This is a genomic window from Oceanobacillus sp. FSL K6-2867 (assembly GCF_037963145.1).
Lineage (GTDB): Bacteria > Bacillota > Bacilli > Bacillales > Amphibacillaceae > Oceanobacillus.
This window is the reverse complement of sequence record NZ_CP150144.1, coordinates 2,132,691-2,594,063: the sequence shown is the minus strand read 5'-3', so window position 1 is coordinate 2,594,063 and position 461,373 is coordinate 2,132,691. Positions and strand designations below refer to the sequence as shown.

Genomic DNA, 461,373 nt, shown 5'->3' with positions numbered 1-461,373 from the left:
GAAACTGACTGAACAGTTTCATCTAAAGCACTTGTTGGAGGGATTTCATTCTTATATTCTATAAATGCCTCAATCATTAACTCATGAATTAGTGTTGCGACTGAAATTGCAGCGGAATTAATTACCACTTTCCTCGCCACTTTATGTAAAAAATATTATATCCCGACTTATATTTACCAAATTAAAAGGAACAAATCATCTATTTCGCTCTCTTATTTTGTATATTAACTTATACGCAATCTTTCAGAGAAAGGTTTCAATTTTAATGGAGCATGTTAGCTCTTTTTGTCTATTTCTGCCAAGGTCATAAGCTTGCTTTACATTCTAGGGTCGTCTTTCCCAGGGCTCTATTTGGCCAATTGTTCGTATCGTATCTTTTTGCTTTAAAGCTTCAATTACTCCACTTGAAATTTCTTTGTTTGTTAGCCATCTGGAATAATTATTTTTTATTACAAAGCCCAAGCGAACTTGATAATAGGTAGAATCTTTGGTAAAAGTTGCTTCTTGTTTGGTTTTACTTAAGTCTTTGCTGCTTCCTAAAACATGGAATAATTCCAAATCAGCGGTGTGAGCTGATACCTCTTTTGCTATGACTTCAAGTGCATCTGGAGCCTTGGCGTGAATCCAGGCTACTATTAAATTAATCTCCCCGTTTTGCTCGATTGTCGTATGGACTTGCTGTTGTAATTCATCGCTATTTCTATAATCAACAAGGAGTGGTGTGAGTTTATTTTTAAAGCTTGTTCGTTCCATAAGCTGATGCAGGCGCACGGAATTTCTAGCAATGATTGACACATGATAGCCTTGATCGAGCAACCAAATGGATACGTCTGCTAACATTCCAGTTCCTCCAACTACTAAAGCATGTTTCATTTATTTTTCTCCTCACGGTATCATTTAGATTTCGCGCAAATATCTTAATGAAAGATAATCCTCATTCCCCGCGTTTGAATATGCTGGCTGTTCAGCAACTTTACGAAACCCTCTTCTTTCATAGAATGGAATACCTTTCATATTTCCTTTTTGCACAGAAACCCACTGCTTCTTTGCGCCTTTCTTACGCTGAATATCTGTTAAAAAATCCAATAGCTTTGTCCCTATTCCCTCCCCACGCCTATTCGGGTCCAAATATAGTACATACACTTCACTTTCTTTATTATCCAGCATTCCTCCGCCAATTGCTCCTACAACTTCATTTTGATCAAGAGCTACAATATAGCCATCCCAGCCAGCGCTTTCGCCTATTTCCCCCAATATACGCTCACGATTATAGAAACGTTGATTGTTTCTTTCTATGTTTTCCGGACTCCTGATTCCTTTATATGTATCCATACACCCCTCACAGCAGACGCGTGCTATTCCTTGAACATGTTCTATTTCTGCGCTTTTAATTGCAACCAAGTATAAGCCCTCCTAAATTACCTTTTATAAGCCCAAGATTTAACTAACAGCCTTAGTACAGTATTCTTAAGGCAGCAACATAATATTACGAATCTTAATGGGTTATTATAAAATACTTACTTAAAGTCTACCATAAAATAAGTATTGTTTATTTTCAATAATTTTAACTGAGGTTATACGCATATAAAGAGAGGTGGTTATCAGCTTAAAAGCCACCTCCCATCCATAATATGCCCTTTTATTTTATAAACTTATTATTTATGAAACCTCCTGTCCGGTAAAATATTTTAGATAAAGCTTTGATCACTCTTTAGGATGTAAAAACACAAGGATTTTACCCTCTTTCACATCATTCGAGTAGCGCTCTGCTTCTTCATTCGAGACACCTATTTCCAATAAAGCATGTTTCAATCCACCTGCACCGGAAGCGGCACCAGCTGCTGCACCTCCAAGTGTAGTTATAATCGGCCCTGCAGCGATGACTGGCCCGATTCCTGGAATTGCTAGTGCACTTAATCCGATAAAGAGCCCGGTTACCCCGATAGCTCCTCCAGCCGCTGCCCCAGCAACAGCTCCATCCGTAGTGGAAGGACTGATTTCTTCAGCCGACTCTTTCAGCATATTTGTATTTTGGGCTATAATTGATATTTTATCGATTGTATAGCCTTTGCTTTTTAATTGTTCTACAGCTTTCACTGCTTGTTCTTCCGTATCGTATATACCAACAATATGATTGTTCATTAATGTGCCCCCTTAAAAAAGTAAACTACTTATTCTTTACCCTTTTCAAAATAATAATAGTCATAATAATTGATTCGGCTTTTAAGGGTGAGCATATTAATAGTGACTGCAAAATTGAAATTACTAGTTTCCTCAGTCAATTTTCTTCGCATAAATCATACTCAAAAAATCATTAAACATAACGGTTTTCACTTCATAGCCATGTTTTTCTAACCAGTTCACTAATAAAGATCGATCTGCATAAAATTCATCCTCAATCGATTCGAGTGCCTCGGTATTTCCTTCCTCACGAAGTTTATTCATGAACTCATTGCGATGTGCCTTATCCAGGAACATCAAATCTGCAATGCAAATTTGACCATTTGGTTTTAACACACGCGTTATTTCCGTTAATGCTAAAAGCTTTTCCGAATCCGGTAAGTGATGTAATGCATAGCTTGAAATAACAGTATCTACCTGCTGATCCAATAAAGGCAGCGCTAGAAAGTGACCATAGTGCACCTCAATCTCCGGATGCTTTTCTTTACATATTTCTAGCATTTTCTCAGATTGGTCAATCCCAATAACATGGATTCCTTTTGCTGAAAATTTCGCTCCGAGGTTTCCTGTGCCAATTCCAATATCTGCACAGATTGCATGTTTATCCAGCTGTATCGTCTGCACAATCCTTTTAAGTGCCTCATCATAATCTTGATGGACATTGAAGCCATGACCCTCGCGCTTAATATGGCTGTCAAAATCCTCTGCCCAGCTATTAAAATCCCACTTATCCTCCCAGCCTTTTCGAAGATTTTTCATTTCCTTTAATTGCTGTGCCAGCTCATAAATATTGCAATTTGAACCTTCCACCATCTGATCAATTGCTTCTATCATATCCTTGATTTCTAACCACTGTACAACGAGCGCCGTACGCTGCGCATGCAAATATTCCTTAATTGTCAAGTCTGGATTTTCCAGTGCCTTTCTAATCCCTTTTACAGGTACGCCGATTTCCCGCAATGCTAGAATTATACTTAACCGCTCTATATCTTTCCCGGAAAAATAGCGATACTCATTTTCGGCATCTTTTTTTGGTGCGATTAGCCCTTTTTCTTCATAAAAACGGATTGCCCGAGGTGTAGTATTTAACTGTTTTGCCACTTCTTTGATTTGCACGAAGCTCTCCCCCTTCTTTTTCATAATAAACTCTTCCGCAACGGGAAGGTAAAGAGCAATATTCCAAAATCATACACCATGATTACTTGTTACCGTATCACAAACAAAGGTCCCATGATATAATATCCCACGCAGAATGTTATACTATAGGCAAACACAAAAAGTGAGGTTTTACACGTGGACGAACGTATTCAAGAAATAATTGATTTCACAGCTGATAAATTTAAGCTTGAAGTTTTTTATTTAAAAAGGCATTCTATCTTTCGTGAGAAGGTCGACCAGAATGATGAATCTTTTGTTTTAAATATGGAATGGTTTCCAAATGACGCTGTTATTTCAGATGAAGATTTGAATCCTGCAGGAACGGTTAGCATCGATATTGATATTCACACCAGGTTAATCCGACGGGTTATCTTCGTAGAGGGTGAGAACAACCTTGAGACTGATTTACCGGAAGCCGGAAATACTGAACAAGCGATTGAATGGATCGAGCAAGAGACCGGATTGGAGTTTGGCAGACAATTCAAATTAGTGCATGAAGAGGATAAAGAACTGTTCTTCCAAGCAGCTGTGGATAATATTCCCGTATTTCCATCTGGATCAATCCAAATGGAATTCAATGCTGTGGATAAACTAACGTTATTTTCAATTGACGGCTATTTTCCAAATGAGGATCAATTAAATTGGGAGCCATTTGCATTAACATCGGAAAAAATTGATCCAATTGCAAAAGTACAGACGAAACTGTTAGAGATTCCATTGGAAGACGAGGAAAAATGGAAGGCAATTTATGGAATAACAACCATATTCGTTACAAATGATGGAGATAAGACGATTTCATATGAACAAGTGGAAAGTCCTGACTCCTATACACAGCATGATCTTGTTTTACAATGGGATGAAGCAATCGAAGAGCCCTTGGCAAGAAAGGACATTGATCTTTCACAAGAGGTCACAGTCGAAGAAGCATTTGCTAAAAAGCAAACAAAAGAAAATGACCCACTGGCCGGTGACGAGCAAAAGCAAGCAATTAAAACGGTACAAAACTTCATGCAGCGCGAATATCCACAGGCAAGCTGTACTTGGAAGCTTGTCGCATTATGGCGTGAAAAAAAATATATTATTGCAGAATTGCGGCCAACACAGCCAGATGCGCGTGTCATTGACCGGAAGATTAAACTTTTAATGGACGGTGCTAATTACGAAGCGCTTAACTATGTGGATAACCAAGCCCTTGTGGATATGTTTAAACATTTTGAGCATGCAGATGAGCCTAAGTTTTCTGAAGAAGAGGCGTTTGAAAAGCTTGCTAAACATATTGAAATCACGCCTGTCTATGTTTTTGACAAAGCACAAAACTGCTACATTTTATGCGGGAAAGCAGACTGTGGATATGGTGTGGATAGTGTTAGCGGAGAAATTATTTTATTGGATGAGCTATAGGCAGCAAAAATCCCCTTTTGGTTATAAAAGGGGATTTTTGCTTAACACAGAAAGCCTATGATAGCGCCTTCTTACTTATAGATCATCAAATCCGTTAAGGTCACTTGTCTTCGTATATTGTCTTGATTTCTGTTCAAAGAAATCTGTTTTGGTTCCATCAAAGTTATCCACATATGCACGGATCCACTTCATTGGGTTATCAACATGTTGTGGATAGATTTCACTTAAGCCCATCAAGCGGAGCATTTTGTTTGCACGATATTTAATATATCCTGCCATTTCATCTAAATCAATACCTTCTACTTCTGCCAATACATAGTTTGACCATTCAATCTCTAAATCAACCGATTCACGGAAATGATCATAAACCCAATCCGTAAATTCTGCCGTATTGTAATCTGGATTCTCTGCCAATGTCGCACGGAATAGTTCTCCAATAAAGCGTCCGTGCTCCAGCTCATCACGATTAATGTAGCTAATCATCGTTGATGTACCTACCATTTTATTTTGACGTGCCAGATTGTAAAAGAATGCAAAACCAGAATAGAAGAACATACCTTCAAGTAGTGACGTATATACCAATGTTTTTAATATGTTTTCCACTGTTGGTTCTTCCACAAATTCATTGTATTGCTTCGTTAAGTTTTCATTTCTTTTAAGTAGCACTTCATCAACTCGTCCGAGCTGGAATGCTTTATTTTGTTCATCTAATGAAACAACAGATGATAATACATACGAATAGCTCTCATTATGCACTGCTTCCTGCTGTGCAATCACGGCCATAATCGATTGTACAGAAGGATCTGTTGCGTATAACGAAATTAAGAGTGCAGTTCTTGTTTGCGGCGCATCGAGTGTGGATAACAATCCAATTATTTTCAAGTAAGCGTCGCGCTCTTCTTCTGTTAATGTCGGGAATTGCTTCACATCACTGGACATATTTACTTCATCTGCTTGCCAGTAATTACCCACAAGTCGTTTATACATTTTGTACCAATGTGGATAAGCAATATCATTCCAGTTTAAAATTCCACTTGATTTTCCGCCGAATAATCCGGTCGATTTATTTGGATTCAGCGGCTCCAAAGTTTTAGCCTTTTCAAGCAAAGCTCTTGACATGATGCAGTACTCCTTCCAACCAAATTTCAACTTTTTCTTCCTGACTTCCTCTAGGGGACTGCTCAATTTTCAGACCAGTCCACTTACTATCATAAAATTTCACTAACTTATCCACAGCTTTGCAGAATAAGTCATCCCCGCCAAATTGGGTATCTCCCGTTCCAAAAACAACCATATTATCTGGTTTATAGCCAATCTCCAGTATGAGGTCTTTCACTTCGTCTGGTGTACTCCCCATTTCCCAAGTAAACGTTCCAAGGAAAACAAAATCATAGCTCTCAGGGTCAAATGGTGCATCAATTCCGATTCGATGCATATCCACAGATATACCATCTCGCTTTAATTTGCTTTCAATCAGTTCCGCTACTTCTGCTGTGTTTCCACTGTACGATAAATATGCGATAATCGCCCTCAACTTTGACACCACTCACATTCTTCGACATCATTCGACGTTGAACGAACATAATAAGTCGTTTTCAGTCCCTCACGCCATGCTTGCAAATGGAGATCTAATAAAATCGATGCACGAATTGTATTCGGCACATAGAAGTTAAATGAAATACTTTGATCAATATGTTTCTGTCTTACTGCATTTTGTTTAACAGACCAGCGCTGATCAACGATATATGCAGAACGGCGATATATATTGTATGTGCGGTGGTCAAGCTCTGGCGCAGTGACAGGAATCTTAAAGTCTTTCTTCTCTTCACTATAGAACACATTGAAAATTGGATCGATACTAGCTGTTGAGCCAGCAATCATCGCTGTCGTTGAGTTCGGTGCTACTGCCATCAAATAACCGTTACGCATACCGTTCTCCTGTACTTCTTCTTGCAGTGCTTCCCATTCGTTAGTTGTATAGCCCTTTTGCTTAAAGTAAGCTCCTGTACTCCATTTACTTCCTTCGAAGGCTGGGTAGCTTCCTTTTTCCTTGCTAAGCTCCATACTATTCTTGATCGTTAAGTAGGCAATTTTCTCATACAATTCATCTGCATAGCTTACTGCTTGATCAGATTCCCATTCAATATTCTCTTTTGCCAGCAGATGATGCCATCCAAAAGTTCCTAATCCAATTGCACGATACTTCTTGTTCGTCAGTTCTGCTTGCATAATTGGCAATGTATTAATATCAATAACGTTATCTAACATACGAACTTGAATTTTAATTAATCGGTCAAGCACATTATCAGGAACTGCTTTTCCTAAGTTAATCGAGCTTAGGTTACAAACAACATAATCACCAGGCTGATATTTCTTCACGATTGTGTTTTCTTTTTCAAGGTATTCTTCCACAAATTGTGTTGGTGATTGGTTTTGGGTAATTTCTGTACATAGGTTCGAGCAGTAAATCATCCCTTGGTGGCTATTGGCATTTTGGCGATTCACTTCATCACGATAAAACATGAACGGTGTACCTGTTTCAAGCTGGGATACCATAACACGTTTCATAATATCAATTGCATTTACTGTTTTACGCGATAAGTTCTCATTTGCCACACATTCTAGATATTTTTCTCTCCATGTTCCATTCCCTTTTTCTTCATCATAAAATTCTTCTAGGGAATAGCCCATTACTTGACGCACTTCATGTGGATCGAACAGATGCCATTCGCCGCGTTGTTCTACTTGCTCCATAAAATAATCTGGTAAACAAACTCCTGTAAAAATATCATGGGCACGCATGCGGTCATCCCCATTATTCAGCTTCAAGTCAAGGAAGGACTCAATATCTTGATGCCAAACGTCTAAATAAATGGCGATTGCTCCTTTTCTCGTACCAAGCTGGTCAACACTTACTGCTGTGTTGTTTAGCTGCTTAATCCATGGCACAACACCACTGGACATTCCTTTGAATCCTTTAATGGAGCTTCCTCTCGCACGGATTTTCCCCATATAAACACCAATTCCGCCACCGTTTTTAGAAAGCTTCGCAATATCAGTGTTACTGTCATAAATCGATTGCAGGCTATCATCCACTGTATCAATAAAGCAGCTTGATAATTGACCATGTGTTTTTCCTGCATTCGTTAAGGTTGGTGTTGCTACTGTCATATAGAGATTACTTAATGCCCAGTACGCTTCTTCTACAAGCTTCGTTCTGTGAGATGAGTCTTCATCCTGCATCAAGTACATAGCAATAACCATCCAGCGTTCCTGTGGTAGTTCATAAATGTTTTTATTATGATCGGTTGCCAAATAACGTGTAGCTACCGTATAAATTCCTAAATAGTTAAATAGTAGATCTCTATCTGGCTCAATAATGCTACCGAAGTGGTCAATTTCAGATTTCGTATATTTTGAGATGATGTTCGGCGCATATGCCCCTTCATCGGTTAACATTTGAATTAACTCATACAGCGATCCATATCGAGTCTCCGCATTATAATTGCGGTTTTCTCCTGCTTTACGGTAAAGCTCTTGCAAATAAATTCTTGCTGCAACGTATGTCCATGCCGGGTTTACTTCATCTATATTTTCCAATGCAATTTTAATTAATCGATCTGCAACTTTTTCGATCCCCATTTCTGGTTTGATGGTTCGTAATGCTTTCTCCATAAAATGATCAATTTCGACAGAAAGCCCGTCTGTTGCTAGTTTGACAAGCTGCTCAATTGTACTTGGATCCTGTTTCGTTTCTGTAATCATGTTAACTGCCTCCCTATATATAAAACTATGTAAACACCTATTGCTTTCGGTCTTTTAATGGATTCGAATTAATGAATTCCTTATGAAAAATGGTCAAGATTATCTTTTAGCCGCCAAAAAAATGAGGGCAGATTTTCTGATCTTATTTCCTTTACAAACTATCCTTCTATCGTTATGCTATATTAGTTGATTAAAAATCTACCACGCTTTTGATAGCTTCAGTTTGAAATGGACTTCCTTTACAAGACCCGATCACCTTACCCATTATACAATATATAGTATTAATCATCATATTCACTATCCATATCTTGTATCCAACGATAGCATACAACAAAAATTAAAGCAACTTAATTCTACGACTAATTTTGAAATTTCTCCAACCGCATATAAAAGTTCTTCAAAAATTCATAGAATCGTTTTTCAGTAGGTAGCAAAGAACGTTCTGCTGAAACCATGACTCCTACCGTACGGGAAACATTGGGATTGATAATTGGGACTTTTACCGTTCCATGGGGTATATGGTCGATTAATGTAATTTCAGGAATCAATGTTACACCAAGCCCTGCAGATACGAGTCCTTTAATTGCCTCAATATCTTCTCCTTCAAAGGATACTTGAGGATGGAAACCAAGCTGGTTACAAGCATCGACAACAACATTTCGCAAAATAAATCCTTTACGGAACAAAACAAAGGAATCTTTGCGTAATTGATTTAGCTTGATGCCAGGTTCATTTGCAAGCGGGTGACGCACTGGCAGTAATGCAACCATATTTTCTGAAAACAAAATAGTTCCCTTTAATTTCGGCTCATTCTGTGGAATTGGACCTAATAACGCCATATTAATTTCACTCTTCTTGACCGCTTCAACCAATTCATAATAGGTTCCCTGCTTCAATTTAAACTTTACGTTCGGATGCTCCTCCCGAAAAGCGGAAATAGATGTTGGCAGCATATTGCTGGCCAGGCTGCTTGGAAAGCCGATATGGACCGTTCCTCTTTCTGGATCCGTATATTCTTTAATAACCTGTTCTGCTTCATCAATTACATGAATTGCCTTTTCCATATGTTCCATAAATATTTTTCCAATCGGTGTTAATCTGACGTTGCGACCTTCCCGGATAAACAAATTGACTCCGAGCTCTTCTTCAAGTTTAAACAGCTGGCGACTGACAGCAGATTGTGCAATATGCATTGCATCTGCGGCTTCTGTTACATGTTCCCTTTTTGCGACCTCGATAAAATACTTAATTTGTTTTAGCTCCAAAATTACCACCTCAAGTTTGATTATCTCACAACGGCATTAGTTATATCTATTTTTTATATTGTTTCGATTAATTAATTTTCGTAAAATAAATAGTATATTGTAATTTTGTTTTCGTGTAGAAGGTTTATAATGAAGGAGGGCATGATGCCATATGACAAAATCTTATTTATTAAGTAAGAAAAGTGACACTGATCAACAAGTACAACGTTATTTAGATGAGGTATACGCAACCGTTGTCTCCCGCAACCCAAATGAGACTGAGTTTCATCAGGCTGTAGCTTTAATCTTCAAATCCCTTTCCCCTATTCTAAAAAAATATCCGCATTATATGGAAAAAGGTATTTTGGAGCAGCTGGTTGAACCAGAAAGGGTTATTACTTTCCGTGTACCATGGATTGATGACAACGGTAAAGTGAATGTGAACCGGGGATTCCGCGTCCAGTTCAATAGTGCGCTCGGCCCTTATAAAGGTGGTTTGCGTTTTCATCCATCTGTAAATTTAAGTATTGTAAAATTCCTGGGACTTGAGCAAATCATTAAGAATGCATTGACTGGTCAGCCAATTGGCGGCGGTAAGGGCGGTGCCGACTTTGATCCAAAAGGGAAATCAGATATTGAAATCATGCGATTTTGTCAAAGCTACATGAGCGAGCTTGCAAAACATATCGGTCCGGACACCGATATTCCCGCTGGAGATATTGGTGTCGGAGCGGCTGAAATTGGTTATATGTTTGGCCAATACAAGAAAATCCGCGGTAATTTTGAAGCGGGTGTCTTAACCGGGAAAGGATTAGGGTACGGCGGAAGTCTTGCTCGTAAAGAAGCAACAGGTTACGGCGCAATCTATTTCGTCGAGGAAATGCTAAAAAGCAAAGGTTTGAGCATCCTTGGAAGTACAACAGTTGTATCCGGATCCGGAAACGTTGCAATTTATGCAATGGAAAAGGCTATTTCACTTGGGGCAAAAGTTGTCGCGTGCAGTGATTCAGATGGGTTTATTTACGATGAAAATGGAATTGATTTAGATACAATCAAAGAAATCAAAGAAGTGAACAAGGATAGAATTGAGTGCTATCTCGAAAAACATCCATCTGCAGCATATTTTTCGGGCTGTAATGGAATATGGTCTATTCCTTGTGACGTGGCTTTACCTTGTGCTACACAGAATGAGATTGATGCAGATTCTGCTAAAAGGCTGATTTCTCATGGTGTAAAAGCAGTTGCTGAAGGGGCAAATATGCCTTGTACACCAGAAGCTATCGATGCATTCTTAGAAAATGATGTCTTATTCGGACCTGCCAAAGCAGCGAATGCTGGTGGTGTAGCAGTTTCAGCTTTAGAAATGGCACAGAACAGCATGCGTTTGTCATGGACATTTGAAGAAGTAGATGAAAAGCTGCAGCAAATCATGAAAAACACGTATGACAGTTGTTTAGCAGCTTCCATAGAATTTGAAGCAGAAGGCAACTTAGAAATCGGATCAAATATCGCAGGGTTTAAACGTGTCGCCGATGCAATGGTGGCACAAGGCGTAATTTAAATTAGAATAAGCATACAGGCTTCTTTAGAGGCTTGTATGCCTTTTTTGTGTTTAGATGCAGCAAACCTTAAGGCAATAAAGAAGATGAGGATGATTTTGCTGGTTTCTGTTCGACTATAAGGGCCTCAGCCGAGATCTACTTCACTTTCGGCGGTCATTTTTCTGTGAACGGTCGGATTTCGACGATTTCCCTTTGGTTCAGGTTCTCATATCTTTAATAGAACCTGAACCGGGAACGATAATTCAAATTTTTGAAGCGTTATCCTGTCACAGAAATAAAAATACACACGACTTATCCCCATCAGAATCGTTCGTGTGTATTCATCAATGCGTTAAACATTATTCAGCTTAAAACGGCACGGTCATCTTCCAATTGCTGGCCGCGAATCCGCTGGAACTCCTGCAAGAGATCTTTAACAGTCAATTTCTGCTTCTCTTCATCATTCGCCTCAAATATGATTTGCCCTTTATCCATCATGATTAGTCTATTGCCTAGGTCTAGTGCCTGCTGCATATTATGGGTAACCATTAGGGTCGTTAATCCTGACTCTCTTACTACTTTTTCGGTAAGTGAGGTAATTAGTTCTGCTCGAGATGGATCGAGTGCTGCAGTATGCTCATCAAGAAGCAGGATATTAGGATTTGTAAAGGTTGCCATCAATAAGGAAAGGGCTTGCCTTTCTCCTCCTGACAGTAAACCAACTTTAGCAGACAGTCGGTCTTCAAGGCCTAAATTTAACGTTTTCAAATAATCTTTGAACATGTCTTTCCTTTTCTTCGTTACGCCAAACTTTAACCTTCTTTTTTTATTGCGCGAATAAGCCATCGCTAGGTTTTCCTCAATTGTCATGGATGGTGCCGTCCCCGCCATTGGATCTTGGAATACCCGGCCAATAAAGGCAGAACGCTTATATTCCGGTAAATGAACAACTTGTTTCCCACCTATAATAACATCCCCTGCATCTGGAAGAATATTGCCGGAAATGACATTCATCAAGGTCGACTTCCCTGCTCCATTACTGCCAATAACTGTCACAAAATCCCCAGCGGCCATTTCGAGTTCAATGTTATTTAACGCCTTCTTTTCATCTAATGTACCTTCATTGAAGGTTACAGATATATTCTTGACATTAAGCATGTGAATCTCCTCCTAGCTGCCTGCGTTTTTGGATGCGCCGTTTCCTTTCCTTCTGCATTTGGAGAACTTTTGGTGCTACTAATGCGATAATAACAATCGCTGCTGTAATGAACTTCATATCGCCTGTTTCCAGGAAATCAACGCGCAGTGCCAGTGTTACAATTATCCGGTAAATGATTGCACCACCGATTACAGCAAGTGTTGCTCGGGCAATTGTCTTTGTGCCAAATAATGCTTCCCCGATAATAACTGAAGCCAGTCCTATGACAATCATACCAATTCCCATATTTACATCTGCAAACCCACCAAGCTGGCCGATAAGAGCCCCCGCCAATGCAACAAGACCGTTCGACAAACCAACACCTATAATAGTAAGATTGTCTGTATTTGCCGAAAAGCTGCGAATCATTCGTTTATTGTCCCCAATAGCACGAAGCGCTAACCCAACCTCAGTTTTCAAATAGTAGTCTGTCACAAGTTTAATAATAATCGTTACAACTGTCATTATAAGCAAAATCCCCCAAGTTGAAGGAAATCGGTCTAACCCCAGAACACTGAGGAGATTATCCAGCGTGTCATCAATTGCTGTCGAAGACCAGATGGAATTAAGCTGGTTGAAGATAGTTGTTTCATGAAGCATGGATAAGGTAGGTTGTCCCAAAATGCGTAGATTTATAGAATATAAAGCTGTCATCATGAGAATTCCAGAAAGCAATGCATTTACTTTTCCTTTTGTATGCAATAAACCTGTAATACATCCTGCCAGAAACCCAGCTGCAAGTGCGAATATTGTTGCTAATATAGGAGGAACACCATTTACAATTGAGAGTGCTGCCACCGATGCACCCGTTACAAAGCTGCCATCCACTGTTAAATCCGGAAAATCGAGTACACGGAATGTTAAATAAACACCTAATGCCATAATGGCATAAATAACTCCTGATTCAACAGCTCCAAACATGGATATAAACATAATTTTAATCCTCCCGTGACGTTAATGCCGTGTTTATCCCTTATATGTATAAGGGACTTTTCCAATGATGAAGGGAGCCAGACAATAATCTGGCTCCAAAAACTTATCTTATAATTACTCTATGAATTGTGCGGTATCATCCCAGTCGGCATTCCACTTCACACCTTGCTCCTCAGCACCTTGCTTATTAATAAACAATTGAATCTCTGGTGGGTACTCAGCAGGAATATCACTCGGCGACTTTTTACCAGTCAGAATTTCCGCAGCCATTTCGCCTGTACGATATCCAATTGTATGGTAATCGATTCCAAATGTAGCAAATCCACCTTTTGCTAAGGAGTCAGGTTCACCTACAATCAGCGGAATATCTTGATCATTCGCTACTCCAATAACACTTTCTAAAGCAGAAACGACTGTGTTATCTGTAATAATATAAAAAATATCCACTTCGCCTACAAGCGTATTTGCAGCTTGCTGTACTTCAGATGAATTTGCAACTGTTCGCTCGACAACCTCAAGTTCAGTACCTTCCGCCGCCTTTTTAACGGTTTCAATCTGTTTAACTGAATTTTGCTCGCCAGCGTTGTAAAGCATTCCTATCTTTGCCCCTTCAAAATAGGTGCTAATGAATTCAACAGTTGCTCCAATTTGATCAGGATGTAAATCTACAACGCCTGTAATATTTTCACCTGCCTCCTCCATAGATGGTACGAGACCAGCATCAACCGCATCCGTAACCGATGTAAAGAGAATCGGAATATCACTTGTTGCTTGCAGCGCCCCAAGAGCACTCGGCGTTGAGTTAGCGAATATCAAATCAACGCTGTCTGCTACAAAGCCATCTGAGATCGGCTTGACATTGTTTTGATCATTTTGCGCACTTTGAAAATCATATTCCACCTCAAGCCCAGCATCTTTCAGCGCTTCCTGAAACCCTTCATATGCTGCATCAAGTGATGGATGTTCGACGATTTGTGTTGCACCGATTGTATATGTATCTCCACCTTCAGATGTCGTGTCATCTGATCCAGATGCATCGTCAGACCCACAAGCAGTTAATACAACTATCCCAATTATTGCTAGTAGCATCATTACCTTTTTCACATTTGTTTCCCCCATTTGCTATTTTTATTTTCTAAATATTTAAACGTGATTATAGCATACAATTAACTAATTTGCGATAGGTTTTTAAAACTTCATAATAGCCTTTTTAATCAGCTTTTAATGGCATCTTTGCAAAACTTAATTACCAGTTCTTTATAACCATTTAAAGTTTATTATTTTCAGCATAAAGTTTGAGTGCTTTTCCAGCTTATCCAGCATAAAAAGAGCAAGCCATGAAACGAAAAACGTCATGACTTGCTTATTGATAATCTACTAGAAGTTCTTCAGACCTCCTCATTTAGCAATGTATCTACAAATCCACCAATTATTTAACTACTTTAAAGCTTTCCAGCATGTAATGAAATCTTGCTCCATGACCTTCAGCTGCCTCCAGGAAGTATACTTGCTTAATTACAAACACTTGCCCTTCATCCTCGTCAGTAACATAATACCGGTGGATTGGCGTATCCCATTGATGTCCTGTTTTGCCTGCATCATTTGTATATTCAAGTCCCATTCCTTGAATCATTTCCGCTTCAATCGGCTCTGTTACCCGCTCTTCTCTTCTCAATTCCATCTCTTTGTCATTTTCAATCTCAGCTTTAATCGCAGCAACGACTTCATTGGTTGTTGTATCATCGACTCGAGTTATTTCCATGTAAACATCTGGATACCTATCTTCCAGTGGTTCGATCAATTCAATACGGTCACTTTCTTCTCCCTCAACCATTTTATAACGCTCTTCATCAACGTAAATGATGTAGCGCAATTCCTCATTTGTCTCCAACTGAACATTAGTTTCCTCTTTTTGTCCTTCTAGCTCAATTTCCTCCTGCTTCTCTTCCACAAACATTTCCTTTAAATTACGGAACATCGCTTGCCCTTGATCTGTCAGCGTTCCGAATAACAGTATTGTAATTACTGCAGCTGTACTTAATCCCACAACAACCAATCCTCTCCATTTCTTATTCAGTTTCTTTCTTACTGTGTGACTGGATGCGGATGAGTTATGAAATAATTCATCACTGATTTTATTCCACGTTTCCTCTTTTAAATGGGTGGCTTCCTCTGTCTGTTGCTGTAATAATAATTCAATTTTCTTATCTAAGTTGTCTCTACTCATCTTTGGCACCCCCTATAACTGCTTTTAATTTTTGTCTTGCTTTATACAGCCTCGACTTAACTGTATTGATATTTAATTGCAGCATGTCGGCTAATTCCTTTTCCGAGAAGCCATTGATATACTTTAAAACTAAAATTGTTCGATGCTGCTCACCCAGCTGCTCCATTGCCATTTCCAGTTGTTCATAATCCTGCAGCTCCGTTTCATGTTGATTAAAATGGTCTAATAATTGCTCGGATTCAACACTGATTGCTTCCTGCGATTTCTTTTTCATATACCTTCTTGATTCATTGACTAAAATTTGATAAAACCATGGTTTAAATGGCTTCTTACTATCGTAGGAATCAATGTTTCGAAATACCTTTATAAATGTTTCCTGAACGATATCAGATGCATCGCTTGTATTGTTTGTTATGGCGTAGGCTGTTCGCAATGAATAATCGGCGTAGATGTCATAGAGCTTTTTGAATGCTCCCTGATTCCCCTTTTTTATTTTCTTGATGAGTCTTGCTTCCTGATCGCCCAACAGCATAACCCCCTTCTTCAATCGGTCTTTACTATATATACCTTTTTCATAAGCAAAAAGTTTTTAGGGATAAAAAAATATCGAATAAGATTTTCATCCTATTCGATATCATGATCATGATTATTATTTATTCCAATTATTTGTTCATACTTGCAAAGAAGTCGCCTAATGGATCCTCGTCCTCTTTCTCTTCCGGTATTTCTTCTTCATGTATATCCAGACCGTCGAGGTTCAAATCATCCAAGTCAATTTCTGTACCCATCTTGCGCTCTGGCTTTTCAGGTGGTTTTTCTTGAATGTATGATGCTTGATCGAAATCCTCGACACTACGATTCAGTCCAGCTAACAAAGTTGTCGCACGGAGTGGATCACTTAATAATTGATGTAGCAGACTGCCGATGAGCGCCTCTGAATGCTCATGCTTAAGCCAGCTTCTTTGCTCTTTTGTTAGTTGCTTTGGCAAGGGGATTGTAATTGTTTCCCTTTCCCGCTTGAAGGTTTCAGCCGCCCCCTTAAGCACAAAACCCGCAATCGTGCTGGAAAAGTTTCTGCGCTCTGTTTCCTTCAAATGCTGCAATTGTTTTAATAGATAATCAGGTGTATCAGAGGGAACACGAAATGTGATCGATTGTCCACGCTCTATACTATTTTTCGACATGATCTCACCCTATTTATTTTGCTTTTTCTGTCGTTTTTTCTTCCTTTGTATCTTTTTCTGCTTTACGACTAAAATCGGTGATCAACTTATAATACGCATTTGCCATCATCCAGATGCTTTCATTCTCATCCTCAAAGAATTCGATATTGTAGCCATCGAGTTTATTATTTAATGCTTTAATGTAGTCCTTCAATACTGCAGATCCTCCGCCTACAAAATAGCAAATTTCTGATTGGGAGTTTTTTGCCCAGACATTTCTTAGGAAGCGATATTCTTTTTTCGCCAAATCAAGCAGTATGTGATCGGTAATATCATGGACATTTGTTCTGCTACCTCTAACCATAATGTGGTGACGATCATTTTTTCGAGTAATAATATCAACCACATCGCGACGGCTGTCCAATTCCACACCATGTCGTGACCTGATTTCTTCACGTATTGCTTCTAATGACTCAGAGACACCCAGGTTGAACCCTTGCGCCTTATCATCATCGACATTTCGATTTCGAATAACAGCAATATCTGTTGATAATCCGCCAATATCCTGAATTAAAATTTGCTTATCAATCAATTCTTTATTAATAACTTTTAAATCATTGTCCATAATTAAATTAACATATGCCGCAAATCCTTCTGGATATACTTTTACTTCATCAAATTTAATATTTACTTTTTTACCTTGGTGCTTTGGAGTAACAAGAAATTCCACCTGATGTACAGATCCTAATAATTGTGAACGGTAGCCAACATCTTTTCCATCCTTTACTTCTCTTAAAGGAAGGCCTGTCCCTAATGTATATGTCGCATCGATTACATCATTTTTTGCTTTAAAGTCATTTGCAGATACGGCATCTAATGCCAATGCAGCAAAAAGCATTATCAATGTTTGATCTTCTTCTGATTTACTGCTACCTGGATCAAGTTCTTGAGAATTGTTTGTTTTTGTTGCGAGATTCCCTACTCGATATACAATATTATTTTCATCTAAAGCAGGGGAGTGTACACGGATATGAATATTATCCAATACCTCTTTCTCATCTAAGTCTTCAATCCCGATTACAGGACGATCTTCCAGATCAGGTGCAATCACGTTCGGAATGTACAATTCATTTTCTAATTTACCAAAGTTTCCTTTCAGTGCATCGTTTCCAACGTCCACTGCTGCAATTCTTGATTTCACCATTTTTGTAAAACCCCTCTCCTATTTCCATACAATTATAGAATAATCTTTTTTCGCACTATATACAATAAGACTATTTATGTATTCTTTATTGTGTACTTGTATACATTTTGCAATCACTTATATATAAACATGTGTACGTGTTTGTTTACATGTTTTCTTTACTGTGTACAAGTTTACTATTAAAGTATACATGTATGCATTTTTGTAATCAAGTCCTATTTTTACATATTTGCGTAGAACTATGACATTTTAAAATTTATATCTAGGTTCCCCTCCCCTCCTTATACCTTTATTTTAGCGAAACATAATACTATCAAATGCATCAATCGAATTAAAAAACGAATAATTACCTTTACAACCATTGGAAAAAGCGGCACAAAAATCTATGTTTTTTCACAATATTTCGCTAGATTATGGTAAAATAAAATAGTAATAGGTATATAAACCTATTACTATTTTATCAGTTAGACAAAATCATTGTTTTCTGTTGGAGGGCAGTGCTACTAATGAACAGGCTGAAAGGTTATATTATTGCTGTCTTTATGATTTCATTAACTGTTTCTATTATATCTGGACCGATTAATATAGATTTATCCATGTATACACAAATATTTCTAGTATATCTTCTCTTTACGCCGCTTTATTCTCATTTAAAAACAATTGTCCGAACAGGTAATGTCAATGTTGACTATAGTATTTCCTATGGATTTTCCTTCGTTTTAATAACAGGCCCATTAGGTTTGTTTCTATTTGAAATGGTGAATCGCTTTTATATTTATTTGCATCGTAAGAAAAATGGTACTGCAGATGAGGATGAATTTTTACATACCTTTTATAATATTGGAGGTCCTGCCCTCCTTCATACATCCGGCTATTACATATTTTACGCACTTTATCCATTCGTTGAAGGAATACCATTTGGTTTCTGGGGATTAATTATTGCGATAGCAACACTTACGGACTTCTTTTCGTCTATCCTGCTACTTTCAATTTTTCTTCTCACAGGAAATATAAAAACAAGTACAGAAGCAATCGCCATTATAAAAGGAAGAAGTATTTTTGATACGCTTAAAATGGCTTTATCCAATGGTTTACTGTTTATTTTCCTAATAGAAAAGCAATGGGAAGTAGTTATCGCCCTATTTGTGCTCAATTATCTTGTCGGCCGATCTGCTGCGATTAAAAATCAAAACATGCAGCATAAAATCGAACGGGACCGCTTTGAACACATGGCTTATACAGATTTCTTAACAAAAACACATAATCGCAGCTATATGAATAAAATTATGAATGAGTTTGATAAAACGAGAGAAAATATTGCAATTATCGTTTCTGATATTGATACGTTTAAAAACATTAATGATACCTTTAACCATACTGTTGGTGACGCTGTTATTCAACACTTCGCCGAAACATTAAAAAATAACCTGGATGAAACGGACTATTTATTCCGGAGCGGCGGGGAGGAATTTACCATTATCTTAACAAATCGCGATTTTCCTTCATCTGTTGCGCTTTTAAAGCGAATAAATTATGAAGTAGAGACTAATCCAGCACTATCGGAGTATAAAGGTGAGGATACAACTATTTTTTATACAGCCTCATTTGGTATGTATTATTTCAAAACTAATCATGAACTCTCTATGAAACAAGCATATATTCATGCTGATGATCTGCTCCTCGAGTCCAAAAGGCTTGGGAGAAATCAAGTTACAGTGATGGAAGATAAAGCAGTTTCTGGTGAATCCGCGAAAGAAATTATTGAAAGGATATAAAATAAAACAGCGCCAGTCTGACTTGGCGCTGTTTTATTTACATTGCTTTTGATTTTTTTATTTGTTTACTTCTTAGTTGTCCACAAGCTGCATCAATGTCGGCGCCATTTTCCCAACGGACACCACAATGAATCCCTCTTGCTTTCAGTGTTTCAAAAAATAGCTGGATTGAACTAGATTCACTTCGCTGGTATTCACTATGCTCGTCAACCGTATTGTACGGTATTAGATTTACATATGCTAGGTGTCGATGGTCTTTAATTAGGTTAGCAAGCTGAATTGCTTCCTCTTTATGATCATTGATATCTCTTAACATAATATACTCGTACGTGATTCTTCGGTTCTTCTTCTCTAAATAATAGTCAACTGCCTTCATGAGCTTTTCAATCGGGAATGCCTTATTGATTTTCATAATTCGGGAACGAAGCTCGTTGTTTGGTGCATGTAAAGATAAAGCAAGATTTACTTGGATGTCTGTATCTGCAAACTCATACATTTTGTGGGCAAGTCCACTTGTAGATACCGTTATATGTCTTGCTCCAATGTTCAGACCAGCATCATCATTCACAACATACAGGAAGTCCATTAAGTTCTTATAGTTATCGAGTGGTTCACCAATCCCCATTACAACGATATGACTCACACGATCGCCTTCGCCTTTCGTGTCCAAATGCTTTTGCACGTTCATAATTTGTTCTACGATTTCTCCACTTGTTAAGTCACGGCTTTTTGGCAGCAGACCACTTGCACAGAATGTACAACCGATATTACAGCCTACTTGCGTTGTTACACAGACAGATAATCCATAAGGGAAACGCATGAGAACCGTTTCGATTAAATTACCATCAGATAGTTTAAATAAAAATTTGATGGTACCGTCCTTCGATTCTTGTCTGATTTCCTCACCAAGTGTATGCAGAACAAAGTTCTCTTCCAGCAATTCAATGGTGTCTTTGTTTACATTTCGCATCTCACTGAAGTTGGAAATCCGCTTTTTATACAACCAATTCCAAACCTGATCAGCGCGGAAACGTTTCTCACCACGCTCAACGAGCCATTCGGTAAGTTGCTTATATGTCAGTCCATAAATGGATGTTTTACTCATTGTATACCCTCATTTCGCTTCATTGCTACTTCTTTCTATAGTACATATTACTCTATCTCACCTTTCGTAGCAAATGGTTTTTGCTGGAGATACCGCTCTATAATGCTCCATAATGGCTCTATGAACCTAATTAAACGCTCCGCCGCACAACACTTTTTCCCCAATATTATTATTACCGTTTAATCATACGTTTAATCCCAATTCACAATATAACCCTAAACACACCAAAAGGCATGCTGCACAATTACAGCATGCCTTCCTGCTTCCTTTATGGCAGTTTCGTTTCTCCCATCAGGTAGCGGTCGCATTCTCTTGCGGCTGCTCTCCCCTCGTTAATCGCCCATACGATCAGACTCTGTCCGCGGCGCATGTCCCCAGCAGTAAATATACCTTCCACATTTGTTGTGAACTTGCCGTAGGTTGCTTTTACAGTAGTGCTATTCGTAGTTTCTACCTGCAACTGCTTAATCAAATCTTGATCAGGTCCTTTAAATCCGATGGCAATTAGTACAAGGTCCGCTGGCCATACTTTTTCGGTTCCTGGAATTGCTTCACGAATCTTTTTCCCGCGTTCGTAGCGTGTTTTCACGTTTATCGTATGCACTTCTTTTACATGACCATTTTCATCACCAACAAATTTCGTTGTTTGTACGGCATACGCCCGTGGATCTTCACCTTGATACGCTTCTGCTTCCGTATGTCCATATTCGATACGGTGGATCTTTGGATATTGTGGCCATGGATTTGCCTCTTCATCCCTTAGTAAGTTCTTCTTTTCATAGATATCAAACTGTGTGAGGCTCCTGCAATTATGTCTTACAGACGTTGCCAAGCAGTCGGTTCCCGTATCTCCCCCACCAATTACAATAACGTCTTTATCCGCGGCAGAAATATATTTCTCATCCTCTAAATTGCAATCAAGCAAGCTTTCCACATTGGCATGTAAAAAGTTCATGGCAGGATAAATACCTTTCAAATCACCACCTTCAACTGGCATATCGCGGTGGAGAGCAGCACCGCCACATAAGATGGTTGCGTCAAAATCAGCTTTTAATTCATCGACTGTTACATCTTTTCCAACCTCTGTGTTGGTAACAAATTCGATGCCTTCCTGTTCTAAAATCGCCACACGTCTTGTTACAACCTCATATGCAAGCTTCATTTCTGGAATTCCATAAGTTAGTAGTCCACCAACACGCTTATCACGCTCGAATACTGTTACGGAATGCCCTGCTTTATTTAATTGAGCTGCAGCGGCAAGTCCTGCTGGTCCTGAACCAACGACAGCAACGCGCTTCCCTGTACGAATTTTTGGAGGTTCGGGAACTACCCACCCTTCAGCAAATCCTTTTTCAATAATCGAACGTTCCACCGTCCTGATAGCAACAGCTGGTTCATTAATCCCAAGGACACATGCCCCCTCACACGGTGCCGGACATGCGATCCCAGTAAATTCGGGAAAATTATTCATCTGATGTCCGCGGTCTAGCGCCTCTTTCCATTTCCCTTCGTAAACGAGCTGGTTCCATTCTGGGATAAGGTGGTAAACGGGACACCCTGAGGTTACTCCGTTAATTTCCATACCAGAATGGCAAGTTGGCACGCCGCAATCCATGCAACGTGCTCCTTGCTGCTGTACCGCTTCGTCTGTCATCGGTATCGTATAATCATCCCAGTCTTGTATTCGCTCCTTAGGATTTCTTCCCGGACGAGCTTTCCGTTCGTATTCCATAAATCCAGTTACTTTCCCCATTTAATGCCCCCTCCTTTTATTATTCTGACACGCACCTCTACATAATTTTTATTTTCCTATTCTTCTTGTCTGCAACGTTACCTTTGCTTTCCTCAAAAGCAGTCATCTCTGCTTCCAATCTATCTAAACCACTATCCAACAAGTCTTTAATTCGTTCTCTCATTCTTACATAAGCTTTTGGAATAACTTTGACAAACTGCTTAGAATAACTTTCCCAATAAGCAAGTATACGTGTAGCATGTGCGCTGTCTGTGTAGCTAATATGCTTTTCGATTTGTTGATAAATGACATCTAATTCCTCTGGGTAATCGATCCTGCCGACATTTACCATGGCAGGATTAATCCGATTACGGAATGTGCTGTCCTCATCAAACACATAAGCTACGCCACCAGACATTCCTGCAGCAAAGTTTCTTCCAGTCCCACCAAGGATGATAACTGTTCCACCTGTCATATATTCACAGCCATGATCACCAATACCTTCTACGACGATTGTTGCCCCACTGTTCCTTACTGCAAATCGTTCGCCCGCAATCCCACGAATATAAGCTTCACCGCTCGATGCCCCGTAAAATGCTACATTTCCGATTATCGTATTTTTTTCCGGTCGGAACGTTACAGACGGAGCTGTTTTGACAATAATTTTACCTCCGGATAACCCTTTACCAACAAAATCGTTAGCATCACCAATAAGGTTAAGCGCCATTCCTTTCGGGATAAATGCGCCAAAACTTTGACCAGCAGATCCATTAAAATTCAATTTAATCGTATCCTCCGGCAAGCCCATTTCACCATAGCGTTTTGTTATTTCACTACCGAGAAGTGTACCTGTAACTCGGTTAATATTTCGGATAGCAACGGTAAATTCAATTGGGTTTCCTTCTTCAATTGCTGTTTCGCAAATTGGTATAAGCTCTTGATAATCAAGCGTCTTCTCAATTCCATGATCCTGCGATTTCGTTGCATAATGCGCAATCTCAAATGATAGCTCTGGACGATAGAGCAAGGCAGATAAGTCTAAGTCCTTCGCTTTCCAATGGTCTAGCTTGTTTGCTTCGAGTACATCCGACCTTCCAACCATCTCATTAATCGTTCGAAAGCCAAGCTCTGCCATTAGTTCCCTTGTTTCTTCAGCAATAAATCGCATAAAGTTAACAACATGCTCCGGGTCACCATTAAATTTCTTTCTTAATGCCGGGTTTTGCGTCGCAATCCCTACTGGACATGTATCCAAATGACAAACGCGCATCATGACACAGCCAAGCGCAACGAGAGGTGCTGTTGAAAAGCCATATTCCTCTGCACCTAGTAAGGAAGCAATGACTACATCTCTGCCTGTCATCATTTTCCCATCTGTTTCTACGGTAATTCGGTCACGCAATCCATTTAAAAGAAGCGTTTGATGTGTTTCAGCTAGACCAATTTCCCAAGGCAGCCCTGTATGCTTTAAGCTTGTGCGCGGCGCAGCACCTGTGCCGCCATCATAGCCACTAATTACAACATGGTCAGCACGACCTTTGGCAACACCTGCTGCAATCGTTCCGACACCAACTGCTGAAACAAGCTTCACACTAATACGAGCACTTGGATTAGCGTTTTTCAAATTGAAAATCAGCTCTGCAAGGTCCTCAATCGAATAAATATCATGATGTGGCGGAGGAGAGATTAGCTCAACACCAGGGGTGGAACCACGAACCTCTGCTACCCACGGATATACCTTCTCTCCTGGCAGCTGACCACCTTCACCCGGTTTTGCCCCTTGAGCGACTTTAATTTGAATCTCATCGGCATTAACTAAATAATTACTCGTTACCCCGAAACGTCCCGAGGCAACCTGCTTGATTGCACTTCTTCGCAAATCACCATTTTCATCGTGGATAAAACGATTCGGGTCTTCTCCGCCCTCTCCTGTATTGCTCCGGCCACCGAGGCGGTTCATTGCGATTGCTAAGGATTCGTGTGCCTCTTTACTAATCGACCCAAAGGACATGGCTCCTGTTTTAAAACGCCTAACAATTTCTTCTATTGGTTCAACTTCTTCGATCGGCACGGCGGTACGCTTTTTAAAACGGACCATGCCACGAAGGGATTGTAGATTACTCGTTTCATCCGTTAACATGTTCGAATATGTTTTAAACAGTGCATAGTCATTGCTGCGGACAGCATGCTGCAATGTTTGAATCGTCCTCGGATTATACTGGTGATCTTCACCATTTTCACGATATTGGAACTCATCTCCCGCCGGCAAGTTATGATTCCCTACTTGATTCGCTTGGAAGGCAACATCATGTCTTATTAGCGTTTCTTTCTCAATCATATCCAAGCCAATCCCGCCAAGTCGTGAAGCTGTTCCAGTAAAATACCTGTCAATCACATCATCATGAATACCGACCGCTTCAAATATTTGTGCACCACGATAGCTTTGAATCGTTGAAATACCCATTTTCGATAGGATTTTAATAATCCCGTCTGTAACGGAAGCTACGTATCTTTCGTGTGCCTGTTTTTCCGTAACAGCTTCCAATTCACCTTTTTCCATTAAATCAGTAAAAGTATTTAGTGCTAGATACGGATTAATTCCTTCTGCTCCGTATCCAATTAATGCAGCAAAATGATGCACTTCTCTGGGTTCCCCAGACTCTACAAGCAGGCTTACTTTTGTTCGAATTCCTTTACGAATTAAATGATGATGCAAACCGGATACAGCTAGTAATGCAGGAATCGCTGCTTTATCCTCTGATACTCCTCGATCTGAGAGAATCAGTAATGTAACTCCTGCATCGATAGCCGAATCCGCTTTATCAAATAAAGCTTCGAGAGCCGCTTCCATTTTCCCTTGCCCTTCTTGCGCTTCGAAAACGCAAGACAGTGTTATGGTCCGAAATGCCTCCAGCTGCTGTTCACGAATTTTCTCAAGTTCCTCGTTTCGTAAAATTGGTGTTTTCAGCCGAATATGTCTGCAGTTTTCTGCTGTAGGATCGACAAGATTTCCTTCCGCTCCTATTGTTGTTTCAACCATCGTAATAATTTTTTCCCGAATCGCATCCAGTGGTGGATTCGTTACTTGTGCAAAGAGCTGTTTGAAATAGTTATACAGAAGCTGCGGCTTTTTCGATAATACAGCGAGCGGAGAGTCATAGCCCATGGAACCAATCGGATCCTTCCCATCCGATACAAGCGGCTTCATAATTTTAGTTAGCTCCTCACGCGTATAGCCAAATGCTAATTGTTGCTGGACTAATTCCTCCCCACCATACAATGGCGCTTTCTGATGCGCGTCCGCCAGATCCTCCAGATTGATTTTATTTTCCAGCCATTTCTTATAAGGCTGTTCAGATGCAATTTGCATCTTAATCGTTTCATCTGGAATAATAACACCCTTTTCCAAATCCACGAGCAGCATTTTCCCTGGTGTCAATCGATCTTTATACAAAATGTCGTCCGCAAAAATATCCAATGCCCCTACTTCAGAACCTAGAACAATCATGCCATCCTTTGTTACATAATACCTTGCAGGGCGAAGTCCATTCCGATCCAGACATGCTCCGATTTGATTCCCATCGGTAAATACAAGTGCCGCCGGTCCATCCCACGGCTCCATTAATGTACTATGATACTCATAGAAATCGCGCTTTTCCTCGCGAATCATCGCATCATTCGACCATGGTTCCGGAACCATCATCATTGCGCTGTGTGCGAGTGACCTCCCTGATAGATGCAGAAATTCAAAGGTATTGTCAAAAATGGATGAATCACTGCCATCAACATCGAGCACAGGCAGGATTTTTTCCAGCTCTTCTTCGGTGAAATATTCAGACTGACAAAGCTTTTCACGAGCCTGCATCCAATTTACATTTCCGCGTAACGTATTAAATTCTCCATTGTGTATGGTGTATCGATTTGGGTGAGACCTTTTCCAGCTAGGAAAAGTGTTCGTACTAAAGCGTGAATGCACGAGTGCTAAAGCAGATTTAAACTCCGGATGATTCAAATCAATATAAAAAGCATCTAATTGTTCTGGAATAAGCATTCCTTTATAGACAATCGTACGTGTTGATAAACTGCAAACATAGACATCCTCGTATTGCTGTTCTTCCGCTACGACTCTCTCAATACATTTCCGAATTACGTAGAGTTTACGTTCAAAGGCCATTTGATCTTTTATACCATCCGACTTTTGGATGAAAAATTGACGGATTGTGGGCATACTTTTCGCCGCGACAATACCGATGAAGGATTCATTTGTAGGGACAGGACGCCAGCCTAAAAAGGCTTGCCCTTCTTCTTGCACAATACGTTCGATTATTTTTCTGCACGTCATACGAAGCTGTCTGTCACGAGGTAAAAATACCATCCCTACCCCATAATCTCCTTCTCGTGGAAGATCAATATTTTCCTTCGCACACTGCTTTTGGAAAAATCGGTCAGGTATTTGTGTCATAATTCCTGCTCCGTCTCCAGTGCTTGTGTCTGCAGATTGTCCTCCACGATGCTCTAAATTACATAGAATATTAATCGCGTTTTGGACAATATTGTGGGTTTTCTTGCCGTTAATATTCGCAATCATGCCTATACCACATGCCTCATGTTCAAAATCTGGCCGGTATAGACCCTGCGGTTTTGGTAATCCATTCCTTGTCATCACAACAGCTCCTTTCTTTTATTTGCCACAATCTAAGAACCAATTTCAAAACAGGTACTTTAATTGTGTTCGATATTATATCATAAAAATTATGTTAACATAAAATTCTGATTACATTTTAACGGTTTTGAAAACGATTACATTTAGTTTTTATGGAAGTTTTACACTGTATAAACCCAGTCATACCAAGGAATTAAAGTTTTAATCACTTTTTTTATATTTTTTTATATGATTAATGCCATTTTGATATGATTCAGTTTTCCTCAAGAGATTACTTGGAATTATATCCCTTTTTCCACACGTAATATGCTTCTGGATTGACGTTAGAAAATTTCATCTTTTACTATGTTAACGTCATCACAAGCAATTGATGGTATAATAGCCTTGTTGGCGTTCCAGAATGTATTGCCGTTGCTGCATTTACATTATTTTATAAAGCAGTTATACACCGAAGTCAAAGCACAAATAATATATAATTTGTATCAAGATGAACAATAGGTTATTCGTCATTCTTGCAGATAGTAAAGCTTTAGCCTTTTCTATCTGCTTTCGCTTTCTATCAAATCCGATTGACGAACCCTTAAGCGGGTTTTATTTATAACTCAAAATTGAGATTACTAAAATAGAAGGGGCTGTTACTTTGAGCAAGCCAAAAAGAAATGATCCCTGTCCATGCGGCAGTGGTAAAAAGTATAAAAAATGCTGTGGGTCTTCAAGTGTTATGACAATAAGTCCTGAAGTTTATAATTCGGAAATAGAAAATTTTCATATAAAGTTAATTTCATTCGCCATGCAACAGTATGAGCCAGAGCTGGAAGAATTAACGTTAAGATATCCTCAGCCTTTTATTGGAGAGAATGAGGAACTATCTAAAATCTATATGGCTGGACTAACGTTTTGGGCAATCCCGAACCTTGCACTTGCGAAAAATGAGCAAACGATTTTTGATACATTTTATCAAAAACAAGAACCTAAAATGAGATATACAAACACTAAAAATACATTCGCATCATGGGCAAACACGGTTCCAAGTATTTTCGACATTCTTTCCATTAATCAGGAAGCACAGCAGGCTTATTTACGTGATGTCTTAACAAATGAAAGCTATACGATTCCTTTTACCGAAGAGGATGACTTTAAAGCTGGTAATCTAGCTATCGGGGTAACGGTTCCATATATCGGTTACCACAACTTCCTGTTTACAATGGTTGAATTGTTTGATAAGGACAGGGAAAAGGTTATAGCAATGACAAAATCATACGCGGGTATGGTAGGCGGTCTAGCGGAAAACTTCCCAGCACTATTAGCAGACATTCTCGTACTCGAAGACTCGAAGTTTGATTGGCCAAATCCAGCGCAGGAAATGGTTGCACAGCTTTTCACGAAACAGATGCAGGATAAGGAAATGGATGAGCAGCTTATCTCTACCGGTGTTAAACTTTGGAACGTATACTGCTTAAAAGAGAACCCAGCATTTAAAAAGGCTGGTTCCTGTGCCGCAGCTCTCGATTACTTAGTACAGGATAGGTTCCTGGAAACTCCTGCTACCCAGAGTCAGCTTGCAAAGGAATATGAAACAACAGCTGCAACTGTTTCTTCCAATTATCGAAAACTTGTAAAGTGCTTGGATGAAGAGTTGAAGCAATTAATGATTGATAGTAAATGATGAGGTAACCTCGGTGTACATAGCATTCATCCGCATAGGATTCTACATAATTTGATTGTCAGCAAGCATTCGTTAGAGCAGAACAGATGGGTTAAGATTTCCGCCATCTGTTCTGCTCTTTTTTAAACACTCCTCCACCTCGTAATAACCTTTCGCAGCAAGCTAATCATTGGACTATCCTGCAGAGAACCCTTATCATTTCTTACTAATAGAGGTAGGAGGGAAAATTTTGACCGTACATTCAATAAGAAAATTTAATAATATACCTTTGTCCGTTCTTGACCTAGCACCAATAACAGAAGGAAGTGATGCTGCTGCCTCCTTTAAGGAGAGTGTCGAGCTTGCTCAGCATGTAGAAAATTGGGGCTTTAACCGCTTCTGGTTAGCTGAACACCATAACATGCCAGGCATTGCAAGCTCAGCAACATCTATACTTATTGCCCATATTGCCGGAAATACGGAGCATATTCGTGTTGGAGCTGGCGGTGTTATGCTGCCAAACCATGCAACACTCGTTATCGCAGAGCAATTTGGCACACTTGAATCTCTCTTCCCAGGTCGTATCGATCTTGGACTTGGCCGTGCGCCTGGAAGTGATCAGGCAACCGCCTACGCATTACGCCGCACGCTAAATATGGGACCAGAGGACTTTCCAATGCAAGTGAACGAGCTTCAGGATTATTTTTCAGAAGACCCTGTATCACGTGTTCGAGCAGTTCCTGGACAAGGACTTTCGATTCCACTTTGGTTACTAGGTTCAAGTGATTTCAGTGCTCGGCTTGCCGCCCAAAAGGGATTGCCTTTCTCTTTCGCCAGTCATTTTGCACCAGCATACACCATTCCAGCATTACAGCTATACCGGGCTAATTTCCAGCCTTCTGACGTACTGGAAAAGCCATATGCAATGGTTGGTGTCAATGTCATCGCAGCTGAAACCGATGAAAAAGCACAATATTTAGCCAGCTCCCATCGCATGCAATTTCTTAACCTTAGACGTGGTGAGCAAAAGAAACTGCAGCCACCAATCAATAATATCGATGAAATTTGGTCTCCGATGGAAAAAGCTGCAGTGGAAGAATCCTTAGATTCACGCACAACCATTGTCGGCAGTCCAGAAACAGTGAAGAAAGGGCTAATATCCTTCCAGGAGGCAACCGGCGCTGATGAAATGATTATCAGCTCACAAATTTACCATTTAGAAGATCGACTTCGGTCTTATGAGATTGTCGCTGAGCTAATGGATAAATAGCCAAAACAATAAGCCTGCCTCTTTTTCAGGGGCAGGCTTATTTTGCATACAACACTATAGTCTTTTCCAAATTTCCTTTTCGTTTCTTATGTACTCAGCTTCTTTTTGCATCCCAGTCATGATGGTAAAATCACCACCACCTTTCACTTAATCGCTATTCTTTTATTTCCAGACCAATCACACGCGCAAAGCCTAATGCCTGTTCTTCCGTAACAATACAGCCGGGCAAGCTATCCCATGTAACCTGCAGTCCTTCAAAGTTGCATGTACTCAAATCCACTCCCTTTAATGGAGTGTTGGCGAAATTTACCTCGTTCAAATCGCACGCTGTAAATGCGACACGCTGAAACTTGCATTCATAAAAGTCAGCACTATTTAGTGAGCAACTATGAAAGGCTGCCTGTTTTAATTTTGAAAAACCAAATGTGCTTAGTTTTGCAAGACAAGAGGTAAACAAAACATTTTCTAATGAAGCATCGGAAAAGTTGCTCCCGATTAGCTTGGAATCCCGAAATTCCACACGATGTATACTTCCCTCACTGAAATCAGCATTCGATAAATCACAATGATCGAAAACACAATCAAGCAAATCCGCTTTATGAAAAGACAGTGCATCAAACGTAACATTTTTAAAAACTACTTCATCGCATCGAATGCTTTCAATACCTTCCCCATCAATATAGCAATCTTTAATGATGCAGCGATTGTAATATAATTCTTCATCATGTTGAAATACTTGTTCCTGCAATGCTCTTGATAGCTTTGGACGCTGAATTTTTAAACGTTCACCCATATAAATCATTCTCCAATCAATTTCTCTTACGGACTAGTATACTATAATCGCTTTCTTTTTCACTAAATGTTTTTTAAACAGGTTAAGCAACGTTATGAATATCCTAAAACGGCTTTTAAGCTGTTTTACAGCTTAAATATCCACTCAATAAAGAAAAGACATCCATAACACAATAAAAGTGTCTCAGATGCCTTTATTTAAAACATAGGATATATTAACGTAAATGAGACTGTTCCTTTTCTTCCTCTTTTTTCGGGATTACATCTTTCAGCTCATCTTCTATTGTAATATCTGCCATTTCAACGTGCGCCCGGTATGCAGCCCTGATAATTAAGTGTCCAGCTACCGGAGCAGTCAGGAACACGAAAAGAATCCCGAGCAAGAGTCTGACACTAACAAATGCTTCGGCTACTGCAAAATATAAGAATGCTCCAAGCAAGGTTAACAGAACCGCTAACGTTGAGCTTTTTGTTCCAGCATGTGAACGTGTATAAACATCAGGAAAACGGATTATCCCGATTGCACTAATAACAGCCATTATCGACCCTGCTAACATTAAAACGGCCGCAATAAACTCAATTATCTCGCTTACGTTCAATGATAACACCCCTCTCAATATACTTAGAGAAGGCAATCGTACTAATAAACGCTAAAATTGCTAAAATAAGAATTACCTCTAAAAAGGCAGTTGTTCCAAGCAAGACGGATACAACCGCGATACTGGATACGAGCATTACTCCTATCATATCCAAGGCAATGACACGATCTGGCAAGCTTGGACCGATGACAATACGATAGGCACTTATGGCAATTGCAATCCCATAAAACGATAGAGCTATAATAAGTATCGTTTTAACCATTACCTCGACACCTCCATAATTGCTTTCTCAAACTTATCTAAGGATGTAAGCAGCATATCCTTTGATTCTTCTACATCCATTCCATGAATATAGAATGTATCTCCCTCCGGGGTCACTTCCATCACCACGGAGCCTGGTGTTAATGTCAACAGCAGGGCAAGTGCTGTTACTTCCCATTCTCCCTTTAACACTGTTTCATATTTAAAAATACCGGGCTTGATTTTAATCTTAGGACTTAGAATATGTTTAATAACAAGTACAGTTGAATGGAATAATTCACGGTTAAAAATCAGAATCAGTTTAACTAATGCAAAAAAACGAGTGAGGTAGAATCGTTGACCAAAGAAACGATGCATCAGAAAAACGATGACAATCCCAACTAAGTACCCTGTTACTAACGTTGTAAATTTCAATTCCGTTTCATCACTAATTAACGTCCAAAGCACTGCAATAAACACGTTTAATAAAAACTGGGCTGGCACTCTAAATCCACCTCCTCTTGTAGTATGAACAACTTTTTATAAAGTGAAACTTCATTCAGCAGTAGTTAAACTTCCTCCCAGCTGAATGTTAGCACTGCAAGGGAGACCCGCAGGCCCTTGAACAGATTTAAGAATTTACGGGCTTTTTACCACTTGTCATCACGCTCTTTCTGGTTTTGACCCTCTTCATTTTAGAAGAAGTTTACAGCCCGGCGACGCGCAATAAATTTGGTTAATCATTTAAAACCGCATCAATATAAATTTGCGGGTTCATTAATGTATTTGCTGCATCTTGTACATAAATCGCTAATGGCTCTGCGGCTAACCCTAAAAGAACAGTTCCAGCAGCCAGCAGAACACATGGGATAATCCAGCCCCTTTTCATTGGGGTTTCATCTTCCTCACTAATAATCGTCTCTCCCCAAAAACAGTTTAGGAAGACGCGAAGCAAAGAATAGAGAACAAAAATACTGGATATAAACGCTAAAGCAAGTAAGATATAGGAGCCGCTATTCACCGCACCTTGTCCTACCAGTACTTTACCGATAAATCCACTCAACGGAGGAACCCCGGCGAGAGAAAGCATTACAATAAAGAAAATCCAGCCGAATAATGGATAATTCCGAATAAGACCACTCATATTATCAATTCGTGTTTCACCAGTTACAACAATCATCGTTCCGGCAAGCAAGAATAATAATGCTTTAACAATCATGTCATGCATTAAATAATAAATTGAACCCTCCAGCGCCTCGGGAGTTGCCACAGCAAGCCCGACTAAAATAAACCCGACAGCAATGATCACATTATAGGCAACAATTTTTCGAATATCCTTATATGCAATTGCGCCGATACTCCCGCCAATTAAGGTTAAACCCGCTAAAATACCAATCAGCAGATGGGTTATTTGCTGTTCATGGTAAAACAGCAGCGTAAATGTACGGATCATAACATAAATACCGACCTTCGTAAGCAACGCCCCGAACAATGCAGACACAGCAGTAGCTGGTACACTATATGACCCAGGCAGCCAAAAGTAGAGCAATAGGCCAGACTTCAAAGCAAATACAGTTAGAAAAACAATACTAATGACCGTTAAAAGGGGTGTTTGCCCACTCTCAGCGATCCTTTCGGATAGATGTGCCATATTAAGGGTTCCAACCGTACCGTATAAATAAGCAATTGCTACTAAGAAGAACCAGGAAGATAGAATATTAATCACAAGGTATTTCATTGATTCTCTTAATTGTACCTTCCTCCCCCCAAGAGCAATCAACACATAGGAAGCTAAAAGCATCACCTCAAAACAAACGTAGAGGTTAAACAAATCACCCGTTAGGAAAGAACCGTTAACACCGGCCACTAAAAAGTTTACAAACGAATAGAAAAACATATTTTCATAAGACTTTCCCACCGAAGAAAAAGCATATAATAAGCAGATAGCCGTGACGATGCTAGTAGTTAGAACTAAGATCACCGAAAAGGAGTCTGCAACGAACAGGATTCCAAATGGCGGCTGCCAGTCTCCGAAGTCGAGACGCTGTATGCCATCTGCTTGAATCCAGCTTAATAAATAAACAGATATCCCGATATTTGCAATCATGACCAAAAAACTAATCCATCGTTGTGCCTTTACATAAGGTCTTAGGAAGATTAAAAGAATACCCGCCAGGACAGGGATAGCCATTGGCATGACAATCAGATTATTCATGTTTAATCCCTCGCATTTCATTCAATTTATCCGTCCCTGTCGCCTGGTAAGTTCGATAAGCTAAAACAAGTGACATTGCAGTTACTGCAAAACTAATAACAATAGACGTTAAAATAAGGGCCTGCGGCAGTGCGTCAACAAATGAACCATCAATTTCTTCCCCTTGAATCGGCACCCCTCCGGTTTTCAAACCACCCATTGTCATAATCAATAAATGAGCTGCATGGGAAAGTATAGCAGTACCCAAAACAACCCGTATTAAGCTTCTAGACAAAATCAAATAGGTAGCAACTGATACTAACACACCTGTTAGGATGGTTATTAATGTCTCCATAGATTACACATCCTCACTAATACTTAGAATAATCGTTACAACTATCCCTACTACGACAAGTGCTACCCCAGCCTCAAAAATAGTTACAGTTGTAAGTTCAGTTTCCCCAAAGAAAGGGAGGTTAAAATAGGCAAAAGACTGTGATAAGAACGGAACATCAAAAATTAAAGCACCAAACCCAGTTCCTACAGAAAGAAAAGCACCAAAAGCTGCAACCTTCTTAAAGTCAACAGGAATTGCCTTCTGAACCGTTTCGATATCGTACACAATAAAAAGCAATACTAACGCTGATGCAAGGACAAGTCCGCCTATAAATCCCCCGCCCGGACTATTATGACCTGCTAAAAACAGGTACGTGGCCAAAGTAAGGATAATGAAAACAACAATTTTAGCCACTGTTCGTAAAATGACATTATTGATCTTCATAGTTTTCATCCTCCTTTTTGGCTTTTAATTTGATGAATGTATATACACCAATTCCAGCTATGAGGAGTACAACAACTTCAAGCATTGTATCAAATGCACGGAAATCTCCAAGAATCGCATTTACAATATTTTTCCCGCCAGCAAGCTCATACGAATTTTCAAAATAGCTGGAGATTGTCGCAAATAACTTCCCATTTTGCACAGCGAGTGCAACAACCGTAAATACTACACCAACTAAAACTGCAATCAGGAGATTCACATTTCTAGATTTACGCGGCACATCCTCTTTCTGCCATTCCGGCAAGAAATAGTAGGCAACAAGGAAAAGCACTGTTGTAACAGTCTCTACGATAAGCTGAGTCAATGCCAAATCCGGCGCGCGGAAAAGAACGAAGAAAGCAGCGACCCCAAAGCCAAGAATGCTATTGATTAAAATCGCAGTCAGCCTTGATTTCGCAAATAATATTGAAATAGCTGCAATCATCATGACAATCGCAATAGTTGCTTCGAACACTGTTATAGGCGCATTACCGGAAATATCAAAGCTGTACGCACCTGTATAGAGGATTGTTCCCCCAATTGCGACAATAAAGAAAAGGTAAATATATACTAAATAATCACGAAGATATCCAGTCATATAATTGTTTGTAATTGCTGTTGAACGTTCCTCCATCCAGTCAAGAATAAAGCTATAGAGCTCATTAAACGACCATTTTTCTGGAAACAGACGATAAACAACAGTCCAGTATTTTCGATAAATATAGAGCAAAGCTCCAATGACCACTACACCAACTGTCATCCATAGCTCTGGACTATCCCAGCCGTGCCATGCGGATATGGATACACCTAAATCTTCACCAGCAAGCGTTGGAAAAATACTTGCCATTGCCGGACGCAGTATATAATCACCAAGCACATTTGGAAAGAAAAATATACCAACAACAAGCAATGATAGGATGCCAGGCGCGACTAACATTCCAATTGGCGGCTCATTCGCAGGATGCTCAAGCTTTTCTTCCTGATATGGACCAAGAAATGTCTGAAAAACGATAATCATGCAATAAATGAATGTAAAAACATTCGCACTCCAAGCAATAATTGGGATTAACACGCCCCATGTTTCCAAAGAGAAAAAGCCAGCCTCGCTGATTCTTAAAATCGCAGTAAAAAACATTTCCTTACTTAAAAAACCATTAAAAGGTGGTAACCCCGCCATCGAAAAGCTGCCGATAGCAGCAAACGTAAATGTAATTGGCATTAAGGTAATTAACCCACCAAGTCTCCTGATATCACGGGTTCCGACTTCATGGTCGACAATTCCCACGACCATAAATAATGCTCCTTTAAATGTGGAGTGATTCACTAAGTGAAATAATGCCGCAAATGTTGCTTGTGCATAGAAGGACGATTCTGCAGAATAACCAAAATGCAGTGCTGCAGATCCCATTCCAAACATACTCATAATCATTCCAAGCTGACTAATCGTCGAATATGCAAGCAATGCCTTAAGATCTGTTTGGCGAACCGCATTAAAGGAACCCCAAAATAGTGTAAAGACACCGACACCTGTCACAAGCCAGAACCAGCTCATCTCCCCGCCAAATATTGGCGTAAAACGTGCAACTAAATAAATTCCCGCCTTAACCATTGTAGCTGAGTGCAAGTAAGCACTGACAGGAGTTGGAGCCTCCATCGCATCCGGGAGCCAAATATGGAACGGAAATTGCGCCGATTTAGTAAATGCCCCGAGTAATGTTAAAATCATCGCAGGAATAAACAATTCATGATCAGTAAAGCCTCCTGCAAGTGCAACCACCTCCCGAACACTCCACGTACCGGTCATTGCATAAATCATAATAAACCCTACAAGCATTGCAAAACCACCGAAAATGGTGATAAGCAAGGATTTTCTAGCACCATCTCTCGACCGCTTACGCTGATACCAAAATGCAATAAGCAAGAAAGAGGAAATACTAGTCAGTTCCCAAAAAACATATAGAACCATCATATTATCGGAAAGTACAACCCCAAGCATCGCTCCCATAAATAACGTAAGATACATATAGAAATGTCCGAGAGACTCTTTGGACGATAAATAGAAGATGGAATACAATATTACGAGTGACCCTACCCCTGTAATTAAAAGTGCTAAAATCAAACTAAGCCCATCTAAATATGCAGTAAAATTAATGCCATATGCAGGAATCCAATGGACAGTATTCTCAATTACTTGTCCGTTGGCAATCGAAGGAATGTATTGAGCAAGATAAACGAATAAAACCAATGGTACGATAATAGCAAACCAACCAATATGGATTTTGGGGATTTTTTTATAGACTAACGGAATAAGTGCAGCTGCAATAAAAGGAATAATTATTGCGATGTTCAACGTCAACAAATGATAACCTCCATTCAAAATTGTTCCGGTCCCCACTCCTTGATAAAAACGAAACTTCATATAGGGGATCCCCCTTCTTCAACTGATTGCTGGCACTGCAAAGGAAAACCGCATGCCATTGGACAGAATCAAATTTCCAGAGGGGTCCCCGCCTCCACTATTTGCTTTTTTGCATCTATCTTTAGAAACGGGACTGCAACCCGCTAATGCGTCAAAGATTTTGGGCATAGTGAACTGGAGTTTTACAAATAACATACGTTATATTCTACATTTTTAATTTAATTCATACAGAATATGTAAATACAGTGATAAGAGCTCTTATCCTTATGCGGATGAAAGCAGTTGTGAATTGAATGTTTTCGCAAACTCGCTTAAATTTCAGTGGAATGGAAAGAGTGTATATATCTAAAAATTATATAAGTTCGTAGAATACTACAGATAATTGTAGCAATAATATAAACGGGAATTTAAAAGAAAACTGCGATTTCCTCTGTTTATTATACAGGAAAATAATACACTGCGCACTTTTAAAACTTTATAGTATGAACAATTTTCCAGTTAACTCTGGAATTAATAATCCAAATCACGTATGCTATAGGTGATTCATACAATTTTATATATTTAGGGCTTCACGAATTGATTATTCCATGTTAGAATGATACAGTTTCAAAAATAAATACACGAAAAATCGAAAGCACCCGGACAGCGACGTACGGACTGTCCCCCATAATTTCGGTGGGGCGACTTGCCGAACATTCCTAGGAGGGGATCTGCACAAGAGTATAAGATGAACGATAACTTTCGCGTTATAGGCGAAAAATCAAGTTCTTATATAAGGAAACATTTCCCTGCAAGTAATGAGGCCTCATGTCTCAGAATCAGCAAGTTTTCTTTAAATTTGCCATGAGGCGAGGGGAGTCTCGCTAGTCCTTGGGTGCTCGAACTAGACACGAAAATCAGTGGTTTTTTTCCACTTAAAATAATTCCAACGGTAACCCGGGTCTAGTTCTTAGAAATCCAGGATTTGTCCGGACTCATCTTGGTATAGTCAGAACGGGATTATTCGTTAAATGAATAGGTCAAGAGGTGAAAGGTACCGTCATGAAAAAAATAAGAGGTCGGATGGACGAAAGCATTTTAGTTTGCGTTTATTATGGTCCTAATGGAGAAAGGTTAATCAAGCGCGGCCACAAGCTGGCTCAAATTATGGATTGCCCATTGTATGTTTTGACTGTGGATCCCTTGCCATATGATGAATTTGATGCCGATAAATCAGGCTACGTAGAACGCTGGGAGGAGCTCTGCGATGAATTAGACGTAGAAGAATTCATGATTCGCGATGATGAAAGACGACCATTCGTTAAAGTTGTCGCAGATGTCGCACACAACAAAAATATTACACAAATTATCATTGGGCAAAGCCCGCAAAATCGCTGGGAAGAAATTACAAAAGGGTCTATCATTAACGCATTGCTTCGTGAAATGACCTTTATTGATATTCACATTGTTTCCATTGATCGCACGCTAAAAAGCATCGAAGACACTACCTATGAAAAAGGTGTGCGCGCATTCTTGCAAAAGGATGAGAATGAAACGTACAGATTGAGCTTTGCAAGGTCTAAGTATAATTTATACGAAGGTATTTTCTACAAGGAAATTGGAACAGACTTTAATAATGGTGTTTTTAAGTTTGTGAACAACAAAGGTAAAACATGTCAGGTGCACGTGACAGAGGATATCATTACGGGAGCAATGAAGGAACCGCCGAATGTAAAGAAGCAATAGACAGCGCCTGAGCAGGAAATATGCGGCACTTGCTAAGCTCTGCATTTATACTAATGGAGGATAGTTTTCTTCGCTCCTTTCTATAAGAACAAAAGCGCAAGCACCCGGTTAGCGACGTACGGACTGCGCCCCGTACTGTGGCATGGATCGGCTTGCCGAACATTCTAACGTAGGAGATAAAGGAAACATGTCCCTTTAGAGGTATGCCGATATTAGGCGCAGTCTGATTTTAATCGGCCATCCTTTCCCCATAGTCGATGCCCGATTCACCGCAAGGGTATAAGTGCGACTAGGTCTCTCTGGCACAGCCAGTCAGCAAGTCTTCTTTAGATTGACATGAGGTGAGGGAAGTCTCGCTAGTCGTTGGGCGTTGGTGCTGGACGTGGCTCCTACGGTATCTAAGTTATCCACAGCATTCAAATTTTATAGTTTCCTATAATTAAAAAGCTACGCCATTTTATTGAAAACGGCGTAGCTTTTATTGATTTTTGCGCTTTTTTCTAGAGCTCGTACATTTCTGGGACTCTACTCGTAAAGATTGGAACATCATTTCGAAACGTTTCTACCTTTTCTAAAGCGATTGATTCTATAATCGTCTCTTCCCTCTGCCCACTCCCGAGCTTTAATGTAGTACCCCAAGGGTCAATCACCATTGAGTTTCCTGCGAATTCCACCCCATCATGTGTCCCTGCGCAATTACACGAAATAACATAAAACTGATTTTCAATCGCACGAGCAATCTGAAGTGCCTTCCAGTGCTCTGCTCTCGCTTTTGGCCACTCAGCAACAATGTATAGCACTTCTGCTCCTTTTAGTGCAAGACTTCTTGCTAATTCCGGAAAACGGAGATCGTAACAAATAATCAGTCCCATTTTTACTCCATCAAGCTCAAATAACTGAACTTTTTCCGCTCCTCCAGTTAAGTATGCCGGTTCATTCAGCATTGGCACAAGATGAATTTTATCATATTGATAGACAAGCTCCCCTGCTTTATTTACAACAAAGCTCGTATTATAGATGTTTCCGTTTTTCATATTCGGAATCGAACCGCCAATAATATGTACATCATTTGCTTTTGCCGCATCTTGCAGAAAAGAAAGGCTAGGCTCCCCATTACGATCTGCTAGTTTTTCCAGCTCATCTAATGTATAAGAAGTAGTCCACATTTCTGGCAGTACAATGATATCTGGTTTCTCCGTACGCACGGTCTCTTCTATCCATTGTTTAATTTTCCTGCGATTTCCCTCTGGATTCCCCGAAATAATCTCCATTTGATAGATTGCATGTTTCATATGTTCGTCACTCCCTGATTTTTATTTAAACCAGCCTTTTTCCTTTAATCTAGCGATGGCTTCAATACGATTGCTGACATTCAATTTATCCATAAGGCTTGATACATAATTACGAACTGTGCCATTCGACAAATAAAGCTGATTGGCAATTTCCTTTGTTGTCTTCCCATCTGCAATGAGTTTAATTACTTGCTCCTCACGCTCTGTCAGTGGATTCCCTTCCTCATAGGCCATATCAATTAATTCAGGCGCATAGACCTTGCGTCCAGCCATAATGGCACGAATAGAATTTGCTAATTCCTCGCTTGGACTGTCTTTTAGCAAATAGCCATTGACATTTGCTTTGCGTGCCCGTGCAAAATACCCTGAACGAGCAAAGGTAGTCAGAACAATTACTTTGCAGTTATCATCTCGCAACTTTTCGGCTGCATCCAAGCCCGTTTTTACGGGCATCTCTATATCCATTATACACACATCCGGGTTTAGTTTCTCTACTAATCCCAGCACCTCTTCTCCATTTTTCGCCTGCCCGACGACTTCCATATCTTCCTCCATATCAAGAAGAGCACCCAATGCTCCCAGCAACAACTGTTGATCTTCAGCAATTACAATTCGAATCATGATGACTCCCCCTGTTCCGTCTGTTGAATTACACGCGGCACCTGAATAACAAGCTTTGTTTCATCCTCTGAATCGAATGTTAGGCTCCCATTAACAAATTCCAGCCGCTCCTTCATTCCGAGAATTCCATTCCCTTTAAACGATTGACTCTTTTCCTGGACACCTATCCCATTATCCGCAATACAGATGAACCACTTATCCGAAGTTTGCTTCAGCACTATTTTACATTTCGTTGCCTCACTATGTTTCACCACATTTGTAACAGCTTCTTTTAAACACATACTTAAGACATTTTCAACGAGTATTGGTGCTTGGATTAAATCCGGATCTCCTATTACGTCACAACCAATTTGCCCAGCCTTAAGCAACTGACGAACACGGAGCATTTCATCTTTTAATTTAGTTCCTTTCATTCCAGACACAAGTTCTCGAACTTCTTTCAAAGCTGTCCTTGCCGTTTGGTGAATATCCGCAAGCTCCTTTTTTGCAGATTCTGAACTTGTCCCAATTAATTTTCCAGCGAGTTCACTTTTTAAGCCAATCAGTGAGAGCTTCTGTCCTAATGTATCATGCAGGTCTCGGGCAATGCGCTCTCTTTCTTCCAGTACAATTAATTGGGCAATTTTTTGATTCGCATCTTCTAACTGGTTTTCTAGTTTTTCACGCTTATTTCGATTATACATATTAAAAGGCAGTAAAATAACACCAATAACACAAATAATAATAAAGGGCAACTGCGTAAAAAAGATTTCAGTCTGTATAGAGAATCCAATACTTACAGCAATAATTGTCGTTACAAGGTGAACAATGTATAACGATATAAAACCAGCTTTATTCTGGATATTCCCGATAAAGAAGGCGAGAAATAATGAAAAATATACATACCCAAAGTATAGCGTGACACCAACACTGATTAGCATTTCAATACTTACAGATACATAGACAGTCCAACCCTGCTTAATAAAAGCCAGCCGATAAGCAACAAAAAATAAAACAATCATCACAACGCCAATCACAATATCTGATGGTGAAGAAGAGCGAAGGATAAAATAAAATGGAAGCAGGCAAAATGCAATCCATGCAAAAAGGCTAAGACCAGTATTTTTCGGGAAAATATGATACCAATGCTGCATCCAATCTCTCCTGTCTGTTTTCCTTATTTTGATAAGTATAACAAAAACCCTTCACAAGTGATATGAAGGGTTTTAGACTATTCCGTATTACTTTTGCAAACTTGCTCTTCTCGATTCCAATCGATGAGACAATTTCGCAGCGCGCTCAAGTTTCTTAAACTCCCTAAAACTGACAAACGATCTGCTTTCCTGATCATAAAGACGAAAACGAAGTGATTGCAAACTTGTAGCTAACGTAATGGTAGTTGCTTGGTGCAATGGCGGTGTTGATTCATGCGCCTTTTCCAAATGGTAGTTAGGAACTCTCGGGCTTAAATGATGCACATGATGATAACCAATACTCCCTGTCATCCACTCGATTACTTTTGGTAACTTGTAATAAGAGCTACCGTCAACAGCCGCTTTAACATAGTCCCATTCGTCTTCATTTTCAAAATAGGAATCCTCAAACTGGTGCTGTACATAGAATAACCAGATTCCTGCAGCTCCAGCAATAAATAAAATCGGTAATTGTACAAGCAAGAAAGCCTGCCAGCCAATAAATAAAATCAATAACGCGTAAATAACCGCAATGGAAAAGTTGATCAAATACGTATTCCATCGTTCTTTACGCTTTGCACCTTTTCGATTGAAGCGATTTGAAACTAAGAAAAGATATATCGGTCCCAGCCCAAACATAATGATTGGATTACGATAAAGCCTGTATGCCAATTTCCCCCAAAAAGATGCTTCAGCATACTCATCCACTGTCATTACCCATACATCACCAGTTCCGCGCTTATCTAAATTACCACTTGTAGCATGGTGAATGGAATGATCTCGTTTCCATTTTTCAAAAGCAAAATGGGTGATAATGCCTGTTATTGTACCAACAACCCGATTCGCTTTTCCGTTTTTGAAAAAGGACATATGTGTACAGTCATGGAAAATGATAAAGATCCGAACGACAAATCCTGCTGCAATAATTGAGATTGGCAATGATAACCAAAATGATATTGATAGGCTCTGGTATGCCAGAAACCATAACAGGAAGAATGGAAAAATTGAATTCAATAGTTGGATAATACTCGTTCTTGTATCTGATTTAGCAAAGATGGCAACGCTTTTTCGTAATTGTGCTTGTTTTTGTTTACTCATGGTTTTCCCCCTTAGTAAAAGGATGTATCTATCTTTATTTTAAATTGGACCGGGATCTTTCATAAGTCATAAACGTCATGGGTTCGTATGACATTTGTCATGTAAAGGTTTTACAAGTTCGGAGCGCACAAAAAAACGCCTCGTTTTCCAATTAAGAAAAGAGGCGATGTTCTTTTAGTTGTTTAGCACCATTTTTTCTAATGCTAATGGTTCAATGTATTCTCCGTTTTTATAGGCTCTCATGTTTCCACCGGATATTTCGTCGATAAGCAAAATTTGATTATTGGCATCTCTTCCAAATTCCAGTTTTATATCATATAACTCAATATCCTTCTTCGCTAATTCATCTTTCACTACTTGAGAGATTTTCCGAGTTAGTTCTTTCAATATTTCATATTCTTCATTTGTTAGGATTCCAAGCATTGCCAGTCCGTCTTTTGAAATTGGAGGGTCTTGGCGCTCATCATCTTTTAATGTCACTTCTACAAAAGCATCCAAAGCTTGGGCTTCTTCTGCGTATTTTCCATAGCGGCGTAAAAAGCTGCCCACAGCACGATAACGGCAAATCACTTCAAGCCCTTCACCAAATACCGTTGCTGGCACAACAGTCATGGTTGTGTTTTCCATATCAGCGGAAATGTAATGCGTTGGAATGCCTTTTTCGTTTAGCTTTTCAAAAAATAATTGCGTCAGCGCAAGTCCTGCCTTCCCAGCACCTTCTATTGAGAGTCCTACTGTATTTGCTCCAGGGTCAAAAACGCCATCTTCACCTGTTACATCATCTTTAAACTTTAGTAAGTAATTGCCATCCTCTAACTCAAATACATCCTTTGTTTTTCCTGCGTATAACTGTTTCACTGCTGGGCACCTCACTTGGTATTTTTTAGAAAACGCGGTATTCGCCAAGTCTTTAGGCGAATTCCTTAGTTGCACTTATGCAAGCGCAAAGGTTTATACTTTCCTGCTTATAAATCGACTTTCCACTCGTTATTTTATCACAAAATTACGAATGAAACCTATGAATCCTATAGCAGATAACTATACTTTTTTTCAGGATTCTTCATATACTAGTAATGTGGTTATTTTTTATTGTTTATAGTAGACTCAGATAATAGAGCATTTGCCTTTATGGGGGTGATATTTTGGATTCAACAACTATCATTGCTAAGCTGAAAGGACGTACGCCGAGCATTCTTGGTCATCATCAGATCAGGAAATCTGCCGTTTTACTCCCTCTTGTAGAGGTAGAAGGTGAAACGCATATTTTATTTGAAGTACGATCCATGGATATGCGCAGCCAGCCTGGAGATATTTGCTTTCCAGGGGGAAGAATCGATAAAACAGATAAAGATCCAAGACATTGTGCGATTCGAGAAACGACAGAGGAGCTCGGAATATCTGATGCTTTAATTGATGACGTTATTCCACTTGATTATATTGTGAATGACATGAGTAGAATTATTTATCCGTTTGTTGGGAGAATTGCGCAACCAGAGCTGATTATCCCAAGCCCATCCGAGGTTGGGGAGGTTTTCACGGTTCCGCTCGCTTTCTTTTTGGAAACAGAGCCTAAGCGCTATAAAGTAAATCTGCAAGTCTCACCAGAGACAGATTTCCCATATCATTTAATTGTTGGGGGCGAAGATTATAACTGGAGAATGCGTCAAGTTGACGAGCTTTTCTACGAATATAACGGAAAAGCCATTTGGGGACTTACGGCAAGAATACTCACGCACTTTATACAATTAGTGAAAGCAGAAGAAGAACCATCCTGATAGTCAGGATGGTTTTTTGGTCAGGTCCTTATTGTTCCCATTACCATTATGATGTTGAGCATATTTGAATTCCCAAGAAAAATTGAAGAATCAGGGGAGCAAATGCACAGGCCATTTACGTCCCCCTGTCATTCATTATTATTAATAATCTCTTCGGCAAACGCGATTGCGTCCTCTTTCGTTTCGTCCTCTAACAGGAAATATTGAATCGTATAACCATAGCCATCAAAGTCCATTCCCATAACAACGACATCCATTTCTTCATTTATTACCTGATATTGAACCTCATGTCCGTCAATCTCAATACTTTCAGCACCCGCAAGTTCTCCGACTACGCCTTTAGAGATTGTCATTTGTATGGCTGTATTATCTAAATACAAGTCGCCGTAAACTAATTCTTTTCGTTCGTCTCCCCATGCTTTCTTCATCTCTTCATCCAATGGTTCGTCCTTGGAAAAATAATAGATGATCTCCGCTTGCATCGGGTCGCCTGTTGTAACTTCCCCTTCTTCCGTGTCCATTTCATAACCAATCAGCAGCGACCCAAATGGGAAGTCGGTTTGCGGAATATATGGATTTATCCCTAATACTTCATTTACTTTTTCTTGTACAATCTCTGTTTCAGAATCACTTGTCCCCTGACTGCAGCCAATAAGCAGCACAAACAGAGACAAAGCAACAATGATACGGCATTTTTTCATACATAACCTCCTGTCCTGGGCAAATTCCACGTCCTTTACCCTTAACCAAGCTTATAAGCAGACTTATCCTCAAGCAATGCTAGCAAGCTTGCAAACAGCTTTCGCTGGGAGGTCCTTTTCCAGTCCTCCTTTACTTCTGCCATCAGCCACATTACCTCATCTAAAAATACATGCTCAATTGCTCTTTTCCAACATTGAAGCTCCAATGCTGACAGGCTTATATATTCTTGATATCCTTTTAGAAAAAGAGCCCATTGTTTCGGTGTAAACACTTGATCTGGGGCTGTTTCCATCTCATTATGAAAAAGCAGCAATGCCAATGCTAAATCAAAAATCCTTGGAATCCACACAGCATTATCTGGGTCAATTAAATATGGGGCTGGCGTATAAATTAAGTTATTGGCTTTATAATCGTGCGGTGTCATCACCATTGGCAGACTGGCATGCTGTAAGACCTCTTGCTGGGAAACAATTTGGATAAGCCTTCGATGCAGCAGCTCAGTGTTCAGCTTAAAGTCGTTGTGCTTTGCATGTTTATCAATATTTTTAACACTTTCAACAACTTCATCAATTGTAAAGTCATACACATCGTACATCCCTAATTGAAACACGTTTTCTGCTGGAGATAGATGATGTATGTTTCCTAATAACCTTCCAGCCTCGTAGATTTCACGATCTTTTCCCGCATAATCTTTTCCAGAAATGAAGGGATATACGACAAATGTTTCATCTCCAATAGTTTGCGGGTTATCCATTTTCAGTTTTACAGGCACGACAACGTTTATGCCTTCTTTATATAAATACGTAGTATAGTTCACTAAAGGTTGCGGTCGTTTTTGAGTTCGTTTTACAACGATATCGTGTATTCGGTACACTGGTGAAAATGGATAGATGCTTACAGGCTCGTTCTCCATATAATATCCAAATTTCTCTAAAATCTCTTTTCCCGTCATCGCAAACGCTCCTCCACTTTATTATGAAACTAGCTTACTATCTTCGGCTTCATGATTGATAAATTTAAAATACGGCAGGAATAGACCAAGCAGGGAAATGAAGCATATTAATATACCAATCAAAAGATACAACGGCCTTATTCCCCAAAGTTCACTGGAAAATCCCCCCATTAATACACCAAGCGGCATCATTCCTCTGATGATTAATAGACGTACTGAGAAGACTTTTCCCATGAGATAATTTGGAATAGTTTGCTGACATATCGTGAGATTATGTACATTAAACATTGCCATCGCTATCCCTGCAACGATTTCTGTAGTGATCGCCAAATAAATCGAGGTCGTAATTCCTAAATTGATGTAGGTCATTCCGCCAATGACAAGTGGGACTAGCATAAGAACGCGGCCGCTTTGATGCTTAATTTTCCCGACAATTAGCGTACCGATCAGATAACCAAGAGGAAAGCCAGCCATAAAGTATCCGTACACTGCATAGTTCTCGTTTAATTCTCCCGTTATATACGGTATTGTAATAACCATGGTTACACCAACGCCAAACTGGACCACTGCCAAGAAAATGCCTAACCAAACAATAATTTTTTGCTTGAAAAAATAACTGATTCCTTCTGTAAACTGCTCCAGCCATGTTTGTCTTGTTATATGTGGGCGATCCCCCTCCTGAATCTCTAATAGCAAACTACCGCTTGCAGCTAGTAAAAGGCAGATGAGCAGCAAGGTTATTTGAATCCCAATATACTCGATGACAAGTCCAGCTAATACTGGAGCGAGCAGCATCATCAAGCGAACCACGCCGTCAACGTACGCATTTGCGGTAGGTAGTTGCTCTTTCGTAATAATAGTCGGAAGTATTGCTTGATTGGCAGGAACATACAAAGGTGTAATGAGACCAACCGCGATCTGAACGGCATAAATATGCCATGGTGCTAGCGTTTCTGTCATATAGCTTATGAGTGGAATGAGAAAAATAGCCGCCCGACTCCATAATGCAAAAATCATAATCCATTTCCTGCTCCAGCGATCAATATAGGGGCCAATAAACAGTTGAAGCACTAACGATGGTAAAAAGTAAAGCAGCCACATGCTCCCCAAAGCCATGGTAGACCCAGTCAGTTCAAAGACGAGTAAAGAATTACAAAACGTCCCGAATGCTCCTGCTAATTCAGAGGAAGCATTTCCTGCCCAAATACGTGTAAAGGATTTGTTTTTAAATAGATTCATATCACACCAGCTTTTTTTAAATTCCCTGTCTATTCTTGATGAAGATATACAGTTAATTCCTTTGTTAACGAATCGATTGCCTTTCTTTTTAACGCATATTTTGCAGCCTTGATCTCAACTAATTGTGCTGCACGCAATATTTTCAGATGATGGTGAATGGTGGATTTTCCCATTTTCAATTCCTCTGTAATTTCTTGCAGTGTATGATTTCTTTCGTATAATAGTTTAATAATACGTAATCTAGCTTCATCTCCTAGTGCTTTGTACTTTAACAATAAAGAATCGCTTGGCAAATACCTGTCATCAGGAGAAATACTTTCATTTGCGACCGGGTAGTAAAACACCTTTGTATCTTCTATATCGGCGACAATATTCCACGGTCGGTACGTAACATGCGGAATTAAAAGGACTTGGTGGACGCTGGGCTCTGGCGGATATGCAATTCCTGCAGTTGCCCATTCAACAAATTCTTCCGAATCCATCTTTTCTTTCATTCCCAATTTTGTTGCTACATCTCTTTGCAGGATTTTTTCAAGCTGCTCCACATCCTTTTCAACAACTTGTTTATACCAATCTGTCATAACCACTACTAGATGTTTTTTCAATTGGCTTTCACCAATGGTGCTAATAAATGCAATGTATTCCGGAAAAAATGGATTTGCAGCAGTATCCGTCTGCAGCTCGTCCACTGCTTCTTTCTCTTGGGAGGCAGCACGCTCTCTTAACGGTTGGTACGCATCTCCAACAAATGGCAGACAAATAAATTTTAATTCCTTTTCTGAAAGAGCCTCAATATAGGTGGTAAATTCCTGAAGTGTTGCAAAATCTTTTTGATGCAATAACTGAAGCAATGCCTTCCAGGTATTATTCTTTTCAACATAATCGAGTTGATCACGCAACCGTTTTGAAAAGGAATCCCGCATTTCCTTCCAGTGGCTAACCGACTTTTCCAATGAATCAAGAAGTGGCGTATTGGTAATAGCTGCTATGCCCAATGCACATTCCCAAAGTGGTGAATAGTTAATGTAAACACTGTATGTTTCTCGTTTTTTTACCGTTGCACTAATAATATCCATGCAATTACCCCTTTTTAGACTTTTCTTTATTCTACATACATAGAACATAAAGTTCAATTGTTTTAGAACCGATTAACATAAAAAAAGAGGCAATGCAGGTCCATGCATTACCTCTTCCAGGTCTTACCAATCCATTTCAATCGGTAAAACGTCATCTATATTTTTTCGATATAATGCTTTGTTCTCTTCTGTTATCCATAGATGAATCACACCATGGTCATTCGATGTTCGTATCAAGCGGCCGATTCCTTGGCGAAGTCGCAGCAGCATATAAGGCAGGTCAACCTCTATGACTGGATTGTTCGCATGTCTGCGTTTTGCTTGGAATACAGGATCTTTCGGCGGGAATGGCAGGGATGAAATAATCACCTGTGTCAATGCTTCCCCAGGGACATCAAGCCCCTCCCATAGGTTATATGAACATAGTACAGCAGGCTCTTCATTTTGAAATTTCCTTACTATCGCACTGATTTCATAATCTCCTTCATAAAGGATTCTAAAATCCCAAACGCTTGTTTCTGCCCACTTCCTGAATTGATTCATTTCTTTTTCTGAAGAAAACAGGACAAGTGTGTGGCCTTCGTTATCTTTTAACTGTGCCCCAATTTGTTCCCATTTTAATGCCGCTTCTTGTTCTACATGACCGATTAGCTTCATATTTGTTTCATAATCAAATGGAGAAGCTACTGAAAACGAATCAAAGCTGTTAATTCCTAAGCTATCAGCCAGATGTGTGAAATCCCCGCCTTGCGCTAATGTCGCGGATGAGAAGACAAATGGGATATTTTGGGAAAATACTTCCTTCTCCAAAACATCTTCTACTAATCGCGGCATAACTACAAGACTTGTTGTTGTTTCATTTTCCTCCAGCCAGTAGATACCTTGTTCGTCCTTTAATAAATTCGTTAAACCATAACTAAAGAATTCCAAGTATTCCTCAATAATTTTCGTATGGTATTCATCCATTGTGAATAGCTCTGCGTCAAAGACCAGCTGCTCCAGCAATTGCTGTACCATTCTATTTAACCTTTCAGCCATGTTCACCATTGTATCTGTTCGTGGAATTTCTTGACGGTTTGACCCTTCCACAGCAACGGCCGACTGACCAAGCAATTCAAACCATTCATCATTCAATGCTAAAATGTCCTCAACAAGAAGCAGCGATTCCTCGCGCACATCCTGACCCATATACCCTGTTAAAACATTGGTCAGATTTTCAAAATTAAATCGATAAGTCAGCCCTTTTTGTGCAGCAGCCTCCAGCAGATGACCTTCATCAAATACAACAGAGCTTGCTTCTGGAAGGAGCGGCAATTGCCCTTCACGCTTGCGTGATTCCTTTGTCCACACATGTTCCATATAAAAATCATGCGAACAAATGATAATGTCTTTTGCATGACGGTAGTATTCCCGATTCAATGTTTGTCCACTTCGATGTCTCCAGTCACAGGTTGCACACTGCTGGAGCGGGTCCCAACCGATCATTTCCCACTTCTCATCAGAAACCCACGGATATTCTTTACGATCTCCGTAGCGCTCAAATGATTTCATCACTGCACTGGTATCAAAAACGAAATCCGGAATCTCGTCATGGACACTTAAAATATCTTCATCATCCGTTATTTCTGCAAGCGGGTTTAATTTTTTAATACATACATAATTTTCCCTTGCTTTTGCGAGGCGTACATCAATATCGAGCCCGAGTGCTGTTTCCAGTTTTTCAATATCTCCGCCTTTTTTCACAAGCTGTTCAATTAATGTCTCGTCTGCACAAGAGATTATCGCAGGCTTTCCTTTATAACGCGCATAGCAAATCGCATATAATAAATAAACAAGCGTCTTGCCTGTTCCTACACCTGCCTCAGCAAATATCGTATGTTTATTTTTAAATGCCTGTTCCAGCTGAAAGGCCATATAAATTTGTTCGTCACGAAGTTCAAATCCTTGTTCTGGTAAAATATCATAAAACACATCACCGATATAATCCCCTAAGCGATCAAAGAAATTATCATCTTTAGAAACCGTAAATGGAATGGAAGTATTTCTTGTCATCGTAAACCCCTCTACTAATTATCATAAGTTTATATAATACCATATATCTATTAAAATTTCTGCAATTTCACCGGCATATTCGTACTTACTCAACTGTAAGTAAAATCGGTACTTATACAGGATGTCTGTCAGGCAGTATAAACCTATTTAACTATTTTTATTCAGGAACAAAAACCGTTGCTATTTTTAGTATCAGATGTACAATAGCAATAAGATTAATCATATTGGTCGTTTTCTATTATAAGAAAGAAGGGAAATATGTTGGAAAAGGCAGTAAATAAGAAAGTTAGCTCCACAATCAGTAACCAGCCCATCTATTCGATTTTATTTATCATTGGAACCTGTCATTTGTTAAATGATTCGCTTCAAGCTGTTATCCCTGCGATGTTCCCAATTTTAGAACGTTCCTTAGGACTGACATTTACACAGCTTGGACTCATTGCTTTTACATTAAATATGGTTTCCTCCGTGATGCAGCCATTGGTCGGCATGTATACGGATAAGCGTCCAATTCCATACGCCTTACCGATTGGGCTGACGAGTAGTATGTTTGGAATGCTTGGTTTAGCTTTGGCTCCTAACTTTTGGATGATTCTCATAAGCGTTGTCTTTATTGGCTTGGGGTCTGCCGTCTTTCACCCAGAAGGGTCACGTGTTGCCTACCTTGCTGCTGGTACAAAGCGAGGGCTCGCTCAATCGATTTATCAAGTGGGCGGAAATTCCGGGCAAGCACTGGCACCACTTATCACGGCATTGGTGCTCGTTCCATTAGGCCAGTTTGGCGCCATTTGGTTTACATTAATTGCCGCGCTCGCTGTCTTTTTTCTCATGCATATCGCAAAATGGTATGCAGCGCAGATCAAAGAATTTTCGCGGACGAAGGGAGCTAAAAAGGCAGCAAAACCGAATAAAAATATGTCCCGGGCAATTAAAAGCGCACTTATTGTATTAATTTTTCTTGTTTTTGCTCGCTCCTGGTACCAAGCTGCTATTTCGAACTTCTATGCATTTTACGCGATTGACAGCTATGACCTTACAATTGCCAAATCTCAAGTCTATATCTTTACGTTTCTTGCGATGGGGGCAGCTGGAACATTTTTAGGCGGACCATTGGCAGACCGGTTTGGAAAACGTAATGTTATCCTGTTTTCCCTAATTGCTTCTGCGCCTCTTGCACTATTATTGCCACACGTTGGCCCTGTTTTCGCGATTATATTACTTGCTGTCATTGGAGTTATTCTAATGTCTAGCTTTTCCGTTACCGTCGTCTATGCTCAAGAGCTCATTCCGGGGAAAATTGGCACGATGTCTGGTTTAATTGTCGGATTGGCATTTGGGATGGGGGCAATTGGATCGGTAGCTCTTGGTACGCTAATTGACTTTATTGGGCTGACACCGACCATGATTATGATTTCAATTCTTCCTTTATTAGGATTTCTAACATTCTTGCTGCCAACAGATGAAAAGATTCAAGAATGGTATGCTTAAGTGAAATTGTTCTCTGAAAAATAACAATGGAAATGCAGCATAGGCCTATGCTGCATTTCCATTTCCACTAAAAAACACATGGGAAGTCTGCCCTCTTCCCATGTGTTTTTCCTTTATATATCGAACCCCTAATGTTTCATCTTACTTTTGCTTAACTAGCTTTCGCATTGTACCTGTTTCTTTAAAACTAGCATGCCATGAAAATGCTTTTTCCAGCACATGAGGGGTCTGCCCTCCACGCTCAAGTGCTTCCTCGTAATAATCCCATAGCTGTTCGCGGTACATTGGATGTGCACAGTTTTCAATAATCAGTGGGACACGCTCTCGTGGAGCAAGCCCACGTAAATCCGCATAGCCTTGTTCTGTCACTACTACATCCACATCATGCTCCGTATGATCAACATGTGACACGAACGGAACAATACTCGAGATGTCTCCCCCTTTTGCAATCGACTTTGTCACAAAAATCCCAAGCCGTGCATTTCGTGCAAAATCTCCAGAACCACCAATTCCATTCATCATTTTCGTACCACTAACGTGTGTCGAGTTTACATTTCCATAAATATCAAACTCTAAGGCGGTATTAATGGAGATTAGTCCGAGTCTACGAATAATCTCTGGCTGATTGGATATTTCTTGTGGCCGTAAAATTAATTTGCCCCGGTATTTGTCGAAATCCCGAAAGACCTGTTCCATCTTTTCCTCTGACAAGGTTAAGGAACATGCCGATGCAAATGTGACTTTACCAGCATCGATTAAATCAAATACCGCATCCTGCAATACTTCCGAATAGACTGTTAGATTTTCAAATTCTGAGTCGAGCATTCCATGCAACACAGCATTTGCGACCGATCCAATCCCCGATTGAAGCGGCATAAGTGAATCCGTTAAGCGACCTGCTTGAATCTCGGAACGCAAAAAGTCCAGAAGATGACCAGCCATCATTTTTGTTTCCTCATCTGGAGGAACAATTGTAGATGGAGAATCCTCTTGATGGGTGAAGACAATCCCCTTAACCTTAGTAAAATCAAGCGGGATCCCAAGCGTTCCAATCCGCTCGTCAACCTTATTTAACGGAATCGGAGTACGTTCTCCTTGCTTGCTGAGGCTGTAAATATCATGCAAGCCCTCCAATGCTTCCGGCTGTGCCAAATTCAGCTCAATGATGATGTTTTCTGCTGTTTCTGCAAAAGAAAGTGAATTCCCAACAGAAGTAGTTGGGATAAGCATCCCGTCTTCCGTAATCGAGATTCCTTCCAGGATAGCATAGTCTACGCGATCAATAACATCTCCCCGCAGCATTTCCGCCGTATGTGATAAATGCTGGTCTACAAACAGATGCTTCCCTGTGTTAATTGCGTTCCGCATTGCTGGTTCTGCCTGAAACGGTAATCTTTTCGCAACAATTCCAGCTTCAGCAAACATTTTATCAATGTTGGAACCCAGTGAAGCTCCTGTATACACATTCACTTTGAAAGCCTCACCTTTCCGTGCCCGCTCCACCAATGCGGTTGGCACTGCTTTCGCATCTCCAGCACGAGTAAATCCACTTAAACCTAAGGTCATTCCATCACGAATCCATGATGCAGCTTCCTTTGCGGACACAACTCGTTCCCGAAGCAACCCGGGATGTATGCGCTTTAATTTTTCTCCCATAAAACATCCCTCTTTTTTCAGTTGTTGATACTTATTCTAACTTAGAAATCAAACATTTCGGAAAAACAGGAGGGAGAAACTTATATTTCGATTAAAGTACTGAAATCTTCGGATAAAGCAGCAAAAATTGTCAGAATCCTAATAATTTGCGAAAATAGCTTGCATACGATTGACTGACTGGAATAGTAACGTCATTTGTCATCGCCAGCAAGAAGGTAGAATGTGTATCTGGATAAATTTCCTTGATATGATGAACATTCACAATGTATGACCTATGGCAGCGAATAAACGATTCTACAGGAAGCATATATTCAAATTGCTGCAATGTATTGGAATGTGTCCCAGAGTAGTTATCTGAAAAAACATGCGTTTTCCGGTCCTTCGCCTCCAAATAGATGACATCAGAAAATGATATCGGCTTCCATCCATCATCATTTTTTATCGTTACGACTGATTTCCCTTCTGTCCAAGCTGGGTAAATTGCCAGCACACATCCTTCCAGTCTTTCTTCAAAATGAAACGGGACAGCCATTCCATGGTAAGGGACACCATAAACATTTCGATTAATAAACTTTGAAACTTTTTGCTCCGATATAATAGCTTTATGTGCAAGCGTTCCTTCCTTAATCGAATCGCCTGGCTGAATCTTTAAGTCGATCCGTTTACTTGGGCGATAGTAAATATATTCCGTCGTCGTTGAAACTGCAATTGAAATTTCATCAGAGAAAAGCTCTCCGATTACATCTAGGAGAGAATGTATGTTTAGTTTCTTCATGGTCGTCGTCCTCCTATTTTTTCTTTAGTCTGCAATAAATGACTTTGGCATCACCGCTGCTACAACAATTGCTTTGACACAAAGCATTTCACCAGCAAAAACCTCTGTATGTATTTTCCATTTCTTAGGATGCACCTCTTCGACTGTGCCTACTGCTTTTAATGGAACATCCTGTCGGGTCGGCTTTAGAAAGTCAAGATGTAATGATGCCGTAACAAATCGTGGCGGTTCGACACCATCACCTGGCTCATGTCCATTTTTCCGATGCAATGCTAAGGAGGCAGAACCAGTTCCATGACAATCCACCAATGATGCGAGCAAGCCCCCATATACAAAACCAGGAATTGCTGTATGCTCCTTTTTCGGCGTATAAATTGTTATGGTCTGATTGCCTTGCCAGCCTGTTCTTAATCGCATTCCCTCTTTATTCAGTCTGCCGCAGCCATAGCACCAAGCATAGTCCTCACCATATTCATCTTGAATTGCGCTTTGAACCTGTTCCATCGCTATTACCTCCCACTTTTCTGTATAATTCCATTTTATCGCATTTTCAGCATATACACACGAAAAAATATTCAATTTCATTAAGTTGGTGACAGTTTACTACAACTTTGGTAATCTATTAGAAGAACCGGTAGAAAGCGTTTCATTATTTAGGGGGTTATTCAAGTGAAAAGGTTAGTTATTTTAGGTGGTGGATATGGTGGTATAAAAATCCTCACTGGTTTATTAGATCAGTATTTACCAGAGGATTTGCTGATTACCGTTGTTGATCGGAACCCATTTCGCTCACTAAAAACAGAATTTTACACGATTGCCGCAGGAACCGTTGCAGATCAAGATGTACGAGTTGAGTTTCCAGATGACAAACGCGTTCACTATGTTTTTAATGAAATCACAAAAATTGATACCGAGAATGAGCAAATTTTATTTGAGGATCCAGAAGATACAATCGCCTACGATTATTTAATAATTGGACTGGGCTGTGAAGATAATTACCATGGTGTTGAAGGTGCTGAGGAGTTCACAAAAAGTGTTCAAACATTTGCGAAGGCCCGTGAAACAGGGGTTGCAATTGGGAATTTAGGTGCTTATGGCAAGGTTACAATCGTTGGTGCGGGATTAAGTGGAATTGAGGTCGCTTCCGAAATCCGTGAAAGCAGACCTGATTTAAATATCCGTATTTTAGACCGTGGTTCAACCGTGTTAAAAGCGTTTGATTCTAAAATCCAGCAATATGTAGAATCTTGGTTTGTAGCGAATGATGTGGATGTTATACATAATTCAATTGTTGAATATGTTGAGAAGGATGGCGTTTGCAATAACGGCGTATGCTTCCTGAACGATGTGACCATCTGGACAGCTGGTGTCAGACCAAATTATTTGGTACGTGAATTACCGTTTGAAAAAGATATTCAGGAAAAAATCATCGTTAATGATTTTTATCAGGTTCCAGCACAACCGAATGTTTATGTATTAGGTGACTGTGCGGCTTCTAATTTCTCTCCAAGCGCGCAGTTAGCAGGTCAGCAAGGAGAGCAAATCGCAGACATTCTTTTAGCAATCTTGCGTGACAAAAAACCAAGGAAACCGAAGGAAATCAAGCTGAAAGGCACGCTTGGATCCCTAGGCAAATCAGATGGATTCGGTAATATGATGCAATTGCCATTTACCGGATTTCTTCCTCGGCTTGCGAAATCGGGTGTCCTATGGTTAAGTAAACGACATTAATTATAAAATGGAATCGGCATATATAGCTGATTCCATTTTTCATTTAAAAATTTACATAATCTTCACTGCAGCTTCACAAGTATTTCATTATGTTATAGTATGATTTACCTATAGATACATAATGAATGTTGGAGGTGCACTATGCGATTTATTGCTAAGGTAAGTATTAGTCTCGTCGTTGTGCTGTTTTATTTCTTTTAATGTATCTTTCCCCCTGGTCACCAGCATTTCCTTTCCCCCGTTTGTATATAATAATTTTACACGCAGGATTAAAACTGCGGTTTCTTGCCTCAATTAAATACTTCCTTTTTAAAAAAGTCAGTCACATTTCTGCTGTGACTGACCTTTTATTGAATTTGTTGATTAGCCTAAAAACTTCACACATACTACTTCCGGTACATCTACAATGGAATCGAGCTGTGTCAGCTTTCCTGTCTCCCCATCACGCGCAAATAATACAAGATTGCCTGACTTCTGGTTTGATGCAACGATGAATGCTTCACTAGGATCGAGCACAAAATCACGTGGCCAATTCCCGCCAGTTGGTGTAATTTCGACTAGTGTGAGCTCTTTTGTTTCTTCATCAACTTGAAATACAGCGATACTATTATGACCGCGATTTCCTGTATAAACAAACTTACCATCAGATGTAATGTGAATAGCGCTTGCATCATTTGTTTCATTAAAATCCGATGGAATTGCTTTTATTTTTTGTTTTTCGCTGAAACTCCCTTGATCAGCATTGTATTCAAGCACAATAACTTCAGAGCTTAACTCCGTCATTAAGTATGCTGTCTTGCCGTCCGGATGAAACACAACGTGTCGCGGACCGCTCCCTGGCGCTACATGAAGGGCTGCTGATTTTACAAGCGCTTGGTTTTCAATTTTGTATGTCACAAGCTCATCCGTACCAAGATCTGCAACAATGACATATTTTCCATCTGGCGTTTGTGCTGTATAGTGGACATGTGGTTTTTCCTGACGTTCGTGCGGTCCATTTCCTTCATGCTGAACTGTATTTTTCAGTGCGAGTTTACTTGGACTATGTGCCTGAAATAAATCGATCGTTCCTTTATGATAGTTACCTGTCACTAACACACCATTCTGAATATCAAGGTGACACGGTGGTGCCCCTTCTTCCAGTTTCTCATTGATGTAATTCAATTCACCTGAGTCAGATACGATTTCATATGCATGTACACCACCAAGCTTATCCTGCTGCGCAACAGAATAAAGCTGACGTTTATCTTCACTGATCGCCAAATAAGTTGGACTGCCAACCTTTGCCGCTACCTCTACTGCTTCTAATTTGCCTGCCTCTGCATCTAGAACGAAACGATAAATCCCTTCACTGCTTTCACGCGTATACGTTCCAGCAAACCCGATATATTTTTGAGCCATATGTATCCATCCTTTCTAGTATTGGTGGTTCTATTATAGCATTAATGGACTATAAGTTCTTTCTTGAGAATCTGCAAAAAAATGGGATGGCTCTCAATAAGTAAGTGGTAAAATTTCGTTGTTAGCATACCTGATGTGCTTGTTAAATGCTCCCTATCTTATATGGAGCACAAAGTTTCTAATCACTGGAAAACTGTTTTCAGTTTACTAGAATGGGAAGGTGTATTCTGAAAAGTTATGATAAAATATACATAAAAATCACGGAAGGATGTCATTTTAATGATTTAATTTTGAACCCTTTTAGAAAAATCGAACGCTGACAATACAGCTAAAACGATTGAATCTGTATAGTAATTTACTTCGCTAACAGGCCAGGATATTTCAACTGGCGGTTCGTACTAAAACAAAATGAAAAAGGTGAAGAAGTGTTAGATAAAATCAAATCATTACCTGAAAAGCCGGCATTTGTAATTGGTCTTTCTTTAATATTATTTAGTCCGATTTTATTATTTTTGACTTCGTTATTAGCCTCAGCTGGGAAATGGATCGTGATTATACAAGCAATTATTTGGGGAATTGCTATCTTACTTATACTAAGTGCGGCTGATAAAAGATATTCACGTAAAAGCAATACAAAGTGAAGGTTGATTTGTTTAATCTTATAAATTTAACAAATGCATTTCTTAGTTTAATGTTATTAACGTACACAATTCGTATCTGATGATAATAATTCATATGAGGAGAAATAAAATGGATACAACTAATTTCATAGAGCTAAAACACCTTTCAAATGAACACGTAGATTTGCTGCATTCTTTTGAACTGCCTAAAGAACAAATCCAGTTTACTTCATTACCAATAAATTTCGCAGATGTATCAGAAGGTCAGTTTCGTATTGTTATCATTTATCATAATGAACCTGTTGGATTCTTTCTATTACACGCAACTGAACGAGTGAAAAATTATACAAATAATCAGCAGGCCATGCTGTTAACCTCCTTATCAATAAAACACTCCCAGCAAGGTAAAGGCTACGCAAAACAAGCGATGAATATACTCAGGAAATTTGTAGCCGATGAATTTCCGAATTGTAATGAAATCGTTCTAGCTGTTAATCATAAAAATATAGCTGCCCAACATTTATATAAAAAGGTTGGTTTTCAAGATACAGGCAAGAGAAAAGTTGGACCTGTCGGTGAACAGTACATCATGAATTTAGTGTTGTAATTACATACATATTATGAAAGCACATTGGCGCTGACTTTTGAATAAGGGAGATTTCAATGTTTATTACAGATAAACGATACGACGAATTTGAAGCAGAGAACGTTCTTGAACAATTAGAACGCCTATATAATGACGTACGGTGGTATGCCTATACAAATGATATGTCTCTTCTTCAAGACGCTCTTTTACAGCCATTAGACGTAATATGTGCTTGGAATGTAGAAAAACTGATTGGTCTTATTCGAATTGTGGGTGATGGATTAACGATTATTTATATACAAGATATACTTGTATTAAATAACTACCAAAATCAAGGAGTTGCTACAACTTTAATGCAACAAGTTCTTCAGGATAAAAATGTTCGTCCAAAAGTATTATTAACCGAAGAAGCACCTAATGTTCGACATTTTTATGAGAGAAACGGTTTCCAGTCTTGTGATAAAGGGAGTCTAGTAGCATTTGCGAAGTTAAGTTAAGGAATTTAATTGGTTGATAATTAAATAAAATCATGAAAACTATAAAGAAATACAATGATTACAATTTGTATGCGGGCTCGCATGCTTATTTTAATACAGAGCCCGCCCATAAGTACAACTATTACTCAATATTAATTCAGCTTACGACGCCTACGCCTTCACTTCCCGCAACATTTCCTCAACAGCATAAGCGACACCATGATCATAATTTGCCTTTGTCTCATAGTCGCAAAGAGCTTTGATTTCATCTGATGCATTGCCCATCGCAACACCTCGCCCTGCAGATCGCAGCATGCTTTCGTCATTCCAGTTATCTCCCAATGCCATCACATCAGCCATATCAATTCCCATGTTTCCTGCTAAATGCTTTAATGCAATCCCTTTTTGGGCATCTTGATGGTTAAATTCCAGATTAATATCACCAGAAGATGTGATTGCCATTCCTGCAGCTCCGTTAAGCTGCGCACGAGCAGATACGAGTTTTTCCTTATCAAGCGAAAAGGCAAGAATCTTATAGATTTCTATGTTTTCAATAGCAAATATTTCATCGTAATCCTGAATGAATTCAACTGGTTCTGCCTGAAATCGCAGTTCTGCTTTTTCCCTAATCTCTTCCTCTGATGCATTGGGGTTCGCTGATTTCATAATATCGACAAGCACTTCTAAAAAATACTCCTTGCTTACTGAATAGATTCCATTATTCGTAAAAAACTCCAAATACATATCCGCTTCCCGACAAACCTCCAATACCTGCTTTGCAACAGATTTATCCATCGGTATTGTTCGAATTAGCTGTTTGTCCTCTGTATAAGCGACCGCGCCATTCAAACTTATAATCGGACATGTAATCCCAGCTTGTTTTAGCGGTGTATTAGCTGCATCATATGATCTTCCAGTTGCTACTACAAATCGAATGCCGTGGTCAATTGCTTTTTGAACTGCTGCCATATTCTCTTCACTTACAACGCCTTCTTCATTTAATAGCGTACCATCTAAGTCTGATGCAATAAGTTTCATTATGTATGCTCCTAACGTGTTATGCGGTTTTTATTTATTCTTCTCTTCTTATTATACACATCTAACCAATATTTTTCAGTCACCAGGAAAAGCACTTGAACAATTTGCTCAAGTGCTTCTTTCAAAGATAACTATTTTTGTAATGCCAGAGCTTCAATAACTGCCAGTGCCTGCTCAATTTGTACCTCTACACGTTTTCTTGCAGTACCACCTGCAACATCACGTGCATTTACAACCGCTTCCGGCTTTAGTACATCAAATATATCCTCTTCAATTAGGCCAGAGAAGGATTTGAACTCTTCTACACTTAAATCGAGCAAATACTTTCCGTTCTGAATACAATTTAACACGACCTGTCCAACGACCGTATGCGACTCTCTGAAAGGCATTCCTTTTTCAACAAGATAATCTGCAAGGTCTGTTGCATTGGAAAAATCGTTCGTCACTGCTTGATACATATCTTCCTGCTTCACCTGCATCGTTTCAATCATTGGTGCAAATAGTGCAAGTGCGCCTTTTAATGTTTCAAACGTGTCGAACATCCCCTCTTTATCTTCCTGCATATCTTTGTTATATGCTAACGGAAGACCTTTCAGTGTTGTCAGCATCCCCATTAAATGACCATAAACACGACCTGTTTTCCCACGGACAAGCTCAGCTACATCAGGATTCTTTTTCTGTGGCATCATACTGCTTCCTGTTGTAAAAGAGTCATCCAGCTCAATAAAGCTGAACTCGGCACTCGACCATTGTACAAGTTCCTCGCATAAACGAGAGAGATGCATTGCTATTAACGAAGCATTTGATAAAAATTCGACGACAAAATCACGATCACTGACAGCGTCCAAGCTGTTTTCGCAAATATCATCAAAGCCTAGCCTTTCGGCGACGAATTGCCGATCAATCGGAAAGGTTGTCCCTGCCAAGGCACCAGCTCCAAGCGGGGATTTGTTCACCCGCTTCAAGCTATCGGTTAGACGCTCCATATCGCGCTGAAACATGAAAACATATGCCATCATATGATGAGCGAATAAGACGGGCTGTGCTCGCTGCAAATGCGTATATCCTGGCATAACTGTATCCAAATTTGACTTTGCCTGGCTAATTAAGGCCTTTTCGACATCAACGAGCTGTTGAATGATCGTGCCAATCGCATCTCGCAAGTACAAGCGCATATCTAAAGCTACCTGATCATTCCTGCTCCGACCAGTATGGAGCTTTCCACCAACAGTTCCTACTTCCTCGATGAGGAGCTTTTCCACATTCATATGGATATCCTCATGCTCCTCACTAAGCTCCGCCTTTCCAGCTTCAATTTTCTTTAAAACGATTTGCAAGCCTTCGGAAATTTTATTGGCATCTTCTGCAGGGATAATCTTACAATTTTTCAGCATTTCTACATGCGCCAGACTTCCTTCAATATCATAGACTGCCAGTTTTTTATCGAAGCTGATAGATGCTGTATATTCATCCATTAATTGATTCGTTGGTTTTGTAAAACGCCCGCCCCATAATTTCACGATTTAACAGCTTCCTTTACTTCAAAATTCACCTTTTCAATGGATTTCTTTTGATTTGTTGTTCCATTCACAGATGCATGAACCTTTGTTGGCAAGCCCCATAGCTTAATAAATCCAAGTGCTGCATCATGATCGAATGCATCTGCTTTATTGTAAGTTGCAAGATCAAAGTCATAGAGCGAATTGGCGGATTCACGTCCGACAACTTGCGCATGTCCTTTATAGAGCTTCACTTTAACGGTACCTGAGACGTGCTCTTGCGTTTTTTTCACGAATGATTGAAGTGCTTCTGTCAGCGGTGAATACCATAAACCATAGTAAACGGTTTGCGCTAGCTTCTGTTCAATCATCGGCTTGAATTCAGCAACCTCTCTTGGTAATGTTAATGCCTCAAGCTCTTGATGCGCCGCAATTAATGTCATTGCTGCTGGTGCTTCATAGATTTCTCTAGATTTAATCCCAACTAAACGATTTTCCACATGATCAATTCGTCCAACACCATGCTTTCCAGCAATTTCATTCAGCTTTAAAATCAGTTGATCGAGTGTAAGCTCTTCTCCGTTCAATGCGACTGGCTTCCCTTGCTCAAATGTAAGCTGAATAATTTCAGGTGTTTCTGGGGCATCAATTGGATCCGCTGTTAGATCAAATGCATCCTTTGGCGCTTCTTGCCATGGATCCTCCAAGATACCACATTCATTACTGCGTCCCCATAGATTTTGGTCAATACTGTACGGGCTATCAAGATTAATCGGAATTGGAATTCCATTTGCCTGTGCATACTCAATTTCTTCTTCTCTGGACATTGCCCACTCACGAACCGGTGCAACAATTTTAAGATTAGGGTTTAATGCAGTAAAGGCAACATCGAAACGCACTTGATCATTTCCTTTTCCTGTACAGCCATGTGCAACCGCTACAGCTCCCTCTTCATCTGCAATATCTACGAGAATTTTTGCAATTAAAGGTCGGGACAAAGCAGAAATAAGTGGGTATTTGCCTTCATATAATAAATTTGCCTGTAGTGCTGGTAATACATATTCATTCGCATAAAGCTCTTTTGCATCAATTACATATGATTTGATTGCTCCTACATCAAGTGCCTTCTTCTTAACAAACTCCAAGTCTTTTCCTTCACCGACATCTAGTGCCACTGCAATTACATCATAATTGTATTTATCCTGTAACCATTTCACTGCAACGGAAGTATCCAGACCTCCGGAATAAGCTAAGACGATTTTTTCCTTTGCCATTTTAATTTCCCCTCTCGAATTGTGTGCTGTTAATGAATTATTATGCATTAATATGTATAATAATTCAATAGTTTTTTAAAAAAAATTTATAAAAAAACAAACTTTTTTCTCAGGCGTTATAAAAAAAGCTATGTATCCAAAGGATACATAGCTTTTGGGTTACCTGCCTTTTGAAAAGCGGTTAAATGCAACTTTTATTATTTCCATTAAGACAGCAGCTGCCAGAGCAAGAACTGCTGCAATCAGCGCTTCATTCCAGCCAAAGCTTTCTGGGATATTAAATACATCACGTGCAAATGGCAATGTTGTGATGCCATATAGAATGAATCCAAGAAATACGGCTCCAATCACATATTTATTTTTAAAGAATCCCGCTCCAATCGCGGTTTGTGTATTCGACCTTGCTGCGAATGTCTGCAATGTACGTGATAAAATTAATGTCGTAAACGCCATCGCCACTCCCATTTCAGATGAATGATTTAATCCAATATAGAAGGAAATAATTACAGCGATACCAATCAATAGTCCTCTTGTAAGTACCGCCTGCAACGTATCCCTTGTGAAAATTCCTTCGTCTGTACGACGCGGTTTTCTCTCCATTACATCAGGCTCTGCCTTTTCCATTCCTAATGCAATTGCTGGAAGTGAGTCATTCACTAAATTAATATACAAAAGCTGCAATGCCGTAAATGGATTTGGCAGATTGAAAATAACGGCATAGAGAATGGCAATAATTGCTCCTAAATTCCCTGCAAACAAGTATCCAATTGCCTTCTTTATATTGTCAAACACAGTACGTCCAACACCAACAGCATTGACAATCGAAACGAAATTATCATCAGTTAAAATCATTGCGGAAGAGTCTTTCGCTACATCCGTTCCACTTCCCATTGCAATACCGATATCAGCCTGCTTCAAAGCTGGTGCATCATTGACACCATCACCCGTCATGGCAGCGACCTTATCTTTTTTCTGCCATGCACGGACAATCCGAATTTTATTCTCTGGGGAAACACGTGCATAAACAGCGATTTGTTCAAGCTTCCTATCTAACTCTTCATCTGATAAAGCATCCAGTTCCTTTCCAGTTAAAGCAATATCATCTTCTCCCATTAGTCCAATATCACGACCAATTGCTTGTGCCGTTGTTTTGTGATCACCAGTAATCATCACTGTTCGAATACCAGCCTTCTTGGCTTCTTCAATTGAACCATAAACAGCTTCTCTTGGTGGATCAATCATTGCAGTGAGGCCGATAAGCACGAGGTCCGTCTCATCTTTCTCTGCAATATCCATTTGCCCATCAGCTAAACGTTTATACCCATATGCTAGTACACGCAATGCCTGATCTGAAAAGTTTTCATTTGCCTGTTCAAATAATGCCAGTAATTCATCTGTTACAGGTTCCTCTTTGCCCTTGTAAAGGACATAACTGGCACGCTTGAACATGACGTCCGGCCCGCCTTTTGTCAGCATCGTTGTTTCCCCGTCAATGCTATGTACCGTGGACATCAATTTACGATCTGAGTCAAATGGCAATTCCGCTTTACGTTCAAATTTATCCCGAATTGCCTCATAGTCATTATTATTTTTATTCGAAAAGTTAATGAGAGCTACCTCTGTTGGATCTCCTATCTCCGCGCCCTCACTATTAATAAATGAATCATTGCAAAGCACTGCCGTATTAATAAGCAGACGCTCTGAGTGATTCCAGTTTTCTGGATCTTCTGCAAGTTCGCTGGCTGACTCTCCGGGTATAAAATAATCGGTTACAGTCATTTTATTTTGTGTTAAAGTACCTGTTTTATCGGTACAGATAACACTAGTCGATCCGAGTGTTTCAACTGCTGGAAGCCTGCGAATGATCGCGTGCTGTCTCGCCATCTTATTTGTTCCGACAGATAGCACAATCGTGACGATTGAAGATAACGCTTCTGGTATTGCCGCCACCGCAATTGCGACAGAGAACATGAGTGCATTTAATATCGCAGTTCCTGTATCGACATCAGCCCCGCCAAGCCAAATTCTCAGTGCTTGTACAGCAAAAATTAACACGGACAGCAGCAATATTCCAATACCAAGCTTTTTACTAAACGATTCCAGCTTTCGTTGTAATGGTGTCTGCTTCTCTTCAGCAGTCGATATCATCTCAGCTATTTTTCCTATTTCCGTCTGCTCACCGGTTCCTGTCACAACGAAGGTACCACGGCCATAAACAACAAGTGAGCTGCTGAACACCATATTGACACGATCCCCAAGTGTTACCTCTTCCATAATCGTATCGGTATTTTTCTCAACTGCTTCCGATTCACCTGTAAGCATTCCCTCGTTTACTTTTAACGAGCCACTTTCAATAATCCGGCCGTCAGCTGGAATGTAGTCACCAGCTTCTAATGTTACAATATCCCCTAGAACAAGCTCTCTTGCAGGTATTGTCTGAGCTTGGCCATTACGAATTACCTTTGCTTCTGGAGCCGACATATCACGCAATGCATCCAGAGAGCTCTCCGCCTTTTTCGTCTGTACGACACTAATAACGGAATTAATGAGCAGAACGAGGAAAATAATCAATGACTCTGCAATTTCTCCCAATACAACTTGAATTCCAGCTGCTACTAAAAGAACGATAACCATTGGATCCTTAAACGTCTCTAAAAAAAGCTTCCAAGTCGGGATCTTCTCCCTGTCTTTTAATTCGTTGTAGCCATCTTGCTCGAGCTTTGCTTTTACAGCATCAGCAGTCAACCCATTTTCCGATGACTTCACAGCTTCTAATACAGATTCAGTGTCTTTCCGGTAAAATTCCAACATGAACGGACTCCTTTTTAATGTTCAATTCGCTAAGAATAGATTGTCTTTTGAAGCAAGACATTATTCATGAACACGTTTTTTGTAAATCTGTCTTTCTTTGAAATCCAATAATTAAGATGGCACTGTTAGGACACATCTGTTTCATTGATCATTGGATTAGGCTCCATCATGCAAATAAGTATGCCTATATTCCCTTATTTACCCTAAAAAAAGCGAGACCTAACCCATGATTGGGCAAAGGTCTCGCTTAGCATGTTCTGCCAATAAAGCCGATGATGGAATCCATCATGTAATGACGACTTTATTTTGGAATCACTTGATTCCACCGCTACTCCCCTTTGACAGATGTCAAAGAAATATTCTATATTCATTTTAGCATACGTCTGTGAAAAATTTCAAATCATATTATAGTTGCTTAATCGCATCTGAAATTGCTGATTCACCTGAAACTAAATCAAAGCTTTTCCGATACGTGGCTTCTTCTGTTAACGAAGCAATCAATACCTTGGCTACATCCTCTCTTGGGATACCGCCTCTTTCTAAGTTTTCCGCTGCTGAAACCTTATCGATCGCAGGTTCATTTAATAAGTTGCCAGGTCTTACGATCGTATAGTTTAGAGAACTAGCCACCAGCTCTTTGTCTGCATAATGCTTTGCAACCATATAAGGCCTAATTGGACTATCAGCCCAGCTTTCGCGATTATGCGCCTGAATGGCACTGACAAGAACAAACCGATTGACGCCTGCTCTTTCCGCTGCTTCCATCGATTTAACCGCTCCATCTAAGTCAATTAGCAATGTTTTATCCGGTCCTGTGCTTCCGCCTGAGCCCGCTGAGAAAATGATAGCTTCTGCACCTGATTCGATTACTGCTTGGGTCAGTGTATCTACACTATCTTCTAGATTAGCTAGAATGGTGTCCACTCCGTCCGCTTCCAGTTCCTTTGCCTGTTCTTCTTTCCGGACCATCGCTGTTACCGTATGTTCTTCGCTTTCTTGTAGTAAACGAACGAGATGTTTACCAATCTGACCATTTGCTCCAATTACTAAAACCTTCATTTGTACATCCCCTTTGACGATAGATTTGGTAACCCTCTACATTATTTCAAAGCAGATTGTATTTATCAAAGATTCTGTTTTGGGCTTTAAACCATCCACACAACTAAAATCGGCGCAATGATCGATACAATTATGGCACTTAACACCATTGCAACCGTACTGGCAGATCCACCTAATGGTCCATCTTCCATCGCCCGAGCTGTACCAATTGCATGGGATGCACTCCCAATTCCTACTCCACGTCCGATAACATGATCAATTTTAAAAGCCTTAAATATAAATGGGGCTATCAACACACCACCCATTCCAGCAAGCATAACAAAAACTGCCGCAAGAGGCATCGCACCTCCAAGGGAGTCGGCAATCACAATCGAAACAGGCGTAGTTACGGATTTGGACACTAATGAGTAAATAATGAATTCTTCAACTCCAAGCCATTTTGCAAGCAAAACTCCTGACATAATTCCAACAACAGCACCGACAAAGGTACCCATCAGGATTGGAAAAAATAACCGTTTGAGAAGATCACGCTGCTGATACAGCGGATAGGCTAATGCAACTACTGCTGGGCCAAGCAGCTGATTAATCCATTCTCCTCCAATCATATACGTATCATAATCAATATGAAAAATAAGTAATACCAAAACAATAACAATAGATCCTAGAAAAATCGGCAATGTAACTGGAAGCAAAATCCTGCGATGCAGCTTCCACATAAAAAGATATACGATTAATGTTCCTATTATAGCTAACAAACCTATTACAATATTATTCATGATGCAATTCCTTCTTTCTAACAAACCACTGGCTCACAACACCAGATACCCCCATAACAAGTGCCGTGCTTATAAGTACAATGATGATTAATAGAATTCCTTTACCTTTAAAAAGCTGCAAATAGTTTACAATACCGACAGTTGCAGGGATAAAGAACAATGTTAAATGGCTAACAAATAATCGTGTGCCATCTTCAATCCAGCTTACTTTTATACTCCTTGTGTAAAGCAATATAAATAACAGAATCATTCCAATCACACTGCCAGGTATTATCAAATGAAACGTTGCCTGAATCCAGTTCCCGATTAAAAAGATTCCATATAATACAGCTATATGCGTAATAATTTTTCCTAATTTCAACAATCTCAGACACTCCTATACTTAAACAATGCATACATTATAGCAAACATATAGTGCATTATAAATTACTGGAATGCAGGTTTTGCCCTCAGGCGCTGTTTTTTTCTCTTCGTATCCATTATTTCGGTTCCAATTCGACTTCTTTTTCGCTCCGCCACCATCTTTTCCATCATCCAAACAAGCCAAAAGGCATAACCGTTTTTCGGTTATGCCTTATTAAAGTCTACGAATTCCATTTTATTCAAAGTGACAGTCGTTTCACTTGGTTTTGTTTCTGCAATAATTGCTCCATTACGGATGGAGTATCGGACTTTCGCTTGCTTACGAATTGCTTCATATTCATTTTCAGCATCAAGTACGATAAAATTAGCTGGTTTTCCAGCCTCAATCCCATATTGATCCTCAATGTGTAATGTTTTAGCGCTATTTGTTGTAATCATATCGATTGAATTCACAATTTGCTCATAGCCCATCAATTGAGCGACATGTATCCCCATATGCAATACTTGCAGCATATTTCCGGTTCCTAGCGGATACCATGGATCAAATATATCATCATGACCAAAGCTCACATTCATGCCAGCTTCCTGTAATTCTTTTACTCTTGTCAGCCCTCTGCGTTTCGGATATGTATCAAAGCGACCTTGTAAATGAATGTTTACAAGAGGGTTCGATACAAAGTTAATCCCCGACATTTTTAAAATACGAAAGAGCTTGGAGACATATGCATCATTATAAGAACCCATTGCTGTTGTATGGCTCGCCGTTACACGGGAGCCAAGACCACGTTCATATGCCTCGGTTGCCACAATTTCTACAAAGCGGGATTGCTCATCATCTATTTCATCACAATGAATATCAACGAGCAAATTGTATTTTTCTGCAAGGTCAAAGGCTGTTTTCATAGAGGATACGCCGTATTCCCGGGTAAATTCATAATGCGGAATTCCACCAACAACATCTGCCCCCATCTTTAATGCTTCTTCAAGCAGTTCAGCTCCCTTTGGAAACGACTGAATTCCTTCCTGCGGGAAAGCAACAAGCTGCAAATCTACATACGGCGCAACTTCTTCCTTCACCTCAAGCATCGCCTGTAAAGCTGTCAGATCCGGATCCGTGACATCGACATGTGTACGCACATGCTGAATTCCTTGTGCTATTTGCCACTTTAAAGCCATTTTTGATCTCGTTTTAACATCCTCAATTGTTAATGTTTCTTTCCGCTCGGACCAGCGCTGTATCCCTTCAAATAATGTCCCGCTTTGATTCCAGGTCGGCTCACCAGCAGTAAGCGTTGTATCCAAATGAATATGCGGCTCAATAAACGGTGGAAGTACGAGCGCTCCATTTACATCCAATGCATTTGAATCATCTCCACCTTCTGTGTGAGGAGAAACTTGATTAATTTTCCCAGCCACAACTTCTATATCCCATAAACCTTCTTTTCCTCTTAGCTTTGCATTTTTAATGTTCACGAATTAAATCTCCTTTGTGTACTTGTTTTAAACCATTTTTTGCAGATACTTTTTCAGCAATAATCATTCCAGCTAAATACAGTGCCCCAGACCCAATAATGCCATTGACTGGCGGAATTCCTGGCAATAAGTTTGCTGCAGCAATCCCTCCAACCCAAGCCGCAATTGCAATCCAGTTAACCGCCTTAAATCTCATTGTATCAAATGCCGGGTATTTGCCTCTTCTCAAGATGAAAAAGTCTGCTAAAATAATTGCACCTATTGACGGTAATGTAGATCCTAGTATTGTAAGAAATCCAACAAAGTTGTTAAATAACCACATTGCAGCGACCGTCCCAACAATACCATTGACAATAACGAGCTTTCCTTTAGCAATCTTTGTAATATTCGAGAAGCCTAAGCCAGATGCATATAACGCATTATCATTCGTTGTCCAGATGTTAAGCCCCAGCACAATAATAGCCGGCAGCATCAGCCCTTGCATAAACATTACTTCCGAAATATCAGCTAAACCAAACGCAAACATCCCAATTGCTCCAAATAAAAACATGAACGTATTACCGATAAAAAAAGCCACTACTGTAGTCGATACAGCCGTACCCTTTGATTTAGAGAAACGAGCGAAATCGGGAGTAAGCGTCCCTGCGCTAACGAAGGAACCGATACATATTGTCAATGCGGTCGCTAATCCCATTGCTTCTGCTGGTTGGTATCCCATAAGTGCTTCAATTCCTCCAGCAGCATTTGTTGCATTAAGTGCGGAATAGCCACCAAGAAGTGCGATGGAAGGCACAGCGATAAAGCTTAGAACGGTTAAAGCTTTGATTCCAATGAAAGCCGTCGCTGTCATCAATAGTCCTGAAACAATTATCAATACATACATATTAATACCAGTTGCTGCATGAACCGGCACAGAAAACATTGCCACACCGACACCGAACCAGCCCACTTGTGTTATCCCCAATAAAAAGGATGACAGATAAGAGCCTTTCTCACCAAATGCATATCTTGCAAGCAAGTGCGTAGATAAACCCGTTTTCGCCGCAATAAAAGCAAGTGCTCCAGTATAGATTCCTAGCAGTAAATTACCAGCTATAACGACCCAAATAAACTCCGTGAATGTCAGTCCCATTCCTAGTTGTCCACCTGAAAGCATACTTGCTGAGAAAAATGTTAATCCCATCATGAGCATAAACATTTTCCAGAAACCATTCCGGCTTGCCTGTGGTACAGGCTGTAATGAAAACTCTTTATCTATTTTTTGCATGTTAATTCCTCCTCGAATTTTATCTGGTACCGAGGAAGGTGTCGGTGTTTGAGAACACACGAGTTGGAAAAAAGAAAGGCTTCTTGCCATTTCTGACAAGAAGCCTTTTTATAAGCCTATAGCTTAAGAGGGTATACAGGTACACCTCTTCCTCTATGCTTATTTTTTTCGCTATCCTTGTCAGCCTCACAGGACTGAATTAAAGGTACCAGTATTTAGTTGGATTTATTATTGCAGAAAAGCGAGACTTTGTCAACACACCAAGTTACTTTGCAGTTTTCGAGAAATACGAGTTATTAGAAGTCATTGATGAATTAAATGGTATCTACTCATGTGATATCGTTTTTGTGACCAATTGAATAAAGAACTAGGGAACAAATCATAAGGGAAGGCATCATTATTTATACACTTCATACAGAATAATTCCCCTCTTAATGAGCAGAGCGGAATCCGGTTCTCTTTTTGGAATTTCCAATTCTGCAATAAAGAAGTTAGGACATTAGGACATAACTTTTTCATGAATAATCCGCATAGGTTTAATTTAAAACTTTGATTTCATACGGTTTTGTTTTTGAAATTTAAACTAAACTTTTAATAGGTGTCCCAATCCTTCCACTTAATAATTTACTCCACCTAATTTGCGAAAGGTTTCCATGTTTTGTTGATAGATCTCTTTATATAATGGATATGTTTCATTGTAAAGATCAACAATCTGAGGATCGGGTTGAATAGGGTCCTCTTTAATCTTAATAATGTTTGTACATGCTTCTTCTATAGAATCATATAAACCAACACCAACGCCAGCCACAATAGCAGCACCCACACAAGCCTGTTCAGGTTGATTTACTTTATAAATTTCTTGATTCAATATGTTGGCTTGTATATTTAACCAAATATCGCTACGTGCTCCCCCGCCAGATGCAATGAATTTATCCATTTTTATATCTAGTCCTTTAAAGATCTCAATAGAATCCCTGAAAGCAAAAACAACACCTTCCATAACTGACCGGACTAGATTAGCCTTCGTATGTTTTAACGTTAATCCTAAAAAGGTCCCTCTAGCAGAAGCATCCATGTGCGGTGTTCTTTCCCCAATTAAATAAGGTAAGAAGATCAATCCTTCACTTCCAGGACTTATACTAGCAGCAAGCTCATTTAGTTCTTTATAAGATAAAGTTGATAATATATTTCTGTTAAGCCAGCTCAATGATAAACCCGCAGCCAAATTTGCCCCCATGATGTTCCAGGTTCCTTGTACAGCATTGCAAAATGTATTGGTTCTTAATTTATAATCATATTTGGGCTCGGCTGTAACAGAATAAACAATTCCTCCAGTTCCAATAGTCAAAGAAATTTGGCCTGGTTTTACAATCCCGTTTCCAATCGATTGCATTGGTTGATCTCCACCGCCGTAAACAACTAAGGTACCTTTGTGTAATCCCGTTTCTTCAGCTGCCTTTAACGTTACTTCTCCAGCTATATCAGAGGGGTTTTTAACAATAGGATATATATCTGGATTCAAACCCAATTTTAAGATAAGTTCTTTCGACCAAACCCTATTTTTTGTATCAAATGCAAGTGTCGCTGAAGCATCTGTTACATCTGTTCCATTTTCTCCAGTCATTCTGAAACGAATATAATCTTTCGGTAGCAAAACCTTATTTATTTTTTTATACGAAGTCGGCTCATATTTTTTTACCCATAATAAAGATGGTGTTTGAAAACCTGTTGATAACGGATTTAATGTTACTTTGCCGACGTAATCTTTCCCTAAGCTGGAATTAATTTCATCAACTTCATTGATTGTTCTTTGATCGGACCATATGATTGCTGGACGAATAACATTACCATTTTTATCGATTAAAACCATTCCGTGCATTTGACCGGAATAACCAATACCTTTAATCTCATTAGATTGTATACTCGCCTCTTTTAAAGCTAACTGAATAGTCTTTACTGTAGCGCTCCACCATACTTCCGGATCTTGTTCAGCAAAACCTTTTTCTGGTATTGAGATACCGTACGAAGTTTGAGCTGTACTTTCAATCACCCCATATTCATTCATAATAATTACCTTTACACTTGAAGTTCCTAAATCGATCCCCATAAGATAGCTCATCTTTTCCCCTCAAATCTAATCAAAACTTCATTTCCTTACCCAAATGAACTGTTCCTAACTCAGTTATTCAAGCAACTCCCTTAACTCTTCAGTCATTTGCTCGACTAATTCAGGTCTTCCGTGAAATCGGGCAGGGGTATTTTGGAACAGCTCAATTTGCCAGTTATCATTTATTTTCACTGCAACTAGTGTCTGGTGAGCATTTACGTCAGGTTCAATGTCTGTTTTTCCTGGTGGGATCATCCCTGCAATCGCATGTAAGATTGCTGCATCTTTTCCTAAAGGTTTGATGGATTTAATTTTTGTTAAAAAAGGTGCGGTAGGGTGATCTTCAAATATCGGTTTAACATGGGATAAAATCTCTGCTCTTCCAACTACCTTACTTCCGTCAAACCCAATTTGCACTCCCTGTTCTGAAAATTGTTCAGCCATTCCCTTAGCATCACGTTTGTTCCAAGCATCAATTAACTTTTGATAAAGTTCTTGAATTTCTTCCTGTAATGAATTGTTCATATTCATATCTCCTTTTTTCATTGAATAGTTAAATCATTTATTCAAAAAGAGCCTTATTATTTTTCAGAACTAAGATCAGCCCCAGAAATAATGGATGGTATTGCTAATTTGATAAATTCCTCTGGAGTCATTCCTTTAGCATCTCTTCTCCATTCAACAGAAGCACCGTAAATTCCCCAGCTTAATATAATAGCCGTAATTTTCAGAGCATCATCCTTTTCAGCTTTATTTTGGTTTAATAGCATTTTGTAAAAAACAACTTCAAGCTGCTCCCTGATAATCCGGGCAATGGTATCCTCGTATCCTCTATGGCAGCGATTGGATAATGATTTCTGGAAATTCGTAATCGCTAAGAAAATCTTAACAAGCGATTCTTCATCTAGTTTGTTATTCTGATAGAAACCACAATCCAAATTAACTAATAATACCTCTGATAATACCTTTTCCAACAGGTCATATATATCTTCAAAATGATAATAGAATGTCGCACGATTTATCATAGCTTCAGCTGTAATATCCTTAATCGTAATATCCTTAAATTCCTTCTTACCTGAAAGCTCCATAAAAGCATCCATAATTAACTTTCGGGTACGCAAAATTCGGGGATCCGTTTTGGCCTTCGTCATAGTGATCTCCCTTCCACTTTTTAAACACTTTCTTCAATGTGTTGGATAAACAACAAATACATCGAACTATTGGTGTTGTTACTTTTTATTATGGCTTAAAATTCAATTATAAAGCAACTAAATTGCGTCTTATAAAGGGCATTTCATAAAACATTTCCAGGAGGATTTATCATGCTTAAAATTGGAATTATTACTGGTAGTACAAGAGATTCAAGAGTAAATTTGCAAGTTGCAGAATGGGTGAAATCCATCGCAGATAAGCGAACAGATGCTGAATTTGAAGTGGTTGATATTAAAGCTTACAACCTGCCAAAATTCAATGAACCGATTCCGGCTATTATGTCACAAGATTACCAAGCCCCAGAAGCAAAAGCTTGGTCTGAGAAAATTAATGAGCTTGACGGCTTTGTTTTTGTCACACCTGAATACAACAAAGCGGTTACTTCTGGGTTAAAGGATGCCATCGATTATTTATATGTGGAATGGAATAATAAAGCTGCAGGGATCGTAAGTTATGGTTCTACACTTGGAGTTACAGCGGCAAATAATTTACGCTTAATTTTAACTGTACCAAAAGTAGCAACAGTAGGAACGCAGCCCGCACTAAGCCTTTTCACAGATTTTGAAGAAATGAGAACCTTTAAACCAGCCGCGTTTCATGAAGAAACCGTTCAAACTATGCTGAATGAGGTCGTAGCTTGGTCTGCTGGTTTAAAAACAATTCGAAACTAATTTATAACATAATAAAAAGCGCGGGAAAAAGGCATAGCCCTTTTTCTCGCTTATCTTATATGTACAGAAATGAGGAGTATAAAGTGAACAACAATAAAAATATGATTTGCGATTTAGAAACTGGTGTATGCGGGATAGCGGAAGGAGAAGAAATGGAGATGATTGACTTTAACCAACCAAAAAAGTCGATTAATCTTTATTATGTAACAGATCCAATCTGTTCGCATTGCTGGGCAATTGAACCAGTTCTCCGTCGTTTCACCCGACAGTATGGTGATTATTTTATCGTTCATACGGTTATGGGTGGGTTACTGGAAAAATGGCATGATGGTCCAATCGATCCTGCAAACGGAATTTTTAAACCAGCTGATGTTGCTGGTCACTGGAGAGAGGTTGGAGAGCATTCCAGAATGCCAATTGACGGATCTTTAATGATTGATAATCCTGTTCAATCTTCTTTTCCACCTTCCCGCGTGTTTAAGGTGATTCAAAAAAATCATAATGCGGAGATTGCATTTGAATATTTACGTCGTGCACGAGAAGCACTTTTTGCTTTTAACCAAAATATTTCAGATAAAACGGTTATGATTGACACTGTAAATAAACTTGGTCTTGATGGAGTAGCGATTGTAAATGAGGCTGAACAACCAATCGGACAACAATTATTGGAGGAAGATTTCGCTCTGACGAGAAGCTTAGGTGCCCGTGGTTTCCCTACAATTATCATGGTCAACGAGGAAAATAAAGGCGTAAAAATTGTTGGAGGACGTCCTTTTGAATACTATGTTGACGGCTTAAAACAAGTTCTAAATCAGGAGGAAATCCAGCCAAAGCAGCAACCTTCCCTTGCTGACCTGCTTGAAAAGGAAGAGCTTCTATTTGCCAAAGAAATTGAAGTTATGTATGATGTGGACCAAACTGATCTTAACGCTTTTGTTGAAAAAGAGCTTTCTGCCGACCAATATCAAAAGCAGGAAATTCTAGGAGAGTACTACTTTACAACAACGAAGTAAACAAAGGAGAATGATTATGGCATACGTATTGCAAGTCGATTTTAACATGGATGGACCATTCGGAGAGGATATGGCAGATGCATTTTCTGACTTAGCGAAAAGCATCAATGAAGAAGCTGGCTTCCTATGGAAAATCTGGACAGAGAGTCCTGAAACAAACGAAGCTGGCGGAATTTATGTTTTTGAAACAAAGGAAACAGCTGAAAGCTATCTGAATATGCATACGAAACGTTTAGCAAGCTTTGGCATTACAAAAGTTAATGCCAAAATCTTTGCTATCAATTCCAAGCTTACTGCGATTACGAATGGGCCGGTGAGCTAAACCGTTCATCTGTTAAATAAATGAGGCCAGGACAAAACCAAGTGTTTAACACGAAACAACCTTAGTTTTGTCCCGCCTCATTTTATCAGTATTTAACTCATAAGATAATTACTTTACCTTAATAAGGCCACACTTTAACCTGCAGCTGCTGCACTCCGAATTCCAATGCATCGTCTAAGTTTTCTATATAAATATCCAGCTTGCCATTTGTAATCGCACTGCCCCGATCTTGACATACATACGTTTCATCCAATTCTGGAATATGTATTTTAGTTCCAAATGGAAGAGCTTGCGGACACGCAATTGTATTTCCCTCTTCTACCATTGCTCCAGATGCGGTTATGCCATAAGCAGGATCGCCTGGCTGTTTTTCAGTAGATTCATAACCAGCCGTATAAGCAGTAACTGTAAAAGGTAGACCGCTCTCATCTGGTATGTTAATTGCTTGTCCAGTCTGAATATGTTCTTGATCTGTGATAGATGGGTTTGCAGCAATTAACGTATTAAAATCTACTTGATAGTTTTGGGCGATTCGAAATAAACTTTCCCCCGCCTTTACTGTGTGAACCTTTTCTGCAGAAGCCGTTTCCAAAAACATTCCAAATCCAACCATACATACAATCGTCGATAAAATATACTTGATGATAACACACCTCCACTTATGATATACATAAAACTATCTACCCTAATCTCGATCACTTTAAAACTAGTTTTTCCACTTTAATACAGGCGCAGAAGAAAAAGAGGTATTTACTACCGCAACATGGAAAAAGTGCCCTTTCGCTGTTTATATATATTCCTTACGCATACGACCTGTTCATTAACACGATTCTCCATCCATCTGGATCTTCTATCGTGATACCTTGTTCTTTCCAATATCCATTTTCGGGCTCTGCCTCTTTATAGCCCATTTTTTCTAATCGTTTAGACACTTTACTGATTTCATGTTTATTTGTTATGTAGAAGACTAATAGATTATCTTTGCTAGGTGCAGGACACGGACTTCCATCAATATGACGAGTGAATTCCAAATGGTAATTAACATCCGGCAATCCAATAATAACACCTTCGTATCCTCTATTCCCTTTAAAACGTTGGATCTGTCTGAGCCCTAAACCATTCACATAAAAATCAATAACCTCTTCAAACTTATCCGTCGGTCTTGCTATTCTGACCTGAGCTGCTGTGAAATCGTTAAATTCCATCCTTGTACTCAACTCCTCGTTTTCTAATATGAACAATCCTTCATTTAAGCGTATATTAACAAGGCATTTATATCAATTTTTTAACATATAATAAAAAAAATGGTTTCCCACTATGATAATGGGAAACCACTTTTTTTGTTCATTTCTTTTTTCTAATTCCAATAACACGCCCAACTTCTTTTGGTTTTTCTGCCGGTTTGTGTTTAGTTGCAAGTTCTTCTATATGGTTGAAAATTTCCTCCGGAAAAGGCGATGCTTTTCCTTCTTCCTGGTTAATTCCCATTAGCAATTGTTCACTCGTTGCAGCTCGCTTTCCATCTTCGCCGTACAGTTCAAAGAAAAGGTGGACTCGTTTAATATCATAATCAATCACGTTCATAAAGACTTCAAATGGTTCATCCAGTTTCATTTCATCTAAATAGCAAATGTGATTTTCCATTGTATAAATCGTATACTTGCTCTTCGCCAGGAAATCCTCAGTCATCCCAATTTCGTTCATAAATTGATCGACACCCCAGCTGAATGCTCGAACATATTCTGCATCATTCATGTGTCCATTGTAGTCAATCCAAGCCTCTGGTACTTTATCTTGGATTATTAATTTTGCTTTACTCAAGCGTGCTTACCTCCTCTTAAACCAATTAAACGCTGCTTATAATTTTCCTGATAACATTGATCCTGGCCAATATTTTTCCAATAGCTGCTGGAGCTCCATTAAAAATTCGTCCCTGCGATCTTCCAATTCTTCCATTTCTACACCAGCCGTTTGGACTTCACATCCGGTAATGACTTTGTCAGCTAATTCCTCTGTTAATTCTGGTGCTTCTAATTTCGTCCATGGTAATTTCAATGCCGGTCCGAATTGTTCCAATAAGTGACGCATTCCTTCTTTTCCACCGCCCATATGCAGTGTCATGAACGGCCCCATTAATGCCCACCTAAGCCCTGGTCCATATATAATGGAGGCGTCTACTTCATCTGTACTCGCTACCCCATCATTCACAATGTGAAGAGACTCACGCCAGATTGCTTCCATTAAGCGGTCTGCAATGTGTCCTTCAATTTCCTTCCGAACAACAAGAGGCTTCATCTTTAGAGAATCATAGAAAATTCTTGCCTTTTCGATCGTATTTACATCTGTCTTTTCCCCACCAACAAGTTCAACAAGTGGCATTAGGTAAACTGGGTTAAAGGGATGAGCGACAATAACCCGCTCCGGAGATTTGTGACAATCCGCCTGTAAAGTGCTTGGTAATATTCCAGATGTACTGGATGCGATGATTGCTTCTTTTTTCGCATACGTATCAATATCAGCAATAACCTTTCGTTTTAAACCCTCACGCTCAGGAACATTTTCCTGTACAAAGTCCGCATCTTTTAATGCTTTTTCTAAATTTGAATGAAAGCTTAGCTTATTCTTTGAAGCTCCTTTATGCAGTCCCATTTCCTCCATCCACGGCCATGCGCGCTCAACAGCTGCACGTGTCTTTTCTTCCGTCTTCGGATCGGGATCAAAAGCAGTTACATGGTAACCATTTGCTAAAAAGCGCGTAATCCATCCATTACCAATTACACCTGTACCAACAACCGTGATGTTTTGGATTGATGTGTCATTTGTCATACTGTTAGGCTTCCTTTCCATATGGGTTCAGTAAATTGAGATGTTTTCGTACTTCAGCAGGTGTCATTACATCAGAACCGAAGGAATGGACTATCTCAACAGCTTTATCAACAAGCTGTTCATTTGTTGCAAGCTGACCCTTCTTCAAATACAGATTATCTTCCAGACCTACACGAATATTTCCACCTTGGCGAATAGACTCCTCAACAATTGGCATTTGCATTCGACCAATTCCAAAAGCTGCCCATTTCGCATTTTCGGGAATTCGGCTTTTCATATATGCCATGGTTTCCGCATCTGCTGCTGCTCCCCATGGAATACCGAGGCAGAACTGGAATATTGGATTCCCTTCAACTAAACCTTCTTCAATTAATTGATTAGCAAACCGAACATGACCTGTATCAAAACATTCTAATTCGGCTTTGACACCACTTTCCTTTACAAATTTCGCCTGTTTCCTTAACCAATCTGTTGGACTAACGTATAACATATCACCAAAGTTAATACTGCCACAGTCAAGGGTACACATTTCCGGCAGTAGTTTTCCTATCGGTTCATGACGTTCTTCAGGTGTTTGAATATCGGTTCCTTCTCCGCCTCTTGTGGGGTCTTCATCACTTGGTATCCAATCTCCACCTCCACCAGAGGTAAGGTTAATAATGACATCTGTCTCTGATGCACGAATTCGTTCGACAACTTCTTGAAACAGATTGACATCATGACTTAATTTTCCAGTTTTCGGATCACGCACATGTATATGTGCGATGGCAGCCCCTGCTTTCGCTGCTTTAATTGCCGAATCTGCAATCTCTTTTGGCGTTACTGGTACATGGGCACTTTTTGTAGTCGTATCTCCTGCTCCTGTTACTGCACACGATAATATCACTTTTTTATTCACGCTTCATTCCCCCGTTCTTTTTTTGGCACATGTTTAAAGATTTCTCCACTTTCAAAAAACTCCGTTACACGGTGGATCCAATCATAGTAATCCATCCATTCCTTCATTTCTTTTAGAAGTTCATTTAGGTTCAGTTCATCTTCTTCCGTCAATCCTGAATCTGCTTGTAATTGATTCATTTGTTTCATCATTCTCTGTTCAAAAGAACTGCTGCGCTGAATAGCCTTTTTCCATGTAGAGGTAAACAGAAGAATGAATGTTTGATAATAATCTTCTTCCACTCGAAATAAATCTTTCCGAACCCCTTTTTTAAAGACACGTTCCGCAATATTTAAATCAATCATTTCACGGACTACCTGACTCATCCGTGTTTTACTCATCCCTGTTTCTTCTGATAGCTCATCCAGTGTCATTGGTTCCCTGTTCATATATATAATTCCAAGCACACGTCCTATACTTGTGGAAACACCGAATGCATTCATATTGTCCGTTATTTTTTCAATGAATTGTGTTTTTACGTCGTCAATCCGTTCGTCATCATTCCTCAATGTCCTCACCCTTTTATGGCTTATTTCCACTAAAATATTTGAAAAATTGGCATTCGCTAGCTTCCCTAGCGCATGCATTGTTAGCAGTTATGCAGATAAGAAAAGCATCCCATTACCTCGCAATTGGTAAGATCAATTTTGATGCTTTATCTCCACCTTGATAAATATATTCCACTGCAGATTTCCCTTCAGTATGTGTCTTTGTTGTTGTTCCGTTATTTAAGTTAATATCATATAGTGGCGCATTGCTTGCTGCTATATCGAGACGTATGCGATGGCCTTTTTTCAAGGTATATGCGGTAGAACCTATTTCGACTTCCAAACAAACTGGCTGATTCTCATTTTCCACCTTTTTTCTATGAAATGAATCGATGATATTATACGAACGTCCTTGGCTATCAACTACTGACAGCCTTAGGGATATATCCAAAAGCTCAGATGGGGAAGATGCCCAAATACTAGCTTTAATTGAACCTAGCATTGGAAGATCTTCCTCAAGCTCCGTACTCGTATAGACAAGAACATCTTCTCGATCTTGTATATCACTCATATCAAACATACCGGACGCGTGTCCCGCAATGAGCGTCCCCCCTCCACGAGTAGGAACTGGATGATTCGGGTCTAGTTTTAAAGCACTTTTAGTTTCTGCAGAGGCAGGTTGATATGTTAATTTCCCATCTCCATTTCGGCTTTGTGACATCCCTTGACTATGGAGGTATACTTCCCTTGACTTTACAGCATTTTGAATCGGCCATTCCTCAAAGGCTTCCCAACGATCCTGTCCCATCAAATAAAGATGGACTGGTTTTTCGAAAGGCATTGGCTTCTCCTTCAACCATTTATCAAACCATTTAATATGAATTTCTGTAGGGTCTGCAATATTGTCTACACCAAGATTAGAAGCAGCATGGTTAAAAAAGCGCTCCCCACATCGACCTGTCATTTCTTCATGCGTCCATGGACCAATCCAGAGCATTTTTGTTCCCTTATAAGTTTGATAGGCTTCTAAAGTTGGTGCCAATAATCCGTCAAACCAGCCACCTATGAATAATGCTGGAATATCCACTTCATTTAGTTTTCCCTTGAGGTTTACATGGTCTTTAAATGTTTTGGATAATCGCCCCTTCATAAAATCAAAATAATACGAATCAGGATCAAGGTCTTTGATCGGCTTCCATTCATCAGCAGGAGCATCAGATAACCGTTCTGCCAGATTTTCTAAATAATAATGAAATTTCTTTTTGTCAAAGTTCCCTTCCCTTTTCAGCTGATCCTCTAACATCGAACCTAAAACCCAGGTTTCCAGTTTAGCTACTGGTTGAGCCTCTTCCTTTCTTCCTAGAAAGTTTCCCATAAGGTCTGCTCCCGTCATCACTGGGACAATCGCCTTTAAGGAAGGGGGCCTTTCTACTGCTGCAGCTAACTGGGTATAGCCATGATAAGACATACCAAACAGTCCAACTTTTCCGTTTGAATAAGGAAGTTTTGCCGCCCATTCTACTGCCTCATAGCCATCACGTCTCTCATACATAAATGGATAAAATTCGCCTTCTGAGGCAAATCTCCCCCTTACATCTTGAAGAATAACAACATAGCCTGCTTGCACCATCCGAGGCACTTCCAAATATTCATCATAATAACGTGGTGTTTCTTTATCATATGGCAACCGAATCATTAACACTGGATAGCTTTTTTCATCATCTGGACGATACACATCAGACCGAAGAACCGTCCCATCCGTTAATGAACAAGGAACATTTTTTTCAACTCTAATTCCGATTTCTCCCAAGACAATCACCTCTAATGATAGATTCAGGCATAAACTTCTATTTTTCCGCCTTTTATGCTGCGCTTGATTTAGATGATTTAATTGGTTGGAGTTTCCGTTCAATCCAACCCATAATTAAATCTGCAATAATGGCCATCAACGCTGTAGGTATCGCACCTGCTAGAATAATAGCTGTTCCATCCGTTGCATTCGTTCCTGTTAGGATGATGGACCCTAACCCTCCTGCACCAACAAATGCACCAATTGCAGCAATTCCAATTCCAATAACTAGTGCCGTCCGTATCCCTGCCATAATGACACTAATCGCAAGGGGAAGCTCAACCATTCGTAGTAGTTGAAATCGAGTCATCCCAGAAGCAAAGCCTGCTTCAATAACCGTTTTATCAACGTCTTTCATCCCGACATAGGTGTTTTGCACAATCGGCAGAATCGAATATAGCATTAATGTAACAATTACCGTATTGGTGCCAAGTCCCATGACAATCATAATGACAGCCATTGCCCCTAAGGCCGGAATCGTTTGAATAATACTTCCAAGTGCCAGTACCCAGCTACTCAACTTCCCATATTTTGCAATAAGAATACCTAAAGGAATCGAAATAATTGCGGCAAATAGAACACCATACGCTGCCATTAGAAAATGTCTGTAAAACTGTACCCATATATAACCACCATTTTGGGTGACATATTGCACGAACTGTTCCAATGTATCCATATTACTTCTCCCCTTTCTCCATATCCTCAAAGAAGTTATTCGCTTCTAGAAACTCCATGGCAACTTTTTGTGGACTCATTAATTGAACATCCGCTTTATAATTTAATTCCTGCATGGTTTCTGTAGAAATTTGTCCATGCAAACGTTCTGTAATTGCTGCAATCTCTGGGTAATTTTCCAAAATCTCATTATCAATAACAGCTGAGGCATCATATGGCGGGAAGAATCGCCGATCATCCTCAAGAACTTTTAAATCAAATTCCTTAATTCTCCCGTCTGAAGAATAAGCCAGCACAACGTCCATATGGCCAGTAGCTGCCGCCTGATACACAAGACCAATATTCATTGGGAAAACATGACCAAATGAAAAGTAGGCTTCCTGAAACCCATCATACCCATCTCCTTTGCGATTGACCCAGGCATTATCTACACCAAAACGCAGGTCATCCGCGAAAGGTTCGAGATCAGAAATGGTTTCGATGTTATGTTGCTCGGCAAATTCTGTTGTCACAGCAACAGAATAGCTGTTTTCAAAGCCATAAGGCGCTGCCCATGTTTCATTAAATTGGTCCTGAAATTCCTTTGTTACAATGTCAAGTGCTTTCTTTGGATCGGTAATCGGGTCCATCCCAAGTGCTCCAGATAGGTCTGTACCCGTATAACGTGTACTTGTTATATCAAGGTCTCCTCTCAACATCCCTTGATGTTGAACAATTGATGAACCAAGATGTGTCACAAGTTCGGTACTGGCATCTGTTTCCCGTTCAATCATAATCGATAATATTTCAGCTAAAATCTGTGATTCAGATGTACCTAAGGCACCTATTTTTATCGTCTCTTTTGTCGTACTAGCCAGACCTGGCAAGGAACAGCCTGCAAGCACTACAAGTAAAAGCAAAACCATGCTTCCTTTATGAAATATCTTTTTCAACATGTTCACCTCCAAGCTTAAACAGTTTCATACGAATCCCTTAGCCCCTCGGGCGTCAAACGATTTTCCAAATAGGCCAGCAAGCGATCTGCAATTAAAGCAAGAATAGTCGCTGGTACTGTACCTGCAATAATTAAGGAAGGCTGATAAAGGTTTAAGCCATCAAAGATAAAGTCGCCAAGACCGCCACCACCGATAAATGCTGCCAATGTTGCCCAACCGATCAAATAAACCGTTGATAGACGAACACCAGCCATAATTACTGGAAGTGCCATTGGAAATTCTACTTTTATAATCGATTGCAAAGCACTCATTCCCATGCCTTTTCCAGCTTCAACTACTCCTGGATTTACATCCCGGATTCCGATGTACGTATTACGTAGAATCGGCAGTAATGAATAGAAAAACAGCGCAATAATGGCAGGCAGTTTTCCAACACCTAAAATTGGAATAAAAAATGCTAAAATTGCAAGGCTTGGAATCGTTTGCAGAATGCCAATAAAAGAAATAAATCGATCGGCAAAGTTTGGCGCCCTTGAAAGCAAAATTCCTAAAGGTATCGCAACTAGCACCCCAAGCAAGATGGCTGCAACAGAAATAAATAAATGTTCCCACGTTTTAATTAATAAATCATTTCCAAATGTAGCAAAAAAATCCTTCATCCGTTCTACCTCCTACTCCGCATTCGCTACAATTTCTTCAAATTCTGTTCCATCGCCCCAAATTGTGTCATAAACAAGGGTTGCAAGTGTTGCCCGTGTGACAATTCCCACCAAACGATGACCTTCATCCACAACAGGAACATATTGTGCACCGCGTCTGAGTATCTTGTGAATCGCATCACGCAACAAACTGTCTTGAGATACAGAATAAATGTCCGTTACCATTACTTCCTCCACTGTATTTGCCTTTTTGTAATTGTTATTAATGGATTCAATATCTAAAAAGCCTTTTAAAACATTATTTGAATCCGTAATAAGGAGGGAATCAACCCGTTCATCTCGCATTTTCGTAATAGCGGCTTTTAAAGTGGTACCGATTTGTACGGTAATTGGAGTACTATTCATAATTTGTCCGACCGTTGTGACATCTGGACGACCTTGAATTAACCGGTCTTTTCCAAGGAATTCTTCTACAAATTCATTTGCCGGATTTCTGAGAATCTCATCTGGTGTATCAACTTGAACAATTTCTCCATCCTTCATAATGACAATCCGATCTGCAAGCTTTAATGCCTCATCCATATCATGTGTAACAAAGACAATTGTTTTATTTAATTCTCTTTGCAACTTTTTAAATTCTTCCTGTAAGGCATCCCTTGTAATCGGATCAAGTGCACCAAATGGCTCATCCATTAATATCAATGGCGGATTTGCAGCAAGCGCACGTAATACACCGATTCGCTGTTGCTGTCCCCCACTCAATTCATGTGGATATTTATCAAGATATGTGTCAGGTAAATTTACTAGCTTGATTAGCTCACATGCTCGTTTATCTTTTTTCTCTTTAGACCATTTGAGCAATGTACCTACAAGCACAATATTTTCTCTAATTGTCATATGTGGCATCAACCCAATTTGTTGGATTACATACCCTATAGACCTGCGCAATTCGACTGGATCTTGCTCCTTTATATTTTTCCCATCAACTAAAATGGCTCCATCTGATATGTCAATTAAGCGGTTTACCATTTTCATTGTTGTTGTTTTACCACAACCACTTGGACCGATAAAACATATAAATTCGCCCTTTTCAATTGTTAAATTCAAACTGTTAACAGCTGGCTTACCATTACCATAACGCTTTGTAACATTATGAAACTCTAACATTTTTAAAGCACCTCCGTGTTGAATACTATATTAGTATAGGGAAATAAATAGATAATAGAAAACATCATATAACTCCATACAGTACTAAAAATGTATACAATTTTTATTTTATAAAGTTTATGATGTGATTTTCTTAGTAATCCTCCGTATTTCGTGATATTACGCCTGCATCATATTATTTAAAACATTAAGTTAATTTGCAAATCAGCAGAACTCTGCTAATAATACAAAAGAAAAAAGCCTCCCATTTATGTCGAAGATACAGTACCAACCCCCAAAAGTTAGAGTAAGAAACTAACTTTTGGGGGTGTTTTTATGTCTAAATATAGTGAAGAATTTAAAATAAAGCTTGTTACCAAGTACAATTCCTATAAGGGGAAGGTTGAAAAAGTAGCGAAAAACCGATTACCCCGCCGTTTTAGCACATCTATTCCTCTTCAAATATTAGTAACCGACATTACAGAATTCAAATGTCTAGGTGAAGAGAAGTTATACTTAAAACCGATTTCTCGACCTTTATAATTGGGAAATCATTGCGTTTGAAATCAAGAAACGTCCCACGTTAGATCTTGTCATGAACCCTTTAAAAGAAACGATGGAGATAATAAAGAATCGCGCAATTTATCGTACCACCATTCATTCCGACCAAGGCTGGCATTATCAGCACAACCAATGGGTGAGAACATTAAAGAAAAATAAAGTATTCTAAAGCATGTCACGTAAAGCAACCTGTGCAGACAACGCTTCGATGGAGAATTTCTTTGGTATTTTAAAACAGGAAATGTATTATGGGGAAGAATTAGTAAGCTATGAAGAATTAAAAAGTCGGATTAAAGAATATATTCACTGGTATTACCATGAACGAACAAAAATGAAATTGGCTGGATTGAGTCCAGTCGAATTCTGAACTCAATCCAGCCAATCAGCTGCATAATAAAAACTTTAACTTTTAGGGCTAACCACTGATACTTCGAACAATTAGGAGACTTTTTTAATTTTAAATACAGTAATCAACCGAAGCGCAGAACCAAAACAGCTTATCCAAATCTGCCGGAGATATAGTCTTCCGTTCTGCTATCAGACGGATTCGTGAAAATTGTATTTGTTTCATCAAATTCAATAACTTCTCCGTTTAGGAAGAATGCTGTTTTGTCTGAGATACGTGCTGCTTGCTGCATATTATGGGTAACAATAATAATTGAGTATTCTTTCTTAAGCTCTTGCACCAATTCTTCAATTCGCAGTGTTGATTTCGGATCAAGTGCAGATGTTGGCTCGTCCATTAAGATTACCTCGGGTTCGATTGCCAAGCAGCGCGCGATACATAAACGCTGCTGCTGTCCACCTGATAGCCCATATGCATTTTCATTGAGGCGATCTTTTACCTCGTCCCAAATATATGCTCCGCGAAGACTGCGCTCGACAATTTCATCGAGCACTTTTTTATTGCGAATTCCATGAATCTTTGGTCCGTATACAATATTTTCATAGATTGATTTCGGGAAAGGATTGGGCTTTTGGAACACCATGCCTACCTTTGTTCTCAAATCTTCTACTTTAAATGAACGATCTAGGATATTTTTGCCTTTATACGTAATCTCCCCAGTTGTCCGTACACCCGGAACAAGCTCAACCATCCGATTTAACGTTTTAATGTAGGTTGATTTTCCACAGCCAGATGGTCCAATAATCGCTGTTACTTCCTTTTCACGGAAAGACAAATTTACATCTTTTAATGCGTGTGTATCTGTATACCAAAGGTTTAATTCCTTTGTGTCGTAAACTACTTTACCGACGGATTCAGGCTCTTGAGCAGCACCTGTTTCCGGATTAATCTTAACCGGTCTTTTATTTTTAACTGATGATAGACTCATCATTTTCAACTCCTTTAAATCTAGGCTTTGCATGTCACGTTAGATAAATGACCGTTAATATCGCTGTTGGAACTTATTTCGAATAAAAATAGCTACCGAGTTTAATAAAAACAACAATACTAATAAAACGATAATGGTCGCTGCAGCTAAATAGGCATATTCCTTAACCAATGAAGAGTCAAGTGTCCAATAGTAAATTTGCATTGGTAATGCTGTAAATGTGTCAAATAACCCTTCAGGGAATGGAATAAGCAATGCAGGAATCCCCAAAACTGTTAATGGTGCTGTCTCTCCAATTGCACGGGATAATGACAGGATTGCACCTGTAAGAATACTTGGTAAAGAGGCAGGCAATACAACATTTTTAATTGTTTGCCATTTTGTCGCCCCCATTCCATATGATGCCTCCGCCAAATACTTTGGCACTGCACGAATTGCCTCTTGCGAAGAAACAATCAAAATTGGTAATACAAGCAAAGATAACGTGAGTCCACCGGCTAACACTGCATTTCCTAAGCCCATCACTCTTGAGAATATAGTTAGTCCTAAGAGACCATACACAATAGACGGTACCCCAGCTAAGTTAGATATATTCGTCTGAATAAATGACTGAAGCTTTCCTTTTTTCGCATAGAGCTCTAGATAGATTGCCGAGCCAACACCAATAATTAATGTAACTGGTATGACAACAACCATTAACCACACCGTTCCAAGAAGGGCACCCATAATTCCCGCACGATCGGCACTTGTTGATAATCTTCCAGTGATAAAATCCCAATCCAGCCATGCGGCACCTTGTGTGATGACTCGCACGAGTAAAACAGCTAACACGGCAAGACCAAATAATGTCGCAAGTAAGAATACTACTTTTAAAATATTATTCTTTCGAATACGTGCATGCATTCTTTTTTCCATTTTCGTTGCATTTACTTGGTTCATTCTTAATATTCCTCCCTAAACTTACGAGAGACATATCTTGCAAGTAGATTCATAATAAGTGTAAAAACAAATAGCGTTAATGCAACAGCATATAAGCTGTAATATATAGTTGTTCCAGCAGCCGCTTCACCGCCAGAAACTTCAACAATATATGCAGTCATTGTCTGCATAGATTGAGTAATGTCGAAAGTAAAGTTTTTGGAGCTACCACTAGCAATAGTTACAATCATCGTTTCACCAATTGCACGTGATATTCCAAGCACAAAGGATGCAATAATTCCAGAAAATGCAGCCGGAATTACTACTTTAAATGTCGTTTCAAGCTTCGTAGCCCCCATTGCTAAAGAACCTTCACGCATCGCATTAGGGACAGAAGTCATTGCATCTTCTGATAAGGATGCAATCATTGGTATAATCATAACCCCCATCACAATTCCTGGACTGAGGATATTTGTTGCTTCTACTTCGGGGAAAATCGAACGAATAATTGGTGTTACAAAGGTAAATGCAAAAAAACCGTATACGATAGTTGGAATACCAGCAAGTACTTCCAGTAATGGCTTTAATACTTTGCGTACTTTATCTGTTGCATACTCACTTAAATAAACTGCTGACATAATACCAATCGGACCAGCAACAAGCATTGCAATTAACGATGAAATAATTGTCCCATTGATAAGTGGCAGCACACCGAATTCAGGGTTCTGACTCATTGGCTTGAGCACAGTTCCAGTAAAAAATTCCCATATTGGAACAATTTTAAAGAATTCAATTGCTTCGGATAATAGTGTATAAATAATTCCAATCGTAGTTAGAACTGAGATACTGGCTATAATAAATAGAATCGTTGGAATTAGTTTTTCTGTTATATTAGAGATATTTCTCGAATTTCTCTTTTCTTCAATCATTTCTCTAACATTTACAGCGTTCTGTTTATGATTACCGCTGTTTGTCGGCATTACCTTGTGCACTCCTTCCAGCGCTTATAGCTCACAATAAGATGAGAGCTTGATTCTGCCCTCATCTTATTTAGAGTCATATGTCGAATTTTTAATATAGGTGTTTTGCTTAAATAGCGTCCCTATTACGTTTTTTATTTCAGCGCTTCTAAAGCTTCTAATTGTGATTGGATCTCATCTTCTGGAAGTGGAGCGAATCCTGTTTCACCAGCGAAATCATTTGTGTTTTCCAATACATAACGTGCATAATCCATTACTTGTGGTTTTTCCTGAGCAAGACTTGGATTTAAGTACGTAAATACTGGACGTGTGTAGTCAGCATATGGGCCTGTCTCACCAATTGTATCAAGAGATGGCAGAACTGCACCTTCACCAAAGTCGATTCCCACTGCTTGTAAGCTATCTTGGTTACTGTCATAATATCCAAATCCAAAGAATCCAATTGCATTTTTATCTTCAGAAACTAATGTTACTAAAGTTGAATAATCTTGTTGAAGGTTAATATCACTTACTAAATCTTGTTCTTCTAATATGTTTTCATAGAAGAATTCATATGTTCCATGGTTTTCGTTTGGTCCATAAGTATTTATTTTTTCATCAGGCCAATCTGAGTTGATGTCAGACCAGTTTGTATATTCTCCAAGGAAAATACCTTGTACTTCCTCAGCTGTTAATTCAGTTGCAAAATCATTATCTGGGTGTACAACAATTGTTAAACCATCTAAAGCTAGTTTCATTTCAAATGGCTCGAATCCAAGTTCTTCAGCTTTTGCTTGCTCTTCTTCTTTAATTAGGCGAGAAGCATCGTTAAAATCTGTTCCATTTTCTTGTAAAAATTTCTCGAATCCAGCACTTGTTCCAGCACGGCTAACTTCAACAGAAACTCCTTGTTGCTCATTAACCATATATTCTTCAGCAAGTCTAGACATTAACGGATAAACAGTTCCAGAACCATCGATTACTACGCTGCCTTCTAATTCAGCTGCTTCGTCAGATCCTTCTGTCTCTCCTGAAGAGTTGTTTGATTCTTCTGTTTCTCCTGAGTTGTCCTCATCTGTCTCTCCTCCACAAGCAACAAGCACAACCGCTAATGCTGCAACAAGTAGAAACATTAGGTACTTTTTGAACTTCATAGTAAAATTGTCCTCCCCTGATTGAATGCTTTATTTTTGTGAGGCTTTTTGCCCTCAGTTGCTAGTATAAGGTTTGAATGTTAAGTAAGTATGTGTCGAATGTAAAGGTTATGTAAATTTGAAGATTTTGTCGCAACAGAGTACTTAGAATAGACATATGCTGCAGCTTAGTCTTAATTAACTTATATATTTTGAATTGCCGCCGGTCTGATTGTAAAGCATCATATATTTAAAAATGCGGATCCAATAACTGATCCGCATTTGCTCTACTCTTTTCCTGTCACATATTCATTTGGAGCTCCTCCACCCTTGGAGTTGCTGTTCTTATACGGACTCTTGCGTCCATTGCGATGCTCACCCGAGTTTTCTGTTTCCCTAAATTGATTGTTGTGTTTCTTCTCGTTATTACTCATTATTCTGCCTCCTCCTACTATACTCCTATAGTTTTAGCTGAAAAAGTATATTTATTCATGATAACCGTACAACACCATATTCTCCTCTCTATCATTTATTTCCAACCAGCAGCTTTCTTTTTAATGATATACCCCAAACTTCACTTTCATTTCGATTGTAAAGATGAAAGATAAACGATGAGGACGATAAAGGTGACAATAATGGATTTTGTTTAAGACAGTGTTGTTTGTACAATTCTGTTTTTCTTATTAACCATAAGTTAATAGTAGGAGGAGATTGTAATGAAACTTTATTTAGACCCTGGTCATGGTGGAACAGACACTGGAGCAACCGGAAATGGATTGCAGGAAAAAGACGTTGTATTAGATATTGCATTACGAATAAGAGATCTGCTACTTGGCAACTACGATAATGTCACTGTTCGTATGAGTCGTACTGAGGATACGGCAAAAAGCCTTGCTCAGCGGACAAACGAGGCAAATGCATGGGATGCTGATTATTTTCTATCCATTCATTGCAATGCGTTTAACAGCTCTTCTGATGGTTATGAAGATTTTATTCATAGTACACTTTCGGACAATTCACAAACTGCAAGATATCGCGATATTCTGCATGCGGAAATTATTAAGCTTAACGGATTGCGGAATCGCGGCAAAAAGAAAGCCAATTTCCACGTATTACGTGAATCATCCATGCCAGCAATGCTTACGGAGAATGGTTTTATCGATCATAGTGGAAATGCCGCATTAATGAAGCAGGATGCATGGAAGCAACGTGTTGCAGAAGGCCATGTCAATGGATTGGCGCAAGCATTTAGCCTACAAGAAAAAAACGGCACTGGACAGTTATATAAGGTTATCGCTGGTTCCTTCAAATCAAAAGAAAATGCAGGAAAACGCGTATCTTTTCTAAGTTCCAAAAGCATTCAAGCTTTTGTTGAACAGGTTACAATTTCAGATGAGAATTGGTATCGTGTTCAGGCTGGCGCATTTAAAAGCAGGAAAAACGCAGAAAATCATTTACAGGTTGTACGAAACACTGGTATCGATGCATTTATCATTGTCCAGTAAAAGAAAAGTTAGATGTAGTAGGAATAAATAAAATCAATTGACTTTTCAACCAATAAATTATAAGATATATGAAATAAATTAATTCATAAAAACTCTTATGAAGAGCGGTGGAGGGACTGGCCCGACGAAGCCCGGCAACCATTCTAGTTAAATTTACTGCGAATAGGTGCTAATTCCTGCAAAATACAATATGTATTTTGGAAAATAAGAGGATGGTTACTTGCCAAGTATATCCATGCCTCTCTTCATTGAGAGGCATTTTTATTTTTTCGAAATACGGTAAGGAGATGCACAGATGACAACAGCAATTGTTAAAGGGGCACCAGGACACTATCGAATTGGAGAAGGGATTTTAAAGGAATTAAATGAACTTCTTTCAGAGTTAGACGTAACGAAAATACATATTCTAAGCGGCAGGAAAGCATGGAATGCTGCCTCTCCCTTTTTACCAGAAGAGCTTGATTGTTCAAATATCACGTTTGTGGATGGGCATTGTACGCTGGAAGCTGTGGAACAGTTCGCAACTTCATTTCAGGAAAATGGAATTGAAGTAGTAATCGGTATTGGCGGGGGTACAGCGCTTGATCTCGCTAAAGCTTCTGCTGTAAAATCCGGAATTAAATCCGTGCTTATTCCGACAATTGCAGCTACCTGTGCAGCTTGGACACCTTTAAGTGTATTTTATCAAGCAGACGGCACCCATTCACACTATACCGAATTCCCAGTAGCAAATACACTTGTACTGATTGAGCCAGCTATTATTGCACAGGCTCCGCCTGAATACTTAAAAGCAGGAATTGGGGATACACTTGCTAAATATTATGAGGCAGATGCCTTAGTTCGAGCCTTTTACAACGATAAAGAGCTGCCTGTCTGGCTTCAGATATCTCAATTCTCCGCAGCTTTGTGCAAAGATATCTTATTAAAGGATGGAAAAGAAGCACTGGAATCGGTATCCAATAAAAAGGTATCAGATGCACTTATACGTGTTATTGAAACAATTATTATGACTGGTGGCATGGTTGGAGGATTCGGGGAAAAGGCAGGGAGAATTGCCGGTGCGCATTCCGTCCATAATGGGTTAACTGAGGCTAAAAGCATCAAGCAATTTTTACATGGAGAAGTCGTATCCTATGGCATTTTAGTCCAATTGGCTTTAGAAGAAAAGGATGACGAGCTTAAAAGACTATTAGCATTTTATGATGAATGGAAGCTTCCAGCATCATTAAAGCATTTATCCATTGACGCTAGGAACGAGGAGCTATTACAACGTATTGTTAAGAAGACATTACTGCCTCAGGAATCGATTCATTTAATGGAGCAGGAAATTACAGAAGACACATTATTAAATGCTGTTCTTAAGGTAGAAAGTCTAGCAACTCCAACAACTAACTAATCAACTTTAGAAAGAGGGATACATAATGAAAAAATTACTACTCACAGGAATACTTGCATGCATGATGGCAGTACTTGCTGCATGCGGTGGTGGTTCAGATGAAGCAGAAGGATTATTAGAAGATGGAAAATTAACTGTTGGTGTAACATCAGGCCCACATGAACAAATTTTAGAAAAGGTAGCAGAACTTGCTGAAGAGGATGGCCTAGCAATTGAATTGGTTTCTTTCAGCGATTATGTAATGCCAAATGTCAGTTTATCTGAAGGCGAGCTTGATATAAACAGTTTCCAAACCGAGCCATTTTTCGACCATATGAATGAAGAACGCGGATTGGAGTTAATTAAAGTTGCAGATACCGTTACATTTCCAATGGGAATTTACTCAGAAGCTGTAACAGATGTAGCAGATTTAGAAGACGGCGCCAAAATCGGTCTTCCAAGTGACCCGACAAACAGTGGACGTGCATTACTATTGTTTGAACAAGCAGGTTTAATCAAAATAGAGGAGGGACTTGGCGTAAATGCAACGGTAAATGACATTGCTGAGAACCCAAACAACTATGAATTCATCGAGCTTGATCCTGCGCAAATTCCTCGGCAGCTAGGTGAAGTTGATGCGGCTGCAATTAACTCAAACTTTGCGATGGATGCAGGTCTTATACCAGGTAAAGACTCAATCTTTATCGAACAGGACTCCACATTTGTAAACTTAATTGCGGTTCGTGAAGAAAACAAAGATGACGAAGCTGTACAAAAGTTTATCGATATTTACCAATCTGATGAAGTAAAACAATTTGTTGATGAAACTTTCCAAGGATCAGTTGTTCCTGGATGGTAGAAAAACAAAAGCGGAAGCGTCCGGTTAGCGACGTACGGACTGTACCGCGGTCTTGAGGAGATTCGGCTTGTCGAACATCCACCGTATTAAAACCCAGATTAATGAAGAAGGCTGACAATAATATTGTCAGCCTTTTTAAATATCTAACTCTTTAGCTGGTTCACCCTTTTTATTCATTAACCGAATTCCAATCGGTTCAATTTCCAGGATTGCATAGTTTGGATCATCCGGACCGTCGAAATATAGTTTCATATCGTCGTTCCAAAATTTCTTTTTCAAGTCATCCATATCGTTTAAAGATACTTTCCCCTGATATTCGACATACTCGTCACCAAATCCATCGCCTTCATACCCAATCAATACATGGGTATATGGGTTTTTTTCAATTTCCTCTGTTTTATCGGCATCTTTGTGCGTCGGTGTGTAAAGTTTCAAACCTTCATGAAAAAATGTCATATACCTAGAATGCGGTTTATCATTCTTCACCGTTGCCATCGTACCTGTGTGGCTCTCCTGAAGGATTCTCTCGACATTTGTTTTAATCTCTGATTGACTCACAAGTATTCACTCCTTTATTATCGACTGCTATAAGTAGTGTTCCTTTTTTGACCAATCTTAAACATCCAGCATTACCTTTTGATTTTGAAATGCTGCCATTCAAATGGAAGAAGTGATTGATACTTTCTTTGCAAAAATCGATCATCAATTAAAGCAATTGTTCCTTGGTCTGTTTCTGATCGGATTAATCTGCCACCTGCTTGCAGCACCTTATTCATCCCAGGAAAAACATAGGCGTAATCATACCCGTTTCGTCCAGTGGAGTTGAAATATTCCTTGATAATATCTCTTTCCAATCCAATTTGCGGCAGTCCCACACCAACAATAATTACACCTTGAAGACGCTCTCCTTTTAAATCAACTCCTTCAGAAAAAATACCACCTAATACCGCAAATCCAATAAGCTGCTCTTCTTCTCCCGCCTTAAAGGCTGCTAAAAATTCTTCTCTGTCCGACTCAGTCATGCCCCCAGTTTGCACAATCGTCTTCATATATGGTACATGCTCCAGGAAAGCATCATGTACACCTTCCATATAATGATAGGATGGAAAGAAAATAAGGAAATTCCCAGGCTGCTTTTCAATAAGCTCTTTCACAAAACGGACAATTGGTGTCATTGTCCGCTCACGATCACGATATCTTGTCGACAATGGCAGAATAAGCACCTCAGCTTTTTCACGATCAAATGGAGATGGAACTGCTGTTACATAATCTTTTCCAGTCCCGCCCAACAGATTTTTATAATAATCAGCAGGTGTTAATGTAGCTGAAAAGAAAACCTTTGAACGGTAACCTTTCCCCATTTTGTTAATAAGATAAGATGGGTCAAGACAAAACAGCTTCAAGCGCACATCGTTTTTCAGAATCTCCATATAAGTCACAAATCGTTCATCATAAAATTTTGCTATTTTAACAAAGGTTTGTGTTGCAAAATAAGTATCCAGCAACAGCGGATCTGTATCCACATCCTGCACTAATTCAGTCTCTGCATGTATGATAAAAGATTCTGCAAGCGAGATGAGCTCGTCATCCAGATCTTTGAAAATTAACTCTCCTTGTTTTTTTAATGTCAGTAAATGATGATTAATTGCTTTAGCTGATTTCACTAAGCTATCATTACGGTTTTTAAATGTACGACTGAGTTGCAGAAATGCTGATTTATACAGATCAGCAGAATACATTTCTCTTGCCCGGTCAACTAAATTATGTGCTTCATCAATCAATAAAACAGTCTCTTTCTTCTGCTCCTCAAAAAGACGCTTCAATGACACTCTGGGATCAAAGATATAATTGTAATCGCAAATAACAGCATCAGCTATATATGCAAGCTCCAGTGAAAATTCGAAAGGACAAACACGATGTTTTCTTGCATAGTTTTCAATTACTTGCCGACTCATTAATGATTCATTCGTGTAGATATCTAAAACCGCTCCATTAATTCGATCATAAAATCCCTCTGCGAAAATACAATGCTCCTTTGAGCACTTTACTTCCTCTTGGAAACAAACCTTATCCTTCGCTGTAATGGTTACTACCTTTAGCTCTAAGCCTTTTTCGCTCAGCAAACGAAACGCTTCTTCTGCAGCAGTTCTTGTAATCGTTTTTGCAGTAAGATAAAACATCCGATGCAAATGCCCTTCTCCAATCGCTTTTACTGCCGGAAATATCGTTGAAACTGTTTTGCCAATACCTGTAGAGGCTGAAGCGAAAATATCTTTCTTATCGAAAATCGTTTTATAGACAGAACCAGCAAGTTTGCGCTGACCTTTCCGGTAATTTTCAAATGGAAACAGAAGCTCCCTCGCACTAGCATCACGTCGCGCGATATGCAGAATCTTCATCCTGGCATATGCTGCATATTGACCAACGATATCGTTCACATACATCTCCAGCTCCTGAAAATTCATTTTCCGATTGAATTTAACCTGTTGCTCGGAATTTATCTGAACATATGTCAGCTGTATCGTGATTTCTGATAAATCGTGGTCTTTGGCATAGATAAAGGCATAAAAGATCACCTGTGCCCAATGAACTGGGTACGTATCTTCTGAAATCCACTCAATCGGGTTTCTTGTCGACTTAATTTCATCCACCATAACCCGTCCATTTTCATCAAAAAGCAGACCATCACAACGTCCATCCACAACAAAAGTCAAGTCTTCATATGGTATTTCCGTTTTGACATACACTTCCTTTTGATCTGTTTCTTTGTACGTTTTTTGGATTTTCTGATGTGCTTTTGTTCCCTCTGTCAGCGACGCAGCCGTTCGAAAACCAGTTTCCATGCTGCCACTGCGCAACACATGCTCAACAAGCGTTCTTACTGAAATTTTAACTATATCCACCATGCTATCACCTTTTAAAATTCATTAACTTCATTCTATCAATTAATTGATTCGGGTGGAATCTGGAATTAGCATTGTCCATAAAAAAGAAGCTGAATCAAACACGCTTTTTCAGCATATTGATCCAGCTTCCGTAATATTTAATTAATACCACGCATAAACCGCTTCAGTTTTGGTGCCAACGCAAGCAGTAGGATACCAAGTAAAATCGCAATTCCTCCGATTACACCAAAGTAGACGATTTCGGTTTCCTCCGAATAAAAGCGAACGACCTGCGCATTAATCGCTTGTGCCGATGCATTGGAGAGATTCCATAAACTCATCATTTGAGCAGCAAATGCCGCTGGAGCCAATTTCGTTGATGCTGATAAGCCAACTGGCGACAAGCAAAGTTCACCAAGCACAACGAGGAAAAAGCTAAGAACAAGCCAAAGCGGGCTAACTAAACTTTCCGTTCCGTTAAATAACGCTGGGAAAATCATAACGATAAATGAAAGCCCGGCAAAAATTAATCCAAAGGAGAATTTTTGCGGTGTACTTGGCTGACGATCCCCAAGCTTCACCCAAAACCAAGCGAACACTGGTGCAAGCAATACGATGAATAATGGGTTTAATGATTGGAACCAGGAGGATTGTAATTCAATTCCTGCAAACGATAATTGTGTCCGTTCGTTTGCATAAGTCGCTAGAATATTTGATCCTTGTTCTTGAATTGCCCAGAACATCATGGCTGCAATAAACAGCGGAATATATGCTAGTAAACGAGAACGTTCATCCGCAGTTGTTTTCGGACTGCGATACATCATAATGAAGTACACTGTAGGAATAATAACCCCAAGAATACTAATCGAAAAAATGACGCGTTCAATTGTCAGCCAGCCACCTGTTACTCCAGCCCATCCGATTGCGGCTAGTAAAATAACAGAAATGATAACTATTTTAGTTATTTTCATTTTTTCTTCGCTTTTTAGCGGGTTTGGTACTTGAAGCCCAGCAAGACCAAAATATTTTTTTCTTGATAGCAGGTAAACTACCAGCCCAGCAAACATTCCAAAAGCGGCTATAGCAAAACCAAGATGGAAATTATAAGTTTGTCCAATTGTTCCGACAATAAATGGTGCAATCAAACCACCCATGTTAATTCCCATGTAATAGATGCTAAAACCGGAGTCACGTCGCGGATCCTTTTTACTGTATAGTTCACCAACCATTCCACCAACGTTCGGTTTTAATAAACCTGTACCGATAACGATAAACAGCATGGATACAAGCAATGCTGCGAACCCGCCAGGCAATGCAAGAATAATATGACCAATCATAATTAAAACCCCACCGTAAAATACGGTACGATTCATTCCGAGGATTCTGTCAGCAATCCAGCCACCGATAATACCAGACATATATACAAGCGATCCATAAATCGCCATTATAGAGTTGGCAGTAGTGCGGTCTATTCCTAAGCCACCCTCTGTAACCTCATAATACATATAAAATAGGAGTATGGCACGCATTCCATAGTAAGAAAAACGTTCCCAGAACTCCGTGAAAAATAATGTGGATAAACCTTTAGGATGGCCAAAGAAACCTTTTTGGGGAACGGTTTTTAATATGGCATCCTTATCTTTTGAATCCATCGTATGTTAATCCTCCTCTAAGTTGTAAAAATATGAATTCTTTTGTATAAACATACCCGATAATTTTAAGGCAAATCCGACATATTGTAAAGGTCCTTTTTGCTCTTTCCGATAAAGATGGAAGCGAATTATTTCCTGACTTTCTCCTATTGATAGCGTTACCCAATTATTTTTCCAATTGTAACGTAATTTATGTAAATTAGAAGAATAAAAAGGATTTCTCTATTATTCATCGAATCTCTTAATAAGACACATCCAAGGAGTGTACATGATGATTCTATACCAATTACCATTACTGATTCTTACAATGGCGCTTGTTTATCTCTTTATCGCTCCTGCAGAGCCATTATTTTTTAGCTTGTTTTTTAAACTTGTTCCAATGATAATGATCTTGATTTATGCCCTTCAGCTTTTACCCCGAAAAAAATCCCGAACCCATTTGCTTCTTATTTCAGGACTTATATTTTGTATTATCGGCGATGCAACACTTCACTGGTTTCTTATTGGATTAACGGCATTTTTAATCGGTCATTTATTTTATATGGCTGGTTTCATTACACAATGGTCATTTTCAATAATTCGTTTGGCTATGGTTTTCCCGATTGCGGGGTCTGCACTCTTTATTGGTTCGCGATTGGTCGTGTCTTTAAAGATAGAAGGAAACGAAGGATTAGTCCTCCCGGTTACTGCTTATATTTTCATTATTTCACTAATGGCTTTCTCCGCTATGATGACAGGTAATGGATGGGCGATTGCTGGCAGTGTGCTGTTCCTCATTTCTGATGCTATCCTCGCTTGGAATATGTTTATTGCACCAATCCATTCCAGTAATGTATTTGTGATGCTTCCCTATTATGGTGGTCAATTTTTAATTGCACATAGCCTGAGCAGCATTGTTGCAGGAGGTAATCGGATTGTTTGGTAAGCTAAAAAACAAAAAAGGAGCGATAACATGGAATATACTTTCGTTAGCGCCATATTAATCATCTTCATTTACTTGATGTTTAAAGTGAATAAACTCGAACAAAATATTAAGCAATTGAAATATTCGTTAGAACAGTTCACTAAAGGGGCGGAAGACTCTGAACATCCGATAAACAATAGATTATATGAATTGATTCAAGATGGAAAAGAGATAAAGGCCATTAAAGAAGCTAGAATAGCCTTGGGTTTATCCCTGATAGAGGGAAAAGAGTATGTGGAAATGTTAAAGAATCAAATGAATAGGTAATATAACCTATTCATTTGATTTACAACAACTTATGCCCCAAGCAATTTATTAGTTTATATAATTCTATAGTGCTATAATTGAATTAGTTAAAAAGTTCAGCTTCTTTGACTAGTGTTTGATTCCAAACACTGATTTGAGCTTTTTATGAAACACTTTATCATCTCATAACATCAGGAGGTTATCGCAATGAAAGCGGCAGTATGGCATGGGGAAAAAGATATCCGAATTGAAGAGGTGGAAGTAAAGCCTTTAAAAGATTCCCAGGTAAAGGTCCGTGTAGCTTGGGCCGGGATTTGCGGAAGTGATTTACATGAATATGAAGAAGGTCCAGTATTTGTTCCAGTAAACGAAGAAGACCCCTTAACAGATGAGATTGCTCCATTGACAATGGGACATGAATTTGCTGGGGTGATTGAAGAAGTAGGATCAAACGTAACAAAATTTAAAGTGGGTGACAGAGTAGCAATCAACCCAACAATAACATATGGAAATAAACCTGAAGATATAGACGCATATGATGGATTTAGCTTTATCGGTTTACATGGCGATGGTGGATTTACGAAATACGCGAATGTACCAGAATCCAATATTTATCTTCTGCCAGATACATTAACTTTACAAGACGGTGCATTGATAGAGCCTACCGCTGTTGCTGTACAGGCTGTAAAAGAAGGCGCACTGCAATTCGGAGATACCGTTGCTATATTCGGGGCAGGTCCAATTGGACTTTTAACAGCTATTGCAGCTAAAGCAGCAGGCGCAAGCAAAATTATTGTTCTAGACTTATCTGAAACAAGACTTGAAAAAGCAAAGGAACTTGGAGCAACTCATATCATTAATTCTGGGGAACAGGATGCTGTAAAGGCAATCCGAGAATTAGTTCCAGATGGTGTTGACGTTTCCTTTGAAGTGGCGGGAGTTGCTCCAACCTTCAAACAAGCAATCGACGCCACTAGAGCGCGCGGTACAATGGTAATCGTTTCTATTTTCGCTAGATCAATTGAGTGGAATCCGATTCACCTTACGAATACAGGTGTAAAAATTACGTCATCTATTGCTTATACACCGACTTCTTTCCAACAAACAGTTGATTTGATGGGAACAGGTCAATTGAAGCCTCAAGGTATTATTACTGATCAAATACAGTTAGATGATATTGTTGAAAAAGGTTTTGAAGCATTATCAAACGATAAATCACAAGCTAAGATATTAGTAGAACTGAGCGGTGAGAAATAAACCTCTCTTGGCAGCTTTAAGTGGCGGACGCTCTTTATAAAAGACCATTTGCAATTCTAGAAAAACTTAATCAAAATGCAAAAACCCAAAAGCAAAGAAGGTCCTTCTTGCTTTTGGGTTTTTTATAACCTTTTATACTACTTGTGGCCCTACTAAATATCGAGGGTTTTCACCAATCACCAGCTTACATACATTTGCATAGCCAATTTGTTTATTAACAGCTAGCAAATGCTGTAATTCTATGATTTTATTATCAGCTTTAAGTTTATCTATTTCCTGTTGAAATACTTTAAAAGCATAAGTATTACATATGTTTGGTCTGCATTTATCCGGGTTTTCATCCATAATTAAACAGCCCAAATATTGATAATTAAACTGTAATTGACGCGTGAGCTGGATTACATTTATGAACAGCTGAAATAATTCTGGCTTCGTATGTCCCAATTCGTCAATTGCTTCTTTTGCCGACACCAATTCTTTTAAACTCGTTGTAATTAACATCTTATCTGCTCCTTTAAATTATCTCTTAATTCCAAGGCTTTTTGATTGATAAATGAGCAACTATGTCTTTATTTTGCTGTCTTTTTAACTTTCTAATCTTTGCGCGTTCTTCTCCAGTGTTAAAGAGGAATTTCTCTTCTTCTGTTTCCGCGATAATAGCAGGAACTTCAATCGGTTTTTTATTCTCATCCAACGCAACAAATGTCAAAAAGGCCGTTGTAGCAATTCTCCGTTCTCCGGTTAGCATATCTTCAGCAATTACTTTACAAAATATCTCCATTGAGCTTTTTCCTGTATATGTTACGAATGACTCAATGCAAACTTTGTCACTTTGGCGAATTGGTTCTATAAAATTTACCGAATCCGTTGAAGCCGTAACACATTCCTTAACTCGTGCATGGCTGCAAGCTGAAAGTGTTGCACATGCATCAAGCTTTTTCATAAGCACTCCACCGAATAATGTATGGTAATTATTTAAGTCATTAATTAAAACCTGGTCATTCTGAATAATACGTGTTTCTCCCATTTTCCTTGCTTTCATTGACTAATCACCTTACTACTTTTTATTGCTACAGCAAATGATTCATCTGTTGTAGATACAATGTTATGTACAATCTCTATTGTATAACACTCAGATAATCGAAGTACAATGCCGAAATCCGATGCTATCCATAACAAATGTGTTTGGAAACGCTTTATGCAGATATGTAAAAAGGATCTCCTTTAAAGGAAATCCTATGTATTTTTCAGATTCTCTTTGGCAAAACGGATAAATTCCAGTTTAACAGGCGATAAATCTTGCTTCTTTTTCCATATCATTGCTAAGTGCCATTTAATCGCTGGATAGGACAGATTTATTTCTCTCACGTCACTCGTTAATCCTTTACTAGTACTTTCCGGTAATAAGGTTATTCCAAGACTTGAAGCTACCATTTCTTCGATAAAGTCCATCTGTGAGGTCTCCGAAATGATTCTTGGTTCAAACCCTGACTTTCTGCAGGCTGAATAAATACGATCGTGCAGGGCGAAGTCTTTATTGAACATAATAAAGTCTTCATCTTTTAATTCCGCAATAGCTACCTCTTGCCGATTTACAAGATCGTGGTCGGCTGGAACAATAAGCTTTAAATCTTCCTCTCCCAACGAATAGTAATCAAAAAAATTGTGACGAGTAGGCAGGAAGACAACTCCAAAATCCAGAAGATCATTCATCACCTTTTCTTCAATTACCTTTGATCCATCCTCTATTAATTGAAACGTAATATCTGGATATTCTTTATGAAAAGAAGCGATTAATTTCGAGAAGAAAACAGAGTCGATTATCGAAGGCAAGCCGATACGAATATGACCCTTTTTCAGTACCGAAAGGCTTTCCAACTCAATATGTAATGCCTGGAACTGCTTTTCCATCACTTGAGCATGCTCATAAAATATTTTTCCAGCATCTGTCAGAGATAGCTTTTTTCGTGATCGAATGAAAAGAGAAGTCTCCAGCTCATCCTCTAGTGATTTTATAATTCTGCTGATTGCTGGCTGTGTCATATATAATTTTTCTGCGGCATGTGTAAAGCTGCCAGCCCGTGTCACTTCAATAAAATATCGTAAATGTTTCATTTCCACTTTTCTTCTCCACCCCTCTTCCGCTTTCTTATTTTACTATGTCACACAATGCATCACAAACGAACCGCATTTTAGCTAGCAAAGTGAAATGAAGCGTTGTTTGATTGGTTAGCGATGAACGGATTGCAATTATTCTGGAATAATTCCTCTTTTTTAACATTACTGTTCTCTGCGAGGAAGACCATTCTAACAACTAAACGACAGATTCCCAAACGATAAAAAGAGGGCTGTCACAAAATGACAGCCCTTTTTCTTTTATCTAATTTTCTTAAACGCCTTGCTCCAAGCAATTACTTGGTCAAGCATCGCATTTGCATTATCTGCATGGTAGTCTGCAGGTTTGAATTCACTCATGTTTTCAAAGTCAGTTATCAGTGAGAATGTTACCGCAGTACGTACGTCTGCAACTTGAAGCTCACCAAGGATCAGACGAAGGTTTTCATGCGCACGTGCTCCACCTAAACTTCCATATCCAACAAAACCAGCTACTTTATTGTTTATCTCTGGATTCAAATAGTCCAATGCATTTTTCAATGCACCGCCAATTGTATGATTGTATTCAGGTGCTACGAAAATGTAACCATCAAACGAGGCTATTTTCTCGGACCAGGCTTTGATTGCAGTTTCTGCTTCCACTTGTCTTTCTGCTGGAAGTTCTTCACCAAGGAATGGCAATTTATATGCAGATAAATCGACAATTTCATAAGCTACATCATCATTATTTCGTTTTGCAGCAAAATCGTATACCCAGTTTGCAACCGCTTCTCCATTACGACCTTGACGTACACTGCCTTGAACAATCGCGATTTTCAATTTTTCTTTTTGTACTGGTGCTGTTGCTTGCTTTGTTTTGCCAAATAATTTATCAAAAAATCCCAATTTCTGTTCACAACCTTTAGTGTTTATTTCCGAAATTTGTATTGACCCCTTAAAAAGAAAAGGCAGAAACCCATTCATTGCACTATGCAAACATAGTTGATCAGGGGTAGCTGCCCATATAGTCTTTCTTAATAACCGGATACGTTTCTTCTATTTATTGTGTGCGCATCCTTTTTTTGCTAATAATACGTTTATTATTTAACCAGTTCAGTACGAACAGATTGTAATGCTTTGCTCCAAGCGATTACTTGGTCAAGCATTCCGTTTGCATTATCTGCATGAAAATCAGCAGGCTTGAACACGCTCATGTTTTCAAAGTCAGTCATTAGTGAGAATGTTACTGCAGTACGTACATCTGCAACTTGAAGCTCACCAAGGATCAGACGAAGGTTTTCATGCGCACGTGTACCACCTAAGCTGCCGTATCCAACGAAACCAGCTGCTTTGTTGTTCACTTCCGGGTTTAAGTAGTCTAATGCGTTTTTCAACGCTCCACCGATTGCATGGTTGTACTCAGGCGTTACGAAAATGTAACCATCAAATGAAGCAATTTTTTCAGACCAAGCTTTAATTGCAGCTTCTGCTTCTGCTTGTCTTTCTGCCGGAAGCTCTTCCCCTAAGAATGGCAATTTATAATCCGCCAAGTCCACAATTTCGTATGCTGCATCATCATTGCGTTTTGTCGCAAAATCATGCATCCATTTTGCAACTGCATCTCCATTACGTCCTTGACGTACACTACCTTGAATAATACCTATTTTTAACATTCTATTTCCCCCTAAATGTTTATACTTTATATTTAATTTTAATTCAACATACTTGAATTACCCATACTATACCATCGTTCTTAACTTATTGCAACACATTTGATTCTTTTTTATTATATAGTTATAAAAAGTAACCTTAAAAGCATATGTATTCCTTCTATAAAAAATAAAAAGTGCATGCATCAGTTAGCAATGTACGGGATTCTCTCCGTATTTTAGGGTGATTGGCTTGTCGTACATTCGTAATGAAAAAAACAGGTGCTGCAGTTTATGCAGAAACCTGTTTATATTAAAATGGGTATGCAGATTCTTCCGACTCTTTTTTATGCATTGCAGCCCGAATGAAATAGACAACATTATCTGCTAATCGGTTCAATCTAAACATAATTTCATCATCTATGATTGCTTGTTTATGATAATGCTTTTCCTCAATAAACACATATTTTGGGATAACCATTGCTTGCATATAAGTCAATATTGGCTTCAATTGCTGCTCAGCCACTAAATAATGTTTTGCAGATCCAGCTGTCGAAACGAGGCCGATAATTTTTTCCCGAAAAGCATCCATTGGAAGCAAATCAAACAGGTTTTTTAATGTGCCGGGAATAGACGCTTGGAATGTTGGCGTCCCGATAATATAGCCATCCGCTTCCATTATTTTTTCTAATACTAACTTTGTATCCTCTGTATAATCACGATAATCCCTTCCATCGCTAAATACGAGGTTATATTGCTTCAAATCAATAAGTTCTATTTCAACATCTTCATATTGTTCAGTTAACCGATTTAACACATTTTCAACAGCAATTCGTGTCTTTGAGCCAACAATCGATCCAGAAATTCCAATAATCTTCATCACTATTATCCCCCTTTCATAAAATGATCTATGTCACATAAGAGCAGACTAACCCTTCTTTTATAAAATGATCAGCTGTTTCAATTCATGTATGTTATGGATACTGCTTATATACTATTATACCGAGTAGCTTTTTCGAAATACAATTTGATGCTTAAAACACAGAGGTTGCTCCACTCTTATTATACTGGAATTCAATTATATCCGTGCTCCCAAAGTATGCCAAAAAGACTGTCACTTAATTGTAACAGCCTTCTCAATTAAACTATTTCTTCGTCTTTTTTGCTTAGGCCTAAATCAAATAAACCTGATTCTTTTGCAGAAAGCATAGCGATATAAACGAACGGTCCCAGGATGAGTCCCATTACCCCGAAAAATACAAAACCAAAATACATGGAGAGCACAGTCGGCAATGCCGCAAGTCCAATTGAATCACCTAATACTTTCGGCTCGATGATACGCCTTAAAACGGTTATGATTAGAGCAAGCAAAATAAGCTGGATTCCTGCTCCAACATTTCCTAGCATCATCGCTAAAAGCCCCCATGGGATCAACACGAGCGCCGGTCCTACATATAGCGGAATTATATCGACTATCCATATAATGACAGACATAATCAATGCTGCACCTGGTGAAATAAATAAAAGACTAACATACGTAATGACGAAAACACCAATACTTAGGATAAATTGCGCTTTCCAATATCCTAGGAAAACTTTTCCCAGTCGCTGGTTAACAAAACGCAGCTTTTCAGATGTGTCTGGATTGAATAAATTATAAAATAATCGTTTTAACCGAGGCAAATCTAAGCTGAATAAGAATAACGTCATTAAATAGATCAGTGAAACAAAGATTAAATTCGGGACAGATTGAATCCATGTGCCAAGAATGGCTAATAAATAGGACGTAACATCCAAAGCCGTTTCCACCACACTATTGGATTGATTCTCCAGCTCCCGAATAACAACATGAGCAATTGGTATATCTTCTATGAGCTCATTAAAGCGAATAATAACATCATTTATAAAACGTTGTACCTGAAAAGCATAAGTAGGAATTTGCAATGTAAAATTATAAATTGTTTCCATTACGCGGGTTAATGTGATATAGATTAGCAAGCTGGAGATGGCAATAAATAAGGTAAAAGTGACAGTCACTGGCAGAACCCTTTTCCTTACTTTCATCTTCAGCTTTAGCCATCTCACAAAAGGCTCGAACATGAGCGCCGTCAACAATGCTAATAATACCGGCAAAAATGCTGAGAAATATATATAAATAAAAATGATAACCGCAATGACTGCGATTAGCTTTAAAACCTTTTTAACAAGGGATTTCGTTATCAATAAAAAACTGCCTCCTTCTTTCCCTCCAAATTGGCCGCAACCATTATTCCTTTATTTCGAAGGTCTCGATAACGTTAATACTCCCTTTTACGGATTGAACCATCGAGCAATTTTTTGAACTTAGCTCTAAAGCTTTTTCCACCTTTTTTTCAGAAAGATCCTTACCGAAAATGGTAAAGTGCAATTTAATTTCTTCAACACGGTTTGCTATATCTGGATTCCTCTTTACATCAGCAGTAATGGTGATATCATCAAACGCAATGCGCATTTTCGTAAGTACTTGCTTTAAAACTCCTCCACTGCATCCAGCTATAGAGGAAACTAATAATGCGTATGGTCTGAATCCGAACTCATCCTTGCCTGATATCGTTAATTTCCCAAAATCAAATTCAGATTCGAAGCCATTTTCATGCATGATAAATTCCATTTCGATCATCCTTTTCCTAAAAATTTATGGTTATACGATAACTCCCGCATCTCTAACCACGACAATAATTGACATCTGTGTTTTTGCCGCAGTCCAGCCTATTTATAGTATAACTTTATTTTGAAAAATTGAATATGTATTTGTTCGTGATTTTCTATATCAAGTCTGTCTCGGTTACAATGTGAAATTGATAGCGTTCCAAATCAACTTCTCCTTTGTGACTGACTTCTACACCCTCTGCTTCAAGCTGCCATTTTTGTTCCAATGCTGTTGCTTCTTCTTTAATTGCGATTTGCCCCTTCGCGTTGATAACACGATGCCAAGGGAGGAGATGCTTTTTGCTCATCGAATGCAAAATCCGCACAACCTGCCGTGCTGCCCGCGGACTACCTGCTGCTTTAGCAATCTGTCCATAGGTCATAACTCTTCCTTTTGGTATTTGCTTGATTATTGTAATTACGTCTGCTGTAAATGATTTCATCGTGCACCTTTCCTACGTCTATTATTCAGCAAATGATTCGTATTGTGCATTTTGATAAGCGCCTTTTTCTAAATAGTAACAACATTATTTTGAATTGTCTACCGCGGTTCAGTTTTACCGCAGAGCTAGAAATTGCCTTGTATAAGCATTTCAGATTCAACAGAAAATAACACTGCTAGAAAGCCTGACCTTCCCAGGTTTTTAGGAGAAGTCCTAGCTGCACTTATGCAAAAAGGAAATTTTAAACTTTGCTACTTGTCAAACAAAGGAGGAAAATGATGAATAAACAACGTGCATTGGAGATTTTGGAGTCGATTGAGATGGTCAATGTGAACTACCATGGTATTCCGGTATATATTCAATCACTGGATGCTGATCGAGAGACAGCCACAGTTTTCCCGCTCGATAATATGAATCATGAACAATCCGCAGAATTGGCAGGTCTTGACGAGGTACGATTAGGGAAATAATTTTAGAACAATGAAGGATGCCTTCTTAAGCATCCTTCCATCTTATTTTTCAGCCGTTATACATAAACTCTTGGAACACGTTTCCCAATTAAACAAACCGTTTCATAATGAATCGTTTGCATGTGATCTGCTACTTCATCAAGCGAAATATAACCCTCATCAGGATCACCAAAAATGGTCACAACATCTGTATTATTAATTTGTTCGACAGCAGTGACATCAATCATCGTTTGGTCCATACATATTCTTCCGACAATGGGCACGCGGGCTCCTTTGACTGTCATATGCCCTTTATTGGAAAGCTGTCTGGAGAGTCCATCCGCATAGCCTACTGGTAATGTCGCAATCACTGATGTAGCATCTGGTGTATAGGTACAGCCGTAGCTAATCGGATGACCGGATTCTACTTCCTTTATCATAGCAGGCTTTGTTTTTAAACTCATTACTTGTTTTAAGCGAATTTTTTCTCGCATATGCTCATTCGGATAAAGTCCATATAAGCTAATCCCTACACGCACCATATCCAAATGCATTTCAGGGTATGCAATTGTCGCAGCGCTATTGCAGCAATGCTTTAACGGAATTTCAATTTCGCTTTCTTTTAAGAATTCAAGAAGAGTTGTGAAATTTTCATATTGCACAGATGTATATGCTGGATCTTGGTTATCGGCATCAGCAAAGTGTGTAAATATCCCCTCCAGTGCAACTGTCGATTCATTAAAGGTTTTGCAAATTTTTAGCGCCTCTTTCTGATCACGTACCCCAATCCGATTCATACCACTATCTATTTTTAAATGCACCTTCGCTTGTTTATTCCATAAACGTGCAGCACGCTCCATTTCCGTTACTGATTCATCAGAGAAAACAGTAAGAGTAATGTCGTGCTTCACAGCCTCTTCTATTGCATGTGGAGCAGTATAGCCAAGCACAAGAATCGGGGCATTAATTCCCGCCTCTCTCAAGTTTAGTGCTTCATCTAAAAGCGCAACGCCCAAGTAATCTGCACCAGCATTCAGCGCTGCAGCTGCAACTTGAACCGCCCCATGGCCATAGCCGTCTGCTTTAACGACTGCCATAAACTTACTTGCTCCAATATGCCTTCGGAAGGATTGTACATTCGCGTCAATCGCATCCAAAGATATCTCTGCCCATGTATCACGATAGCTTTCATGTACCATGAAGATACCTTCTTTCTCATTTTTTATCTAAAAATCACATATATATGACAATAGAATCATTTTACCACTGAAAAACGTGAAATTACATAAATTATGCTATACTAAATATATTTCTCCCTAAAATGTATAGAAAAAAGGTCGAAATAGAGTCATCTCTTGCGATGTGTGGACGTTGCTGGAACTGGTAATTTTTTCTATTTTGAAAAGGGATACAAGACGAACGCAGACTGAAAACAGATGGGAGATAGAATTGTATGAGGAAAATATTGCAGCTCGGCAGTGCCTTCGTAGGTGTCATTGTTGGTGCTGGATTTGCATCTGGGCAGGAGATTTTACAATACTTCACGAGTTTCGGGCTCTCCGGTATTATTGGAGCTGTCATCGCAACTGCGTTATTCGCCTATCTTGGTATGGTTTTAATGCAAATTGGCAGCCGAATGCAGACCATCTCTCATCGGGATGCCATTTATAAAATTAGTGGGCGCTATCTAGGAATTGTCATTGACTATATCATTATATTTACGCTTTTTGGCGTTGGAGTCGTTATGATTGCGGGAGCTGGTTCGAATCTTAACCAGCAATTCGATTTCCCTTATTTTGCAGGAACGAGCATAATGGCTATTCTCGTACTTATTGCTGGAATGGCTAAGGTAGATCGATTTGTAGCTATTATTGGCAGTATCACACCGTTTTTAATTTTAATCGTTATTATCCTGTCGATTTATAGTGTACTGTCAATCGATAATACATTTTCCAATCTCAATTCGGTTGCACTGGAGCAGCCGACGACACTGCCAAATTGGTTTATTTCGGCAATTAATTACGTTTCATTTAATATTGCCGTTGGCGCTTCGATGTCGCTTGTGATGGGCGGAGCCCAGCGCAATGAAAAAACTGCAGCTCTCGGCGGGCTTATTGGCGGATTAGGAATAGGGATTCTTATTATTTTAAGTCACCTTGCGATTTTCTCAAAAATCGACCTTGTCCAAGGATATGATATGCCTATGCTGCAGCTCGCAAATCAGATTTCACCAATATTGGGCTTTTTCATGGCTATCGTTTTATTCGGGATGATTTTTAATACAGCAGCAAGCATGTTCTTCTCATTTGGCGCGCGATTTGTCGAAATGGGAACACCGAAATTTAAAGTTTTCCTTATTATCATCTTAACAATTGCCTATTTATTAAGCTTTGTTGGATTTAAAGACCTTGTCAGCTACTTTTATCCACTTATCGGCTATCTCGGGTTATTCCTTATTGGAGCATTAATTGTCGCCTCAGTTCGAATGTCTAAGCTGGAAAGAAAAAATGAAAGACAGTAGGAGGCAGAACAAAAGTGCAAGCGCCCGGTTAGCGACGCACGGACTGCGCCCCGTACTTTGGGGTGGTTCGACTTGTCGAACATTCTTACGTAGGAGATAGAGGAAACATGCCCCTTTAGGGGTATGCCGATGTTAGGCGCAGCCTGATTTTAATCGGCCATCCTTTTCCCCAGAGTTGATGCCCGATTTCACCACAAGGGTATAAGTGCGACTAGGCCTCCGACACAGCCAGTCGGCAAGTCTTCTTTAGATTGTCATAAGGTGAGGGAAGTCTCGTTGGGCGCTGGAGCTGGAAGTGGCTCCTCCGGTATCTAAAGTTATCCACAGCATTCAAATTTTATAGTTTCCTATATAGCAAAAAAGCGAGACGATTGAAATAAATTCAGTCTCGTTTTTTCGCTATTCTTTTTTCATCTTAACTGGCACTTTAATGTCATCTGTTATTGCCTCATTGAATAAAATACGTCAAAATTGACTTCTGTTCACAGGAAGACGAACCGTAAGGATAAACCACTCCCCATGCAACGCAGCGTCCATCTTTCCATTCATTTTTCCAACTAATTTTTTAGACAGATACAGCCCTAACCCACTGGCTTCTGTATTCGTTCTGCTGGCAACCTCTGTATAAAAACGCGTAAATACTTTTTCTACTGCTATTTTACTATCTGTTTTAATATCATTTTTGATGGTAAACAGGATATTCTCTCCTTGTTTATCATAGCTGATTATCGCTCTGCTTTTGGCATAACGTATTATATTTTGGATGACATTTTGGATAACGCGTATTAACAAGAACTCGTCAGCAATAATTTGATAGTTGTGCTGTTGGTGTTCAGGAAAGTGGAGCTCTATTTGTTTTTCCTGCAATTGATCATAAAAGGAGAGAACGACTTCCTCTACCAAATTAGATAATGCTATGGAAGAGAACACTATTTCCTTTTGATCGGTTTCAATGCGGGCCAACTCATAAAAATGATCGGTCATCTTCATTAAACGATCAACGGACTGTTTAATAATTGAAATATAATGCTGCCGTTTCGTTTCGTCTGTCGTCACTTGCAATAGCTGAACATAACCATTAATCGACGTTAATGGTGTTCTGAGATCATGGGAAAGCCCAGCGATGGTTAGCTTTACATTCTCTTCCATTTGCTTTGCTTGACGACTTTTCCCATCAAAAGCATCAATCATCTGATTTAGTCCATCAATTAAGTCAAGCAATGCCTTATCCCGAAAATCAAGCGAGAGTCTTGTACCAAAGCTGGAACGTTCCGGGAGCTCCTTGACCTCCTGCCTCAATTTCTGAAGCTCTCGCTTTAAAAAGTAAACATAAAGAAAGAGCACAAATGCTATGAAGACAAAAATCCACCCCCACATCACATTCACGCTCCTTTCGTTAATCAAATTTGAAGCCTATGCCCCAGACCGTTTGAATATAGTTTGTATCAGCCTGATTCAATTTATTTCGCAAATTGCTGATATGCATATTAATTGTTTTATCACTATTAAAAAAGGGTTCATTCCAAATGCTTTCATATATATTCGCACGGCTGAATACCTTTTGCGGATGCTCTATTAATAAGAGTAGAATCGCATATTCACGTCCTGTTAAATGAACCGCTTGATCATTGACTTTCACTTCACGGGTATCTAAATTTACCTGGATATCTTTATAGCGGATTTCCTTCATATCGCTGAAGACCACCTTTGCTGCATGGCGCAGCTGAATACGAATACGTACAAGCAGCTCCTTAAGATCAAAAGGCTTTGTAATGTAATCATCAGCACCATTTGTCAGAAGATCCAGTTTCGAAGCTTGGTCATTTTTAGCCGAGATCACAATTACTGGTATCATGTTCACTTTCCGAAGCTCCTTCAGAAAAATTCCACCGTCCATCCCTGGAAGCATTAAATCTAACAGGATAACATCTATTTGATTTTGTTCCACCAGCAATTTTCCTTCTGTTCCTGAATAAGCACTTAAGGTGTTGAAGCCTTGCAGTGCCAAGGCCTCTTTTATCAAGGAATGAATTGTATGATCATCTTCAATAATTAATACTGTTGCCATCCTATCGACCTACTTTATTCCGCATTAACAGACTGGAATACCCCAAATCTAAGCAGAAGCATACACAAGATAACAAGATGTGCGCTGGAAAACAGCCTATAGATTCCTGTTTCTGTTTATAGTTTTACTTTATGTCTGTTCGTTTAAACAGAAGTATTCCTAATCCTGATGATAACACAATGGTAATAATACTCACTACAATCATTCTTGGAATTTCAGCGATATCTGCGGGGCTCACAAAATAAAAGTAAAATAGAAATGTTTCTGTAAACCAGAATGTGACATAACCAAAGTTTTCGGTATGCTGAAAAATTTCTGGGAGAAACCCAGTGGCGATCGTGTAAAGGAAACACCACACGATCGTGATGCTACTATTTTTTGTTAGAAAGCTAATCATGACATAAATCGATACATTCGCCAAAATTAATAGGTAAAGCACACTAAAGGATTGAATGGCATAATGAATATAATTCGTAATTCCATCAACCTCTCCAAAGCCAAATACAACTGTATAGCTAGCTATTCCAATCACTGTCATTCCAAGTACACCAATAAAAGCAAAGATTGCTGCTGCGAGGAATTTTGATATATAATAATGTACTCGACTTCGTCCTAAGGACAGCGCATTACGAATCGTTCCATTCTGAAATTCTTCCCCGATAAATAAGCTAATAAACACAATCAACACCAATAAAATAGTAAGTCCATTCTTTTTCATCATTAAGATTCCTGTCGCTCCATTAATGACCGTATCAATCATCTGAACGAGCTCTGTCCCATGGTGAACAGTTAGCTGGCTATTTATAACTTGTATAATAGGAAGAATAAATAGGATAGCTAAGGCAATCCATAATTTTTTGCTCCGATACATTTTTATTTTTTCAGCTGCTAAAAGATTAAACATTTTTTGTTCCTCCAGTTAATTGCAAGAAATAATCTTCGAGTTTTTGTCTCGTGGTTCCAATTCGGGAAACTTTTACGTTCTCTAGAGCCAATGCATGATTGATTGCAGCAACATCGTCTAATTGCTCATAAATATGAATTTCGATTCCATTGCTCACTTCATAGTCCTGGATCCCCATTTCATCAAGTACAACGACAGCTTTTTCCACTTCTGTTGTTTCTACTTCTATATATTGCCGCGTAACCCGTGCTAGGTCTTCTTTTGAAAGCTCATTTATAATTTTCCCATCATGTAAAATACCGTAATGTGTAGCAATCTGAGATAGTTCGTCAAGCAAATGACTTGAAAGCAAGACTGTAATTCCGCGTTCTGTCACCAATCGCAGAATCATATCCCGCATTTCGACAATACCTGACGGATCCAAACCATTTGTCGGCTCGTCCAATATTAAGAACTCAGGATTCGTAATTAATGTTGATGCAATTGCCAAACGTTGTCGCATACCTAACGAAAAGTTCTTCACCTTCTTCTTTCCTGTATGTTCCAAGTTCATCAGGTCGAGCAAATCATCAATCTCCCTTTCACCAACACCACCATTTGCCGCTTGTACTCGCAGGTTCTCTCGAGCTGTCAAATCAGGGTATAGGGCTGGTGTCTCAATGGATTGCCCCATCTTTCTTCTCGAACACTGCAGCCCTTTCCTGCTCGTTTTTCCAAACAGCTCAATGTCACCCCCATCAATTGCAATCAGCCCCATCACAGCGCGCATAAAAGTGGATTTCCCTGCGCCGTTTTCCCCGATTAATCCATATATCATTCCACGCTGAATTTCAACTGTCACATTATCCAGTACCTTGTGTTTTCCATATATTTTTGAAACATTTGTCGCTTTTAGAATAATATCTGCCATACACAAACACCCTCTCCATATTGATACATTTAGGATAAGCAACAAGTATAAAGAAAAAGTCTGGAAAAGTATAAAAAAAGTGTAAAGATTGTTACTAGGTTAATATGCTCCTATGTTTCCAACGAATAATAAGACCGATTAATTTAAAACAAATTGAATTGAGAAATTTAATTAAACCAAATAGGACGATATATGCCATCCACATATACCGTCCTATTATTTATTTGCTTTTCTCTTTCTGCTTATGATTTTCATACAGCAAAAAATTCGAGTTGATTTGATCACTATCCGTTAACATGCTTATTAAATAGCTGTACGTCTCTTCTATTTTCTCCGATAAATAATTCGTACGTTCGAATAAAACACTCCGAAAATCTCCTAGCTGCCTTACAATCTTTTCCGTCAACGCTTCCTGATTTTCCATCCGTTTCTCTATCTTCTTGTTTGACTCGCCATGAACAGCTATTTGCTCTGACAACTGCTTGTGAAGATCGGTTTGTTTTTCAACTTTTAATGCCAGCTGTCCATTAGCTTTGGCTACTTTTTTCATCATTGCTTTATGATTTTCCAATTGTTCCCCTATCTTCTTATCCGATTCACTCTGAGCTGCCAGCTGTTCTGAAAACAGCCCATGAAAATCAGATTGCTGATCCACCTTTAATGCAAGCTGTTCATTTGCTTCGACAATCTTTTCTGTTATAGCTTCCTGATTTTCCATTTGCTTCGCTATTTTCTTATCCGAATCGCTTTGAGCTGCCAGCTGCTCTGACAACTGACCATGGAAATCTGCTTGCTGATCCATTTTCAATGCAAGCTGTTCATTTACCTGCGCAATTTTCTCCGAAAACGCTTCCTGATTTTCCATTCGCTTCTCTATTTTCTTATTCGAATCGTATTGGGCTGCCAGCTGCTCTGACAAATGGTCATGGAAATCTACTTGCCGATCCATCTTCAATGCAAGCTGTTCATTTGCTTCTACAACCCTTTCTCTTAATGTTTCCTGGCTTTCTAAAATCTGCTTATTCAGCTCTCCCTGAATTGCCAGCTGCTCTGACAATTGTCCGTTAAAATCAGATTGCTGATCCACTTTCAATGCTAGCTGTTCATTTGCCTCGGCAATCTTCTCTGTTATAGCTTCCTGATTTTCCATTTGCTTCTCTATTTTCTTATTCGAATCGCCTTGAACTGCAAGCTTCTCTGACAAATGGTCATTAAAATCTGCTAGCTGATCCATCTTCAATGCAAGCTGTTCATTTGCTTCGGCAACTACCGCAAGCTGATTTGCAATTCCTTGATAAGAGGAATTTATCTGGCTCCATTGTTCTCTAACTTCTTGGTCTGTTAATTGATCTGCTTTGATTAGTTCTTGAAGTTTTATATTATCTTTTTCCAGCAGCTTCAAGTAGCTTACAACTTGATTTTCCATGCGTTCATGATGTGCATTAAACTGTCGCAGCTTCTGTATTTCTGCTTCTATTTGCGTCCATTTATTTTCATTTTCATCATACTGCTGTTCATACAATGTTCTAATCCCAAGAAGTGTACGCGCAAGCTTTTCATTGATGCGTTGCTGTTCCTTTACCATTTCTGATACATGATTTTGCACGAAAAGGGTTTGGTTTTTCCCTTGGAGTTTGTCGCGGCTTTTATACATGTTCTTATGGTTTTTATCATTAATGTATAGTCCCATCCATTTACACCCCTTATTTATTCCTGTATTAGTCTATGCACAAATACGATGTTAGGAACTAACAAATTGAACGGCTTGCTGTCACCAATACGCACGGATAGCACAAAGCACTTTCATTCTTGATGATTATTTATATGTGTCTAAAGGCATAGAATTAAGTTATTCGATATAAGGAATTATTGGTAACAGCTATAGGACATAATAAAACAGCTATTCCTTATTTGGAATAGCTGTTATTTTGAAGTATTAGATTTTTAAAGGTAGGTAGGTATTAATTGATTTGCTTGTAATCACGGTATTCACTGAAGGTTTTGGTTAGTGAACACGTGCAGTTATGAAAGCAGGAATATGTATAATTCGCTACTTACTGAAATTGCTGCGGTTATTCTTATTAATAAAGAGGTGATGTTCATAAGGTGGTATATGTATTATAATGTTTTCCGAAACTCCTTGAACGCTTCAACAAATGCCTTGGGAGAGGATCTGACGATATAAGGATATACCCCATTATTAGTGTGTAAATAGAGCAACCCCCCATCATCGCCTATAAACCGATAGGAAATATCCAGCACATCATAAACCTTAAATTCCCTGTACTGCGTGACAATTTTATCGTCGTACAAATACATGGTGCGCTCTTGTTCCGTATGTTTTTGCTCCGTACTGTTTACTTCACGTACTACCTTGCTATAGGTCTGTTTTGCTATCAGGCTCACATTAGACACTCCTGCCCTTCCTATGGAAATATTAACCTTTTGCTAAACTGAGATGATCCATTCTCCATTGCAGCCACTGATATTCACGAGTTTTCCTTGGCAGAAACTGACGAATATCGTCCTCGTGATAGCCAACCTGCAATCGCTTATCATCCACCATAATAGGACTTCTCAATAATCGAGGATGCTTTTGAATAAGCTCTAGCAGTTCCTGTAATGGCAAGGATTCAATATCCAGGTTTAAATCCTTATAAACTTTCGATCGTGTTGAAATAATTTCGTCTGTTCCCTCAACTGTCATCCTTAAAATACTTTGCAACTCATTGACAGTGAGCGGATCTTTTATCACATTTCGCTCCTTGTAATGAATCCCTTGTCTTGAAAACCATTGTTTTGCTTTCCTTGTCGAAGAACATGCAGCTCCATAAATTGTAACTGTCATTTATCATACCCCATTTTCTATAGATTTTAGTACATGCATTCCAATTTAAGTGGTAAATTACTTGTACAAACCCTTTTTGAGCAAATTCATTTCAATAATAAAGTTCTCCAGGGCTTCTTCCTTTGTCATATTTCGTGAATACTTTTCCACCAAATTGCGAAAAGTAACCGACGTAATAATTTGGATAATATGATAGAACTCATCTTCATCAGATATATTTAAACACTCTTTATTGATGAGTGGCGTTATTTCTTTTAGCCTGTTGGTATCAATTTGCTTTTCATCAAAGATCCTTGTAAATACATCCTCTATTTCATGTGTCACATTCAGCAGGGCATTCTTTAAAAAGTTATAGCCATCCTCTGTCTTCTTTTCCTCAAGCATAAGCTGGAATAGCTCCTTGAATGCTTCAAAAATATCCCCATTATACTTATTCAACGAAGCAATAAATTTATCCTGCCTTTTATTCCACTGCTCCTCCAATAAAAAATAATAGGCGTCCTCTTTATTCTCGAAGTATTGATAAAAACTTCCCCTCGGAATCTCTGCAGCTTTTACAATGTTTGAAATGGAGGCTTGAGACAATGGAACTCTTGAAAACTCTGCTTCTGCTGCTTTGATTAATTTGTTCCGCTTCATCTCCGGTAGATTAAAAAATGTAAGTTTAGGCATTTCCTTCCTCCATATTTCTTGCTTGTGACATCATGTCATGTTGTTCTATTTTTATATTAAATGACACATTGTCATGTGTCAATAACTTTCATGACATCGTGTCACTTTTATCCATAAAATTTGTCTATTTTTTGACGATGAATTCCATCACTTAACATCCTCGCGATAAACACATTTTATTCGCTAAAAAAAGTAATTTCTTTTTTCGGCTTTTCATGTATAATTATCTCGAATCTGAGAAAAAGTGAACAAAAACGAACAGCGGAAGCACCGCTGGCAGTACCGGAGTCGTGATAAGGCAAATCAACCTTTAGACTTCTATACCCTGTTCATCTAAACGTTAATCTTGTCGATTAACAGACATTTCAAATTCCATGAACTAAACTGCATGATGTCATTTTTATATAAAGGAGATTGCTATGACGAATACTGCTATTATTCAATTTCATAATGTTACGAAGCAATATGATCAGGATCCGCCTGTATTGAATCAGGTCAGCTTTGAAATAGAAAGAGGAAAATTTTATACCTTGCTCGGCCCCTCCGGCTGCGGCAAAACAACAATACTTCGCTTGATTGCTGGTTTTACAGAAGCAACTTCAGGTGATATTTATTTTAACGGGAAAAAAATTAACCATATTCCTGCTAATAAACGCCAAGTAAATACAGTGTTTCAGGATTATGCACTTTTTCCACACTTAAATGTATTTGAAAATGTCGCTTTTGGACTGCGCATTAAGAAAATGAAGAAAACGGAAATTGCAGCAAAAGTAAAAGAAGCTCTAAGCTTTGTGAATCTTTCCGGTTATGAGGACCGGGAAATTAAGGAGATGTCCGGCGGTCAGCGCCAGCGTGTGGCTATCGCCCGTGCGATCGTGAATGAACCGGAAGTAATTCTCCTTGATGAGCCTTTGTCCGCGCTTGACTTAAAGCTCCGTTATCAAATGCAATATGAATTGCGTGAGCTGCAGCGCAGACTCGGGATCACATTTATTTTTGTCACACATGACCAGGAAGAAGCACTTGCCATGTCTGATGAAATTTTTGTTATTAATAAAGGAAGGATTCAGCAAAGTGGTACACCAAACGATATTTATGATGAACCTATCAACCGATTTGTCGCTGACTTTATTGGTGAGTCCAATATCGTAAAAGCAACCATGATTGAAGACTTCCTTGTCGCATTCGGTGGAGGTAAATTCGAATGTGTTGACCAAGGGATGAACCCGAATGAAGCCGTTGAAGTCGTAATTCGTCCAGAGGATTTACAGATTACATCGTTTGAGAATGGCATGCTGCAAATTGAGGTATATTCCCAGCTTTTCCGCGGTGTGCATTATGAAATCACCGGTCTTGACCAAGAAGGCAATGAATGGCTTGTCCAGTCAACGAAAAAGGCAACAGTTGGTGATAAAATCGGGCTTCACTTTGAGCCAGAATCCATTCACGTTATGCGTTTTAATGAAACGGAAGAAGATTTTGACCGCCGTTTAGATTCTTATTCGGAGGGGGAAACTGATGGAAAATAAAAGCTCGCGCAATTTGTATATGGTCCCATATGCTCTTTGGATCATTTTATTTGTTATTGCACCGATTCTACTAGTACTGTATTATTCTTTCTTTGATATTGAAGGCAATTTTTCCCTAGTCAATTATAAAAATTTCTTTACGCCTGTTTATTTGCAGATGACGTTAAGCTCATTTTGGTATGCTTTTCTAATTACAGCAATAGCGCTTATTATTGCTTATCCGACAGCATATTTACTGACACGAACAAAGCATAAACAACTTTGGTTATTGTTAATCATTGTTCCATCATGGATTAACCTATTGTTAAAAGCCTATGCATTTATTGGGATATTCGGAACCTATGGTGCTGCAAACAGTTTTCTGGAGTGGGTTGGTATCGGCTCCCGACAGCTATTGTTTACCGATTTCAGTTTTGTATTTGTTTCCGTGTATATTTTTATTCCATTTATGATTTTGCCGATTTTCAATGCATTGGATAACTTAAATCCAAGCCTGCTGTATGCAGCGAAGGATTTAGGGGCTTCAGGGTGGACAACATTCCTTAAAGTTATTTTTCCGTTAACGATTGACGGGGTGAAGTCAGGCATCCAAGTTGTATTCATTCCTGCTCTATCCCTATTCATGCTGACACGCCTGATTGCCGGAAACCGTGTCATCACACTAGGTACAGCAATCGAACAGCACTTTCTTGTTACACAGGATTGGGGAATGGGATCAACCATTGCCGTATTTTTAATCCTTATTATGTTCCTATTTATGGGCTTAACAGGATTTAGAAAGCGAGGTGCGTAATATGGAGAGAAAATCATCCTTTGCCTCGAATATCTTTTTGATTCTTATCTTTTTTATCCTATATGCACCGATTTTCTATTTGATTTTTTATTCATTCAATAGTGGCGGTACAATGAGTGGATTTGAAGGTTTTACATTGGATTGGTATAAAGAGCTGCTCCATGATACGAGACTTCTTATTATTGTTTTAAATACATTGGTTATCGCACTGTTATCTGCACTAATTTCCACTGTGATTGGAGTTTTCGGAGCAATTGGAATTCAAGCATATAAAAGAAGACAAACGAAAAACACGTTGCTTGCATTGAATAATATTTTGGTTGTCAGTCCAGATGTTATTATTGGTGCTTCCTTCCTTATTTTATTTACGATGGCAGGAATTCAGCTTGGCTTCTATTCGGTGTTATTGTCCCATATCGCATTCAGCATCCCGATTGTTGTGCTGCTCGTTCTGCCAAAGCTTATGGAAATGAGCCCTACTTTAATTGATGCTGCCCGTGATCTTGGTGCGAGTCAATGGAATGTGCTGACAAAGGTTATTTTGCCGTACATTGCTCCTGGTGTATTTGCCGGATTCTTTATGGCATTAACTTATTCTTTGGATGACTTTGCGGTTACTTTTTTTGTAACAGGAAATGGGTTCTCTACCCTTTCGGTTGAAATATACTCGTTAGCAAGAAGAGGTATTTCCTTAAACATCAATGCACTTTCAACGCTATTATTTGTCGTAACCATTGTGCTTGTTGTTATATATTACTACTTCACCCAGCGCAGCAGCAGTGGTACGAAAGGGGTTGACTTTAGAAGATGAAGAATCTTTTCAGGGCATTCCTTGCTATTGTAATTGTTTCTGTCATTCTGATTGCTGCAATCAATCGATTAAATACATCCCAAGGTTTTTCTGGCAGTGATACGTTGACTGTCTATAACTGGGGCGATTATATTGATGAAGAATTAATCAGCCGTTTTCAGGAGGAAACAGGGATCACGGTTATTTATGAAACATTTGATTCTAATGAGGCGATGATGACGAAGATTCAACAAGGCGGTACTTCCTATGATGTTGCCGTCCCTTCGGAATATATGGTTCAAAAAATGGCCGAAGAAAATTTACTGCTCGAGCTTGATCATTCGTTGTTGCCGAACATAAAGCATTTGGATGAACGATTTTTGAACCTGGCGTTTGACCCTAGCAACCGTTATTCTCTTCCTTACTTCTGGGGCACGGTTGGAATTGTGTATAACCCAACATTACTACCAGAAGGAACAGAGATCACCAGCTGGAATGATTTATGGAATCCCGAATTTGAAAATCAAATCTTATTGATTGATGGTGCCCGGGAAATTATGGGCATGGGGTTAAACAGCCTTGGCTATTCATTGAATGATACCAATCCTGCCCATTTACAGGAAGCTTTAACTAAGTTAAAAGAGCTTACGCCAAATGTGAAGGCAATTGTCGGTGACGAAAACAAGCTTCTTATGCAAAACGAGGAAGCAGCCATTGCTGTCGGCTGGTCTGGGGATGCAGCAGATATTATGTGGGAAAACGAGGATATTGATTATGTTGTTCCTGAGGAAGGCTCGAACCTCTGGTTTGATAATTTCGTGATTCCAAAGACAGCCACAAATGTTGAAGCAGCACATCAGTTTATTAACTTTATGATGGACCCGGAAGTAGCTGCGCAAAACACAGAATATGTCAGCTACTCTACGCCGAACAAAGAGGCATTGAATTATATGCCCGAGGATATGGTGGAAGATGAGCGATTCTATCCAGCACCAGATTTAACAGAACGTCTTGAGGTTTATGAAAACCTTGGACAGCAGAACTTGGCTTATTATAATGAACTGTTTTTGCAGTTAAAAATGTATCGGAAATAAATTTGGTGAGATGACGCCAGGGATTAGTCCTTGGCGTTTTTTTGGGGTGGTGCTGTTTCAGAACGAGATGGTGCTATGTTTTGGCGACGTGGTGCTGTTTCGGAACGAGATGGTGCTGTTTGCCGTAAATGCAAATCAGGCTCCTGCATGATGCAGGAGCCTGATAATGTCACACCATTACTTTACAAATATCATTCGTAAAGTCAACTGGGTCTTCGATTGGCAGTCCTTCGATGAGGAGTGCTTGGTTGTAAAGAAGGTTTGTGTATAGATTCAATTTATCTTTATCTGCATTTTTCAGCGCCTGGAAGATTTCATGATTTACATTGATCTCTAGCACTTTATCAGCCTTGATGTTTTGGTCATCTGGCATTGCGTTAATGATTTTCTCCATTTCAATCGAGATTTCACCGTCAGCAGTTAATACAACAGGATGTGATTTTAATCGTTTGGATGCGCGTACTTCTTTTACTTTGCCCGCCAAAATTTCTTTCATTGCTGCGAACAGATCTTTATTTTCTTCCTGCGCTTCTTCCGTCTTATCCTTTTCATCATCCTCAATACCTAAATCACCGCTGGATACAGACTTAAATTCTTTTTCTTTATAATTCATCAGCATGCGGATAGCAAACTCATCGATTTCGTCGGTAAAGAATAGAATTTCGTAGCCTTTGTCTGCAACAAGTTCTGTTTGTGGCAGTTTTTCAATTCGTTCTACAGATTCACCAGTTGCATAGTAAATATATTTTTGGTCTTCTGACATTCGGGATACGTACTCATCCAGTGTGACGAGCTTCTTCTCTTTTGAAGAATAGAATAATAATAGGTCCTGCAGCAAGTCTTTGTTTTGTCCAAAGTCGCTATATACACCGTATTTCAGCTGTTGACCGAATGATTTAAAGAATTTCTCATATTTCTCACGATCATCTCGCAAAATACTTAGTAACTGCGATTTGACTTTCTTATTGATGTTTTTCGCAATTAGCTTCAGCTGGCGATCATGCTGGAGCATCTCTCTTGAAATATTTAATGAAAGGTCTTCGGAATCTACCATCCCTTTAACAAAGCTGAAATAGTCTGGAAGCAGATCTGCACACTTATCCATAATCAGAACACCATTGGAATAAAGCTCAAGCCCTTTTTCATATTCTCTCGTATAGTAGTTATATGGTGCATTTTCCGGAATATATAGAATCGCATTATAACGGATCGTACCATCGACATTAATATGGATATGCTTTAATGGCTTGTCATAGCCGTAATGCTTCTCATTATAGAAATTCTCATAGTCCTCGTCAGTGAGCTCACTTTTATTCTTTTTCCAAATCGGAACCATCGTATTGATTGTTTGTTCATGGATAACATCTTCATACTCATCCTCTGACCCTTCTTTCAGCTTACTTTCTGTAATATCCATTTTAATTGGATAGCGGATAAAGTCAGAGTACTTTTTGATGATTTGTTTCAGGCGATATTCTTCCAGAAATTCATCGTAGTTTTCATCTTCTTCATTCTCTTTGATTTCTAATATGATTTCTGTACCAACCTCTGCTTTTTCCGCAGGGGTTATGGTATAGCCATCAGAGCCTGTTGATTCCCATTTATATGCTTCATCACTTTCAATTGACTTACTGATTACTGTTACTTTATCAGCTACCATAAATGCCGCATAGAATCCAACACCAAACTGACCGATAATATCATGGCCGTCTTTAATTTCATTCTCTGTTTTAAACGTGTGGGAACCACTTTTTGCAATGACACCAAGGTTCTCTTCCATGTCTTCCTTTGTCATCCCAATTCCAGTATCCGTAATTATTAATGTACGTGTATCTTTATTCGCATCGACTTTTATGTAATAGCTGTCTTTATTAAAGGTGAGCGAATCATCTGTAAGTGCCTTGTAATAGATTTTGTCAATGGCGTCACTCGCATTGGAAATAAGCTCTCGCAAAAAGACTTCACGCTGTGAATAAATAGAGTTGATAACCATGTCTAATAGTTTCTTCGATTCAGCTTTAAATTCCATCTTGCTCATATTTTCCATCTCCTCTTTTAAATTTAGCACTCTAAGTCATTGAGTGCTAATCCCTAATCATTTAATAACATATCCCTTTTTTGATGTCAATTATAATAGCTGTTGTATAATGGAACTGATCATTATTGAATCGGAGGGAATCAAATACTGATCATTATTGAATCGGAGGGAATCAAATGTTGAAGGAATGGTTGCATACAGCTAACTATCCTGTTGTCTTCACTGGTGCGGGGATGTCAACCGAAAGTGGACTGCCAGACTTCCGCTCATCGAAACAGGGACTTTGGCAGAAAAAGGATCCTAGTAAAATTGCTAGTACGGATGCGTTAAATAATAATGTGCATGAATTTATTGCATTTTATCGCGAACGGGTACTTGGCGTGAAAGAATACCACCCACATAAAGGTCATTTCATTTTAGCGGATTGGGAAAAACGCGGAATTATCCAATCGATTATCACTCAAAATGTCGATGGATTCCATCAGCTAGCAGGCAGCAAACGAGTTGCCGAGCTTCACGGCACTTTGCAAAAACTGCATTGTGAATCTTGCGGAAAAGTTTATGACAGTAAGGAATATATTAAAAGGGAATACCACTGTTCTTGTGGCGGGATTTTGCGACCTTCTATTGTGTTGTTTGGTGAAACTTTGCCAGCGGATGCGTTTCAATTGGCTTTAGAAGAAGCGGAACGGGCTGATCTATTTATTGTACTAGGTTCCTCGCTAAGCGTTACACCGGCAAACCAATTTCCCCTCATCGCAAAGGAAAGCGGAGCTAAAATGGTGATTGTTAATCAAGAAAGGACTGAGCTTGATTATGCTGCAGATGAGGTTATTCGTGATCGGAAAATTGGGGAGCTGTTGGAGGTACTGAATGGAACTCCATAAAAAAATATAAGCTGCTTTCCCATTGTTAAATTGTATCTAACAACGGGAAAGCAGCTTAAGTGTTTTACTTATTAAGCCATCCATTTCGGCGGTGTGTTTTTATCCCAATAAATTTCCCCAATATCGTGGTGCTCCTTAAATCCATCACTGCTGACGTGGTAATGGAAATTGAAATAGTGGCCTTCTAATGGACGGTTATCCCGGCGCACATGGAACTTTGCAATATCTTTCCCTCTTCTTTCGTCATATACATTAAAAATTCGTTCACCATAGCCTTCTGCAGGGTTTTCTGTAATTGCAAAATAAGCGTAATTATCTGTACCAGATTCGTCTAAAATAGAAGCTAAGACTGCTTCAATGTTCGGTAAAATAATGTCTGTGAACTCTGTTTCTACTTGATTGGCAATTTTAGGACCAAACTTGGTGATCGCTTGCTCCCTGGCCATTTGCGTTAGTTCCCTTACAGCCATTTCTTTCGGGTTCGTTTCAACTATAGGTGCCGTTATTGTATAATCGATTTCTTCCCTTAACTCCGTTACAGGGCTTGAAAGATTATTGATATCTGCCCCTGAAGAAAAAGCGTCTTCATTTTCTTCTGCATCAATCTCTAGCAGGGCAGTCGGACTGTACATTCCTAATGTGAAGATAGTTACTAAGACAACAGCTAGTTTTCTCATCCAAAATTTCATCGAATCTCACCTACTTATGTAACTTCCTAGTTTAATTTTAACATGTTATCTGGACAAGTCTATGCCATATTTCATTTTTACTAAAATTTTACACAATTCCCATTTAAGAAAGATGTGCATGCTATTATAGTTGTACAGTACCCTGCCAAATCGGGCACATAATGTCGGGTCGATCCACTCGCTTCTTGCTATTCTATCCTTGAAGGAGGTCATCGCATGGATTCGCTAAAAAGAATGAATGAAGCCATTCAATATATGGAAGAAAACCTGCAAAGTACAATTGACTATAGAAAAGTTGCTCAAATTGCTCATTGTTCGGAATATCATTTTAAGCGTATGTTTTCCTTTCTCACTGGTATTCCACTCTCGGAATACATTCGACGCAGAAAGCTTTCAGCCGCAGCCTTTGAGCTTCGAGATAAAAACGTAAAGGTTATTGATGTCGCAATCAAATATGGCTATCGCTCACCCGATGCTTTCGCAAGAGCATTTCAAACCTTGCATGGAATCCCGCCATCTGAGGCGAAAACGAATGGAAAAGCACTTAAAGCTTTTCCACGAATGACCTTCCAATTAACGATAAAAGGAGGAAGTGAAATGGAATATAGAATTGAAGAAAAAGAAGCCTTCCGTATTGTTGGCCTTAACAAAACTATACCAATACAATTTGAGGGTGTTAATCCTGAAATTGCTGCTATGTGGAAGAGTTTATCAAAGGATAAAATTTTACAATTGAAGGTTTTATCCAATATCGAGCCACACGGGCTTATTTCCGCATCTACAAATTTTTCAGAAGAACGCATGGAGGAAAAAGGTACGCTCGACCATTACATTGGCGTTGCAACAACAGAGGAATGCCCGGATAACTTTACCAAGCTTGAAGTCTCTGCAACAACTTGGGCGGTTTTTGAAGCAATTGGCCCCTTTCCTGACACCCTACAAAATGTCTGGGGCCGAATCTATTCTGAATGGTTCCCGTCTGCAAATTATGAGCAGGCAGAAGGTCCAGAAATTCTCTGGAATGAATCTAAAGATGTCGCATCTCCGAATTTTAAAAGTGAGATATGGATACCAATTTCGCTGAAGTAAATAACAAGATGCTGGACTTTATGTTCCGTCTTTTTGTACTTATAGAGCATTTCAGCTCAACTGCTTTAAACATATTCTAATTGGGAACCTTAGCTTTTTCTTCTGTACTCAGCAGATTTAATTTGTCCACATTAACAATCCCAATTATCTTTTTTAAAAAATAAGACAAACTAATCATCAAAGGAGGGATTTAGATGTCAGGCAGACCGAAATCCAAAAATAAAAGCAAGGAAGAATTGAATAGGTTAAAAAAGGAGAATAAGACTGGTGTTAAATTGCATGGGCCGAACCGTCCATCCCCATAATTGTTGATCAAAAGGAGCTGCTGTATGCAGCTTCTTTTTTGCCTTTTTCATCATTATTAAAGGGTTATTTTATCTGAATAGCGAATATCTTACGAAGATGTTTAAACGAATCTTTTTTAAAGCAATGGGGGACTGATCTTGATCAGCAATCTTATAGGGGCGATTTATATTCCTGACTTATATGACCCGGATGGCAATCAACTACAAGTATGTTATTGGGAATAACAATACATTGCTAACTTGAAATATCGAGGAGAGGATTAAAAGATATGAAAACATTATTGATAAAACCGAATAAGCTGCAGCCCGGTGACAAAATAGCAACTGTCAGCCCTTCTTGGGGTGGTGCTGGTGATGAATCCCTAAGATGGCGCTATGAACAAGGTGTCCAACGACTAAAGAATGTATTTGGTCTAGAAGTGGTCGCTATGCCAAACAGCTTAAAGGGATCTGATTATCTCTATGCATATCCAGAGGCGCGAGCAGAGGATTTGATGACGGCATTTAGTGATAAAAGCATTAAAGGGATTATCGCTAATATTGGCGGGGAAGAAAGCATTCGGCTGCTGCCCTATATCAACTTCGATACGATTAGTGAAAATCCGAAAATATTTATGGGATACTCCGACGTCACAATAGCACATTTATTTTGTCATAGAGCTGGAATTTCGTCATTTTATGGTCCGTCCATCTTAACGGATTTCGCCGAGAATATCACGATGAACCCTTACACCATAAAAAGCATCCGCAGTACAATTTTCTCTCATGAAAAAATTGGAGAAATCAAGCCTGCCGACGAGTGGACGAGTGAATTTTTAGCTTGGGACATTGAAAATAAAGATATTCGGAGGAGGATGCAACCAAATTCTAATTATGAAATACTCCAGGGTACTGGTGTTGTACATGGAAGGTTGATTGGCGGGTGTATGGATGTCCTTGAGTTTGCAAAAGGTACTGTGCTTTGGCCAGAAATGAGCTATTGGGAAGACTGCGTTCTTTTCTTTGAAACGTCAGAGGAGCAGCCTAAGCCTGATCTGATTAAATATTGGCTGCGAAATTATGCTGCTCAAGGTATTTTACAGAATACAAATGGTATCCTTTTTGCCAAGCCTCATGATGAAATGTATTACACTGAATATAAGGAAGCAATACTGACAGTTATGCAGGAATATGGATTAGAGGACTTGCCAATTCTTTATAATATGAACTTTGGCCACACCGAGCCAAAATTCATTCTTCCATATGGGGTACAGGCTGAAATAAATTGTGATGAGGCTAGCTTCTCGATTATTGAAAATGCTGTAGAGTAAGGAGATGATTGAATGAATCGGTTAAATTTAATCACATTAGGTGTAAAGGACATGGTAGAATCGTTAGCGTTTTACCGTGATGGGCTTGGATTTGACGTAGTGGTCTATGGCGAAGAATCCGATCCGGAAGTTATTTTTTTCAATAATGGCGGAACAAAAATATCCTTGTTCCAAATTGATCGGTTAGCTAAAGATATTAACGAAGAAAATCCACCGGAGGTCAGCACTGGTTTTGGCGGGATTACGCTGGCATATAACGGGAAATCCAAAGAAGAGGTAGATGAAGTTTTTGCCATTGCCAAAAAAGCAGGAGCTAAGATTGTAAAGTCACCTGAAATTGTGTTCTGGGGCGGATATAGCGGCTATTTTCAAGATCCAAATGGTTTTTACTGGGAAGTTGCTTATGGAGAAAACTGGCAATTTGATGACAATGATATGTTGATTTTGAAGGAATAAAAGCAGTGGAATTAACACTTCCACTTTTGAAACTGTAGTTTTACAGCCTTTATTGTATGATAAAAGCCGCTTAGTTTCAGGGAAATCTATACTAAGCGACTTTTACTCTCAATTAAAATTGTTGACTCAGCTTTTGCATAATCCAATTATAAACACTCAATTTCTCACTGCTGCCGGGAAATAACGATTTTTCAATCGTGTTGAAACGATCTCTAAAATTATTGCGATAACGAGAATGGCATACGTGATAAATCCTACTTCGCGCAAGTCAAAATAAAACCCTGAAGCCATAAAAAGCTCAAAGCCAATACCGCCTGCTCCTGCCGCGGCCCCCATTGCTACAGCAACACCGAAGTTAATTTCAAATCGGAGAAAGGTCCAGGATAATAAATAAGTAAAGGTAGATGGCAGAACTCCATGTGTCACTACATGCCACCAGTTTGATCCGGTTGCACGCATTGCTTCCAGGATACCAGAATCAACCTCTTCAAATGACTCCGAAAAAGCTTTCACTAAATAGGCAATCGAGTGAAACAGCATGCCAAGTACAGCGGCTTCACTTCCAAGTCCAGCAGCAATTGCAAAAATGAGCACCCATAATACTGTTGGAACCGCCCGTATAAATGCAACGACAACACGTACAGCCTTTGATATCCATGGTTTTGAAAGATTTTCAGCCGCGAGAAAGGCTAGTAGTAGGGCGATAATCGCTCCAATCACTGTTGCTAATACACCTAAACCAACCGTAATGCCGATTTGATGGAACGCCTCTCCCCAGCTGAAATGACTTAAAGAAGGCTCTAAAAACATTGTCTTTAAATTATATGCTGTTTCCGTAATCGCTCGCTCTAACTGCAACCCGGTATAGTTAAAGAAAAAGAAGGCCATAACAGTTAACACAGACAGCATCGCAATCGTCCACTTCGTTACAAGCTCCACCTTATTTCCAGCTTTAATATTGATTCGACCAGTTCGCGTCCGTTTTATGTAGGATTGCTTTGGCTCGGCCCCTCCTCTTATTGCTTCCATTATAAAATCACCTTCCGTATCCGGTTTGAAATCAGTTCAATGATGATGACAGTAATAACAATCGTAAAGGTTACAAGTGTTACTGCATTGTAGTTTAGTGATTTATAATACAAGTCGAATGTATACCCAATTCCTGTTCCCGTTAAAATCCCAACCAAGGTAGCACTTCGGATATTTGTCTCAATCATAAATAAGATCCAGCTCAGCATTTGGGGCAGGCTTTGCGGAATGACCGCCTTGTTTACGATTTGTGCATACGTAGCGCCAGTAGCCTGCAATGCTTCCACAGCACTTTGACTGGCCTCATCAATAGATTCGATAAATGCCCTTGTTAAAAATCCAAGCGTACCTACGAATAAAGCTAAAAAACCAGTTAGGGAGTTTTGCCCAAATGAAATCAGTAAAATGAGTGACCAAGCAACGACTGGGATGTTTCGTGAAAATGAGGCAATCAATCGAGCAATCACACTGAAAACATTATTTACTTTCGTTGTTTTCGATCCCATTAAACCTAAGAACAAGGAAATAATTGCCGCAAGCGTTGTTGCTGCTATTGACATAAAAATTGTCTCATTAAGCTTCTCTAAAATGATCGGAAGTCTTTCCCATGTTTCGGGCGTAATCCAGAGATTCTCAAAAATCCAGCCTAATGCTTTTGGCAATGTAGCGATACTATCGAAAAAATTAAATTCAGTAATGGCTGCTGACAAATACGTGATGCCAATAATGATAATTAAGAAAACTGTTGTAATCCATCTGCTTCTTCGTATCGCCTTTTCATTCACGCTAAATTGCTCCTTATACCGTAATTAATTCCCGTTTTTCTGTACCATAAATATGGTTAATCCGTTCTTCAAGCAGTAAGGCGCTCTTTCCATCAAATACAATTTCACCTTTTCTAAGCCCAATAATTCGATCAGAATAAGCTTGAGCAACCTCAACTTGATGGAGATTTACCAGACAGGTGATGCCAAGGTCATTTGTGATTGACTTTAAGTGATCCATTATAATCTTGGAAGAATTGGGGTCCAAAGAGGCAATTGGCTCATCACAGAGGATAAGCTTCGGATCTTGGATTAGAGCCCGGCAAATTCCAACACGCTGCTGCTGGCCACCACTTAACTGATCACAGCGCTTATACGCATGTTCTTCAATTCCAAGCTTTTGAAGCAGGAAAAATGCTTGCTCCTTTTCTTCTTCACTGAATCGCCCCAAAACACCTTGTATAGTCGTTTTATAGCCAAATCTGCCATGGAGCACATTTTCAATCACCGTTAGACGCGGTACCAGGTTATAATGCTGGAATACCATCCCGATATCCGTACGCAATTTCCGCAAGTCTTTTTTCTTTAAAGATCCAACATCCAGATTGTTGAAGATTACTTTTCCTTCATTTATTTCAACCATTCGATTGATGCATCGCAATAAAGTAGATTTCCCTGCACCAGATGGACCAATAATTGAAACGAATTCACCAGCTTCCACAGAAAAATTCACATCTTTTAACACTTTTGTTTCGGAATTATACGATTTCCCTAGATTATTTACTTGCAGTAATGACATGCTTTTTCCGCTCCTTTTAGATTTTGTCATCTTTTTAGGAAAATAGAGCATGCATTCACATTACATGCACACTCTATCTCCATGTGTAATCTGCCTATTCTGAAAGCTCACGAATTGGGTCAAACCAAGAATCTTCCACAGGGATAAATCGCTCTTCACCTGATTTAAAGAATAACCCAGACTCACCAGAATCCTCTGGTACAAAAATTTGTTCATTGTTTGCTATTTCATCTGAAGCAAATAACTCTTGTAAAATATCAAAATCCTCTTGTCCCAACACATCTAAATTTGCTGCAAACGGTGCGTTCAGTACTGGAGTGACACTCATTAAGATAAATTCACTTCCAGCAACTGTATTGAATGGCTCTGCAGCATCGTCCTTCACGCGATATACTGCTCCAGGTGTATTCGCTTCGCCTTCAACAAGCTCAACATAGCTTTCCACACATGTATCACAGAATGCTGCTACCTCAACAGAATTATTTAAAAGGTTAACTGCGGAACCCTGATGCGACCCACCAAAGAGTACTTGAGAGAAAAATGGCCCGCCTTCCATAAGGTCTTCCCCAGTTAAATCGGCATATTCATCCTGCTCACTGAAATATTCAACAATACTTGACGACGGAACGACAAACCCTGAAGTTGAACTGTTTGATACGAAAGAAAAAGGTTTATCTACGATTGTATCAAGCGAAAACTCACCATCTACTTTGAAATTGTCTTGTTCATCCATGTTTACCGCTAACCAGCTATGATAAATAGCATCGTCCAATGTACCTGATTCACCAGATGGAACAACTAAAGGTTGTACAGCATCATTTCCGTTTTTAGCTTCAATGTACCCAACTGCACCCATAAATGCGACATCGGCATTATTATTAACAAGGGTTTCAATTGCAATTGCATAATCGGTTGTAAGATGATGTTCGACTTTCTTGTCTGTTGCCTCTTCGATCACTCGTCCAATTTCATCACGTGAAGATTTCATATCATTACCAGATTCATTCGGGTACCAAACAATATCAATGACATCATCTACTTCTCCATCCTCACCTGAAGCTGTTCCGCCTGAACAAGCTCCAAGCATAGCAAGTACTAAAACGAGCATTCCTACTAAATACCAGTTCTTCTTCATGAATGAGTTCTCCTTCTCCTTAAAAATTTAGATGTGCAGCATAAGCATTGTTAAAGGATTGTTGACTTTTAATTTAACCCCTACCTGCACAGCTACTATTAAAACATAATTTTCCTGGAAAAAAGGTCTATTTACAATGTTTTAATAGTAACTTAAGAAAATTCAAACTATCTAAACAATGGACTGATCTGACTTGTTATATCTCCTACCTGAATATGTGTTCCAAATGAACCATGATAGTCAGTTCCGCCAGTCATCAGCAACTGATAGCGTTCTGCTAATGCTTCAACCATTAGTACGTCCTGTTCATCATGGTCCATATGATTACGTTCAATCCCCGCTAATCCTATTTCTGCAAGCTCTGGTATCAGATCATAAGAATCCAATTGCCCAGGATGTGCAACGACAGCAACACCTCCATCAGCAACCACTGCATGGACAGCATCAAACGCATCAGCATATTCAATATCTCCAGCTGCCGGGCCATCTCCTTTAAAGAGCTTCCTGTAAAGCGATTGATAGGCTGCGGATGAGAATGAAGCATTCGTCAGCTGCTGCATGACATGCTGCTTATAAACCGTTTCACTCGGCTTTGCCGCTTCAATGATTGTTGTTACATCGAGCGAATAGCCAGCTTGGCGTATCTGCTCGATTTGCCAAAGCGTGTGTGCATGACGACGTTTTAAGAGCGGATTACAAAGCTGTTTGATATGACCTGCATTTGGCTGATAGTTATATCCAAGAATATGCACTTTACGATTTCGCTTAAAGTCATATGCGGAAATCTCAATGCCAGGAATGATTATAATTCCGTAATGCTCTCCCAATCGCTGTGCTTCCAGCAATCCAGCTGTCGTATCATGATCCACAAAGCTAAGATGTGTTACACCATTCAATTGTGCTTCACGCATTACTTCCTCAATCGAATCCGATCCATCCGAATACGTGCTATGCACATGTAAATCAGCTTTCATTTGCCACACCTGCTCCAGCAAGAAGCTTACCAGCCCGCATATCGTAAACCTTATCGCAGAGTCCCTCCATAAATTCAATATCATGAAAAATCCCTACAAGCGTTGTACCATTCGCTTTTAATTTTTCAATAATTTGCCGTACCTTTAGCTTTGACTGATAATCCAAGCTTGCGGTCGGCTCATCAAGTAATAAGAGTCTTGGTTTTTTTACCGTTGCCATCGCAATATTTAATCGCAGCTTTTCTCCACCAGAAAAAGTGTTCGGGTACGTATCCCATAGTTTTGGGTCCAATTCAAAATGGGTAAGTGCCTTTTCCGCCTCAATCTGTGCAAGCGATTCGGTTTCTCCCATCTCAAGGAGCGCCTTTTCCACAAGCTGTCTGGATGTCGTTCGTGGCATCACATTTAAAAATTGGGACACATAACCGATCTCATATTTCCTTAAGTAAAGCATTTGTCTTTCCGTTGCTTTGCATAAATCAATCCTTCCAAACCGTGCAGAATCATACATAACTTCGCCCGCATCTGGTAAATAAGAGCGGTAAATGCTTTTTAAAACAGTCGATTTTCCGCTGCCACTCTTACCAACAATCCCAATAAATTCACCTTTCTCGATTGAAAAATTAACCTGTTCTACTGCTTGCATTGTTTTATTTAAATGATGGATTGTAAACCTCTTGCCAAAATCATTCACGTCAAGCATTGTCATGTTAGCTGCCCTCCCTTTAGTTCAATCGGTAGTTCGTCGTCGTGATAACTGCGCCACCCACCATTGTCATGGTCAGCATTGGATAGCCATCATCCATTCGCTCAATTATTAAAAGATCTGCCTTTTTACCAGGCTTAATGGAGCCAGTCTCATTATCCATCCTTACCGCTCTGGCTGGATTAATCGTGACCATACGAAATATCTCGTGTAAATCATAATGATGTTTTTCGTGTAATTCGAAGATTGCATGGAGTAATGCAGCCGGATAATAATCACTGCAAAGAATATCAATACAGCCATGCTTGATCGCTTCTGCTGCTGATAAGTTTCCTGAGTGCGAGCCGCCCAGCAGCACATTTGGAGCTCCCGCAACTGTTTGCAATCCCATTTCCTTTGCCTTTTTAGCAACCTCCAATGTAATCGGAAATTCACTGATCGTCGTTCCAAAGGATTTTACTAAATCGATCTTAGCAACATCATCATCATCGTGGGAAGCAACGGCAATTCCCTTTCCTAAAGCGATCTCCGCAACCTCTTTTATTTTTTCAATTGTCATAAAGGTGCTGTTTTGGCGTTCTGCGATGATCGTTTGCACATCGGAATCAGAGATATCGCGATAGCCTTTTAACGTTTCCCGGTAAACTTCTAAATCTCTGTATTGCCCTTGACCTGGCGTATGATCCATAAAGGATAATAAATGCACCTTGTCATTTTCAATATTTTCAACAAGTCGATCCACTTCATCGATATTATCGATTTCAAAGCGTGCATGCAGGCGATGGCGAATCAAGCGCAATTCATTGTGTGTCGAATCTATCGCATCGACTAAACGCTGAACATTTGTCGGGTAGCGCATTGGTTTATGGGTAAACACATCCTCGCGATAAAAGGACAGCGAATGGAACATCGTCGTAATCCCATGGCTGATTAAGATTTTTTCCGCCTCCCGCAAGCTGATATTGACATCCATCATGCTTGTAGGCCGTGGTGAAACAATCCCTTCAATATAATCGGAATGGATGTCGATAAACCCTGGAGAAATATATCCTCCACCTGCATCAATCAGCTTTGCAGCCGGGTAGTCAGACAGTCTATCTTCCGGGATGATTTCCTGAATGGTTTCACCGATCACAACCACTGCATGACCTTCTAAAATTTCATTTTCTGTTACGATGTTTCCATTATGAATGATTTGCACCATCAACGTTCCTCCCTATAGATAAGAGCTTGAAGTTCAAAAGGACCGAGAAGTTCGAGGCAGCTTAGCTCTCCGTACCGGGCTTTCACAGGATGTGATTTCTTCTGTGTTCGACACAGGACGTGTCGGCATTTAGTAGAAAGTCTACTGCTCTCGATGTGTCATTTTCACCGGACTTTTTGAACCTCCCCTAAAGTAATGAGTAAACCAGTTGCTGTGTATATGCATGCTGTGGATCCTCCAAAATTTGATCTGTCAGACCTTCCTCAATAATGGAACCATTCAGCATCACAATCGTCCGGTCGGCAAGCATGCGGATGACCGCTAAGTCATGTGAGACTACAATCATGCTGATCCCAAGCTCGCGTTGAATTTTTTTAATAAGATCAAGCACATTTGCTTGCACAGATAGATCAAGACCAGTGGTTACTTCATCTAAAAATAAAATTGGCGGGTTATTTGACAGCGCCTTGGCAATTTGCACGCGCTGCTGCATGCCACCCGAGAAATTTCTTGGCTCTTCCTTCATACGAAATAGTGGAATATGTACATTTTCCAGCAAGCTTTTACTTGTTTCCTCCATCTCGGATACATTCCGCTTTCCTGCTGCAATAAGCTTTTCCGCTATATTTCCAACCGAGGAAAAGTTCATTTTTAGTCCATGCACGGGATTTTGATAGACCATGCCATACTGATGATTGCGAATGTACCTCTTCTGCTGGGACGACAGTTCAAATACATTCTGTTCAGCTGAACCTGGTCCACCATCAATGTACGCCGCCCCAGATGTGACCTCTGCATCAAAATACAAGCATTGCATCATCGTCGATTTACCACTGCCGCTTTCCCCGACAATTCCAAGGATTTCCCCGGCGAATAAATCAAATGAGATATCATGACAAGCATAGACAGTCCCGCAATTTGGACAGTAATTTTTTTCTAAGTTCTGTCTTTCCTTACACCTGCTGCATCCATCACCAAACTGCTTTTGTAAATTCCTTACCTTCAATAGAGGCTCTTCATGCATGGCTTGTCTCCACCTCGACTTCCTCATTCTTATTTAACCGTTCGATGCAATAGCTCGTATCATTGCATTGATAGATCGTTTCGTTTGTAGCCGGATCAACCAACTCATCTAAAAAGACATCCTCCGCACCGCATAAATGACAGCTCTTTCCGGTAAAGGTTTCTACTGCAAATGGATAGTCATCAAAGGCAAGCGACTCCACATCCGTATAAGGTGGGATTGCATAAATTTTCTTTTCTCTCCCTGCACCAAGTAAAATTAATGCTTCCGACTGATGCATTTTCGGATTATCGTATCTTGGAATCGGACTCGGCGCCATCACATAGCGGTTATTCACGTACACAGGATGGTCTGCCCCTGTAGCCGTTCTCCCGTACTTCATAATTTGTTCAAATAGCATAAGCCATGCACCACTATAATCATTTTCCGAATGGAGGATTTTTGTTTTGTATGCACTTTTCTCGACGCGCCTTAATGGTTCTGGTTCTGGAACCTGCAAGACGAGAATTTGCTCTGGGGTTAGCGGTACTTCCGGAATCCGGTGTCGGGACTGAATAATACTTGCCTCCTGCGTTCTTTCAACAAGCTCCACTCCAGTCGTCGATTGCACTAACTTCTTGATGCTGACAGCATTGACAGATTCATCTGCACCTTGGTCAATCACTTTTAATACGTCATTTTTTCCAATAATTGATAAGGTGATTTGCAATCCCCCAGTTCCCCAGCCACGTGCAATCGGCATTTCTCTCGAAGCAAATGGCACTTGGTACCCTGGTATCGCAACAGCCTTTAAAATAGATCGGCGAATTTCCTTTTTCGACCCTTCATCAAAAAATGCAAAATGGGATTTAGTTTTCATCTGTATGTCCCCCTTTCTTGACGTTACGGATACTATCCAATTTCGATTGGAATGTAACATAATGCGGCAGTTTTAAATGCGATATAAATCCTGTCGCTTCCACCGAATCAATATGTAATAAAACAAATTCTTCATCGTGTGTCGGAAAACTGGATTCTGGATGCTCCAGGCATTGATCTAAAATACTCATCGCAATTGCCTTTGTTTCATTTTGGCCGTAACAAATACCGTAGCCTATTTCAAATTCCAGTTCCTGCTCATTCGCGTCGTTCTTTTTTGTAACCGGAACAAACGACTCGACCTCGGTTACTTGGATTTCCCCGATATAGAATGCATCCTCCTCATCCTGCTCACCTTCATTCGGATGCGAAACATAGATCGGCAGGCTGCCAACACGCACTTCTCCAACAGTTGGATGGACTTGCCCATATCCTCGCAGCGAAGCATAGCCTAATGCTGTCACTGCACCTGTCTGTCCTCTCGTTAACACTTGCAAACGAGCACTCCGTGGAGCCGGAAACGCTATGCTTTGTTTCGTAATATCGACTGGATTTGTATTATCTCTTTCATAGTTTTCAAATAGTCCCTCTTCCCGTAAGTAATCTACTACTTTCGGAAAAAATTCTAACTCATCGGATGTTTTTACTGCTTCTGATGTTTTTTGATAGTTGGATAGCCACGCTTCATTTTCTGCAGGGTCTTCCTCCAGCAGCTCAAAGTCTAGTAAACGATGCGTGTAATCCTTTGTCGCGCCAAGGATCTGCCCACCAGGAATATCTTTAAAACTAGCAGAGATCCGTCGTTCCACAAGCATTGTTTCAGATTCAACTGCTTGGCTGTAATAAAGCCTCGGTAATGTCGAGCGATGTGCCCGCATTAAAAAGACAGCTTCTTCCATGCTTCCCTCTGCTTGTTTAATAGCAAGTGCTGCCAAATACGGGGAATACAAACTGCTCTCTGACATAATTTGGTCAATCAGACTTTTCATTGTAGCCATAATCGTTTCAATTTCAATGATTTCCTGATTCTTCAACCGTTCAAATGTTAGACGCTCGATGGAGGCGTTAATCGCATGGGTCCCACCTTTTACTGCCACATAGCCCAATTATTTCACCTCCATTATGTCGACCTTCGTTGTCCGAGGTATGCAAACAACCTGTAAGTCGTCATCTGTCAACATCAAATCAATTCCTAATGGATACTCCGCTACGCAGGCATTTCTCGCCTGCCAGATAGCTGTTGTGAGCGCTGTTTGTAGCATCGTTTGATCTTTTATCCCAGGGCCTGTTAACATAAGCTCACCTTCAGGTACGTCGCTAAATGCATTTTCGATGATCCATGTAGCCGATGCATGTGGATCGATTAAGCTCCCTTTCTTACATCGCGCCATCGCACGGGTAATTGCTGTCTCCGGCGTTCCATTTAGTGCGATGACAAAGTCTGCTTTATCGATTGTTGTATGGGTTGCTAATGTATATTCCGAAATTTTTTCGGGTAAGTTTTGTCCGTTGTCCATAAGTACATGAAATGTCACCTCTCGATCGAGAAGGGTCATCATTGTAAGTAACGTTGCATCAAGCATTTGCAGATTGTAATCATTGCGGCCTGCCAACGTTTGAAGCGATGCAATTTTTCCTGGCCGTGACATACTATCCAATATTTTTTTGTAGACAAACTGCAAATCGTGCACGTGATCAATAGCCATCGTATCTCTCCTGTCTGACTTTAATGAAAAGGAAATAAAAGCTTTGATAATTGTATTTAAGTAATTGGATATCTCTAGTATTCGAATTTGTGAGTGACCCAATTTATTCGATTTTCTCCCGTTCAAGCGCTCATCTGCCTCATGATTGATGTCTAAGCTCTAAAAAATATGTATAAACATTCTCTTAAACATCCATCGTCTGGAAGTCTACCTTTGTTTCAAATAGCTTCGCCTGGTCTTTTGCTCGTTTTTGAATAATCTGCCTTTCTGCTTCCACTAGCTCCGCCTCCCATACAACTGTTTCTGGGAGGTTCGCTTTGTATGCCGCGTCAATTATCGCTAGGTTTCTAGCAAGCTCGTCTTTCACCCCAACAACTATACCAATCCCAATGCAGTTTTTGATTTCTGCTTTTGCTTCGGTTACTAGGACCTCTCCCATATAAAACAGGGAATTCTTCGCTGACTCTCGCATTTTAACCATCGTCAGCCCTTGCTGTGGGGCAATAATTTCACGATAGTCATAGGTATCTATAATGGATTCTGCAAGTTTGTTTGCTAATGCAGAATCACCTTGAATAAGAATTTCTGTTCTTCTCCGTCTTTTCATATTCGATATGACCTCCTTCACAAACCAAGCTTAACTTGTCGCCAAGTTGTTGTGTGTTAAGAGAGTGTATTGTTTTTGTAAATGTTATTTACTTTTTGATATGAACCAATGGGAGAAGAAAGGAAAGAAGTATATTATTTGTTTACAAACTCCCATTTTGACATCAAGTCTGTTCTTATTAACTATAAAAAGCACAGTACAAAAAATAACCAGTGGCCATTTTAAAATGACCACTGGTTTACTATTCGCTAATGTCCTCATGAAGTTGGCAAGCTATTAACTTATCTGCTCTTTGCGGATTCCAATTATGGATAATATGAAAATACAATTCGGTTCCTGATCCTTCAGAATACTCAAACCAACTATCAATCCAATCTCCTTGCCAATTTCTTCGAGGCATACAATCTCGGAACTTTCCGGTCTATAAGAATATCCATCATCACTTTGTCTATCTGAATGTCTTGATTGAAATACAAGCAGGCATTAATTAATTCCGCGAGCTTTTTCACATCCATCGATTCGATGCCATATACAACTTGATTGTGTTTTCCGTTTATTTCAATAAGGTGACTATATTGCCCGCCGCCCTCTCCCTGTTTACTTCTTAGGTGAACAACTCGGCGGATACTCTGGATCTCTTGATAAGGGAAATAAAACTCATTTAGATGGGCATCTATTTCACCGCCATTTATGATAGAACCTACCAATCGAAATGCACCCATTGGATTCATATCCTGCAGTTGCTTTGCTTGTACTCCTTCACTTGTCCATTTTATAAAAGATGGACCTTCATTCGTTAAACTACCAGGCAATTCAGGCTGTTGAATATACGATGCATATATAGAACAATCCTGTATGCAGCTTTGTACCTTTGCTTTTTCCGTCATGATTTTGGATATAAGAAAATAAACAAGAAAACCGAAAACAATCATAGAAACACTGATAATTTGTACAGGCTCCATCTGCCAACCCCCCCTAGTCCATCGTAATATCATACTGAAACTTATCACTTCGATATAAAATCTTTGTATATTCCAATACTTTTTCAGATTTCCTATCCATACAATTGCTTTCAACGACGATTAGCGGAACCATGCTTTTACAAGCAAATAATTGCTGTTCGTCAGCTGTTGGAAATGTGATGCTCAGCAATGTTTTGCTGCTGGAAAAGTCATCATATCCATGGGTTCGATAATAGAAAAACATCGATTGAATCGCTGGTCCATCCACCTGAATCTTTGGAAAGCTTTTCTCTCTTACATAGGAATTATGGATGGCGATGGGTTCATCATCAATATACCGCATTCTGCCAATCTTATAGACGGTTTCGCCTTCTTCAGCTTGAAGAATCTGATAGATTTTCACATCATAGGGGATTTTTTCACAATAAATATTTTTTGTTGTCAAATCATAGCCTAGCTGCTTCATTTTATCAGTAAAGCTCACCTTCCCTGTTAGATGGAGCCCGATTTTCTTTGACTTCTCCCTTAAGTAGCGCCCTTTCCCTTGCACCGAATAGACAATCCCTTGCTCTTCCAGCTTCGTCAATGCACTTCTAACTGTCATTCTGGGTACGCCATATCTCTCTGCAAGTTCATTTTCCGATGGCAGCTTAGACCCTGGTTTTAATGTTTTTGAGACAATTTGCTGCATCATGTCATCTATGATTTGTATGTCTGTTGTAATTGGACTCCTCTCCTTTCGAGTGACTAACCTGCTTATGCCAAAATTATAAGTTTATTGTAGCATGTTCATAAATCAGGGGGAGTAATAAAAATAGTGTCCTGCACGTTACGAACGTAATTAAGCGTAACCCCATATATATAAACAAAATAATGCAGGAGGAGATTGTGTTGGCACGATGGATTGATATAGCTGTAGGCAATCGCCAGCTAAAATTGTATGATGCAAGTACATTATTAAAGACATATCCGATTGCAGTCGGAAAAGTTTTAACACCCACACCTACCGGCAATTATATTATTGTAAATAAAGAAGCGAATCCAGGTGGACCATTTGGTGTATTATGGATGGGCTTATCGAAACCGCATTATGGAATTCACGGCACCAATGATCCGTCTTCGATTGGAAAAGAAGTGTCTCATGGTTGTGTCCGGATGTACAACAACGATGTTACCGAGCTTTCAACAATGGTCCCAATCGGAACCAATGTATATATTCATCCTTAACAAGGCAAATGTTTTTGCTGTCTTGATTGATCTGCCATCTCTGTTACAACAATTTCTATACGGCAGTCACATCAACTGCTTTACTCTCCTCCTGTTGCGGCAGCCAATAACAAGAATATTTTCTTCACTCGCAATTCTTCCTAGTACATTTTTCCCAAAAGCCAACTTCTTACCCGAACAAAAGATTGATAATTAAAATAATGGTGGGTAATAAGTATTGTTAATAGTTTGATTTATTTAAATATTTTAACTCTAGATTAACGGTACTTTAATATTTTTCCACTATACTGAAGGAGAATCAAATTTTCCTGAAGAGGTGATGACGTTGAAATTAAAGAAATTAACTTTCGCAACAATGTCAGCAATGCTTTCGACAGCTTTATTATTTGGATGTGCATCAGAGGATGAAGAAAATCCTGAAGAACCTGCAAATGATGAGCCTACAACTGAAGAGCCTGCAAGTGGGGAGCCCACAACTGAAGAGCCTGCTGAGCAAGATGATTCAAGCGAACCAGGTGCAGAAGAGGGAGAAGAAGGCGAAGCAGGCGAAGCAGGCGAAGCAGGAGAAGAAGGACAAGAATAAACGTATGAACATCAAGAGTATCCAGACATAAAATTGAAAACGAACTTTACTGGACATAATCTTAACTGAACATGACTGGACTGAAGCTTTAGAAAGAGAGCCGTTATACACTATAACGGCTCTCTTTCTAATGAATTTGTCACTTCTCGACGACTTAGGATTTGTTTCAAGAAGCCTTTTATCTGAAGTATATCATCTTTCCTTTAATATTTTAGATTTGATACTGCTCGAATATAGATTAATTCTCCTGCCAACTCTACAATCGTCCGCGTCACAATAACTGCTGCAGAGATTGTTGCCATTGGATCAGTCTCCAGAATAAATAAAACCGCTTCTTCGTAAGTAAAGAACCGGTTTTTTATTATATTAAGTTTGTTTATTTGTAAATGCTGGCATTAAAGAACTATAAAGGATTATCTCCCCTATTAATGCACCATGCTCTGAATAATTTCACGGTTGCGCTGCTTGAAAAGCTCATTATGCGAAGAAACCATACCAAACTTTTCTGCACCAGGCTGAATATATTGCTTTGCCTTATTAACAGCATTTGCAGCGTCTTGGAAGGCACCTGCAATGAGATGCAATTTCCCTTCATGATGCAAAATATCCCCAGCTGCATAAAGACCAGGTACAGAGCTTTCACTGCTCGCATTTCCAGCAATGTAGTAACCCTCTGCTATTTCAATATCAATTGGGCTGTTTTCAAGAAGAGATGTATCACGCTCATAGCCATGATTGATAATCACTTCATCTATTGGCAATGAAACGATCTCTTTCGTTTCATGGTTTGTTAGCTCAACATGCTCAATTAAATCCTTATTCGCACGAGCAATCAGCTTTGTAATCGAACAATTAAAGTAGCAAACTGCTGAACCATTTAATAATCGGCTCGCCTGTGCCTCATGACCGGATAGCACATCTTTCCGATATGTAAGAAACACATTCTTCGCAATGCTCTGCAGTTCGTTGGCCCAGTCGATTGCTGTATTTCCCCCACCAGAAATAATTACCGTTTTATCTTTGAAGCGTTGAAGTGATTTCACCGTGTAATTCAGATTTGAAACCTCAAATCGCTCTGCACCTTCAATATCCAATCGTTGCGGGTTTAAAATTCCGCCGCCGACAGCTACAATTACCGTTTTCGAATAATGTATTTGCCCAGATGCCGCTTGTAAAACGAATATCCCTTCATCGTTTTTATTGATGGATTCAATCTTCTCATTCATTACTACGGTTGGATGAAAGGTTAATCCTTGCTCAATGATTTGATCAATAAATTTTGCTGCAGGGGTCGGTGTTAACCCGCCAATATCCCAAATCATTTTCTCAGGATATACATGGACTTTCCCGCCAAGAACCGGCTGAAATTCGATAATCTTCGTCTTCATTTCTCTTAAACCACTATAAAAAGCTGAATATAGCCCAGCTGGCCCTCCCCCAATTACCGTCACATCAAATAATTCATCCTGTTTCACTTTCTTCCACTCCTTAAAAAAAGCTTCCACTGATTATCATTCTCAATTGAAAACGCATTTTTGTCAAGTACAAAATTGATAAAACTTCGTTAATAGGTGTTAGAAAACTTGGATTTTATTACCTATCCCTTTCGGTGAATACCTTTGGTGCACTTATGCAGAGTAAGAAAGTATATACTTTCTTACTCTGCCAAAATAAATACAGGTGAAAATAATGTATTGACAAAAGAAACGATGCAAATTATAGTTTAGGAGACTAGCTCGATAATGATAATCATTATCACTAACTGATGCTATGTGAAAAGAGGGTCTAACATGTTTCGTCTACAGACTGAAAATATAAATATTGGTTATGGAGAACACTTAATTGTAAAGGATCTCAGTGTTGATATTCCAGATAAAAAAATCACTACTATTATCGGATCCAACGGCTGTGGAAAATCGACATTGTTAAAAGCGATTACACGAATTATTGCACATGAATCTGGAACCGTCATTTTGGATGGAGAGGACATCTCAAAGCAGGATACAAAAAAACTGGCAAAAAAGATGGCTATTCTGCCGCAAACTCCGGAAAGCACAAACGGGTTAACAGTTGGAGAGCTTGTTTCTTACGGCCGCTTCCCTTATCAGAGTGGGTTTGGGCGTTTAAAGAAACATGATTACGAAGTGATTGAATGGGCCCTTGAAGTAACCGGTACAATAGAATACCGATTTCGTCCGGTAGATGCATTGTCTGGTGGACAGAGACAGCGCGTCTGGATTGCAATGGCACTTGCACAGGAAACGGAAATCATTTTTTTGGATGAGCCAACAACATACTTAGATATGGCACACCAGCTCGAAGTATTAGAGCTTTTGCAAAGGCTTAACAAAGAGCAAGAAAGAACAATCGTAATGGTACTTCATGACCTGAATCAGGCTGCTCGCTTTGCAGATTATATTATCGCATTAAAGGATGGGCAAATTGTTCAATCAGGTAATTGCGAAACGGTTATTACGCACGATGTGTTAAAAAAGGTTTTTCAAATTGATGCGGAAATTGGCAAAGATCCACGTACAGGTAAGCCAATGTGCATCACATACAACTTAATGAAAGAGGAGAAACAACGATGAAAAAATTAATCCTTCCATTTGCAATCCTGCTTCTATTGCTGTTCGCTTGTAGTAATGAAGGTACAGAAACAGACAATGATTCAGGCAGCAATTCAGATACGATCACCTATGAATCAGAAAATGGACCAGTTGAAGTGCCAGCTGATCCGCAGCGCGTCGTCGTCCTTTCGTCCTTCGCTGGAAATGTCATGGCTTTGGATGTGAACCTTGTTGGGGTTGATGCTTGGGCTAAAATGAATCCTCAATGGGAAGAGGATTTAGCTGACGTAGAAGAGGTTAGTGATGAAAGCCTGGAAAAAATCATTGAATTAGAGCCCGACTTAATCATTGGTCTTACCGGTATCAATAATGTTGATAAATTAAACGAAATCGCTCCAACCGTATTGTTTACATATGGTGCTGTTGATTACTTAACACAGCATTTGGAAATTGGTAAACTGTTAAATAAAGAAGAAGAAGCTAAAAACTGGATTGATGATTTCAAACAACGTGCTGAAGAAACAGGCGAAGAAATCCGAGCAGAGATTGGTGAAGATGCAACTGTTTCAGTTATTGAAAACTTCGATAAACAGCTTTATGTTTACGGTGACAACTGGGGCCGCGGAACAGAGATTCTTTATCAGGAAATGGATTTGAAAATGCCTGAGAAAGTAGCTGAAGCAGCGCAGGACGCCGGTTATTATGCTATGTCTTTGGAAGTACTTCCTGAATATGCTGGCGACTATATGATCTTTAGCCGATTTGATGAAACAGACAATTCATTTATGGAATCAGATATTTATCAAAATATCCCTGCAGTCGCAAATGATAATGTATTTGAAGTGAATGGACATGAATTTTATTTTAATGATCCATTAACACTGGAATTGCAGCTTGCTTTTTTCAAAGAAGCTTTCCTTAACTAACTACACAGAGAAAAGATGATTCATTTATGAAAAAGGAAACGAAAATGTCGATACCCTTTCTGTTCAAAATGATTGCAGCCCTGCTGTTCTTTATCGGGGCATTTATTGTCTCCATTGTTTACGGAGCCGCCGATATTCAAGTAAAAGATGTATGGCTGTCACTTGCTTCCAATGTGGAGGGAAGTGACATTTCCATTATCCGGGAAATTCGCTTGCCACGAGAGGTTGCTGCTGTATTTGTTGGAGCAGCATTGTCTATTGCTGGTGCAATTATGCAAGGTATGACGAGAAATCCATTAGCAGATCCTGGATTACTCGGACTAACAGCGGGAGCAAACGCCGCGCTTGCAGTTGCAATTGTACTGCTTCCCTCTCTCAATTATTTCGGGATTATGTTTACATGCTTCCTTGGTGCCGCGATTGGTGCTGCGATGGTGTTTGGGATAAGCGCCATTAAGCGTGGAGGATTTTCCCCATTCAAAATTATACTTGCTGGAGCAGCAGTTTCAGCCTTTCTTCAAGCCATTTCGGAAGGGATCGGAATTTATTTTAATGTATCAAAAGAGGTATCCATGTGGACTGCGGGCGGACTGATCGGCACAACATGGGAGCAGCTGCAAATCATTATCCCGCTTCTTATTGTTAGCACGCTCATTGCATTCGGATTTTCCAGACAGTTAACCATTCTAAGTTTAAATGAAGAAGTTGCTGTCGGTCTTGGACAAAAAACAGCACAAATAAAGGCAGTTCTGTTTGTCATCATTATTCTGCTGGTAGGTGCATCGGTCGCATTGGTTGGAAATATGGCATTCGTAGGTTTAATGGTTCCCCATATTGTCAGAGCAATTGTTGGTACAGATTATCGTTACATCTTACCAATGTCAGCTTTTGTCGGAGCAATCCTAATGCTTCTTGCTGATACACTTGCCCGTACGATCAATGCTCCGTGGGAAACACCGATTGTGGCTATTATTTCGGTTATGGGACTCCCCTTCTTCCTGCTTATTGTCCGTAAAGGTGGGAGGGCATTCACATGATTCATCCGTCGTTAATAAGAAAACAACGTATCGTTTTGGGTTTATTAGCATTTTTGATACTGCTCACTATTATTATCAGCATGGGGATTGGAGATGCTGCATTATCCTATGATCGAATTATTCCAACCTTGTTTGGTGCAGGATCGTTTAAGGAGTCCTTTGTTTTATTTTCCATTCGTTTGCCCCGGATTATTATTACGATCCTTGCTGGAATGGCGTTAGCACTCTCGGGAGCGATTCTTCAAGGATTAACACGCAATGACCTTGCTGATCCAGGAATTATCGGCATCAACTCCGGAGCCGGGGTAGCAGTAGCGATTTTCTTTTTATTTTATCCAGTGCAGTCTGGCACATTTGTGTATTTGCTTCCAGTAATTGCTTTTATTGGCGCGTTTCTCACTGCCCTGTTTATCTATATTTTTTCCTATGAGAAAAAGCAGCCGCTTAACCCGACACGCATGATTATTATTGGTGTTGGTTTTTCCCTGGCGTTATCTGGTATTATGATTGTCCTAATCTCGTCCCAGGAGCGTGCAAAGGTTAGTTTTATCGCGAAATGGCTTGCGGGAAATATCTGGGGAACGGACTGGCCATTTATTTTAGCAATCTTACCATGGCTAATCATCTTCATCCCTTATGCCCTGTATAAGGCAAATCGCTTAAACATTCTCGCACTGAACGAACCGGTCGCAATTGGTGTTGGTGTTGCGGTAAAAAAGGAACGGATTCTTTTACTTTTTACTGCCGTAGCACTGGCTGCTTCAGCCGTTTCCGTTACTGGAGGAATTGCATTTGTCGGACTAATGGCACCACATATTGCAAAATCGCTAGTCGGACCGCGTAATCAGCTGTTTATTCCAGTAGCGATATTATTAGGAGGCTGGTTACTGTTAATTGCAGATACTATCGGAAGAAACCTCGTCTCCCCTGATGGCATTCCGGCTGGGATTGTCGTTGCACTTATTGGAGCACCGTATTTTATGTATTTGTTGTTGAGGAAATAGGAAGTGTGGCTGACAGTCTTTGATTGAGACTGTCAGTTTTTTTGTTTAAGTTGGGAAGTCGAGATTACGCGGTTAATAGCTGGTTTGGAGTGCAATTATTGAGAAGCTGCCCAATAACTTATTACAGCTATCCAGGAATTTCTCCCCCTATACGTATCATCCAATTTATGATATATTATTTAGTTATTCTAGATAACTATCTTTTTTGTGCGTTGATATAATGAAAGGAGAAACAATTTTGAAACAATCTAGACCAAAATTATGGACGAAGGATTTTACGATTACTTCTGCCGTTAACTTTTTCTTAACACTTGTTTTTTATTTACTTGTTGTAACGATCGGAATTTACGCCGTAGATGCGTATCATGCCTCAACAAGTATGGCCGGACTTATAACAGGGATGTTTATTATCGGATCCTTGGTTGGGAGACTATTTACAGGGCGCTATATTGATTCAATTGGAAGTAAGCGCACATTGATGATTGGCCTCATCCTCTGCATTATCGCCACTGCTTTTTATTTCTTGGACTTTGGTATTAGCTTTCTATTAATTACGCGCCTTTTACATGGAATTGTGGCCGGCATGGCTAGTACGGCAGCCGGAACTATAATCGCAGAAATCATTCCAACATCACGTAAAGCGGAGGGCATCGGTTATTTTAGCATGAGTGCAACGTTAGCTACTGCCATTGGACCGTTTATTGGCTTGCTCATGGTTCAGCAAACAACCTTCCCGGTTATTTTTGCTTTCTGTTTTGTGTTAGGTATTATTAATATATTTATCGCCTTATTCGTGCAGGTAAATGAATCACAAGAAGAGCTTACACCAAGGGATACAAAAGGCTTTAAAATTTCAAGCTTTGTTGCGCCAAAAGCATTACCAATTGCTTGCATCACGCTCATGATTGCTTTTTGCTATTCCAGTGTGCTCTCGTATATTAACTTTTATGCTATTGATATCAACCTTGTGGAAGCAGCCAGCTTCTTCTTCCTCGTTTATTCGATTGCTGTTTTGATATCACGCCCCATAACAGGGCGTTTAATGGATTTAAAAGGCGCAAATATAGTTATGTATCCTGCCCTCATCATTTTTGCTGGCGGGATGTTGCTTTTAAGTGCTGCTGCAAACGGATTTACTTTATTAATGGCAGGTGCACTAATTGGCCTTGGCTTTGGTAATTTGCAATCTGGTTCACAAGCTATTGCCGTTAAATTAACCCCGCCACATCAGATGGGGCTTGCAACATCAACCTTTTTTATTTTTCTGGATGCAGGACTCGGATTTGGTCCGTATTTGCTTGGTTTCATCATTCCATATACGGGCTACAGATCGCTGTATATCATCCTGGGAATCGTGATTCTTGCTATCATGGTTCTATATTATTTCCTGCATGGAAAAAAGGACCGATTAACCATGAAGAGTCACGCATAGCTTTTATGCAAATGCCTTTTTGTTAGACACTATAGTTAGTCACCAAGCCCTTAGATAGCTGCCAATATTGCACTTATGCAGTTTAAAAATTTTTCTTATCTCACAAAAAAAGCTGGAAATCTAGCTTCTAAAGTTTTATAGTTTTATTTAGAGGTAAAGAAAGTGAGTGGTCCAAATGGGACGTAAATGGAACAATATTAAAGAAAAGAAAGCATCAAAAGATAAGAATACAAGTCGGATTTATGCAAAATTCGGCCGGGAAATCTATGTTGCAGCCAAACAAGGCGAACCAGACCCCGAATCCAATCAAGCTTTAAAAGTAGTGCTCGAGCGAGCAAAAACATATAGTGTACCGAAGCATATTATCGATCGCGCAATAGAAAAGGCAAAAGGCGGTTCAGAAGAAAATTATGATGAGAATCGTTATGAGGGCTTCGGACCAAACGGATCAATGGTTATTGTTGATACGCTAACCAACAATGTTAACCGTACCGCATCAGAGGTCCGTGCTGCATTTGGTAAAAACGGTGGAAATATGGGTGTCAGTGGATCTGTTGCCTATATGTTTGATCATACAGCTGTCTTTGGTGTAGAAGGTAAAACAGAGGATGAAGTGCTTGAACTGTTGATGGAAGCAGATGTTGACGTCCGTGATATCGCTGAAGAAGATGGATCTGTGATTGTTTACACGGAGCCGGATCAGTTCCATGCGGCACAGGAGGCATTTAAATCCATTGGCATTACCGAATTCACGATTGCAGAGCTAACAATGCTTGCGCAAAATGATGTAGAGCTTCCTGAAGCAGATCAGGATCAATTTGAGCAAATGATCGAAGCATTAGAGGATCTAGAAGACGTGCAAAATGTTTATCATAATGTTGATTTAGGAGAATAAATTGTAAGAGGCGAGCCGTTTAGGTTTGCCTCTTTTTTGTTTTCCAAAATAACTAGCTATCATCACTGACCTTTAAACGATAAACGCTTTGCCTCCAAAGCTGCTCTCAACTTCGGTAAGGAAGCTGGCCCTATCCCATGAAGCTTTAAAATCTCTTTCTCCGTAAAATTTGATAGCTGTTGTACGGTTGTTATTCCTTCATGTTCTAATGCGCGTCGTGCAGGAGCAGAAAGTAAAGATAAAAATCCTTCTTTCGGCTTCCGTTTCTGTTCACAAACAGGGCATGTTGGGCAGTCACTGCTTTTATAATATGTATGCCCATTTGGACAAATCTTCTCTGTTGCTGTCATTTCCTATCTCCTCTCCTCTAATATCCTTCTAGATTATACTGATTAGTCTTTTCAAGCGTTTATTCTATATCATGAATCACGAAAAATATCCTGCAAAAACTTTTCTCGATGTTGTAAAAAATAGCTTGTTATTTGATAATGTTCGGTCATCTCATAATCAATCTCTTGAATTGCCCCTTCATCAAAACTTAAGATAGCTGCATTTGGATACCCTAAAAGAATCGGAGAATGTGTAGCAATAATAAACTGGCTATCGCCGGCCGCTTCTAAATCATGGATAATTCGTAAAAGTGAGAGCTGGCGTTGAGGTGATAAAGCAGCCTCTGGCTCATCCAATAAATAGATGGCATTCCCTTTAAACCGATTTAGAAAAAGCGAAAAAATGACTCTCCATGTGATTGATGATGCAAGGAACGGCCGCCATATGCACCTTGAGCACCTACGGAATCAATATACGTAGCAAAATTATAAAAAGACTCAGCCCTCAAAAAAAGCCGTTTGTGGCTTTCGACATCCAAGAAAGGCGAATATAATCCCCAAGTGCCGATTCAGAAGCAGATACATCATAATAATTGTTCCTTCCACCACCCGCTGTATTAAAGCCAGCCTTATCAGCAATCGCCTCTAGCAATGTGGATTTCCCTGTACCATTCTCACCAACCAAAAAGGTTACCATGTTCGTTAAATCCAATTGACCAAGACTTTTAATGGCGGGAATCGAAAACGGATAGGTATGAAAAGAAGGAATACGATTACCTTGAAGTTCAATTCGTCTTAAAAACATGTTATCACCTGTAATCTTATTATTTTACGATAATTCCTTTATATACCAAACTTCCATTGCATTATGTTCCGAGCCTTCCAGTGCTTTTTCAAGCTGCTGAAAGCCTAATTTGCTGTATAGGGCATTAGCTGCTTCGAGTTTCTTTAACGTCTCTAGGTAACATTGTGTATAATGCCTTTTTGCGTAATCGATTGCTACCCTCATTAACTCCCTCGACAGACCCATTCCTTGAGCAACAGGTGTAATGTAAAGCTTTTGCAACTCGCATATCCCCTTTTTCTGTCCAAATGGGGCAATACCCACACCGCCTACGACTTCATCCTGTTCATTCACCGCAACCCAATACTTAGCATTTTTTTGTTCTTTGTAAAATTGCGCCAGACTGCTCAACTGGGGGTCAAAATAGGCTGTTCCTGGGATATCTAAGTTAAATGACTCCAATGAGCGTTTAATTATTCGCTCCATTTTCTGATTATCTTTTTCTTCAATTTCACGAATCCGCATAGTTTTTTATTCCCCCCTATTCTTCATCTTTTAGTGTAAAATGAGGATTTTTAATTCATTTTAACACAGAAGCTTTCACGTTACCCATTCTCTTTGAAAGCAGCAACCTTATATAAAATTAGAAATTTCCACCCCCTAAACTCATTTTCCTTCGATTGTAATTGTGAATGGAGGTGATAAACATGGCAATTGCAGATCTAACAAAATCTTCCCTGCAGCTTGTGCTTCAAGATGGGACTGATTCTGAGTCCGGGTCTCCTATTTTAAAGAACAAAAGCTTCAACAATGTCAAAACAAGTGCAACAGCAGAGCAATTACTTACCATTGCAACAGCTTTTGCAAGCTTGCAGGAACGCCCATTGCACACGATTAACCGCCGTGATACAACAGACATTCGTGAAGGGTAGGTTGTGAAAAAATTCTATACAGAAAGGAGCGTAGATCATGCGCCGATTAGAGCTGAAATTTACCAATCAGGACGGGAAAACTGTTACGTACACATTGGATAAGCCGATTGAACCAGCTGATCCTGCTGCTATTAATGCAGCAATGGATACAATCATCGAACAAAATGCCTTCACATCGGGCGGCGGCGATTTAGTTGCTAAGCATAGTGCACGTATTTCAGAAAGCACGGTCGAAGAAATCGACTTAGGGCAATAATCTTGTGAATATGACCAGTGGCAAATCACTGGTCATATTCCTATTTTCAAAAGCTGATATAAGGAGGAATAAATTATGGAAGCGTGGATAGCTTTTCTGACCGAAGTTGGATTCCCAGTTGCCGTTACGTTTTATTTACTGCACCGCATCGAGGGAAAGCTGAATCAGCTGATAGCATCGATTCATGCACTGCCAGAAAAAATGGACAAACTAAAAGCCTATTACAAAGACCAAGCATAATAGACGTACTCTCAGCGTACCTTTTTCAATATAAAGGGCGCGCTGAGAACTTTTTTTTCAAAAATTAAGAGAATACAAAGCACGAAATCAATAAATAAATTGCATAATAGGTATTAATACTTTTTATAATCGTATTGAAAGAAAACTACTACCGGCATCGACAGTTACATTTTGTCATGCCCTTCAGCACATCAATAATAAATCGACGTGAATACAAAAATAAAAGCAGACTAAAGAACCCTATATTAAAACGTGTGAACATTCCGTTCCTTTTATTGCTATAGCGAACCTCTAAAAATGGTGTTAAAATAAATGAAATTCATCAAGAGGGAGCAACAAGTATGCAACAAAAAATATCATATTCTACCTATTCTATTATCGGCACGATGCTGTTTGGAATGTTCTTTGGTGCGGGTAATTTAATTTTCCCAATACAGATGGGACAACTAGCCGGCACGAATTTTTGGCCAGCATTAATTGGTTTTCTTATAACTGCAATCGGTCTTCCATTTATAGGGATTTTAGCATTTGGTTTATCCGGGAGCAGCGGATTACGACAGTTAACCAGTCGAGTCCATCCACTATTTGGAGTTGTTTTCTCCGTGGCACTTTACTTAACCATTGGGCCATTTTTTGCTATTCCAAGGACAGCGACGGTACCTTTTGTAGTTGGCTTTGAGCCATATATCAACCCAGCATATGGCAGTTTATATCTGGGAATCTTTAGCTTTTTATTTTTTGCGATCGTCTATTATTTCTCTTTGAACCCAGCAAAAATTATTGACTATATCGGCAAATATTTAACCCCTGCATTTTTAGCGTTTTTATTTATCTTAATCGCCATTGCTATCGTTAAACCAATGGGACAATTCGCCAGACCAATTGGTGACTATAGCAGTTTAGCTTTTATAACAGGATTTAAAGAGGGTTATAACACGATGGATGCTCTAGCGTCTCTCGCGTTTGGTATTGTTGTAATCCACGCAATTAAGGGACGAGGTATCACCAATCCAAAGGAAATTGCAAAGGTCACATGGAAATCAGGCCTTTTTGCTATGGCGTTAATGATGCTGATTTATGGACTTATTACGTATATGGGGGCTTCAAGCGTATCAGCCATCGGTACATACGATAATGGCGGTTTAATCTTTGCCGCAGTGGCTCAGCATTATTTCGGATCATTCGGGACCATTCTATTGGCTATTATTATCGTACTAGCTTGTTTAAAAACGAGCATTGGACTTATTACTGCTTGCAGCGAGTTTTTTAATCAACTATATCCAAAAATCAGCTATAAATTATTCGTTCTGGTACTATGTCTGATGTCATTTTTCATTGCCAACTTTGGTCTAACGAATATTATTCAATATGCGGTGCCTGTATTAATGCTGCTGTATCCTTTAGCGATTGTTCTGATTATATTAACCCTTTGTTCTTCATTATTCGAACATAAGCAACGTGTTTACGCAACTGCATTGCTCCTTACTTTTTGCGTTAGTCTTTTTGACGGCTACAGCACGTTAGTCGATAGTTTGCCAAGCGCTTCTTTCAATTTGTTCGAATCCATTAAAATGTTTTATATGGATTATTTACCACTTTACGATATTGGGCTTGGCTGGATGTTACCAGCTATAGTTGGTGCCGTTATAGGCTTCTTCTGGCCAATGCGCTCTAAAGAAACTGCTGTTCAATAATGCTGGTTGTATACTAGCTTAGAAGACTCTTAAGCTAGTATACAACCTTCTATTTCTGAGATGAAGCACTCCTTTACATATAATTTCGCAAATTGATCTACCGTTTTAAAAACAATCTGGCTTTTTTTCCATACATCTTATATATCAAATTGATTTTTCCCTTCAAATCGTATTTACTTAAAATAACGATATCGAATGGAGGAATCTTTTCAATTATGGGGTTACTACTCAACTATCAATGGGAAATCTTTATTGCATTAGAAGTTATATCTGGATTATCGCTTCTCATCTTTGGAGTTGTTCGCTATTTTTTCAACAAGCAAAGACTTAGCCTGCTCTTCCTTCTTTTATTTATCATCCTACTAATTCTAGAAGCTCTCTTAGGTCTATTGATATACCGAGAAACTGGAGAGATTTCTACCTTTTTAATTATCATTACCGTTTTTGTTATCTATGCATGTACATTTGGAATCTTTGATTTTATGAAGCTTGATCGATGGATGCGACAAAAAATTGGCGGGTGGCGAGGGGTACAGCTGCTCACAGAAAAGGATATTCGCATCATAAACAGACAAAAGGACCCGAAATATATTGCTAAAAAATATCGCCGGAGTTCTACTGTTCATTTAATTATATTTGCCAGTGTACAAGCAGTATTTTGGATTTATGGAACAGGAGGTACTAGTGAATTGCTAGACTATCTGAAAGACTTATCCTGGATTGGAACGGATAATGCTGCTGAGACACCGTATGCAAATGATACGATTTATAGGATTTCGATGATATGGGGACTTGTTTTTATTATCGATTTTATCTGGTCATGGTCATATACCGTTTTCCCAGCCAGTAAGAAGGGTTGATGGTGCTTTAAAGCTTAAAATCATCGATGAAGTCTCCTTGCTCCATCGATGATTTCTTTAACCTCCTATAAAATGCAATAATACAGTCACAGCTGAAACGCCGACACCTGCAAGCAATGCGAAGATGAGCGTAATCTTATACACTTCAGATTCCCTTCCTTGTGCGTTCGCTGTACTTGTTCCCAATACAATATTGGCTGGTGCAAAGACATTACCAATTGCTCCACCTGTTGATTGTCCAGCGATAACGAACGGCAAGGATAAGCCTTCCATCAAATCACAACAGATCCATGCAATGGCGAGAACAGCACATTCGATGATGTATTCGATAATGTCATAAAGGCACCAATAATTCCAATGACATTTGCTAATCCTGCATAAACAGCTGGTGGTGATACTTCCGCAATTCCAAGAGCAAGTACATTTGTCTGTCCTGCATTTTCCATAATCATCGTCAACGTTAAAAATCCAGTTATTGCTAGTGATGCCCCTAGAGTATTATCCTTTAAGCCAAAAAATACATCCTGTATGACAAATTTGCACTCCCTGTACTTTTTCCCCCAATCACTTTCCATAAAAACGTTAAATTTAAGGACTTTAGTTTTACTTAGGGAGTTTTACATGAGAGTAGAGACTGCACGCTTCTCTGATAGGTGGCGATCCTGCGGGAGTATGGTATGTGCTTTTTGCGCAGAGCTTAATCGCTATAAATAGATGATGTCGAAAAAACTCTGCTCCAAAAAAAGATGAATCTTTTTTCACCCTTAGCACGTATTTAAATAGGGTTATACTGTTATAAGTAAGGGGAAAAATTAAACATGGGTACTCATCCAAAATGTCTAAAACTTACAATTCCAAAAACCAGGAGTGAATGGATATTGGGATGGTATTGGCTTCTCAAGTTATCATAGGAATTATAAACCAGCGTAAAATAAAGTAAAACTTCATTCAGAAGAAACAGTGCCCCTTGAACAATATCAGGAATTTACGGACTGTTTAACCCGTCACTTGTCCGGTTCCCTTCCATCACATGAAAAGGTAGGGTATTACAGCCTGTTAATGCATGATAAACTAATATTGACCAAATTTTTTATATAGAAAAAACCAGGAATTCGAGGTAAGTAAATATATGAGTGAAAAAACAATCATTAATGGGGACAATGCTTATCATAAAGCAGAGCAAAGAGCCAAGGCCTATTTTAATTCCCTAAAAGAGCAGCATGCTAATCGATCATATGTACACGCATTAATAAAGGATTTTGAAATATGGAAACAGCATCATGTTCAGCGCCGCTCGTTATTGTCCACCTTAACAAATAAAAAACAGCTGGATGACTACAAGTTTATCCAATCATTAAAGATGACGGGAAAATTAGATCCGTATCTGGATCGAAGCATCTCCTATATCTTCATGCGGGACATGGGGCATGCGCTTGACTCTCCTGCTACACAAAAACGGATTGGGCGTGTTGTCGATCGATTAAAAGAACAGCTTACGAGGAAACAGGCGAATCAAGATAGCATGTTCAGCATGACAAAATTGTACCGGATGGCAGAGAAGAATGGGATTGAGTCAACATTCATTTGGGTAACGGAAAAGCTAAATAAAATTACCGACAATATTCCAGAGGGTATGGATGCCGAAGAAGCGCAACGTAAATTAATTAAGATAATAGCTGGATTAGTCATGCAGGCAATAGAGGAAATGGGAGATGACATCATACCGGAAGAAAAGTCCGCCAAACTTGAGCAAGCAATTCGACTAGGCTATGCCTATGGTCTTACCTATCCGTTTATAGATGATTTACTCGACTCCAATGTATTGTCTGAGAAAGAGAAAAATCGCTATTCCGAGCTGATCCGAGCCACACTCGTCACAGGGATCGTTCCCCCGTTAGGTGAATGGACAGGGAAAAACGGGAAGCATATGCGCTTTATTCATTCCGAGCTGAAGGCTGCGTTTGAATTGATTCAGGAAAGTCTTCCCGCTGAGGACTGGGAAGCTTTCCTCGAACAGGCTTATGTTTTTTATCAATCACAGGAAGTCGAGCGTATAAAGGATTTAGCAAATAAAACATATACGAATGAAGAGCTGTATCTTCCGGTTATTTTAAAATCGTCGGCATCCCGTCTAATCGTTCGTTCAATTATTGATGCTTCTGAGGATGCCGGGATCGATCAACGGACATTTTATTATGGGATATACAACCAGCTTGCAGATGATTTTACCGATATGGCAGATGACCGGCAAGGCGGCAGAGTAACACCATACACCTATTACCTGGAGCATCATAAGAAGCGGAAGGATTTGATTAATCCGTTTGAGCTTTATTGGACGGTCATCGCCAACTTCATTCACAACGTATACAATTCTGATCCTAAAGCACGTGAAGTGATTTTATCTCGGGCAATTAATAGTTTGAAACGATTTAAAGCAAAAAAAGGAGATCAAAAATACGGGCAAGTGATGCACCTTCTTTTCTCAGGGGTTCCCGCGTTACAGCATACTGTCGATGATCTCGTGCAACATGCAACAGACGTGGAATTTTTTGATAAATTGATCCGTGATCGTATGATTCGTAACTTAAGACAGGATCGAGAGGAAAGGGATGCATTTGTCGCACTCGCACGACGTCTGCGCGAAGATTTAAATACCATCTTGCCGATTTCTCAGAAAGAAAAAAATGCCTTGCTTGATGAGTCAGTCATCGAAGCTGCAAATTATAGCTTAGGCAGCACAGGAAAAAGACTGCGCCCAATTATTACAGGCTTCATGAGTGTCGAGGAATATGGCTTGGATAAGAAATCCATCCAGCCGCTGCTAAAGTCGTTGGAATATATGCATACCGCTTCCTTAATCTATGATGACTTGCCAGCTCAGGATAATGCAGATGTTCGGAGAGGTAACCCCACCTTGCATCAGGTATACAATACGGCTACTGCAGAGTTAACCGGTCTTTATTTAACACAGCAAGCAGTGGCAGAGCAGGCATCTCTTGAAAACTTTGATACTAAAAACGTCCTCCAGCTTATTCACTATTCGGCAAATGTGACGGCTGACATGTGCCGGGGGCAGGCTATGGATTTACAGACAAAGGGAGAACATCTCACACTCGAGCAATTGAATGAGATGTGCTTTTATAAAACAGGGCTCGGGTTCGAAGCTGCCCTTATGTTGCCAGCAATTCTAGCAGGTGCAAGTGAATCTGAAAAAGAGGCATTAAAACAATTCGCACGCCATGCCGGGATTGCCTTCCAGATTAAGGACGACTTGCTCGACGTGGAGGGTGATCCATTTGAACTTGGTAAATCTCCATTTAGAGATAAGGAAAATAACAATTCCACGTTCGTCTCCGTTCTCGGGGTAGAAGCCGCAAAAAAAGAACTATGGATGCATTATTGTTTAGCGATGGAAACGTTGCAGACCTTAAACCATAAAGATCCATTTTTAAAGCATGTGTTGGATTATTTTGTCCACCGTGGGTATTGAACTTGGCGCAAATATGTAACATGACTAGCAAATTCCAAAGGGGTTTGTTAGTCATTTTTTTAACCAGATAACTAGGGAGGCACAATATAAATTGCAGGAGATGCTTTTTATTGTCTTTCAAGAGGATGAACCTGCTGGATTAATACTCGGCGGTATCAGAGCTTTTGATGGGTACAAAAACTTAAGAAGTTGTAATTTATGTGTATGCCTAGAATATCGTGAAGAAGGTGTGAGACAAACATCATTCCACTTGTTTGTTGTTTATGTAATGAACATGCATCAATTCTTAATAATAAAGGAGCAGCATATGGAAAATAACGTTTTTGAACAGCTTGCAAAAAAATATGATACAGAAGAAAGAATGGAATTAGCTAAGATTATCGTAAAGGAAGTAAGGGGCGCATTACAAAATAGTAAATCAAAATCTTTAATTGACTATGGGAGCGGGACTGGCTTAATCGGCTTAGAATTATCAGATTTAGTGGATTCCATTTTGTTAGTGGATTCATCTGAACAAATGCTGGAGGTTGCACAGGCTAAAATTCCCCGCAGAGAAATTACCAATGCAAACGTACTTTACTCCGATTTTACGCAGGAAGTTCCTAAGTTTAAAGCAGACATCGTTTTAATGTCTTTAGTCCTGCTTCATATTCCAGATACACAGAAAATTTTGCAAGCATTGTTCAACATTTTAAATGATGGCGGTAAGTTAATCATAATTGATTTTGATAAAAATGATAAAATTAATCATCCAAAAGTTCATAATGGTTTTTCGCATACGGAGCTAAAGGAAAAGTTAGCTGAAGCTGGATTTAAATCAACTGAAATGAAGACCTTCTATCACGGAAACAGGATTTTTATGAAGCAAGATGCATCTATGTTTATTTCCAGCAGTATCAAGTGATTTGCCTTCTATTTCTTTGTTCCCATAGGTTCTAAACCAAGGTTTTGGCCGTTGAACATGATGAAATGTTCAACGGTACTCCCTCTTGGCGTGACTGGTCCATTATATATTTCTTTGTTAAAATTTATAACATGCTTTGACCTGATAAACGATTTTGCGATAATATGCACACGCCCTAGTAATGCTTATAGAGAAATAAGGACATTTATAAGTCAAAGAGAATCCCCATCAGGGAATATATAATGACAGTTGAAAAAAGAATTGTCATATGGATTAATGAATAAATAAACATGGCTTTTGCCCATCTCTCCGAATCCATCTTTTTATAGCCGAATATACTTAGCCCCAGCCATATAAGACTTAATAGAAGTGCCACTAACATAAGCCCAATGCTTAAAGATCCAAATAGAAAACTTATTGCAACTAGTATTATTAAATATACGTTAGTTTGTATATATGCCCTCTTAATTCCTTTCACAACCGGCAGCATGGGTACATTTGCAGCCGTATACTCATCATGCTTCCGAATAGCTATGGAATAGAAATGCGGCATTTGCCAGATAACGGTGATGACAAACAGTCCAAGAATAGCTGGGTGTGTAATGTCTGGATAAATAGCAGCCCATCCAATAAGTGGCGGCATCGCTCCAGAAATACTACCAATCTCCGTATTATAAACGGTTCTTCTTTTACTCCACATCGTATATGGGAAAACATAAAAAAATAAACCTAGAAACCCTAATAATGCTGCCAAGGTAGTTGTTAATGCAAGAAACGCTATTCCTGAAACAGACATGAAGATACCAAGCCATATTGCTGCTTTCGGCTTTATTTCTCCTGTTACAGTTGGTCTGTTTTTAGTTCGCTTCATGATGGAATCTATATCCCTGTCATATACATTATTGAAAGCTCCTGCTGCCCCAATTACGAATATAGAACCAATAAAAGCAAATATAATCTCAGGCATCTTCTCAAAAATACTGATTTGATAAGTATATAAGGACAATGTTAATCCAGCAAACATTGGAATAAGGTTTGATTTAATAATCCCTGTTTTAATTGTTTTGGCTAAAATGTTTGTAAAATGCTGAATCTGATTTATTGCTCTCTCCCCCTTTTTTCTTGCTTATTTTACGATTTCACAACGCCATATAAATGTTCTATTATAATAAAAAATAATTAAATATACCCTAAGTTATTTATATACTATATGGTATATTAATTCTACAGGGTATGATTGTCAAGAAGGAGGAAAAGGAATGGTTAGACAAAGATTAACACAAAAGGAGCGGAAGAAAGAGACACAGAAGTTACTTTTACAGTCAGCCGTTGAAATTTTTGCCGAATTTGGCTTTCACAGAGCTTCTGTTGATAAAATTGCAGAGCATGCTGGCTTTAGTAAAGGGGCTGTTTATGCTAATTTTAATTCCAAAGAAGATCTCTTCCTGGCTCTATTGGAAAGACAAATACATTTACATGCTAACCACATTCATCAAGTAATAGACCAACAGGAATCACTTTCAGATTTTATCGAAAAAATGGATACATATTCTTTTTCTGCTAGAGAAGAAAATCGAAGGTGGAATATGCTACATATGGAGTTTCTTCTTTATGCAATGCGAGATGAGTCAGTCCGTAAGAAATGGTCCAACATAATCATTCAATCGGTCGAGCAAATTGCCAGATCCATTGAAAAATTGCTGGAGAAGGGAAAGCATAAGCTTACTCTTTCATCAGAGGAAGCTGCATGGACTATTCTTTCATTAGAAAATGGTATCGCTATATTCCATTATATTAATGAAAGCAGAGTTCCTTCTGATTTATACGGAAAGGCATTAAAAGAAATGTTTGTTACCCGACAATAGGTTTCTGTTCATCAATAGTGAATAAATACGAAACCTCTCTTATAATAAAAACGTATTTCAGTATAAAGAATACATGGGTGAAGATCCCCAATAATGTGTTAACCTAACAAAAGAATTGAGGTTTAAGATTGTTAAAAATTTCAATTGATTTATATTGGGGGGGGATACTGTTGAGAAAAACTACTGCTGGCATACTTGTAAGTTTCATTTTGGCAATTATATGCGGAGTATTCGGCCAAGGTATAGCAGACTTTTTGAATGAAAAGTTCCCTGGAATATTTCCAATATATTATTTATCTGCCGTAACGATATTAAGTGTATTTCTATTTTTGATTTCTATTGCTTTAACATATTTGCAATATAAGAAACTGAGAATGAAAAAGGAAGAGATGGTTTCTTTTTCAATAGTAATCATCGGGTTTGGGTTTCTTATTACTTGCTGGTCTCTATTTGTTTTAGCTATGTGGTGGGGATAATACCGGGGATGATTATATTAACGTTTTCATAGTGTTTCAGCAATAAGGGGGATCGAAGTTGGGGCTTATAGCATCCTTAGTTTCTTTTTAATCATTTTTGCTATTATAACTACGTGATTTGGAAAAAGAAAATGGTTTAGTTTAATACAGTTATATAAAATAATTAAGATCCATAAACAAAAAATGATGTTTACAGAAATAGGAGTTGTCAACCATGAACCTTATAATTGAACAAGAACAAGACACGGATTATGAATTAACGGAAGTCGTTGTAAAGACTGCCTTTGAACATGCAGAACATAGCGATAAAAATGAACATAAACTAGTATCCCGACTTAGAAAATCAGATGCTTTCATTCCGGCATTATCTTTAGTGGCAAAGGAACAAGACTCTAACAAAATTTTGGGTCATATTCTTTTATCTGAAATCACAATCCGTAATGACCACCAAAGTGCTGAATCACTTGCCCTCGCCCCTGTTTCTGTCTTACCAGAATATCAAGGAAAAGGCATGGGCAGGCAATTAATTTCCGAAGCATTGAACAAAGCGCGGAAACTTGGATATAGCTCGGTTATAGTATTAGGACATCCAGAATATTATCCGAAGTTCGGATTCAAAAAAGCATCGCTTTGGGGGATAAAAGCACCTTTTGAGGTACCAGATGAAGCATTTATGGCAATCGAATTAAGTGAAAATTCTCTTTGTCATATTTCAGGTGTTGTTGAATATTCAAAAGCGTTTTTTGAATAAATGGCTTAAAAAGAGCATCAATCAGTACAATTCGAGCTGTTAAAACAGATTGATATAAATAGATAGTCAACAATATAAAAACCGCTTGGTGCGGGAACACCAAACGGCTGTGCAATAACCCTTTAAGGGGGAGACTCGATAAGCAAAGCAATTGATAAACCACCTTCACTAGCTGTCAGGCTCAACAAGGGTGGTTATTTTTTATGGTTAAATGACAGAATAGCTACGATCAGAATTCCGAAAGAAATCATCAGATAAACTGTCTCGACACTGTCATTGGCAACACCCCCTTTCAAAAAAGAGAGCGAGCCACCACCCATGAAAAGACTTATGTACTTAAATTCATTATATCATGTTAATTAAGCTGTCATAAAAATGAAACTAGTCACCCCAAATCCCTAGCACCCCCCTTCCTTTTCCGATACAATTAATACAGAACGCAATAAAGAAATGTGGTGGCTTGCTTGTTTAAAATTATGCTCGTTGAAGATGATGCTTCCTTATTTAACGAAATTAAAGAACGTTTATCCCAATGGTCTTATGATGTGTACGGTGTTCAAGATTTCAATTATGTGATTCAGGAATTTACAGCAGTGAAACCTGATCTAGTCATTATTGATATCCAATTGCCGAAGTTCGATGGGTTTCATTGGTGTCGCATGATCCGCTCACATTCTAATGTCCCAATTATCTTCCTGTCCTCACGCGACCACCCGACAGATATGGTGATGTCCATGCAGCTCGGTGCAGATGACTTTGTCCAAAAGCCGTTTCACTTCGATGTACTCATTGCAAAGATTCAAGCAATTCTTCGCCGTGTGTACAATTACAATAACGAACAAACGGAGTTGCGGTCATGGTGTGGTGCAACGGTCGATTATATGAAAAACACCGTCAGCAACCATCTAGGAAGTCTTGAATTAACGAAAAATGAAATGTATATCTTGAATGTTTTAATCGAGCAAAAAAATCACATTGTCACTCGTGAAGAACTTATTAAACGTTTATGGGATGATGAACGTTTTGTCAGTGATAATACATTAACTGTTAACGTTAATCGACTGCGTAAAAGCTTGGGAAAGCTGGGGTTAGGACGCTTTATTGAAACAAAGATAGGACAGGGATATATCGCCATAGAAGAGGCCTATCCGCATGATTAGAAAATATATGAATGAAAGACGAAGCTGGATCATCCTCTTTCTTTCCCTGCAAGCCCTTATCCTGGTAATCGCTTACCTTGACGCCTCTATCCCATTACAATCGATTTTTTACATTGTTTTTTTGAGCTTTATTATTTTCATTCTTTTTTTGATAATACGTTATCAGAAAGAGACATCCTTTTATAAGGAATTAGATATGCTGGGTAATGGTTTTGATTTAATCAGCTTGGAGGAAGCGCGGACACCATTTGAAAAAATAACAGAAACACAACTAACCGAGCAAGCCAAGTACTACAAAGAATCGTTATCAGATCTGCTTATCAGTATCGAGCAGGAAAAGGATGATCTATTAGGTTGGATTCATGAGGTGAAAACACCATTAACGACAATGCAATTAATGGTGGACCGCCTGGAAGATGAACGGTTAAAAACGCAGTTAAATAATGAATGGCTACGAATTCACCTCCTGCTCGATCAGCAGCTCCATCAGCGTCGCATCCCTTTTATTAAAAATGATCTCTTCATCGAGGTCACTGCTTTGGAGCCGCTCCTATACAAAGAGATAAAGGATTTAAAATCATGGTGTATGCAAAAAGGAATTGGATTTGATATTTCCTTACAGAAACCTGACGCTCTGACCGATGCAAAATGGCTTTCATTTATGGTTAGGCAGCTGTTAACAAATGCTGTTAAGTACAGCAAAAACTCGGATATTCTTATTTCAAGCTATGAAGAAGATGGCCAAGTGAAGCTTGCAATTCAGGATGCTGGACGCGGAATTGACCCAAGAGACCTTCCACGGATTTTTGACAAAGGTTTTACCTCTACGACAAGTCACCATGACAATGCTGCAACTGGCATGGGACTTTATTTGACCAAAAAGGCAGCCGCCTCTTTAGCAATCGAAATCGAGGTACAATCAACAGTTGGGGAAGGCACGACCTTCACCTTAACGTTTCCCAAAAAGAACGCATTTGTACAAATAACAGGCATGTGACAAAATTGTCATATGCTTTTTCTTTTTGTTCGGTAAATCGAAGGAAAGAACTATAGGAATCGATTAAGCTAATACTAACGAATAAATTAGGAGTGGGAACATGCATATTCTGCAAGCAACTAAAATCCATAAAAGCTATGGAAATAAATTCAATAAACAAGAAGTGCTAAAAGGCATCGATATGGCCGTAGAGAAAGGTGAATTTGTTAGTATTATGGGAGCGTCTGGTTCCGGTAAAACGACCTTGCTCAATGTATTATCCTCCATCGACGAAGTCAGTCAAGGGTCGATTAAAATTGAGAACACTGATTTTACACGGATGCGGGAAAAACAATTAGCCGAGTTCCGCAAGCAGCATTTGGGATTTATTTTTCAAGAGTATAATTTACTAGATACTTTAACCGTTAAGGAAAATATTTTATTGCCATTATCCATCAAAAAGACGCCAAAAAAAGAAGCGGATCGTAAATTTCAAACGCTAGCTGCAGAACTGGGGATTGCCGAGTTAAAAGATAAGTATCCAAATGAAATCTCGGGCGGGCAGAAGCAGCGTACATCCGCAGCTCGTGCATTCATTCATGAACCGAGCATCATTTTCGCAGATGAACCAACAGGGGCACTCGATTCCAAAGCAGCCTCTGATTTATTAAATAAATTAAGTGACTTGAACGAAAAGCTTCGATCAACGATTATTATGGTAACACATGATCCGGTTGCCGCAAGCTATTCTTCTAGAGTCATTTTTATTAAAGATGGTCAAATTTATACGCAGTTAAATAAAGGCGACGAAACAAGGCAAACCTTTTTCAAGGATATTATGAAAACACAAAGTGTATTAGGCGGGGTTCATCATGAGCATTAATCACTTGATCTACCGAAACCTAAAGAAAAACCTGAAAAACTACTATCTCTATGTATTCGCCTTAATCTTTAGTGTCGCGCTTTATTTCGCGTTTGTTACCCTGCAGTTTGACCCGGAAATGGATGCGGTTGAAGGATCGATTAAAGGAGCTGCTGGAATTCGAACAGCTTCCATCGTTCTTGTCGGTATTGTTACGATTTTTCTATTATACGCAAATACGATTTTTATTAAACGACGAAGTAAGGAAATTGGATTATTTCAATTGATTGGTATGACAAAGGGGAAAATCTTTCAAATTCTTACGCTTGAAAATCTCATCTTATACTTTGGTTCACTTGCCATCGGGATTTTCATTGGCTTTGCTGCTTCGAAGTTTATTATGATGATTTTGTTAAACGTTATTGGCATTGAGCAAGTAGCAGATTTACATTTTTCAACCGAGGCCTTAATCCAAACATTACTGGTCTTTGCAGCGATTTACTTTTGCATTATGATTATGAACTTACTATTTATCAAAAGACAGAGCATTCTAGCCTTATTCCGCGTTCGCTCATCAACAGAAGCGAGGGCTAAAAAAATGTCAGCCTTTGAAATGATTGTTGGTATTATTGGAATTGGACTTATTATTCTTGGCTACTTTGTCTCAACGAAGCTATTCAGCGGCGACTTTGTCACATTTCCACAGTTAATCATTGCGATGGTAAGCATCCTAGCCTCTGTCATTATTGGAACATATTTATTTTATAAAGGGAGCGTTAGCTTTATCCTTCATCTCATTCGAAAAAGTAAGGGCGGCTATTTAAATCTGAACGATGTTCTATCCCTTTCATCGATTATGTTTCGAATGAAGTCGAATGCATTGCTTTTAACTATCATCACTACGGTGTCTGCCCTGGCGATTGGATTATTATCATTAAGCTATATCTCCTATTATTCAGCAGAAAAATCAGCAGAACAAAGTGTGCCAGCACATTTTTCGATAGGAGCTGCAGAAAAAGCAGAAGCATTTAAGGCTGCATTAGATACAGAGAAAATCGCTTATGAAGAAACGAAAATTGACGTCGTTCAAGTTGATGTGGATGTTTCACAAATCATGGAGACAGATTTCAGTGAATCAGAAATGGTAACCGACCCAAATAAGATGACCTTATCTGTAGTCAGCGAGGATGCTATTGAAGGGATTGATGTATCTTCTGAAGAAGTTATTTTTACTGGTTACAGTGGGGTTCTCCAGCAGTTTATTTCATTGAAAGAATCTGGCGAGGTATCCTTCATAACTCCTAACGAAGAAATCAAGCAAGATTTTCTAGGCTTACGTGAAGGAAACATCCTTTCCTATAATTTTACCGCTGGTGGTTTACCAACGGCTATTGTTGATAACGCAACACTCAAAAGATTAGTACAAGACGTAGATCCGGAAATTCAAAATCAGCCACCAGTCTATATTGGAATTGATATTGAAAATCTATCCGAAGTAGCAGAAGCTAATGATATCTTCCAATCGTTAATCACAGACGATGATGGCATGAGCCTTTCCCGGCTATCCTTATTCCAAAGCCAAAAAAGTGCAATGGGGCTCATTATGTTTATCGTTGGATTTCTGGGCTTAGCCTTTCTCATCACCTCTGGCTGTATTCTATACTTCAAGCAGATGGATGAGAGTGAAGAAGAAAAGGCTAATTATACAATCCTAAGAAAACTAGGTTTTACACAAGGTGACTTATTACGAGGTATATGGCGAAAGCAGCTCTTTAACTTTGGTATTCCATTAATAATCGGATTAAGCCACAGCTATTTCGCCGTTAAATCTGGCTGGTTCTTTTTCGGTACAGAATTGTTGACACCGATGATTATCGTCATGCTCATCTATACGGCACTGTATTCTATTTTCGGCATATTGTCGGTACTGTATTATAAGCGGGTGATTAGAGAATCCCTCTAGAGAACAGCATCCCTTTTCCCTACTAGGATAACCTAAAAAAAGTATAAAAAGTGGGTGTAAAATGGAAAAAATTTTTTTCATCGTTGCAATGCTCTCATTTGCAGGTGCTATAATCATCTTTATTACAAGCATTTTAAATAATGGCATAAAGGGTATTTTTAATACAGGACGAAACTCATCTAAATGGATGACCATCCTGTTTAGTCTGTATATTATAAGTTTTATTATTTACCTTGCTATTTCTAAATGATACGAAAAGCAGTGAACCTCTTTACAGGTTTCACTGCTTTTCAATTACACTTTTGTAAGATGTGTATTATTCAACCGTCATTTGTTTAAAAGATAGCGAAACCCGATTATTAGGAAAACAATAATGGAAGCTAAATAGATAGAAAGGCTGACAAAGCCCAGCCCCATTCCTTCCCATCCCCCAAACATCAAGCTGATCACAACGAGTACGACACTTAAAATATTGATTATAATCGGAACCAGCAGCTTTTTCTCTTTAAAAAGTAACGCAATAAGTAAAATGACAATTATGAAAATAAGTATCATTATAATGAAACCACGAAAACCCTCCATCTCTTCCCCCTCCTATATGGCTAACCATTTCAAACAATCTTCTTGACCCAAATCTTACCACACTCCTAAAGTACCTTCTAGAATCATTCGGAAGAATAAATTCATGATTTCGTAACAAATAGCGAAAACTAAGTTAAAAAAGTGCTGACAACTGCTGTATTTTCAGATAAGATGTTGTGGTGGTTTAAAACGGTCGTCTATCATCTAGAATTCACACCATAATTTTAGGAGGTTCCAATAAATGAAAAAAAATATAATGGTAATCGCTGGATCCCTGCTGGTGGCAATAGCCTTTAACTTTTTCCTTGTGCCATTTGAAATTTTGAGCAGCGGTGTTAGCGGAATTTCCATTTTACTTGGGTTGCTCACACCATTTGATACGGGAGTGTTTAATCTTGTTTTGAATATCCCAATTCTTATCCTCGGCTATTATAAACTTGGAAAGGAAATTACCATAAATACGCTCGTTTGCGTTGTAACACTATCCATCTTCTTATACGTATTACCCGTCATAAGTCTGACAGATAATATTTTGCTATCTGCCATTTTCGGAGGTGTGCTTGGCGGTATTGGGATTGGTGTCGTTATGAAATTCTCCGCCACGTCGGGGGGGTTCGATATTATCGCAATGATTATTTCACGAACCAGTAATTTCAGTGTAGGATTACTGCTTACTGGAATGAACGGCGTTATAGTCCTTTTTTCCGGTATGATTTTCGATTGGAACATTGCATTATATACACTGCTATCGATTTATTTAACCGGCAGAATGATTGATAAAATTCACACGAGTCATATTAAATTAACGATGCAGATTGTTACTACTAAGGGTGAAGCAATACGCCAGGAATTACTGAAATCCATTTACCGAGGCATTACGATTACGGATGGGTATGGCGGCTACACCAACGAGTCAAAGCAAATTTTGATGATGGTCGTTACCCGCTATGAAACCTTAAAAATTAAAGAGATTGTACGATCACATGATGAAAAGGCCTTTATTAACGTATTTGAAACTGTTGAGATTGATGGTGAATTTGCGAGGAATTGATCATATGAGGTCAAACAAACCGCCCCCTGAGTGAGGCGGACTGTTGTACCAGCATCATCATATTGCATAAAGTAACGAAATGCCCATCCAAATCCGAAAGCAATAGGTTAGTGATTATATCGGTTTTAAAAGGGGATTTCTTTGCTGATTTCCTCTGTGCCTTAATTGCACTGCTGACAGTAGATTAGAAATCTTGGCATTTACCATGCTTTTAGGTGAATGCCTTTTTATACTGCCTTCCAGACCTCTTTAAAATTTATAAGCTATTAATTATATAAAAATCCAGAGCATTCACATATAAGAAAAGTGTAATGCAACCCCTAGCGCTTATTCAATTTTCAAACATATGGGAAGCTGTTATACTAATTGAAAACCCTTACTATAAATTGAAATTCATTTGTAAAAGGAGGCTTTCGATGTTCGAACTATTGGTTACTTTGATAGAACGCGTTGGAATTATTGTAACAATCGCCTTTATTTTAACGAGATTTCATTTTTTCTGGAACATGTTTTATCAAGACCAGCTCAACCGGAAGCAACAGCTTACTGCGATTATTTTCTTTGGCTCCTTTGGGATTATTGGTACCTATACAGGATTGAGCTTAAGCACAGAAAGCCTTCAATTTAACCGCTGGGCAACTGATTTGACGACAGAGGAAGCAATCGCCAACTCCAGAGTAATTGGTATTGTAATCGCTGGTCTGCTCGGCGGCCCTAAGGTCGGGATTGGCGCAGGGCTAATTGCTGGACTTCATCGCTTTACATTAGGTGGTTTTACAGCCATTGCCTGTGGAGCAGCTACCATCATCGCAGGCATTCTCTCTAGTCTTTTTCATAAAAAAAATAAGCGCATAAGTCTGCGCAGCTCCTTTCTGATCGGTGCACTAGCAGAAACGATTCAAATGCTTATCATTGTCCTTGTCGCACGTCCTGTGGAGCAAGCATGGGCTTTAGTGAATATAATCGGTGTTCCAATGATCATAGCGAATGGGCTGGGCACTGTGCTCGTTCTTTTAGTTATCAAAAGTGTTCTCAGTGAGGAGGAAAAAGCTAGTGCTCTACAAGCTCAGAAAACTTTACGCATTGCAGATAAAACACTTGCACACCTGCAAAGCGGGCTCCACATCAATTCTGCGGATGAGGTCTGCCGTATTATTCATAACGAACTGAAAACAAGTGCTGTTTCCATAACAAATAAAACCGAAATTCTTGCACATGTCGGTCTTGGACATGATCATCATCAAAAAGAAAAGCCCATTCAGACACAGATTACCCTTGATGCGATTAAACGCGGTGAGATTCTTATTGCTAATCCGGATTCAATTCATTGTTCGGTGGAAGGCTGTCCACTTGGAGCCGCCGTAATTGCACCGTTAAAGCAGCGCGGTGAAACAATTGGCACGTTAAAATTTTACTTCCAGTCTGAAAATGATCTTTCGAATGTGAATATTGAACTCATTACCGGATTAAGCTCGATGATGAGTCACCAGCTTGAAGTGGCACAGGCAGATCGGGCATATCAATTAGCCAAAGAAGCTGAAATAAAAGCACTGCAAGCACAAATTAGCCCGCATTTTTTATTTAATACGTTAAACACAATTGTGTCACTGATTCGTCTTGATCCAGCTAAGGCTCGGAAAATGCTTGTTTCATTATCGCATTTTTTGCGGCAAAATTTATCTGCTACAACCCAGGAAGTGACGACACTGGAACAGGAACTGAGGCACGTCAAAGCTTATTTATCATTAAATACAGAACGTTTTCACAATAAATTAACAGTGAGTTATACGGTCGACGAGGATATACTTTCATATCAAATTCCCCCGCTTACACTCCAGCCAATTGTTGAGAATGCAATCACCCATGGATTTAAAGATAAAGAAAGTGATTGTAATCTGGAGATTGTGATGGAAATGCAGCAGGAAAGCATCTATGTCAGCGTCGAGGATAACGGAAAGGGAATGAACAATGCTGCAGCAGCCAAGATACATCAAGCACCCACTGACTCTGAAAACGGAAATGGCTTAGCACTTTATAATGTTAATCGCAGGCTGAGTATGATGTTTGGCGAGCACGCAGCACTTCACGTAACAAGCACTATCGGCAGCGGTACGAAAATTTATTTTGCGCTGCCGTATGAGGAGGTACAGAAACAATGGATCAGTTAATCCGGGTACTTATCGTTGATGATGAACCATACAACCGAAAAGAACTGAAGCATTTATTAAGTGACTTTCCCCAGGTAAACCTGATTGAAGAAGCGGAATCCGGGGAAGCCGCTATTATGAAGACGATTCAGCATCAGCCGGATGTCGTCTTTCTTGATGTGGAAATGCCAAAAATGAATGGTATGGAGACAGCTAAAGCAATCAAGGGACTCAAAAAGCCACCCTTGATCGTCTTTGCTACTGCATATCCACAGTTTGCAGCCGAAGCCTTTCGCTATGATGCTGTGGACTATTTGCTTAAGCCCTATGATGAAGAGCAATTGCAGGAAACAATTGAACGGTTAGAAAAAAATCTCAAGCCAGCAACTGACACTGACACAGCAAAGTTAACCGGAAAACTTGCTGTAGAAGCAGAAGGAGATATTTTCTATGTTGAACCAGAAGATATTTTATATATGTCTAGAAGCGATAAGCGAACCAAGCTCATTACCAAGAATGGCGAATTTGAAACTAAGATCGCCCTTAAGGATTTAGAAAACAGACTGCTGGCCTATGGTTTTTTTCGAATTCATAAGAGCTTCTTAATCAACTTAGAGTATGTCAGCCGCTTAACTCCGTGGTTTAACGGGGCTTACCACCTACAATTAGAAGGCAGTGACGACACTCTATCAGTGAGCAGAAATTATGTAAAAGCATTGCGCAGTCGATTAGAAATTTAGCTTGCATCTTAATCCAGTCAACCTGCATGATAATTCAACATAATTACCTGTTATGCCTGATTCTCCCCTCCTGCTCTATGAATCTTTTATACTATTATGAAATCGGATTCATTAATAGAAGGAGGAAAAGCAAATGTATACATTTCTTGCAGGTATCGCACTTTTAATAATTGGTTATTTTACGTATGGGAAGTTCATTGAAAAGCTCTTCGGGGTAAAAGACGAGCGTCCAACTCCTGCTTATGTGAATAGTGATGGTGTGGACTATATTCCGATGAGCACACCAAAGAATTCACTGATACAGCTTTTGAATATTGCTGGGACAGGACCCGTATTTGGGCCAATCATGGGTGCACTTTATGGGCCAGCAGCATTTATTTGGATAGTTGTCGGCTGTATTTTCGCAGGCGCGGTTCATGATTATTTAACAGGTATGATATCTATTCGAAACCGAGGTGCTCATTTACCAGAGCTTGCCAGTAAGTTTCTCGGAAAGGTTATGAAGCACGTGGTAAATGGGTTTGCTGTGCTGCTTCTACTATTAGTTGGTACGGTGTTTGTTTCCACACCAGCCAGTTTGCTCCATCTGCTGACAGACGGAAGCGTAGCATTATGGATCTTTATTGCGGCTATTTTTGCATATTATATTATCGCTACCCTGCTCCCAGTAGATAAAATAATCGGGCGCTTATACCCGTATTTCGGTGCCTTGCTGTTAATTAGTGCGTTTGGCGTTGGGGTTGGTTTAGTTGCTACAAATGCTCCAATTCCAGAGCTCTCCTTCCAGAACTTCCATCCAGAAGGCGCAGCTATTTTCCCATTGCTGTTTTTTACTATTTCCTGTGGTGCGCTGTCTGGATTCCATGCAACACAAACACCAATCATTTCCCGCACAACAAAAAGGGAAAAAGAAGGCCGCAAAATTTTCTATGGCATGATGATTGCAGAAGGAGTCATCGCAATGATTTGGGCTGCTGCGGCAATGAGTATGTTCAGTGGCTATAACGGTTTGAATGAAATTCTTGCAGCTGGTGGACCTGGAGCCATTGTAAGCGAGTCTTCTACTATTCTATTAGGAGCAATTGGTGGAACACTTGCTGTACTCGGTGTTGTCATACTGCCAATCACTTCCGGGGATACAGCATTCCGAAGTGCGCGGATGATTATAGCAGATTACTTAAATATTGCACAGAAAAAGTTTTCCAGCCGTATGTGGATTGCTTTGCCACTTTTCACTGTTTCCGCCGTATTAACGCAAATCGATTTTAATATCTTATGGCGGTATTTTAACTGGGCAAACCAGTCAACAGCGGTAATTGCCCTATTTGTTGGATCAATGTATTTATATATTGCTCGTAAAAATTACTTCGTTTCACTCATTCCTGGCACATTTATGCTTGTGATGGTAATTACCTATATTTTATCGCAGCCAATAGGATTTAATTTGCCAATGAATATTTCATGGGCTGGCGGTTTTATCGGGTCAGCAATTATTGTCGTCCTGTTCTTTAAGGCTGCCAAGAAAGCAAGAGCAAACAATATCCCGCTGGAAATTGACGTTTCAGGCTGGAAGAAGGCTTCTTAGCGGTTTACCTTTTAAATAAAAAAGATGAGTAGGTTGTCCCTATTCATCTTTTTTTATATGGGGAGTGTTCCTTTTCATCACTCCCACAAAGTATTTATCATAGTACCTATAATTCATCATCGGCTGCACTTTGTATCAATGTGAAGTTAAACCAGCAACAGAACTACTCCAGGAACTTTTTATCACGCCAATTACCGGGATAATTGCTTCATTACGTCCAGAAGTTCCTCAATTGCTGCATCCCCTTCGCGATCTTGGATGGCATCTGCTACACAATGCTTTGCATGCCTTTCTACCATAGAAAAGCCAACCTTCTTTAAAGCAGCATTGATTGCACTTATTTGCACCAGTATATCTACACAGTAACGATCTTCATCAACCATTTTTTGTATTCCGCGTACCTGTCCTTCTATTCTCTTTAAACGATTGATGATAGCTTGCTTTTCCGGGTTAGTGCGTGGTGCTAATGTGTGATCATGTAAGAATTTCCCCATTCAAATCCCTCCCTTTTAAAACGATATATAATTTTCATCTATTGTATACTCATCATCTGGTTTATACAAGCTTATTTATTTGTCTATTCCAACTTTTCACACATAGATTACTGCATAGTTCTTCTTCTTTTTCTCACCAATCACACTGCTTAAGAGAAAATCATTGGAATAGAATTATATTTTCATTACTTCTTGGTTACTTCATTATCACTATATGATGATAAAGTACGTACTTATAAAAATAATTCCTATATGTTAAACTAATCTAAATAGTTAAAAAGCGGGGTGGTCCATTCACTTAAGGATTTCCTTGAAAGAAAGTTCTTGAATTCTTAATATCATACTTTGAATCCTATGGTGATATTCTTAAGAATTTGGAATGGAGGTGAATAAATGAGTCGTATTAATCTAAAAACCCTTAATTGCGAAAAGGAACTTACACTTGCAATTATCGGTGGTAAATGGAAAATGCTGATTATGTGGCATTTAGGAAAAGAAGGAACTAAGCGATTTGGTGAACTTAAAGCTTTAATCCCAGGAATTACACAACGAATGCTCGTTAGTCAACTAAGAGAACTAGAAGAAGACCTAATTATTCACCGTGAGGTCTATCCAGTTGTCCCCCCAAAAGTGGAGTATTCATTAACTCGTAAAGGTGAAAGCCTGATGCCCATTCTTGAATCTATGTATGACTGGGGAAAAGACTACATGGAAAATGTTCTGAAAATTGAACTGACAAATACTGAATGAAACAGGATGAGGATGCAGCACATCATTCTTTAATTACTGCTTTCCTTTCTTTAGACAACATTCTATCTCTGTTTTAATCGTATTTAATTTAGTAGATTCACAGCAACAATGTTAGTTGCTGTGAACCTTTTATCTTTACTAAAAAAGTTCAACATTATAAACCTATCCGACTACTATCGTTAACCAATATATGAGAATGTATTTAAGTCAAATAGTATATATTTACACACTCTATGACTAAAAAGTGCGTACTTCCCTAAGACTTGACTAGCAATTATAATATAATTAATAAAACAACTAATATAATATAGTAAAATCAATTAAAATTGAGGTATAATTTAAATATTAAAACTTATCACTTATCTAATCAAGAAACAGAGATACATCAGTATTATTTTTATCCTATATCAATCATAAAAGGAAGGGTTAGTTTGAAAGCGCTTACCGATACTTTGGATTGTTTTAACTAGCTGCCAATTACAAATTGATTTAAGAATCTCAAAAGACACTACTTCTTGGAGGGAGAATATGTTACTAATAACAGGCGCTATAATAATTTTGGTATATACGGCCGTATGCTTGATCAAGGTCTTTCAGCATAAGGAACTATTAGTAAACATGACTGGGATGGCAATTGCAATGGCATTAGCTATGATCAGCAGCACAGCGATTGGTTTAATCTTAGGCATCCTGTTTAAAGGCGACTTAACCACTTCCACAATAATTGCAATGAATTTTGCACTTATAGTCGGGATCTTGGTCGGGAAACCAATTAGTCTGCTTGCCATGGGTGAAGGTGTTGGCGGCGGAGCAATGGGTGGAATGATGGGTGCAATGATAGGTGATATGATACCAGCAAATAATTATTCACTCATGTTAGTATATATCGTTATTTTTTCCATAGTAAGCTTTTTGTTCATTATTCATTTAATTAATACGAAAGTAAATGAACATCATAAAAATAAAACAAGCCGTACTTGGTCCACTGCTAATAAGGCGATAATTTCAGTTTCGGTATTGCTTACTCTTGTTATTTTAGGACTTCAGCTTGACACAACAGACAATAAAAATAACCAGAACATTGATGAGGTACATCATCACCACTAAATAAGCAAAATGGGTATGTTCTTTTGTAACAACAGTTTAGTCAGTAATTAATAGCTCAATTATAGGAGAGGATTTGAATGAAGACTACTCTTAATTTTTTTCCTGCCCAACCTGAAATTGAATATAAAATGGATAATTATGTAGAAAGAAAACCAATTGGAAACTCAATTATTCACGAAAACATCGCACTATTTTACCAATTCAAAACTAAAAAAGAGTCTTCTAACTCTTTCTCACTTATTCCTGACGGTTCTATTGATTTACTGTTTTGCTGTTCTGAAAAAAAACCATCCATATTCCTTTGGACAAGTCCAAATCAAAGAAGTGAAAGATTAGATCTCTTAGAGGACTGCGATTACTTTGGTGTCAGGTTTTTTCCAGAACAGAGAATACTGGACCTAAAATATTCAATGAGAGAACTCTTAGGCAAAACAATCCCCTTATACGATGTAGTGTCTGTAGATACTTCTCTTTTAGAGCAAATATCATACGGGGAAAATTTTGAAGAAAGAATTCGTTTATTTGAAAAATTTTCGGAAAAGTTTTATTTTAAAACGGAATATCAAGACTTAATCGATTACTCCGTTAAAAAGATTTATTCCAATGGAGGTAATCTGAATATTAAACAGCTATCAATGGATATAGGATATTCAGACCGATATCTGCGTAAAAAGTTTGAAGAATCCATTGGTTTTACACCAAAACAGTTTTCTGAAATGGTCAGATTTCAAAATTCTTTAGCGGCAATGATGATTAATCACAATAATTATAATCCGTTAGACATTGTGTATGAGAACGGTTACCATGATCAAGCCCATTTTATTAAGGGCTTTAAAAAATTCGCTGATTTAACCCCTACTCAGTTTATGTATAACCTATTTTAGGTTATTTAAAACCTAAATAAAATAAGTCCCTTCGTATACTACTACAAAAAGGAGTTGAGGTAATGAGACACATCGTTTGTCAGAAGTGCGGAAAAACTATAGAGTATATTGAGTGCGAAAAAGTGGATACGCTATACGGTAAATGTCCAGACTGTCATACTGATAAAAAATCTTAATTCTGCTTTTATAAGGTTGAGCATTCAGCTTAATTGTGCCGAATAAAGCTAGCAATCTCTTGTTAATTGTTTCATATTTTAAGTAAGTGTCATGGAAATGGAAGATGTTCTATGACACTGCTTAAAATAGCTGCAAAAAAACGATTTGATCCTGGTTGTCAAAAGTATTTTTTCAATTGTATTTGTTTTTTCACAATGCCTTGGTAATTTTTTTGTATTAAACAAGGTTATAAATAGTAAAACAACTATTGTTATTTCTTAAATTCATATAGGTACTCTGGGTTTGAGTTGTCTTCTATTCATTAACAAGGGCATGATTTTTATCAGAATTCATCTTGAAACTGCCACCACGCAACTGAATACCAAATCAAACCTTCGAAAACTAATAAACAACTTCCTTTACTTCTTTGTAAGAAACCATTGATATTACCATTAAAATGGGTGAGGTTTTCCGGAACATTAAATCTTAATCTAATTACTTCCGCTTGAATTTCCATCTAGATTATGAAGCTTTCTGGTATAGAAAGCTTCATTTTAAATAACAGAATGAAGTAATTATTTGAAGTTGGCGCAAATATAGCACTAAGACAATAGGAACTGATAAAATGGCAACCACTAAAAATCCTCTACTCTACATATGTAATGTTACAAATAATGAATCCTTATTTATCCCAAGTATAATCAGTTGAGAACAGAATTTTTGGGAGGTCTAAAAAAATGGGTGATCAGGAAATAAAAATCGGAATTCTATTTTCGCTGACCGGCACAACAAGTATTACTGAACAAGGTCTTTATCAAGCTAGTTTATTAGCTGTTCAACATATTAATAATAATGGTGGAATTAATGGAAAAGTTCTTGTTCCAATTGTTGAAGATGCTGCTTCGGATCCTTATGTGGCGGTACGGAAAGCAGAAAAACTTATTATCTTGGACCAGGTAAAAGCTATTGTGGGACTCTATACTTCCGGCTGCAGAAAAAAAGTACTTCCTGTTTTAGAAAAGCATAATACTCTACTGTTTTATCCCACTTTCTATGAAGGTTCTGAACAGCACCCTAATGTCTTTTATTGTGGTTCGTTACCAAATCAACAATTGCTCGATTTTATTCCATGGCTAATTCAAAATGTTGGAAAATCCTTTTATTTAATTGGATCTGATTATATCTATCCCTTGGAAACAAATCGCCATATTCGCCAGTTGATTCAATCTAAAGGCGGTATCGTATATGATGAAAAATATGTAGCATTAGGACATCAAATCTTTGATAAGACACTCAATGAAATTCGACGAATAAACCCGGATGTTATTTTTTCAACGTTGGTTGGTGATAGTGGACTTAGCTTTTATCAACAGCATGAAAAACATGATTTACATCAACCGATTGCCAGTACCATTTTAGCTGAAACCGAAGTTGCAGCTTTACATCCCTATAAAGCCATAGGCCACTATTCTTGTTTTCCTTACTTCAGTTCAATCAATAGTTTTAACAACAGAAAATTTATAAGTGAATACAAACAAGCATATGATACTGATGTTATTAGCGCTACTTCAGAAAGTGCTTATAATAGTATCCTATTACTAGCAGAGGCAATGAAGAAAACAGATACCATTTCTACAGAGTCCATTCGCAATGCTTTGAATGGACTTTCACTCGAAACCCCACAAGGAAATGTCATCGTTGATAGTACTACCCAGCATTTGTGGCTAAATTCTAGAATCGGAAAAGTTAATAAGTCAGGACAATTTACTATTGTATGGGAATCAGAAAAGCCTATTTTGCCTGTTCCTTTTATGGAGCATAATCTATCTGATCCAATTCTGAAATTCAAGACAGTTGGTGACAAAGATCATTTGAAATCCAGGATTATGCAGCATGATTCTATTCTATCTAAACTCGAAAAGTCTCTGGAAAAACTACCAGTTCCATTTGGCTACTTTGATGAGGATGGTGTGTTGTTAAAAGTCTTCAATTCATCTCTGATTCCTGCTCACTTTCATGCACAATTAAAATCTGAGGAAAATACAGATAGTTTACTTTTAAACAATATTGGTATCGATTTTGAATTATTGGAATATTCAACATTTCATGAAGCGACAAAGACAATAGAAACAAATAACACCCCATATGAAATAACGATAGCAAGCATCCCTATCATTGGTAACTCTGGAGTACGAAGAGGGGTATTAGGGGTATGGATGTTTAATACTAATACCGAATTTAGGAAGTTCATGCTTCAATCTATAGAAAGTTCTCTCCATATGTGTGCAAATATGGTAGATATTGAAGAAGAACAACTTATATTATCCGATGTTTTGCATGGGATTTCTACCCAACTTACAAAAAGCTTAATTGTCGTAAAAGAAGGAAGAGTGATATTTCAAAGTAAAACAGCCGATGCACTTTTTAAATATAAGCGGGATTTCGTCAACTCGGTTTTGCTGGAACTTTCTTCTGAACAAGATGCAGGGATAGAAAACATTATTCATACTCTGAGAAGAGAAGATTCAGAAGATAGCTATGAAGTTAAAGTGGTTTATAAAAACTCTATGCATTTTATCTATTTCAAACCACTCCCTCTCCAAATGCACCAATTCTCTTTGAAGGAGAAGCAAAGTTTAACAACCAGTGATTTAATTGGATTTAACGAATTGTTTTTAAAAACTACTGAATTTGCTCGTTCCGCAGCAAAAACGAAGGCGAACGTTCTTTTATTAGGCGAAAGTGGAACTGGGAAAGAAATGTTCGCTCGTGCTATTCATAATGAAAGCAAGCGAAAGGATATGCCATTTATAGCGATAAACTGCGCTTCTATTTCTAAAGAATTAATCAATGCAGAGTTGTTTGGTTATGAAGATGGAGCATTCACAGGGGCAAAAAAAGGAGGTAACGTAGGCAAATTTGAAGTTGCAGACGGTGGTACGCTTTTTCTCGATGAAATTGGGGACATGCCTCTTGATCTGCAAACAACATTATTACGGGTGTTGCAGGAAAGAGAGTTCGTTCGAGTCGGCGGACATAAACCGATATCTGTGGATGTGAGAATTATTGCCGCAACAAACAAAAATCTTTCTCAGGAAATAGCTTATAATGGCTCTTTCCGGAGCGACCTATATTATCGTTTGAATGTTTTTACAATCGAGTTGATTCCGCTCCGTAAAAGAATTGAAGATATTATCGAATTGAGTAATTATTATTTAAAAGAACTTAGTGCTGAAGCGGGACAGCCAAGGAAGTATCTTTCAGAGGAAACCGTCATACTATTAAAAAAATATAACTGGCCGGGAAATATTCGAGAACTAAACAATGTCATAGAAAGAGCTTTTTATTTAGCGGAAGAATCCCCCCTTATTACAAAAGCTCACTTACCCCAATTTATTAGTCATTCTTCTTCCAATGCACTGGAAACAGAAACAAAGAATCTTTTTGTAGAGAATTCATTTCCAGTAAACATTGAAAATAGTAAACTAAAAAGAGATGAGTATAAAAGACAAGTTTACATTCAAACTTTGATGAATTATAAGGGGAATATTTCAAAATCAGCCAAACAATTAGGTATGTCTCGCACAACCTTATACCGTAAACTTGATGAACATAATATTGAGGCTAAACATTTTAAATAATCAAGCATCCGATAAAAAATTTATAACTTAGTCAATTTCATAATTGCTTTATACCTACAGGATTTTAAAATTATATCATGCAGCTTGTAGTCTGGTATAACTTTACATTGAAGCGATTTACAGCTAGTTTTGAAGCGTTGTAAACAAGTATGAGCACCTTTTCTTTTGAAAATATCTTCGTTAGCTCACGAAAAAAGGTTAGGCAAAGTGTTTATCAAGCCCAATTGGCACTCCTTCATTTCGCTGTAGTATGCAATCGCAGATTGATGTTCCATTTAATACACTTGCTCGTATATTGGCTCATATTCATAATCATAATCAGCATCCATAGTTTGATAGCGTAAAAACGGACGAGGAAGATATTCATGTATCCCCTTAAGGTTGGGGTAGCTTCCTTTCCGTTATTTAGCTCCCTGATGAGAAGAGGATCTGTAAATACGTGCCAGCGGCTAAGTTTTCTTTGTTGCTAAACCAATAGAAATTCTTCCTTCTGCGTTCTTTTTCATCGCCCTTTTTTGGGTCTTGAGGAACATCGGAAAGTTGTTCAACTAATGGAACCTCTAATTGTGCCTTAAACTTATTTTCACAAAGAGGCATGTTTTCTTCATTTTCAGCTTGTTCCTTTTCCACCATTAAAGCCCTTCCTTGGGTTTCGTCCACGTTTTTTGGACCCAGTTTTAGACGTTTCTTCTTTTGCTAGTGTTTGATCAGGGAGCTTCAAAATGAGTTGTACCGACACAACAGTATTAACCGTGATAAAATCTTATTCGATAGTCCTTGTATAATGATCGCTTCCATGATGTTTCTTTTCATTTTTTTCGATTGTACAAAAGTACAACACGTCGTTTGTATTAGAAAATGGATTCCATTTTTTAAACTAATATGCGGCTCGAGCAAGGTCCACACTCAGCGACCGGTTCATGGTCACACTGCCTTCTGCAAAGACAGGCCATCAGCGGTACTACATTTGGTGTGAATATCCAAATTGTCACTTCCAGCATATTCCTGGGAAATGGCAAGCATTTCTTCCGATAAGTACACGCAATGGCACCTAGCGTATCCAAGCTTGGTTGTATAGAGCGACAAAACCCATTCGGAACCAGTGTAAAGCTGAGTGGTCTTGTATTAAGACTGGTCGTGATTATCCCAGTGTTTTTAATAATTCTAATGGGTGTTGGTAAGGTCAATAACAACATCTCCTTACATTTATTTTCAAGTATGAGTGCTACTGTATATGGGCGATTGGGGGATGATACTGAACTGTCCCAGCGTATTTTTTTCCACGTTGACTTGGACGTCGTAGGCACTTTCCAGCAGATCGGTCAGCAAAACCTCCCCAGGTTCTCCTTGTATCATGATTTTTGCATCGTCAATTAAGAGCATGCGGTCGCTGTATCGAGCGGCCAGCATAAGATCATGGACAACAAAGATGGTAATTGCTCCTGCCCTCTGTGTATACTTCCGCACATGATCCATAACGACTAGCTGATGTCGCAAATCAAGCGCGCTTGTCGGTTCGTCTAGCAACAGCACCTTCGGCCTGGAAACGAAAGACTGCGCCATGTAAATCAACTGTTTTTGTCCGCCGCTCAGTTCATAAAACTTTTTCATACTTAAATGCGACAATTTCAGCTGTGATAGAATTTCATTCACTTTGTTAATATGTTTCTCACGAACCTTCCAGCGGAGGTCTTTGACAAGACCTAACAGCACCATTTCAAAAACAGTGAGTTGCGACGAGGAAGTGCCCATTTGCGGAACATAAACCATATCACGTTCCGAATACGTACGTTCCTCGTCATACAGACGCACCTGGCCGCTACATCTAATCAGCTTGGCAATCGCCCTTATAAACGTGGTCTTTCCCACACCGTTTTTACCGATAATGGATACCATTTCACCCCCGACAAAATCGGCTGAAACACGATCTATGATTATGCGGTTCGAATATTTGACTTTTAGGTTTCTAACACTTAGTCTCATCATATAATATTATCTCCTCATCTTTAATAGAAGTATGAATAGAAACGGGACGCCGACCAGCGATGTGACGATACCCACTGGCAGTATAGAACCCACGGACAGCAGTTTGGATGTAATGGAGGCGAGAAGCAGCAAAATCCCTCCGAAAAGAACAGTGACGGGTAGCAAATAGCGCTGATCTCCTCCTAAAATAAGGCGTGCGCAATGAGGAACCACCAATCCTACAAAAGCCACCGTGCCGATAAAGGCCACCGATGCCGCTATCAAAGCCGAGCTGACCATAAATACGAAAAAGCGCAGTCTCTCCACGTTGATGCCCAAACTTTGCGCTCTTTCTTCTCCCGCACTGAGTGCCGTCAGTTTCCAAGACAGGCGCAGCAAGACAATGGCACAGACGACCAACACGAGAACATTTACCCCCACGCCGATCCAGGTAGATCTGGCTAGATTGCCGAAAGTCCAGCTCATAATAATTTGCGCTACTTCGGCTGAAGCTCTGTACTGCAAAATTTGCTGCAATGCAGAAAAGAAAAAGTTCATGACAATTCCAGTCAAGATCAATGTACCTGTGGACATTCCTTTCAATTTGCCCATGAAAAATATACTCATGGATACAAGAGCCGCAAAAACAAAAGCCAGAAAGGAAGTGCCCATCCAAAGAAATCCCCCTATTGAGAATCCTGTGGTGACGGCCACGGCAGCTCCGAAGTTGGCGCTGGCAGTGATTCCCAACGTATACGGACTGGCCAGCGAGTTGCCAGTAATGGTCTGCATCTGCAGACCGGCCAAGCCCAAACACCCTCCTACAAAAATACAAGTAAGGGTCATCGGCAGGCGAACGTCCCAAATGACAATTCTATTGACTGTCTGAGCGCTTGGCCCACTGAGCAACGCATTGATTACCTCGTCTATGCCAATTCTTGAGGAACCGTACGATAAGTCGACAAGGGCCGCAACACATAGCAATGCCACAGAGATAGAAGTCACAATGACCCGTTTTTTATTAATGCCGATATATACACTGTCTTCTTTGTTTATTTTTTCTTCCATGGTGTTTGCATAGCGTAGGTAAAAGCCATCCTACTCCTCCTCCCTTACTTCTAAGCGGTTTCCCTTAAAATAGAGGTATGTGACTAAGACCGACCAAAGAGCGACCGCACTAGAAGCCCACCGCGAGGCTTCTCTGACAAGGCTTCAACCATCGCTCACAACGAAGTAATCTTGAAGCCTAGTCATCATATGGTCGAAATGAAACTATGGCAACTCTACCATAAATGTAGCCGTATACTTTAATTCAGGCAGGTATCTCTCATAAAAATCGTTCAGTTCCTGTACAGGATCCAAATCTGTGAATACGTCGGGATAAATAACTTTGGCCAGATATTGTGTGAATGTGTAATCCGCTATGTTTCTAAGGCTGCCATGGTCAACTCCATATACTTCACCGTTGATAACTGCATCGAGTGGCTCCCATTCAGGTCTCTGGGCATAAGCTATGAGTCGCTCCTGAGCCAGATCTTCATCGACCGTAAAGCCCATTCTCATCTGGTCGCCCTTTGTGTCACCGGACCAGACCGATCCACCGATAAAGATGATCTCAGGATTGGAAGACAGAATAAATTCTTTATCCAGCGGGCCTATGGCATCCAGGTTGGAGGCTAGATTATCGGCCTGCAAATTATTGATAGCCGCTCCCCAAAGCATAATATTGTTGTAGCTGTTGCCATATTCCATCGTACCCTTGTTCCCCAACTCCACATACACTCTTGTCTGTTTTTGACTATCCGGCAAGTCAGCGATTCTAGCGTTGATATCATCAATGGCTCGGACATATGTGTCGATCTGCTTTTGGGCAACTTCCTCTCTTCCCAAGAGCATGCCTAAAATTTCATTGCTCTGTACATGGTTCTCCACCTGCATCGAATGGTAATCCAGAACAGCGACAACAATACCCGCGTTTTCCAAAGTGGAAATGGAGTTATTGTTCTCCGTGTATTGCGAAGGACTCATGATTATTACGTCGGGTTGCAGAGATATGATCAACTCCATATTCAAGAGATTATCATGATATCCACCGATACTCGTGATACCGTCTTCTCCATCCAGCATCTGAGGAAACGCGTCGGTGTACACGGTATATTCTCCGTAGCGGGTACCTTCCCACCCGTCAAGAGTCATGCCGACGACCTTATCAAGACTTTCAGAACCGCCCACCATAAGATAATTAGAGATATATTCTGCAACGATAATCTTTTCCGGAGTTGCATCCAATGCACTTTCACGACCGGCAAGATCTGTAAACTTAATCACATCGGCATGATTCCCATCAGAAGACGCATCGTCATTATTATCTATGTTGGAAGACACTACACTCTCTTCCGGAATTTGCTCTCCACTCTGACCTGAACAGGCGACCAAAATGACAATCAACAGACCTGCTAAAACAATTAAGATTGATTTTCTCCTCATCGTTTTCACTCTCTCCCCCGTATAAATTAAAGTTTTCTTTCATGCTATAAAAATATTTAATTTATCTACGTTTACTAGACTACCGGAATTTTACTTTCGATTATAAACACCATGTGCCTTGTAAATATTATAATCCCACCCTTTCTTATCCTGTACGTTACGCATTTGCGTTTATAAATTATAATGACCTCCTCGTATATAGTCGAATGCGCTGAATGAAACCTTCAATTTTTGTTTTATACCCCTTACCTTCCTAGTCATCTTGTGATTCAGATATTTTGAGCCTTTAGAAGGTTTAGTATGTAAGATAGCAGGAGTTTCAACAAAAAATTTTTTTGTCTCATTTGCCTATTGAAGAGATAAGGCGAACTTTTTCAAGTCCGCCTTATCTCTTCTGTTTATTTTAGTTGCGACAAAGTTTTTATCTAATATAAAGGCAGATTATATAAATTTCACTATCAAATGATATGTGTTTTTTTTAAAATAACAGGACTTGTACAGTAATTTCAAATGAATAAAAAGCCTAGATATTTACTTTGTAAAGGGTAGGAATGTTTGATTTTATTATTCACTAAATCTTACAATCTATCATAACTGGGGTAAAATCTTTCTTGCACCTAACATAATCCAAGAACTAAGAACGAAAGCTATTGTTAAGGCTGAAATGCCATATGGTAAAAGTAGGGTACTTACACCTGCAGTAATAAGAACTGTCAAACAAGCTCCAATGATACCTGATAACAATGCAAATCGACTATTATTTGGATTAAATACAATGGATACGGCTATAATTGTTAATATAGCATTATAGCCATAAAGTCCTAGAGTAATTGATGAGTGATCTGCTCCTAACCCATAAGCCGTTATCAGAGCAACCGCATTTCCAATTACGGCATAAACTCCATATTTCCATCCGGCCCAGAAGATTGCAACAAAAAAGAGAATCGCTGACAATAGATGATCTAGTAAAAATATTTGGCTAATCCCTCTTAAAAATCCGTCTAGCCAAATTATCTGCGCTCCCAAATCTAGCGTCCAATCAGATAAATTTTGTGGTATTAACCCTGGACCTAATTTAAAGGTGTTGAATTGATAAGAAACAAGTAACATAAGCCACGTAAGTACTACAAATGGGAATGTCAATATTGGGATTTCTATCCCTTTTATAAAATGCATCAGTGCTGCGGTTAGTATCGCAGCGATACCCGCCCCAACAAGGGCAATAATCCAATGAAAGGAACCACCCAAAAATATAGTTAAAGCTATCCCTGTTAACACAGAATTGTATCCAAACAATCCTGCCTTTACGGCATTTTCATCTGCACCGCCTAATTTACCTATTATAGTACCTATGAAGGCCGATAATAGAGCAACAATTCCTAAAACATAAGAGGAAACTGTAATGGCTAGTAGCATGATTAGTCCTGTAATAGCATTTTCAATTAATATAATTTGAGAAATCCCTCTTAATGATGCGAGTATAAAGGTAGAAAATTGATTTTCTCTCAACCATTTGTCTTTATTTGTTATTACGTCCTCATTTAATAGTATCTTTTGACTTGTTGACACGATAATCTCCCCATTTCTCAAGTACTGGAATATATGCGGGCATATATTCCAGTACTTTATTTCTCTTAAATGTATTGAATAAATACAAGGGGGTTGGCTATTAAGAGATGTAAACTCATACTTAGGATTTCACATACAATTTGAGCATCAAATTAACTTGTCATAATGGTCCGGGGAATACTAATTTTTTATAAACTCTTACTGTGAGCTAAATTTTCCAGTAAAATATCTGACTTAATCCATTTGATAACTTTATCAACACCTTCACCTGTTTTTTGGTTTGCCAATGTGAATGGTCGTTTATCCCTTGCTAGCTTGATATCTGATTCAACTTGTTCTAAATCAACACCTACATATGGTGCTAAGTCCATTTTGTTAATAACAAGGAAATCAGATCGAGTAAGACCTGGACCTCCTTTTCGTGGAATATCTTGTCCCTCTGCTACATCGATAACAAAAATAAATCCATCTACTAATTCAGGACTGAACGTTGCCGACAGATTATCGCCACCACTTTCAATAAAAATTATATCTAGATTTGGTAAACGGTTATTAAGCTCATCTATAGCTTCAAGGTTCATGGAGGCATCCTCTCTAATAGCAGTATGAGGGCATCCACCTGTCTCTACACCTATAATTCTCTCAGAAGGAAGGACATCCTTGTTAACTAAGAATTTCGCATCTTCTTGTGTATAGATGTCATTAGTAATAACAGCTATCTCATACTCTTTATTCATCATACGAACCAATCGCTCAATTAAATGTGTTTTACCGCACCCAACGGGGCCGCCTATACCAATACGAACCTGTTTCATAGAATCTACTCCTTTACTTTTCGCAAATTTAATGAATTCATAAATCCCTAAAATCTAAACGTGAGATAAACATCTACAAAATTCAGTTATTCAAGGATGATCATATCCTTTTATACCGTACTGGAAGCTTTATCCTCTTTTGGGTATTAAATCAGGTGAAATATTTATTTCACCTGATTTACCCCTATGTTCCAGTATTGTTGATACGTGTTTACTGTTGGTATCTTAAATTAGTGCGCACCGTTTTAATGCTGGTGTTGGTGATGATGGTGTCTTCCACCTTTCGGAATTGGTTGAAAACGCCTAGTTTGTTTTTCATACTTCACATGTAATTTGTCCAGTAACAATTCCGTCGGATCATCTGGCAGTAGAATCACTTTTCCATCATTTGTCACTTCTAGGGGTAAATGTCTATTACCTAACTCATAACAGACCAGTCCCAACTCCTTGGTCGATTGCGGTGAAATAACCAAAACCTTACAAGGCTTAACATAAACAGCAACAGTGTTTTCATTATCCCTAATTAAAATGTCTCCATGACGGAGCGATGGCTGATGCGAAAGAGATATGCCAATTTCTCTTCCAAGATTCGTTTCTTTTCGCAAAATTTGTTTAGCACATTCATCCCATTCCAACTCAATAGTCTCAAACCCATTCAATTCTTCATTGTCCAAGGAAAGCCCATCTTCAAACGAGTTACCTAATATTTCGTTGCAAAACATTACACATCACTCCTTATCTAACAAAATAAAGTCTACTTAATGGAACTTCTTCCAAAGGTTCACATGTTGCTATTTTCCCGTCAACTTCCACTTCGTATGTCTCAGGGTCCACTTTAATATGCGGACTATAGTTGTTCCGAATCATATCACTTTTCCGAATATTCCTTGTATTTCGAACTGGTACTAATCTTTCTTTTGAAGCTGGAAATTTATCAGCTAGCCCTTTATCCAAAGCAGCTTGATTAACAAAAGTGTAAGCTAGCTTACTAGGGTTGCTGCCAAACGCTCCATACTGTGGTCTATACTGTATCGGTTGGCAAGTCATTAGTGAACCGTTTGGCTCTCCCATCGTCGACCATGCAATAAAACCACCTTTAATAATTGTTTCTGGTTTCACACCAAAATGTGTGCTTCTCCAAAGGACGATATCCGCCAACTTCCCGGACTCTATAGAACCAACATAATCCCTAATTCCTAACGCAATAGCAGGATTAATCGTATATTTCGCTAGGTAACGAAGCACACGCTGATTATCGTTGTTCCCTTTATCCTCTGGTAATGGTCCCCGTTGAAGTTTCATTTTTGAAGCAAGCTGCCATACTCTTGATATTGTTTCTCCAATTCGTCCCATCCCTTGCGAGTCAGATCCCAAAACACTGATGGCACCCATATCGTGAAGAATATCTTCAGCAGCAATGGTTTGTTCTCGAACACGTGAATCTGCAAAAGCGACATCCTCTGGTACTGCCGGATTTAAATGGTGACATACCATAATCATATCTTGATGTTCTTCCATTGTATTGATAGTATACGGATTCGTAGGATTGGTGGAAGCTGGAATGATATTTTGCAAACCAGCTGCTTTTATAATATCTGGGGCATGTCCGCCACCTGCACCTTCTATATGATAAGCGTGAATGGTGCGACCTCCGATTGCTTCAAGCGTATCATCTACGAAACCAGACTCATTTAACGTATCCGTATGGATTTGCACCTGGAAGTCCATTTTATCGGCAACCTTTAAGCAAGTATCAATAACTTCTAAAGTAGCTCCCCAGTCTTCATGAATTTTAAGTCCAATCGCACCAGCTTCAATTTGTTCGATCAATGCTTCTTCGTCACTTGAATTCCCTTTACCGAGCATACCCATGTTCATCGGGAACGACTCAAAGGCACTAATCATGCGTTGGATGTTGAAAGCCCCAGGAGCCTCTATACCTACAGTTTTTGGTCCTGTGCCGCCCCCTAACATTGTTGTTAACCCACTACTTAATGCTTCCTCAACCAATTGAGCAGAATCAAAATGTACGTGGGTGTCAATCCCTCCCGCTGTAGCTATCATACCGGGGTCAGCAGAAATAATATCTGTCCCAGGACCAACAATTAAACCAGGAGTAATGTCCATTGTATTCGGGTTACCAGCTTTTCCAACACCTACAATTTTTCCTTCTTTAATACCTATATCACCTTTAACAACTCCTAGAATAGGATCCATAACAACGACGTTGGTAATTACAAAATCAAGTGCACCTTCGCTATTTGGAATACTCGATTGTCCCATGCCATCCCGGAGTGTCTTACCACCGCCAAATACTGCTTCATCGCCATAATTTGACTTGTTGTAATCTTTCTCGATTTCTACCCAGAGGTTTGTATCCGCAAGTCGGAGCTTGTCCCCTTCAGTTGGACCATACAAATCAACATATTGTTTTTTAGTTACTTTCATCAGTATCCCCGCCCATCGGTCGTATTCATATATCCTTTTTCCCGAGCTTTTACGAATGCACTTTCACGAACTGCCGAATCGTCAATAGAGCCCATTGTCAAACCATTAAAGCCGATGATATTTCGCTTTCCTCCAAAATCAACTAGCTGAACCGTTTTTTCCTCACCTGGTTCAAACCGTATCGAAGTTCCAGATAATATATCTAAATGCTTGCCAAATGCTTTTTTACGGTCAAATTTTAGCCATTTGTTTGCTTCAAAGAAATGAAAATGACATCCTACTTGAACAGGTCTATCTCCACTGTGCCGGACCTTGACTGTTTCTCTTTCTAAACCTGGTCGAAGTTCAATCGACTCCTCAATGTAATTGATTTCTCCAATTTCCCCTTCACTTTCAAACATGCTCCCACCTCCTATATAGTTGAAACGTTCTTGCTTCCAATTTCCGTAATTGTTAAATAATTCCACTCTCCAATTTCTTCCCTTGTATCAAGACGAATTGGATCATATACAGTTATCAATTTTGTACCATCTGATAACATTCCCTCTACCTGAATAATAGGGATTAATTCTTTCACTCCAGGAAGAACATCTTCTTTTGATAATATGTTCGTGCCAAAAGAAATGATTTCGGCCAAACTTTTTCTCCCTGCAACAGCCTGTTCCACAAGCTCATCACATATAATAGCTATCGCTTCTGGGCTATTTAGTTTTATTCCGTTTAACATTCTTCTTCTTGCCAATTCAGCTGTATTAAAAATTAATAAACGTTCCTTTTCTCTTGTAGTTAAATGCATTTTCTTTCACCGCCTATTCATTGTTTTAGGACATACACAAACGTGTATATAATGTTTCATGTTCCATAGATGCAATCTCAAATCCAGGAGAAAAAGTGTTGACATTCTCAAGGGATAAATCTTCTTCCGTTAGCGGAAGCTCAGCCAATGACTTCCCTAGCCTATATAACATAAGCTGTGATTCTTTCTGACCAAGAGGCATAATACGAGTAGCTACTGAAACAAGGGAGATCATACTGGAAAACAAATAAGTTTGCACCGTCTCCCATAAAGGTAAATCTAATTTTTTCGCCATGATGCCGTATCCTATTGCGTAATGATAATGAATTGGAAAGTCGTCGATATCAGATAAGTTGATTACACCTGTTAATAATGATTTCCCAGTCTTCATACTAGCTTCATATACTTCTTTAGTAAGCTTTGATGCAGAATATATATTTTGAATCTCATCCAATCTAGCAGCATCGGCTAACTGAGTCGCTTCGTATGCTTCTTTAACAAATATGGCATCAAAGTGAATACTTACTTCTAGAAAAGCTTGTAAAAGTTGCTCTATTTCTGATGCGGTAGTAATTCGATTCGTTTGAATATATGTTTCTAGGCCATAAGAATGGTTGAAATCCCCTGTGGGAAATGTTCCCCCGGATAGCTGCAACCATGTAAGCAAATTTGTTACTTCTTTATTTACGGATATATGGCAACTCCCCTTTCATCATCAGTGGACGCATAAATGACCAGATATCATTGAAAGCTTTTTTCATTTCGTCATAGTTATAACTTAGGGCTTTAAGCGTAATAACACCGCTAGGATGCAATGAACACCCAATTCGAACAGGGCCATCAAATGTTGATAAATATGTTTGAAGCTCAGTTAAATGATTATCGTGGTCGTGCCCAGCATAAAGGTATAGATTTCCCCAATGGGAGTATCCTTCCAAATATCCAAGTCGTGCGTACTGTTCCCGTTCCATATCCATTCGCGATTGCTCCCAAATCGCCAATACTCCCCCAATATATAGATGGATTCGATTTGTAAGACTTCTAAACTCAAACGTTTCTCCCGTATTTTTGCGACCGCTAGCATACATTTCACAATATGCTACGACAGAATTACGATGGGCATGGATATGCGTTTGTGTCTTAAGTTCCGAATCTCGAAATAACATTGTTCCTTCTGGAAAACATTCTAGGCTAGCATTTTCCTCTATCTTAAAATATTGATTTATGTGAGCATTTCCTTCAGGCATTGGATGAATCTTAGCGGTGGAAGCATTTGTCAAATATAGACCGGCGCCTTTTTTTATATATATGGAGTACTCCGAACTATCTCCAGCAAGCATTCCTCCTGCGGTATCAAAAACGTAAACAAATGCGGTACCGATATCGTCCATATAAAATGGACGCATCACTTTCAGGGGAAACCTGTAGTTCATCCGGGAAATGGTACTTTTTTCTTCTTGATCAACTTTAATTTCTAACTCTAACTTTCCCTGCATGTGAACCTCCTTTTTCTAAAACAAGCCTCTGCTGTTTGAGACCATTCATTGAATACATCATAATAATGGATAGAGGATTGTTCTATTGAAGTACATTATTCTCTTCTTTTAAACGTTTGGAGGGCTTAAGTTTTACAGCATTTTTAAACTACTTTTCCGTTATATTCTGAATTCGCATTTATACCTCCTACTACTTTCACTACCACACCATAAAAATCAACCACTCATAGCCATCAATACAGTTATATCCTCACCCTTCAACAAAATTTTTTTAGGGACAATTCTCTTTAGTGATCATCGTCTTAACAGCTAATATGCAATTATCATGCCAAGTTGACAAAAGTCTAAATCTCAACTTGATAAATCGCCCATATTTTCCGATACAAATGAGTATTCCGTCCATTTACCACTTTATTTTATAAATTCAAAAAAGCATTTAACGAACACCATAAATAAATGAAACATTGCACAAAAAGTGTTCAACTGTCCAATTTTGCACTGAACAACTAGACAAAAATGGACAGTAAAACACTCTTTTACTTGACTCATCGAAATATAAAAATGACTATCGGAGATTTTTATATTGTTGCAAGCTACACAATTATTTAACTAAATTGCTTTTTCTTCCCTTAATCGACCTATCTATAACTTTTAATATGTAGAAAGAGCAATAAAATGACTGTTTAAATACCTCAATTTCAGCCAAATTTATTCATTAGTATTATTTTATATACCATGTGATTTCAAAGTGCGTACTTTATTTACCGAATAATCTAAATTATAATAAATTATCGTATCTTTTGAAAGGAGTGACGAATTTATGAACTTTAATGCTATCACGATAATGCAGCAAAATAGTTCTTGAGTACTAAGATAGAGGCACTTGTTTGTGCAGATAACAGTATTGCTAAGAAACAATAAGATAACAAAACTAAAAATAAATTAGCTGAAATGAAAACTATTGTATTGGGGTGATAAAGATCACTGGAACAGCAATATCAAAAACAAATTGTAAATATTTAAATCAAGGGCCTGGTATACAACTGTTAAAAGCAGGCAGTTATGAACCGAAAATACTTACACGCAGTATTCGGATTTTTGATATTCCAGTAAATTCGATTCAAATGGGTTACTTTGATACGTATAAAGAGGAATTTGAAATTACCTATGAATTATTAGAGATACAAACAGTCATAAAAGGAAAGATTGTTGCACGAGATGATAAAGGTAATAGATATAGAGCTGAAGAAGGTGACGTACTAATTTTCACACCTACTACAACAGTTATTTTTGATGTGGAAAGTGATGGAAGCGCTATCTATACGGCGCATCATCCTTCTGAAGTGAGTAATTAAGCCGTATTCTATGGACAAGTCTATTACAAAAGCATACAGCTGATGCATTTCTAAGTATACGGGTTCTTTCCATGTAATATTTTTTTCAAATGAACATTTACAAAATCCAATTATTTATTAAAATAAGGAGGGAAAATTTTGAGTAATACTAATTTGGAATTAAAAAAGGTTCTAGGACCTATACAAATATGGGGACTGGGTGTAGGGATTGTTATTTCGGGGTCATATTTTGGTTGGAACTATGGACTAGCTGAATCAGGTTTAATAGGAATGTTAATTGCTACTGCCATAATCGGCCTAATGTATGTAACATTATGTTTATCATTATCGGAGTTAACGACATCAATGCCGCATGCTGGAGGTGCATATGCCTTTACCAGAAGAGCAATGGGACCATTTGCCGGTTTTCTTACGGGTGTAGGTGTTACACTGGAATTTGCTGTGGGTACAGCAGTATTTACCTCAGGGGCTGGTTATTACGTGAATTTCCTAATTCCTGCAATCGATCCTATTCTAGCTGCTGCTGTATTATATATCTTTTTCTTCATTGTTCATATTTTAGGTGTAAATGAATTTGCAACAATCGAAATGATACTCGTAACTATATCTGTAGCAGTTGTTCTTCTTTTCTCTTTTTATGGCATGCCGCATATTACCGCTGAAAAATTGTTTGAAGGCGGACTTATTCCAGGCGGAATTTCCGGTATATGGGCTGCTCTTCCTTACGCGATGTGGTTGTATATTTGTATGGAAATGTTACCAATGCTGTCAGAAGAATGCCGGGATCCTGTTAAAGACATGCCAAAAGGGATTATGAGAGCAATATTCACACTTGTTGTTCTTGCATTTCTAGTAGTTACAGTTACCGTTGGTCTTGGTGGAGCAGCTGGAGCATCTGTGGAAGAAAATCCACTCTCCTATGCGATTGCTACTGGTATTAATGAGAATTCATGGTTAATTAGCGTCCTATCTGTAGTTGGTTTATTCGGAATGCTTTCAAGCTTAGCAGGAGCAATTTTAGCATATTCCAGACAAACTTTTGCATTGTCAAGAGCTGGATACTTCCCTAAATTTCTATCTAAATTAAATGAGAAACGTCGTACACCTTATATGGCAATTCTTGTTCCTGGCGCACTTGGATTCGTATTTGTTCTCATGTTTAACCCGGATCGATTAATATTAATCGCTACTTTCGGGGCGTTGGTGTCTTACGTTATGATGAACATATCCCTAATGGTTTTAAGGAAAAGAGAACCTAACCTGGAACGTCCGTATAAAGCACCATTTTACCCGTTAGGTCCTATTGTTTGTATTATCATTAGCATAATTGCATTATTCTCAAGTATTTTTAAAGATCCAATCTTTTTCCTGATTAACGTAGGTATTTTTGCTGCAGCAACTATTTATTACTTCACATGGGCAAGGTATCGTATTAACAAAGACGCCCCAGAAGAACAATTTGCTGCATTAAATGAAGAAGAACAAGTAAAAAGAATTCCTTCTGCGTAATATTTCTGATTAATAATTTAGTTTTGTTTTTTGGTAATCGCTTACAAAAAATCATCAGAGCCGCTATTTTATTGCATCTAATAGAATAGCGGCTCAAAGTTATTATTAATACTATCTGACAAGTTTCCGTTGATACACTTTTTCCAAATATATTATAAAAATCGCAGTCTCTAATGGCATCAGTGAAATAAAACTATGTATATTAATGAGTTATTTTATACTATATGAATTTAAAGTGCGTACTTTATTAACTCAATAATCTGATTTATAATAAAGTATAATCAATTCAAACAATGATGAAAGGAGCGGTGAAAATGAGCTAATTAAGTTTATAAATATGGTACAAAAGTTATAGAATAAGGAAACTGCATTTGGAAACAAGTTAAATTTGTAAACGTAATCATATGGTTCTTAAGACCACCTTGTATTGCCAAATCAGAAATTAAAAAGAATTTGTTAAAAACAAGAAATGATTGCCTGTGTGTTCGCACCCACTACAACTGTCATTTATAATGCAGAGATTAATGTAAGCGTTATCTATGCGACTCATCGATCAATCTTAATTTGCAATAAAGTAAAGAATTAAAATGAATGAACAAAAGGAAAACTAGATTCCTTTTAAATTTTGTTAGCAGACTGTTATCTGAATTTGAGTATTTTATTAAGGAGGAATAACATAATGGTTTTACAAAGTGCAACTATTTCAAACAAGCCTTTATTAGATCGTTTTCCATTCCCATTTAATGAAGATATTTATCGTTATTCTAACAATTCCAGGAAACTAGATCCACCTCATGCAATCGAGATTACTCCTGAATATGTTGAAGAAATTAAGTTAAAACGAGAATTGCTAGATACAAAAAAGGAACAAACTTTCAATTCTTTGCCACATAGTATCGAAGCACAGTGGGAAATATTGGAAATGCTTATGAACGAATTAGTATCCGTTCATCCAAACTATTTTAGTCTGAAAAAGGAAAATAACAACTGGATATTCCAAAACCATTTGCTAGGAGAAGAACAAAGCTTTACTTTTGGCGATCTTTCTAGTTTACCCTACGAACCATTGGATTTTATTGGACGACATGTTCAGGAAGATTTAATTTATCTTGGACAAAGAGATGGTCAGCTTTATTTGGACGCTGGACAGTTATGTTTCCCAGCTGATTGGTCAGTTGCATTTGATCTAGGTATGGAATTCGTCGATATTCACAATCCTACCCCAGATGCTTTAACTACTACTGGTTTAGTAGAGAAAATTCGCGATTTCCTCCTAAGAATGGAAGCTGATCAACCTTGGATGAGAGATAACTGGACAATAACAGTTGATCGTAATCTTACTACTTCACCAGAAACATATGGTTCTTGGGGGTCAAGAAAAAATCAAATTACTGTTGATAACGCTGGTCAAATAGTTCATTTAAGAGTGGAGACTCAAGGATTGTTTCGCCTTCCACTTAGCAATGGTATTTTATTTAGTATCCACACGCACCTAATTCCATTTGAAGAGTTGATTAAAAATAATCTGTGGATGCATAGAACTTATAATGTAATAAAGGAACTGCCAAATGATTTAGCAGAATACAAAGGTTTTATTTCTTTTAGAGATACAATTTTAAAATACTTGGAACAGAGAATAGAAGAATCTTCCTCAATTAAATAAAGGTAAGAAAGGAAGAAGGTAAATGCGTACAGTTAAATGTAAACTTATTAAACAGGAAACACTCAATCAAGGGCATGTTGTTGAAGTGGAATTAGTCGAGGGCTCTATCCCTAACTTAATTAATTATTCGGATCAAGTTAAATGGAATGAAACGATAGTTAACCTTCCAACCTATGTCATTCAGACAAATAAAAAAGGGGTTTACCGACTCTATTTTAATACTTCATCTATAAACGAAGCGAGCCTTTTTAACTTTGATGGTAATCTTTTTGAATTAGTTATTTCCGAATATTCTCAATTTAATATCCCGGATAATTGTAAGAAAATGTTATTACTAATTGAAGATTTGGCCCTCTTTGAGAGTTTAGTAATTATTGACTTTCTTTCTATCAATAAGATAGAAGCTAACGTCTATGTTAAAGGACAAGAACAAGGTAATTTATTCAATTATCTGCAGCGTAAGGTCAATGATAGCATTACCTTACTGCCTTATTTAGGTGAGCGTGAATTGCAGTCTATTTTTAATAAACAAGTAATTGGTACAAGGCTTTATATTGCCGGTTCCTGGTCTATGATTAATGATGTAAAAAACATAGCTCATGGTACTGGATTTACAGATGACGAAATACAGTTCAAAGGTTTGGGAGTAAAAAAAGAAAAAATAATGTGTATCCAGTGCTATTCGTTTAATACAAATGAAACAGAAGAAGAAATAGAAGAAATGAAGTGTGTACATTGTGATGCCTTGCTGGAAGTTTCTGATCATTATTCTAAAAGACTTGGCGCTTATCTTGGCTATGTTCAACTTCAAGAAGCACCAGTGGGTGTAGGAGGCGGAAAATAAGATGTCAGCAAATACAATCGATGTTGTTGTCGAAGAGATTAAAAAGGAATCCCCACAAGTTAAAAGTTTTAAATTAAAGCCTGCTGAAACCTCTAGACTATTACGCTGTGGTGCAGGCTCTCACGTTAAGACATATGTACAGGTCGATCAGGATTTATTTGAAAATAGCTATTCCTTAATAAATGATCCGAACGAATCAGGTTACTACCAGATTGCTATTCGCCGAAGTGATGAATCAAAAGGTGGCTCTGTTTGCTGGCATGAACGTGTAAAAGAAGGAGATCAGCTGAAAATCAGCTACCCTAAAAATCATTTTTCACTAAGTTTTGGTGCCAAACATCATATTCTAATTGCTGCTGGTATTGGGATAACTCCTTTTATCGCCATGGCAGCAGATTTGAAAAGGAAAGGAAAATCATTTGAATTGCATTATGCTGCACGTTCAAATGATTTATGTGCTTTCCAGTCTTTCTTAAATTCATATTATCCCGATGAAACTAGATTTTATTTTTCAGAGCAAGGAAATAGGATGAATACTGATTTAATGGACAATCAACCAATCGGTACCCATGTTTACTTTTGCGGCCCTGAAAAAATGATAAATGAATATGCAGAAGCAGCAAAATCATATGGATACCCTGATTCAAATATTCATTTTGAGCTTTTTGCCCAACCGGATTTTGGGCCAATGGAACCTTTCCAAGTTAAGCTAAATAGAAGCAATAAAACAATAGAAATACCAGAGGGAGAATCCATGCTTGATATTTTATTGAAACATGGCATTGATGCCCCATATTCTTGTAAAGTCGGCGGATGCGGAAGTTGCCTAGTTGACGTATTGGAAGGTGAAGTTGATCACAGAGATCTCTTCCTTACAGATAAGGAAAAACAAGAAGAAAGTGTTATTTGCACATGTGTATCACGAGCAAAAACAAAGAATGGCAGTATTGTTTTAGACTTATAGCATGTACAACAAAAAAGATAAACCACTGTATATTAGAGACTTTCTTTTTCGGGAACTGGTAGCTAGCAGAGCGCATCGATAATTCTGTACAGATTATATTATCGATGCGCTCTCTTACAACTGATTTTCGGAACTGAAGTTCTTTCGCAAAGCAAGATTTAGCATAAACTTAACTGTCACCTTGAAGAAGTTCTTAATATCTTTAAATTAATTCTTTAATGTTTAAATACCAAGGAGGTTACGATTGCTTGTGAGTGAACTATTAAAAGAATCAGTAGTGGAAAGTACAAGCCCGAAAGATGAAGGCATTACAGGCGGATTAAAAAAAGAAATGACGTGGAAGGATGCTTTTTGGTTTGCGACAGGGGTACCAGCCTTAGTTTTATTTTCAATTGGGGCCATTGCAGCAACTGTAGGTGGTCTATCGTGGCTGGTTTGGACATTATCCATTTCCATTGGGTTTATTCAGTCTTTTGTATACGCTGAAATTGCAGGTCTTTATCCTAAAAAGTCTGGTGGAGCATCTGTATATGGTGCTATGGCATGGGTGAAATATTCAAAGTTTTTATCTGCAATGTCTATATGGAGCAACTGGATAGCTTGGACTCCTGTATTAGCTCTAGGAACGAAACTAGCTTCAGGTTTCGTATTAACAACCTTTTTTCCTAATGCAGCTATTACTACTTGGGGTGTCACACTGCTAAATTTAGGTTTTATACGCCCAGATCTTACAGTTCGTTTTGATTTTAGCTTCGTTCTAGCTCTTGCTTTTCTTGCAGCAGTTTTCTTAATCCAAAATATGGGTGCCGTGAATGCTGCGCGTATTCAAAGAATACTTGCAGTAGTAGCTCTGATTCCGTTACTTATTGTAGGGATTGTACCACTAATTACCCAAGGAATTAATATAGAAAATATAACCCCTAGTCTTCCAACAGGAGTTTCTTGGGATTCAGCGGGTTGGACATTACTATTTGGAGGATTATTTTTAGCAGCTTGGTCTACGTATGCTTTTGAAACCGCTATCTGTTATACGAGTGAATTTAAAAACCCCAAAAAGGACACCTATAAAGCGATCATATTTTCTGGATTATTATGTTTACTAGTGTTCACACTTGTTCCTTTTTCCTTTCAAAACTTTTTCGGACCGAATGGTCTACTAGATCCCGGTATTGAAAGTGGTATGGGAGTAGGTTCAGCAATGGCCATGATGGTAGGCGGCGGTCTTCTAATAGAAACGATTCTTGTTCTGCTATTAATTCTTTCGACAGTTTTATCTATTATGACATCTATGGGCGGATCGTCCCGTACAATATATCAGGGGTCTGTTGATGGATGGTTTCCAAAGTTCATATCCCGGGTTAATCGTAATGGGGCACCTACTGGGGCTATGTGGACAAATTTAGGATTCAATGTTATTTTGCTTTCGCTATCAGACTACACATTTATCCTTGCTATTTCAAATGTAAATTATATTATATTTAACTTTTTCAATTTAAATGCAGGGTGGATTCACAGACTAGATCGTCCAAACTGGGCAAGACCGCTTAAAATACCAACTTGGCTTTTATCAATTAATGTTGTATTAGCTTTTGTAAATGTTACTTTCCTCGGTCTGGGCGCACTCGTTTGGGGGAAAGGCACGCTTATATCAGGATTACTAGTTGCGTTAATAGCTATTCCTTTGTTTGGGTACAGGCATTTCTTTAGAGATAAAGGTAGATTTCCTGAACCAATGCAAAACGAGTATGAAGAGAAAGGATTTAAGAAAAGGGCAGGTATTTTACCATATGTTGCGGTTGCTATAGCAATCGTGCTTATCCTCATTACCAGTCAAATATCCCAGTATAATCTTTAAAGAAGTTGTTTACACACTTAAATTTATTTAAATAAGCCCAATTTTTGTGAAATTGGGCTTTAAACTTTTTTACCCTGCGACAGAGCATATTTTACAGGATTGATAGAGTATGGTGAAACAGCTCTGTTTTTTATACGATAATCGTTTTATTTTGCACATCGATTAAAATTTCGTTTAAAGCTAAATTACATTTTTTACAATAACATAATTTATTACTTTTACTCTGTAGTAAACAACATTTTGGACAATAACTCCATAATTTCATCTCTTTACCATTCACTTTCTATATAATACTTATAATAGAGTAAAGTGAAACTTCTTTCAGTATGGGTTTACCTTGCTTCCCCTCACTAAATGTTAGAACCACAAGAGAGACCCGAACAGAATCAGGAATTTACGGGTTGTTGTTTATCCCCCCACCTACATTATGAGTTTTCTCATCTCTTGGGTGGGGGATATTACATTCGGTTAATGCATGGTAAATACGATTGCAAAACTTTTATTCCAGATTCGCATGTTTACCAAACATCGTTTCTCCGTCTTGTTCTTTTTTATCCATCATTCGGAGTACTAAAGCATCGTAGAATAATAGTAGACTTTGCTCAAATAGTGATCCCATTGGTTGTATCGATTTATGACCGCTGTCTGCACCAGCTTCTTTTGGTTTGGCAGGTATCTTTACAGTTAGATCACTTAATTCACCAATAGGAGATTCAGGTGAAATTGTAACAAGCGCTACTTTTGCACCTATACTTTTAGCCTTTTCAGCCATAGAAATTAATGTTTTAGTTCCCCCTGAACCAGATGAAAGAATTAATATGTCGTTCTCATCTATCCCAGGTGTAGCTACTTCACCTACAACATAGGCGTCCAGCCCCATGTGCATCATACGCATTGCAAATGATCTAGCCATTAATCCTGAACGGCCAGCTCCAGCTACAAAAACTTTCTTCGATTCAAGGATACTATTCATTAAATCTTGAGCTTCTGTTTCAGATATTAATTCAGTTGCGGTATTTAATTCTTTTAAAATCTCACTTAGGAATGTGCTAGTTTGCGTAGTCATATGAATCCTCCTTATGCAAGTGTTGCTTGTTTCATTAAATTCTGAATTTCAGCAGCTGCACCCTTTTTATCTTCTTGGTTTGCAATACCGCCACCAACGATAACAAGGTCTGGTTGTGATTTAAGTACTTCTGGAAGCGTCTCTAACTTAATTCCGCCTGCAATAGCTGTTTTGGCATTCTTTACTACACTTTTAATTGTTTCAAGATCTTTAAAGGAGTTTTTACCTTCAGCCTGCAAGTCATAGCCAGTGTGTACACAGATATAGTCTACACCAAATTCGTCTAATTCTTTAGCTCTCTTTTTAATGTCTTTTACCGCGATCAAATCTACAAGAATTTTCTTTCCTTGTTTTTTCGCTTCCTCAACAGCACCTTTAATAGATACGTCTTCAGCTACCCCTAAAATAGTTACGATATCCGCACCAGCTTCAGATGCCTTCAATACCTCGTAACCTGCAGCATCCATTGTTTTTGTGTCTGCGAGTACTTGTAATTGAGGAAAAGCTTCTTTAATTTCTTTAACAGCTCTTAATCCTTCAATTTTAACAACAGGAGTACCAATTTCTACAATATCAATATGATCCTGTACCTCTGCAACTATTTCCTTTGCTCCTGCGATATCAACTAAATCCAATGCTAATTGTAATTCCATGAACTCTCCACTCCTTTAATTAGTTTGATTAATTATTATATAATTCTTACACTCATTATAAGCCAGAACATTCCGAAATAAAAGTACGCACTTTTATTTCATATAGTATATAAAAATACACTGTCAAATTATTGATATATATAATTGAAGCGTTACTTAGAAAGATCTCAGAACGGATTGGAAGCTTTGGCCAATTAACGCTTTCGTTTTGAATACACCAAAAAAACACCCCTTTCTTTGGCTTAGTTGTAATAACTGCTATACCAAAAGAGATGTTTTATTGAGATACTAAATTTCAAAACCACACGATTATTTAACTAGTTAGTGATTAAATGTTCGTTCCGAATGTCCTTAATCGCTCTTGCCCGATCTTTTTGATTATAAATTGCTGAACCTGCAACAAGAACATTAGCCCCGGCCTCAATACAAAGAGCTGCTGTTTCTGGATTTACTCCGCCATCTACTTCAATTTCAACTTGTAATTTCTTTTCATCTACAAGGACTGCAACCTCTTTTATTTTCGGCAAAACAGAAGAAATAAAAGATTGACCGCCAAAACCTGGATTTACAGTCATAAGCAGTACAAGGTCAATATCTTCTATTACATGCTTTAATACTGAGATTGGTGTATGCGGATTTAATACTACTCCAGCTTTCATGCCTTCAGATTTAATTTGCTGAATAGTTCTGTGCAGGTGAGTACAAGCCTCAGCATGAACTGTTAAGATATCAGCCCCTGCCTTAGCAAATGCCTCAATGTATTGGTCAGGGTTTTCTATCATTAAATGAACATCCAGAGGTAGGGTGGTGACAGGTCTGACCGCTTCAACAATTAGCGGGCCAATTGTTATGTTTGGTACAAAGTGACCGTCCATTACGTCAATATGGATGTAATCTGCTCCGCCTTTTTCAACATCCTTTATTTCTTCTCCAAGGCGAGCAAAGTCTGCAGATAAAATGGAGGGTGCAATTTTAATCATGGCAAAACACTCCTTTCGCTTCAACTCAACATGTCAAATCAATATATAGTACTAAAGTGTTGAGCATCCTTTCATATTAAATAAAATTCCAGCACAATAAAAGTATGAGTAAGTATTTTATAAAGCATATATACCCTCTATAAAATACTTACTCTCAATTATAACTTATATATTTTATTTATATTGACCTACGAATAAGCATAATGCAGATGCAGGCAATTAAGCTGTTGTTTCTTGTTTCATTAGGTCTTTTATCTTCGCTGCTGCACCTTTTTTATCTTCTTGGTTTGCAATACCGCCACCAACGATAACAAGGTCTGGTTGTGATTTAAGTACTTCTGGAAGCGTCTCTAACTTAATTCCGCCCGCAATAGCTGTTTTGGCATTCTTTACTACACTTTTAATTGTTTCAAGATCTTTAAATGAGTTTTTACCTTCAGCCTGCAAGTCATAGCCAGTGTGTACACAGATATAGTCTACACCAAATTCGTCTAATTCTTTAGCTCTCTTTTTAATATCTTTTACCGCGATCAAATCTACAAGAATTTTCTTTCCTTGTTTTTTCGCTTCCTCAACAGCACCTTTAATAGATACGTCTTCAGCTACCCCTAAAATAGTTACGATATCCGCACCAGCTTCGGATGCCTTCAATACCTCATAACCTGCAGCATCCATTGTTTTTGTGTCTGCGAGTACTTGTAATTGAGGAAAAGCTTCTTTAATTTCTTTAACAGCTCTTAACCCTTCAATTTTAACAACAGGAGTACCAATTTCTACAATATCAATATGATCCTGTACCTCTGCAACTATTTCCTTTGCTCCTGCGATATCAACTAAATCCAATGCTAATTGTAATTCCATGAACTCTCCACTCCTTTAATAGATTGATTGATTATAATATGAATCTTACGCCCATTATAAGCCAGAACATTCCGAAATAAAAGTACGCACTTTTATTTCATATAGTGTGTAAAAATATACTGTAAGATCAATAACAATTAAAATGAATGAAACCATGCAAAAATATTTTCTATTTCTTATAAAAAACATCTCTTTTTTGGTATGGTATAATAACCATTTCCCTCCAAAAAAGAGATGCTTTTATTGACATTTAACAGGTGTTTAAGCTTAATACAGTATAAATTTTAGTTGTGAAAAGCGCTGAAATGAGACTTACAGGGATAAACAAACACTTTCTATAAGCCAGTCAACCTTATGCAATATATTCTTCAGCTGGAATATCACCGGTCTCTTCTTTAATATAGTATTTTCCTTTTGTGACACTTGCCACAATAACGGTAAGCACAAATGCTAGTATCATTGCAAAGAATGCTGCTGTGTTTTGTAAAAATTCACCTACATATCCGAAAGCTGCAATAGTTCCTAAGATGGTTGATATGGATAAAGATACAACGCCAACCGGATTCCAGCGGTACAAGTTTTTTTGCCTGTGCTCATAGAATTTAGGGCCGATTTTCAATAGTTTTTTGACGACTAATGCATCTGCAATTAATATAGCTGCCCAGGATAGAAGAACCACACCCTGAAAGGTTAACGCAGCGGTTAAATGATCTAAAATCCCACCTAGCATTAGGCCGATTGAAATAAATCCTGTAACGACAACCCAAAACGGTCTGCCTGGTTTAAAGTTAAAGATGTTCTCAAAGAAGTTTGCTAAAGATAAAGAACCACTGTATAAATTAGTAACATTAATTCTTATTTGGGTTACGATAGTAAATATCACGCCCCCAAAGGCAATAAGATGTACTAAATAGACACCAGGATTTGGCTCTAACATTCGAACACCGAACCATATACCTAAAAGCCCCATAATCCCAAAACAAACAATCTGTGGTACAAACCCTATTGCAATCGAACCAACTTTCCTGTCTTCCTTTTTTAGAAATCTCGCATAATCCGATGCAAGCATTGTCATGAGACCTAATATACCATTTTGCATACCTATACAAAGCAGCAGGGCTGTCCCGCCAACTTGAACACCTTCAGGCATATAGGTCCAGACACTCCCCTCATGAAGTGAAGGTGTATTAAAAGAAACGACAAGAGCCGCGGCTAAAAAAATCCCGAATATAGGTAATGACCATTTTTGAATCTTATCCAATTGTTTAATACCAAACCAGTTAAGCGGAATAACAACTAAGCCGAAGAATATCATCAATGTCCATTTAGGTATGGATGGAAAAAATGCATTAACTGCATACACCATAATAATCCCTTCAAATGCACAATACATAATCCAATTCGATGCATAAATTAAGGATGTCAGTGATGCCCCAATAAAGCCAAATCCGGATCTGGATAGTAAATTCACATTCATACCGGTTTTAGCAGATAAGTAGGCAATTACTGAGGCCATAATACCAGCCACTACAACCGCATAAACAGCTGATATTAATGCATTTATAGCACCAAATTGAAGCGCCATTACACTTCCCATTTGAAAATAGAATATTGCAGTTGCAATACCAAAAGCTATATTTGTTATACTTAACCATCCCATATTCCTTTTGGCAATTGGCACTTTTTCCAATGAATGATCATCTTTCATCTCTTCTCTCAGTTCTTGTTTGTCTGTTTCCATATAAGAATCCTCCAGCCATGTTTTTTATTGTTTTCTCGCCATTTGCCTTTGTTACATCTCCCACTTATACGGAATCGTTATCATATGGTTGGGAGTTAAATTGAATCTATTACTAAAATACACGAATGGCATCTTGTATTTACTATCGTTTCAATGCACGCTATAACATCATTTTGCCTATTAACAGTTCATAATTAAAAACGTAATCATCAACCTGTAGTGCTATGATTAGAATTGTTTATTTCAGCTCTAAGCTCTAGTTCACCAAGAAGACGTAAATAGATGATCTTTATTCCCTAAAGTTTTCATATAACTTCTTGTAATATCACTCACTTTAGTAGACGTCGTTAGCATCTTAACTGCACTAGAAGGCTGAATTCGTCGATATGTTTCAACTATACGGTCAGCTTTAACAAGGGATTGTCTCTTCCTTTTTAACAGTTCTCTATATTCATCAGATATTTCTTCTGTCATACCCAATGTAGCAATAAGGTTTTTCTCTGCACTAGGGCAGCTTTTTATAGTAACGTCAGCATTCTCAACACGTCCACTTGGAGAATATGCTAAGGCGCTAACAATACGGCGTTTTGCACTACTTACAGTCTCTCTTAAGAATGTTGGAGTAGTGGCGGGAATATCCTCTACTACCAAACGAGTTATACCACGGTCATTAATAGCTTCTAATATTTGTTCTGGATCGTCTACTTCCACAATAACATCTTTGTGCGGTGGCCAAATGTCTACCATCGTATGATTCATTTGAAGCTTTCCTACATGAAAAACGAAATAATCGGGATATATGCGCAGCTTGCCTGCTTCATCTCCTAACTCTTCACGGTAAAAGTCGTAAAACCGAGTTAGCGCTGACATAATTAAGGCATTTGCCCCCATTGTTCCACCAGGTGTCAGTGTTACCACACCAATACGATCATCCGCATTAAAGTTTGGAAATATCTCTTCTAGTGAAGACGCTTGACCATCCAATTCGAATTCATAATCTTTATAGCCCATCTCGTATATAGTATGCATATCTTTTTCTCTCCTTTTATATAGTAGTTGGTAAAAACCTCTCAAAATATATTTATCCAAATCCTATAACTGAAATTTCGGAATATATTAGATATGAATAAGCATTTAACACTTTAAAATCCTTACTCACAGATTTTTTTGTTGTTTAGTACATTGATTACATCATCAAGTATTCGAAGTGATGTGTACATGGTTTTAATTTAAAATGTCTAATGAGGGTTATCTAGGTTCCGCAAATTCAAAATAATCTGTAAAATAATGTTAAAAAAACAAATATTTAACTGATCAGCTGAGAAACATTATTTATGGATGCGTTTCTTGCTTCATTAAATACTTAATTGCAGCAGCTGCTCTTTTTTTATCTTCTTTGTTTGCAATACCCGACAACAATAGCAAGAACTGATTCTCACCTCAACGATTATGACAGCGTTTCCATTTTAACAATACCTGCAATACTGTTCTGGCATTATTAACCTTTTTAATCGTTCCCAGTTTTTTAAAGCAGTTTCTATTTCTATGATGTCAATATGATTCTGTACCTCCTTTACTATTATTTGCTTCCGGAATGTTAACTAAATCCTAGGCTAGTTGTAATTCCATGAACTCTCCATTTCCTAAATTAAATAGGATTTGATACTTACTTCAAGTATAAGTTAGAACCCTCAGTAATAAAAGTACGCACTTTAACTTCAAATAGTATACAAAAATATACTAACATTTTAAATACTATGAATATAGACATAACAAATTGTACGTTTATGGCTATAGTTTCAAATAGTATATCCCTATCACATCCATAAAAGAGGATAGCCTCATAAAAGTAATAGATTACTTTATAAGGCTATTAAAAGTTTTTCTCACTAATTTTATTCAATACACTCTCCTATAAAGTATCCAATCCATAAATCGGGAGAGGATAAATTAAGCGGTGGTTCTGGAATTATATATGCTAGACACTCGCATTACCAATTAAGCGATGGCTCTGGTAGTCTATGTGCTAAAAATACAGCATCACCATCAGACTCTTCAGAGAAGAACACACGTGTACCAGGATTGATTATTACAACATCTCCTTCAGTTGCAACAAAACTATTTCCTTGCTCATCACTTACAACAAATTTCCCACGTACTACTGTTTTCACTTCCAAGTAATCATAGTAGTAGTCAAAACCTTTGTCAGCTTTTTGCATGGAAAAGAATCCTAGTGTCAACGCATCATTATTAGTAGTAAGGGGTGCCTCAATGATTTGGCTTCTTACCTCAGGGATACCTAGTTCTGCATTTAATTCTTTCTTTTCATAAGATCCATCTTCAATTAATTGTAAACCAGGTTTTTGACTTAAATAAGTGTAATTATCTTTAGTAGCAGTACGGTTACTCATTTTCTTCACTCCATTTATTTTGATTTTTATCCATTATAAAAATAGTCAGTTAATTAATTGTAAAAAAAGCTTGTATTCAACTAAGCAGTATTTATGCATGTGTTTTTTGTTTCATTAAGTCTTTTATCTTAGCTGCTGCATCCCTTTTGTTTTCTTGGTTGGCTATACCGCCTCCAACAATAACAAGATCAGGTTTTGACTTCAACACTTCTGGTAACGTTTCCAATTTAATTCCGCCTGCAATAGCTGTTTTGGCATTCTTTACAACCTTTTTAATCGTTTCAAGATCTTTAAAGGAGTTCTTACCTTCAGCCTGCAAGTCATAGCCAGTGTGCACACAGATATAGTCAACACCAAAATCATCTAGCTCCTTGGCTCTCTTTTTAATATTCTTTACCGCTATCAAATCTACAAGAATTTTCTTTCCTTGTTTTTTCGCTTCCTCTACAGCACCTTTAATAGATACGTCTTCAGCTACCCCTAAAATAGTTACGATATCCGCACCAGCTTCAGATGCCTTCAATACCTCGTAACCTGCAGCATCCATTGTTTTTGTGTCTGCGAGTACTTGTAGTTGAGGAAAAGCTTCTTTAATTTCTTTAACAGCTCTTAATCCCTCAATTTTAACAACTGGAGTACCAATTTCTACAATATCAATATGATCCTGTACCTCGGAAACTATTTCCTTTGCTCCTTCGATATCAACTAAATCCAATGCTAATTGTAATTCCATGGACTCTCCTCCTTTTCAGTAAGTATATTAGATATGTTATAGTGCTTACGGCGATTATAGATTAGAACATTCAATAATAAAAGTACGCACTTTTATTTCATATAGTGTATAAATATATACTGATAGATTGTGAATAAAGAGACTATCTGCTTGTTCAATAGTTTTGCTAATTAATAAAGAAATACAAGGGGGAATGTTTGAGAAGGCCTTTTATAACAAAAAATGGCTTCGATCATCATAAAGCGATGAGCGAATCCATTTTCTAATTTTCTTTAAATTGTTAAATCGACATTCTCAATAAACCATCCAAATTATAGATAATTTAGGAGTTAAATCACGATTTCAATTACAACATAGAGTCTTCAGGCGGGCGATGTGCGGTGTAAATTGCTTTTCCATCACTTTCGGCATCAAATATAACTTTTGATGTAGGTGTGAAAATAAAGACGTCTCCCTCTTCTGCAACATACTTTTTACCTTGTTCATCACGAACAACAATCTTTCCTTCAATAACTGTTTTTATTTCTAAAAACTCATAAAGGAATTCAAATTCCTCGCCAGGCTGCATATTGAAATACCCAAGTTGAACTTGGTTTTGATTTGAGCTGATAGGAACATCAATAATCTGACTCTTATTTGTTAATGGTTTTGGCTGGTATGTTCCTGCTTTAATTAATTGTACACCTGGTTTTTGGCTTAAATAATTATATGTTGTTTGTGCTGCTGTTCTTTCACTCATTTTATCCACTCCTATATCTCGTTTTGTTATCGCCTGCATAAATAATATTCAAATTAATTTACCTTTGAAAATAATCTGTTAATTTGTTGCAGAATTGACTAACTAATCAAGATAACAACAAAGAAGGCTATTTTAAACGGTCGCTTCTTGTTTTATTAAACTCTGAATTTCAGCAGCTGCTCTCTTTTTATCCTCTTTATTTGCAATACCGCCACCAACGATAACAAGGTCCGGTTTTGACTTCAACACTTCTGGTATCGTTTCCAATTTAATGCCACCTGCAATAGCTGTTTTGGCATTTTTTACGACCTTTTTGATCGTTTCAAGATCCTTAAAGGAGTTTTTACCTTCAGCTTGTAAATCATAGCCAGTGTGTACACAGATATAGTCTACACCAAAAGCGTCCAGCTCCTTGGCTCTCTTTTTAATATCCTTTACGGCGATTAAATCTACGAGAATTTTCTTCCCTTGTTTTTTCGCTTCCTCTACAGCACCTTTGATCGATACATCTTCAGCAACACCTAGAATAGTGACGATATCCGCTCCTGCTTCAGAGGCTTTCAGTACCTCGTAACCTGCAGCATCCATTGTTTTTGTGTCTGCCAGTACTTGTAAATGAGGAAAAGCTTCTTTGATTTCTTTTACAGCCTTTAATCCTTCAATTTTAACAACTGGTGTACCTATTTCTACGATGTCAATATGATCCTGTACCTCCTCTACTATTTTTTTTGCTTCCGGAATGTTAACTAAATCCAATGCTAGTTGTAATTCCATGCATTCTCCTCCTCTTAGGAATATTAATAGTTATGGTGTGGTGCATACTCTGATTATAGGGTAGGACAGATAGTTATAAAAGTACGCACTTTAAATTCATATAGTGTATAAAATTATACTGTAATCTTAGACTCAATAAGTCACCGTCGGACACGTTATAATGGAAGATATTATTGAATGTTTTTAATATCCTCGTCTTTTATGACATTTTCCATGTAGTCTTTACCCCACTCATACATAGATTCAAGTATGGGCATCAGGCTTTCCCCCATTTTAGTCAATGAATATTCTACTTTCGGAGGAACAACTGGATAGACCTCGCGGTGAATAATTAGGTCTTCTTCTAGTTCTCTGAGTTGACTAACGAGCATACGTTGGGTGATTCCAGGAATTAAAGCTTTAAGTTCACCAAATCGCTTGGTTCCTTCTTTTCCTAAATGCCACATAATCAGCATTTTCCATTTTCCACCGATAATAGCAAGCGTAAGTTCTTTTCCACAATTAAACGTCCTGTTACTTAACGGTCTCATTTCCTTACCCCTCTCCTCGTTATTTATAATTATTTTAAAAATTACACTATTAATAATATAGTGCTATTTTTTATACTATATAATAAAAAAGTGCGTACTTACAAGTAAAGAGTATTGAGATTATACTAAAGATATAGAAAACAGGTTTTTAACCATGTCATTAAACCCAAATTGATAAATAGTAAGGAGGAGTTAATATGGATGGTATTACTGTCGAAAGACAAAACAACTTGGAAGATACCAATCTAGGCGCCTTAAATTCCTTAGATTTGGATTCTGTAACTTTAGTTTTATTTGGAGCAACAGGTGATTTAGCTAAAAGGAAGGTTTATCCTGCCCTTTATAATTTATTCCTAGAAGGAAAAATCCCTAGTTCGTTCTCTGTTATAGGTCTGGGCAGAAGAGAATGGTCGAATAGCACTTTCCAAATGCATATAAGAAAATCACTGGAAACATTTTCAAGGCGCCCGCCAACAGATCATCCAAAAACGGAAGCATTTATTCAATCATTCCAATACAGCTCTTTAGATGTAAATGATGATAAAGAGTATGGGAAATTACTGAACCTTATTCAAGAAAATGAAGAGAAGTTAAACATTCCGGAAAATCGTTTATTTTATTTATCTGTAGCACCCCACCTTGTTGATGTCATTACAAGGAACATTGAGAGCAGTGGATTGGGTTCTACAAAGGGTTGGAAACGCTTAATTATTGAAAAGCCGTTCGGGCAGGACTTACCTTCCGCCCAAAAGCTAAACGAGAAACTAAGTGTAGCATTTGAAGAAGATGAAATTTATCGTATAGACCACTACCTCGGCAAATCTATGGTACAGAACCTCGAAGCTCTAAAATTTGCCAATCCTGTTATCAAAACATTATGGAATAAACAGCATATTGCTAATGTGCAAATTACTGCCAGTGAAACAGTTGGCTTAGAAAACAGGGCGGAATTTTACGAAAAATCAGGTGCCATCCGCGATATGGTTCAAAACCATATGCTGCAAATGTTAATGATGACAGCTGTATATTTGCCCAAAAACGCTAGTATAAAAACTATCCGTAAACAGAAAAGCAAGATTATGGAATCGCTTCAGTCGATACAAAAAGAAAGATTAAATTCGGACGTCATACGTGGTCAATATAGTGATGGAGAAATACTTGGGAAACCTGTTGTAGGATATGCGAAAGAACAAGGAGTTAGTGAAGCCTCGAAAACAGATACATTTATTGCTGCGCGTATTATGTTAGAAGATCCTTTTTGGAGTGGAGTTCCATTCTATATCCGCACTGGGAAGAGATTGAAGGAAAAGTCTACACGTATTGTAATTGAATTCAGAAATCCATATGGAGATGCCTGTAATGTTCAAAATAAGGATTTACCCCCTAATATTCTGATCATTGAAATCAGTCCGAATGAAGGGGTTTTCTTTCGACTGAATAGCAGAAATCCATTAAAAGATGGTGAGATTGAACCGATTATAGTAGAATTTTCCAAAAGCCAAAAAGATATACCGGAAGCCTATGAACTATTATTATTTGATGCTTTTCAAGGAGATCAAACCTTTTTTGCTCATTGGAGAGAACTCGAATTATCTTGGGAATGGGTTCAACCAATATTGGAAGCATTCGAAGAAGATAATCTACCTTTACACTTATATCCTTCAGGTTCCATGGGGCCTGAGGCTGCTGACCAATTATTGAAAGACGATGGATTTAAATGGTGGTAGATTTAGTTCTTTATGTGTTGAATCATCATTAGAATCTAGACCAAAAAGGAAAACGAATAAGAATTTTTCATAAATTGAAGGGATGAGTTATTAATGAATAAGCAGGAAATTGGTGTTATCGGTTTAGCGGTAATGGGGAAAAATTTAGCATTAAATATTGAAAGCAGAGGAAACTCTGTAGCAGTATTCAACCGTTCTTATGAAAAGACAGAGGACTTCCTGGCTAATGAAGCGCAAGGAAAGAATTTTGTTGGTGCGAAAACCATTGAAGAGTTTGTGAATTCTTTAGAAAAGCCTCGTAAAATTCTATTGATGGTTAAAGCAGGAGCTGCAACAGATGCAACCATTGAATCTTTACAGCCTTATCTGGAAAAAGGCGATATCCTGATCGATGGCGGAAACACCTTGTTTGAGGATACGATGCGCCGCAATAAAATGCTTGATGAAACAGGCATTCACTTTATCGGAACAGGAGTTTCCGGCGGAGAAGAAGGAGCACTTAACGGACCTTCCATGATGCCTGGTGGACAGAAGGAAGCTTATGAGCTTGTTGCACCTATCTTTGAAGCGATTTCTGCAAAAGTGGATGGTGATCCATGTGTGACCTATATCGGACCAAATGGTGCTGGGCACTTTGTGAAAATGGTGCACAACGGCATTGAATACGGTGATATGCAATTAATCGCAGAAGCATATGATATTTTAAAAAACGTACTCGGCATGGAAGCACAGGAGCTGCATGAAGTATTTACCGAGTGGAATAAAGGTGAGCTTGACAGCTACCTAATTGAGATTACTGCAGATATCTTTACAAAAACAGACGATGAAACAGGAAAGCCTTTAGTAGAAGTCATCATGGATAAAGCAGGTCAAAAAGGAACAGGTAAATGGACAAGTAAGAATGCTTTAGATCTTGGTGTTCCACTGCCACTTATAACAGAATCTGTATTTGCTCGCTTTATTTCATCCTTAAAAGACGAACGTGTGAAAGCAAGTGGAGAACTTTCTGGTCCAAGCATACAAAAGCATGAAGGCAGCCGTGAAGAGCTTATCGAAGCGGTTCGTAAAGCATTGTACATGAGTAAGATTGTTTCTTATGCTCAAGGATTTGCCCAAATGCGTGCAGCTTCTGAGGAAAATGGCTGGGATCTGCAATATGGTGATATTGCGATGATCTGGCGCGGTGGCTGTATTATCCGTGCAAACTTCCTGCAAAAAATTAAAGAGGCATATGACCGCGATCCACAACTGGCTAACTTGATGCTGGATCCCTATTTCAAAGAGATTGTGGAGAACTACCAGTCAGCATTGCGTGAAGTCGTTGCACTAGCAGTACAAAACGGTATTGCTGTACCAACCTTCTCAAGCGCGGTTGCTTACTATGACAGCTATCGTACAGCAGACCTGCCAGCAAACTTAATTCAAGCTCAGCGTGACTACTTTGGTGCCCATACGTATGAGCGCAAAGACAAAGAAGGTACATTCCATACAAACTGGTTCTAATCACGATAATTTTATAAGAGGAAGCCTTAAATAATAAGGGGGGAGAAAAATGAAATGCTTTTCAATTGATTTAGATGGCACCTTATTAAATTCCCACCATGAAATAACCGAGAAAAGTAACATAGCTTTAAACCAATTACAAAAGGAAGAATATGAAGTTATTATTAATACAGGCCGTGCTTATAAGGATGTCATTAAATTTAAGGAATTAGAAAACAGGGACTTTCCAATTTTCTGTATGAATGGTTCTGTTTTATACTCTAAATCCGGTGAGGTTTTGTATGAAGCTACCATACCTGTTTCGATTTATAAAATGATATTTCCCTTACTGAAAAAAGTCGGTGTTGAAGTTCTTGTGTATACGAATCACGGAAACTTCCCAGCTTCTTTGCCAACCTTACACCAAAAAAGCAAAGAAGAAATCGATTCTTTATTTCGAGAATGTGATTATAGTGCGATTCTAAACAGATACAATCTTAAAATCTATAAACTGATCGCCTTCGCACACTATAGTCAACTGGATAAAATTGAAAAGGTAAAGGAAGTACTCGGTGCTATACCAGATATTTCAATAGCTTCTTCCTTTCCTAACAATGTGGAAATCACGTCAAAGGAAGCACAAAAAGGAAAAGCATTATTACGTTATCAACAAATAATGGATCTATCATTTGATGAAATTTATGCAATTGGTGACGGAGATAACGATCTTACACAATTCGAAGTAGCGACTACTTCAATTGCTATGGGTAATGCTCCCTCTCATATTCAGCGGAAAGCGGATTTTGTAACGGGAAAAAATGATGAAGATGGATTTTCTCATGCAGTGGAATACCTTTTACAATTATCCGGTAGGAATATAAATTATAATCCCTTATAGAAACTTCCTGTAATTTACAATATGGTATAGCTAATTCACAATCAAATATCGTCTTAGACTTTTACCTTTTGGTTGATATAACAATTGCAGATATGACATTACTATTATGGAGGAAATGAAAATGAAAAAGATTGCTGTATTAACTAGTGGTGGTGATGCTCCGGGCATGAATACCGCTATTCGCGCGGTTGTTCGCAGAGTCCTTTTCAAGGGACTGGAGGTTTATGGTGTTCAAAATGGTATGAAGGGATTAATACGCGGAGATTTTATTCCCATGGATCTTGGAAGTGTCGGTGACATTATTCATCGAGGCGGAACTATGTTACAGAGCACACGCTGTGAGGAATTCAAGACAGCTGAGGGACAGCAGCAAGCATTAAATCAATTAAATGAAAATAGTATTGATGGTCTGATTATTATTGGCGGGGATGGTTCGTTTAAAGCTGCCAAGATACTAAACGATCATGGATTACCGACAATCGGCATACCTGGAACTATTGACAATGATATTGCTGGAACGGAATACTCGATTGGATTTGATACAGCTGTAAACACAGCAGTTGAAGCAATTGATAAGATTCGTGACACAGCGGTATCTCATGAACGTACCTACGTTATTGAAGTTATGGGACGCGATGCAGGAGATATCGCCCTTTGGGCCGGGATGTGTACGGGAGCAGAATCGATTATTATCCCAGAGGTTGGTTACGATCCGACGGACGTGATTGAACGAGTAAAACAAGGAGAATTGCGCGGTAAGATGCATAGTATCATTGTTGTTGCAGAAGGCGTCGGCAAAGGTATAGAAATAGGAGAATTGATTAAAAAGGAAACTGGATATGACACAAAGGTTTCAATTCTCGGCCATCTCCAGCGAGGTGGCGCGCCAAGTGCCTTTGATAGAATGATAAGCAGTCAGATGGGAGCAAAAGCTGCAGATTTATTAATAGAAGGCAAAAATGGTGTAATGGTTGGGTTTAAAAACGGCAAACTCATTTATACATCTTTTGAAGAGGCAGCTGAGGAAAAACATAGTATTGACCTATCTATCTACCATTTAGCAAGGAGTCTATCAATATAATAGTAAGAAGCTTATATGAATCAGGCTTATCTCGAGGAGCCGATTTCCAGGATTAAAGGAAGTCGGTTCTTTTCTACAAACCGTACGATTTCTTCCAATAGTATCTATTTCGGCACTATATGTTATTAAAGTGCATACTTATAAGTTTGGAACGTACAGGTTATAATTAATATTGTACAGATCGCGACGAAATAAAAAGCATAGGAGGATTCTAATGAGTGAATTAAAAACCAATGTAATTAGTAAACAAGACGTTAAATTGCTGGCCCTGGATTTTCTCGACGTGGTGCAGCAGGCTGCTATTGCTGCTTTTCCGTGGAAAGGGAAAGGAAATAAAATTCAAGCTGATGACGCTGGAACAGAAGCCATGCGAAATCGGTTAAACCTTATTAACATGAGAGCTTCAATTGTTATTGGTGAAGGTGAGATGGATGAAGCCCCCATGCTTTACATCGGCGAAAAGCTCGGGACAGGGCTAGGACCAGAAATAGATATAGCAGTTGACCCCGTAGATGGGACTACCGCTTTATCCAAAGGTAAAAATAACTCAATCGCTGTTATTGCGGCAGCTATTGGAGGAAGCTTGCTGCACGCTCCAGACATGTATATGAAAAAATTAGCTGTCGGACCAAAAGCAAAAGGAGCGATCAATATTGAAGCATCCTTAACAGAAAATATGTATTCCGTCGCTCGTGCTCTCGGCAAAGATGTAAAAGAATTAACAGTAATAATCCAGGACAGACCGCGGCACGAACACTTCATTAAGGAAGTACTTGATTTAGGTGCTAGTGTTAAGCTGTTTACTGATGGAGATATTACGAGTGCAATAACTACAGCCATTGAAGGTATTGATGTAGATATACTAGTAGGTACAGGTGGAGCACCAGAGGGGGTAATCACCGCAACTGCATTAAAATGTCTAGGTGGCGACTTTCAGGGTAAACTAGCTCCTCAAAATCAAGCAGAAATTGACCGCTGTATAAAAATGGGATTACCTGATCCTGAAAAAGTCTTAACTTTAGATGAAATTGTTAAATCTGATCAATGTCTCTTTGTTGCAACAGCAATTTCTGATGAGCATATTTTGAAAGGTGTTCGAAAGCAAGAAAATGGTTTAATCAGGACCCAGTCTTTCCTGGCAACTGGAGAAAATAATAATAAACTACAATTCATTGAGTCTTATCATAAAGAGTAACCGGAAACTTGCACATTCTATATTTACCAGTTTAGAAGACCGAATATTAGACAGATAAAATCTATTTTGATTGGTCAGAATATTATAAGCGGAGTATATCCATTAATTTACCGTGATAATATAATTCCTAGTAATTATAATATACCGCTTCGATATTTCAATTAATGGCTGGATATATTCTGTTGATTTAATAATTAACTATAAAATGCTATATATTACAGATTTATTTATACCACCTTATTTCTACTGTAATCACTAGAAGTAAAAGGATGATAAAAATGTATTTTTCCACAATCGGAACTAGCTGGATTACACAAAGATTCATTGAAGCTGCGAATGCATCTGGCAGAGCACATCTTCACGCTGTCTATTCCAGATCACCCCAAAAGGCAAAACAGTTTGCTGAAGATAACGGGGCAGTGAAATGGTTCACCGATATTGATGAGATGCTGCAGGAACCAATTGATTTTATCTATATAGCATCTCCAAACACTTTACATTATGAGCATATACGAAAAAGCATCGCCCAAGGAAAGCATGTATTTTGCGAGAAACCACTGGTCTATACTGAACAACAATGGCAAGCATTGAAAGAGCAAGCAAGCAATAAAGGAGTATTTATCTTTGAAGGACTCCGGCATTTATTTACCCCCAATTACTATACACTAAAAGCAGCATTATCAAAGGCGGGGCAAATTAGAAGCGTTATGTTACAGTACGTGCAATACTCTTCACGGTATGATGAGTTCAAAAAGGGCAACATTCCAAATATCTTTTCTAAGGAATTTGCCGGTGGAGCATTAATGGATTTAGGTATATATCCGCTGAGTATGGCAATTGATTTATTTGGAGAACCAATCGATATTGCTTACTTTCCAGTAAAGCTAGCAAATGGAATAGATGGAAGCGGAACTTTGATTGTGATGTACTCCGATTTTAACGTTACCATTATGTGTTCAAAAATAGCACAAGGTACCATTCCATCTGAAATCCATGGAGAAGATGGTACGTTAACAATGGACCATCTTGCTCCAATCACTACACTCCACTTTTATGATCGAAAAACAAAGGAAACAGAGCTCCTTAGACAAACCGGAACTGAATTAGATATGGTATATGAGTTCGAGAGTTTTGTAAAGATGATTGAAGAAAATGATATAAAATACCATGATGTGTTATTAAATCGCAGTGGTCATATAGTAAAAGCCTTAGAGAAAGCTAGAAAAAAAGAGAATATATTTTTCACGGATGAAATATAGGATGTTTTATGAATCATAAGATGAATAAGGACTTTGGCTTCGAAATTGTAAAATCTATTGTTACAATGATTAAAAACAGCCTCCTTTCAATAGAAAGGAGGCTGTTTTTAATTTGATTGTACAGATGCAAATGAAATCTCGTTTTTTATAGCAACCATAAAGTAAAAATCCTAATTCTTATTAAGAAGAGGTCACTTCATATGCTTTTATTTTATTCACCCGATTTTCATGCCGTCCATGTTCAAAGTCTGTGTTTAACCATATTTTCGCAATATCACGTGCTAATCCTGGACCAATCACTCTTTCTCCCATCGCTAATATATTCGTATCATTATGCTCTCTCGTTGCCCTGGCACTAAATGTATCATGTACAAGCGCACAACGAATCCCTTTTACTTTGTTTGCTGCAATACTCATACCGATACCTGTACCACAAATTAAAATACCGCGATCTACTTCCCCACTTGCTACTTTACTGGCCACAGGAAAAGCATAGTCTGGATAGTCAACAGAATTCGTACATTCACACCCTAAATCCTCAAATTCAATATTCATTTCTTTCAATAACGAAATTATTTCATTACGAATGTTCATACCACCATGATCTGACGCAATTGCAACTTTCATACTCATCCTCCTGCTAAATCAATATAAATGTAGGTAGCTTCAATAGTTGAAAGCTACCTACATTTTTTAGTCTTAACGACCCCTATTCGTTCCTATCTTAAAGCAGCTTTTTAAATTGGGATACTACATTTTCAACAGTAAATCCATACTCTTCAAGTACTTTACCGCCTGGTGCAGATGCCCCAAATGTATCAACGCTCAGCACATCGCCTTTTTCGTGAATGTATTTGCCCCATCCCAGGGAAGAGCCCATTTCAATTCCAAGACGAACTTTTACCTTACTAGGTATTACACTTTCTTTATAGGCATCAGATTGCTTTTCGAAGCGGTCCCAGCTTGGCATACTGACAACTGAAACAAAAACTCCCTCTTCTTCAAGCTTCTTCTGCGCTTCGATGGCTAAAGATACTTCAGATCCAGAAGCTAATAATAAACCAGTAATATTACCTTTTGCTTCGGAAATTACGTATGCCCCTTTGCTAACACCATCATATGCTTTGTCTGAATCAATAAGTGTTGGCAAGCCTTGGCGTGTCAACACAAGGGCCGTTGGCTGGGCTTTACTTTCTAACGCCAATTTCCAGGCTGACAAAGTCTCATTTGCGTCAGCCGGACGGATGGTTGAAATTCCTGGCATTGCACGCAATGCTGCCAAATGCTCAACCGGCTCATGTGTTGGACCATCTTCACCAACAGCGATACTATCATGCGTAAACACATAAGTTACAGGTACTTGCATTAATGCTGATAAACGAATTGCCGGACGTAAATAGTCAGAGAAAACAAAGAATGTAGCTCCAAATACTTTTAATCCGCCATGAAGAGCCATTCCATTGAGTGCCGTACCCATTCCAAATTCACGAACTCCAAACCAGATATTTCGCCCGGAATAATCTTCAGGATTAAAATCTGCCTCTCCAGCTAAAAATGTATTATTAGAAGAGGATAAATCAGCCGATCCGCCAAATAATTGCGGTATATTTTTCGCCAAAGCATTTAATGCTTTTCCACTAGAGGCACGGGTAGCTAAAGTATCTTTCCCTACTTCAAACTGGGGTATATCTTTATCCCATCCTTCTGGAAGCTCGCCATTAATGGATTGCGCCAATTCTTTTGCTAATGCTGGATATGATTTTTGGTATTGTTCAAATAATTCATTCCAGTTTTGTTCTTTTTGTTCTCCTGCTTCTTTTAGCTCTGAAAAATGCGCTTTTACTTCATTTGGAATATAAAATTCTTCATCATATTCCCATCCGTAATTTTGTTTTACTAGTTTTATTTCGTCTTTTCCAAGTGGTGCACCATGTGAAGCAGATTTACCGCCTTTGTTCGGAGAACCATAACCTATTACTGTCTTCACTTCAATCAATGTTGGTTGGTCTTTGTTTTCTCTTGCTTCTTCCAGTGCCTGTTCAACGGCTTTGATATCATTTCCATCTTCTACCCGTAAAACTTGCCATCCGTATGATTCAAATCGACCAGCAGTATTATCACTAAATGATTTATCAAGATCCCCATCAAGTGAGATATCGTTTGAATCATATAGTACAATTAAACGACCTAATTTAAGATGTCCAGCAAGTGAAACTGCTTCTGCTGATACGCCTTCCATAAGATCCCCATCACCACAAAGAGTGTATGTGTAGTGATCAATAATATTAAAATTATCTCGATTATAGGTAGAAGCTAAATGTCTTTCAGCCATTGCCATTCCAACTGCCATTCCAATTCCCTGTCCTAATGGACCCGTTGTAGCCTCAACACCTGGTGTATGGCCATATTCTGGATGTCCAGGTGTTTTACTTCCCCATTGACGGAAGTTTTTTAGATCTTCTAATGATAGATCATAGCCAGTCAAATGCAATAAGCTGTATAATAACATCGACCCATGACCTGCAGACAAAGTGAATCGATCACGGTTAAACCAATTTGGATTACTTGGATTATGATTCATTAATTTTGTCCAAAGTGTATAAGCCATTGGGGCTGCACCCATTGGGAGCCCTGGATGTCCAGATCCAACATTTTCAATTGCATCAATTGATAATGTCCGAATGGTATTAATTGAAAGTTGTTCAATATTTACCTTTTGTTCAATCATAATACGCTCACCTTTTCTTTAATATTACTAGCTTTATTGGAAGATCCAAACTCACGCATTTTCCCTTTAACTGTTTCTTTAATCGCTTCACGTGCAGGTCCAAGATATTTACGTGGATCATATAGGTTTGGTTTGCTTTCTAACACTTCACGAACAGCATTTGTCGTAGCTATTTGATTTTCTGTATTAACATTAATTTTTGCTGACCCAAATGAAATGGCCTTTTGAATGTCATCAGTTGGGATACCTGTACCACCATGAAGGACAAGAGGTACACCAGTCAGATCCAATACTTGAGACATCCGGTCAAAGTCAAGATTCGGTTTTCCTTTATATGGTCCGTGAACAGATCCCAGTGCAGGAGCAAAACAATCTACGCCTGTTTCTCTTACAAGCTGTTCACATTCAGCAGGAATTGCATAAGCTTCTTCCGGATTTGTAATAACACCACTATCCTGAGCGCCAACACGGCCAAGTTCTGCTTCTACCGAAATACCAACAGCATGTGCTACCTCAACCACACGTTTAGTGAGCGCAATATTTTCCTCAAGCGGAAGGTGGGAACCATCGATCATTACAGACGTAAAACCAGCATGGATTGCTTGCACACACTCTTCCAGGCTTGCCCCATGGTCAAGATGAATAGCAACCGGTACAGTTATCTCAAGCTCTTCCATTAATGCTCGAACCATCTTTCCTATAAACTTAAAACCACTCATATACTTACCAGCACCTGCAGAAACACCAAGAATTACTGGAGATTTTTCTTCTTCAGCCGCTTGCAAAATTGCCTGTGTAAATTCGAGATTATTAATATTAAATTGACCTACTGCATACCCATTGTCCTTTGCGTCGATTAACATTTCTTTCATTGAAACTAATGCCATCATATTCTCTCCCTTTTATTTTTTAATATATTTAAATACAATTAATACCTGATTTTTGAGCCACAGTTATAAATATACCACCTAATTGAAATGTTCAGAAATAAGGGGCTGCAAATAATTAAACATGCCTCATTCTTAAATGATGCGACAAAAATTAGCTTTGCAATTCAAATACTATGCGAAAGAAAACGACCTTTCGTTTACTGCTTGAGCTAAATCAGCAACTCTGCATGCATATGCCCATTCATTATCATACCAAGCTAATATTTTAATCTGATTTTCAGCTGTCATTATCGAAAGTCCATCTACAACTGCAGATTTTTCGGAACCAATATAATCGGCAGATACTAATGGTTCTTCCGAATAGCCAACATATTTCGATAATGCTTCTGACTGTATTCCTCTAAACAGCGATTTCACTTCTTCTAACTTTACTTCTTGTTGTACTTGAACGGTGAGATCAATTAACGAAACATCTTGTGTTGGGACACGAATTGAAATCCCTTCAATACTGGAAGAGAGATGCGGAAGTACATCAATAAGTGCTTTCCCTACCCCGGTTGTAGTCGGAACGATAGATTGGGTACATGAACGGGCTCTTCGTAAATCCTTATGCGGATTATCCAAATGTTTTTGGTCTGAAGTATAGGCATGAACTGTTGTCATCCAACCTCTTTGAACTTTAAAAGCCTGATCCAAAACACTTAAGACAGGAGCAACACAATTAGTGGTACATGAAGCTGCTGATAAAATAGTGTGTTTGGAAACATCTAAAAGATGATCATTTACTCCCATAACTACTGTTAAGTCCATATCTGTTCCAGGTGCCGTAACAATAACTTGGGATGCTCCAGACGCTTTATGTTTTTCTGCGCCTTCGCGATTATTAAATTTTCCAGTAGCGTCTATCACAATACCAACATTCATCTGCTTCCAAGGGATATTTCCCGGATCACGTTCATTAACTACCTGAATGTGATGTCCATTAATGATAAGTTCTTCTCCTTGTACTGAAATATCGGCGTCCCATGTCCCATGAACAGTATCATACTTTAATAAATGTGCTACTGTTTCAATAGGATAAATTGAATTAATAGCTGTTAAATCGAGTTTACTATATTCACTGGATACTATTTTTCGAATTAACAGACGGCCAATTCTTCCTGTACCGCTTACCCCTATTCCTTTTGTCTCCTTGAATTTTTCCATTTACACAACCCCTTCCATATTAAAATTAGTGACATACCTATGTTTGACTACCGATACTAATATTATCATCAATATATTAGTTAATAACAAGTACGGTCTTTAATATTACATAGTACCAAAAAGTATACTAAAAGACAGATTACTGTTATTAGTGCAAACACAAATTTTTAATCACTTACACTTAATTGCATGGTTCTTCTATTTAGAACCCTTCCCGTGAAACATATCAAAAATTAAATCACCAGACTCTTCTATCGCTTGGTCTGAAACATCTACTACAGGGCATCCAATCCGTTTCACAACTTCTTCAAAATAATCCAATTCCTTTTCTATCCTCTCAGTACTTGCATAAGTCCCATCAGCGCTGAGCCCTAATGACTTTAATCTTTCTTTTCGGAACTTAATCAAAGTTTCAGATTTGATGGATAGGCCAACACATTTACTTGCTGGTACTAAAAAAAGCTCTTTTGGCGGGTCGACTTCTGGTAATAGAGGAACATTAACCACCTTGAGTCCCCGATAAGCTAAATATTGAGACAGAGGGGTTTTTGATGTTCTGGAAACTCCTAGAAGAACGATATCCGCTTCCAGAATTCCCTTTGGATCTTTTCCATCATCATATTGTATAGTGAAGTCTATTGCTTTAATCTTACGGTAATATTCATCACTCATTTGGTTGGAACTAGGTGTCTGGCTCAATAGTTGCTGTATTTTGATAAACAATGGGCCTGCTAAATCGATAGCAATTACATTTTCCTCTGTTGCTGTTTGCATTAAGCTTTCTCTTAACTTAGTTTTAACAAGCGTAAATGCGATTATCGCCTGCTGTTGTTTCGCTTCTGAAATAACTTCTATAATTGTTTTGTGATTCCCTTTAAACGTCACCTTTCTTATTTCTACAGAGTTTATGTTTAACTGACTCGTTATGGATTTAACGATATTTTCAGCCATATCTCCATACATATCAGAGACTACATAAATTACAGGGTTCTTCGAATTTTTGAAAGCGCTATCTTCCAGATTCGAAACATTCATATAATCCCTCCTACATTCAGTTTATAAATAAGTATACTGTGTAAAACGTTCTTTTGTAAGTATGCACTTTTTTTTCATATAGTGTATTCAAATATACTATTAAAAACGAAATGAAATGACAAAGGAAAAAAGTAAGTCCTTTAATCTCGAATAGAAAATAATGCATCTCATATTTATATAGTAGAAACAGTGCTTGTTAAAGCTTGAACAATCAAATCATAATCTGATTGATTCTCTCCACCACCACCCCCAATTTGTCTATCTTTAAAATTCTGAGATTGTTCCGTTTTTTACAATAACACCGCAAATTATTAAGCTAGTATTAAGCTAACTTGCAATTAACATAAAATTATACAAAATTGCAATTATGATTATTTTTTAACATTTAACTTGCGCCAGTAATAAAAGAAAGCCCACCTTCAGAGTTAAATACGTCCTTAGACAGACATTCTGAACATGGTGAATGCTTGCTTAGTTGGTATTCAAAAACTATACAATGGTATGTACAATAGCTGTATTTCTTTAAGATTAGTTACAGCGGCTTTCCGCAAATTTATCATTATAGTTAAACTCACCAGCTTAAAGCATCATCAAAAACACGGGCGCATCCTAAAGGAGAGTGGTGAATAGATAGTCTAACTCAACCATTTATTTTACCGAACCGAAGTTACATCATGGCAATTATTACATTATTCCATAAGCTTCATAGGTTGTACCCATGTATTATTAGGAAAGACAAGCAGATAAATGTTTTAAACATATTTTTAAATTAGTTTTTCAAACTTTCTAAAGAAAAGGGGAATATAAACATGGCGATGCAGGAATCAGTAGTAACAAAAGTAGATCATCCACTTGAGCCACTAAGAGAAGAAGAGATTTTGAAAGCGGTTGCTATCCTAAAAGAAAAAAAGAATTTGTCACCAGCTTCAAGATTCGAACAAGTTGGTTTAAATGAGCCTCCTAAAAAAGTTGTATTAAACTTTAAAGAAGGTGACCCGATTCAACGTGAAGCCTTTGCAATTGTAGTAGACACTACAGATGCTAAAACGTATGAAGCAGTAATCTCTATTACAAATGAAGAAGTTTTATCTTGGCAGCATATTCCAGGTGTTCAACCATCATTTCTTTTCGAAGAATATACAGAACTTGAAGAAACGGTGAAAAAGAGCCCTGAGTTTCATGCAGCCCTAAAAAAACGAGGCATTGATAATCCAGATTTAGTAATGGTTGATCCATGGTCTGTTGGTGACACTGGAATACCAGAAGACAAAGGAAAAAGACTTGCAAAAGCACTATGCTTTGTAAGAAAGTTCCCTGGTGATAACGCTTATGCTTACCCACTTACAGGATTATTACCTGTAGTTGATCTAGCAAAAATGGAAATTGTACGAATTGAAGACCACGGAGTAAAACCAATTGCTCCTACAGCAGCAGCATATAAACCTGAACAAGATGAAAACATTGAAGTGCGAACAGATTTAAAGCCTTTAGTTATTACGCAACCAGAAGGACCTAGCTTTGAAATTAACGGCCACAACATTAAATGGCAAAAGTGGGATATTCGGGTTGGTTATACAGCTAGAGAAGGATTAGTACTTAATACAGTCGATTATTATGACAAAGGTAAAAAGAGACCAGTACTTTATCGTGCTGCAATGTCAGAAATGACTGTTCCTTATGGGGATACAAATCCAGCTCATAACTGGCAATGTGCTTTTGATGCAGGTGAATATGGTATCGGTCAGTTAGCAAACTCGTTAACTCGAGGATGTGACTGCCTAGGTGAGATTCAATATTTAGATGCTGTAATGGCAACTAGTCAAGGCGGAATCCACAAAATTCCAAATGCGATTTGTATTCATGAAGAAGATCATGGAATTGCATGGAAACATACGGATTGGAGAACAGAAGATGTAGAAGTACGTCGTTCACGTCGACTAGTAGTTTCCTTCTTCACTACAGTAGCAAACTATGATTATGGCTTCTTCTGGTATTTCTATACAGATGGAAGAATTGAACACGAAGCTAAATTGACAGGTGTATTAAACGTTGGTGCTATTGAAGAAGGCAAAACAACGAGATATGGAACAGAGGTTGCACCGCAAATTGCTGCACCAATTCATCAGCACATCTTTAACTATCGTATTGATATGAACGTAGATGGTCAACATAACTCTATTGAAGAATGGAACACGGTTGCATCGAAGCCTGATCCAGAAAACAATCCAAGATTAAATGCTTTCCATCATGAAACGAATACATTCCAGACAGAATTAGAAGCAAAACGAAACATGAACCTAGAAACATCAAGAGCTTGGAGAGTTTATAATCCGAACTCTAAAAACTATGTTGGTCAGCCAGTAGGTTATTCTCTAATACCTGGAGAAAACGCTCTTCCATATCTTAACGAGGAATCAAGTGTAATGAAACGTGTGGGTTATATTAAAAATCACTTGCATGTTACAAAATATGACCGGGATCAAATCTATGCTTCTGGGAAATATCCGAACCAAAGTACAGGTGAAGAAAAAGATTCCCTGGGACATTGGGTGAAAGCGAACCGCAATATTGAAAATGAAGATATTGTTGTTTGGTATAATATGAGCGTGCATCATATTGTACGTCCAGAGGACTGGCCAGTAATGCCGGTACACCACATCGGGTTCCAATTAAAACCTCATGGTTTCTTTGATGGCAACCCAGCATTGGATTTACCGCGTCCTTCAGCGGAAACTGGTGCAAGCTGCCACCATGAGTAAGTAAATAATAATGTAATGCTTGGGCTGCTATGAAACATAGCAGCCCTTTCTATTACCTCTTCAATAGGTTTACAGCTTTACATAAACTTACAACGCTTTTCACTCTCTAATAAACAAGCAATAATGTATCTTCGACTCCCCCATTCGAAAAGCGAATACTACATTCCTCATTCCATAACAATGATGGAATCGCATTTAAAATCGTCCCAGCCAACAAATTATAGTATAATAGTCTATGATACAATTTATGAAGGAGATTAATGAAATGAAGAAGATTTTAACAGCTTTGATTACAGCTACACTTCTGTTTTCCCCAATTGGGAACGCTATTTTTCAAGATCACACCATTACGGTTGAAGCAAAATCCTATAAATCAGGAAAGAAAGGCTTCAATTTCAATTCAAACAAAAGCAACACGAACAACAACTCCCTTTTCCAAAACAATAAGAACAATTCCAGTAAATCAAAAGCCAATACAAATAAGAACGGCGGATTGATGTCTGGCGGTCTTATGAAAGGCCTTATGCTAGGAGGACTAGCTGGGCTGCTGTTTGGTGGCTTATTAGGCAACTTGGGCATGTTAGGTTCTCTGTTAGGATTTGCTGTAAACATTCTAGCAATTGTTATTCTCTTTGCGATAGTCCGTAAAATCTTTACCTTCTTCACGAAGAAAAAAGATGAGGAAAGAAACCTATGGAGAAGCTAATTCTTTCAGAACAAGATATTATTAATGCAATCTGTGTGTATACTGCTCGTAAAAAGCAGGTGAAGCCCGAGGAAGTGGAAGTCGAACTGATGTATGACGATGATACAGGCTTTTCTGCTGAAGCATTCGTCACTGGGCGGAAGCAGGTTTTGGTTACAGGAAATATCATCGAAGCATTACGTCTATGGCTTGATGAGTTTTTAAACGAGGATCCATTTGCCGGCATTAAGCTGGAACTTGATGATGAAGCTGGGATTATTGCAAGGATTCGATAGAAGTAAGGCGATGGAGATTAGATCCATCGTCTTTTTTAGATTCAATTTTTATTCCAGAGCTTGTTAAGCCCCATTGTCAAAACGCAATCCCCTGCGCTCTCCCAATCAAATAAGCATTCATTTTTACTATATTACAATATAGCATAATTTTACTAATTTCCGTTTATCCATAATATTTTTCTAAAAAAGTTAGGTTTTTTAAATTTAAAAGACGTATTTTAATGCCATTTTTCTATATTGGCGCACGATACGTCCGGGAATTTTGCTTTTTTGGTTGAAAAATGTTATAATCATTTATGGCTGTTTTTTATACAAGGCTCTAATTTTACGAATACAATTTGTGAAATAATTCACAAATAGAAAAGGAGATGATATGTATGAGATCTGTTAATATTACAGATCACAAAGTCGAGGATAATAAAAGTGATGATTACTCATTAGATCGAGTACCTCGTGAGAAAAGGAATATGGGATGGTTAAGTATTACAAATATCACCTTTGGGATTGCAACAGCAATCTTCTATTTCCAAATGGGAAGTGTCATGGCACTTCAATTTGGTGCAGTTAACGCAATTATATCCGCAATTTATGCAATCATTGTCGCTGGAATTTTGGGAACGTTCATTGCATATTTATCCGCTAAATCGGGAATGAACGTAAATTTACTATCCAGAGGTGGTGGGTTTGGCTATATCGGCGCCTCTTTAACCTCATTAATTTACGCCACTAATTTTATTATGTACTGCGCACTAGAAGGCATGATTTTAGTCGCTGCAGTCCACGCATTCTTGCCTGCTATCCCAGAGTGGGTATTAATCGTAGTCTTTGGTTCCATTGTTATCCCCTTAAACTGGTTTGGAATCAAGCAATTAGACAAGCTGCAAAAATGGTCACTGCCAATTTTCTTTATTTTTCTTGCAGCAGCAATTGTAATGGCTGCACGTACACCTTCCTTGTACGAAGGAACTTTCTGGTCTTATATGCCTGAGGGCGTTCAAGTTGGTGGAACAGCATTATTACTATGTATCGGCATGCAACACGGTATTATGGGACTAACCCCATTACTTGCTTCTGATTATGCACGTTTCTTGAAGCCTAAAGATATGAAACTCGGAATATTTGCCATCGGATTTATCCCTCAGATTTTTTGTTTTGGAGTAATGGGCGGACTTGGGATCTGGTTTGGTGTTCGTCTAGGTGAACCTAATCCAGGTGTTTATATCGTATTGCTACTTGGTATTTGGGGTGCTTTATTCACGATACTTACACAAGTACGAATTAACATTACGAACATATATAGTGGATCCTTGTCGCTTTCAAATTTCTTTGAAAACATTTTCAGATTTACGCCAGGTCGCCGTTTCTGGGTTGTTGTAACCGGCATAGCTTCCATGGTATTAATGCTTGGGGGCATTGTGAATCATCTTGAAGCAGTAATGACCTTCCAAGGTGTCTTCCTCTTAACGTGGGCTGCTATTTTAGTTACAGATGCCGTTATTGTAAAGCGCATCTTGAAAATTGGCCCAGGCTACTATGAGGCAAGACAAGAGAACTTGCATAAATGGAATCCTGTTGGTGTAGGATCATTGATTATTGCAAGTGGTTTAGGGACAATCGCTGCCTTAGGCTACTTAGGTACGTTCCTGCAAAGCACAGCTGCATTTTTCGCCGCGATTCTCGCCGCTATTTTAACGGTAGTAATCGCAATTACCACGAAAGGTCGCTATTATATTAAACAAGAAAATACTCGGGTCGACCGCCGGGATTATATTGCGTAACTTATTAAACCCTTCATTGCATACGCAGTGAAGGGTTTTTTATGATTTGTTTCGCAGGTAATATAGTTCCGATCCCGGCATACCATTGTCGAAATATTATACTGGCGTTCAACTGAAGATTTACTAGCTTACGCAAAAGAGAGAAACATCTAAAAGTATGGAAGGATTTCAATAATAAGGTTAAAAATAATCAAGCAGTCGGCGTTTATCATGAAACATATGAAGTAATGGAAACGAATTTTGAATCTATTTACAGAGATATGCCAGCATATGGACTTGGGAAAGCAATGAAGCATATCCCGGTAAATCCTTAAGGTCTTTCTGCCAGGGAGCGGATGAAAAAGAAGATCAAAAGCATTTAATAGCTAAGAATAATAAAGTCTGTTCCTCTAAGATTGCGTGGAACAGACTTTATATATTATTCCTGAAGTTCATGTTCAGCAAGCATCGTCGCAATCTCATTCTCGATCGCTTGCATATTTCCACTCGAACCTAAGTAGTTATTAATCAAAATGGAAAAAATCAGTTCTTCCCCGTCCATACTAGTTACGTAACCAGATAATGTGGACACACCTGTTATTGAGCCAGTTTTTGCTGTTACATTTCCTTTGGCAGGTTCTGTCGTCATTCGATTGCGCAATGTACCACCAACGAGCCTTTCGGATATCCCTGCGACTGGAAGGGAATCGTAAAATGCCGGAAACCAGCTTTTATCCCGAGCCATGAACAAGAGCTCTGTTAAATCATTTGATGGGATGAGGTTTTTATGTGACATTCCCGAACCGTCACGAAGTAAAATTGTATCTTGGTTCACGCCAAGTTCTGCAGCCACATCCTCCATCACCTCAAGCCCCTTATCCCAGCTGCCTTCTCCATGTACAACCTTGCCCATCTCTTTTGTTAAAACTTCGCCATGGCCATTATTACTTAATTTCATAAATGGAATAAGCAATTCAGAAAGCGGCATTGAATCCTTTGCCGCAAGTACTTGGGCATTCTTAGGGGCCGCTTCAAACTTCTCCTTCGATTTGCCAATAAATTTGATTCCTTGTTCATTTAAAGCAGAACGAAACACCTCTAACGCATACCCAGTAGGTTCCCAAACCGCTGCCCAAGAACGTGACAGTGTTCCGTCTACAGGCATGTTTCCTTCCACGATAATGCGATTCGACCCATGCTCACGTTCAATTTTAATCTGCTTTGGTTCTCCAGCTGACACCATCTTCGTACGATTTACTATTTTTACATAGTCGTTTTTCGGACTTACGTTCACCGATGCTTTCCCTTTCGCTTTCTTGGCTGGAGTAACCTCAACAATCACGGTACCTGCATCATAATCTTCATTTGGAGAAAGCGTTAATGCAGAGACTTGAGCTCCCGTATAAAAAGGCTCGTCCGACCAATTTAAATCCTGTGATAGTCGAACATCATCATACCATGAATCATCCCCAACTAAATTACCTTTTATATTGCGAATTCCTTGCGCTTTTAAATCCTTCGCAAATTGATCCAAATCCGCTTTCAGCAATGTTGGATCCCCTTTCCCTTTCAAGTACAAATTGCCTTTCAGAACTGCTCCCGTCCGCCTGCCATCTGTTAACACCTCTGTTCGAAATTGATAATCCGCTCCCAGCGTTTCCAATGCAGCAGCGGCAGTAAGCAGCTTCATGTTGGATGCCGGATGAAGGCGAATATCTCCATTCTCAGCAAATAATATTTCCCCTGTGGCAGCATGTCTCACTGTAATCCCCGTAACTGCTCCATCCAAACGTTCATTTGCTAAGATTACTTCCATTTTTTCCGTTAAGGACATGTCCTCGTCATACCGCGTTTCTGTTCGCTCATCGGATGCTTGTATAAACAAAGGCTTTTCTTGATTTAAAAATGGAACCATAGCAACAATTACAATCAAAAAGAAAAGCAACAACCTTCTCCTAAAGGCTTTTGACTTCATCAATTCATCCACATCCTTTATTTTTGAATATTTTAATTATACAGTAAAAAACGAACTAGAATAGCCTTCTTCACTAAAAAGCTACTTTATCCCTAGCAGATTCACAAAACAGGTCTGCAAACCTAGACAACCTTACTTATTCAAGCCATTAACTTCCCTTTAACTAGTATCTCTATTTACGGCATAATAAATAACAGTTCTTTAAGCACTTTATTTATCATAAAGATAATGATGAGACGGTATAAGCGTTTAACGTTGAAAATTGTTAATGTTTCGGCATATCTTAATGGTTCATGAGGTTTTAGGGCGGATTATCAGTTAGCTGGACAAGCCTGTTGAACAGCCAGAACAAAGATAAGTAAGGGGGATTTATTTTTTGGAACTGCTGGAGCCAATGTTGAAAATTCTGCTTATTAATATTTTACTGAGCGGCGATAATGCGATCGTAATTGCGATGGCAAGCAGGAATTTGCCAGCGCATTTACAAAAAAGATCTATTAGATGGGGGACATTCGGCGCAATTGCACTAAGAATTTTATTTGTTTTTCTAATGATTAATCTCCTGCAATTGCCTTTTATTCAATTGATTGGCGGCATATTGCTTTTATATGTGGCCTATAAATTACTAGTAGACAAGCACGAAAATGATCAGATAAAAAGTGGTGAATCATTAAGAGAGGCCGTGACAATCATTATCTTTGCCGACGTTATTATGAGCCTGGATAATGTACTAGCTGTTGCCGCGGTTGCCGACAGCGATCTAATCCTTGTCATTGCAGGTATTATCCTTAGTATTCCAATAATCCTGACCGCAAGTGAATTTATTTTAAAACTGATACAGAAATACCCGGTCATCATTTATATGGGCGCTGCACTGCTTGCCTGGACTGCAGGCAAAATGATGCTAAAGGAAAGGCGGGTTAGTAATTTCCTGGAATTACATGGTCAGTCAGAATTTCTCCTTTTAATCGGAATTACGTTACTCACACTGATCATTGGCGGTCTTAAGCGAAAACAGAATTTAATTACGTAGATAAAAAAAACACAGGACCAAACTATGGATCCTGTGTTTTAAATATCTGAAGCATCACTAATTACGCAATGCTCCCTAGCGATTATTCCCATTATCATTCTCAATCCGATTCATAAAATCCTCTGCAGCACTATAGCCTTGCTGCTTCAAATACCAATTATTTGCAGCTGCCTCGATTAATCCAGCTACATCTCTCCCGGGCTGAAGCTGAATTTGAATATGCGGAATTGGCACACCCATATAATCAGTAAATCTCGTTTCCAGCTCCAGCTCATTATTAAGCGCATTTTCCTTCCATTTCGTTAGTTCGATATCTAAAGCAATCCTTGTTTCTTCTTGAAAGGATTTTCTTCCGTACACACGAACAACATTTAATAAGCCCACACTTCTTAACGCAAGAAATTCTTTGTTGTTCTCGTCATGCGTACCAAGGATTGTCTTATGGCTAAGCTTTTTTAATACCACAATATCATCTGCGACCAGCCGATGCCCTCTACCAATAAGTGTATGTGCTGTCTCACTTTTTCCAACACCAGATTCACCGCGCAGCAAAATTCCAATCCCAAACACGTTTAGGCAAACACCGTGCAAGGCAATTTCTGGAGCCAATGACTTGGTCAAGTAAGCATCCATTTTGGCAATGAAATCTGTCGTAGTTTCATGTGTTCGTAATAATGGTATTTTTTCTTTCGTGCAATATTGCTTTAAGTAGGTCAACCCTTCCTGTCCAGCGGTAACGATAAAACATGGTGGATGGTAGTTAACCACATTCCCGATCCGCAATTGCCGTTCTGAATCACTTAGCTGGTGTAAATATGTAATCTCCTTTTGGCCGAGGATTTGAACCCGTTCCATTGGAAAAAAGTCAAAGTAACCGATAAATTCCAGACCCGGACGGTGGGTTCGTAACCTAGTAATAGACCGATCCAGTTCACCTTCCCCAGCCAGCACCTCCAATGAAAACTCACGTACTAATTGCTCAACCATTATTGACTTCATTTACCTACACCTCCATCCTCAAAAATATTCTTTCTTAATTATACTGCAAAATGGAAAGAGCTGCGAAAGAATATACTTCATTCTTTGTGTATTTTAGTAATATTCGTCTGATCACTTTGTTTATAAGCAGTTTTTGGGAATAAAAAGAGACAAACAGTTTATTTTATTCTGATCAAGACAATGCTTTTAAACCCGTAACACCAATTACAATAGCAATTAAGCTGATAATCCGTGGTATGCTTTTTGATTCTCCAAAAAACAGCATATTCAATAAAACAGCACCAGCAGTTCCAATCCCTATAAAAACGGAGTAGGCTACACTCACAAGTAAATACTCAAAAGATGCATACAACAGCATAAGACTCATACCCAATCCGCCTAAATAAATAAAACCATTACGGAATCGTTTCTTTTCACTGTATAATCGCAAGCCCAACACACCTATCATCTCAAATACAGCTGCTCCAGCTATCAATAACCAGCCCATCAGCTAGCTTCCCCCTTTTTTTCTGTAGTTAACGGACTATCAAACAATTTTAATCCAATGACACCTGCAACAAGTAATGCCATAAAAGCTAATTTACCGAAGCTTAGACTTCCACCAAATAGATAGACATCCATAAGTGCAGTTCCTACTGTTCCAGCAGCAGCGAATATTGCATATACCGTACCAGTTGGCAGCCCTTCACATGCTTTGGATAAGAAATGCAAATCTAATAAAATAGCAGTAATGATAAGTGCCCAATGCCACCATTCTGCAGCTGTATTAAAACCATAAATCCAAATTAGTTCAAACAAGCTTGTCAGCACGACATAAATCCATGCTTTATTCATCATAAAACCTCCAAATAAATAATAAACATATAAATGAATGACTGTCAGTCATTATTAAATACGAAAACCTTAAATCTTAGGTTTTCATGATTTTTTATATAGTGCATGCCTCATAAACTCTATTACTTCCTGTTTCTTCTCAACAGCTTCTTCCCTACTTATCTGATCATATAAATAAACTTGCTCTGCAGCAGATTCAATTAAACCAATTACTAGCTTTACACTTGGCTCAATAGATAGATCTTCTCTCAGAACCTCTTTAGCCTTTGGTTGTTTAAAAAAGGCGCCCATCCATTCGTAGTATGGTTGATAAATCTTTTCCCATTGCTGCAAATACTCACTGGAAGCTATTCCCGCATATACCATGGCGAATATGGAACGATAGGATTTCGTAATATCAAATACAACATCAACAACCTGTTCAAGCTGCTTATCAAATGGACGTTTTTCATTTATATGCCCCTTCATTTCTTCTATTATTTTTTCTACCATAACCTCAGCTATTGCGGGCATAACCGAAAGCTTTGAGGAAAAGTACAAATAAAACGTCCCTTGCGCAATTCCAGCACCTTTTACAATATCAGATACTTTCGTTTTCTCAATTCCCTTCTCCTGAAAAACCTCAATTGCAGCATGTATAATCCTTTCCTTTTTATTATCCATGTAACAGCCTCCTTACAAGCTATATAAACAACTCTTCATGACTGACTATCAGTCATTTTATCGTTTGTCACTACTTTTGTCAACGCGATTGAAATTAGAGCTGTTCCATTTTTCTTTATACTATTTCTGCGACAATTTCTTTCACATCCATAAAACTGCAAAAAAGGAATGGCTAACCTTAGCCATTCACTGAGTTAAAACAAGTTCTTTCATGCTCAAGCAGCCATTCCTTTCTCCATAAGCCACCTGCATAGCCTGTTAGTTTCCCGTTCGAGCCGATAATTCGATGGCAAGGAATAACAATGCTCAGCTTATTCCTTCCATTTGCACTTCCAACTGCTCGGATTGCCTTCTCATTGCCAATAGAGACGGCAATATCCTTATAAGAACCTGTTTTAGCGTACGGAATGGTCGTTAATGCGTTCCAAACAGACTTTTGAAATTCCGTGCCATCTATAATATAGGGAAATGAAAACTCTTGTCGCAGCCCTTTAAAATACGCATCCAGCTGTTCCATACAGTCTTGCATTACCTTTGGAACCCCATCCCCCGCCACGTTCTCTATTCTCTCCCGTTCTACAAAGAGAATAGAATAAATCCCTTCCTCTGTCCCTGTAATTTCGATAATTCCAATTGGTGATGTGTAATCCAAATGATATAGTTCCATATTAAGAACTCCCTCCCCAAAATCGCATTAAACATAAAACAAACAAATTTCGTTATTTAATAATCTGAACATATTTAATCGCTCTATTTTCGATCTCCAAAATTTTAAAGGTAAGGTTTTCTCTTTCAATAACATCGCCTTTTTCCGGAAAATCGTTGAACTCGTTCAGTAAAAAGCCAGCAAGAACATCCTCTTCCTCCGGTATGTCTGTTTCAAAAATTACATTTAACCGATACAATGGAATTTTCCCATCACAGATAATTTCCGTTTCGGTTAATTTTTCAACAAGCGCATTGTTTTCTAAGTCCATTTCATCTTCAATTTCCAAACCGATCATCGCTTCAATTATATCCTCGTGGGTTAGGATCCCTTCCGTACCGCCATATTCATCCAGTACAATTGCAATATGCTTTTTTTCCTTTGTCATTTTGCGGAAAACCCACTCAATTGAATGAAATTCATAAACGACCAGTGGCTCTAGATCACTATAGTGCTTCAATGGCATCTCAGGTTCTGTTGACCATGATAACAGGTATTTCGAATGGAAAACACCAATTATCGTATCGATATCTCCTTTATAAATGGGGTATCTTGTGTAGGGATTCTCAATTACAACTTCTCTTACCTCTTCATAACTTGCCGTATTTTGCAACGCTACGATTTCCGTTCTTGGTGTCATCAGTACATCTTTTACATTCAAATTATAAAAATCAAGAACCCCTTTTATTCGATGGGATTCATCCGGCTGAAACATCCCCTCAGAGTCGGCGATATCAACCATTGCCCGTAATTCCTCTTTAGAGAAGGATGCATCATTGACTTCCCCCTTCGAGAGTACCCTCGTGATAAACCCTGTCATTCCATTAAGTAAAATTGTAACTGGCTTTAAGACGAATATAACAACCCGAATGATGGGAAAAACCATGTTGGAGATACGATCTGGAAATGCTGCAGCAATCGATTTTGGAATCACCTCTGAGAAAATAATAATGGTAACCGTCAATATTGCTGTAGCAATTGCCACGTCAAAGCCATATTGAATAGCAAGCGTCGTTACCAGCGTTGGCAGAACGATATTGGCAATGTTATTCCCAATTAAAATCGATGTAATAAACTCACTTGGCTTAGAAACCAAATGTAAAAGCTTCTCTGCCTTTGTATCGCCATTCGCTGCCCTTGTTTGCAGCTTCATTTTACTGGTTGCTGTAAGCGCTGTTTCACTTCCCGAAAAGAAAAATGAGACAAATAATAAAAAGATGATCGCAATGATCACTAGTTAATTCCTCCTTGTAAAAGTCAAATGCCTTTTTGCGTATACGTTTAATAAAAATAGGTAATTTTATCGTAGCCGATTTATATCAAAATTTAAAGAATAAAGCCCAATAGATTTTATAATCGAAAAAGCAGGCGGTTCACCAATAAACCAGCTAGCTTTTCCACTATTCCTGCAACTTCAAAATCTCTCGAATATCTTCCTCCGTAAGTGATGTCACTGACTTACTCTGCGGATCAATCATCTCTTCAATGAGACCTCTCTTTTGCTCCTGCAGTTCATTCATTTTTTCTTCAATCGTTCCCCGTGCAATGAGCTTAATAACTTGCACCTCGTGCTCCTGTCCAATCCGGTGAGCGCGGTCTGCTGCCTGCTCTTCAACGGCTGGATTCCACCATAAATCATATAGGATTACAGTATCTGCTCCGGTTAAATTAAGTCCTGTCCCACCAGCTTTTAAAGAAATCAGAAAAATATTCCGCTCCCCTTGATTGAATCGATTTACACATTCTATCCGTTCCGCAGACGGCGTTTGCCCATCAAGATAAAAGTAATCTGCACCTTGCTTCGTAAGCTCTCCTCCAATAAGGCCCAGCATTTTTGTAAACTGGGAGAAAATAAGCACCCTTCTGCCTGCAAGCCTCGATTCCTCTAACAGCTGCTTTAGCTTTTCAAATTTAGCCGACCTGCCTTCATATCCTTCAACAAATAGATCGGGATGGCAGCAAATCTGCCGCAACCTCGTTAAACCTGATAAAATACGAATCCGGTTTTTTCGTATCGTATCTTTGTCCAGATGCTTCAATGTTTCATGCCGCAGTTTTGCTAAATAAGCGCCATATATCTTCTTTTGCTCTGGCAGTAATTCTACTTTTTCGATCCATTCCACTTTTGCTGGCAGCTCCGCCAATACATCCTCCTTTATGCGGCGAAGAAGAAACGGCCGTATCCGGCGTGAAATTTGTTTTCGATTCAGATTGCTATATTCCTGTAGACCACGGAATAATTCCGGAAAGACAACATGAAAAATGGACCATAGATCCTCTAATGCATTTTCAATTGGCGTACCCGTTAATGCAAAGCGGTAATCTGCCTGCAATTTCTTTACTGCTCTTGCCGTCTGTGTCATCGGGTTCTTAAATGCTTGAGCTTCGTCAAAAAACACTGTATGGAAAGCTTGTTTCGCAAACCACTGACTCTCACTTCGTAACAGGGGATACGAAACAATAACAACATCATAATCCATGACCCGTTTTTTCAAATTCCGCCGCTTTTCCCTTGTCCCTTCGAGTATCATAGCTTGAGTGTGTGGTGTGAATTTTCCCAGTTCATTCAGCCAGTTATATGTTAATGATGCAGGGCACACAATTAAAACAGGCAGCTTTCTATTGCGAATAGAAGCGAGCTCAGACTGAATAAATGTGATGCTTTGCAATGTTTTCCCAAGACCCATATCATCTGCAAGAATCCCGCCAAATCCGCAGCTTGCAAGTGTCTTCATCCACTGAAAACCCAATCGCTGATAATCTCGAAGCACATGCTGTACATTTTCAGGAATCGGGAATTTGTCTAGCTCAGGGGTTTCAATTTGCTGTAAAAACTTCCGGAATGACTCCTCAGGCGAGAATACAGTATCAGAAGTGCTATCAAGCAAGCGAAGCCCTTGAATAACTGGAACCTGAAGACCACGTTCCAGGTCGTCCTCCTCTTGCAATGGTGCCGCATGCAAGAACCGTTGAATCTCTTCAAACTCCCTTGTCTCAAGCGATAAAAGCGCCCCATCCCGCAAGCGGTAATATTTTCGTTTTTCCTCTAAAGCAACTAAAATCTCCCGAATATCCTGCTCAGGAAATCCTTCCATTTCGAACTTAAACTCCAACCAGTTAACCCGATCTTTTTTAGCCTTTACCTTAATCCTTGGCGGGACTGGTGCTTTCATCACACGAAGGCGAATGGCCGTTGTCGCATATACTTTAACAAGCTTTTGAAGTTTGGGAAGAATATAATGCAAAAATTCATATTCGAGTTCCTCGTTGTGGAGAAAATAACCACCATCTGTTGTCGCAAATTGGCCAGCTTTCATCAGCTCCAGGATTTCATTTTCCTTCTCGATATCTCGAACAATAAACAGACTGTTGCGAAGCGCATCTTGATCCAGTGGATTGATCACATTATTTTCATACTGGAATTCAAGACCGGCAAGCAAACGGTTTTTTAGCCGGTCTAAATACAATTTTGCTGTTAATGGTGTTTTTGCAAGATGATTTGTAATATCTCCTGTCAAATAAACTGTTCCAATTTTCTTTAGCCCTGGCGCTACCTTTTCGACAATAAAACCTGCTTGATGCTTAGAAATAGGGATTTTATTTGTTCCAGCTGTATCGAGCATCTGCTTTAAGTTAACAAGTGGTTGATAAGTGTCCCTTGAAAGCTGAATCAATTTCCCTGAAACCAACACAGAACGATAAGCTTGAAGAATTGTCAGCCGATCCATCCCTTTCACCGTCAGCGCATAATCATGCTGCACTGCTGGCGCAAAATCAAACTGCAATGGAAGCATAGCTTTTGAGAATTGAATTCCTTTAAAGCTTTTGCCGTCATATTTGACTGTCACATCTGTCAGCCCTTCCAGTAAAGCTGCAATCCGCTCCCAAGCAGAAGGTGGAATAGGCAATACCGCCTTGTCCTTCAATCTATTTTCATCTATCTCCGTTTTTTCATCATGATTCACTAGGCAAAGCTCTTGCAAAACCGCGTCCGAATCGGGCATAAAGCAGTGAATTTTCGGGTCAAACGTGAGTATTGATGATAGTGCGAAAGGCTCTCCTGCCCTAACCTGCTGCAAGAATGCCCGAATATCACTTACGGTTGTTGAACCAATTCGGACTTCCATGCCAAACAGCTGCCAGTTTTCATCGTGCGTAATCAGTCGGCACGTAAAGTGCAATGGCAGTACTTCCCGATTTTCAAAATGACGTTGATGTGTGCTTGAGCGAAAAGAATGATAATCGAAAATTTCCATCAGATCATCTGCCAGCGCCTGTTTTGGCAAGCCTTCAAACACTTTTCCTGGAACGGTTCCTTTACGCTGCTCATGCTGAATAGCAAGCAAAACTGCTGCAACATGCTGGCAATCCTTTGTATACGATGCTAAAGACGGACAGCTGCATGTGGCTTTCAATGTTTGATGATCCGCATGTTCAACTGTCACATAAAAATCTTCTGTCCCTGCAACAATCGCTTCGCACCGATCATGCATATAGAGTTTCAACGTAACTTTATTCGATCGATAAAAAGAGTCCCCTTTTTTAAAAGAGACCGTACCGCACATGTCTTCGATCTTTTTGTTCGTCACTTTCATTTTCAATCGTCTCGCCCGCTTCTTATATTGTTAGTACGATTGTAACATAAATGTGTAAAATAGAATTACATGCTTTTCTATTAAAAGAAGCTCCTTTACATGGATCGAGTTATTGATAAAGGCCAAAAACTGGATAAGCTGATGTTAAGCATCTTACTCACAATAAATATCCGAACGCCAAAATTAACAAAACATAAAAACATTTGCATTTTCTGTTGACCAATTCATGACGTTCATGCTATTAATATTTAGGTGAATAATCAATAGAAGCTCATTGAATGTATATGCTTAACAATATGGGTTAAGCGTTTCTACCTGGTAACCGTAAACTACCGGACTACATGAAAGAATGTCTGTAAACTCGTATTTTTATGATACACATTACACAATTTCTACATGTAAATCCGCTGCCTGGGCAGGTATATACTCAGGTTTTTTTGCATTCCACAAAAACCCGCATATTAAAGAAGGAATACGAATACTCCCCCATGGAATCGGAGACCATACAATGGAGAAGCCTTGACAAAAATGGATTGCCATACAAAGAACAAAGGCCTAGGCGCTCGGTTAGAACATACGGAATCGAACCCGAACTCTTAGAGTGATTCAGATGTCGAAGGTTCTTACATAGGAGATAATAGAGAAACGACGAGGGTCGATCAGGCTGCCCACTTATCATAGTGGAGTGCAAGAAGTTTGACTAAGGCATCGTGCTTTGCAAACGTTATTGTTCAGTCACTTAGGCTATCCACAGTATTCAAATTATTCAATCAGAAACTCGGCAGTTGAGCGAACCATTGAAAAAAATTTTTATAAAAAAGGATGCGATTTTGCAATGACAAAAAAACATATTTATTTTAATCATGATGGTGGAGTCGATGATCTTGTTTCATTGTTTTTGTTACTTAAAATGGATAATATCAAATTGACAGGTGTATCCGTTATTCCGGCTGATTGTTATCTAGAGCCAGCGGTATTTGCAAGCCGGAAAATTATCGACCTTTTTGGAAGCGACGTCCTCGAAGTAGCTGAGTCAAATTCACGCGGAAAAAACCCTTTTCCAAAAGATTGGCGAATGCACGCTTTCTATGTAGATGCTCTGCCAATTTTAAATGAATCTGGAAAAATGATTGCACCAGTAGCAGAAAAGCCAGCACATCTTCATATGATAGATGCTATTCAAAATACTGCTGAAAAAACAACCTTATTATTCACCGGTCCTCTAACTGACCTTGCTCGAGCATTGGATGAATCTCCAGATATTGAGGATAAAATCGAAAGACTCGTTTGGATGGGCGGCACTTTTCGAGAGGCTGGAAACGTTCACGAACCTGAACATGATGGAACTGCTGAGTGGAATGTGTTTTGGGATCCGGAAGCTGCTGCTCGCGTATGGAAAACGAACATCAAAATTGATCTAGTCGCGCTTGAAAGCACAAATCAAGTACCTTTAACCTTGGATGTGCGTAAACGCTGGGCAAAAGAACGTAAACATATTGGCGTTGATTTCCTCGGTCAATGTTATGCTGGGGTCCCGCCGCTTGTTCATTTTACTACAAATTCCACTTACTACTTATGGGACGTGCTAACGACTGCATTTGTAGGCAACAGCGACCTTGTTAAGGTACAAACAGTTAATAGTGCTGTCATCACAGACGGACCGAGTCAAGGACGTACAGTTGAAACAGCTTACGGACGACCTGTGAATGTCGTTTATGATGTAAATCGTGATGCATTCTTTGATTATATGACTGAATTAGCAAAAAAGGAATAGAGGATGTTACAAAATCCGGGAGATCGATCTATTATCGATTGCACCGCTAACGAATATTGCAATGGCAAGAACAAAAGCGGAAGCGCCCGGTTTCCTATGCAATCAAAAAGGATCCGGCCATCCAAGGGGCAAAATGAAATTCTTTAAAGATATTTCTACGGGCGTTTTCTGTAATGGGAAGACGCCTTTTTAATTAGTCGCATATTTGAGCTACCAGTTTCATATTATAATTTTTATGACATTTATTATACTAATTGAGTGGGCGAATTAATGAAATTGTGAACAATTTCGCAAACATCTAGATAAATATTGACAATAGATATGTTCTATATAATAATGAGTGTTGCATTAGAATTATTATAGTTAACCAACAAAACGAACATTTGTCGTTATATAACAACTATATCTTTCTAAATTAAACATACAGCAGGAGGAAATTACATTATGTCTCTAATTGGAAAAGAAATTCAAGCCTTCACAGCACAAGCTTACAATAGCGGTAACGGTGAATTCATCGAAATTACCGATGAAAATTTAAAAGGTCAGTGGAGTGTTGTTTGCTTCTATCCAGCAGACTTTACTTTCGTTTGTCCAACTGAACTTGAAGACCTTCAAAGCCACTACGCAGAATTGAAAAAATTAGGAGTTGAAGTATATTCTGTATCAACAGATACTCACTTCACACACAAAGCATGGCATGATCATTCAGATGCGATCAGCAAGCTTGAATACATAATGATCGGTGACCCTTCACAAAAAATCTCCAGAAACTTTGATGTCCTAGATGAAGAAGCAGGTCTTGCACAACGTGGTACATTTATCATTGACCCAGATGGCGTTGTCCAAGCAGCGGAAATTAACGCTGACGGTATTGGCCGTGACGCAAGCACACTTGTTGGAAAAATTAAAGCAGCACAATACGTACGCAACAACCCTGGTGAAGTTTGCCCAGCAAAATGGGAAGAAGGCTCAGAAACACTTAAACCAAGCCTTGATCTTGTAGGAAAAATATAATAGGTTGTTCAAAAGACTGGTGAAAAGGATCTGTCGAACTTCGATCCTTTTCATTCTCTTTTTGAACATGCAATATAAGGAGTAGAGTGAATGTTACTAGATGCGGATATTAAAGCACAGTTAGCGCAATATCTCCAATTGATGGAGGGCGACGTACTAATCAAAGTTAGCACTGGAAACGACGATGTTTCTCGTGACATGCTGACACTGGTAGAAGAGTTAGCGGCAATGTCATCGAACATCAAAATTGAACACACGTTGTTAGAAAGAACACCGAGCTTTAGTGTCAACCGTATTGGTGAAAATACTGGCATTACATTTGCTGGTATCCCGCTTGGGCATGAGTTCACATCTTTAGTTCTTGCATTACTTCAAGTTAGTGGAAGAGCTCCAAAAGTCGACCAAAAAGCAATCGGCCAAATTAAGAACATTAATGAAGATTATCACTTTGAATCATACATCAGTTTAACTTGCCAAAACTGCCCAGAAGTTGTCCAAGCATTGAACGTGATGAGTGTATTAAACCCACGTATCTCTCATACCATGATTGATGGTGCAGCTTACAAAGAAGAAGCTGAATCGAAAAACATTATGGCAGTTCCTACTGTGTTCTTAAACGGGGAGGAATTTGGCGGTGGCCGGATGACTGTTGAAGAAATCCTTGCCAAACTAGGAAACGGCCCAGATGCATCTGAATTCGCTGATAAAGATCCGTATGATGTACTTGTTATCGGTGGCGGACCAGGTGGAGCAAGTGCCGCTATTTATGCAGCACGTAAAGGTATCCGCACAGGTATTGTTGCTGAACGTTTCGGTGGTCAAATTTTAGACACAGCAAGCATCGAAAACTTTATCAGTGTAAACCGTACAGAAGGGCCTAGGCTTGCAGCAAACCTTGAAGAGCATGTCAAAGATTATAATATTGATGTCATGAATTTGCAGCGTGCGGCTCGTTTAGAAAAGAAAGATATGATTGAAATCGAGCTGGAAAACGGTGCTGTTCTAAAGAGTAAATCCGTTATCCTTGCTACAGGAGCTCGTTGGCGCAATATTGGCGTTCCTGGTGAAGCAGAATTCAAGAATAAAGGGGTAGCATACTGCCCACACTGTGATGGTCCATTATTTGAAGGTAAAGATGTAGCGGTTATCGGTGGCGGTAACTCCGGTGTTGAAGCAGCCATTGACCTTGCTGGAATTGTGAATCACGTAACAGTTCTTGAATATGCGTCAGAACTAAAAGCTGATTCAGTGCTTCAGGACCGTCTCCACAGCCTGCCGAATGTCACGGTGGTTAAAAATGCGCAAACAAAAGAAATTACCGGAACAGACAACGTAAACGGTATTACGTATGTTGAGCGCCAATCAGGTGAAGAGAAGCATATTGAATTATCTGGTGTATTCGTTCAAATCGGTCTAGTACCAAACACAGATTGGTTAGGCGATGCCGTTGAACGTAATAAATTTGGCGAAATCGTAATTGATGCTCGTGGCGCTACAAGCGTCCCAGGCGTATTTGCTGCTGGTGATTGTACAACAGAACCATTTAAGCAAATTATTATTTCCATGGGATCAGCTGCAACAGCGGCATTGAGTGCTTTTGATTATCTTGTAAGAAATTAACTTCGAAATTTGTTTGTATGCTGACATCCGAACAAATTTCCACTTCAAAAAAGTCACTTTGCTACTTGGCAGCAAAGTGACTTTCGCCTTAGAAAGATGTTTTACTCAAAATTTGTGCATTTCGTCCTTAATGTAAACCACTTTAGTTATATCCCTTGCTAATTACTGGAATCCCATTAATGCTGGACTATTGTATTACTTTTTCGTTTTGGAAAAATTGTGGAAGGTGCGCTTTATGTGCTTCCATCATATCATCTACAATTTGTTTCGCAATTGCATCACTTGGTGTTAATGGGTTAATTGTTAAAGCAAGCACTGCTTTATTGTAATCACCTGTTACAGCCGCCTCTGCTCCAATACGCTCAAATGATTTAATTTGCTGAACAAGACCACGGACAGCAACAGGCAAATCTTCTACCGCAAGCGGAATTGGACCGTCCTTAGTAATAACACAGCTGATTTCAACTGCTGATTCATCTGGAATACTGGCAATTGCACCACGATTCATCGTGTTTACTGGTTGAATGTCACGTTTGTCATTATAAATGGATGTAATTAAGCGAACAGCAGCATCCGAATAATATGCTCCACCACGTTCTTCTAATTGCGGTGGTTTGATATCAAGATTTTCATCTTTATACAGCTCGAATAATTCTCGCTCCAACTGTTGGACAACTTCTGCACGGGTACCCTCTTCCTTAGAGCTTTCTATCGCCTTATCCAGCATTTCCTTCGATTTGTAGTAATACATATGGTATGGGCATGTTATAGCACCTAGTGCTTGAATAAATTCAGGCTCCCAGCCCATTCCATCAATGTTTTTAACAAAACTGCTATTTTCTGGATTTGACAATTTCTTAATAACTTCTTCTTTTACACTTTCTCCATCCACATAGACATCTAACCCGTAGACCATGTGATTTAGTCCGGCAAAGTCAATTCGGATTCGTGAATGATCGACATCCAATAATTTGGCAACGCCCATTTCCATTCCAATCGGCACATTGCACAATCCAACGACTTTTTTGATGTTCGAGTAGCGTAACACGGCTTCGGTTACCATGCCAGCAGGATTCGTAAAGTTGATTAACCATGCATCTGGACATAATTCTTCCATGTCCTTACAAATATCCAAAATAACAGGGATTGTACGTAATCCTTTAAACAAACCACCAGGTCCATTCGTCTCCTGTCCAAGAACCCCGTATTTCAACGGAATACTTTCATCTTTTGCTCGAGCATCCAGCAATCCTACACGAAATTGCGTTGTAACAAAATCAGCATTCTTTAAAGCCGCTCTTCGATCCAGTGTTAAATGAACATCAATTGGAAGACCCGCTTTTTCAATCATTCTTTTCGCAAGATTTCCAACGATTTCTAACTTTTCTTTTCCTGCTTCAATATCTACTAACCATAACTCTTTAACTGGGAATTCATCATATCTTTTTATAAATCCTTCTACTAATTCAGGGGTATAGCTGGATCCCCCACCAATTGTTGCAATTTTAATACCTTTTGACATATACTTTGCACCTCCAGGTAATGTACCTTATATATCAATTGTAACTGCATTTACCGAAGCCGTATACAAACCTTGCGCATCTAGTTTAGAATGACATCAGAGGTCATTTGTTTCACAAATGTAACGACATGTTTTTTATTACGTGTTAAGATGGAGGTGCAGAGTTGTTAATAAATTAACTCTTAAAAAGGAGAATTCTATCAAATGTTTACACAGGAAATGGTTGCTTCATTTAATGAGTTAGAAACTTCTTTATACAACTATATTAGTCAACATGCTGATAAGGTCGCTTATATGCGAATCCGCGAACTGGCAGATGAGACCCATGTATCAACCGCAACGATTCTGCGTTTTTGCAGAAAAATAAATTGCGAGGGTTTCTCAGAATTTAAAGTAAAGCTTAAAATGCATTTAGAGGGAAATAAGAAGACAGTACTAAAAGGGTCTCAGCATTCCGTGATGGAATTTTTTGAACGCACATTAAAGGGAAATATAGAAGAGAATATAAGGAAGGCTGCAAGTCTAGTTGTTAAAGCAGATAGTGTCATTTTCATTGGAACTGGAAGCTCCGGTATTCTTGCTGAATATGGTGCAAGATATTTCTCAAGTCTAGGTAAATTTTCAATGTATATTAAAGATCCGCTCTTTCCGATTCACTCTAAATTACGTTACAACAGTGCAACAATTGCTTTATCTGTCTCTGGAGAAACTAATTTTACAGTCACACACCTGAATCAGCTGAAACAAGAGGACAGCAAGATTATTAGTATTACTAACCATAAACACTCAACCATTGCAAAAATATCGGATGTAAATATCCCCTATTATGTAACGGAGGAGTGGTATGAAGGCGCCAATATAACGACACAAGTGCCCGTACTTTATATTTTAGAATCAATGGCTCGTGAAATGTATAAACTAAATACATAAGGATTCTGCAAGCAAACAAAATGCTGGCAGAATCCCGCTGTTCTCTTTGCTTACTTCCAATAATTATTCGCAGCAGCTACAGTTTGAAAATGAATCGCGATAACCTCTGACACCATGATAAGACTATCCGCATTGTTCGCATACTTTTTTCGCAACTTCTTCCTAATTGCTTCTGAAGGCTGTGTATAAACAACGCCTTCCCTTGCTAATGTTATCGCTAACTCATATCCTTTTTGCGGTGTTGGCGTTTTTAAGCTTTTCAGCCAGTCACTCATTCGTAGGCCTCCCTTAGGTTTATACCATAAATCTATAATAGGGAGAATGGATATATTCGAGAAATAGGTAAATTTTTTTACTTTGGTTGGTTTGTAAGGAAAATGAAAAAGAGACAGGTTTCCCTATCCCTTGTCTCATTTACTAATTCCTTATAATTCTTCACCATTTGATGCAATAACATTTTTATACCAATGAAAGCTTTTCTTTTTCGTACGCTTTAATGTTCCATTTCCTTCATTATCTCTGTCAACATAAATATAGCCGTAGCGCTTTTTCATTTCGCCGGTGGACGCACTGACGATATCAATTGGGCCCCAGCTTGTGTAGCCGATAATGTCGACTCCATCCTCTATTGCTTCGCCCATTTCAGCAATATGCTTTTTCAAATAATCAATTCGGTAGTCATCGTTGATGGTACCGTCAGCATTTGGTTCATCCTTCGCACCTAGTCCATTTTCCACAACGAATAGTGGTTTTTGATAGCGATCATAAAGCTGGTTCGCTGTAATACGGAATCCTTTTGGATCAATTGTCCATCCCCATTCTGACTTAGAAACATAAGGATTAGAAACAGATCCAAAGACATTACCGCTTGTAGAATTTTTAAGAACTTCTGGGTCCGTACTCGTTGTCCGAGTGGAATAATAACTAAACCCAATATAATCAACAGTATGGTCTTTTAGTATTTTTTCATCTTCCGGTTCCATCTCTATTGTCAGATTGTTGTCTATAAAGAAACGTTTAGCATAGCCCGGATATTCACCTCGTGACTGAACATCAATGAAGAAGAAAGATTCACGATCTTTTTCCATTGCTTTAAAAATATCATCCGGATTGCTCGTATATGGATAAAACATACCCGCAGCTAACATGCAACCGATTTGTGCATCTGGAATAATCTCATGACATGCTTTTACAGCTTTGGCACTTGCAACAAGTTGATGATGCGCAGCTTGGTAGAGTACTTGATCACGATTTTCTCCTTCTTTAAGTACAATGCCCGCTCCCATGAATGGAAGATGTAGTAGCATATTGATTTCATTGAATGTCATCCAGTATTTTACTTTTTCTTTATATCTCTCGAAAATGGTAATGGAGTATTTTTCAAATAAATCAACGAGCTTTCTGCTTTCCCAACTATTAAATCGTTCGATAAGTGATACAGGTACGTCGAAATGTGCGATTGTTACAATGGGTTCAATATTGTGTTTAAGTAACTCATCAAACAAATCATCATAAAATTGAAGACCCGCTTCATTAGGGGTCTCATCATCTCCATTTGGGAAAATTCTTGCCCATGAGATAGAGAGTCTAAATGATTTAAAGCCCATCTCCGCGAATAATGCTATGTCTTCTTTATAGTTGTGATAAAAATCAATAGCTTCATGACTAGGGTAGAAGTCTTCAGAGTTAGGTTTTAAACTCTCGATATACCCCTCCATTATTTTCCTTCTTTTAGATCCAGTTGGGAGCAAGTCAACGTTTGTGAGTCCTTTCCCATCTTCAAGATAAGCTCCTTCTACTTGGTTGGCGGCAACAGCGCCACCCCATAAAAAACCTTTTGGAAATTTTATATTATTAGTCATGGAAATTCCTCCTTAAATTTTGTTTACATCCTCTTTAAACTTTAGTAATAATTAATACATCTTCTTTCGTTATCGTATCATCAGATACGGTTTCAACCCGATCATACTCATTTGTATTAGTAATGACAATTGGTGTTGTGACGGAATATCCTGCCTCTTCAATTTTATTAATATCAAATTCAACTAGCAAATCTCCTGCTTTAACTTTATCACCTTGTTCGATGTGTGCTTCGAAGAATTCTCCGTCTAATTGAACTGTATCCATCCCAATATGGATAAGAACTTCTGCACCATTGTCTGTTTTAATTCCTATTGCGTGTTTTGTTTTAAAGAGAGTTGTAACTAAACCGTTTGCAGGTGCGTACATTCGGCCTTCATTTGGATGAATCGCGACACCTTTACCCATTGCTTCTGAAGAAAACACCTCATCTTGAATGGACGATAATGGAATGATATCACCATTTGCAGGGCTTAAAATATTTTCATTTTGTACAGTTGTCTCTGTATCAGCGTTGTTCACATCACCTTCAACCAATTCTTCATCATAGACATCCTCTTGCATTTTCCCATCACCGACTACCGCTTCCGTATTTTCTTTTTGACTAATTCGACCGAAGAAGTATGTTAATACGAAGGCAACGGCAAATGCAACAATGATTGAAATCATCATGCCCCAGAACCCACCATCAATTCCGTTTTCTGGGTGGATGAATGTCGGGATTTTAAATACGCCCAAAGGTCCTGCACTATAAAGCGCTGCCCCTGTCATTGCAATAATTGCACCACCTGCAGCGGATCCAATACAACTCATAATGAATGGTGTTTTAAGTGGTAGTGTAATACCATAAATCGCAGGTTCTGTTACACCAAAGAAGCCTGATACAAAGGCAGGGAGACTAAGTCTTTTTAGTTTTTTATTCTTGGTTCTTATCCAAACAGCAAGCACTGCACCGATTTGTGCAAAGGATGCAGCAAATGTCATTGCTATTAGCATGTCATACCCTTGAACTGCTAAGTTATTATAGTAAATCGGAATAATTCCCCAATGGACACCGAAAATGACTAATACTTGCCAGAATCCACCAACAATTATGCCCGCAACGAGTGGGACGAATTCATAGCCTGTTTGAATTGCGAATCCTATGGATTGTGCTAACCATGTAGCGATTGGACCAATAATGATAAATGTTAAGGGTACAATGATAAGCAATGTTAAGAATGGTACGATAAATGATTTAACCACTTGTGGAATAATCGATGCAAACCAGCGTTCAACTTTAGCCGCAAAGTAAGTGGATAGAATTATCGGTACGACAGAAGCCGTATAACTCATTAAAATAATTGGAATCCCTAAGAATGACACTTGTACTGGTGACTCTAATACCGTACCGCTGAATAATGTCATAAATGGTTCGCTTTCTCCAATTGCTGCGAGGCTTGGGTGAACAAGTGCAGCAGCAATTGCCATACCAAGGAATGGTGTGCCACCAAATTTTTTCATCGCTGTATAACCCAAGAAAATAGGTAAGAATGTGAAGAACCCATCTCCAATAACATTCAGTATTTGATAAGTACCGCTAGTATTTTCTAACCAACCCAGAGCGACGAACATTGAGTTAAACCCTTTTATAATACCTGTGGCCATAAGCAAAGGGAGAACTGGCAAGAAGATATTAGAGATAATATCTATGAAACTAGAGAGTGGTCCCTTTTTCTTTTCATCTTTCTCATCATTGTTATCTTCTTGTTTCTCATTTTCAAATCCACCTTCAGTAACTACCGCTTTGTAAACTTCAGGAACATGGTTACCGATTACTACTTGGAATTGCCCTGAACTTTCCCGAACAGTTACTACATCTTCGTGATCTTCTAACGCCTTTTTATCTGCTTTATCGTGGTCCTTTAATCTGAAACGAAGTCTTGTAACGCAGTGTGTTACGCTATTTACGTTTTCTGTGCCACCAACTAAATCAATAATGTCTTTAGCTAATTGCTCATACTTCATCCTTTTCCCTACTTTCTATTTAATAATGAATGACTGCAAATAAAAAACCTGAACTGATTAAAACACACACTTATTGCCGTTTTAATCAATTCAGGTTATGCCCAAAATAGGTAACATTCCTAAGTTTGAATATATAATTATTGTCGTTAATTAATTAACAATAATAATTCCATAGCTTTTATACTAAGTCAATAAACTTTAAAAACGTTTTCATATATTAGTCGCTTTTAGTCGGACTTTGCCTGACGGTATGTTACCCGATGGATATGAATCGTTAAATAGACCTTCTCATCATTGGAAATTTCCCAATTATATTTATTAGCAATGTAAGTTGATATTCTTTTCGTACATTCAAATGCTCTCGGATATTTTTGTTTTACCTGTTCATATAGAAAATTGTCATACATTTCATCTTGTTTTTCCTTTCGAATAAAACGGATTGCAAAGAAGCGAAGATGAGTTAAAAATCGGTCATAATTAATCGATTCTTCATCTAATTCAATTTTGAAGTAATACTTTACAATCGTTAAAATCGTATTAACCATCTCTGTAACTTGAACAGCTGCCCCCATACTTTCACCAGAAAGCTGACTATTAACAAGATGAAGTGCGATAGATGCAGCTTCATCCTCATCAAGTCTTACACCTGTTGTCTCTTCGATAATATCAAGTGCTTTTAAAGCAATCTGAAACTCCTGCTTATAATATCTGCGAATTTCCCAGAGCAGAGGATTTTTCAAATCAATCCCGTTTTTATGCCTTGTAATCGCAAAGCTTAAGTGATCGGTTAGCGCTATATACAAATAGTCATCCAATTTATAGGTAAGATGGGATTTGGCTAATTCAAGAACTTTATAAGCAAGATCCAAATAAACCTCTGAAACATCTTTCATTAATTCAGCTAATTTATGAGCAATCCCTGAATCCTCGAGTATAAAAGTTTTTTCAACTTTAGCAGAATCAACGGCATCTCCTGGCTTTTTCTTAAATGCAAGACCCCTGCCCATTACAACTACCTCTTGATCTGCTTCGTTTGTAGCTAATAAAACATTATTGTTAAGAACTTGTTTAATTTCCATTTGCCTTCCCACCTGAATAAAGTTTTTACGAAAATATTAGGAAATAAAAAACCTGAATTAATTAAAATTGCAGAGTAATTCCCCACAGATTTAATTAATTCAGGTTTTGCCTGCCGAACAGTAACAATCCTTATTTAATGTCATTATATATGATTACGGTTTCAATTGCAATATTTCTAAGTGAAAAGTTTGTGACCAATTACTTATCCTATGAATTTCAATAGGCTTTTTATGCTATCCACGATAAATCAACGGTAATAGCTCACTTAACTTTATGCCCTATCTAATAATTATTCCTCTCCCATAGAAGGAAAAGGAATAACATGCTCAACTACTTTATAACCTGAACAAGAAAAGCTTGAACCGATTCCGGCAGCATGCGAAAGAATAATCCTTGATATTTAATATCTGCTAGACCAGCAACAGCAATAATGCATACTGCAAGCAGAATTAAAGGTGATTTTTTCTTTATAAAAGTTTTGTTCATCGGGCTCTCCTCCATTATAACGTCTGTCTCTAGTTTACTATAAAAAGTTTCTTATTCGTAAACCCAGGAAACGGAATTTTGGAAAAAACTGTTGTTGATGATTCGCCTGTTGTCATCTGCAACATATAAAAGGATCTCTCCCAATGTTAGAAGAGATCCTATCAATTAAAACAACCTTATAATTTATTTAAAATTTCTTTAATAAATACCGGTTCATCCTTGGGTGTACGAGAAGTAATAATATTTCCATCAACCACTACCTCTTGGTCCAAAAAGTTAGAACCAGCGTTTTTTACATCATCACGGATTCCTATGTAGGAGGTGGTGTTTACGCCGTTCAGGATATCCGCGCTAATCATTACTTGGGGACCATGACAAATACCAGCAATCACTTTCCCCTGTTCATTTGCCTGTTTAACAAATTCTACTACTTCATCACTAACACGAAGTGCCTCTGGAGCAGATCCACCAGGAATAATAACCGCATCATAATCGTCGGCCTTCACTTCGCTAATGGAGAGCTCTGAAGTATATACTGCCGTGCCTTTTTTCCCTTTAAGCTCTGCTCCTTTTTCAAGTCCGACAACAACCGTTTTGTGACCTGCTTCATTCATTGCATCATAAGGGTTCTTCATTTCCGAGTCTTCATAACCATCTGCAAGTAGAAAACATACATTTGCCATCATTAATCCACTCCTCTGCAATTCAATTCAAGCTTATATTATATGAATTAGTAGGGAAATTCAATTAAAATGGCGCGAGATTTCCTTTATGATGTGAAACGAATCCAATTTGGTCTTAAATTCACATTGATTGGAAAATCGATTACTCGAAAAAAGACATAAAATTTTGTATACTAGCAGTCAGGAATATAACATTAATTCAGAACTCGTATATACATCTTTTAAAGAAAGGTGAATAGCATCATGTTTGACGTAAAGGTTACAAAAGAAGAAGACGAAATCGTTATTAAATGGCAGCTACAAAAGATTAAAATTCCTATTTCAGAGATTATGAATGTAACGTATGATGAATCTTATGCTGGTGAAGACAAAACAGCTATTAGGATTGGATATCCATACGGAACAACAGATCGAATCCATATTAAAACTATTAAGTCCAATTACATCATTTATACAAGTATTAGTTCCCTGAAGGAAAAGATATTAACTTTTATAGAAAATCAACACTAGAATTTGCTACCAAGCCAGTAAACATTATAGTGTGTATACAACATATAATAAAATAATCCTAATTGCTGGAACACCTATGGTTGAATATACAAATAGCTGCTACTCAGGAGAGACGCAGGATCATATGATTAGAAAATAGACCATTCCTCGGTTTGGAGAATCAAGGGAGGTCTATTTATCTTTCGGAAATTTAGCACAAATCATCAAAATAGATTTCTAGATTTTCCTTCCTAAAAAAAGATAAGACACTCTCTACTCCTTCACATCCTTGGAACAATCCCTACCATCTCCCCAATTTCAAACTGCTCATGAAGTGGCAAGTCAACAACGATCTCTTGTCCACTGACATCAACTACATATTGATACTCCTTCCCCTGGAACTGCTTCGTAACAACCGTCCCTCGAATCTGGCTTTCATCCGATGTAGAAAGACGAATTTGTTCCGGACGCAGCGCATACAGGTTCTGCTCCTTTAGATTTTCTGAAATACCGTAATCCTCCCATGTTACAGAGACATTCTTATGCATAAATGTCGAGCCATCCCAAGTTCCTTCGAACAGATTAGCTTTCCCAACAAATTTAGCTACAAATGGGGTTTTCGGTTGATCATAGATTTGTTCTGGTGTACCAATTTGCTCAATCTTACCAGCGTTCATCACTACAATTCGATCCGCCATCGCAAGCGCTTCTCCCTGATCATGTGTCACATAAAGAATCGAAGCTTTCGTTAGTCGATGCAGCTTTTGAATCTCATGACGCATCTCAATCCGTAATTCCGCATCAAGGTTGCTGAGTGGTTCATCCATCAACAGCAGCTGTGGCTCCGGTGCAATCGCTCGCGCAAGTGATACACGCTGTTTTTGCCCACCGGAAAGTTCACCAGGCATTCGGCTGCCGAACTGCTCTAAGCCGACAATTTTCAACACTTCATCAATTCGCTCTTCCGCCTTTTTCTTTTCCTTATATGCAGGTCCAACAAAACGGTGGTATTTCATGGCAAACTGTACATGCTCTCGAACATTCAAATGAGGCCAAAGAGCAAATGACTGAAAAACCATGCTGACATTTCTGTGCTCTGGCGGGATAACCTTCTTAGCTGTTGCTGCCTCTTTGCCATCGATTTGAATTGTACCATCTGTTGGAGATTCAAATCCCGCGAGCAGTCGGAGCAAGGTTGTTTTCCCACATCCAGATGGTCCTAAAATAGCAAGAAACTCGCCATCCTTTACGGTTAAATTTACATCTTTGAGCGCTTGAAAGCTGCCGAATTTTTTATTAATATGAATGATTGACGTACTCATTTCCCTTTTTCCACCTTTCTTTTCCGAAGTGCCCCACTAGTAAATAACAGAAAATAAACGACGATGATTAAGCCGACAATTAAGCTCGAAAAGGCTGTTGAATATAGTGTATACCCCGACTGCTGAAAGCTTAAGATCGCAACACCAATTGTCTCTGCATTTGAGGAATACAATAAGGAAGATACGGTAAGCTCTGTTAACGCACTTAAAAATACGAGCATTGCACCACTTAAGACGCCTGGTGCGATTAATGGAATCATAATTCGCTTCCACTTTCCAAATCCATTCGTACCATTAATCCGCGCTGCCTCTTCAACCTCCTTATCAACCTGCTGAAAAGCGGTAATACCACTGCGCACCTGTAAAGTTAAAAATCGTGTTACATAGGCGATATACAGAATCGCAGCTGATCCGTAAATCCCCGGATTCCACCCTGGTATTGGCTCCATCCAAGCAAAAATCATCGCCAAAGCGAGCACCATCCCAGGTAGTGCATACGGAATGGTAATCCCGTATTCCATTAGCTTCATGTTTAGATTCGGCTTTCTGACACGGTAATAGCTGAAGATTGTACCGACAATAATCCCAATCACGGTCGTTACACCAGCCAATTTAAGGCTCGTGAGAATTGATTCGACCGTAGAGTTCCTGGATAAAATATAAGCGTAATTTTTCAAAGAGAAGTTTTCCGGTACAAAATCAAGTCCATAGGCATTCAAAAATGATGTCATAACCATTGAGATGAAAGGAAAAATACTGGTCGTGGCAAAAAACAGCCAAATCAAAATCTCCGCTATTAGCTTTTTCTTTCCTAAATGATAGCGTGGGCTATAATCCAGTTTGGTTGTCTCAATCGGTTTTGACTTTCGCAACAATAGCCATTGGAGACTGATTCCAATAATCGCAATCACTCCAAGGATGACAGACAGCACCGCGGCTTCGTTAAAGGCAGAAGGTCCAAAGCCAATGACTTTCTGATAAATGTATGTCGACAGCACAGAGATATTTGCTGGTGTTCCTAAAAAGGCAGGGATTCCGAAGTTATCTAATCCTCCAAGAAATGCAATAAACGACCCACCAACAACCCCTGGCAATGCCATTGGAAAGACAATTTTGGAAAAAGCTGTCCACCTTGTTGCACCAGAGATACGTGCTGCCAGTTCCATTTCCCGTGGAATTTTTCGAAAGACATTAACTGTGAATAAATAGACGAGCGGAAAATGACTAATCCCCATAACAAAGATAATGCCTGACATGCTATAAAGATCCCATGACGGAAGATTAATCGATACGCTTTCCAACAATTTCGTCAATAACCCAGCAGGGCCGAAAAATTGCACCCACGCTAGGGAGGTTATGTAAGACGGAATAATAAATGGCAAAAAGATAAACAGCTGCACAATCCCTTTCATGCGTATATCGGTATAGGCTACCATCCAGGCAAAAGCTGTCCCTAAGATGAGAGAAATAATAGTCGATCCGACTACCACAATTAGCGTGTTTTGTAATACCTGCCACGTCCGACCATCTGTTAAAATCGCATAATAGTAATCGAAGTTAATCCCTTCATCACTCAGAAAGCTCATGGCGATGAGGCGGATAATCGGGATGATAAAAAAGATGATGATTAATCCAATTGCAAATATTTTATAAAACTGTCGATTGAAAAAGGCGGAGGAAATAGCGCTCATGCGCTTTCCCTCCTGACTGAATCCATTCTTTTTTTGACTGTTCACTGTAATCACCCTATAGCCCTTGCGTTAGATTCTAGTTTGAAAATAATTCGTCAAATTGCCCTTTATCAGCCTCACGATTCTGATATAGTTCATCTGTTGGTGCGCTAAGTGTTTTAATTTCATCCAAGGATTTTAAGCCATCCGGTGCTTCTACTCCCTCGCGGATTGGTGTATATCCAATCTCAGCCTGCAATGCTTGTCCTTCCGCAGAAAGTACAAAGTCAACAAACGCTTTTGCTATTTCTGCTTCTTCTGTATCTGCCGTAATTCCAATTGGCTCCGTGATTACAGGTACACCTTCTTTAGGGTAAATCAACTCTACTGGTGAACCATCACTTGCAGCACGAGCTACTAAATAATCCACAATCATGCCGTAATTCTTTTGACCGGATGCTACGTTTTCAATAACAGCGCCATTTCCTTCTGTAATCATTGGATTATTTGCTTTTATTCCTTCATAAAAATCCCAGCCAAAGCCGTCACTACGGGTAAAAATTCCAAGATTGTACGCTGCAGCTCCTGAGTACAATGGGCTTGGCACCACAACTTGGTCACTTCCCTCATCTGAAACAAGTGCATCCCATGATGTTGGTGCTTCTGTCACTTCGTCCGTATTGATGACAATACCAGTTGCCATCACCTTTGTTCCTGTATACGTTCCGTCAGCATCCACGAACTCTTCTGGAATTGCTTCTGCTTCAGGAGAATTATATTCCATTAGCATATCTGCTTCCTTTAATCCTTCAAACGTTACCGAATCTGCAAGCAGAAGAACGTCCGCCACAACAGATCCTGCTTGGCTTTCCGCATTCAATTTACTGATAACCTCTTCTGTACCTGAGCGGAAAATATTGACATCGACATCTGGGTATTTTTCATTAAACGCATCTACTAGCTGCTCGGCATCAACATCTGGTTGTGATGTGTAAAACTCCAGCTCACCACTTAACTCACTTTCACCTTCTCCACCGGAAGCACCTGCTTCCTCATCAGAACTGTTACCACAAGCTGTCAAAACACTTAAAAGTGCAGCAAACAATAAGATTAATAGCTTTTTCATAATTGGCTCTCCTCCTGAACATAATTAAAGTTGGTAAACCAGCGACTAATTTGATCTATTTTTCGTTTCTGTGTATGCTTGAGGTCAATGGGAGAGATAGTTATATACCCTTCCTTCAGCAACTGATAATCCGTTCCCTCATTCACCTTCAAATTTTGATAGTTGTCCTTTAACCAGTAAAAATCCTGACCTTGAGGATCGTTCAAGGCTGTATAATGATAACGCGATATGGTTAGATCCATTGGGACAACGGCAACTCCTTTGCAAAGCTCCTTCGACGTATACGGCAAATTAACGTTTAGCATGACATTTTTTACGATTTTATTTTGCAGAATCACCTCCACAACGCGATATAGCATCTGTTTTACAATTCCAAACTTAATGTTTTCCTTTTTAAATGTATCTAAGGAAACCGCAACAGATGGGACTTGGTATAGCATCGCCTCTTGTGCTGCAGCAATCGTTCCCGAGTAATACATATCCCTTCCAACATTGGGACCAAGGTTAATTCCCGTAAAGACGATATCAGGCTTTTCTTTTAACAGCACTTCCATCGCAAGCTTCACACAATCCGCCGGTGAACCATTAACCGCATACGCCTCGGCAGTTGGTGCAAAATCAATTTTCTTTAATTTCAATGGTTGTCCTAATGTAATTTTATGACTATAGGCACTTTTCTCCGTATCTGGGCAAACAATGATTACCTCCCCAAAGTGGGAAAGCACATCAGCTAATGCCTCAACTCCCGGTTCAAAAATACCATCATCATTCGTAATCAAAATCTTCAAATGCTTTTCTTCCTTTCCTTCCATTCTTTATGTAAATAGTTCAGATGCTTTTTTAAAAAGAATAAGGAGCGGCCTGTATCCATTCCTTCGAGTACGATAGGCAGGTCTTTCTCGGCTAGGTATGGTAAAGTCTCCTCTAGATTAATTTCACCTTCTCCAAGCGGAACATGGTATTGATCCCTTTTGGAGTCACTTACATGAATACTGTTTACACGCTGCAGCTCTTCTAAATAAACCTGGTTGCTTTCTTCAAGTGGCGTATGCGCGATATCGAAGGTAACCTGTAACCCCGGTCCAACCTGCTCTAAAAAATGATTCATTGCCTTTGGCTCTGTTAAAATCTCCTTCGCGATAGGCTCCATCATTTCCTGTGATAACACGACTTCTCTTACTGCCGCATATTCTAAAAGCCGCTTTGTGTTGGTGATCAGTGCGCGCATATGCTCCTCAACTAGGTAGTTTTTAACCGTTAACCTTCCAGGATGAAAGGTCATATGCAATGCACCTAGTGCCGCTGCCAAATCAATCGATTTCTTTAATTCAACAATGGACTGTTCCTGAATTCCTTTATTAATCGAACAAATATTTAAATCCCAGCTCGAGGCATGCAACGTTAATTCGATATTCTCCATTTCAGCATGAGTTCGAATTTCAGCAGGGTTTGCTTGATGGTAATAAATATGCTCTGCCCACAGTTCTACTCCATATAAGCCATATTCCTTTGCGATCGTAATAACTTCATTCGGGTGATAGTCCCAGCATAATGATGAAGCGATAAATAGTTTCATAGTTTTGCACCTACCTTTTCCAGCCAATGCTTTTGGGAATGCTCATCTAGCTGCACACTACCAATCGCATACGCATTTCGCGTATGCTTCCCATGACTATCAGACCCACCAGAAATCTGCAGCTGATTTTTAAGTGCAAATTCCTTCCAATAGGAAACATCTGCCTCACGATGCTTGGAATGATAGACCTCAACTCCATCAATGCCGTACGATAAAACCTTTTCTTCATCTATTGGGAATCGATAGGCGCCTGGATGCGCAAGGTAAGCTTCCCCACCACAGGCTTGAATTAGTTCGATTGCATCTTTTGCAGAAAACGCCCCACGCTCAATGAATGCCGGCTTCCCTTTTACCAATAAACCGTGATAGGCCTCATGAGTCGTAGTAAAATAATTCTTCTCACAAAGTGCACTGGCAATATGGGTGCGTACAATAATATCTTTCGGCGCATATCTTTTTGCGTCTTGAAAAGTAATGTTATAGCCTAATTCATTCAAACGAGCAACAATTTTCTTTGCCCAGCTTCTCCGCTCTGCTTTACGCCAGCTGATATGCTGTAGCATTCTCGGATGCGCTGGATCAAAAAAATACCCGAGAATATGTAATTCACCTGCTTCTCCATCCGTGTTCAGCTCAATTCCAGGAATTAATTCAATATTTGCTGCCTCTGCTAGTGGCAGGGCTTCCTTATATGCTCCGATTTCATCATGGTCGGTAATCGAAAGTACTTGAATGTTTGCCTCTTTCGCTAGATGCACAATCTCTTCTGGTGATTGGACACCATCTGAAAATGTCGAGTGAACATGCAATTCCGTTTTACGCATCAAATCCTCCTCTTTTGAACCTAGCTTCATTATAAGGAATGAATATTAAGGTTAATTAAAGTCAAAATGAAGAAATGGTGTGAGTTATGTAAATTCACTTTACAATGGGTTCTTTTGGCAAGATTTTACTACTTATATCTAAGTAAGTTGTATCAAGGGATGCAACAATAGACAGAATAATTAAATCAATTAATTGTAAATTATGTGTTAAGATTTTACATTTTCTTAAAGCCAGCAGGAGAATTCGAAGCTAACGAGTTAGCATTTTATTAGAAACAGAACAGCCACACTTTTCACCAAATAACCCAATAAACCAGCAAAATATCTATTTTTTCAACAATTATATGGAATCCTTGTTTTATTTGTGCTATCCTTATAAAAATCTTATTAAATGAGCACAGTGTTTAAGCCATAAGCGCTTGTGCTTTTTAAATTTTCTTTTTTTTACAACATTTCTAAACTATAGGGGGATAGCAAGATGAGAAAAAGAACTGTTTTTGCACTTATTTCAACACTATTTTTAGCATGTGTGCTTGCAGCTTGTGGACAAGAGTCATCAAATGGTTCCACAGACTCAGCAGATTCGGATACGGAGCAAGCTTCCGTTGAAATCGGAATGCTGAAATTAACAAGCTCCGCACCATTATTTATTGCACTTGAAAAAGGCTTCTTTGAGGAAGAGGGCATTGATGCACAGGTCAGCTGGTTTGAGGCGGCACAGCCAATTGCAGTAGCAACAGCCGGCGGCGACGTTGATGTCGGCGCAACCGGGATTACAGCAAGTCTTTATAATATGGTAGCTGGTGGAGAAGAACTGGTTATTGTCGCGGACAAAGGAAGAGAGCAGGAAGGCTATTCCTCGACGGCATTATTAGTACATAGTGACTCGGATATCGAATCTGTTGAAGATTTAAAGGATAAGAAAATCGGGATTACACAAACTGGATCAACCTTTCATTATATGGCTGGCAGATTACTGGAAGAACACGGTCTAACATCAGCTGATGTAGAAATGGTGCCTGTTAACAGTGTTCCAGGTCTAATGGAAACATTGCAAAGCAAGCAAGTGGATGCTGTTTTACTAAATGAACCAAATATTACGATGGTATTAGATGAAGGATACGGCAAAGTTATTACCCAAGTTGGAGATGTGATCGACTATCAAACGTCCGGAATATTCTTCTCTAAAGCTTTTGCCGGTGATACAGACAAAGCGACCAAATTCCTTAAAGCATATGCAAAAGCAACGCAGTACTATTATGATGCTGTACTGACAAAGGAAAATGGCGAGATTGTACCTGGAGAAAATTATGATGAAGTAATCCAAATTATTGCAGAATACACAGACCAGGAACCGGCCATTATCGAACGAGGTCTGCCATACATGGACCCTTATGGTCAGCTGCTTGCAGAGGATATTCAAACCCAAATCGATTGGTATGTAAAGGAAGAGCTTATCGGAGCACCGGTTGATGCGGACAAAATTGTGAATCCAAACCTACTCGACCAAGCATTGAAGGAATTGGAGTAGTGAACAGCTATGAGCATCGTCATCGAGAATGTAGGAAAAACGTTTATTGATACTAAAAAGAATGAAGTAACAGCACTAAAAGATATTAATTTTACCATTCAAGAAGAAGAATTTGTTGTCCTGGTAGGACCTAGTGGATGTGGGAAATCAACGCTGCTGAACATTGTAGGCGGCTTATTGTCACCAACGAGCGGCAGTGTTTATTTTGAAGGAGTTAAAGAAAATCCGAATCTAGGAATTGTCTTTCAGGAAATTGCCCTTTTCCCATGGCGAACCGTTTTTGAAAATGTTGTCTATGGCCTGCAAGAAAGAGGCGCCACTAAAAAGGAACAGCAGGAAATCGGCAATCACTATATTGATATGGTTGGATTAACAGATTTTAAGGATGCATATCCGAAACAATTGTCAGGTGGTATGAAACAGCGGGCTGGCATCGCAAGAGCGCTGGCGGTCGAACCGGATTTATTATTAATGGACGAACCGTTTTCTGCATTGGACGCCCAGACCAGAACCCTTATGCAGGAGGAACTGCTAACAATCTGGAATCGAACGAGGTTAAGCACGCTTTATGTAACACACAACATTGAAGAAGCGGTTTATTTAGCAGATCGTGTCATCGTATTATCAAGACATCCTGGTCAAATTAAACAGATTATTAATATCGACCTGCCGAAAACAGGCAGGAACGATGAAAAGCACCGTGAACAATCAAGCAAGTATGCAGATGAAATTTGGCAGCTCATTCGGCATGATGCTGCAGAAGCATTAAAGGAGTAAACACAAATGGAAAAACAAAAACAAGTCATAACGAATCGTGTTGCCTTTCTTGAAAAAAAGGTTCCATTCTACACTTCCTTTCTAGGCATAGCGGGGATTCTAATCTTATGGGAAATTGTATCGCGAATCGGGATTGTTTCCCCTTTATTTCTGCCTGCACCGTCTAACATCATTATTACAGGATGGGAAATGCTTGTAAGCGGGGAAATATACGGCAACTTGACTGCCAGCCTTTATCGAATTGTCCTTGGCTACGTGATCGGTGCTGCATTCGGAGTTTTAATCGGTTTAATTCTCGGTTTTTTTAAAGTCGCAGATGCAATCGGAACACCAATTGTTTATTCGGTTTACCCAATTCCGAAAATCGCTTTGCTGCCTTTATTTATTCTTTGGTTGGGGATTGGTGAACTATCCAAAGTAACGATTATTGCATTGGGAGTTTTCTTTCCGGTCGTTATCAATACATTTTCCGGAGTAAAAAGTGTGGATCCTATGCTCGTAAAAGCTGCGGTCACCTTTGGATCAAATCGAATCAATGTGATTCGCAAAGTAATTTTACCAGGAGCACTTCCAATGATATTTGCCGGGCTGAAGCTCGCCGCAGGAACATCCCTCTTATTGCTCGTATCGGCAGAAATGATTGCTGCTCAGGAAGGTATTGGTTCCATGGTGCTGCATTATGGGAATCTAATGATTACCTCGAAGCTCATGGTTGGGGTGCTTATCCTATCTCTCCTTGGCTTAATCTTTAACAGAGCTTTAAGGTGGCTGGAGAATAAACTGATTCCGTGGAAAGAATAAATGACTGAAAAAGGATTAGCTGATGTTTGTAAAACAAATCGCTAATCCTTTTCTATTCTAATATTTAATTTGAAATGACTTAAACTTCGGATTTCCTTCTAAGGCTGTTACATCCATCTCATGAACATTAGCGAAGCGCGATGGTCCTTTTTTAATCAGCTCTAAAAATCGAGACATGTCTTCCTCATTGCCTATAGCTTCTATATACACACTGCCATCGTCTTCGTTTTTCACCCAACCCGTAATGTTGCACTCGAGTGCTGTGTGCTGCGTAAAATAACGAAATCCGACACCTTGTACCCGACCATGTACGTTGACACTTACGTATTTCATTCGCATCACCTCTTGTCCAATGGTATCATAATGAATCCATCCATTGAACCCTTGTTTTTATTCAACAGAAGCGAATCCTTTTATTTTCTTATGGCTTTTGACATCAGATCCACTTGTCAAAGCATGGATTGCTTCTTATGTCCAAGCCAATAGCTTCCCGTTTTCTTTTTTCTTCTCCATAACACTGCAGCGAAAATCAACAATGCAGTCATTACAATCGTAAGCCCGTACATAAAAAGTTCCGTTCCCATATAAAAGAAAATATCTCCTGCGTTAAAACCATTCAGATGAATGCGGTACGGATCGCCTACTGGATGACTGACCGTAATAAACAAATCATTATTGTAATAAACGCTCGGCGGTACTTCTTTTGTCATATGAATCATGTTGCCGTCTTGGTCTTCATAGACTAGCGCCAGGAAGTATTGACTGCTCACATATCGACCCGCATTCAAGTCAAAATCCCTATCAGTAATCAAAGCTGTTATTTCCTGCTGCTTTCCACCATGAGCTTGAATTGTACTGAAAAAGCTCTTTCCCATAGAAATATAGGAAAATAAAAGTCCGATGCAAATACCTCCGATGAATATGCTAGATATCAACCGACTGAGCCACTTATCATGTCTTTCCGTCCACCTTTCAACCACCGGAATATGGATAAGCTGATAAATGACAAAAAAGAATGGATAGATAAGAAAGACTCCCATCAGAATAAGATGTTCATACAATTCAGAACGTACATCCTTGTCGCTGAAAGCTGTACCTAACATCCTACCCTTAATCGTTTTTCCGACTTCCAACTGCTCGAATTCATCTCTTGAGACTTGCGCATATGTCCTTGCTGAATTTTTATAGATAACGTTCGTCTCCATCTCGTCCTCAAACAAGCCATAATAGGTCATTCTTCCAAATAGATCACGCTCCACTGTTTTCCCTTGGACTATTTGCTTCGACTGCTCATCCTTTTGCTGCTGAACTAATGTGTAAAGTTCTTTGGATTCGCCAACAACCCCATTCACAAACGCAATGAACACAACTATTCCAATTAAATAGAGGGAGATACGCTTCATTACTTCCATAATCCATTCCCCTTCCCCCTAACAACAACGTATTCGGTACTTTTTCATAAGGGAACCTATTTCATCTATGTATAAATCCTACTGCCATTCTGCTTACGTATAGTGCAACATCCCGTGATTACTGATTTCCGTAATAATTTTTGTCATTTCTTCCGCAGATTCCTGCATACCACTACTTAACCATTTTTCAATGATATGGATACTGCCGCTAATAACAAACAACGTAATATAGGTCAAATGATTTTCCTCGATTCGCTTACTTCCCTGTTCCAGATTTGTCCGTATATGAACCTGCGCCGATTCCATAACCCGGTGCTGGAATCCTTTGCTGCCATGGTCTCCAAAGAGAATACGAAAATGCTCGCTTCGGCTCACGACATAATCCAGTAAATATTTTGTCATTGCCAGCATTTCCTTCTCTTTTTTATAGTCATATTGAAGCAATGTTTGATTCAACTCTTGAATAATTTCATCCTCGATTTTATTCAATAAATCATACTGATCCGTATAATGACTGTAAAATGTGGAACGGTTGATATCTGCAAGCGCGCATAATTCTTTTATCGTTATGGATGAAATTGGTTTATCGTTTAATAGCTCCAATAAGCTTTCCTTTAAAACCATTCGTGTATATTTTTTTCGGCGGTCTAATTTTTCTTCCATTGTAAAACCCTTTCATTAACCGTTTTCCAACAATAATCCAATAAATGTTGCGCAACCAACACGATTTACGCAACTGTTTGTTGTGTAACTAACATGATGTATATATAATAATAAGATAAAAGCATGAAATCATCAAGATATGGGGAAATGACATTGACAAATATAATCATACGTTTCAAAAAGACCGTCGTTATTCTTTTTCTAACATTAACGGTACTGTCAGCAATTGCTTTCTTCTTTGTAGATGTAAATTATAATATGCAAGATTATTTACCTGAGAAGGCGGAATCGACAGTTGCCTTAAATATGATGGAACAAGAATTCTCCAGCGGTGTTCCGAACACACGAGTCATGATTGAGGATGTCACCATTCAAGGGGCAATAACCTATAAGCATGAGTTAGAAGCAATTGATGGTGTTACAGAGGTTCAATGGCTGGATGATGTAGTAGATCTGAGAACTCCTATTGAGTTTGCGGATAAAGCAACCGTTGAAAATTATTATCAGGATGAAAAGGCACTTTATTCAGTAACAATAGAAAGCGGAAAAGAGGTCGAAGCGACCAATCAAATTTACGCTCTGATCGGAGAAGAAAACGCCATTACTGGTGAAGCAGTAAATACAGCTACACAGCAAGAGATGACCGGTCAGGAAACGATGTATGCTGCCGCATTACTAGTCCCGATTATTATTATCATCTTAGTATTATCAACGAATTCATGGGTAGAACCGGTATTATTCTTAACCGCAATTGGGGTTTCTGTTCTTATTAATCTTGGAACAAATATCTTTATTGGCGAGGTTTCATTTATTACGCAATCCGTAGCGCCAATTCTCCAGCTGGCCGTCTCGCTGGATTATGCGATCTTCCTGCTTCATAGTTTCCAAGACTATCGAAGTAAGGAATACAAGCCAGGCGAAGCTATGAAACTGGCGATAAAAGAATCACTCCCAGTAATAAGCTCCAGTGCATTAACCACTTTCTTTGGTTTTAGAGCACTAATGTTTATGGATTTTGAGATTGGTTCAGATTTGGGATTAAACCTAGTTAAAGGGATTGTATTAAGCTTTATTAGTGTTATTGTATTTTTACCTGCATTGACATTAGTATGCTACAGCTGGATTGACAAAACAAAACACAAAACATTTATCCCACCAGTTTTTAAAGGTGTTGGTGAGAAGCTATTGAAGTTAAAAATACCTGCGATTGCTATTGTCCTTCTCTTAACAGTGCCGAGCTTTTTGGCTCAAAATAGCACCTCCTTTACATATGGTATGGGCGAGCAACCAGAGGACACCCGTTTGGGCATGGATATTAAGCAAATTGAGGAAACCTTTGGGGAGACGACATCAATTGTACTATTGGTACCAAATAATGATGTGGGAAAAGAGCTGGAAATGATCCAGGAAATTGAAAATATGAATCATGTATCATCTGTTATTGGATATGCCAATATGGTTGGCAGTACGATTCCACAGGATTTTTTGGAAAGAAATGTTACGGAACAATTCTTATCTGAAAACTATAGTCGGATCATTATTAATACCGATGCTGGAACAGAAGGAGACATTCCTTTCCAGCTCGTAGACCATGTTCGTGAAATATCCACCTCCTATTATGGAGATGAGGCACTCACGCTTGGGGAAAGTGTTGCTTTATTTGATATGAAAGAAACGATAACAAAGGATAATAGATTGGTGAATATCCTTACCGTAGCAACGATTGGGCTAGTATTGCTATTTACCTTTCGATCACTCTCAATCCCAGTCATTCTGCTGCTTACAATTCAATCAGCAGTTTGGATTAACTTAGCGTTTCCTTACTTTACAGATACATCCTTAGTCTTTGTCGGCTATTTAATTGTTAGTACCGTTCAGCTGGCCGCAACCGTCGACTATGCTATTCTGCTAACCGAAACGTACAAACATCACCGGCAGAGGATGCCTAAATTACCCGCGATTAAAAAGACACTTGATGAAAAGCTATTTTCGATTGCAGTATCGGCATCCATTCTTTCAAGTGTTGGATTTATCCTATGGCTGACATCATCGAATCCAATTGTCGGTTCGATTGGATTGCTGCTGGGAAGAGGCGCGCTGCTTGCGTTTATACTTGTTATCACCTTCCTTCCAGCCATGCTTATCGTTTTAGATAGAATCATTGAGAAAACTTCGATTGGGATGAAATTTTATAAGAAGAAGGAGGAAGCCCATGAAGACAATTAAATGGTTATGGCTAACTTTAGCAATCTTTTTCCTTCCCGTGCTGACGACATATGCCTCCCCGAATACATTAGAGGATACAGCAGAAAAAGAGCAGGGAAATGGAGAAATCGCCAGCAGGAATGAAGTGATTTACGCGAATTTGCAAGCTGGCGGTAATCTTAAAGGGATTTACGTGGTTAATTCCTTTGAATTAACCAAGCCGGGCATCATCGAAGACTACGGTAATTATACAGAAATTAAAAACTTAACCGATACATCTGCGATCGAACAGAATAAAAACAATGTCCGAATCAACGCAGAGACAGATAATTTCTTTTATCAAGGCAACCTTGGAGAAGCAAAGGAATTACCTTGGCAATTTACAATTGACTATTACATCGATGGCAAAGAGGTTAATCCAGATGATATCCCTGGCATGACAGGAGATGTCGAAATAACCATCGATGTGCAGCAAAATAAAGATGCTGCTGCAGCCTTCTTTGAAAATTATATGCTGCAAATTTCGGTTCCTTTAAATACCGATTATTTTCAGGACATCAAGGCAGAGGATGCAACAATTGCAAATGCTGGAAAGTACAAGCAAATTACCTTTACAGTAATGCCAGATGAAGAAAAGAAATTCTCTATTGAAGCAACAACCGATCAATTTGAAATCGACGGTATTGAAATAGCTGCCTTGCCGCCTTCCATTGGTGTAGAAGGACCTGATACCGATGAACTGACAGAGGAATTTCAGTCATTGACAGATGCGATTGGTGATATTGATAATGGTGTCGGGGAATTACGTGACGGAATAGACGGGCTGGCTTCCGGACTTCATCAGCTGGAAGATGGCTCTGCACAATATAAAAATGGTATGGATGAATTGAACGGGTCCAGCAGCCAATTGATAGATGCCTCTTCACAAATAAATAATGCACTTGCATCCGTTCAAAAAGAAGTTGAAAAGGCGAGTGGCATAACAACTATAGAAGAGCTAGAAGATTTGGATTTTGCAGTTTCTGAGATGATATCCAGCTTGGAAGAGCTTGCCGATGGAATGGATCAATTTGGTTCAAACTATGAAAAGGCAAATCAAGCATTGCAGGATGCGGTGAAGCAAATTCCAGAATCAAGTATTACGGAAGCGGATATTGCAGCTTTATACGAAAGTGATGCAGATCAGGAGGTAATCGAAGAATTAGTAGCTACTTATCAAGCTGCCCAAACGGTTAAGGGCGCTTATAAAGCCGCATCAGAAGCATTCGATTCAGTTGGATCAAACCTAAATACCTTTAGTGATTCTACTCGAGAAGCAGCAAATTATTTACGATCACTTACAGACGGCCTTGAAGAGTCCATCAGCGAAATCGATGTGGATGAAGGCATCAATCAATTAATCGGCGGCATGGAAGAAATGGCATCTAACTACAATCAATTTCATGAAGGACTGGTTGCCTACACAAATGGTGTTAATGAACTGGCAACTTCCTACCAAGGTATCCATGATGGAATTGGAGAATCTGCCAAAGGTGCTGACCAGCTAACAGATGGTGCTGATGAACTGCGCAGCGGCACAGCACAGCTGCATGATGCAACTTCCAGCATTCCAGAGGAAATGCAGGAAGAAATTGATGCTATGCTTTCTCAATACGATAAATCAGATTTCGAGCCTGCTTCCTTTGTATCGGAAAAAAATGATAAGCTTACCGATTCAGTACAGTTTGTTATTCGTACTGATAGTTTGAAAAAAGAACAAGAAACAGAAACAGCAGATGAAGTACCTGAGGAAAAAGAAGGATTTTTTGAAAAGCTGAAAAATCTATTTCGATAACCGCTTTAAAGTGACGTTCAAAAAGGAGGATAAAAAGGACCGAGAAGTTCGAGGCGGCATAGCTTTGAGTACAGGGCTTCCACAGGATGTGGTGACTTCTGTATTGTCCACAGGACGTGTCGGTAGTTAGTCGAAGATTCCCTGTTCTTTATGTGCCATTTTTACCGGACTTTTTGAACAACCTCTTAAAAAGAAATATCCCCTTTAGCAGATTCATAGGAAAGAGAATCGCTAAAGGGGATATCTTTATATAGAACCCTCCAATACCCTCTTATGAAAAACACGTGAGAGTTGTGTCGAAGAATCAAAAAAGGTAGTATAAAGGAAATAGAAAAAACATCTAAAGTTATTGGAGTGGAACAGATGGATAATAAAATTAAAATCGGCATTGTAGGTTATGGAAACCTGGGAAGAGGCGCAGAAGCTTCCATTATGCAGCAGCCTGATATGGAGCTTGTTGCTGTATTTACGAGAAGAGATCCTCAAAGCGTGCAAATCTTAAACAGCAATGTAAAAGTATTGCATATTGATGAAGCACCGAATTATACAGATGACATCGATGTTATGCTAATCTGTGGTGGCTCTGCAACTGACCTGCCTGAGCAGGTTCCGCATTTTGCTAAGCTTTTCAATACGGTGGACAGCTATGACACCCATGCAAAAATACCTGAATTCTTCGCATCCGTAGACAAGCCTGCCAAGGAAAGCGGGAAAATAAGTATTATTTCTGTAGGCTGGGACCCAGGCATGTTCTCCATTAATCGCGTGCTTTCTGAAGCACTATTACCGCAAGGAGAAACATATACATTCTGGGGCAAAGGTTTAAGCCAAGGTCATTCCGATGCAGTCCGTCGGGTGGATGGCGTAAAAAATGGCGTTCAATATACAATCCCTTCTGAGGCGGTAATTGAGCAAGTGAGAAACGGTGAAAACCCAGCGGTAGCTAAGAATGACCGCCATGTCCGTGAATGCTATATTGTTGCCGAGGAAGGCGCGGACAAGCAAAAAATTGAAGAAGAAATCAAAACAATGCCAAATTACTTTGAACCATACGATACAACTGTTCATTTTATCTCTGAAGAAGAATTGAAACGCGATCACTCTGCAATGCCGCATGGTGGATTTGTCATTCGCAGTGGTGAAACCGGAGAAGGCAGTAAGCAGATTGTGGAGTACAGCTTAAAATTAGAAAGTAATCCGGAATTTACAGCAAGTGTGTTAACTGCTTATGCACGTGCTGCATACCGCTTAAATAAAGAGGGACAAAGCGGTGCAAAAACCGTTTATGATGTTGCACCAGGCTATATCTCACCAAAAACGGCTGAAGAATTACGCAGAGATTATTTATAAAACATTATCCCTTTTTCGAGAATCTTCCTCTTTACCGAGTGGAAGATTCTTTTATTTTTGTATATAGGTGCCTAATTCCTTAACCTTTACCAATTGAAACTGCTCTTTGCAATCGAGCATCGTCAACAAGTCCCCCGCTACACTTGTAACAGAGGACTTGTTGATACATCCATTCAATTGCACCAGCATTTACTTCATAAACGCTTCGATTTCCTCTAAATCAGGCAACGCACTAATTGCGCCCTGACTCGTAGTAACTAAAGCTGCTGCGGCATTTGCAAACCGGCCCATTTCAGCCAATTCCTTAAGGGTAAGGTCAGGAAGTTCCTTTTTCATTGCTGCAAAATGGTATAAAAATGCACCGATAAAGGAATCTCCTGCCCCGGTTGTATCAATGGCTTTCACATTGAATCCTTCCACCGATATTTCATCCATCCCCCTATAAAAGCTCACACCATCCTTACCCCGAGTAATAATCACTAAGGAAGCATCCCCAGCTAAAAGCGAACGAATCGCTTTCGCCTCATCTGCCTGTCCCGTGATAAAAGCCAGTTCATCCTCACTCACTTTTAAAATGTCTGCATAGGGAATAAATTCCTGAATTGTTTGTTGGTAGGCATCCAGGTCATCCCATAGGCTCTTCCGGACATTTGGATCGAAACAGACCGTCCCGCCAGCTTCCTTGATGTTGCATATTGCTTCCACATGTGCATACTTCACATCTGCCTCTATTAAATCAACGGAGCAAAAATGCAAAATATCATCTGAAGAGAATGCTATTTTCCCTACATCCTTTTTATTTAACAGCATATCTGCACTTGGTTTTCGGTAAAAGACAAAATCTCTTTCCCCGTCTTCTTTCAGCGCGACAAAAGCAAGTGCCGTATTAGCTTTTGCTGTATGAAGCATGTGTGTAACATCCACATCATTTTCAGATAACGTATTCTTTAAAAAGTAGCCGAAATGGTCTTCCCCGACTTGGCCAATGAAGCTGCTGCGGCCACCAAGTTTTGCAACTGCGGCTGCAACATTGGCAGGAGCTCCTCCTGGCATTTTTTTAAAACTAACAACATCTTGAATAGGAGCGCCAATTTCATGCGGGATAAAGTCGATCAATGCTTCTCCAATCGTGTAGACTTTTTTCATGTTCTCCAACATCCATTTCTTATTTATTTCGAAACAAATAAAATCTCATCTTGCCCTGCAGTTACTTGCTGTATCGTTTTTTCCTCAACCTCACGCATCTCCTCTGTATTCGTGATGATAATCGGAGTTATTGAGCTTTTAGCTTTCTCACGGACGATCTCCATGTCAAAGTGGATCAGTTTATCCCCTTGCTTCACCTGTTCTCCTTCTCCAACAAATGAAGTAAACCCCTCTCCATTAAGGCTAACCGTCTCAAGCCCAATATGAATTAGAATCTCCGCTCCATTTTCAGCACGAATTCCAACCGCATGCTTCGTCGGAAACACTTGAATAATCTCTCCATTTACAGGTGAAACAACGTCTCCGTTTTTCGGCTTGATCGCAACTCCGTCACCCATCATTTTTTCGGAAAATACAGGGTCCGGCACTTCCTCCAATGCAACAACTTCACCGCTAACCGGCGCAATCAAAGTAATATCGGTTACTTCTTCTTTTTTCTTAAACAATTTCCCAAACATAATAAAACCTCCAGCTTAATATTCCGTAACTCTTTTTATATTCCACTTCCTTACATCCATTTTAACATGGCCACCCTTAGCAATAAAACGGATTTCGCCGGTGTCTGGATTATCAAACACCCTTGAGGTAAACACTTCTTCTCCATTATTGACAAAGATTTCGATGGAAGAGGAATCTTTAAACATCCGGATATATTGGAGACTCTCTAACTCGCAGTGTCTGCTTTCCACACCAATGCCAGAAAATTCCCCGCGCTGGAATGTACAAACTTGTGCAACCGCATCATAATGGAAGCTGTTCTTCTCACCTATCATAATAGAGAAATTCGGCGCCTCCAATTTGCTGATCGCTATTTCTAACTCAAACACCTGGCCATTTACTCGTGGAAGTGCCATACCCTTATTCGTAACAATAACATCAGCATGCCGAATCTCATCCTGACGTAATATTTGAAGCTCTGCTACTGGGTGCTGAACCAGTTTTCCGTTCTTCCACTCAAGCTCTCTTGGCAATGTTAAGGCATGAATCCATTCCTTTTTAATTGTAGGCTGAACCGAATCATTTTCCTGAGCATTTCCCATCCAGCCTACTAAAATCCGACGCCCTGATGCATCTGTTGTCGTTTGCGGGGCATAAAAATCAAAGCCTCTATCCAGTTCTTCAAAAGCACCATGATGAAAAGAAACTTTTTCATAATCAACATTCCCAGCGAAATAGCCGGATTGGAAAATATTATTGAACGCAAACCCTTGGGCTTCTAATCCTTGGGGACATACAATCAAAATATCCTTCCCATCAAGCTTAAACAGGTCCGGGCATTCCCACATATAACCGAAGTCTGACAACCCATGATGGCCACTTCCTGCCAATGTACCTTGGAATCTCCAGTTTTCGAGGTCTAAGGACGTATAAACCACTACTTCTCCTGTCTCATCTTCTGTCTGTGCACCAAGCACCATGTACCACTGACCATCTTTTTCAAATACCTTTGGATCACGGAAGTGCGGCGTATATCCAGATGGAACATGAATGACAGGCCCCTTTTTTTCAAAATGAATGCCATCCTCAGAAATTGCCAGACATTGATAAGTTTCGCGATTACCTCGTTCATTTTTTACGTTCCCTGTATAAAAAACATATAACTTCTCTTGAAAAACAATTGCACTTCCGGAATAACAACCGTTCTTGTCATAATTCTGATCCGGTGCTAAAGCTATTCCAGCATCCTGCCAGTGAACTAAATCATCGGAAATAACATGTCCCCAGAACTTCGAACCATGCTCCGTCTGAAACGGATTCCACTGGTAAAACATATGGTACTGACCCTTATAAAAGACAAAACCATTCGGGTCATTTAATAACCCGACCGGCGGCATAATATGGTAATGCAGCCGGTACGAATCACGAGCAACGATCGCTTTTAAATCATGTATTCTATTATATGCACGCTGTTTAAGTTCATTTGATGACTGTCTCATATTTCTCTCCTTATGCATGTTCCTTTTGTGTATCTTTATCCGAATACCCAAACATCCAAGTCAACACGAAGGCCACTGCAATCGCTACAAGGTTAACGAGAATATAAAGGAAAAGCTGTCCATCCAAGTATAAAAGCGTACCTGGTATTACGGTAATTGCCATACCTGATCCCGCAAGACTAAGGATTGACGCAAGGAAACCCCCGGCAGCCCCACCAATTAATCCCATTACAAATGGTTTTCCATAGCGTAAGTTGACACCAAAAATGGCTGGTTCTGTTATCCCTAAGAATGCGGATAAAGATGACGGCATTGCCAACGCTTTTAGCTTCTTATGCTTTGTTTTTAAACCAACGGCTAACGCTGCACCACCTTGTGCGGCAACAGCCGAAGTAATAATAGCGTTATACGGATTATTTCCAAGGTTTTCTAACAACTGAATTTCCAACATGTTAAAAATATGATGTACCCCAGTAATAACGATAATTTGATTAAAGAAGCCAAGCAGTATTCCCGCTAAACCGAACGGCAACCCTAATACATACAAGGCAGCATCCAGAATGTAACCTTCAACCATATGGAATATCGGGCCGATAATGAATAGGGACGCAATACTCATGAGCAGTAATGTCAGAAAAGGGGTTACAATTAAATCAAATGTTTCTGGCACACGCTTACGTATCGCTTTTTCCAATTTCGCGCCGATTATACCAGCGATAAACGCAGGAAGCACGGCACCTTGATAGCCAACAACAGGAATGAATCCAAAAAACATCAGTGGCTCAGCACCAGTGGCAACCCCCCATGCATTTGGTAATGCGGGGCTAACAAGCATCAGTCCAAGTACAACTCCAATAATCGGTGTCCCGCCAAACACACGGAAGGTCGACCAAGCAATTAATGCTGGCAGAAATATAAATGCTGTATCCGTTAAAATTTCCGTATAAAGCAGAAAATTACTTGATATATCATCTGCAGTTAATCCAAAAAGAGACAAAATCTCTTCCTGCATGATAAGTCCCCGAAGCCCCATAAAAAGACCTGTTGCAACAAGAACCGGAATAATTGGAACAAACACATCTCCAAACGTACGAATTGCTCGCTGCAGCTTGTTGCCTTTCTTACCAGCCTCTTTCGATTGCTCCGATTTTGTAGACGTTTTCAAATCGAATTTAGCTATTTCCTCATAAATTCGATTTACCGTTCCAGTGCCAAAAATAACCTGATACTGTCCTGAGTTGAAAAAAGCGCCCTTTACCTTGTCAATTTCCTCCACGCTCTTCTTATCGACTTTTTCTTCATCTCGAATAATGAACCTCATTCTCGTCGCACAATGGGTAACAGATTCAATATTGTCAGAACCCCCGACAGACTTAATGAGCTCTTCTGCTATTTTTTTATTGTCAGACATAAACTTTCACGCTCCTTTTTAAATTATGGAATCGATTCCACATCGTTCACAAAATAATATGCTTATAATTAAATGATATGGAAAGAGATATGGAATCGATTCCAGACAGCATGGTATGAAATCGGTTTCCGATTTTATTATACACTCTTACGAATTATTAGTCTATAGTCCATCACTACTTTTTCTTGAAACGGTTTAGAATCAATGCTGGCTAAAATTTGTCTAGCCCCTTCCTCACCCGCTTTTTCATTTTGATAATCAACTGTCGTCAAAGATGGCTCCAGATACTGCGACATTTCCGATGCCCCGATCCCAGCAATCGCCATCTCTGTTGGAATTTCAATCCCATGCTCTTTTAGGCAGCTCATCGCTCCAATTGCCAGTCGATCCGTAACAGCAATAGTTGCAGTTGGCTTGTTCACAGCGTTTTTTAATATTTTTTCCATCGCCTCACGTCCTGAGTCAATATCAAAAATCCCTTTTTGAACCCAAGCCTTCTCGACTGCCAAACCCTGCGCAGCCATTTCATCCAAAAAGCCTTTCTTCCGAAAATACCCCACTGCCCGATCAGATTCATCCACACCAATAAAGGCAATTTTCTCATATCCTTTTTGAATAAAGAATCTCGTCAACTCTCTCGTTGCATGATAATCATCATAGGTAATGTGTATGACACCCTCTGCTTCCTGCCCAATCATGACTAATGGAATATTGATTTCCTTTATTTTTTTCATTAGCTTTGCGTCCGTATTCGTAGCAATCAAAACGATCCCATCTACTTGGCGCACCTTCAGCAAATCCAAATATTCCAGTTCTTTTTCTTTATCATGATCCGTATTTGCCAAGAAAAATTGGTAGCCATGCTTAGAGAGCTCCCTCCCCAAACCAGTCACAATTCTACTTGGTGTTTCCGTTTGAATCGTCGGCAAAATAACCCCGATAACCTTCGTCTTCTTTGTTCTCAGTGATTTTGCATGTTCACTTGGAACATATCCAGTCTCCTTGACGACCTGTTCTACTCGTTTCCTTGCATCCTCGCTTACATAGCCAGAATCATTTAACACACGGGAAACCGTAGATCTTGAAACCTTTGCCATCTCTGCAATATCTTTTATTGTTATCACTTTATATCCTCCTGGGAGAGATATAGCTTTATCCCTCTATCGTTCTGTTTTTCCTCCGCAGACTCCGGAGTTTAATGATAGTCATGAGCTGTTTTATTATACCATGATTAACGAATGTGAAGTAGGTATTGGTTCGTTAGAATATTTACCCCCCCACAAGCACCTACCCACATAATTTGAATAAACTATAATCATACCCACACCTATTTTATTAAAGTCGATTATAAACAAAGGAGTGAAAGGGTAAGATGACTAACCTTTTTTACTATACCGTTCAACCAGGTGATAATTATTGGTTGCTGGCACATCGATATCAAACAACTGCAGAAGAAATTTTTGCTGTTAATCCTGGAATAAACCCCAACTATCTGCATATCGGGCAAAAAATTTCGATACCAGTCGCACATTCGCCCAACCAGCAAGTACGACCAGATCATTGTATAAGCCAAGCAGAGGTTGATTATCGAAATGATATGCGAAGTCTTTGGGAGGAGCATGTGGCGTGGACGAGAATGGCAATTATCAGTCTTACATTTAATTTGCCAGATATCGATTTTGTCCTGACACGCCTGCTGAGAAATGCGACAGACATGGGTAATATGATTCGCCGCCTATACGGGGATGTTGTTGCGGAAACGTATGGCAACTTGATTAAAGAGCATCTTCTAATTGCGGCAGACCTAGTTAAAGCAGCATTAGCTGGTGACGAGCAAGCAGCAATGACGGCAGAGCAGAGATGGTACGCAAATGCAGATGAAATTGCTGTTTTCCTAAACAGCATTAATCCTCTTTTAACAGAAGAAGCAGTCCGCGAGATGTTTTATCACCATTTAGACTTAACAAAACAAGAAGCGGTAGCGATGATTAACAAAGACTATCAAAAAGATATCGAGGTATATGATCAAATTGAGAAACAAGCAAGACAAATGGCAGATACGATCTCCGATGCGATGGTAAAAGCTTATCCGAGTGTGTTTTAGATGTTTACAAACCATCTTAATAGAGTAAGCAGATGATATAATCCTCTTACTCTATTATTGATAATATTGTTTCAAAAACAATGCTTTCCGATTTATTTTAACCAAACTTAACAATCTATCCAATCTCCGTTAATATTCCACTGGCATAATGAAACTAATAACAATAAGGAGTGGATACATTTGAGAATTGCTTTTATTGGAGATTTACATTACCCATCTATGATCGGTAAAAACGAGAAAGTAAAAGAAGCCAGGGATGCATTTTATGCTAAATTTCTTCATACTTTTTTTGAATTAGAAGCTGATTATTATGTTTCCATTGGTGACTTAACCAACTTCGGAAAAGAAGATGAACTGCACGAAGTCTATGAAATCATTCGTAAATACGAGAAACCTTTTATTCACACATTTGGCAACCATGACTTATATGGTGTCTCAAGAGATGAAGTTCTAAACATTTCTAACAGCGAACAAAATATTTCAATTGCAACAGATAAAGTAAACATTATCTCCCTGGAAACAGCCCGGGACCACGATCATGAAGATTATGGCGGTTACATAAGCGATAAGCAATTACAATGGCTGAAAGCCGAAATTGAAGAAAGCGAAGAAAAGCTTGTAATTATCTTTGCTCACCATCCAGTATATGATACAACAGCAAATTCCAATTTTCCTTACTTATCCATTCAACCCGATATTCCTATTCTTGACGTTTTGCGTAAAAAGAAAGGAAACGGCATTTACATAAATGGCCATAATCACAAAGATTCTATTGAAACGATAGATAACTGGACATTTGTTCAAGCGAATGCTGTACTTGATGATCAAAGCATTCGCGTATTGGAAATAAATGATAACGAAATTTCGATTCAATCGTTTAATGCTGCAACTTCAGAATTAAAAAGTATGGCCCAAATTATTGGTTCTAATATTAATCATTTTCAATTGAGTCCTCTAGGTATGGGCACTACACCAAACCGTGAAATTGTAATCAAGAAAACAGTAACAGTTTAAGAAACGTGGTGGCAAGGATTCCTGCTAGGGGGCCTTGCCCTTTTTTTATAGAAAATCTCCTTTTCTGCATTAGCTTCCCAATTAACCTTTCCCCTGTAACTAAAAGAGGATGGACCACTAATGTCCACCCTCCGAATATGTATTCACTTAACTCCCGTATACGTAAATGCCCTAATAATATGGCGCTGTGCAAAGAAGAAGATAATTAAAATTGGTATAACAAGAATCACATTACCCGCCATTAAAATATTCCATGCGACGCCACCATCCACCTGCCTAAGCTGTGCAATTCCAACAGGAAGGGTACGTGCCTGTTCTGTAGTTGTCATAACAAGCGGCCAGAAATAATCGTTCCAATGCGTAATAAAATTGAATAGACCCAATGTAATTAACGTTGGTTTTGCCATTGGCACCATAATCTTCATCATAATTTTGAAGTCAGTTGAATTATCCAAACGCGCTGCCTCTAATAATTCTTCTGGAACTTGCTTAAACGTTTGCCGCAGCATGAAAATACCGAATGCGCTTGTAGCAAATGGCAAAATCAATCCCCATAAGGTATCAAGAAGTCCCCAGTCACTTAAATTTAAAAATACTGGCAGGAAAATAAGCTGAGCGGGAATCATCATGGTGACCATGACTAAGCTGAACAGCACATTTTTGAAACGAAATTCATATCTGGCAAATGCATATGCTGCAGGAATAACGGTAATAAATTGAAAGATTAAAATTCCCACCGACACAAGAACACTATTAATAAAGTATTGTAGAAATGGTCCAGAATTCCATGCCAGCTCAAAGTTTCCCCAAATCAGGCTATCTGGAATCCATTTTGGCGGGAACACCATTGTTTCTCCCAATGTTTTTAAACTCGTGGAAATCATCCAAACAAACGGCATGGCGAAGATAGCAACCATTATAATTAAACCGATTATATTTAGTATTTTTAAAGGCAAGGATGTTTTCAAAGTACGCATTCCCTTCTATTGATAGTGGACTTTTTTACTCAGAACTTTAAAATAAAGCAATGTTAAAATACTTAAAATGACTAATAAAATAACACCGGCTGCTGATGCATAGCCAATTTTAAAGAATATAAAGCCGTTTTCATATATGTAGTATACAAGCGTGTTTGTTGAATTAAGTGGTCCACCCTTTGTAATAATGCTGATCGTTTCAAAAACCTTAATGGAGTCCAAAATCCCTATAATCGTTAAGAAAAATAAGCTAGGCGATAACATCGGAAAGGTGATTTTTGCAAATCGCCGCCAGGATGGTGTGCGATCTAAGGCAGCTGCTTCATATAAATGCTTTGGAATACTTTGAAGCCCAGCTATAATAATTAACGTAAAATAACCTATGTTTTTCCAAACTGCTATAATAATCAGCGAAGGTAAAGCTGTTTTGGGGTCTGTCAGCCAAGGTACCTTTTCTAACCCGACTAAGCTTAAAATCCAATTTAATAAACCATAGTCAGCATCCATTATCCACATCCATAACATCGCAATAGATACAAGCGAAATAATGTGCGGACTGAATACAGCTCCTTGAACAAAGCTGTACATCCAGCCTTGCTTATTCAGCCAAATAGACATTAACAGTGAAATGCTAATTGAAAATAATACGGTAAAAAAGGTATACATCAGCGTGTTACGGATCACCTCGAGAAACATAGTATCTGCCAGCAATTCTTTGAAATTTCCGAGACCAACAAATGTTTTATCCGGGCTAATAAAGTTCCAATCATGAAAGCTTAAGTAAATCATATAAAAAATCGGCTGAATGAAAAATACGATAAATACGATAATGGCGGGCGCCACCAAAAGATACGGGCGCCACTTTGCTAATCTCATACGAGCACCTCTCCTCTAGTCTCCGCGATAGGACCTTCAAAAGACACTCCATCCGTACAAATCCGATTGCCTTGCGTATCAAAGTAATATAATTTCTCCATTGGAATGGTCACATGCACCTTTTCCGTATCTATTAATGGGGCTTGAAAGCTTTTTATTTGAAACTGCCCTGCATCGCTGTTTACCAAATAAAGTGTTTCAGAGCCAAGTGTTTCCATTGTAACAATCTCACATGATAGATTTATCCCAGAAGTCGCCTGCTTCTCCATTTGCATATTCGCGTGCTCTGGCCGAAAACCAATATGAGAAATTCGTCCGTCTGTAATCATGCCGCCATTTCCTTCTAACACTGATTTTGGCAGAACATTCATTGACGGGGTACCAATAAATCGGGCTACAAACTGGTTCGCTGGATTATGATACACTTCCATTGGTGCTGCCTGCTGCATAATATGGCCTTTATCTAAAATAACAATCTCATCTCCCATCGACATTGCCTCCACCTGATCATGGGTTACATAGATAAAGGTTGTTCCTAATCGTTTATGCAACTGGATTAATTCTGTTCGCATTTGGCCGCGCAATTTCGCGTCTAAGTTGGATAATGGTTCATCAAAAATAAATACATTCGGCTTTTTTACCATTGCCCGGGCTAACGCCACACGCTGACGCTGTCCACCAGATAAGTTTTGTGGCTTCTTATCCAGATATTCCGTAAGATCCACAATCTCAGCTATTTCTTCTACCATTTTTCTTCGTTCTGCTTTTGGTATTTTCATATTTTCCAAGCCAAATTCAATGTTGCCTCTGACAGACATCGTTGGATACAACGCATAGTTTTGGAAAACCATGGATATGCCTCTTTTTCCAGGTGCCACATCATTTACTAACTGATCTCCGATCCAGATTTCGCCTGCGGAAACTTCTTCTAGACCGGCGATAATTCGGAGTGTTGTCGATTTCCCGCATCCAGAAGGACCAACCAAAACCGTAAATGAGCCATCTTGGATTTCCAAATTCATATCCTCAATTACTTTTTTATTATTACCATACGCTTTCGATACATTTTTCAATTGAATTTTAGCCATGATATAACTCCTTAAAGTTAAAATTGATTCATAGGGACGTGCTGTGTAATACCACGCCCCTATGTAAAAACACTTATTTAATCACATTTGATGAACGTTCTGCTGCTTGATCTAAAACATCTGCAGCTTCCAAACTTGTATCGAGCATTAAACGCTGAATTTCTTCGACAAGAATTTTTACTACTTCAGGATATCCTTCAATCATTGGACGGGCATTCCCATATTGCAATTGATCTACTGCAACTTTAAACTGTGGTTTTTCTTCGTAGAGCTCTTGCATGGTGTCTGACTCCACCGCAGAGAGTCTGCTTGGCAAATATCCAGTATACTCACTAGCATAAGCAGTCTGTTCTGAAGCAGTCATGAATTTAATGAATTCCCATGCAGCTTGCTGCTTTTCTTCATCTAATCCAGAAGTCATTACTAAATTCGCCCCTCCAGTTGGAACACTTCGTTGTTCATTCTCTGGGAACATGATTGTTTCTAATTCGTAACCATTTTCTTCTGCTAATTGCAACATTAAGGTTAAGTCAGCTGTAGAAGAGAAATACATTCCCGCACGTCCAGTAGCAAAATCCTGTCTCGCCATATCAGCTGCTTGTAGTGGTTCTCCACCTGGAACACGCATCGATCCACTCTCTACCATTCCTTTCCATAGGTTTAGAGCCTCCACTCCTCCCTCTCCGTTAAAAACAATCTCACCATTTTCATTGACCATCTCTCCACCAGCTTGAGCAACAAATGCTTCATAGAACCAAATATCTACCGGCATGGAAATTCCTACATGTTCGTCATCTGTTAATTTTTCAGCTGCTGATTGAAAGTCTTCCCAAGTTTGGATAGATGCTGGATCAATCCCTTTTTCTTCAAACATTGTCTTATTAATATAAACAATTGGTGTACTTCTTAAGTATGGAAGGCCATAAAGCTTGTCATCCACATAGGAGTTCCCCATTAAACCAGGATTAAAGTCATCCATATCAATTTCATCTGCATCTTCTTCAACAAAGGCTGTTAAATCTTGGGTCATACCAGATTTAGCAAATGTCTCAATTGAAGCAATCTCATTTTGTGTTACTTCTGGAGCGTTACCAGCCGCAAATGCTGCCTGCGTCTTTGAATGCAGCTCATCATAGCTGCCCTGGAATTCAGCAGTAACATGAATCTCGTCCTGCATTTCATTAAATTGCTCTACCAGATTTTCATTGTTTTCTCCTATCTTATCTCCCCATGCATACCAATACGTAATTTCAATCGGGCCATCGCCTTCAGAATCTGACTCCGAGTTTCCGCTTGAACCTGTGGCCTCGTTATTACCACATGCTGCAAGTATAAGTACCATTACAGTGAACATTATTAAATAAGAAAGCTTCTTCATTTTTTCATTCCCCCATGTTTTAAATTGGAATTCTATTTACCTGGTAGAGCTATTGATTTTCCATGAATCCCTCCATTTCTATTACCAAAAAGACCCCAAAATGGATATATATGCACGCACATATACATCTGATTTTGAGGTCTCTCTAAACGCACCATGAATGTATTCACTTTACAATTATAACTATATCAAATTACTATTAACTAGATTTGAAGCGAATGTTAACTTTTATTAAAAGATAATTCAAATGCAAACAATTCACTCAGACTCTCTATCATATAATCAGGTTTGATGATCGATTGCTGAGTATCCTGTTTACTGGCCACCCCGGTCAGCACAAGACATGTAGCAAATCCGTGCGCTTGTCCAAGCATAATATCTGTTTCCAGTCTATCTCCAACAATCAAAATTCGATCAGGATTTGTCTCACTTAGCTCCAGTAATCTGTCCGCATAAAAGGGAGTTGGTTTTCCAATAATCTGATCAATCGCTCGGCCACCAGCAACCTCAATTGCTTTTGCAAAGGACATCGTATCAGGTATATATCCATCAGGGACAGGACAAAAAGGATCTGGATTTATCACAATAAGCTTAGCCCCTTGATAGATGGCGTTCATTGCATGCTGGATTTTATCATAGGAAAAATTTCGATCATGGCCAACTAAAATATGGGTTGCCTTATTTGCATCATCCGTTGTTTCAACATATTGCCGATGCAGCTCTTTTTTCACTTGATCATCACCAACAACGTAAACCCGCGCTGCTGCATGCTGCTCCCTAAAATATAGCCCTGTCAAATAAAGTGCAGTAACTACTTCTTCCAGTTGAATAGTGAGACCAAACTTTTCTAATCGTTCCTTACATTCCTCTCTTGATAAACTGGAGGAATTCGTGATAAAACGAACCTTCTTTCCCTTGCTTCTTATGTAGTCGAGTGTCTCAACTACTCCGGGTAATAATGTATCCCCAACATAAATCGTACCGTCTAAATCAAAGCTATATACATCATAATCCTCAACTGTAATCACATGTTCTCTCCTTTTTGGTTTTTAATGAAGAAGTTTGGCTTGGTTCATAACACCTCCATAAAAAAGAGACCACAAATAATTTAAATGCTTCAGACAGCATTCAATATTTGTGGTCTCTCTATATTTGCACCAATGAGCTATTCACTTCACACTTAATTGTAAAGTATAAATACTAAATCATTGTGAAGATGAAGTTAAGTTTGCGTATAGTTTACAATTGGCAGGTTTCCCTCTTACCTCCAATCTCCAGCTGATTCAAGTCTAGCTTCCACATTTCAGGGTTAGACGTTGATACAGCAGCAGCTCCATGCTCAAATGCACTTTTCGCATGTTCTGGCAATGACAAAAGCCCCCCAGTTATGATAGGAACAGGTGATATTTTAGATAATTTTTCAATAAAGTCCGGTGCCCTGCTTGGCATTATTTCAATTATATCAGCTTGAATATTACGAGGGTCCTGGACAAGATGAAGGTACACATCGGTATCAATTAGAAAAACACGCTGAACAACGAATAACCCCGCCTTTTTGGCTCGTTTAATAATTCCCTGATTCGTTGAAACAATTGCCGCTGGCCTTACATATTTTTTCACAAAGTCGATTCCATCCTTGTCCATTTCAAGACCGCCTATTCGTTCTACATGTAAAATAACGGGGAGTCCGTTTTTTTGAAGAAAATCGACATACCGCTTCACGGTTAAAATCGTACCTGTCATTAATAATGCAGCGCCTAAATTATGCTTGTATTTTACTACTTTTTCTATATACCTTGGCTCTTTTAAGGCAGCAACCATTTTTTTCTTTTGTAAGTTCTCCAGTAAAATATTTTCATTCATATGTGTCGAATATCCTCCTTCATCATTCCTGTTTCCCCTTCTCTCTATAAAGAAGAAAGCCAAGCATTCCAATCCCCCAAACAGTCAAACCAGCTGCCAAGCCAAAATATGGAGGATAGTAGGTCATTTGAATTTCATTAACGCCATCTTCTAATGGAATGCCGATAAACGCATAATTAACTTTTTCAATTGGCACCTTCTCCCCATTTACTTTCAAGCTCCAGCCCTTCTCATATGGAATAGGAGTTACAATCATTTCGTCCGTCTCTTCGCTGATAACCTTCCCTTCCACAAGGCCATTTTCCCATTTTAAAGGCAAGACTTCTTTCTCTTTATATTGTTCATAAACGTCACGCAGCACCGTATAATCCTCATGGAAAATCTGCAAATCCTTCAAATTGTAATTTCCTTTTGGAAGCTTTAATTTAATCGTATCATCCGCTTCAATCCGAACAGTGAGGTCATTCATATTTGTCCGATAAATGGAATCGAACTCTTTCCTTAACGTCTGGTAGTCATTTATCTCAAGCAAAAATTCATCCTGCTTCCGAATTCCATCCATATAAAAGGATACATATAGATCGCCATGACTCATTGGGTGATCCATTAAAATCTCCAGTCCTCCACCATCTTCTTCTACACGAAGCTTCTCACCACCATACGTTGCTTTTACTTCTTCAATCGAGTAATCATAAATCTCCACAGCCTCTAATTGCTCATCTATATTAATATCGCCCTCTTCCACAATTACTCCTGAGAGCATCGCATGCTCCCGTGTTAATACAGGCTTTTGCAGCAATTCATTTGCATCATACCTTACATTCGTTTTCCGAAAAGAGGGGAGCAGCAATTGATTTTCGTAAGCAGCGTAATGCTCACCCTCCAGCAATGGCGTAAATCCATATGGCTTCGTTTTTGTTTCCTTTTCTCGCATATAGAATTGTCCATCAAGCAGACTCATAAGATTAGCCCTGTCACCCAGCGTTGCATATCTGCTTACACTTTCCCGGTCCATACTAATCTCGGCATCGTTATAATAGAAAAACAGCAGATTATTATTTAATATGCTCGAATACACGCTCATTCCATCATAGTCCTGTACGATTGGTGTATTGTTGCGCATTGGCACCATCCAGTCAATCCGACTATGCTCGGTATCTTTATTTCTCTTCATTTCTTCAATGAGCTGTCGCTGCTCTGAAGAGTTATAAATGTCCGAGTTGAGCAAAACGGATTCATTTGCCAGCTCCCCATCCTTTGGGGGATTCATTAATCGCACTGCTTGAAATATATTTGCAGAAATTCCCATAACTAGGATAATACTAATAAAAAGCGTCTTTTTATTCCTTCGTAAAAGAAAAATAATAATAAAAGAAACAGATGCAATCGGGATAACCCAATCAAACGTTTGATCAAATGAATATCCATCATATTCGATAAATCCAATAGACAAAAGAATATAAGCAACAGCACCAATCAAAACATCTTTTCCTCTTACTTCCTTAATATGCTGGAAAACAAACGCTGCTACTCCCCCGAACGCGAGACAGACAATATATTCCCAGCGATTCTGTGGTGCCGAAAAGCCGTTAAACATACTTCCAACATAAGGTACAAAATGCAGCAACGTTCCCATTAGGGAAATAACAGCAAAGAAACGGAAAACAGGATATTTATAAAAACGGATAAAGCAAACCATCATTACAACAAAGACTGGCAAAAAGAGCACTCGGCTGTTAAGCAAAATATTATCAGTGAAGTTCAGCAGCGGAATGACATCCGTAAATTCAGGCCGATAATTATCCAAGTAGGCAATCACACTTGGAATAAACGCGAATGCACCAATCAGAAATCCAATCATCCCCAAATAACAATATTGGGCAATTTGCTTTACTGGACGTTCTTCATGTCTATCGAACCTGATTATCAATCGAAGCAAAATATAAAAAAATGCTAAAAGGAAATTCACGTAGGCAAAATAGAAATTGGTAATTAAATTTGCCGCCACACCAACTGCAAAAACTCCTTTGGATTCTTTCTTAATTATTTTTTCGACACCGATTAGCAATAAAATCAACCAAAACATCGCGTCAGTAAAGAAATCCCAATACATGGCATGTCTAAAGTACAGGACATTTGCTGCATAAACAATAGCGCCTAAAAATGCAGCAGCAGACCGAAAGTTTATTTTTTTAAAATAGACGGTTGTTATAACAATGATTGCTGCAAGTTTTGCAATACTCATTGGTAAAATTGCTGATGCCCAAAATGCTAAATCCGGGTGATCGATAATATGTAACGTTTCCAGTATAAAAATGAAAGCTATATGAAAAATGAAGATGATATTAGTCGTGTAATAATAGCTGAGCTGGGAGAAAAATCCGCCCCCAAGGCCAAACGAATCTGAATAAAAGAAATTGCCGCTCGTATATTCATTATAAATAAATTTTTTAAAAGGAAGCATCTGGGAAAGCCCATCATTATAGCCGGTCATAAGAATGCCTTCTTCTTTTTGAACGATAAAAAACAAATGACAAACGATGGAAACAACTAAAGCAACGAAGACAATAATTATCCATTGCTTCCTATTTTGTTTTTGCATTAATGTAAGATTCTCCTCGTCACGAAAAATGTAACTGGTACTGTAAAAACAACTGCGAAAATTGGTGCGAATGTACTTGAAATATTCCAAAGCTCAACAAAAATAAGGAGTAAGCCTCCTTGTACACCGATATTAACAACCTGGGTTAGCGGGAACATCAAAAATGATTTTAATGACGGCTTTACTTTATATGTAAAATAGACGTTCAAGAAATAGGATATGTACATACTGATAAAAGTTGCCGTAATATGACTTGATAAATAATACAGCCCTATGATCTGCATTAAACATAAATAGATAACATAATAATTGAGGGTATTCAGTACACCAACAAAGACAAAACAAATAAATTCTTTATTCATGAGCTTACTTTCTCTTGTTCCTGTTTTTCTGATAACCCCCATGTTCGTTGTGATGGCATTATAGATCTTACTTCTAAATCGGACCTCATTGCATTGCTTTCATCAATAATATAATGCGGGCGTTTTTTCGTTTCATTGTATATCCGGCCAATATACTCCCCGATAATTCCTAAACAGAATAATTGAACACCGCCAAGAAACAGAACGGCAGAAATCGTTGTAAAATATCCCGGCACCTCAACACCATTCCATATTATAGAAACAAACATTATAAGAATATAAATAAATGAGATTAAAATAGTAAATAGTCCTAAATAACAGCACAATCTTAAAGGTTTTGTATTAAATGAAAGCATTCCATCCAGAGCATATGTAATGAGTGAAGACATCTTCCACTTGCTTTCCCCTTTTTTTCGGATTACATTTTCATACGTTACAGTAGTTTGCGATAAGCCGATCCATGAATAAAGACCCTTTGAAAATCGATTCCCCTCACTTAACTTCAAAAGTGCATCTACCGCTTTTCTGCTTAACAAACGGAAGTCTCCTTCCCCGTCCTGAAGATTGACTGCACTCCACTTATTCATCATCTGGTAGAAGCTTCCCGTGAGGAGCTGACTAAACCTTGACTCGCCTTTGCGATCACGCTTTGCAATTACCTGATGGTAGCCTTCCTCATGTCCTTTTATTAAAGAAGAAATCAAATGCGGCGGATGCTGTAAATCAGTATCCATAATAATGACAGCATCCCCCCTGGCATGCTCGAGCCCAGCATACATTGCAGCCTCTTTACCAAAGTTCCGGGAGAAAGAAACATAGCGTACATTATCAGCATAGCATGTAAGGTCTTTAATTTTTTCCAGCGTGTCATCCGTACTGCCATCATCAATAAATAAAATCTCAAAGGAGTAACATAAACTCTTCGTTTCTAAGGACAACTGGTCATATAATTCATAAATATTTTCATCCTCATTATACGCAGGAAGTAAAAATGTAATTAACGGCTTTCCCATCACTTTACAAACCCCCTTTAGGATTGGATTCCCATCCAACATACTTTATCTTCAAATTGTACAGGATAATTATTGAGGAAATATATAATTAGTTTAAATTATTTGTAAATACCCTTAAATGAACAGAGTTTACGTAATCATGCTATCTTATAGAGTTTTTTAGTTGGATAGATATCTTTAATCCGCGCACCGAATTCATTTGTTCTACCTTTTACCCCATAAGAAAAAAACCGTAAACCCCGGTTCTTTTTATGACCCTCTTCCATCAATTAACAAATAACCAACCTTATCGCGAACATAAAGTTCACTAGATTTTTAATCAATAATGCACCTATTAAACTAAGTTTACAATTCTACTGTCAAGCAATGTTAATTAACTGTTTGAAATTACAAAAGGTTAATATAGATATTTTCTTTTCGTGTTAATATAATGTAAAACAGTATCTTAACCATTATTAGGAAGGGAAGTTATCAAAGTGCAGCGAAAAATCCGTGTTTCTGAAAAGTTCTTGATTGCTGGGTATAGCTTGATTTTACTTTTTATGTTCGTTCAAGATTGGATTCCTTTAGGATCATTAAATGATATTGAAGCAATCGCGCAAGAGAACTCTAAGAGTGAATTGATTGCTGTCACGTTGATTGGTGTAGTGCAAATTGTTATTTTAATGGTTCTCATCCTATGTTTTATTGGAAAAAGATATCCAATCTGGGCAAAGCTTTGGCTCATCATTCATCCTTCATGTATCTTTGCTGGGGTACTAATGGCTTGGTGGATACCATATTTCTTTGGGTTTGGTGCGGAGGAAAAGGTGGAAAGATATCAGACCATGTTCGGTTCGGAAACACGCATTCCTTTTTACCTGTAATGAATGGAATTGTTCCAAATACACTACATACAATATTCCATGTGACACTTTTTCTTTGCATTCTACTGATGGTTTATATCAGTTTTACAGACCAAAAGCGCACGATTCCTTAAGTTTTAACTCCTTTTTGAACAATGGGTATACACGTCAAATACCAAGTATTTTTTGTATACTTCAGATAAACCTTCCATACTTTCATTCAAATATGAATGGATTTGTATAGTAGACTGTTTCCGTTATTAGTAAGATTGTAAATCAACCTTCGTCCACGCAAAAAACTGCACCTCATGGAGATGCAGTTTTTGGTAATTAATGAACCATTTATTATTCAGCTATCTTCTTCTTTCTAAACAGCATAAGTGCTAAGCCAGCTACAGTGAAAATCATTCCAATTAAAAGCATGGAATACATATTTGTAGCTGTATCTGGTAATACAGATCCTTTGGTATTATCTTGAGAGTTATTGTCGTTATTTACATTTTGGCCGGCAGTTTGTTGGTCATCTTCATTATTTCCAGCAGACGGGTTGTTTCCATTATTTTGGTCGTTATTTCCACCGGTTGAGTCATCACCATCATTTTGGTCACTGTCCCCACCAGTTTGGTCATCATCATCATTTTGGTCGTTGTCTCCACCAGTTTGATCATCACCATCATTTTGGTCGTTGTCTCCACCAGTTTGATCATCACCATCATTTTGGTCGTTGTCTCCACCAGTTTGATCATCACCATCATTTTGGTCGTTGTCTCCACCAGTTTGATCATCACCATCATTTTGGTCGTTGTCTCCACCAGTTTGATCATCACCATCATTTTGGTTATCGTCTCCTGGATTTTCGTTATCATCGCCTGGCTCTTCAGGGTTTTCCCCATCGTCTCCTTCATAGGAAACAATTTCAAATGGCACATCAATTTCACGTACTACTTCAACACCATCTTGATAAAGCGTTACAATGACCTCTAACCCTTCTAAGCTTTCAAGAGATTGGCTGCTTTCTCCAAAGGCCGTGAAAAATCCTTCATATCCACTGATGCCATTCACTGTATCTAAATTAATTGTAGCCGTATTTCCATCCCAATTTAAATCAAGATCACTGCTAAAGCCACCTTCACTATTAAGAAAGTCCTGCAAGGAATCAGGAATAGAACCTTGACTATAGGAATCTGGTTCATGAATTGTAATCCCATCCGGGACATTAAATTCAATTTTCACTTCATCAATATTATCGAAAGTTAAGTTTAGCGCAGTGAAGCCAAAACGCAAACCAAATTGATTTGCCTCAAGTCCTGGGAAATCTCTAACAAGCTGACTTTCAGCACTGAAATCCCATGTTTCACTCATTTCTGAAAAATCAATGCGTACGGATCCTTCAAATTGACCGAGTGGGTGATACGTACCATCACTGTGAAAACGATATACATTAGTCGTTGATGCTTCAATAACTTCAGATGATTTTCCTAATACCGGAATTTGATAGTGCAATTCACCATCTTCACCTGACTCCATATTTGGCAGCTTTACTGCTACTTCCTGTGATCCATCTTCTAACTGAAGTACTTCAATATCCTCTGAAATATCTTCACTTTCAATAAGCCCAACACCTTCTGGAAGTTTAAATCCTGCATAAATATCTGTAATATCTGATTCTGAGTTATTGGTTGCTTTAATAGTCAAATCAACCGTATAGTTACGTTTTTCTGTATCATATACAGCTTTACCTTCAATAGATCCATCGATATCAAGCTCAGGTTCTCCTTGCATCACAGAAAAATCTACATTTCGTTGGCTTTTTATTTGCCCCAGATTTTCAAATGTCATTTCATCGACATTCACGTTTAATAGATAAAGGTTTTCGTTAGGATTATTGTCATTTGGTTCACCCATCAAAGGAATTTTAGGATAAACATATTTGCTATCCGGGAATTCCGAAACATCAGGTATTCTGATTGCAATGCCGCTTTTTCCATATGGAAGATAGACTTGTGCAACACCGCTTGGCACTTCCTTCACATCAGGAAGATAGACACCATCTGGCAGTGCAAACGCTACCCATTTTTGATCTAATACTTGACTACTGGAGTAATTACTTAAACCTGCTTGTAAATCTAGCACATAGTAGCCTTTATTGAAATCATACGTAATTTCACCATTTGCAGCACCATGAATCTTAGTAAGATCCAAATCCTCATCGGATTGCTCTAAATCTTCAGCTTCGTCAGCAGGATCCTCTTCTTCTGTTTCCACAGTTGCTTCGTCTTCTCCAGCATCTGTTTCCACATCTGCATCTGCTGCATTACTATCAGCTTGTTCTTCACTCGCTTCTGCTTCTGAAGTTTCCTCTACAGCAGCATCTGATGGAGTTTCTTTAATATCCTGCTCACTTTCCACTATGGATTCTTCTGGTGCTATTTGTTCAGCATCCTGTTCGTCTTCCGTTACGGCTTCCTCTGCTAATTCTTCTAAATCAGCACTTTCTGCCGGTTCTTCTTTATTGCTCTCGTTTGCTTCTGTAACGGCATTATCCTCTTCGTTGTCAGATTGCAAATCTGCAATGTCTGTTTGCGTTTCTGTCATGTCAATTTGGTCACTATCTTGCTGTTCGGTATTATCAGCTGCTAATACAGCAGTCGGATACAGAACCAGCATGAGAGATAGACCTAACAGTGACAATCTCTTCAACATAAAACCACTCCTATTTTGTTTTTTCATCTAATACAACAGAACCTTGCTGTTTAGCGTAATCGCTGAAACGAAGCATATCATATTAATCATTACTTTTTTCGTGTTGTAGTAGTTACCAAAATAGGTATTAAGATATTAAGTATGTATGTAGATAATGATTATGATTAATTAGTAAATCAGTACCATCTTCTATTGACCTACAAAGCTAACAGCTGAAGAACTGCCTGCTTAGATGAGTTTGCATGAATACGAATAAGAGTATATCCAAGAAGATTAATAGAGACAACGGCTTTTATTCCTAGGAAATAACTTCCACATTAATAACAAATTATGGTAAAACTATGTTTTCACATTGAAATAAGTTACTTTTTACCCACGTCTTTTAGTGTTATTCTTTTACCTCATACAAGTTACTGAATAGGTCATTCGATTCAAATATTATAATGTTTACAATATATTAATATTTCTCTCTGGCCATCAGTTCTTTAGATTGATAGTATTTGCCTAATCATACAAAAAAACTTGAGTTTACTTAAACTCAAGTTTTTTACGAACGTGAACTCTCTCACTCTATTTTTTCCCTATCTTGATATTCCGGAATCAATAATAGAGAAAACTAATGATTCTTTTATTCATAATTAGTTAGTCTTTTTCACACTGTTTGTTTCACACTAGCCAACTTATGCTCTTCAACAAAGCCTTTTAATACTTCATTCAAATTCGGACCTTCCACTTCGTCCAAATCATAATATACACGAGTAGACGGCTTGTTAATGGAAATAACTCGTGTTAAATCGATTGGTGTTCCAATAATCACAGCATCACAGTCAGCATTATTAATCGTTTCTTCCAGATCCTTTAATTGCTGGTCACCATACCCCATCGCCGGAAGCACGTTTTCAACATGCTGGTATTTTTTAAATGTTTCCTTTAATGTACCAACTGCAAACGGTCGCGGATCAATGATTTCAGCAGCACTTAAACGCTCTGCTGCAACTGAACCTGCACCAAGCTTCATCTCTCCATGAGTTAGTGTCGGTCCGTCTTCAACGACCAGCACACGTTTTCCAGCAATAAGTTCTGGTTTATCCACCGTAATCGTGGATTCAGCTTTAATAATTGTACTGTTTGGACTTGCAGCTTTGATGTTATTTTCCACGATTTGAACAGCTTCTTCTGCAGCACTATCCACCTTGTTAATAATGGACACATCTGAAGTTCGCAGACACACTTCACCAGGATAATATTTCAGCTCATGACCAGGACGATGCGGGTCCAAGACTGTAACAGCTAAATCAGGCTCGAAAAAGGAAAAGTCGTTATTCCCTCCATCCCATAAAATCACGTCACAACCATCAGGATCATTTTCTGCTGCTTCTAAAATTTCTGCATAATCAACGCCAGCATACACGATGTTTCCACGTGAAACATGTGGCTCATATTCTTCCATTTCTTCAATTGTGCAATGATGTCTTTTTAAGTCTTCAACAGTTGCAAAACGCTGTACACGCTGGGCATTCAAATCCCCGTAAGGCATTGGATGTCTCACTGCGATGACCTTTAAGTCCTGCTCTAACAATGTTTCAATAATTTTCCGCGATGTTTGGCTTTTTCCCGTTCCAGTTCGTACAGCACAAACAGAAATAACTGGCTTTTTGCTTTTTAACATTGTGTTATTTGGACCGAGTAGCTTGAAATCGGCACCTGCTGCATTCACGATCGCTCCGATGCCCATTACTTCTTCGTAACTAATATCGCTAAATGCAAAAACACATTCATTCACGTCTAACTCTTTAATCAATGCTGGCAATTGATCCTGTGAATAAATTGGAATTCCATTTGGATACAGTTTGCCCGCCAATTCACTTGGATACTTTCGCCCATCAATATCTGGAATTTGCGCTGCTGTAAAAGCAACAACGTTATATGCTTCATTATCACGATAATACGTATTAAAATTATGAAAATCTCTTCCGGCCGCACCTATAATAATTATATTCTTTCTTTCCATAGCAATCTCTCCTATAATTACATCAAGTTGTTATAATTATAACTAAAAATGAATATTTATACAATGGTGTTTTTAAAAATAATTAGATAATTTTTTACTGCAATTGAAAAGTCCCCTCACAAGAAAGAGTGATTTCTATGAGGGGACTTGCATTTATATTTCTAAGACATTAAACTTTTTTCTAATTCACGAACTCTAGCTTCTAATTTTTCAATTCTCTTTTGCAATTTATTCACAATAGGATCGTGCGCGGAGTTATTGTTATTCATATAAGTCAGATGCGTATATGTGTATTCCTCTTTATTTTGAAGATCAAAGTAGCTAAAAGTATAGGTTTTACCGGTGATTTCGTTCACTACCTCAGCTATTAATTCTTCATATGTCTCCGCAAGTTTATTTGCTGTGGCCCAATTAGGGGTTATGACTTGAATCGTATCATTTTCGATTTGTATCATTGTATTTGAAAACCACGCATCAACATCTAATTTAAGTATCTTTTTACGAAGTTTGCTTATTACCTTATCCCAGAGCTCAAACCCATCCCCTTCGCCCTTTACTACTTCGGGAGGAGAGGTGAACTTGATAGTATATTGTTTTCCAGTTACTTCTTCAACTGTTTCGGATATTAATGTATGAGCCTTGTGCTCAAGCCATTTCCTAGCAAATGAAGTTCCTGCATGCACCGTAATGGTTTCACTTTCCACTTCAATCGTTGTATTTGAAAACCAGGTATCATAACTTTGCAGACGTACCTTATTAGTAATTCTGTTTAGCACCTCTAACCAGAGTTCAAATGGCTCAAGTTCTCTTTCTCGCTTTGAAAAAGAAGTTTCAGCCCAAGAGCTATTGGCAAGATCGGTAACTTTATCAATGCAAGCATATTCAAATTTATATAATTTTCCTGTTACGGCCTCAACAATTTCAGAAATTAAATCATTATACTGTGTTTCAATCCAGTCTCTCCCAAACTCATTTGGTGCATATACGGTAATGGTGTCATCTTTCATTTCAATCGAAGTCTTTTTAAACCATGTGTCAAAACTAGGCTTTGAGATTCTTTCTTTAATTATATCTAATACCTCTGACCAAATTCCCACTGAGCAGCATCCCCTTATCATGTATTCTTCTTGATTTATAGTATATTTATTTTACCATCTGCCTAGGGAATTTGTTATACATATTATAAGGTCACCTCATAAGCTTCTGCCTCTATCTATAGCCTTAGGAAAGCATAATAATTTTTACCATATGAATAAGTTTTTAATGAGTAGCGTGACAAATTATATGTAAATTAAATAAGGTATTCCATAGAATTGGTCGGGCTTGATGCCATACCCGCTAAATCTATGAAGTACCTTATCTCTTTTTGGGTCCCAATCAATCTCACAAACTATTTCACAATATCTTCAGTCGTCTTTTATTTCGCTTTTATCACAATTTTTCCAGCTGCATGTCCTGATACGCTTAATTTATAAGCCTTCTGTACACCGTCTTGGGTAAATGGATAGACTTCATCGATGACAGCCTTCAACTCTCCACGCTCTATTTGATCGGCGAATTTTTTTAATTGGTCTGTATTTATTTCATAGATAACTCGATCAATAGTTATATTTCTTTCTGCAGCTTTGTCATCTGATATAGGAGCTGCTGGCGTTAATGCCCGACCACCTTCAACTACAGCAGGTAATGTTTCAGTACCCTGACCTGCTGTGTCAATTAACATATCAGCTTTATTTTTATAAGCTGTCGGTACATCTTCTTCTTTATAATTAACAACTTGATCTGCTCCAAGTGATTCAAGCAGTTCTTTATTTCTGCTAGTTGTAGCAATAACATGTGCTCCCTTTTGTTTAGCAAACTGCACTGTGTATGTTCCTACACCACCAGAACCACCTTGCACAAAAACAGTTTCTCCTTCTTTTACTTGAAATGATTCTTTATTAACCAGTTGATATGCAGTTAGTGCTGCGATACCTAAGGCTGAAGCATCTTCGAAAGAAACCTTTTCCGGCTTTTTTATTACATATTTTTCAGGAATAGATACAAACTCCGCAAGTCCACCGCCACGATTTAACTTATAGGAAATAAATACTTCATCGCCTTTAGAGAAATTGGAAACATTTTCACCAACTTCAGAAACAACTCCAGAAATATCCGTACCTAAAATCATAGGGGACTTTAATTTGAACGGCATCTGCCCCTTACGTATTGCACTATCAACTGGGTTAATGGAGAGAGCATGAACTTCAATCAACACATCATCTGCATTTACTTTTGGTTTATCTACTTCGCTTTCCACAAAATCTTCTATAGCACCAGTTTCTTTCACAACGATAGCTTTCATGAAATACACCCTTTCAGCTTTAAATTTATGTCAATGTTACGGTATGAAATGGAGTATTTCAAATGTTTCAACTTCTCATATTGTATTTATTAAAGTAACGAAAACTGTATTCATCTATAAGTTGTGCCAGCATATAAGTATATCTGGAAAAAGTATTTATGTAAGTTGGTACATAGGTCTTTAATATCCGTATAGTATACATTTTAATACTATGTGACTATAAAGTCCGTACTATACTTTATAAAAAAAGAAGATATACTAGTAACTAGTACTACTGATTAAATATTAAATATTATCAAATAATTTATAGGAGTGATATTCATGACGACTGTAGCAATTTCTAAAAAACCAGGAATTCAAATCTTTAAGGCAGCAGAATTAAGTAAGACTTTTCCAAAGCTAGATGTAGGTACAATCCTTGGAGTATCAGGGGTAAAGAGTGAAATTGTAGATGTACCTGTATCCGAATCATTAAATCCACTTACAATTGGTTTCTTCTCAATGAAGCCAGGAGAATCATTTGATTTCGTATACGATGTGGTGGAATATAAAGTTGTAACAAAAGGTAAGTTTGTAATTCGTGACCAAGAAGGCAATCGTTATGTAGCCGAAGCTGGAGATGTAATCCTTTTCACACCAGATTTCCCAGTTGTATTTGACGGGGAAAGTGATGGAGAGGCAATCTATTCAAAACATGCTGCTCCTAATCCAGCTATGACAAACTAATAGAAATAATTCTTAGAAATTTATGTTTAATATTTAATTAAGTAGCTTATTTTAATTCACCTTCTTTAAAGCTGATGATCTATTAGATTAGTAATCATCGGCTTTTTCCATTTTAAATTTCATATTATATGATGTTCTATTAAAATGCACAAGCTGTAAAAGGGCTGCTTAACTTTATAGTTCAGCAGCTTTTTTTATTTAAATTTATGTGATTATCACAAGTGAAGATGCCTTTACTGTGGTTAATACTACATGACAACAGCATTTACCATCTTTGCCTATTTATCCAGATTATTTTACACTATAAGCACGCCATCAAAGTTACACTTCTATGGCGTGCCCTTTACGTACTTACCTCAATTCCAAACCTCGTCCGCAACCTCTTTTATTAAACGAAGCTTCTCCCATTGCTGTTCTTCCGTTAGAATGTTTCCTTCCTCTGTTGATGCAAATCCACACTGCGGACTGATGCATAAGCGATCCAAATCCACATATTGCGCCGCTTCTTTAATGCGGGTTTTAATTGTTTCTTTATCTTCTAGTTCACCTGTTTTGGATGAGAACAGCCCTAAAACAACAGATTTTTCCTCTCCTACATGCGATAGAGGAGCAAAGTCTCCAGCACGATCCGTATCATACTCCAAGTAATAGGCTGATACGTTTTCTTTCTCAAATAAAATGTTTGCAATCGGATCGTAGCCACCGGAAGAGGCCCAAGTAGAATGATAGTTTCCACGGCAAACATGGGTTGTTACTGTCAAATCCTCTGGTGCATTTTCAATCGATAAATTATTGACGCTCAAGTAAAGCTCTCCAATTCCCTCAACTGTTTCCGTATCCTGGCGTGCATTCCAATAATTTGGATCAACAATCATTCCCCAAGTACAGTCATCTAATTGCAAGCTTCTGCACCCCGCGGCATACAGGTCCTGAATTACCGTTTGATACGCCTTTGCAATATCCTTAACGAGCACATTTATATCTGTATAAAATTCCTCTGTTGCGGAGATATTTTCAGGCCGCTGCAGCTCTGCTAAAAATTGGGCCGGCGCTGGCAGTGTTTGCCTTGCAATGACACCTTCTTCTGCATATTGCTGAATAAAAGTAAAATGATCCACAAATGGATGGTTTTCTCCGCTGATTCTTCCTGTTAGACGAGCTGTTTCCGGTCGAGTTTCTTCGTCATGAAAAACATAGCCCTTCCCAACCGTTTCTTTGCTTACTCCATTTAATCCCCACATGAAATCCAGATGCCACCAGGAACGGCGAAACTCCCCATCTGTTATCACTTGAAGCCCAACATCTTTTTGCTTCCCGATTAGATCGATTATGCACTCATCTTCCACCCGTTTTAGTTCATCCGCTGAAATGTCCCCCACAGCAAAAGAAGCACGTGCTTCCTTTAACTTTTCAGGACGTAAAAAGCTGCCTACATTATCAAATCGAAATGGGCTAGCAGATCTTTTTCCCGCTTTAAGTTCAACACCCATGAAAACCTCTCCCTTTTATTTGCTTTATTTAAAGTAAGTGTAGCACGGGAAATGTTTATAGGGTAACACTTAAAATCTTTCGCTTTCCATAGTTTTAAACTATATCTTATGCTGGCGTAATCCCTCCTCAATGGATTCTTTTAAATAGTCAATATAGATCCGCGCAAGCCTGCTGTTCCCTACATTTTTATGTGTAATATAGCCAACATGGATACGTTCATTTACCTGTAAGGGGACAGCGATTATCTCTTTGCTGTTTAGCTTATGACTGATAACTCCAGTCGAAATCGTATAGCCGTTTAAACCAATTAAAAGGTTAAATAATGTTGCCCGATCACTCACCTTAATATTTTTGGGACGAGAGAGTGTGCTCAGTATCTCCTCTGAAAAGTAAAAGGAGTTATAGTCACCTTGCTCATAGGAAAGAGATGGATAAGGATCTAATTCAGCTAATGTCACATAATCTCTTTTCGCCAATGGATTGCTTGAGCTAATAAAAACATGTGGCTTTGCTACAAATAGCTCATGGAAAGCCAAATCACCTTCCCTTAAAAACTTAGAAATCACCTTTTTATTAAACGCATTAAGATACAGCACACCAATTTCACTGCGAAGATTTTTCACATCCGCAATAATTTCGTAGGTCCTTGTCTCCCTTAACGTAAACTCATATTCCTCTCGATCATAATCCCGCAGCAACCTAACGAAGGCACTGACTGCAAATGCATAATGCTGAGCGGATACGGAAAAATGCTGTTGTTTCGGCTGGGCGTCTGCATAGCGATTTTCAAGTAATTCTGCCTGTTCAACGACCTGTCTCGCATAGCTTAAAAACTCCGTCCCATCCTGTGTAATCAGAATTCCTTTATTCGTACGAGAAAAAATCGTAATCCCCATTTCCTTTTCAAGCTCTTTAATTGCATTCGAAAGACTTGGCTGACTTATAAACAAATTCTGTGCTGCATGGCTAATCGAACGGCTCCTTGCAACTTCAATCACATATTTTAATTGTTGTAATGTCATGCACATCCCTGTTCCTTCTATAAGTTATTATTCAGAATTATACACTACTTCTAGTTCGTTTTACCCGAATAGCTTTTTTCAGAAATAATTTCCAATAAATACGGGTAATCTATAATTATGTAGGTAAAGGAATGGAGGTACCCATCATGAATAAGTTATTTGCGATTTTCGTTCTCCTTGGACTGCCGCTCTCTATCATAGGCTCGATTTTTCATTGGTCTGCCATCATGATGTTTATTATTTATTGTTTAACAATTGTTGCCTTAGCTGGCTTTATCGGCCGTGCTACTGAAAGTTTAGCAATTGTTTTAGGGCCAAGAGCCGGCGGCCTGTTAAATGCAACTTTTGGGAACGCCGTTGAACTTATTATTTCTATTTTTGCGTTAAAAGCCGGACTAATTGGAATTGTACTCGCTTCGTTAACAGGTTCTGTATTGGGTAACCTACTGCTTGTCGGGGGACTTTCCTTTTTTGTTGGCGGGCTAAAATATAAACGACAATCCTTTAATATCTATGAAGCGCGCCACAATGCAGGACTGCTGATTTTTGCGGTTATTGTTGCATTTGTTATTCCTGAAGTGTTTACAAATACGATGAATAAGCAAGACACGATGGTTTTAAGTGTTGGGATTTCCATTATTTTAATCGTCTTGTATTTAGCGGCACTATTATTTAAATTTGTTACACATCGCGGGGTTTACCAAGTGGATGAAATACAGCATGAGGCCGTGCACGAAGAAGAACCGGAATGGGGGAAAACAAAAGCAATTGTAATTCTTGCACTGTCAACAGTTGCTGTTGCCTATGTCTCGGAACATCTAGTAGCCACATTTGATATCGTTGGGGCAACATTTGGCTGGTCTGAATTATTTATTGGAATCATTATTGTTGCGATTGTTGGAAATGCTGCAGAGCATGCCTCAGCAATCATCATGGCATATAAAAATAAAATGGATGTCGCAGTTGAAATTGCCGTTGGTTCCACCTTGCAAGTTGCCATGTTTGTCCTGCCAATTCTTGTTTTGCTATCACTTTTCTTTCCGACACCTATGCCGCTTGTTTTCACATGGCCGGAATTAACCAGCATGGTGACAGCTGTATTATTAATGATTACACTGTCCAATGATGGTGATTCAAATTGGTTCGATGGACTTGCTTTATTGGCGGCATATGTGATTATGGGGATTGGGTTTTACTTTATTTAAGGAAGAAAAGCCGGTATCCTTGCAGCATAAGGATACTGGCTAAACTTATTTCCTATAAAAGCTCATCCACTGCGAAAGAACACATTCCCTTTTTCAGCTAATACCTTACTCAGCTTCTCTCTTGCCTGATAAATAAATTCGTGCACTTCAGAATTAGTAGTATGAAGAACGTCACTAATCTCCTTATCAGATAAGTAATACCAGCAATCTAGAATGATAGCTAGGCGTTTGTTCAAAGGAATGTTTAGCAGCAAGGGGAGAATGCCTTTTGCTGATTGTGCATCACACACCTCGAAGTCTTCCTTTAAGCTTTGTTGTGCAAGGCTTACAATTGCTTGATACAGCCATATTGAAAATTTTTTACCGGACTTAAAATAGTCCTCTATATGGGAATAAGCATATACAAATGTCTCACGAGCCAGTTCTTCTGCTTCTTTCTCATTCCCCATCATAAGGACACAGATGTTATATACCGATTGCTGGTAATGCTCAACGAGCTTTTGAAAGGCTTTTATATTTCCCTTTCTAACACGCTTGATGACATGCTTTCCAATCTCATTCACTCTTCTCCCCTCGCTTTCCTAGTCGCTATGAAACATTCTTCTTGGAGTCCTCTGCCTCTGAAAACAGTACTGTTACAGTTGTTCCTCTATTTTCTTCGGATTCCACAAGTATGGTACCTTGATGCAGCTTAGCAATTTGCAAGGCAATGCTCATGCCAAGACCAGTTCCTTCCATACTCTCCTCTGTATTCGTTCCACGGTAATACCGACTAAATAAATTTTCTTTCGTTTCTTCATCCATACCAATGCCATTATCGATCACCCTGATTTTGAGATCTTGATTATTTGCTGCTTCCTCCACCTGAATAACGACAGACGTTTCTGGCGGATTATGCTTGATCGCATTATAAATCAGATTATCAATCATTCGCTCAAACAGTCGTTCGTTTATCTGTACAACGCGATTCGAATCTAACAGTTCAAATGAAATAGCATAATCCTGGAATGTAATATCGTTCATAAACTTTTTCATGACTCTTTTCAAAAACGAATTAACCTCTACAGTTTGAAGCGAAACAAGAGCAGCATTATTCTTCAATTGGAAGCTAAGGGTAAAGTCTTCAATCAGCTTCACCATATAATCACTTTTTTCGTAGATTGTTTTTCCAATATCCTTCAGCTCTTGCTGAGACCACTCGTATTCCCCACTTTCCAATAACCTTCCATATCCTTCCATCGTTGTAAGCGGGGTACGCAGATCATGAGAAATTCCTGTCATCCATTCCTCTCTCGTCTTCTCCAATTGCTCTCTTTCTTTTTTCGAAGCATCCAGCTTCTGCGCCATCTCATAAAAGGCATAGAAAACCTCTCGATACAATCTGTAACGCCACTTGATTTTTCCACTTTTCCGAAAGATTTGCTTCTTCTCCCGCTCTGTTAAAACCTCATCATATTTGCCATTTCCCATTCTGCCTAGCCAATTTGCAAAGACCAATAATGGGTTCCCATATCTGAAGCCATTCCAAATTGAAATCGTAATTGTGATAAGCAGTACAATTGCTGCCGTAATAAGCAGACCAATCAATGTTGCTTGGTAGGTTTTTAAATTGATTTCTCCTTTATGCACATTTGGTGTATAAAGCACCCATAAATCACCTGTTTCAGCATCACGATACGTCTGTTGCTTGGTTGAATACATATCTGGGGATATACCTCGTTTAAAAGCATCTAATGGCAACTCTTCTTCATGTTCTGCTTCCCCAAGGGACATCTTCTGTTCCCCATCACTTCCATAAATCTCGAGCGTTCCTCCAATTTCTAGTAACTTTTCATTTACCGCAGCAACGTCCTGATTCGCGATTATTCCATTCTCGTTATGTGCCTTAACAAGTTCATCCAGTAAGATGCCTGATTCAGGCTTATGACCTAAGATAAACAAATAATCGGTTTCATAGTATGTTTCTAAGTAAAAAGTGAGCTCATACCCCTTGTAAGACTCGTTTTCCTTCATGAGCAATAAATCTTGCATACTATAATGTTCCGGAAAATCACTTGGTACATTCCCAGCCTCCATTACATCACCTTGCACATTAATAATTTGCACCCAGATATCTTCGCCCAGTCCTTCACTCCAGTCTTCCCGCATCTTTAATTCTCGAAATGAGTCGCCAGCATCCAGCATGGATATCTCTTCAAGCTTTGTATAATAATAATTATGTCTTGCTTGATCCTCTGTCATCAGCCCAATGCCAAGTACTAATGTAGTCGCAACAACAATTACCATCAAAATCGCGATCGAAATAAATTGAATGGAAAAGTGCATAAACAAACGTCTTCTAAGCTTTTTCATTTGTCATGTTCCTTCACTAGTTTGTATCCTAACCCGCGAACTGTCGTCAAATAGGCTGGTTTACTCGGATTCTCTTCAATTCGCTCTCTGATTCTTCTAATATGTACGGATACCGTATTTTCATCGACATAGTGGTCAAATCCCCATACTGCATCGAGTAGTGCTGCTTTTGAAAAAACCCGGTTTGGATGCTTGCAAAGGTAAAGCAGTAACAAATATACCTGGGTCGGACAGGATACGACCTTTCCATTTACAATCAACTCACCCGCATGTTCATCCAAAACAAAGCGTCCAAAATCATATCGTTTGGTTGGTTTTGTACTTTGTTCAGATTTTGGATGGGATTCAGTTCTTCTAAGATGTGCCTTGATTCTTGCTGCGACCTCTAATGGATTAAAGGGCTTTGTTACATAATCATCTCCACCTGTCGCAAAACCGGTAAGAACATCGAGGTCAGAAATCCTCGCCGTCAAAAAGAGAATATATGCATTCGTAAGCTCTCTCAGTTTCGGACTTAAATCAAAACCACTTCCATCGGGAAGCATGACGTCTAAAATAATAATATCGATTGGAAGTGCTGCAACACATGCTAGTGCTTCTTCCCCTGTAAAAGCTGTATATATATGTTCAAATCCTTCTTTTCTTAACATTAACTCCAACATTTTTACGATGGCTTTTTCATCATCAACAATTAAAATATGTGTCCCATTTCCCATATTTCCCACCTCACCGTCATTCTACCACGGAAAGATTACGATTAGTTGAACAATATGAAAGAACACGTTATAAATTGTTAAGATTCTGTTCATTCACGGGAAATTTAAGGTTGATACCTTAGATATACAACTGAACAGAGAGGGAGAACATGTATGAAACGAAGAGTAAGTACAATTGATGGCTTAAGAGGTTTTAGTTTACTCGGAATTCTAATTGCAAATATGCTGATTTTCCAATATGGGATATTTGGCAAGGATAATCCGGAGCATTTTCAACTATCTCCACTAGATACCGTTGCTTATGTTTGGACAAAAATTTTTGTAGAAGCTAGTTTTCTGCCTGTTTTCATGTTTTTATTTGGCTATTCATTAGTTAAGTTAAAAGAAAAGCTGGAAAGAAATCAATTAAACGTAAAAAGACATCTCGTAAGAAGATTTCTCCTGTTTTTTGTATTTGGACTTCTCCATTCGATTTTCATTTGGGAAGGAGATATTCTGCTGGCGTATAGTTTAATCGGGTTTTTAATGATACTTTTTATAAACAGGAAGAGGAAAACCCTGCTTGTTTGGGCAATTATCTTGTTTGCCTTAACCTCTCTCATGGGGTTCGGCGAGGTCGAACAAACGGAAAAAGACATACAACTGATGGAATCCTATATCCAGGGGGAAACGGAGGCTTATTCAAGCGATCGTTACGCCGATGCACTCGCATTTCGCCAAAGCGGAGAATTGCCTTTTGATTTACCAGAATTCTTTTATGTGCTGATGCTTGTATTCACTCCACTTTTAATTGCGCCACTAACGTTACTTGGTATGTACGCAGCAAAGCGCAATTGGTTTACGAATCCAAAACAGGAGAGGAAATGGTATATTCGAGGTGCGCTCGGATTTGGCATAACCGGATTATTACTCAAAAGCTTCCACTATTTAATACCTAATCCGACTTGGACAGAAGGTGCTTACAGTATTGGGGCCATCCTCCTAGCCCTCGGATATATTTTCGGATTTGCCACCTTATATACAAGAGAAACCGGTAAACTCATGTCAACCTTTGAAAAAGTCGGCCGATTGTCCCTCACAAATTATTTAACACAAAGCTTTATCTGTACAGCTGTTTTTTATGGATATGGACTAGGACTCTATAGCAAGCTGGGAGTTTTCCTAGGCATTCTGTTAGCATTGGTTATTTTCGCTGCCCAAATGGTATGCAGCCAACTTTACTTAAAGTTCTTTAAAATGGGACCGTTTGAAAACATAATGCGAATTGGCAGTTATTTTTCTTGGAAGGGGCAGATCAGGCAGAAAAGAGAGAAGGGCAAAAGCATAGCCTAAGAAATTGAATTAAATGGTTGTAAAAGGCTTGGGCTACCCAAGTCTTTTTTGTTTTCTAATCAACACGGTTAAAAGGAAGCCTACGATAGATACCTTCTGTTACGTTAGAAAATATGCATCATTATTTTCTAACGTAACACGGTTGAATTATTTCTAATATGCAAGTATTATGGTTATATAGTTTGTTTACCAATCAAACTATTAGCGAATTAATCTCACATATTGGATTTTCAATCCACAAGATGTAAGCGCTAAATCACAAATGTGACCGCTTTCGTTAACTCAACGAATAGAAGCGCGAATAAACACCGACCATTAGAGAACACATCACATGAAAAATTCAGGGAGGGTATATGGTGAAGAAATCTGTCATTACGTTATTTACAGTATTGGTATTGATTGTACTTGCAGGATGCCAAGGTGCTTCTGATCAATCTAAAGCTATTGAACTAAAACTAGCACATAACTTGCCACTGGATCACCCAGTTCACTTATCGTTAGTAGAATTCACGAGACTTGTGGAGGAAAAATCCGATGAGGAAATAAAGGTGAAAATTTATCCGAACGGTCAATTAGGTAGTGACCGCGAAGTAACCGAATTAACACAAACGGGTGCGGTTGATTTAGCAAAAGTAAGTGCAAGTCAATTAGAGGGATTTGAATCCGACTACTCTATTTTTAGCCTTCCATATGCTTTTGAAGATTACGAAACGTACGAGAAAGTCATGAACAATGAGAAAGTAACAGATAAATTGTATAACCAAACGGAAGACATAGGGTTTATCGCGTTAACTTATTATAACGCAGGGCAAAGACATCTTTATACAAAGGATAGGGAAGTACATGATGTATCCGACATGAAGGGACTCAAAGTACGGGTGCAACCTAGTCAAACGAGTGTTCAAATGATAAATGCTTTTGGCGGGATACCAACAGCGATGGATTATGGTGAGGTGTATACAGCTATACAATCTGGTGTGATCGACGCTGCTGAAAACAATGAAACCGCATTAGTAGGAAATAATCATGGTGAGGTTGCGAAATATTTTATGTATACAGGCCATCAAATTGTACCTGATATGGTTATCATGAATGCAAATAGCTTTAATAAATTATCAGACAACCATCAACAAATAATTAGAGAAGCTGCTCAGGAATCCACGTCTTTCCATGAAGGTGTATGGGCTGAAACGATTCAAGAGCAAACCGATATCGCCAAAAATGAATTAGGAGTTAATTTTATTGAATTGGATAAGACTCCATTCATCGAGGCTGTGCAACCGCTTCACGAGCAATATTCTAAGGATGAAAAGACAAAGGACATTTACCAATTAATACAGGAGGCGAAACAAGATGAATAAAGCAAAAAAATGGGTCGATAAGCTCTTACTTAGCCTCTCCTCTATATTAATCATTGCCATGGTCGTTCTTTCCATTTGGCAAGTGATAGCAAGGTATGTACTAAGCATTCCTTCGCCAGGAACCGAAGAAATAACGAGATTTCTGCTGATCTGGTTTGGACTAATAGCTGCAGCTTATGTCTTTGGAGCTAAAAAACATATTGCTATTCTCTTCTTTCGAGAAAAGTTTGCTGCTAAAACGCAAATTTCTATCGAAAGAATAACTGATATCCTTGTTATCTTGGTTGCATCTGTCCTTATGGTTTACGGCGGAATTAGGGTTGTCATGCTTACCGCTGCTCAAACGGCACCAGCAACTGAGATTTCTATGGCATATGTTTACATGTCTCTGCCATTAAGCGGCCTATTTATCATTTTTTACACGATTCATAGTATGGTAACTAATAAAATCAAGGAGAATCAGGAGGTGGGATTATAATGATGGCGATTGCAGGTATGATTCTTTTTATAAGTTTTATTCTTTTATTATTAGTTGGAGCTCCTATCGCAATTGCGATTATACTAAGTTCTGTCATCACTTTTTTCACTGTGCTGCCATTTGACGTCGCATTGATGACATCTGCTCAGAGAATGATTACTGGAATTGACAATTTTACAATGCTGGCAATCCCTCTATTTGTATTAGCTGGGATTATTATGAATAACGGTGGGATTGCGTTTCGTCTCGTGAATTTTGCTAAAGTATTAGTAGGTAAGTTGCCTGGATCTTTAGCACATACGAATGCTGTTGGGAATATGCTATTCGGCTCCATCGCAGGTTCTAGCGTGGCGGCCGCAGCGGCAATGGGACGGATTATGGGGCCAATGCAAGAAAAGCAAGGATACAAGAAGACATACTCAGCAGCTGTTAATATCGCGTCAGCTCCAACAGGATTGATTATTCCCCCAAGCTCTGTCGTAATTGTTTATTCACTTGTCAGTGGCGGAACTTCAGTTGCTGCATTATTTATGGCTGGGTACATCCCTGGTATTCTATGGGGAATAGCAGTTATGATTGTTGCCTATTTCATGGCAAAAAAAGAAAACTACCCTGTTTCTACATTACCTAGCATTAAAGATATTTTATATATTATTGGTAGCGCTATCCCTAGTCTCTTTTTAATTGTCATTGTAATTGGTGGTATCGTTGCCGGAATATTCACCGCTACAGAAGGCGCAGCAGTTGCCGTTCTGTATTCCGCGATACTAGCAATTATTTATAAGGGGCTAAAATGGAGGGATATCCCAGCTATACTAAAGGAAACCATTGAAATAACGGGGATGATTCTTTTCCTTATTACGTCATCTGCTTTATTCTCACTCGTCATGTCGTATTTAGGCTTACCAGAGGCTATTAGTAACGCATTATTATCCATAACAGAAAATCAAATTGGGATTCTCTTAATTATGATTCTGATTTTGCTTTTAGTAGGGACCTTTATGGATATTACGCCAGCAGTACTAATCTTTACTCCTATCTTTTTACCGGTGGCAGAAACGTTCGGAATGGATCCTGTTCATTTTGGCATGATTCTATGTTTCGCCCTTTGTATCGGTAATATGACACCACCTGTTGGCAGTGCCTTATTTGTTGGGGCGTCTGTAGCGAACGTAAGAATTGAACAAGTGATTGGAACATTAATTCCATACTTTGTGGCTGTCATTATCGTATTGTTACTTGTAACCTTTATTCCGCAGCTTTCCCTGTTCTTGCCAAATCTGTTTAATTTATAGCAGGGTCAGTTGGTATAGATTGTTCCAAGGTGTAATATATGAAGGGGCAGGGTTCTTTACCTGTCCCCATTTCTTGTTCATGAATACCCTCCCTATATATCCCCTTCTATACTGGCAAACTTCTATAATTATCTTACCTTTAACCTAAAGTTTTGTAATTTAAATGAGAAGGAATGCAATAATTAATGAATTTACAGTGATTTACCATGCCTCAAAGTTGTACCTGGTTAAGTTCCAGATGCGAAGCGACGTGTTAAGCGAAAGTCTCCGGGTAAAAATATTAAACTAACAAAGGAGTGCTCACATGCCAACATACAACAAACTAGTGCGTGATCGAATCCCAAGTCTTTTTTGGTTTACAAGATTATTATGGAAAAAGACTCACTATATTTACTTGAAGAAACTCTGGAAGACCAAAACGAATAATGGAAGGAATTCATTTAAGCTAACTCCTGCAATAATGCCATAAGCATGTGTCATAATAGAGTTCAGTTTCAGCAACCTAAGTGATGACGGAGGAAAAATAACATGAATAACGATTTTACTATTGTTTATGAACCACCCACCCCAAATGAATACAACAATTTGCGATTAGAAGGAGGCTTAAGTGGGAAGTCACTTGAAGCAGCAACAGTTGGTTTAAAAAATTCGCTTTTTACAGTGTGCATTTATGATGAAAAAACTTTAATTGGTATGGGACGTATAATCGGTGATGGCGGGGCCTTTTTTCAGATTGTCGATATCGTCGTAAAACCAAGTTATCAAGGGCGTGGATTAGGCAAAAAAGTTATGAAGGAACTAATAAACTACTTGGATAAAAATACTTACCCCGGTTCCTATGTCAGTTTAATAGCTGACGACCCAGCGAATAAGCTTTATGAACAATTCGGATTTTCATATAGCTTTCCTCAATCACACGGAATGTATAGAATGTATTAGATTTACCGAGGGTTATTGACAAAATCGGTTAGAAACCAATAGTAAAAAATGGACTTAGAGGACAACGCCTTTTCCAAAAGGAAGGGGCTGTACCAGGATAGCAAGCATTAGATACATCATATAAATCGGCACTTCTCGAGTAAGAGTTATCATTCTTGTCATCATGCATATGCTATCAAACTTTATTCCAGAGCTGCATATATTTTTAGGTTTGTAATCTCTTATTAACCCCATTCTGTTCATGGATAATTTTCGTTTTCCATTCATATCAATGAATGGGGAGGTATGTGAAATGACAGATGAACGGAAAGATAATAAAAAAGATGAGCAGCTTGAGTTTTTCCGAGTGAATGACAAAGGGAAGTATATGACAACAAATCAAGGTTTGAAAGTTTCCGAGGATGAACTTTCTTTAACTGCCGGTGTACGCGGGCCAACTTTAATGGAGGATTTTCATTTTCGGGAAAAAATGACGCATTTTGATAATGAACGAATACCAGAGCGGGTCGTTCATGCCAGAGGCTTTGCTGCTCACGGTGAGTTTGAGCTTTACGAAGACATGTCGCGCTATACAAGAGCGAAAATTTTTACGGATACATCTAAAAAAACACCTGTATTTGTCCGATTCTCCACTGTGAATGGGGCAAGGGGCACAGGGGACACGGCAAGGGATGCCCGTGGATTTGCAACGAAGTTTTACACGGAAGAAGGAAATTATGACCTTGTAGCCAATAATATTCCAGTCTTCTTTATTCAGGATGGAATAAAATTTCCAGATGTTGTCCATTCATTTAAACCAGAACCAAACAATGACATCCCTCAAGCAGCTACAGCTCATGACAACTTTTGGGACTTTGTTGCCAATAATCCAGAAAATGCTCATATGGTGATGTGGATTATGTCTGACCGAGCGATTCCAAGAAGTTTTCGAATGATGGATGGATTCGGTGTGAATACATTTCGTTTTGTAAATGCTTCAGGGGAGGCATTCTTTGTTAAATTTCATTGGAGGGCAAAACTTGGTGCGCATTCCTTAGTCTGGGAGGAAGCCCAAAAGCTGATGGGAGTTGACCCTGATTTTCATCGCAATGATTTATGGAATGCGATTGAACGAGGGGATTACCCAGAGTTTGAATTAGGTGTGCAAATTGTAAATGAAGCAGATGAATTTAAGTTTGATTTTGATTTATTAGACGCAACAAAGCTAATTCCCGAGGAAGAAGTTCCTGTAAAGTTTATTGGAAAGATGACATTAACGAAGAACGTTGACAATTTCTTTGCTGAGACTGAGCAAGTAGCGTTTCATCCTGGGAATGTTGTTCCTGGAATAGATTTCACGAATGATCCATTACTCCAAGCAAGATTATTCTCCTATATCGACACGCAATTAATACGCTTAGGTGGACCAAACTTTCATGAAATACCAATCAATCGTTCAATTTGTCCCTTCCACAATAACCAGCGTGAAGGCTATCATAGAATGACGATCAATGTTGGCCAAGTGAACTATCATCGTAATTCCTTAGCAGGAAACACACCAACTCCTGCCCCACCTGAAGAGGGTGGTTATCAGCATTATGAAGAAAAGGTTGATGGCCGGAAGATAAGAGCAAGAAGTAAAAGTTTCACCGATTTCTTTTCTCAAGCAACTATGTTTTGGAATAGTATGAGTGAACCCGAGAAGAGACATATAATCGATGCATTTAGTTTCGAACTGGGAAAAGTAAAAAGTAAATCGGTACGCCAGCAAAATGTGGACTTATTTGCAAATGTTAACCTTGAACTGGCCAGAACGATAGCTAGAAATGTTGGGGTTTCTCCACCTGCCAGCGGAGGTTCGACAGTAACAAAGTCTTCCCCAGCATTGAGCCAATTAAATACGCCTATGTCTGCCAAAACTCGTAAAGTGGCGGTAATTTTATCGGAAGGGTTTAATGGTCCTCTAGTAAAATCCGTACTTGACTACTGGGAAGCGGAAGGTCTCGTTCCGGAAATCATCAGTGAGGATCAAGGAATCGTTCAAGGTACAAATGGAGTCCAGTTAGAAGCAGCACAAAATGTTTATACCGCTGATTCGGTATTGTATGATGCGGTCTATATGGTGCGAGGAAGCAGTGATGATATGAGATTTAACCAAAAAGCTGCAAATTTCCTTGATGAGGCTTATCGTCACAAAAAGACTATTGGGGCTACTGGTCAAGGCGTACAATGGCTGCAAGTCAATAATTTCATCAATAAACCTGGTGTTATTACTGATGGAAGTGCCCCTGATTTTGCAAAGCGTTTTGTGGAAGCTGTCCGCCAGCATCGTCACTGGGATAGGTAGTTTTCAATGATGAGCATTTCAACGCCCCCACTGGAAAAAAAACCAAATAGCTTAATATAATAGCGTGGTACTCACCATCATACAATGGTGAATGTACCACGCCTGTTTTGCTTAAGATTTTCTTATCCTACTTCTTTTTCAAACGAAATAGATCAATTGATTTATACCCTTGGGATAATATATCTACCATTTGTGCTTGGCGTTTATCCCGAGTTTTTTGTTGCTTCGCTGAAAAAATATAGCGAGCCCAGTCTTTTTGATAACCTGGTGTTAATTCTCTGTAAAACTGAAGTTCATTTGGATGATCCACTAAAATTTTCTCTATGTCTTTCACATTATCCTCATAGTCGGCTACACATTGACTTGCAGCAGCAGACTTTTTAGCGCTTTTTTTGTCTCGTTTTAACCCCACAACTGTAAATACATCATCCATACTTACCATCCGGGAAAATTTCAAATCGCTGTTTTCTACATATCCATCCTCGTCCACTTTCAAAGCAGGGAAGATTTCATCTCGATGGACAAAGGTTTCATATCGCTTATTGCCCTTTTTCGGATACGCAAAAAATAAGTAGCCTTTTTCCAGCAATTGCTCTTCTCTAATCATGCGTTGTGTTTGCTGCACCATTTCTTCAATCGTTTCGACAAAAACAAAAATCGCATCATGCTCTCCAGATAATGTCGTTTTGTACCCCTCAAATGTATCATAATCATTTGGTTCATGAATAACAGCCATGTTTTCGTATTTCCCTAAATTTAGCTTATTGATAATGGTCATGGAGACACCCTCTTTTTCTCTTAAGTTACCGTTATTTGAAGTATAGCACGCTCATATATATTTTTTATCAAATTCCCTAAAGTTAATTCTAACCGTTGGCAATTCCCTTTTCCATGCATATGCTAATGAAAAAGCGGAGGAATCAATATGTATAGCTACCCATATTATTATTGGATACCAGCACCAATGCCTTTGTACCATTATGGTCATTCTTATTTAGATATGCGCCAACAAGTAAATGCTCAGGAGATAATGCAACGACTGCGTTCCGAGCATGATGATTTATATTCCCAGCTGCAACAAGCAGGAATGAATAGACAGATTGCGGATTATGTTTTCTTTTTTATTGTTAATTATACACTTAACCAAGCAAATACGAACCAGTCAACTACTCAGGTTTATCAGCAATTTCACAGACAGGTTCCTTGGTTTTCCGTCTTGTTTACACAATTGAATATCCCGCGAAATGTGATGGATCGTGTGTTAACTCGAGTGTTTGAAATTGTATTGGAAATCATCCGTACTGGTGAACCGAGCCCTGAGCAAGGTTGGTCAGGTTGGGAGAGTTTAGGCGGTACATTGACATCGGCTCCTGCCGTTTCCTCTTGGCAGAGTAACCGCTTGGATGTTTTTGCTCGCGGAACAGATAACGCACTCTACCATATTTGGTGGGATGGAAGGAGATGGAGCAGCTGGGAAAGCCTTGGCGGTGTGTTAACATCTCCTCCCGGTGCCGTTTCCTGGGGACCAAATCGAATTGATGTATTTGTTCGCGGAACGGACAATGCCCTCTATCATAAATGGTGGGACGGGAGCAGATGGAATGACTGGGAAAGCCTTGGTGGCACGCTCACAAGCGGTCCCGCAGCATCTTCCCGCAGAACGAACCAGCTCGATGTCTTTGTTAGAGGCACCGGAAACCGGCTATACAAGAAAACATGGAACGGATCCCGCTGGGAAGAATGGGAAGATCTTGGCGGCACATTATCCTCGGAACCATCTGCTGTTTCCTGGGGACCAAATCGAATTGACGTTTTTGCTAGAGGACAAAATAACAACTTAATTCATAAATGGTGGAATGGAAGCACGTGGAGTAATTGGGAAAACCTTGGCGGAAACCTAACAAGCGCTCCTACCGTCTCTTCCAGACGTCCAAATCGGTTAGAAGTCTTTGCCAGAGGTGCGGGAAACCGACTTTACCGAAGAGAATGGAATGGTTCACGCTGGGGAGAATGGCAAAGCATTGGGGGGAACCTAACTTCAGCACCCGCTGCTGTTTCCTGGGGACCAAACCGTACCGATGTCTTTGCCAGAGGACAAAATCAAGACCTTATTCATATATGGCGAGGACAATAAAAAAGCTATGCCAGGTGATGCCCGGATTGCATCACCTGGCATTGTTATATCTTGATCTTCTGGAATCTTGTGCATGTGCAAGCAATCCATTATACTTAAATTGTCAAAAAGTTTTGTCTTATCGAGAAAGAACAATAAGGAGGGAAAGTATGAAACTAGGCGCATTTTCAGTAAGTTTAACAGTTAAAGACATTTATGTATCCAAATCCTTTTATGAAAACCTCGGTTTTGAAACTTTAGGTGGGGATATTAATCAAAATTGGCTTATTATGAAGAACGGGGACACCATAATTGGACTTTTCCAAGGTATGTTTGACAAAAATATCTTAACCTTTAACCCCGGTTGGGATCAAAACGCCCAAAACCTCGATTCATTTACAGATATTCGGGAGCTTCAAAAGCAGCTTAAAGAAAAAGGAATCAAATTGGCGAGTGAAGCGGACGAATCAAGTGAAGGACCTGCATATTTCACACTTGAAGATCCAGACGGGAATCAAATTCTTGTAGATCAACACCGATGAAGGCAAAGTAAATAATAACATCTACATAAAATATTCATTATATAGAGCCCCTTGTCCAATAGAGTTAATCTCGAATTGTACAGGAGGCTTTATGCTCGCTTGGCAGAAATAAAAACTTTATCATTAAAGTTTCGTAATCAGGGGTTACGGGAAAGTAACAATTAATGTATAAAATGAAAAAAGGAGTGCTCACATGACAACCTATAATAAACTAGTTCGTGATCGGATTCCTGAAATCATTAAAGACTCTGGCAAAGATTTAAAAACAGAAACACTCAATCATGATCGCTATATTCTAGAACTTAAGAAAAAGTTAAGTGAAGAAATGATAGAATATCAGAGCGCTTCAACGAAGAAAGAGCAGTTGGAGGAACTGGCAGATATTTTGGAGTTAATTCATTCCTTGCTCCATGTACATGGAGCTTCCTTTGAGGAATTGGAACAAATTCGAGCTGATAAAGCTGCCGAGCGCGGAAGTTTTGATGAAAAAACCTTTCTAATTGAGGTTGAAGACTAAGCTTAATTTCTTTCCGTTACAAGTGATAGATTATAGATACTGACAGTTAAATTTTAAAGAGCCTTTTGCCGAGTAGTAATATTTGGCAAAAGGCGGATTAGGATTATACAAAGTACTATTTTGCGTGTTCATCTGGCTGATGAATACCAAATATATTTCCTTCTGTATCATGATAGTAGCCTTGCCACGCCATACCAGGAAGTGCATGCTTTGGTTTTGCTACCTTGCCCTCATTACTGAGAATTTTCTTTTCCGTTTCATCATAATCTTCCACACCCATTGTGCAGGCAAAGGCATTCAAAGCTCGGTTCGTTTCTGGCGGTTCACTTTGTCGCTGCATCAATGCTCCATTAATACCGGGTTCCGTTTCATCTCCAGTGACCGCTCCAAAGTATGGCATTCCAGCATAGTCACTCCAATCTTGAAATGTCCAGCCAAACACCTCGCCATAAAACTTCTTAGCTCGTTCCATGTCACTCACATGAATTTCAAAATGAATTAATCTCCCCATAACAGCCTCCATTTTACGTATTTTTATTTCCTTCTATCAACCTGTACGACCTAACCTGCCAATAGACTTGGTATCTTTCATCATTATTATAATAAATGAAGGAAATTATTCAATTAAAATATAAAATATTGGGAATATTTTTATCGCGCATCTTAATCTTATGTACATAATTTACGTTGAGTGTGGGTGAACTTATTTTTTTATTACCCGCTTGAAACACATGGTTATAAGATTTTTGGAGCGTATTACGAGAAATAAATATAGGGGGCTTATTAATAAGCAAAAAAAAGTGGATTTGAGCCTTTTCAAATCCACTTTTTTATAATTAATTATACGTAAGATAAATCAGTCTTTAATAACGAATAAATACTGATGTCAACAAAGTTTCCTTTTGACTTTTCGTATTGTCTTAATGTCCCCTCAAATGTGAAGTTCAATTTTTGCAGTACGTGTATGGAATTTACGTTTTTTGGGTCTACCTTTGCTTCTATTCTATTGAGCTGTAAATTTCCAAAAGCAAGGTTTATCAATGCCCGGATTCCTTCCGGAGCATAACCCATCCTCCATTTGTTTTTAGTGATATCATATCCTATTTCCGCTCGGGCATTCTCAAAATCAATAGAATTGAAGCCGCACGTTCCAATAATTTCATTAGTATTTAAATCGACCATACTGTAACGTATTGCTTTGCTTGTCTGAGACAATTCATCAAGTAATTCAATCATTTCTTTTGCCTGTGATTCATTTATGAAGCGAGAGATGTTCATGAATTTTGTAACGTCTGGGTCAGACCAGATGTTAAATAAAGCTGGCGAATCGGACACTTTCATTTTACGTAAATGCAATCTTTTGGTGAACAGTTCTTTTTTCAATACTTTTACCTCCAAAAATTTAAATCAGCTGGATGAAAAAATATTGCCATCTGTGCATCATTCAGTCCCTTCAACAGTAGATAGCCTTATTATATCTATTTTTATACTAACACTGTAGTCCTTTCTAAGGATACGGGAATAAAATAACCCTCTCATCATTTCACCAAATATAATAATACCACCGATTATCACCGGTAACAGCTCACCAAATCCAACCACCCCAAACGGCAAATCAAAAACAATGTACCCCAGACAGTAAACATGAATAACGCAAATATAACCGATGTTACAGCCACTTCATTCTTTAGTTTTCCTATTTTTTTGCTGCTCTCGAAAAAATAGGAACAAGAAAGGGTGTGCGTAATACTAATAACACTTTTTTGCACATAAAAGGAAAATAGTTGCAAAAGATATCCATAAAACATACAAAAAAACAGAGCTTCATAAAAGTGAGATACATAATGGAGGCGGTTCATGAATGACATTTAAAGATGGAATAGAGCAAATTGAAAGAGCCAATGAACAGTTAATTGATGCGGATGGCTTGATGTCCGAAACAGTGATTAATGCCTTTTTGTTTACATGGCAATGGTGGTTAGGAATTGGACTATTTATTATTCCATGGATTGTATGGTTTTTACTTAGAAAAAAGGAAAGTACTGGCAGACTTCTTATGGGAGGATTTATTACCATCATTTTGTCATTAATGATTGACCTTATTGCCTTGTCCCGGGGACTCTGGTCTTACCCAATGATTTTCTCGCCAATAGGTCCGGTATTATTTCTTCCATATCACTTTTCTCTAGTTCCTGTCGCGGTTATGTTTACACTGCAAATAAAGCCAACGGCTAACCCCATTTTAAAAGGGTTCATATTCGGGGCTCTCAGTGCCTTTGTAGGGATGAAATTCTTTCAAATGATTGATTTTTACAATCCAAAAGGATGGTCAAGCTTTTATGACCTGTTAATTTATCTATTCCTCTTCCTTGCAGCAAATTGGTTCAGCAGCATGGATAGCTTTAAAAAATTATCATAGCAATTGAAAATATTTGCCTTTGTTCAAGAATTGAGCACAAATCCGGAATAAGGATATGGTGCTCTTTCTTGCTTATAAGGCGAACCTTTGTCAAACCTATCATCAAACTTCTGCTCCCGCTAATCAATTAGCCCTTTCTGAAAGGCATAGCTAGTCAGCTGCACGCGGTTATCTAAATGCAGCTTGCTTAAAATATTTTTCAGATGACTTTTAACCGTATGCTCTGAAATAAATAGCGTATCTGATATTTCCCGATTGGACATACCTTTCGCTACCAATTGAAGCACTTCCAATTCTCTGCTGGATAAAGGCGTTTTCTCTTTTGCAACGGCTTTACTTTGCGGAAATTCCTTTAAAATTTGAAAGGCAATTTCTTTGGACATCGGGACTTCATCTACGGCAAAGGCTCTTAAATAGTCCACCCATGCTTCTGATTGAATATTTTTTAATAAATATCCTTGGGCACCTTTCTTTAAAGCATCGAATAAATCGGTGATATCATCCGAGACCGTAATCATGACAATTTTGACATAGGGAAATTTAAGCTTAATTTGTTTCGTTGCCTCCAGCCCGTCCATTACTGGCATTTGAATGTCCATCAGAATAATATCAGGCATTAATTCTTCCGTAAGCTTAATCGCTTCTTCGCCATTCTTCCCTTCCCCTGCAATAGAAAAATCTTCGTGTCCTTCTAAAATTTCCCGAATTGCTTCTCTAGCATGGACATGATCGTCCACAATCAGTATGCGATAAGGCTTCATCTAGTTGCCCTCCTTTTTTATTTCCAGGATTGTTTCATTATTTACTTTTTTCATTGAAAACTCCCATTCCATATCTCTCGCTCTGTCCTGAATAATTTGGAGTCCATATCCTTTACTCGCTTGCACCATCTCGTTTGTGAACCCTATTCCTCGGTCCTTAATTTGGCATATCCACCCGTTATCTGTTTCCTTCGCTTCAATCCATACCTGATTTGTCCTGGCATGTTTAATGACATTCATAATCGCTTCTTTTACACAGGCAAACAGCTCGACCTTCTCTTTTGATGATAAGGTATCTTCTTGGATTTCCCATTCCAGATGGACATCGATATAGTGCTGTTGCTTCAGTTTTGTTACATATTGATATATCGTTTCAGTCCAGCTGAATGTATCCTTACTTGGAACATATCTCAGGTTTGTAATCGCCTGCCGTGTGTCCTCGTGCACATGCTGCAGGGTTTGTTTTATTTTTTGAAAATCCGCATCATGTTCCAGCTGATTCTTTCTTCCAAACTTATTCATTTTTACAGATAACAGGAACAGGGACTGGGCAATGCCATCATGAAGCTCCCTTGCCAGCTTTTCACGTTCCAGAAGGGCTGCTTTTTTTGCTTTTGCTGCCCTTAATTCCTTCTGCATTCTTTCTAAAATAGAAAATAAATGCCGTAAAAAGACGAGTGTCACAATAAAAACTAATATAGGAGAAAGGAAATTCCCCATTTCCATCGAAATATATGATAGGAGGAACTCATGACGTACATATTCCCAAAGCGCGATTGTAATTGTTGGCAAAAATAAAATGAGCCATTTAATTTGGTTATATTTCAAGTTTGCACCACTTTTCTTCATCTAAAATATGACTTTATTTTATCATTTAATCGCTCATTTATAGAATTTTTGCGTTTAAATCACTCTTTCGAGGTATTATGCACGATTTAGCTTTCGATTTATAATATTTATAGGTAACTCGCATCCTAATATTATGTGATTGCCGAGATATGAAAGGGAGGAATAAATTTTGAAACGCATCGTTAGTACAGCAATAGCAGTTTTATTAATAACATGTTTTTCTACCAGCGCATTTGCTCACTCACATCTTCACGGTTCGAATCCAGCAGATGGAGATGTTGTTACAGAGCCATTGGAGGAAATTGTGCTGGAATTTGAGGGTCAAATTGAAGAAGGCAGCATTATCGAGGTAACGACAACAGATGGAGAAGCTGTTGAAATCGAGGACATCGTTATTGGTGATGGCACATTAACAGGCATGGTTGCAGAGCCTCTTGCAAATGATGAATATCAAGTAACTTGGAGCATTATTAGTGCAGATGGTCACCCATTAGAAGGCGAATTCTCCTTTGCGGTTGATGCCGAGGTTCCTGAAGCTGCAGAAGAGGAATCAGCTGAATCAGAAGCAGTTGAGGATGAAGAAGCCGAAGAACAAGCTGAAACAACAGCTGAAGATGAAGCAGCAACAGAATCTGCTGAGCAAGTGACGGAAGACGACGAATCATCTTCTATGACCGGAATCATAATCGGTGCTTTAATTATTATTGTAATCATTGGTTTCTTCTTAGTTAAAAGAAAGAAATAGCAAATGGACATACTTGTCATGATTAGTCAGGTGCTTTTATATGTATGCTTTTCAATTTTAGCAGGCGGTTTTCTCCTTCTGCTTATACCAAGCACCTATCGTCCAGAGGTAAAAATTCCCACGGATTACTTACTGATCAGCGCCATCCTGGTACCGATCTTGGCCTTTATGCCAGTACTTGATATTATCTTATTTATTGTGCCGCGTCTGGGCTTTGCGGAAGCTTTGCAAACAGTTTTACTAAGCTATACGGTTGGTAATGCATGGAACTTTACCCTGATGGTTTCTGCTTTATTAGTACTTGTCATTGCCTTAATGCGGTCAAAGGAACAGCGCATTTCTGCTTCAATAGCGTTATTTCTAACATTCGCGCTTATCTTAACCATTGCTTGGTCAAGCCATGCTGGAGCCATGGATCCAATCAAGGGAATTACAGGCCACTTTATCCATATAGCTGCTATCAGTATTTGGGTTGGTGTTATCCTTATTGTCGGCTGGTTTGCAACAAACCATGATAATTGGCTGAAATTTTTAAGCTGGTTTTCCAAAGTCGCTATCAGCTGTTTAGCAGCTGCAGCGCTCAGTGGAATCTTATTAATGGATGTCATGGTCGATGGGTATACGGATTCGTGGATGGTTTCGTATGGACAAGGTTTATTAATCAAACACCTATTTCTGATTCCACTTGTTTTCTATGCCTTATTAAACGGGTTCGTTGTGAAATATTTCCTGGCAAAAGATACTGCGTTTAATCCAATTCCGTGGATTCGGTTAGAAGGTATTGTTTTATTTGTTATTTTTGCGGTGACAGCATTTTTCACCCAGCAATCGCCGCCTCACGGCAATTACTTAACCGAGGATGCACTGTCACCTGTATTTCAGCTATTTCATAACAGCATCATTGATTCCAGCAGCACCGTTGGTTTGACAATTAACTTAGATATTGTTTATTTCTTTTTCATAGCCCTATTATTAGTCGGATTAATACTATTATCAATTTACAAAAAAGCATCCATACTCGTAACTTTTTTTATAAGCTGCTTGTTAGTGGTGAATGTCTATATGATGTTGATGATATCTGTAGTTGTTCGCTAATGGGAATGGAAGATAGCAAAAGTCCACAGAGGCCTGCCCCCGTGGGCTTTTTGAATATGAGAAGCTTCATTTATTGATTACGGCTTGAAAATAACTTTAATAGAGCCATCCTCTTTCTTGTCAAAAATACTATAAGCTATTGCAGCATCATCCAAATTCACGCGATGTGTAATAATATCGGTTGGATCAAACTCCTTATTCTCAATCATTTCATATAGCTTTGGCATCAGATGAACGACAGGAGCTTGGCCCATTTTCAACGACACATTCCGTGTGAAAAAGTCGCCGAGCGGGAAGTTATTTGCCTCCGTACCATAAACACCTGTTATTTGAACCGTTCCGAACTTCCGTACAGCTTGTGATGCGGTAATAATTGGACTGATCGTTCCGAATTGATTATCGCCTTTAGAGCCAAATTCAGTATTTGGTGGAACTGTACCATCCATCCCAACACAATCAATCACGACATCTGCTCCACCTTCAGTTTCCTCATGTAATAGCTCGCCAATCTTTTCATTTTCTTTAAAGTTGTAGGTTTCTACTTTATTCGTTTTCTTCGCATGATCCAGTCGATGTTCTACTTGGTCTACGGTAATGACACGCTTTGCACCTTTCAGCCAAGCGAATTTTTGAGCCATAAGTCCAATCGGACCGCTTCCTAAAATAATCACCGTGTCACCTTCTTTGACACCCCCATATTCCACACTCCAATAGGCAGTCGGGATGACATCCGATAAGAATAATACCTGTTCATCATCCAGTTCACTTTTTTTCGGAACTTTAAATGATGTAAAATCCGCATAAGGAACACGTAAATACTCTGCTTGGCCACCTGGGTGATTCCCGAAATCATCCGCGAATCCAAATAAACCACCTGGCTCACCATGCGGATTGGAATTATCGCACTGACTCTCCATCTGGTTATTACAGAAGAAGCAGTCTCCACAACCGATGTTAAACGGAATCACGACACGGTCACCTTTTTTAAGATTTTTCACGTCTGAACCTACTTCCTCAACAATGCCCATTGGCTCATGCCCGACGACGTAATCCTCTTTCGGGACAATTCCGCCATTATATAAATGAAGATCTGATCCGCAGATGCCGCTCGCGGTAATTCGTACAATCATGTCACTGTTTTCCTGAATCTTAGGGTCACTAACATTCTTCGTTTCCATCGCTTCCTTACCTTGAAATGTTACAGCCTTCATTTGATTCACATCCTTATATAAGCATTTATAAGGTGTGTCCCCGGAATTTTGGAAGGATAAACTAAATATACTTGTGGTTTGTATCCGATCGACATTAATCTGAGTCTACTAAAGATGTATATTTTTCCCTCCTGCACAGTATTTATTGCAATAAGAGTAACTGTCATCCCTTCCTTTATGGCCTGCCTCCCCTAATAGGAATCTACCCAATCATTATGACTGGGGAAATTTTTATATCTTAAATTCCATTGCATTCCCAATTACACCTTGTTATGTTAGAGGAAGAAAATAGATTAATAGCAAGGGAGACACAAGAGGATGAAAGAGAAAGTATTATCACTTCAAAATCTATATATGAGTTATCCCGGCAAGGACGTTTTAAACGGGATTAATCTAGATGTCTACCGTGGACAAATCATAGGATATATTGGTCCAAATGGTGCTGGAAAAAGTACGACATTAAAAATCATGCTCGGATTAGTAGAAGGTTATGGCGGAGTTGTAGAAATTTTTGGCCAGAACATTGCATCGAATGATTATACGTATAAACAAAAAATTGGTTATGTACCGGAAAACGCCGAGATTTACGACAATCTGACAGCAGCAGAATACCTCACATTTATTGGCGAATTATATGGTTTGGAACGTAAAGCTGCCGAGACGAAGGCATTCAGTCTTTTAGAGGAATTTGATATGGGAGACGTTTTTCATTCGAGGATCTCCTCTTTTTCTAAAGGAATGAGACAAAAAGTTCTAATCACCTCTAGTCTTCTTCATAATCCAGATTTGGTTTTTCTTGATGAGCCATTAAGCGGGCTTGATGCGAATAGTGTTATGGTTATTAAAGACATGCTGGAGGTCTTGGCTGATCAGGGAAAAACAATCTTTTATTCGTCTCACATTATGGATGTGGTTGAAAGAATAAGTAATCGAATTGTTTTATTAGTGAATGGTGAAATTGCGGCAGATGGTTCTTTTGATGAACTAAAAGCACAAAGTAAGGCGGGGTCACTTGAAGCTGTATTTAATCAATTAACAGGATTTGACGAGCACAAAGAAACAGCGGCAAAGATTGTCTCCATTGTAACGGAGGAAGCCTGAGATGAGTGAAATCCGTATTTTAAAAATGCTTGATACTTTTCAACCGGTTTTCCGCAAATTAAATATTGATTATAGTGTGATGCGGAGAATTCTTGAATTAAAGCTTACGATGGATCAGCGGCGTATTCCAACCATACTTAGTCAAAATACGAAGAAAAAAGAGGGAAATCAATTTCTTAAATCATTATGGATTTATGCTTTATACGGTCTCATACTCACTCCATTTGCATTTCTTGGAGATAATTATTTGTTTCAGGTCAGCATTATGACCGGAATCGCTATGTTCATCCTTAGCACATCAATGATTTCAGATTTTTCTTCCGTACTGCTGGATGTTCGGGATAAAATAATTTTAAATACCAAACCAGTGAACGGCCGAACCATTAATGCGGCCAAGTTTTTTCATGTTGCGATTTACTTAACACTAATTACGGGAGCATTTATTGCCATACCAGCAATTGTATTTCTTTTTACAAAAGGATTTATTTACTTTCTCCTATTCCTTATTGATATCTTTTTAATAGACCTATTGGTATTAGCTTTTACTGCACTAATCTATATGTTTGTATTACGATTTTTCGATGGAGAAAAGCTCAAGGATATTATTAATTATGTACAGATATTACTGGCTATAGCAGTTGTAGTCGGCTATCAAATCATCATACGATTATTTGATGTTGCTGGTCTGGAATATGTTTATAACTTTAGCTGGTGGCATGTATTGATTCCACCAGTATGGTTCGGTGCACCATTTGAACTGGCATTAAACCAGGACTATTCCAGTGAGATGATTATCCTTTCCCTATTTGCAGTGTTAGGACCAATCATCTCGGTTTTCCTATATTACTTTTTAATGCCATCATTCGAACGGAATTTACAAAAGCTAATGGAGGAATCAAGCACAAAAGGAAAGAAAAGACGGACTCTAAATGATCTGATAGAAAGATTAGTTTGTTTTAGCAGAGAGGAAAAAATATTTTACCGCTTTGCTTCGATTATGATTAGCAGGGAGAGGGATTTTAAATTAAAAGTATACCCTTCGTTGGGAATGGCACTTGTTTTCCCAGTAATTTTCCTTTTTAACAATTTGAGCTTTCAGACACTGGATGAATTGGGGCAAGGCAACTCCTTTTTAACAATCTACTTTTCTAACATTATTATTGGAACGGTTGTTTATATGCTCCAGTTTTCTGCAAAATATAAAGGAGCATGGATTTTCCAAACAACACCAATTCAAAAGCATACCATTGTCTACAGTGCAACTTTAAAGGCAGTCTTCGTAAAGCTGTACTTACCGGTTATCTTTGTTCTGTCCATATTATACATCTGGATATTCTCCTTCCGCATCATACCTGATTTAGCGGTTGTTGTCATCACAGCTTTATTACAGATGTTAATATCCTATAAGATCTTTAATAATGGCAAATACCCGTTTACCGATCCGATTGAAACTGCGCAGCAAGGCGGAGGTGCTTCTGGTAAAATATTTGTCTTAATGATTATTGTTGGCATGTTTGCGATTTTGCATTTAATCATCTCCTCCATCCCTTTCGCAATCTATGGTTATTTGGCAGTTCTTATCGTGCTTACGATTATATTTTGGAAGATGGTTTTTAAATAGACCTTCATATAATAAAGAACAGCCCGTCACCGCTTTTTACCGGTAACTGGACTGTCCTTTTTGAGTATCTATATACAAGGTTTATTGCATCAGGTCGCCCGTAAGGTGATAGTATGCAACATCAGCAGTAAGGCTCGGGAAGTGTGAGGTGTAAAAGCATTAACAAGGGATTTGGGTAATTGAACGTTGTTAGGAAAGATATTATACACTTTTTTTCTTGTATTTAGATATGAACCAAAAGTAACTGGATAGTACTTTACGATACCTATATAATGGTTGTAAATAGTAATAAAGGAGCTGAATTTCTTGAACATTGAACCGTGGATGATAGGCGCAGCTGTTGCCGCTCTTGTTCTCATCTGGGCACTAGTTACCTATAACCGTTTTATTTCTTTAAAAAACAGTATAGAAGAATCCTTTAAACATATTGATATTACGTTAGCACAGCGATTTGATTCCCTCACAAGAATAGCAGAAACGATTGCCGCTTATACGAAACATGAAAAGGAAGTCCATACAGAAGTAGCGAAGCTCCGCAGTCAATTTGATAACCAAAATGAGAATGAAAAAGTGAAAACCTCGAATGAACTATCAAGGCTTGTCAGTGGTTTACAGGTTCAAGTCGAAAATTATCCTGAGCTGAAGGCAAATGAAAATTATCTTCACTTACAAAAAAGCATTAATGAACTGGAAGAAAGACTGGCCGCATCCAGAAGAACCTTTAACGCACGGGTCACGAAATTCAATACGATGCTGCAGCAGTTTCCTACAAATCTATTTAAATTCTTCATGAATCTGGAAAAAAGAGAGCTATTGCATATTGATAACAGCAAAAAGCAAGATGTTGATATAGCAAAAATTCTAAGGGGTTAATCAAATGTTTTCTAGCTATGATGAAATCTATCAGCTAATAAAAAGTGATATAGACGATATGAATAAAATCAGATCCAAAACAATACTAAAATACATATTTGGCTGGATTTCACTTTTGGCAAGTATTATTATCCCTGCAATTTTTGGCCTGTCCATTCCAAATGCAGGCATCCAGTGGCTGGCTGCTTTTGTTTTTTTCTTCGGAACGATAGCAAGTATTGTTAGTTTCTTTAAAACGCTTGGATCGTTTCGTATGGCTTTTAAACGCAAAGTAGTAAGAAGTCTGCTAAAGGCGTTATTTGAAAGTGCTAAAGTTCCTGAGGATAACCCTAATTATGAAATGAAATGGGGATACGCCAGCCGAGGTAAAATTAATAATCTCTTAATTGGCGAATCTGGTTTATTCTATTTAAATCGGATTGACCGCGTATCTGGCGAAGATTTAATTACAGGTAAAATTGGTGCTACTGATTTCTATTTCTCTGAACTGAAGCTTTTCAAACAAGTGAGGGACTATCAAGGAAGATCCAGCACGAAGCTAAAATCAAGATATCAAGGGGTATTGTATCTTGCAGATTTCCATAAAAACTTTCAGGGTCATACCGTATTACAGGATAAAAAGGCCTTTAGTTTCCAGCATTTAAAGCGTTACTTCAGGCACCATTACCACCGTGTGCTAAGCGGAAAGAAATTAACTGCGATTAAAATGGAAAATGATGAATTCAATAAGTACTTTAAAGTGCGTACGACAAGTGAGTTCGAAGCACGTTACATTCTTTCTCCCAATCTAATGGAAGATTTAGTTGCATTTCGAAAAAGAAATCGAAACCCAATCGATATAGCTTTTAGGAAAAGGTTCATTAGTTTATTTTTATACAATAAAAAAGACTATTTCGAACCGCGTATTTTTGACTCCATGAAAAAGCAGTCTAAACTTGTTTATGATGATTTAATCTTATTCTTCCGTATCATTAATGACTTGAATCTCAACACACGAATATGGAGCAAGGAGTGAAAAACGCTGTGAGCAGCATTGACGAATTCCCGCTCAACTTTATATCATTCTTGTAGTTAATCTCTAGAGTAAACCCTGATTTATTCAGTTCAACAGGAAGAAGTCACAAAGACGTTGTAAGTTAGTTTTTGTGATTTCTGAAAACCGCGTGGAAGGAATAATACTCAATGAAGTTTCACCTTATATAAGAACCTTCTACTTCTTGTAATACTATCCACCCATCCTAACACTTCTTATTCAAAATAAAAATAGCTTCCGAATACTCTAAACACATCAAACCAAATGTAATTTCCTGTTGTCGCCACGAAAATAAAAGCAGCCAGGAATGCTTGTATAACTTCTGTCATCAAATAAATTGTAAGTACTTCATGAAGTGCTTGAAGCCACATTGAAAGACGCTCCACCGGGAAATCTACTGAAGAAAGCATAAATGTCAAAATACATCGGCCAAGGAAGTACAACATTACCAGATATTAAAAAAATTGAGTAATCTCTACAAATTCTATATAATTATTAATTAGCAAAAGCAATAGGAAGTGGGTGTTTTCAAATGAGTAATTCTGAAGAGAACCTCTTTAACAAAACTTCGGATAAAAGCTTAGTTAAGGACTATCCTTTGTTGTATAATGTACTCCGTAAAATTAGTACCTCTCTCTCTCAAACTTTGGGGCCAACATGTGAGGTTAACATTCATGATTTACGTAATCCAGCTTCATCCATAGTACACATTGATAACGGACACGTTACAGGGCGTGTAGAAGGTGATGCCATTATGGATATGACTGCAATTCTCAGCAATGATCGATTTGATGATGATATGCTTTATAACTACACTAAAAAAACAACTGATGGAAAAGTTTTAAAATGTTTTTCTATACTCATTCGAAACGATCAGGGAGAAATCATTGGTTCCTTCGGGATGAATTTTGATCTTGGAAAGCTATTAAACGCAAAAACAGTAATCGATGAATTTACAAGAGGTTACGAATTAAATAGTGTTAGTGAAGATAGACCATTAGTTAATGAAAGCGTCGTAAGCATACTTCATCAGATCATTTATAACACAATTGAGGAATACGGAATTGCTGTATCTGAAATGTCAAAAGAAGATAAGATTGAGATTGTACATTTTTTAGAGGAAAAACAGGTCTTCTTAATCAAAGGTGCCATTAATTATGTGGCCGAAACACTAAACGTTTCCCGCTTTACTATCTACAATTACTTGGATGAGATTCGGTCAAGAAAGAATATGAAATAATAACATTTCTCGTTAAAAAATTTTTAACGAGATTTTTTATTGACTTCACAATAGAAAACGTTTACAATAAATTCAACAAAAATTTTAATTAGTTACAACAAAATTTTAACCAGCAGTTGTTTGAAATAATTATTTTGTTTATGTGATTTCACATATAAAAAATTTAGACTTTTCAAAAAGGGAGGGAACTTGTTATGAAAAAGAAGAAAAAAGGATTTTGGTTTAGGATTGGACTTATGGGTAGAATAGGTATCGGCTTTGGATTGGGGATCATTGCTGGTTTTATTCTAGGACCGAATGTGTCATGGGTTGAACCGGTTGGTGATATCTTTATTCGCTTACTGCAAATGATTGTTTTTCCACTTGTATTTTTTGCTTTGATTAATGGTCTTACTCAAATAACCGACATGAAGAAAATGGCTCGTATTGGTGGAAAGACGATTGTCTTTTATCTCGGTACGACTGGAATAGCTATTGCTATTGGTCTTATATTTGCAAATTTTTTTCGCCCTGGACAAGGGGTGAATATTGATTTGCCCTCAGCTTCTGAGGTAACAGCAGAATCACCTTCTTTTATCGATACACTTTTAAATTTAGTTCCATCTAACCCATTTACAGCTTTTGCAAATGGAGATATACTCCCAGTTATTGTTTTTGCAATTTTCGTAGGAGTATGTATTGTTTCTCTTACAGACGGGACAGAGAGAATTAAGGCGACAAACGCTGTAACAATCCTTAACAATATCATGAACCGTATGACCTCTATCATTATTCAATTTGCCCCTTTTGGAGTGTTTGCTTTAATTGCTGGCGTAGTTGGTAATCAAGGAATGGATGTATTACTTCCATTATTAAAATTAGTTCTTGTCGTCTATGGAGCTATTCTAAGCCATATTATTCTTGTCCAGTGCGGCCTTTTATCTTGGATGCTTGGAAAAACGAATCCTTGGAAATTTTTAAAAGGACTATTTCCGGCCGCTACATTTGCATATGCCACTGATAGCTCGGCAGCAACTCTTCCGATTACTTTAAAAAATGCACAAGAAAATCTGGGGATTTCGAAAAGTACGTCAAGCTTTGTTTTACCATTAGGAGCCACTGTTAACATGGATGGGAGTGCTATTTATCAAGGGGTTGTTGCCTTATTTGTAGCGCAACTCTTAGGCATGGAGCTAACATTTATTCAACAATTAATCATTCTTGGTACAGCATTACTAGCTTCTATTGGAACTGCTGGTGTACCAGCAGCAAGTTTAATCATGTTAACACTGACACTTACATCCGTAGGTATCCCTATTGAAGCCATCGGCATTGTTGCAGGTGTAGATAGGCTTATTGGCGGGGCAAGAACAGTTGCTAATATTTATGGAGATGCGGCAGTAGCTCTTGTCATTGAACGCCAAGAAAAAGTATATGAATTGAAAAGAAGTATTGAAGAACCACATCAAAAAAGCAAGGTAATGTAGACAAACTAACACTTATAAAGATTGTAAGAATAGTAATTATAGAAAGGGAATCCAAGATATTCTATACTATTATGAATTCCCATCTTAGGTATTGCATGCCATTTTAGTTAAAAGTTTGTGTATATATTACTAAAAAAATTTAATATAGTAAAAAAAAGTAACAATAAATAAATCTTTTGTGATCCTAATAGAAAAGGTTGAAGAATCTTTAAATAAACTTAGCAAGATAAACAATTACAAGGGTAATAAAGGAAGGATTAATATGATAAATGGGAGGTCATTTTCTTGACTGTTTACGAAGAACAAACAACACGAATTGAAGAAGATGCATTAGGAGAAAAAGAAATTCCTTCTGAAGCATATTACGGGGTTCAAACCGTGCGGGCAGCTGAAAACTTTTCAATTACAGGCTATGCGATAGAGAAAGAACTTATTAACAGTTTAGCAATGGTAAAAAAAGCATCTGCTCTTGCAAATATGGAGACGAACATGTTACCGAGATCAATTGGGGATGTGATTGTAACAGCTGCTAATGAGATTATAGCTGGCCATTGGCACGGCCAATTTATAGTTGACCCTATACAAGGAGGAGCCGGTACTTCTATTAATATGAATATGAATGAAGTTCTAGCTAATCGGGCTTTAGAACTTTCAGGAAAAGAAAAAGGAAATTACTCTTATATAAGCCCAAATAGTCATGTTAATGCTTCACAGTCTACCAATGATGTTTTCCCTACCGCGATGCATATTGCGTTATTACAATCTGCAGAGATATTGCTGGACTCTATGAAAGAAATGCACGGTGCTTTCTTGGAAAAAGCTAATGAATTTGACCATATTGTTAAGATCGGTCGTACTCATTTACAAGATGCGGTACCAATACGATTAGGCCAGGAATTTAAGGCTTATAGCTGTGTTATTAAACGTGACATAACTCGTATCCAACAAGCTTCACTTCATTTAAATGAAGTAAATATAGGAGCAACAGCAGTTGGTACAGGACTTAATGCGAATCAAGAATATATAAATTTAGTAATAAACCACTTAAATGAGATTAGTGGATTTCCATTAATAATCCCTTATAACATGGTTGACGCTACACAAAATACCGATGTTTATACAAGCCTTTCATCAACATTGAAAGTTTGCATGATTAATCTCTCAAAAATAGCAAATGATTTGCGGTTAATGGCTTCAGGTCCTAAAGCTGGCTTAGCAGAAATTACACTTCCTGCACGTCAACCAGGATCCTCGATTATGCCTGGAAAAGTAAATCCCGTTATTCCAGAAGTTATCAATCAAATTGCATTCCAGGTCATTGGAAACGATCAAACCATTTCCTTAGCATCTGAAGCTGGTCAGTTAGAGTTAAATGTGATGGAGCCGGTTATGATTTTAAATTTGCTTCAATCAATAAAAATGATGACCAATGGATTTAATACCTTTACACAAAATTGTGTAAAGGGAATCAAGGCAAATGAGCAAATTGTTGATAATTATGTTACAAAAAGCATTGGTTTAATCACAGCGATTAATCCCTACTTGGGCTATGAAGAGGCATCTCTCATTGCTTATGAAGCTCTAATGACGGATCAATCTGTCAGAGACTTGTGCATCAAAAAGGGGAAATTAAGTGAAGAAGAATTAGATATTATACTAAACCCATATGAAATGACGAACACAGGTATTGCAGGTTGGGATATTTTAAATAAATCTAAATCTATTTAATAAAAAAGTTTACTTTTATGAAAAAAATTTACCCAAAAAGGAGTTTTTATTTATGACGAACACAGTTAAAACTACTAAAGAACAAGGACAGCATGCTAAATTCCAATCTATTCGCGATGATTTCCCAGTAACCAAGGATACATTATATTTCAATGCTGCCAACCGAAATCCGATTGCCACTAGTGTTAAGGACAAAATAATAGATCTTGTTGAGAATGCAAACTTAACCGGTGGAGATAAAGATTCATGGTATGAAGAAGTAGAAGAGGTTAGAGGGAAAATAGGGAAGCTCATTGGAGCTAAAAGTCAAGAAGTTGCTTTTACCAAAAATACTTCAGAAGGTTTAAACATTGCGGCTAATGCCATTCCCTGGGAGCCCGGAGATAATGTCCTTATTGCGGAAGCAGAACATCCAAATAATGCCTCTGCTTGGCTAGGGCAACGTTCCAAAGGGTTAGAAGTGAAACTAGTTCCTTACAATCAAGGTAAGTGGCTTAATGCAGACTCATTTCGGCCATATATAGATGAAAGAACCCGAGTGATTTCTCTTTCTCATATTACGTTTCATCCAGGCCAGCGGCATGATATTCAAGACATTTCGAAACTTTGTAAGGAAAATAATATCTATCTTGTTCTCGATGCCATGCAGTCTGTTGGGGTCATTGATTTTGATGTTAAATCTTTGGGCGTATCTATGTTATCGGCTGGTTGTCACAAGGGACTAATGGCTTTACCAGGACATGGTTTCTTCTATTGTGACGAGGCTTTGATTCCTAACCTGAAGCAAGCATATACTTCCACTGCTGGAATGGCTAACCCCCCAGCTGATTTAGTGCTTGGACTTAATCCTATTGAACTAAAGAATGATTCAGGCCGTTTTGAGTTAGGAAACTATAATTATTCTGGGATACGGGCACTCAATCATTCATTAAATATCATTAACTCAATAGGAGTTGAACATATCGAAGAACACGTTTTATCACTAGGTGACTATTTACTAGAAAGGTTGCGCCCTCTCGGGATTCAACTGATTGGTCCAGAAAATACAAGGGAGCGACGATCCCATATTAATGTATTAAACCTTCCTTCATCGGAATGGTTTGATTACTTGACAGAGAACAACATTGTTGTCACCGATGCTAGAGCTAACATCAGAGTATCCTTTGCATTGTATAATGCTAAAGAGGAAATTGATACATTGGTTGAAGTTATTAAAAAAGGATTGGATAAAGGCCTAAAAATAGGTTAATAGTCGATCTACCATGCCTAAATGATGCTGCTAAAGGCCAAACAGTAGTCACTGTTTGGTCTGTTCAACTTCTCTGTGTCCTACATTTTCCACTCCAGGAAAAGATAAATGTGTAAATATATAAAACTATAATTGAGGTGGATAGTTTGAAAAAGGTTGGAATCATTGGTGGTACAGGTCCCGAATCGACAGTAGATTACTATCAATCAATAGTTACTAAATACCAAGAAAAGATAGGCACTAAAGAAGACCTGCCAGAACTTTTTATTAATTGTATTAATATGTATAAAATGTTTGATCTCCTTATGAATAATCAAACACAAAAGCTAATTCAATACTTAACTGACGCTGTTAAAAAGTTAGAACGTATCGGGTCCGACTTTGTAGTGTTTTCAGGAAATACTCCACATATTGTTTTTAAAGAAGTTCAACAACAAGTCCAAGTGCCCTTGATAAGCATCATAGAGGAGACATGTTTGAAGGCACAAGAGTTCGATATAAAGAGAGTCGGTCTTTTAGGTACTATATTTACAATGGAAAATGACTTTTTCAAAAATCCTTTTATTTCTGTTAAAAAGGAGATATTTGTACCTAATCAATCTGAACAAGAATACATTCATAGAAAAATCGTTGAAGAATTACAAAATGGCATTGTGAATACGGAAACTAAAAATCAATTTTTAAATATCATCAATGAAATGGTAAGAAGAGAGGATATACAAGGTATCATATTGGGTTGTACAGAACTTCCACTTTTAATTAAAAACAAGGATTTAAATATCTTTTCCTTAAATACAACAGACATTCATGTCAATAAGATTGTTAACTGCATTTTTGGCGATTAGGAACACAGGGATAGGTTTGAACTGCACCCCCAATTGTTAGACAAAATTATCAATTGGATGTGCAGTTTATTCATGATAAAATATGATTAAGATTTGAAGTTTATAGTTGGCAAAAGAAGGGAAAAGATTTCCAACATTGAAATATGTAAGTTCTAATTTCGATCTTATTCCAAGATCTTTGATTGTTAACTTACCATTTTTCTGATATGGGCATTTCAAGGAAATGCTTTTCACTTCATATTCTTTATTTACTCAGAAAATAAAACACTATTTACTCTCAACAATGACCCTAATATTGCACTTGTAAATCTTTAACGCCAAACTCTAATGCTTCATCTAAATCTTCCATATATACATCCAATCGACCTTCTGTAACTGCACTTCCTCTATCTTCACAAGTAAATGTTTTATCGAAATAAGGAATATACAATTTTGTCCCGAATGCTAATGATTCCGGACAGGCTACTGTTTGCCCTTCCTGTACCTCCGTACCTGATGCTGTAACACCATATGCTGGATCCCCAGGTTCTTTTCCAGTAGATTCATAGCCTGCAGTATAAGCAGTTACTGTAAATGTTTCTCCCTCTGCATCTGGTATGGTAATGGTCTGACCGGCATAAATAATATCTGGGTCTGCAAGGAACTCGTTAAATTCAAGCAATGAATCTACACTTACATTATGATTCATTGAAATTTCAGATAAAATATCTCCTGATTGCACCGTATACTGGCTGCTTGCATGTACTTCGCTTGTAAATAAAATTAAACCTAAAGTTACTAGTGTGATTAGTGTTAAGTATTTGATAGTAATGACCTCCTATGTGTATTTAATATAGAATACGCATAGCAAGGTATTTCTTCAGTAGGCTTTAATAGAATTGAAATATATATGTAAAGATAGAAGCTTTAAATACAATTGTTCCGGTAAAAATGACATTTGATAGATACATAGTTGAAATATAAATAAGTAATAATTTAAATGACCCCAAAAATTCAACCTCATTTTTGGGGTCTTCGTCATTAATTTCTATCGATAAATCAAAGGTTTCTAAGTTCCGTAATGAAAGATTACATCCTTAGGCATGAGCCAAAACAGATTTTATTTCGCTTAATCCAAGTGTTTCCTGGATGGTTGCTTCAATTTCTCTGTAAAGTGCTGGATTTTCAGAAAGCGCTATTCCATAAGATGGAACCATTTCTTTAATTTTCGGCTCCCATTCTTTCATTTGTTCAGGGAAGCACCTTTCCATTACGTTGAGCATCACATGAACGGCTGTCGAAGCCCCTGGAGATGCACCTAGAAGCGCTGCTACAGACCCATCTGCTCCACACACCACTTCTGTACCAAACTTAAGTGTTCCTTTACCGCCATCTTCTGTATCTTCAATTACTTGCACACGCTGACCTGCTATGACAATATCCCAATCTTTGCTTTGTGCATTTGGAATAAACTCCCGCAACTCTTCCATCCGCTTCTCATTAGACAAAACAACTTGCTGCATGAGGTATTTTGTTAACGGTAATTCTTTAACACCTGCTGACAACAATGTTAAGAGATTATCAGATTTCACCGAAGTTATCAGATCAAGCAATGAACCAGTTTTTAAAAACTTTGGTGTAAAGCCTGCAAAAGGTCCAAACAGCAATGATTTTTTTCCTTCGATAAAACGTGTATCCAGATGTGGAACAGACATCGGTGGAGCACCTACTTTAGCTTTTCCGTAAACTTTAGCATGATGCTGTTCAATCACTTCCGGATTATTACATACCATAAATAGTCCGCTTACAGGGAAGCCGCCAATGTGCTTTGATTCTGGAATACCTGTTTTTTGCAATAAAGGCAGACTTCCTCCTCCACCACCAATAAAGACAAACTTCGCGGTATGGTATTCGATTTTTCCATTCTCCTGATCATAGACTTTTACTTCCCATAATCCCTCATTATTACGTTTAATATCTTTTACATTGTGCTGATAGTTCACATCAACATTTACGCTCTCTAAGTGTTCAAACAAGACGCGTGTTAAAGCACCGAAGTTCACATCTGTCCCAGAATCAATCTTGGTTGCAGCGATTGGTTCATCTGATGTACGGCCATTCATGATAAGTGGCATCCATTCTTTTAACTGCTCCACATCATCGGAAAATTCCATCCCCTGGAATAATGGATTAGCTGACAGCATGTTAAAGCGTTTTTTCAGGAAATCCACATTGCTTTCCCCTTGCACTAAACTCATATGTGGCAGCGCTTTAATAAAGTCTTCTGGGTTACCGATTAGCTTGGAATCAACCAAGTATGACCAGAACTGTCTGGAAAGCTGAAACTGTTCATTAATTTTTATAGCTTTACTAATATCTAACGATCCGTCTGGTTTTTCAACAGTATAGTTAAGTTCGCATAGCGCAGAATGTCCTGTCCCCGCATTATTCCACTCATTTGAGCTTTCCTCTCCAGCCTTTGAAAGCTTCTCAAAAACTCTGATTTCCCATTCGGGCGTTACTTCTTTCAATAGTGATCCTAATGTAGCACTCATTATTCCGGCGCCAATTAAGATAACGTCTGTTTGTGTATAGTTGTTACTCATGTTATCCTTCCTATCCCCTGAATTTTTAGAAAACTTGGCATTCTTTAAAGAGATTCTTAGAAGGCGAACTTCGCTTTCTTAGAAACCCTTATACTTTGGAGTGCAAGCCTCCTGAGCGATTGCCATAGTTGCACTTATGCAAATAAGAAGGTTTTATACTTTCTTATTTGCCAAAACAAAATAATGAAATCAAACTAAAAAACTTCTCCTTATCCATAATTATAAATCTTTTGTAAAAATTTTTAAATGTCTTTGGAGTAAAAGCTACTTTATTGTGCTGTAAGCTAATTAAATATGTATAGAAAAGCATTTTCTAATCAGTAAAAAAGTAATAATATCTCTTTTTTAAAAAGTTCTTAAGGGAAATATTCTGAAATAACAGTAATATAATCTTTACAAAACAGGTAGGAATTATTATAATTTAAACAAAATGTAAATTTAGAGTTTTTTGAAGTGGGTGAGAAATTGAAAAGGACTACAGGCTGGTATAACAATCAGCTCTTCCCGTGGGTGCTGCCGATCGTTTTTATTGTGCTTTGGCAAGTCCTCGGTCAATACCAAATTATTACTTCCACACTGCTGCCTACTCCGCTGGAAGTGGTACAAGCAGCAATTCGATTATTTAACACGGGGGAATTGCAGGAACACGTTTTTATTAGTACACAACGCGCTCTAATCGGTTTTTTCATCGGAGGAATAATTGGCTTTGTTCTCGGACTTTTTAACGGTACTATTTTATTTTCCGAAAAACTGACCGATACGACCATTCAAATGGTTCGTACAATTCCCCATTTGGCGTTAATTCCTCTCGTCATTTTATGGTTCGGAATTGGCGAAAGCGCAAAAGTATTTTTAGTTGCAGTAGGAGTAATGTTTCCAATTTACATAAATACATTTAATGGTATTAAAAATGTTGATCGCAGGTTAATTGAGATGGGTTCTGTTTATGGGTTATCAAAATGGAATTTATTTACGAACATTATCCTTCCGGGCTCCTTACCTTCGATTTTAGTCGGTATTCGCTATGCGCTTGGAGTTATGTGGATGTCATTAATTGTTGCAGAAACAATTGGCGCAGATTCAGGGATCGGCTTTATGGCAACGAGTGCCCGTGAATTTATGCAAATGGATATTGTAGTTCTAACGATTGTGCTTTACGCCATCTTAGGTAAGTTATCGGATGTTATTGCCAAGTTGTTTGAACAACGATTATTAAAATGGAACGCTGCCTTCAACAAATAGTAGCAATTGGAATCAGATTGAGGTGATGTGATGTTTAATATTGAACTGAAAGATGTAAGTAAAAGCTATGGCGATAATGAAGTATTGCATGGCATCGACTTATCGATTGAACAAGGAAGTTTTACCGCTATTGTTGGGCGCAGTGGCTGTGGAAAAAGTACACTCTTACGCATTATCGCCAAATTAGAAGAGGTCACAAAAGGGACATTATTGTTTACAAGCGGGGAAAACAAGAAGCCGAAAATTCGTATTATGTTTCAAGATGATCGCCTCCTTCCGTGGAAAAATAATTTAAATAATATTGCTCTTGGATCGGTTAATCAAACGGCAGCAAAAGAATCACTTGAAAAAGTAGGACTGATTGATAAGCAAAGTGATTGGCCTGATCAATTATCAGGCGGACAAAAACAACGTATTGCTCTTGCTCGTGCATTAGCAAGCAATCCTGATATTTTATTATTTGACGAACCGCTCGGTGCACTTGATGCACTGACGCGTATGGAAATGCAGAAATTAATAGAAGGACTATGGGAGCAGCAGCAATTCACTTCCCTTCTTGTTACCCACGACGTAACAGAAGCAGTACATCTAGCCGATCGTGTCATCGTCATTGACAAAGGGGTTATCCAATTAGATCAAGAAATTGATTTACCAAGACCTCGCGAACGCAATGAAAAATTTACCTGCTATGAGAAAAAAATACTCAATCAAATTTTAGGGGGATAAGCATGAAAAAGACAATATTACTTTTAGTAATAGCGCTATTTGTATTAGCTGCCTGCAGCAGTGGTGGTGATTCAAACGCAGACGCAACAAATAGCGGTAATAGTGAAAATGAAGTCATTACGATTGGCTATCAAAAGGGTAATACCATCAATATTTTAAAGGAGCATGGTAATTTAGATGAAGCATTAAATGAAGCTGGCTATACGATTGAATGGAAGGTATTTACTACTGGAACCGTATTGTTAGAGGCACTAAACACGAATAATATTGATTTTGGCCATGCATCAGATGGTAACGCAGTATTCATGCAATCTGGCGGTCACCAGTTAAACTACCTCGCTTCTGAAGCACCCTATCCGGAGGGTGTGGCATTGGTTACCAAAGCAGACTCAGATATTGAAACCGTAGAGGATTTTAAAGGAAAAAAAATTGGGGTAACGAGAGGTGGTAACCAACACTATTTATTATTAGTAGCATTAGAAGAAGCGGGTATTTCCTTAGATGAAGTAGATATTAAGTTTTATAAGGATGCTGCAGAAGGTTTAGCAGCGTTTACGAAAGACGAGTTTGATGTCTACGGCACATGGGATCCATACTTGGCAATCGTAGAGAACACAGTTGAAACACGTACAATTCTGAATGGTACAGGTTTAACTGAAAACCGTACATTCTATTTTGGAACTGAAGAATTTTTATCCAACAAACCAGAAGTTGTAAAAATAATCTTGGAAGAGTTGCAAAATGCTGATCAATGGGCCAATGAAAATAAAACAGAAGTTGCCGAAATCTTAGCCACTGAATTAGGTCTGGACACTGCTCCACTTCAACAAGCAAATGATCGTCGTACATTCGGCGTCGAAAAGATCGATGAAGAAATTATTACTAGTCAGCAGCAATTAGCAGATACATTCTTTGCAGCAGAACTGCTTGAATCTGAAATCAGTATTGAAGAAGCCGTTAACATTGATGAAGCGCTTATTCCAAGTAACTTAAAATAATATTGGGGGAATCCACATGACAAAGTTCGTTGAAAACGCATTTCTAAGCTATGGTAATCTAGAAGCACCTGTAAAAGTTGAAGTATTTTTAAACCTGGCATGCCCTTACTGTGCAACATTTTTCGAAGCAGCAGATCAAAGTTTAGCACCTTATATTGAAAATGGCCAAGTGCAATATGTCATTAAACATTATGACAAGCCACGGGAAATGCTGTTATATGGTACGTTAGTAAATCTATTTTTTGACTATAATGATCCACAACGTATTTATGAGATAATGAAGGAACTATTCGAGAACCAAAGCCAATGGAGTGAGTCTGACAGCGACTCCATTAAAAAAATGTTAACGGAACAGTACGGATTAAAAGAAGAGCCTAATACGATTGACTTAAGCTTAAAGATCACAGCGGAAGCAATTAAACGTCAAGTGAAAATGGTACCGACTGTTTTCATTAACGACAAGGAATTTCAATATCCTGTTGAAATAGATGCTCAGCAATTAAAGGATGAAGTTGAAAAAGCATTAGCTTAAGATAGTTAATATTTAAATTTAAAAGCAGCAAAAAAGAGTAATCGTCTCAGGTAAGTGATGACGATTACTCTTGCTGTATTTAATGGAAACATTATCTTCAGGTAGAGGACTGATACCAGTTAAATCCCCTCATTCACCTCATCCATTATACTGTAAACCATGTCCTAGCCTATAAACATTTTCGTCGCTGTCTTTATACGCATAGCTGATTCCCTCTGGCATATATTTATCTTTGTCATAGCCAGGAACGTCATTCCTTGATGCACAATTACCTTCTTCATCGACGGCAATCACTTCTTCACTTGCTGGTAATGTCAACGGTAAGACACCTGTTGGCTGTTCGTTTCCAGCCATAATTTCAAGCTGTGCTTTGAAGAATGTATCGTACCCGGCAACCAGGGCATCTGCCAATGGTTCTACATTTCCAAGAATCCATGGCAAGATCACATTTACACTGATAATGACTTTTCCGCCGCGGCTGCGGATGTTCTCTGCCACTTTATTTAAATGCTCGATTTCGCTTAAAGTAGTTTCTTCATATGGAGCACCGTCCAACGCTTTTAAGGATTTATTTTCACATAAACCGAGTTCCAGCAATCCTGGTGTTGCATTAAAATAAGTGCCCGATTTCGGCTGCAGGAACAAGATTGCGATATCCGCTTCTTCATACGCATCGGTTAACTCAAATTGACCTAATTCCTTCGCATCCGCCAATGCCTGCTCCGTATACGTCGCTGCATGTTCTGTGTCCTTATGATAAGCTTTCATATACACTTTTTTACCTTCCAGTTTGTCCGCAGTTAATGGCAACGTTTCTTTTGAATTTTTCAAAACGGTAACTGATTTTTTATGTGCTTCATAGGCTGCATCCCAATGTGCCGGAGTATTGACTACTTCATCCGCATTTTCTGGTGAATTGTACGTACGGTCATCAAACAGACCTAACGCAAACATTTCGGTAAACAGTCTTTCATTTGCTTCATTGATCCGCTTTTCACTGATCCAGCCTTGATCTACTGCTTTTTTCAGGTTTTCAATATCATTTGTATCTGCAATGATATCTGTTCCTGCATTCACAGCTTTCGCAAAACGCTCGGCAATACTTAGACTTTCAACGCCCCAGCTCATATTGTTAACGATACCGCTGTCACTGTTAATATAGCCTTTGAAGCCAAGCTTTTTGCGAAGCATATATTCAATGAAATATTGATTAAATGCAAACCCAACCTCTTCGAAAGGAATATCTTCGCCTTCAAATTCCTGAACCACACTCTTCTTGATGCTTGGGATCGAGTAATAAGGCATGATGGAAGACGTTCCATGTTCGACAGCTGCTCGAAACGGTGGCAGATGATATTTTTCTAAACTTCCTGGAGTAGGATAAAGATTCCATTTTCCTTCTTTATAATGCGGGTCAAAGCCATTTTCCCTTGGTCCTCCACCAGGGAAATGCTTTGTTGTCATCGCTATGCTGTTTTTACCTAACGTTTTCCCTTGAAATGCTTCAATAATCCGGCCAATTGCGTCTGCAATAAATTCTGGATCCTCACCGAATGTACCATACGTTCGCTGCCATCTCGGATCTGTGACAACATCCGCCATATACATATACCCTTTTCTTAAACCGGTTGCATTCCATTCCGTTTGGGCAATTTTGGAAAATTCACTGATGATCGAGGCATCCCCGCCCTTTTTAATATCGCCCATCGCTGCTGCTGCAAGTCCCAATGTGCCTGGCCATGTGGAAAAGATACCAATTGCATCATTCATGCCAAAGATAGATTCCCCATTTTCATTTCTTGAATTGGAAGCAACGATGACTGGAATACCTAATCGTGTTCCCTCTGCTACTTCATTCATTGTATTAATCCATTCCGCTGTTTCTCCCGGACTGAAATTATCGCGTAAAATGAAATGGCGTAAATGTCTATTCTCTATTGTATGGGTCGTTCCATATACTTTGCTGGTAGCAAAGATACTTTCTCCCTTTTCCACAATCGCTTCATCTAACACACCGTTATGGCTTGTTTTACTCTTATCCTCTTGATAAAGACCCATCCTGCGCGTGTTAATCAGCATCATCCCAATTTTTTCATCGATATTCATTAAGGAAACTAGATTTCTTGCCCGTTCTTCCGGACTTAATCGCCAATCCTCGTAAGGGTCAAGATTTCCATTGTTATTTAAATCCTTGAATGTGAAACCATCTTCTTCAATAAGCTGTTTGTTTCTTACTTCCAGTTCTAGTTGTTTGTGTGCCATGTGGGTTCTTCCTCTCTCTATTTATATTCTGATTCGAATACCTACTGTCATGTTCCAGCTGTTCCTAGAAGCCCCATCAAAAACATGTTAAAGTTCCAGCTTCATGAGACTGTTTTCTGATGATACGGAAGCTTCTGTTGTAACATCGATATTGGTATATTCCTCTGTATTTGTAATGACGACAGGTGTCGTGATATCATATCCAGCTTTTTCAATGTTTTTTATATCAAATTCTAACAATAGATTACCTTTTTTCACCTGATCCCCTTGGTTCACATGAACGTTGAAATATTGCCCATTCAGCTTCACGGTATCAATACCGACGTAAATTAAAATTTCTGCACCATTGTTCGAAGTGATGCCAATCGCATGCTGTGTAGGGAATAAGGTTGTTACTTCACCATCCACAGGAGCGTAAACTTTCCCTTCTATAGGCTTGATGGCAGCTCCTTTCCCGACAGTATTCGTAGCGAAAAGCGGCTCATTTACTTCTGCTAAAGGAATGACATTCCCTGTTAATGGACTGGAAATTGTTTCTGGTTTGATCACCTTCAGATGAGATGTATCATCATTTTTCCCTTGATAGCCCAGTGCAAATGTAAAGATCAATCCTAACACAAAGGCTGCTCCAGTTCCGACTAAATGCTGACTGATGGGTGAGAAGGCAGGCATGGACAGTACACTTGGAAGAACAAAATCATTCATCACGACACCAAATGCTCCATTAATCGCTCCTCCAACTGCGCCGGCAATAACCACATAAATGATTGTTTTCCTGTAGCGCAGAAGAATTCCGTAGTAAATCGCTTCTGTCGTACCTGCAAGTGAACCTGGCAGAATCCCGCTTGCGGCAAGGGTCTTCAGTTCATTGTCTTTCGTTTTAATAAAGATGGCTATGGCGACCGCAATTTGAGCAAATACAGCCGGTGCTGCCATACCGATGATTGGATCAGGACCATTCGCCAGGTTGGCAATCGCTAGTGGAATGATTGTCCAGTGCAATCCTGCAATGGTAAGGAATGTCCACGCACCGCCGAGAAGCGCTCCTGCCAGCAATCCACTTCTATCACTTAGAAAAGATATTATGCTGCCCAGGCCTTCTCCAACTAAATTACCAAAAGGGCCAAACAGAAGCATTGTTAATGGCACTAGGATAACCAAGGATATAAGCGGGTTGATAAACATTTGGATATCTTTATAAATAATTTTTTTCAAAAACTTCTCTAATCCTGCATAAACAAACATTGCAATAAAAATCGGAAATACGGTTGAAGAATAGTCTGCCAAGTTTACGGGTAGACCTAAAAAGCTGATTGATTCAACGCTACCGTCGACAAGGTTAATTATTTCGGGAGTTAAAAGAGCCGCACCAATGGCTCCGCCGACATAGCCATTCCCGCCAAGCTTAAGTGCAATTGTAATACCAAGAAAGACAGGCAGGAAATAAAATATAGAATTCCCGGCTGCAGATAAAACGATATAGGTACCGCTTTCATTTGAAAGCCAGCCAAGCTGACTAAAGACGGATAAGGCTGCTTTTAACAGACCTGCACCTGCAAGTACACCAATAATTGGCGCAAAGCTTCCAGAGATCACGTCAAGAACTTTAGATAACTTCGATTCTTTTTTTTCGATATCATTCTGACTCATTGTAATGCCCCCTTCTTGCTTACTTGAATGGAAATGCAAGAATTTCTTCTATGCTAATTCGCAACTCAAGTAATGCGCTTACAAATTAAAAAGAATAATATTTTCTATTAAATACAATTATCATGAATTAAATTTGTATTTTGAATGTAACTCTATTTTAAATTGTTTTTTTGTTTCCCAATAGGATAAAATTAACGTTAACCGGATAAAAATCACACATTTGAAACATTTTTCATGAGAGAGGAAAAATAATGGTGTACTCAAAAATCGTTTCTACCGCAATAAAAATTTCACATCTTACGCAATTAAATACATATGTAGTAGATAACAATGGAGATTTCGTCTATCACAACGAAAAGGTCTCCATACCTGACTACATGCCGGGTGCTAAGCAAATGGATGTCCTGGAGTTTTGCCGTAAAATGAAAAAGGCAATTCAAGTCTATACCTATATTAATCCTTGGGGATTATCCTATTTAGGTTATTCCTTTTTGGAAGAGAAAAAACCCTATGCTATCATTATTGGCCCCTATTTAGAAGAAATTCCGAATATATACAGTTTAGTACTGCAATACAATCTCACCATGCAGCAAAGCTCTGAATTACGAAGTGTTCTCGAAAAGGTAAACGTTGTCACTGCTGAACAAATAAGCAGCTATGAAGCTGTTCTCCAGCAGTTTGATGCTATGAGGGAAGCAGAAACAAGCCCCTTGGTGATTTACTCCAGTGAAAATAAAGGAAATATAGACAGGAATACAGACGTGGATGACGAGGCACATCTAGTGAAATGGAGGTACAGGATTGAAAAGGATTTTATGCATGCAGTTGAAAATGGGGATAAAGAAGAAGCTTTGAAACTGATCAGTTCGGATAATACACTATTCTATTTTTCCAAGCGATTTCCCAATCAGCCCCTCCGCCGACAAAAAAATTTAACAATCGTTTTAAATACATTATTGCGCACAGCCGCCAGAAACAGTAATGTTCCGGCGATATTAATCCACCGCATCTCTGAAAGGTTTTCATTTGAAATTGAAAATGGCAATAATATCGCAGTATTACGCCGGATTCAGGATGATATGATCCGAGAATACTGTGACTTAGTGAAGTCAAACTCACTAAAAAATTATTCCCTGATGATACAACAGGTTATCGAGCATTTGATGAGCTATTATGATCAGCAAATTGATAAAACAGAATTAGCTGCATATTTTCACACACACCCAGGAAATTTATCAAGGAGATTTAAAAAAGAAACCGGGATGACGATTACGGAATATCAACAAGACCTTCGAATTAATCAAGCGAAGCATTTATTGAAAACAGAAAGCCTGCCTGTTGATGAAATTGCTTGGATTGTTGGATATAAAGATCCTTCTTATTTTGGGAGGGTGTTTAAGAATATTACGGGGGATTCTCCTTCTGGGTATAGGGAGGTTTTTTGATCATGTGCACATTTTACGGGCTGGCCCCGTATCCTGGGAAGTTTAAAAGAGGAGCATTCCACATTTGGGATGCTCCTTTACTATAGGGCCTTTCGCTGATCGAATCCGGGATTATTTGTCATTCTAGTTATTCTAGAAAAAACAACCTTTTATAAAGTGATAAATGGGGTAATAGAAGTAATAGAAGTGATAGTTGATACTGAAACAGGTGTTATAACTATTTTTTTACGCTATTACTAAAGTTACCCAAATTTAATTATCTTTAAGAGGTGATAAAAATTGGAACATGCCTATATAAAAAGACAGTTAACCAAAGATGGTTACATTGATTTCGCATTTCGGCGTTATCAGAAATTCAAGCAAAAACCTGCATATGATGAAGCATATAAAAAGGAAATACTGTCTCAATTAAATTCTTATTTTCAAAACGCAGAGATAACAAATGATAATATTGTAGACCTTATAAAAAAAATTAAAGACAGTAACCCCAGTTCGGGAAGCTTTGTACATTGGAGTAATACAAGTGACTTGTACCATTTCACAAGTGAACAACCGAGTGAAGTGGCTACATCATTAAGTGATTTCTATAGAAATCATGAAGTTCCTTTACAGGTAAGGATTGAAACCTTTCTAAGTAGGGCAAAAACGATTAAGCCTGATATCCGTTTAGGTGCTCCATTGTTTGGTTATTTACTTGCTGCCTATGATTATCAGAACTTTCCTCTCTATAAAGAATCTATTTTTAATAATGTTAAAAAGCTTTTTGGAATAAAAACAAAGCTTCGCTCCATAAGTGAAAACTATCAAGATTTCTATGATATCTGCTTAACGGTTAAAGATTATTTATTAGACAGAGGTTATACTATCAACATGCTGGATGTGCAAGATTTCTTCTACTGCCTCAGTCAAAGGGACGAAGTTAAAACAGAAAGTGCTGTTGATTTTATCTATGATATGTCGAATGAACTAGCGAGGTTTGAAGAAGACAGCCAGCTATTTATCAATAAAATTAGTCTGCTAGACAGAAAAGACCTAGAGAAAAAACGAAAGTCTTACGAGAATTCAGAGAAAGTGAGGGAAATCCGCTATAGAATTTTAGATCAACTACTGAAACACGGTTCTATGACAGTTCAGGAAATGGAAAGGATAAAAGAGGAGATCAGCCAACAATATGAAAGGAAGATATTACATTCCTGGAACAATTTCTCGATCCTTTTCCCACTTTATTATGATTCGTTTGAAGAGAAAGTAAATATATGTTTACGCGATATACACCAGTCGATTCAACAATTAGATGCATTAAAAGGAATTAAATTGAAAGAAGATCAGGTGATTAAAGATTTTAATTGGAATAACAATTTTGGAACGACCGAAAGTTGGTTAGCGGTTTACCCGGTAGAACATGAAACACATCGAACAGCTGCTCAACTCTTCTTGGGAGTCAAGGAGAAGCATATTGACTATGGAATCGTATATGGAACTGAGAACCCCAATCGTGGAGAAGAGTATTTAACGAATTTAAGGCATGCTGAGGAGTTTAGCTATGAACAGATGGAAAAAAAATTTGATGAGCTTGTACCAAAGTTTCTCGAGGAGAATCAGCTGCAAGATGAAGAAGGAGTATCTCCCTCATCATCCGAGCGTGTTATAGAAGTTTTTTCTTCATTAGAAGAAGCCGACTGGGCGTTTAATTTCATCAAGCAAACATTAAATAAGCTAGGGATCACAGCTCCAAACGACTTGCGTATGGCTGCGACTTATCCTGGAGGCCGGAAATTCCATATCGATTATGGGAATTGGTTAATTGTTGGTTTTCGACAAGGCGCAAATGGCCAAACAGAAATCAGGCTTGCGATGATAAATGCTGAGATTGATGATCTCCCACTCAACAAAGAAATGTTTACAACTAAAGAAAGTGAACCTTCGATTGCACTTATCACACTTCTTGTGGAAGAATTTAAAGCAAGCGAGAAATTACAACATGTGTACGCTGACACGATTGATTTTATTAAAGAAAAGTTTAAAAACCATCAACGCACGCAGTATAGAGTGCACAATAATGAACAATTAGAAGCAGCTATCTTTAATGAAGAGAAAAGGACAAAACTATTTTCAGAAGGGCTTAAGAAGGAGCAAATTGATATTCTAAAAGAAACGGAAGAAGTTATGAAATATTTCTGGCTAACTTGCAAACCGGCAATCTGGACTGTAGAAAACATAAAAGATGGCGGGTCTATTAATTTTACAGCTTACAATGAAAAGGGAAATAAACGGAGAATTTTTTCGGCTTTTGAAAGCGCGAATCCAGGAGATAAAGTATTATTTTATGAATCAACACCAAGGAAGGAAATCATTGCACAAGGGGAAGTAACCGAGGGGTTGCACTTAGTTGATAAAGAAGGTTATCCAGAATTAGTTGAAGCTGTTACATTTCGCTATAAGGAAGAAGTTGAGCCTATTAGTTGGGAAGTCATTTCAGAAGTGGAAGAATTGCAGAATAGCGCACCAATTAGGAACGGCGCTCAAGGCAGCTTGTTTGAACTAACAGAAGAGGAATTCAAGACCATTCTTTCTTTAGAACCAACAGAAATCCAAGTAACTAAAAACAAAATCCCCACAATTGATTTTGATCAAGAAGTGGATGTGGCTACACTCTATTTTGAAGAAAAGGACCAACTAATCCGTCAAGTGGAAACAGCACTCAAAAACGGCAAGCATATTATTTTGACAGGACCTCCTGGAACTGGGAAATCGAAGCTGGCTAAAGAGATATGTCTTTCTTACCAACCTTACTATAAAATGGCGACAGCTACTTCCGATTGGTCGACATATGAAACGATTGGCGGCTATAAGCCAAACAGTGATGGTACTTTATCGTTCCAGCCAGGGATTTTCCTCGATTGCTTCAAGAATCCGAATTCCAATCAGGCAATAAATAAATGGTTGGTCATCGACGAAATCAACAGGGCTGATATTGATAAGGCATTCGGTTCACTATTTTCTGCTTTGACTGGAGATAAGGTAACGCTTAATTTCAAGTCTGAAAGCAAAAGAACAATTGAGTTAAAGCCTCAACATGATGAAAATATTAAGGCGAACGACTATGAATATATCATCCCTCGTGACTGGAGGATGATTGGCACGATGAACACATTGGATAAGGCCTCTCTTTACGAAATGAGCTACGCTTTTATGCGAAGGTTTGCCTTTATACCTGTGGGTGTTCCGAGACAAATTGACGAATCATTGATTGATTTTTATCTCGATATATGGAACATTGCAGACTATCCACATACAGGAGATCTAGCATTTATTTGGGAAAACATTAATTATTACCGTCCAATTGGACCTGCAATTGTGGAAGATATAGCAAATCACACGATAAGTAACGGAGATTTTACATCAGCTATGATATTATATGTCCTTCCACAATTTGAAGGTATATTAGATAAAGATATTATTGAATTTGTCGATCGCATTAGTCAATCACCCTTTGTTGAAAAGAAACGTCTCTTGCAATTTTGCCAGGACTTTTTCCATGTGAAGGTGTAACAGATGAAAAGAAATCCAGAAGAATTACTTGAGGAGATTAGTGATTTTTTAGTTGTCTATTTGAAGTCAGGACAAATTCAGCTGAATTCTTTCATCAATAAAACGGATTTACCTGTCTCGCGGATGGAACAGTTATTGAAGATACATTTCTTATTGCAGAAAGAAGTAAAATCCTTTGTGAAAGACCTGCCAAAACTGATTCGGAGGTTTAAGACATCAACGACAGTAAACCAAGACAGCTACCGTGGGCAAATTAGAGGACAAATTCATTGGGAGAAAACAATCACTGAGCGTCTAAAAATAAATTATCAGGATAAAACAATGTTCTCTGTAAATGAACGGGGTAGAGAATATGGGATTAAGGAAAATCTCGTATTACTGGAAACCATTCAAACATTATATTTCATTCTCTTCTTGGAAATCAATAGTGATTACTTCGAAAAATATGCCTGGTTTAAAGAATGGACCGAACTGAAAAAAACGATTAGTAAGATGCTTCATAAAAATATTTATCTTTCCCGTGTAAAGAAACATTCGACACATGTAACGGAAAGAATGATACTTGATACAATAAAACATCGCAATCCATTGTATCGGGAAGCTGCAACTATTTTACAGCAATATCGGAAAATTATGGCTGGAGAGATGGTTGAAGAAGAAATCCGGACACTTTTAAAAGAAACCTTTGTCCGACCACAGGAAGAGGATGTCTTGTTTGAACTTTACTGGGTAGTAAAATTGCTGGAACAAAATACTAATAATGCGAAGCTCGAATTAATGGATGGCAGGAATAATCAAGTAGCAGAATGGCATGATGAAAGGTTTTATTATAAACTTTATCATGATTCAGGTGGATCGGATGAAGTCCAGTTCTCTATAAAAACGGATGAAGTAAGCGGCCTTGAGCATCCATTTATTTCTCGGCGACTGCGTTCTATGGAAGAAGCATATGTATATGCCCACATGTTCTTCCAAAAGTCTTTTGATATGAGCACTTATTGGAGAGGAAGACCCGATATCCTTGTAGAAGTATATGACGTCCAGACAAATAAGTTAGTAAAAGTAATAATTGGTGAGGTAAAATACACGAGTCGCGTGGATTATGCAATAACCGGTTTGCGTGAGTTAACTGATTATACAAAGCTTCTTCAGGATAAACGAGGTAGCTATTTGGCAGATGAGATAGAAGTTAATGGTATGTTATTCACCAGCAGAATTGCTGGGATGGAGCCTCTGGATAATAATTTAAGTATATATGATGGTCAAGAAGAGATTAAATGGTGTGCTTATTAAGTAGGATCATGCGTTCCCTCCTTTCCCTAGCCTCCATGACCTCCCACCGGGCGATGTCAAGGTGAGTAGAAAAGAAAATTAAGGAGAACAGTTAGAGGTAAGCGTCAAATAGTCCCCACATTTTCAGTCTAATTATGGGCCAACTACGAAGCTGTAGTTGGCCTATAACCCTAGTAAAAATATTGTATAGTACACCTGGAAGTAAATTAACTTTACATTATAATGAAATTATCTATCTTCCATTAATCCAGCTAATTTGTTGAACACTTTAGACGGACTATCTCTTAAAGTCGTTAAAGGAAACCTATACTCCTTCCCAATTCGATCCTCCACCATAAAATAATCTTTTTTCAAAAATAGTTTCATATTTTTTATACTAAAACTTTCCACACTCTTGGCAACATCTAGACTATAATCATCAAGCACATATCTCACCCTATCAGAAAACCTCGCCAGTATCCTACATAGAGTTCGTTCGTCGTTTGACTTCATGAACAGTTCAGGTAGTTCCCTTGCTTCCAACAAATTATTTAACCTAGTTATTATATAGTTTGAAATCCCATAACCAACTGGTTTAATATTATCCGAGAGAACCTTCCACTTATCAACATCATACCAAACTTCATCTTCCACAATCCGAACTTCTTTTATCTTAGCGTAGTAATTAACACCATTATCTTCAACAACTTCTCTTGTTGTATATAACGCAATATACTTTGCTTCTTGCCAGTTTTTGCTTAGACAATTCGCTGACATTTTAAAGTTGCGGTCATGCAAAGCAGATTTATATTCCGTTGCATCTGATACCTTAACAACAATCACTTTTTCTTCAATAGTAGATTCCCATTCACTTAACGTTCCCCTTGGTAGTATTCCTTCTTGTTGAATTTCCTCCGGACTTTTATCAATTAATCGCTCTACAAATTGCTCTACTATACTCGTTGCATTTGGTAGAAATGGTAAACCACCAATGTTTACTTCCTCGATGCTTTTATATAGTTTGTGTTCTTGATATATCTCCTCATTATCCCATGGAAATAATACATACGCGCCAAAGGCTTTTCGTTCAAAAGGGCCTTTTTCGTTCACAACAATGGAATCACGGTATCGATGCATTGTGTTAATATCTTCTTCCATTGGACCTGGTATTCCGTGGTAATTCCGGCCATAAGTTGTACCAGCTAAAGCAAAGTCGATGCGGTATTTAGCATCAAAGACATATTGATATTCATAGTCTTTTCCCTTTTTCTCAATGCTCAACATCGTATCTGGAACTTGTGTAATGGTTGGTAGTTTCCGTTCCCTTTTTTGATAGATGAGTGTAATCTTTTCTTTTGTTTGTGGATGACGATAAACACGTTTAGCCGTAGCATTGGGCTGCAAATTGACAAACAAGCCTTCCCGATTCACTTTAATAATATCTTGATCAACCATCTCATATTTTTTTCCTAGGATTTGTCCTAGTTTAAGGTATGTCCAATATTCGTATAACGTTGCGACATCCTTAACCGACATTTTATAGATGTTTCCTTGTAAAGCTAAACCTCGTGAAACTAGCAGATATATCTGGAAAGCTTCTCTATATCCAGATGCCATTTGTAGAACTAAACTCATTACAGAGCGATCTAGCTTCCCAATGTTGCGCCAAGATTGATTATTTATCTTTCCTTTCAGTTTCAGCTTCATCTGACTTAGACAATTAATTATTTCCTCATCAGGTGTAGAATCATATCGGCTTTTTTGTAATGTTTCTATTAAGTCTTCAAGCTTCTCTATTAAACGATTCATCATCCATTTAATAAATCGATTTTCGTGGGTATCGTACGTTAATTCCTTCTTTATATTTAGACCACTTGTAGGCATGATACTTTTGTTATCTATGGATATACCATCTTTGACTTCTACAAAAAGGTGAGGCCTCTTCTTTAAATAATGACGAGCTTTTTGATCCTGCCTACCTAACTGATCACCTCTTACTCTAGTATGAGTAGTCGTAAGCTTATGATTTGGCTGCCTTTCAATTTGATGAATAGCTTGAAAAAGTTTATCAAAATGAGACTCTATCAATCGAAGAAACTCACTCCTGGAAGGGGTTCCTTCTAGCTTAGCCTTTGCACCAAGATAGGTTTTCTTAATGAAATGGTAAGCTAGATTATAGATCTCATCGTTCACTTCTTCTAACAGCTTTTGATAATCTTTTCGATAATCTAATTTTGTTGGAAACACTTCCATTGTTACGGTTAATAACTTGTTATCGGCACACCTAATCTCAAATGTAGAAAGTCCTACTTCATTTCGAAATTGCAAATTCCCCATTAAAACGTAGCTATCTCCTATGGTTACTTTATCCACTGCATTTCTTAGCCCTTGATGTTCATGGTAAAAGGATAAATCTTTCGTTCCTTTTGGTGAAACAATTAATTGGTACACACCATTTTCAAAAAAAATCGGTCTATGGCTATACTTTTCTTGTAACTGATTATTATTTATATCAAATACTTGAACAGATTGGACACATTCTCCATGAACCATTAGTCTCATTGAATCATGAAGATCAAGATTTCTATATTGCGCCAGTCCCTCAAATTTTTCATGATAAGGCTTTCCCTTAATTACTACCGTCATATCATCCGTTTCAATATAAAGTAATTCCACATCAGTTTTAACTGATCCAGAATGAAGTGAAGCCATCTACTAGCCTCCTCCTCATTTCTAATAATTTTTCCGTACTACTTGGATATTTTGCATAAGTTAAATCTACTGTTGAATCAGCATCTTCAGGAATTTCAAATGCGCAGATTTCAATCAGGCTATTCAAGACTTCACTAACCCTACTATCACTTCCAGCGATTCTTGGTAGGATTTTCTGTAAAAGACAATGATCAAATGCTTGGTTAAAATCCATCAATGCTTCCTGCTGGTTATAGGTAAGGTACATACAAATCTCGTCTCTCACCCGATATCCAACTTGACCATGAATCAGTTGCAAAACTTCATTAATATTTACTAATTCTTCTGTTACACTTCTGACAAGATCTGGGTACTCAGCGAAAACATCCTTCAAATGTAGATAGTTAGCTTCTAGAACTTCTTGGTTTAACTTCACTGGATCTTTCTCCTGTACTTCTTCATATAAAAAGTCTAAATGCCCAAGCTGCACACGATTAAATTCTATAGTATTCGCTCGATCTAACACCTTTTTACTGAATGGATGGGTTGTTTCATCCATATTTACCGTTCCAACTATATATACATTTGACGGAAGTTGTAAATTTAGGCCTGCTGCTTCTTCCGTTAATAGGTTAGATGTTGTAATATCTCCATTCTTCCATGCGCGACTCTCCATCACACTTAAAATATCACTAAAGTAATATTCCACACGAGCTAAATTCATTTCATCGAGTAACACAATATAGGGCTTAGTCGGATTTCTAAGTGCTCGGATTACCACTTTCGTTAATGGCCCTTCTTTGAAGTCCCCTTTTATATCGGTATAACCTAATAAGTCAGATCCATCATTCCAATCTGGACGCACTGGAATGAGCGTAAATTGATTGTTATCCTCCGTTGCACCAATGGCTTCCGCAAGCCATTGTACGATTTTTGTTTTTCCAGTTCCGGAAATCCCCGATAGAATCACAAATGGCTTTGTTTTTAAGGACAAGATAAGGTTAATTATCTCTGTTTTTTCGAAATAAAATCCCTTTCCTTTAATATAACGGTAGACATGATCAACTGTATCTTTTAACGATAAGGATTTGTTTGTTTCTTCCTCTTCTGTTAATTCTATTTTTCCTTGATTGAAAGCTATGTATTGCTCGTAGTGATTGATCATTCTTTCTAGGTCATGCTGTAAAGTTTCCTCTGATGGTAGTTCCTTCTCATATAGAATGTATGCAGCTGCTGATAACTCATATTTCTTTGCTAATGTACTACTACCAAGTTCAATCTCAGTATCTGTTGAGATATCTGGATCTATCTTCAGATTGCTACGAATTTCTTCATTAATCATGGCCATTTCATCCCTAGAAGACTCTGTAACTCCTTGGGCCAATGTTAAATATAGTCGCTCCATATCTTCACTAAATAAATAAACAATATAATACCCCCTCTGTGTAGAGGTTGTTATATCTTTATTCATTATGGCCAACCAAGGTACAGCAGCCCAATTACCTTGCCCGACAGAACCCTTAATCTCGTATCTATCATTTGGAATAAAATTCAAACGCCCAAATGCAGATACGAGAGAGTTTCGAACGAGGGATCCCATCATATGACCTGCAATCGGTTCACGTTTTGCCATTAAATATTCATTCATAACCTGTTGGAGCAAAGGTCTTATTTCTTCTGTCATACTCGGATTCAACTCCTCATCCACTAACTTAACACCTTTTAACCACGTTAATATATTCCTTGTACGATAATCTGCAACCGACTCAAGCATTAGGTTGTCCCCTCTAGAATTTTGGACAATTTTCATACCTAAGCTTTTTAAAACATTTATCTTTTCGTTTTTAGAGTACGTATTTAACCCTTTTAGCAAGCTATAAATCATAGACAAGTAGGGGCTTGTTAGAACCCGTTGTTTTAAGAAATCCGTTTTATTATTTGTGGCTTGATATTCGTTGATTAGTGAATCTTTTTTTTCAAACTGATCATCTAAAAATCCCAGAAGTCGTAAACCTTGTCGTGCTCTTAGTTTTGTACGTCTCATTCCCTCTTCTTGGATAGTTGTAGATATCTTTTTTGGGTGATAAGTTCCTGCAATAATTTCGTCCAAAAATTGCATTGTCCCACTTAAGTTCATTTCTGGCAACTGATCAGTCTTGTACTTAATAATCTGCACGGAAGCTTGTCCATGTTCTGTGCTCCCCGTAGCAAATGGGAGATTCGTTAGGATTGATAGTATGTAACTTGCCTTTTCTTTGTCATCAATTTCATCTTTGTGTACTATCTTTCTATCTAATAGTTTGGAGATCTCTCGTAGTACAGAATCATATTTGATTAACTGACTAGCTTCCTTCGCTCCGCCTTTTTCTCTCGATACGTTTGTTTGGACATAAAATCCAACTGATTCTTCATTTCTAATCAAACTAGTTGGTCCACTTGGAATCGCTTTTATTTGGTTTTTCAAGAAATCTAATAGAGCACCTTCTAGCAAGCTTACACCCCTAACACTTTTTAGAAATTTACCCAAATTATAACACGTTATTAGAAAAAGATTCAGTCTTCGGATCCTAACTTTTTAACGATTACTTGCCCATATTAACTTGAAATTTCACGGTTGATACAAAAGAGCAAGCACTCTTTTAATAATGTTTAAAAAATGGTACCGATTTATAAAAATTGCGTGGTATAATCTTCTATGGCATTAGCCCAAGCATACTATATCATTTACATCAAGAAGGGGAGCATTAGTTATGGGGTCAAAAAAAGAGAAAAAGCCATCAATAGAAGAATTGGCAAGAAAGAGAATAGCAAATTTATATATGTACGAGGGAAAAGAATTATTGCTTTTCTGTGATGCTGCAATAAAAGGAAAATCAATGAATGTGTTTGCTGCACTAGACAGCAACGGAATCACTTTATACGAATATAAAGAGACGTATGAAAACAAAATCGTCAAATTGGAAACTCACAACTGGGATGAGTGGGATAAAGTTCAAGTTGATCATTATTTTATTAAGTCCACATTTGAATTTGGTGGCAGTAATGAAAACTGGTCAGTTTCCATTGGTTCAAAGGGAAAAGAAGTACAACAAGTAATTAATAGCTATACAGACATTAAAATCGAAACTACTTCACGTCCCTGGTATAGAAAAATAGTAGGATTTCGTTCGTGGAAAACATGGAAGATGATTACCGCAATCTTAATTTATGCTATTCTTGTATTTTCGATTATCGATACCAATACATCAGAAAAAACAGATGAGATATTGGCAACTGTTGCATCGTTAGTAACTTTTCTTGCTTTTCTTGGTTTATTAATTGGATTAGTAATACCAAAGTATGTCTTACCTTTTACAATGAACAAACATAGAAAAAGAGTCGGAAAGATATATGGCACGTCTGTACTGTTAGCTTTTTTAATGGTGGTATTTTTTGCTCCTGTTCAACCAACTGAACACGAACATACCTCTGAAGTAGTAAAAACTGAAACGACATCTAAAGGAAAGGCTCCAGTTTTAGTTGATGCAACCAATGGTACTGAAGATGAAGATAAAGAAGTTAACGGTAAAAATGAACAAAACAAAGTTAATCAAAACAAGGATGACGAAAATAAAGACACTAATAATAGTGTTGCTCAACCAGTTGCTTCTACATCAAATAAACCAAAATCAGAAGAGCAATCGAAAAGTCCTTCCGGTGTAGTATTGACTTCTGCGTTTGTCAACCGAGTCGTCGATGGTGATACTATTAAGGTTCAAATAGATGGTAAGGAAGAAACTGTTCGCTTGATTCTTGTTGATACACCAGAAACAAAACATCCGCAATTAGGTGTCCAACCATTCGGGCCAGAGGCTAGTGCTTATACAGAAAATGCTTTGAATGGAAAAAAGATTGATCTTGAAAAAGATGTTTCCGATCGTGACAAATATGGTCGATTGCTTCGATATGTATGGGTTGATGGGGAACTTTTCAATCAACAATTAATAGAAAAAGGCCTTGCTCGGGTTGCAATTTACCAACCAGATGTGAAGTATGTTGACCAGTTTAGTGAAAAACAGCAAAAAGCACAACAAGAAGGAATTGGTATTTGGAGCATCGAAAACTATGCTCAGGAAGACGGATATCGTACACAGGAAGAAAAACCGGTACCAACTGAAGCACCAAAACCTCAACCAAAAGAGGAGCCAAAAACTACTTCGGGTAGCTGTAACATAAAAGGTAACATCAGCTCTAGTGGGGAAAATATTTATCATGTGCCTGGTGGACAATTTTATGAAGTTACAAATCCAGAGCAAACGTTTTGCAGTACAGCGGAAGCAGAATCTGCAGGGTACCGAGCTTCGAAGAGATAATTTATTTTTAGATAAGACATGGGGACAGGTTGAAGATAACTTGTCCCCTATAATTTTAAGCAGGAAATCCCTTCTTAACACCCTGCTTGTTGAATGTTCATTCATTTTTTATAACTAAAGTAAGTCCCATATGTTATTTCGCCAATGCCAAACAACCTGATTCGTCAGAATCCGTAAAAATAAGACCAGCCCACCACCGCTCTGCAAAAACGATGAGGACTGACCCTAAATCTAAAGTTACTTTAAAACAAGCCGATTAATTTGCCCAATTACTCCAGGCAGCTCACCCATTGACTTGATTGTAAAATCTGCGCCATTTTGTTTAAAGGTTTGTTCTGTTTTAGCGATAATTTCTTCTTGCTCCACTTTAGACAGAGCATCGAATTCCGCTTCACTTAGACCCATTTCAGAGCTGCCGATAATAACACCTACTGCCCAAACTCCTGCACTGTTCGCCTCTGCAAAATCCGGGAGAGTATCCCCTACTTTTACGACGTTCAGAGCTGATGATAATTTTAATGCTTCCATGTTTCGGTATATCATATAAGGATACGGTCTTCCTAATGAATTTGTTCCATCAGGTGTGATATAAAAATCTGGGCTGTAGCCTTTTTTCGCTGCTTCTGGCACAACAACATCCATCATCTTTTGCGTGTAGCCGGAAGTGGAGCCAATTTTCAGCCCTTGTTTTTTTAAGCTTTCCACAGTCTCAAGAACCTCTGGTTTCGGATCGGTATACGTTGCTAATGTTTCCATTAGAGATGTTTCAAACGCATTAAATAGATTCTCCACATCTTGATCATTAAACGCTCTTCCGTATTTCGCTTTCCATAAATCAGAGATTCTTGGCATCTCCAGCATCGCACGAATATGATCAATCTTAAGCAGTCCCATTGGGGCTCTTGCCTCTTCCATTGTTACCTCAATACCCACATCTTTAAAAATATTTATAAATGCATTTACCGGTGCAAAACATCCAAAATCAACTGTTGTTCCTGCCCAATCGAATATTACGCCTTCAACCTTTTTCATTTTATCACCACTCCCATATAGTCTTCGATTACACTGCATAATGTTTCGATATCTTCTTCATAAATTTCCCCAATGTTCCCAATTCGGAATGTATTGACCTCTGTCAGCTTCCCCGGGTAAAGCACAAACCCTCTCTCTTTCACATAAAGATAAAAGTCCTCAAACTGAAAGGTATCATATGGGAAAAGAAACGTTGTAATAATTGGTGATTGTTTTTCATCGGTTATATACGTCTGGAATCCAATCTTCTCTAACTTCTCCCGTAATAGTTGGTTATTATGCTGATAACGATGAGATCTTGCTGGAATACCACCTTCTTCAATTAATTCATCAATTGCTTTGGAAAACGCAGCTACAACATGGGTTGGAGATGTGTAACGCCATTTTCCGTCCTTGTCCATTTCCTTCCATTGGTCATACAAATCTAGTGATAAGCTTCGGGCATTCCCTTCGCATGCTTTCAGCTTATCTAGCTTCGCAATGACAAAGCCAAAGCCGGGAACACCTTGGATGCATTTATTCGCACTGCTAATTAAATAATCAGTACCGAGAGCACGGACATCCATTTCCACTCCAGCAAAACTGCTCATCGCATCGATAATCAGTGTTTTCTTATATGCTTTAGCAAGCTCAGAGACCATTTCAATTGGATTTAGTATTCCTGTTGTTGTTTCACAATGAACCATGACAATATGTGTAATCTGCTGATCCTCTTCTAAAATACGTCTTAGTTCAGCTTCATTTGGATATGCATTGTATGCACCACTGTATTGCTGGTACTGTATGCCAATATAATCAGCCATTTTGACAATACGCTCTCCATAAGCACCATTCGTTATGATTAATGCTTTATCCTGCTTTTTCAATGAAGTTGTCATCACCGATTCAACCGTGAATGTACCACTTCCTTGCATTAATACCGTTGTATATTCATCAGCTGTCACCCCTGCGAGTTCAAGAAGCTGCGTTCTTATTTTTTGGGTAATATTCTTATAATCTTGATCCCATGTACAGCGATCAAAGAGCATTTCCTCTTTCACTGTAGCTGTTGTTGTTAAGGGGCCTGGCGTTAAAAGCTTGTAAGAATTCATGTTTACTATATCCTCCTTCATTTATCATTTAATCAGAAGTTGCTGGAAAGAAACGTTTTTTCAAACGAGTTGAAACTACTTCTAATAGAAAGGCAACAATGAGAATGGCGTAGGTAATAAAGCCGACCTCCCGCATATCAAAGTAGAAGCTGGAAGCCATAAATAAATCGAATCCAATTCCACCGGCTCCAGCTGCCGCTCCCATTGCCACAGCTACACCAAAGTTGATTTCAAACCGCAGGAAAACCCACGATAATAAATAGGTAAAGGTAGACGGTAATACACCGCTTTTTACGACATGCCACCAGTTCCCGCCAGTTGACCGTACGGCTTCCAAGATTCCCTTATCGACTTCTTCAAATGCTTCCGAAAATGCTTTTACTAAATAGGCAATCGAATGAAATAACATACCAAGAACCGCCGCTTCACTTCCAAGCCCTGCGGCAATCGCAAAGATCAACACCCATAATACGGTTGGAACAGCCCGAATAAACGCAACAAATACCCGAATAATTCTAGTTAAGCCTACTGGGGCTAAATTGGTTGCAGCCATTAAAGATAGGAAAAAGGCAATAACGGCACCAATAGCCGTGGCTAAGAATGCTAGACTAAGTGTTACCCCAACTTGATAGATGGCTTCACTTAAACTGAAATGACTTAATGCCGGCTCCAGAAACATCACTTTCAAGTTATACGCTGTTTCCGTAATCGCTGAGCGTAATTCCAGTCCTGCATAGTTAAAGAATAGAAAGGCAACGAATGTCAAAAGGGTTAGAACAACTAATGTGCTCCTTAGGACTCGATCACCTTTATTACCCGATTTTATATGAATACGACCGTCTTTCTTTCGCTTTATATAGGTTGCTTCCATTATAGAATCACCTTCCGCACATAATTTGACATAAGGTCGACAACAATAACGGTTATTACAATACATAATGTCACAAGCGCTACGGCATTATAATTTAACATCTTATAATACATATCAAAGGTATATCCAATTCCTGTCCCCGTTAAGATTCCTACCAATGTAGCATTTCGAATGTTGGTTTCTACCATAAACAACACCCAGCTGATCATCTGCGGCAAACTTTGCGGAATAACTGCCTTACCTACAATTTGGAAATAGGTAGACCCTGTTGCAGTCAATGCTTCAACAGAACTTTGGCTTGCTTCATCAATCGATTCAATAAATGCCCTCGTTAAAAACCCTACTGTCCCAACAAAAAGAGCGAGAAAGCCTGTTACGGAATTTTGACCAAAAGAAATAAGCAAAACCAGCGCCCATGCAACAACTGGGATATTTCTTGATATGGATGCAATAAAACGGGCAAATACACTTAAAAAGTTATTTACTTTTGTCACTTTTGAACCGAATACCCCTAAGAAGAGAGAGACCACAGCTGCTATCGTTGTTGCCGCTATCGACATAAACGTAGTTTCAGCTAGTTTTTCCAGGATGGTTGGCAATTTATCGAGCGTTTCCTGCGTCACCATTAGATTAGAAAACATCCAGCCGATAGCTTTAGGGATTGTCGCTAACCCATCCACAAAGTTAAATGATGTAATAGCTGCTGATAAATAGGTTAGAACGATGATGATAAGAAGAAAGATTACTGTCTGCCATCTGTTTTTTCGCATCTTTTTTTCATTCACAGTCATCTCTCCTTACGCTGTTATTAAATCTTCCGTTTTGGATCCGTAAATTTTGTTAATCTGTTCTTCATAAAGTTCATGACTTGTTCCAGTAAATACAATTTCACCTTTATTTAAACCAATAATTCGATCTGAATAACGTTGCGCCACGTCCACTTGATGTAAATTCACCAAGCACGTAATGCCCATTTCTGTACTGATTGATTTTAAAAGATCCATGATAATCTTAGAGGAATTCGGATCCAGCGAAGCAATCGGTTCATCACATAAGATAAGTTTTGGCTCTTGAATAAGCGCTCTGCATATCCCTACACGTTGCTGCTGACCACCACTTAATTGGTCACATCGCTTATAGGCATGTTCATGAATTCCTAGTTTCTCCAGCAGGTGAAAGGCTTGTTCTTTTTCTGCTTCTGTATATTTTCCTAACAGTCCCTGCAGTGTTGTTTTATAACCAAATCGGCCATGCAGCACATTCTCAATCACTGTCAAACGAGGCACGAGATTATAGTGCTGAAACACCATCCCAATATTCGCTCGTAAATTGCGTAATTCTTTTTTATTTAAACTTCCAACATCATGATTGTTAAAAATAATCTTTCCTTCATTAAATTCAACCATTCGATTCATACAACGCAGCATGGTAGATTTACCAGCACCAGACGGACCAATGATAGAAACTAGCTCTCCTGCTTTGATTTCAAAGTGAATATTCTTTAATATTTGTTTATCCGCTGTATATGATTTTCCCAATCCTTCTACTTTTAACAATGACATGTGTATTGACTCCTTTTTAGAGCTTATTAAGTAAGATTACGCATCGTAAGTACATGCTTCCTGGTTTCGTTTTCCTCTACTATTATTTCGAAATTTCGCGAATTGGATCATACCATTCATCTTCCACTGGCAATAGTCTTTCTTTATCACTTTTAGAGAATAAAGCGCTCTGTTCTGAATCCTCAGGGGCAAAGATTTTTTCATTATTTGCTACTTCATCTGAGGTTAATAGTTCTTGAATTTTATCAAAATCCGCTTGTCCGATGACATCCATATTCACAACAAATGGTTCATTTAATACTGGGTCGGAGCTCATTAATGTAAATTCTTTGCCTGTAACTGAATTGAAAGGTTCGGCTGCATTGTCTTTCACGCGATAAACAGCACCAGCAGTATTTTCTTCTCCTTCAGCAAGCTCCACATATTCTTCCACACAAGTATCACAGAATGCTGCAACATCTGCATTGCCCGATAACAAATTGACTGCGGAACCTTGGTGAGAGTTGCCAAATAATACTTGGGAGAACAATGGCCCGCTTCCCATTAAGTCTTCTTCCGTTAAATCTGCATATGCTTCTTGTTGTGAGAAATGTTCAATAATAGTAGATGATGGAACTTTAAACCCTGATGTTGAACTGTTTGATACGAATGAAAATCTTGTATCTGCAATCGTATCAAGGGAGAATTCCCCATTTTCTTTAAACTTGTCTTGCTCGCCCACATTCACCGCTAACCAGCTATAGTATTTCGCATCGTCCAATGTTCCGGATTCACCGGATTTTACGGCTAAGGTTTGAACCGCATCATTTCTGTTATTTGCTTCTACATATCCTTGTGAACCCATGAATGCAAGGTCCGCATTGTTGCCTGCTAACGTTTCAATCGCAATCGAGTAGTCCGTTGTTAATTGATGCTCTACCTCTTTACCTGTAGCCTCTGAAATAAGTCTTCCAATTTCATCACGAGATGATTTCAAATCATTACCAGACTCGTTCGGATACCAAACAATTTTAATCACATCATCTGCTGTTGCACTACCACTATTACCGCCACCACATGCTGTTAACAAAACAGCGAACACGGCGAGCATTATCAATAAAAGGTTCGTTTTCATATGTTACACTCCTTATCCTTAATAAATAGATCGTAGAATTTGTTTGACATCTTCCTGTGTTAAAGCAACGGGGTTATTATCCATTCGACCCTTTGTAAAGGCATTTGCGGCAACCTTTTCGATTATTTCCTCATTCGCATTGTAATCTCTGAGCTTGCTTGAAAAACCTGCTAGCTGATGAAAATGCTCAATAAGACCTTGAACTTCACTGCAGCTGCTTACCCCAAATGCTTGTAATAGCTTATCGCTCTCCATAATCGAGTCAAAATTGATTTTCATTACGTTAGCCAACGTAATGCTTGCCGCTACCCCATGGACCATTCCAAGTTCCAGTGTCAGAGGATAGGACATGGAATGACATGCAGTCGTCCTTGTGTTACTAAATGCCAGTCCTGCATACAAGCTGCCTAAAGCTATTTCATTTCTGTATGTCACTTCATTCGGATGATGTAACACCTTTTCAAAGTTGCTGACAATACGTTTGATCCCTTCTAATGCATAGATTCTTGAAATTTCATTGGAGCTTTTTGACCAGTAAGCCTCTGTTGCATGACATAAAGCATCCAAAGCTGTTGAAGCCGTTAATCCTTGTGGTAAGGTTACAGTTAGCGTTGGATCAATGATGGCTGCATAAGCATATAAGTATTCACTATCAACGGACATTTTCACTCCGTTGGCGCGATCCCAAATCGTTGCCCAGCAAGTAACCTCAGAACCCGTACCTGAGGTTGTAGGAATGCCAATCCATGGTACAACGTTTTGATTGTCTGCATATTGCTTTTGTTCAATCATGGTACGTAATGCAGAGACAGACTCTATTTTCAAATCCTTTAATGCAGCCAATGATTTCGAGAGATCAAGAACACTGCCTCCTCCAATCCCTACGATGCATTGATAATCAACGTTTTCAATTTGCTTATAGTAATGAAACAAGTCTTCCACATCAGGATTGGATATGTTCACTTCTATTTGTTTGACTTCATAATCCTCCAGGCTTTTATAAAGGTTACGTCCAGCCTCGGTTTCTAAGAAGTCACTACCTCGATGTAAAAGGACAATATTGCTAAATTGAGGTTTGATCGTATGTAGTACTTCTTTCATGACATCTATGGTATCTATTTTAATTTTGACAGGGTTGTAAAAGTTCCCCATTTGGCCATTTCCTTTCTTTGTTAGCTTTTGTTTTGCTGTACAATGCAAGATTAATCCGTATTTTGCAGTTTTACAAGGGGTTTTACAGTTAATTAACAAAACATTAATGCTTTTTACATAGAATGTATGCTTTTTTTACTTTACAAATTGCTTTTATTTGCTTTGTTTTGCTATTTTTTAATATATGTTATGATTTGTATATACAAAGGAAGATGGGAGAGCTGGATGATGTTACAGGAGCAAAGACATCAAATGATAGAATCCTTTTTAAAACAGCAAAAAGCTGTAAAAGCTTCAGAGCTTGCTACTTTATTAGATATCTCCATTGATACGGTCCGTAGGGATTTAGAGGTTCTTGAGAAAAAAGGAATCGTCAAACGAGTTCACGGCGGGGCTGTTTTAACTCAAAAAAGTGATAATGTACTAAACAGACTTTTTAGTGAGAGAGAGGTCAAAAATCAAGGTAAAAAACAAGAAGCTGCTTTAGCAGCAATTGAATTAATTGAAGAAGGGCAGGCAATTGCACTAAACGGCGGGACAACGACGATTGAAATTGCGAAGGTACTTGTTAACAAGTTTAAGCGATTAACAATTATTACAAACGATCTTCGTATTCTATCTATTCTTGGGGAAAATAAAAACTTCAACGTTATCCTCACCGGCGGCTTTTTTAATCCAGAGGAATACACGTTATATGGGAAACAATGCGAAGAAATCCTTTCTGATTTTAATATTGATATTGCTTTTCTTACGGTAAACGGATTATCACTTGAACATGGTTTAACCGATTTTAGAATGCATGAAGTAGGCGTTATTCAAACCATTATCTCACGCTCAAAGCATAAAGTAGTCGTTGCTGATTCATCAAAGTTTGAGACATCTTCTTACATCAATGTGTGTCCATTAAAAGATATTGATCTAATTGTTACGGATAGCTCACTTCCATCTGATATCGCAGCGGAATATAGTAAACAGGATATTCGGATTCTTTCTCCACACTAATCAGAAATGAGTTGCAGTAATTAAATGAAAAACAGATTAGCTTCCTTCCAAATAGGATAGATATCTATTCATAAATTAACCTATGATGGTAAATTTCTTGCTACGTTTCCTGATCTATTCCTGAACAGCAAGATACGCGACAATTTCTGCTATAAATTCTTTAGAGTCAAAGACAGAATTTGTCGCGTTCAACTAATTAAAAGAGTATCCCCTACACCAAACCACTTCCTCCAACCTGCATCGCCACCTGCAAATCGCCAATCTCTTTCTGAATCTGCGGAAAGCCTGGAATTGCTGGAATATGTCTTGTCTCCGGGTCTTCCATTTGCTTCGCTGATTTCGCCATCATTTCGAAAACAAGCATCAGCTGTGCTAAATCCTCATCTTTAAGAATGGGTAGATCTTGCTTTCTTGATGCAGCTTCCAACAAATAGCCCAACTGTTCAATCGAGAAAATAACGGACCATAATTGCTCCAGTGCTTTTTGGTGACGCGGGATTTCACCTAAAGCTGTCCGGTATACAAGACTCAAGTTCTTCAAGTTCGTATGCATTTTCTTTGATTCACTGCTGTTTGTAGTATTCAAATTATCCTTTGGACCAGAAAATAATAAAGCCATCAATTGCATTTGGCTGCGGATCGTTTTAGCAATTAAATGCGGAAGACGACTGGATGCCGATCTTCTGCCGATAAGGAATATGCCAATAAGTCCGATCGCACAACCAATCAGAATATCCATAATCCGTGCTGTTGCAAAAAAGCGTAAATCATAGATCTGGGACGTGTTTTCTGCCATGAAGATTGCATTGGGTGTAATAAAGCTTACAGCAATCGCATAATTTCTCGGGATAAACAGCTCTGTCAGGAATGTGAGCAGCCAAATAATCAAAATGATAAAGATGCCATCTGGGTGGGTGGAGAGAAGCAAGGTCGCAATCAGGACACCGACGATGGTTCCCAATGAACGCTGGATGGCACGGTGAAACGTTGTAATAATGTTCGCACCTAACATAACAGCACCGCATGACAGTACAATCCAATAAGAACGTTCAAATTCAAATGAAAAGGCAATGAGCGAAGCGATAAATAGAATAAATCCATAACGAACCGCAGAAATAAAGACAAAGGAATTTTTATGAAAGCTTCCTGTTAACGTCTCTTTCAGTGAGCGCCTGGGAACATGGATTTCTTTCTCTAATCGCTCATCATCTCCATTTAAAATGTGCGCTGCTTCATTTACCCTCTTTTCTAAACGAAGGCTGGTTTCCGTGTCATTCATGAGCTCGATTGGTTTATCTGTATGTTTGTCTATTTTAGCCGCTAACGTTCGGAGCATTTGGGCAATTGCGGATAGTTGCTTTGTATCAGGTACTGCATAAAACTCGATAATTTCCGCATAAATTAAATTTGCTTGTCCATATAAATAGTGAAGTTTTCTAAATTCGGCTGAATTTTGCCAGGAAATATACGCTCTGGATAAAGTATCTTCCGTATCTTTCAGCATTTGCAATGCCTTTTGTCTTTCCTTGCTAAACTCCGCTGTACCTGCCACATCAATTAAAGATGCCAGTGCCGTATACACCTGCTTAATTGTCTTTTTCTCTGGGCCATGCGGATTGATAAACCAGCCGCTCATTGCCAGGACCCATGCGAAAGCCCCACCTAATAAAGTAAGTCCTGCCCGCATTGGTGCAAGGGAAGGATCGATTGGCATTGCAGATGTTATGGTGAAGACTAATACAAAGAATACTGACGCAGGCCCTGGTATTTTCAACGCCCCGAATAAGAAGGTAAACAGAAAACCAAGTACACCAGTCATCAATGAAAATATGAATGGATATGGTGCGAGCAGCATTCCTAGACCGATTGATAGTGATAGACCAATCATAACGAAAAATAGCTTTTTCGCCCGCTCCGCATACGGTTCATTAAACATATACAGATATGTAAAACCGCCAATTCCAGCTGCAAGACCGGATTGTAAATCGCCAAGCATCAACCCAACCCCAGCCGGAAATGCTGCACTGACCCCAGCGAGAATCGCCTTATTCCATGGCAAGGGAGTTCTTTTAATTTCAAATGCCTGGATTAATGTTTTTAGGAATGCTGAATCCGTGAATGTTGTATGTTTATTTCTTTTTCTCATATGCCAAAACCCCCTATCGCGGACGGCACTAATTTATTATAACAATTTCCAAATTAATTGTTTATCATTCCACAACAAAATGAAAGTAATGATAATAGTATTGGAAAAATACTACCATTTTATAAAATGAATCTTCTATCCACCTAAACCCTTGCCTAGGTGGTGCTGTTTCAGAATGGGAGGGTGCGGTTTCCTTGGCAGATGGTGCTGTTTCGGATTGGCATGGTGCGGTTTCCTTGGTGGATGGTGCTGTTTCGGATTGGCATGGTGCTGTTTTTGGTGGGGGGGTGCTGTTTCGGATTGCGATGGTGCTGTTTTCTTGGTAGGTGGTGCTATTTCGGATTGGCATGGTGCGGTTTCCTTGGTGGATGGTGCTGTTTCGGATTGGCATGGTGCTGTTTTCTGGGTGGGGGGTGCTGGGTTTTGAATTAAGCCTGGGTTTGGAAGTTATCTTTTTAGAATACACCCTAGAACACAAATAAAAGAGCCAGGCATCATAAATACCTAGCTCCCCCAACCTTAAGCCCACCACATATCAACAGGCTTTTCCCGAATCAATACGTCCTTCAAATTCCCAACAGCCGCATGAAATCCTTCATCCACCGACATCAGCGGATCTTCATGTTCAATACTCACTACATAATCATATCCGTATGTCCTTAAAGCACTGATAATATTGGACCATTCCTGTGCGCTGTGGCCATAGCCGACACTTCGGAATGTCCAAGCGCGTGTTTGCACATTGGAATACGGCTGCATGTCTGTCAGGCCATACATGTTCACATTATCCCAATCAATGTAGGTGTCCTTTGCATGGAAATGATGGATTGCATTTTCTTTGCCAAGGATTTTGATTGCTGCGACCGGATCAATCCCCTGCCACCATAGATGACTTGGATCAAGATTTGCGCCAATAGCATCATTGGTTGCTTCTCTTAGTTTTAGCATGGTATATGGTGTATGCACAAGAAAGCCTGCATGCAGCTCCAGTCCAACTTTTACACCATGATCCTTCGCAAACTGTCCTTGCTCTTTCCAATATGGAATTAATCTTTTCTCCCATTGCCATTCCAGAATATCCGAATATGCGGTCGGCCAAGGTGTTACAGGCCAGTTCGGGTAGTTGGAATCTTCATTGGAACCCGGTGTTCCTGAAAATGTGTTGACCACTGGAACATCCATTAACTCTGCCAGACGGACGGTTTTAATAAAAATATCATGTGAGTCCTGTGCATGCTTTTTGTCTGGTGACACGGGGTTATCATGGCAGCTGAATGCACTGATCGTTAAACCGCGTGAGTGAATCTTATCTAAATATTCCCTCCGCTTATCTTCACTTTCTAAAAGTGCATCAATGTCACAATGTGCATTACCTGGGTTCCCGCCAGTACCAATTTCCACTGCATCAACGCCAGATTTCTTTACGTAATCGAGCATTTCTTCTAATGGTTTATCCTGAAATAATACGGTGAATACGCCAAGCTTCATATTCTCTCCGCCCTTCTGAAAATTAATTTTGCCGTGGCAGTCAATGGATGGGTCCTCCGAAAACCGCCTGTGCACATGCCTCATCTAAAGTTGACACTTGATCTCGTTTCACTGCTTTTATAAATCGCTTCAATAATTTGGGAAACCTTCATCGCCTCTTCAGGCTTCACAACTAATTCCGCCTCACCGAGACAGCTTTCAACAAAGTTTTTAGCCTGGGCAAGTCCTGCTGCTGTTTCGTTATGCTTCGCTTCAGTAGAGCTTTCCATCATCTTGCCAAGCCTTGGCTGGTATAGTTCAAATGGGTACACATTTAAACCACCGTCAGATCCGGACACGCTGAGATGAATTTTATCTTCTTTAATATTCGCAGCCCATGAACATTCGAACTGCAGGGAAATGCCATTTTCAAACGTCATGTATGACGAAACATGGTCATCCACCTCAAATGTTTGATGATCAAAAATTCCCCAGTCGTTAATTTGGTTCGGGGATTTGCTTAGCCGGTTATAGGTTGTTCCCATCAATTCCACAGGCTCCTGTTCACCAAGCAGCCAGATTGCTAAATCAAGCATGTGACAGCCAAAGTCGATTAAGCTTCCACCGCCCTGAAGATCTTTGTTTGTAAAAACTCCCCAGCCAGGAACCTTTCGTCTTCTTAATGCCTGGACCCTTACAACAAGCGGATCGCCTATTTCATTATTCATCACTGCTTTTTTAGCTAGCTGGCCTGCCTCTGTATAACGATAGTGATAGCCAATTAAAAGATGTTTTCCTGCCTTTTTGGAAGCTTCGACCATCCTTTCACATTCCGCTGTCGTAATGGCCATCGGCTTTTCACATAGTACATGAACTCCTGCTTCCAGTGCAGCTACAGATATTTCACAATGGAATTTATTTGGTGTACAAATCGCTACCGCATCCACTTCTTTGAATAAATCATGGTAATTCTTGAACACATATGGAATGCCATATTTTTCGGCAACCTCACTTGCTCGCTGCTCGTTCATATCATGGACTGCTGTCAACTCAACCTTGTCCTGTAGTTCCAGGAAGGCAGGGATGTGCCTGCTTTGAGCAATCCCGCCAGCACCGATGATTCCCATTCGTAATTTTTTCATCGTATCATCCCTTCACATTGCTGATTTTCCGTGTTGCACTGGACTCCAAGGCCCCTAAAATAACCTCCAGGGACTTCATTCCTTCCACACCATTTATCAATGGCTCGCGGTCTTCCAGAATACTTTCCACGAAGTGATCGATGACATGTGTGGTTGTCTGCCCGCCGGATTCATTGGTCTGGATACCGCCAAGCTCATAATTTACGACTTCACCTGTTGCATACTGGACAATCAAGGAATATTTCGGATCATCCTCGAGCCGCAATATCGCGTTTTCCCCGTAAATAATGGTGGAATTATCCTCTTTCGCGTTGTATGCCCAGCTTGCAGCGAGCGTTCCGACAATACCGCTTTCCGTCTTCAGAACACAAACGGCATTATCATCCACATCGGTATCTCCTTTTGCACTTGTTTCCACAAATGCCGCTACCTCGGAAAATTCCTCGCCAAGCAGATACCGCATTAAATCGGCCTTATGTACACCAAGGTCTCCCATTGCACCAATAAAGGCCTTTTCCTTATCAAAAAACCAGCCTTCTCTTCCATCAGCACTCCATGTTTCAGGTCCGCCATGCCCAAAGGTTGTCCGGAAGCTGTAGATTTTCCCTATCTCACCACTCTCAATTAATTGCTTTGCTTTTTGATGGGACGGAACAAAGCGCTGATTATGACCGATCATCAACTTTTTGCCATTTTTCTTTGCTGCTTGAATCATATTCTCTGCTTCTTCGCTTGATGTTGCCATCGGCTTTTCGCATAAAACATGCTTGCCGGCATTCAATGCAAGAATCGAAACAGGGGCATGCAGATAATTCGGCAGGCAAATACTTACCGCATCCACATCCTCCTTTCCAAGCAGCTGTTCATAGTCTGTATATGCTTTAGCGCCGTATGTTTGCGCCATTTCCTCTGCACGTTTTTCGACGATATCGCAAACCGCTGTGATCTCCACATGCGGATTTGCAGCATATTCGATTAAATGTCTATGTTTTGCAATGCTTCCACATCCAATTACTGCAATCTTCAATTTTGCCATCTGCTGTCACCCCTATTTCGATAATGATTCAAGTGGCTGTCTATTGCCATATACATGCTTTGGTGTATTGGTATTCGCAGCCCATTTTACGCCATTTTGGATTACTTTCTGGATTTCCTTGTTATGGTAGGTTGGATAGGTTTCATGTCCTGGACGGAAATAAAAGATTTTGCCACGTCCGCGTTTAAAGGTTGCCCCACTTCGGAACACCTCTCCACCCTCAAACCAGCTGATAAAAATCAATTCATCAGGCGTTGGAATATCAAAATGTTCCCCATACATTTCTTCTTTTTCCAGCTCGATGTATTCTCCCAGCCCCTCTGTGATTGGATGTGTCGGATCCACAACCCAGAGTCGTTCTTTTTCATCCGCCTCGCGCCATTTCAAATCACAACCAGTACCCATCAGCTTTTTGAACACTTTGGAAAAATGCGCCGAGTGGAGTACGACGAGCCCCATACCATTCAGCACACGTTGCTTAACTCTCTCGGCAACTTCCTCACTAACTTCTTCATGGACCTTATGCCCCCACCATACAAGCACATCTGTTTCAGCCAGCACTTCTTCTGTCAAACCATGCTCCGGCTCATCGAGTACAGCTGTTTTTGTTTCATGACCAGCTTCTTTTAGAAAGGCTGCAATTGTTTCGTGGATGCCATTCGGATAAACCGCTGCAACTGCAGTGTCTTCCTTCTCGTGTCGAAATTCATTCCATACGGTTACTTTCATTTTGTTCACTCCTTGATTTTTATTGTATTCATCTAGTTTCAAGAGATATTTTAATCAAAATATACTGCCTTACCAGTTCTCGCAGATTCATAGATTGCCTCCAAAATTTGTGTGACAACCAATGCTTCTTTCGGCTTCACAACCGGTTCTGTATCATGCAAAATACATTCAATCCATAAACGCATCTCGAGATCCGCTTCACTTTCAGTTTCTCCTTCAAAAAAAGCGACGCGACCGGGTTCCAGTTCGACATTTGTCGTATACAATTTACCGAAGTCCTCGCCATGTATCCGGAGGCCATCCTTCATATCAGCGCCACCCTTGGTTCCGCTTAAGGAGCATTTTGCCTCATCCACATCAAGTGAATTCAGTGCCCAGCTTGACTCCAGGACAATTGTCGCGCCGTTTTGCATTTTTATAAAACCAAACGCAGAATCCTCTACCGTAAATTTCTCGGGATCCCAAGAGCCAAAAGCATTTGCAGCACCGTTTTGTTTCCCAAGCTTATGGAAAACAGAGCCCATCACCGATTGTGGCTGGTAATTATCCATCATCCATAACGTCAGATCGAGGGCATGGGTCCCAATATCGATAAGCGGGCCGCCTCCCTGTTTTTCTTCATCCAAAAACACACCCCATGTTGGAACAGCCCGCCTTCGGATCGCATGGGCCTTTGCATAATAGATTTCTCCCAGATCTCCACGAGTCACGGCCTGATGCAAGTACTGGCTGTCCGGTCGGAAACGGTTGTTATAGCCGATTGTCAGCTTTTTCCCGCTTTTCTTGGCAGCTGCAAGCATTTGCTTGGCTTCCTCTGACGTCCTTGCCATCGGCTTTTCACACATTACGTGCTTGCCAGCCTCAAGCGCAGCTATCGTAATTTCGGCATGGGACACATTCGGTGTGCATATGTGGACAACATCAAGGCTTCCATCTTTCAGCAGCTCTCTGTAATCCGCATAAACTTTTGCGTCGGCGGTTCCGAATTCTTTTGCGACTGCCTGTGCTTTTTCAATGTTCCAATTGCAAAAGGCCGTCACCTCAACCTGGCTGATTTTTTGGAGACTCTTGAGATGCTTTTCCACCGCAATTGCCCCACAGCCAATAATTCCAATTTTCAACTTGTCCTTCATATTCAATCAACCTCATTTTTCATGAACTATTCTTTAACAGAGCCAGATGTTAAACCAGAAACAATCCGTTTTTGGAAAAATAATACCAATATAACGATTGGAATCGTCACAATGACCGTTGCTGCCGAAATATCTCCCCATGGGATCGAATATTGACTCTGATACATCGAAATCCCAACAGGAACGGTTCTCCATGCATCATCACTGTTGATCGTTAATGCGAATAAATATTCATTCCAGGCTGCGATAAATACTAGGATTCCGGTTGTAAAAATACCAGGTGCTGCTAATGGCAGAATAATTTTCCGGAATGTCTGAAATGGACTTGCCCCATCCAGCTTGGCAGACTCCTCCAGCTCATATGGAATCTTTTTGAAAAAGGTTGCCAGAATCCAGATTGCCAGTGGAAGACTGATCGTAATGTAAGGGATAACGAGTCCCATATAGCTATTTCGCAAGCCAAGATCTGTTACTAAGTTGAACATTGGCGAGATAATCGCGATTTGCGGGAACATTGATGCAGCAAGCACCAATCCCAGGATTAAGCCTTTTCCTTTAATCGGCAATCTCGTAACTGCATATGCCGTAAACGATGCAAATACAAGTGATAAGATCGTTGTTATAGCAGAGACCGCAAAGCTATTAATCATATATCTTACTAAAGGTCGGTTCGTTAGCGCCGCTTCATAGGAGTCCAACGAAGGGTTGCTTGTGAACCAGCTGAAAGACGAGAATATTTCTCTTGGTGGTTTGATCGATGTTAAAAATACCCAGATGAATGGAAACATCACAAGAAAAACAAAGATGATCAGAAACAGATAAAATCCAATTCCACCGCGTTTATTCATTTATACCCCTCCTCATTTCGTACGGCCATCAAATAGATCGGAACCGATTAATTTCACATAGATTAAGCTGATGATCGCCACACTGATAAATACAATGACAGAAAGAACAGAGCCTTCCCCGAAATTCTGCTGGGCGAATAATGTTTTATAGGCGTAAACGGAAATGGACTCGGTCGCGTTTGCAGGACCTCCACCTGTCAATACATAAATCAGGTCAAATACTCGGAATGCATCGAGCGTTCGGAACAATAATGCAACGAGAATCGATGATTTCAAAAGTGGCAATGTAATGCTCCAGAACTGCTGAAATTTATTGGCTCCATCCACGCTTGACGCCTCATATAATGATTGCGGAATAGTCTGCAAGCCTGCCAGCAATAGCAGTGCCATGTATGGTGTTGTTTTCCAGACATCTGCAAGGATGATGGAAAACATGCCGCCATCAGATGTGGTCAATAGCCAGGATGAACCTGGAATCAGATTAAGCACTTCCAAGTAATGTGCAATAATCCCTGACTGCCCGTCATATAAGAATCCCCACATCATTGCTGCTACTGCTGTCGGAATCGCCCACGGGATCAGTACAGATGCACGGATGATTCCCCTCCCTTTAAATGCCCGGTTGATCAGAAGTGCAATCGCCAAACCAAGCACCAGCTCAAATGCTACAGAGATCACAGTGAAAAATGCGGTATTTCCCATCGCCTTCCACATTCGCTGGTCCTTCATGTATTTCCCATAGTTATCCAATCCGATAAAATTTGAATTTAATATATTGCCTGCTGTTGATGTCAGCAAATCTGAGGTTTGCTGGAACTGCTGTCCAGTCTGCTCATTATTGCTTGATGCTGCTATTTCAGCAAGTGCTGCAGCATGAGATTCCAGCGCTCCCTGGTACTCTTCGGCAAACGCATTATCTACTTTGGAATACTTCAACTCGGAATCTCTTACAGGCGTGAAACTTGCTAATAATTCATCAATCTCCTCTACTTTTGTATTCATTTCTTCATCACTGATCAGTTCAGCATGATAGTTTTCAACATCCTGCTGAATTCCCTTTATTGTTTCAGCATCCGCTTCATTCTCAGCAGTTTCTAGTAAACTGTCAAGCTGACTCCCTATGTAAAAATGATTATCCACATAACGTTCCAGATCAATCGTTGCACTGAGCATGAGCTGCGAACGAGAGGGATCATTCAGCCTATAGTCGAATAAGCTATTGTAAAAGGATTGTGCCACCGGCCATAGCACAACAACCATTACTAGAACAAGAGACGGGATGACCATAGCATATCCAAGCTGCTTCTCACTTAGTTGAAAGCTGCGCCTTTTCTTGTTTTTCATGTTTTACCTCCTCGTTATTAAGCTAGCTTTCTGACCCTATTATAAGAATAGCAAGATGAGTATATGCCCATCCTGCTATTTTGACTAACTTACATTATTCAGCCATCGCTGCTTCAATCTTCTCCTGCATATTCTTTGCTGCTTCCTCGGAGGTCTGGTCACCTGTCAATACTTTTGAAATTTCAATTTGCATAATATCCGAAACTTCCGGATAGATAGGTGAGACTGGTCTAGGAACTGCTGACTGCAGTACTTCCCTGAATTCAGGATTCGCGAATAATGAACTTACTTCCTGTACTTCCGGATCGTCATACAAAGCGTTTAACGTTGGAGCTCGTCCACCTTCAACGGCACTAATTTTCTGGCCTTCTGGACCGGATATAAATTTCACAAACTCCCATGCCGCTTCAGGATGCTCAGAATATCGGTTAATCATTGTCATCCATCCGCCAAGCGATGATGCAGTACCTTCATCACCTGCTGGAAGTCTGGACATTTCGACATTATCCGCTATTTCAGATCTCTCTTCATCATTGGAAGATGCCATCATATACGGCCAGTTTCTGGCAAAAACGGCATTGCCTTCAATCCAGGCATTTTCTGTTTCGATTTCCATGAAGTTCACGATATTCTCTGGTACAAAATCAGATGATACAACTTCTTTCATTTTATCAAGTGCTTTAATTGTCTCAGGACTGTCCACGACCACATTATTATTTTCATCCACTACTTCACCGCCATAGGATGCGATAAATTCAATGGCATTTGTAATCAAGCCTTCATATTGTGCAGCCTGCATAAGGTAGCCATACTTTGTGCCCTTTTCCCCTTTCAGCTCGTCAGCCATTTCAATCAATTCATCCCAAGTTGCAGGGGGCTCGTCCACAATGTCCGTACGGTAGTAGAAAACTCCGGCATCTGTATACTGAGGCATTGCCCATTGCTTTCCATTAAAGTTTGCTGCTGCAACTGTTCCAGGGAAGTAATCATCCATGTTGATTCCATCCTTTTCAATAAAACGATCCAGCTCCAGCACGTAGTTAGCCTGAGCAAATTCTGCCGGCCAGATTACATCAGCATTAAAAACGTCAATTTCCGAGCTTTGAGAGCTTAAAAGCGTCACATATTGATCATGGGACTGGCCTGTATCTGCAGGCATTTCACGCTGCTCCACTTTGATGTGCGGAAACTTTTCCTCGAATGCTTTGATTACTGCCTCTGTACCTGGTGTTGTATCCACCCCTCGCGCATATACAATGGTAACGGGCTCTTCTTCACTGCCTTCTGATGCTTGTTCACCATTTGCATTTGATGTATCCGATTCATCGTTACCATCTTGTTCCGATGAATCTGAATTACATGCAACTAAAAAGAAAACCAGAGCGATAAACAACAAACTGCTAAGTGCTAACTTTGAAAACTTCAATGTAATGCCCCCTTTTTTTAATGTCGATTCCAGTTCAAAGTATATTTAAGGAATATTCTTTAAAATGAAATCGATTACATTTGGTTATATTATACGATAATTATTTTTGATGTCAACTCTATTTATTAATTTATTTTTACAGTTGTTTTAGGCGCTGGGCAACAGAGCCTGTAAGTGCAAATCTCGTTATTGCCTTAAAAATCCGCCTTCTGAATGAATTACCTGTCCTGTAATCCATGCTGCTTCCTCACTTGCCAAAAACGCTATCAGTCTTGCAGCATCCTTTGCTTCTCCTATACGACCCAATCTAAATTTCGGCAACAATGCATGCTTCAATTCCTCTGACATCCAGCCCGTATCGGTAGGTCCAGGATTGACGGCATTAACCGTGATGCCAAGCGGTCCCAGCTCCGCAGATAAGGAAAGCGTAAAGGCAGAGATAGTCCCTTTTGTCGCTACATAGGCAAGTTCTTCGACCATTGGACCTTGCGCCTGTCCAGAAGTCAAATTAATAACTCTTCCTGCATGATGTCCGGCCTGCTCAAACCTCCTTGCAAATGCTGCAGAAAGCATCATTACAGATCTGATATTGACCGCATAATGCGCATCCACCTCTGCCACCTCAAGCTTTTCATACCCATCTCTAGTGGAATAGGCGGCATTATTAATTAAAATCGAAGGCACACCCAGCGACTTTTCGGCACCTTGAAGAACCTGGAGGTATGCCTCAGCTTCCGATAAATCAACCTCAGCATGGGCACACTTCACCCCGAGCTCCTCAATTTCCTTTTGGAATGTCTCCGGCCACGCTTTGTCCGACTGCCAATGAGTAAAAAATAGCTCCACCCCTGCTTTTGCAAGCTCCCGACATGTGGCCGCTCCAATCCCATGCTTATGGCTGACACCAGTGACAACAGCAATTTGATTTGCCATCTTTATCTGCCTCGCTTTCATTATGTAGACTCCCTAATAATCAATTCATGATCCAATATCAGGCTTTCCACTGCTTTCCCTCTAATTTTATTGATAATCATATTCGCAGAAGTGCACCCCATTTTGTACATCGGCTGAGCAATAGTTGTGAGCGTCGGGTTTGTCATATTGGAAAAGCTGATCTTGTCAAAGCCAATCACAGCAATATCATCAGGCACCTTTAATCCCTGTAATTGAATTTCTTTCATCGCACCAATTGCAAGGACATCTGAAACCGCAAAAACAGCATCTGGCCTATCCGCATCGTTTAATAAAGAACGCATTGCCTGCTGTCCGCCTTCAAATTCAAGCTGCTCCGTTTCCCGCATCTGTTTTGTTTCAATCGGCAAACCGAACTCATGTAAGGCCTTTTCATAGCCACTCCTGCGTTCACGGGCATACAAGTATTTCTCATCCGTGTTAATCAATGCAACTTTTCTGTTCCCTATTTTAATTAAATGTTTAACCGCCTGATAGGCAGCCAGTTCATTATCGATGGTTACGTAAGAAATTTCCCCCTGTTCATCAAATTCACTGCACTGCACGATCGGATGCCTGCTTGCAAGGTCATACAGATTCTTCCGATTGACAGTCGGGTCCATTAGAATAATGCCGTCTGCAAGTCTGTTCCGCACCATATTAAAATAAATCGCTTCTCTTTTTGGATTAGAATCCGTTTCACAAAGGAGTATATTATATCCCTTGCTGATCGCTGTATCCTCAATCCCATTAATAATTTCCGTATAAAATGGATTTGAAATGCTGGGAATCAAAACAAGAAGCAGCCTGCTTTCAGAGTTCCTGAGGTTACGCCCAAGCGCACTCGGCTCATAATTTAATTCTTCTATGGCCTGCTCTACCCGTATTCTTGTTTTTTCTTTAACCGTCTCCCTGTTATTAAGAACCCTTGAAACAGTTGCAGTAGAAACACCTGCCTTCTTAGCCACTTCCTGTATGGTTACCATATAATCACCTGCCTTACATTTTATGAAATCGATTACATTTTATGTTATAATTTTGAGTGTGTTTTGTCAAGATTATAAAAATTGGCTAACTGGTTCATGCTGAAAAAAGAAACGATATTTACTTTTTTACAAGGAATTTATTTGCCAAGACAAAAGTTATTTTTATTTTTAAACCTCAAACAAGCATAACCCCGTATTAATAAAAATGGGGTTATGCTTGTTTGATTTGTACTATCATGCAACATTGCTCATTAATGGAAATAGGCTGCTGCGCTAGAGTAATTAAGCATGCTTAAAAACATATCGTAAAAAGTTAATCAGCGGTCCTTTTTTATCGTAGACCTCTATCGGATTTTACTTTATCACTATATTCCTTCAATCTTTTTTTATCGGGTTTAAGTGTCAAACCTAAGTATTTTCTTTCCTGATTGGCATCTTTGTAGAATGCTATTGCCATCAAAATTACCACTACACTAAATGGCAAGGCCGATATTATGGATGCAGATTGTAATGCATTTAAGCCGGTTTCTCCACCCGATAACAGCAATACATATGCGATTGCTGATAGTGCCAGCCCCCATACAAGTTTGACAAAACCAGAAGGACTTAAAGTTCCAAAACTAGTTTGCATGCCTAAAACAAATGTTGCCGAATCTGCTGAAGTAATAAAAAATGACGCTATAAGTATCAAAGCAACAACAGATAAAACGATACTTAAAGGGAGTTCATTGAGAATCCCAAACAACTGCGTTTCTGGAGGCATTTCAAATATCCCCGGTACCTTCAGACCTACTTCGACTCCCGTTAGACCAAATGAGCTAAACCAAAATATACTCACAATGGTTGGAACAAATAATACCGCAATGACAAATTCCCGGATTGATCGCCCGCGGGAAATCCTTGCAATAAATATACCTACAAATGGACTCCAGCTCATCCACCAGCCCCAATAATATATAGTCCAGGACTGCATCCACTCATGTTTTTGCTCGTTTAATGGCGCTACATCCAAGCTATTATATAATAAAGTGTTTAAGTAATCACCAGTCGCACTTGTCATCATATTGAAAATAAGTAAAGTTGGACCTAAAATTAAAACAGCAACAAACAATAATCCTGCTAACAGCATATTTAAATTACTTAAATATTGAATTCCCTTACTTAATCCGCTCCAAGCACTATATAAGAACAACACAGTTACAATGGCAATAATGATGCCTTGGACCAGCTGATTGTTTGGGATACCAAAGAGGTAGTTCAATCCTCCATTAATTTGCATTGCTCCTATACCTAAAGAAACTGCTACACCAATAATTGTGGCGAATACCGATAACACATCGACAACATTACCGATAGGACCATCTACTTTATCTCCTAAAACAGGTCGTAATGTTTTCGAAATTAAGCCAAGTTCTCCTTTTCTAAACTGTGAATAAGCCAATGCAAGTGCTACAATACCGTATACTGCCCAAGGGTGAAATCCATAGTGAAAAAAAGTTGACCGCATTGCTTCAGCTAAAGCAGCTTTTGTTTCAGCATCAGCAGTGGGTGGTGCCAGGTAATGCGAAATGGGTTCAGCTGTACCATAAAAGACTAATCCAATCCCCATACCAGCACTAAACAGCATGGTTAACCATGATACCGTTTTAAACTCTGGTTTATCATGTGGTTTACCCAATTTGAGTTTACCAATTGGGCTAAGACCCAAAAATATAAAAAAAAGTAAAATCAAAGTGAAAACGGTCATATAATACCAGCCAAAGGTTTCTGTAATCCATGCGCCAACACCGCTGGAGACTTTACCAAACCGATTGGGAAAAACTGCTCCAAAAAGTACCAGCACGCCGACAATTATTGACGCATAAGTAAATACATTAGAAAATTTCTTCTTATTTTGATTCATGAAAAGGTTCATCCTCTTTGCATTATTTATTAAAGATGTTTTTCATTTTAACATATCAAAAATTCTATTCAACCTTCCCTTTGGATTACTCAAATAATATTATATGACATTTCATAAATATTATTTCTTGGCGCTCTCTGTTAACTCGACGCAACAGATGAAGCAGCTGCTTGATCTGCCTTCACACAATCAATTGCAATAACGAGCGCAAGAATGAGCGTCTCCATCCCTTCGTTCAATACCTGTACCTTGTAGCTGTCGCCCCAAGTGAACCACTCTTTGCTCACCTTCCCTACGACTTCACCATGCTGGTACACTTCAAAGTTCATGTCCCACCAGTTGCCATGTACTTCAATGCCTGCCGCATCAATCGTATAGCGTGCTTTAAAGAAAGAAAACTCCTTCTTAATCGTTAACACTTCACGGCCATCTACCTCAACCATGAACTTTGGCAAAAAGCTGAACACCTTTTTCGTAATCAGTGCAACTTTATTCCCTGCATGGTTATTTATGGAGAAGGTCTTTGGAACCTTCATAAAACTGCCCTCAACAAAATAAACATCATTTTCCTGCTGATCTTTTACAGTAAACTTGCCGCTTAGACTGAATACCTTCTGTTTTATATAAAGTTCTTTCATATCATGACTCCTTTATAGATTTCTATTATGCACTATAAGAATTAAAGGTCTAATTACGTATACTACAAAATAAAGAAGGCTATTACCCAATTTAGCTAATAGCCTCTTTTTCCACTTTATTCAATCGGCAAAATAAACCCTTGTGCCCCTTCATCATTAAAGTATTGCAGATATACCATAACATTCCCATTTTCTTCATCAATTATTGGACCGGCACCAATTGCCTTTCCAAAGGAATACTGATTTTTTACCTCGCCAGTTTTAGAATCAATTACCGTAAGAAAGTTGTCACGATCATTTGCAACATTTGATTTCTCTGTAAATGCATATACATGATTATCTGTAATACCTGCAGAGAACCAGTAGTTATAATCATCACCTGTTTCAGAACGATCCTTTAAGTCTCCGACAGAAACCGACCATAGCTGCTCATGGCTATTGATATCATACGTTAAAATTCCATTTTCAACAGTAATATAAAGAAGGTCGCCAACTAAATCTAATTTTATCTCTCCAATATCGTATGGTTCTTCCACTTCTGGAGCTTCAATTATGGTTTCCTTTCTTCCTTCTTGATCATCAAATTCCACTACCTTGTAAAGCGAGTCCGAAAACGCATCAGCTTCATCTGCCAAAGCATAGAAGGTACTTCCATCAACAGCAACATCACGGAATACTCCTTCTTCTTCAAATAATTTTGTTCCGTCTTTTAAATCGAAAGCTGTTAACCCGTATTGATCTTCATAAATAAGTGCATGATCTGTCACATGAAGTTCAGCATATCCCGTACTAAGCTCAACTTCTCCTGTTGTTTCCCAAATTGTTTCTTTTGTATTAGTATCAAGTGCAAACAACCTATCAGCGTTGACAACATAAAGAATATCATCTTTTTTCACCATATCTGATGGACCATCTGTGTCTGCTAAATCTTCAATTTCCCCAGTCGAAAGATCAACTTGAATGATTTTATTTGTGCCAACGTCATTACCCTGAAGATAATAGTAATTACCGAATAAAAATGGCCAAGTATAGCTATCCGTATTTACAATGGATGACTCAGCTCTTCCTTTCAGCCGTTCAACATCGGTTTCTAAGTTTAATCTTTCTCCAGTCCGATAATCAAAGAATATACTATTATTTTCTCCGCCCATGGCTAACGCTCCACTTGATGCATATTGGTAAGAATAATCATTTGGCGATGGGTCCGATTCAAAGTCCACCACTTCAAATAATGACTCATCAAAGGGAATTCCTTCTACATTAAGTAAATCGGTATGATGTCCTGATGCTCCATTTTCTTCTTTATCTGTTTTCTCATCGTTATTTTCCTCAGCGGAAGTTTCATTACTTTCTCCGCTATCCTCTTCGTTTCCATTCGAGTTATTACAACCTGCTGCGATTAAAATCAATATGAGTAAAAGTATGGGTAGGTAATATCGCTTATACAATCGAATCGCTCCTTTTTTATTTTGGTAATTTTCATACGATTATCGGTAATAATAGGTTTCAATCTGCGAGAAAAATAGTTCCAAATGACTAAAATTGGTTGCATGAGAGTAAAGAGAAAAATCCGGAAAAAATTATGTGGGGTCTGTCAGAATAAGCGTTGTCCAGTTTTCTACCGAAAAAAGCCCAGCTCCACAAGTAAAATTATTACTCCAAGCACAATAATATACAAAACGAAATAGAACTACTATCATAACCATAGAGTAACCCTTGAAGGAGGAAGAAACTATGAATCCAAGCAATCAGATATTTTTTTCACCATATACATTTAAAAATGGAGTTGAATTAAAGAATCGAATTATAATGGCTCCAATGACCAACTATTCATCCAATCCTGATGGGACAGTTACAGAAGAAGAGCTGGCCTACTATGCACGACGTTCCAAAGGTGTAAGCATGGTAATTACTGCTTGTACATATGTCACCCCTAACGGAAAAGGTTTCCATAATGAATTCGCTGGTGACCGTGATGAAATGATTCCAAGTCTAAGCCAATTAGCTAAGACCATCCAAAGTCGAGGCGCTAAAGCTATTTTGCAAATTTTCCACGGCGGGAGAATGTGCCCGCCAGAGCTGGTTCCTCATGGTGACATCGTAAGTGCCAGTGCTGTTCCGGCGGAGGTGGCAGGAGCTAAAACACCTAGAGCTTTAACGGAAACAGAGGTTGAGGAGATTATTGATGCTTTTGGAGAGACGACACGCCGTGCGATTGAAGCGGGATATGACGGAGTTGAAATCCACGGAGCGAACGGATATTTAATCCAGCAATTCTTCTCCCCACATTCCAATCAACGTGATGATCGATTTGGTGGAAGTGTCGAAAAACGGATGACCTTCCCGTTAGCTATCGTTGATAAAATAACAGAAGTAGTGGAGGAGCATGCCGATGATTCTTTTATCGTAGGATACCGCTTCTCGCCGGAAGAAGCCGAAACGCCGGGAATCATTATGGCAGACACCATTAAATTGGTGGATGCATTAGCAGAAAAGGACTTGGACTATCTGCATGTGTCCTTACAGCATTTCCTTTCCAAAGCAAGAAGAGGCGTGGAGGATGTAAATAAAACACGCATCGACTACTTGCTTGAAACGATCGATAACCGCCTTCCTTTAATTGGTGTAGGCTCTATTTACACTGCAGAGGATGCACGAAGAGCTTTTGAAACAGGGGTTCCATTAATCGCAATTGGCTGAGAGCTTATTATTGATCCGGACTGGGTACAAAAAGCAGCAGAAGGACGAGATGACGAAATTGTGACGGAAATTAACAAGGATAATCAGGAAGAATTAGTTATACCAGATCCATTGTGGAATGTAATTTTGAATACTCCTGGCTGGTTTCCCGGAGTGTAAGTGATATGCAGCTGGCCCTCTATATGATTGATAGGGGGCCAGCTTTTTATGATAGGTGTTTATTTCATCTGCTTTTGTTTAAACTAACAAAAACAAATGGATTAGGAGTGATCATATGCTGCTGACAGGGGACATTATCTCAGGTGAATTTGATGAACTTGCGAATGAATTTTCCATACAGAAGGTAAAACATTTCACCACAGAATCAAGCATAAAAGAAAACCAGCTAAAAAGCCTGTATGATTATCTGAAAAAACACCAAGATGAAACGGACGGTCAAATCATTACATTGTATGATCAAATGCCGATACGGTTGAGTCAGGAAGAAGTGAACCTCTTTATTAGAGACCTTGAAGAGATTCAATCGATGTATCGCTAACATTTAGGTTCTCGAACCTTGCTGCCAATCCCAAATTAACTATTAGGCGCAATAGTTAATTTGGGTTTTTCTAAGTTTTTTAATAATTACTAATGTACGATAAGATAACTTTATGAAATGATATACTTAAAGTAACTGGCAGGTTCGTAAAATAAGCATCTTTGAATTACAGCATTCCAAATTGTTTACCTATGTGTTAATAAATGATTTTGTTAGACAGGCAAGGAGGAAAATATTTGCTGAAATTTGTAGTTGCTTTCTTAGAGTCAGTAGCACTATCTTCGTTTTCCATCTTATATAATGTATTTAGTTTAATTTTCATACATAATGGTTCACTATCATTTTCCATGGATGCTTTCCTTGTTGTTTATATTTTTGCTTTGCCGCCTATCTGTTGATTGGGAGTAACAGCACCCGTTAACGGAACAATTTTAAAAAAATGAGTCTGCTTAAAACAGACCCACCCTTTATCTATTGCTCAAAAATATCTAACTCAGAAATTGTGTTTTTAAGTTTATAGTATCCACGGTAAATACCCAGGAAGCCCCTGTATTACCAGACCCCGTTGGTTATGAGTTACATGGATGCAGGTAGGATGTCTAGCTTATTTTGACAAACAAAGCATTAAATTTATAAATGCTCTAAAACTTTTCTAGCCAAATAACTATCATCCTTAAACATTCCATAGTTTTCTACATGCGTATTCTTTCCCTTTTTAAGTGTTTTTCAGTCTCAAACCGAATATCGATGACTATCTATCAGAAACCGCAGCGCCTTTATGGACAGAATACAAGACGATGTTCATATCGTAGTCTGTCTATACATATTCGTGGTATTCGTTAGGGTCCTGCCCTTCTACACGGCCGTCTTCCCCTTTATCCAATGAATCAATTGTTTCAATATCCTCAGGGGCTAATGTAAAGTTGGTACTATTGATATTATCTTTTTGATGCATTGGATTACTCGATTTTGGAATCGTAAATACGCCGGCTTGATAGTTCCAGTTTAAGATAATCTGTGCCGTAGTTTTATCGTATTTATCCGCAATTTCTTTAATGGTGGCATTTTCCAGCACGTCATTCAGATAACCCCGACCAAAAGGACTCCAGGCTTCCGTAAGAATACCCCGCTTTTTATTTTCTTCAACCATACGGTTATTATTAAAATACGGTTGACGCTCAACCTGGTTTGTAGCAGGAGTGACACCTGTTTCTTCGATAATGTTGTCCAGATGTTCCGGTTCAAAGTTTGAAACACCGATGGTTCTGATTAATCCTTGTTTTTGAGCATCCACTAAAGCCTTCCAAGCTTCTACATATTTGCCGTCTTTGGGATTCGGCCAATGAATTAAATACTTGTCAAAATACTTTAATCCAGTGCGGCGTAAAGATTCTTGAATAAAGATAAACGCCTTGTCGTATTCATGGTGCGATCCGGGCAATTTCGTACTGATTAAAATTTCTTCCCTGGGCAGTGCGGATCGACGCACAGCTTCACCGACAATACCTTCATTGTTATAGTTTGTTGAAGTATCGATTAAACGGTATCCTGTTTTTAAGGCATTTAAAATTTCAAATGTACCCTGATCACCATCAATGCCGATCGTGCCTAATCCCACAAGGGGAAGCATTGAGCCATCATTTAGAATAAAACTGTTATTATCACTAGTCAAAGTCTCATCTCCTTTAAAATCTTTGTAATATAAGCCTGAGAATGATAGAAAAAGATATTTCCTTCACGTCTGCCAAGATGAAACCAACAGGCTGTCTTCACCAAACAGTGGTTCCGGTTAAAAAGCTCGCGGCCCATCGTCAAGCCCAGGCCATATTACCAGTATTTCATGTTTTCATCTCTCACTGAGATGCCCATAATTAATATACCCATTTAAAAAAGGTCCTACACCAACCGAACTGATTGATGGAGAGAGAGGACATCTTCGTAATAACTCATTTTATATATTCGAACTGGCACAAATTAGAGCATGAAAATAGTTTTCGAACTGGCGAGAAATGAGCAACCGCAGGTGATGTCTCTATTTTACGTCGTCGATCACCGGGCGCTTTCCCACGGGGACTGAACGAGCATTCCATTGGTCTGCTTCGGAAATAAAGCTTCCCCAACCACAGAAAGCCCTTGGACTACAAGACGCCGTTCTGAAGTATTTATGAGCTATATGGATGTAGGCAGGTTGTCTAGCTTATTATTTAGAGCTTTTTTAAACAGGATTTATAAAAGTAATTGAAATGGTATATGAAAGGATTGTGAAAAATTGCACCTAAATGGGGGTAGGTTAGTTAAAAGATATAACTACAACAAGCAACTAAACAGTTGCTCACGATTGACACGCAACCATTTAGTTGCCTATAATAAAAGCATGTTGGACAAAGACGCTATTTTTAAAGCACTCGCCGACTCGAACCGTCGGCTTATATTAGATGAATTATCCGAACGCAATGAGATGACATTATATGAACTTACGGGACGCCTGATTATGAAGCACAGTCTTTCTATTTCGAGACAGGCAATAGCAAAACATCTTTCTGTGTTGGAAGAGGCAGGACTTGTAACATCAAAACGAAAGGGGAAATATCGCGTACTGCTATTCAACAGCGAGCCACTTCAAAACTTGTTGGAAGGGTGGATAGAATAATTTTATAAAACACAAGCTATATCCGCTGAAGCAAGGGGAGATTTGCCCAAAAGTCCAATATGATCACATTATTACAATAAATTTCGGAAGAACGTGTAGTTCAAGCTCAAGCACTAACAACAATTAGGAGGCAGAACAATATGAAAATCATCGTTACCAGTATATTCGTAGAAGATCAAGATAAAGCATTGCAGTTTTACTCAGAAAAACTTGGCTTTATAAAAAAGCATGACGTTCCTGCCGGAGAATTCAGGTGGATTACGCTTGTTTCTCCAGAGGATCAAGAAGGTACCGAGATTGTACTCGAACCGAATAACAATCCGATCGCCAAAGATTATCAAAAGAGACTATTTGAAGAAGGTATTCCAGTAACCATGTTTGGTATTGAGGATATTCACAAAGAATATGAGAGATTATTGCAGCTGGGCGTGAAATTTACGATGAAGCCGACAAAAATGGGCGAGATTACGATAGCTGTATTTGATGATACGTGCGGCAACCTTATTCAGATAATCCAGCAATAAGCTAACTCAAATAACAAATTGTTTGTATAACCCTGTCCCATTTTTAGGATAGGGTTATATATTTAATAAACGTAAGTCCTATCTCTTGTATTAACATTGCGGTAAAGTTTAAAATTGTTAATTAAATAACCGCGCTGGGGGCGATGAAAATAAATAGGTATCAGAAACGAGCAATTGTATTTATTTTATTAAGTACCTCTTTTTTAGCAGGTGGGTTCGCATTAAAAGAATTTAATGTATATGCACCCCTTATCGGGTGGGGAATGGCACTGGTCTGCCAAATGATATCATTAGTATCCTCCATTAAATGGAAACACGATGCCAAAGGAGGCAATCGGTCCTGATTGATTATGAAACAAAGAAATACAAAACCAAAAAGCAGGAGAGAAATAAAGATGGAAATTTACCAAGCTAAAATTGAAGATTTAGAGGGCGTGTCCAATTTATTTAATTCATACCGAATATTCTACCAGCAAACATCGGATTTAGAAGGGGCTAAAGCTTACATAAAAGCACGTATAGAAAACCAGGAATCCGTAATTTTTGTAGTTAAAGACAAACAGAAATATGTTGGATTTACCCAGCTATACCCTTCGTTTTCATCTATAGCTATGAAAAAGGCTTGGATATTAAATGATTTATTTGTTGATGAAGCGGCCAGAAAACAGGGAGCAGGAGAAATACTTTTGCAAAAAGCCAAAGAATTCGCTATAGGAAAAGGCGCAGTAAGCATCAGCCTAAGTACAGCCCCTGATAACTATGCTGCCCAAAGACTTTATGAAAGAAATGGATACATTCGGGATTCCCAATTCTATCATTATGAATTAAGCCTGAATTAGCAATTTCTTAGTATCTGTTCGTACTTGAAACGTTATTATCAATTATTTAGTTTGTTTATTTTTAAAATAAGGGGCTGCGGCATAACTAAAGTGTTTAAGGTTAAAGAAGACTGGAGCGAACGGCAGCATCATATTGCAGGAGCGTTAGGGAATACTTTGCTACTGAGAATGCCCGATTTCCAATGGATAACACGAGTATCTAAAACACGCGTTGTTAAAGTAACTTCAATCGAAATATGGAGTTAAAGAGATTTTTTAATTTCGATTACGATGATTTCAACCCATTTAGATAGGCGCATATTTCGTTAAAGAAACAGTAAATTTATAAATGGAAAATAATTTTACTTTATCCATTTGCAAATTTATGCTAGTATTTTGGTATACAAATAAAGCGACAAGCAAAAACCGGAGGAGTCTGTCACCAAGGGATAACTATGCCCTTTTGTGTCAGATCCTTCGGTTTTTTTTATGTTGTTTGTAAAATGCAAAAATAACAAATCTTTGAAAGGCGGAATTATATGATTATTCTTCAATTAGCGCTCATTATTATTGCAGCTAAACTAGCAGGTGGTTTAAGTATCAGATTTGGCCAACCTTCCGTGTTAGGAGAAATTATTGTAGGTGTCTTATTAGGTCCATCTGTATTTGGATTAATTACAGCAACCGATACATTATCGGCATTCAGTACAATTGGTGTTATCTTGTTAATGTTTATTGCTGGTCTGGAAACGGATCTTGGCGAATTTAAACGCTCTGGTAAATCATCAACTTTTGTTGGTTTAGGCGGCATTATTGTACCATTATTTTTAGGATACTTTGCAGGGGTTATGATGGATTTAACGAACCTGCAATCTTGGTTTTTGGGCGTAATGCTTTCTGCTACGAGTGTAAGTATCTCCGTTCAAGCCCTTAAAGAAATGAACCAGCTCAAAACACGTGAAGGAACAACTATCCTTGGTGCCGCTGTTATTGATGATGTTGTCGTAATGATCATTCTGGCATTCCTAATGAGCTTTGCAATCGGCGGGGACGTATCTTTAACTACGTTAGTAATCAAGAAAGTGTTGTTCTTTGCAGTGGCTATATTGATTGCTTGGAAGGTTGTTCCTTGGGTAATGAATACATTATCAAGATTACCTGTTAGTGAGATCGTTATCTCCTCCGCACTAATTATTTGTTTTCTTTATGCATATGCAGCGGAATATACAGGAGTTGCAAACATTATTGGAGCTTATATAGCAGGTATTGCAATTGGTTTAACCAACTTCAAACACGAAGTTTTTGAGAAAGTTGAAACGATAAGTTACTCGCTATTTGTTCCTGTGTTCTTTGCCTATATTGGTATTTCAGCAGAATTTACTGGCATTCTTGATAATTTAGGTTTGATTATTTTGCTTAGTATCTTCGCGATCTTAACCAAATTTATTGGTGCAGGGGTTAGTGCAAGATTCTCTGGTTTCGGTTGGCAGAGCTCAATGGGAATTGGTTCAGCGATGGTTTCTCGTGGAGAAGTTGCATTAATTGTTGCCTCAATGGGATTAGCATCAAATTTAATAACTCAGGATTTGTATGCAACCATGATTGTTGTTGTTATTGCAACAACTATTGTTACTCCTCCAATGATGAAGTTATTTTTCAAATCGGATGTAAGAGCAGAATCAATGTAATTTAGATCATAAATTAGGCAGCATTCAAATTTGGAATGCTGTCTTTATTATTTTATAAACGGTTTTCGCTTGGTAAATGGCATTTAAACCTTCTTAATAAACGAATTAAGTGCTGCCTGAAGAACATGACGGTGAACTCATTTATTTGTTCGAAAAGGGATAGGTGACTGTTCTTGGCAAGTTTGAATGTGAGAAATATGCTGGAGGAACAGCGTGTATTATTTTTAATGAAGAAGACGTTATTTCCGTTGGATAAGGAATGCTTCGCTTTGTTAACGAAGAGGGGCAATGAATAAGAACCAGCCTCTTGTGTTAAAAGATGATTATATATTAAAGCAAGGAATGCTATAATTCCCCTCAATCCTCATATCATTGAGGAGAATTATAAATTTTCATTGATTCAATTACAATTCCCATTAGTGGTGATGGTGGTGTCCAGATGATTCTGCCTTCACTTTGCACAAAATTGAATTGTCATGCAGGTGAGTGGCTGTTTCCAACTGAATCGTCATATGATGAATATTTTTATGTTCAAGGTCGTGTTCAATTTGACGAAGCATTTGTTCACTTTCAGCAATGGACATTTGATCAGCGACAACAGCATGACAGGAAAGTGCATTCAATCCACTTGTGATTGACCAGATGTGCAAATCATGAACGCCTTGAATCCCTCTTGTATTTTGGATTGTTTGAATCACATCTTCCACATCTACATTTTGCGGGGTTCCTTCCATCAGGATATGGAGTCCGGACTTCGCAACATAATAGCCGCTCCGTAATACGAGTACAGCAACAATGACACTTGCCAGGGGGTCTGCCCAGCCCCAGCCAAAGAATATCATGAGCAGCGCAGCGATAATTGCACCAATGGAACCAAGCATATCACTAATCACATGCAAGTATGCTCCACGCATATTCAAGTTCTCTTCTACGTCTCCGCCGCGCATCATAATCCACGCAACCAGAATATTGACTATTAAGCCAATAGAAGCGATCATTAACATTCCAGTTGAAGCAACTTCGGGCGGATTTTGAAAACGTTCAATTGCTTCATAAAAAATATAAATAGCTATTAATACAAGCGTTATCCCGTTAAGGACAGCCGCCAGTATTTCAAATCGTTTATATCCATAGGTTTTGCTGTAGTTAGCAGCCCTTTCTCCAAGTGTAAAGGCCAATAATGCAATCCCAAGCGAGATAGCATCACTTAACATATGACCTGCATCTGCCAGCAATGCAAGGCTATTTGTAAGAAATCCACCTATAGCCTCCACAATCATATATAACGTAATAATAATAAAACTTATCATTAACGTCTTTTTATTTGCACCATGTGTATGGTCATGTCCATGGTGGTGATCGTGTCCATGATTATGTCCCAATTTAAATACCTCCCCAATTAATGATGTGCAGCATGCTCAATTGCTTGCTTCAGTAAATTCATAACATGATCGTCATCTTCTGAATAATATAAAGTTGTTCCCGCTCTTCTATATTTGACTAATCTTAAGTTTTTTAGGAATCGTAATTGGTGGGAGACACTTGATTGACTTAAATTCAGTGTCTCTGCAATATCATTAACAGAATGCTCTCCTGTACATAATAAGTTCAAAATACGGATTCTGGTTGGGTCACTTAAAGCTTTAAATGTTTGAGATACGACAAACAGCGTTTCTTCATCTAAATGCTGCTCACTTTTACTAAAACTCTGTGCCAGTTTCTGCTCTTCACTCATCATTTTTACCCCTTTATCATATATTTTAATCTATATACATGAACATATGCTCATATATAGATTAAAATACTATCCAATAATAGTCAATCATAAAGTTTCCGTATAAATCATATTCTTTCACCTAAAATAACACTAAGTTATTAATAACATAGATCCCATTGCTGGAAGAGGAGATGAATAAATGAAAGGACAGATTGTTAAATGGCTATTGACTGTCGGGTTTTTATTTTGCTTTTATCCAATAAATGATATTACTGCAAATGCAAATAAGGTACCTCTAGAAGATGCTTCACAGCAAGAGCAACAGGAAAATCCAGAAGATGCTATTCCTGATCTTAGAGGAGGGTCTGAAAATCCCGAGCGTGAACGTCAGCAGCCTGTTGATTTGAGAATCTTACAACAGCGGTATCCAGATGTGTTTTTCTTGCAAGGCGCTTCAGATCAGAATCAAGTTGCTTTAACATTTGATGATGGGCCGGACCCGCGCTTTACAAATGAAATACTGGACGTATTAAACCAATACGGTGTTCCGGCGACATTTTTCTTGCTCGGTTCGAGGACTGCTGCTTATCCTGAAATTGTCACACGAATTCAAAATGAGGGACATGTGATTGGAAATCATACATACTTCCATCCTAACCTTGTAGATGAAGCAGACATTAGAGCGCTAGAGCAGGAAGCAATCAGAACGGAAGATGAACTCTATGACATGATCGGTTACCGTACACACTTATTCAGACCTCCATATGGTTTCTTATACGATGAATTAGTCGAACAGCTTGCGAGGATGAACTATTCTGTAATTGGCTGGTCAGTGGACTCTTTGGATTGGCAAGAAGACCCGCCAGAGGTTATTGCTTCGAATGTATTGGACAACATCCATCCGGGGGCTGTCATTCTTATGCATGATGGGGCAGAATGGGAGGGAGATCGCACGAATACAATCGAATCCCTTCATCAAATAATTCCATCATTGCAAGAGCAAGGATACGAATTTGTTACAGTACCGCAGTTATTGAATATTCCATTTGAGAAATAGGAGATTCTTCTTCTATTTCTTTTATTATTAGTTTTTATCCCTATGCTGTTTCCGCTCATTTTAGTATAGACGAATTTATACAAACCGATTTAGCTTCTCATATATAGCAAGCAATTGCAGTACTTCCTCGTCAGTCAGCTTATCAAATAGACTTCCACGGAGTGCTTTTCCTTCATCATGTGCTTTATTTACCATCTCAATTCCTTCGTCGGTAATTGCTAAATAAATAATCCGACGATCATTTTCATCCACAAGCCGAACAGCCAATTTCCGTTGGACAAGCTTTTCGGATAAGTGTGTCAAAGATGGCGGAGTTAAGCCTAGGGTCTTCGCAATATCGGATGGCCTGCTTTTACCGTTTCGCTTCAAATGGCCAAGAACAAGAATGTGCGAGATTCCAAGGTTTTCTTTAAATAGTTTATTCCACTGTATGATTAAATTGTTCGTCACCTGGTCCATGGAATGAATCAGTTCAAAAATTGTTCGTTCTTTCATATTTGTATAACCTGCTTTCTATAAGCGAAGTGCCCCCTAAGAAAATAGAGGGCACTTCCTGTATATGTCTATACTACTGTGCAGAAAATCCACCGTCAATCACTAATTCGGAGCCAGTAATATAAGAAGATTCATCAGATGCTAAGAATAGCGCCGCATTTGCTATATCCTCAGGTTTTCCTAATCGCTGAAGCGGGGTTGCCTGAACTAAGCGGCCAACCAGTTCCTTTGATGTGCTGAGCGCAGCAGTCATTGGTGTTTCAATAATACCAGGGAAAAGTGTATTCACACGCACTCCCTGGCGGCCAAAGGTTGTTGCAGCCGCTTTTGATAGCGCACGTACCGCTCCTTTTGATGCAGAATAATGATTAAAGCCTTGTCCGATCTGCGCCGTATAGGATGAAATATTAACAATGGACCCTTTATGTTGTTCTGCCATATATGGTGCAACATGTTTAATACCAGCAAATGGCCCAAAGCCATTAATAGACAGCATTTTTTGCCAATCGTCCAGGTCAATCTCTTCGTATGACTTTTCAGATGATATACCAGCGTTATTTACGAGAATATCAATTTTACCAAAACGATCGTTCACTTCCTTAGCAAAAGCTTTCCAATCTTCATCAGAGGCAACATTTAATTTCATGCCATATATATTTTCTTTTTCACTTACCTTTTGCAGTGCTTCCTCATTAATGTCAGCCGCAATAACAGTAGCTCCCTCTTTACTGAAGAGTTCTGCCATCCCTTCACCAATACCTGATGCTCCGCCAGTAATAATCGCAACCTTGTTATCTAATCGTCCCATTATATTTTCCTCCTTAACGTAATTTAATTGACCCGCCATCAACCATGATTGTTTGCCCCGTAATATAATCGGAATCACTGCTTGCCAGGAAGACTGCAGTTCTGCCAATATCCTGCTCTGGGTCACCCAGTCGACGAAGGGGCAGTTTATTAATCATCGCATCATATAATTCAGGTGCATTGTCGCGCCATTGTTCAACACCAGGCGTGAGGGCAATTGGTGATATCAGATTCACATTAATTCCATCTGGTCCCCATTCATTTGCCGCAACTCGGGAAATTGCGCGTATTGCCTCTTTTGCCGCAGCATAGGATGTTTGTGTTACTTGCCCATCAAGTCCAGCACCAGACGCAAAGTTAATGACCTTGCCACGAGTCTTCTTTAACTCCGGATAGGACGCCTGCATGAAATGGAATGTAGGATAAAAACCTGTTGCAAATGATAAATCAAAATGCTCCAGTGTTGTTTCCATAAAAGGAGCCTGTTTGGATACATGTGCATTATTCACTAGGATATCCAACCTGCCGAATTTCTCCACAACTTCGGTAACGATCTCCTCGATGTTTTCTTTCATCGAGATATCTCTTATAAAAAGTAAGCCTTGCGTAAATTGATTTATTTCCGCAAAGGCTGCTTTTCCCTTTTCTTCATTTACATCAACAATTGCAACGTGCGCGCCTTCTTTTGCCATTGCCAGAGCAATCCCTCTGCCAATACCAGAAGCACTGCCTGTAACAATTGCCACTTTATCTTGTAATCTCATTCCAATTACCTCTTTCGTATATATTTAGACGTCTAAATATTTAACATCTAAATAATAACATGACTTAATGTTGAATGCAATTATCGCGCATGCGAATTGTCATAAAATTGGACATACTTTTTAAAGGTACAAGCATGCCAACCCGCTATATACGGCGCTGAACCTAAGATTCATCCCGCTACCCATTATGGGTTATAATGGAGTAATCACTGAACAATTACAGGATGGTGTTTTATATGGTCGGAATGGGCTATCGAACAATAAAAACTGCTATTGGCGCAGGGTTAGCAATATGGATAGCTAGTTTAATCGATTTGGAATTTGCAACGTTTGCAGCGATTATCGTCATTATGTGTATCGAAACAACAAAGAAAAGAACATTAAATACAATTAAAGAAAAGTTCTTCGCATCCCTTTTATCCATCATTCTTGGAATGGTATTTTTTGAATTATTAGGGTATAACCCAATTGCCTTTGCTGTATTTATCCTCCTATTCGTTCCAATTCTTTTGAGGGCTCGGATACAGAATGGCTTTATCACAAGCATGGTAGTCTTGCTGCATATTTATACGGTGCAAGAGGCGAGCCTGGAGACATTTTTGAATGAACTTTATATTATTTTGATTGGAATGGGAATTGCTATCCTTGTTAACAGCATCATGCCAAGTTTTAAAAAGAGTATTAACAAGAATATGTTCGAAATTGGAGAAAGGTTTGGCATTATTCTTTATGAGCTAGCTGCCTACTTAAGAGACAATGAAAGAGAATGGGATGGAAAAGAAATCATTGAAGCAGAAGATATCATCCATAAATCCAAGAGCATTGTCATTCAGGATGTAGAAAATCATCTTTTCAGGGCTGAGAATAAAGATTATCACTATCTGCAAATGCGCGGGGATCAGCTGGAAATCCTCAAAAAAATGGTAACCATCGTTCATATTATCTCTTCATCTGATTTGCATGTTAAACAAAGAGGAATGCTTGCTGACTTTTTTGAGTATGTGAGTCAAAATGTTCATTCAGGAGATAAGATACATATTGCTCTTGAAAGGCTGGAGAACTATGAAGCGTCTATTCGCGAAACAGAACTACCTAAAACAAGAGAGGAATTTGAAGTTAGAGCAAACCTATTTTATTTAAACTTTGAGATTAAAAATTACTTAACAATTAAAAAGAAGGTTTTCGAAGTGATAGATTGATGTAATCCAAAAGCTGTAAAAGGGGCTGCGTTAAATGTTGCTTTATCTGAACAGCCTAATTCGAAGCGCTTATTTGCTATGAGTATATCGGATCCACTCTATTATAAAGGGGACCATATTATGGTAAAGAGGGTAAAATATATATTTATAATCATGTTTTTAACTCTTCTAGTTATTCATTTAACTACTGAACTTAAATATGCTTTCGAAATAATTATGGCATTAGTAGTGGTTCAAATTATAGCCTACTCAATAGCTGAAAAGATTGATAAAAAAAGACGAAATTAACGATAAAGATAAATAGAGACAAGCTAAGGTATATCCTAGGCTTGTCTCTATTTAAGTTAATATTATGTTATGTTGGAGCTGCAGTTCAGTATAAGAAGTTTTATTTAACTAAAACCATAAAAAAAGAGGGATTCCACTAAATGTCCCTCTTTAAACAGATTAAATCATTATTTCTGCATACTTTTTTAAGTCAGCTGACCGTTACAAACTTCCATACCTGTTACATCGGAGGAAAATAATCATCCGCATCAAATTTCATTTCATGTAAGCCTTCTAATACCTCAATATTTTCCTTATCCTTCAGTTCATTGAAAATTACTTCTGATACAAACAGTTCGCCAATATGAAGGGTGTTTGGAATTCGTACAATTCTTGCGTCCTGTGCTGGCACACCCCAAGTAGCGCGGAGAGCAGCCTCCAACGCTTCACGATCGCTATCAAGGACAATTGGAATTTTAGCTCTATCTAAAAATGTACTTGTTACAACATTTTCATTCATTGTTTTTAAATCAATTTTGTCAAATAGACGCCTCGTTGTTAAATCAGATAGACCAATTCCTAATGCATTACCATGGCTTGCCTCACTTAAATTCGAAGCGATAACATATTTTACACTAGGTTTTTCTGGCTCTTCCACACCTAATACACGGATTCGGCCAATGATATTCGTATCCATACCGGTTCCACTATAATTTTTGCCGATTTCATCAACGACTAATATATCCATTTCGTCAACTGGAAGACTTGGCATCAAAGCAAATGCACGTTTCAATAATTCTCTTTCGCGATTTTCAATTTCATCTGGATGGATAGCTTCAATGATTGCAGTTTCTTCATGGGCGTTTTCTACAATTGCTATCCCAAATAATGTATTTGAATTACCAATGGCTACTTTACCAACTTCAGGCATCATGTCACGAATCCCTCTAATACCATATGTGTGAAGAGCTAATGCTTGCTTATGTTTCCCCATGCCAATCGATGCCATTTTTAAAACGCCACTTTCAATATCCTTTTTAAAATCAGTATGTGGCTTCACACGACCCATCACGATAATACCATCGGCATGATATGCATGCTTATCAACATAAACGGGAATGCCTGCTGACGTTTTGCCAACCTCTACAACTTCCATGGACGAACGAATTTCGCATCCGGTAGATTCCTCTGTTACACCAAGACCGTCCAATACTTCAATTTGCCCTTCGGCAGTTGCTCCACCATGACTTCCCATCGCAGGGATGATAAATGGTTTTGCACCTCTTTTTTTTATTTCATCTGCTACACTTTTGACGATCTGTGGAATGTTAGCAATCCCCCGGCTTCCTACGGTAATCGCAATTTCCATGCCAGACACTATTTTTTCGTCTGCTTTTACATGGTTGAATTGTTCAGAAATGGTTCCAGCAATATCGTTCAGGCTTTCTACTTGAAATTTTTGTCTTATTTTTGCGAACTTCGGTAAAGACATTGACGTCACTCCTTCCATATTACTTTTATCCAGTTTTTAAGAAATATCCCATGTAGTGGGTAGCATCTATTCTTCAACAAAATCTTTATGCAAGGAAAGCAAGAGGTCGATGTCAACCTCCTGCTTGATTAGTTATTATTAATTTTCGGGGGCTAGTTCAACCGCCATACGAAGCGCTTCTTTTAGGGATAGCTCGTCCGCAATATTTTTACCAGCGATATCAAAAGCTGTTCCATGGTCTACACTTGTACGGATTGTTGGAAGTCCAACTGTAATATTTACACCAGCCTCTAGACCTAGAACTTTAATTGGACCATGTCCTTGATCATGATATTGCGCAACAACGATGTCAAAGTCGCCACGTTTTGCTCTAAAGAATAGTGTATCTGCTGGAAGTGGCCCTTGTACATTAATCCCTTCTGCTTGTGCTTTTTCAACAGCTGGAATAATTTTTTCCTCCTCTTCGCCATTTCCGAAAAGTCCATTTTCTCCGGCATGCGGGTTAATTCCACAAACAGCGATGCGCGGAGATTCAATTCCTGCTTTTTGCAACGTTTCATGCGCAAGCTTAATCACTGTATATTGACGATCAACATTATTGTTTTTGATAGCATCCATTAGACCAACATGTGTTGTTGCATGAATTACGCGTAACCCTGGAGCAGATAGCATCATTGCAAAATCTTTCGTGTTCGTTAGTTCTGCTAAAATTTCTGTATGTCCAGGGTAGATGTGACCTGCTTTATGAAGCGCTTCTTTATTTAAAGGCGCTGTACAGATCCCTTGGATTTTCCCTTCATTTGCATAAGCAATTGCCTTTTCCAAATAACGGAATGCAGCGTTTCCAGCCTCTGGTGAGACTTGTCCCCATGGTAAATCGGCAGAAACTAAATCTAAATCAATAATATCGATGGTGCCATATTCGTACATTGCTTCCTCTGGTTGTGTAATGCTATTTATTTGAAGCTCTACATTGGTTACATCAAGTGCTCTTTTCAATATTTTTGCATCGCCAACTACAAATGGACGACATGTTTCATAGATATTTTTATCATTTAAGGATTTGACGATAATCTCAGGTCCTACTCCTGAAGGATCGCCCATTGTAATTGCAATATTTGGTTTTTTAGTGGCCATCATTATTTCCTCCTATTATCCTTTTCTTTTTCGCCAAGTTCATTGTGAATGGCAATCATAAGCTTAGCCTGATCGTTTGACTACATCTATACGTATCATAATTACCCATTACTGCTTATTGCATGTCCATGCACTTCCGTAACGGTTTGAAGTGCTTTTGAAAGTGCCTGTTCGGTACCAAATGCACCGGCCTTTGTTACAACCGGAATGCCGTCATACAATCCACCAAATAGCTTACCATATGGAATACCTGCTTCTACTTCACCAATGACTCGAATTCCTTCACCCTTTAATGCTTTACAAGCTGCACCGGCAATATCTCCACCTGTTAAAACAGCACCACAAATGTCGCTCGATTCAATTAACTGACCGGCAATGACTCCCATAGATTCGGCAATCGTATGCCCTACCTCAAAGTTTGATAAACCTAGTTCTCGTTTCAATTCCTTCACTCGATTCATCGCCTCTTGTCCACGATCGGTCGTTATTACTAGATCACCTTTTCCCAGTAATGCTTGACCCGCTCGAACAACACGATCAATCTCGCTCTTTCGCTCCTCTTCATAAAAGAACGCTTCAGGGGAAATAACAATTTCTTCTACAGTATTCCCTTTTCGTAAATCACGAATCTGTTGATGGGTAATCGTGTTCACACTACCTGCTACCACCAATACCGGCGGCCGTTCATCTATTTGCTTGTTAAGTACTGCTTCGTCATAGTTTCCTGTGCTTGAAAGGTGTGATGCAACTCCTGCCGAACCAACCCAAAGGAAGTTCTCTTCAAGCATTTCCGCGGCTTCCACAATTGCCTTTAATTCTTCATCTGTTGAAGCATCTATAACAATAATTTTAGAGGGAGCATCCGCAGTTATCGCTGTCATTTTTTCCAATAAGTGGTGTTTCCCTTTCTGAACATCCGAAATGGAGATCAATTCAATGTCCCGCTTGCTTTGCTCCTGCAATAATTTTGGAAGGTAGCTTTCTTTTACAGGACAGGAGGGGTCGTTTGCAATTTCCGATTCTGCTAATAGTACCCCATGCACATAGTGCTTACCATCCACGGTTGTTCGCTTGCTTTTTGGGAAAGCTGGTACGACAAATGACGTCTTAAATTGAAATACGTCCATTACTGCATCAATTTCTTGACCGACATTCCCTCTCATCGTTGAATCAATTTTCTTAAACACTTTTGTTACACCTAATTTGTTTAATTCTGTTGATAGATTAAAAACAATATCATAAGCTTTTTGAAAATCGAGTGCACGACTATCTGAATTTAAAACGATGACATCTTCACTTAGATGCACTGGCTGTATGTGTGTATCCGAAAAAAGCACCGTTGTGCTTAGCCCTTTTTTCGCAAACTGAACGCCTGTATCATTTGCACCTGTTAAATCATCTGCTATCACTGCCAGTTTCAACTCTATTTACCTCCCTTCTTAACAAGATCAGCATATATCTTTTGCTTTTTCACTTTATTTCTACTCCTATTGTCTATCGTATATCACATTATATTTATTTCTCTTAACTATTCTAATAACGCTTTCAATAACAATCATAAACCAAATCGTTGCATTTAGCAATGTTTTAATTAATTTATTTTTAAACTCCTGTCAATTGTTGTATTTTGCATCAAAAGGAGCGTTTTTGCACAGAAAAACGCAAGCTATTATTTAAGCTTGCGCCATAAGGTCGACCGATTAATTCCTAAGCGTTTAGCCGCTCTGGATTGATTCATTCCTTCATCTTCAAGGACTTTTGCAATCACTTCTTTTTCGATTTCTTCTAATGTACCACTAATGTCAATATACGATAACGCATCATTCCACCTTGCTTGATGTTCCAATCTCTTAAATACAATGTCCACTTCTGCTTTCTCAATATAATAGGATTGGGCCTCCAAAAATAATTGCTCCATTACATCCTTCAGCTGTGCCACATTTCCAGGCCAATCATAAAGAACGAGCTGCTTCAGTGCATCATCCCGAATCCCGACGACTTCATTTCCATACTTCGGATGCAAATCGGAAATAAATACATGTACTAAATCCTCAATATCTTCTCTCCGTTCACGAAGCGGTGGTATTTGAATCTGTGAATGGGCTAATAATTGGAATAACTCGCGATGGAAATCTCCATTTTTAATCTTTTTATCCATATTATCGGTTGAAGATACAAGCCATTGTGGCTTCTGTTCATGTTCATCCTGAAGCACACTTAATAACTCCTTCTGCATATAAAAATTCAGGTTGTCGATATGCTTTAAGAAAATTACTCCATTGGCGTACTTTTGAAAAAAGCCCTCCTTAATGAACTCCTTCAATTGCTCTGCACTTATCACATCGCAATGCAATGTAATCAACGGGGTATCCGCAGCTTTCCTTTTTAGATAAATGGAATGGGCAATTAATTCTTTTCCATTCCCTTGCTCCCCCGAAATCCAGACAGGCTCTCCATGCTTTCCGTATTGATTAATCTGATCCAGCACTTTCTGGATTGCCTTGCTTTTTCCCGAAAATGGAGTCCGAGAAGGGGTTGTATGCAATTCAATTGCATTTTGATTCTCGTGCTCATTTTGCACAGTCATTTGATTCGAATGCGCTTTTTCAAAAAATAATGCCATTGCACCATTAATCGGGCATGTTGTTATTTTCCATAATTTATTATTAATGTAAAGCGTTTTTACTTGCTTTTCGTTTGTTAAGAGTGATTCCTGTATAAGCTTTTTTATATCGGTAGCATTGTCTAATTGCAACCAATGAAATTCGTTATGGAATCGCGCATTACCATAAGTTATTTCTGCTGCTTGATCGAAAACCCCGATAGCCTGTTCATTACTATCAAGAATCGATTGCATTAATGCAATATCCTGCTGTAAACTTGAAAATAACTGATAGGACCTTCTTGTCTCTTCTAACGCATCCATAATCGCTTCTTTACCAGATGTAATCAGCACTCCTGTCATCCCTAATTGTTTAGCAGTCTGCATCGTTATGACGTCTCCAATTACTACCTCATAACCTTGCTTTTTTAAGGCCGTTAATTTTTCCTTTACTTCATTATCCCTTGTAATCGTTAAGGTTTTAACATCCAAATCCAGTAGTTTACATATTGTAGCTGCACCTTGTGTAATATTCGAAAATCCAACAATAGCAGCTTTGCCAGAAAATCCTTTTACAAGTGTTAAAATACGTAATACATCGTAGCCAGAAACTTGAATATCGATTACCGGGATAGATACCGCCTCTTGTATCATTGAAGCAGTACCGCCACGGCTGATAACAACATGGTAGCCTTCATTTTCAGCATTCTTTGCAATTTGGACACCTTCATATAAGTTACCTAATTCAATGTGTAATTCAATATCTTCTATTTCTTGACTGATCTCTTTCATCATTTCAAGCAGTCCCTCATAAGGGACGATTACCAACGCTTTTATCATTTTAATTCACCTTCTGTCACTAAAATCAAGCTATGTATTTCTTTTATTTTAATTACAATGATTCTTAACCTAAATCTATTGTAGATTTTCCATGAAAAAGTCTAATCTAGCAATCTATAAAGGAAGTGAATACATTGTTTCCTATTCTGTTTCATTTTACTTACTTTGATAAGCTGATAGTATGCAATTTGCAACACTATTAATTATAAGCCATATTCCCTTAAAGTAAAAGTAATTGATAAAGCGATTTCAATACCAATTAGAATATCAGCTTTCAAACGAAATCTGGAGGAAATGCATATAAAAAGCAATCATTTTATAGAACAGAATCTATAAAATGATTGCTTTGTTTTTTTAAATAATGATATCTAATAATAAAGTACATACTAGACCAGATACAGCAACGATTGTGGAGAGTACGGTATATGTTCCAAATGCTTCTTTTAATGTCATACCCAGAGATTCTTTAACCATCCAGAAGCCGGCATCGTTAACATGTGATGCAATGGCACTACCTGCTCCTGTCGCAAGAGCAACTAGTTCTAGGTTAACATCGGGAATTCCAGCAAGTGAAGGTATAACCAATCCTGCTGTTGTTAATGTTGCAACCGTTCCAGATCCTAAGCAAATACGTAATATTGCTGCGACCATCCAGGCAAAGAAGACCGGAGACATTGCAGAACCTGCAAAAATATCAGCAACATAATCACCTACACCACCATCAATAAGCACTTGTTTTAAAGCACCGCCACCACCGATGATTAATAGCAGCATACCTAAAGCATTGATTGCGGAAGAACAAGAATCCATTAATGTCTTAATTGGAATATTTCTTCTCAATCCCATTGTATAAACTGCCAGTAATAAAGAAAGCAACATAGCAGTTGAAGAATTACCAATGAAACGAATCAAGCTCACTAACATGTTATCGGAAAAGCCGAAAACTGGCTGAACCATATCAACGATAGCACCTAAAGCCATTAGAATAACAGGAAATAGTGCTGTAAATAAACTAATACCAAAACCAGGCGTTTCTTCTAATTTAAATGTCTTTTGGACTCCAAACGATGCACTGCCTTCTCTCGTAAATGCAGTCGGCACAATCTTTTTCGCAAGCTTCGGATACAAGATACCCGCAAAAATAACTGTAGGGATAGCGACTATAATTCCGTAAATTAAGACCAAGCCAATATTTGCACCATATTCCGCAGCTACTACGGTTGGCCCTGGATGCGGAGGTAAAAATGCATGCGTTGCCAATGCAGCAGTAACCATCGGCAGTCCCAATTTTACAATAGAAACCTTTAATTCCTTGGCGATCGAGAATATAATTGGAACAAGCAATACAATTGCTACTTCAAGGAATAATGCGATACCAACTATAAATGAGGCAAATAATACAGCCCATTGAATTCTTTTTTCGCCAAATTTGTCAATTAGCGTTATCGCAATGCGATTCGCTCCACCTGCATCTGCAATTAATCTACCAAGCATGGCACCCATACCAAAGATTAAGGCAATATGACCAAGTGTTCCACCTAAACCGCTTTCAATCGACCCAACAACTTCTCCCATAGGCATTCCTAGCGCTAAGGCTACAATAAACGAAACAATAATCAATGAAACAAATGTGTTTAATTTAAATTTCATGATGAAAATAAGTAGTAACAGTACCCCTATTGCAACAATTAATAATGGCATATATTAGCCCCCCAATGTAATTTTTAGCAGTTCTGTTTGCTTTATATAAAGATGTTGTAAGTTGTTCTTTATAGATGGCAGCATCTATGTGCGCTCCTACTATATACACTCTCAATAAATGACCAAACTCATTCATCTCAAACCCAATTGGCAGTGCTTACAAAATAAATTTAAAATAGAGAATCAGACTGCCTGCTTTTGTTCTCTGTTCGCCATTAGCAACGTACATAGTCGCCATATGTGCTAAATCGCAACACTTTTCTATGATACCAAGATAAAATTCACAACACTTATTTCTATTCACTACTTGAAATAGTTTAGAAGGCACTTAAACTGTTGTTTTTCGCATCAAAGTCATTTTATACTGTGTTTATATTATTGTCAAGAGGAGAAATAGAGTTATTTGTGTTTGTTTTTTCAACAGTTTTATTTGTTTGTAGAGAGTTATTCATGTAGTGTGTTTATTCTGTACTGTTTAAAATGAGCAGAATTATATTTCATAGCACCCCGTACGAGGAGCGTATAATAGGGTTAACGGAATTTTTTCTTATTTACTCTTAAATATGTACAATTTGTAATTTAGAAGGAGAGATTCAATTGAGATGCGGCAAAAGTGCTTTCTTGTGAAAGCTGAAATAGATGGAAAAAAAACTCCTTAAAACGATAAATGCCAGAACACATGCAGAGGCAAGAAAAACCATTCAGAAAGAACATGGTGCAACAATACCTATCCTAGCTGTGCGAGAGAAGAGAGATGGTCGTTAAATTGCAGAGTAAGTTTATTTATAGGGGTTTTGCTTCATTCTAGTCAGCTTAACAGTCATGCATTGAATGGTTGTAAGTCCAACCTGAAGCTTTCAGTTCGTATTTGTGCGGAATTCTAAAGAAGCAGGAAATCTTTTTCTGATTCCCTGCTTTTCCATATCTAAAACTGTCTAATTAATTTATCCCATAATGTCTAATTGAAATTTAATATTTATAAGACTGTCCACCATCAATTGGCACAACAGCCGCATTAACAAATCCTGTTTGATCCGATAAAAGGAAGGCAGTTAAGTAGCCCACTTCTTCTGGTTTACCAAAACGTTTCATTGGGTTTGGTTCAACAAATGCTTTTCCTACTTCTTCCCAGCCATCTTCGCCACCGATTTGTTTTAATGATCCTTCCACCATTGGTGTCATAATTGCTCCCGGTGCAATCGCATTAATTGTAATCCCGAATTGGCCGTACTCAATTGCAGAGTTATGTGTTAATCCAACTACACCATGCTTACTAGCAGCATAGCCTGATTGGTTGCCAACACCACGAATACCACCTACTGAAGCAGTATTTACTACGTGCCCGCTGCCATTTTCTTTCATCACTTTCAGAACATATTTTAAGCCATAGAATACACCATTCAGGTTAATATCAACAACTTTTTGGAATTCATCTGAACCGAAATCTTCTGTCATGTTTTGTTTTCCTTCAATTCCAGCATTATTAAAGAATCCATCAATCGTACCAAATGCTTCTACTGTTTTATCTACATAATTTTTTACTTCATCCTCATTAGCAACGTTCGCCGTTACTAGAAGAACCTCTGCACTAGGTGCTACCTCAAGTACTTCCGTTTTTGTTTCTTCTAATCCCTTTTCATTTAAATCAACTAAAGATAATTTTGCCCCTTCTTTTGCTACTTGTAATGCTACAGCACGACCTAGACCAGATCCTGCCCCAGTGATAAGTACTGCTTTCCCTTCGAACCTTTCCATATATGTCATCCCTCTCTGCCATTTTTATATCCTAATGCATTTAATTAATTTATATTTAATTAAGGTATTTAAAATATTAAAAATGTATCGTCGCTTTAATTTCATTTTGTCAATTTAGGTCTTGAAATTGACCCTCTAATACTTTCTCCGTTTTAGTCAAGCGTATTCATTTTTGCACCGTTTCTTTATACGTTTTCGAGCCAAACAACGCCTACCACTGCTTGGATGGTTATATTCAACTTACTTACGGAACAGTATTGTAAATAAAATAACCCTGCCACTTCAATATAAAGTGACAGGGTTATCAATAATATGTATCATAATGACTTTAGGGAACGCAGGGTCAGGCTCATCGCCCCAAAACAGAAAGTTATTTGGGACAAGGAACTGAAAAAAATCCTTGTCCCTGCTATCCCTACCCTGCTTTCACATCCGCATCTTCATGGTTGCCGGCTGTTTTATGTTTAATAAGCTGTCTGACAAACCAAGCAAGTACAGCCAGCCAAATAATCATTCCTAGAAGCAAAGAAATACCATAGTCCAGATTAAATCCTTCTGGTGCGTAAAACCAATACGTACTTACTACCGCTGTCATGAATAATGCTGGAATACTGCAGATCCAATGAAACTTATTATTTTTCACAAGATACATGGCCGCAGTCCATAACATTACCGCTGCAACAATCTGATTAGATCCACCCACATAGCGCCAGAGAAAGCTATAATCAATTGTGGAGAGATATAATGCTGGTCCGGCTATAGGTATAATAAGCAATGCCAGCTTTCCTTTTCCATTAAAGTCTTTCTTTGTTATTTGAGTCAATAATTCCGCAAGCATCATTCTTGATGAACGTAATGCCGTATCACCAGTTGTAATTGGAAGGACGACAATCCCTAATATCGCAAGAACGCCGCCAAACGCCCCCAGTGTTGTTAGACTAATTTCATTAACAACTCCAGCAGGCCCACCTGCATTCAATGCTGTCTGCAATGCGCCAGTACTGCCAAAGAAGGTCATCCCTGCCGCTGCCCAAATCATGGCAATAACCCCTTCACCAATCATTGCTCCGTAAAATACCTTTCTGCCTTCACTCTCTTTTTTCAATGTTCGGGCAAGTATTGGACTCTGTGTACTATGAAAGCCAGAGATTGCACCACATGATATGGTTACCATTAATAATGGCCAAATTGGCATCTCTCCAGGATGCAAATTGCTTAATGTTAAATTTGGAATCGAGTAATCAAAAAAGAACAAGCCTACCCCAATCGATAAAGCCATAAAAATTAAAATTGCTCCAAAAATCGGATAAACCCTTCCAATTACTTTATTAATTGGCAGTACTGCTGCAAGTACTAAATAAGCAAATATAATAAGAAGCCATGTCGCAAAGTTCAATGGTGTTATTTGCGTTAATAACTGGGCAGGTGCTGCAGTAAATGCTGCCGCTACCAAAACCATTAAAAATATCGAAACAATCGTAGTAATCAATTTCAACTTTTCGCCCAAATACTTACCGACAATTGTCGGAAATTGTGCTCCATTATGCCTGAGTGAGATCATTCCTGAAAAATAATCATGTACTCCTCCAGCAAAAATACAACCAATAACAATCCAGATAAATGCTACAGGACCATAAAGCGCCCCCATTATTGCACCAAAAATCGGACCAGTTCCAGCGATATTTAAAAGCTGAATTAAACTTGCCTTCCACCAACTCATTGGCATATAATCAAGGCCATCATTGCTTGTATAGGCAGGCGTTGGATTCTGGTCATTAATGCCAAAAATTCGTTCAACCACCTTCCCGTAAACGATATAACCAACAATTAACAACAAAATAGATGCTATAAAAGTAATCACCGCTGAAACCCCCTTTTATCTAAAAATTTAAATATAATAATATAACGTAAAGTGTGAAAAATCAATGACTTTTGACATTTTTCTACAAATTTCTACTTAGTTGGCTTTTATGGTAGATGAATTAAATCTATTAAAACAATTGAACAAATAAAAATGGCCTTACTCCATATTTGACAAGGATTAAGACCAAGTTTTCTATATTGTTTCAGTTTACCAAACGCGCTTTTTCCAATGCGTTGATATCAATTTTTTTCATTTTCAGTAGTGCTTCAGAAGCCCGGCGTGCTTCCTCCTTTGGTCCTTTAAACAGAACTTCCTCCATGTTATCTGGAACGATCTGCCAGGAAACGCCAAACTTATCTTTTACCCAACCGCACTGTTCCGATTCAGGTACGGCGGAAAGCTTGTCCCAGTAATAATCAATCTCTTCCTGGTCTTTACAATTAACAACGAAGGAAAATGCTTCATTAAAATTAAAGTCAGCATTCATTCCATTATCCATTGCTGAAAAGTTCATTCCAAAAAGATTAAAATCAGCATACTTAACTGTTGCTTCCGATGATTGCGATTCTCCAGGTTCATACTTGCTGATTACTCCTATTCTAGCTTCCTTAAATATGTTCGTGTAGAAGGTTACTGCTTCTTCAGCCTTTCCGCATACATCACCAGAGAAAAGCATGTTTGGTGTAATTTTTTGCGAAGATTGTCCCTTATCTACCAGCATCAGCTGCCAGGACAAGCCATAGCGATCCTGCACCCAGCCATACCGTTTGCTAAATGGATACTCCCCAAGTGGCATTAATTCAAAGCCACCGTCTGCTAATGCCTCCCATTTGGTATTCACTTCTTCTTTGGTCATGCAAGCTACCATTAATGAAATCGTTGGGTTGAATTGGAAATGCGGACCTGCACTTATTGCCTGAAATTCCTGACCGGCCAGTTCAAAGCTTACTATTTCTGAATCACCAGATGGTGTGTCTTCAATAACTGTCACATTTCGTAATTTGGACTGTTCAAATAAACCGATGTAAAACATTGCCGCTTCTTTCGCTTCTTTGTCATACCATAAATGTGGAACTATTTTTTGCATCAAAATACCTCCAAAGCTTATTTTTAACGTAGAGACATGGTTCAAAAAAGCGCTGTTTCCCTCTGCTTCCAGCTTCTGACTTTCTTACGTAGTTTCACTATACTTTTTAAAATTATCAAGTATCGCTTGCCATCCTGCTTTCTGCATCTCAATGGAATTGGTGTTTTCAGCTTGGAATGTTTCTACTACCATTGTGCTATTTTCCTGACCAGCAAACGTAATTTCGACCTTTCTTCCGTCCCCCAGCGTGTAAGAAATTAACTCATTCTGCCTAACCTCATCATAAACACCGGCAAAATCAAAACCGAAGCTACCGTCTTTCGCTTCCATTCGTGTAAGGAAGCTGCCTCCCACTCTTAAATCGTTCTCTGCCTTTGGTGCATGCCAGTCATCAGAAGCATTGGACCATTGTGTTATATGCTTTGGATTCGTCCAGTATTCCCACACATTTTCTACTGGCTTTTGCACTGTTGTTTCAACCGTTATGGTTTCGTTCTTACCCAATTCCATTCTGAACACCCCGCTATTGTAAATTAAGTTAATCATATATGTAACCGCTTTAATATTCAACTTATATTATGGTGAATTTTGAGAATTTTTATTCCAATAGTAAATCCCTTTACTAAAACGAAACAGAATCTTTCTCCTAAACCCGAAAAAAAAAGACCTTTTTCATTACTTTTCAGGATTATCGGTCTCGGTGTCTCTTTTTTTATAATTTCCGTAAGTGAACCAGCACCCTAATAAGACAAAGAACCTTAGAACAAGATTATCTACTAAAAGTGACCATATTATAATTTAACTTTTGGTTCTCACTGGAGCCACCTCCCTTCTTTCCTTCTTTTATTACTCTATTTTAACACTTTGATTTTTTACTTAACATACTTCCTAACAATCCGGTCTACTGACCCTCCATACGACTCACCGAACATATTTAGGTGAGCAAGCAGATAATATAGTTGATAAAGCTCTTTACGTGTTTCATATTCCGTTGATAATGGAAATACAGAGTGGTATGCATCATAAAACCGTTGTGAAAATCCCCCAAATAACTGTGTAAAGGCCATTTCAAACTCATGGTGTCCATATAAAATAGATGGGTCGATTAAATAGGGGATTCCACCCTTCCCAGTCATCCAGTTTCCACCCCAGAGATCTCCATGCAATATACTGGATTTAGGTTTATCCGGAATCCACTTATCAAGCTTTTCTAGTAATTTCATTAGTTGCTTGTTTCGCTTTCCAGATATGCTTCCTTGTGATTGTCCTATTTTTATTTGCTCCAACAGGCGAGCATCACGATAATAAGTAAGCCAGCTTTTGTGAATATGATTGTCATGCATTAGTTTCCCAATATAACTTTTACCTTCCCAGCCATATCCGGTGATCTCACCTAAATGCATTGCTGCTAGACGCTCTCCTAAGATCTCGTCCGTATTATTTTCTTTCTTCCCTTCAATCCATTCCATGCACAGCATTGGTGTTTGGGTTTCTTTATCCTCCCATACACCATAAACAACAGGAACATCTATCGTTCCTGTACGCCGAATGACAGAAAGTCCCTCTGCTTCAAATTCAAAGAAGGAAACATCCATTTCTTTATTTAACTTAACAAAGTATTCTTGGTGTTTTGCTCGAACATAGTACGCCTCATTAATATCCCCGCCAGTGACAGCATGAATTTCTTGAATATCTTCTTCTTGGATTTGTTTTAATCCTCTTTGGATTATGTCTTTCATGGTATCTCTCCTTGCTTAAAGAAATGAACTGCTTCAATGATGTACATCGTTTACCCTATACTTTAATATAAAACGCCTAATTTAGAAAAAATCCGCTTACTGCTTGTACATGAGGAGGGCAATTTCTCCTTGAAGATTTTACGCTTCTTATGAGGCTTACATAGATACTTTCAATGCCAAACAATTTGTCGATTAGGAACAAATCAGTATGTTGAAGCAAATATGGAATAAGTAGTATGTGAATATACTAAATATGGTTTAAAGATAAATGAAATTAATTAGATGGATCCCAGCCCAATTTTTTATGAGGGCTGGGTTAATTATAGAGGTTAACTTAAGATTACTTGTTTCCCGCTTTCGCATTCTTGGAGACCTAATCCGTGTCTTATCCACCCAGCATGATGGGGCTGGAAAGCAAAAATGTTAACCACAATAAATAAGCCTTGTTCCTTACGAATTCTTTCATTAAATTTCTCTCATCCTTCTTTAACTTTATCATTCCTATCGCCACCTATAAAGGCATCGATAAAAGCGTTAAGCCCGCGAATCCCGGCAAGACTTGCCGAGCTCGCGGGCTCATATTTATAGGATGCCTGACAATTCCTGTAGGTCGCCGATGTCATCCTTATGGTCAGTTCTACCGATTAGGTTTCCCTTTGCCTTTGTCCTTGTTGAGTTTGAAATTCAATGGGAAAGTCTTATCCAGCGGAGTATCTGCCGATGAACCACCGACATGTACGCTGTATTTTCCATCAAGGGTTGCCCATTCGCCATCAGCCCAGTTCTCCAAGTTGTCTGGATCTTCCGGAATGAAATAAGAAAAAGGATGGTTAGAGTCAGCTTGATTAATCCTTATAGTTACGCGCTGACTCTCACCTGGCTTAACGTCAACTTTCTCGAAGTTAACAAGTCGCTTGCTCGGCTGTCCTGCCTTGTTCGGCAGTGTCAGGTAAACCTGTGCGGCTTCTTTTCCTGCAACATCACCGGTATTTGTGACGGTAAAGGATACGTCAATACCAGAAGGCGATCCGTTTTTGCCTTTATTCTTCCATTCCCCTGATCCATCGGCTTCTCTGCGGACTTTCTTCACCTTTAGATTGTCATCCTCAAACTCAAAGGTCGTGTATGACAAGCCGTATCCGAATTGGAAGACTGGTTCCACATTGTTGGCCTCATACCAGCGGTAACCCATTTCAAGCCCCTCTGTGTATTGAGCAATTAACTGATCAGAACCGTCACCATATGCGCCCGGACCACCTGGCTTGCCAGTATCTTGACGAGTTCCAGGGAACTGCTCCTCTGTTGCAAATGCGGCCTCATGCTCAGTAGAGCACCAAACGTCATAGGCAGCTTACCGGAAGGATTTACCTTACCGTAAAGCAGGTTAGCGACGGCATTGCCATCCTCCATACCCGGGAACCATGCTTCAAGTACTGCTGGTATAGAAAAGGATAACACTTATACAAACGACATAAATAACAGCGTTATAGCGAATGATAGCGATATAAAAGGGTTAAAAGAAATGGTACATAATCAAACAGAATTAATATATAAACAAAATGATGCGATTAAGGAACTAACCAATCGTCGGGATCAGATACATTAATAAGTCATTGCACAACGAGACCAATTTTTGTTACAAGTGATTGATGAAAGGCTGGAGGCTCAATGACAAATTGCACCGTCAGAAGAAGAAGCCAAGAAAGGATTTTTTAGTAGGTTATTTAAAAAGAGGTGGGAAAATGACTGAATGGTTTATGTTTGCAGTAACAGCTATATATGCATTGTTAACCTTTTTCTTTTGGATAGCTAATAAAAAATCAGTTGAGTGCCATAAACAAATTTTGCGAATAGGATAAAACTTATTTGTGGTAAGATTTTATGTAATTTACGAGTTAATTGTCTATCTTTAAAAATGACTTTTGGTGGATGTATTGTGAGGTTTATCGTCTTGTAAAATAATATTATGAATAAAATGTTAGTATGACTATATAAGTTTTTTTCGTATTCGTCATTAAACCAACTTAGTTATTTGAGGGAGTTGTATTTTTTATGTGGACGATGTTAACATTCAGTATAATTATAACGCTTTTATTAATTTTGGGAATCAGTAATCATTTATATTTTTTATTGGCAACTTTGGTCTTCGTTTTTTTGGGTAACAAAATAGAAGCTAACATATTTAAAAATGCGAAGAAGCCTAATAAGGCTATAAAAATTTTGATTATCTTATATTTTATTGGTGTATACCTAGCTTTTTTTTACAAATTTTATGAGACTCTATAAAAAACTACATCGTAGCCTTTTATAGAGTCGAATAGTCAATTAAGTTACAGGAACCAGGAGTATTGGGAACTATTATTCTCAATGCTCTTTTTAGATGTCAGCCCCAGTCTTCTATCATTTTAGTGCAGTAGGGAGACTCACCTAATAACAGGCTTAAACATCAAAAGCGTGATATGTTTAATCTTTTTTTGCATAAAACTGACGATGTAGTTCACGAACTTGCTCCGCTAGTTCAGGAACAGGTCCATCTACTGTGGTACCACGAATAACATCTTGAATGGGGAGATTCCGAACACGTGATGGAGTAACGTCCATTTCACTTAACCATTGTACCAACTGTTCGGACGAACTAATATAAACGATCCTACCTAAACCAACCCAGCCGTGGGCCGCAGCGCACATAGGACAATGTTCGCCAGAGGGTATATACTGTCGCCTTGCTTCTTTCTTCAGGTGTCATGTTGCTGGCTGCCCATCTCGCCAAAGCAAATTCCGGGTGTTGGGTATGGTCACCATCTGCAACGTGGTTATGGTCTTCTGCAAGAACATCTCCATTGGCTAAGACAAGGACTGAAGCAAATGGCTCGTCACCTTTCTCCAGTGCTGTTTTTGCTAATTCAATACAACGTCGCAGGTGTTTCAAATCTGTATCACTTATCATAATTGAATCCTCCTTGTTTGCAGAAGACTGATCTTATTAAAAGTCAATCAAGTTTATATAAAAAATATAACATATTTAACTATGCAGAAGGTATGAAATGGTAAACAGTCCGTGGCTATAAAGGACGTATAGTTTCGTGTAGTATTTTTTACTTTTACATCATTAAGGATAAAATAACATAGATAAGACAAGGGTTTATTAATTGGCAACATGGGGTTGCGCCTTGATGCACCTATAACTATCTTTACTTCGGCTATACACTCCCACAATAATGGAAATAAGGAAAGGTGATAACTAACATGATTTTTAATGATCGATTAAAAAAGGAACGGGAAAAAAGAGGGTGGTCACAAACTGATCTTGCTGAAAAAATTCATGTGAGTCGTCAATCTGTTTCAAAATGGGAAACTGGTAAGAACTATCCAAGTATCGAAATTATCATTGTTTTGAGTGATTTATTCGGTATCACGATAGATGAAATGTTGAGGAGTGACAAAGAATTGAAGGAACAAGTAATTCAAGATAGTAAGAAATTAGCATATCCAAAATGGAAAACATTCTTTGATAGTGTGTTTATGTTAGGAGTATTTTTATTACTAGCAAAACTACTTATTTTCGGATTAAATTATTTTGTTGGTACAACTATTATGATTTTAGAAGGATTGCCAAAAGGCTTGGTAAGTTTTGCACCATTAGTTTTAATGGTAATCGGTGGTATTGGATCAGACCAGTTAAAAAATAAATATATTGATTAATAGGAAAAGGTAGCATTATCGCTACCTTTTCCTCTCTGCTTCATCATTATTTATGGTAAGGTTCACCGTAACGATTTAAGGGTAGCTAAAAATTGTACCTACGTCTAAAATATAGTAAGGGAACAATATTCCATCTTTATTCTTTTTTGTTTTGTTATCTAATTGTAAAATTGGTAACTTGTAATTAAACCCGGTAGATATTTTTGAATGGAAAACAACGGCATCTGAAACAGAATTAAATTTCAGCAATACAGCAATAATGCCTAGACTAAATTTTACACTTATTTACCATAATAAGAATAGGTTATAATAAAGAAAAAAGATTGGAGGTGAGCGTGGTGGCTACAGCTGATCAGATAAAAATGTTAATCAAGTCACATTTTGAAAATGACGAGGACAGGTTTAAAACACTAGTATTACAGCTAGCAGCATATGAAGCAAAAAATGGTCACCAATCTTTTGCACGTGACATTAGAGATCTTGTAGAAAGGTCCAAAGTAAAAACAAACGTAATTCCATTTAACAGAAAACTTGATGACCTTATTACTACCGATTTAAGTGAGAAAAAATTGGTTGAACTTGTTGTAAGTAAAGATATTAAAACCCGTATTGAAAGAATTTTATTGGAGTATTGGCAAAAAGACAAACTAAAGAAACATGGATTAAAAAATAGAAGGAAAATATTATTGGCTGGTGAACCAGGTACAGGAAAAACTTTAACTGCTTCTGTCTTGGCTGGAGAAACCAACCTCCCTCTTTGCACAATAGTAATGGATAAATTGGTTACAAAGTATATGGGTGAGACAAGTGTAAAACTACGTCAAATATTTGATTTTATTTCAAGTAATCCAGCTGTATATTTATTTGATGAGTTTGATACTATTGGTACAGAAAGAAGCCTCGATAATGACGTTGGTGAAATCCGTAGAATTTTAAATTCTTTTTTACAGTTTATTGAACAAGATAATTCAGAAAGTATAATTGTTGCTGCGACAAATAACCCGAAATTATTAGATCAGGCACTATTCAGAAGATTTGATGATGTGATTCATTATACATTGCCTTGTAAAGAACAAATAAGAAGATTAATAAAAAATAAAATAGGTAGATATAAAAATAAAAATTTATCTTTAAATAAGGTTGTAGAGAACGCTCATAGTTTAAGTCATGCGGAAATATCTATGGCAACTAATGATGCTGTCAAGGAAGCAATATTACTTGATTTAGAAAACATAGACGAAGATTTGTTAATAAAGATGATTAAAGAAAGAAAGGATGCTTACAAAAGGGGGGATATTTAAGATATGAGTGATAATAGATATGATAACTTATTTGTCAATAACGAGGTAGATTCTGTTCCATACACCTCGAAGGTAACTGGTAGAAATGGCCAATTACCTACTAGAGATCGTAGAAATCATGGACTACACCTGAAGCGCCAGTTAGATCGATTGTGGGAAGAAACAAAAGAAATTGATGAATCTCGCTCTGCTGTATCACTGCCAGTTCGGCAAGGCACTTATATCGAATTTGAAAGCTCACCAGACTTCGATTTAGCCTCAAAGAGTTTAGAGGATAGACAAAAGAATATTAGGTTGTTAAATATAAGACAAGTGCAAAATGAAGAAAAGATAGTAAATAAAGCAACTGTTTTTGTTCCAAAAGGCAAAGAGAATGCTTACTTGAAAAAAGTTACCGATTACCTTGAAGAGGAAACCAAAAAAGGCAACCCTAAGAATCAACCACTTATTAATAGCATCGAAAATATTAAATTAGCCGTTTTAGAATCCTTTTGGCCACCAAGCCAAATTAACTGGATACCTTTGGATGAACCAGAGTGGTGTGAAATATGGCTAAGTAGCCATGATACTGAAATTGAGGAAAGGTTTAGAACACTAATAACACAAACACTGAATCTCCCTATTCAACCAGAAACTCTGCGCTTTCCAGAAAGATCCGTTATGTTAGTAAAAGCAAATCGTAAAGAATTGAAAGAATTAATAATGAGTAGTGCAGATATTGCTGAGATAAGGAAAGCGGCAGAAATTAATAGTTTCTTTATTGAAATGGAAAATAGTGAGCAATCTGAATGGGCAAGGGAACTATCAGAACGGTTAGATATAGATAGTGACTCAAATGTATGTATATGTATATTAGATACAGGTGTAAATAACGGTAACATTCTAATTGAGCCATTTTTAAAAGATGAGGATCGTCATACATATAATAATGGCTGGGGAATAGATGATCACAGTGGTCACGGAACTAGGATGGCAGGGATAAGTATATATGGAGATTTAAAAGATGCGCTTGAATCAAGTGATAAAATTAAAATCTATCATAATCTGGAATCTAGTAAAATAGTACCTTCAAATGGAGAAAATGATCCAAAATTGTACGGTGCAATTACTGCTTCAGCTGTTAGTAACCAAATTATTAATAACCCTGAGAAAAAGAGGATTATCTGTATGGCGGTAACTGCACCAAAATATGAGACTGGAGACGGCAGTCCATCTTCGTGGTCTGCTGCTATCGATGAGATAACATCGGGATATATGGATGAGGAGAAGAAGCTTTTTATCGTTTCAGCAGGTAATATCAATGAAAGTAATGAATGGCAAGATTACCCTGAAAGCAATTTAACTTTGTCTGTTCAAAATCCTGCTCAATCATGGAATGCTCTAAGTGTAGGTGCATATACTGAAAAGACTGAGGTTGAATCAAGACAGTATGAGAATATGGAGGTTGTAGCACCAAATGGAGGACTTTCACCATTTAGTTCAACTTCATTTATCTGGGACAATAAGTGGCCTATAAAGCCAGAGATATTATTAGAAGGTGGAAATGCTCTTAAGGACTCATCCGGATGCTATACATCAGAAGAATTATCATCATTAACTACATTTTATAAACCATTTGAAAGACATTTTGATTACATAAATGCTACAAGCGCAGCAACAGCCAAAGCAGCATGGATGGCTGCTGAAATTCAAGCAAAATATCCCAATGCATGGCCAGAGACAATCAGAGGATTAATGATCCATTCTGCTGAATGGACAAGTACTATGAAGGAACAATTTTTAGATGGTAATAAGAAAGAAGATTATAGGAAGCTATTAAGAATATGTGGATATGGTGTTCCTGATCTAAATAGAGCAATTTATTGTTTAGACAATAGTGTGAATCTAATATTGCAATCGGAATTACAACCATATGATAAAGTTAACGGTTCATATAAAACTAAAGATATGCATATACATGAACTACCCTGGCCAAAAGATGTATTGCTAAATCTTGGGGAAGAAAATGTAAAGATGAAAGTTACCTTATCTTATTTTATAGAGCCTGGTCCAGGAGAAATAGGTTGGAAAAATCGATATAGATACCCTTCGTGCCTTTTGAGATTTGACGTAAATGGAAATGATACTAAAGAAACATTTTTACGCAGAATAAATGCAGCAGTTGAAGCGGATGATGACGATGTAGATAGCTCAGGAAGTAGTGTGAAATGGCTGTATGGAAAACAAAGTAGACATCTAGGTTCAGTACATACAGATGTTTGGGAAGGTACAGCAGCAGAGCTAGCAACTAGTAATCTGGTAGGTGTTTATCCAGCCATTGGTTGGTGGAGAGAAAGAGCCTGGTTAGGCAAATGGAATAAAAACATTAGATATTCACTAATTGTTTCAATTACAACAGAGGAGGAGACTGTAGATTTATACACTCCTATCGCTACAAGCATTAAGACAACAATCCCAATTGAATATTGAGATATAACAAGCCATATACCAGCAGAAAAGAGAATAAGAGAATCGGGGGTTTCCTGGTGAGAAACACTATGATACCCCCCTCTTATAATCTCAGTCTTTCGACACTTGGTAATATAAGACATTCTAATGTGATGTGTAAATAGAATGTAAACAACACATTTATATATATACTTTCTCCTTATTTAGCTCAAGAAGATATTTCTTTAGTTTATCTGTTGTTTCTTTTCTTTCAAATACCTTTCTATCTTCTAAATCTAAACCTTCATTTCCAATCATTTGATTAATGTGATTTATAGCTTCAATAATTAACTGATTAGCTTTGCTCTCGGTATTAATTTTAATAACTATATCATTCGAAAATTTATAGATATCTTTAGAATTCAAATATTTAGATGTATTACCGGATAAATATTTCACCGTCATTAAAATATGCCATCTCATTCTTGAAAACTGTTTAAAATCCCGATTCTTTCTAAAGAAAGTCTCTATTCTATATAATAATAACGCACTTGCATAATAAGGCTCAGCATAATCGCTCTCTTGAAAAATATCACCTTTAACCTTTTTAGCAACAGTCCCATAATGCCCAGATACACCATGTGGATTATCTAATACCATGGAAGTAACTGCTTTTATTTGTTTAGGGATATTAATTATCCTTGTTTGAGGAACTGCATCATTCCTATATTGATTAGATCGTCTTTCATAATAAATGCAAACATCGTAATCATTTGTTTTCTCTTGCAAACTATTTTTGGAATTATAGAATTCCTCTAGCATTTTATGGAAGTTACTTAATGAATCTAACTGCTCAGGTTTTAACCCTGTCTGACTATTTGTCGCTCTTACTATTTCATTCTTAGTATCTTCATCTTTTGTAGAAATAATTCGAATTGGTAATGAGATACTCTTTTCTTTTAAACTACTATAATTGTCGAAAATCACATTACTTGTCTGGCAGCCATTCACAATTTGGTAGTTAATTAAATGGAACTTTTCCCCTACTGGTTTTATTTCATCAGCTACAACAGTTACCCCATTATTTAATATACCAAAAAGTTGTGCTTCCTCATTCTGGAGCCTATCCTGCATATTACTATTTACTTCGTTATTTTCTATACCAAGATAATCCCGTATATTGTCTTCAAACACATTTTTAACCCCTGAAGTTTCCTCATCAAAGAGTAAATTCATATATTCACTAATATCAACTAAACCAAAATATGCTGATGTTATTTTATCTCCATCATATGAGTACGATACATTTTTTGGAAAGCGAAAGGATGCTTCTAAATCAGCATCAATTTTTCTATATAATCTTTGTATCTCTTTAACACCAAGCGGGGTGAAGGTTATATTTTCAGAAAGAAGACCTGTGTCATTTAGAGATTTTACTCCATCTTTTATCGTCTGATTTATATCAGCACTAATTTCAGTAGTTGGCGATGAATTAGCATAATACATTATACAATTAGGGTTGCCTTTCCTAAATAGATGGGAGTTATTATATATAATATTTTTCAACTCCCAAAAATTCTCTAGTTCATTAATTGAACAGTCACCTTCAGAAATGAATTTTTCAACGTTCTTTAAAAAGTAGTTAATATCTGCATCAGAAAAATTGGAGGATGTCTTAGATTGAACAAAGATAAAATCTACTGAAAGTATGTTATTGTTATTGATTAATACATTTAGATCTTCTTCGCTCAAGACTAACTTATTGTTTACTAGGATTGCTATTCCATCAATTGCTTTAGCGGTCCCTGTATCCATATCTTGAAAGTTTCTCTCTGAATCAATAACATGGTTATTTAAAACACAGTAATTAATAAACTGTTCAAATAGCATTTCTTCCTTTTCTTCACCTAATTCAAAGTTGCTTTTGAATTGACTTAAAAAGTTCTTAACGATTAAATTTTTCATATAACCAAGCCTTTCTACCATTTCTCTATTAATCCTTCAAAAATACATCTAGGCTAAAGTACATGTATGCAAACAAACTAAAATACGCAGATGCAATTGCAATTTTAGTGCCTGCTTTTATTTCAGCTTTTAGCATAAGGGTGTTTTCTCCCTTATTATCTGCCATCTTAAAATCCATATTATTAGCCATCATATAAACATGTCATAAAAGGAGTTTACTAAGTCTATTTTACCAGTTTTTATTAAACAGTCCATAATAACTATACCACTGTATAGTAGAATAAAAGGTTAACTCCTCACTTCTTTTCGGAGGTTTTTCTTATGGGAAATGGAAAATAGTTAAATTTTTCTGGCCCTACTAGGTATTAGTTTCTATTTTACTTAATAATATTAATGCCCCGGGTATGTCAATCTAAAGAGTAAACTCTCCCGCTTTGATTCTGGAGCCCTTCGGGTGATGAAGGACCGTCCTTCTGACACAGATGACAGCAACACCCCGAATATTCGATTTGAAACAGATCTTTCAAACCTTCCCCTCATACTTTCTATTGAGTTAAGTAGAATTCACTTATTTCATTCTTCTAGCTTTGTTCTACATCATTACGAAAGGAGGCTACAGGATCTATCCCATACCCATACTCATTCAAACATCTATAAAGTAGCATTATAACAACAGAACCATTGAAAGGATGAACGATTCATGCATACTTGTCATTTCTGTCACTCTTGCATTACTGAAGCTTTTGTAGGTTCAAAAAACGAAGGGAAGGTTTACTCCTGTTTTAAATGCTTTATTCAAACACTAAAACCTTCTAAGTTTGATGAAGAACTTGTTTACTACCCTATGTTTGGCATTCGTAAAATTCAACCTGAGGATTCCATTGCCTTTTATGATAAAGGAGGCTACGAACTTGCTAGGGTTTATTTAAAGTCCTATAACGAAGGGTTTTTAAGCCACTTGAAAGAAGCACTAATTCAAGATAAGGAGATACCAACTGAGGATATTACATTAGTCATTGAACCTTATAATATCCAATTAAAAGAATAATAAAAAAACGGGCAATGGTTGCCCGTTTAAGTCTACTTATTGACTTGTCCACTTTTTTATACAATTAAGGGAATATTATTCCCCAATTTAAATACAAGTTCTTTATTACTCTAGTAGACTTTGAAGGCCTTCTCGATCATAAGTTTGTTTCTCTAATAGATAAGGGATCAATATAGCAGCTTGGTATTTATTGATTTCCTCTATATTTATTCGAAGTACTTGCTTTTTCTTTTTTAGTTTATTCTCAATAAGCTTTATCTGTCTCACAGTAGGTTTCTCACTAATCCATTTTGTTTTATGGTTAAGCACCATGCTCTTTTTAGCCTCTTTTATAAATGATAAAGCTTTGCTATTATTGGATTTATAGTGGAAAGGCACCTCTTCAAATAACTGCTTCTCAATTTGATACTCAGGTGTTTTCAAGTGCATATGGCTATAAATAAAGGGCGTACGAAGATCGATATACATGGCGATATCCTTAACCAGTTTCTTCTTATCAACTTGTAAAAGAGAATTATTTAGTTCTTTCATAAGAGCCAAATACTCGTAACAATTTTCGGCTGTTCTCTTGCGATTAAACCCTTTTAAATATGATTCTGGTGTCGTGCGTTGCATTAGAGTTGGTTCTATTATAAATTGCTTCAACCAACGGCTCACAATCCTTTTTAAATTCACCTGATCCTTCTCAATTAAATATTCAAACATTCTATCAATCCTTTCTACACTCATTATTTATTCTCGGTTATCTTACTAGAATCTAATGAATTTATCGGATTAGGGATATAATCGATTCCCCAGTCCTTAGGAATCGCTACAGGATTGACTCCTATTTCTTCACAGACCTTTTCATAGCTTCTAAAAGTATCCAAGCAGCCTTGAACAACTGTTTGTGTGCGACCTAATGTTGTTCCATCAACAAACTGCTTTTTTGCGTTAGTCATTCCCTTAGCCTGAGCAATCAGCTTGAGCCAGTTCTTAATATTTTTCTTTTTCCTCGAACCTAAATCTGTTGACTCTATTCTTTTTAAAACCTGAGCTAATGAGTAATAATCTCCTCTTCCAATCACTTTGTCGTAGTAAGAAAAAAAGGCCCATTCGGCAATATCTGTACGTAAGTAGTCATATAAATTACTTTTTCGAGGTAAGTCAAATTTTTCTCTTATATGCTTTAATTTTTTGTGATTTAAGCACTGTACTTCTATACGATAAATATTATGAGCTTCTTCTAACAGATGGTTATCAAAAGAGATGTTATCTACCTTTTTAGTAATATGATCGAGCTTGTCATAATAATTTAATATCACACTTTTAGACTTTCTGTACGAGCTTCCAGACTTGTCAATAGTCTCTTTAAAACGATATGGGTCTTTTCCCTTCTTAGCTAACTCGACACACTCTCTTACATACTCAGAAGTTAAATTCTTGGTAAAATCTATACGCGAGACAAACCACCGATCTGATTGAGGTAGTGTACTTGATATAATTTCAATGGATTCATCTAAAACTGGTCTTAGCCTTTCTACCGAACCAAATGCACAATCAAAGACATTAATCGTTCTCCTTCCAGCTATTAAAGACTGAGGTTCCACTCTAAGGTAAAATCTGTAACATTCGTTACCAATATAAGAAATAGACACTGCTATCAAACCAGGAATACTTATAGGAATATCTATAGTGTTCTTCTTCCTCTTTGACTTAACAAGCAATTCTTGTATTTCATTTAGCTCATAATGTTCTACAAGAACCTTAATGACCTTTGTTTCGTTGGTTATGTGGTTCAATTCAAATGTATGGACCATGTAATCACCCCTATTATTAAATTATCCGGATAAGAGTATTATCGCTGTAACCCTTGAAAATACAGCAATAATACTCTTATTAATGGTTGGTAATTTTCGCATCATACTGTGATTCTTTTTTCTTTACCGCTTTTACTTTGCTTTATTCAGTGCTTTTTAATAATTTTTTCCCTTTCTTAAAAACTACTTGAATGTATCTCTTGTTCCAACTTTAATACGTTTTGTTCCCAGTTCTTTATAATCCCTGGATGTGCTTTAAGGAAACCATATATAATCTGTAGTTTATCAGGTATACACTCCACCTCTACCTTAATAGAACGAATAGGATTACTTGACTTAAAGAAATAAGCATATGGTCGATCAAAGATCTCCATGAACATAATTAATTGCTCTGCCTTTACTTTAGTTTTTCCTGTTTCTAAGCGCCAGTATGCTGATAGATCCATATCCATACATTTTGCCATTTCTTCAAGTGTTAGTTTCTTTTGTCCTCTCGCTTCTCTTAGCTTATTGTGATTAAATTTCATAACATCAAATCCTTCCATTAGCTTCTAATAGGTTTATTACTCGGATTTTTAGTTATATACTACGTTTTTTTTGAAAAATGCTAGTTGAATCGCAAATAAATAGTATTACCCCTGGAATTTGCTTATCTCTACATGCTCAGAAATTCATTTGCTTTTAAGATTCATAGATGTCGAGAAATCAACGTCTAATAATCCCTTTATTTTCAAGGATTTATCACTTGAATTCCGCCTTTATAAAAACGTTGATTTTATCATGTTTTCTTCGTTTTTATATAACGATACAAATTTCCCTGTTTACACCTAGTTTGAGGGGTATTTCCGCTAACATCTGTTTCGTTTTGTTACAGGACTATCCTAAATATCATTCTGCGGATATCCCTCCGAATTAGTTAAGAAAACATAAGGTGGCTGTTATCTAACTATCCCTTTACTATCTGATTCCAATACTTTCTAGTAATCTATTAAGGGCTCTATGCGTTTCTACCTTTTCTAGTGTCAACTCATAAACCTGAATTATTAACTTCGCTTCTTTGACTGGCTCCCCGTGCTCTAACCTGGTTATTCTTCCGTAGTCCACTCCCGTTTCTCGAGCAATAAATGCTTTTGTTAATCCTAACTTTTCTCGCCACTCTAATAGGTGTTCACCTTCCTCTATCCACTTTTGTCTCATACTTTCTGTAAAGTTATTTTCCATCTAACCTTTCCTCCTTCGATATTTTTACATTAAAAAACGCCCAGTACGTCAATATATAGTTGATAGCACAACGAAAGAGTTGGACTACCTATACTTGACGCCTGAGCGTTTTATCTAAAAGTGTTTTATAATATATAATTTTTCTATTCGTGGAATTTATCGTACAAGAATTATCACAAAAGGTCAATACTTTTTATTTTTCAATAGTAGATAGCCATTATACATTTTGGGATTGGATTTATAATAAGTATGTGACTATGCCTTGTTATAAGTCTCTTTCTGCTTTTAGAAGCGCTTCATATGAGGCTATAGCAACTTCTAAATGTTTTTTTGATGGCTTTGATGTAAATAAATAGTATTGGAAAAAGCCCCCGAGCCAATAAAAAGGTACCAAAATTCTCGATTGAATAAGAAATACTTCATATCCCAAACAAATACTAAGTATAGTTAATGCAATAAAGTCGAAAACAAAAAAGGAAAGTATGAAAAAGATAATAAATAAAAAGACCACAAAATTTGTTCCACAATGGGCGTGGATCCTCGACTGTTTATCTACATCTGATATATCTAGGCTAGACAATGTATTATACGATGTATCCGTCATATGTTCAGCCCCATGATACTTACCAAGGTTACTAAGTTTGATAATAACTCCAAAAGCAACCAATACAATAGCTGCTAGCAATAGAAAGTGGTGTTGGATTCCTTCAACAACAGTCGAGAAAAGGGATAATGAGGAGCCTCCAGAGATCCTTTCACTACTACGACTTGCCAACAAGAGAAAAGTTAAAAGCAGAAAAAAAACTATTAGGTAGATTTTCCACATAACAATCATAGGTCTTACAAATAAGTATAATCCGCGAATGAATGGTATTCGACTAATTGTTCTTTCAAATTTAGGGGCTATCTTTCTCCTAGAAACTTCAATATTAATAGTTCCATCATTTTTTCTTATCGCTTCCGAGCTGAAATTCTCAGAAAAATAAACCACACTATTAAAGCCTGCTGCACCACCTTTAATCATCGACATGTTAGCCTCCAAAGATCATAATCAAACTATTTCTAAATTGTCATGAATATCTACACTTAACAGCTTAGTAGCATGTAAGAATATGTGTTGACATGTATCATATTCTATTCTAGTTTCGTCGTGAAATTTATTGAGTTCCTTTAACAATAGAGTCAGCTTTCTTATCAAGGGGTTACTTTTAGATTCAGTATCATATTTAACCCTCATTAGGCTACACATGATGAATTCATCAATCTTTTCAGTAATAAATGGTCTGTTTCTGTTAAAATCAATGTTGAAAATAAAAGCTTCATACCCCTTTACAACATCTAGATCCCAAAATTCCTTTTCAGATTCCAGTTCAAGTGTAGAAAGTTCAATTACTGAATCAATTACATGGGCCTGATATAAATAATAATCATACATGGCCTCCAATGTTTCATTTTGATGTGGATATAAATTGATACCATCTGTTATTTCATTAAGTAATTCTTCATATTCATCTGATAATCCAAAAATGCTGTGACAACAAATATAGAAGAATTGTTTTGTAGCAACATTATTAGCTGTACAATCATAGTTTCTTAGGACTTCAAAAGTCTTTTGTACACATTTCACTTTTGAAGATGTATTATTGATAAACGCTTCAAGCGATTTAATATCAGTATATGGAATTTTTATATCTCTTTTTAAACCATCATACATTTTTATCAATTCTATTAGTTCATCGGTAAATACATAATAACCACTATTGTTCTTCTTCGGATTAATAACTTGCTGTTTTATCATCACATTAATCCGGTTTTTATTTACCCCCGATAACTTAATCGCATCTGCCATTTTATATTTATTAGACATAAATTCATCCCCCATTTAATTATAGGATTATACATAAATGTTAACTGTAATAGTGGTATCACAGTCAAGGAAATACTTGTTATTAAAGTTCAAACATAAAAACATCTAAGAATCAAAATCCAGGCAAACATCGCTCACTTATCAACCACTTTCAGATTGAGTTAATATTTCCATAAAAATTTATTTATTGACAAAAAATTTTACCTTGTATAAAATCAAATTAATATTAACGAGAGATATTTTCCACTCTGTCTTACACTTTAAAACTGGGCAAGGTAATCCTCACTGGTCCTACTCCCTCAGTTTAGAAAGGACATAAGAATATCCTCTACACAACTAAGACAAAATGCTATTACAATAATCCACACTCTATATAGCAACTCTGCTATTTCCTAAACTTGTTAAATCCGAATCCGTTAATTTCGAACATTAATTAGGTTAACAATATAATACACACTATTATTATATTCTTTTAAATATAATAAACCCTAATGATAAAACGTAACTCTACGTATAAGACACTTTGCTTTTTCTAGAACTGTCATTTTATACGTGGTAACGTTTTATTTTTTTATAAGAGTTTGGCACTCCTAAATGGTCCGGCTCCCTCTTAGAAAGCGTACCCGCCGACAGTAACTTAATTTATTAATTAATTTCGGAGGGTTCGATATGAACAAAGATACTGATCAAACTACTAAAGCAGAGAACGCAGGAAATATTGAAATCATTTCATCTCTTATTTATAAAGCTATTTCTATTAAGTTGCTTTCTGAACAAAACGAGGAGCGTGAATAAGCATGAGAAACGAAATAAAAACAGTTGGTTTATATATTAGAGTTTCAACTAGCAAACAAGCAGAACTTGGATTCTCTTTAGAGGGGCAAAAAGAAGAAGGAGTTCAAAGCGCTCATAAGCTGTATGGAGATAATGTCGATTTAAGATTTTATGTTGATGAAGGCATCAGCGCAAAATCTATAAACGATAGACATGAATTGAATCGTATGATGCATGATGTTAAAAAAGGAAAACTGGATGCCATCATAACTTATAAGGTATCGAGATTAAGTAGAAACCTTTCAGATTCATTATCACTTGTGGAAGAAATCCACAATTCTAATGTAAGGTTTGTCTCCATAAAGGAAGGTGAGTATGGAACACCTCATGGTAATTTGCAATTCAATATCTTATCATCAGTAGCTCAATATCAAAGAGAAGAACTTGCTGAAAACGTAAAAATGGGGATGACACAAAGAGCCAAAGAAGGAAAATTCAACGGTGGTAGAGTTCTTGGATATCGCAGTGAAAATAAGGAACTAAAAATTATCCCCCAGGAAGCTGAAATAATTCAAATGATATTTAACAAGTATGTCAATGAAAAATGGGGTACAAAGAAAATTGCTAATTACCTCAACAAAATAGGTAAACGGACGAAAAACAACAAAGAGTTTGCCCAATCAACTGTAAATATAATTCTTAAAAACCCAATATATAAAGGTTATATACGATTTAACCAAGTGATTGACTGGGAGAGAAAAAGAAGAAAAGGTACAAATCCAAATCACATAGTAGTTAAAGGAATTCACGATCCAATTATTGATGAAGAAACTTGGGATAAAGCTAATGCTTTAATAAATCACCGGTCAACCGGAACACCAAGACAGTACACTGGAAAATTTCCACTGACATCAATAGCAAAGTGTCCTGAATGCGGGTCATATATGACAAGTATGTATGGATCGAAGCGAAAAGATGGTACTAAGTTACGTTATTATGTTTGCGGCCGATACCATAATGGTGGAAAAGCAGTATGTAATCCAAATACTGTAAATGCAGATAAGCTTGAAAAGGCAGTTTACAACAGACTTTCAAATGCACTTCAATCAGAATCAATTATCGAAGCTATCACCCAAAGTATTAATGAACAAATCGGAAGAGAATATACTACTAACGATCATAGCAAAGAAACGAATACAATAAATAAGCGTATTACAGAACTTGAGTCGCAGAAGAAAATGATTCAAGACGACGTAATGACTGGATCAGGCTTCTATACACATCAAGAGGCTAAAGAAAGAATTACTGAAATTCGTGAGGAAGTTAGTAACCTAAAAGATTCGCTGTCCAAAATACAAAGTGAACAGGAAATTAAAAACAACATGGTAAGAGAAGTCCGTACAGACTTTATACGAGAGCAACTAAAAGAATTCCTAGAATTAAAAGACCGATTAGATGTAATGGAATTTAGGCAGCTTCTCGTAGCTTCAATTGAAAGAATCGATGTAGTCAATAAAAAGTTGAAAGATATTCAATTTTCTTTTATTGCACATATTCCAGAAAGCAGGAGTCCTAGTGACTCCTCCTTACATAATATGGTTACTAACAACTCCCCAATCATCCTAAGGGGATTATATTTTAAAGAAAACCGCTACCTATTTGTGGTAAGGTTCACCCCGATTAATCCGAAACCCTCGATAAACCTGTTCCAACAATATCAAACGCATCAATTGATGGGGAAACGTCATCTTAGAAAACGACAATGCTAAGTCACTTCGCTTTTGCACTTCATCGCTTATTCCAAGTGATCCACCGATTACAAATGCGATTTTACTTTTTCCGTACGTTGCAAGTTCGTCTAGTTTTGCAGCCAGCTGCTCGGAGCTTAGCATTTTTCCGTTGATTTCTAATGTGATGACATACGTGTCTGAGGCTATTTGCGAAAGGATTCGCTCGCCTTCTTTGCGTTTAACCTCAAGCATTTCTGCTTCGCTCATGCTTTCAGGCGCTTTTTCATCGGCAACTTCGATGATATCTACCTTTGCATATGCACTTAATCGTTTTAAGTACTCCTGGATTCCTTGCTTTAAATATTTTTCCTTTAACTTTCCGACAGAAACAATTGATATTTTCATGAAGCACATTCCTTTTCGTTCTATTTTTTTAAGTATAACAAAGGTTTATTGATTATCCTATTTATAGTATAATTTACCTATATATAGTCATATGACAAACGATTCAGAATTGATTCGGAAATAATAAGAGCTGCAATCTGCATGTTTTCCTGAAGGTGGGAGGCCCTTCTATGTAAGGTTTCAACAAGGAAATCAGGGGAAATATACCTATTAAGAGAGAGCAGGTGTTCTTATTTGGAAAACAGAGAGAAACTAGAATTAAGGATTGAGCAATTGAGAGCTAGAATGTACCATGCCATTGAAGGTAATTCAAATTACGACAAAGTTATTGAAATATCACAGGAGCTGGATACGTTACTTAACGAACTGGAGAACCTTGAAAAAAGCCGATAGGACAAGCAGAAAAACACTTTCATTTAGAAAGTGTTTTTCTCCATTCATTATAAATTCTCGATAAATACCCGGATAACGTCAGCCCCGCCGAAGAGTGTTCCGAGCGAGCTCCCGATATTGGCGAATACGACTACGAGCAGAATTCGAGTTACTTTATTGTTCCAAAATCCTTTTACACTATGGACATCGTCCGATAATCGTTCAAAATCGGCTACATTTGGACGCTTTATATACGCCTGAACAAAGCCTGCAAACCAGCCTGCTGCAAGAAGTGGGTTCAGTGACGTAAATGGTGCTGCTATAAATGCTGTCAGCACAGCTAATGGGTGTCCCAATGCGACTATGGTTCCAATTGCTGAAAGCGATCCATTCCAGAGGAACCAGCTAATTGCCTGCTGTAAGCCGGCAGTTGGATTCGTGAGAAAAGTATAAGCGATGAGCGCGAGTACGAAGATTGGGATTGCCCAGCCAATAATCTTTGGTGTCTTGGATTTTGGCGGACGCTCTGCTAGCTTCTTTAAATCATGCTCTTTTTTAATTTCCTTCGTAATTCCAGGAACATGCGCAGCACCAAGCACTGCTACAATCTTTTCCCCAGGTGCATCCTTAATTTTTTGGGATAAATATTGATCCCGTTCATCGATGAGCGGCTTTTTTAATTTCGGGAAATGATCTGTAAACTCCTGAAGCATCGCATTAATGGTGTCCTGCTGCTTCATCTTCTCCAGCTCTTCTTCAGAGATTTTTTCATTGCTGAAAATACTTCCAACGACTTGCGTTAGCAGTAATGCCTTCCCTTTCATACCAATGTTTCCCCATACACGGGAGAAAGTTACCTGAATATCGCGGTCTGCCAGAACTAGTTCTGCACCCGTGTCCTTTGCGGATTCAATCCCTTGAATCATTTCCTGTCCAGGATTAATGTCAAACTGCTTTGCCATTCGCTTTTGAAAGGAAGATATAGCTAAGTTCATTAATAATAGGGTTGCCTTTTTATCCTTAATCACTTGGAAGATGTCGGTATCCTTCCACTTATTTCCCTCTGTAATTGATTGGTAACGCTGCTCATCCAGTTCAATACAAACAGAATCTGGCCTTTCAGCCTCAATTACCTCCTTCACTTGTTCAGCACTTTGCTTCGATACGTGTGCAGTTCCAATCAGGATGTATTCTTTATTGTTTATATGTAATCGGGTTATATTTTCTTCGGTCATATGTATTAACCTTCCTTCACTGCGGGTACTATCCATGCTTCCATTCTAATACAAATCTATCTTTAAAGCCAAGAGGACTCCTTCCTCGAAAATCAGATAGAATTTTAGGTGAGAGGTAAATTGACGGTTTTATATGTTGGCAGTTAATTCAGACTTTCTGTAAAAATGTAAGAAGATCCCACCTAAAAGCTTGGATACTAGTTTCCCAAATAATTGAATTTTCCTCCCCTTCTTAGTATTATAAAATAAAGGAAACATATGTTTGGAGGGGAAAGTCAAATGCCAGCTTATAAAAGCATACAAATTTGGGTGAAAAAAGGGCATCGGATGCATGATTACTTTCAAAAAATGTGTCAATACGCAAAGAATCTGCATAACATGACTAACTTTTATATCTGACAAGTTTATACAGCCTTAACGCAAGAAAAGGAATTGCAACCGCCTCAAAAAGAGGTATTGAATACCATTCAAAAACAATTGCCTAAAATGAACGATAATCAAATGATAGCGTATGAAAGGAAAAAAGCTAAAGAAGAAACAAAACCGGTAGAGAAGCGAAAGAAAATCCACTGTCATTTATTTGGTGCGCCTACGGAAGTAAATCCATATGTTGATTACTATTTTTTGAACGCACTTTTTAAATCGATTTCACAAAACGATTATCGTTCGTTACCAATACAATCCAGTCAAGCAATAATGCGAACCGTATTTCAAAATTGGAAATCGTTTTATGGTGCTTTACAGGAATATAAATCCAATCCATCGAAGTTTAAAGCACGTCCTAATATTCCTGGGTATTGCCGTGCAAAAGAAAAAGATGTTTCCTTTTCAAACCAGGATTGTGTCATCAAGGAAACTAAATTCCTGAAGTTTCCCCAAACAAAAGACCGATTAAATATTGGTAAACTGGGATTTACTGAGGGGAAATTGAAGCAAATTCGAGTGATTCCAAGGTATGGCCATTATGTCGTGGAATTAATTTTTCAAGATCTTAGGGAACCAGAAATGAAAGAATCGAAAAACCGTTTAATAGCTGTCGATTTAGGGATTGATAATCTTGCAACCATTGTCACGAATACCGGTAGGAGACCGGTTCTAGTGAAGGGCAAAAATATCAAATCTGTGAATCAACGATATAACCAGGAAAGAGCACATTATACAGGTATTCTTCGACAAGGAAAACAAGCAAACGAAGGTCCGTTTACATCAAAACGCTTAGAAAAAATAGCTCGCAAGCGTTTTAATCAAATCAAGGATTTGCTTCATAAAGCAAGTTTTCAAGTGGAGAAAATTGCTTTAGAAGAGGATATCGACACAATCATCATTGGTCAAAATAAAGATTGGAAACAAAACGCACGTACGGGCAACGTGAATAACCAATCCTTTACGACGATTCCTCACAGCTTACTTATTCAAATGATAACGTACAAAACAGAAAGACATGGCATTCGAGTCATTCTTACAGAAGAATCGTATACCTCCAAAGCAAGTTTCCTTGATCTTGATCCGATTCCTGCTTACGGCAAAAATGAGTCAAATCAATCGTTTTCAGGTAAGCGAATCAAGCGTGGTCTTTACCGGTCGAAAAGCGGGAAAATGATCAATGCTGATGTAAATGGAGCTGCCAATATCATGCGGAAAGTTATCAAGGAAGCATATAATAATCCTCTTTGGAGCAATGAAGCATTATTAAAGCCCGTAGCTTTAGTAATAAAATAAAAGTAATCCCAAAGGCAAGACCAAAGGGATAGCGGGGTTGGGTGTTTTTAGCACACTAATGTGTCAACTCCACTGGTGGTTAATCGCCATCTAGAAGGTCGATACCTCAGAAACCCACACTTCAAATTTCCAAGGGAATTAAGTGGTGGGAGTATTCATACTTATCATAAACTAGAATGTGCTTGCTGAGAACTATTATTTTAGTTATCAACTTTAAAAGAAGAGCTATATTTCGTTTTTTCTGACTAAATTCATGCTATGATAACGAATAGAATAGGGGGGGATTTTTCATGTTTGTATACGAAGTGGATGAGCATATTACATTGCGGCAGCTGAAATTAGAGGATGCGAATCAATTGTTTCAGCTCATTGATAAAAATCGCAGCTATTTGCGAGAATGGCTCCCTTGGCTGGATATGAATGTAAAACTGGATGATTCGAGTGCCTTCATTGAACATATACTGCAATCCTATGAGGCTAAAAAAGGGATGACTGGTGGTATTTTTTATCAAAATAAGCTAGTTGGGGTCGCTGGCTTTAATGCGTTTGACTGGACGAACCGGATTGGCTATATCGGCTACTGGATTGGTGAGGATTATCAGGGGTATGGCATCATTACCAATGTTGTCCGCGCACTAACGGATTATGCTTTTGCAGAGGCACAGCTGAATCGCGTCGACATACGTGCTGCTTTTACCAATAAAAAGAGCCGTGCAATACCAGAACGATTAGGGTTTAAGGAAGAGGGTATCCTCAGACAATCGGAATGGCTTTATGATCATTATGTGGATCATGCTGTTTACGGGATACTGGCAAGTGATTGGGCTGAAAATAAAAGAAACTAATTTATCCAGCTTTCTCCAATCAGCTTTATAGCAAGGCAGACCGATTTAAAATTCATCGATCCGTCTCTTCAAATGTAATTTGGATGACCTCATTTGTCTCTGGGTTAATTTCAATGTTGACAAAAACACCGAATTCTTTTGTGTCACCTTTTAGCCATAGCTTAAATTTTTCAACCGTGGAACCATCGGTTGTTTCCTTGCCGACATGGAGGTAGTCAATAATTTGAGCAGAAGGGTATTTTTCTTTTGTTTCCTGAACAGCAACCTTTCCCCATTTCGCATAGGATGGGACGCCTTCATTTGGCACAGCATTTGCTTCAGGTAATGGAAAGGTATAACTAGAAACAAATACAAATGCAATACTAAAAGCTAAACATAATTTTCGCATGGTGCTTCCTCCTTTGTTATTAGGATGCGCAGGTGCATTTGTTTTATGATATGAAATAAGGAGTGGATTTATTTGACAAGGATATGTTTCATTCGCCATGGCGAAACCGATTGGAATTTAAATAAACGAATCCAGGGAAGTACCGATATTCCATTAAATGACACCGGCAGAAGGCAGGCAGAGCAATGTGCAGCCTATTTACATGCGGCTGATTACGATGTGCTTATACATAGTCCACTGAAAAGAGCGAAGGAAACAGCGGAGATTATTAATGCAAAATTGCAATTGCCAATGGTCGAGATGACTGACTTTCAGGAGCGTTCGTTTGGCGATGGAGAGGGGAAGACATATGCAGAAAGAGAAAAGCATCTTGATGGCTTCCCGAACCAAGAAAAGCGAGCTGACTTTAATAAACGTGTCATCACAGCGGTTGAACAGGTTCAGCAAAACTACCCGGATAAACGTGTTTTGCTTGTAGCACATGGAGCTGTCATTAACGCGATTCTGTCTGTCTATTCCGATGGGGAGATTGGTTCAGGAAAAACAACTTTATTAAACGCCTGCATTAGCAATCTTCATTTTGAAGGAGATAAATGGAGGATAGAGGATTTTAATCAGGTTGAGCATTTGTCTTAAAACAAGTAAGCTTTAAGCCTCAGGGAATAATCCCTGAGGCTTTTTCCATCCTTCCTAATCCCACTGCGCAATCATATCCGTCGTATCACTGCTCAATGCTTGATATGCTTTATCTGATATGCTCGATGCGTCTTTATGCTGATCTAAAAGCAGCTGAAAACCTTGCATATGCTTAGCAATCTTATCTGCAGTCTTTTTCTCCTCAAATTGCTCGACAGCTGTAAGATGCAGGAGCAATTTACGTTCCGCTTCCTTTTCAATATCACCGGATTGTTGAAGAGAACCGATGTTTTGCTTCAATTGCTCCGTGTTCATCGTGTAAAGAAGGTATTCTCTGCGAACCTCTTTAAATGCCTGGTGATCCTCGTGCCAAGCAGCTGCCATTTCTTCTACGGAATCCCCATTTTCAATCGCTTCACGAATCCAGCCATTGCCGATGAGATTATCAAAGAAAGAGATGCCAGCGCTGTTTTCTGCTCGGAATTCAAAGTCTTCCGGGTACATGTCATGCAACGTTTTTACAATATAGAGTCCTGTAATCACAGGCTCATATGCTCGTTTATCCGTAACATGAATCTGTACGCCATGACTTAATTCACCACTATGTTTGGAAAAGGTCGGCGTAAATGATGCTGCTCGAAATGTGACACCAGGCAATTCCAACTCATTCAATGCCGCTGCGTACTCGGTGCTATTTACAAACGGAGCACCAATAAGTTCAAATGGCTTTGTCGTACCACGTCCTTCCGAAATATTCGTCCCTTCAATCAGCGCTGCTCCAGGATAGACAAGCGCCGTATCTAACGTTGGCATATTCGGTGAGGGCAGCACAAACTCCAAATCAGTATCATCATAATACATACCGCGCTTCCAGCCATCCATTTCGACAACGGTTAAATCTGCTCCAATTTCAAATTCCTCATTAAACAAATATGCCAGCTCACCAACTGTCATGCCATGCTTAAGCGGAATCGGGTAATTCCCGACAAAAGAAGCGTATTCCGGATCAAGTACTGGTCCTTCTACATGATTGCCGCCTAACGGATTCGGACGATCGAGTACAACAAATTCGATATCATTTTCTGCTGCAGCCTCCATCGCATAGGCCATTGTGTAGATATACGTGTAGAATCTTGCCCCTGCATCTTGAATATCAAATAGTAAAATATCGATATCCTCGAGCATTTCTGGCGTCGGTTTCCTTGTTTCACCATATAAGCTATACACTGGTAAACCTGTCTGTTCATCGATATAGTATTCGACATAATCACCTGCTTGTGCATCCCCACGCACGCCATGCTCAGGTCCATACAAAGCGGTCAGCTCGACATCCGGATCATGAAATAATCGATCAACAATGCTATTTAGGTCTTGATCCACACCTGTTGGATTCGTGATTAATCCGACACGTTTTCCTTCAATCAGGTCCTTTTGCTGCTCAAGCAAAACCTCTACCCCAAGCTTGAGTGACCTTTCACTGTCGTCACCCACATCAGCATTGAGCCGATTGGCTGCAATTGCAGTTAACGATCCTAGCACAACTAATAGCGTAATTGTTATTAAGAACAGCCTTTTCATCAGCCTTTCCCCCCTTTAGATATCCCATCTTTAATTTCAATGCATGCCGACTTAAACCTCATTTGCAAATTTTAAATTTCAGCATTTGCTCACTCTGCTAAAGCACAAGGAATAGAACGAGCAGCTAGCTACTGCCACATATCAAGCAACTCCTCTGCACTGCTCCCCAGCGTCTCATGGGCATGCTCCGAAATAGAGTCTGCATCTTTTAGCTGATCTAACAACTGCTTAAATCCTTCCAGATGCTTGATAGCTTTATCCATTTTCTCCTTTTCCTCATAATGACCTACTGTCGTTAGGTGGGTAAGAAGCAATCGCGCAACATGCTCTTCGTAGATTTCATCATCTGCTTGTAATTGCTCAACACGGGATTTTAAGCCATCAATGCTAAGGAAATCCTCTGCAGATAAACCGATTGCAGTGCCTTCTCTCGTTGAGTCTGCTGCTCCAATAAACGTCCCTTCATCTAAAACAATGCTATTAACATTTCCGATCTCTGTTGGACTTTCCTCCCAGGCGTGTCCCTTCTCTTCAAGCAGTTGCCGTACAGTATCCGAAATGCCATGCTCCCAGCGTATTGTTGGGTAACTATTACTGTATATACGCGGCTCTTCAATTGCATCCTTTATTGGCATGCCATAGCCGATAACATTAGCAATTGTCTGCGTGACAGACGTTATAATCGTTGCTCCACCTGGAGAACCAACCGTCATAAATGGCTCGCCATCTTTTAACACAATCGTTGGTGTCATACTGCTTAGCGGCCGTTTATTTGGCTGCACCTCATTTGCACCGCCTGGAGCAGCATCAAAATCGGTCAATTCATTATTCAGTACAATGCCATATTCCGGCACCATAATGCCTGAGCCAAATAGCTGTTCAATTGTCGTCGTATTGGAGACTAAATTTCCCCATTGGTCTGCTACCGTATAATGGGTTGTTTGTCCTTCTTGTTTATCATCCACCTGCTGGGCAATGGTTGGTGCACTTCCTCCCTGATACGCCCACGGATCGCCTGGTTGTACATTGTCATTAGCATGATCAGGTGAGATGGTTTCAATCCGATCTGCCACATAATCCGGATGAAGCAGACCATCTCTTGGCACTTCAACATATTCCGGATCACCCATGTATGCTCCTCGATCGGCATAAGCAAGATGCATCGCTTCGGCCATGAAATGGTATTTCTCCGGTGATTTGATATCATGTCCAGCGAGATCAAGCTGCTCAAACATTTTTAAGAGCTGCAGCATCGTTAATCCCCCAGAGCTTGGTGGCGGCATGGAAGCAATATCATAGCCAAGATAATCTCCCCAAACTGCTTCATCTTCGGTCACGTCGTAATTCCTTAAATCCTCTTTTACCATGCTGCCATCAAATTCCTGAACAGCTTCCGCTAATGCTTCACCAATTTCCCCGTTGTAAAAAACATCTGTCCCTTGATCGCGTATCAGCTTAAATGTTTTCGCTAAATCTTCCTGCACTAAAGTCTCTCCTTCTTCTAATGGCTCACCATCTGGAAGAAACACATCTTTTGCTGCTGTACGCTCTAATTTACTTTGGTTACCTGCGATAGCATTTGCTAAAACCCAATTAACCTCGATTCCTTCCTCAGCCATGTCTATTGAAGGCTGAATCAATTCACCAAGCTCCATTGTTCCCCATTTATCCAAAGCTTCTTCCAATCCTTTTAATGTACCCGGAACACCAACAGAGTTACCACTTTGTACCCTTTCTGAAAATGGAATTACCGAACCAGCAAAGGTTTCGATATTCCAGTCATCTGGCTCTTCAGATTCATCCTCCCATAAGCGAACCTTTAATTCATCGCCTTCAACACGGAAACGCAGCGATTGCCAATCGGTTGTTTCCTCATATGGAAATGTAGCAAGTGTTGAGCTCGTTGAATCCTTTGATTGAATTAATCTTATTTCCTTTGTCTTCGTATTAATTTCAACCCCGTAGCCATTTTTGACATAGGTTGTTCCAGTAGAACGGTATTCATCAGATCGCAGCCATAAACGCAAACGTCGGTCATCGTCGGGATCGTCGGTACGGAAGCGAATGAAAAGCTCACTATCCTCAACCTCGTCCATCACAGCTGTTGTTTGACCATAAGAAGATGAATTACTGCCAGTTGGAGGTCCAAAGTTAATTAAACCGCCATCTTCATCCAGCTGAAAAGTTGTTCCACGTTCAAGTATGGAAAACTTATCAGGATTCCATGGCTCCCCAGCTTCACCAGTAAAATCATAGTCAAAAACTGTCGCTTCCTCATCTGATCCGTCAAGATCGGTAACATTCACTTCACCAATATGAAATTGCTTATCCTCACCATCTGGATTCATATCAATTGCACCTAGATGAAATTTTCCTGGATCTGTTACAATATTCTCTTTATCTAAAAACATATCCGGCGTTGCCCCTTGAGGAGCCCGCTCTCTGCTATTAATAATCGATATATCCTCAGTTTGGGCATCATAATACATGAAAAAGCCGCCGCCACCAATACCCGACATCATTGGTTCTGCAACATTTAAAGCAAATTGAATGGCTACTGCAGCATCCACTGCATTGCCACCCCGTCTTAGAACATCTGCCCCAACCTCAGAAGCTAGAGGATGTGCAGTAACCACCATCCCCTTGTCACCCTCATCGGTTTGTTCATCTAAAATACCCGGGTTTTCCGGCTCGTATCCCGTATTATCATCTGGATCAACTGCATCAGCTAAAGAAACAGGGATACATACGCTAAAGAATAGTAATAAGACCATGAAAATAGATAATAATTTTTGTTTGCCGTTCATGTTATTCCTCCTTTTGTAATCAAACACCCATTGCACGCACTGCTAATTGTGAATTCCAGCATTACTCCCTTGAATATCAGATTTCCTATAAACATCAGCATTTCCCCTTATCCACATCCATATAGCACACCAGACAGCATAAGCACGAACATTATATTGAAAAAAATGCATGCAGCAAGAAAGCAACTTCCTTGCTGCACGATAAAATTACTGCCATTTTCCTAGTAAATAATCTGCTGTTCGTTGTAAATCATCATATGTCGCATTGTCAATTCCCTCATGTATGAAAAGATAATCAATTAATTGCTGCAAGCCTTCTAAATGCTTTATGACCTTTGCTTGGTCTCCTTTATTTTCAAATTGCTCAATTGCTGTTAAATGCAGCTGGAGAGCATGGGCATCAGATGACAGATTAAATGCACCTCTTTCATCAAGCCGCTCCACCATCATTTGCATCCCTGCTGCATTCCATGCATGAATGGAGTCTGCCGTCTTTTCTGCTGCTTTTTTGCGAATCGTGTTCGTTGAGACCGTATCACGTGTCGGATGGACGCGATTAGTCAGCAGGATTGTAACCGATTTTTTATTTGGACTAACGACAATCGACGTTCCGGTATAGCCGGTATGCCCCATCGTATTCAACTCTGCCAGATCATCCATATACCATTCTTGATTAAGTTCCCAGCCAAGTCCTTGATCCTGGCCTGGAAATGCTTCATTCCAATTCGTATTCATCAGCTCGACAGCTTCCTCTGAAAGAATTTGAGTTCCTTCATGGTTCCCTTTATTCAGCATCATCTCGGCGAAGACAGCAAGATCTGGCGCACTGCTGAATACCCCAGCATGTCCAGCTACTCCATCAAGCGCCCAAGCCTTTTCATCATGCACACTTCCCCAAACAATCCCGCGATTCGTCCACGGCTGATATTCCGTAGCCGCAATACGGTTCTGTAAATCAGCTGATGGAGCATACATCGTATCCGTCATGTTTAAAGGCTCTGTAATAAACTCTCTCACAAAGTCATCCTGCCGCTCGCCACTAACGCGTTCGATTAATACACCCAACGTAATATAATCAACATCGCTATATAAATAAGCTGTACCTGGTGTATTTTGTAATGGCTCGTTTAATACAAAATCTAACAGCTCTTCACGTGTTCCTTCCATTTCATGAATCGGTTCTGTCGTGCTCGGCCTAAACCCGGACGTATGTGTCAGGAGATGGCGGATCGTTACATCCTCCTTGTCTTGTGCAGCAAATTCAGGAATATACCAATAAACAGGATCGTCCAATTCAAATTCACCCTGGTCCCATAATTGCATAATTGCTGTTGCAGTAAATAACTTCGATATAGAGGCCACATCAAAGATGGTTTCTTCCTGCATATGAACAGGATTATCCATCTCGGTAAATTGATCGTCCGTGTAACGTGCTGCATATCCGTATGCCTGGTGCTTGACGATTTCTCCATCTCTAGCAATTAATACAACAGCTCCAGGCATTACCTTATCCGCCAAGGCTTCTTCTATTTCATCATCCAAATCATCCAGCGGCTGCTGGAGCATCTGGGCACGGTCTGCTTCAACTACTATTGATTCTGCAATGGACGCATTGCTTAATTCCGCATGAGGAAATAATAAAACAATCGTCATTAAAATGGTTATTACCATCAGTAACCGATTCTTCATTTCATCTCGTCTCCCTTAATAGAGGTCGTCATTCACTACTTATCTTCACCAGCTGTTTGTGTGGCAGTAAATGTCCATTCCAAATTCAAGGAATCCCCTTGAAATTGATTTTGGTCTTCTCCATTATCAACAAAGTTAAATTTAACGACTAAGTCATCAATGGAGTCAACCTGCAAACCATTTTCACCAAGCAGCGGATAAAAGACATTCTCATTTACAGCCTCTGGTGTCAGCGACTTTAGCTCTGCAAGCGTCGTTTCATAAATTACCTCATCCAATTTGTCTGCATTATAAAGAAATTCTACTTGGATATGCTCGCCAAAGTCCTCTGTATTATCACCCGACGCATCATTCACCGTATATTCTGTTTCTAACAGCACCTTATCGATATCCAATGTTCCATTGTTTTGTAGTTCAAAGTCGCGAATCATGGAATCACCTGGTTTGATATTATCCACCTCAATAATTTGTGTCGGATTCACCGCTAAATCTAATGTCCCTGCAGCAAATGTATTGTTCGTTGTTTCCGTATCACTAAAATAAGCAAACGTTCCTCCACCAACCAGTGTTAAACCAAGCACTGCCGAAATAATACCTGTCCCTAATTTTTTTTTAATATTCATCCCGAATTCCTCCTCTAATTTTTGTTCTGATTATGCTCGGATTTCTTTTTCATTCATGAGCTGTTTCACTTCTTTTAACGTGCTTCTTATCGTAATCAAGGAATAGCCAATCAATAGGATGCCTGGAAAAATAAACAGTAATGCTGCACCTTCGCGTGAGCTGGTAAAATTCATGACATAGCCTAAATAAGGAATCGTAATCCCGGTATATTGCCCGACAATGTTCTCTGCCAGCACTGGATTTCGGTCTACCCCATTATTCGCATCGCCCTTCGTCACATATTGCTGTCCGTCATGCTTTACTTCGACAATTCGGTGCGTTACCAATACATCTTCTTCTGTTTGAAATGTAATCACATCGTTTTCCTGAAATCGTTCTCCTTCCCCTCCTGTTTGAATTGCGATAAGCGATCCTGTTTGAATATCAGGCTCCATGGAACCCGACAGCACAGACTTTACTTGGTATCCAAACAGATTTACCTCATTCCCTGCTGCTTTAGACGCAAGAGAGAGAAAAAGGACAGATAACAAGACGATAAATAAAATAGTTGATAGAAAGCTAGTACATTTTTTTAATATACTTTTTATACGCATTTGTTCTATTCACTCCCTTGCTCAGGTGGGCTCACTGCTTCTCCCATTTCATCTTCATTCATATCTTCTTCCTGTTTTGATTCTTTTTCATCATCATCAGATTCCTTTTCTAATTCCTCATCGTTCGTTTCTTGCTCATCCTCTTTCTCTGTTGACTCAGCCGCTCCGGTTGATGACCCCTCATTTTCCCCTTGCTCGTTCTCCGTATCAGCTCTCTCTTCTTCTGAATCATCTGCTTCTACTGCTTCTTCATTGTCTGCTGTTTCTTCAACTGTTTCAGCCTGCTCCTCCTTCGTCTCTTCATTCGTTTCCATCTCTTCCACTTGATAGCTGCCCGCCTTTATATTTCCAGCAACCTTGGTGGTATCGGTAAACAAAGCCGTTGTCGGGGAATGCACCTGGTGTATGATCAAAAAAATCAGATAGAAAAGCGCAAATAGCCGCACTCCAATTCGCAAAAAATAACTCAAGCTGCATCCCTCCCCGGCTCGTTTTACGATTATTGTTTAATTTTTTATCCAATGTTCAATTAATCGCAATCCCTCTGTATCTAAATAACTATGAGCTTTCTTTGAAATTGCCTCACTATCCTGTTGCTGATCGAGCAGTTTTCGAAAGCCTTCCAAATGTTTAACCACCTTATCAGGCAGCTTGCGATCCTCATATTGGGCTACTGCAGTTAAGTGCAGCTTCAGTGCACGGCCTGCTTCTTCATTCGATATTTCTCCAGCTTCATCCAATTGATCGACAAGCTGCTTCATTCCAGCAGCACTATGTGGAATATCAACATAGTCCAGCCCATCTCCCATTTCATAGTGCCCCGGGATTGTGACAGGTAAGCTCCCAAATGGATTAATTTCACCTGCCAGCACACCGGCAACTGCCTCTATGGATACATCTAAATAGCTGTAGCTGGCCACATATCCATCCACATCTGGAAAGGCCATCACATCATATGGATTCCGATGAGCAGATACAATAATTGGCTTCCCAGTAGCTTGCAATGCTTCAACCAATGCTTGCTGCTGACTACTTGTGTTTGCCGTGTAGGTCGTGATAATCACTTTGTCCGCTGCTTCAGCAAGCTCCACAGCACGATCAATTTGCCCTGCTGTCGGATTTGTTGCCGTTGCAAAGCTATCCCCACTTATTCCTTTTTCATCGAATAATTCTGCTATCAGGTCAGGCTTCGCGACTGATGGCCCAGTTACAAGCACTGTTTCTCCATCGGATACAGGCAAAGCTTCCTGCTCGTTTTTAACAAGCGTGATGCTTTTTTCAGCGATCTCCTTAGCTGTTTGCAAATTGGCTCCTGTTCCGATATTTTCTACATTCGCTGGTTCTGCATAAGAATCTTCAAATAAGCCTTTTTCTGCTTTTGCCAGTAGAATACGATAAACCGATTCATTTAACCGTTCCTCACCAATTTCGCCAGACTGTACAGCTTCAAGCATGCTCGTATAAGCTTCCTCCACATTTGCTGGATTTAATAGAATATCCGCTCCTGCTTTAAATGCCTCTACTGGAACTTCTTCGGGAGGCAAGACATTTGCACCAGACATATCAAGGCTATCGGTAATAATTAAACCTTTAAATCCCATCTCATCACGTAATAAATCAGTAAGGATTGGTTCAGATAAAGTAGCTGGAAGACCGGAGTCATCCAATGCTGGAACAACAATATGTCCTGTCATAATGGCATCTACACCTGCATCGATTGCATCCTTAAAAGGCTTCAAATCAACTTCATGCAGTGTTTCCAAATCATGATCTATAATCGGCAGGCCATAATGTGAATCAACATCCGTATCTCCATGTCCCGGGAAATGCTTCGCCGTTGCAATCACATTTTCTTTCTGGAGTGCCTCGATTTGCGCAACTCCAAGACGGGACACACGATCCGGGTCCTCACCAAAAGAGCGAACACCAATTACCGGATTTTCTGGATTCATATTGACATCCACTGTTGGAGCAAAGTTCATATTAATGCCAAGGGCATCCAGCTCCTTTCCGAGAATACCTCCGCTTTGTGCAGCATAATTATCCAGTCTCGCCGCACCAAGTGCCATATTCCCTGGAAAGACAGTGGCAGGACTCGTTGCTCTCTGGACAATCCCACCCTCTTGGTCTGTGGAAACAAACAGTGGAATTTCCTGGTCTTGTTCTAACGCAATATCCTGTAATCCATTTGATAATCCATTAACTTGGTCGACATCAAGTGGTGTTCCAATATTGTCGGTCCAGTTAAAATAAATCACACCGCCAATATGATAGTTTTCAATAACCTCCTTAAAGTCTTTCCCTCCACGATTATTCGCAATGTTCATCAACTCGTAAGCTGGATCTGTCGGTGTTTTACCATAGACATGTACAATAAATAGCTGACCAACCTTCTCTTCTATCGTCATATCCTCCATAATTTCCCGAATCATTGCGTCATGGTTTCCTGCTTCACCTGTCTGATTTGCCAAGCTGGAAAGGGGAATGCTGACGACAAGCAGTGTCAGTGATAAAGTGGTTAACACGTATTTTAACTTCACACCTACTCCTCCTTTATTCCGTTCAATTGCAGCATTAAAACCGTAGAGAGGATTTTCCACCTCAACACGTTATAACCAGGTGCTTGCCAATTATTTGTAAAAAAGTGAATCAATAATAGCCTGTCCTCCTATATAACCTGCCACTCCTTCCGTGATTGATACAGTGGTGTTAAAACCGTGCAGTAATTTAGATTAACTAGACAATAGCAAACCCCATTTAAAAATGTTGTTCTATTATGTAAAAAATGAATTATTTGATAAAAATGAATATTTATTCCCAGAATAACAGTATTAAATTACGCATAGCATAGGAAATTGGTTGGACGAAGAGGATGGATATGAGCCTAATAATGTATAAAATTAAGCCTGTTTTCATACACTTTCAGCATAATGACGTTTATTAGAAACGCTGGAAAGACTAATAAAGATGCCGTTTTTCTACATAAAAAAACAACAACCCGTAATGGATTGTCGTATCCTGTTTATTTTTTGTTATAAACTCCACTGTTATCCTTTAATTGCTCCTTCCGTTAAACCTTTCGCAATCCGTCTTTGGAAAATCGCATAAAGAACAATAACTGGAATAATGGCAATCACCAGGCTCGCAAACAATGTCCCCCATGCATTCGTATATTGTGCTTCACTGCTAATAAAGTCAATTGCCAATGCCAGGGTATAGTTATCACTTGTATTCAAAAAGATTAATGCCATAAAATATTCATTCCAGAATTGGATTGCATTCATAATCGTAACGGTAATAATCCCGGACATACTTAATGGCGTAATGATTTTCCATAAAACCATATATGGTGACATACCGTCCATTGCAGCTGATTCTTCCAATGATTTCGGAATTGTACTAATAAAACTCGTTAACACAAATATCGTAAACGGAAGCTGGCTTACCGCATAGACGATTGCTAATCCATAAATATTGTCCAAGAGATTAAGTTCGGCTAAGAGAAAGAATAATGGAATCCAGCCTAATACCATCGGAATCATCATCGCTGAAATATATAATAGAAACAACGCCTTGCTGCCGCGAAACTGAATCCGTTCAATTGCATAAGCGGTTGGAATTGCGAGCACTAACGTAAGAGCCGTTCCAATAACCGTAACCATTAAGCTATTAAACACACTTGTATCGATATTGTAGTTTGTCCATGCTGTCATAAAATTGTCGAGGCTGAATGACTCTGGAAAGCCCCATGGGTTGCGGTAGATTTCAGCATTTGATTTAAACGAACCAAGAAACATCCAGAAAATCGGATACAATACAGCTATTGTCCAGAGAATTAACGGGATGCGAATTCCTGCTCTTCCCAGAATTTGTCCGACACTCCGCTTCACAAGCTACTCCTCCTTTTCTGCTAGTATAGAATCTATTCAAAAACTCTCGTCTATCCTGCTTATGAGGACGCTAATATTCAATTTTATCGCGACGCATAAAGAACTGGAGAATAAGCACGGTTATCAGGGATAGAATTAAAATCATGACGCCAATGGTTGCCCCGTAGCCAAAATTGTATTGGACAAATGCTTGCTGATAGAGGTATGATCCCATTACATGTGTTGCATTATTTGGTCCGCCGCCCGTCATTACCTGGACAATAATAAACGATCCATTTAACGTTGTAATGACGATATAAAGAATTGAAATTTTAATTTGCGGCCAGATCAATGGCAGTGTGACCTTCCAAAATTGCTGCCACTCACTTGCCCCATCAATTTCTGCTGCTTCATAATAGCTTTTGGAAATATTGGAAATCCCTCCAATCAGCATGAGCATAAATAAACCAATCCCAGCCCAGATGGAAGGGAGCACAAGACTTGGCAGCGCCCATGTTTCATCGCCGAGCCATGGCTTTGCCAAGCTTTCCAAGCCGATAAATTCCAGGCCGGAGTTAATCAATCCAAGACTAGGATTATAAATAAATGTCCATAGGATTCCAATAACGACAACAGACATAATGTTAGGAAAGAAAAATACAATTCGGTAGAAAGGTGCTTCTTTAATTTTTAACTGGGTTAAAGCAACTGCAAAAAACAGTGCTAGAATCATAATCCCAATTACTTTCGTTACGACCAGAAAATAATCATGCATAATGGTATTTGGGATAATTGCATCCTTTGCTAATTTTATGTAGTTGGCCAACCCAATAAACTCCTTGTTTTGCGAAGATCCCGACCAATCAAAGAAGGAATAATACAACCCGCTAAACAATGGATATAAGGTAAACACAGCAAATAAGATAAAGGTCGGAATTAAACAAAAAGCTAGGAACAAATACTTTTGTTTTTTAGACTGTACCACTTAATCCACCTCCCGCCTTTTTAATAGAATCCAATAAATCTATCAGCAGGAGATTCAGAACCCCTGCTGATAGATAACTATTTAATTACTGCCGCGATATTCAGCTGCAGCTTTTTCTGCTTCTTGAACAAATTCCTCTGCAGTCATATTTCCAAGCATGAGTGACATAAGTGCATTTCCAACAGGGACCTCTAAATCAGCACTCATTGGATGTGGCTTATTATAAATCGTCACTTGGTCTGGATCATTAATCATTGCATTTGCTTCCGTTAGATATGCAGGAACATTTTCGTTTTGCGTTAAGTCCACGCCAGTAATATTCATCATGGCACCCGTATGCTCGGAGAATGACATCGCATATTCACGTGTAAATGCAAATTCCACGAATGCTTTTGCCGCCTCCGGATTCTCCGCCTCCTCGGCAATTGCTAATGGACGAAGGTCTGGTACAATTGCATAGCTCTCATCCTCAGCCTGCATCGGGGAAGGAATAAAGCCAAAATCAAAACCTTCCGGGATATCGTTTGCCATTTCGTTTGGCAGCCAGAACCCGACTGGAATAAAGGCATTTTCATGCAGCAAGAAATTCATTTGTGATTGGGTATGGTTTAATGCACCAAGTCCTGAGTCAAACATTCCTTCCTGCTGCATTCTTTCTACGCGCTTCATAACCTCTAACACCGGTTCACTTATCCAAGCACCTTCTGCACCAGTGATTAGATCAGCCAGCAATTCCTCTCCACCTGCTGCACCAAATGCCGGATAAAGTGCTCCGCGCAGGAAGTAATATGGGTGCTGTCCACTTGTTACATAAGGGTCGATTCCTTCCGCTTCTTTAATCTCTGCCATCGAATCCATTAAGCTTTCAAAATCTGTTGGCACTTCATAACCCTTTTTTTCAAACAATGCTCTGTCATACCATGTACCCCATGTATCAAAAACTAGCGGCAAGGAATAAATTTCGCCGTCAAATGTGCCTGGCTCAACAATGAAACTATCCATTAACTTGTCGCCGCCCTCTAGCTCAATACCTTCTACCCATTCAGTTAAATTCATCAACTGACCATCTTCCACCATTTGTGTTTCGCTGGATCCGGCTCCATCAATGTATACGACATCTGGTGGATCATTGGAAACCCAGCGACTCCGCATTTCCTCGTTAATATTTGGACCAGCATGCTCAATTATGTTGACGTCTGGGTATTTCTCTTTAAAATCTGCAATAACTTTCTTCCACCAAGCATCACCATAGCCACCAACAAAATACTGAATTTCTAAGTCTCCTGAAATGGCACCGTCTGCGTCGTCACCGGAAGGTTTTCCCGAGTCTGTCTGCTCTTCTGGCTTTTCATTTGTATCATCTTGATCATCATTTGATGAACAAGCAGCCACAAAGGCAACCATAAGCATCACGACAAATAACACCATCATTCTGCCAGTAAATAATTTTTTCAACTTCTTTTCCCCCTTTTATCTATACAATAGGAAAAGCCTGAAACAGCTCTATATCTGCCGCTTCTTTTTCATAAAAGAAAGGCCTCCTTTCCCTCATTCATTCTTCCTATGAAACAGATTGCGAGCCATATTCAAAGCTGTTTCCTTTTCAGTGATGGATGAATCTTGTCCGATAGTGCAGAGGAACTACATCACCTTCTAAATTATATTGACCATATTTTTAATTATGCTTGGATTTTTTCGATTGCTCACAAAGGGGGGAGAATGTGAGTCTTCGGAGATATTTGTTTTTCATTTCCAGAATTATTTCCCGGGGAATATCGACAAATTTTGATAAAGTACTGTTCACCATATCCATGTTTTACAGATGGTATATTCTTATTATTAGGGGATGGAATAATATTTCCCATTAAAGCGAAATATATGACATGGAGGAATTGTGAATTGTTGATTTTTAGTAAATTTTCTAATATATTAACAGGTTATCCAGAGATTGTGGATAACTGCTTTTAGGGAGCAACCAGCCCCCTATTATGTTCACTATTTTATGCTTATAACAAATGTTGAACCGCCTGAATTCTGATGATAAGACATTTTAGACTTGGAAAACTGTAATTCATATCCCGAAACATCATCAGGTAAAGGTGGTGACACAACAAATGTATATGCAGTATGACAGCCGGAGCCTCCGCCGCCTTCATTGCGGCAGTCGTATTCAATCTCACCACCAACAATCGAAAGCTCGAAAAACTTATGCTCCGGAAATGCCTCATGTTCTTCATCGGAAATATCTGTATCCACCGTAAAATGAATCACACTGGCGTTTTTATATTGGCGTATAAAAGTTACGGTGTAAAAACAATCATTTTTTTCAAGTGACTTTAAAATTTGGATAGTTTTAAGAAACCCTTTCGGCTCTATGATAGGACGATATATCTCCTCGCTTAAAAAATGACTGAAAACACTATTTAAGTATTCTTCGTGCATATTGTATTTTCCAGCCCAATTGGTGATCAATTCCTTGGTTGGAAAACCAGGATCATTATTTGATAGATCCTTTCGCCGTCTGATTAAGTCACATATTTGTTCATCAATTGATTTGATTTTATCGTTATAGTACGGTGTTGGTGGTTCGAATGGCATTTGTTTCATTTTTTTAGCCTCCAAATGATAATTTTATACATAAAGCTAATCACATATTATTTAGGTAGATCTAATTGCCATGAAACCCTAAAACGGTCGTTTATCCATCCAAATTTTTTACTGAAACCATAATCATCTAAAGGCATAAGTTCTTGTCCGCCTTCTTTAAGTTGTTGATAAACATTGTCAAGTTCTTCTTCCGTATCACAAGTAACATATATGGAGAACGAAGGTGTAAAGGAAAACTGATGCTTTACATTGCTGTCAATGCACATAAATTCTTGACCTTTAAGCGTGAACTTCGCTGCCATCACTGTCCCTTCTTCCCCAGCTTCGTTGGCGCCATACCGCACAATCTCTATAATCCTGGAATCCTCAATAAGAGATGTATAAAAATTCATCGCTTCCTCTGCTTTTCCATCTTGAAACATTAAAAATGGTGTTACCTTTTCCATTAGAATTACCCCTTTACTATTTATTTTCAAAAATAGAAACCAATCGTACGAGGCTAAATTTCGCATCTTTCATATTTGCATTTGAAATCTAGCATTCCTTTATCCAATTCCTTTTGAATACTTTCATGAGCACAAGTATCCTATCCTTTCCAATTTTACCATAATCCTATATTGCTAAACTGCTCCAATCATTTCCTATACAGTGCTACTGCATAGGAAATGATTTGATTGACTAAAATACCGTCCAGACGGTATAGTAAAAGATATAAAAATTACGGAGGTCACTATGCCTACTTCAAAAAGGACGAATAAGAAAAAAAACTTATTGATTGCTGCTGCTGAAATTGTAAAAGAAGAAGGTGTTGTGAAACTCACATTAGAGGCGGTCGCCCATAGAGCAGGAGTAAGTAAAGGTGGGTTATTATACCATTACCCCAGTAAGGAAGCGTTAATCAAAGGGATGGTGGAGGATTGGAAAAGTAATTATTTCGAAAGCATTATAACAATGGCTAAAAATGATAAAAAAGAGCTGGGAAAATGGATTAGGGCCTATGTTCAATCTACCTATTCTGATTTTGATAACAATAAACTTATGAATTCTGCAATAATGGCTGCAATGTTTTTTAATCCGGATTTATTAAATGAATTCCGGCGAGAATATGATAATTTACTTACAAAGCTAGTAAATGATGGGGTTGATCCAATCAAAACAACAATTGCCAGATTATCAATAGATGGTTTGTGGTTTTCCGAAATATTTGGAATGCAGCCATTAAATAAGGAATTGCAAACAAATGTTTATCGTGAACTAATTAACATGATAGAGGAGGATTAAAATGGCTTACCTGTATTTAGCACTCGCAATTATTGGGGAACTTATTGGTTCTTCTCTGCTAAAAGCGTCTGAAGGATTTTCAAAGCTTTACCCTACATTAGGGTTAATTGCTGCCTTTGTCAGCTGCTTTTTCTTCTTATCACTATCACTTAAAACAATTCCTTTAAATACTGCGTATGCAATATGGTCAGGGCTTGGGCTTGTTGCTACTGCAATTATTTCCGTTTTAATCTGGAAAGAAAAAATGAACATGGCAAGCATTGCAGGAATAACACTGATACTTGCTGGAGTAGTAATCTTGAACTTATTTGGCCCAGGGCATGAAGAATCCAGTCATGAAAAAGGTGAAAATCTTACAATCGATGCAGAAGCAGAATAAGAAAAAAATCCTTCATGCAGAAGGATTTTTTCTTACAACCTAATCCCTGCGAATCTTACGCTGTTTTATTACGGTACAGATACAATGTAATAGCATTTAATATGACTGTACCAAGAAGAATTGCTGGAATAGATGCGATAACACTCATTGTAACCATAAGAGCAATCCAAGCCTCAGCCTTTCCGTTTTCATAGAAACTGCAAATCTGAAAAAACAGTGAAATAGAACAAGCACTAAGACTTAAAATAGATAAGATAACCCAATTTCCAGAGCGCTTTTCATATCTCAAGATACTAATGGCTGGAAGTATCCAAGCAATTATTCCAAGTACTAGACTACCAAGATTAAGCCAAAATGAGAAGATTTTAGTGAAGATTATTGACAACTATTAGGTAGTTTAATTGAACGAGGAATAACTAGAAATATAAGAAATACGAAAAAGAAATAAATAAAATTATACATACAATAACTCTAATCCAAGTCAATTTTTTACTTATTTCTGCTCTTTTCTCTAAGTAATTTATATAACCCATCGTTAATATAAAACCAAAAAGTATAATTGGGTATCCTAAATTATCATTTTCTTTAACTAGATACCTCATTGCTGCTAAGGCAATAAGTAAGGTGCCGATTGTACCCAAAATCATATTGAAATACAGAGCTAGTTTATTTTCCCTCAGAACAAATTCCCCCTTTAAAAAAGACCTAGATATCTCTCATTTATTAAACTATTCTACTCCTTGAGTGAAAAAACTACTATTATTTGTAGTCCCTTATTGTATTAAAGCAACAGTTACTTAAATAGTGTAATCTCTTTTACTTCTTTACCAACACATATTGCTTATCTTCTAAAAAGAATGTTTCGCAAAGATGATTTATGTCTTTTAGCTTTAAATGTTTTCCAAATTGGAATGTGCTGAGGTTAATAACTACATCTTTACTGTCATCTTTCTCTTTACCCTCATGTCGATCCCAACAAGAATATATTTCAATTAAATCCCCTTCTAATAAGTGAACATCAATAAAATTAAAAAGTGCCTTGATAGATTTACGATGACTTGCTGTATTGTTATTGTGTAAGTATCCTTCTACTTCATATATGAAAGGTGTAGTAAATTTATCTCTTACTGGTTCATACCCAGAATCTAAATTAGAAACATTAATTCCACTTGAATCTTCTTCTGTTTCATAGACCGTAACGAGCTTCGAACCATTATTCTTCTTCAAATACTTATCTAAATTTATCCCTTTTATTCCCAATTCTGACAGAGTTTTATATGTTGGGTTCCTACCAAAAGTACCAATAGGAAGTTCTATATTTGCCCCTAAGAAATGATGTAAAGTGATTTAAATAACCTCCTTGTTAAACATAAATACCTCTTTAATTTAAGTATAATATTTCACGAATTCACCTTACCATATATTAGTAATTTTAAAAATACTTAACGAAATCCTTGTGATTTTAAAAATACTTAACGAAATCCTTGTGATTTTAAAAATAAAAGCCGTCTTAATTTAGACGGCTTTTATCTTCCATTTTTATGTCATTTAAGGTTTTTCTGAATATGCACCTCAAAACGGACCCTTTTGTTATGATTCACTCTGCTTTCCAAGTTGTCTTTCCCATTCCACACACTCAATCCGCTAGTTCATTTGCACATTATGCAAATGCGCAAATAAACCATCTTGTTTCAATAATTCTTCATGACTTCCTTCTTCTTCAATACCTTTTTTCGTGACAACCATAATACGATCTGCGTTTTTAATTGTTGCGAGTCTATGCGCAATTACAAGGGTTGTCCGATTTTTTGCAAGGTCATTCAATGCTCTCTGGATAATCATTTCCGTTTCTGTATCTAAGGCTGAGGTCGCTTCATCAAGAATTAGGATAGGAGGATTTTTTAAGAACATTCTTGCAATCGCAATTCGCTGCTTCTGTCCACCTGATAGCTTCAAGCCACGCTCTCCAACTTGGGTTTCATATCCGTTTGGCAGTTCCTTAATGAATTCCTCCATATGGGCATTTCTTGCTGCAGTTTCAATTTCCTCATCAGTTGCATCAAGCTTGCCATATGCAATATTTTCCCGAAGCGTCCCTGTAAAGAGGAATACATCCTGTTGCACAACGCCGATTTGCTGACGAAGCGATTCCTTCGTCATATCGCGAATGTCCATCCCGTCAATTGTAATACTTCCAGCATTGACATCATAGAAACGCGGGATTAGAGCGGATATCGTCGTTTTGCCAGCACCAGATGGTCCAACAAATGCTACTGTCTCACCGGCATGAATATTAAAGCTCATATTGTTTAAGACAGGGCCGTGAGCCTCCTCATAGCTGAACGAAACATCCTGAAATGCAATGTCTCCCTTAAGATCCTTTACGTGTACAGCATTCGGACGATCCTGAACGTCTGGTTCCACATCTAACATTTGTGTAAAGCGTTTGAAGCCAGCCATCCCCTTTGGATACAGTTCTAACAACGCACTGATCTTTTGAATTGGACTAAATAATACGTTCATCATTAATACAAAAAATACTAGCTCTCCGGCACTTAATCGTCCATTAAACGTCATCCATGCGCCGACAACTAGGACGAGCAATGTGATTAGGCGCATCATCATATAAATATTGGAGTTAACAACACCCATTACTTTATATGCAGCGATTTTTGCCTTTAAAAAGCTATTGTTATTCACAGCAAAACGTTTCATTTCATGCTTTTCATTTGTAAAAGCTTGAACAACGCGTACTCCTGATACAGCATCTTCCACCTGTGCATTAACCCCAGCAATGTCCTCGTACATTTTCTTCCATGCTCTGCTCATCCGAATATTACTGAATGAAATCAGAAACACAAGGATTGGCACAGCAATCAAAATAATCAATGATAATTGCAGGTTGGTTGAAAACATAATGATAAATGCACCAATAAAGGTCATAATTGCAATGAAAAAGTCCTCAGGTCCATGGTGGGCAAGCTCTCCAATATCAAATAAATCATTGGAAATTCGGCTCATAATATGACCTGTTTTTGTGTTATCAAAAAACTTGAATGATTGCTTCTGCACATGATGAAACAGGTCACGCCTCATATCTGTCTCGATATATATCCCGAGCTTATGACCTAAATAGGTCACGATATAATGCAGATATGTACTTAATAAATAGACGAATAATAAGAGTACACTAACTGTGATAATTAAGTTCCAGTTATTGCCTGGAAGTAATGTATCAATAAACCATTGTACCGCCACCGGAAACGCAAGCTCGAGAATGGCAACGATGACTGCTGATGTAAAATCAACAATAAATAACCGCTTATGCGGCTTATAATACGAGAAAAATCGACGGATCATTCACTGCACTTCCTTTTTTTAATCTAACCTTGATTATAATGAGAATCATTCGCAATTGCAATTCACAGGTTCGTTCGGAAGATAGCTCGGTCTATAAAAATACAGCACCACCAGCCAAAATGCCGCCTTTGTATTTATCTAATATGAGAAAGATTGTCCATGCTGCTGCATAGGAATATAGCAGTTGGTATTTTAGGAGGGAGTACATGGGATGCATGTAATGAAATGGATTTGTTATGCGACAGGTTACGTATTTATTATCTCTGGCATGATGAAGTTAATCAATCCTGATTTTAAAGAAATTTTTGCGGGCGTTGGATTGCCATTTCCTGAGGTTATGTTACTGTTTGTTGCTCTTATCGAACTTGGTTGTGGGATGTTGGTTGCCAGCAGAATGCATATGAATATTGCGGTAGCGCCTCTTCTATTCATAATGCTTGGAGCACTTTATTTTACAAAGGTACCCTTAATCGGGACAACTGGGGTTCTTAACTTTGCCTTTCAAGCAAGATTAGATATCGTTTTGGTTATCATGCTGCTGATAATTTGGCAATATGCTCGTAGACGAGTAGCATCCTGACTTTACAAGCAATCAACAAAGGGAGGAATTTAACTGTGGATAACTCGTGTATAACGACAATTAATCCGGTATAACCCTAAGTTATCCACATCTTTATGCACATATGCACAAATGTTCGTAGATATTTTGTTTTAAATATTAATTTCTTCCCCATATATTGATTTTACATTATAAATTATCCACTATTTGTGCATAACTTTCGTTTTCTGTGGATTACTTTTTTTAATAATACAGATTATACACAGTAAGGCAACTAATTACTATGCTTTACACATTTTAAAAATATCCACAATACACACTGAAAGCTATCTTCTATTATTTTTACAGAAGATAGCCTTCATACCGCTTACTGGCTTCCAAGTTTTATGCTCGTTTCGACGCGCTCACCATCTCGGTAATATGTTACTTCAATTGTATCGCCAATTTCTTTTTCCTGATACAATACTTTTCGCAAATCAATCATATTCATAACTGGATTTCCGTCAAGCTCTGTAATAACATCCAAGCGTTCTAATCCAGCCTGATCCGCCGGGGACAATGGCTCTACATTCCAAACGTATACACCGCCATCCACTTCAGAAGGCAGATTCAGCGTCTCATTCCATTCTGTTTGCGGTACTTCATCAAGCGAATAAATCTCAACACCTAGATATGGCCGTGTTACCTCTCCTGTCGTTTCCAGCTCTTCAATGATTGGTAAGGCGTGGTCAATTGGAATCGCAAAACCAATCCCTTCAACAGCTGCCTGGTTAATCTTCATCGAATTAATTCCAATAAGCTGCCCATAAATGTTAATAAGTGCGCCACCACTATTTCCAGGGTTAATCGCAGCATCTGTCTGAATAACCTCTGCTTGCCAGTCCGACCGTCCATCCTGGTTAAAGTCCTGTGGAATGGTGCGCTCTGTTCCACTGATTACTCCTTGCGTTACCGTACTTGAGAGATAAAGACCTAATGGATTTCCAATGGCGATTGCTGGCTCTCCAACCTTAATACTATCTGATGAACCAACTTCAATCACCTTATCCACAGCTCCCCCATCCATTCTCAGGACAGCTAAATCCGAGAAGAGATCACTTCCAACAATTTCTGCCTCAACATGAGTATCATCATAGAGAACCACTTCTACTGTGTCAGCACCTTCGATAACATGATGGTTTGTTACAACAAAAGCAGTTCCATCGTCATTTTTATAAATAACGCCGGAACCTGTACCAGCTTCTACCCCTTCTTGCTGATTAAAGAAATCTGACCGTTGCTGAATATTCGTAATCCCTACAACCGTCGGAGTTACATCTTCCACTACCTTCGTAATCTGCGTGGTCACATCAACAGTTACCGATGTATTAAGGCTTTGACCGCCATCCTGCTCATTCTTCTCAATCGTTACTTGATCACGAGCGTCACCTTCATCATTTGTTGAATTCATAAATTCAGGCATAACAAGACCAATAAATACGATACCAATTACAATTCCTATAATAAGCGGCGGGAGCCATCTCCCTTTTCGCTTGTGGTATGTCCGGTAATTCTGATCATAATATCCCATCTCTTAGTCCCCTTATTGATATGATATATAGTATATATTGTTCAAAAGATCCAACAGAAATCGAGAAGCGTACATTCGACTAACTGCCGTCACGTCTTGCTGCCAGTAAAAGCATGTGTAAATCCAAAGTGAAATTTCCTTTTTCCTTCTTTTGAACACATACTATAGTATTACCTTAAACCGGAAATTATTAAACAAATATATCTAGGGATATCGCCTGAAAAATTAACTATACAACCTCAAATAAAGGGGTCGGCTCTTTAGGATCTGTATCGTGTAAATCGATTTGAATGCCTCTTTCCTGGAGAACACTTTGCACTGACATTCGGGCCAAGTCTTTCATATTGTTATCCAAGCTCAAATGGGCAAGATAGATTCGCTTCGTACGGTTACTAATTATATCCGCAAGCGCTAAACCACAATCCTCATTTGAAACGTGACCAGAATCACCTAATATACGACGCTTTACACTCCATGGATAACGTCCCATTCGCAGCATCTCTACATCATGATTCGACTCGAAAACATATGCATCCGCATCCTCTACTGTCTTCTTAATTCTCTCCGAAACATAGCCAAGATCTGTTACAAGCGCGACTTTCTTCCCATCATGGCGGAAAGTATAAAACATTGGTTCTGCAGCATCATGAGATACACCAAATGATTCAATATCCAAATCATCAAACGACTTCACTTCATTCATGCCAAACAGTAATTTCTGATCTGTCGTAAGCTTTCCTAGCGAATTCTCCATTGCTTTCCAGGTCTTTTCATTTGCATAGATTGGGAGATTATATTTCCTTGCCATAATCCCTAACCCCTTAATATGATCACTATGCTCATGAGTCACTAAAATTCCGGAAAGGGCAGCAGGATCAATCTGAATTTTGCTAAATAACTGGTCCATTTGCTTCCCGCTTAATCCAGCATCTACCAGAAACCGCTGTTTGTCTGTTTCGATATAAAACGCGTTCCCCGTACTTCCAGATGCCAATACACTAAAACGTAATGTCATTCTATTTCACTCCGATTTCCTATCTCAAGACTCTGCTCTAAAGCATGTAGAGCGGATTCCTTTATCTCACTTTCTTCTGGTAAACTTCCTATTCTCGTTATATTCTTTTCGATTGTCTCATTAAGAAATTCCTTATCCGTTCCTGCATACACAAGCCCTTCAATCGCATTTACAAAGTAATTCCTGCTTTCGTTTACCGTTACCTTCCATGTCGGTGCAAACACATGACTGCCTTCTGCGGGGATACGGGATAAGAATCCTAATTTCACCTCGGTGACCACATCATCCTGTATAAGGTTATTCCGCTCAAACAGCGTTCCAATGGCCTGGATCGGCGGATTTATTGCTTGCGCCGTCCCTTGCTTGCTCGACTCTCCCAGCATCATTTGTGTATAGTGAGTTACCTCGTTATCTTGGTTTAAATAAGCGAGGATGATCGCACTGCCATTCAGATATATTGGCCGTCCTTCCTTGGACTGTGAGAAAATCAGTACCCTGTAATCTTCATTCCAGTCCCAGAAGGTATATTCATCCGCATATGCTAGGTTGGGTGCCAGCAGTTCTGTAATTCGACTGTCACTCGCATTAATAGGGATTGGGACTGGCTCATTCAGCTGAGCTACGATAAACTCATCATCAATCACCGCCGCTGTTAAATTTTCGATGCTATTTAACATGCCCTTTTCTTCTTCGGTAAATTTTTTTTGAGAAACGCTAATATAATTAGACTCGGTAACATCTGATTCAAGCTCTGTTTGAATCGTAATATTCTCCGATTCCAGTCGTTCTTCCATACTTGATTCTTTACTTTCATCCAAGACTGGACGTTCTGAATCCTGCTGTCTATCAACATATTGAACCAATAAGTAGATATTCAAAATAAGGAAACTGAGAATAAATAGTGTTTTAATATGGCCCCACTGCATTCTCAATCTCCCCCTTCTGGGTTTATTAAATCATTAAAGGCATGCTGAATCCAGCGACCATTGTATTTGATATACCATACTGGTTCGAGCTCAACATTTTCATTGTACGAAAAATCGGTATCAATATTCAGCCGGTAGCCAAGTGTTACAGCCTGTACATTCTCTACATTATATCCTTCTTTGGATTCAAGGATATCCTTTTTAATAACTTCTCCAGAGGCTAGCTCTACAGGTGTTTCATTAATAACAGACTGAGCAAATAAAATCATTGGCCTGCGGTATTCAACCAATTGCTGGCTGTTCAATTTTTGTTCGATCATAGCCATATTGTCATGGTTAAAGACAGGATATCCTTCAAAATACATCCGATATTTTATCAGACCTTGTGTCATATCCAATTCTGCTAATCGAAAATCATTTGTCCAGCCCTTATGATTATTAATTTGCGAAATACTTCTATCCAATAAAAGTTTTGGAGAGAGCAATGGATCTGTATTATTATCCTCTGTTAAAATGTTTACATATTCCATTGCAATACCATCCTCATCCACTCGCATTTGACGACTGTCCGTAAAATAGCTCTCACCAATTTCCGGCGTTCTGGACTCACTGACTACAGATGGCGTATCAAATAATACATCTCGCATGTCAGGTGGATCAATTCGTTTAAAGGACATCGTTTTTTTCGGTAACACAATCTCACCGGTAGGCAAGTAAATATCTTTACCCCCTTCATCCATTAGCGTATACAGCCGGAATGTATCCAAATCAAACCCGCTCATATAAGACCAGAGATGATTAAAGTCATTGGAATCGTTTATTTTTGCATTCACTAGCCTGCCATCAGTAGTAGCTACCTCAACAAGCAGTGTCGATGTATCGGCATCAAACTTAATATATATTCTTTCAAATAACGCACCTTCGGGTAATTGGACATTTTCATCATTCACTTTGAAAATACTCCCAAGCAGCTCCACCGGGAAACTTTTCGGAAATATCAGCTCTACCTCATAATCACTTGGCGTACGTTCCGTAACGGATTGAATCGTAATATCAGATAAAATCCAGGAATTCATCTGATTATATAGGCTCTCTCGCTTTGCTGGATCCTTAAAACCATAATAACTGCCATTCGCATGTAAAATGATGTCCATTGGCTCAATGATGCTCCGTTTATCTTCTACTGTTCCGCCAATGTCAACCTCATCAATCGTCTCATTATTTAATGCTGTCTGACTTGGCTTATAGCTTCCTGTTCCAAGGGTGAGAAGTAAGCTTGTTCCAATTAAAACAATTAATATTAACGTTTTTGCTGTTTCTAATTTCATCGGACTCCCCTCCGCTTCTTATTCATAAGCGGTAATGTGAAGAGAATCGTTGTCCCTTCACCTTCTTTACTTTTCGCCCAGATTGTCCCGTGGTGTGCTTCCACTAATTCTTTCGTAATTGCCAACCCTAAGCCTGTGCCACCAAATTTCCTTGCTCGTGCTTTATCTGCTCGGTAAAACCGTTCAAAGACTTTTTCCAGCTTATCATAAGCAATGCCCATTCCTTGGTCCTTGATGCTAACAAGCAGATAATGACGCTTTACTTCAAGTTTTAAACGTATTAATCCACCCTCTGGGGAATATTTAATCGCATTTGAAATAATATTATCCAGAATTTGTGTCATTTTATCTTTATCCATCCATACATAGCTTTGTACATCTGGAATTTCGCGAACGAGTTTTATTTTTTCAGGGGAATTCATTTCAAACCGGTCAATCACATGATGGAAAAAGCCCGCGAATTCGGCGCGTTCCTTATGCATCGGCAGCTCATCCGAATCCATCTTCGAAAGCTGAAGCAAATCGTTTACCATGCGAATCATCCGGTCTGTTTCACCTTGCGCAACACTTAGAAACTTCGGAGCGATGTCTTTATCCTCCCAAGCTCCATCGGTAAGTGCCTCCAGATAGCTTTTCATTGTTGTTAATGGTGTCCGCAGTTCATGCGAAACATTGGATACGAAATCACGTCGTTCTTGTTCCACCTTTTCCTGCTCGGTTACGTCACTAATTACCGTAATGAATCCGGTTATTTCCTCTTCGTCATCCAATACAGTTGAAAAGTTTGCCCGAATCAGGAAAGGACTATCATCATCACTGAAATCGATAATCATTGATCCACTATCTTGCAAATCCGTTATATCGATAATCTTACCTTCGAGCTGCAGAATGTCCAATAGAAAGTCGCCAATAACTTCTTCTGGATTATTACCGATCAATCTTCCTGCAGCTTCATTCATTAATGTAATCGCCCCACTATTATCTGTGGCAATAACACCATCGGACATATTGGAAAGGACGGAGCTTAGCTTTCTCCGTTCCTCTTCAATCGTTGCATACGAATGCTTCAGCCGGCTGTTCAAATCATTAAAGGTCTCAGCCAGCTGGCCGATTTCGTCTTTCCCATATATATTAAGTGTTTGTGTGAAATCCCCATTTGCCATGATCTGAGCTTGCTCTTTCATTTCCTTAATCGGCTTTGTAATGGTACGTGCGACAAGCACCCCAAGGATTGCTGATATCGTAATTGCCAGTACAGATCCTTGGAAAAAGAGGCGATTAATGCCTTCTACTTGATCGTATACGCCTTCCAATGAGGATTGAAAATAAATAACCCCAACAGCCAAGCC

Annotated in this window: 419 protein-coding genes, 6 pseudogenes and 3 riboswitches (2 of these 428 running past the window's edge); of the genes and pseudogenes, 153 read left to right on the top strand and 272 right to left on the bottom strand. The window is 38.6% G+C overall.

The window, feature by feature from the left end; genetic code table 11:
• The 5 genes from NSQ77_RS12720 to NSQ77_RS12700 all read right to left on the bottom strand — a co-directional run.
• A protein-coding gene (locus NSQ77_RS12720; RefSeq protein WP_339226388.1) for a hypothetical protein crosses the window boundary here: on the bottom strand, nt 1–128 show its 5' portion. The gene continues 91 nt to the left of window position 1, outside the view; 128 of the gene's 219 nt are visible here — the first part of the coding sequence; its start codon is at nt 126–128; its stop codon lies beyond the left edge, outside the window.
• Nucleotides 129–324: 196 nt separating this feature from the next.
• Complete coding sequence (locus tag NSQ77_RS12715; protein WP_339226387.1) at nt 325–873, bottom strand: short-chain dehydrogenase; 549 nt, start codon at nt 871–873, stop codon at nt 325–327.
• Nucleotides 874–897: 24 nt separating this feature from the next.
• Nucleotides 898–1,401 carry a GNAT family N-acetyltransferase gene (locus NSQ77_RS12710; RefSeq protein WP_339226386.1) on the bottom strand — a complete coding sequence of 168 codons (504 nt, stop codon included), beginning with the start codon at nt 1,399–1,401 and terminating at the stop codon, nt 898–900.
• 303 nt (nt 1,402–1,704) lie between these two features.
• On the bottom strand, nt 1,705–2,142 hold the full coding sequence (locus tag NSQ77_RS12705) for a general stress protein (RefSeq protein ID WP_339226385.1): 438 nt from the start codon (nt 2,140–2,142) through the stop codon (nt 1,705–1,707).
• A gap of 132 nt (nt 2,143–2,274) precedes the next feature.
• On the bottom strand, nt 2,275–3,321 hold the full coding sequence (locus NSQ77_RS12700) for a methyltransferase domain-containing protein (protein ID WP_339226384.1): 1,047 nt from the start codon (nt 3,319–3,321) through the stop codon (nt 2,275–2,277).
• A 153-nt stretch (nt 3,322–3,474) separates the two neighbouring features.
• Between NSQ77_RS12700 and NSQ77_RS12695 the strand changes: the two genes are divergently transcribed.
• On the top strand, nt 3,475–4,740 hold the full coding sequence (locus NSQ77_RS12695) for a hypothetical protein (RefSeq protein WP_339226383.1): 1,266 nt from the start codon (nt 3,475–3,477) through the stop codon (nt 4,738–4,740).
• A 75-nt stretch (nt 4,741–4,815) separates the two neighbouring features.
• Here NSQ77_RS12695 and NSQ77_RS12690 read toward each other — a convergent pair whose 3' ends face one another.
• From NSQ77_RS12690 to NSQ77_RS12675, 4 genes are all read right to left on the bottom strand, one after another.
• The gene (locus NSQ77_RS12690; protein ID WP_339226381.1) at nt 4,816–5,859 is read right to left on the bottom strand and encodes a ribonucleotide-diphosphate reductase subunit beta; all 1,044 of its coding nucleotides are present in this window, start codon (nt 5,857–5,859) and stop codon (nt 4,816–4,818) included.
• Nucleotides 5,840–6,286, bottom strand: coding sequence for a flavodoxin (locus NSQ77_RS12685; RefSeq protein WP_339226380.1), 447 nt, complete (start codon nt 6,284–6,286; stop codon nt 5,840–5,842). Before NSQ77_RS12685 ends, NSQ77_RS12690 begins: the two co-directional genes overlap by 20 nt.
• Nucleotides 6,271–8,505: a ribonucleoside-diphosphate reductase subunit alpha gene (locus tag NSQ77_RS12680; protein WP_339226379.1), complete on the bottom strand. Its 2,235-nt coding sequence runs from the start codon at nt 8,503–8,505 to the stop codon at nt 6,271–6,273. The genes NSQ77_RS12685 and NSQ77_RS12680 overlap by 16 nt, the downstream gene beginning before the upstream one ends.
• A gap of 359 nt (nt 8,506–8,864) precedes the next feature.
• Entirely contained in the window at nt 8,865–9,770 is a 906-nt protein-coding gene (locus NSQ77_RS12675) for a LysR family transcriptional regulator (protein ID WP_339226378.1), read from the bottom strand.
• Between the two features lie 151 nt (nt 9,771–9,921).
• Here NSQ77_RS12675 and gdhA point away from each other — a divergent pair, with 151 nt between their 5' ends.
• Nucleotides 9,922–11,310 carry an NADP-specific glutamate dehydrogenase gene (gene gdhA / locus NSQ77_RS12670; RefSeq protein WP_339226377.1) on the top strand — a complete coding sequence of 463 codons (1,389 nt, stop codon included), beginning with the start codon at nt 9,922–9,924 and terminating at the stop codon, nt 11,308–11,310.
• A 343-nt stretch (nt 11,311–11,653) separates the two neighbouring features.
• On the opposite strand, the gene NSQ77_RS12665 is transcribed toward gdhA, so the two are convergent.
• The 7 genes from NSQ77_RS12665 to NSQ77_RS12635 form a co-directional block, all read right to left on the bottom strand.
• Nucleotides 11,654–12,448 (bottom strand): ABC transporter ATP-binding protein, encoded by a 795-nt coding sequence (locus tag NSQ77_RS12665; protein WP_339226376.1) that lies wholly within the window; start codon nt 12,446–12,448, stop codon nt 11,654–11,656.
• Complete coding sequence (locus NSQ77_RS12660) at nt 12,441–13,421, bottom strand: ABC transporter permease (protein ID WP_339226375.1); 981 nt, start codon at nt 13,419–13,421, stop codon at nt 12,441–12,443. Before NSQ77_RS12660 ends, NSQ77_RS12665 begins: the two co-directional genes overlap by 8 nt.
• Before the next feature lie 114 nt (nt 13,422–13,535).
• Entirely contained in the window at nt 13,536–14,525 is a 990-nt protein-coding gene (locus tag NSQ77_RS12655; protein WP_339226374.1) for an ABC transporter substrate-binding protein, read from the bottom strand.
• Nucleotides 14,526–14,850: 325 nt separating this feature from the next.
• Nucleotides 14,851–15,648, bottom strand: coding sequence for a hypothetical protein (locus NSQ77_RS12650; protein WP_339226372.1), 798 nt, complete (start codon nt 15,646–15,648; stop codon nt 14,851–14,853).
• Complete coding sequence (locus NSQ77_RS12645; protein ID WP_339226371.1) at nt 15,641–16,180, bottom strand: RNA polymerase sigma factor; 540 nt, start codon at nt 16,178–16,180, stop codon at nt 15,641–15,643. Before NSQ77_RS12645 ends, NSQ77_RS12650 begins: the two co-directional genes overlap by 8 nt.
• Nucleotides 16,181–16,310: 130 nt before the next feature.
• Nucleotides 16,311–16,832 carry a hypothetical protein gene (locus NSQ77_RS12640; RefSeq protein ID WP_339226370.1) on the bottom strand — a complete coding sequence of 174 codons (522 nt, stop codon included), beginning with the start codon at nt 16,830–16,832 and terminating at the stop codon, nt 16,311–16,313.
• 13 nt (nt 16,833–16,845) lie between these two features.
• Nucleotides 16,846–18,015 carry a ParM/StbA family protein gene (locus tag NSQ77_RS12635; protein ID WP_339226369.1) on the bottom strand — a complete coding sequence of 390 codons (1,170 nt, stop codon included), beginning with the start codon at nt 18,013–18,015 and terminating at the stop codon, nt 16,846–16,848.
• A 506-nt stretch (nt 18,016–18,521) separates the two neighbouring features.
• Here NSQ77_RS12635 and NSQ77_RS12630 point away from each other — a divergent pair.
• Complete coding sequence (locus NSQ77_RS12630) at nt 18,522–19,790, top strand: GGDEF domain-containing protein (RefSeq protein WP_339226368.1); 1,269 nt, start codon at nt 18,522–18,524, stop codon at nt 19,788–19,790.
• A gap of 37 nt (nt 19,791–19,827) precedes the next feature.
• Here NSQ77_RS12630 and rlmN read toward each other — a convergent pair whose 3' ends face one another.
• The 3 genes from rlmN to gltB all read right to left on the bottom strand — a co-directional run bounded on the left by rlmN (nt 19,828) and on the right by gltB (nt 27,290).
• Entirely contained in the window at nt 19,828–20,895 is a 1,068-nt protein-coding gene (rlmN, locus tag NSQ77_RS12625; protein WP_339226367.1) for a 23S rRNA (adenine(2503)-C(2))-methyltransferase RlmN, read from the bottom strand.
• 268 nt (nt 20,896–21,163) lie between these two features.
• Entirely contained in the window at nt 21,164–22,648 is a 1,485-nt protein-coding gene (locus NSQ77_RS12620; RefSeq protein WP_339226366.1) for a glutamate synthase subunit beta, read from the bottom strand.
• A 37-nt stretch (nt 22,649–22,685) separates the two neighbouring features.
• The gene (gene gltB / locus NSQ77_RS12615) at nt 22,686–27,290 is read right to left on the bottom strand and encodes a glutamate synthase large subunit (RefSeq protein WP_339226365.1); all 4,605 of its coding nucleotides are present in this window, start codon (nt 27,288–27,290) and stop codon (nt 22,686–22,688) included.
• Between the two features lie 640 nt (nt 27,291–27,930).
• On the opposite strand from gltB, the gene NSQ77_RS12610 reads away from it, so the two are divergent.
• Both NSQ77_RS12610 and NSQ77_RS12605 read left to right on the top strand, forming a co-directional pair.
• Nucleotides 27,931–28,956, top strand: a complete 1,026-nt coding sequence (locus tag NSQ77_RS12610) for an SEC-C metal-binding domain-containing protein (protein WP_339226364.1) — start codon at nt 27,931–27,933, stop codon at nt 28,954–28,956.
• A 226-nt stretch (nt 28,957–29,182) separates the two neighbouring features.
• On the top strand, nt 29,183–30,205 hold the full coding sequence (locus tag NSQ77_RS12605) for an LLM class flavin-dependent oxidoreductase (RefSeq protein ID WP_339231006.1): 1,023 nt from the start codon (nt 29,183–29,185) through the stop codon (nt 30,203–30,205).
• Nucleotides 30,206–30,359: 154 nt separating this feature from the next.
• Here the strand turns inward: NSQ77_RS12605 and NSQ77_RS12600 are convergent, their stop codons facing one another.
• From NSQ77_RS12600 to NSQ77_RS12565, 8 genes are all read right to left on the bottom strand, one after another.
• On the bottom strand, nt 30,360–30,998 hold the full coding sequence (locus tag NSQ77_RS12600; RefSeq protein WP_339226362.1) for a pentapeptide repeat-containing protein: 639 nt from the start codon (nt 30,996–30,998) through the stop codon (nt 30,360–30,362).
• A gap of 214 nt (nt 30,999–31,212) precedes the next feature.
• Nucleotides 31,213–31,596: a Na+/H+ antiporter subunit G gene (locus tag NSQ77_RS12595; RefSeq protein WP_339226360.1), complete on the bottom strand. Its 384-nt coding sequence runs from the start codon at nt 31,594–31,596 to the stop codon at nt 31,213–31,215.
• Complete coding sequence (locus tag NSQ77_RS12590) at nt 31,574–31,858, bottom strand: Na(+)/H(+) antiporter subunit F1 (RefSeq protein ID WP_339226358.1); 285 nt, start codon at nt 31,856–31,858, stop codon at nt 31,574–31,576. The genes NSQ77_RS12595 and NSQ77_RS12590 overlap by 23 nt, the downstream gene beginning before the upstream one ends.
• Nucleotides 31,858–32,340, bottom strand: a complete 483-nt coding sequence (locus tag NSQ77_RS12585) for a Na+/H+ antiporter subunit E (protein ID WP_339226356.1) — start codon at nt 32,338–32,340, stop codon at nt 31,858–31,860. Before NSQ77_RS12585 ends, NSQ77_RS12590 begins: the two co-directional genes overlap by 1 nt.
• A 232-nt stretch (nt 32,341–32,572) precedes the next feature.
• Nucleotides 32,573–34,051: a Na+/H+ antiporter subunit D gene (locus tag NSQ77_RS12580; RefSeq protein ID WP_339226354.1), complete on the bottom strand. Its 1,479-nt coding sequence runs from the start codon at nt 34,049–34,051 to the stop codon at nt 32,573–32,575.
• Entirely contained in the window at nt 34,044–34,385 is a 342-nt protein-coding gene (locus NSQ77_RS12575) for a Na(+)/H(+) antiporter subunit C (protein ID WP_339226352.1), read from the bottom strand. The genes NSQ77_RS12580 and NSQ77_RS12575 overlap by 8 nt, the downstream gene beginning before the upstream one ends.
• Before the next feature lie 3 nt (nt 34,386–34,388).
• On the bottom strand, nt 34,389–34,811 hold the full coding sequence (locus NSQ77_RS12570; protein ID WP_339226350.1) for a Na(+)/H(+) antiporter subunit B: 423 nt from the start codon (nt 34,809–34,811) through the stop codon (nt 34,389–34,391).
• Entirely contained in the window at nt 34,798–37,209 is a 2,412-nt protein-coding gene (locus NSQ77_RS12565; protein WP_339231004.1) for a Na+/H+ antiporter subunit A, read from the bottom strand. The genes NSQ77_RS12570 and NSQ77_RS12565 overlap by 14 nt, the downstream gene beginning before the upstream one ends.
• 1,101 nt (nt 37,210–38,310) lie before the next feature.
• Between NSQ77_RS12565 and NSQ77_RS12560 the strand changes: the two genes are divergently transcribed.
• Nucleotides 38,311–38,994: a histidine kinase gene (locus NSQ77_RS12560; RefSeq protein ID WP_339226349.1), complete on the top strand. Its 684-nt coding sequence runs from the start codon at nt 38,311–38,313 to the stop codon at nt 38,992–38,994.
• 500 nt (nt 38,995–39,494) lie between these two features.
• Here NSQ77_RS12560 and NSQ77_RS12555 read toward each other — a convergent pair whose 3' ends face one another.
• The 5 genes from NSQ77_RS12555 to NSQ77_RS12535 all read right to left on the bottom strand — a co-directional run bounded on the left by NSQ77_RS12555 (nt 39,495) and on the right by NSQ77_RS12535 (nt 44,035).
• Nucleotides 39,495–40,286: a carbon-nitrogen family hydrolase gene (locus tag NSQ77_RS12555; protein ID WP_339226348.1), complete on the bottom strand. Its 792-nt coding sequence runs from the start codon at nt 40,284–40,286 to the stop codon at nt 39,495–39,497.
• Between the two features lie 21 nt (nt 40,287–40,307).
• Nucleotides 40,308–40,907 (bottom strand): response regulator transcription factor, encoded by a 600-nt coding sequence (locus tag NSQ77_RS12550; RefSeq protein WP_339226346.1) that lies wholly within the window; start codon nt 40,905–40,907, stop codon nt 40,308–40,310.
• Nucleotides 40,904–42,040 carry a sensor histidine kinase gene (locus tag NSQ77_RS12545; protein WP_339226345.1) on the bottom strand — a complete coding sequence of 379 codons (1,137 nt, stop codon included), beginning with the start codon at nt 42,038–42,040 and terminating at the stop codon, nt 40,904–40,906. Before NSQ77_RS12545 ends, NSQ77_RS12550 begins: the two co-directional genes overlap by 4 nt.
• An 87-nt stretch (nt 42,041–42,127) precedes the next feature.
• Nucleotides 42,128–43,177 (bottom strand): fatty acid desaturase, encoded by a 1,050-nt coding sequence (locus NSQ77_RS12540; protein WP_339226344.1) that lies wholly within the window; start codon nt 43,175–43,177, stop codon nt 42,128–42,130.
• A 174-nt stretch (nt 43,178–43,351) separates the two neighbouring features.
• Complete coding sequence (locus tag NSQ77_RS12535; protein ID WP_339226343.1) at nt 43,352–44,035, bottom strand: phosphoribosylaminoimidazolesuccinocarboxamide synthase; 684 nt, start codon at nt 44,033–44,035, stop codon at nt 43,352–43,354.
• 284 nt (nt 44,036–44,319) lie between these two features.
• Here NSQ77_RS12535 and NSQ77_RS12530 point away from each other — a divergent pair, with 284 nt between their 5' ends.
• On the top strand, nt 44,320–44,952 hold the full coding sequence (locus NSQ77_RS12530; protein WP_339226342.1) for a CoA pyrophosphatase: 633 nt from the start codon (nt 44,320–44,322) through the stop codon (nt 44,950–44,952).
• Between the two features lie 128 nt (nt 44,953–45,080).
• On the opposite strand, the gene NSQ77_RS12525 is transcribed toward NSQ77_RS12530, so the two are convergent.
• The 5 genes from NSQ77_RS12525 to NSQ77_RS12505 all read right to left on the bottom strand — a co-directional run bounded on the left by NSQ77_RS12525 (nt 45,081) and on the right by NSQ77_RS12505 (nt 50,973).
• Nucleotides 45,081–45,653, bottom strand: coding sequence for a hypothetical protein (locus NSQ77_RS12525; RefSeq protein ID WP_339226341.1), 573 nt, complete (start codon nt 45,651–45,653; stop codon nt 45,081–45,083).
• Between the two features lie 41 nt (nt 45,654–45,694).
• A complete protein-coding gene (locus NSQ77_RS12520; protein WP_339226340.1) occupies nt 45,695–46,606 on the bottom strand; it encodes a phosphotransferase in 912 nt (303 codons plus the stop codon).
• 21 nt (nt 46,607–46,627) lie between these two features.
• Complete coding sequence (locus NSQ77_RS12515) at nt 46,628–47,845, bottom strand: MFS transporter (protein ID WP_339226339.1); 1,218 nt, start codon at nt 47,843–47,845, stop codon at nt 46,628–46,630.
• Between the two features lie 29 nt (nt 47,846–47,874).
• The gene (locus NSQ77_RS12510; protein ID WP_339226338.1) at nt 47,875–48,921 is read right to left on the bottom strand and encodes a winged helix-turn-helix domain-containing protein; all 1,047 of its coding nucleotides are present in this window, start codon (nt 48,919–48,921) and stop codon (nt 47,875–47,877) included.
• A 123-nt stretch (nt 48,922–49,044) separates the two neighbouring features.
• A complete protein-coding gene (locus NSQ77_RS12505; protein WP_339226337.1) occupies nt 49,045–50,973 on the bottom strand; it encodes an ATP-dependent DNA helicase in 1,929 nt (642 codons plus the stop codon).
• 261 nt (nt 50,974–51,234) lie between these two features.
• Between NSQ77_RS12505 and NSQ77_RS12500 the strand changes: the two genes are divergently transcribed.
• Nucleotides 51,235–52,461 (top strand): MFS transporter, encoded by a 1,227-nt coding sequence (locus tag NSQ77_RS12500; RefSeq protein WP_339226336.1) that lies wholly within the window; start codon nt 51,235–51,237, stop codon nt 52,459–52,461.
• Between the two features lie 141 nt (nt 52,462–52,602).
• Here the strand turns inward: NSQ77_RS12500 and NSQ77_RS12495 are convergent, their stop codons facing one another.
• From NSQ77_RS12495 to NSQ77_RS12485, 3 genes are all read right to left on the bottom strand, one after another.
• Nucleotides 52,603–54,117, bottom strand: a complete 1,515-nt coding sequence (locus tag NSQ77_RS12495) for an acetyl-CoA hydrolase/transferase family protein (protein ID WP_339226335.1) — start codon at nt 54,115–54,117, stop codon at nt 52,603–52,605.
• Nucleotides 54,118–54,247: 130 nt separating this feature from the next.
• Nucleotides 54,248–54,892, bottom strand: coding sequence for a LytTR family DNA-binding domain-containing protein (locus tag NSQ77_RS12490; protein WP_339226334.1), 645 nt, complete (start codon nt 54,890–54,892; stop codon nt 54,248–54,250).
• Nucleotides 54,893–54,916: 24 nt separating this feature from the next.
• The gene (locus NSQ77_RS12485; RefSeq protein WP_339226332.1) at nt 54,917–55,396 is read right to left on the bottom strand and encodes a PaaI family thioesterase; all 480 of its coding nucleotides are present in this window, start codon (nt 55,394–55,396) and stop codon (nt 54,917–54,919) included.
• A gap of 165 nt (nt 55,397–55,561) precedes the next feature.
• Between NSQ77_RS12485 and NSQ77_RS12480 the strand changes: the two genes are divergently transcribed.
• Nucleotides 55,562–56,623, top strand: a complete 1,062-nt coding sequence (locus tag NSQ77_RS12480) for an NAD(P)/FAD-dependent oxidoreductase (protein ID WP_339226331.1) — start codon at nt 55,562–55,564, stop codon at nt 56,621–56,623.
• Between the two features lie 363 nt (nt 56,624–56,986).
• Here the strand turns inward: NSQ77_RS12480 and NSQ77_RS12475 are convergent, their stop codons facing one another.
• A complete protein-coding gene (locus NSQ77_RS12475; RefSeq protein WP_339231002.1) occupies nt 56,987–58,030 on the bottom strand; it encodes a lactonase family protein in 1,044 nt (347 codons plus the stop codon).
• Nucleotides 58,031–58,449: 419 nt separating this feature from the next.
• Here NSQ77_RS12475 and NSQ77_RS12470 point away from each other — a divergent pair, with 419 nt between their 5' ends.
• The 3 genes from NSQ77_RS12470 (at nt 58,450) to NSQ77_RS12460 (ending at nt 59,727) form a co-directional block, all read left to right on the top strand.
• Complete coding sequence (locus tag NSQ77_RS12470; RefSeq protein WP_339226330.1) at nt 58,450–58,665, top strand: hypothetical protein; 216 nt, start codon at nt 58,450–58,452, stop codon at nt 58,663–58,665.
• 109 nt (nt 58,666–58,774) lie between these two features.
• The gene (locus NSQ77_RS12465) at nt 58,775–59,251 is read left to right on the top strand and encodes a GNAT family N-acetyltransferase (protein WP_339226329.1); all 477 of its coding nucleotides are present in this window, start codon (nt 58,775–58,777) and stop codon (nt 59,249–59,251) included.
• Nucleotides 59,252–59,307: 56 nt separating this feature from the next.
• Nucleotides 59,308–59,727, top strand: coding sequence for a GNAT family N-acetyltransferase (locus NSQ77_RS12460; RefSeq protein ID WP_339226328.1), 420 nt, complete (start codon nt 59,308–59,310; stop codon nt 59,725–59,727).
• 150 nt (nt 59,728–59,877) lie between these two features.
• On the opposite strand, the gene NSQ77_RS12455 is transcribed toward NSQ77_RS12460, so the two are convergent.
• From NSQ77_RS12455 to NSQ77_RS12400, 12 genes are all read right to left on the bottom strand, one after another.
• Nucleotides 59,878–60,744, bottom strand: coding sequence for a Cof-type HAD-IIB family hydrolase (locus NSQ77_RS12455; protein WP_339226327.1), 867 nt, complete (start codon nt 60,742–60,744; stop codon nt 59,878–59,880).
• 131 nt (nt 60,745–60,875) lie between these two features.
• Nucleotides 60,876–62,264, bottom strand: a complete 1,389-nt coding sequence (gene argH, locus NSQ77_RS12450) for an argininosuccinate lyase (protein ID WP_339226326.1) — start codon at nt 62,262–62,264, stop codon at nt 60,876–60,878.
• Nucleotides 62,261–63,517, bottom strand: a complete 1,257-nt coding sequence (locus NSQ77_RS12445; protein ID WP_339226325.1) for an argininosuccinate synthase — start codon at nt 63,515–63,517, stop codon at nt 62,261–62,263. The genes argH and NSQ77_RS12445 overlap by 4 nt, the downstream gene beginning before the upstream one ends.
• Before the next feature lie 159 nt (nt 63,518–63,676).
• On the bottom strand, nt 63,677–66,328 hold the full coding sequence (locus NSQ77_RS12440) for a cation-translocating P-type ATPase (RefSeq protein WP_339226324.1): 2,652 nt from the start codon (nt 66,326–66,328) through the stop codon (nt 63,677–63,679).
• Nucleotides 66,329–66,539: 211 nt separating this feature from the next.
• Nucleotides 66,540–66,677, bottom strand: a riboswitch (yybP-ykoY riboswitch).
• A gap of 56 nt (nt 66,678–66,733) precedes the next feature.
• Nucleotides 66,734–67,387, bottom strand: a complete 654-nt coding sequence (locus NSQ77_RS12435; RefSeq protein ID WP_339226323.1) for an SDR family oxidoreductase — start codon at nt 67,385–67,387, stop codon at nt 66,734–66,736.
• Between the two features lie 86 nt (nt 67,388–67,473).
• Nucleotides 67,474–68,163: an LrgB family protein gene (locus tag NSQ77_RS12430; protein ID WP_339226322.1), complete on the bottom strand. Its 690-nt coding sequence runs from the start codon at nt 68,161–68,163 to the stop codon at nt 67,474–67,476.
• Nucleotides 68,156–68,524, bottom strand: coding sequence for a CidA/LrgA family protein (locus tag NSQ77_RS12425; protein WP_339226320.1), 369 nt, complete (start codon nt 68,522–68,524; stop codon nt 68,156–68,158). The genes NSQ77_RS12430 and NSQ77_RS12425 overlap by 8 nt, the downstream gene beginning before the upstream one ends.
• Before the next feature lie 206 nt (nt 68,525–68,730).
• On the bottom strand, nt 68,731–69,999 hold the full coding sequence (locus NSQ77_RS12420) for a cytosine deaminase (RefSeq protein WP_339226319.1): 1,269 nt from the start codon (nt 69,997–69,999) through the stop codon (nt 68,731–68,733).
• On the bottom strand, nt 69,989–71,266 hold the full coding sequence (codB, locus tag NSQ77_RS12415; protein ID WP_339226318.1) for a cytosine permease: 1,278 nt from the start codon (nt 71,264–71,266) through the stop codon (nt 69,989–69,991). Before codB ends, NSQ77_RS12420 begins: the two co-directional genes overlap by 11 nt.
• A 616-nt stretch (nt 71,267–71,882) precedes the next feature.
• Nucleotides 71,883–73,385, bottom strand: coding sequence for a xylulokinase (gene xylB, locus NSQ77_RS12410; protein ID WP_339226317.1), 1,503 nt, complete (start codon nt 73,383–73,385; stop codon nt 71,883–71,885).
• 63 nt (nt 73,386–73,448) lie between these two features.
• Complete coding sequence (locus NSQ77_RS12405; RefSeq protein WP_339226315.1) at nt 73,449–73,898, bottom strand: SgcJ/EcaC family oxidoreductase; 450 nt, start codon at nt 73,896–73,898, stop codon at nt 73,449–73,451.
• A gap of 56 nt (nt 73,899–73,954) precedes the next feature.
• A complete protein-coding gene (locus tag NSQ77_RS12400; RefSeq protein ID WP_339226314.1) occupies nt 73,955–74,524 on the bottom strand; it encodes a TetR/AcrR family transcriptional regulator in 570 nt (189 codons plus the stop codon).
• A gap of 171 nt (nt 74,525–74,695) precedes the next feature.
• On the opposite strand from NSQ77_RS12400, the gene NSQ77_RS12395 reads away from it, so the two are divergent.
• The 3 genes from NSQ77_RS12395 to NSQ77_RS12385 all read left to right on the top strand — a co-directional run bounded on the left by NSQ77_RS12395 (nt 74,696) and on the right by NSQ77_RS12385 (nt 76,591).
• On the top strand, nt 74,696–75,256 hold the full coding sequence (locus NSQ77_RS12395; RefSeq protein WP_339226313.1) for an NADPH-dependent FMN reductase: 561 nt from the start codon (nt 74,696–74,698) through the stop codon (nt 75,254–75,256).
• 101 nt (nt 75,257–75,357) lie between these two features.
• A complete protein-coding gene (locus NSQ77_RS12390) occupies nt 75,358–76,269 on the top strand; it encodes a DsbA family protein (protein ID WP_339231000.1) in 912 nt (303 codons plus the stop codon).
• 16 nt (nt 76,270–76,285) lie between these two features.
• Nucleotides 76,286–76,591, top strand: a complete 306-nt coding sequence (locus NSQ77_RS12385; protein WP_339226312.1) for a monooxygenase — start codon at nt 76,286–76,288, stop codon at nt 76,589–76,591.
• A gap of 118 nt (nt 76,592–76,709) precedes the next feature.
• On the opposite strand, the gene NSQ77_RS12380 is transcribed toward NSQ77_RS12385, so the two are convergent.
• The 11 genes from NSQ77_RS12380 to NSQ77_RS12330 all read right to left on the bottom strand — a co-directional run bounded on the left by NSQ77_RS12380 (nt 76,710) and on the right by NSQ77_RS12330 (nt 86,127).
• Nucleotides 76,710–77,189: a LysM peptidoglycan-binding domain-containing protein gene (locus tag NSQ77_RS12380; protein ID WP_339226311.1), complete on the bottom strand. Its 480-nt coding sequence runs from the start codon at nt 77,187–77,189 to the stop codon at nt 76,710–76,712.
• A 202-nt stretch (nt 77,190–77,391) separates the two neighbouring features.
• Nucleotides 77,392–77,796: a VOC family protein gene (locus NSQ77_RS12375; protein WP_339226310.1), complete on the bottom strand. Its 405-nt coding sequence runs from the start codon at nt 77,794–77,796 to the stop codon at nt 77,392–77,394.
• A 139-nt stretch (nt 77,797–77,935) separates the two neighbouring features.
• On the bottom strand, nt 77,936–78,412 hold the full coding sequence (locus NSQ77_RS12370) for a thioesterase family protein (RefSeq protein ID WP_339226309.1): 477 nt from the start codon (nt 78,410–78,412) through the stop codon (nt 77,936–77,938).
• Nucleotides 78,413–78,448: 36 nt separating this feature from the next.
• Nucleotides 78,449–79,417, bottom strand: a complete 969-nt coding sequence (locus NSQ77_RS12365) for a 3-hydroxyacyl-CoA dehydrogenase NAD-binding domain-containing protein (RefSeq protein ID WP_339226308.1) — start codon at nt 79,415–79,417, stop codon at nt 78,449–78,451.
• A gap of 4 nt (nt 79,418–79,421) precedes the next feature.
• A complete protein-coding gene (locus NSQ77_RS12360) occupies nt 79,422–80,315 on the bottom strand; it encodes a 3-keto-5-aminohexanoate cleavage protein (protein ID WP_339226306.1) in 894 nt (297 codons plus the stop codon).
• Entirely contained in the window at nt 80,312–80,863 is a 552-nt protein-coding gene (locus NSQ77_RS12355) for a GbsR/MarR family transcriptional regulator (protein ID WP_339226305.1), read from the bottom strand. Before NSQ77_RS12355 ends, NSQ77_RS12360 begins: the two co-directional genes overlap by 4 nt.
• A 112-nt stretch (nt 80,864–80,975) precedes the next feature.
• On the bottom strand, nt 80,976–82,652 hold the full coding sequence (locus NSQ77_RS12350) for a CocE/NonD family hydrolase (RefSeq protein WP_339226304.1): 1,677 nt from the start codon (nt 82,650–82,652) through the stop codon (nt 80,976–80,978).
• Nucleotides 82,653–82,704: 52 nt separating this feature from the next.
• Nucleotides 82,705–83,367 (bottom strand): ABC transporter permease, encoded by a 663-nt coding sequence (locus tag NSQ77_RS12345; RefSeq protein ID WP_339226303.1) that lies wholly within the window; start codon nt 83,365–83,367, stop codon nt 82,705–82,707.
• Nucleotide 83,368: 1 nt separating this feature from the next.
• A complete protein-coding gene (locus tag NSQ77_RS12340; RefSeq protein WP_339226302.1) occupies nt 83,369–84,301 on the bottom strand; it encodes an osmoprotectant ABC transporter substrate-binding protein in 933 nt (310 codons plus the stop codon).
• 14 nt (nt 84,302–84,315) lie between these two features.
• Complete coding sequence (locus tag NSQ77_RS12335; RefSeq protein ID WP_339226301.1) at nt 84,316–84,960, bottom strand: ABC transporter permease; 645 nt, start codon at nt 84,958–84,960, stop codon at nt 84,316–84,318.
• A gap of 12 nt (nt 84,961–84,972) precedes the next feature.
• Entirely contained in the window at nt 84,973–86,127 is a 1,155-nt protein-coding gene (locus NSQ77_RS12330) for a betaine/proline/choline family ABC transporter ATP-binding protein (RefSeq protein ID WP_339226300.1), read from the bottom strand.
• 315 nt (nt 86,128–86,442) lie between these two features.
• Between NSQ77_RS12330 and NSQ77_RS12325 the strand changes: the two genes are divergently transcribed.
• Complete coding sequence (locus NSQ77_RS12325; protein ID WP_339226299.1) at nt 86,443–86,649, top strand: hypothetical protein; 207 nt, start codon at nt 86,443–86,445, stop codon at nt 86,647–86,649.
• Nucleotides 86,650–86,839: 190 nt separating this feature from the next.
• Nucleotides 86,840–87,034 carry an IS3 family transposase gene (locus NSQ77_RS12320; protein WP_339226298.1) on the top strand — a complete coding sequence of 65 codons (195 nt, stop codon included), beginning with the start codon at nt 86,840–86,842 and terminating at the stop codon, nt 87,032–87,034.
• 130 nt (nt 87,035–87,164) lie between these two features.
• On the opposite strand, the gene pstB is transcribed toward NSQ77_RS12320, so the two are convergent.
• The 5 genes from pstB to NSQ77_RS12295 all read right to left on the bottom strand — a co-directional run bounded on the left by pstB (nt 87,165) and on the right by NSQ77_RS12295 (nt 91,445).
• Nucleotides 87,165–88,001: a phosphate ABC transporter ATP-binding protein PstB gene (gene pstB, locus NSQ77_RS12315; protein ID WP_339226297.1), complete on the bottom strand. Its 837-nt coding sequence runs from the start codon at nt 87,999–88,001 to the stop codon at nt 87,165–87,167.
• Nucleotides 88,002–88,055: 54 nt separating this feature from the next.
• Nucleotides 88,056–88,940 (bottom strand): phosphate ABC transporter permease PstA, encoded by an 885-nt coding sequence (pstA, locus tag NSQ77_RS12310; RefSeq protein WP_339226296.1) that lies wholly within the window; start codon nt 88,938–88,940, stop codon nt 88,056–88,058.
• Between the two features lie 2 nt (nt 88,941–88,942).
• Nucleotides 88,943–89,899 (bottom strand): phosphate ABC transporter permease subunit PstC, encoded by a 957-nt coding sequence (pstC, locus tag NSQ77_RS12305; RefSeq protein ID WP_339226295.1) that lies wholly within the window; start codon nt 89,897–89,899, stop codon nt 88,943–88,945.
• A 134-nt stretch (nt 89,900–90,033) separates the two neighbouring features.
• Nucleotides 90,034–91,032 carry a PstS family phosphate ABC transporter substrate-binding protein gene (locus NSQ77_RS12300; RefSeq protein WP_339226294.1) on the bottom strand — a complete coding sequence of 333 codons (999 nt, stop codon included), beginning with the start codon at nt 91,030–91,032 and terminating at the stop codon, nt 90,034–90,036.
• Between the two features lie 266 nt (nt 91,033–91,298).
• Nucleotides 91,299–91,445 carry a hypothetical protein gene (locus NSQ77_RS12295; protein ID WP_339226293.1) on the bottom strand — a complete coding sequence of 49 codons (147 nt, stop codon included), beginning with the start codon at nt 91,443–91,445 and terminating at the stop codon, nt 91,299–91,301.
• Between the two features lie 282 nt (nt 91,446–91,727).
• Between NSQ77_RS12295 and NSQ77_RS12290 the strand changes: the two genes are divergently transcribed.
• From NSQ77_RS12290 to NSQ77_RS12280, 3 genes are all read left to right on the top strand, one after another.
• On the top strand, nt 91,728–92,516 hold the full coding sequence (locus NSQ77_RS12290; RefSeq protein ID WP_339226292.1) for an N-acetylmuramoyl-L-alanine amidase: 789 nt from the start codon (nt 91,728–91,730) through the stop codon (nt 92,514–92,516).
• A gap of 92 nt (nt 92,517–92,608) precedes the next feature.
• Nucleotides 92,609–92,727: riboswitch (SAM riboswitch) on the top strand.
• An 84-nt stretch (nt 92,728–92,811) separates the two neighbouring features.
• A complete protein-coding gene (locus NSQ77_RS12285) occupies nt 92,812–93,912 on the top strand; it encodes an iron-containing alcohol dehydrogenase family protein (RefSeq protein WP_339226291.1) in 1,101 nt (366 codons plus the stop codon).
• A 25-nt stretch (nt 93,913–93,937) separates the two neighbouring features.
• Nucleotides 93,938–94,750 carry a MetQ/NlpA family ABC transporter substrate-binding protein gene (locus NSQ77_RS12280; protein WP_339226290.1) on the top strand — a complete coding sequence of 271 codons (813 nt, stop codon included), beginning with the start codon at nt 93,938–93,940 and terminating at the stop codon, nt 94,748–94,750.
• Nucleotides 94,751–94,885: 135 nt separating this feature from the next.
• On the opposite strand, the gene NSQ77_RS12275 is transcribed toward NSQ77_RS12280, so the two are convergent.
• The 3 genes from NSQ77_RS12275 to NSQ77_RS12265 all read right to left on the bottom strand — a co-directional run bounded on the left by NSQ77_RS12275 (nt 94,886) and on the right by NSQ77_RS12265 (nt 99,287).
• Nucleotides 94,886–95,308 (bottom strand): pyridoxamine 5'-phosphate oxidase family protein, encoded by a 423-nt coding sequence (locus NSQ77_RS12275; protein ID WP_339226289.1) that lies wholly within the window; start codon nt 95,306–95,308, stop codon nt 94,886–94,888.
• 71 nt (nt 95,309–95,379) lie between these two features.
• Nucleotides 95,380–97,656, bottom strand: coding sequence for an ATP-dependent DNA helicase (locus NSQ77_RS12270; RefSeq protein WP_339226288.1), 2,277 nt, complete (start codon nt 97,654–97,656; stop codon nt 95,380–95,382).
• 137 nt (nt 97,657–97,793) lie between these two features.
• Complete coding sequence (locus tag NSQ77_RS12265) at nt 97,794–99,287, bottom strand: peptide MFS transporter (RefSeq protein WP_339226287.1); 1,494 nt, start codon at nt 99,285–99,287, stop codon at nt 97,794–97,796.
• Between the two features lie 271 nt (nt 99,288–99,558).
• Between NSQ77_RS12265 and NSQ77_RS12260 the strand changes: the two genes are divergently transcribed.
• The 3 genes from NSQ77_RS12260 to NSQ77_RS12250 all read left to right on the top strand — a co-directional run bounded on the left by NSQ77_RS12260 (nt 99,559) and on the right by NSQ77_RS12250 (nt 101,754).
• A complete protein-coding gene (locus NSQ77_RS12260) occupies nt 99,559–100,212 on the top strand; it encodes a lysoplasmalogenase (RefSeq protein ID WP_339226286.1) in 654 nt (217 codons plus the stop codon).
• 27 nt (nt 100,213–100,239) lie between these two features.
• Nucleotides 100,240–100,518, top strand: a complete 279-nt coding sequence (locus NSQ77_RS12255) for a hypothetical protein (protein WP_339226285.1) — start codon at nt 100,240–100,242, stop codon at nt 100,516–100,518.
• 186 nt (nt 100,519–100,704) lie between these two features.
• Nucleotides 100,705–101,754, top strand: a complete 1,050-nt coding sequence (locus NSQ77_RS12250) for a 2,3-butanediol dehydrogenase (RefSeq protein ID WP_339226284.1) — start codon at nt 100,705–100,707, stop codon at nt 101,752–101,754.
• Between the two features lie 132 nt (nt 101,755–101,886).
• Here the strand turns inward: NSQ77_RS12250 and NSQ77_RS12245 are convergent, their stop codons facing one another.
• From NSQ77_RS12245 to NSQ77_RS12205, 9 genes are all read right to left on the bottom strand, one after another.
• Nucleotides 101,887–102,255, bottom strand: a complete 369-nt coding sequence (locus tag NSQ77_RS12245) for a hypothetical protein (protein WP_339226283.1) — start codon at nt 102,253–102,255, stop codon at nt 101,887–101,889.
• 25 nt (nt 102,256–102,280) lie between these two features.
• Entirely contained in the window at nt 102,281–102,796 is a 516-nt protein-coding gene (locus NSQ77_RS12240; protein WP_339226282.1) for an acyl-CoA thioesterase, read from the bottom strand.
• A gap of 194 nt (nt 102,797–102,990) precedes the next feature.
• Nucleotides 102,991–103,875, bottom strand: a complete 885-nt coding sequence (locus tag NSQ77_RS12235; RefSeq protein ID WP_339226281.1) for a LysR family transcriptional regulator — start codon at nt 103,873–103,875, stop codon at nt 102,991–102,993.
• A 255-nt stretch (nt 103,876–104,130) separates the two neighbouring features.
• Nucleotides 104,131–104,754, bottom strand: a complete 624-nt coding sequence (locus tag NSQ77_RS12230; RefSeq protein ID WP_339226280.1) for an NAD(P)H-dependent oxidoreductase — start codon at nt 104,752–104,754, stop codon at nt 104,131–104,133.
• A gap of 194 nt (nt 104,755–104,948) precedes the next feature.
• Nucleotides 104,949–105,521 carry an NAD(P)H-dependent oxidoreductase gene (locus NSQ77_RS12225; protein WP_339226278.1) on the bottom strand — a complete coding sequence of 191 codons (573 nt, stop codon included), beginning with the start codon at nt 105,519–105,521 and terminating at the stop codon, nt 104,949–104,951.
• A 289-nt stretch (nt 105,522–105,810) separates the two neighbouring features.
• On the bottom strand, nt 105,811–106,377 hold the full coding sequence (locus tag NSQ77_RS12220) for an NADPH-dependent FMN reductase (protein ID WP_339226277.1): 567 nt from the start codon (nt 106,375–106,377) through the stop codon (nt 105,811–105,813).
• Nucleotides 106,378–106,637: 260 nt separating this feature from the next.
• A complete protein-coding gene (gene ytvI, locus NSQ77_RS12215) occupies nt 106,638–107,720 on the bottom strand; it encodes a sporulation integral membrane protein YtvI (RefSeq protein ID WP_339226275.1) in 1,083 nt (360 codons plus the stop codon).
• A gap of 43 nt (nt 107,721–107,763) precedes the next feature.
• Nucleotides 107,764–108,147, bottom strand: a complete 384-nt coding sequence (locus NSQ77_RS12210) for an OsmC family protein (RefSeq protein ID WP_339226274.1) — start codon at nt 108,145–108,147, stop codon at nt 107,764–107,766.
• A gap of 154 nt (nt 108,148–108,301) precedes the next feature.
• Nucleotides 108,302–108,628 carry an MGMT family protein gene (locus NSQ77_RS12205; RefSeq protein WP_339226273.1) on the bottom strand — a complete coding sequence of 109 codons (327 nt, stop codon included), beginning with the start codon at nt 108,626–108,628 and terminating at the stop codon, nt 108,302–108,304.
• Nucleotides 108,629–108,906: 278 nt separating this feature from the next.
• Between NSQ77_RS12205 and NSQ77_RS12200 the strand changes: the two genes are divergently transcribed.
• On the top strand, nt 108,907–109,098 hold the full coding sequence (locus NSQ77_RS12200) for an H-type small acid-soluble spore protein (RefSeq protein ID WP_339226272.1): 192 nt from the start codon (nt 108,907–108,909) through the stop codon (nt 109,096–109,098).
• Between the two features lie 56 nt (nt 109,099–109,154).
• Here the strand turns inward: NSQ77_RS12200 and alr are convergent, their stop codons facing one another.
• Nucleotides 109,155–110,276 carry an alanine racemase gene (gene alr / locus NSQ77_RS12195; protein WP_339226271.1) on the bottom strand — a complete coding sequence of 374 codons (1,122 nt, stop codon included), beginning with the start codon at nt 110,274–110,276 and terminating at the stop codon, nt 109,155–109,157.
• Nucleotides 110,277–110,530: 254 nt separating this feature from the next.
• Between alr and NSQ77_RS12190 the strand changes: the two genes are divergently transcribed.
• Nucleotides 110,531–111,598 carry a hypothetical protein gene (locus tag NSQ77_RS12190; RefSeq protein WP_339226270.1) on the top strand — a complete coding sequence of 356 codons (1,068 nt, stop codon included), beginning with the start codon at nt 110,531–110,533 and terminating at the stop codon, nt 111,596–111,598.
• 465 nt (nt 111,599–112,063) lie between these two features.
• Here the strand turns inward: NSQ77_RS12190 and NSQ77_RS12185 are convergent, their stop codons facing one another.
• The 8 genes from NSQ77_RS12185 to NSQ77_RS12150 all read right to left on the bottom strand — a co-directional run bounded on the left by NSQ77_RS12185 (nt 112,064) and on the right by NSQ77_RS12150 (nt 119,000).
• Nucleotides 112,064–112,975: a HAMP domain-containing sensor histidine kinase gene (locus tag NSQ77_RS12185; protein WP_339226269.1), complete on the bottom strand. Its 912-nt coding sequence runs from the start codon at nt 112,973–112,975 to the stop codon at nt 112,064–112,066.
• Nucleotides 112,976–112,994: 19 nt separating this feature from the next.
• Entirely contained in the window at nt 112,995–113,666 is a 672-nt protein-coding gene (locus NSQ77_RS12180; RefSeq protein WP_339226268.1) for a response regulator transcription factor, read from the bottom strand.
• 124 nt (nt 113,667–113,790) lie between these two features.
• The gene (locus NSQ77_RS12175) at nt 113,791–114,570 is read right to left on the bottom strand and encodes an ABC transporter permease (RefSeq protein ID WP_339226266.1); all 780 of its coding nucleotides are present in this window, start codon (nt 114,568–114,570) and stop codon (nt 113,791–113,793) included.
• Complete coding sequence (locus NSQ77_RS12170) at nt 114,563–115,480, bottom strand: ATP-binding cassette domain-containing protein (RefSeq protein ID WP_339226265.1); 918 nt, start codon at nt 115,478–115,480, stop codon at nt 114,563–114,565. The genes NSQ77_RS12175 and NSQ77_RS12170 overlap by 8 nt, the downstream gene beginning before the upstream one ends.
• A gap of 220 nt (nt 115,481–115,700) precedes the next feature.
• Nucleotides 115,701–117,170, bottom strand: a complete 1,470-nt coding sequence (locus NSQ77_RS12165) for a hypothetical protein (RefSeq protein ID WP_339226264.1) — start codon at nt 117,168–117,170, stop codon at nt 115,701–115,703.
• A 428-nt stretch (nt 117,171–117,598) separates the two neighbouring features.
• Nucleotides 117,599–117,886, bottom strand: a complete 288-nt coding sequence (locus NSQ77_RS12160) for a hypothetical protein (protein ID WP_339226263.1) — start codon at nt 117,884–117,886, stop codon at nt 117,599–117,601.
• 31 nt (nt 117,887–117,917) lie between these two features.
• The gene (locus NSQ77_RS12155; protein WP_339226262.1) at nt 117,918–118,328 is read right to left on the bottom strand and encodes a Spx/MgsR family RNA polymerase-binding regulatory protein; all 411 of its coding nucleotides are present in this window, start codon (nt 118,326–118,328) and stop codon (nt 117,918–117,920) included.
• A 57-nt stretch (nt 118,329–118,385) separates the two neighbouring features.
• On the bottom strand, nt 118,386–119,000 hold the full coding sequence (locus tag NSQ77_RS12150) for a TetR/AcrR family transcriptional regulator (RefSeq protein WP_339226261.1): 615 nt from the start codon (nt 118,998–119,000) through the stop codon (nt 118,386–118,388).
• 419 nt (nt 119,001–119,419) lie between these two features.
• On the opposite strand from NSQ77_RS12150, the gene NSQ77_RS12145 reads away from it, so the two are divergent.
• Genes NSQ77_RS12145 through NSQ77_RS12125 form a run of 5 tightly spaced genes read left to right on the top strand, consistent with a single transcriptional unit; the run spans nt 119,420 to nt 123,407 of the window.
• Nucleotides 119,420–120,529, top strand: coding sequence for an ABC transporter ATP-binding protein (locus NSQ77_RS12145; protein ID WP_339226260.1), 1,110 nt, complete (start codon nt 119,420–119,422; stop codon nt 120,527–120,529).
• Complete coding sequence (locus NSQ77_RS12140; RefSeq protein WP_339226259.1) at nt 120,519–121,322, top strand: ABC transporter permease; 804 nt, start codon at nt 120,519–120,521, stop codon at nt 121,320–121,322. The genes NSQ77_RS12145 and NSQ77_RS12140 overlap by 11 nt, the downstream gene beginning before the upstream one ends.
• A gap of 1 nt (nt 121,323) precedes the next feature.
• Entirely contained in the window at nt 121,324–122,133 is an 810-nt protein-coding gene (locus tag NSQ77_RS12135; protein WP_339226258.1) for an ABC transporter permease, read from the top strand.
• Nucleotides 122,130–123,206 (top strand): ABC transporter substrate-binding protein, encoded by a 1,077-nt coding sequence (locus NSQ77_RS12130; RefSeq protein ID WP_339226257.1) that lies wholly within the window; start codon nt 122,130–122,132, stop codon nt 123,204–123,206. Before NSQ77_RS12135 ends, NSQ77_RS12130 begins: the two co-directional genes overlap by 4 nt.
• 30 nt (nt 123,207–123,236) lie before the next feature.
• Nucleotides 123,237–123,407: a hypothetical protein gene (locus NSQ77_RS12125; RefSeq protein ID WP_339226256.1), complete on the top strand. Its 171-nt coding sequence runs from the start codon at nt 123,237–123,239 to the stop codon at nt 123,405–123,407.
• Here the strand turns inward: NSQ77_RS12125 and htpG are convergent.
• Nucleotides 123,376–125,244, bottom strand: a complete 1,869-nt coding sequence (htpG, locus tag NSQ77_RS12120; RefSeq protein ID WP_339226255.1) for a molecular chaperone HtpG — start codon at nt 125,242–125,244, stop codon at nt 123,376–123,378. The genes NSQ77_RS12125 and htpG overlap by 32 nt on opposite strands.
• Before the next feature lie 176 nt (nt 125,245–125,420).
• Here htpG and NSQ77_RS12115 point away from each other — a divergent pair, with 176 nt between their 5' ends.
• Nucleotides 125,421–126,131 (top strand): NAD-dependent protein deacylase, encoded by a 711-nt coding sequence (locus tag NSQ77_RS12115; protein WP_339226254.1) that lies wholly within the window; start codon nt 125,421–125,423, stop codon nt 126,129–126,131.
• Between the two features lie 71 nt (nt 126,132–126,202).
• Here the strand turns inward: NSQ77_RS12115 and NSQ77_RS12110 are convergent, their stop codons facing one another.
• On the bottom strand, nt 126,203–126,820 hold the full coding sequence (locus NSQ77_RS12110; RefSeq protein ID WP_339226253.1) for a YpjP family protein: 618 nt from the start codon (nt 126,818–126,820) through the stop codon (nt 126,203–126,205).
• Between the two features lie 216 nt (nt 126,821–127,036).
• On the opposite strand from NSQ77_RS12110, the gene NSQ77_RS12105 reads away from it, so the two are divergent.
• The 3 genes from NSQ77_RS12105 to NSQ77_RS12095 all read left to right on the top strand — a co-directional run bounded on the left by NSQ77_RS12105 (nt 127,037) and on the right by NSQ77_RS12095 (nt 129,980).
• On the top strand, nt 127,037–127,909 hold the full coding sequence (locus tag NSQ77_RS12105; RefSeq protein ID WP_339226252.1) for an AraC family transcriptional regulator: 873 nt from the start codon (nt 127,037–127,039) through the stop codon (nt 127,907–127,909).
• A 574-nt stretch (nt 127,910–128,483) separates the two neighbouring features.
• A complete protein-coding gene (locus tag NSQ77_RS12100; protein ID WP_339226251.1) occupies nt 128,484–129,524 on the top strand; it encodes a S66 peptidase family protein in 1,041 nt (346 codons plus the stop codon).
• Between the two features lie 12 nt (nt 129,525–129,536).
• The gene (locus tag NSQ77_RS12095; RefSeq protein ID WP_339226250.1) at nt 129,537–129,980 is read left to right on the top strand and encodes a VOC family protein; all 444 of its coding nucleotides are present in this window, start codon (nt 129,537–129,539) and stop codon (nt 129,978–129,980) included.
• A gap of 156 nt (nt 129,981–130,136) precedes the next feature.
• Here the strand turns inward: NSQ77_RS12095 and NSQ77_RS12090 are convergent, their stop codons facing one another.
• From NSQ77_RS12090 to NSQ77_RS12025, 14 genes are all read right to left on the bottom strand, one after another.
• Nucleotides 130,137–131,009: an ABC transporter permease subunit gene (locus NSQ77_RS12090; RefSeq protein ID WP_339226249.1), complete on the bottom strand. Its 873-nt coding sequence runs from the start codon at nt 131,007–131,009 to the stop codon at nt 130,137–130,139.
• Nucleotides 131,009–131,794, bottom strand: coding sequence for a phosphonate ABC transporter, permease protein PhnE (gene phnE, locus NSQ77_RS12085; protein WP_339226247.1), 786 nt, complete (start codon nt 131,792–131,794; stop codon nt 131,009–131,011). Before phnE (NSQ77_RS12085) ends, NSQ77_RS12090 begins: the two co-directional genes overlap by 1 nt.
• A 13-nt stretch (nt 131,795–131,807) precedes the next feature.
• Nucleotides 131,808–132,572: a phosphonate ABC transporter ATP-binding protein gene (gene phnC, locus NSQ77_RS12080; protein WP_339226246.1), complete on the bottom strand. Its 765-nt coding sequence runs from the start codon at nt 132,570–132,572 to the stop codon at nt 131,808–131,810.
• Between the two features lie 94 nt (nt 132,573–132,666).
• Nucleotides 132,667–133,707, bottom strand: coding sequence for a PhnD/SsuA/transferrin family substrate-binding protein (locus tag NSQ77_RS12075; RefSeq protein ID WP_339226244.1), 1,041 nt, complete (start codon nt 133,705–133,707; stop codon nt 132,667–132,669).
• A 167-nt stretch (nt 133,708–133,874) separates the two neighbouring features.
• Nucleotides 133,875–134,681 (bottom strand): PHP domain-containing protein, encoded by an 807-nt coding sequence (locus NSQ77_RS12070; protein ID WP_339226243.1) that lies wholly within the window; start codon nt 134,679–134,681, stop codon nt 133,875–133,877.
• Nucleotides 134,671–135,390 carry an ATP-binding cassette domain-containing protein gene (locus NSQ77_RS12065; protein WP_339226242.1) on the bottom strand — a complete coding sequence of 240 codons (720 nt, stop codon included), beginning with the start codon at nt 135,388–135,390 and terminating at the stop codon, nt 134,671–134,673. The genes NSQ77_RS12070 and NSQ77_RS12065 overlap by 11 nt, the downstream gene beginning before the upstream one ends.
• Before the next feature lie 16 nt (nt 135,391–135,406).
• On the bottom strand, nt 135,407–136,588 hold the full coding sequence (gene phnM / locus NSQ77_RS12060; protein WP_339230998.1) for a phosphonate metabolism protein PhnM: 1,182 nt from the start codon (nt 136,586–136,588) through the stop codon (nt 135,407–135,409).
• Nucleotides 136,589–136,778: 190 nt separating this feature from the next.
• Nucleotides 136,779–137,615, bottom strand: coding sequence for an ATP-binding cassette domain-containing protein (locus NSQ77_RS12055; protein ID WP_339226241.1), 837 nt, complete (start codon nt 137,613–137,615; stop codon nt 136,779–136,781).
• Nucleotides 137,608–138,474 carry an alpha-D-ribose 1-methylphosphonate 5-phosphate C-P-lyase PhnJ gene (locus NSQ77_RS12050; RefSeq protein WP_339226240.1) on the bottom strand — a complete coding sequence of 289 codons (867 nt, stop codon included), beginning with the start codon at nt 138,472–138,474 and terminating at the stop codon, nt 137,608–137,610. Before NSQ77_RS12050 ends, NSQ77_RS12055 begins: the two co-directional genes overlap by 8 nt.
• Nucleotides 138,464–139,579, bottom strand: a complete 1,116-nt coding sequence (locus NSQ77_RS12045; RefSeq protein WP_339226239.1) for a carbon-phosphorus lyase complex subunit PhnI — start codon at nt 139,577–139,579, stop codon at nt 138,464–138,466. Before NSQ77_RS12045 ends, NSQ77_RS12050 begins: the two co-directional genes overlap by 11 nt.
• On the bottom strand, nt 139,580–140,179 hold the full coding sequence (phnH, locus tag NSQ77_RS12040; protein WP_339226238.1) for a phosphonate C-P lyase system protein PhnH: 600 nt from the start codon (nt 140,177–140,179) through the stop codon (nt 139,580–139,582).
• A gap of 184 nt (nt 140,180–140,363) precedes the next feature.
• Entirely contained in the window at nt 140,364–140,786 is a 423-nt protein-coding gene (gene phnG / locus NSQ77_RS12035; RefSeq protein WP_339226237.1) for a phosphonate C-P lyase system protein PhnG, read from the bottom strand.
• Nucleotides 140,787–141,151: 365 nt separating this feature from the next.
• Nucleotides 141,152–141,748 carry a hypothetical protein gene (locus tag NSQ77_RS12030; protein ID WP_339226236.1) on the bottom strand — a complete coding sequence of 199 codons (597 nt, stop codon included), beginning with the start codon at nt 141,746–141,748 and terminating at the stop codon, nt 141,152–141,154.
• 13 nt (nt 141,749–141,761) lie between these two features.
• The gene (locus NSQ77_RS12025) at nt 141,762–142,451 is read right to left on the bottom strand and encodes a GntR family transcriptional regulator (protein ID WP_339230997.1); all 690 of its coding nucleotides are present in this window, start codon (nt 142,449–142,451) and stop codon (nt 141,762–141,764) included.
• 188 nt (nt 142,452–142,639) lie between these two features.
• Between NSQ77_RS12025 and NSQ77_RS12020 the strand changes: the two genes are divergently transcribed.
• Both NSQ77_RS12020 and NSQ77_RS12015 read left to right on the top strand, forming a co-directional pair.
• Nucleotides 142,640–142,975, top strand: coding sequence for a L,D-transpeptidase (locus tag NSQ77_RS12020; protein ID WP_339226235.1), 336 nt, complete (start codon nt 142,640–142,642; stop codon nt 142,973–142,975).
• Nucleotides 142,976–143,300: 325 nt separating this feature from the next.
• Nucleotides 143,301–143,558, top strand: coding sequence for a hypothetical protein (locus tag NSQ77_RS12015; protein WP_339226234.1), 258 nt, complete (start codon nt 143,301–143,303; stop codon nt 143,556–143,558).
• 425 nt (nt 143,559–143,983) lie between these two features.
• On the opposite strand, the gene NSQ77_RS12010 is transcribed toward NSQ77_RS12015, so the two are convergent.
• Nucleotides 143,984–145,033, bottom strand: a complete 1,050-nt coding sequence (locus tag NSQ77_RS12010) for an NAD(P)/FAD-dependent oxidoreductase (RefSeq protein ID WP_339226233.1) — start codon at nt 145,031–145,033, stop codon at nt 143,984–143,986.
• 315 nt (nt 145,034–145,348) lie between these two features.
• Here NSQ77_RS12010 and NSQ77_RS12005 point away from each other — a divergent pair, with 315 nt between their 5' ends.
• From NSQ77_RS12005 to NSQ77_RS11980, 6 genes are all read left to right on the top strand, one after another.
• Nucleotides 145,349–146,149 (top strand): ABC transporter ATP-binding protein, encoded by an 801-nt coding sequence (locus NSQ77_RS12005; protein WP_339226232.1) that lies wholly within the window; start codon nt 145,349–145,351, stop codon nt 146,147–146,149.
• Nucleotides 146,146–147,054, top strand: coding sequence for an iron-hydroxamate ABC transporter substrate-binding protein (locus tag NSQ77_RS12000; RefSeq protein WP_339226231.1), 909 nt, complete (start codon nt 146,146–146,148; stop codon nt 147,052–147,054). The genes NSQ77_RS12005 and NSQ77_RS12000 overlap by 4 nt, the downstream gene beginning before the upstream one ends.
• A gap of 26 nt (nt 147,055–147,080) precedes the next feature.
• On the top strand, nt 147,081–148,091 hold the full coding sequence (locus NSQ77_RS11995; RefSeq protein ID WP_339226230.1) for an iron ABC transporter permease: 1,011 nt from the start codon (nt 147,081–147,083) through the stop codon (nt 148,089–148,091).
• Nucleotides 148,088–149,095 carry an iron ABC transporter permease gene (locus NSQ77_RS11990; protein WP_339226229.1) on the top strand — a complete coding sequence of 336 codons (1,008 nt, stop codon included), beginning with the start codon at nt 148,088–148,090 and terminating at the stop codon, nt 149,093–149,095. Before NSQ77_RS11995 ends, NSQ77_RS11990 begins: the two co-directional genes overlap by 4 nt.
• A 238-nt stretch (nt 149,096–149,333) precedes the next feature.
• Nucleotides 149,334–150,527 carry an MFS transporter gene (locus NSQ77_RS11985; RefSeq protein WP_339226228.1) on the top strand — a complete coding sequence of 398 codons (1,194 nt, stop codon included), beginning with the start codon at nt 149,334–149,336 and terminating at the stop codon, nt 150,525–150,527.
• 175 nt (nt 150,528–150,702) lie between these two features.
• Entirely contained in the window at nt 150,703–151,422 is a 720-nt protein-coding gene (locus NSQ77_RS11980) for a YebC/PmpR family DNA-binding transcriptional regulator (protein WP_339226226.1), read from the top strand.
• A 62-nt stretch (nt 151,423–151,484) separates the two neighbouring features.
• Here NSQ77_RS11980 and NSQ77_RS11975 read toward each other — a convergent pair whose 3' ends face one another.
• The 3 genes and pseudogenes from NSQ77_RS11975 to NSQ77_RS11965 all read right to left on the bottom strand — a co-directional run bounded on the left by NSQ77_RS11975 (nt 151,485) and on the right by NSQ77_RS11965 (nt 153,060).
• Nucleotides 151,485–151,772, bottom strand: a complete 288-nt coding sequence (locus tag NSQ77_RS11975; RefSeq protein ID WP_339226224.1) for an RNA polymerase alpha subunit C-terminal domain-containing protein — start codon at nt 151,770–151,772, stop codon at nt 151,485–151,487.
• Nucleotides 151,773–151,841: 69 nt separating this feature from the next.
• A pseudogene (locus NSQ77_RS11970) lies at nt 151,842–152,556 on the bottom strand (AAA family ATPase).
• 24 nt (nt 152,557–152,580) lie between these two features.
• Complete coding sequence (locus NSQ77_RS11965) at nt 152,581–153,060, bottom strand: GNAT family N-acetyltransferase (protein WP_339226223.1); 480 nt, start codon at nt 153,058–153,060, stop codon at nt 152,581–152,583.
• A 182-nt stretch (nt 153,061–153,242) separates the two neighbouring features.
• Between NSQ77_RS11965 and NSQ77_RS11960 the strand changes: the two genes are divergently transcribed.
• The 5 genes from NSQ77_RS11960 to NSQ77_RS11940 all read left to right on the top strand — a co-directional run bounded on the left by NSQ77_RS11960 (nt 153,243) and on the right by NSQ77_RS11940 (nt 156,517).
• Entirely contained in the window at nt 153,243–153,467 is a 225-nt protein-coding gene (locus tag NSQ77_RS11960) for a DUF1659 domain-containing protein (protein ID WP_339226222.1), read from the top strand.
• A 37-nt stretch (nt 153,468–153,504) separates the two neighbouring features.
• Entirely contained in the window at nt 153,505–153,723 is a 219-nt protein-coding gene (locus NSQ77_RS11955; RefSeq protein WP_339226221.1) for a DUF2922 domain-containing protein, read from the top strand.
• 75 nt (nt 153,724–153,798) lie between these two features.
• Entirely contained in the window at nt 153,799–153,963 is a 165-nt protein-coding gene (locus NSQ77_RS11950; RefSeq protein WP_339226220.1) for a YvrJ family protein, read from the top strand.
• A 341-nt stretch (nt 153,964–154,304) separates the two neighbouring features.
• The gene (gene brnQ / locus NSQ77_RS11945) at nt 154,305–155,657 is read left to right on the top strand and encodes a branched-chain amino acid transport system II carrier protein (protein ID WP_339226218.1); all 1,353 of its coding nucleotides are present in this window, start codon (nt 154,305–154,307) and stop codon (nt 155,655–155,657) included.
• A 215-nt stretch (nt 155,658–155,872) separates the two neighbouring features.
• Complete coding sequence (locus NSQ77_RS11940) at nt 155,873–156,517, top strand: hypothetical protein (protein ID WP_339226217.1); 645 nt, start codon at nt 155,873–155,875, stop codon at nt 156,515–156,517.
• Nucleotides 156,518–156,574: 57 nt separating this feature from the next.
• On the opposite strand, the gene NSQ77_RS11935 is transcribed toward NSQ77_RS11940, so the two are convergent.
• A complete protein-coding gene (locus tag NSQ77_RS11935) occupies nt 156,575–156,790 on the bottom strand; it encodes an L-lactate permease (protein ID WP_339230996.1) in 216 nt (71 codons plus the stop codon).
• Nucleotides 156,790–156,969 carry an L-lactate permease gene (locus tag NSQ77_RS11930; RefSeq protein WP_339230995.1) on the bottom strand — a complete coding sequence of 60 codons (180 nt, stop codon included), beginning with the start codon at nt 156,967–156,969 and terminating at the stop codon, nt 156,790–156,792. Before NSQ77_RS11930 ends, NSQ77_RS11935 begins: the two co-directional genes overlap by 1 nt.
• A gap of 677 nt (nt 156,970–157,646) precedes the next feature.
• Between NSQ77_RS11930 and NSQ77_RS11925 the strand changes: the two genes are divergently transcribed.
• Both NSQ77_RS11925 and NSQ77_RS11920 read left to right on the top strand, forming a co-directional pair.
• Nucleotides 157,647–160,007, top strand: coding sequence for a polyprenyl synthetase family protein (locus NSQ77_RS11925; RefSeq protein ID WP_339226216.1), 2,361 nt, complete (start codon nt 157,647–157,649; stop codon nt 160,005–160,007).
• A gap of 307 nt (nt 160,008–160,314) precedes the next feature.
• Complete coding sequence (locus NSQ77_RS11920) at nt 160,315–160,911, top strand: class I SAM-dependent methyltransferase (protein ID WP_339230994.1); 597 nt, start codon at nt 160,315–160,317, stop codon at nt 160,909–160,911.
• A 205-nt stretch (nt 160,912–161,116) separates the two neighbouring features.
• Here the strand turns inward: NSQ77_RS11920 and cyoE are convergent, their stop codons facing one another.
• Entirely contained in the window at nt 161,117–162,013 is an 897-nt protein-coding gene (gene cyoE / locus NSQ77_RS11915; RefSeq protein ID WP_339230993.1) for a heme o synthase, read from the bottom strand.
• Between the two features lie 157 nt (nt 162,014–162,170).
• Here cyoE and NSQ77_RS11910 point away from each other — a divergent pair, with 157 nt between their 5' ends.
• The 7 genes from NSQ77_RS11910 (at nt 162,171) to NSQ77_RS11880 (ending at nt 168,964) form a co-directional block, all read left to right on the top strand.
• Nucleotides 162,171–162,776 carry a TetR/AcrR family transcriptional regulator gene (locus NSQ77_RS11910; RefSeq protein ID WP_339226215.1) on the top strand — a complete coding sequence of 202 codons (606 nt, stop codon included), beginning with the start codon at nt 162,171–162,173 and terminating at the stop codon, nt 162,774–162,776.
• A gap of 170 nt (nt 162,777–162,946) precedes the next feature.
• Nucleotides 162,947–163,252: a hypothetical protein gene (locus tag NSQ77_RS11905; protein ID WP_339226214.1), complete on the top strand. Its 306-nt coding sequence runs from the start codon at nt 162,947–162,949 to the stop codon at nt 163,250–163,252.
• A 214-nt stretch (nt 163,253–163,466) separates the two neighbouring features.
• Nucleotides 163,467–164,003 (top strand): N-acetyltransferase, encoded by a 537-nt coding sequence (locus NSQ77_RS11900; protein WP_339226212.1) that lies wholly within the window; start codon nt 163,467–163,469, stop codon nt 164,001–164,003.
• Nucleotides 164,004–164,467: 464 nt separating this feature from the next.
• The gene (locus NSQ77_RS11895; RefSeq protein WP_339226210.1) at nt 164,468–165,163 is read left to right on the top strand and encodes a response regulator transcription factor; all 696 of its coding nucleotides are present in this window, start codon (nt 164,468–164,470) and stop codon (nt 165,161–165,163) included.
• Entirely contained in the window at nt 165,156–166,160 is a 1,005-nt protein-coding gene (locus NSQ77_RS11890) for a sensor histidine kinase (RefSeq protein WP_339226209.1), read from the top strand. The genes NSQ77_RS11895 and NSQ77_RS11890 overlap by 8 nt, the downstream gene beginning before the upstream one ends.
• A gap of 100 nt (nt 166,161–166,260) precedes the next feature.
• Nucleotides 166,261–167,022, top strand: a complete 762-nt coding sequence (locus NSQ77_RS11885; protein ID WP_339226207.1) for an ABC transporter ATP-binding protein — start codon at nt 166,261–166,263, stop codon at nt 167,020–167,022.
• Nucleotides 167,012–168,964: an ABC transporter permease gene (locus NSQ77_RS11880; RefSeq protein WP_339226206.1), complete on the top strand. Its 1,953-nt coding sequence runs from the start codon at nt 167,012–167,014 to the stop codon at nt 168,962–168,964. The genes NSQ77_RS11885 and NSQ77_RS11880 overlap by 11 nt, the downstream gene beginning before the upstream one ends.
• A gap of 327 nt (nt 168,965–169,291) precedes the next feature.
• Here the strand turns inward: NSQ77_RS11880 and NSQ77_RS11875 are convergent, their stop codons facing one another.
• Nucleotides 169,292–169,546 carry a YesK family protein gene (locus tag NSQ77_RS11875; protein WP_339226205.1) on the bottom strand — a complete coding sequence of 85 codons (255 nt, stop codon included), beginning with the start codon at nt 169,544–169,546 and terminating at the stop codon, nt 169,292–169,294.
• 241 nt (nt 169,547–169,787) lie between these two features.
• On the opposite strand from NSQ77_RS11875, the gene NSQ77_RS11870 reads away from it, so the two are divergent.
• The 4 genes from NSQ77_RS11870 to NSQ77_RS11855 all read left to right on the top strand — a co-directional run bounded on the left by NSQ77_RS11870 (nt 169,788) and on the right by NSQ77_RS11855 (nt 175,069).
• Nucleotides 169,788–170,597: a YitT family protein gene (locus NSQ77_RS11870; protein WP_339226204.1), complete on the top strand. Its 810-nt coding sequence runs from the start codon at nt 169,788–169,790 to the stop codon at nt 170,595–170,597.
• Nucleotides 170,598–171,013: 416 nt separating this feature from the next.
• The gene (locus NSQ77_RS11865; protein WP_339226203.1) at nt 171,014–172,765 is read left to right on the top strand and encodes a sensor histidine kinase; all 1,752 of its coding nucleotides are present in this window, start codon (nt 171,014–171,016) and stop codon (nt 172,763–172,765) included.
• A complete protein-coding gene (locus NSQ77_RS11860; protein ID WP_339226201.1) occupies nt 172,753–173,484 on the top strand; it encodes a LytTR family DNA-binding domain-containing protein in 732 nt (243 codons plus the stop codon). The genes NSQ77_RS11865 and NSQ77_RS11860 overlap by 13 nt, the downstream gene beginning before the upstream one ends.
• Before the next feature lie 133 nt (nt 173,485–173,617).
• Nucleotides 173,618–175,069, top strand: a complete 1,452-nt coding sequence (locus NSQ77_RS11855) for a carbon starvation CstA family protein (RefSeq protein WP_339226200.1) — start codon at nt 173,618–173,620, stop codon at nt 175,067–175,069.
• A gap of 191 nt (nt 175,070–175,260) precedes the next feature.
• Here NSQ77_RS11855 and NSQ77_RS11850 read toward each other — a convergent pair whose 3' ends face one another.
• Nucleotides 175,261–175,563 (bottom strand): metal-sensitive transcriptional regulator, encoded by a 303-nt coding sequence (locus NSQ77_RS11850; protein ID WP_339226199.1) that lies wholly within the window; start codon nt 175,561–175,563, stop codon nt 175,261–175,263.
• A gap of 393 nt (nt 175,564–175,956) precedes the next feature.
• Between NSQ77_RS11850 and NSQ77_RS11845 the strand changes: the two genes are divergently transcribed.
• The 5 genes from NSQ77_RS11845 to NSQ77_RS11825 all read left to right on the top strand — a co-directional run bounded on the left by NSQ77_RS11845 (nt 175,957) and on the right by NSQ77_RS11825 (nt 182,101).
• Nucleotides 175,957–176,313, top strand: a complete 357-nt coding sequence (locus NSQ77_RS11845) for a winged helix-turn-helix transcriptional regulator (protein ID WP_339226198.1) — start codon at nt 175,957–175,959, stop codon at nt 176,311–176,313.
• A gap of 528 nt (nt 176,314–176,841) precedes the next feature.
• Nucleotides 176,842–177,420, top strand: a complete 579-nt coding sequence (locus tag NSQ77_RS11840) for a hypothetical protein (protein WP_339226197.1) — start codon at nt 176,842–176,844, stop codon at nt 177,418–177,420.
• 77 nt (nt 177,421–177,497) lie between these two features.
• Nucleotides 177,498–178,304: a helix-turn-helix transcriptional regulator gene (locus tag NSQ77_RS11835; RefSeq protein ID WP_339226196.1), complete on the top strand. Its 807-nt coding sequence runs from the start codon at nt 177,498–177,500 to the stop codon at nt 178,302–178,304.
• A gap of 62 nt (nt 178,305–178,366) precedes the next feature.
• Entirely contained in the window at nt 178,367–178,480 is a 114-nt protein-coding gene (locus NSQ77_RS11830) for a GapA-binding peptide SR1P (protein ID WP_339226194.1), read from the top strand.
• Between the two features lie 717 nt (nt 178,481–179,197).
• Entirely contained in the window at nt 179,198–182,101 is a 2,904-nt protein-coding gene (locus tag NSQ77_RS11825) for a transporter substrate-binding protein (RefSeq protein ID WP_339226193.1), read from the top strand.
• Nucleotides 182,102–182,506: 405 nt separating this feature from the next.
• Here the strand turns inward: NSQ77_RS11825 and NSQ77_RS11820 are convergent, their stop codons facing one another.
• From NSQ77_RS11820 to NSQ77_RS11765, 12 genes are all read right to left on the bottom strand, one after another.
• Nucleotides 182,507–182,734, bottom strand: a complete 228-nt coding sequence (locus NSQ77_RS11820; RefSeq protein ID WP_339226192.1) for a hypothetical protein — start codon at nt 182,732–182,734, stop codon at nt 182,507–182,509.
• Nucleotides 182,735–183,313: 579 nt separating this feature from the next.
• Nucleotides 183,314–184,087: an ABC transporter ATP-binding protein gene (locus NSQ77_RS11815; RefSeq protein ID WP_339226191.1), complete on the bottom strand. Its 774-nt coding sequence runs from the start codon at nt 184,085–184,087 to the stop codon at nt 183,314–183,316.
• A 6-nt stretch (nt 184,088–184,093) separates the two neighbouring features.
• Nucleotides 184,094–185,134 (bottom strand): iron ABC transporter permease, encoded by a 1,041-nt coding sequence (locus tag NSQ77_RS11810; protein WP_339226190.1) that lies wholly within the window; start codon nt 185,132–185,134, stop codon nt 184,094–184,096.
• A 204-nt stretch (nt 185,135–185,338) separates the two neighbouring features.
• Nucleotides 185,339–186,553 (bottom strand): ABC transporter substrate-binding protein, encoded by a 1,215-nt coding sequence (locus NSQ77_RS11805; RefSeq protein ID WP_339226189.1) that lies wholly within the window; start codon nt 186,551–186,553, stop codon nt 185,339–185,341.
• A gap of 588 nt (nt 186,554–187,141) precedes the next feature.
• Nucleotides 187,142–188,122 carry an urea transporter gene (locus NSQ77_RS11800; RefSeq protein ID WP_339226188.1) on the bottom strand — a complete coding sequence of 327 codons (981 nt, stop codon included), beginning with the start codon at nt 188,120–188,122 and terminating at the stop codon, nt 187,142–187,144.
• A gap of 188 nt (nt 188,123–188,310) precedes the next feature.
• Nucleotides 188,311–188,937 (bottom strand): urease accessory protein UreG, encoded by a 627-nt coding sequence (gene ureG / locus NSQ77_RS11795; protein WP_339226187.1) that lies wholly within the window; start codon nt 188,935–188,937, stop codon nt 188,311–188,313.
• A 245-nt stretch (nt 188,938–189,182) separates the two neighbouring features.
• Nucleotides 189,183–189,659: an urease accessory protein UreE gene (locus tag NSQ77_RS11790; RefSeq protein WP_339226186.1), complete on the bottom strand. Its 477-nt coding sequence runs from the start codon at nt 189,657–189,659 to the stop codon at nt 189,183–189,185.
• A gap of 13 nt (nt 189,660–189,672) precedes the next feature.
• Complete coding sequence (gene ureC, locus NSQ77_RS11785) at nt 189,673–191,385, bottom strand: urease subunit alpha (RefSeq protein ID WP_339226185.1); 1,713 nt, start codon at nt 191,383–191,385, stop codon at nt 189,673–189,675.
• On the bottom strand, nt 191,385–191,786 hold the full coding sequence (locus NSQ77_RS11780) for an urease subunit beta (protein WP_339226184.1): 402 nt from the start codon (nt 191,784–191,786) through the stop codon (nt 191,385–191,387). Before NSQ77_RS11780 ends, ureC begins: the two co-directional genes overlap by 1 nt.
• An 11-nt stretch (nt 191,787–191,797) precedes the next feature.
• Nucleotides 191,798–192,181, bottom strand: a complete 384-nt coding sequence (ureA, locus tag NSQ77_RS11775; protein WP_339226183.1) for an urease subunit gamma — start codon at nt 192,179–192,181, stop codon at nt 191,798–191,800.
• Nucleotides 192,182–192,206: 25 nt separating this feature from the next.
• Complete coding sequence (locus tag NSQ77_RS11770; RefSeq protein WP_339226182.1) at nt 192,207–192,848, bottom strand: urease accessory UreF family protein; 642 nt, start codon at nt 192,846–192,848, stop codon at nt 192,207–192,209.
• 13 nt (nt 192,849–192,861) lie between these two features.
• A complete protein-coding gene (locus NSQ77_RS11765) occupies nt 192,862–193,677 on the bottom strand; it encodes an urease accessory protein UreD (protein ID WP_339226181.1) in 816 nt (271 codons plus the stop codon).
• A gap of 971 nt (nt 193,678–194,648) precedes the next feature.
• Here NSQ77_RS11765 and NSQ77_RS11760 point away from each other — a divergent pair.
• The 6 genes from NSQ77_RS11760 (at nt 194,649) to NSQ77_RS11735 (ending at nt 201,867) form a co-directional block, all read left to right on the top strand.
• Nucleotides 194,649–195,032 (top strand): cupin domain-containing protein, encoded by a 384-nt coding sequence (locus NSQ77_RS11760; protein WP_339226180.1) that lies wholly within the window; start codon nt 194,649–194,651, stop codon nt 195,030–195,032.
• 138 nt (nt 195,033–195,170) lie between these two features.
• Nucleotides 195,171–196,541: an ethanolamine permease gene (eat, locus tag NSQ77_RS11755; protein WP_339226179.1), complete on the top strand. Its 1,371-nt coding sequence runs from the start codon at nt 195,171–195,173 to the stop codon at nt 196,539–196,541.
• 679 nt (nt 196,542–197,220) lie between these two features.
• The gene (locus tag NSQ77_RS11750) at nt 197,221–198,204 is read left to right on the top strand and encodes a DUF3445 domain-containing protein (RefSeq protein WP_339226177.1); all 984 of its coding nucleotides are present in this window, start codon (nt 197,221–197,223) and stop codon (nt 198,202–198,204) included.
• A 22-nt stretch (nt 198,205–198,226) separates the two neighbouring features.
• Complete coding sequence (locus NSQ77_RS11745; protein WP_339226175.1) at nt 198,227–199,048, top strand: dimethylamine monooxygenase subunit DmmA family protein; 822 nt, start codon at nt 198,227–198,229, stop codon at nt 199,046–199,048.
• A 1-nt stretch (nt 199,049) separates the two neighbouring features.
• Nucleotides 199,050–200,012, top strand: a complete 963-nt coding sequence (locus tag NSQ77_RS11740; RefSeq protein WP_339226174.1) for a PDR/VanB family oxidoreductase — start codon at nt 199,050–199,052, stop codon at nt 200,010–200,012.
• A 250-nt stretch (nt 200,013–200,262) separates the two neighbouring features.
• Nucleotides 200,263–201,867 (top strand): APC family permease, encoded by a 1,605-nt coding sequence (locus NSQ77_RS11735; protein WP_339226173.1) that lies wholly within the window; start codon nt 200,263–200,265, stop codon nt 201,865–201,867.
• A 499-nt stretch (nt 201,868–202,366) separates the two neighbouring features.
• Here NSQ77_RS11735 and hxlB read toward each other — a convergent pair whose 3' ends face one another.
• The 11 genes from hxlB to NSQ77_RS11680 all read right to left on the bottom strand — a co-directional run bounded on the left by hxlB (nt 202,367) and on the right by NSQ77_RS11680 (nt 212,355).
• Nucleotides 202,367–202,933, bottom strand: a complete 567-nt coding sequence (hxlB, locus tag NSQ77_RS11730; protein WP_339226172.1) for a 6-phospho-3-hexuloisomerase — start codon at nt 202,931–202,933, stop codon at nt 202,367–202,369.
• An 11-nt stretch (nt 202,934–202,944) separates the two neighbouring features.
• Nucleotides 202,945–203,586: a 3-hexulose-6-phosphate synthase gene (hxlA, locus tag NSQ77_RS11725; RefSeq protein WP_339226171.1), complete on the bottom strand. Its 642-nt coding sequence runs from the start codon at nt 203,584–203,586 to the stop codon at nt 202,945–202,947.
• Between the two features lie 317 nt (nt 203,587–203,903).
• Entirely contained in the window at nt 203,904–204,566 is a 663-nt protein-coding gene (gene rpe, locus NSQ77_RS11720) for a ribulose-phosphate 3-epimerase (RefSeq protein WP_339226170.1), read from the bottom strand.
• A gap of 219 nt (nt 204,567–204,785) precedes the next feature.
• Nucleotides 204,786–205,427, bottom strand: coding sequence for a 3-hexulose-6-phosphate synthase (hxlA, locus tag NSQ77_RS11715; protein WP_339226169.1), 642 nt, complete (start codon nt 205,425–205,427; stop codon nt 204,786–204,788).
• A gap of 352 nt (nt 205,428–205,779) precedes the next feature.
• Nucleotides 205,780–207,168: a cytosine permease gene (locus NSQ77_RS11710; protein WP_339226168.1), complete on the bottom strand. Its 1,389-nt coding sequence runs from the start codon at nt 207,166–207,168 to the stop codon at nt 205,780–205,782.
• Between the two features lie 261 nt (nt 207,169–207,429).
• Entirely contained in the window at nt 207,430–208,197 is a 768-nt protein-coding gene (locus NSQ77_RS11705) for a hypothetical protein (protein WP_339226167.1), read from the bottom strand.
• 962 nt (nt 208,198–209,159) lie between these two features.
• Complete coding sequence (locus NSQ77_RS11700; RefSeq protein WP_339226166.1) at nt 209,160–209,579, bottom strand: hypothetical protein; 420 nt, start codon at nt 209,577–209,579, stop codon at nt 209,160–209,162.
• 91 nt (nt 209,580–209,670) lie between these two features.
• Nucleotides 209,671–210,312: a 3-hexulose-6-phosphate synthase gene (hxlA, locus tag NSQ77_RS11695; protein WP_339226165.1), complete on the bottom strand. Its 642-nt coding sequence runs from the start codon at nt 210,310–210,312 to the stop codon at nt 209,671–209,673.
• Nucleotides 210,313–210,658: 346 nt separating this feature from the next.
• Nucleotides 210,659–211,051, bottom strand: a complete 393-nt coding sequence (locus NSQ77_RS11690; RefSeq protein ID WP_339226164.1) for a cupin domain-containing protein — start codon at nt 211,049–211,051, stop codon at nt 210,659–210,661.
• A 132-nt stretch (nt 211,052–211,183) separates the two neighbouring features.
• A complete protein-coding gene (gene hxlA, locus NSQ77_RS11685; protein ID WP_339226163.1) occupies nt 211,184–211,825 on the bottom strand; it encodes a 3-hexulose-6-phosphate synthase in 642 nt (213 codons plus the stop codon).
• Nucleotides 211,826–211,995: 170 nt separating this feature from the next.
• Complete coding sequence (locus NSQ77_RS11680; RefSeq protein WP_339226162.1) at nt 211,996–212,355, bottom strand: winged helix-turn-helix transcriptional regulator; 360 nt, start codon at nt 212,353–212,355, stop codon at nt 211,996–211,998.
• 269 nt (nt 212,356–212,624) lie between these two features.
• Here NSQ77_RS11680 and zwf point away from each other — a divergent pair, with 269 nt between their 5' ends.
• From zwf to NSQ77_RS11650, 6 genes are all read left to right on the top strand, one after another.
• Nucleotides 212,625–214,082, top strand: coding sequence for a glucose-6-phosphate dehydrogenase (zwf, locus tag NSQ77_RS11675; protein WP_339230992.1), 1,458 nt, complete (start codon nt 212,625–212,627; stop codon nt 214,080–214,082).
• Nucleotides 214,083–214,175: 93 nt separating this feature from the next.
• Entirely contained in the window at nt 214,176–215,585 is a 1,410-nt protein-coding gene (gene gndA / locus NSQ77_RS11670; protein ID WP_339226161.1) for an NADP-dependent phosphogluconate dehydrogenase, read from the top strand.
• 49 nt (nt 215,586–215,634) lie between these two features.
• Nucleotides 215,635–216,462: an HAD family hydrolase gene (locus tag NSQ77_RS11665; protein ID WP_339226160.1), complete on the top strand. Its 828-nt coding sequence runs from the start codon at nt 215,635–215,637 to the stop codon at nt 216,460–216,462.
• A 121-nt stretch (nt 216,463–216,583) separates the two neighbouring features.
• The gene (pfkA, locus tag NSQ77_RS11660; RefSeq protein ID WP_339226159.1) at nt 216,584–217,543 is read left to right on the top strand and encodes a 6-phosphofructokinase; all 960 of its coding nucleotides are present in this window, start codon (nt 216,584–216,586) and stop codon (nt 217,541–217,543) included.
• Between the two features lie 214 nt (nt 217,544–217,757).
• The gene (glpX, locus tag NSQ77_RS11655; protein ID WP_339226157.1) at nt 217,758–218,738 is read left to right on the top strand and encodes a class II fructose-bisphosphatase; all 981 of its coding nucleotides are present in this window, start codon (nt 217,758–217,760) and stop codon (nt 218,736–218,738) included.
• 278 nt (nt 218,739–219,016) lie between these two features.
• Nucleotides 219,017–219,997: a Gfo/Idh/MocA family oxidoreductase gene (locus NSQ77_RS11650; RefSeq protein WP_339226156.1), complete on the top strand. Its 981-nt coding sequence runs from the start codon at nt 219,017–219,019 to the stop codon at nt 219,995–219,997.
• A gap of 180 nt (nt 219,998–220,177) precedes the next feature.
• Here NSQ77_RS11650 and rpiB read toward each other — a convergent pair whose 3' ends face one another.
• The 5 genes from rpiB to NSQ77_RS11625 all read right to left on the bottom strand — a co-directional run bounded on the left by rpiB (nt 220,178) and on the right by NSQ77_RS11625 (nt 225,856).
• Nucleotides 220,178–220,624, bottom strand: coding sequence for a ribose 5-phosphate isomerase B (rpiB, locus tag NSQ77_RS11645; RefSeq protein ID WP_339226155.1), 447 nt, complete (start codon nt 220,622–220,624; stop codon nt 220,178–220,180).
• Between the two features lie 97 nt (nt 220,625–220,721).
• A complete protein-coding gene (tkt, locus tag NSQ77_RS11640) occupies nt 220,722–222,725 on the bottom strand; it encodes a transketolase (protein WP_339226154.1) in 2,004 nt (667 codons plus the stop codon).
• On the bottom strand, nt 222,722–223,612 hold the full coding sequence (fba, locus tag NSQ77_RS11635; protein WP_339226153.1) for a class II fructose-1,6-bisphosphate aldolase: 891 nt from the start codon (nt 223,610–223,612) through the stop codon (nt 222,722–222,724). Before fba ends, tkt begins: the two co-directional genes overlap by 4 nt.
• Nucleotides 223,613–223,786: 174 nt before the next feature.
• Complete coding sequence (gene gap / locus NSQ77_RS11630; protein WP_339226152.1) at nt 223,787–224,821, bottom strand: type I glyceraldehyde-3-phosphate dehydrogenase; 1,035 nt, start codon at nt 224,819–224,821, stop codon at nt 223,787–223,789.
• A gap of 198 nt (nt 224,822–225,019) precedes the next feature.
• Nucleotides 225,020–225,856 (bottom strand): pyruvate, water dikinase regulatory protein, encoded by an 837-nt coding sequence (locus NSQ77_RS11625; protein WP_339226151.1) that lies wholly within the window; start codon nt 225,854–225,856, stop codon nt 225,020–225,022.
• Nucleotides 225,857–226,665: 809 nt separating this feature from the next.
• Between NSQ77_RS11625 and NSQ77_RS11620 the strand changes: the two genes are divergently transcribed.
• The 4 genes from NSQ77_RS11620 to NSQ77_RS11605 all read left to right on the top strand — a co-directional run bounded on the left by NSQ77_RS11620 (nt 226,666) and on the right by NSQ77_RS11605 (nt 231,374).
• Nucleotides 226,666–228,615 (top strand): primary-amine oxidase, encoded by a 1,950-nt coding sequence (locus NSQ77_RS11620; RefSeq protein WP_339226150.1) that lies wholly within the window; start codon nt 226,666–226,668, stop codon nt 228,613–228,615.
• A gap of 265 nt (nt 228,616–228,880) precedes the next feature.
• A complete protein-coding gene (locus NSQ77_RS11615) occupies nt 228,881–229,321 on the top strand; it encodes a hypothetical protein (protein WP_339226149.1) in 441 nt (146 codons plus the stop codon).
• Nucleotides 229,309–229,596 (top strand): YxcD family protein, encoded by a 288-nt coding sequence (locus tag NSQ77_RS11610; RefSeq protein WP_339226148.1) that lies wholly within the window; start codon nt 229,309–229,311, stop codon nt 229,594–229,596. The genes NSQ77_RS11615 and NSQ77_RS11610 overlap by 13 nt, the downstream gene beginning before the upstream one ends.
• Nucleotides 229,597–229,973: 377 nt before the next feature.
• Nucleotides 229,974–231,374 (top strand): permease, encoded by a 1,401-nt coding sequence (locus tag NSQ77_RS11605; RefSeq protein ID WP_339226147.1) that lies wholly within the window; start codon nt 229,974–229,976, stop codon nt 231,372–231,374.
• A gap of 418 nt (nt 231,375–231,792) precedes the next feature.
• On the opposite strand, the gene dacB is transcribed toward NSQ77_RS11605, so the two are convergent.
• On the bottom strand, nt 231,793–233,328 hold the full coding sequence (dacB, locus tag NSQ77_RS11600) for a D-alanyl-D-alanine carboxypeptidase/D-alanyl-D-alanine-endopeptidase (RefSeq protein ID WP_339230989.1): 1,536 nt from the start codon (nt 233,326–233,328) through the stop codon (nt 231,793–231,795).
• Nucleotides 233,329–233,704: 376 nt separating this feature from the next.
• Between dacB and NSQ77_RS11595 the strand changes: the two genes are divergently transcribed.
• A complete protein-coding gene (locus tag NSQ77_RS11595) occupies nt 233,705–234,361 on the top strand; it encodes a TerC family protein (RefSeq protein WP_339226146.1) in 657 nt (218 codons plus the stop codon).
• Between the two features lie 75 nt (nt 234,362–234,436).
• On the opposite strand, the gene hprK is transcribed toward NSQ77_RS11595, so the two are convergent.
• The 7 genes from hprK to NSQ77_RS11560 all read right to left on the bottom strand — a co-directional run bounded on the left by hprK (nt 234,437) and on the right by NSQ77_RS11560 (nt 242,164).
• On the bottom strand, nt 234,437–235,360 hold the full coding sequence (gene hprK / locus NSQ77_RS11590) for an HPr(Ser) kinase/phosphatase (protein ID WP_339226145.1): 924 nt from the start codon (nt 235,358–235,360) through the stop codon (nt 234,437–234,439).
• 172 nt (nt 235,361–235,532) lie between these two features.
• Nucleotides 235,533–235,847, bottom strand: coding sequence for an SMR family transporter (locus NSQ77_RS11585; RefSeq protein WP_339226144.1), 315 nt, complete (start codon nt 235,845–235,847; stop codon nt 235,533–235,535).
• Nucleotides 235,847–236,197 carry an SMR family transporter gene (locus tag NSQ77_RS11580; RefSeq protein WP_339226143.1) on the bottom strand — a complete coding sequence of 117 codons (351 nt, stop codon included), beginning with the start codon at nt 236,195–236,197 and terminating at the stop codon, nt 235,847–235,849. The genes NSQ77_RS11585 and NSQ77_RS11580 overlap by 1 nt, the downstream gene beginning before the upstream one ends.
• A gap of 81 nt (nt 236,198–236,278) precedes the next feature.
• Nucleotides 236,279–236,857, bottom strand: a complete 579-nt coding sequence (locus tag NSQ77_RS11575; RefSeq protein ID WP_339226142.1) for a TetR family transcriptional regulator — start codon at nt 236,855–236,857, stop codon at nt 236,279–236,281.
• A gap of 178 nt (nt 236,858–237,035) precedes the next feature.
• Entirely contained in the window at nt 237,036–237,524 is a 489-nt protein-coding gene (locus NSQ77_RS11570) for a methylated-DNA--[protein]-cysteine S-methyltransferase (RefSeq protein WP_339226141.1), read from the bottom strand.
• 52 nt (nt 237,525–237,576) lie between these two features.
• Entirely contained in the window at nt 237,577–238,797 is a 1,221-nt protein-coding gene (locus tag NSQ77_RS11565) for a CNNM domain-containing protein (RefSeq protein ID WP_339226140.1), read from the bottom strand.
• Between the two features lie 166 nt (nt 238,798–238,963).
• A complete protein-coding gene (locus tag NSQ77_RS11560; protein WP_339226139.1) occupies nt 238,964–242,164 on the bottom strand; it encodes a DEAD/DEAH box helicase in 3,201 nt (1,066 codons plus the stop codon).
• A 252-nt stretch (nt 242,165–242,416) separates the two neighbouring features.
• Nucleotides 242,417–242,518, top strand: a riboswitch (purine riboswitch).
• A gap of 475 nt (nt 242,519–242,993) precedes the next feature.
• Between NSQ77_RS11560 and NSQ77_RS11555 the strand changes: the two genes are divergently transcribed.
• The 3 genes from NSQ77_RS11555 (at nt 242,994) to ahpF (ending at nt 246,566) form a co-directional block, all read left to right on the top strand.
• Nucleotides 242,994–243,932 (top strand): nucleoside hydrolase, encoded by a 939-nt coding sequence (locus NSQ77_RS11555; RefSeq protein WP_339226138.1) that lies wholly within the window; start codon nt 242,994–242,996, stop codon nt 243,930–243,932.
• 444 nt (nt 243,933–244,376) lie between these two features.
• Complete coding sequence (gene ahpC / locus NSQ77_RS11550; protein WP_339226137.1) at nt 244,377–244,946, top strand: alkyl hydroperoxide reductase subunit C; 570 nt, start codon at nt 244,377–244,379, stop codon at nt 244,944–244,946.
• 90 nt (nt 244,947–245,036) lie between these two features.
• Nucleotides 245,037–246,566, top strand: coding sequence for an alkyl hydroperoxide reductase subunit F (ahpF, locus tag NSQ77_RS11545; protein WP_339226136.1), 1,530 nt, complete (start codon nt 245,037–245,039; stop codon nt 246,564–246,566).
• A 187-nt stretch (nt 246,567–246,753) separates the two neighbouring features.
• Here ahpF and NSQ77_RS11540 read toward each other — a convergent pair whose 3' ends face one another.
• A complete protein-coding gene (locus NSQ77_RS11540; RefSeq protein ID WP_339226135.1) occupies nt 246,754–248,088 on the bottom strand; it encodes a 6-phospho-beta-glucosidase in 1,335 nt (444 codons plus the stop codon).
• A gap of 204 nt (nt 248,089–248,292) precedes the next feature.
• Between NSQ77_RS11540 and NSQ77_RS11535 the strand changes: the two genes are divergently transcribed.
• Nucleotides 248,293–249,018, top strand: a complete 726-nt coding sequence (locus NSQ77_RS11535; protein ID WP_339226134.1) for a MurR/RpiR family transcriptional regulator — start codon at nt 248,293–248,295, stop codon at nt 249,016–249,018.
• A 50-nt stretch (nt 249,019–249,068) separates the two neighbouring features.
• Here the strand turns inward: NSQ77_RS11535 and NSQ77_RS11530 are convergent, their stop codons facing one another.
• The 6 genes from NSQ77_RS11530 to NSQ77_RS11505 all read right to left on the bottom strand — a co-directional run bounded on the left by NSQ77_RS11530 (nt 249,069) and on the right by NSQ77_RS11505 (nt 255,134).
• Nucleotides 249,069–249,293: a hexameric tyrosine-coordinated heme protein gene (locus NSQ77_RS11530; protein WP_339226133.1), complete on the bottom strand. Its 225-nt coding sequence runs from the start codon at nt 249,291–249,293 to the stop codon at nt 249,069–249,071.
• A gap of 150 nt (nt 249,294–249,443) precedes the next feature.
• Nucleotides 249,444–250,880: a 6-phospho-beta-glucosidase gene (locus tag NSQ77_RS11525; protein ID WP_339226132.1), complete on the bottom strand. Its 1,437-nt coding sequence runs from the start codon at nt 250,878–250,880 to the stop codon at nt 249,444–249,446.
• Between the two features lie 34 nt (nt 250,881–250,914).
• Nucleotides 250,915–252,885, bottom strand: a complete 1,971-nt coding sequence (locus NSQ77_RS11520; protein WP_339226131.1) for a beta-glucoside-specific PTS transporter subunit IIABC — start codon at nt 252,883–252,885, stop codon at nt 250,915–250,917.
• Between the two features lie 227 nt (nt 252,886–253,112).
• On the bottom strand, nt 253,113–253,964 hold the full coding sequence (locus NSQ77_RS11515; RefSeq protein WP_339226130.1) for a PRD domain-containing protein: 852 nt from the start codon (nt 253,962–253,964) through the stop codon (nt 253,113–253,115).
• A gap of 331 nt (nt 253,965–254,295) precedes the next feature.
• Entirely contained in the window at nt 254,296–254,451 is a 156-nt protein-coding gene (locus NSQ77_RS11510) for a hypothetical protein (RefSeq protein WP_339226128.1), read from the bottom strand.
• Between the two features lie 176 nt (nt 254,452–254,627).
• Nucleotides 254,628–255,134 carry a type 1 glutamine amidotransferase domain-containing protein gene (locus NSQ77_RS11505; RefSeq protein ID WP_339226127.1) on the bottom strand — a complete coding sequence of 169 codons (507 nt, stop codon included), beginning with the start codon at nt 255,132–255,134 and terminating at the stop codon, nt 254,628–254,630.
• Nucleotides 255,135–255,377: 243 nt separating this feature from the next.
• Between NSQ77_RS11505 and NSQ77_RS11500 the strand changes: the two genes are divergently transcribed.
• Nucleotides 255,378–255,644, top strand: coding sequence for a hypothetical protein (locus NSQ77_RS11500; protein ID WP_339226126.1), 267 nt, complete (start codon nt 255,378–255,380; stop codon nt 255,642–255,644).
• A 260-nt stretch (nt 255,645–255,904) separates the two neighbouring features.
• Here NSQ77_RS11500 and NSQ77_RS11495 read toward each other — a convergent pair whose 3' ends face one another.
• The 6 genes from NSQ77_RS11495 to NSQ77_RS11470 form a co-directional block, all read right to left on the bottom strand.
• The gene (locus NSQ77_RS11495) at nt 255,905–256,945 is read right to left on the bottom strand and encodes an ABC transporter ATP-binding protein (RefSeq protein ID WP_339226125.1); all 1,041 of its coding nucleotides are present in this window, start codon (nt 256,943–256,945) and stop codon (nt 255,905–255,907) included.
• Nucleotides 256,942–258,636 carry an iron ABC transporter permease gene (locus NSQ77_RS11490; RefSeq protein ID WP_339226123.1) on the bottom strand — a complete coding sequence of 565 codons (1,695 nt, stop codon included), beginning with the start codon at nt 258,634–258,636 and terminating at the stop codon, nt 256,942–256,944. The genes NSQ77_RS11495 and NSQ77_RS11490 overlap by 4 nt, the downstream gene beginning before the upstream one ends.
• A 76-nt stretch (nt 258,637–258,712) precedes the next feature.
• Entirely contained in the window at nt 258,713–259,741 is a 1,029-nt protein-coding gene (locus NSQ77_RS11485) for an ABC transporter substrate-binding protein (RefSeq protein WP_339226122.1), read from the bottom strand.
• Nucleotides 259,738–260,529 (bottom strand): 5'/3'-nucleotidase SurE, encoded by a 792-nt coding sequence (gene surE, locus NSQ77_RS11480; protein WP_339226121.1) that lies wholly within the window; start codon nt 260,527–260,529, stop codon nt 259,738–259,740. The genes NSQ77_RS11485 and surE overlap by 4 nt, the downstream gene beginning before the upstream one ends.
• A complete protein-coding gene (locus tag NSQ77_RS11475) occupies nt 260,526–261,317 on the bottom strand; it encodes a sugar phosphate isomerase/epimerase family protein (RefSeq protein ID WP_339226120.1) in 792 nt (263 codons plus the stop codon). Before NSQ77_RS11475 ends, surE begins: the two co-directional genes overlap by 4 nt.
• On the bottom strand, nt 261,314–262,141 hold the full coding sequence (locus NSQ77_RS11470; protein WP_339226119.1) for a PHP domain-containing protein: 828 nt from the start codon (nt 262,139–262,141) through the stop codon (nt 261,314–261,316). The genes NSQ77_RS11475 and NSQ77_RS11470 overlap by 4 nt, the downstream gene beginning before the upstream one ends.
• A gap of 478 nt (nt 262,142–262,619) precedes the next feature.
• On the opposite strand from NSQ77_RS11470, the gene NSQ77_RS11465 reads away from it, so the two are divergent.
• The 3 genes from NSQ77_RS11465 to NSQ77_RS11455 are packed head-to-tail and all read left to right on the top strand — an operon-like array spanning nt 262,620 to nt 265,250.
• The gene (locus tag NSQ77_RS11465; protein WP_339226117.1) at nt 262,620–263,672 is read left to right on the top strand and encodes an ABC transporter substrate-binding protein; all 1,053 of its coding nucleotides are present in this window, start codon (nt 262,620–262,622) and stop codon (nt 263,670–263,672) included.
• A 9-nt stretch (nt 263,673–263,681) separates the two neighbouring features.
• Nucleotides 263,682–264,449: an ABC transporter ATP-binding protein gene (locus tag NSQ77_RS11460; RefSeq protein WP_339226116.1), complete on the top strand. Its 768-nt coding sequence runs from the start codon at nt 263,682–263,684 to the stop codon at nt 264,447–264,449.
• Between the two features lie 6 nt (nt 264,450–264,455).
• The gene (locus NSQ77_RS11455; RefSeq protein ID WP_339226115.1) at nt 264,456–265,250 is read left to right on the top strand and encodes an ABC transporter permease; all 795 of its coding nucleotides are present in this window, start codon (nt 264,456–264,458) and stop codon (nt 265,248–265,250) included.
• 57 nt (nt 265,251–265,307) lie between these two features.
• Here the strand turns inward: NSQ77_RS11455 and NSQ77_RS11450 are convergent, their stop codons facing one another.
• From NSQ77_RS11450 to NSQ77_RS11440, 3 genes are all read right to left on the bottom strand, one after another.
• Nucleotides 265,308–265,583 carry an acylphosphatase gene (locus NSQ77_RS11450; RefSeq protein ID WP_339226114.1) on the bottom strand — a complete coding sequence of 92 codons (276 nt, stop codon included), beginning with the start codon at nt 265,581–265,583 and terminating at the stop codon, nt 265,308–265,310.
• Nucleotides 265,584–265,699: 116 nt separating this feature from the next.
• Nucleotides 265,700–266,662 carry a hypothetical protein gene (locus NSQ77_RS11445; RefSeq protein ID WP_339226113.1) on the bottom strand — a complete coding sequence of 321 codons (963 nt, stop codon included), beginning with the start codon at nt 266,660–266,662 and terminating at the stop codon, nt 265,700–265,702.
• A 93-nt stretch (nt 266,663–266,755) separates the two neighbouring features.
• Nucleotides 266,756–267,325 (bottom strand): TetR-like C-terminal domain-containing protein, encoded by a 570-nt coding sequence (locus NSQ77_RS11440; protein ID WP_339226112.1) that lies wholly within the window; start codon nt 267,323–267,325, stop codon nt 266,756–266,758.
• Between the two features lie 147 nt (nt 267,326–267,472).
• On the opposite strand from NSQ77_RS11440, the gene NSQ77_RS11435 reads away from it, so the two are divergent.
• The 3 genes from NSQ77_RS11435 to NSQ77_RS11425 all read left to right on the top strand — a co-directional run bounded on the left by NSQ77_RS11435 (nt 267,473) and on the right by NSQ77_RS11425 (nt 272,714).
• Complete coding sequence (locus NSQ77_RS11435) at nt 267,473–269,551, top strand: MMPL family transporter (RefSeq protein WP_339226110.1); 2,079 nt, start codon at nt 267,473–267,475, stop codon at nt 269,549–269,551.
• Entirely contained in the window at nt 269,538–271,364 is a 1,827-nt protein-coding gene (locus tag NSQ77_RS11430) for a YhgE/Pip domain-containing protein (RefSeq protein ID WP_339226109.1), read from the top strand. Before NSQ77_RS11435 ends, NSQ77_RS11430 begins: the two co-directional genes overlap by 14 nt.
• Before the next feature lie 363 nt (nt 271,365–271,727).
• Nucleotides 271,728–272,714 carry a diaminopimelate dehydrogenase gene (locus tag NSQ77_RS11425; RefSeq protein ID WP_339226107.1) on the top strand — a complete coding sequence of 329 codons (987 nt, stop codon included), beginning with the start codon at nt 271,728–271,730 and terminating at the stop codon, nt 272,712–272,714.
• A gap of 189 nt (nt 272,715–272,903) precedes the next feature.
• On the opposite strand, the gene NSQ77_RS11420 is transcribed toward NSQ77_RS11425, so the two are convergent.
• From NSQ77_RS11420 to NSQ77_RS11400, 5 genes are all read right to left on the bottom strand, one after another.
• Nucleotides 272,904–273,860, bottom strand: a complete 957-nt coding sequence (locus NSQ77_RS11420; protein ID WP_339226106.1) for a carbohydrate kinase — start codon at nt 273,858–273,860, stop codon at nt 272,904–272,906.
• Between the two features lie 23 nt (nt 273,861–273,883).
• A complete protein-coding gene (locus tag NSQ77_RS11415) occupies nt 273,884–274,378 on the bottom strand; it encodes a PTS glucose transporter subunit IIA (RefSeq protein ID WP_339226105.1) in 495 nt (164 codons plus the stop codon).
• A gap of 15 nt (nt 274,379–274,393) precedes the next feature.
• Nucleotides 274,394–275,857 carry a sucrose-6-phosphate hydrolase gene (locus tag NSQ77_RS11410; protein WP_339226104.1) on the bottom strand — a complete coding sequence of 488 codons (1,464 nt, stop codon included), beginning with the start codon at nt 275,855–275,857 and terminating at the stop codon, nt 274,394–274,396.
• Between the two features lie 10 nt (nt 275,858–275,867).
• A complete protein-coding gene (locus NSQ77_RS11405; RefSeq protein ID WP_339226103.1) occupies nt 275,868–277,268 on the bottom strand; it encodes a sucrose-specific PTS transporter subunit IIBC in 1,401 nt (466 codons plus the stop codon).
• 137 nt (nt 277,269–277,405) lie between these two features.
• Nucleotides 277,406–278,392 (bottom strand): LacI family DNA-binding transcriptional regulator, encoded by a 987-nt coding sequence (locus NSQ77_RS11400; RefSeq protein ID WP_339226101.1) that lies wholly within the window; start codon nt 278,390–278,392, stop codon nt 277,406–277,408.
• Nucleotides 278,393–278,640: 248 nt separating this feature from the next.
• Here NSQ77_RS11400 and NSQ77_RS11395 point away from each other — a divergent pair, with 248 nt between their 5' ends.
• Nucleotides 278,641–279,372, top strand: a complete 732-nt coding sequence (locus NSQ77_RS11395; protein ID WP_339226100.1) for a LysM domain-containing protein — start codon at nt 278,641–278,643, stop codon at nt 279,370–279,372.
• A gap of 180 nt (nt 279,373–279,552) precedes the next feature.
• The gene (locus NSQ77_RS11390; protein ID WP_339226099.1) at nt 279,553–280,386 is read left to right on the top strand and encodes a metallophosphoesterase; all 834 of its coding nucleotides are present in this window, start codon (nt 279,553–279,555) and stop codon (nt 280,384–280,386) included.
• Between the two features lie 143 nt (nt 280,387–280,529).
• Here the strand turns inward: NSQ77_RS11390 and NSQ77_RS11385 are convergent, their stop codons facing one another.
• The 9 genes from NSQ77_RS11385 to NSQ77_RS11345 form a co-directional block, all read right to left on the bottom strand.
• Nucleotides 280,530–281,363, bottom strand: a complete 834-nt coding sequence (locus NSQ77_RS11385; RefSeq protein WP_339226098.1) for a carbohydrate ABC transporter permease — start codon at nt 281,361–281,363, stop codon at nt 280,530–280,532.
• Between the two features lie 6 nt (nt 281,364–281,369).
• Nucleotides 281,370–282,239, bottom strand: a complete 870-nt coding sequence (locus tag NSQ77_RS11380) for a sugar ABC transporter permease (protein ID WP_339226096.1) — start codon at nt 282,237–282,239, stop codon at nt 281,370–281,372.
• A complete protein-coding gene (locus tag NSQ77_RS11375; RefSeq protein ID WP_339226095.1) occupies nt 282,236–283,327 on the bottom strand; it encodes an ATP-binding cassette domain-containing protein in 1,092 nt (363 codons plus the stop codon). Before NSQ77_RS11375 ends, NSQ77_RS11380 begins: the two co-directional genes overlap by 4 nt.
• A gap of 73 nt (nt 283,328–283,400) precedes the next feature.
• On the bottom strand, nt 283,401–284,705 hold the full coding sequence (locus NSQ77_RS11370) for an ABC transporter substrate-binding protein (RefSeq protein ID WP_339226094.1): 1,305 nt from the start codon (nt 284,703–284,705) through the stop codon (nt 283,401–283,403).
• Nucleotides 284,706–284,926: 221 nt separating this feature from the next.
• Nucleotides 284,927–285,733 (bottom strand): HAD-IIA family hydrolase, encoded by an 807-nt coding sequence (locus tag NSQ77_RS11365; protein ID WP_339226093.1) that lies wholly within the window; start codon nt 285,731–285,733, stop codon nt 284,927–284,929.
• 211 nt (nt 285,734–285,944) lie between these two features.
• The gene (locus NSQ77_RS11360; protein ID WP_339226092.1) at nt 285,945–286,568 is read right to left on the bottom strand and encodes a glycerol-3-phosphate responsive antiterminator; all 624 of its coding nucleotides are present in this window, start codon (nt 286,566–286,568) and stop codon (nt 285,945–285,947) included.
• Nucleotides 286,569–286,590: 22 nt separating this feature from the next.
• A complete protein-coding gene (locus NSQ77_RS11355) occupies nt 286,591–289,170 on the bottom strand; it encodes a YfhO family protein (protein ID WP_339226091.1) in 2,580 nt (859 codons plus the stop codon).
• Nucleotides 289,170–289,532: a GtrA family protein gene (locus NSQ77_RS11350; RefSeq protein ID WP_339226090.1), complete on the bottom strand. Its 363-nt coding sequence runs from the start codon at nt 289,530–289,532 to the stop codon at nt 289,170–289,172. Before NSQ77_RS11350 ends, NSQ77_RS11355 begins: the two co-directional genes overlap by 1 nt.
• The gene (locus tag NSQ77_RS11345) at nt 289,529–290,545 is read right to left on the bottom strand and encodes a glycosyltransferase family 2 protein (protein WP_339226089.1); all 1,017 of its coding nucleotides are present in this window, start codon (nt 290,543–290,545) and stop codon (nt 289,529–289,531) included. Before NSQ77_RS11345 ends, NSQ77_RS11350 begins: the two co-directional genes overlap by 4 nt.
• Nucleotides 290,546–291,021: 476 nt before the next feature.
• Here NSQ77_RS11345 and NSQ77_RS11340 point away from each other — a divergent pair, with 476 nt between their 5' ends.
• The gene (locus NSQ77_RS11340) at nt 291,022–291,411 is read left to right on the top strand and encodes a hypothetical protein (RefSeq protein WP_339226088.1); all 390 of its coding nucleotides are present in this window, start codon (nt 291,022–291,024) and stop codon (nt 291,409–291,411) included.
• A gap of 324 nt (nt 291,412–291,735) precedes the next feature.
• Here NSQ77_RS11340 and NSQ77_RS11335 read toward each other — a convergent pair whose 3' ends face one another.
• The 4 genes from NSQ77_RS11335 to NSQ77_RS11320 form a co-directional block, all read right to left on the bottom strand.
• Nucleotides 291,736–294,093, bottom strand: coding sequence for an LPXTG cell wall anchor domain-containing protein (locus NSQ77_RS11335; RefSeq protein WP_339226087.1), 2,358 nt, complete (start codon nt 294,091–294,093; stop codon nt 291,736–291,738).
• A gap of 652 nt (nt 294,094–294,745) precedes the next feature.
• On the bottom strand, nt 294,746–296,104 hold the full coding sequence (locus NSQ77_RS11330) for a cyclic 2,3-diphosphoglycerate synthase (RefSeq protein WP_339226086.1): 1,359 nt from the start codon (nt 296,102–296,104) through the stop codon (nt 294,746–294,748).
• A gap of 161 nt (nt 296,105–296,265) precedes the next feature.
• On the bottom strand, nt 296,266–297,201 hold the full coding sequence (locus NSQ77_RS11325; RefSeq protein WP_339226085.1) for a DnaA N-terminal domain-containing protein: 936 nt from the start codon (nt 297,199–297,201) through the stop codon (nt 296,266–296,268).
• Between the two features lie 320 nt (nt 297,202–297,521).
• Complete coding sequence (locus tag NSQ77_RS11320) at nt 297,522–298,448, bottom strand: NADP-dependent oxidoreductase (RefSeq protein ID WP_339226084.1); 927 nt, start codon at nt 298,446–298,448, stop codon at nt 297,522–297,524.
• 321 nt (nt 298,449–298,769) lie between these two features.
• Here NSQ77_RS11320 and NSQ77_RS11315 point away from each other — a divergent pair, with 321 nt between their 5' ends.
• Nucleotides 298,770–299,174, top strand: coding sequence for a hypothetical protein (locus NSQ77_RS11315; protein WP_339226083.1), 405 nt, complete (start codon nt 298,770–298,772; stop codon nt 299,172–299,174).
• A gap of 356 nt (nt 299,175–299,530) precedes the next feature.
• On the opposite strand, the gene NSQ77_RS11310 is transcribed toward NSQ77_RS11315, so the two are convergent.
• A complete protein-coding gene (locus NSQ77_RS11310; protein ID WP_339226082.1) occupies nt 299,531–300,664 on the bottom strand; it encodes a 5-methyltetrahydropteroyltriglutamate--homocysteine S-methyltransferase in 1,134 nt (377 codons plus the stop codon).
• A 99-nt stretch (nt 300,665–300,763) separates the two neighbouring features.
• Nucleotides 300,764–301,687, bottom strand: coding sequence for a LysR family transcriptional regulator (locus NSQ77_RS11305; protein WP_339226080.1), 924 nt, complete (start codon nt 301,685–301,687; stop codon nt 300,764–300,766).
• A 131-nt stretch (nt 301,688–301,818) separates the two neighbouring features.
• Between NSQ77_RS11305 and cax the strand changes: the two genes are divergently transcribed.
• Nucleotides 301,819–302,892, top strand: a complete 1,074-nt coding sequence (gene cax / locus NSQ77_RS11300) for a calcium/proton exchanger (RefSeq protein ID WP_339226079.1) — start codon at nt 301,819–301,821, stop codon at nt 302,890–302,892.
• A gap of 62 nt (nt 302,893–302,954) precedes the next feature.
• Here cax and NSQ77_RS11295 read toward each other — a convergent pair whose 3' ends face one another.
• Genes NSQ77_RS11295 through NSQ77_RS11285 form a run of 3 tightly spaced genes read right to left on the bottom strand, consistent with a single transcriptional unit; the run spans nt 302,955 to nt 305,960 of the window.
• Nucleotides 302,955–303,455, bottom strand: coding sequence for a sigma factor (locus NSQ77_RS11295; protein ID WP_339226078.1), 501 nt, complete (start codon nt 303,453–303,455; stop codon nt 302,955–302,957).
• Between the two features lie 25 nt (nt 303,456–303,480).
• Nucleotides 303,481–305,244 carry a HAMP domain-containing sensor histidine kinase gene (locus tag NSQ77_RS11290; protein WP_339226077.1) on the bottom strand — a complete coding sequence of 588 codons (1,764 nt, stop codon included), beginning with the start codon at nt 305,242–305,244 and terminating at the stop codon, nt 303,481–303,483.
• Entirely contained in the window at nt 305,241–305,960 is a 720-nt protein-coding gene (locus NSQ77_RS11285) for a response regulator transcription factor (RefSeq protein WP_339226076.1), read from the bottom strand. The genes NSQ77_RS11290 and NSQ77_RS11285 overlap by 4 nt, the downstream gene beginning before the upstream one ends.
• 153 nt (nt 305,961–306,113) lie before the next feature.
• Here NSQ77_RS11285 and NSQ77_RS11280 point away from each other — a divergent pair, with 153 nt between their 5' ends.
• The 6 genes from NSQ77_RS11280 (at nt 306,114) to NSQ77_RS11255 (ending at nt 313,691) form a co-directional block, all read left to right on the top strand.
• Complete coding sequence (locus tag NSQ77_RS11280) at nt 306,114–307,292, top strand: DUF418 domain-containing protein (protein WP_339226075.1); 1,179 nt, start codon at nt 306,114–306,116, stop codon at nt 307,290–307,292.
• 356 nt (nt 307,293–307,648) lie between these two features.
• Nucleotides 307,649–308,653, top strand: a complete 1,005-nt coding sequence (locus NSQ77_RS11275; RefSeq protein ID WP_339226074.1) for a TRAP transporter substrate-binding protein — start codon at nt 307,649–307,651, stop codon at nt 308,651–308,653.
• Entirely contained in the window at nt 308,646–309,131 is a 486-nt protein-coding gene (locus tag NSQ77_RS11270) for a TRAP transporter small permease (protein ID WP_339226073.1), read from the top strand. Before NSQ77_RS11275 ends, NSQ77_RS11270 begins: the two co-directional genes overlap by 8 nt.
• Complete coding sequence (locus NSQ77_RS11265; RefSeq protein ID WP_339226072.1) at nt 309,131–310,426, top strand: TRAP transporter large permease; 1,296 nt, start codon at nt 309,131–309,133, stop codon at nt 310,424–310,426. The genes NSQ77_RS11270 and NSQ77_RS11265 overlap by 1 nt, the downstream gene beginning before the upstream one ends.
• Nucleotides 310,427–310,954: 528 nt before the next feature.
• Nucleotides 310,955–311,365 carry a GNAT family N-acetyltransferase gene (locus NSQ77_RS11260; RefSeq protein WP_339226071.1) on the top strand — a complete coding sequence of 137 codons (411 nt, stop codon included), beginning with the start codon at nt 310,955–310,957 and terminating at the stop codon, nt 311,363–311,365.
• 292 nt (nt 311,366–311,657) lie between these two features.
• On the top strand, nt 311,658–313,691 hold the full coding sequence (locus NSQ77_RS11255) for a catalase (protein ID WP_339226070.1): 2,034 nt from the start codon (nt 311,658–311,660) through the stop codon (nt 313,689–313,691).
• 127 nt (nt 313,692–313,818) lie between these two features.
• Here the strand turns inward: NSQ77_RS11255 and NSQ77_RS11250 are convergent, their stop codons facing one another.
• On the bottom strand, nt 313,819–314,469 hold the full coding sequence (locus tag NSQ77_RS11250) for a YdeI/OmpD-associated family protein (RefSeq protein ID WP_339226069.1): 651 nt from the start codon (nt 314,467–314,469) through the stop codon (nt 313,819–313,821).
• 147 nt (nt 314,470–314,616) lie between these two features.
• Here NSQ77_RS11250 and NSQ77_RS11245 point away from each other — a divergent pair, with 147 nt between their 5' ends.
• The 3 genes from NSQ77_RS11245 to NSQ77_RS11235 all read left to right on the top strand — a co-directional run bounded on the left by NSQ77_RS11245 (nt 314,617) and on the right by NSQ77_RS11235 (nt 316,863).
• Nucleotides 314,617–315,825, top strand: a complete 1,209-nt coding sequence (locus tag NSQ77_RS11245; RefSeq protein WP_339226067.1) for a sialidase — start codon at nt 314,617–314,619, stop codon at nt 315,823–315,825.
• A 149-nt stretch (nt 315,826–315,974) separates the two neighbouring features.
• A complete protein-coding gene (locus NSQ77_RS11240) occupies nt 315,975–316,346 on the top strand; it encodes a VOC family protein (protein ID WP_339226066.1) in 372 nt (123 codons plus the stop codon).
• A 193-nt stretch (nt 316,347–316,539) separates the two neighbouring features.
• Nucleotides 316,540–316,863 carry a nucleoside triphosphate pyrophosphohydrolase gene (locus tag NSQ77_RS11235; protein ID WP_339226065.1) on the top strand — a complete coding sequence of 108 codons (324 nt, stop codon included), beginning with the start codon at nt 316,540–316,542 and terminating at the stop codon, nt 316,861–316,863.
• Nucleotides 316,864–316,978: 115 nt separating this feature from the next.
• Here NSQ77_RS11235 and NSQ77_RS11230 read toward each other — a convergent pair whose 3' ends face one another.
• Nucleotides 316,979–317,374, bottom strand: coding sequence for a VOC family protein (locus tag NSQ77_RS11230; RefSeq protein WP_339226064.1), 396 nt, complete (start codon nt 317,372–317,374; stop codon nt 316,979–316,981).
• Nucleotides 317,375–317,703: 329 nt separating this feature from the next.
• Entirely contained in the window at nt 317,704–318,246 is a 543-nt protein-coding gene (locus NSQ77_RS11225) for a GNAT family protein (RefSeq protein ID WP_339226063.1), read from the bottom strand.
• 478 nt (nt 318,247–318,724) lie between these two features.
• On the opposite strand from NSQ77_RS11225, the gene NSQ77_RS11220 reads away from it, so the two are divergent.
• Nucleotides 318,725–319,282, top strand: coding sequence for a CBO0543 family protein (locus NSQ77_RS11220; RefSeq protein WP_339226062.1), 558 nt, complete (start codon nt 318,725–318,727; stop codon nt 319,280–319,282).
• A 119-nt stretch (nt 319,283–319,401) separates the two neighbouring features.
• On the opposite strand, the gene NSQ77_RS11215 is transcribed toward NSQ77_RS11220, so the two are convergent.
• Nucleotides 319,402–320,043: a response regulator transcription factor gene (locus NSQ77_RS11215; protein WP_339226061.1), complete on the bottom strand. Its 642-nt coding sequence runs from the start codon at nt 320,041–320,043 to the stop codon at nt 319,402–319,404.
• Complete coding sequence (locus NSQ77_RS11210) at nt 320,044–320,871, bottom strand: histidine kinase (RefSeq protein WP_339226060.1); 828 nt, start codon at nt 320,869–320,871, stop codon at nt 320,044–320,046.
• 190 nt (nt 320,872–321,061) lie between these two features.
• On the opposite strand from NSQ77_RS11210, the gene NSQ77_RS11205 reads away from it, so the two are divergent.
• Both NSQ77_RS11205 and NSQ77_RS11200 read left to right on the top strand, forming a co-directional pair.
• Nucleotides 321,062–321,637 carry a copper resistance protein CopC gene (locus tag NSQ77_RS11205; RefSeq protein WP_339226059.1) on the top strand — a complete coding sequence of 192 codons (576 nt, stop codon included), beginning with the start codon at nt 321,062–321,064 and terminating at the stop codon, nt 321,635–321,637.
• 3 nt (nt 321,638–321,640) lie between these two features.
• The gene (locus NSQ77_RS11200) at nt 321,641–322,732 is read left to right on the top strand and encodes a CopD family protein (protein ID WP_339226058.1); all 1,092 of its coding nucleotides are present in this window, start codon (nt 321,641–321,643) and stop codon (nt 322,730–322,732) included.
• A gap of 77 nt (nt 322,733–322,809) precedes the next feature.
• Here NSQ77_RS11200 and NSQ77_RS11195 read toward each other — a convergent pair whose 3' ends face one another.
• Nucleotides 322,810–323,943, bottom strand: a complete 1,134-nt coding sequence (locus NSQ77_RS11195; protein ID WP_339226057.1) for a zinc-dependent alcohol dehydrogenase — start codon at nt 323,941–323,943, stop codon at nt 322,810–322,812.
• A gap of 318 nt (nt 323,944–324,261) precedes the next feature.
• On the opposite strand from NSQ77_RS11195, the gene NSQ77_RS11190 reads away from it, so the two are divergent.
• From NSQ77_RS11190 to NSQ77_RS11175, 4 genes are all read left to right on the top strand, one after another.
• Complete coding sequence (locus tag NSQ77_RS11190; RefSeq protein ID WP_339226056.1) at nt 324,262–325,044, top strand: ABC transporter ATP-binding protein; 783 nt, start codon at nt 324,262–324,264, stop codon at nt 325,042–325,044.
• Nucleotide 325,045: 1 nt separating this feature from the next.
• Nucleotides 325,046–326,665, top strand: a complete 1,620-nt coding sequence (locus tag NSQ77_RS11185; RefSeq protein ID WP_339226055.1) for a hypothetical protein — start codon at nt 325,046–325,048, stop codon at nt 326,663–326,665.
• A 306-nt stretch (nt 326,666–326,971) separates the two neighbouring features.
• Nucleotides 326,972–327,538 carry a LemA family protein gene (locus NSQ77_RS11180; RefSeq protein WP_339226053.1) on the top strand — a complete coding sequence of 189 codons (567 nt, stop codon included), beginning with the start codon at nt 326,972–326,974 and terminating at the stop codon, nt 327,536–327,538.
• A 4-nt stretch (nt 327,539–327,542) separates the two neighbouring features.
• Nucleotides 327,543–328,553, top strand: coding sequence for a DUF3137 domain-containing protein (locus tag NSQ77_RS11175; protein ID WP_339226052.1), 1,011 nt, complete (start codon nt 327,543–327,545; stop codon nt 328,551–328,553).
• A 233-nt stretch (nt 328,554–328,786) separates the two neighbouring features.
• Here NSQ77_RS11175 and NSQ77_RS11170 read toward each other — a convergent pair whose 3' ends face one another.
• Nucleotides 328,787–328,942 carry a hypothetical protein gene (locus tag NSQ77_RS11170; RefSeq protein ID WP_339226051.1) on the bottom strand — a complete coding sequence of 52 codons (156 nt, stop codon included), beginning with the start codon at nt 328,940–328,942 and terminating at the stop codon, nt 328,787–328,789.
• A 161-nt stretch (nt 328,943–329,103) separates the two neighbouring features.
• On the opposite strand from NSQ77_RS11170, the gene NSQ77_RS11165 reads away from it, so the two are divergent.
• From NSQ77_RS11165 to NSQ77_RS11145, 5 genes are all read left to right on the top strand, one after another.
• Complete coding sequence (locus NSQ77_RS11165; RefSeq protein ID WP_339226050.1) at nt 329,104–329,811, top strand: PAS domain-containing protein; 708 nt, start codon at nt 329,104–329,106, stop codon at nt 329,809–329,811.
• Nucleotides 329,812–330,005: 194 nt separating this feature from the next.
• Entirely contained in the window at nt 330,006–331,277 is a 1,272-nt protein-coding gene (locus tag NSQ77_RS11160; RefSeq protein WP_339226049.1) for a dicarboxylate/amino acid:cation symporter, read from the top strand.
• A 285-nt stretch (nt 331,278–331,562) separates the two neighbouring features.
• On the top strand, nt 331,563–333,005 hold the full coding sequence (gene aspA, locus NSQ77_RS11155) for an aspartate ammonia-lyase (protein ID WP_339226048.1): 1,443 nt from the start codon (nt 331,563–331,565) through the stop codon (nt 333,003–333,005).
• Nucleotides 333,006–333,057: 52 nt separating this feature from the next.
• Nucleotides 333,058–334,254 carry an aminotransferase class V-fold PLP-dependent enzyme gene (locus NSQ77_RS11150; RefSeq protein WP_339226047.1) on the top strand — a complete coding sequence of 399 codons (1,197 nt, stop codon included), beginning with the start codon at nt 333,058–333,060 and terminating at the stop codon, nt 334,252–334,254.
• A 146-nt stretch (nt 334,255–334,400) separates the two neighbouring features.
• Nucleotides 334,401–335,099 (top strand): amino acid racemase, encoded by a 699-nt coding sequence (locus NSQ77_RS11145; RefSeq protein WP_339226046.1) that lies wholly within the window; start codon nt 334,401–334,403, stop codon nt 335,097–335,099.
• Nucleotides 335,100–335,388: 289 nt separating this feature from the next.
• On the opposite strand, the gene NSQ77_RS11140 is transcribed toward NSQ77_RS11145, so the two are convergent.
• Together NSQ77_RS11140 and mqo are read right to left on the bottom strand one after the other, a co-directional pair.
• Nucleotides 335,389–335,820, bottom strand: a complete 432-nt coding sequence (locus NSQ77_RS11140; RefSeq protein ID WP_339226045.1) for a LysM peptidoglycan-binding domain-containing protein — start codon at nt 335,818–335,820, stop codon at nt 335,389–335,391.
• A gap of 355 nt (nt 335,821–336,175) precedes the next feature.
• On the bottom strand, nt 336,176–337,684 hold the full coding sequence (gene mqo / locus NSQ77_RS11135) for a malate dehydrogenase (quinone) (RefSeq protein WP_339226044.1): 1,509 nt from the start codon (nt 337,682–337,684) through the stop codon (nt 336,176–336,178).
• A gap of 465 nt (nt 337,685–338,149) precedes the next feature.
• Between mqo and NSQ77_RS11130 the strand changes: the two genes are divergently transcribed.
• Genes NSQ77_RS11130 through NSQ77_RS11115 form a run of 4 tightly spaced genes read left to right on the top strand, consistent with a single transcriptional unit; the run spans nt 338,150 to nt 341,182 of the window.
• Nucleotides 338,150–338,926, top strand: coding sequence for an ABC transporter permease subunit (locus NSQ77_RS11130; RefSeq protein ID WP_339226043.1), 777 nt, complete (start codon nt 338,150–338,152; stop codon nt 338,924–338,926).
• 30 nt (nt 338,927–338,956) lie between these two features.
• Nucleotides 338,957–339,652 carry an ATP-binding cassette domain-containing protein gene (locus NSQ77_RS11125; protein ID WP_339226042.1) on the top strand — a complete coding sequence of 232 codons (696 nt, stop codon included), beginning with the start codon at nt 338,957–338,959 and terminating at the stop codon, nt 339,650–339,652.
• Between the two features lie 2 nt (nt 339,653–339,654).
• The gene (locus NSQ77_RS11120; protein WP_339226041.1) at nt 339,655–340,650 is read left to right on the top strand and encodes an aliphatic sulfonate ABC transporter substrate-binding protein; all 996 of its coding nucleotides are present in this window, start codon (nt 339,655–339,657) and stop codon (nt 340,648–340,650) included.
• 16 nt (nt 340,651–340,666) lie between these two features.
• Complete coding sequence (locus tag NSQ77_RS11115; RefSeq protein ID WP_339226040.1) at nt 340,667–341,182, top strand: thioredoxin domain-containing protein; 516 nt, start codon at nt 340,667–340,669, stop codon at nt 341,180–341,182.
• Between the two features lie 138 nt (nt 341,183–341,320).
• Here the strand turns inward: NSQ77_RS11115 and NSQ77_RS11110 are convergent, their stop codons facing one another.
• Together NSQ77_RS11110 and NSQ77_RS11105 are read right to left on the bottom strand one after the other, a co-directional pair.
• Complete coding sequence (locus NSQ77_RS11110) at nt 341,321–343,444, bottom strand: glycoside hydrolase family 3 N-terminal domain-containing protein (RefSeq protein WP_339226039.1); 2,124 nt, start codon at nt 343,442–343,444, stop codon at nt 341,321–341,323.
• Between the two features lie 87 nt (nt 343,445–343,531).
• Complete coding sequence (locus NSQ77_RS11105) at nt 343,532–345,094, bottom strand: glucose PTS transporter subunit IIA (RefSeq protein WP_339226037.1); 1,563 nt, start codon at nt 345,092–345,094, stop codon at nt 343,532–343,534.
• Nucleotides 345,095–345,345: 251 nt separating this feature from the next.
• Between NSQ77_RS11105 and NSQ77_RS11100 the strand changes: the two genes are divergently transcribed.
• The 3 genes from NSQ77_RS11100 to NSQ77_RS11090 all read left to right on the top strand — a co-directional run bounded on the left by NSQ77_RS11100 (nt 345,346) and on the right by NSQ77_RS11090 (nt 351,384).
• On the top strand, nt 345,346–346,539 hold the full coding sequence (locus NSQ77_RS11100; protein WP_339226036.1) for an AraC family transcriptional regulator: 1,194 nt from the start codon (nt 345,346–345,348) through the stop codon (nt 346,537–346,539).
• 279 nt (nt 346,540–346,818) lie between these two features.
• Nucleotides 346,819–350,091: an AAA family ATPase gene (locus tag NSQ77_RS11095; RefSeq protein WP_339226035.1), complete on the top strand. Its 3,273-nt coding sequence runs from the start codon at nt 346,819–346,821 to the stop codon at nt 350,089–350,091.
• Nucleotides 350,092–350,094: 3 nt separating this feature from the next.
• Nucleotides 350,095–351,384 (top strand): hypothetical protein, encoded by a 1,290-nt coding sequence (locus NSQ77_RS11090; RefSeq protein ID WP_339226033.1) that lies wholly within the window; start codon nt 350,095–350,097, stop codon nt 351,382–351,384.
• Nucleotides 351,385–351,612: 228 nt separating this feature from the next.
• Here NSQ77_RS11090 and NSQ77_RS11085 read toward each other — a convergent pair whose 3' ends face one another.
• Both NSQ77_RS11085 and NSQ77_RS11080 read right to left on the bottom strand, forming a co-directional pair.
• Nucleotides 351,613–354,075 carry a restriction endonuclease-like protein gene (locus NSQ77_RS11085; protein WP_339226032.1) on the bottom strand — a complete coding sequence of 821 codons (2,463 nt, stop codon included), beginning with the start codon at nt 354,073–354,075 and terminating at the stop codon, nt 351,613–351,615.
• Nucleotides 354,047–356,545, bottom strand: a complete 2,499-nt coding sequence (locus tag NSQ77_RS11080) for a DUF3578 domain-containing protein (protein WP_339226031.1) — start codon at nt 356,543–356,545, stop codon at nt 354,047–354,049. The genes NSQ77_RS11085 and NSQ77_RS11080 overlap by 29 nt, the downstream gene beginning before the upstream one ends.
• A gap of 259 nt (nt 356,546–356,804) precedes the next feature.
• Between NSQ77_RS11080 and NSQ77_RS11075 the strand changes: the two genes are divergently transcribed.
• Nucleotides 356,805–358,406, top strand: a complete 1,602-nt coding sequence (locus NSQ77_RS11075; RefSeq protein ID WP_339226030.1) for a thermonuclease family protein — start codon at nt 356,805–356,807, stop codon at nt 358,404–358,406.
• A gap of 237 nt (nt 358,407–358,643) precedes the next feature.
• On the opposite strand, the gene phnX is transcribed toward NSQ77_RS11075, so the two are convergent.
• The 7 genes from phnX to NSQ77_RS11040 all read right to left on the bottom strand — a co-directional run bounded on the left by phnX (nt 358,644) and on the right by NSQ77_RS11040 (nt 365,228).
• Entirely contained in the window at nt 358,644–359,438 is a 795-nt protein-coding gene (phnX, locus tag NSQ77_RS11070) for a phosphonoacetaldehyde hydrolase (RefSeq protein WP_339226029.1), read from the bottom strand.
• The gene (locus NSQ77_RS11065) at nt 359,435–360,529 is read right to left on the bottom strand and encodes a 2-aminoethylphosphonate--pyruvate transaminase (RefSeq protein ID WP_339226028.1); all 1,095 of its coding nucleotides are present in this window, start codon (nt 360,527–360,529) and stop codon (nt 359,435–359,437) included. The genes phnX and NSQ77_RS11065 overlap by 4 nt, the downstream gene beginning before the upstream one ends.
• A gap of 28 nt (nt 360,530–360,557) precedes the next feature.
• On the bottom strand, nt 360,558–361,400 hold the full coding sequence (locus NSQ77_RS11060; protein WP_339226027.1) for an ABC transporter permease subunit: 843 nt from the start codon (nt 361,398–361,400) through the stop codon (nt 360,558–360,560).
• Nucleotides 361,400–362,185, bottom strand: coding sequence for a phosphonate ABC transporter, permease protein PhnE (phnE, locus tag NSQ77_RS11055; RefSeq protein WP_339226025.1), 786 nt, complete (start codon nt 362,183–362,185; stop codon nt 361,400–361,402). The genes NSQ77_RS11060 and phnE (NSQ77_RS11055) overlap by 1 nt, the downstream gene beginning before the upstream one ends.
• 12 nt (nt 362,186–362,197) lie before the next feature.
• Nucleotides 362,198–362,962, bottom strand: a complete 765-nt coding sequence (phnC, locus tag NSQ77_RS11050; protein ID WP_339226024.1) for a phosphonate ABC transporter ATP-binding protein — start codon at nt 362,960–362,962, stop codon at nt 362,198–362,200.
• Between the two features lie 82 nt (nt 362,963–363,044).
• On the bottom strand, nt 363,045–364,076 hold the full coding sequence (locus NSQ77_RS11045) for a PhnD/SsuA/transferrin family substrate-binding protein (protein WP_339226023.1): 1,032 nt from the start codon (nt 364,074–364,076) through the stop codon (nt 363,045–363,047).
• 18 nt (nt 364,077–364,094) lie between these two features.
• On the bottom strand, nt 364,095–365,228 hold the full coding sequence (locus tag NSQ77_RS11040) for a phosphonoacetaldehyde reductase (protein WP_339226021.1): 1,134 nt from the start codon (nt 365,226–365,228) through the stop codon (nt 364,095–364,097).
• Between the two features lie 228 nt (nt 365,229–365,456).
• On the opposite strand from NSQ77_RS11040, the gene NSQ77_RS11035 reads away from it, so the two are divergent.
• Nucleotides 365,457–366,230, top strand: a complete 774-nt coding sequence (locus tag NSQ77_RS11035) for a DeoR/GlpR family DNA-binding transcription regulator (RefSeq protein ID WP_339226020.1) — start codon at nt 365,457–365,459, stop codon at nt 366,228–366,230.
• Nucleotides 366,231–366,441: 211 nt separating this feature from the next.
• On the opposite strand, the gene NSQ77_RS11030 is transcribed toward NSQ77_RS11035, so the two are convergent.
• Entirely contained in the window at nt 366,442–368,376 is a 1,935-nt protein-coding gene (locus tag NSQ77_RS11030; RefSeq protein WP_339226018.1) for an FUSC family protein, read from the bottom strand.
• 194 nt (nt 368,377–368,570) lie between these two features.
• On the opposite strand from NSQ77_RS11030, the gene NSQ77_RS11025 reads away from it, so the two are divergent.
• Nucleotides 368,571–368,702, top strand: a complete 132-nt coding sequence (locus NSQ77_RS11025) for a hypothetical protein (protein WP_339226017.1) — start codon at nt 368,571–368,573, stop codon at nt 368,700–368,702.
• Nucleotides 368,703–368,895: 193 nt separating this feature from the next.
• On the opposite strand, the gene NSQ77_RS11020 is transcribed toward NSQ77_RS11025, so the two are convergent.
• The 13 genes from NSQ77_RS11020 to NSQ77_RS10960 all read right to left on the bottom strand — a co-directional run bounded on the left by NSQ77_RS11020 (nt 368,896) and on the right by NSQ77_RS10960 (nt 383,427).
• Complete coding sequence (locus NSQ77_RS11020; RefSeq protein WP_339226016.1) at nt 368,896–369,864, bottom strand: sugar phosphate isomerase/epimerase; 969 nt, start codon at nt 369,862–369,864, stop codon at nt 368,896–368,898.
• A gap of 80 nt (nt 369,865–369,944) precedes the next feature.
• On the bottom strand, nt 369,945–370,985 hold the full coding sequence (locus NSQ77_RS11015) for a Gfo/Idh/MocA family oxidoreductase (protein ID WP_339226015.1): 1,041 nt from the start codon (nt 370,983–370,985) through the stop codon (nt 369,945–369,947).
• Between the two features lie 4 nt (nt 370,986–370,989).
• Nucleotides 370,990–372,021 (bottom strand): Gfo/Idh/MocA family oxidoreductase, encoded by a 1,032-nt coding sequence (locus NSQ77_RS11010; RefSeq protein WP_339226014.1) that lies wholly within the window; start codon nt 372,019–372,021, stop codon nt 370,990–370,992.
• A gap of 12 nt (nt 372,022–372,033) precedes the next feature.
• The gene (locus NSQ77_RS11005; RefSeq protein ID WP_339226013.1) at nt 372,034–372,750 is read right to left on the bottom strand and encodes a ThuA domain-containing protein; all 717 of its coding nucleotides are present in this window, start codon (nt 372,748–372,750) and stop codon (nt 372,034–372,036) included.
• A 50-nt stretch (nt 372,751–372,800) separates the two neighbouring features.
• Nucleotides 372,801–373,883, bottom strand: a complete 1,083-nt coding sequence (locus tag NSQ77_RS11000; RefSeq protein ID WP_339226012.1) for a Gfo/Idh/MocA family oxidoreductase — start codon at nt 373,881–373,883, stop codon at nt 372,801–372,803.
• A 26-nt stretch (nt 373,884–373,909) separates the two neighbouring features.
• Nucleotides 373,910–374,731, bottom strand: coding sequence for a carbohydrate ABC transporter permease (locus NSQ77_RS10995; protein ID WP_339226010.1), 822 nt, complete (start codon nt 374,729–374,731; stop codon nt 373,910–373,912).
• A 12-nt stretch (nt 374,732–374,743) separates the two neighbouring features.
• On the bottom strand, nt 374,744–376,075 hold the full coding sequence (locus tag NSQ77_RS10990; RefSeq protein ID WP_339226009.1) for a sugar ABC transporter permease: 1,332 nt from the start codon (nt 376,073–376,075) through the stop codon (nt 374,744–374,746).
• Nucleotides 376,076–376,169: 94 nt separating this feature from the next.
• Nucleotides 376,170–377,501 carry an ABC transporter substrate-binding protein gene (locus tag NSQ77_RS10985; RefSeq protein ID WP_339226008.1) on the bottom strand — a complete coding sequence of 444 codons (1,332 nt, stop codon included), beginning with the start codon at nt 377,499–377,501 and terminating at the stop codon, nt 376,170–376,172.
• A 186-nt stretch (nt 377,502–377,687) separates the two neighbouring features.
• The gene (locus NSQ77_RS10980) at nt 377,688–378,455 is read right to left on the bottom strand and encodes an SDR family oxidoreductase (RefSeq protein WP_339226006.1); all 768 of its coding nucleotides are present in this window, start codon (nt 378,453–378,455) and stop codon (nt 377,688–377,690) included.
• The gene (locus tag NSQ77_RS10975) at nt 378,455–379,438 is read right to left on the bottom strand and encodes a LacI family DNA-binding transcriptional regulator (RefSeq protein WP_339226005.1); all 984 of its coding nucleotides are present in this window, start codon (nt 379,436–379,438) and stop codon (nt 378,455–378,457) included. Before NSQ77_RS10975 ends, NSQ77_RS10980 begins: the two co-directional genes overlap by 1 nt.
• A gap of 331 nt (nt 379,439–379,769) precedes the next feature.
• Nucleotides 379,770–381,341, bottom strand: a complete 1,572-nt coding sequence (locus NSQ77_RS10970) for a BCCT family transporter (protein WP_339226004.1) — start codon at nt 381,339–381,341, stop codon at nt 379,770–379,772.
• 140 nt (nt 381,342–381,481) lie between these two features.
• Nucleotides 381,482–381,979: an LURP-one-related family protein gene (locus NSQ77_RS10965; protein ID WP_339226003.1), complete on the bottom strand. Its 498-nt coding sequence runs from the start codon at nt 381,977–381,979 to the stop codon at nt 381,482–381,484.
• A gap of 116 nt (nt 381,980–382,095) precedes the next feature.
• Nucleotides 382,096–383,427 (bottom strand): PQQ-binding-like beta-propeller repeat protein, encoded by a 1,332-nt coding sequence (locus NSQ77_RS10960; protein ID WP_339226002.1) that lies wholly within the window; start codon nt 383,425–383,427, stop codon nt 382,096–382,098.
• Between the two features lie 286 nt (nt 383,428–383,713).
• Here NSQ77_RS10960 and NSQ77_RS10955 point away from each other — a divergent pair.
• From NSQ77_RS10955 to NSQ77_RS10945, 3 genes and pseudogenes are all read left to right on the top strand, one after another.
• Nucleotides 383,714–384,838, top strand: a pseudogene (locus NSQ77_RS10955) (NADH-dependent flavin oxidoreductase).
• A 115-nt stretch (nt 384,839–384,953) separates the two neighbouring features.
• Nucleotides 384,954–385,217: a hypothetical protein gene (locus NSQ77_RS10950; protein ID WP_339226001.1), complete on the top strand. Its 264-nt coding sequence runs from the start codon at nt 384,954–384,956 to the stop codon at nt 385,215–385,217.
• A 236-nt stretch (nt 385,218–385,453) separates the two neighbouring features.
• Nucleotides 385,454–385,615 (top strand): hypothetical protein, encoded by a 162-nt coding sequence (locus NSQ77_RS10945; RefSeq protein ID WP_339226000.1) that lies wholly within the window; start codon nt 385,454–385,456, stop codon nt 385,613–385,615.
• 419 nt (nt 385,616–386,034) lie between these two features.
• Here the strand turns inward: NSQ77_RS10945 and NSQ77_RS10940 are convergent, their stop codons facing one another.
• The gene (locus NSQ77_RS10940) at nt 386,035–386,889 is read right to left on the bottom strand and encodes an aldo/keto reductase (protein WP_339225999.1); all 855 of its coding nucleotides are present in this window, start codon (nt 386,887–386,889) and stop codon (nt 386,035–386,037) included.
• Nucleotides 386,890–387,591: 702 nt separating this feature from the next.
• Here NSQ77_RS10940 and NSQ77_RS10935 point away from each other — a divergent pair.
• From NSQ77_RS10935 to NSQ77_RS10915, 5 genes and pseudogenes are all read left to right on the top strand, one after another.
• A complete protein-coding gene (locus NSQ77_RS10935; RefSeq protein WP_339230988.1) occupies nt 387,592–387,867 on the top strand; it encodes a metalloregulator ArsR/SmtB family transcription factor in 276 nt (91 codons plus the stop codon).
• Nucleotides 387,868–388,007: 140 nt separating this feature from the next.
• Nucleotides 388,008–388,391, top strand: coding sequence for a VOC family protein (locus NSQ77_RS10930; RefSeq protein ID WP_339225997.1), 384 nt, complete (start codon nt 388,008–388,010; stop codon nt 388,389–388,391).
• A gap of 395 nt (nt 388,392–388,786) precedes the next feature.
• Nucleotides 388,787–389,230, top strand: coding sequence for a GNAT family N-acetyltransferase (locus NSQ77_RS10925; protein ID WP_339225996.1), 444 nt, complete (start codon nt 388,787–388,789; stop codon nt 389,228–389,230).
• Between the two features lie 108 nt (nt 389,231–389,338).
• Nucleotides 389,339–389,476, top strand: a pseudogene (locus NSQ77_RS10920) (hypothetical protein); the annotation flags it as partial.
• Between the two features lie 272 nt (nt 389,477–389,748).
• Nucleotides 389,749–390,897 carry a cation:proton antiporter gene (locus NSQ77_RS10915; RefSeq protein ID WP_339225995.1) on the top strand — a complete coding sequence of 383 codons (1,149 nt, stop codon included), beginning with the start codon at nt 389,749–389,751 and terminating at the stop codon, nt 390,895–390,897.
• Between the two features lie 416 nt (nt 390,898–391,313).
• Here the strand turns inward: NSQ77_RS10915 and NSQ77_RS10910 are convergent, their stop codons facing one another.
• Nucleotides 391,314–392,279: a cation diffusion facilitator family transporter gene (locus tag NSQ77_RS10910; protein ID WP_339225994.1), complete on the bottom strand. Its 966-nt coding sequence runs from the start codon at nt 392,277–392,279 to the stop codon at nt 391,314–391,316.
• Between the two features lie 17 nt (nt 392,280–392,296).
• A complete protein-coding gene (locus NSQ77_RS10905) occupies nt 392,297–392,632 on the bottom strand; it encodes a metalloregulator ArsR/SmtB family transcription factor (RefSeq protein ID WP_339225993.1) in 336 nt (111 codons plus the stop codon).
• 181 nt (nt 392,633–392,813) lie between these two features.
• On the opposite strand from NSQ77_RS10905, the gene NSQ77_RS10900 reads away from it, so the two are divergent.
• A complete protein-coding gene (locus tag NSQ77_RS10900; protein ID WP_339230909.1) occupies nt 392,814–393,671 on the top strand; it encodes a polysaccharide deacetylase family protein in 858 nt (285 codons plus the stop codon).
• Between the two features lie 75 nt (nt 393,672–393,746).
• Here NSQ77_RS10900 and NSQ77_RS10895 read toward each other — a convergent pair whose 3' ends face one another.
• From NSQ77_RS10895 to NSQ77_RS10885, 3 genes are all read right to left on the bottom strand, one after another.
• Nucleotides 393,747–394,166, bottom strand: a complete 420-nt coding sequence (locus NSQ77_RS10895) for a MarR family transcriptional regulator (protein ID WP_339230908.1) — start codon at nt 394,164–394,166, stop codon at nt 393,747–393,749.
• 73 nt (nt 394,167–394,239) lie between these two features.
• A complete protein-coding gene (locus NSQ77_RS10890; RefSeq protein ID WP_339230907.1) occupies nt 394,240–394,974 on the bottom strand; it encodes an SDR family oxidoreductase in 735 nt (244 codons plus the stop codon).
• A 13-nt stretch (nt 394,975–394,987) separates the two neighbouring features.
• Nucleotides 394,988–395,737, bottom strand: coding sequence for an SDR family oxidoreductase (locus NSQ77_RS10885; RefSeq protein WP_339230906.1), 750 nt, complete (start codon nt 395,735–395,737; stop codon nt 394,988–394,990).
• Nucleotides 395,738–395,973: 236 nt separating this feature from the next.
• Here NSQ77_RS10885 and NSQ77_RS10880 point away from each other — a divergent pair, with 236 nt between their 5' ends.
• Nucleotides 395,974–396,936, top strand: a complete 963-nt coding sequence (locus tag NSQ77_RS10880) for an aromatic acid exporter family protein (protein WP_339230905.1) — start codon at nt 395,974–395,976, stop codon at nt 396,934–396,936.
• Nucleotides 396,937–397,444: 508 nt separating this feature from the next.
• On the opposite strand, the gene NSQ77_RS10875 is transcribed toward NSQ77_RS10880, so the two are convergent.
• The 5 genes from NSQ77_RS10875 to NSQ77_RS10855 form a co-directional block, all read right to left on the bottom strand.
• Nucleotides 397,445–398,695, bottom strand: a complete 1,251-nt coding sequence (locus tag NSQ77_RS10875; RefSeq protein ID WP_339230904.1) for a lactate racemase domain-containing protein — start codon at nt 398,693–398,695, stop codon at nt 397,445–397,447.
• A gap of 138 nt (nt 398,696–398,833) precedes the next feature.
• Nucleotides 398,834–399,832 carry a 4-hydroxythreonine-4-phosphate dehydrogenase PdxA gene (pdxA, locus tag NSQ77_RS10870; protein ID WP_339230903.1) on the bottom strand — a complete coding sequence of 333 codons (999 nt, stop codon included), beginning with the start codon at nt 399,830–399,832 and terminating at the stop codon, nt 398,834–398,836.
• 101 nt (nt 399,833–399,933) lie between these two features.
• Nucleotides 399,934–401,253, bottom strand: a complete 1,320-nt coding sequence (locus tag NSQ77_RS10865) for a four-carbon acid sugar kinase family protein (RefSeq protein WP_339230902.1) — start codon at nt 401,251–401,253, stop codon at nt 399,934–399,936.
• Between the two features lie 248 nt (nt 401,254–401,501).
• Complete coding sequence (locus NSQ77_RS10860; RefSeq protein ID WP_339230901.1) at nt 401,502–403,274, bottom strand: PrpR N-terminal domain-containing protein; 1,773 nt, start codon at nt 403,272–403,274, stop codon at nt 401,502–401,504.
• A 354-nt stretch (nt 403,275–403,628) separates the two neighbouring features.
• On the bottom strand, nt 403,629–404,975 hold the full coding sequence (locus NSQ77_RS10855; RefSeq protein ID WP_339230900.1) for a gluconate:H+ symporter: 1,347 nt from the start codon (nt 404,973–404,975) through the stop codon (nt 403,629–403,631).
• A gap of 639 nt (nt 404,976–405,614) precedes the next feature.
• On the opposite strand from NSQ77_RS10855, the gene NSQ77_RS10850 reads away from it, so the two are divergent.
• Entirely contained in the window at nt 405,615–405,740 is a 126-nt protein-coding gene (locus tag NSQ77_RS10850) for a hypothetical protein (protein WP_339230899.1), read from the top strand.
• Nucleotides 405,741–405,944: 204 nt separating this feature from the next.
• On the opposite strand, the gene NSQ77_RS10845 is transcribed toward NSQ77_RS10850, so the two are convergent.
• The 7 genes and pseudogenes from NSQ77_RS10845 to NSQ77_RS10815 form a co-directional block, all read right to left on the bottom strand.
• Nucleotides 405,945–406,730, bottom strand: coding sequence for an SDR family oxidoreductase (locus NSQ77_RS10845; protein ID WP_339230898.1), 786 nt, complete (start codon nt 406,728–406,730; stop codon nt 405,945–405,947).
• Nucleotides 406,731–407,145: 415 nt separating this feature from the next.
• On the bottom strand, nt 407,146–408,591 hold the full coding sequence (locus tag NSQ77_RS10840) for a carbon starvation CstA family protein (protein ID WP_339230897.1): 1,446 nt from the start codon (nt 408,589–408,591) through the stop codon (nt 407,146–407,148).
• Nucleotides 408,592–408,796: 205 nt separating this feature from the next.
• Nucleotides 408,797–409,681: a VOC family protein gene (locus tag NSQ77_RS10835; RefSeq protein WP_339230896.1), complete on the bottom strand. Its 885-nt coding sequence runs from the start codon at nt 409,679–409,681 to the stop codon at nt 408,797–408,799.
• A gap of 84 nt (nt 409,682–409,765) precedes the next feature.
• A complete protein-coding gene (locus tag NSQ77_RS10830) occupies nt 409,766–410,191 on the bottom strand; it encodes an SRPBCC family protein (protein WP_339230895.1) in 426 nt (141 codons plus the stop codon).
• Nucleotides 410,192–410,553: 362 nt separating this feature from the next.
• Nucleotides 410,554–411,420 (bottom strand): fructosamine kinase family protein, encoded by an 867-nt coding sequence (locus NSQ77_RS10825; protein WP_339230894.1) that lies wholly within the window; start codon nt 411,418–411,420, stop codon nt 410,554–410,556.
• Between the two features lie 637 nt (nt 411,421–412,057).
• Nucleotides 412,058–412,612 (bottom strand): fibronectin type III-like domain-contianing protein, encoded by a 555-nt coding sequence (locus NSQ77_RS10820; RefSeq protein WP_339230893.1) that lies wholly within the window; start codon nt 412,610–412,612, stop codon nt 412,058–412,060.
• Between the two features lie 1,271 nt (nt 412,613–413,883).
• Nucleotides 413,884–414,367 (bottom strand): annotated as a pseudogene (locus NSQ77_RS10815) (nucleoside deaminase).
• Nucleotides 414,368–414,666: 299 nt separating this feature from the next.
• On the opposite strand from NSQ77_RS10815, the gene NSQ77_RS10810 reads away from it, so the two are divergent.
• From NSQ77_RS10810 to NSQ77_RS10800, 3 genes are all read left to right on the top strand, one after another.
• Nucleotides 414,667–415,122, top strand: coding sequence for a helix-turn-helix domain-containing protein (locus NSQ77_RS10810; RefSeq protein ID WP_339230892.1), 456 nt, complete (start codon nt 414,667–414,669; stop codon nt 415,120–415,122).
• Between the two features lie 338 nt (nt 415,123–415,460).
• Nucleotides 415,461–416,423, top strand: a complete 963-nt coding sequence (locus NSQ77_RS10805; RefSeq protein ID WP_339230891.1) for an ATP-binding protein — start codon at nt 415,461–415,463, stop codon at nt 416,421–416,423.
• A 3-nt stretch (nt 416,424–416,426) separates the two neighbouring features.
• Entirely contained in the window at nt 416,427–418,892 is a 2,466-nt protein-coding gene (locus tag NSQ77_RS10800) for a S8 family peptidase (RefSeq protein WP_339230890.1), read from the top strand.
• A gap of 159 nt (nt 418,893–419,051) precedes the next feature.
• On the opposite strand, the gene NSQ77_RS10795 is transcribed toward NSQ77_RS10800, so the two are convergent.
• Both NSQ77_RS10795 and NSQ77_RS10790 read right to left on the bottom strand, forming a co-directional pair.
• Nucleotides 419,052–420,836 (bottom strand): AIPR family protein, encoded by a 1,785-nt coding sequence (locus NSQ77_RS10795; RefSeq protein ID WP_339230889.1) that lies wholly within the window; start codon nt 420,834–420,836, stop codon nt 419,052–419,054.
• 7 nt (nt 420,837–420,843) lie between these two features.
• On the bottom strand, nt 420,844–420,993 hold the full coding sequence (locus tag NSQ77_RS10790; protein WP_339230888.1) for a hypothetical protein: 150 nt from the start codon (nt 420,991–420,993) through the stop codon (nt 420,844–420,846).
• A 522-nt stretch (nt 420,994–421,515) separates the two neighbouring features.
• On the opposite strand from NSQ77_RS10790, the gene NSQ77_RS10785 reads away from it, so the two are divergent.
• Nucleotides 421,516–421,863: a hypothetical protein gene (locus NSQ77_RS10785; protein WP_339230887.1), complete on the top strand. Its 348-nt coding sequence runs from the start codon at nt 421,516–421,518 to the stop codon at nt 421,861–421,863.
• 105 nt (nt 421,864–421,968) lie between these two features.
• On the opposite strand, the gene NSQ77_RS10780 is transcribed toward NSQ77_RS10785, so the two are convergent.
• The 6 genes from NSQ77_RS10780 to NSQ77_RS10755 form a co-directional block, all read right to left on the bottom strand.
• Nucleotides 421,969–422,592 carry a hypothetical protein gene (locus tag NSQ77_RS10780; RefSeq protein ID WP_339230886.1) on the bottom strand — a complete coding sequence of 208 codons (624 nt, stop codon included), beginning with the start codon at nt 422,590–422,592 and terminating at the stop codon, nt 421,969–421,971.
• Nucleotides 422,592–423,662, bottom strand: a complete 1,071-nt coding sequence (locus NSQ77_RS10775; protein ID WP_339230885.1) for a hypothetical protein — start codon at nt 423,660–423,662, stop codon at nt 422,592–422,594. Before NSQ77_RS10775 ends, NSQ77_RS10780 begins: the two co-directional genes overlap by 1 nt.
• 176 nt (nt 423,663–423,838) lie before the next feature.
• The gene (locus NSQ77_RS10770; RefSeq protein WP_339230884.1) at nt 423,839–424,189 is read right to left on the bottom strand and encodes a helix-turn-helix transcriptional regulator; all 351 of its coding nucleotides are present in this window, start codon (nt 424,187–424,189) and stop codon (nt 423,839–423,841) included.
• Between the two features lie 430 nt (nt 424,190–424,619).
• Complete coding sequence (locus tag NSQ77_RS10765) at nt 424,620–424,883, bottom strand: helix-turn-helix transcriptional regulator (protein WP_339230883.1); 264 nt, start codon at nt 424,881–424,883, stop codon at nt 424,620–424,622.
• A 265-nt stretch (nt 424,884–425,148) separates the two neighbouring features.
• Nucleotides 425,149–425,907 (bottom strand): DUF1385 domain-containing protein, encoded by a 759-nt coding sequence (locus NSQ77_RS10760; protein WP_339230882.1) that lies wholly within the window; start codon nt 425,905–425,907, stop codon nt 425,149–425,151.
• A gap of 27 nt (nt 425,908–425,934) precedes the next feature.
• Nucleotides 425,935–426,750 (bottom strand): MerR family transcriptional regulator, encoded by an 816-nt coding sequence (locus NSQ77_RS10755; protein ID WP_339230881.1) that lies wholly within the window; start codon nt 426,748–426,750, stop codon nt 425,935–425,937.
• Nucleotides 426,751–427,419: 669 nt separating this feature from the next.
• On the opposite strand from NSQ77_RS10755, the gene NSQ77_RS10750 reads away from it, so the two are divergent.
• Both NSQ77_RS10750 and NSQ77_RS10745 read left to right on the top strand, forming a co-directional pair.
• Nucleotides 427,420–427,545, top strand: coding sequence for a hypothetical protein (locus tag NSQ77_RS10750; RefSeq protein WP_339230880.1), 126 nt, complete (start codon nt 427,420–427,422; stop codon nt 427,543–427,545).
• Between the two features lie 2 nt (nt 427,546–427,547).
• Entirely contained in the window at nt 427,548–429,293 is a 1,746-nt protein-coding gene (locus tag NSQ77_RS10745; RefSeq protein ID WP_339230879.1) for a recombinase family protein, read from the top strand.
• On the opposite strand, the gene rlmH is transcribed toward NSQ77_RS10745, so the two are convergent.
• Nucleotides 429,180–429,659: a 23S rRNA (pseudouridine(1915)-N(3))-methyltransferase RlmH gene (rlmH, locus tag NSQ77_RS10740; RefSeq protein ID WP_339230878.1), complete on the bottom strand. Its 480-nt coding sequence runs from the start codon at nt 429,657–429,659 to the stop codon at nt 429,180–429,182. The genes NSQ77_RS10745 and rlmH overlap by 114 nt on opposite strands.
• A gap of 234 nt (nt 429,660–429,893) precedes the next feature.
• Between rlmH and NSQ77_RS10735 the strand changes: the two genes are divergently transcribed.
• Nucleotides 429,894–430,052 carry an aspartyl-phosphate phosphatase Spo0E family protein gene (locus NSQ77_RS10735; RefSeq protein WP_339230877.1) on the top strand — a complete coding sequence of 53 codons (159 nt, stop codon included), beginning with the start codon at nt 429,894–429,896 and terminating at the stop codon, nt 430,050–430,052.
• Between the two features lie 47 nt (nt 430,053–430,099).
• Here NSQ77_RS10735 and NSQ77_RS10730 read toward each other — a convergent pair whose 3' ends face one another.
• Nucleotides 430,100–431,266 (bottom strand): TraB/GumN family protein, encoded by a 1,167-nt coding sequence (locus tag NSQ77_RS10730; RefSeq protein WP_339230876.1) that lies wholly within the window; start codon nt 431,264–431,266, stop codon nt 430,100–430,102.
• A gap of 279 nt (nt 431,267–431,545) precedes the next feature.
• Here NSQ77_RS10730 and NSQ77_RS10725 point away from each other — a divergent pair.
• A pseudogene (locus tag NSQ77_RS10725) lies at nt 431,546–432,985 on the top strand (transposase).
• 290 nt (nt 432,986–433,275) lie between these two features.
• A complete protein-coding gene (locus tag NSQ77_RS10720) occupies nt 433,276–433,830 on the top strand; it encodes a GNAT family protein (RefSeq protein WP_339230875.1) in 555 nt (184 codons plus the stop codon).
• 52 nt (nt 433,831–433,882) lie between these two features.
• On the opposite strand, the gene NSQ77_RS10715 is transcribed toward NSQ77_RS10720, so the two are convergent.
• On the bottom strand, nt 433,883–434,218 hold the full coding sequence (locus tag NSQ77_RS10715) for a DUF3889 domain-containing protein (protein WP_339230874.1): 336 nt from the start codon (nt 434,216–434,218) through the stop codon (nt 433,883–433,885).
• A 72-nt stretch (nt 434,219–434,290) separates the two neighbouring features.
• On the opposite strand from NSQ77_RS10715, the gene NSQ77_RS10710 reads away from it, so the two are divergent.
• Nucleotides 434,291–434,854: a histidine phosphatase family protein gene (locus tag NSQ77_RS10710; RefSeq protein ID WP_339230873.1), complete on the top strand. Its 564-nt coding sequence runs from the start codon at nt 434,291–434,293 to the stop codon at nt 434,852–434,854.
• A gap of 318 nt (nt 434,855–435,172) precedes the next feature.
• Here NSQ77_RS10710 and NSQ77_RS10705 read toward each other — a convergent pair.
• The 12 genes and pseudogenes from NSQ77_RS10705 to NSQ77_RS10650 form a co-directional block, all read right to left on the bottom strand.
• Nucleotides 435,173–436,432, bottom strand: a pseudogene (locus tag NSQ77_RS10705) (DUF1343 domain-containing protein); the annotation flags it as partial.
• A gap of 128 nt (nt 436,433–436,560) precedes the next feature.
• Nucleotides 436,561–439,239: a gamma-glutamyltransferase gene (gene ggt, locus NSQ77_RS10700; protein ID WP_339230872.1), complete on the bottom strand. Its 2,679-nt coding sequence runs from the start codon at nt 439,237–439,239 to the stop codon at nt 436,561–436,563.
• A 207-nt stretch (nt 439,240–439,446) separates the two neighbouring features.
• Nucleotides 439,447–440,928, bottom strand: a complete 1,482-nt coding sequence (locus tag NSQ77_RS10695) for a serine hydrolase domain-containing protein (RefSeq protein WP_339230871.1) — start codon at nt 440,926–440,928, stop codon at nt 439,447–439,449.
• Nucleotides 440,929–440,963: 35 nt separating this feature from the next.
• The gene (locus tag NSQ77_RS10690) at nt 440,964–441,551 is read right to left on the bottom strand and encodes a CalY family protein (RefSeq protein WP_339230870.1); all 588 of its coding nucleotides are present in this window, start codon (nt 441,549–441,551) and stop codon (nt 440,964–440,966) included.
• Between the two features lie 30 nt (nt 441,552–441,581).
• On the bottom strand, nt 441,582–442,145 hold the full coding sequence (locus NSQ77_RS10685; RefSeq protein WP_339230869.1) for a signal peptidase I: 564 nt from the start codon (nt 442,143–442,145) through the stop codon (nt 441,582–441,584).
• A gap of 5 nt (nt 442,146–442,150) precedes the next feature.
• Nucleotides 442,151–442,615, bottom strand: a complete 465-nt coding sequence (locus NSQ77_RS10680) for a hypothetical protein (protein WP_339230868.1) — start codon at nt 442,613–442,615, stop codon at nt 442,151–442,153.
• A gap of 36 nt (nt 442,616–442,651) precedes the next feature.
• Nucleotides 442,652–444,685 carry a glycoside hydrolase family 3 protein gene (locus NSQ77_RS10675; protein WP_339230867.1) on the bottom strand — a complete coding sequence of 678 codons (2,034 nt, stop codon included), beginning with the start codon at nt 444,683–444,685 and terminating at the stop codon, nt 442,652–442,654.
• A 507-nt stretch (nt 444,686–445,192) separates the two neighbouring features.
• A complete protein-coding gene (locus NSQ77_RS10670) occupies nt 445,193–446,035 on the bottom strand; it encodes a carbohydrate ABC transporter permease (RefSeq protein WP_339230866.1) in 843 nt (280 codons plus the stop codon).
• A 70-nt stretch (nt 446,036–446,105) separates the two neighbouring features.
• Nucleotides 446,106–446,999 (bottom strand): sugar ABC transporter permease, encoded by an 894-nt coding sequence (locus tag NSQ77_RS10665; RefSeq protein ID WP_339230865.1) that lies wholly within the window; start codon nt 446,997–446,999, stop codon nt 446,106–446,108.
• An 81-nt stretch (nt 447,000–447,080) separates the two neighbouring features.
• Nucleotides 447,081–448,430 carry an ABC transporter substrate-binding protein gene (locus NSQ77_RS10660; RefSeq protein ID WP_339230986.1) on the bottom strand — a complete coding sequence of 450 codons (1,350 nt, stop codon included), beginning with the start codon at nt 448,428–448,430 and terminating at the stop codon, nt 447,081–447,083.
• 564 nt (nt 448,431–448,994) lie between these two features.
• Nucleotides 448,995–449,606, bottom strand: coding sequence for a hypothetical protein (locus NSQ77_RS10655; protein WP_339230864.1), 612 nt, complete (start codon nt 449,604–449,606; stop codon nt 448,995–448,997).
• 47 nt (nt 449,607–449,653) lie between these two features.
• Complete coding sequence (locus NSQ77_RS10650; RefSeq protein WP_339230863.1) at nt 449,654–450,052, bottom strand: VOC family protein; 399 nt, start codon at nt 450,050–450,052, stop codon at nt 449,654–449,656.
• Nucleotides 450,053–450,338: 286 nt separating this feature from the next.
• Here NSQ77_RS10650 and NSQ77_RS10645 point away from each other — a divergent pair, with 286 nt between their 5' ends.
• The gene (locus NSQ77_RS10645; RefSeq protein ID WP_339230862.1) at nt 450,339–450,887 is read left to right on the top strand and encodes a TetR family transcriptional regulator; all 549 of its coding nucleotides are present in this window, start codon (nt 450,339–450,341) and stop codon (nt 450,885–450,887) included.
• Nucleotide 450,888: 1 nt separating this feature from the next.
• A complete protein-coding gene (locus NSQ77_RS10640) occupies nt 450,889–451,266 on the top strand; it encodes a multidrug efflux SMR transporter (protein WP_339230861.1) in 378 nt (125 codons plus the stop codon).
• Nucleotides 451,267–452,082: 816 nt separating this feature from the next.
• Here the strand turns inward: NSQ77_RS10640 and NSQ77_RS10635 are convergent.
• Both NSQ77_RS10635 and NSQ77_RS10630 read right to left on the bottom strand, forming a co-directional pair.
• The gene (locus tag NSQ77_RS10635) at nt 452,083–452,613 is read right to left on the bottom strand and encodes a hypothetical protein (RefSeq protein WP_339230984.1); all 531 of its coding nucleotides are present in this window, start codon (nt 452,611–452,613) and stop codon (nt 452,083–452,085) included.
• A 297-nt stretch (nt 452,614–452,910) separates the two neighbouring features.
• A complete protein-coding gene (locus tag NSQ77_RS10630; protein ID WP_339230860.1) occupies nt 452,911–454,626 on the bottom strand; it encodes an ABC transporter ATP-binding protein in 1,716 nt (571 codons plus the stop codon).
• A gap of 211 nt (nt 454,627–454,837) precedes the next feature.
• On the opposite strand from NSQ77_RS10630, the gene NSQ77_RS10625 reads away from it, so the two are divergent.
• Nucleotides 454,838–455,206: a DoxX family protein gene (locus NSQ77_RS10625; protein ID WP_339230859.1), complete on the top strand. Its 369-nt coding sequence runs from the start codon at nt 454,838–454,840 to the stop codon at nt 455,204–455,206.
• A gap of 346 nt (nt 455,207–455,552) precedes the next feature.
• Here NSQ77_RS10625 and NSQ77_RS10620 read toward each other — a convergent pair whose 3' ends face one another.
• From NSQ77_RS10620 to walK, 5 genes are all read right to left on the bottom strand, one after another.
• On the bottom strand, nt 455,553–456,755 hold the full coding sequence (locus NSQ77_RS10620; protein WP_339230858.1) for a trypsin-like peptidase domain-containing protein: 1,203 nt from the start codon (nt 456,753–456,755) through the stop codon (nt 455,553–455,555).
• 229 nt (nt 456,756–456,984) lie between these two features.
• A complete protein-coding gene (locus NSQ77_RS10615; protein ID WP_339230857.1) occupies nt 456,985–457,770 on the bottom strand; it encodes an MBL fold metallo-hydrolase in 786 nt (261 codons plus the stop codon).
• Nucleotides 457,767–458,696, bottom strand: a complete 930-nt coding sequence (locus tag NSQ77_RS10610; protein WP_339230856.1) for a two-component system regulatory protein YycI — start codon at nt 458,694–458,696, stop codon at nt 457,767–457,769. The genes NSQ77_RS10615 and NSQ77_RS10610 overlap by 4 nt, the downstream gene beginning before the upstream one ends.
• Nucleotides 458,697–458,698: 2 nt before the next feature.
• A complete protein-coding gene (yycH, locus tag NSQ77_RS10605; protein WP_339230855.1) occupies nt 458,699–460,024 on the bottom strand; it encodes a two-component system activity regulator YycH in 1,326 nt (441 codons plus the stop codon).
• On the bottom strand, nt 460,021–461,373 hold the 3' portion of the coding sequence (gene walK, locus NSQ77_RS10600; RefSeq protein ID WP_339230854.1) for a cell wall metabolism sensor histidine kinase WalK. It continues 477 nt past the right edge of the window; only the last 1,353 of its 1,830 coding nucleotides appear in the window; its start codon lies beyond the right edge, outside the window — the gene reads right to left on this strand; it ends in the stop codon at nt 460,021–460,023. Before walK ends, yycH begins: the two co-directional genes overlap by 4 nt.

What these genes read in the sequence shown, in the direction of transcription:
- NSQ77_RS12715 (WP_339226387.1), bottom strand. Translation starts at nt 873, where the DNA reads ATGAAACATGCTTTAGTAGTTGGAGGAACTGGAATGTTAGCAGACGTA.
- NSQ77_RS12705 (WP_339226385.1), bottom strand. Translation starts at nt 2,142, where the DNA reads ATGAACAATCATATTGTTGGTATATACGATACGGAAGAACAAGCAGTG.
- NSQ77_RS12700 (WP_339226384.1), bottom strand. Translation starts at nt 3,321, where the DNA reads ATGAAAAAGAAGGGGGAGAGCTTCGTGCAAATCAAAGAAGTGGCAAAA.
- NSQ77_RS12690 (WP_339226381.1), bottom strand. Translation starts at nt 5,859, where the DNA reads ATGTCAAGAGCTTTGCTTGAAAAGGCTAAAACTTTGGAGCCGCTGAAT.
- NSQ77_RS12680 (WP_339226379.1), bottom strand. Translation starts at nt 8,505, where the DNA reads ATGATTACAGAAACGAAACAGGATCCAAGTACAATTGAGCAGCTTGTC.
- gdhA (WP_339226377.1), top strand. Translation starts at nt 9,922, where the DNA reads ATGACAAAATCTTATTTATTAAGTAAGAAAAGTGACACTGATCAACAA.
- NSQ77_RS12665 (WP_339226376.1), bottom strand. Translation starts at nt 12,448, where the DNA reads ATGCTTAATGTCAAGAATATATCTGTAACCTTCAATGAAGGTACATTA.
- NSQ77_RS12660 (WP_339226375.1), bottom strand. Translation starts at nt 13,421, where the DNA reads ATGTTTATATCCATGTTTGGAGCTGTTGAATCAGGAGTTATTTATGCC.
- NSQ77_RS12650 (WP_339226372.1), bottom strand. Translation starts at nt 15,648, where the DNA reads ATGAGTAGAGACAACTTAGATAAGAAAATTGAATTATTATTACAGCAA.
- NSQ77_RS12645 (WP_339226371.1), bottom strand. Translation starts at nt 16,180, where the DNA reads ATGCTGTTGGGCGATCAGGAAGCAAGACTCATCAAGAAAATAAAAAAG.
- NSQ77_RS12640 (WP_339226370.1), bottom strand. Translation starts at nt 16,832, where the DNA reads ATGTCGAAAAATAGTATAGAGCGTGGACAATCGATCACATTTCGTGTT.
- NSQ77_RS12635 (WP_339226369.1), bottom strand. Translation starts at nt 18,015, where the DNA reads ATGGTGAAATCAAGAATTGCAGCAGTGGACGTTGGAAACGATGCACTG.
- NSQ77_RS12630 (WP_339226368.1), top strand. Translation starts at nt 18,522, where the DNA reads ATGAACAGGCTGAAAGGTTATATTATTGCTGTCTTTATGATTTCATTA.
- rlmN (WP_339226367.1), bottom strand. Translation starts at nt 20,895, where the DNA reads ATGAGTAAAACATCCATTTATGGACTGACATATAAGCAACTTACCGAA.
- NSQ77_RS12620 (WP_339226366.1), bottom strand. Translation starts at nt 22,648, where the DNA reads ATGGGGAAAGTAACTGGATTTATGGAATACGAACGGAAAGCTCGTCCG.
- gltB (WP_339226365.1), bottom strand. Translation starts at nt 27,290, where the DNA reads ATGACAAGGAATGGATTACCAAAACCGCAGGGTCTATACCGGCCAGAT.
- NSQ77_RS12600 (WP_339226362.1), bottom strand. Translation starts at nt 30,998, where the DNA reads ATGGGTGAACGTTTAAAAATTCAGCGTCCAAAGCTATCAAGAGCATTG.
- NSQ77_RS12590 (WP_339226358.1), bottom strand. Translation starts at nt 31,858, where the DNA reads ATGGTTAAAACGATACTTATTATAGCTCTATCGTTTTATGGGATTGCA.
- NSQ77_RS12580 (WP_339226354.1), bottom strand. Translation starts at nt 34,051, where the DNA reads ATGAATAATCTGATTGTCATGCCAATGGCTATCCCTGTCCTGGCGGGT.
- NSQ77_RS12575 (WP_339226352.1), bottom strand. Translation starts at nt 34,385, where the DNA reads ATGGAGACATTAATAACCATCCTAACAGGTGTGTTAGTATCAGTTGCT.
- NSQ77_RS12570 (WP_339226350.1), bottom strand. Translation starts at nt 34,811, where the DNA reads ATGAAGATCAATAATGTCATTTTACGAACAGTGGCTAAAATTGTTGTT.
- NSQ77_RS12560 (WP_339226349.1), top strand. Translation starts at nt 38,311, where the DNA reads ATGAAAAAAATAAGAGGTCGGATGGACGAAAGCATTTTAGTTTGCGTT.
- NSQ77_RS12555 (WP_339226348.1), bottom strand. Translation starts at nt 40,286, where the DNA reads ATGAAACATGCAATCTATCAAATGGAGATTATTTCGGGGAATCCAGAG.
- NSQ77_RS12550 (WP_339226346.1), bottom strand. Translation starts at nt 40,907, where the DNA reads ATGATTCGAATTGTAATTGCTGAAGATCAACAGTTGTTGCTGGGAGCA.
- NSQ77_RS12545 (WP_339226345.1), bottom strand. Translation starts at nt 42,040, where the DNA reads ATGCAGCATTGGTATCATATTTTCCCGAAAAATACTGGTCTTAGCCTT.
- NSQ77_RS12540 (WP_339226344.1), bottom strand. Translation starts at nt 43,177, where the DNA reads ATGAGTAAACAAAAACAAGCACAATTACGAAAAAGCGTTGCCATCTTT.
- NSQ77_RS12525 (WP_339226341.1), bottom strand. Translation starts at nt 45,653, where the DNA reads ATGAAAAAATGCCGTATCATTGTTGCTTTGTCTCTGTTTGTGCTGCTT.
- NSQ77_RS12520 (WP_339226340.1), bottom strand. Translation starts at nt 46,606, where the DNA reads ATGACGGGAAAAGAGATTTTAGAGAAATTTGGATATTATATGGAGAAC.
- NSQ77_RS12515 (WP_339226339.1), bottom strand. Translation starts at nt 47,845, where the DNA reads ATGAATCTATTTAAAAACAAATCCTTTACACGTATTTGGGCAGGAAAT.
- NSQ77_RS12510 (WP_339226338.1), bottom strand. Translation starts at nt 48,921, where the DNA reads ATGGATATTATTAGTGCAACGGTAAAAAAACGAGAAACATACAGTGTT.
- NSQ77_RS12505 (WP_339226337.1), bottom strand. Translation starts at nt 50,973, where the DNA reads ATGACAAGAAATACTTCCATTCCATTTACGGTTTCTAAAGATGATAAT.
- NSQ77_RS12495 (WP_339226335.1), bottom strand. Translation starts at nt 54,117, where the DNA reads ATGGGAGAAAAATTAAAGCGCATACATCCCGGGTTGCTTCGGGAACGA.
- NSQ77_RS12490 (WP_339226334.1), bottom strand. Translation starts at nt 54,892, where the DNA reads ATGAAGAAACTAAACATACATTCTCTCCTAGATGTAATCGGAGAGCTT.
- NSQ77_RS12485 (WP_339226332.1), bottom strand. Translation starts at nt 55,396, where the DNA reads ATGGAACAGGTTCAAAGCGCAATTCAAGATGAATATGGTGAGGACTAT.
- NSQ77_RS12465 (WP_339226329.1), top strand. Translation starts at nt 58,775, where the DNA reads ATGGATACAACTAATTTCATAGAGCTAAAACACCTTTCAAATGAACAC.
- NSQ77_RS12460 (WP_339226328.1), top strand. Translation starts at nt 59,308, where the DNA reads ATGTTTATTACAGATAAACGATACGACGAATTTGAAGCAGAGAACGTT.
- NSQ77_RS12455 (WP_339226327.1), bottom strand. Translation starts at nt 60,744, where the DNA reads ATGAAACTTATTGCATCAGACTTAGATGGTACGCTATTAAATGAAGAA.
- NSQ77_RS12445 (WP_339226325.1), bottom strand. Translation starts at nt 63,517, where the DNA reads ATGGCAAAGGAAAAAATCGTCTTAGCTTATTCCGGAGGTCTGGATACT.
- NSQ77_RS12440 (WP_339226324.1), bottom strand. Translation starts at nt 66,328, where the DNA reads ATGTTGGAATTTTACCGGAAAGACACTGAATCTGTATTAGAAGCTGTG.
- NSQ77_RS12435 (WP_339226323.1), bottom strand. Translation starts at nt 67,387, where the DNA reads ATGAAGGTTTTAGTAATTGGAGCAAATGGTCAGATTGGTAAACATCTC.
- NSQ77_RS12430 (WP_339226322.1), bottom strand. Translation starts at nt 68,163, where the DNA reads ATGAATAATATTGTAATAGGTTTGTTAGCTATAATAGGAACATTAATC.
- codB (WP_339226318.1), bottom strand. Translation starts at nt 71,266, where the DNA reads ATGCAAAAAATAGATAAAGAGTTTTCATTACAGCCTGTACCACAGGCA.
- xylB (WP_339226317.1), bottom strand. Translation starts at nt 73,385, where the DNA reads ATGAGCTATCTTATGGGGATCGATTTAGGAACTTCAAGTGTAAAGGTA.
- NSQ77_RS12405 (WP_339226315.1), bottom strand. Translation starts at nt 73,898, where the DNA reads ATGAACAATTCATTACAGGAAGAAATTCAAGAACTTTATCAAAAGTTA.
- NSQ77_RS12400 (WP_339226314.1), bottom strand. Translation starts at nt 74,524, where the DNA reads ATGACGAAGGCCAAAACGGATCCCCGAATTTTGCGTACCCGAAAGTTA.
- NSQ77_RS12395 (WP_339226313.1), top strand. Translation starts at nt 74,696, where the DNA reads ATGCTTAAAATTGGAATTATTACTGGTAGTACAAGAGATTCAAGAGTA.
- NSQ77_RS12390 (WP_339231000.1), top strand. Translation starts at nt 75,358, where the DNA reads ATGATTTGCGATTTAGAAACTGGTGTATGCGGGATAGCGGAAGGAGAA.
- NSQ77_RS12385 (WP_339226312.1), top strand. Translation starts at nt 76,286, where the DNA reads ATGGCATACGTATTGCAAGTCGATTTTAACATGGATGGACCATTCGGA.
- NSQ77_RS12380 (WP_339226311.1), bottom strand. Translation starts at nt 77,189, where the DNA reads ATGTTTTTGGAAACGGCTTCTGCAGAAAAGGTTCACACAGTAAAGGCG.
- NSQ77_RS12375 (WP_339226310.1), bottom strand. Translation starts at nt 77,796, where the DNA reads ATGGAATTTAACGATTTCACAGCAGCTCAGGTCAGAATAGCAAGACCG.
- NSQ77_RS12365 (WP_339226308.1), bottom strand. Translation starts at nt 79,417, where the DNA reads ATGACAAATGACACATCAATCCAAAACATCACGGTTGTTGGTACAGGT.
- NSQ77_RS12345 (WP_339226303.1), bottom strand. Translation starts at nt 83,367, where the DNA reads ATGGATACATTGGAACAGTTCGTGCAATATGTCACCCAAAATGGTGGT.
- NSQ77_RS12340 (WP_339226302.1), bottom strand. Translation starts at nt 84,301, where the DNA reads ATGTTGAAAAAGATATTTCATAAAGGAAGCATGGTTTTGCTTTTACTT.
- NSQ77_RS12335 (WP_339226301.1), bottom strand. Translation starts at nt 84,960, where the DNA reads ATGAAGGATTTTTTTGCTACATTTGGAAATGATTTATTAATTAAAACG.
- NSQ77_RS12330 (WP_339226300.1), bottom strand. Translation starts at nt 86,127, where the DNA reads ATGTTAGAGTTTCATAATGTTACAAAGCGTTATGGTAATGGTAAGCCA.
- NSQ77_RS12325 (WP_339226299.1), top strand. Translation starts at nt 86,443, where the DNA reads ATGTCTAAATATAGTGAAGAATTTAAAATAAAGCTTGTTACCAAGTAC.
- NSQ77_RS12320 (WP_339226298.1), top strand. Translation starts at nt 86,840, where the DNA reads ATGTCACGTAAAGCAACCTGTGCAGACAACGCTTCGATGGAGAATTTC.
- pstB (WP_339226297.1), bottom strand. Translation starts at nt 88,001, where the DNA reads ATGAGTCTATCATCAGTTAAAAATAAAAGACCGGTTAAGATTAATCCG.
- pstA (WP_339226296.1), bottom strand. Translation starts at nt 88,940, where the DNA reads ATGAACCAAGTAAATGCAACGAAAATGGAAAAAAGAATGCATGCACGT.
- pstC (WP_339226295.1), bottom strand. Translation starts at nt 89,899, where the DNA reads ATGCCGACAAACAGCGGTAATCATAAACAGAACGCTGTAAATGTTAGA.
- NSQ77_RS12300 (WP_339226294.1), bottom strand. Translation starts at nt 91,032, where the DNA reads ATGAAGTTCAAAAAGTACCTAATGTTTCTACTTGTTGCAGCATTAGCG.
- NSQ77_RS12295 (WP_339226293.1), bottom strand. Translation starts at nt 91,445, where the DNA reads ATGAGTAATAACGAGAAGAAACACAACAATCAATTTAGGGAAACAGAA.
- NSQ77_RS12290 (WP_339226292.1), top strand. Translation starts at nt 91,728, where the DNA reads ATGAAACTTTATTTAGACCCTGGTCATGGTGGAACAGACACTGGAGCA.
- NSQ77_RS12285 (WP_339226291.1), top strand. Translation starts at nt 92,812, where the DNA reads ATGACAACAGCAATTGTTAAAGGGGCACCAGGACACTATCGAATTGGA.
- NSQ77_RS12280 (WP_339226290.1), top strand. Translation starts at nt 93,938, where the DNA reads ATGAAAAAATTACTACTCACAGGAATACTTGCATGCATGATGGCAGTA.
- NSQ77_RS12270 (WP_339226288.1), bottom strand. Translation starts at nt 97,656, where the DNA reads ATGGTGGATATAGTTAAAATTTCAGTAAGAACGCTTGTTGAGCATGTG.
- NSQ77_RS12265 (WP_339226287.1), bottom strand. Translation starts at nt 99,287, where the DNA reads ATGGATTCAAAAGATAAGGATGCCATATTAAAAACCGTTCCCCAAAAA.
- NSQ77_RS12260 (WP_339226286.1), top strand. Translation starts at nt 99,559, where the DNA reads ATGATTCTATACCAATTACCATTACTGATTCTTACAATGGCGCTTGTT.
- NSQ77_RS12255 (WP_339226285.1), top strand. Translation starts at nt 100,240, where the DNA reads ATGGAATATACTTTCGTTAGCGCCATATTAATCATCTTCATTTACTTG.
- NSQ77_RS12250 (WP_339226284.1), top strand. Translation starts at nt 100,705, where the DNA reads ATGAAAGCGGCAGTATGGCATGGGGAAAAAGATATCCGAATTGAAGAG.
- NSQ77_RS12245 (WP_339226283.1), bottom strand. Translation starts at nt 102,255, where the DNA reads ATGTTAATTACAACGAGTTTAAAAGAATTGGTGTCGGCAAAAGAAGCA.
- NSQ77_RS12240 (WP_339226282.1), bottom strand. Translation starts at nt 102,796, where the DNA reads ATGAAAGCAAGGAAAATGGGAGAAACACGTATTATTCAGAATGACCAG.
- NSQ77_RS12225 (WP_339226278.1), bottom strand. Translation starts at nt 105,521, where the DNA reads ATGTTAAAAATAGGTATTATTCAAGGTAGTGTACGTCAAGGACGTAAT.
- NSQ77_RS12220 (WP_339226277.1), bottom strand. Translation starts at nt 106,377, where the DNA reads ATGAAGATTATTGGAATTTCTGGATCGATTGTTGGCTCAAAGACACGA.
- NSQ77_RS12210 (WP_339226274.1), bottom strand. Translation starts at nt 108,147, where the DNA reads ATGGAATTTATCATGCATGAAAATGGCTTCGAATCTGAATTTGATTTT.
- NSQ77_RS12205 (WP_339226273.1), bottom strand. Translation starts at nt 108,628, where the DNA reads ATGAAATCATTTACAGCAGACGTAATTACAATAATCAAGCAAATACCA.
- NSQ77_RS12200 (WP_339226272.1), top strand. Translation starts at nt 108,907, where the DNA reads ATGAATAAACAACGTGCATTGGAGATTTTGGAGTCGATTGAGATGGTC.
- alr (WP_339226271.1), bottom strand. Translation starts at nt 110,276, where the DNA reads ATGGTACATGAAAGCTATCGTGATACATGGGCAGAGATATCTTTGGAT.
- NSQ77_RS12190 (WP_339226270.1), top strand. Translation starts at nt 110,531, where the DNA reads ATGAGGAAAATATTGCAGCTCGGCAGTGCCTTCGTAGGTGTCATTGTT.
- NSQ77_RS12185 (WP_339226269.1), bottom strand. Translation starts at nt 112,975, where the DNA reads ATGTGGGGGTGGATTTTTGTCTTCATAGCATTTGTGCTCTTTCTTTAT.
- NSQ77_RS12180 (WP_339226268.1), bottom strand. Translation starts at nt 113,666, where the DNA reads ATGGCAACAGTATTAATTATTGAAGATGATCATACAATTCATTCCTTG.
- NSQ77_RS12175 (WP_339226266.1), bottom strand. Translation starts at nt 114,570, where the DNA reads ATGTTTAATCTTTTAGCAGCTGAAAAAATAAAAATGTATCGGAGCAAA.
- NSQ77_RS12170 (WP_339226265.1), bottom strand. Translation starts at nt 115,480, where the DNA reads ATGGCAGATATTATTCTAAAAGCGACAAATGTTTCAAAAATATATGGA.
- NSQ77_RS12165 (WP_339226264.1), bottom strand. Translation starts at nt 117,170, where the DNA reads ATGGGACTATACATTAATGATAAAAACCATAAGAACATGTATAAAAGC.
- NSQ77_RS12155 (WP_339226262.1), bottom strand. Translation starts at nt 118,328, where the DNA reads ATGACAGTTACAATTTATGGAGCTGCATGTTCTTCGACAAGGAAAGCA.
- NSQ77_RS12150 (WP_339226261.1), bottom strand. Translation starts at nt 119,000, where the DNA reads ATGCCTAAACTTACATTTTTTAATCTACCGGAGATGAAGCGGAACAAA.
- NSQ77_RS12145 (WP_339226260.1), top strand. Translation starts at nt 119,420, where the DNA reads ATGACGAATACTGCTATTATTCAATTTCATAATGTTACGAAGCAATAT.
- NSQ77_RS12140 (WP_339226259.1), top strand. Translation starts at nt 120,519, where the DNA reads ATGGAAAATAAAAGCTCGCGCAATTTGTATATGGTCCCATATGCTCTT.
- NSQ77_RS12135 (WP_339226258.1), top strand. Translation starts at nt 121,324, where the DNA reads ATGGAGAGAAAATCATCCTTTGCCTCGAATATCTTTTTGATTCTTATC.
- NSQ77_RS12130 (WP_339226257.1), top strand. Translation starts at nt 122,130, where the DNA reads ATGAAGAATCTTTTCAGGGCATTCCTTGCTATTGTAATTGTTTCTGTC.
- htpG (WP_339226255.1), bottom strand. Translation starts at nt 125,244, where the DNA reads ATGAGCAAGATGGAATTTAAAGCTGAATCGAAGAAACTATTAGACATG.
- NSQ77_RS12115 (WP_339226254.1), top strand. Translation starts at nt 125,421, where the DNA reads ATGTTGAAGGAATGGTTGCATACAGCTAACTATCCTGTTGTCTTCACT.
- NSQ77_RS12110 (WP_339226253.1), bottom strand. Translation starts at nt 126,820, where the DNA reads ATGAAATTTTGGATGAGAAAACTAGCTGTTGTCTTAGTAACTATCTTC.
- NSQ77_RS12105 (WP_339226252.1), top strand. Translation starts at nt 127,037, where the DNA reads ATGGATTCGCTAAAAAGAATGAATGAAGCCATTCAATATATGGAAGAA.
- NSQ77_RS12100 (WP_339226251.1), top strand. Translation starts at nt 128,484, where the DNA reads ATGAAAACATTATTGATAAAACCGAATAAGCTGCAGCCCGGTGACAAA.
- NSQ77_RS12095 (WP_339226250.1), top strand. Translation starts at nt 129,537, where the DNA reads ATGAATCGGTTAAATTTAATCACATTAGGTGTAAAGGACATGGTAGAA.
- NSQ77_RS12090 (WP_339226249.1), bottom strand. Translation starts at nt 131,009, where the DNA reads ATGGAAGCAATAAGAGGAGGGGCCGAGCCAAAGCAATCCTACATAAAA.
- phnC (WP_339226246.1), bottom strand. Translation starts at nt 132,572, where the DNA reads ATGTCATTACTGCAAGTAAATAATCTAGGGAAATCGTATAATTCCGAA.
- NSQ77_RS12075 (WP_339226244.1), bottom strand. Translation starts at nt 133,707, where the DNA reads ATGAAGAAGAACTGGTATTTAGTAGGAATGCTCGTTTTAGTACTTGCT.
- NSQ77_RS12070 (WP_339226243.1), bottom strand. Translation starts at nt 134,681, where the DNA reads ATGAAAGCTGATTTACATGTGCATAGCACGTATTCGGATGGATCGGAT.
- NSQ77_RS12065 (WP_339226242.1), bottom strand. Translation starts at nt 135,390, where the DNA reads ATGACAATGCTTGACGTGAATGATTTTGGCAAGAGGTTTACAATCCAT.
- NSQ77_RS12055 (WP_339226241.1), bottom strand. Translation starts at nt 137,615, where the DNA reads ATGCATGAAGAGCCTCTATTGAAGGTAAGGAATTTACAAAAGCAGTTT.
- NSQ77_RS12050 (WP_339226240.1), bottom strand. Translation starts at nt 138,474, where the DNA reads ATGAAAACTAAATCCCATTTTGCATTTTTTGATGAAGGGTCGAAAAAG.
- phnH (WP_339226238.1), bottom strand. Translation starts at nt 140,179, where the DNA reads ATGGCTATTGATCACGTGCACGATTTGCAGTTTGTCTACAAAAAAATA.
- phnG (WP_339226237.1), bottom strand. Translation starts at nt 140,786, where the DNA reads ATGAAAAGACGGAGAAGAACAGAAATTCTTATTCAAGGTGATTCTGCA.
- NSQ77_RS12030 (WP_339226236.1), bottom strand. Translation starts at nt 141,748, where the DNA reads ATGGAGCCTGTACAAATTATCAGTGTTTCTATGATTGTTTTCGGTTTT.
- NSQ77_RS12005 (WP_339226232.1), top strand. Translation starts at nt 145,349, where the DNA reads ATGTTTCGTCTACAGACTGAAAATATAAATATTGGTTATGGAGAACAC.
- NSQ77_RS12000 (WP_339226231.1), top strand. Translation starts at nt 146,146, where the DNA reads ATGAAAAAATTAATCCTTCCATTTGCAATCCTGCTTCTATTGCTGTTC.
- NSQ77_RS11995 (WP_339226230.1), top strand. Translation starts at nt 147,081, where the DNA reads ATGAAAAAGGAAACGAAAATGTCGATACCCTTTCTGTTCAAAATGATT.
- NSQ77_RS11990 (WP_339226229.1), top strand. Translation starts at nt 148,088, where the DNA reads ATGATTCATCCGTCGTTAATAAGAAAACAACGTATCGTTTTGGGTTTA.
- NSQ77_RS11980 (WP_339226226.1), top strand. Translation starts at nt 150,703, where the DNA reads ATGGGACGTAAATGGAACAATATTAAAGAAAAGAAAGCATCAAAAGAT.
- NSQ77_RS11975 (WP_339226224.1), bottom strand. Translation starts at nt 151,772, where the DNA reads ATGACAGCAACAGAGAAGATTTGTCCAAATGGGCATACATATTATAAA.
- NSQ77_RS11965 (WP_339226223.1), bottom strand. Translation starts at nt 153,060, where the DNA reads ATGCGGATTCGTGAAATTGAAGAAAAAGATAATCAGAAAATGGAGCGA.
- NSQ77_RS11960 (WP_339226222.1), top strand. Translation starts at nt 153,243, where the DNA reads ATGGCAATTGCAGATCTAACAAAATCTTCCCTGCAGCTTGTGCTTCAA.
- NSQ77_RS11955 (WP_339226221.1), top strand. Translation starts at nt 153,505, where the DNA reads ATGCGCCGATTAGAGCTGAAATTTACCAATCAGGACGGGAAAACTGTT.
- NSQ77_RS11950 (WP_339226220.1), top strand. Translation starts at nt 153,799, where the DNA reads ATGGAAGCGTGGATAGCTTTTCTGACCGAAGTTGGATTCCCAGTTGCC.
- brnQ (WP_339226218.1), top strand. Translation starts at nt 154,305, where the DNA reads ATGCAACAAAAAATATCATATTCTACCTATTCTATTATCGGCACGATG.
- NSQ77_RS11940 (WP_339226217.1), top strand. Translation starts at nt 155,873, where the DNA reads ATGGGGTTACTACTCAACTATCAATGGGAAATCTTTATTGCATTAGAA.
- NSQ77_RS11935 (WP_339230996.1), bottom strand. Translation starts at nt 156,790, where the DNA reads ATGGAAGGCTTATCCTTGCCGTTCGTTATCGCTGGACAATCAACAGGT.
- NSQ77_RS11930 (WP_339230995.1), bottom strand. Translation starts at nt 156,969, where the DNA reads ATGATTATGGAAAATGCAGGACAGACAAATGTACTTGCTCTTGGAATT.
- NSQ77_RS11925 (WP_339226216.1), top strand. Translation starts at nt 157,647, where the DNA reads ATGAGTGAAAAAACAATCATTAATGGGGACAATGCTTATCATAAAGCA.
- NSQ77_RS11920 (WP_339230994.1), top strand. Translation starts at nt 160,315, where the DNA reads ATGGAAAATAACGTTTTTGAACAGCTTGCAAAAAAATATGATACAGAA.
- NSQ77_RS11910 (WP_339226215.1), top strand. Translation starts at nt 162,171, where the DNA reads ATGGTTAGACAAAGATTAACACAAAAGGAGCGGAAGAAAGAGACACAG.
- NSQ77_RS11900 (WP_339226212.1), top strand. Translation starts at nt 163,467, where the DNA reads ATGAACCTTATAATTGAACAAGAACAAGACACGGATTATGAATTAACG.
- NSQ77_RS11890 (WP_339226209.1), top strand. Translation starts at nt 165,156, where the DNA reads ATGATTAGAAAATATATGAATGAAAGACGAAGCTGGATCATCCTCTTT.
- NSQ77_RS11885 (WP_339226207.1), top strand. Translation starts at nt 166,261, where the DNA reads ATGCATATTCTGCAAGCAACTAAAATCCATAAAAGCTATGGAAATAAA.
- NSQ77_RS11880 (WP_339226206.1), top strand. Translation starts at nt 167,012, where the DNA reads ATGAGCATTAATCACTTGATCTACCGAAACCTAAAGAAAAACCTGAAA.
- NSQ77_RS11875 (WP_339226205.1), bottom strand. Translation starts at nt 169,546, where the DNA reads ATGGAGGGTTTTCGTGGTTTCATTATAATGATACTTATTTTCATAATT.
- NSQ77_RS11870 (WP_339226204.1), top strand. Translation starts at nt 169,788, where the DNA reads ATGAAAAAAAATATAATGGTAATCGCTGGATCCCTGCTGGTGGCAATA.
- NSQ77_RS11865 (WP_339226203.1), top strand. Translation starts at nt 171,014, where the DNA reads ATGTTCGAACTATTGGTTACTTTGATAGAACGCGTTGGAATTATTGTA.
- NSQ77_RS11860 (WP_339226201.1), top strand. Translation starts at nt 172,753, where the DNA reads ATGGATCAGTTAATCCGGGTACTTATCGTTGATGATGAACCATACAAC.
- NSQ77_RS11855 (WP_339226200.1), top strand. Translation starts at nt 173,618, where the DNA reads ATGTATACATTTCTTGCAGGTATCGCACTTTTAATAATTGGTTATTTT.
- NSQ77_RS11850 (WP_339226199.1), bottom strand. Translation starts at nt 175,563, where the DNA reads ATGGGGAAATTCTTACATGATCACACATTAGCACCACGCACTAACCCG.
- NSQ77_RS11845 (WP_339226198.1), top strand. Translation starts at nt 175,957, where the DNA reads ATGAGTCGTATTAATCTAAAAACCCTTAATTGCGAAAAGGAACTTACA.
- NSQ77_RS11840 (WP_339226197.1), top strand. Translation starts at nt 176,842, where the DNA reads ATGTTACTAATAACAGGCGCTATAATAATTTTGGTATATACGGCCGTA.
- NSQ77_RS11835 (WP_339226196.1), top strand. Translation starts at nt 177,498, where the DNA reads ATGAAGACTACTCTTAATTTTTTTCCTGCCCAACCTGAAATTGAATAT.
- NSQ77_RS11830 (WP_339226194.1), top strand. Translation starts at nt 178,367, where the DNA reads ATGAGACACATCGTTTGTCAGAAGTGCGGAAAAACTATAGAGTATATT.
- NSQ77_RS11825 (WP_339226193.1), top strand. Translation starts at nt 179,198, where the DNA reads ATGGGTGATCAGGAAATAAAAATCGGAATTCTATTTTCGCTGACCGGC.
- NSQ77_RS11820 (WP_339226192.1), bottom strand. Translation starts at nt 182,734, where the DNA reads ATGGTGGAAAAGGAACAAGCTGAAAATGAAGAAAACATGCCTCTTTGT.
- NSQ77_RS11815 (WP_339226191.1), bottom strand. Translation starts at nt 184,087, where the DNA reads ATGATGAGACTAAGTGTTAGAAACCTAAAAGTCAAATATTCGAACCGC.
- NSQ77_RS11810 (WP_339226190.1), bottom strand. Translation starts at nt 185,134, where the DNA reads ATGGAAGAAAAAATAAACAAAGAAGACAGTGTATATATCGGCATTAAT.
- NSQ77_RS11805 (WP_339226189.1), bottom strand. Translation starts at nt 186,553, where the DNA reads ATGAGGAGAAAATCAATCTTAATTGTTTTAGCAGGTCTGTTGATTGTC.
- ureG (WP_339226187.1), bottom strand. Translation starts at nt 188,937, where the DNA reads ATGAAACAGGTTCGTATTGGTATAGGCGGCCCCGTTGGGTGCGGTAAA.
- NSQ77_RS11790 (WP_339226186.1), bottom strand. Translation starts at nt 189,659, where the DNA reads ATGTTTTGCAACGAAATATTAGGTAACTCGTTTGAAGATGGGCTTTCC.
- ureC (WP_339226185.1), bottom strand. Translation starts at nt 191,385, where the DNA reads ATGAAAGTAACTAAAAAACAATATGTTGATTTGTATGGTCCAACTGAA.
- NSQ77_RS11780 (WP_339226184.1), bottom strand. Translation starts at nt 191,786, where the DNA reads ATGTTTGAAAGTGAAGGGGAAATTGGAGAAATCAATTACATTGAGGAG.
- ureA (WP_339226183.1), bottom strand. Translation starts at nt 192,181, where the DNA reads ATGCATTTAACTACAAGAGAAAAGGAACGTTTATTAATTTTTAATACA.
- NSQ77_RS11765 (WP_339226181.1), bottom strand. Translation starts at nt 193,677, where the DNA reads ATGCAGGGAAAGTTAGAGTTAGAAATTAAAGTTGATCAAGAAGAAAAA.
- NSQ77_RS11750 (WP_339226177.1), top strand. Translation starts at nt 197,221, where the DNA reads ATGGTTTTACAAAGTGCAACTATTTCAAACAAGCCTTTATTAGATCGT.
- NSQ77_RS11745 (WP_339226175.1), top strand. Translation starts at nt 198,227, where the DNA reads ATGCGTACAGTTAAATGTAAACTTATTAAACAGGAAACACTCAATCAA.
- NSQ77_RS11740 (WP_339226174.1), top strand. Translation starts at nt 199,050, where the DNA reads ATGTCAGCAAATACAATCGATGTTGTTGTCGAAGAGATTAAAAAGGAA.
- hxlB (WP_339226172.1), bottom strand. Translation starts at nt 202,933, where the DNA reads ATGACTACGCAAACTAGCACATTCCTAAGTGAGATTTTAAAAGAATTA.
- hxlA (WP_339226171.1), bottom strand. Translation starts at nt 203,586, where the DNA reads ATGGAATTACAATTAGCATTGGATTTAGTTGATATCGCAGGAGCAAAG.
- rpe (WP_339226170.1), bottom strand. Translation starts at nt 204,566, where the DNA reads ATGATTAAAATTGCACCCTCCATTTTATCTGCAGACTTTGCTCGCCTT.
- hxlA (WP_339226169.1), bottom strand. Translation starts at nt 205,427, where the DNA reads ATGGAATTACAATTAGCATTGGATTTAGTTGATATCGCAGGAGCAAAG.
- NSQ77_RS11710 (WP_339226168.1), bottom strand. Translation starts at nt 207,168, where the DNA reads ATGGAAACAGACAAACAAGAACTGAGAGAAGAGATGAAAGATGATCAT.
- NSQ77_RS11705 (WP_339226167.1), bottom strand. Translation starts at nt 208,197, where the DNA reads ATGCATACTATATACGAGATGGGCTATAAAGATTATGAATTCGAATTG.
- NSQ77_RS11700 (WP_339226166.1), bottom strand. Translation starts at nt 209,579, where the DNA reads ATGAGTAACCGTACTGCTACTAAAGATAATTACACTTATTTAAGTCAA.
- hxlA (WP_339226165.1), bottom strand. Translation starts at nt 210,312, where the DNA reads ATGGAATTACAATTAGCATTGGATTTAGTTGATATCGAAGGAGCAAAG.
- NSQ77_RS11690 (WP_339226164.1), bottom strand. Translation starts at nt 211,051, where the DNA reads ATGAGTGAAAGAACAGCAGCACAAACAACATATAATTATTTAAGCCAA.
- hxlA (WP_339226163.1), bottom strand. Translation starts at nt 211,825, where the DNA reads ATGGAATTACAACTAGCATTGGATTTAGTTAACATTCCGGAAGCAAAA.
- NSQ77_RS11680 (WP_339226162.1), bottom strand. Translation starts at nt 212,355, where the DNA reads ATGAGACCGTTAAGTAACAGGACGTTTAATTGTGGAAAAGAACTTACG.
- gndA (WP_339226161.1), top strand. Translation starts at nt 214,176, where the DNA reads ATGAATAAGCAGGAAATTGGTGTTATCGGTTTAGCGGTAATGGGGAAA.
- NSQ77_RS11665 (WP_339226160.1), top strand. Translation starts at nt 215,635, where the DNA reads ATGAAATGCTTTTCAATTGATTTAGATGGCACCTTATTAAATTCCCAC.
- pfkA (WP_339226159.1), top strand. Translation starts at nt 216,584, where the DNA reads ATGAAAAAGATTGCTGTATTAACTAGTGGTGGTGATGCTCCGGGCATG.
- glpX (WP_339226157.1), top strand. Translation starts at nt 217,758, where the DNA reads ATGAGTGAATTAAAAACCAATGTAATTAGTAAACAAGACGTTAAATTG.
- NSQ77_RS11650 (WP_339226156.1), top strand. Translation starts at nt 219,017, where the DNA reads ATGTATTTTTCCACAATCGGAACTAGCTGGATTACACAAAGATTCATT.
- rpiB (WP_339226155.1), bottom strand. Translation starts at nt 220,624, where the DNA reads ATGAAAGTTGCAATTGCGTCAGATCATGGTGGTATGAACATTCGTAAT.
- tkt (WP_339226154.1), bottom strand. Translation starts at nt 222,725, where the DNA reads ATGATTGAACAAAAGGTAAATATTGAACAACTTTCAATTAATACCATT.
- fba (WP_339226153.1), bottom strand. Translation starts at nt 223,612, where the DNA reads ATGGCATTAGTTTCAATGAAAGAAATGTTAATCGACGCAAAGGACAAT.
- gap (WP_339226152.1), bottom strand. Translation starts at nt 224,821, where the DNA reads ATGGAAAAATTCAAGGAGACAAAAGGAATAGGGGTAAGCGGTACAGGA.
- NSQ77_RS11625 (WP_339226151.1), bottom strand. Translation starts at nt 225,856, where the DNA reads ATGAATGTTTCGAATCTGGAAGATAGCGCTTTCAAAAATTCGAAGAAC.
- NSQ77_RS11620 (WP_339226150.1), top strand. Translation starts at nt 226,666, where the DNA reads ATGGCGATGCAGGAATCAGTAGTAACAAAAGTAGATCATCCACTTGAG.
- NSQ77_RS11615 (WP_339226149.1), top strand. Translation starts at nt 228,881, where the DNA reads ATGAAGAAGATTTTAACAGCTTTGATTACAGCTACACTTCTGTTTTCC.
- NSQ77_RS11610 (WP_339226148.1), top strand. Translation starts at nt 229,309, where the DNA reads ATGGAGAAGCTAATTCTTTCAGAACAAGATATTATTAATGCAATCTGT.
- NSQ77_RS11605 (WP_339226147.1), top strand. Translation starts at nt 229,974, where the DNA reads ATGAGATCTGTTAATATTACAGATCACAAAGTCGAGGATAATAAAAGT.
- dacB (WP_339230989.1), bottom strand. Translation starts at nt 233,328, where the DNA reads ATGAAGTCAAAAGCCTTTAGGAGAAGGTTGTTGCTTTTCTTTTTGATT.
- hprK (WP_339226145.1), bottom strand. Translation starts at nt 235,360, where the DNA reads ATGAAGTCAATAATGGTTGAGCAATTAGTACGTGAGTTTTCATTGGAG.
- NSQ77_RS11585 (WP_339226144.1), bottom strand. Translation starts at nt 235,847, where the DNA reads ATGGGCTGGTTATTGATAGCTGGAGCAGCTGTATTTGAGATGATAGGT.
- NSQ77_RS11580 (WP_339226143.1), bottom strand. Translation starts at nt 236,197, where the DNA reads ATGATGAATAAAGCATGGATTTATGTCGTGCTGACAAGCTTGTTTGAA.
- NSQ77_RS11575 (WP_339226142.1), bottom strand. Translation starts at nt 236,857, where the DNA reads ATGGATAATAAAAAGGAAAGGATTATACATGCTGCAATTGAGGTTTTT.
- NSQ77_RS11570 (WP_339226141.1), bottom strand. Translation starts at nt 237,524, where the DNA reads ATGGAACTATATCATTTGGATTACACATCACCAATTGGAATTATCGAA.
- NSQ77_RS11555 (WP_339226138.1), top strand. Translation starts at nt 242,994, where the DNA reads ATGACAAAAAAACATATTTATTTTAATCATGATGGTGGAGTCGATGAT.
- ahpC (WP_339226137.1), top strand. Translation starts at nt 244,377, where the DNA reads ATGTCTCTAATTGGAAAAGAAATTCAAGCCTTCACAGCACAAGCTTAC.
- ahpF (WP_339226136.1), top strand. Translation starts at nt 245,037, where the DNA reads ATGTTACTAGATGCGGATATTAAAGCACAGTTAGCGCAATATCTCCAA.
- NSQ77_RS11540 (WP_339226135.1), bottom strand. Translation starts at nt 248,088, where the DNA reads ATGTCAAAAGGTATTAAAATTGCAACAATTGGTGGGGGATCCAGCTAT.
- NSQ77_RS11535 (WP_339226134.1), top strand. Translation starts at nt 248,293, where the DNA reads ATGTTTACACAGGAAATGGTTGCTTCATTTAATGAGTTAGAAACTTCT.
- NSQ77_RS11530 (WP_339226133.1), bottom strand. Translation starts at nt 249,293, where the DNA reads ATGAGTGACTGGCTGAAAAGCTTAAAAACGCCAACACCGCAAAAAGGA.
- NSQ77_RS11525 (WP_339226132.1), bottom strand. Translation starts at nt 250,880, where the DNA reads ATGACTAATAATATAAAATTTCCAAAAGGTTTTTTATGGGGTGGCGCT.
- NSQ77_RS11520 (WP_339226131.1), bottom strand. Translation starts at nt 252,885, where the DNA reads ATGAAGTATGAGCAATTAGCTAAAGACATTATTGATTTAGTTGGTGGC.
- NSQ77_RS11515 (WP_339226130.1), bottom strand. Translation starts at nt 253,964, where the DNA reads ATGGAAATTAAACAAGTTCTTAACAATAATGTTTTATTAGCTACAAAC.
- NSQ77_RS11510 (WP_339226128.1), bottom strand. Translation starts at nt 254,451, where the DNA reads ATGAACAAAACTTTTATAAAGAAAAAATCACCTTTAATTCTGCTTGCA.
- NSQ77_RS11505 (WP_339226127.1), bottom strand. Translation starts at nt 255,134, where the DNA reads ATGGCAAATGTATGTTTTCTACTTGCAGATGGTTATGAAGACTCGGAA.
- NSQ77_RS11500 (WP_339226126.1), top strand. Translation starts at nt 255,378, where the DNA reads ATGTTTGACGTAAAGGTTACAAAAGAAGAAGACGAAATCGTTATTAAA.
- NSQ77_RS11495 (WP_339226125.1), bottom strand. Translation starts at nt 256,945, where the DNA reads ATGAGTACGTCAATCATTCATATTAATAAAAAATTCGGCAGCTTTCAA.
- NSQ77_RS11490 (WP_339226123.1), bottom strand. Translation starts at nt 258,636, where the DNA reads ATGAGCGCTATTTCCTCCGCCTTTTTCAATCGACAGTTTTATAAAATA.
- NSQ77_RS11485 (WP_339226122.1), bottom strand. Translation starts at nt 259,741, where the DNA reads ATGAAAAAGCTATTAATCTTATTGTTTGCTGCACTTTTAAGTGTTTTG.
- NSQ77_RS11475 (WP_339226120.1), bottom strand. Translation starts at nt 261,317, where the DNA reads ATGAAACTATTTATCGCTTCATCATTATGCTGGGACTATCACCCGAAT.
- NSQ77_RS11470 (WP_339226119.1), bottom strand. Translation starts at nt 262,141, where the DNA reads ATGCGTAAAACGGAATTGCATGTTCACTCGACATTTTCAGATGGTGTC.
- NSQ77_RS11465 (WP_339226117.1), top strand. Translation starts at nt 262,620, where the DNA reads ATGAGAAAAAGAACTGTTTTTGCACTTATTTCAACACTATTTTTAGCA.
- NSQ77_RS11460 (WP_339226116.1), top strand. Translation starts at nt 263,682, where the DNA reads ATGAGCATCGTCATCGAGAATGTAGGAAAAACGTTTATTGATACTAAA.
- NSQ77_RS11455 (WP_339226115.1), top strand. Translation starts at nt 264,456, where the DNA reads ATGGAAAAACAAAAACAAGTCATAACGAATCGTGTTGCCTTTCTTGAA.
- NSQ77_RS11450 (WP_339226114.1), bottom strand. Translation starts at nt 265,583, where the DNA reads ATGAAATACGTAAGTGTCAACGTACATGGTCGGGTACAAGGTGTCGGA.
- NSQ77_RS11445 (WP_339226113.1), bottom strand. Translation starts at nt 266,662, where the DNA reads ATGGAAGTAATGAAGCGTATCTCCCTCTATTTAATTGGAATAGTTGTG.
- NSQ77_RS11440 (WP_339226112.1), bottom strand. Translation starts at nt 267,325, where the DNA reads ATGGAAGAAAAATTAGACCGCCGAAAAAAATATACACGAATGGTTTTA.
- NSQ77_RS11435 (WP_339226110.1), top strand. Translation starts at nt 267,473, where the DNA reads ATGACATTGACAAATATAATCATACGTTTCAAAAAGACCGTCGTTATT.
- NSQ77_RS11430 (WP_339226109.1), top strand. Translation starts at nt 269,538, where the DNA reads ATGAAGACAATTAAATGGTTATGGCTAACTTTAGCAATCTTTTTCCTT.
- NSQ77_RS11425 (WP_339226107.1), top strand. Translation starts at nt 271,728, where the DNA reads ATGGATAATAAAATTAAAATCGGCATTGTAGGTTATGGAAACCTGGGA.
- NSQ77_RS11420 (WP_339226106.1), bottom strand. Translation starts at nt 273,860, where the DNA reads ATGAAAAAAGTCTACACGATTGGAGAAGCATTGATCGACTTTATCCCG.
- NSQ77_RS11415 (WP_339226105.1), bottom strand. Translation starts at nt 274,378, where the DNA reads ATGTTTGGGAAATTGTTTAAGAAAAAAGAAGAAGTAACCGATATTACT.
- NSQ77_RS11410 (WP_339226104.1), bottom strand. Translation starts at nt 275,857, where the DNA reads ATGAGACAGTCATCAAATGAACTTAAACAGCGTGCATATAATAGAATA.
- NSQ77_RS11405 (WP_339226103.1), bottom strand. Translation starts at nt 277,268, where the DNA reads ATGTCTGACAATAAAAAAATAGCAGAAGAGCTCATTAAGTCTGTCGGG.
- NSQ77_RS11395 (WP_339226100.1), top strand. Translation starts at nt 278,641, where the DNA reads ATGACTAACCTTTTTTACTATACCGTTCAACCAGGTGATAATTATTGG.
- NSQ77_RS11385 (WP_339226098.1), bottom strand. Translation starts at nt 281,363, where the DNA reads ATGCGTACTTTGAAAACATCCTTGCCTTTAAAAATACTAAATATAATC.
- NSQ77_RS11380 (WP_339226096.1), bottom strand. Translation starts at nt 282,239, where the DNA reads ATGAGATTAGCAAAGTGGCGCCCGTATCTTTTGGTGGCGCCCGCCATT.
- NSQ77_RS11375 (WP_339226095.1), bottom strand. Translation starts at nt 283,327, where the DNA reads ATGGCTAAAATTCAATTGAAAAATGTATCGAAAGCGTATGGTAATAAT.
- NSQ77_RS11370 (WP_339226094.1), bottom strand. Translation starts at nt 284,705, where the DNA reads ATGAAGAAGCTTTCTTATTTAATAATGTTCACTGTAATGGTACTTATA.
- NSQ77_RS11360 (WP_339226092.1), bottom strand. Translation starts at nt 286,568, where the DNA reads ATGAATGAAAATATTTTACTGGAGAACTTACAAAAGAAAAAAATGGTT.
- NSQ77_RS11355 (WP_339226091.1), bottom strand. Translation starts at nt 289,170, where the DNA reads ATGCAAAAACAAAATAGGAAGCAATGGATAATTATTGTCTTCGTTGCT.
- NSQ77_RS11350 (WP_339226090.1), bottom strand. Translation starts at nt 289,532, where the DNA reads ATGAATAAAGAATTTATTTGTTTTGTCTTTGTTGGTGTACTGAATACC.
- NSQ77_RS11345 (WP_339226089.1), bottom strand. Translation starts at nt 290,545, where the DNA reads ATGGGAAAGCCGTTAATTACATTTTTACTTCCTGCGTATAATGAGGAT.
- NSQ77_RS11335 (WP_339226087.1), bottom strand. Translation starts at nt 294,093, where the DNA reads ATGTTGAAGAGATTGTCACTGTTAGGTCTATCTCTCATGCTGGTTCTG.
- NSQ77_RS11330 (WP_339226086.1), bottom strand. Translation starts at nt 296,104, where the DNA reads ATGGAAAGAAAGAATATAATTATTATAGGTGCGGCCGGAAGAGATTTT.
- NSQ77_RS11320 (WP_339226084.1), bottom strand. Translation starts at nt 298,448, where the DNA reads ATGAAAGCTATCGTTGTGAAAGAAACTGGTGCTATAGAAGATTTTGTG.
- NSQ77_RS11315 (WP_339226083.1), top strand. Translation starts at nt 298,770, where the DNA reads ATGACGACTGTAGCAATTTCTAAAAAACCAGGAATTCAAATCTTTAAG.
- NSQ77_RS11310 (WP_339226082.1), bottom strand. Translation starts at nt 300,664, where the DNA reads ATGGGTGTTGAACTTAAAGCGGGAAAAAGATCTGCTAGCCCATTTCGA.
- NSQ77_RS11305 (WP_339226080.1), bottom strand. Translation starts at nt 301,687, where the DNA reads ATGACATTACAACAATTAAAATATGTGATTGAAGTTGCAAGGAGCCGT.
- cax (WP_339226079.1), top strand. Translation starts at nt 301,819, where the DNA reads ATGGAGGTACCCATCATGAATAAGTTATTTGCGATTTTCGTTCTCCTT.
- NSQ77_RS11290 (WP_339226077.1), bottom strand. Translation starts at nt 305,244, where the DNA reads ATGAAAAAGCTTAGAAGACGTTTGTTTATGCACTTTTCCATTCAATTT.
- NSQ77_RS11285 (WP_339226076.1), bottom strand. Translation starts at nt 305,960, where the DNA reads ATGGGAAATGGGACACATATTTTAATTGTTGATGATGAAAAAGCCATC.
- NSQ77_RS11280 (WP_339226075.1), top strand. Translation starts at nt 306,114, where the DNA reads ATGAAACGAAGAGTAAGTACAATTGATGGCTTAAGAGGTTTTAGTTTA.
- NSQ77_RS11270 (WP_339226073.1), top strand. Translation starts at nt 308,646, where the DNA reads ATGAATAAAGCAAAAAAATGGGTCGATAAGCTCTTACTTAGCCTCTCC.
- NSQ77_RS11265 (WP_339226072.1), top strand. Translation starts at nt 309,131, where the DNA reads ATGATGGCGATTGCAGGTATGATTCTTTTTATAAGTTTTATTCTTTTA.
- NSQ77_RS11260 (WP_339226071.1), top strand. Translation starts at nt 310,955, where the DNA reads ATGAATAACGATTTTACTATTGTTTATGAACCACCCACCCCAAATGAA.
- NSQ77_RS11255 (WP_339226070.1), top strand. Translation starts at nt 311,658, where the DNA reads ATGACAGATGAACGGAAAGATAATAAAAAAGATGAGCAGCTTGAGTTT.
- NSQ77_RS11250 (WP_339226069.1), bottom strand. Translation starts at nt 314,469, where the DNA reads ATGACCATTATCAATAAGCTAAATTTAGGGAAATACGAAAACATGGCT.
- NSQ77_RS11245 (WP_339226067.1), top strand. Translation starts at nt 314,617, where the DNA reads ATGTATAGCTACCCATATTATTATTGGATACCAGCACCAATGCCTTTG.
- NSQ77_RS11240 (WP_339226066.1), top strand. Translation starts at nt 315,975, where the DNA reads ATGAAACTAGGCGCATTTTCAGTAAGTTTAACAGTTAAAGACATTTAT.
- NSQ77_RS11235 (WP_339226065.1), top strand. Translation starts at nt 316,540, where the DNA reads ATGACAACCTATAATAAACTAGTTCGTGATCGGATTCCTGAAATCATT.
- NSQ77_RS11230 (WP_339226064.1), bottom strand. Translation starts at nt 317,374, where the DNA reads ATGGGGAGATTAATTCATTTTGAAATTCATGTGAGTGACATGGAACGA.
- NSQ77_RS11220 (WP_339226062.1), top strand. Translation starts at nt 318,725, where the DNA reads ATGACATTTAAAGATGGAATAGAGCAAATTGAAAGAGCCAATGAACAG.
- NSQ77_RS11215 (WP_339226061.1), bottom strand. Translation starts at nt 320,043, where the DNA reads ATGAAGCCTTATCGCATACTGATTGTGGACGATCATGTCCATGCTAGA.
- NSQ77_RS11200 (WP_339226058.1), top strand. Translation starts at nt 321,641, where the DNA reads ATGGACATACTTGTCATGATTAGTCAGGTGCTTTTATATGTATGCTTT.
- NSQ77_RS11195 (WP_339226057.1), bottom strand. Translation starts at nt 323,943, where the DNA reads ATGAAGGCTGTAACATTTCAAGGTAAGGAAGCGATGGAAACGAAGAAT.
- NSQ77_RS11190 (WP_339226056.1), top strand. Translation starts at nt 324,262, where the DNA reads ATGAAAGAGAAAGTATTATCACTTCAAAATCTATATATGAGTTATCCC.
- NSQ77_RS11185 (WP_339226055.1), top strand. Translation starts at nt 325,046, where the DNA reads ATGAGTGAAATCCGTATTTTAAAAATGCTTGATACTTTTCAACCGGTT.
- NSQ77_RS11175 (WP_339226052.1), top strand. Translation starts at nt 327,543, where the DNA reads ATGTTTTCTAGCTATGATGAAATCTATCAGCTAATAAAAAGTGATATA.
- NSQ77_RS11170 (WP_339226051.1), bottom strand. Translation starts at nt 328,942, where the DNA reads ATGTGGCTTCAAGCACTTCATGAAGTACTTACAATTTATTTGATGACA.
- NSQ77_RS11165 (WP_339226050.1), top strand. Translation starts at nt 329,104, where the DNA reads ATGAGTAATTCTGAAGAGAACCTCTTTAACAAAACTTCGGATAAAAGC.
- NSQ77_RS11160 (WP_339226049.1), top strand. Translation starts at nt 330,006, where the DNA reads ATGAAAAAGAAGAAAAAAGGATTTTGGTTTAGGATTGGACTTATGGGT.
- NSQ77_RS11150 (WP_339226047.1), top strand. Translation starts at nt 333,058, where the DNA reads ATGACGAACACAGTTAAAACTACTAAAGAACAAGGACAGCATGCTAAA.
- mqo (WP_339226044.1), bottom strand. Translation starts at nt 337,684, where the DNA reads ATGAGTAACAACTATACACAAACAGACGTTATCTTAATTGGCGCCGGA.
- NSQ77_RS11125 (WP_339226042.1), top strand. Translation starts at nt 338,957, where the DNA reads ATGTTTAATATTGAACTGAAAGATGTAAGTAAAAGCTATGGCGATAAT.
- NSQ77_RS11120 (WP_339226041.1), top strand. Translation starts at nt 339,655, where the DNA reads ATGAAAAAGACAATATTACTTTTAGTAATAGCGCTATTTGTATTAGCT.
- NSQ77_RS11115 (WP_339226040.1), top strand. Translation starts at nt 340,667, where the DNA reads ATGACAAAGTTCGTTGAAAACGCATTTCTAAGCTATGGTAATCTAGAA.
- NSQ77_RS11110 (WP_339226039.1), bottom strand. Translation starts at nt 343,444, where the DNA reads ATGGCACACAAACAACTAGAACTGGAAGTAAGAAACAAACAGCTTATT.
- NSQ77_RS11105 (WP_339226037.1), bottom strand. Translation starts at nt 345,094, where the DNA reads ATGAGTCAGAATGATATCGAAAAAAAAGAATCGAAGTTATCTAAAGTT.
- NSQ77_RS11100 (WP_339226036.1), top strand. Translation starts at nt 345,346, where the DNA reads ATGGTGTACTCAAAAATCGTTTCTACCGCAATAAAAATTTCACATCTT.
- NSQ77_RS11090 (WP_339226033.1), top strand. Translation starts at nt 350,095, where the DNA reads ATGAAAAGAAATCCAGAAGAATTACTTGAGGAGATTAGTGATTTTTTA.
- NSQ77_RS11085 (WP_339226032.1), bottom strand. Translation starts at nt 354,075, where the DNA reads ATGGCTTCACTTCATTCTGGATCAGTTAAAACTGATGTGGAATTACTT.
- NSQ77_RS11075 (WP_339226030.1), top strand. Translation starts at nt 356,805, where the DNA reads ATGGGGTCAAAAAAAGAGAAAAAGCCATCAATAGAAGAATTGGCAAGA.
- phnX (WP_339226029.1), bottom strand. Translation starts at nt 359,438, where the DNA reads ATGAAAAAGGTTGAAGGCGTAATATTCGATTGGGCAGGAACAACAGTT.
- NSQ77_RS11065 (WP_339226028.1), bottom strand. Translation starts at nt 360,529, where the DNA reads ATGAATTCTTACAAGCTTTTAACGCCAGGCCCCTTAACAACAACAGCT.
- NSQ77_RS11060 (WP_339226027.1), bottom strand. Translation starts at nt 361,400, where the DNA reads ATGGAAGCAACCTATATAAAGCGAAAGAAAGACGGTCGTATTCATATA.
- phnC (WP_339226024.1), bottom strand. Translation starts at nt 362,962, where the DNA reads ATGTCATTGTTAAAAGTAGAAGGATTGGGAAAATCATATACAGCGGAT.
- NSQ77_RS11045 (WP_339226023.1), bottom strand. Translation starts at nt 364,076, where the DNA reads ATGAAAACGAACCTTTTATTGATAATGCTCGCCGTGTTCGCTGTTTTG.
- NSQ77_RS11040 (WP_339226021.1), bottom strand. Translation starts at nt 365,228, where the DNA reads ATGGGGAACTTTTACAACCCTGTCAAAATTAAAATAGATACCATAGAT.
- NSQ77_RS11035 (WP_339226020.1), top strand. Translation starts at nt 365,457, where the DNA reads ATGTTACAGGAGCAAAGACATCAAATGATAGAATCCTTTTTAAAACAG.
- NSQ77_RS11030 (WP_339226018.1), bottom strand. Translation starts at nt 368,376, where the DNA reads ATGAGAAAAAGAAATAAACATACAACATTCACGGATTCAGCATTCCTA.
- NSQ77_RS11020 (WP_339226016.1), bottom strand. Translation starts at nt 369,864, where the DNA reads ATGAAGCTTGGCGTATTCACCGTATTATTTCAGGATAAACCATTAGAA.
- NSQ77_RS11015 (WP_339226015.1), bottom strand. Translation starts at nt 370,985, where the DNA reads ATGAAAAAATTACGAATGGGAATCATCGGTGCTGGCGGGATTGCTCAA.
- NSQ77_RS11010 (WP_339226014.1), bottom strand. Translation starts at nt 372,021, where the DNA reads ATGGCAAAATTGAAGATTGCAGTAATTGGATGTGGAAGCATTGCAAAA.
- NSQ77_RS11005 (WP_339226013.1), bottom strand. Translation starts at nt 372,750, where the DNA reads ATGAAAGTAACCGTATGGAATGAATTTCGACACGAGAAGGAAGACACT.
- NSQ77_RS11000 (WP_339226012.1), bottom strand. Translation starts at nt 373,883, where the DNA reads ATGAAGGACAAGTTGAAAATTGGAATTATTGGCTGTGGGGCAATTGCG.
- NSQ77_RS10995 (WP_339226010.1), bottom strand. Translation starts at nt 374,731, where the DNA reads ATGAATAAACGCGGTGGAATTGGATTTTATCTGTTTCTGATCATCTTT.
- NSQ77_RS10990 (WP_339226009.1), bottom strand. Translation starts at nt 376,075, where the DNA reads ATGAAAAACAAGAAAAGGCGCAGCTTTCAACTAAGTGAGAAGCAGCTT.
- NSQ77_RS10980 (WP_339226006.1), bottom strand. Translation starts at nt 378,455, where the DNA reads ATGAAAGCGAGGCAGATAAAGATGGCAAATCAAATTGCTGTTGTCACT.
- NSQ77_RS10975 (WP_339226005.1), bottom strand. Translation starts at nt 379,438, where the DNA reads ATGGTAACCATACAGGAAGTGGCTAAGAAGGCAGGTGTTTCTACTGCA.
- NSQ77_RS10970 (WP_339226004.1), bottom strand. Translation starts at nt 381,341, where the DNA reads ATGAATCAAAATAAGAAGAAATTTTCTAATGTATTTACTTATGCGTCA.
- NSQ77_RS10965 (WP_339226003.1), bottom strand. Translation starts at nt 381,979, where the DNA reads ATGAAAGAACTTTATATAAAACAGAAGGTATTCAGTCTAAGCGGCAAG.
- NSQ77_RS10950 (WP_339226001.1), top strand. Translation starts at nt 384,954, where the DNA reads ATGCTGCTGACAGGGGACATTATCTCAGGTGAATTTGATGAACTTGCG.
- NSQ77_RS10935 (WP_339230988.1), top strand. Translation starts at nt 387,592, where the DNA reads ATGTTGGACAAAGACGCTATTTTTAAAGCACTCGCCGACTCGAACCGT.
- NSQ77_RS10930 (WP_339225997.1), top strand. Translation starts at nt 388,008, where the DNA reads ATGAAAATCATCGTTACCAGTATATTCGTAGAAGATCAAGATAAAGCA.
- NSQ77_RS10925 (WP_339225996.1), top strand. Translation starts at nt 388,787, where the DNA reads ATGGAAATTTACCAAGCTAAAATTGAAGATTTAGAGGGCGTGTCCAAT.
- NSQ77_RS10915 (WP_339225995.1), top strand. Translation starts at nt 389,749, where the DNA reads ATGATTATTCTTCAATTAGCGCTCATTATTATTGCAGCTAAACTAGCA.
- NSQ77_RS10905 (WP_339225993.1), bottom strand. Translation starts at nt 392,632, where the DNA reads ATGAGTGAAGAGCAGAAACTGGCACAGAGTTTTAGTAAAAGTGAGCAG.
- NSQ77_RS10900 (WP_339230909.1), top strand. Translation starts at nt 392,814, where the DNA reads ATGAAAGGACAGATTGTTAAATGGCTATTGACTGTCGGGTTTTTATTT.
- NSQ77_RS10895 (WP_339230908.1), bottom strand. Translation starts at nt 394,166, where the DNA reads ATGAAAGAACGAACAATTTTTGAACTGATTCATTCCATGGACCAGGTG.
- NSQ77_RS10890 (WP_339230907.1), bottom strand. Translation starts at nt 394,974, where the DNA reads ATGGGACGATTAGATAACAAGGTTGCGATTATTACTGGCGGAGCATCA.
- NSQ77_RS10885 (WP_339230906.1), bottom strand. Translation starts at nt 395,737, where the DNA reads ATGAGATTACAAGATAAAGTGGCAATTGTTACAGGCAGTGCTTCTGGT.
- NSQ77_RS10880 (WP_339230905.1), top strand. Translation starts at nt 395,974, where the DNA reads ATGGTCGGAATGGGCTATCGAACAATAAAAACTGCTATTGGCGCAGGG.
- NSQ77_RS10875 (WP_339230904.1), bottom strand. Translation starts at nt 398,695, where the DNA reads ATGTCTTTACCGAAGTTCGCAAAAATAAGACAAAAATTTCAAGTAGAA.
- pdxA (WP_339230903.1), bottom strand. Translation starts at nt 399,832, where the DNA reads ATGGCCACTAAAAAACCAAATATTGCAATTACAATGGGCGATCCTTCA.
- NSQ77_RS10860 (WP_339230901.1), bottom strand. Translation starts at nt 403,274, where the DNA reads ATGATAAAAGCGTTGGTAATCGTCCCTTATGAGGGACTGCTTGAAATG.
- NSQ77_RS10855 (WP_339230900.1), bottom strand. Translation starts at nt 404,975, where the DNA reads ATGCCATTATTAATTGTTGCAATAGGGGTACTGTTACTACTTATTTTC.
- NSQ77_RS10850 (WP_339230899.1), top strand. Translation starts at nt 405,615, where the DNA reads ATGGAAAAAAAACTCCTTAAAACGATAAATGCCAGAACACATGCAGAG.
- NSQ77_RS10845 (WP_339230898.1), bottom strand. Translation starts at nt 406,730, where the DNA reads ATGGAAAGGTTCGAAGGGAAAGCAGTACTTATCACTGGGGCAGGATCT.
- NSQ77_RS10835 (WP_339230896.1), bottom strand. Translation starts at nt 409,681, where the DNA reads ATGCAAAAAATAGTTCCACATTTATGGTATGACAAAGAAGCGAAAGAA.
- NSQ77_RS10830 (WP_339230895.1), bottom strand. Translation starts at nt 410,191, where the DNA reads ATGGAATTGGGTAAGAACGAAACCATAACGGTTGAAACAACAGTGCAA.
- NSQ77_RS10825 (WP_339230894.1), bottom strand. Translation starts at nt 411,420, where the DNA reads ATGAAAGACATAATCCAAAGAGGATTAAAACAAATCCAAGAAGAAGAT.
- NSQ77_RS10820 (WP_339230893.1), bottom strand. Translation starts at nt 412,612, where the DNA reads ATGGGTTACCGCTGGTATGAGGCCAACAATGTGGAACCAGTCTTCCAA.
- NSQ77_RS10810 (WP_339230892.1), top strand. Translation starts at nt 414,667, where the DNA reads ATGATTTTTAATGATCGATTAAAAAAGGAACGGGAAAAAAGAGGGTGG.
- NSQ77_RS10800 (WP_339230890.1), top strand. Translation starts at nt 416,427, where the DNA reads ATGAGTGATAATAGATATGATAACTTATTTGTCAATAACGAGGTAGAT.
- NSQ77_RS10795 (WP_339230889.1), bottom strand. Translation starts at nt 420,836, where the DNA reads ATGGTAGAAAGGCTTGGTTATATGAAAAATTTAATCGTTAAGAACTTT.
- NSQ77_RS10790 (WP_339230888.1), bottom strand. Translation starts at nt 420,993, where the DNA reads ATGGATTTTAAGATGGCAGATAATAAGGGAGAAAACACCCTTATGCTA.
- NSQ77_RS10785 (WP_339230887.1), top strand. Translation starts at nt 421,516, where the DNA reads ATGCATACTTGTCATTTCTGTCACTCTTGCATTACTGAAGCTTTTGTA.
- NSQ77_RS10780 (WP_339230886.1), bottom strand. Translation starts at nt 422,592, where the DNA reads ATGAGTGTAGAAAGGATTGATAGAATGTTTGAATATTTAATTGAGAAG.
- NSQ77_RS10775 (WP_339230885.1), bottom strand. Translation starts at nt 423,662, where the DNA reads ATGGTCCATACATTTGAATTGAACCACATAACCAACGAAACAAAGGTC.
- NSQ77_RS10770 (WP_339230884.1), bottom strand. Translation starts at nt 424,189, where the DNA reads ATGAAATTTAATCACAATAAGCTAAGAGAAGCGAGAGGACAAAAGAAA.
- NSQ77_RS10765 (WP_339230883.1), bottom strand. Translation starts at nt 424,883, where the DNA reads ATGGAAAATAACTTTACAGAAAGTATGAGACAAAAGTGGATAGAGGAA.
- NSQ77_RS10760 (WP_339230882.1), bottom strand. Translation starts at nt 425,907, where the DNA reads ATGATTAAAGGTGGTGCAGCAGGCTTTAATAGTGTGGTTTATTTTTCT.
- NSQ77_RS10755 (WP_339230881.1), bottom strand. Translation starts at nt 426,750, where the DNA reads ATGTCTAATAAATATAAAATGGCAGATGCGATTAAGTTATCGGGGGTA.
- NSQ77_RS10750 (WP_339230880.1), top strand. Translation starts at nt 427,420, where the DNA reads ATGAACAAAGATACTGATCAAACTACTAAAGCAGAGAACGCAGGAAAT.
- NSQ77_RS10745 (WP_339230879.1), top strand. Translation starts at nt 427,548, where the DNA reads ATGAGAAACGAAATAAAAACAGTTGGTTTATATATTAGAGTTTCAACT.
- rlmH (WP_339230878.1), bottom strand. Translation starts at nt 429,659, where the DNA reads ATGAAAATATCAATTGTTTCTGTCGGAAAGTTAAAGGAAAAATATTTA.
- NSQ77_RS10730 (WP_339230876.1), bottom strand. Translation starts at nt 431,266, where the DNA reads ATGACCGAAGAAAATATAACCCGATTACATATAAACAATAAAGAATAC.
- NSQ77_RS10720 (WP_339230875.1), top strand. Translation starts at nt 433,276, where the DNA reads ATGTTTGTATACGAAGTGGATGAGCATATTACATTGCGGCAGCTGAAA.
- NSQ77_RS10715 (WP_339230874.1), bottom strand. Translation starts at nt 434,218, where the DNA reads ATGCGAAAATTATGTTTAGCTTTTAGTATTGCATTTGTATTTGTTTCT.
- ggt (WP_339230872.1), bottom strand. Translation starts at nt 439,239, where the DNA reads ATGAACGGCAAACAAAAATTATTATCTATTTTCATGGTCTTATTACTA.
- NSQ77_RS10695 (WP_339230871.1), bottom strand. Translation starts at nt 440,928, where the DNA reads ATGAAGAATCGGTTACTGATGGTAATAACCATTTTAATGACGATTGTT.
- NSQ77_RS10690 (WP_339230870.1), bottom strand. Translation starts at nt 441,551, where the DNA reads ATGAATATTAAAAAAAAATTAGGGACAGGTATTATTTCGGCAGTGCTT.
- NSQ77_RS10685 (WP_339230869.1), bottom strand. Translation starts at nt 442,145, where the DNA reads ATGCGTATAAAAAGTATATTAAAAAAATGTACTAGCTTTCTATCAACT.
- NSQ77_RS10660 (WP_339230986.1), bottom strand. Translation starts at nt 448,430, where the DNA reads ATGATGGTGTTATTTGTCGTGATGCTTATGGTTGCCTTTGTGGCTGCT.
- NSQ77_RS10655 (WP_339230864.1), bottom strand. Translation starts at nt 449,606, where the DNA reads ATGAAACAAATGCCATTCGAACCACCAACACCGTACTATAACGATAAA.
- NSQ77_RS10650 (WP_339230863.1), bottom strand. Translation starts at nt 450,052, where the DNA reads ATGGAAAAGGTAACACCATTTTTAATGTTTCAAGATGGAAAAGCAGAG.
- NSQ77_RS10645 (WP_339230862.1), top strand. Translation starts at nt 450,339, where the DNA reads ATGCCTACTTCAAAAAGGACGAATAAGAAAAAAAACTTATTGATTGCT.
- NSQ77_RS10640 (WP_339230861.1), top strand. Translation starts at nt 450,889, where the DNA reads ATGGCTTACCTGTATTTAGCACTCGCAATTATTGGGGAACTTATTGGT.
- NSQ77_RS10630 (WP_339230860.1), bottom strand. Translation starts at nt 454,626, where the DNA reads ATGATCCGTCGATTTTTCTCGTATTATAAGCCGCATAAGCGGTTATTT.
- NSQ77_RS10625 (WP_339230859.1), top strand. Translation starts at nt 454,838, where the DNA reads ATGCATGTAATGAAATGGATTTGTTATGCGACAGGTTACGTATTTATT.
- NSQ77_RS10620 (WP_339230858.1), bottom strand. Translation starts at nt 456,755, where the DNA reads ATGGGATATTATGATCAGAATTACCGGACATACCACAAGCGAAAAGGG.
- NSQ77_RS10615 (WP_339230857.1), bottom strand. Translation starts at nt 457,770, where the DNA reads ATGACATTACGTTTTAGTGTATTGGCATCTGGAAGTACGGGGAACGCG.
- NSQ77_RS10610 (WP_339230856.1), bottom strand. Translation starts at nt 458,696, where the DNA reads ATGCAGTGGGGCCATATTAAAACACTATTTATTCTCAGTTTCCTTATT.
- yycH (WP_339230855.1), bottom strand. Translation starts at nt 460,024, where the DNA reads ATGAAATTAGAAACAGCAAAAACGTTAATATTAATTGTTTTAATTGGA.